General features: G+C 43.2%; 319 protein-coding genes, 15 tRNA genes, 1 other RNA gene and 1 riboswitch. Of the genes, 147 read left to right on the forward strand and 188 right to left on the reverse strand.

Annotation, left to right across the window (positions count from 1 at the left end):
• Positions 1-450: 450 nt before the first annotated feature.
• From L3V43_RS01935 to xerD, 10 genes are all read right to left on the reverse strand, one after another.
• Positions 451-527: transfer RNA gene (locus tag L3V43_RS01935), tRNA-Arg, on the reverse strand.
• 54 nt (positions 528-581) lie between these two features.
• Positions 582-658 (reverse strand) — tRNA-Arg (locus L3V43_RS01940).
• A gap of 136 nt (positions 659-794) precedes the next feature.
• A tRNA-Arg gene (locus L3V43_RS01945) sits at positions 795-871 on the reverse strand.
• A gap of 21 nt (positions 872-892) precedes the next feature.
• Positions 893-985 (reverse strand) — tRNA-Ser (locus tag L3V43_RS01950).
• Between the two features lie 119 nt (positions 986-1,104).
• Positions 1,105-1,287 carry a hypothetical protein gene (locus L3V43_RS01955; RefSeq protein WP_010375970.1) on the reverse strand — a complete coding sequence of 61 codons (183 nt, stop codon included), beginning with the start codon at positions 1,285-1,287 and terminating at the stop codon, positions 1,105-1,107.
• A 238-nt stretch (positions 1,288-1,525) separates the two neighbouring features.
• Positions 1,526-3,076, reverse strand: coding sequence for a lysine--tRNA ligase (lysS, locus tag L3V43_RS01960; protein ID WP_010375973.1), 1,551 nt, complete (start codon positions 3,074-3,076; stop codon positions 1,526-1,528).
• Between the two features lie 27 nt (positions 3,077-3,103).
• Positions 3,104-4,202 (reverse strand): peptide chain release factor 2 gene (gene prfB / locus L3V43_RS01965; RefSeq protein ID WP_099030198.1). Its coding sequence is split into 2 segments (ribosomal slippage): positions 3,104-4,126 and positions 4,128-4,202, totalling 1,098 coding nucleotides; the frame shifts between segments, so codons are not numbered across the junction.
• Between the two features lie 173 nt (positions 4,203-4,375).
• On the reverse strand, positions 4,376-6,106 hold the full coding sequence (gene recJ, locus L3V43_RS01970; RefSeq protein WP_237115814.1) for a single-stranded-DNA-specific exonuclease RecJ: 1,731 nt from the start codon (positions 6,104-6,106) through the stop codon (positions 4,376-4,378).
• Positions 6,107-6,207: 101 nt separating this feature from the next.
• Positions 6,208-6,945: a bifunctional protein-disulfide isomerase/oxidoreductase DsbC gene (dsbC, locus tag L3V43_RS01975; protein WP_010375978.1), complete on the reverse strand. Its 738-nt coding sequence runs from the start codon at positions 6,943-6,945 to the stop codon at positions 6,208-6,210.
• Between the two features lie 98 nt (positions 6,946-7,043).
• The gene (gene xerD / locus L3V43_RS01980; protein ID WP_010606193.1) at positions 7,044-7,967 is read right to left on the reverse strand and encodes a site-specific tyrosine recombinase XerD; all 924 of its coding nucleotides are present in this window, start codon (positions 7,965-7,967) and stop codon (positions 7,044-7,046) included.
• An 80-nt stretch (positions 7,968-8,047) separates the two neighbouring features.
• Here xerD and fldB point away from each other — a divergent pair, with 80 nt between their 5' ends.
• Positions 8,048-8,572 carry a flavodoxin FldB gene (gene fldB, locus L3V43_RS01985; RefSeq protein ID WP_010375981.1) on the forward strand — a complete coding sequence of 175 codons (525 nt, stop codon included), beginning with the start codon at positions 8,048-8,050 and terminating at the stop codon, positions 8,570-8,572.
• A 45-nt stretch (positions 8,573-8,617) separates the two neighbouring features.
• Here the strand turns inward: fldB and L3V43_RS01990 are convergent, their stop codons facing one another.
• Positions 8,618-10,216 carry a response regulator gene (locus L3V43_RS01990; protein ID WP_102057309.1) on the reverse strand — a complete coding sequence of 533 codons (1,599 nt, stop codon included), beginning with the start codon at positions 10,214-10,216 and terminating at the stop codon, positions 8,618-8,620.
• A 129-nt stretch (positions 10,217-10,345) separates the two neighbouring features.
• Positions 10,346-11,050 (reverse strand): methyltransferase, encoded by a 705-nt coding sequence (locus L3V43_RS01995; protein ID WP_237115813.1) that lies wholly within the window; start codon positions 11,048-11,050, stop codon positions 10,346-10,348.
• A gap of 67 nt (positions 11,051-11,117) precedes the next feature.
• Here L3V43_RS01995 and srmB point away from each other — a divergent pair, with 67 nt between their 5' ends.
• Positions 11,118-12,344: an ATP-dependent RNA helicase SrmB gene (gene srmB, locus L3V43_RS02000; RefSeq protein ID WP_010606189.1), complete on the forward strand. Its 1,227-nt coding sequence runs from the start codon at positions 11,118-11,120 to the stop codon at positions 12,342-12,344.
• A gap of 222 nt (positions 12,345-12,566) precedes the next feature.
• Here srmB and L3V43_RS02005 read toward each other — a convergent pair whose 3' ends face one another.
• The 4 genes from L3V43_RS02005 to L3V43_RS02020 form a co-directional block, all read right to left on the reverse strand.
• Complete coding sequence (locus tag L3V43_RS02005; protein ID WP_102057311.1) at positions 12,567-12,911, reverse strand: energy transducer TonB; 345 nt, start codon at positions 12,909-12,911, stop codon at positions 12,567-12,569.
• An 81-nt stretch (positions 12,912-12,992) separates the two neighbouring features.
• Entirely contained in the window at positions 12,993-13,544 is a 552-nt protein-coding gene (locus L3V43_RS02010; RefSeq protein ID WP_237115812.1) for a hypothetical protein, read from the reverse strand.
• A 1,610-nt stretch (positions 13,545-15,154) separates the two neighbouring features.
• On the reverse strand, positions 15,155-17,794 hold the full coding sequence (locus L3V43_RS02015; protein ID WP_237115811.1) for an Ig-like domain-containing protein: 2,640 nt from the start codon (positions 17,792-17,794) through the stop codon (positions 15,155-15,157).
• 240 nt (positions 17,795-18,034) lie between these two features.
• Positions 18,035-19,069, reverse strand: coding sequence for a S66 peptidase family protein (locus tag L3V43_RS02020; RefSeq protein WP_237115810.1), 1,035 nt, complete (start codon positions 19,067-19,069; stop codon positions 18,035-18,037).
• A gap of 306 nt (positions 19,070-19,375) precedes the next feature.
• Here L3V43_RS02020 and L3V43_RS02025 point away from each other — a divergent pair, with 306 nt between their 5' ends.
• Positions 19,376-20,365, forward strand: a complete 990-nt coding sequence (locus L3V43_RS02025; protein WP_237115809.1) for a rhomboid family intramembrane serine protease — start codon at positions 19,376-19,378, stop codon at positions 20,363-20,365.
• 143 nt (positions 20,366-20,508) lie between these two features.
• Here the strand turns inward: L3V43_RS02025 and L3V43_RS02030 are convergent, their stop codons facing one another.
• From L3V43_RS02030 to L3V43_RS02045, 4 genes are all read right to left on the reverse strand, one after another.
• Positions 20,509-20,664: a hypothetical protein gene (locus L3V43_RS02030; RefSeq protein WP_237115808.1), complete on the reverse strand. Its 156-nt coding sequence runs from the start codon at positions 20,662-20,664 to the stop codon at positions 20,509-20,511.
• A 70-nt stretch (positions 20,665-20,734) separates the two neighbouring features.
• On the reverse strand, positions 20,735-21,940 hold the full coding sequence (locus L3V43_RS02035) for an FAD-dependent oxidoreductase (RefSeq protein ID WP_237115807.1): 1,206 nt from the start codon (positions 21,938-21,940) through the stop codon (positions 20,735-20,737).
• Positions 21,927-23,333 carry an FAD/NAD(P)-binding oxidoreductase gene (locus L3V43_RS02040; RefSeq protein WP_237115806.1) on the reverse strand — a complete coding sequence of 469 codons (1,407 nt, stop codon included), beginning with the start codon at positions 23,331-23,333 and terminating at the stop codon, positions 21,927-21,929. The genes L3V43_RS02035 and L3V43_RS02040 overlap by 14 nt, the downstream gene beginning before the upstream one ends.
• Positions 23,334-23,337: 4 nt before the next feature.
• Positions 23,338-23,649 (reverse strand): 2Fe-2S iron-sulfur cluster-binding protein, encoded by a 312-nt coding sequence (locus L3V43_RS02045; RefSeq protein ID WP_237115805.1) that lies wholly within the window; start codon positions 23,647-23,649, stop codon positions 23,338-23,340.
• Between the two features lie 393 nt (positions 23,650-24,042).
• Here L3V43_RS02045 and L3V43_RS02050 point away from each other — a divergent pair, with 393 nt between their 5' ends.
• Positions 24,043-24,270, forward strand: coding sequence for a helix-turn-helix domain-containing protein (locus tag L3V43_RS02050; RefSeq protein ID WP_102057316.1), 228 nt, complete (start codon positions 24,043-24,045; stop codon positions 24,268-24,270).
• A complete protein-coding gene (locus L3V43_RS02055) occupies positions 24,254-24,871 on the forward strand; it encodes a GNAT family N-acetyltransferase (protein ID WP_237115804.1) in 618 nt (205 codons plus the stop codon). Before L3V43_RS02050 ends, L3V43_RS02055 begins: the two co-directional genes overlap by 17 nt.
• A gap of 9 nt (positions 24,872-24,880) precedes the next feature.
• Here the strand turns inward: L3V43_RS02055 and L3V43_RS02060 are convergent, their stop codons facing one another.
• Genes L3V43_RS02060 through L3V43_RS02075 form a run of 4 tightly spaced genes read right to left on the reverse strand, consistent with a single transcriptional unit; the run spans position 24,881 to position 27,201 of the window.
• Positions 24,881-25,486: an SDR family oxidoreductase gene (locus tag L3V43_RS02060; protein WP_010606178.1), complete on the reverse strand. Its 606-nt coding sequence runs from the start codon at positions 25,484-25,486 to the stop codon at positions 24,881-24,883.
• Positions 25,483-25,932 carry an adenylyltransferase/cytidyltransferase family protein gene (locus tag L3V43_RS02065; protein ID WP_237115803.1) on the reverse strand — a complete coding sequence of 150 codons (450 nt, stop codon included), beginning with the start codon at positions 25,930-25,932 and terminating at the stop codon, positions 25,483-25,485. Before L3V43_RS02065 ends, L3V43_RS02060 begins: the two co-directional genes overlap by 4 nt.
• Before the next feature lie 6 nt (positions 25,933-25,938).
• Entirely contained in the window at positions 25,939-26,685 is a 747-nt protein-coding gene (locus L3V43_RS02070; RefSeq protein ID WP_102057318.1) for an SDR family oxidoreductase, read from the reverse strand.
• A gap of 27 nt (positions 26,686-26,712) precedes the next feature.
• The gene (locus L3V43_RS02075) at positions 26,713-27,201 is read right to left on the reverse strand and encodes a winged helix-turn-helix transcriptional regulator (RefSeq protein ID WP_010606176.1); all 489 of its coding nucleotides are present in this window, start codon (positions 27,199-27,201) and stop codon (positions 26,713-26,715) included.
• A gap of 406 nt (positions 27,202-27,607) precedes the next feature.
• Here L3V43_RS02075 and putA point away from each other — a divergent pair, with 406 nt between their 5' ends.
• The 3 genes from putA (at position 27,608) to L3V43_RS02090 (ending at position 32,825) form a co-directional block, all read left to right on the forward strand.
• A complete protein-coding gene (putA, locus tag L3V43_RS02080; RefSeq protein WP_095728277.1) occupies positions 27,608-31,411 on the forward strand; it encodes a bifunctional proline dehydrogenase/L-glutamate gamma-semialdehyde dehydrogenase PutA in 3,804 nt (1,267 codons plus the stop codon).
• 303 nt (positions 31,412-31,714) lie between these two features.
• On the forward strand, positions 31,715-32,350 hold the full coding sequence (locus L3V43_RS02085) for a LysE family translocator (RefSeq protein ID WP_237115802.1): 636 nt from the start codon (positions 31,715-31,717) through the stop codon (positions 32,348-32,350).
• A 16-nt stretch (positions 32,351-32,366) separates the two neighbouring features.
• Positions 32,367-32,825 carry a methylglyoxal synthase gene (locus tag L3V43_RS02090; RefSeq protein ID WP_102057321.1) on the forward strand — a complete coding sequence of 153 codons (459 nt, stop codon included), beginning with the start codon at positions 32,367-32,369 and terminating at the stop codon, positions 32,823-32,825.
• 55 nt (positions 32,826-32,880) lie between these two features.
• Here the strand turns inward: L3V43_RS02090 and yegD are convergent, their stop codons facing one another.
• Together yegD and L3V43_RS02100 are read right to left on the reverse strand one after the other, a co-directional pair.
• Entirely contained in the window at positions 32,881-34,239 is a 1,359-nt protein-coding gene (gene yegD, locus L3V43_RS02095; protein WP_235366564.1) for a molecular chaperone, read from the reverse strand.
• Between the two features lie 68 nt (positions 34,240-34,307).
• Positions 34,308-35,249, reverse strand: coding sequence for a sensor domain-containing diguanylate cyclase (locus tag L3V43_RS02100; RefSeq protein ID WP_237115801.1), 942 nt, complete (start codon positions 35,247-35,249; stop codon positions 34,308-34,310).
• Between the two features lie 286 nt (positions 35,250-35,535).
• Between L3V43_RS02100 and L3V43_RS02105 the strand changes: the two genes are divergently transcribed.
• From L3V43_RS02105 to L3V43_RS02140, 8 genes are all read left to right on the forward strand, one after another.
• Positions 35,536-36,318 carry a sporulation protein gene (locus L3V43_RS02105; RefSeq protein ID WP_237115800.1) on the forward strand — a complete coding sequence of 261 codons (783 nt, stop codon included), beginning with the start codon at positions 35,536-35,538 and terminating at the stop codon, positions 36,316-36,318.
• A gap of 289 nt (positions 36,319-36,607) precedes the next feature.
• A complete protein-coding gene (locus tag L3V43_RS02110; protein ID WP_010606168.1) occupies positions 36,608-37,546 on the forward strand; it encodes a hypothetical protein in 939 nt (312 codons plus the stop codon).
• A gap of 23 nt (positions 37,547-37,569) precedes the next feature.
• A complete protein-coding gene (locus tag L3V43_RS02115; RefSeq protein ID WP_039493655.1) occupies positions 37,570-38,469 on the forward strand; it encodes a DUF350 domain-containing protein in 900 nt (299 codons plus the stop codon).
• A gap of 3 nt (positions 38,470-38,472) precedes the next feature.
• Complete coding sequence (locus tag L3V43_RS02120) at positions 38,473-40,209, forward strand: polyamine aminopropyltransferase (RefSeq protein ID WP_102057324.1); 1,737 nt, start codon at positions 38,473-38,475, stop codon at positions 40,207-40,209.
• 81 nt (positions 40,210-40,290) lie between these two features.
• A complete protein-coding gene (locus tag L3V43_RS02125; RefSeq protein WP_010606165.1) occupies positions 40,291-40,704 on the forward strand; it encodes a DUF2170 family protein in 414 nt (137 codons plus the stop codon).
• Between the two features lie 15 nt (positions 40,705-40,719).
• Positions 40,720-41,409 (forward strand): PspA/IM30 family protein, encoded by a 690-nt coding sequence (locus L3V43_RS02130; RefSeq protein ID WP_102057325.1) that lies wholly within the window; start codon positions 40,720-40,722, stop codon positions 41,407-41,409.
• A 65-nt stretch (positions 41,410-41,474) separates the two neighbouring features.
• Entirely contained in the window at positions 41,475-42,113 is a 639-nt protein-coding gene (locus L3V43_RS02135) for a DUF4178 domain-containing protein (protein WP_010606163.1), read from the forward strand.
• Positions 42,110-42,436: a hypothetical protein gene (locus L3V43_RS02140; protein WP_069018990.1), complete on the forward strand. Its 327-nt coding sequence runs from the start codon at positions 42,110-42,112 to the stop codon at positions 42,434-42,436. Before L3V43_RS02135 ends, L3V43_RS02140 begins: the two co-directional genes overlap by 4 nt.
• Positions 42,437-42,534: 98 nt before the next feature.
• Here L3V43_RS02140 and L3V43_RS02145 read toward each other — a convergent pair whose 3' ends face one another.
• From L3V43_RS02145 to L3V43_RS02165, 5 genes are all read right to left on the reverse strand, one after another.
• Positions 42,535-43,014, reverse strand: a complete 480-nt coding sequence (locus L3V43_RS02145; protein WP_010606161.1) for an FKBP-type peptidyl-prolyl cis-trans isomerase — start codon at positions 43,012-43,014, stop codon at positions 42,535-42,537.
• Positions 43,001-45,430 carry an AAA family ATPase gene (locus tag L3V43_RS02150; RefSeq protein ID WP_237115799.1) on the reverse strand — a complete coding sequence of 810 codons (2,430 nt, stop codon included), beginning with the start codon at positions 45,428-45,430 and terminating at the stop codon, positions 43,001-43,003. The genes L3V43_RS02145 and L3V43_RS02150 overlap by 14 nt, the downstream gene beginning before the upstream one ends.
• Before the next feature lie 71 nt (positions 45,431-45,501).
• Positions 45,502-45,960 (reverse strand): hypothetical protein, encoded by a 459-nt coding sequence (locus L3V43_RS02155; RefSeq protein WP_017216346.1) that lies wholly within the window; start codon positions 45,958-45,960, stop codon positions 45,502-45,504.
• A 134-nt stretch (positions 45,961-46,094) separates the two neighbouring features.
• A complete protein-coding gene (locus L3V43_RS02160) occupies positions 46,095-48,230 on the reverse strand; it encodes a TonB-dependent receptor (RefSeq protein ID WP_237115798.1) in 2,136 nt (711 codons plus the stop codon).
• 180 nt (positions 48,231-48,410) lie between these two features.
• Entirely contained in the window at positions 48,411-49,487 is a 1,077-nt protein-coding gene (locus L3V43_RS02165) for a PepSY-associated TM helix domain-containing protein (RefSeq protein ID WP_266069460.1), read from the reverse strand.
• Between the two features lie 248 nt (positions 49,488-49,735).
• Here L3V43_RS02165 and leuS point away from each other — a divergent pair, with 248 nt between their 5' ends.
• The 17 genes from leuS to L3V43_RS02250 all read left to right on the forward strand — a co-directional run bounded on the left by leuS (position 49,736) and on the right by L3V43_RS02250 (position 66,789).
• Complete coding sequence (gene leuS / locus L3V43_RS02170) at positions 49,736-52,324, forward strand: leucine--tRNA ligase (RefSeq protein ID WP_235366560.1); 2,589 nt, start codon at positions 49,736-49,738, stop codon at positions 52,322-52,324.
• Positions 52,308-52,820 carry an LPS assembly lipoprotein LptE gene (gene lptE / locus L3V43_RS02175; RefSeq protein ID WP_102057329.1) on the forward strand — a complete coding sequence of 171 codons (513 nt, stop codon included), beginning with the start codon at positions 52,308-52,310 and terminating at the stop codon, positions 52,818-52,820. Before leuS ends, lptE begins: the two co-directional genes overlap by 17 nt.
• Positions 52,820-53,863 carry a DNA polymerase III subunit delta gene (gene holA, locus L3V43_RS02180; protein ID WP_235366559.1) on the forward strand — a complete coding sequence of 348 codons (1,044 nt, stop codon included), beginning with the start codon at positions 52,820-52,822 and terminating at the stop codon, positions 53,861-53,863. The genes lptE and holA overlap by 1 nt, the downstream gene beginning before the upstream one ends.
• The gene (nadD, locus tag L3V43_RS02185) at positions 53,860-54,495 is read left to right on the forward strand and encodes a nicotinate-nucleotide adenylyltransferase (RefSeq protein WP_235366558.1); all 636 of its coding nucleotides are present in this window, start codon (positions 53,860-53,862) and stop codon (positions 54,493-54,495) included. Before holA ends, nadD begins: the two co-directional genes overlap by 4 nt.
• 52 nt (positions 54,496-54,547) lie before the next feature.
• Entirely contained in the window at positions 54,548-54,865 is a 318-nt protein-coding gene (rsfS, locus tag L3V43_RS02190) for a ribosome silencing factor (protein ID WP_010372036.1), read from the forward strand.
• A 1-nt stretch (position 54,866) separates the two neighbouring features.
• Positions 54,867-55,337, forward strand: coding sequence for a 23S rRNA (pseudouridine(1915)-N(3))-methyltransferase RlmH (gene rlmH, locus L3V43_RS02195; RefSeq protein WP_010372039.1), 471 nt, complete (start codon positions 54,867-54,869; stop codon positions 55,335-55,337).
• Between the two features lie 2 nt (positions 55,338-55,339).
• Entirely contained in the window at positions 55,340-57,208 is a 1,869-nt protein-coding gene (mrdA, locus tag L3V43_RS02200) for a penicillin-binding protein 2 (RefSeq protein WP_235366557.1), read from the forward strand.
• On the forward strand, positions 57,205-58,311 hold the full coding sequence (gene rodA / locus L3V43_RS02205) for a rod shape-determining protein RodA (protein ID WP_102057333.1): 1,107 nt from the start codon (positions 57,205-57,207) through the stop codon (positions 58,309-58,311). The genes mrdA and rodA overlap by 4 nt, the downstream gene beginning before the upstream one ends.
• Positions 58,311-59,084 (forward strand): septal ring lytic transglycosylase RlpA family protein, encoded by a 774-nt coding sequence (locus tag L3V43_RS02210; RefSeq protein ID WP_237115797.1) that lies wholly within the window; start codon positions 58,311-58,313, stop codon positions 59,082-59,084. Before rodA ends, L3V43_RS02210 begins: the two co-directional genes overlap by 1 nt.
• Positions 59,085-59,125: 41 nt before the next feature.
• Positions 59,126-60,289: a serine hydrolase gene (locus L3V43_RS02215; protein ID WP_102057334.1), complete on the forward strand. Its 1,164-nt coding sequence runs from the start codon at positions 59,126-59,128 to the stop codon at positions 60,287-60,289.
• A 419-nt stretch (positions 60,290-60,708) separates the two neighbouring features.
• Positions 60,709-61,290, forward strand: coding sequence for a hypothetical protein (locus L3V43_RS02220; protein WP_102057335.1), 582 nt, complete (start codon positions 60,709-60,711; stop codon positions 61,288-61,290).
• Between the two features lie 158 nt (positions 61,291-61,448).
• Positions 61,449-61,997, forward strand: a complete 549-nt coding sequence (locus tag L3V43_RS02225) for a hypothetical protein (protein WP_237115796.1) — start codon at positions 61,449-61,451, stop codon at positions 61,995-61,997.
• 166 nt (positions 61,998-62,163) lie between these two features.
• Positions 62,164-62,442: a DUF493 family protein YbeD gene (gene ybeD, locus L3V43_RS02230; RefSeq protein WP_010606146.1), complete on the forward strand. Its 279-nt coding sequence runs from the start codon at positions 62,164-62,166 to the stop codon at positions 62,440-62,442.
• A gap of 18 nt (positions 62,443-62,460) precedes the next feature.
• A complete protein-coding gene (gene lipB / locus L3V43_RS02235; RefSeq protein ID WP_235366554.1) occupies positions 62,461-63,114 on the forward strand; it encodes a lipoyl(octanoyl) transferase LipB in 654 nt (217 codons plus the stop codon).
• The gene (lipA, locus tag L3V43_RS02240) at positions 63,111-64,076 is read left to right on the forward strand and encodes a lipoyl synthase (protein WP_010606145.1); all 966 of its coding nucleotides are present in this window, start codon (positions 63,111-63,113) and stop codon (positions 64,074-64,076) included. Before lipB ends, lipA begins: the two co-directional genes overlap by 4 nt.
• A 180-nt stretch (positions 64,077-64,256) precedes the next feature.
• A complete protein-coding gene (locus tag L3V43_RS02245) occupies positions 64,257-65,333 on the forward strand; it encodes a tetratricopeptide repeat protein (protein ID WP_017216359.1) in 1,077 nt (358 codons plus the stop codon).
• A gap of 253 nt (positions 65,334-65,586) precedes the next feature.
• Positions 65,587-66,789, forward strand: a complete 1,203-nt coding sequence (locus L3V43_RS02250; protein WP_199539660.1) for an aromatic amino acid transport family protein — start codon at positions 65,587-65,589, stop codon at positions 66,787-66,789.
• Between the two features lie 26 nt (positions 66,790-66,815).
• Here the strand turns inward: L3V43_RS02250 and L3V43_RS02255 are convergent, their stop codons facing one another.
• The 3 genes from L3V43_RS02255 to pomA all read right to left on the reverse strand — a co-directional run bounded on the left by L3V43_RS02255 (position 66,816) and on the right by pomA (position 69,209).
• On the reverse strand, positions 66,816-67,328 hold the full coding sequence (locus tag L3V43_RS02255) for a hypothetical protein (protein WP_010606142.1): 513 nt from the start codon (positions 67,326-67,328) through the stop codon (positions 66,816-66,818).
• 181 nt (positions 67,329-67,509) lie between these two features.
• The gene (locus L3V43_RS02260) at positions 67,510-68,439 is read right to left on the reverse strand and encodes a flagellar motor protein MotB (RefSeq protein ID WP_010606141.1); all 930 of its coding nucleotides are present in this window, start codon (positions 68,437-68,439) and stop codon (positions 67,510-67,512) included.
• 2 nt (positions 68,440-68,441) lie between these two features.
• Positions 68,442-69,209 (reverse strand): flagellar motor protein PomA, encoded by a 768-nt coding sequence (gene pomA / locus L3V43_RS02265; RefSeq protein WP_010606140.1) that lies wholly within the window; start codon positions 69,207-69,209, stop codon positions 68,442-68,444.
• 234 nt (positions 69,210-69,443) lie between these two features.
• On the opposite strand from pomA, the gene xseB reads away from it, so the two are divergent.
• The 3 genes from xseB (at position 69,444) to dxs (ending at position 72,609) form a co-directional block, all read left to right on the forward strand.
• Positions 69,444-69,683, forward strand: a complete 240-nt coding sequence (gene xseB, locus L3V43_RS02270) for an exodeoxyribonuclease VII small subunit (RefSeq protein WP_010606139.1) — start codon at positions 69,444-69,446, stop codon at positions 69,681-69,683.
• Positions 69,683-70,582 carry a (2E,6E)-farnesyl diphosphate synthase gene (gene ispA / locus L3V43_RS02275; RefSeq protein WP_102057343.1) on the forward strand — a complete coding sequence of 300 codons (900 nt, stop codon included), beginning with the start codon at positions 69,683-69,685 and terminating at the stop codon, positions 70,580-70,582. Before xseB ends, ispA begins: the two co-directional genes overlap by 1 nt.
• A gap of 164 nt (positions 70,583-70,746) precedes the next feature.
• The gene (gene dxs, locus L3V43_RS02280; RefSeq protein ID WP_102057344.1) at positions 70,747-72,609 is read left to right on the forward strand and encodes a 1-deoxy-D-xylulose-5-phosphate synthase; all 1,863 of its coding nucleotides are present in this window, start codon (positions 70,747-70,749) and stop codon (positions 72,607-72,609) included.
• Between the two features lie 54 nt (positions 72,610-72,663).
• On the opposite strand, the gene L3V43_RS02285 is transcribed toward dxs, so the two are convergent.
• The 14 genes from L3V43_RS02285 to L3V43_RS02350 form a co-directional block, all read right to left on the reverse strand.
• Entirely contained in the window at positions 72,664-75,744 is a 3,081-nt protein-coding gene (locus L3V43_RS02285; RefSeq protein WP_010606136.1) for a ligand-binding sensor domain-containing diguanylate cyclase, read from the reverse strand.
• 24 nt (positions 75,745-75,768) lie between these two features.
• The gene (locus L3V43_RS02290) at positions 75,769-76,251 is read right to left on the reverse strand and encodes a phosphatidylglycerophosphatase A (protein WP_237115795.1); all 483 of its coding nucleotides are present in this window, start codon (positions 76,249-76,251) and stop codon (positions 75,769-75,771) included.
• An 8-nt stretch (positions 76,252-76,259) separates the two neighbouring features.
• Complete coding sequence (thiL, locus tag L3V43_RS02295; RefSeq protein ID WP_102057345.1) at positions 76,260-77,222, reverse strand: thiamine-phosphate kinase; 963 nt, start codon at positions 77,220-77,222, stop codon at positions 76,260-76,262.
• A 43-nt stretch (positions 77,223-77,265) separates the two neighbouring features.
• The gene (nusB, locus tag L3V43_RS02300; RefSeq protein ID WP_010372094.1) at positions 77,266-77,676 is read right to left on the reverse strand and encodes a transcription antitermination factor NusB; all 411 of its coding nucleotides are present in this window, start codon (positions 77,674-77,676) and stop codon (positions 77,266-77,268) included.
• 11 nt (positions 77,677-77,687) lie between these two features.
• The gene (gene ribE, locus L3V43_RS02305; protein WP_237115794.1) at positions 77,688-78,152 is read right to left on the reverse strand and encodes a 6,7-dimethyl-8-ribityllumazine synthase; all 465 of its coding nucleotides are present in this window, start codon (positions 78,150-78,152) and stop codon (positions 77,688-77,690) included.
• A gap of 116 nt (positions 78,153-78,268) precedes the next feature.
• Complete coding sequence (gene ribBA, locus L3V43_RS02310) at positions 78,269-79,381, reverse strand: bifunctional 3,4-dihydroxy-2-butanone-4-phosphate synthase/GTP cyclohydrolase II (RefSeq protein ID WP_088529949.1); 1,113 nt, start codon at positions 79,379-79,381, stop codon at positions 78,269-78,271.
• Positions 79,382-79,409: 28 nt separating this feature from the next.
• A complete protein-coding gene (locus L3V43_RS02315) occupies positions 79,410-80,066 on the reverse strand; it encodes a riboflavin synthase (protein WP_010372102.1) in 657 nt (218 codons plus the stop codon).
• Position 80,067: 1 nt separating this feature from the next.
• Positions 80,068-81,180, reverse strand: a complete 1,113-nt coding sequence (gene ribD, locus L3V43_RS02320) for a bifunctional diaminohydroxyphosphoribosylaminopyrimidine deaminase/5-amino-6-(5-phosphoribosylamino)uracil reductase RibD (RefSeq protein WP_235366552.1) — start codon at positions 81,178-81,180, stop codon at positions 80,068-80,070.
• Entirely contained in the window at positions 81,177-81,626 is a 450-nt protein-coding gene (gene nrdR / locus L3V43_RS02325; protein ID WP_237115793.1) for a transcriptional regulator NrdR, read from the reverse strand. Before nrdR ends, ribD begins: the two co-directional genes overlap by 4 nt.
• Positions 81,627-81,711: 85 nt before the next feature.
• Positions 81,712-82,968, reverse strand: a complete 1,257-nt coding sequence (gene glyA / locus L3V43_RS02330) for a serine hydroxymethyltransferase (RefSeq protein ID WP_010372111.1) — start codon at positions 82,966-82,968, stop codon at positions 81,712-81,714.
• Positions 82,969-83,225: 257 nt separating this feature from the next.
• Entirely contained in the window at positions 83,226-84,509 is a 1,284-nt protein-coding gene (gene thrC, locus L3V43_RS02335) for a threonine synthase (RefSeq protein ID WP_237115792.1), read from the reverse strand.
• The gene (thrB, locus tag L3V43_RS02340; RefSeq protein WP_010606129.1) at positions 84,509-85,447 is read right to left on the reverse strand and encodes a homoserine kinase; all 939 of its coding nucleotides are present in this window, start codon (positions 85,445-85,447) and stop codon (positions 84,509-84,511) included. The genes thrC and thrB overlap by 1 nt, the downstream gene beginning before the upstream one ends.
• Positions 85,448-85,452: 5 nt before the next feature.
• The gene (gene thrA / locus L3V43_RS02345) at positions 85,453-87,867 is read right to left on the reverse strand and encodes a bifunctional aspartate kinase/homoserine dehydrogenase I (protein ID WP_237115964.1); all 2,415 of its coding nucleotides are present in this window, start codon (positions 87,865-87,867) and stop codon (positions 85,453-85,455) included.
• A 240-nt stretch (positions 87,868-88,107) separates the two neighbouring features.
• Entirely contained in the window at positions 88,108-88,473 is a 366-nt protein-coding gene (locus tag L3V43_RS02350; protein WP_010372125.1) for a response regulator, read from the reverse strand.
• Positions 88,474-88,671: 198 nt separating this feature from the next.
• On the opposite strand from L3V43_RS02350, the gene L3V43_RS02355 reads away from it, so the two are divergent.
• The 3 genes from L3V43_RS02355 to L3V43_RS02365 all read left to right on the forward strand — a co-directional run bounded on the left by L3V43_RS02355 (position 88,672) and on the right by L3V43_RS02365 (position 92,745).
• A complete protein-coding gene (locus L3V43_RS02355) occupies positions 88,672-90,432 on the forward strand; it encodes a HAMP domain-containing sensor histidine kinase (protein ID WP_010606127.1) in 1,761 nt (586 codons plus the stop codon).
• Positions 90,433-90,589: 157 nt separating this feature from the next.
• Positions 90,590-91,504, forward strand: coding sequence for a recombination-associated protein RdgC (gene rdgC, locus L3V43_RS02360; RefSeq protein WP_010606126.1), 915 nt, complete (start codon positions 90,590-90,592; stop codon positions 91,502-91,504).
• A 368-nt stretch (positions 91,505-91,872) separates the two neighbouring features.
• A complete protein-coding gene (locus tag L3V43_RS02365; protein ID WP_237115791.1) occupies positions 91,873-92,745 on the forward strand; it encodes an EamA family transporter in 873 nt (290 codons plus the stop codon).
• 76 nt (positions 92,746-92,821) lie between these two features.
• On the opposite strand, the gene L3V43_RS02370 is transcribed toward L3V43_RS02365, so the two are convergent.
• Positions 92,822-93,661, reverse strand: a complete 840-nt coding sequence (locus L3V43_RS02370) for an HDOD domain-containing protein (protein WP_010606124.1) — start codon at positions 93,659-93,661, stop codon at positions 92,822-92,824.
• 403 nt (positions 93,662-94,064) lie between these two features.
• On the opposite strand from L3V43_RS02370, the gene L3V43_RS02375 reads away from it, so the two are divergent.
• Positions 94,065-95,765 carry a Zn-dependent hydrolase gene (locus L3V43_RS02375; protein WP_102057353.1) on the forward strand — a complete coding sequence of 567 codons (1,701 nt, stop codon included), beginning with the start codon at positions 94,065-94,067 and terminating at the stop codon, positions 95,763-95,765.
• A gap of 63 nt (positions 95,766-95,828) precedes the next feature.
• Here the strand turns inward: L3V43_RS02375 and L3V43_RS02380 are convergent, their stop codons facing one another.
• From L3V43_RS02380 to L3V43_RS02390, 3 genes are all read right to left on the reverse strand, one after another.
• The gene (locus L3V43_RS02380; RefSeq protein ID WP_235366548.1) at positions 95,829-96,065 is read right to left on the reverse strand and encodes a hypothetical protein; all 237 of its coding nucleotides are present in this window, start codon (positions 96,063-96,065) and stop codon (positions 95,829-95,831) included.
• Positions 96,066-96,246: 181 nt separating this feature from the next.
• On the reverse strand, positions 96,247-96,528 hold the full coding sequence (locus tag L3V43_RS02385; RefSeq protein ID WP_010606121.1) for a hypothetical protein: 282 nt from the start codon (positions 96,526-96,528) through the stop codon (positions 96,247-96,249).
• A 136-nt stretch (positions 96,529-96,664) separates the two neighbouring features.
• Positions 96,665-97,057, reverse strand: a complete 393-nt coding sequence (locus tag L3V43_RS02390) for an HIT domain-containing protein (RefSeq protein ID WP_010606120.1) — start codon at positions 97,055-97,057, stop codon at positions 96,665-96,667.
• 112 nt (positions 97,058-97,169) lie between these two features.
• Here L3V43_RS02390 and L3V43_RS02395 point away from each other — a divergent pair, with 112 nt between their 5' ends.
• The 5 genes from L3V43_RS02395 (at position 97,170) to L3V43_RS02415 (ending at position 105,420) form a co-directional block, all read left to right on the forward strand.
• A complete protein-coding gene (locus tag L3V43_RS02395; protein WP_237115790.1) occupies positions 97,170-99,401 on the forward strand; it encodes a S9 family peptidase in 2,232 nt (743 codons plus the stop codon).
• Between the two features lie 377 nt (positions 99,402-99,778).
• Positions 99,779-101,419, forward strand: a complete 1,641-nt coding sequence (locus tag L3V43_RS02400; RefSeq protein WP_235366547.1) for a methyl-accepting chemotaxis protein — start codon at positions 99,779-99,781, stop codon at positions 101,417-101,419.
• 146 nt (positions 101,420-101,565) lie between these two features.
• On the forward strand, positions 101,566-102,612 hold the full coding sequence (gene gshB / locus L3V43_RS02405) for a glutathione synthase (protein ID WP_010606117.1): 1,047 nt from the start codon (positions 101,566-101,568) through the stop codon (positions 102,610-102,612).
• A complete protein-coding gene (locus L3V43_RS02410; protein ID WP_237123923.1) occupies positions 102,596-104,575 on the forward strand; it encodes a flavohemoglobin expression-modulating QEGLA motif protein in 1,980 nt (659 codons plus the stop codon). Before gshB ends, L3V43_RS02410 begins: the two co-directional genes overlap by 17 nt.
• Positions 104,576-104,634: 59 nt before the next feature.
• Positions 104,635-105,420, forward strand: a complete 786-nt coding sequence (locus L3V43_RS02415) for a hypothetical protein (RefSeq protein ID WP_237115788.1) — start codon at positions 104,635-104,637, stop codon at positions 105,418-105,420.
• Between the two features lie 4 nt (positions 105,421-105,424).
• Here L3V43_RS02415 and L3V43_RS02420 read toward each other — a convergent pair whose 3' ends face one another.
• Both L3V43_RS02420 and yaaA read right to left on the reverse strand, forming a co-directional pair.
• Positions 105,425-105,703, reverse strand: coding sequence for a hypothetical protein (locus L3V43_RS02420; RefSeq protein WP_157782799.1), 279 nt, complete (start codon positions 105,701-105,703; stop codon positions 105,425-105,427).
• The gene (gene yaaA / locus L3V43_RS02425) at positions 105,700-106,476 is read right to left on the reverse strand and encodes a peroxide stress protein YaaA (protein WP_010606114.1); all 777 of its coding nucleotides are present in this window, start codon (positions 106,474-106,476) and stop codon (positions 105,700-105,702) included. The genes L3V43_RS02420 and yaaA overlap by 4 nt, the downstream gene beginning before the upstream one ends.
• A gap of 272 nt (positions 106,477-106,748) precedes the next feature.
• On the opposite strand from yaaA, the gene tal reads away from it, so the two are divergent.
• Together tal and L3V43_RS02435 are read left to right on the forward strand one after the other, a co-directional pair.
• The gene (gene tal / locus L3V43_RS02430) at positions 106,749-107,699 is read left to right on the forward strand and encodes a transaldolase (protein ID WP_102057360.1); all 951 of its coding nucleotides are present in this window, start codon (positions 106,749-106,751) and stop codon (positions 107,697-107,699) included.
• Positions 107,700-108,105: 406 nt separating this feature from the next.
• The gene (locus tag L3V43_RS02435) at positions 108,106-108,297 is read left to right on the forward strand and encodes a DUF3545 family protein (RefSeq protein ID WP_010606112.1); all 192 of its coding nucleotides are present in this window, start codon (positions 108,106-108,108) and stop codon (positions 108,295-108,297) included.
• A gap of 40 nt (positions 108,298-108,337) precedes the next feature.
• Here L3V43_RS02435 and ung read toward each other — a convergent pair whose 3' ends face one another.
• From ung to L3V43_RS02540, 21 genes are all read right to left on the reverse strand, one after another.
• Positions 108,338-109,006, reverse strand: a complete 669-nt coding sequence (ung, locus tag L3V43_RS02440; protein WP_039493728.1) for a uracil-DNA glycosylase — start codon at positions 109,004-109,006, stop codon at positions 108,338-108,340.
• Positions 109,003-109,854 (reverse strand): cobalamin-binding protein, encoded by an 852-nt coding sequence (locus L3V43_RS02445; protein ID WP_237115787.1) that lies wholly within the window; start codon positions 109,852-109,854, stop codon positions 109,003-109,005. The genes ung and L3V43_RS02445 overlap by 4 nt, the downstream gene beginning before the upstream one ends.
• Entirely contained in the window at positions 109,854-110,450 is a 597-nt protein-coding gene (cobO, locus tag L3V43_RS02450; protein ID WP_045987675.1) for a cob(I)yrinic acid a,c-diamide adenosyltransferase, read from the reverse strand. The genes L3V43_RS02445 and cobO overlap by 1 nt, the downstream gene beginning before the upstream one ends.
• A gap of 1 nt (position 110,451) precedes the next feature.
• Positions 110,452-111,924 (reverse strand): cobyric acid synthase, encoded by a 1,473-nt coding sequence (locus tag L3V43_RS02455; RefSeq protein WP_235366542.1) that lies wholly within the window; start codon positions 111,922-111,924, stop codon positions 110,452-110,454.
• Positions 111,921-112,460: a bifunctional adenosylcobinamide kinase/adenosylcobinamide-phosphate guanylyltransferase gene (gene cobU / locus L3V43_RS02460; RefSeq protein ID WP_010606107.1), complete on the reverse strand. Its 540-nt coding sequence runs from the start codon at positions 112,458-112,460 to the stop codon at positions 111,921-111,923. Before cobU ends, L3V43_RS02455 begins: the two co-directional genes overlap by 4 nt.
• On the reverse strand, positions 112,460-113,242 hold the full coding sequence (gene cobS, locus L3V43_RS02465) for an adenosylcobinamide-GDP ribazoletransferase (protein ID WP_237115786.1): 783 nt from the start codon (positions 113,240-113,242) through the stop codon (positions 112,460-112,462). The genes cobU and cobS overlap by 1 nt, the downstream gene beginning before the upstream one ends.
• Positions 113,242-114,297, reverse strand: coding sequence for a nicotinate-nucleotide--dimethylbenzimidazole phosphoribosyltransferase (gene cobT, locus L3V43_RS02470; RefSeq protein WP_237115785.1), 1,056 nt, complete (start codon positions 114,295-114,297; stop codon positions 113,242-113,244). The genes cobS and cobT overlap by 1 nt, the downstream gene beginning before the upstream one ends.
• On the reverse strand, positions 114,290-115,315 hold the full coding sequence (locus L3V43_RS02475) for an iron ABC transporter permease (RefSeq protein ID WP_102057366.1): 1,026 nt from the start codon (positions 115,313-115,315) through the stop codon (positions 114,290-114,292). Before L3V43_RS02475 ends, cobT begins: the two co-directional genes overlap by 8 nt.
• Positions 115,312-116,109 (reverse strand): ABC transporter ATP-binding protein, encoded by a 798-nt coding sequence (locus L3V43_RS02480; RefSeq protein ID WP_237115784.1) that lies wholly within the window; start codon positions 116,107-116,109, stop codon positions 115,312-115,314. The genes L3V43_RS02475 and L3V43_RS02480 overlap by 4 nt, the downstream gene beginning before the upstream one ends.
• Before the next feature lie 69 nt (positions 116,110-116,178).
• Positions 116,179-116,334: riboswitch (cobalamin riboswitch) on the reverse strand.
• Complete coding sequence (locus tag L3V43_RS02485; RefSeq protein WP_102057368.1) at positions 116,325-116,924, reverse strand: histidine phosphatase family protein; 600 nt, start codon at positions 116,922-116,924, stop codon at positions 116,325-116,327. (Overlaps the previous riboswitch by 10 nt.)
• Before the next feature lie 80 nt (positions 116,925-117,004).
• Complete coding sequence (gene nqrM / locus L3V43_RS02490; RefSeq protein WP_010372193.1) at positions 117,005-117,217, reverse strand: (Na+)-NQR maturation NqrM; 213 nt, start codon at positions 117,215-117,217, stop codon at positions 117,005-117,007.
• 100 nt (positions 117,218-117,317) lie between these two features.
• Positions 117,318-118,349, reverse strand: coding sequence for an FAD:protein FMN transferase (locus tag L3V43_RS02495; protein ID WP_102057369.1), 1,032 nt, complete (start codon positions 118,347-118,349; stop codon positions 117,318-117,320).
• A gap of 108 nt (positions 118,350-118,457) precedes the next feature.
• A complete protein-coding gene (gene nqrF / locus L3V43_RS02500; protein WP_102057370.1) occupies positions 118,458-119,684 on the reverse strand; it encodes an NADH:ubiquinone reductase (Na(+)-transporting) subunit F in 1,227 nt (408 codons plus the stop codon).
• A 20-nt stretch (positions 119,685-119,704) separates the two neighbouring features.
• Positions 119,705-120,313 (reverse strand): NADH:ubiquinone reductase (Na(+)-transporting) subunit E, encoded by a 609-nt coding sequence (gene nqrE, locus L3V43_RS02505; RefSeq protein ID WP_010372198.1) that lies wholly within the window; start codon positions 120,311-120,313, stop codon positions 119,705-119,707.
• A gap of 10 nt (positions 120,314-120,323) precedes the next feature.
• Positions 120,324-120,956 (reverse strand): NADH:ubiquinone reductase (Na(+)-transporting) subunit D, encoded by a 633-nt coding sequence (locus L3V43_RS02510; protein ID WP_010372200.1) that lies wholly within the window; start codon positions 120,954-120,956, stop codon positions 120,324-120,326.
• Entirely contained in the window at positions 120,956-121,705 is a 750-nt protein-coding gene (locus L3V43_RS02515; protein WP_102057371.1) for a Na(+)-translocating NADH-quinone reductase subunit C, read from the reverse strand. The genes L3V43_RS02510 and L3V43_RS02515 overlap by 1 nt, the downstream gene beginning before the upstream one ends.
• Positions 121,695-122,897 (reverse strand): NADH:ubiquinone reductase (Na(+)-transporting) subunit B, encoded by a 1,203-nt coding sequence (locus L3V43_RS02520; RefSeq protein ID WP_010372204.1) that lies wholly within the window; start codon positions 122,895-122,897, stop codon positions 121,695-121,697. The genes L3V43_RS02515 and L3V43_RS02520 overlap by 11 nt, the downstream gene beginning before the upstream one ends.
• Before the next feature lie 2 nt (positions 122,898-122,899).
• Positions 122,900-124,243 (reverse strand): Na(+)-translocating NADH-quinone reductase subunit A, encoded by a 1,344-nt coding sequence (locus tag L3V43_RS02525; protein ID WP_010372207.1) that lies wholly within the window; start codon positions 124,241-124,243, stop codon positions 122,900-122,902.
• A 442-nt stretch (positions 124,244-124,685) separates the two neighbouring features.
• Positions 124,686-125,876 (reverse strand): enoyl-ACP reductase FabV, encoded by a 1,191-nt coding sequence (gene fabV, locus L3V43_RS02530; RefSeq protein WP_102057372.1) that lies wholly within the window; start codon positions 125,874-125,876, stop codon positions 124,686-124,688.
• A gap of 105 nt (positions 125,877-125,981) precedes the next feature.
• Entirely contained in the window at positions 125,982-126,296 is a 315-nt protein-coding gene (locus L3V43_RS02535) for a BolA family protein (protein WP_010372214.1), read from the reverse strand.
• Positions 126,297-126,341: 45 nt separating this feature from the next.
• Positions 126,342-126,935, reverse strand: coding sequence for an alpha-ketoglutarate-dependent dioxygenase AlkB (locus tag L3V43_RS02540; RefSeq protein WP_237115783.1), 594 nt, complete (start codon positions 126,933-126,935; stop codon positions 126,342-126,344).
• Positions 126,936-126,973: 38 nt separating this feature from the next.
• Between L3V43_RS02540 and L3V43_RS02545 the strand changes: the two genes are divergently transcribed.
• Genes L3V43_RS02545 through L3V43_RS02560 form a run of 4 tightly spaced genes read left to right on the forward strand, consistent with a single transcriptional unit; the run spans position 126,974 to position 130,678 of the window.
• Positions 126,974-128,104 (forward strand): methyltransferase, encoded by a 1,131-nt coding sequence (locus L3V43_RS02545; RefSeq protein WP_237115782.1) that lies wholly within the window; start codon positions 126,974-126,976, stop codon positions 128,102-128,104.
• 4 nt (positions 128,105-128,108) lie between these two features.
• Positions 128,109-128,666: a YajG family lipoprotein gene (locus L3V43_RS02550; protein WP_010606093.1), complete on the forward strand. Its 558-nt coding sequence runs from the start codon at positions 128,109-128,111 to the stop codon at positions 128,664-128,666.
• Positions 128,666-129,283, forward strand: coding sequence for a peptidylprolyl isomerase (locus L3V43_RS02555; RefSeq protein WP_010606092.1), 618 nt, complete (start codon positions 128,666-128,668; stop codon positions 129,281-129,283). Before L3V43_RS02550 ends, L3V43_RS02555 begins: the two co-directional genes overlap by 1 nt.
• A 9-nt stretch (positions 129,284-129,292) precedes the next feature.
• Positions 129,293-130,678, forward strand: coding sequence for an MFS transporter (locus L3V43_RS02560; protein ID WP_010606091.1), 1,386 nt, complete (start codon positions 129,293-129,295; stop codon positions 130,676-130,678).
• A 44-nt stretch (positions 130,679-130,722) separates the two neighbouring features.
• On the opposite strand, the gene L3V43_RS02565 is transcribed toward L3V43_RS02560, so the two are convergent.
• A complete protein-coding gene (locus L3V43_RS02565; protein ID WP_017216404.1) occupies positions 130,723-130,965 on the reverse strand; it encodes a helix-turn-helix transcriptional regulator in 243 nt (80 codons plus the stop codon).
• 740 nt (positions 130,966-131,705) lie between these two features.
• Positions 131,706-132,044 carry an iron-sulfur cluster insertion protein ErpA gene (gene erpA, locus L3V43_RS02570; RefSeq protein WP_010372235.1) on the reverse strand — a complete coding sequence of 113 codons (339 nt, stop codon included), beginning with the start codon at positions 132,042-132,044 and terminating at the stop codon, positions 131,706-131,708.
• Positions 132,045-132,380: 336 nt separating this feature from the next.
• Here erpA and L3V43_RS02575 point away from each other — a divergent pair, with 336 nt between their 5' ends.
• The 5 genes from L3V43_RS02575 to L3V43_RS02595 all read left to right on the forward strand — a co-directional run bounded on the left by L3V43_RS02575 (position 132,381) and on the right by L3V43_RS02595 (position 138,964).
• Positions 132,381-134,063 (forward strand): chloride channel protein, encoded by a 1,683-nt coding sequence (locus L3V43_RS02575; protein ID WP_010606088.1) that lies wholly within the window; start codon positions 132,381-132,383, stop codon positions 134,061-134,063.
• Positions 134,064-134,083: 20 nt separating this feature from the next.
• Positions 134,084-134,518, forward strand: a complete 435-nt coding sequence (locus L3V43_RS02580) for a CopD family protein (protein WP_010606087.1) — start codon at positions 134,084-134,086, stop codon at positions 134,516-134,518.
• Between the two features lie 123 nt (positions 134,519-134,641).
• Complete coding sequence (locus tag L3V43_RS02585) at positions 134,642-135,658, forward strand: aspartate carbamoyltransferase (protein ID WP_010606086.1); 1,017 nt, start codon at positions 134,642-134,644, stop codon at positions 135,656-135,658.
• Between the two features lie 12 nt (positions 135,659-135,670).
• Positions 135,671-136,951 carry a glutamate-1-semialdehyde 2,1-aminomutase gene (hemL, locus tag L3V43_RS02590; protein WP_235366533.1) on the forward strand — a complete coding sequence of 427 codons (1,281 nt, stop codon included), beginning with the start codon at positions 135,671-135,673 and terminating at the stop codon, positions 136,949-136,951.
• 168 nt (positions 136,952-137,119) lie between these two features.
• A complete protein-coding gene (locus L3V43_RS02595) occupies positions 137,120-138,964 on the forward strand; it encodes a methyl-accepting chemotaxis protein (protein ID WP_237115781.1) in 1,845 nt (614 codons plus the stop codon).
• 41 nt (positions 138,965-139,005) lie between these two features.
• Here L3V43_RS02595 and L3V43_RS02600 read toward each other — a convergent pair whose 3' ends face one another.
• The 5 genes from L3V43_RS02600 to L3V43_RS02620 form a co-directional block, all read right to left on the reverse strand.
• Positions 139,006-141,987, reverse strand: coding sequence for a TonB-dependent receptor (locus L3V43_RS02600; protein ID WP_237115780.1), 2,982 nt, complete (start codon positions 141,985-141,987; stop codon positions 139,006-139,008).
• Positions 141,988-142,116: 129 nt separating this feature from the next.
• A complete protein-coding gene (gene mrcB / locus L3V43_RS02605) occupies positions 142,117-144,438 on the reverse strand; it encodes a penicillin-binding protein 1B (RefSeq protein ID WP_206472230.1) in 2,322 nt (773 codons plus the stop codon).
• A 161-nt stretch (positions 144,439-144,599) separates the two neighbouring features.
• Entirely contained in the window at positions 144,600-145,829 is a 1,230-nt protein-coding gene (locus tag L3V43_RS02610; protein WP_010606081.1) for an ammonium transporter, read from the reverse strand.
• Between the two features lie 13 nt (positions 145,830-145,842).
• On the reverse strand, positions 145,843-146,181 hold the full coding sequence (locus tag L3V43_RS02615) for a P-II family nitrogen regulator (protein ID WP_010372259.1): 339 nt from the start codon (positions 146,179-146,181) through the stop codon (positions 145,843-145,845).
• Between the two features lie 189 nt (positions 146,182-146,370).
• Positions 146,371-147,600: a diguanylate cyclase gene (locus L3V43_RS02620; protein ID WP_010372263.1), complete on the reverse strand. Its 1,230-nt coding sequence runs from the start codon at positions 147,598-147,600 to the stop codon at positions 146,371-146,373.
• 276 nt (positions 147,601-147,876) lie between these two features.
• Between L3V43_RS02620 and L3V43_RS02625 the strand changes: the two genes are divergently transcribed.
• From L3V43_RS02625 to serA, 5 genes are all read left to right on the forward strand, one after another.
• Positions 147,877-149,388, forward strand: a complete 1,512-nt coding sequence (locus L3V43_RS02625; protein ID WP_174169837.1) for a carboxypeptidase — start codon at positions 147,877-147,879, stop codon at positions 149,386-149,388.
• Positions 149,389-149,527: 139 nt separating this feature from the next.
• Positions 149,528-150,061: a hypothetical protein gene (locus tag L3V43_RS02630; RefSeq protein WP_010606079.1), complete on the forward strand. Its 534-nt coding sequence runs from the start codon at positions 149,528-149,530 to the stop codon at positions 150,059-150,061.
• Positions 150,058-150,687, forward strand: coding sequence for a 5-formyltetrahydrofolate cyclo-ligase (locus L3V43_RS02635; protein ID WP_010606078.1), 630 nt, complete (start codon positions 150,058-150,060; stop codon positions 150,685-150,687). The genes L3V43_RS02630 and L3V43_RS02635 overlap by 4 nt, the downstream gene beginning before the upstream one ends.
• 104 nt (positions 150,688-150,791) lie before the next feature.
• Positions 150,792-151,445 carry a ribose-5-phosphate isomerase RpiA gene (gene rpiA / locus L3V43_RS02640; RefSeq protein ID WP_010372275.1) on the forward strand — a complete coding sequence of 218 codons (654 nt, stop codon included), beginning with the start codon at positions 150,792-150,794 and terminating at the stop codon, positions 151,443-151,445.
• Positions 151,446-151,456: 11 nt separating this feature from the next.
• Positions 151,457-152,686, forward strand: coding sequence for a phosphoglycerate dehydrogenase (gene serA, locus L3V43_RS02645; protein WP_039493776.1), 1,230 nt, complete (start codon positions 151,457-151,459; stop codon positions 152,684-152,686).
• Between the two features lie 63 nt (positions 152,687-152,749).
• Here the strand turns inward: serA and mdh are convergent, their stop codons facing one another.
• Positions 152,750-153,682, reverse strand: coding sequence for a malate dehydrogenase (mdh, locus tag L3V43_RS02650; RefSeq protein WP_095729865.1), 933 nt, complete (start codon positions 153,680-153,682; stop codon positions 152,750-152,752).
• Positions 153,683-153,923: 241 nt separating this feature from the next.
• Here mdh and argR point away from each other — a divergent pair, with 241 nt between their 5' ends.
• The 4 genes from argR to L3V43_RS02670 all read left to right on the forward strand — a co-directional run bounded on the left by argR (position 153,924) and on the right by L3V43_RS02670 (position 163,161).
• Positions 153,924-154,391, forward strand: coding sequence for a transcriptional regulator ArgR (argR, locus tag L3V43_RS02655; RefSeq protein ID WP_010372285.1), 468 nt, complete (start codon positions 153,924-153,926; stop codon positions 154,389-154,391).
• Between the two features lie 415 nt (positions 154,392-154,806).
• Positions 154,807-155,418: an OB-fold-containig protein gene (locus tag L3V43_RS02660; RefSeq protein WP_010606077.1), complete on the forward strand. Its 612-nt coding sequence runs from the start codon at positions 154,807-154,809 to the stop codon at positions 155,416-155,418.
• A gap of 83 nt (positions 155,419-155,501) precedes the next feature.
• Positions 155,502-157,592 carry a hypothetical protein gene (locus L3V43_RS02665; protein WP_237115779.1) on the forward strand — a complete coding sequence of 697 codons (2,091 nt, stop codon included), beginning with the start codon at positions 155,502-155,504 and terminating at the stop codon, positions 157,590-157,592.
• Positions 157,593-157,662: 70 nt separating this feature from the next.
• Entirely contained in the window at positions 157,663-163,161 is a 5,499-nt protein-coding gene (locus L3V43_RS02670) for a DNA repair ATPase (protein ID WP_237115778.1), read from the forward strand.
• Positions 163,162-163,253: 92 nt separating this feature from the next.
• Here L3V43_RS02670 and L3V43_RS02675 read toward each other — a convergent pair whose 3' ends face one another.
• From L3V43_RS02675 to L3V43_RS02700, 6 genes are all read right to left on the reverse strand, one after another.
• A complete protein-coding gene (locus tag L3V43_RS02675; RefSeq protein WP_235366526.1) occupies positions 163,254-164,168 on the reverse strand; it encodes a Dyp-type peroxidase in 915 nt (304 codons plus the stop codon).
• A gap of 30 nt (positions 164,169-164,198) precedes the next feature.
• Positions 164,199-165,230 (reverse strand): ABC transporter ATP-binding protein, encoded by a 1,032-nt coding sequence (locus tag L3V43_RS02680; protein ID WP_211858395.1) that lies wholly within the window; start codon positions 165,228-165,230, stop codon positions 164,199-164,201.
• Complete coding sequence (locus L3V43_RS02685; RefSeq protein WP_174169830.1) at positions 165,230-166,861, reverse strand: iron ABC transporter permease; 1,632 nt, start codon at positions 166,859-166,861, stop codon at positions 165,230-165,232. Before L3V43_RS02685 ends, L3V43_RS02680 begins: the two co-directional genes overlap by 1 nt.
• Entirely contained in the window at positions 166,861-167,814 is a 954-nt protein-coding gene (locus L3V43_RS02690; protein WP_223193682.1) for a Fe(3+) ABC transporter substrate-binding protein, read from the reverse strand. The genes L3V43_RS02685 and L3V43_RS02690 overlap by 1 nt, the downstream gene beginning before the upstream one ends.
• A gap of 912 nt (positions 167,815-168,726) precedes the next feature.
• Positions 168,727-168,933, reverse strand: coding sequence for a hypothetical protein (locus L3V43_RS02695; protein WP_235366525.1), 207 nt, complete (start codon positions 168,931-168,933; stop codon positions 168,727-168,729).
• A 54-nt stretch (positions 168,934-168,987) separates the two neighbouring features.
• Positions 168,988-169,653 (reverse strand): DTW domain-containing protein, encoded by a 666-nt coding sequence (locus L3V43_RS02700; RefSeq protein WP_102057387.1) that lies wholly within the window; start codon positions 169,651-169,653, stop codon positions 168,988-168,990.
• Positions 169,654-169,790: 137 nt separating this feature from the next.
• Here L3V43_RS02700 and L3V43_RS02705 point away from each other — a divergent pair, with 137 nt between their 5' ends.
• Complete coding sequence (locus L3V43_RS02705) at positions 169,791-170,333, forward strand: GNAT family N-acetyltransferase (RefSeq protein ID WP_237115777.1); 543 nt, start codon at positions 169,791-169,793, stop codon at positions 170,331-170,333.
• 51 nt (positions 170,334-170,384) lie between these two features.
• Here the strand turns inward: L3V43_RS02705 and L3V43_RS02710 are convergent, their stop codons facing one another.
• The 3 genes from L3V43_RS02710 to zntR all read right to left on the reverse strand — a co-directional run bounded on the left by L3V43_RS02710 (position 170,385) and on the right by zntR (position 173,321).
• Positions 170,385-171,479: a 1-acyl-sn-glycerol-3-phosphate acyltransferase gene (locus tag L3V43_RS02710; RefSeq protein WP_039493796.1), complete on the reverse strand. Its 1,095-nt coding sequence runs from the start codon at positions 171,477-171,479 to the stop codon at positions 170,385-170,387.
• A gap of 167 nt (positions 171,480-171,646) precedes the next feature.
• Positions 171,647-172,921, reverse strand: coding sequence for an SO_0444 family Cu/Zn efflux transporter (locus L3V43_RS02715; protein WP_237115776.1), 1,275 nt, complete (start codon positions 172,919-172,921; stop codon positions 171,647-171,649).
• The gene (gene zntR / locus L3V43_RS02720) at positions 172,914-173,321 is read right to left on the reverse strand and encodes a Zn(2+)-responsive transcriptional regulator (RefSeq protein WP_010606066.1); all 408 of its coding nucleotides are present in this window, start codon (positions 173,319-173,321) and stop codon (positions 172,914-172,916) included. The genes L3V43_RS02715 and zntR overlap by 8 nt, the downstream gene beginning before the upstream one ends.
• A 91-nt stretch (positions 173,322-173,412) precedes the next feature.
• Here zntR and L3V43_RS02725 point away from each other — a divergent pair, with 91 nt between their 5' ends.
• Together L3V43_RS02725 and L3V43_RS02730 are read left to right on the forward strand one after the other, a co-directional pair.
• Positions 173,413-174,360, forward strand: a complete 948-nt coding sequence (locus L3V43_RS02725) for a D-2-hydroxyacid dehydrogenase (RefSeq protein ID WP_237115775.1) — start codon at positions 173,413-173,415, stop codon at positions 174,358-174,360.
• A gap of 197 nt (positions 174,361-174,557) precedes the next feature.
• Entirely contained in the window at positions 174,558-174,938 is a 381-nt protein-coding gene (locus L3V43_RS02730; protein ID WP_010372325.1) for a DUF3192 domain-containing protein, read from the forward strand.
• 68 nt (positions 174,939-175,006) lie between these two features.
• Here the strand turns inward: L3V43_RS02730 and L3V43_RS02735 are convergent, their stop codons facing one another.
• From L3V43_RS02735 to L3V43_RS02750, 4 genes are all read right to left on the reverse strand, one after another.
• On the reverse strand, positions 175,007-175,909 hold the full coding sequence (locus L3V43_RS02735) for a diguanylate cyclase (protein ID WP_102057391.1): 903 nt from the start codon (positions 175,907-175,909) through the stop codon (positions 175,007-175,009).
• A gap of 9 nt (positions 175,910-175,918) precedes the next feature.
• On the reverse strand, positions 175,919-179,560 hold the full coding sequence (locus tag L3V43_RS02740) for a response regulator (protein ID WP_237115774.1): 3,642 nt from the start codon (positions 179,558-179,560) through the stop codon (positions 175,919-175,921).
• A 122-nt stretch (positions 179,561-179,682) separates the two neighbouring features.
• Entirely contained in the window at positions 179,683-181,083 is a 1,401-nt protein-coding gene (locus tag L3V43_RS02745; protein WP_010606061.1) for a PhoH family protein, read from the reverse strand.
• A gap of 158 nt (positions 181,084-181,241) precedes the next feature.
• Entirely contained in the window at positions 181,242-181,379 is a 138-nt protein-coding gene (locus L3V43_RS02750) for a hypothetical protein (protein WP_227386905.1), read from the reverse strand.
• Here L3V43_RS02750 and rapA point away from each other — a divergent pair.
• From rapA to L3V43_RS02770, 4 genes are all read left to right on the forward strand, one after another.
• The gene (gene rapA, locus L3V43_RS02755; RefSeq protein WP_211866896.1) at positions 181,378-184,275 is read left to right on the forward strand and encodes an RNA polymerase-associated protein RapA; all 2,898 of its coding nucleotides are present in this window, start codon (positions 181,378-181,380) and stop codon (positions 184,273-184,275) included. The two genes, L3V43_RS02750 and rapA, sit on opposite strands and share 2 nt — an antisense overlap.
• Before the next feature lie 103 nt (positions 184,276-184,378).
• Positions 184,379-185,032, forward strand: a complete 654-nt coding sequence (gene rluA / locus L3V43_RS02760; RefSeq protein WP_199539662.1) for a bifunctional tRNA pseudouridine(32) synthase/23S rRNA pseudouridine(746) synthase RluA — start codon at positions 184,379-184,381, stop codon at positions 185,030-185,032.
• 197 nt (positions 185,033-185,229) lie between these two features.
• Positions 185,230-185,412, forward strand: a non-coding RNA gene (ssrS, locus tag L3V43_RS02765) — 6S RNA.
• A gap of 515 nt (positions 185,413-185,927) precedes the next feature.
• Entirely contained in the window at positions 185,928-187,286 is a 1,359-nt protein-coding gene (locus L3V43_RS02770) for an L-cystine transporter (protein WP_237115773.1), read from the forward strand.
• A gap of 46 nt (positions 187,287-187,332) precedes the next feature.
• Here L3V43_RS02770 and L3V43_RS02775 read toward each other — a convergent pair whose 3' ends face one another.
• A complete protein-coding gene (locus L3V43_RS02775) occupies positions 187,333-187,782 on the reverse strand; it encodes a response regulator (protein WP_010372351.1) in 450 nt (149 codons plus the stop codon).
• A 78-nt stretch (positions 187,783-187,860) separates the two neighbouring features.
• Entirely contained in the window at positions 187,861-190,191 is a 2,331-nt protein-coding gene (locus tag L3V43_RS02780) for an ATP-binding protein (RefSeq protein ID WP_206472197.1), read from the reverse strand.
• Between the two features lie 153 nt (positions 190,192-190,344).
• On the opposite strand from L3V43_RS02780, the gene yacG reads away from it, so the two are divergent.
• Positions 190,345-190,587, forward strand: a complete 243-nt coding sequence (gene yacG / locus L3V43_RS02785) for a DNA gyrase inhibitor YacG (protein ID WP_029215840.1) — start codon at positions 190,345-190,347, stop codon at positions 190,585-190,587.
• A gap of 80 nt (positions 190,588-190,667) precedes the next feature.
• Here yacG and L3V43_RS02790 read toward each other — a convergent pair whose 3' ends face one another.
• Together L3V43_RS02790 and L3V43_RS02795 are read right to left on the reverse strand one after the other, a co-directional pair.
• A complete protein-coding gene (locus L3V43_RS02790) occupies positions 190,668-190,976 on the reverse strand; it encodes a helix-turn-helix transcriptional regulator (RefSeq protein WP_010606054.1) in 309 nt (102 codons plus the stop codon).
• 366 nt (positions 190,977-191,342) lie between these two features.
• Complete coding sequence (locus tag L3V43_RS02795; RefSeq protein ID WP_102057397.1) at positions 191,343-191,804, reverse strand: Spy/CpxP family protein refolding chaperone; 462 nt, start codon at positions 191,802-191,804, stop codon at positions 191,343-191,345.
• A 207-nt stretch (positions 191,805-192,011) separates the two neighbouring features.
• On the opposite strand from L3V43_RS02795, the gene L3V43_RS02800 reads away from it, so the two are divergent.
• Genes L3V43_RS02800 through L3V43_RS02810 form a run of 3 tightly spaced genes read left to right on the forward strand, consistent with a single transcriptional unit; the run spans position 192,012 to position 195,028 of the window.
• A complete protein-coding gene (locus tag L3V43_RS02800; protein ID WP_102057398.1) occupies positions 192,012-192,698 on the forward strand; it encodes a response regulator in 687 nt (228 codons plus the stop codon).
• A 3-nt stretch (positions 192,699-192,701) separates the two neighbouring features.
• Positions 192,702-194,063 carry an ATP-binding protein gene (locus L3V43_RS02805; RefSeq protein ID WP_102057399.1) on the forward strand — a complete coding sequence of 454 codons (1,362 nt, stop codon included), beginning with the start codon at positions 192,702-192,704 and terminating at the stop codon, positions 194,061-194,063.
• Positions 194,064-194,065: 2 nt separating this feature from the next.
• On the forward strand, positions 194,066-195,028 hold the full coding sequence (locus L3V43_RS02810) for an alpha/beta hydrolase (RefSeq protein ID WP_237115772.1): 963 nt from the start codon (positions 194,066-194,068) through the stop codon (positions 195,026-195,028).
• On the opposite strand, the gene L3V43_RS02815 is transcribed toward L3V43_RS02810, so the two are convergent.
• On the reverse strand, positions 194,980-195,825 hold the full coding sequence (locus tag L3V43_RS02815) for a cation diffusion facilitator family transporter (RefSeq protein WP_174169892.1): 846 nt from the start codon (positions 195,823-195,825) through the stop codon (positions 194,980-194,982). The two genes, L3V43_RS02810 and L3V43_RS02815, sit on opposite strands and share 49 nt — an antisense overlap.
• 323 nt (positions 195,826-196,148) lie before the next feature.
• Between L3V43_RS02815 and trmL the strand changes: the two genes are divergently transcribed.
• On the forward strand, positions 196,149-196,613 hold the full coding sequence (gene trmL, locus L3V43_RS02820; RefSeq protein WP_010606048.1) for a tRNA (uridine(34)/cytosine(34)/5-carboxymethylaminomethyluridine(34)-2'-O)-methyltransferase TrmL: 465 nt from the start codon (positions 196,149-196,151) through the stop codon (positions 196,611-196,613).
• A gap of 103 nt (positions 196,614-196,716) precedes the next feature.
• Here the strand turns inward: trmL and L3V43_RS02825 are convergent, their stop codons facing one another.
• Together L3V43_RS02825 and L3V43_RS02830 are read right to left on the reverse strand one after the other, a co-directional pair.
• Entirely contained in the window at positions 196,717-197,310 is a 594-nt protein-coding gene (locus L3V43_RS02825; RefSeq protein ID WP_010606047.1) for a CBS domain-containing protein, read from the reverse strand.
• A 47-nt stretch (positions 197,311-197,357) separates the two neighbouring features.
• Entirely contained in the window at positions 197,358-197,633 is a 276-nt protein-coding gene (locus tag L3V43_RS02830) for a hypothetical protein (protein ID WP_010606046.1), read from the reverse strand.
• A 418-nt stretch (positions 197,634-198,051) separates the two neighbouring features.
• Here L3V43_RS02830 and cysZ point away from each other — a divergent pair, with 418 nt between their 5' ends.
• Positions 198,052-198,777, forward strand: a complete 726-nt coding sequence (cysZ, locus tag L3V43_RS02835; RefSeq protein ID WP_010606045.1) for a sulfate transporter CysZ — start codon at positions 198,052-198,054, stop codon at positions 198,775-198,777.
• A gap of 80 nt (positions 198,778-198,857) precedes the next feature.
• The gene (locus tag L3V43_RS02840; RefSeq protein WP_102057401.1) at positions 198,858-200,075 is read left to right on the forward strand and encodes a glycerophosphodiester phosphodiesterase family protein; all 1,218 of its coding nucleotides are present in this window, start codon (positions 198,858-198,860) and stop codon (positions 200,073-200,075) included.
• A 335-nt stretch (positions 200,076-200,410) separates the two neighbouring features.
• Here the strand turns inward: L3V43_RS02840 and L3V43_RS02845 are convergent, their stop codons facing one another.
• The 10 genes from L3V43_RS02845 to L3V43_RS02890 form a co-directional block, all read right to left on the reverse strand.
• Positions 200,411-201,967: a PepSY-associated TM helix domain-containing protein gene (locus L3V43_RS02845; protein WP_237115770.1), complete on the reverse strand. Its 1,557-nt coding sequence runs from the start codon at positions 201,965-201,967 to the stop codon at positions 200,411-200,413.
• Between the two features lie 2 nt (positions 201,968-201,969).
• Positions 201,970-202,260 (reverse strand): DUF3649 domain-containing protein, encoded by a 291-nt coding sequence (locus L3V43_RS02850; protein WP_174169814.1) that lies wholly within the window; start codon positions 202,258-202,260, stop codon positions 201,970-201,972.
• A 59-nt stretch (positions 202,261-202,319) separates the two neighbouring features.
• A complete protein-coding gene (locus tag L3V43_RS02855; RefSeq protein ID WP_237115769.1) occupies positions 202,320-204,470 on the reverse strand; it encodes a TonB-dependent receptor in 2,151 nt (716 codons plus the stop codon).
• Positions 204,471-204,559: 89 nt separating this feature from the next.
• Positions 204,560-205,897: a histidine kinase sensor domain-containing protein gene (locus L3V43_RS02860; protein WP_237115768.1), complete on the reverse strand. Its 1,338-nt coding sequence runs from the start codon at positions 205,895-205,897 to the stop codon at positions 204,560-204,562.
• Positions 205,894-206,580, reverse strand: a complete 687-nt coding sequence (locus tag L3V43_RS02865; RefSeq protein WP_237115767.1) for a response regulator transcription factor — start codon at positions 206,578-206,580, stop codon at positions 205,894-205,896. Before L3V43_RS02865 ends, L3V43_RS02860 begins: the two co-directional genes overlap by 4 nt.
• Before the next feature lie 167 nt (positions 206,581-206,747).
• A tRNA-Phe gene (locus tag L3V43_RS02870) sits at positions 206,748-206,823 on the reverse strand.
• A gap of 150 nt (positions 206,824-206,973) precedes the next feature.
• Positions 206,974-207,049 (reverse strand) — tRNA-Thr (locus tag L3V43_RS02875).
• 12 nt (positions 207,050-207,061) lie between these two features.
• Positions 207,062-207,137 (reverse strand) — tRNA-Phe (locus L3V43_RS02880).
• Between the two features lie 79 nt (positions 207,138-207,216).
• Positions 207,217-207,292, reverse strand: a tRNA-Thr gene (locus L3V43_RS02885).
• 63 nt (positions 207,293-207,355) lie between these two features.
• Positions 207,356-207,431, reverse strand: a tRNA-Phe gene (locus tag L3V43_RS02890).
• 875 nt (positions 207,432-208,306) lie between these two features.
• On the opposite strand from L3V43_RS02890, the gene L3V43_RS02895 reads away from it, so the two are divergent.
• Positions 208,307-211,189: an ATP-binding protein gene (locus L3V43_RS02895; RefSeq protein WP_237115766.1), complete on the forward strand. Its 2,883-nt coding sequence runs from the start codon at positions 208,307-208,309 to the stop codon at positions 211,187-211,189.
• On the opposite strand, the gene L3V43_RS02900 is transcribed toward L3V43_RS02895, so the two are convergent.
• Entirely contained in the window at positions 211,158-211,418 is a 261-nt protein-coding gene (locus tag L3V43_RS02900) for a hypothetical protein (RefSeq protein ID WP_029215839.1), read from the reverse strand. The genes L3V43_RS02895 and L3V43_RS02900 overlap by 32 nt on opposite strands.
• A 371-nt stretch (positions 211,419-211,789) precedes the next feature.
• Between L3V43_RS02900 and L3V43_RS02905 the strand changes: the two genes are divergently transcribed.
• From L3V43_RS02905 to L3V43_RS02925, 5 genes are all read left to right on the forward strand, one after another.
• Positions 211,790-213,226, forward strand: coding sequence for a peptide MFS transporter (locus L3V43_RS02905; RefSeq protein WP_095726716.1), 1,437 nt, complete (start codon positions 211,790-211,792; stop codon positions 213,224-213,226).
• A 419-nt stretch (positions 213,227-213,645) separates the two neighbouring features.
• Positions 213,646-214,692 carry a 4-hydroxyphenylpyruvate dioxygenase gene (hppD, locus tag L3V43_RS02910; protein WP_010606040.1) on the forward strand — a complete coding sequence of 349 codons (1,047 nt, stop codon included), beginning with the start codon at positions 213,646-213,648 and terminating at the stop codon, positions 214,690-214,692.
• A 132-nt stretch (positions 214,693-214,824) separates the two neighbouring features.
• Positions 214,825-216,138, forward strand: coding sequence for a fumarylacetoacetase (gene fahA, locus L3V43_RS02915; RefSeq protein ID WP_235368905.1), 1,314 nt, complete (start codon positions 214,825-214,827; stop codon positions 216,136-216,138).
• 223 nt (positions 216,139-216,361) lie between these two features.
• Entirely contained in the window at positions 216,362-217,363 is a 1,002-nt protein-coding gene (locus L3V43_RS02920; RefSeq protein ID WP_237123924.1) for a M23 family metallopeptidase, read from the forward strand.
• Between the two features lie 37 nt (positions 217,364-217,400).
• Positions 217,401-217,796, forward strand: a complete 396-nt coding sequence (locus L3V43_RS02925) for a polymer-forming cytoskeletal protein (RefSeq protein WP_174169798.1) — start codon at positions 217,401-217,403, stop codon at positions 217,794-217,796.
• Here L3V43_RS02925 and L3V43_RS02930 read toward each other — a convergent pair.
• A complete protein-coding gene (locus L3V43_RS02930) occupies positions 217,793-218,263 on the reverse strand; it encodes a hotdog fold domain-containing protein (protein ID WP_235368903.1) in 471 nt (156 codons plus the stop codon). The two genes, L3V43_RS02925 and L3V43_RS02930, sit on opposite strands and share 4 nt — an antisense overlap.
• A 163-nt stretch (positions 218,264-218,426) precedes the next feature.
• Here L3V43_RS02930 and L3V43_RS02935 point away from each other — a divergent pair, with 163 nt between their 5' ends.
• From L3V43_RS02935 to yghU, 3 genes are all read left to right on the forward strand, one after another.
• Entirely contained in the window at positions 218,427-219,605 is a 1,179-nt protein-coding gene (locus tag L3V43_RS02935; RefSeq protein WP_237115764.1) for a multidrug effflux MFS transporter, read from the forward strand.
• A 241-nt stretch (positions 219,606-219,846) separates the two neighbouring features.
• Positions 219,847-221,679 carry a S8 family serine peptidase gene (locus L3V43_RS02940; RefSeq protein ID WP_235368901.1) on the forward strand — a complete coding sequence of 611 codons (1,833 nt, stop codon included), beginning with the start codon at positions 219,847-219,849 and terminating at the stop codon, positions 221,677-221,679.
• Between the two features lie 207 nt (positions 221,680-221,886).
• On the forward strand, positions 221,887-222,759 hold the full coding sequence (yghU, locus tag L3V43_RS02945) for a glutathione-dependent disulfide-bond oxidoreductase (protein ID WP_235368900.1): 873 nt from the start codon (positions 221,887-221,889) through the stop codon (positions 222,757-222,759).
• 525 nt (positions 222,760-223,284) lie between these two features.
• Here yghU and L3V43_RS02950 read toward each other — a convergent pair.
• Positions 223,285-223,884, reverse strand: coding sequence for a glutathione S-transferase N-terminal domain-containing protein (locus tag L3V43_RS02950; RefSeq protein ID WP_237115763.1), 600 nt, complete (start codon positions 223,882-223,884; stop codon positions 223,285-223,287).
• Positions 223,885-225,147: 1,263 nt separating this feature from the next.
• Here L3V43_RS02950 and L3V43_RS02955 point away from each other — a divergent pair.
• Positions 225,148-226,479 carry a tetratricopeptide repeat protein gene (locus L3V43_RS02955; protein ID WP_102057415.1) on the forward strand — a complete coding sequence of 444 codons (1,332 nt, stop codon included), beginning with the start codon at positions 225,148-225,150 and terminating at the stop codon, positions 226,477-226,479.
• Between the two features lie 83 nt (positions 226,480-226,562).
• Entirely contained in the window at positions 226,563-227,132 is a 570-nt protein-coding gene (gene yeiP, locus L3V43_RS02960; protein WP_010606026.1) for an elongation factor P-like protein YeiP, read from the forward strand.
• A gap of 83 nt (positions 227,133-227,215) precedes the next feature.
• Here yeiP and L3V43_RS02965 read toward each other — a convergent pair whose 3' ends face one another.
• The 5 genes from L3V43_RS02965 to sixA form a co-directional block, all read right to left on the reverse strand.
• Positions 227,216-228,055 carry a DNA ligase gene (locus L3V43_RS02965; protein ID WP_010606025.1) on the reverse strand — a complete coding sequence of 280 codons (840 nt, stop codon included), beginning with the start codon at positions 228,053-228,055 and terminating at the stop codon, positions 227,216-227,218.
• A gap of 187 nt (positions 228,056-228,242) precedes the next feature.
• Complete coding sequence (locus L3V43_RS02970; protein ID WP_237115762.1) at positions 228,243-228,896, reverse strand: HAD family phosphatase; 654 nt, start codon at positions 228,894-228,896, stop codon at positions 228,243-228,245.
• Between the two features lie 27 nt (positions 228,897-228,923).
• Positions 228,924-229,223: a hypothetical protein gene (locus L3V43_RS02975; RefSeq protein WP_237115761.1), complete on the reverse strand. Its 300-nt coding sequence runs from the start codon at positions 229,221-229,223 to the stop codon at positions 228,924-228,926.
• Positions 229,224-229,306: 83 nt separating this feature from the next.
• Positions 229,307-231,610 (reverse strand): TonB-dependent receptor, encoded by a 2,304-nt coding sequence (locus L3V43_RS02980; RefSeq protein ID WP_227386888.1) that lies wholly within the window; start codon positions 231,608-231,610, stop codon positions 229,307-229,309.
• A 557-nt stretch (positions 231,611-232,167) separates the two neighbouring features.
• The gene (gene sixA, locus L3V43_RS02985) at positions 232,168-232,629 is read right to left on the reverse strand and encodes a phosphohistidine phosphatase SixA (protein WP_102057418.1); all 462 of its coding nucleotides are present in this window, start codon (positions 232,627-232,629) and stop codon (positions 232,168-232,170) included.
• 286 nt (positions 232,630-232,915) lie between these two features.
• Between sixA and L3V43_RS02990 the strand changes: the two genes are divergently transcribed.
• The 4 genes from L3V43_RS02990 (at position 232,916) to L3V43_RS03005 (ending at position 240,466) form a co-directional block, all read left to right on the forward strand.
• Positions 232,916-235,585 carry an insulinase family protein gene (locus L3V43_RS02990; protein WP_102057419.1) on the forward strand — a complete coding sequence of 890 codons (2,670 nt, stop codon included), beginning with the start codon at positions 232,916-232,918 and terminating at the stop codon, positions 235,583-235,585.
• 264 nt (positions 235,586-235,849) lie between these two features.
• Positions 235,850-238,087: a bifunctional diguanylate cyclase/phosphodiesterase gene (locus tag L3V43_RS02995; protein ID WP_102057420.1), complete on the forward strand. Its 2,238-nt coding sequence runs from the start codon at positions 235,850-235,852 to the stop codon at positions 238,085-238,087.
• A gap of 822 nt (positions 238,088-238,909) precedes the next feature.
• The gene (locus L3V43_RS03000; protein WP_010606018.1) at positions 238,910-239,305 is read left to right on the forward strand and encodes an MmcQ/YjbR family DNA-binding protein; all 396 of its coding nucleotides are present in this window, start codon (positions 238,910-238,912) and stop codon (positions 239,303-239,305) included.
• Positions 239,306-239,455: 150 nt separating this feature from the next.
• Positions 239,456-240,466 (forward strand): ATP-dependent 6-phosphofructokinase, encoded by a 1,011-nt coding sequence (locus L3V43_RS03005; RefSeq protein WP_237115760.1) that lies wholly within the window; start codon positions 239,456-239,458, stop codon positions 240,464-240,466.
• A gap of 58 nt (positions 240,467-240,524) precedes the next feature.
• On the opposite strand, the gene nhaD is transcribed toward L3V43_RS03005, so the two are convergent.
• On the reverse strand, positions 240,525-241,973 hold the full coding sequence (gene nhaD, locus L3V43_RS03010) for a sodium:proton antiporter NhaD (protein ID WP_029215836.1): 1,449 nt from the start codon (positions 241,971-241,973) through the stop codon (positions 240,525-240,527).
• 146 nt (positions 241,974-242,119) lie between these two features.
• Here nhaD and L3V43_RS03015 point away from each other — a divergent pair, with 146 nt between their 5' ends.
• Positions 242,120-242,809 carry a 2OG-Fe(II) oxygenase family protein gene (locus L3V43_RS03015; protein WP_102057422.1) on the forward strand — a complete coding sequence of 230 codons (690 nt, stop codon included), beginning with the start codon at positions 242,120-242,122 and terminating at the stop codon, positions 242,807-242,809.
• Between the two features lie 37 nt (positions 242,810-242,846).
• Here L3V43_RS03015 and L3V43_RS03020 read toward each other — a convergent pair whose 3' ends face one another.
• Entirely contained in the window at positions 242,847-243,782 is a 936-nt protein-coding gene (locus L3V43_RS03020; RefSeq protein WP_102057423.1) for a DUF368 domain-containing protein, read from the reverse strand.
• Positions 243,783-243,902: 120 nt separating this feature from the next.
• On the opposite strand from L3V43_RS03020, the gene L3V43_RS03025 reads away from it, so the two are divergent.
• The gene (locus tag L3V43_RS03025; RefSeq protein WP_102057424.1) at positions 243,903-244,748 is read left to right on the forward strand and encodes a DUF3530 family protein; all 846 of its coding nucleotides are present in this window, start codon (positions 243,903-243,905) and stop codon (positions 244,746-244,748) included.
• Positions 244,749-244,757: 9 nt separating this feature from the next.
• Here L3V43_RS03025 and djlA read toward each other — a convergent pair whose 3' ends face one another.
• Genes djlA through L3V43_RS03040 form a run of 3 tightly spaced genes read right to left on the reverse strand, consistent with a single transcriptional unit; the run spans position 244,758 to position 247,289 of the window.
• Complete coding sequence (gene djlA, locus L3V43_RS03030) at positions 244,758-245,603, reverse strand: co-chaperone DjlA (RefSeq protein ID WP_010606012.1); 846 nt, start codon at positions 245,601-245,603, stop codon at positions 244,758-244,760.
• Positions 245,593-246,285, reverse strand: a complete 693-nt coding sequence (murU, locus tag L3V43_RS03035; protein WP_102057425.1) for an N-acetylmuramate alpha-1-phosphate uridylyltransferase MurU — start codon at positions 246,283-246,285, stop codon at positions 245,593-245,595. The genes djlA and murU overlap by 11 nt, the downstream gene beginning before the upstream one ends.
• Before the next feature lie 8 nt (positions 246,286-246,293).
• Positions 246,294-247,289, reverse strand: a complete 996-nt coding sequence (locus L3V43_RS03040) for a phosphotransferase (RefSeq protein WP_237115759.1) — start codon at positions 247,287-247,289, stop codon at positions 246,294-246,296.
• 112 nt (positions 247,290-247,401) lie between these two features.
• Here L3V43_RS03040 and lptD point away from each other — a divergent pair, with 112 nt between their 5' ends.
• The 7 genes from lptD to L3V43_RS03075 all read left to right on the forward strand — a co-directional run bounded on the left by lptD (position 247,402) and on the right by L3V43_RS03075 (position 256,277).
• A complete protein-coding gene (lptD, locus tag L3V43_RS03045; protein ID WP_102057427.1) occupies positions 247,402-249,648 on the forward strand; it encodes an LPS assembly protein LptD in 2,247 nt (748 codons plus the stop codon).
• A 15-nt stretch (positions 249,649-249,663) separates the two neighbouring features.
• Positions 249,664-250,956: a peptidylprolyl isomerase SurA gene (surA, locus tag L3V43_RS03050; RefSeq protein ID WP_010606008.1), complete on the forward strand. Its 1,293-nt coding sequence runs from the start codon at positions 249,664-249,666 to the stop codon at positions 250,954-250,956.
• Positions 250,957-250,961: 5 nt separating this feature from the next.
• A complete protein-coding gene (pdxA, locus tag L3V43_RS03055) occupies positions 250,962-251,954 on the forward strand; it encodes a 4-hydroxythreonine-4-phosphate dehydrogenase PdxA (RefSeq protein WP_174169782.1) in 993 nt (330 codons plus the stop codon).
• The gene (rsmA, locus tag L3V43_RS03060; RefSeq protein WP_010606006.1) at positions 251,951-252,757 is read left to right on the forward strand and encodes a 16S rRNA (adenine(1518)-N(6)/adenine(1519)-N(6))-dimethyltransferase RsmA; all 807 of its coding nucleotides are present in this window, start codon (positions 251,951-251,953) and stop codon (positions 252,755-252,757) included. Before pdxA ends, rsmA begins: the two co-directional genes overlap by 4 nt.
• On the forward strand, positions 252,741-253,130 hold the full coding sequence (apaG, locus tag L3V43_RS03065; RefSeq protein WP_010606005.1) for a Co2+/Mg2+ efflux protein ApaG: 390 nt from the start codon (positions 252,741-252,743) through the stop codon (positions 253,128-253,130). Before rsmA ends, apaG begins: the two co-directional genes overlap by 17 nt.
• A gap of 99 nt (positions 253,131-253,229) precedes the next feature.
• On the forward strand, positions 253,230-254,027 hold the full coding sequence (locus L3V43_RS03070) for a symmetrical bis(5'-nucleosyl)-tetraphosphatase (RefSeq protein ID WP_237115758.1): 798 nt from the start codon (positions 253,230-253,232) through the stop codon (positions 254,025-254,027).
• 234 nt (positions 254,028-254,261) lie between these two features.
• Positions 254,262-256,277 carry a methyl-accepting chemotaxis protein gene (locus L3V43_RS03075; protein WP_237115757.1) on the forward strand — a complete coding sequence of 672 codons (2,016 nt, stop codon included), beginning with the start codon at positions 254,262-254,264 and terminating at the stop codon, positions 256,275-256,277.
• Between the two features lie 115 nt (positions 256,278-256,392).
• On the opposite strand, the gene tkt is transcribed toward L3V43_RS03075, so the two are convergent.
• Positions 256,393-258,387, reverse strand: coding sequence for a transketolase (tkt, locus tag L3V43_RS03080; protein ID WP_102057429.1), 1,995 nt, complete (start codon positions 258,385-258,387; stop codon positions 256,393-256,395).
• A 260-nt stretch (positions 258,388-258,647) separates the two neighbouring features.
• On the opposite strand from tkt, the gene metK reads away from it, so the two are divergent.
• Complete coding sequence (gene metK, locus L3V43_RS03085) at positions 258,648-259,799, forward strand: methionine adenosyltransferase (protein ID WP_010606001.1); 1,152 nt, start codon at positions 258,648-258,650, stop codon at positions 259,797-259,799.
• A gap of 64 nt (positions 259,800-259,863) precedes the next feature.
• On the opposite strand, the gene L3V43_RS03090 is transcribed toward metK, so the two are convergent.
• Both L3V43_RS03090 and L3V43_RS03095 read right to left on the reverse strand, forming a co-directional pair.
• Positions 259,864-260,709: an HDOD domain-containing protein gene (locus L3V43_RS03090; protein WP_174169779.1), complete on the reverse strand. Its 846-nt coding sequence runs from the start codon at positions 260,707-260,709 to the stop codon at positions 259,864-259,866.
• A 110-nt stretch (positions 260,710-260,819) separates the two neighbouring features.
• Entirely contained in the window at positions 260,820-262,340 is a 1,521-nt protein-coding gene (locus L3V43_RS03095; protein WP_174169778.1) for a CYTH domain-containing protein, read from the reverse strand.
• 298 nt (positions 262,341-262,638) lie between these two features.
• Here L3V43_RS03095 and L3V43_RS03100 point away from each other — a divergent pair, with 298 nt between their 5' ends.
• Positions 262,639-263,250 carry a TIGR04211 family SH3 domain-containing protein gene (locus tag L3V43_RS03100; RefSeq protein WP_227386883.1) on the forward strand — a complete coding sequence of 204 codons (612 nt, stop codon included), beginning with the start codon at positions 262,639-262,641 and terminating at the stop codon, positions 263,248-263,250.
• Between the two features lie 149 nt (positions 263,251-263,399).
• On the opposite strand, the gene L3V43_RS03105 is transcribed toward L3V43_RS03100, so the two are convergent.
• The 3 genes from L3V43_RS03105 to L3V43_RS03115 form a co-directional block, all read right to left on the reverse strand.
• Entirely contained in the window at positions 263,400-264,062 is a 663-nt protein-coding gene (locus L3V43_RS03105; RefSeq protein WP_102057433.1) for an outer membrane beta-barrel protein, read from the reverse strand.
• Positions 264,063-264,266: 204 nt separating this feature from the next.
• A complete protein-coding gene (locus L3V43_RS03110; protein WP_237115756.1) occupies positions 264,267-265,697 on the reverse strand; it encodes an alanine/glycine:cation symporter family protein in 1,431 nt (476 codons plus the stop codon).
• 82 nt (positions 265,698-265,779) lie between these two features.
• Entirely contained in the window at positions 265,780-266,691 is a 912-nt protein-coding gene (locus L3V43_RS03115; protein WP_102057435.1) for an arginine deiminase-related protein, read from the reverse strand.
• A 168-nt stretch (positions 266,692-266,859) separates the two neighbouring features.
• On the opposite strand from L3V43_RS03115, the gene L3V43_RS03120 reads away from it, so the two are divergent.
• Positions 266,860-267,291 (forward strand): Lrp/AsnC family transcriptional regulator, encoded by a 432-nt coding sequence (locus tag L3V43_RS03120; RefSeq protein ID WP_010605995.1) that lies wholly within the window; start codon positions 266,860-266,862, stop codon positions 267,289-267,291.
• A gap of 100 nt (positions 267,292-267,391) precedes the next feature.
• On the opposite strand, the gene L3V43_RS03125 is transcribed toward L3V43_RS03120, so the two are convergent.
• Positions 267,392-268,501 carry a mechanosensitive ion channel family protein gene (locus L3V43_RS03125; protein WP_045962697.1) on the reverse strand — a complete coding sequence of 370 codons (1,110 nt, stop codon included), beginning with the start codon at positions 268,499-268,501 and terminating at the stop codon, positions 267,392-267,394.
• 134 nt (positions 268,502-268,635) lie between these two features.
• On the opposite strand from L3V43_RS03125, the gene L3V43_RS03130 reads away from it, so the two are divergent.
• The gene (locus tag L3V43_RS03130) at positions 268,636-269,607 is read left to right on the forward strand and encodes a YihY/virulence factor BrkB family protein (RefSeq protein ID WP_237115755.1); all 972 of its coding nucleotides are present in this window, start codon (positions 268,636-268,638) and stop codon (positions 269,605-269,607) included.
• Positions 269,608-269,738: 131 nt separating this feature from the next.
• Here L3V43_RS03130 and L3V43_RS03135 read toward each other — a convergent pair whose 3' ends face one another.
• A complete protein-coding gene (locus L3V43_RS03135) occupies positions 269,739-271,145 on the reverse strand; it encodes an alkaline phosphatase PhoX (protein WP_237115754.1) in 1,407 nt (468 codons plus the stop codon).
• A gap of 140 nt (positions 271,146-271,285) precedes the next feature.
• The gene (locus tag L3V43_RS03140) at positions 271,286-273,679 is read right to left on the reverse strand and encodes a TonB-dependent receptor (protein WP_237115753.1); all 2,394 of its coding nucleotides are present in this window, start codon (positions 273,677-273,679) and stop codon (positions 271,286-271,288) included.
• Positions 273,680-273,745: 66 nt separating this feature from the next.
• Between L3V43_RS03140 and L3V43_RS03145 the strand changes: the two genes are divergently transcribed.
• From L3V43_RS03145 to L3V43_RS03160, 4 genes are all read left to right on the forward strand, one after another.
• A complete protein-coding gene (locus L3V43_RS03145; RefSeq protein ID WP_233525180.1) occupies positions 273,746-274,237 on the forward strand; it encodes a Fur family transcriptional regulator in 492 nt (163 codons plus the stop codon).
• 11 nt (positions 274,238-274,248) lie between these two features.
• Positions 274,249-275,583 (forward strand): dihydroorotase, encoded by a 1,335-nt coding sequence (locus L3V43_RS03150; protein ID WP_237115752.1) that lies wholly within the window; start codon positions 274,249-274,251, stop codon positions 275,581-275,583.
• Between the two features lie 285 nt (positions 275,584-275,868).
• Positions 275,869-276,786, forward strand: coding sequence for a GTP cyclohydrolase FolE2 (gene folE2, locus L3V43_RS03155; RefSeq protein ID WP_237115751.1), 918 nt, complete (start codon positions 275,869-275,871; stop codon positions 276,784-276,786).
• A 116-nt stretch (positions 276,787-276,902) separates the two neighbouring features.
• Positions 276,903-279,053 (forward strand): M3 family metallopeptidase, encoded by a 2,151-nt coding sequence (locus L3V43_RS03160; protein ID WP_237115750.1) that lies wholly within the window; start codon positions 276,903-276,905, stop codon positions 279,051-279,053.
• A 469-nt stretch (positions 279,054-279,522) separates the two neighbouring features.
• On the opposite strand, the gene L3V43_RS03165 is transcribed toward L3V43_RS03160, so the two are convergent.
• From L3V43_RS03165 to dinB, 3 genes are all read right to left on the reverse strand, one after another.
• Positions 279,523-281,055 (reverse strand): leucyl aminopeptidase family protein, encoded by a 1,533-nt coding sequence (locus L3V43_RS03165; protein ID WP_235368286.1) that lies wholly within the window; start codon positions 281,053-281,055, stop codon positions 279,523-279,525.
• A gap of 69 nt (positions 281,056-281,124) precedes the next feature.
• The gene (locus L3V43_RS03170; RefSeq protein WP_102057443.1) at positions 281,125-282,810 is read right to left on the reverse strand and encodes a carbon starvation protein A; all 1,686 of its coding nucleotides are present in this window, start codon (positions 282,808-282,810) and stop codon (positions 281,125-281,127) included.
• Between the two features lie 125 nt (positions 282,811-282,935).
• The gene (dinB, locus tag L3V43_RS03175) at positions 282,936-284,060 is read right to left on the reverse strand and encodes a DNA polymerase IV (protein WP_235368287.1); all 1,125 of its coding nucleotides are present in this window, start codon (positions 284,058-284,060) and stop codon (positions 282,936-282,938) included.
• A 152-nt stretch (positions 284,061-284,212) separates the two neighbouring features.
• Here dinB and L3V43_RS03180 point away from each other — a divergent pair, with 152 nt between their 5' ends.
• The 7 genes from L3V43_RS03180 (at position 284,213) to L3V43_RS03210 (ending at position 289,680) form a co-directional block, all read left to right on the forward strand.
• Entirely contained in the window at positions 284,213-285,265 is a 1,053-nt protein-coding gene (locus tag L3V43_RS03180) for an aldo/keto reductase (protein ID WP_237115749.1), read from the forward strand.
• An 86-nt stretch (positions 285,266-285,351) separates the two neighbouring features.
• Entirely contained in the window at positions 285,352-285,864 is a 513-nt protein-coding gene (locus tag L3V43_RS03185) for an NUDIX domain-containing protein (RefSeq protein WP_010605982.1), read from the forward strand.
• Positions 285,865-285,936: 72 nt separating this feature from the next.
• On the forward strand, positions 285,937-286,626 hold the full coding sequence (locus L3V43_RS03190) for a hypothetical protein (RefSeq protein ID WP_237115748.1): 690 nt from the start codon (positions 285,937-285,939) through the stop codon (positions 286,624-286,626).
• Positions 286,627-286,666: 40 nt separating this feature from the next.
• Positions 286,667-287,173, forward strand: coding sequence for an NYN domain-containing protein (locus L3V43_RS03195; RefSeq protein ID WP_237115747.1), 507 nt, complete (start codon positions 286,667-286,669; stop codon positions 287,171-287,173).
• A gap of 144 nt (positions 287,174-287,317) precedes the next feature.
• Positions 287,318-287,908 carry a DUF2726 domain-containing protein gene (locus L3V43_RS03200; RefSeq protein WP_010605979.1) on the forward strand — a complete coding sequence of 197 codons (591 nt, stop codon included), beginning with the start codon at positions 287,318-287,320 and terminating at the stop codon, positions 287,906-287,908.
• 108 nt (positions 287,909-288,016) lie between these two features.
• The gene (mtnN, locus tag L3V43_RS03205) at positions 288,017-288,724 is read left to right on the forward strand and encodes a 5'-methylthioadenosine/S-adenosylhomocysteine nucleosidase (RefSeq protein ID WP_010605978.1); all 708 of its coding nucleotides are present in this window, start codon (positions 288,017-288,019) and stop codon (positions 288,722-288,724) included.
• Positions 288,724-289,680 (forward strand): cobalamin biosynthesis protein, encoded by a 957-nt coding sequence (locus tag L3V43_RS03210; protein ID WP_235368288.1) that lies wholly within the window; start codon positions 288,724-288,726, stop codon positions 289,678-289,680. The genes mtnN and L3V43_RS03210 overlap by 1 nt, the downstream gene beginning before the upstream one ends.
• A 62-nt stretch (positions 289,681-289,742) precedes the next feature.
• On the opposite strand, the gene tyrS is transcribed toward L3V43_RS03210, so the two are convergent.
• Positions 289,743-290,942, reverse strand: a complete 1,200-nt coding sequence (gene tyrS / locus L3V43_RS03215; RefSeq protein WP_102057449.1) for a tyrosine--tRNA ligase — start codon at positions 290,940-290,942, stop codon at positions 289,743-289,745.
• A 151-nt stretch (positions 290,943-291,093) separates the two neighbouring features.
• Between tyrS and L3V43_RS03220 the strand changes: the two genes are divergently transcribed.
• Positions 291,094-292,434: a peptidoglycan DD-metalloendopeptidase family protein gene (locus L3V43_RS03220; RefSeq protein ID WP_237115746.1), complete on the forward strand. Its 1,341-nt coding sequence runs from the start codon at positions 291,094-291,096 to the stop codon at positions 292,432-292,434.
• 61 nt (positions 292,435-292,495) lie between these two features.
• Here the strand turns inward: L3V43_RS03220 and L3V43_RS03225 are convergent, their stop codons facing one another.
• Positions 292,496-293,809, reverse strand: a complete 1,314-nt coding sequence (locus L3V43_RS03225; protein ID WP_237115745.1) for an amidohydrolase — start codon at positions 293,807-293,809, stop codon at positions 292,496-292,498.
• A gap of 128 nt (positions 293,810-293,937) precedes the next feature.
• Between L3V43_RS03225 and L3V43_RS03230 the strand changes: the two genes are divergently transcribed.
• Positions 293,938-295,149 (forward strand): HD-GYP domain-containing protein, encoded by a 1,212-nt coding sequence (locus L3V43_RS03230; RefSeq protein WP_237115744.1) that lies wholly within the window; start codon positions 293,938-293,940, stop codon positions 295,147-295,149.
• Here L3V43_RS03230 and L3V43_RS03235 read toward each other — a convergent pair.
• Together L3V43_RS03235 and L3V43_RS03240 are read right to left on the reverse strand one after the other, a co-directional pair.
• The gene (locus L3V43_RS03235; RefSeq protein WP_102057451.1) at positions 295,146-296,129 is read right to left on the reverse strand and encodes a general secretion pathway protein GspB; all 984 of its coding nucleotides are present in this window, start codon (positions 296,127-296,129) and stop codon (positions 295,146-295,148) included. The two genes, L3V43_RS03230 and L3V43_RS03235, sit on opposite strands and share 4 nt — an antisense overlap.
• Before the next feature lie 8 nt (positions 296,130-296,137).
• Positions 296,138-297,052, reverse strand: a complete 915-nt coding sequence (locus tag L3V43_RS03240) for an AAA family ATPase (protein WP_174169761.1) — start codon at positions 297,050-297,052, stop codon at positions 296,138-296,140.
• A 90-nt stretch (positions 297,053-297,142) separates the two neighbouring features.
• On the opposite strand from L3V43_RS03240, the gene L3V43_RS03245 reads away from it, so the two are divergent.
• From L3V43_RS03245 to L3V43_RS03255, 3 genes are all read left to right on the forward strand, one after another.
• Positions 297,143-298,243 carry a tRNA nucleotidyltransferase gene (locus tag L3V43_RS03245; RefSeq protein ID WP_102057453.1) on the forward strand — a complete coding sequence of 367 codons (1,101 nt, stop codon included), beginning with the start codon at positions 297,143-297,145 and terminating at the stop codon, positions 298,241-298,243.
• Between the two features lie 463 nt (positions 298,244-298,706).
• Positions 298,707-301,670, forward strand: coding sequence for a TonB-dependent receptor (locus L3V43_RS03250; protein WP_237115743.1), 2,964 nt, complete (start codon positions 298,707-298,709; stop codon positions 301,668-301,670).
• A gap of 185 nt (positions 301,671-301,855) precedes the next feature.
• On the forward strand, positions 301,856-304,537 hold the full coding sequence (locus L3V43_RS03255; protein WP_237115742.1) for an ATP-binding protein: 2,682 nt from the start codon (positions 301,856-301,858) through the stop codon (positions 304,535-304,537).
• Here L3V43_RS03255 and rimI read toward each other — a convergent pair.
• The 3 genes from rimI to L3V43_RS03270 form a co-directional block, all read right to left on the reverse strand.
• The gene (rimI, locus tag L3V43_RS03260) at positions 304,529-304,975 is read right to left on the reverse strand and encodes a ribosomal protein S18-alanine N-acetyltransferase (RefSeq protein ID WP_010605967.1); all 447 of its coding nucleotides are present in this window, start codon (positions 304,973-304,975) and stop codon (positions 304,529-304,531) included. The genes L3V43_RS03255 and rimI overlap by 9 nt on opposite strands.
• Complete coding sequence (locus L3V43_RS03265; RefSeq protein ID WP_102057456.1) at positions 304,965-305,261, reverse strand: hypothetical protein; 297 nt, start codon at positions 305,259-305,261, stop codon at positions 304,965-304,967. The genes rimI and L3V43_RS03265 overlap by 11 nt, the downstream gene beginning before the upstream one ends.
• Before the next feature lie 64 nt (positions 305,262-305,325).
• Positions 305,326-305,402: transfer RNA gene (locus L3V43_RS03270), tRNA-Trp, on the reverse strand.
• A 933-nt stretch (positions 305,403-306,335) separates the two neighbouring features.
• On the opposite strand from L3V43_RS03270, the gene L3V43_RS03275 reads away from it, so the two are divergent.
• Both L3V43_RS03275 and L3V43_RS03280 read left to right on the forward strand, forming a co-directional pair.
• Entirely contained in the window at positions 306,336-307,961 is a 1,626-nt protein-coding gene (locus L3V43_RS03275; protein WP_211858510.1) for an RNA-directed DNA polymerase, read from the forward strand.
• Positions 307,958-308,671: a hypothetical protein gene (locus L3V43_RS03280; protein WP_211858511.1), complete on the forward strand. Its 714-nt coding sequence runs from the start codon at positions 307,958-307,960 to the stop codon at positions 308,669-308,671. Before L3V43_RS03275 ends, L3V43_RS03280 begins: the two co-directional genes overlap by 4 nt.
• 394 nt (positions 308,672-309,065) lie before the next feature.
• Here the strand turns inward: L3V43_RS03280 and guaA are convergent, their stop codons facing one another.
• Entirely contained in the window at positions 309,066-310,640 is a 1,575-nt protein-coding gene (gene guaA, locus L3V43_RS03285) for a glutamine-hydrolyzing GMP synthase (protein ID WP_088529796.1), read from the reverse strand.
• 105 nt (positions 310,641-310,745) lie between these two features.
• Entirely contained in the window at positions 310,746-312,215 is a 1,470-nt protein-coding gene (gene guaB, locus L3V43_RS03290; protein ID WP_102057463.1) for an IMP dehydrogenase, read from the reverse strand.
• A 131-nt stretch (positions 312,216-312,346) separates the two neighbouring features.
• On the opposite strand from guaB, the gene xseA reads away from it, so the two are divergent.
• Positions 312,347-313,684, forward strand: a complete 1,338-nt coding sequence (xseA, locus tag L3V43_RS03295; protein ID WP_237115741.1) for an exodeoxyribonuclease VII large subunit — start codon at positions 312,347-312,349, stop codon at positions 313,682-313,684.
• A gap of 48 nt (positions 313,685-313,732) precedes the next feature.
• Here the strand turns inward: xseA and cysE are convergent, their stop codons facing one another.
• On the reverse strand, positions 313,733-314,554 hold the full coding sequence (gene cysE / locus L3V43_RS03300; RefSeq protein ID WP_010607638.1) for a serine O-acetyltransferase: 822 nt from the start codon (positions 314,552-314,554) through the stop codon (positions 313,733-313,735).
• 243 nt (positions 314,555-314,797) lie between these two features.
• Between cysE and L3V43_RS03305 the strand changes: the two genes are divergently transcribed.
• Entirely contained in the window at positions 314,798-315,205 is a 408-nt protein-coding gene (locus L3V43_RS03305; protein WP_010374636.1) for a diacylglycerol kinase, read from the forward strand.
• A 75-nt stretch (positions 315,206-315,280) separates the two neighbouring features.
• Here L3V43_RS03305 and L3V43_RS03310 read toward each other — a convergent pair whose 3' ends face one another.
• The gene (locus L3V43_RS03310; protein WP_237115740.1) at positions 315,281-318,157 is read right to left on the reverse strand and encodes a pitrilysin family protein; all 2,877 of its coding nucleotides are present in this window, start codon (positions 318,155-318,157) and stop codon (positions 315,281-315,283) included.
• Positions 318,158-318,427: 270 nt separating this feature from the next.
• Here L3V43_RS03310 and L3V43_RS03315 point away from each other — a divergent pair, with 270 nt between their 5' ends.
• The gene (locus L3V43_RS03315) at positions 318,428-319,384 is read left to right on the forward strand and encodes a methylenetetrahydrofolate reductase (protein ID WP_010374634.1); all 957 of its coding nucleotides are present in this window, start codon (positions 318,428-318,430) and stop codon (positions 319,382-319,384) included.
• 171 nt (positions 319,385-319,555) lie between these two features.
• Positions 319,556-319,741 carry a hypothetical protein gene (locus L3V43_RS23785; RefSeq protein ID WP_102057468.1) on the forward strand — a complete coding sequence of 62 codons (186 nt, stop codon included), beginning with the start codon at positions 319,556-319,558 and terminating at the stop codon, positions 319,739-319,741.
• A gap of 26 nt (positions 319,742-319,767) precedes the next feature.
• On the opposite strand, the gene L3V43_RS03320 is transcribed toward L3V43_RS23785, so the two are convergent.
• The 3 genes from L3V43_RS03320 to folB are packed head-to-tail and all read right to left on the reverse strand — an operon-like array spanning position 319,768 to position 321,411.
• A complete protein-coding gene (locus L3V43_RS03320) occupies positions 319,768-320,568 on the reverse strand; it encodes an undecaprenyl-diphosphate phosphatase (RefSeq protein ID WP_010607635.1) in 801 nt (266 codons plus the stop codon).
• On the reverse strand, positions 320,565-321,053 hold the full coding sequence (gene folK / locus L3V43_RS03325; RefSeq protein ID WP_095729838.1) for a 2-amino-4-hydroxy-6-hydroxymethyldihydropteridine diphosphokinase: 489 nt from the start codon (positions 321,051-321,053) through the stop codon (positions 320,565-320,567). Before folK ends, L3V43_RS03320 begins: the two co-directional genes overlap by 4 nt.
• Before the next feature lie 7 nt (positions 321,054-321,060).
• Positions 321,061-321,411, reverse strand: a complete 351-nt coding sequence (gene folB, locus L3V43_RS03330) for a dihydroneopterin aldolase (protein ID WP_010607633.1) — start codon at positions 321,409-321,411, stop codon at positions 321,061-321,063.
• 124 nt (positions 321,412-321,535) lie between these two features.
• Between folB and plsY the strand changes: the two genes are divergently transcribed.
• Entirely contained in the window at positions 321,536-322,126 is a 591-nt protein-coding gene (plsY, locus tag L3V43_RS03335; protein WP_029215929.1) for a glycerol-3-phosphate 1-O-acyltransferase PlsY, read from the forward strand.
• 3 nt (positions 322,127-322,129) lie between these two features.
• On the opposite strand, the gene tsaD is transcribed toward plsY, so the two are convergent.
• From tsaD to L3V43_RS03350, 3 genes are read right to left on the reverse strand one after another with little or no spacing between them, the layout of a single operon-like run.
• Positions 322,130-323,143 (reverse strand): tRNA (adenosine(37)-N6)-threonylcarbamoyltransferase complex transferase subunit TsaD, encoded by a 1,014-nt coding sequence (gene tsaD, locus L3V43_RS03340; RefSeq protein WP_237115739.1) that lies wholly within the window; start codon positions 323,141-323,143, stop codon positions 322,130-322,132.
• Positions 323,144-323,192: 49 nt separating this feature from the next.
• Complete coding sequence (locus tag L3V43_RS03345) at positions 323,193-323,786, reverse strand: YjaG family protein (protein WP_010607630.1); 594 nt, start codon at positions 323,784-323,786, stop codon at positions 323,193-323,195.
• A complete protein-coding gene (locus tag L3V43_RS03350) occupies positions 323,770-324,117 on the reverse strand; it encodes a DUF2007 domain-containing protein (RefSeq protein WP_010607629.1) in 348 nt (115 codons plus the stop codon). The genes L3V43_RS03345 and L3V43_RS03350 overlap by 17 nt, the downstream gene beginning before the upstream one ends.
• A 109-nt stretch (positions 324,118-324,226) precedes the next feature.
• On the opposite strand from L3V43_RS03350, the gene L3V43_RS03355 reads away from it, so the two are divergent.
• From L3V43_RS03355 to L3V43_RS03365, 3 genes are all read left to right on the forward strand, one after another.
• Positions 324,227-324,625, forward strand: coding sequence for a DUF2721 domain-containing protein (locus L3V43_RS03355; protein ID WP_010374626.1), 399 nt, complete (start codon positions 324,227-324,229; stop codon positions 324,623-324,625).
• 58 nt (positions 324,626-324,683) lie between these two features.
• Positions 324,684-326,207 carry a DUF3369 domain-containing protein gene (locus L3V43_RS03360; RefSeq protein ID WP_010607628.1) on the forward strand — a complete coding sequence of 508 codons (1,524 nt, stop codon included), beginning with the start codon at positions 324,684-324,686 and terminating at the stop codon, positions 326,205-326,207.
• A gap of 108 nt (positions 326,208-326,315) precedes the next feature.
• A complete protein-coding gene (locus L3V43_RS03365) occupies positions 326,316-327,218 on the forward strand; it encodes a LysR family transcriptional regulator (RefSeq protein WP_010607627.1) in 903 nt (300 codons plus the stop codon).
• A 55-nt stretch (positions 327,219-327,273) separates the two neighbouring features.
• On the opposite strand, the gene ubiA is transcribed toward L3V43_RS03365, so the two are convergent.
• On the reverse strand, positions 327,274-328,137 hold the full coding sequence (gene ubiA / locus L3V43_RS03370; protein WP_010607626.1) for a 4-hydroxybenzoate octaprenyltransferase: 864 nt from the start codon (positions 328,135-328,137) through the stop codon (positions 327,274-327,276).
• Positions 328,130-328,657 (reverse strand): chorismate lyase, encoded by a 528-nt coding sequence (locus L3V43_RS03375; RefSeq protein WP_233525182.1) that lies wholly within the window; start codon positions 328,655-328,657, stop codon positions 328,130-328,132. The genes ubiA and L3V43_RS03375 overlap by 8 nt, the downstream gene beginning before the upstream one ends.
• A gap of 157 nt (positions 328,658-328,814) precedes the next feature.
• Here L3V43_RS03375 and L3V43_RS03380 point away from each other — a divergent pair, with 157 nt between their 5' ends.
• A complete protein-coding gene (locus L3V43_RS03380) occupies positions 328,815-329,210 on the forward strand; it encodes a flagellar basal body-associated protein FliL (RefSeq protein WP_010607624.1) in 396 nt (131 codons plus the stop codon).
• A gap of 53 nt (positions 329,211-329,263) precedes the next feature.
• Here the strand turns inward: L3V43_RS03380 and glpG are convergent, their stop codons facing one another.
• From glpG to L3V43_RS03410, 6 genes are all read right to left on the reverse strand, one after another.
• Positions 329,264-330,091 (reverse strand): rhomboid family intramembrane serine protease GlpG, encoded by an 828-nt coding sequence (gene glpG, locus L3V43_RS03385; protein WP_235368300.1) that lies wholly within the window; start codon positions 330,089-330,091, stop codon positions 329,264-329,266.
• On the reverse strand, positions 330,088-330,405 hold the full coding sequence (glpE, locus tag L3V43_RS03390) for a thiosulfate sulfurtransferase GlpE (protein ID WP_010374619.1): 318 nt from the start codon (positions 330,403-330,405) through the stop codon (positions 330,088-330,090). The genes glpG and glpE overlap by 4 nt, the downstream gene beginning before the upstream one ends.
• 104 nt (positions 330,406-330,509) lie before the next feature.
• On the reverse strand, positions 330,510-331,535 hold the full coding sequence (gene tdh, locus L3V43_RS03395; RefSeq protein WP_010607622.1) for an L-threonine 3-dehydrogenase: 1,026 nt from the start codon (positions 331,533-331,535) through the stop codon (positions 330,510-330,512).
• 44 nt (positions 331,536-331,579) lie between these two features.
• A complete protein-coding gene (locus tag L3V43_RS03400; RefSeq protein WP_010374617.1) occupies positions 331,580-332,776 on the reverse strand; it encodes a glycine C-acetyltransferase in 1,197 nt (398 codons plus the stop codon).
• A 225-nt stretch (positions 332,777-333,001) separates the two neighbouring features.
• Positions 333,002-333,556, reverse strand: a complete 555-nt coding sequence (gmhB, locus tag L3V43_RS03405; protein WP_010607621.1) for a D-glycero-beta-D-manno-heptose 1,7-bisphosphate 7-phosphatase — start codon at positions 333,554-333,556, stop codon at positions 333,002-333,004.
• Positions 333,549-334,616 carry a glycosyltransferase family 9 protein gene (locus L3V43_RS03410; protein WP_235368302.1) on the reverse strand — a complete coding sequence of 356 codons (1,068 nt, stop codon included), beginning with the start codon at positions 334,614-334,616 and terminating at the stop codon, positions 333,549-333,551. Before L3V43_RS03410 ends, gmhB begins: the two co-directional genes overlap by 8 nt.
• A 107-nt stretch (positions 334,617-334,723) precedes the next feature.
• Here L3V43_RS03410 and L3V43_RS03415 point away from each other — a divergent pair, with 107 nt between their 5' ends.
• Entirely contained in the window at positions 334,724-335,437 is a 714-nt protein-coding gene (locus tag L3V43_RS03415) for a 3-deoxy-D-manno-octulosonic acid kinase (RefSeq protein ID WP_235368303.1), read from the forward strand.
• Here the strand turns inward: L3V43_RS03415 and hldE are convergent.
• From hldE to L3V43_RS03430, 3 genes are read right to left on the reverse strand one after another with little or no spacing between them, the layout of a single operon-like run.
• Positions 335,434-336,882, reverse strand: coding sequence for a bifunctional D-glycero-beta-D-manno-heptose-7-phosphate kinase/D-glycero-beta-D-manno-heptose 1-phosphate adenylyltransferase HldE (hldE, locus tag L3V43_RS03420; protein ID WP_010607618.1), 1,449 nt, complete (start codon positions 336,880-336,882; stop codon positions 335,434-335,436). The two genes, L3V43_RS03415 and hldE, sit on opposite strands and share 4 nt — an antisense overlap.
• A complete protein-coding gene (locus tag L3V43_RS03425) occupies positions 336,879-337,475 on the reverse strand; it encodes an SIS domain-containing protein (protein WP_010374612.1) in 597 nt (198 codons plus the stop codon). The genes hldE and L3V43_RS03425 overlap by 4 nt, the downstream gene beginning before the upstream one ends.
• 40 nt (positions 337,476-337,515) lie before the next feature.
• Positions 337,516-338,961: a capsule assembly Wzi family protein gene (locus L3V43_RS03430; RefSeq protein WP_174169744.1), complete on the reverse strand. Its 1,446-nt coding sequence runs from the start codon at positions 338,959-338,961 to the stop codon at positions 337,516-337,518.
• 145 nt (positions 338,962-339,106) lie between these two features.
• Between L3V43_RS03430 and waaA the strand changes: the two genes are divergently transcribed.
• The gene (waaA, locus tag L3V43_RS03435) at positions 339,107-340,375 is read left to right on the forward strand and encodes a lipid IV(A) 3-deoxy-D-manno-octulosonic acid transferase (protein ID WP_174169743.1); all 1,269 of its coding nucleotides are present in this window, start codon (positions 339,107-339,109) and stop codon (positions 340,373-340,375) included.
• 3 nt (positions 340,376-340,378) lie between these two features.
• The gene (locus tag L3V43_RS03440; RefSeq protein WP_237115738.1) at positions 340,379-340,921 is read left to right on the forward strand and encodes a DUF1415 domain-containing protein; all 543 of its coding nucleotides are present in this window, start codon (positions 340,379-340,381) and stop codon (positions 340,919-340,921) included.
• A gap of 66 nt (positions 340,922-340,987) precedes the next feature.
• On the opposite strand, the gene L3V43_RS03445 is transcribed toward L3V43_RS03440, so the two are convergent.
• From L3V43_RS03445 to purL, 4 genes are all read right to left on the reverse strand, one after another.
• Positions 340,988-341,308 (reverse strand): YdbL family protein, encoded by a 321-nt coding sequence (locus L3V43_RS03445; RefSeq protein WP_010607614.1) that lies wholly within the window; start codon positions 341,306-341,308, stop codon positions 340,988-340,990.
• Between the two features lie 9 nt (positions 341,309-341,317).
• Entirely contained in the window at positions 341,318-341,497 is a 180-nt protein-coding gene (locus tag L3V43_RS03450) for a YnbE family lipoprotein (protein ID WP_010374602.1), read from the reverse strand.
• Between the two features lie 3 nt (positions 341,498-341,500).
• Positions 341,501-344,053 carry a YdbH domain-containing protein gene (locus L3V43_RS03455; protein WP_237115737.1) on the reverse strand — a complete coding sequence of 851 codons (2,553 nt, stop codon included), beginning with the start codon at positions 344,051-344,053 and terminating at the stop codon, positions 341,501-341,503.
• 104 nt (positions 344,054-344,157) lie between these two features.
• Positions 344,158-348,042, reverse strand: coding sequence for a phosphoribosylformylglycinamidine synthase (purL, locus tag L3V43_RS03460; RefSeq protein WP_237115736.1), 3,885 nt, complete (start codon positions 348,040-348,042; stop codon positions 344,158-344,160).
• A gap of 201 nt (positions 348,043-348,243) precedes the next feature.
• Here purL and mltF point away from each other — a divergent pair, with 201 nt between their 5' ends.
• Positions 348,244-349,674 (forward strand): membrane-bound lytic murein transglycosylase MltF, encoded by a 1,431-nt coding sequence (gene mltF / locus L3V43_RS03465; RefSeq protein WP_237115735.1) that lies wholly within the window; start codon positions 348,244-348,246, stop codon positions 349,672-349,674.
• 129 nt (positions 349,675-349,803) lie between these two features.
• Positions 349,804-349,986, forward strand: a complete 183-nt coding sequence (locus L3V43_RS03470) for a hypothetical protein (protein ID WP_010374594.1) — start codon at positions 349,804-349,806, stop codon at positions 349,984-349,986.
• On the opposite strand, the gene tadA is transcribed toward L3V43_RS03470, so the two are convergent.
• Entirely contained in the window at positions 349,983-350,483 is a 501-nt protein-coding gene (gene tadA, locus L3V43_RS03475; protein ID WP_130163438.1) for a tRNA adenosine(34) deaminase TadA, read from the reverse strand. The two genes, L3V43_RS03470 and tadA, sit on opposite strands and share 4 nt — an antisense overlap.
• Before the next feature lie 259 nt (positions 350,484-350,742).
• On the opposite strand from tadA, the gene L3V43_RS03480 reads away from it, so the two are divergent.
• Entirely contained in the window at positions 350,743-352,047 is a 1,305-nt protein-coding gene (locus tag L3V43_RS03480; protein ID WP_174169738.1) for an inosine/guanosine kinase, read from the forward strand.
• 83 nt (positions 352,048-352,130) lie between these two features.
• Here L3V43_RS03480 and glsB read toward each other — a convergent pair whose 3' ends face one another.
• The 7 genes from glsB to rplU form a co-directional block, all read right to left on the reverse strand.
• Positions 352,131-353,048 carry a glutaminase B gene (glsB, locus tag L3V43_RS03485; RefSeq protein ID WP_237115734.1) on the reverse strand — a complete coding sequence of 306 codons (918 nt, stop codon included), beginning with the start codon at positions 353,046-353,048 and terminating at the stop codon, positions 352,131-352,133.
• An 86-nt stretch (positions 353,049-353,134) separates the two neighbouring features.
• Positions 353,135-353,491, reverse strand: a complete 357-nt coding sequence (gene raiA / locus L3V43_RS03490; RefSeq protein ID WP_010374586.1) for a ribosome-associated translation inhibitor RaiA — start codon at positions 353,489-353,491, stop codon at positions 353,135-353,137.
• Positions 353,492-353,698: 207 nt separating this feature from the next.
• Positions 353,699-354,070 carry a DUF3718 domain-containing protein gene (locus L3V43_RS03495; protein ID WP_010607605.1) on the reverse strand — a complete coding sequence of 124 codons (372 nt, stop codon included), beginning with the start codon at positions 354,068-354,070 and terminating at the stop codon, positions 353,699-353,701.
• A 79-nt stretch (positions 354,071-354,149) separates the two neighbouring features.
• Positions 354,150-354,641 (reverse strand): type 3 dihydrofolate reductase, encoded by a 492-nt coding sequence (gene folA / locus L3V43_RS03500; RefSeq protein WP_346656503.1) that lies wholly within the window; start codon positions 354,639-354,641, stop codon positions 354,150-354,152.
• Between the two features lie 380 nt (positions 354,642-355,021).
• Positions 355,022-356,179, reverse strand: a complete 1,158-nt coding sequence (cgtA, locus tag L3V43_RS03505; protein ID WP_235368308.1) for an Obg family GTPase CgtA — start codon at positions 356,177-356,179, stop codon at positions 355,022-355,024.
• Positions 356,180-356,348: 169 nt separating this feature from the next.
• A complete protein-coding gene (gene rpmA / locus L3V43_RS03510; protein WP_088529763.1) occupies positions 356,349-356,606 on the reverse strand; it encodes a 50S ribosomal protein L27 in 258 nt (85 codons plus the stop codon).
• 19 nt (positions 356,607-356,625) lie between these two features.
• Entirely contained in the window at positions 356,626-356,937 is a 312-nt protein-coding gene (gene rplU, locus L3V43_RS03515; protein ID WP_010374575.1) for a 50S ribosomal protein L21, read from the reverse strand.
• Between the two features lie 417 nt (positions 356,938-357,354).
• Here rplU and ispB point away from each other — a divergent pair, with 417 nt between their 5' ends.
• The gene (gene ispB, locus L3V43_RS03520) at positions 357,355-358,326 is read left to right on the forward strand and encodes an octaprenyl diphosphate synthase (RefSeq protein WP_102057486.1); all 972 of its coding nucleotides are present in this window, start codon (positions 357,355-357,357) and stop codon (positions 358,324-358,326) included.
• Positions 358,327-358,678: 352 nt separating this feature from the next.
• Here ispB and L3V43_RS03525 read toward each other — a convergent pair whose 3' ends face one another.
• The 3 genes from L3V43_RS03525 to mutY all read right to left on the reverse strand — a co-directional run bounded on the left by L3V43_RS03525 (position 358,679) and on the right by mutY (position 363,189).
• A complete protein-coding gene (locus tag L3V43_RS03525) occupies positions 358,679-360,166 on the reverse strand; it encodes a sialidase family protein (protein WP_237115733.1) in 1,488 nt (495 codons plus the stop codon).
• 1,623 nt (positions 360,167-361,789) lie between these two features.
• Positions 361,790-362,062, reverse strand: a complete 273-nt coding sequence (locus L3V43_RS03530) for an oxidative damage protection protein (protein WP_010379401.1) — start codon at positions 362,060-362,062, stop codon at positions 361,790-361,792.
• Positions 362,063-362,127: 65 nt separating this feature from the next.
• Positions 362,128-363,189, reverse strand: coding sequence for an A/G-specific adenine glycosylase (gene mutY / locus L3V43_RS03535; RefSeq protein WP_102057488.1), 1,062 nt, complete (start codon positions 363,187-363,189; stop codon positions 362,128-362,130).
• Between the two features lie 143 nt (positions 363,190-363,332).
• Here mutY and trmB point away from each other — a divergent pair, with 143 nt between their 5' ends.
• The 5 genes from trmB to arcA all read left to right on the forward strand — a co-directional run bounded on the left by trmB (position 363,333) and on the right by arcA (position 368,299).
• Positions 363,333-364,058 (forward strand): tRNA (guanosine(46)-N7)-methyltransferase TrmB, encoded by a 726-nt coding sequence (gene trmB, locus L3V43_RS03540; RefSeq protein WP_010607600.1) that lies wholly within the window; start codon positions 363,333-363,335, stop codon positions 364,056-364,058.
• An 80-nt stretch (positions 364,059-364,138) separates the two neighbouring features.
• The gene (locus L3V43_RS03545) at positions 364,139-365,167 is read left to right on the forward strand and encodes a methyltransferase (RefSeq protein WP_102057489.1); all 1,029 of its coding nucleotides are present in this window, start codon (positions 364,139-364,141) and stop codon (positions 365,165-365,167) included.
• A 164-nt stretch (positions 365,168-365,331) separates the two neighbouring features.
• Positions 365,332-366,954: a HAMP domain-containing sensor histidine kinase gene (locus L3V43_RS03550; protein WP_102057490.1), complete on the forward strand. Its 1,623-nt coding sequence runs from the start codon at positions 365,332-365,334 to the stop codon at positions 366,952-366,954.
• Positions 366,951-367,472, forward strand: a complete 522-nt coding sequence (locus L3V43_RS03555; protein WP_237115731.1) for a YfiR family protein — start codon at positions 366,951-366,953, stop codon at positions 367,470-367,472. The genes L3V43_RS03550 and L3V43_RS03555 overlap by 4 nt, the downstream gene beginning before the upstream one ends.
• 107 nt (positions 367,473-367,579) lie before the next feature.
• Positions 367,580-368,299 carry a two-component system response regulator ArcA gene (arcA, locus tag L3V43_RS03560; RefSeq protein ID WP_010379411.1) on the forward strand — a complete coding sequence of 240 codons (720 nt, stop codon included), beginning with the start codon at positions 367,580-367,582 and terminating at the stop codon, positions 368,297-368,299.
• Between the two features lie 6 nt (positions 368,300-368,305).
• Here the strand turns inward: arcA and arcB are convergent, their stop codons facing one another.
• Complete coding sequence (gene arcB, locus L3V43_RS03565; protein WP_010607596.1) at positions 368,306-370,627, reverse strand: aerobic respiration two-component sensor histidine kinase ArcB; 2,322 nt, start codon at positions 370,625-370,627, stop codon at positions 368,306-368,308.
• Between the two features lie 321 nt (positions 370,628-370,948).
• Here arcB and folE2 (L3V43_RS03570) point away from each other — a divergent pair, with 321 nt between their 5' ends.
• Complete coding sequence (gene folE2, locus L3V43_RS03570; protein ID WP_102057492.1) at positions 370,949-371,869, forward strand: GTP cyclohydrolase FolE2; 921 nt, start codon at positions 370,949-370,951, stop codon at positions 371,867-371,869.
• A 121-nt stretch (positions 371,870-371,990) separates the two neighbouring features.
• On the opposite strand, the gene L3V43_RS03575 is transcribed toward folE2 (L3V43_RS03570), so the two are convergent.
• The 6 genes from L3V43_RS03575 to L3V43_RS03600 form a co-directional block, all read right to left on the reverse strand.
• Positions 371,991-373,580, reverse strand: a complete 1,590-nt coding sequence (locus L3V43_RS03575; protein ID WP_102057493.1) for a PAS domain-containing methyl-accepting chemotaxis protein — start codon at positions 373,578-373,580, stop codon at positions 371,991-371,993.
• A gap of 279 nt (positions 373,581-373,859) precedes the next feature.
• Positions 373,860-373,935, reverse strand: a tRNA-Glu gene (locus tag L3V43_RS03580).
• A 99-nt stretch (positions 373,936-374,034) separates the two neighbouring features.
• Positions 374,035-374,110 (reverse strand) — tRNA-Glu (locus tag L3V43_RS03585).
• 69 nt (positions 374,111-374,179) lie between these two features.
• A tRNA-Glu gene (locus L3V43_RS03590) sits at positions 374,180-374,255 on the reverse strand.
• A gap of 69 nt (positions 374,256-374,324) precedes the next feature.
• Positions 374,325-374,400 (reverse strand) — tRNA-Glu (locus tag L3V43_RS03595).
• 99 nt (positions 374,401-374,499) lie between these two features.
• Positions 374,500-374,575, reverse strand: a tRNA-Glu gene (locus L3V43_RS03600).
• Between the last annotated feature and the right edge of the window lie 39 nt (positions 374,576-374,614).

Genomic DNA, 374,614 nt, shown 5'->3' on the forward strand with positions numbered 1-374,614 from the left:
CGTCATATTCAACTTTCATAAAAGATCGCAGGGTAAACCTGCTCCTACATGGATATTAGACACAAAAAAACCGACTTTCGTCGGCTTGTTTATCTCTTTATTTCACCACTTGAGGAAAAGTGGCGGACGCAGGACGTGTGTTGTGGAGAGTGAACCTCCGACCGTCGTCATATTCAACTTTCATAAAAGATCGCAGGGTAAACCTGCTCCTACATGGATATTAGACACAAAAAAACCGACTTTCGTCGGCTTGTTTATCTCTTTATTTCACCACTTGAGGAAAAGTGGCGGATGCAGGACGTATGTTGTGGAGAGTGAACCTCCGAGCGTCGTCATATTTAACTTTCGTAAAAGATCGCAGGGTAAACCTGCTCCTACATGGATATTAGACACAAAAAAACCGACTTTCGTCGGCTTGTTTATCTCTTTATTTCACCACTTGAGGAAAAGTGGCGGACGCAGGAGGATTCGAACCTCCGACCGCCTGGTTCGTAGCCAGGTACTCTATCCAGCTGAGCTATGCGTCCGTTACGAATGTATAGTTTTCCAACTTCTTTTATATTTAACCACCTAAAGAAAAGTGGCGGACGCAGGAGGATTCGAACCTCCGACCGCCTGGTTCGTAGCCAGGTACTCTATCCAGCTGAGCTATGCGTCCGTTACGAATGTATAGTTTTCCAACTTCTTTAATATTTAACCACTTAAAGAAAAGTGCTGGACTCAGGAAATATTTTGTGAAGGTGAACCTCCAACGCCTGTTTCCTACCTTTATTATTTAACCACTTAAGGAAAAGTGGCGGACGCAGGAGGATTCGAACCTCCGACCGCCTGGTTCGTAGCCAGGTACTCTATCCAGCTGAGCTATGCGTCCGTACAAGACAACCATTAAAAATGGCGGAGAGGGAGGGATTCGAACCCTCGATAGGGCTACAAACCCTATACTCCCTTAGCAGGGGAGCGCCTTCGGCCACTCGGCCACCTCTCCGTCTTGTGGGGCGTATAATATAGGTTAGAAAAAATATGTCAAATACTTTTCTTGTAAAAAAGCACTGAATGGTGATAGATTGTGCAGTCTGCTTAGTTACTCGGCACTAACGCCAATTTTTACTCATTTTGTAGGGGGTTAGGATCGCTATAGGTATTTCTTAATGCACGTTGTTGACGCAAAACTTCGTCTAAAAATGCTTCTTGATAACCAAGCTGCTGAAACTCAGCGATACAAGCCCGATAATATAAGATTCTCGCTTGCTCGTGCTCATCGACATTTTCAAACTCATTATTGCTCATCTTTTTGGATTCCCTATTCGTTATTTTTAACGCAGCATTAGAACTTGAAAAAGACTAGTTAGGAAATTGGGATAATCTAGTTTCAAAAGAGAAACAACTTTTATTATGAATAGGAGTTAGCAATAACTACATAATAAAACTAAGTATTTAGAAATACTGTAAGATTTATCTTACGAAAATAACAGAAAAGCGCCATAAGGCGCTTTTCTAGATGTACTTTCAGATTACGTGAAAATACTTACTGTTCAGCTTGCACTTCAGGACGCATATGCGGAAACAAGATAACGTCTTTAATAGTCGGTGAGTCCGTGAACAACATCACAAGACGATCGATACCAATCCCCTCACCTGCTGTTGGTGGTAAACCATGCTCTAGCGCACGGATATAATCCGCATCGTAGTGCATTGCTTCATCGTCACCTGCATCTTTTTCTTCCACTTGGCGAGCAAAGCGCGCAGCTTGATCTTCAGCATCATTAAGCTCAGAGAAACCATTTGCAAGCTCACGGCCACCAACGAAGAACTCGAAACGGTCTGTGATAAATGGATTTTCATCGTTACGACGTGCAAGCGGTGACACTTCCCAAGGATATTCAGTAATGAACGTCGGTTGGATAAGTCTGTGTTCAGCGACTTCTTCGAAGATTTCACATAGGAACTTACCTGGACCCCATACACAGTTTTCAGGGATCTTAACGTGAACTTTCTTAGCGTATGCTTTTAGTGCTTCAAAGTGGTTTTCTGGATCTTTGAAGATTTCAGCTTGTGCTTCAGCATCTGGGCCATATTGTAAAATAGCATCAGCCATAGACAAACGCTGGAACGCACTGCCAAAGTCATACTCAATCGTCTCTGTCACTTCGCCTTCAGCATTCTTCACAGTATTAACAACCGTAGTAGTGCCTAACACGTCTTGTGCCACGGTGCGTAACATGTCTTCAGTCAAGTTCATCAAATCATTGTAATCCGCGTATGCTTGATAGAACTCAATCATAGTGAACTCTGGATTATGACGCGTAGATAAACCTTCGTTACGGAAGTTACGGTTGATTTCGAACACACGATCAAAACCACCAACCACTAAACGCTTAAGATATAGCTCAGGCGCGATACGTAGATACATATCAATATCTAGTGCATTGTGATGCGTTACAAAAGGACGTGCAGACGCACCGCCAGGAATAACCTGTAGCATCGGCGTTTCCACTTCCATAAAGTCACGCTCGGCTAAGAAACGGCGAATACCTTCAATCACTTTTGAACGAATACGGAATGTTTCGCGTGTGTCCATGTTAGTGATCAAATCAACATAACGCTGACGGTATTTTGCTTCTTGGTCAGTCAGGCCGTGGAACTTTTCAGGTAGTGGACGTAGCGACTTAGTCAGTAGTTCATACTCAACCATGTCGACGTATAAATCGCCTTTACCGGATTTATGAAGCGGACCTTTAACACCAACGATATCGCCGATATCTAATTGACCATACTTCTCTTTTAGGTCTTTTTGTACGTCTTTTGAAGCATAAGCCTGAATACGACCCTTCATGTCTTGCAACACTAAGAAAGGACCACGTTTCGCAAGCAAACGACCCGCAACAGAAACATGATGATCAAGTTCTACTAGCTCTTCCTTCGATTTATCACCAAACTTAGCCTGTAGATCTTGTGTGTAGTCTTCGCGGCGGAATGAGTTCGGGTGGCCATTCGCAGGGCAATTTTCCCGGATCGCATCTAGCTTGCCACGACGCTCAGCAATAAGTTTATTTTCGTCTTGATTGTGATCTGTCATTGTTTAGCTCTTAGTTTAGCTTGTGGATTAAAGGCCTGATTTCAGGCTTGCTTCGATAAATTTGTCTAAATCGCCGTCTAGTACGGCTTGGGTATTGCGATTTTCAATACCTGTACGCAAATCTTTAATACGTGAATCATCTAGCACGTATGAACGGATTTGGCTGCCCCAGCCGATGTCAGATTTTGCATCTTCTTGGGCTTGCTTTTCAGCGTTTTGCTTTTGCAGTTCAAGTTCAAACAATTTCGCCTTTAACTGCTTCATCGCTTGATCTTTGTTCTTGTGCTGCGAACGGTCATTCTGACACTGCACTACCGTATTGGTTGGTAAGTGCGTAATACGTACCGCTGATTCTGTACGGTTAACGTGCTGACCACCTGCGCCCGATGCACGATATACATCGATACGAAGATCTGCAGGATTAATATCGATTTCGATATTGTCGTCAATTTCTGGGTAAACGAATACAGAAGCAAACGAAGTATGACGACGGCCGCCTGAATCAAAAGGACTCTTACGTACTAAGCGGTGTACGCCCGTTTCTGTACGAAGCCAACCGTAAGCATATTCGCCCGTGACTTTAACTGTCGCGCCCTTAATACCAGCAACATCGCCATCTGTCGCTTCAACGATTTCGGCTTTAAAGCCTTTCGCCTCAGCCCAGCGCAAGTACATACGCAGCAACATGTTACACCAGTCTTGAGCTTCAGTACCGCCAGAGCCTGACTGTAAGTCGATGTACGCATCGTTGGCATCTTGCTCGCCTGAGAACATACGACGAAACTCTAGTTTTTCCAGCTGCTCAACAAGGCCGTTGACCTCTTGCTCTGCTTCAGTGAAGGTTTCTTCATCTTCGGCTTCTACGGCGAGCTCAACTAAACCCTCTGCATCATCGGCACCAGACACGAGATTGTCGATGGTTTCAACAATCACTTCTAAATTCGATTTTTCTTTGCCCAGTGCTTGGGCTCTTTCCGGCTCATTCCATACAGCGGGATCTTCTAATTCGGCATTAACTTCTTCTAAACGCTCTTGCTTTAGAGCGTAGTCAAAGATACCCCCTAAGAAGCTCTGTACGTTCGCGAATTTCCTTGATTTGGTTAATCACAGGATTCACTTCAAACATTTACCTTTACTCCAGAACTAAATTTGTCGGTTTGTGAATTCACACAAACAGGTCTGACAACGGGTCAGACCATAGATTTAAGCGACTAATAGTATCAAATAATAACCGCGCTTAGCATCCCTTAAAGTGAGAATTTTGGGAGTTTTTTAACAAACTCAGTACGCACATCTCTATTAATTCGATTGCGCCTGAAGTTCACGCACAATGAGCTGCAAATTATATTTACCACGAAACTCATTAATATCTAATTGATAAGCAAATAAAGCATGGGTTGCCTGGAGATTTGGCCAAGCTCGAACGTCAACGTTAAATGCTATCGCATCAACCAATCGGCCCGAACGATGCTTAAGCACAAGTTTTAGATGTTTGTCGCCAACAATACGTTGCTGCACCAACTCAAATACATCCTGAAATACCGGCTCACTAAATTGCTGCCCCCACGGACCTGCCTGCTGTAGTTCAAAAGCAAAATCCATGGTAAAGCAATCGCCCGGCAGTTCACCGTCCGTCAACAGAATGCTTTGCTTTGCTTCTTCACTCAGCGTCGCACTGACGTTTTGTTCAAATACCTGTTTAAACCGCGCAAATTCAGACTCTAAAATGGTCAATCCTGCTGCCATCGCATGACCACCAAACTTTACAATTAATTCTGGGTGCTGGGTATTGATTGACTCTAAGAGGTCGCGTATGTGTAGACCTTCAATAGAACGACATGAGCCCTTTATCTCGCCGTTGTCGCCTTGTGCAAAAATAATACATGGGCGGTGATATTTTTCTTTTAAGCGTCCCGCCAGAATACCTATCACACCTTGATGCCAATCATCTTGATACAAACACAAGGCATCTGGTACTTCTTGGCTTTTAAGTACCAAACGCTCCAATACCGCTTGCGCCTCTTGCTGCATACTTTGCTCAATCTCGCGTCGTTCTATATTTAGACTATCGAGCTCGGATGCAATACGGCGAGCTTGGTTAATGTCTTTCGATAACAAGCAAGCAATACCTAAACTCATATCGTCAAGACGCCCCGCGGCATTGAGTCTTGGCGCTAACGCAAAGCCAAAATCACTGGCACTTAATCTAGCATTATTACGGTTAGAAACCTCGATTAGCGCTTGGATCCCCGGTCGCGTTTGACCACTACGGATCCGGGCGAGTCCTTGGTGTACCAAAGTGCGGTTATTCGCGTCCAACGCCACAACGTCAGCCACGGTTCCTAGGGCAACAATATCTAATAATGTCGCCAAATTTGGCATCGCGACATTTTGCTCCACAAAATAGTTTTGCGCCCGTAAGTAATGCCTCAGCGCTATCAGCAGATAAAAGGCAACCCCAACGCCCGCGATAGACTTAGACGGGAAATCGCAGTCAAGACGATTTGGATTAACAATCGCATCGGCAATCGGCAACTCATCACCTTGTAAATGGTGATCGGTAACAATCACCTTAATACCCGCTTGCTTCACGATTTCGACACCGCGAATACAGGAAATACCGTTATCAACGGTGATCACCAAATCAGGTTTTATGGCGACGATTTGCTCGGCCAATGCAGGGCTTAGACCGTACCCCAAGCTAAATCTATCAGGCACGAGGTAATCCACACGCTGAAAACCAAACTGAGGCAGACCCTCCATTAATACGGCGGTGCTCGTTGCGCCATCGGCGTCAAAGTCACCAACAATCAACACTTGTTGTTGCAAAGAAAGTGCTTCAGCCAGAATTTGGCTTGCAAGCTCGATGTCTTTAAATAATTTAAAATCGTGTAAGGTTGCGGCGCTATTATCCAGTTCAACGACCGATTTAACCCCTCTGGCAGCATAAAGCTGCTTGATCACGGGATGCAGTGAAGCCGGTAAATGGCTGTCATCAACCCAGTCTCTTGGTTTAATTTCTGTATGCATACTTTTTCACAAAACAAAAAAGGCCAAAATGGCCTTTTATATTCTTTATCTTGCTATCTTATCGAGTTCTCAACGCGAACTCCATCGCTAAGCGTGAGTCATTATGACTTAGGGCTATTTGCGTCTAGCATTTGTGCAATAGCTGCAGCAGGTTGATAACCTGGGATCATAGAACCATCTTCAAGAATGATCGCTGGCGTTCCTGAAATGCCAAAACTTTGCCCTAGTTGATAGTGCTCGGCTACTGGCGCTTGGCAGTTTTCAACTGGTTTCACTTCACCACCAGCTTTCGCCTCAGTAAGTGCAGCAGCGGCATCTTTTGCACACCATACATTTTTCAAATCTTCATAGCCTGAGCCACGCAAGCCACCACGTGGGAAAGCTAGGTATTTCACGGTAATACCTGCCGCTAAATAATCTTCTAATTCACGGTGCAGTTTGCGGCAGTAGCCACAAGTAATGTCTGTGAATACCGTGATTTGATGTTTTTCGTTTTCCGCTTTATAGACGATCATTGAGTCTTCGTATTCAGCGATACCTTTCTGGCGCACATCACTCAACGCGTCTTCGGTAATATTACGACGGTTATCAAGATCAATCATAGTGCCCTGAATCAGATATTTACCATCGGCACTTGAATACAGCACTCCTTTATCTGTGATCACTGTTTTTAAGCCAGCAAGCGGACTATCTTTGATTTGCTTAACCGTTATACCCAATCCGCTAAATTGCGTCGTAATTGGGTCTACTTGTGCTGTTGGTGCGACAGGACCCTCAACTTGCTCAGCGAAAGCGCCAAAGCTCAATGCCAGTGAAGCGGCAACTATTAGTTTTTTCATTATGTTCTCTCTAAACCTGTTATTTGAGGGGATCACACGCCCCTTTGTGTTACTCACTAAGACCGGAGTAACCATAAATAATTCCCAAGCAACAAAAATTAAGCTCTTGGGTGATGCTGCTGGTGCAATGTTTTTAAACGTTCACTGGCAACATGTGTATAAATTTGAGTCGTCGACAAGTCGCTATGGCCAAGCATCATTTGCACAACTCGCAAGTCAGCGCCATGATTCAATAAATGTGTTGCAAAAGCATGACGTAGCGTATGTGGCGATAACGGCGACTTAACGTCTGCCAAAATAGCATAGTGTTTTATGCGATGCCAAAAAGTTTGTCGCGTCATACCTATGCCTCGCTTGGATGGAAAGACAAAATCGGTAGCATGCTTAATCATTAAGCCCCGCCCTTTTTTGAGAAATTGTTCAATCCAATGCAATGCTTCTTCACCCATAGGCACTAAGCGTTCTTTGCCTCCCTTACCACGCACAAGTACAACAGCTTGTCTCATGTTGACTTGCTCCATTCTTAGCCCGACTAACTCAGTCACGCGCAACCCCGTGGCATACAAGAGTTCGAGCATAGCCTTATCTCTCAACCCCATAGGGTCGTCACAATCAGGAGCATTTAACAGGGCCTCAACTTCTTGCTCTGACAAGGTTTTTGGCAACGACAGTGTTGTTTTAGGTTGCGCAATAGTATCCAGTGGAGACTGCGCGATTTGTTTTTCTCGCAACCAATATAAATAAAATCTCTTTAATGCACTGATGGCTCGCGCGTTACTCTTTGCTTTTAAGCCCTTGTCTATTCTGTGTGCCAAATAAGCCTCAACGTCCTGACTTGTGATTGCCAGTAAAGAAGACACCGAGGTTTCTGCTTTTATAAATAAGAGAAATTTTTCAAGGTCGCTGCGATAGGCTGCAATGGTATTTTCACTGAGCCCTTGCTCCAAAAATAGTGCATCTAAAAAGGCTTCTATATATTGCGGATCGGACAGTGTATGGGAAGTTGCTTGGTGTTCGCTCACAGAGTACCTGTATTAATTATTAACGTCATGATGTAGACTTGCCACCTATAATACCAGTCAAATTGAAAGTGATAAATACAATGCAAATTGGGTTATTTTACGGCTCGACAACATGTTACACAGAAATGGCCGCAGAAAAGATTCAAGAAATCATCGGCAAAGACACAATTACCTTATTTAATATTAAGGACGAGCCGCTAAAACAAGCTGAGCAGTTTGACTTCCTCATTTTTGGTATCTCAACATGGGACTTCGGCGAACTTCAGGAAGACTGGGAGTCTCACTGGGACGATATCGACAGCGTTGATCTGAGCAACAAAGTGATAGCGCTATTCGGCATGGGTGACCAACAAGGTTATGGTGAATGGTTTCAAGATGCACTAGGCATGCTACATGAAAAAATTGCCCCTCAAGGCGTCACCTTTTTAGGTTACTGGCCAAATTCAGATGACTATGAATTTGAAGCGTCAAAAGCACTTACCGAAGATAAAAGTCAGTTTGTTGGCCTGGCACTAGATGAAGACAGTCAATACGATAAAAGCGACGAGCGTATCGCAACTTGGATAGAGCAAATCATGACGGAATACGCCGAATTAGATGTTTAGCGCAGTAAGCGTTAGCACTAATTAATGTAACTCAAGGCCGTGTTATTACTTATAAAACTGGCTCAATGCGGCCTCAATTTGAGATAGCTTGTACGGCTTATGGATCACATTATCAAAAACTTCATTTTGAGCTTGAGTTAAGAAAATATCAGCGGTTATCGCCAAAATCGGTAACCTTGAATTTTCTTGTTTGATTAAATGTGCCGCCTCTGTACCACTCATACCCGGAAGATTCACATCCATAAAAATGATGTCAAAGTGTTTTTCTTTTGCCACTTCAAAATAGGCTTCAGCAGATTCGAAAATATCATAACTACAATTCAGTTTGTCGAGTATCGCAGTGATCAGTAGCTGATTAAGCGGATTGTCTTCTATTACACCAATTTGATGATAGAAAATGGCGATATGCTCTGTTTTTGGTGGCGAAGCGACTTTGACTCCACTTTCACTTCGGCACGGAATAATAAACACCACCTCAGTTCCTTCGCCCTCTTGACTGGAGACACTGATCCGCCCTCCCATAATATCAATAAGTGCTTTAGTTACACATAGGCTTAACCCAACCCCTAAGTTTCCTCTGCCCTCAAACATACTAAAACGGTCAAACAGATTACTTTGCTCAAGCGCTGAAAGGCCTTTACCACTGTCTTTTACGATAAACTGTATTTCATTACCAATGACATATGCTCTGAGCACCACCTCTTGCCCAGCCTCGCTGCTCTGAATTGCAGTGTCGAGTAAAGTCTCTATAACGCGTGACACTTTATCCTTATCGAGCATCAAAGCCTCACCTTTATAGACACCAGCAATAGAGTGCGTAATCGTAATATCGTGTTGTTTTTCCTCAGTAGCAAAGCGAGCAACTGACTGTTTGAGTAAATCGGGTAATGAACAAAGAATAGGTTCAAACTGAACTTTTTCACCTTCAATAAGCTCAAGCTCTAATACGGAATCAATGACAGTAAGCAGTTTACTTCCCCCTGTTTCTATATTTTGCAGGTAGCTTGTCGTAGATTCAGAAAACCCTTCAGCTTCAGCTGAGTTGAGTACCACATCATTAAAACCAATGATGGCATTAAGTTGGGTGTGCAGTTCATGGCTGATATCAGATAAGAAATTGTCTTTGGAATCATTGAGCAGCTTAAGTACATTTACTTCTCTGCGCAGTTCAAGTTGCCGAATTACCTGACGACCCAAGGTCGCGAGTGTTTTCCTTTGCAAATCGGTGAGTTTTTTAGGCTTATCACTGATAGCACAAATAGTGCCTACCTTATAGCCGCCTGAGCTAATCAGCGGTGCACCGGAGTAATGGCGGATTTTCGGGCCACCAGTAACCAGTGGATTGTCAAAAAAGCGCTCATCTTCTAGGGCGTCTTGCACCTCAAATACATCTTCTTGCAAAATTGCATGAGAACAAAAGGAGATATCTCGATGGGTTTCATCCACCTCCAGCCCCACTTTAGACTTAAACCATTGGCGATTTGTGTCTATCAAGCTAATAAGCGCGATAGGCGTTTCACAGATCTCTGACACCAGCTGCGTAATTTCATCAAGATTTGCTTCTGCAGCAGTATCCAATACCTTATATTCGCGCAGCGCTTTGAGGCGATTTTCTTCGTTATTTGGGATCTCGGCTTTTTTCATGAACACCTACACAAGCGAATTAAACCAGCTAAGTACACGTAAATCAGACTGCACTTTTGACACGATGATTCTGACTATTTCTCAGCTAAAGTGTAGAAGATAAATCACGATACGAGCAAAAAATATCCATCACATTTTTAGGTAAAACTCATGACATAAAGAAACAAAATCATTCGTATATTGGTTATCTACATCGTATATCACCAACGATTGCTCATGACTGGGTTGTGCTATGTTTTGTTTGCTGATCAGTAGCAATCTGCGAGAGTAAGATTTACTCGGGGTGGTTTTAATCGCACAGCTTGAAACAAGAAACCAATTTCGCGCTTTGGCAAGCTGACAAAAAAGCAAGCTCTCTTGATAGGGTAAAATTACCGCAAGTTGCCCAGCATCCGTCGTAAACTTTTCGAAGGCATCAAGCAAGGCATCAAAACTTAGGCTGTCTGTATGTCGCGCTCTATTTCTCGCTTGATTTTCTCCTTTCAAACTCGCGTTGAAGTAAGGTGGGTTTGATACCATGAGGTCAAACCGTAGCTCGCTATCAAACTCTTGTATTGCACAGCGATGCAGCTCAATATCAGGCCACGGGCTGTGCTTGATATTAAACTCTGCATCTTTTAACGCATCGTCATCAATCTCAACCGCATGGACTGTGCTAATTGGACTTCGCTGTTTACACATCAATGCGATAAGCCCAGTTCCCGTTCCGACATCAACAATCCGCTTGGCTTCAACGAGTGGAACCCACGCGCCAAGCAAAATACCATCGGTCGAAACCTTCATTGCCGCATGATGCTGGGTCACCGAAAACTGTTTAAATGCAAACTGAGACATCCTATACCTTTGAGAAAATGCAATAGCAACGTATAATTCCGCTATTGTCCTTTATTTGTGATGCAATATGCAATTTACTGAATTTGATTTAGACAGCAAGCTGATTAGTGCGATTAAAAAAATGGGTTTCGATACTCCCACCAGCATTCAACAGATGGCTATTCCTGAAGCGCTAATTGGCCGAGATATTCTCGCCAGCGCACCAACCGGTACGGGTAAAACCGCTGCATTCTTGATCCCTGCGATTCAGTATTTGCTTGATTTCCCTCGCAAAGAGCCAGGCTTTGCCCGCGTACTTATCATGACGCCAACGCGTGAACTTGCCTATCAAATACACGAGCAATGTGAACTCCTTGCCGCGGGTGTTAACCTTAAGATAGGCGTGGTAACTGGCGGTATTAATTACGGTAGTCACAAAGAAATCTTCGAAAAGAACAATGATATCCTCATCGCAACCCCAGGTCGTTTGATGGAATATCTTGAAACCGAGAACTTCCACGCAGAAAATGTTGAGCTACTGATCTTAGATGAAGCGGATCGCATGCTAGACATGGGCTTTCGAAAAGAAATGCTACGTATTTGCTCTGAAGCGGTTAACCGTCGTCAGTGCTTTTTGTTCTCTGCAACCCTTGAGGGCGAAAGCGTTGAGAAGTTTGCTGAACGTATACTACAAGACCCAGCACTACTTGAAGCTACGCCATCACGTAAAGAAAAAGGTAAAATTCATCAGTGGGTTCACCTTGCAGATAACTACGAGCACAAAGTCAATTTGCTCGCACAACTGCTTGATGACGAAGAAGTAACCAAAGCGGTTATCTTCGTAAAAACACGTGAGCGCCTAGAAACACTCGTTGGCGAGCTATTTGCCAAAGGCATTAAAACCACTTGGCTGCGTGGTGAGATGCCACAAGACAAACGCATGGCTGCGATGGCAAGTTTTCACAGTGGTAAGACGAATATCTTAGTGGCAACAGATGTTGCAGCCCGTGGTATCGACGTAGCGGATATCAGCCACGTATTTAACTTTGACATGCCGCGCACCGCAGATATTTATGTACACCGCATCGGTCGTACAGGCCGCGCTGGTAAAAAAGGCACCGCGGTTTCCTTGGTTGAAGCCCACGATGTTGAGATTTTAGGTAAGGTTGAGCGTTACACCGACCAAAAACTTAAGCGCCGTGTAATTAAAGGCCTTGAACCTAAACATAAAGAAGCAAAAGCACCGAAGAAGAAAAAAGATCCGGTGAAAATCAAAGCGAAAAAGAAAGCCGCCAAGGTTAAAAAGAAGAAGTAACCCAAAAAACCAGCGTCAGTACGCTGGTTTTTTTATGCTAATATGAGTAAACCTTAACTTACTTTGTTAGATTTGGCTGATAAAACTTAGTAAATCTAACGGTCGTATATGCGCCAATAGCAGGCTGTGGTAACGCCGCATTTAAGTATTTACTTCACTTCCTCAGCTTTGATGTTAATAGTGATGGGTGTGACTTATTTTTCATGCTTGTTAGCTATACATTTAACCTAATGTAAAGTCTAATTGTACCTTAAGATCTTTTTGAATAACGGCAACGCCATTCTCTACTTTAGGGGCATATTTCCAATTGGAGAGAGCTTTGATTGCAGCTTTATCAAAGACTTGTTCAGGTACAGACTTTAGTACCTGAATGTTAATAGGCTTTCCACTTTCACTGATATCAAAACTCATTTGAACATAGCCTTCGATTCTATTGCGAGCAGCATAAGCTGGATATGTTGGATTTGCTGTTTCTTGTAGGGTAGCATTAGCTCTATCAGGTAATGGTTTTGAAGCACACCCCATTAGTAAAGCAATTGCTAATGACACCAAAATTGAATATTTCATAAAACCCCTTTCGTATAGCGCCCAAAGCAGCGGCGCGCGTTAGCGTGTCCAGCCACGTATTGGCGATGCTGCCTTTGCTTGTTATGTTTTTTTACCTAATAATTCTGACTGTTTTCGGGTTAATTCATCGAATACTGGCTTTACTGAATCCATTAAACCCTTCGTTGGCCAATTATTCACAGATACATGTTCCGAAAAGTCCTGATTTTCCCATTGAGCTATAACTGCTCGATATGAACTAACATGGGATAGCGCCAGCGTGAATGCTTCAGGAATTTCATCTCCTTCAATGAGATGTATATTTTCGATTATTATTGATTCAACTCTCTCATTAAGAGGGTGGAATACATTTACAATCCATGTCCTCCACTTTAGCAATTCAGCTTCTGAAAGTTGGTCTTCACCTTTTCCAAAATACCCTGGCATTCCATGACTAGGCCAATGTTTTTTAGTAAAAGAAACCCAAGTTTCATGGCTTGCCGTTAATGTTGCCATTAGTGGCCCATATAGATTTTCTAATTGTTCGTTAATTCGAGCGAGTTGCGCTGACCTTTTCTCAAAATGCAGTTTGCTAAAATGTGCTACAAGCCAACCCGTAACGACGATGAGCGCACCCGCTATAACTTTTTCCATGGTGATTTAGGCTCCTTCTCTGAAAACATAACATTTTAGTATTTATGCGACATGCAGTTTGTGTTGCATAATCGCTTGTTGGACTGAGCAGCTAGGTGTGTCAGAATTGGTGTTGTTTATGCTATGGCTTACATAGAAAAAATAGGCTTTTTGGAGGCTCTCACTTTCCTAGCTAGTGTAATCAGTTTAGCTAGTGTTATGTAAGCTTTCCCTGCATTGCTCAGCGCTTATTATGTATTCATTACACCTACATTTGCCTTAAGAAGCAATTATATTTTTTACGCGTACAGAGGCCGCTAGACTGAGCAATTAAGCAGGTTAATTACTTGATTTTACAAAGCAGCCATAATCAAGCATCCCCTCCTTGGCTAATATCAAAGCGCATTCATGCGCTTCTCGTTCATTCTTTTTAAACGACGAAAAAGAACGAACCAAGAAAACGTCGCCCCAGCATCACACTCAATCCTCAAACCCTAAGCCGATATAGTGCAACCGCCTTGTAAGGCACATCCCTATGCCTGACAAGACTTAGCCAACATCCTGTCGGCACATTGCATATCAGCTTATGCTTTTCGGGTGTGATGGAGGGGGGATTGGTTTTGACTGCGAGCTCTAGTTTTTCTCTCAAAGCAGCAAATTTGCCTGCAAGCACCAAACAAAACTATCAGCACCGTTTTCCTCCCTCATCACACCCGAAAGTGAATTGCCAATGAGTCATTTCAACGCATGGATGCGTGAAAAGCGGTGACAGGGCCAAGGATGGCCCTTACACCGCGGTGACGTTCATATTGGCAATTTACTTGAGGAGTCAGTGTGATGTTGGGAGTGCCCTTTCTTTTGCGCAACGATTCTTTGGGCATCAAAGAAAAGTAAGTCGTAGTCCATGGATGGGTGTCGAAATCCGTCAGGAGGACGGGCTGACTTTACGGTAAATTTCGAGCTACCAGTCGTTAGCAACATAAACCTCCATGTTTAATATCAAAGCGCATCCATGCGCTTCTCGTTCATTCTTTTTAAACGACGAAAAAGAACGAACCAAGAAAACATCGCCCCAGCATCACACTCAATCCTCAAACCCTAAGCCGATATAGTGCAACCGCCTTGTAAGGCACATCCCTATGCCAGACAAGACTTGGCCGACATCCTGTCGGCACATTGCATATCAGCTTATGCTTTTCGGGTGTGATGGAGGGGGAATACGTTGCTTGTAAGATCTTCTACAATTTTTATGATTAAGCTGCTTGCAAACATTGCAAAGACTATCAGCGCAGCCTCCTACCTCACAGTCTAAATAGTTTTGTGGGAGGCGGTTCACCCGCCGAGAAGTTATGCTCTTCTGGTGTGGTTAAGGGGATTAGTTTTGACTGCGAGTTCTAGTTTTTCTCTCAATGAAGGTGAGCTGGGTGTCCACGTTAAATTGTGCATTATCGTGCGCGATAGTCCAGTTTTAGAAAATAGATGCGCATGAGTGCCTGTCTTTTATAAATTGCCTTCAAAACTTGATTTTGAAGAACTTCAAGCTTAGGAAAACCACCCCAACATGCAAGTTGAGGTGGGTAAGTTGAAGGTGAAGTGGGTGTCCACGTTAAATTGCTATTGTCACCTTAGGGTTATTTTTGCCTTGGGCTCCATTCTAGTTTTGGTAGCTCGACATAGGTCCTCCAATCTTTGCCGTCTTTGGAGTGCCAGATATACTCATCTTGCCAACCACTATATATCCACAGTTTATCAGCGAACTTAGCACCTGTTAAATAGTCATTAAACCTAGATATAATGGGGCTTGCTTCAATCCTCCAGTCTATTCCGTTATCAGATGAATAGGCGGCGCTGTCGTTTGCTCCGTTATAAGCATATCCGTTAATCATCCAAAGTTTGCCGTTAAGATTGAAGACTTTACTGGTAATAGCATATTCATTCCGAATATTGGGGGCTGCATTTCTTAAACGCCAATTAACTCCATCTTCTGATGACCAAATTTCGTTAACCGCCCTTGCTTTGTTACTTTCCATTACCTGGCCACCGTACATCCACAAGAGATCATTGTGAACAAATAATGTAGGCTTAAATCTAGGCTTGTATGCTGCTGAACTATTTTGCATAGTCCAGTTGAGTCCGTCTTCAGTCGAATATATAGTGCTATTTTCACTGCTGTAAGAAGCTCCATATAGCCATAGCTTATCTTGAAAGACGATTGCAGACGCTACCTTCCCTATATAGATTTCTAGATTAGGTTGAATTAATGTCCAATTGACTCCATCATCAGAGCGCCACACATCTGACTCATATACCGTTCTTGGTCTTGGTCCTACCCCTCTCGCACCACCTAATAAATAGAGCTGCTCATTGAATTCAATTAATTCAAAGTGTGCACGTCCACCGAATGGCGCGTTTGCAACCTCGAGCTGCCAGTTTATTCCATCTGTAGAAGACCAAATGCCAGTTTGCCAAATGGTATCGTCACCTTTGTAGTATTCACCTCCCATCAACCACAACTTACCTTTAAAGGACACCATTTGAGCGCCATTCCCAAGTTTAAAAGGGGGTAAGGAAGGTGCCACATGGACGGTATTAGAAATGTAGTCTTCGTGGGCAATTTTAATATAGGCACTTTGGTGTTCTAGTGTGTATTTAGAACGCTGAATATTTATAAAGCCATCTTGAAGCGGCAGTGCATCTTGTGCGGATATAACATTCATCTGCGGATTATAACATCCAGTGTAATTGGCTATATTACAGTTAGCGTCGGTACTTCTGTATACCTCCAGTTGCTGACTTTGTTTACTCCATGTTAGCTCAGCATTTGTTAAGCTGATGGCAATACTGAGTTCATCTAATATATAACTGATATCAACATCGTAGGAAGCCGTTGACTCATTGTACAAAGCATCTGAAGCTTTTGTTGCGGATATCGTTGCAACACCGTCTCTGAGTAATGTTAATTTTCCTGTTTTTGAATTAACATCTACCACTGAGGTATCACTGGATTGATAAGTTATAGTACCTGAACCTGTACCTCCTGATAAAGGATTGCTCTGTATCGGTGTATCAATTAATAAATCTAAAGAGCTAGATTGGAATGATAGAGGCTCCTGCTCTTTTTTTGTTACATTAACTGTAAACTGAGCCGTTTGAGGTTCATACAAAGTATCACCTGATTTAGTCAGGGTAATGGTAGCTGAGCCTGCTTTCACGGGTGTCAGTAAGCCCGTGAAAGTATGGGGGAGCACAACTTCAGCATTGGATGTCGAATAGGTAACCTTCCCTTCTCCGCTACCTCCTGTATAACGGTTGGTTTTAGTTTCATCTAGATAGATGTATAGAAAGTCTTGTTCAAAAACAATGTCGTCTTGATTTCTTTTATTGAGCGTCAGTGAATAAGATGCTTCTGCTGAATTATATATTCCATCTGCAGATTTGGTGGCTTTTATGGTTGTTGTTCCTTTACCTACAAAAGTTACTTCTCCGGATGTAAGGTCAATAGTCGCAACGTCTGGATTACTCGAGCTATAGCTAATTGAGCCTGTACCACTTCCACCAATTAACATATTGATTGCCGGAGAGTCATCAACAAATACATTGACGGTCTCATAGTTAAATTTGAGTGGTGTTTGTTCCCGCTTTTTTATAGATAATGCGAAGCTCGCAGATGCAGGTTTAAATTTTAGGTCTGCATGCTTAGTGACTGAAATTTCTACTTGCCCTGCACCGATGATTTGGATTTCCCCACTGGTACTATTGACCGTTGCAACACCTGTATTACTCGATGTAAAAATAAAAGCGCCATCACCGCTTCCACCATTGAGTGGGTTTGTAAAGTTTGAATCACTCACAAACTTTGCGACGTGACCTGCATCAAAAAGTAGTGGCTCTTGCTCACGTTTGTTAACTTCAACTGAATAACTTGCAGATGCTGACTGGTACTGAGCATCAGCACTTTTGGATACAGTAATGGTTGCACTTCCTGCTCCAACACCTTTTATTTGCCCTGTTTGAGGGTTCAAAACTTCTACTATTGATGAGTCTGACGATGAAAACGTTATTGCTCCCGTACCTGAGCTTCCTGATATCTTATTAATTGATGGAATCTCGTCTACCAATATTTGGATTGAAGTTTCAGCGAATGAGATCGCTGTTTGTGGTACTTGGCTGTTACCTTTGCTGCTATCACTGTTGCCAGCATCACTTCCGCCGCCACACGCTGTTAATAGGAATAGCAGAACAAAGTAACAAAATGAGCGCAATTGACCCATGATATGGTCCTTAAAAAAAGACGGTATGTAAACACATAACATTCATACAATCAATACATATTCAGTGTAAGTTTAGGTGGGTTTCCGCCTAAACACTTCGCCAAGCCATTGGGGTCAACAATTTGAACCTTGTCGCTGCTGTTACAAAGAGGAAATTAGGGAGGGTGTTTACCTTAAATGTTACTTCACTTCCTCGACTTGGATATTAATAGTGATGGAGGTCACTTGTTTTGTCTTTGTTTACAACAAATCAAATACCGGCTCTTTCACATCTAAACTGAAGTTGTCCAGATCCAAGCGGTGCTGTATTCCTAACGGCAAAATCCACTGCGGATCGGTATGGCCAAAATCAAGCCGAGTTATTACGGGTAAACTGTTACAGCCAAACTCATCACGTACAACCGATAAAATCACCTCATCAAGCGCTGTCATCTCGTGCTCGCTGTAATCCCGCGCGCGACCAATCATCAAGCTGGATATTTTTTCAAACACCCCCATCACCCCATAGTTACGTAACCAAAAGCGAATATAATCTTGACTAGGTTTATCCTCAGAGGTTTCTAAAAATAGCAATTTGTCTTGCCAAAATGACGGCGATGGCCAGTATTCTGTGCCTTTTAGCATCTCCATCACTTCAAAACAGCCGCCAAATAGCCGCCCTTCCACTTGCCCAGTACCTTGCAGTACTTTTGGACCATTTGTCGCAATTGCGGGATGCAGCTTACCGACGTTTTCTGGAATTGCCCACTCCGGATAGCCATGAGAATAAGCCTTGAATATTGGATAATGGACTTCACCTAGCAGCGCCTGCACTAAATAGGCTTGATATTCAGCACTAGCATTGTGGTACTGGGAGAAACCGGCCATGACTGATGGGCCGTTAAAAGTGACTAATCCCCATTGGTTCAGCAGTGTGGTCAGCGTGGAAAAATCAGAATAGCCCATCATAAACTTAGGGTTATTCAAGATAACGGATTTATCTAAATAAGGTAGGATCCGCGCGGAATCTGAACCACCAATAGAAGAAATTATCCCGGCTATATTCGGATCGGCAAAGGCATCATTAATATCTTTTGCACGTAATTGCGGCTGTGAAAAGAGTACGTCTGCGGCCGTTCGAGCCGACGGCATTTCGACAATATTAAAACCAAGCGAACGCAAGTTTGCCAGCCCTTGATCAAAGATGTGGGGAAATATACCTGGGCCACCCCAGCTAGGTGATACAATCGCAAGGGGATCACCTCGGTTTAGTTTTTTAGGCTTGCGTAATTGCACCGTTTATCCTGCCTTAATGGAATATTCATTAGCGACTAGATATATCCAATTAAGACTACAAAATCAAATACTCACTCAAGCTTTCATCTCGAAACGGAACTAAATAAACAGATGTGGCCTTGCCTTTCATTAGCAAGAGATAAGCATGACAATAATGATTAAAAATAAGTAACCCTGCTACACTTGGATTTGCTATACCAATTGCAGCAGCCTTGTATTTCGTTTCTTAATTTTTTTAGTTAGGATAAGCAACAAGGCTACATGTTAAGCCTTGTTGCAACTTATCACTTAATAAAGCGAGGTAAGATGGAAAAAACTGCATCTATAGAGGAAGTTAGAGCTAAAGTTGGAAATGGTAAGATATTTTCAGGTGAGTCGAGCGTAAACAGAGCTATTTCTAAATGGCATATACTCTCACCACTTTTTATAGCTTTACCATACAGTCAAGATTTTAAACCGGTTATGCTTATTGATGGCTTTAAGAAAAGCGCATTTAAATTTAACAAGAAAAAATCTCAGTTCATCATCATATACTCAATATTCGCCACATTAGTCTCATTACTTTTATTCACATATACAAAAAATGAAAAACTACTAAACCTTACCTTATCAGGACTAATAGTAACGCTATACTTAACAATTGACTACATCACAATTTCAAATAATCTGCAGAGCCTAACTGATAGAAATGTGTTTATCTCTAACCTATCAAACAGGTATAAAAAACATGCTGCAAAATGGTTTTTTATATGCTTAGCCATAGGATTAATTCAAGTATTTATAAACTACTTAGCAGGTGGGTTTGAAGAAGCAGCGTATCGATATGGTGGGATTTATAAGTTAATTATGGCAGGTGAGTGGTGGCGAATTATCACAGCATCATTCTTTCACTCTGGATTAACCCACTGGTTTAGTAATCTTGCTTTCGCATTGTTATCAGGTCCATTATTTATAGCATTAGTGAGAAGAACAGGGTTATTTGTTTTTATTTCAGGTTGTATCACTGGAGCTATATCTGCATATTTTTTGTATTTTTTTGGTCTCACCTCTGCTGACGCATATGGTGGAATTTCTGCAGGAATATATGCATTACTTGGTTACATCACTATTAACTCATATAAAAACAAAAATATAAAAAATGGAAACCTGCACATATCAATAGTTAACTTTTTATTTATGAGCACCGCTTTAAGCGCACTACTATCACATTCGATTAGCAATACTGCACATATATCAGGATTTATTACTGGGGTTTTACTAGCATTCTTGTGCAAACACCGAGACAAATATAAATAGTGGAATACTTCACTATTTATATTTATCACCTTGTAAAGTTCAGACTAACTTAAAAAACAACTCAGACTGTCAATTAGATATTCTAACGATACATATATATGTTAATTTAACAAGTTCGAGTTAACTTAGGTGACAGTTTGAGCTTAGCACATCATTTCAACAATATTAAAACCAAGCGAACGCAGGTTTACTAACCCTTGCTCAAAGATGTGAGGAAATGTACCTGGGCCACCCCAGCTAGGTGATACAATCGCAAGGGTATCACCTCGGTTTAGTTTTTTAGGCTTGCGTAATTGCACCGTCTATCTTGCCTTAATGGAATATTCACAGCAACTAGATATATCCCATTAAGGCAGCAGAATCAAACGCTTATTCGAACCTTTCAACGAGAAATGGAGCTAAATCAACAGAGGTAGGTTTGCCTGTAATGAGTTCAGTAATAAGCGTGCCAGTAATGGCCGACATTAAAATCCCCGTCCTAAAGTGTCCACACGCATTAATGTAACCCTCCACTCCATCAACGGGGCCCAAAATTGGCAGCTCATCCGGTGTACCAGGTCTAAGTCCTGCCCAGCAACGTTTAATACTTGACTCTTTTAGCACCGGCAAACACTTCATAGCACCTTGTGACAACTCGGTGATTTTATCTAGACTATTGGTGGTATCGAAGCCTTTTTCCTCCGTTGAAGAGCCAATTAAAATCTCGCCATTGTCCTTTTGTGCAATGTAGCAATCACTGGTACTGATACAACCATTTAATACTTTCGGCATACGCTCAGACAGCACTATTTGACCCTTAACCGGGTAAACTGGCATGTGTTTACCTGTCGCCTGATGGTAAATGTCATCCGCCCAGGCACCAGCGGCATTAATTAAGGTCTCACAATGCAGGCTTTGATCTTGCGTCTTCACACCTATCACCTTATTGCCTTCACGCAGTACCTCTAGCACTTCGGTATTCAAAAATAACTCAACACCATTTTGGCGTGCTCCTTCGGTATACGCATCAACTAACCGGTATGGGTTTACCTGATGGTCGCAAATAAAATCTATCGCACCAATTGCATCTGGGGTGATATAAGGCTCCTCTGCACGTAATTGCTGTTGGTCTAACCACCTGATCTGCGAAGACAAATTAGGGATCCCTGACACTATGCTATCTGCATATATTTCATCATCGCGATTGTACATAATGAATTTAAGACCGGTACGTTCAAACTTAAAGTCGACATCGTGTCTGGCCAGCATTTCTTCATGCAGTGCTGGATATAACTCGTTTGACTTGAGCGCAAGTTCAAAAAAGCATTCTGGTAATTGATGCGGCCGTAATGTTTGTGCAGCTTCGGTATCTCCTTCACTTTGGAGCTTCGACAAGGTTTTGAAGAAGATCACACCACAGCCAAGTCCGACCGACTCACCAATTGCCCATAATCCACCCGCAGATGCACGAGACGCGTTACCCGGCTTTTTTAAATCTACTAACGCGATTTTTAGGTTGGTATCGCGGCTTAAAAAATAGGCACAAGCCGCACCAATTACACCGCCACCTGCGATAATGACATCATACTGCTTCATGGTTTTTCTCCAGTAAAGTAAACGGAATTGGGTCAAGTGGGAATCTTGGCCTTATCACGCCCAGCGTATCTAAGTGCCCTACCGCATGCAGTCGATCTAACGCATAGCTAGAACACATTTTTCCTTGGCAGTCTCCCATGCCAATACGGGTTCTCATTTTTACGCTAGATAAATCTTTTGCACCTTGTTGCAATGCTAAATCGAGTTGCTGGCGCTTTACTTGTTCGCAGCGACACACCACGGTATCTGCCTGGGTTAACGCAAGCAGCCCCTCTCGGCGCGCCGAGAAGCGGTCAAATCCTGCTCTAAACTTCTGTGCTTGCTTACGCTTAGTTTTGAGCTTGCGCATTCGCGTGTGGAAGGTCGTTTCGCTTAAACAGGCTTGCTCATAGGCAAGCATGGTTGCGGCCATTTTCCCTTCAATGATAGCCGCTTCTGCGCCTAGCAAACCATTGGTATCACCACAGACAAAAATTGAATTTAAGCTACTGCGTAAATTGTCATCTAATAAAGGCACATAACCATTCGTGGTGGTGTACTGATGAGAAACCCCAAGTAGCATGGCAAGCTGGGTGCGGGCAACAAAACCATAGCCGACCCCTAGACTATCCACGGCTAAATGCTGTGCTTTTGACAAGTCCGCATGCCAGTGCTCATCGTAAGGCGCTACGGTAACACTGGAGAGTTTTTCTTGGCCTTCTGCTTTCACAATGCCATAACCATACTTGAACGGAATATTATGCTTTTTGAGATACGCCAACATACTCAATCCCGAAAGCGTAAGCTTAGGTTTATTGAGCAGCGCCACGGTCTCTTTCGCCAGTTCACTAAAGCGACTCGCTTCATATACGCCAACTACTTGTGCACCGGATTTATGTAACTGGCAAGCAACCAGTGGCAATAATGGTCCAGTTCCGACTAAAGCCACTTTTTTCCCTGGTCGAACTAACCCACTTTTAAGCTGAAGTTGCATCCCGCCCATTAACATCACACCAGGTAACTGCCATCCTTCAAATGGCACACTGCGCTCATGACAGCCAGTTGCCAGAACCAACTTGGTGTAATCTATTTGTGTTAACTGATTTTGTGTTTGCAACAGCAAACCGCTTTCGCCCTCGGGCCCAAGCACTTTGGTTTGTAGTTGTAGTGTTATATCTTGTTTATGATGTTCGTAGCGTACCTTTAGTGCAGCCATCGCACGTTTAAGATTTTCATCTAAATGAGGAAGCTTACTTGCTTGTCGAAGTGGCCCGCGATAGATCACCCCACCAATTTTTGGTGCTTCATCCACTAAGGTGCTAGTAATGCCATATTTAGCCAGCTCAGCTGCACAGCTAACGCCAGCAGGCCCTGCACCAACAATAACGATTTTTTCTTTTTGACAATTAGACATCACACTATACTCCAACCTGCTTGAAACGATTTTGTTTAGTTTCAACCTGCATGTTGGGTTGTACTAAGGTTTGGCAAGCCTTTTGTTTATGTTGCTTGTTTATCGTTACCTGACAACAATGACAAACGCCCATACCACAATAAGCACCAGATACGGCTTCTCGATCGCTTTCCATAATTTGCTTGTAGTTCGCCGCAAGCAAAACAGACAACACGGTTTCACCGTCGCATGCGTTAACCGCAATGTCGTCGATTTGAATTTGGAACTGTAACCCCTCAGGGTCTATAATATCTTGCGTTCTGGATAATTCAGACATGAAAAAATGCTCCTTCAATAAAGTCGCACAAAGCCTACTATCCAAATATTAAAAATAAACATTTTATTTACTTTATTCACTTTAATTTGATCCAAATTAACTTTTAAGCACTCTCGCGCTAATTCTGTTCAATTCGGTGCAAATGCTGCACTCACCTCACTAAAGCAGTGCAATATGAACGTATTTACAGACCAACAAAAACCGCATCCTCTTGATATTAAATAGCTTTAATTTCTGGCACAGTTTTTCCTTATTAAACGACACGACGGATGAAAGGAGCGTAATTATGTACACTTTATATCAAACGATGTACTTACTTTGGCATTTGGATGTGAGTATCTGGCCTGTGCACGATACAGCAACAACCCCTGTAGATGGTAAGGAGGAAGCGCAATGACACTTGGCAAACTAGAAACTGCAGTACACGCAGTAATGAACGATATGCTCACCCCATCACAAGCCGCAAAAGCCTATCATGTGCCGCAGCGAGCACTTTACGAAGCACTGCGACGCTCCCAAGAGAAACAGCAAACTCGATGGCAGAAATTAATGCATGAAAAGGCAAGGCTTGAGCAAAGTCTGGCTCGGATAAATAAGGAACTGCATGAACAATTTGTCTAATACCGCTATGCAGCTTCGCATTATTCAGGCGCCTAGCTTGAAATACAATCGCTTAGATTGTCAGCTTTGGGTAAAACAGCTCAGTGCGCTGACGCAAGCCTGTATTAATCTTGGCGCCTCTATCGGCTTTTTGCCCTCTTCCTCTAGCAGAGCAATACAAAACTACTGGTGGCAGGTATTCGATGCTGTGATCAAGTCGCAAAAGACGCTTATTATCGCTGAACTTAATGGCGTAATGGCAGGTTGTGTGCAACTCTCGCCGGCAACAAAAGATAATGCTCAGCACCGGGCTGAAGTTGAAAAGCTATTAGTTCATCCGAATAGCCGACGAAAAGGCGTAGCAACAAAGCTGATGCAAGCCATAGAGCAAGAATCTACACGGCAGCAGATATCGTTACTCGTCCTTGACACACAATCGGATTCGGACGCAGAAACCTTATATCAGAGCTTGGGCTTTAAAGTTGCTGGGCAAATCCCTCATTTTGTCAGTGATGAGCGCGGTGACTTCCATGCCACCACATACTATTACAAACTGCTTGCACCGATCTTGCGCAATCGTATTGAGAACGTAGCTCTAGTGCATTATGCCAATGAATATTAGCAAAACAGTCTAATCAAGCGACTCGCTACGACTTTCGTTCAGGCGATAAAAAAACAGCTTACCGATGTGCTGTGGTGTAGTTACAGCCTCTAAGATTGGCGCGGCGCCTTGTGGTATGCTCATCACATTGGGATTATTGATAGTAAGACCATCGCGCAGTTTAGTATCTATTGCCCCGGGGCACAGTACCGCTATTTTGTAGCCGTCCTTGTGAAGACCTTTAGATAGAGTCACCACGCCCGCTTTCGCCGCACAATAAGACGTCCAATCTTTGTAACTGTTAAATGCCGCCGTCGACGCCACATTGATCAAATGCACCGCTTTGTTTGCTTTAATTGCAGCACGAGAAATTAAATAAGTGCCGATTAGGTTTACTTCGATGTCACGGATCCAAAGACTTGGGTCAGAGTCTGCCACTAAACTTGAGTAAAGCGTTCCTGCCGCATTGATTACACAGTCATAAGATTTGTCGTCAAAAAAACGCTCAACTTCAGCTGGTTTAGAAACATCAAGCTGCGCGCGCGATGGCGCTTCCACTTCATGTCCTAAGCGCTTCAGTTCATCGCTTAAATAAGCGGCAAGACCACCCTGTCCGCCCGTTATTAACACTTTCATTTCTGTGGCTCTGGGATTGGATGATTGTCGCTTTGCTCAATCAGCTTTTTATACTGATCGTAGATTTTTTGCTTTAAGTTACTAGAGCTAACGCCAGCACCATAAGGAAAGTAAAATACCTGAACCCCAAGCTCTTTCAGATAATCATATTTTCCCTTCCAATCATCGCCAATCACGAACACATCAATATTTAGATTTTTCACCGTTTCACGATGATCTAAAGTACGTTGTGGAATAGCAAGATCTGGGTCTCTTAACCCTTCGATAATCGCCAAACGCTCTTCAAATGGCACTGCCGGTGGCTTTTTATAAGAACAAACAAGTTCATCGGTACTTACACCAATGATCAACGTGTCTCCTAAACCTCGGCCATAACTAATCATTTTTAAATGATTACTGTGAAATAAATCAAATGTTCCTGAGACATAAACAATTTTATTTTTCATAAATTGCTATTTCCCTCCAGCTAAATCAATAAAAGTTCCTGTAACAAAGCTTGCTTCGTCACTTAAAAGCCAAGCGATGGCATTGGCAACCTCAATCGCGGTTCCACCTCGCTTCAGCGGTAAAAAATCGGCTAGACGATCAACTCGGTTTGGTTCGCCACCGTCGCCGTGAATATCGGTATAAATACAGCCCGGTCTCACGCAGTTCACGCGGATCTGTTCAGCGGCTAATTCCAGAGATAAACCTTTAGTGAAGCTGTCTATTGCACCTTTTGCAGCCGCATAGTCAACATACTCATTAGCCCCACCTAAATAAGAAGCTGCCGACGATACATTCACCATTGCGCACTGTGCTGGATTGGCACTCAAACGCATATGTTTAATTGCTTCGCGAGCACAAATAAAATACGGCGTAACATTATTAGTAAGCATATTGTTGATGCGCGCTGCGGTCATGTGTTCAACTCGAGTCTGCACGTTCAGCACGCCAGCGTTGTTGACCAAATGCGTTACCATGCCAATATCGGTCTTTATCTTGTCAAACATTGCCTCTACAGATTTTTCGTCTGTGACATCTGCTTGTAACAAATGCGCTTTACCATTATTACTTAGGATGGTATCAGCAACCGTTTCTGCGGCTTGCACGTTCTGCTTGTAATTTATAACAACAGTAAATCCTTGTTGTCCCAGCAGTTGAGCCGTTGCCGCACCAATCCCACGGCTCGCACCGGTGATAAGTACCACTTTTTGCATCTATTATTCCTTAAACTGGGTCAACAGTTACTGATAGTTCAGCACTTCTACACCCATGTCTTCTTTGACGTGTTCTATCACCATATAGGTATGATTTGTGCCAACTCCAGGTATTTCAACGATTTGACCTAATACCTCTCGATATTGACGCATATCTTGGACTCGGATCTTAACTAAATAATCAAAGCCACCAGCTACCATATCACAAGAAACGACGTTGGGGATTTTTACAATGTGCTGTTTAAACACCTCAAATACCACTTCGGTCGAGCTTTTCAAGGTGATCTCCACATGCGCAACCAAATGCTGGCCAAGTTTCGCGGCATTTAATCTTGCCGTATATCCTTCGATATACCCCTCGGACTCGAGTTTTTTTACTCGATCGAGGCAAGGACTCGGACTCAAGTTTACCTCTTTCGCCAAGTTTACATTAGAGATCCGAGCATTGCGCTGAAGCGCGTCTAAGATTGCTAAGTCGATGCGATCTAATACCCGAGTTTTAATGGAAGTCGTCATATCAGCATAAAATTTTGTGAGGGTTTGAGATTACCCGCAAATTTACCGTATTCATTGAAAATAAAACAGCATATTCTGCTGTCTTTTCGATAGAATGCCCGCGAAATTAACGATAAAGAACAAAGCGGCTTGTTTCAGCCTTTAACGCAACTTTGTTCGAACATTTAGATTATGCATTCTGGCTAAAATTTGAACCCCCAAATGGGTGTGTTATGGTTAGCAATGTGACTGCATCATTTTGTCGTAATTGAGGCTTCCTATACAAATTAAACTACACTTTCAACCTTTGGTTGCATAGTTTGGCATCAGTTCAGATGTAGTTTTGTAATCTACACATTAAGGTGTGTGATTCCATAGGCAGGCGCGAATTACATGTATTTTTGACTCCAATTTTTGAGGGTTGCTTATGCTTTATAACGGCGATTTGACAACTAACTGTCCTATCCGACAAAAGATCCGTGATTTTTACCGCATCGATGAGAACGCAGTAATTGATCATATTTTACCTTTAGCTGAGGTAGGCGTTACAGCTCGAAGCCGAGCATGGGAACGTGCACGTCAAATGGTATTGAACATTCGTAGAGATCAAGATGGTCAAAACGGTGTCGACGCGCTTTTAAATGAATTCTCTCTTTCTACCGAAGAAGGCGTGGTACTGATGTGTTTGGCCGAAGCTTTACTTCGTGTACCAGACAAAGCAACGCAAGAAAGCCTAATCCGTGACAAGCTCGCACAAGGCGACTGGAGTTCACACTTAGGCAGCAGCGACTCGTTATTTGTTAACGCTTCAAGCTGGGGTCTACTCGTTACTGGTAAAATGGTTAATTATTCAGACAAGAATAAAGAAGAACAATTTGGCGTGCTAAAACGCACAATTGGTCGCCTTGGTGAGCCAGTTATCCGTAAATCTGTTAACTATGCAATGAAGATCATGGGTAAGCAGTTTGTAATGGGTGAAACCATTCAAGATGCTATCGATCGTGCCGCTGATAAAGAACAAAAAGGTTATGTATATTCGTACGACATGCTAGGTGAAGGCGCACGTACGATGAAAGATGCAGAGCGCTACTTCCAAAGCTATATGAACGCCATTCACGCAATTGGTAAAGCAGCGAAAGGCCGTGGCCCAATAAAGAGCCCTGGTATATCTGTAAAGCTTTCAGCTATTCACCCACGCTATGAATTCACACATCGCGACCGCGTGATGGACGAGCTTGTACCTAAGCTAAAAGAACTTGCAATTGCTGCGAAAGAATACGATATCGGTTTCACGGTTGATGCGGAAGAAGCGGATCGTTTGGATATCTCACTAGATGTCATCGAGGCTGTATTCTCAGACGACGCGCTTGGCGACTGGAATGGTTTTGGTCTTGCAGTACAAGCATATCAAAAGCGTGCCATTTTCGTTGTGGAATGGGTGGCTGAACTTGCTCGTCGCGTAGGCCGTAAACTGATGGTGCGTCTAGTTAAAGGTGCTTACTGGGATACAGAAATCAAAACCACTCAACAAGATGGTCTTGAGCACTTCCCTGTGTTCACCCGTAAAGCAACGACTGACGTTTCTTATAAAGCGTGTGCTATTAAGCTACTAGAAGCACGTGATGCACTTTTCCCACAGTTTGCAACGCATAATGCTTACACCGCAGCAACTATCCTAGAAGTTGCCAAAGGCGACAACAAAGGGTTCGAATTCCAACGTTTACACGGAATGGGTGAATCACTTTACGACCAAATCGTTGAAAACGAGGGTATTCAGTGTCGTGTGTATGCGCCAGTTGGTCAGCACGAAGACCTACTTGCTTATCTGGTACGCCGTCTACTTGAAAATGGTGCAAACTCATCATTCGTAAACGCGATTGTTGATACCACTAAGCCTGTTGAGTCACTACTTCCTGACCCTGTAGAAACACTGCAAGGCCTACGTAACCGTTACAATACGCAGATTAAACTACCTATCGAGCTTTATGGCGATGAGCGTCCAAACTCAAAAGGTAAAGACCTAACTGACATCAACGATTTAACACCGTTTAAAGAAAACCTAGACAACTGGTTTAACGAACACCTAATCGATGAAAGCCAAGTACCAGAAGGTCACCTTGCTGTTCGTAACCCTGCGAACCACAAACAAGTGATTGGATCTGTGCCTTTACACGATGAAGCACACATGCAAAGCGTGCTTGCCAATGCTGATGCAGCTTTTGAAAGTTGGTCTCAAACCTCTGTTGAAGAACGTGCAAACTTACTACGCCGTACTGCTGACATCCTTGAGCGTCACCATGACGAACTTGTTGCTATCTGTATTAAAGAAGCAGGTAAAGTAACCCAAGACAGCATCGATGAAGTACGTGAAGCCGTTGATTTCTGTCGCTACTATGCAGCGCGTGCAGAAGAGCTTTCTAAAGATGAGCGCTTTGAAGCTCGTGGCGTGATTTTATGTATCAGCCCGTGGAACTTCCCGCTTGCGATCTTCTTAGGTCAGGTAGCTGCTGCTATCGTGACGGGTAATACCGTTATTGCAAAGCCAGCTGAACAAACCAGTATGATTGCACTGCGTTGTATTGAATTAATGCATACCGTTGGTTTACCAGAGCACGTAGTACAACCGGTTATCGCACGCGGTAGCGAAGTGGGTAAACACATCGTGCCTGACGAGCGTATCCAAGCGGTTATGTTCACAGGTTCAACAGAGACAGGTACGCTTATCTCGCAAATTCTTGCTGAGCGTAACGATATTCAGGTTCCTCTGATCGCAGAAACCGGTGGTCAAAACTGTATGATCGTTGACTCAACAGCATTACCAGAGCAAGTGGTTGACGATGTTATTTCATCAGGTTTCCAAAGTGCCGGTCAACGCTGTTCAGCACTTCGTGTGTTGTTCTTACAAGAAGATGTTGCTGACGGTATCATTGAAATGATCCAAGGTGCGCTTAAAGAGCTACATATCGGCGACCCATCGCTACTATCTACAGACGTAGGCCCAGTAATCGACGAAAAAGCGCTGACCACTTTGACTAAGCATGTTGATTACATGAAGTCGAACGGTAAGCTCCTATTCGAAGCTAAGATCCCTGATAACAGCGAGAACGGCGCTTACTTCTTCGCGCCTCGTCTATATGAGATTTCTGATCTATCCGTGCTTAAGCGTGAAGTATTCGGTCCGGTAGTCCACGTTGTACGCTTCAAAGCAGATCAACTTGATAATGTGATCGATCAAATCAATGGTACAGGCTACGGTCTAACAATGGGCGTTCATTCACGTATTGAAGAGCGCTGCGAATACCTAGCTAAGATGTCTCGCGCGGGTAACGTATACGTGAACCGTAACATGATTGGTGCAATCGTTGGTGTGCAACCATTTGGTGGGCGTGGTCTTTCTGGTACAGGTCCAAAAGCAGGTGGTCCAAACTACTTAGTTCGCCTTGTGAAAGAAAAAGCGTCACCAGACAACGTACAAATGACAGATCTGACGCCTGATGAGCTAGAGATCCACCACTTCCCAGGTGCCGTTGAGCAAGTTGAAAAACTGATGCAAAACTCTAAGCGTGATGAGAAGATCTGGCGTCGTACTGCGCTTAATGACCGTGTTTCGGCAGTGCGTCAGCTACTTGCTAAAGTGGCAACAGTAGACATCATTGATGAGCTGGCGGATGATTTGTCATTAACGCTTTCTGATGCGCGTGCTCAGCTAAACCGCTTAGAAAAGCGTATGCGTACTTACACAACGCTACCAGGACCAACTGGTGAATCGAACACGCTGCACTTAGAAGCGCGTGGTTGTGTAGTGGTATATGCCGATAAGAGTACGTCGTTCAACTTCTGGGCGATTTCAATTATTACAGCACTTGCTGCCGGTAACACAGTGATCACGGTAGCCTCTGACTTATTCTATGAAGAAGCATTGGCATTTAGAGATAAGTTTATCTCAACTGGCGTTGCTGAAGGCGTATTCCAAGTAGCGAAGCAAAACCAGCTACAAGCGATTTTGGCACACCCTCACCTTGCAGGTGCTGTTGTGGCTGCGCGCTCTTCACGCCTTGGTTACTTCTCACAGCAACTTGCAGAGCGTAAAGGTGCTATCCTGCCGGTGATCAGTGCAGAGTACTACGATACGCTTATCAATCGTCTAGTGACTGAGAAAACCATCAGTATCGATACCACAGCTTCTGGTGGTAACACTTCACTGATGACGCTTGTTGAAGACGAAGAGTAAGAGAATATAAATCGCTATGCTAGACATAGCGGTTTTATCGAACAAAGCCAGCGTAAGCTGGCTTTTTTATAGCAAAAATCAGGGCTCACTACCATACACAATAGCAACTTTAAAAATTGCTCAACTCAGAGAAAACAGACACAATACAAATAAGGTGATTTAATCACAGTGAAAAGACCACTAATATTGTTGCTCTGCATAATAATGTTAGAATTTCAAAGTATAAAATAACCACAATAATACCAATTTCATGCATGTTGGCTATTCACAAAAACGATATAAAAACCAATAACGAAAAGAAAAATGTTAAACCTTGAATACTTATTCTCATTTTTAATTGCTAGCACGGTGATTGCCGTGGCACCAGGTCCATCTAATGCATTTTTAATGGCACAGACCTTTACTAATGGCCGTGCTGCTGGCATGCAAAGCGCATTAGGTTTTGCGCTAGGTGGGGTGATCCATACACTCTTTGCCGTTGTTGGCTTGTCGGCACTCCTAAAAGCTTCAGAGACTGCCTATACCACAGTGCAATACCTCGGCGCAGCTTACTTAGCTTATCTAGGTGTAATGACTATCAAAGAAACGCTTGGAAAGGCGCAGATAGCTTGCGAGGAAAAACCGCACGTGAGCACCAAAAAGCCTAAAAACGTGATGTTCCAAGCAATGATGACGGAAGTCTTAAATCCCAAAGTCGCCCTGTTTTTTATTGCATTTATTCCTCAGTTTGTCGATAGTAGCTTGGCGACCTCGACAACGATGCAACTGGCTATGTTTGGCTTACTTTATCCTATTTTAGCTTTTCCCATCGACTGCATGTACATCTACGGTGGTGATAAAATCGCGGGCTATTTTAGGCAGCATCCAGCAGCGCCAGTGTGGATTGATCGAATTTCAGGCTTAATTTTTATCGCATTGGCAGTCAATTTATTACTCTAAACAGGGAGCAGCACACATGCAAAAACGTTCACAGCCACTACCAGCAAAAAAGCATATTGCTTTAGTTGCACACGATGGCATGAAACCAGCCCTACTTGAGTGGTGTCAGACTCACTTAGATAGCCTTAAGCAGCACAAGCTTTACGCCACGGGCACAACGGGTAATCTGATAGAAAAGCATACTGGTTTAGAAGTCACCAAACTATTTAGTGGGCCAATGGGTGGCGACCAGCAAATTGGTGCCAAAATCGCGGAGCAAGATGTTCATGTCTTGATTTTCTTTTGGGATCCGCTCGCGTCACAGCCTCACGATCCGGATGTAAAAGCACTGTTGAGACTGGCTGCTGTTTGGAATATTCCCGTTGCCTGTAATGAAGCGACGGCAGATTTACTGATGGCGTGCGATAAAATGAACCAGCCAATCGCAAGGCATTTACCTGATTATGAGCAGTACCTTGCTAGTCGCTTAGATTGATAAAATAGATGAGTATGGAAGCGGTTTGTGACCGCTTCTTTGATTTTGACTTCGATTATTTAAATATTTTATCCGCCCACTTAGTCAAGCCTGCAGTAACACTACCAAAGTTATCCCCGTTCACCATTTCAATATCACCAATTTGCTGTGCAAGCGTTGCCTTGAGTAACGGTGATTGCGCGCTACCGCCAGTCAGATAAATTACATCGGGTTTTGATCCCGCTTGATGAATGGCTTCTTGCGCAAGCCCCCCCATCTGTTCTAAGTTCGACATGACCGACTCGGCAAAATCTTGCTGCGTAAATTCAGAGGCTAGCTGTGGTTCAATAAAACCAAGATCGGCATTAAACTTTGCTTGCTCAGAGAGTGCAATCTTGCCGAGTTCACCTTCACGAACCACCTGATGGGTAAGTTTGTTCTGTTGAATATGAAGTAAACGCGCCAGCTTTTGCGGCTCAGCGACATCTCGCAACATACTTTGCAATTCTCGCGCTAATTTATCGCTGTAGAAGTCTAGTTGAGACTGAATATCATTGATTTTACATGCCTGCCAATAGAGTTGACTAGGCATCGGCAAACCTGAGCTCATGTTAGATCCGAGACCACACAACGGCATTAATTGGTGATAAGCTAGCGCAATATCTAAGTCGTTACCGCCGATACGTTTGCCTGTATGCGCTAAAAAGTCTTGCTGGCGTTGTGTGTTATTGCGATAGCTTGGCCCCATTCGGACAAACGAACAATCGCTAGTACCACCGCCGATATCAACCACCAGCACAAGTTTATCTTGCTGAAGACGGCTTTCGTACTCAATTCCCGCTGCGAGCGGTTCGAAGAGAAAATCCACTTCCTTAAACCCAGCTCTTTTTGCAGCGGTGGTAAGAATATTAACCGCTTGTTGATTGCTTTCCTCTCCACCGACGGACTGAAAATTAACAGGTCGACCAATCACAGTGTCGGTAATGGACTGTTGCAGCTGCGACTCGGCACGACGCTTAATCTCCACCATCATCGCCGCAGCAATATCTTCAAAGAAGGCGATTTGTTGAGGTTTAAGTCCAACCGCCCCAAAGAAGGATTTGGGTGATTTAACAAAAAAACCTTCTTCGGGAAATTCGATATACTCAGAAATTGCCGCTTGACCAAAAAAAACGCCCGCTTCATGTGCTTCTAAATCAAGATCGCGCTTAGCTTGCTGTGCTACCGTTAGCAGACCTTGGCGAGACTGCGTGTAGACTGGATCTGGCTCATTGAGATGACGATTAACAAATGCAGGAATTAACGCATTGTGCATCGCATACATAGTCGAAGGCAGGTAATATTTATCTTGCTCGAGACGCAGTAAGTCCACTTCACCATTTTGCATGACACCCATCGCACAATTAGAACTTCCGTAATCAAACCCGACTTTCATTCTCTACCTCAAACTGCTGAAAAGTCGCGAAGTGTATCATGGTTGTCGTTATTGTCAGATGAATTTATCTAGGTTCCAACATCCTTAATCGGTTTGTTGTGGAAAGCATAGCGCACACTGTCAGATTGCTTGGCTTGATACATAGCGGAATCTGCCTGTTGGATCCCAGTCTCGATGTCGAGGTTATTAAACAGACTGACACCGATACTAATCCGACAACTTAGTTTATTGCCTTCAAAGAGATATGGTTTATCTACCTTGTTGATTATTTGCTGGCAGATCCCAACCACATGAGATTCGGCTTGAGGCTGTTGTGGAGATAAATGAGTAATTAAAATCACAAACTCATCACCTCCCCAACGGATCACCACATCATCCTCACGTACGCTAGCACTCAAACGCTGAGCAACCGCCTTGAGTAACTGATCCCCCACATGGTGACCATGCAAGTCATTTACTTTTTTAAAATCGTCAAGGTCCAAAAACAAGATTGCGCTGTAACTACCAAACAGCTGCCCGGCATGGAGTTGCTCCATCAACCCATGTTGGAGAACATGGCGATTCGGTAATTCGGTTAATTGATCATGATACGCCAGCTTCTCGGCTTCAAGATACTCCAACTTACGGTCATTGATATCCCGAGATAACACGATAAAGCGCGTTTCTGCATGATTGTCGCTTGCAGTCACAATCTTACGGGCGATAGAGACTTCAAACCAACGCTCGCCAACAGGCGTAGACAAGTGAATATGGCTGCCGTGTGAATAGCCGTTAACTTTTGCTTCCTGTAATGCCCGCATCACTATTTTAGCGGCTTGCTCTGGCATCACTTCAGTCACCGTATGGCCAATCAATTGTTCTGCAGGCGCGACTAACAACTCAGGGCGGAGTATTCTGGCGTCCCAGTGTCGCCCCTCTTCGTCTAGTTCAAACATCAAGTCCGGCATCGCACTTAACGTCGACGCCAATTCCTCATAGCTCGGTTGCGCCAAAGCTTGAATGCGGGCCATACGACGATCCTTGACCATGAGGCGTTGCAACATCCTGTTCCATAATTCTATAAACTTGAACTTTGCAATTTGAAACATGCCAATGAACACAGCTCATCTACGGCTATCGTTATAAAATAATATACCAATTTTACGAATAATGACCAATTACCGACTGCATCAAAGAAAATATTTTCAAGTCATTGGCTTCGAAAGAGAAAAGCAATTGACGAATAGATAATAATTCCTATAATCGACACAGCAGCGCTTTCCATGATGGAAGGTCACAAGATATATAAGGATGACTATGTCTTTTTTCAAAAAAGCCCTTGGCGCAGTCGGTATCGGTGCAGCAAAAGTAGATACCATTTTAGAGACCCATCACGCCTCTCCTGGCGAAGAAATTTCTGGAACGGTTAAAATCATCGGTGGCAAAGTTGCTCAAGAGATCAACAAAATAGATCTTAACGTAATGTGTAACTACACGGTTGAAAGAGAAGACAGTGAAGGTGAAACAACGACCATCACTAAAAACCACACCCTTGCTAAATTTCAAATCAACGAACGATTTACTATCGAACCCGGTGATGAAAAGCACATTCCATTTGCGCTTGACCTCGCTGAAGAAACCCCGCTTACCGTTGGACAATCCAAAACTTGGATTGCTACCAACCTTGATATTGATATGGCGCTCGACAAGTCAGATAGGGACTATTTACACATAGTACCTACCGAGCTACAACAAGCGGCTATCGATGCGATGGAAGCGCTTGGCTTTAAACTCTATGAATCAGACTGTGAAGGTATTGATGAAGTATCTTTCTCACGCCTCCCATTCGTACAAGAGCTAGAGTTTAAAACGATCGCAGGTGACTTCCATGGTCGCTTTGATGAAGTGGAAGTGGTTTTCTTTAATCGCGGTGAGCAACTAGAAATTATCTTTGAGATTGACCGCAAAGCGCGAGGCTTTAAAGGCTTCTTTGCGGAGGCGCTAGACCTTGATGAATCAAAAGCCAGATTGCTGATAGATGAAACTGATTTAGAAGACCTAGAAGATGCTATTTATGACATTCTAGAGGCAAATTGCTAAGGTATATTAACCTTGTAGTATCGATAGATTTATATTGATGCTTTGGTGATCGTTGCATTCATACGAATGCAACTTCTATATGAACAAACTCTATTATTATCCCAGTTCACCTAACGCTATGGTTTATATTAATACAAATGTTAAGGTGTATAGATAATAACTCTCTAGACTGATTTATTGTTACAATTTAAGCCCATTTAACATGCCAATCGCGGCACGTTTGAGTTGACTTAAGCTCAATAAAACAGCACATTTAAATGAACGGTCAAGGTAGATTAGGTGACAATGAATGTCCAACTTTAGAATTTGGAAACTGGTTAGCCTACTGTGTGTTTTGAGCCTAATGCTGGGCTGCGAATCGAAAGAAGAACGTATCCAGCAAACCATTACACATACACTTCAAGAAGCTTCAACAGCGATAAATACGCTGGGAACCGCCCTTGATAAAAAGCAGGTGAGAAATGCCAACCTTTTGACTGAGTATGGCAAAGTACTTAGTCAGCAAAAACCTCAGCTCAGTGAAATTGCGCAAATTATTGCCCAAGACGCAACAAGCAGTGGAACCTTATATCAGAGTTTATTGACTCGTTATCAGTCCCTCAAGTCCCCCGCTCCAAGTATGAACAGCGACGACATTATCAACCAAGCAGTGTTGTTAAAAGAAGCCGCTTCCATCAGTTTGTTCAATGATGCGCTGACAGATCCAATCAATGTTTTAGCTGATATGTCAGATGGCAAGCTAGCGCGAGTTGGCGCTATTAGTCAGCAGGCGGAACAAGCGGCAAACGGTCAGACCAGTGTCGGCAATCAGCTTGTTGGCAATGCCAACTATGGCGAATGGCAGACTAACTCTAACGGCACTAGCTTTTGGATGTGGTATGGCATGTATCGCATGCTTGGAGATATTGTCGGTGATGTGGAATATGGCCGCTGGAGTAAACATCGCAGATACAGTTACTACAGCGACTATGGCCGCCACAGATACACCAGTTATAAAGGCTACAAACGCCAAACTGAGCTCGCCAAACGTACTCAACAATCGTATCAACGCCAAGGCAAACAATTTACCAGTCCCTATGCCAAGAAAAAATCTGGCGCTTCAGGGTTAAGTCGAAGTAGTAACACCCCATCAGCAGTAACTCGAAGCAGCTATTCTCGAACATCAAGCTACGGCTCTGTTCGCAATAGCTCAAGTAGAACCTCCCGTGGCGTAAGCCGGGGCAAATAGCGCATATATAGCGGAGTTAACACATGTACCAATTTAACGGATTAACAGCTTGGACTTTTCAAGCATTGCTAATAGATATGGCGGTGATCGTCGCGTTATTTGTTAGCTTAAAATACATCAAAGGTTGGGTATCTAACCTTCATGCAAACGATGAAATCACAGAAAAAGACAACTTTGCATTTGGCCTCAGTTTTGCTGGTGGTTTAGCAGGTCTGGCCATTGTAATTTCAGGTATTTCAAGTGGTGCTTTTGCCAGTTCTTTAGCTCAAGAAGCGCTACAAATGGCAGGCTATGGTATCGTTGGTATCATCCTTATCAAGCTCGGTCACTTTTTCCAAGACAAAGTCGCGCTACGCAAGGTAAACCTCCATGACGAAATCGTTAAAGGTAATGTCACCTCAGCACTGATTGACTTTGGCCATGTGGTGAGCGTTGCCATTGTGATCCGCTCAGCTCTACTTTGGGTACTCACAGAAGGCTGGTATGGCTTACCTATTGTGGTTGCAGCCTTCATTATTGGTAATATTTGTATGCTGCTTGTGAGCCAATACCGAGTACAACTATTCAAGCGCACCAACAAAAGTGGCGACTGTTTACAGCAGGCAATCAAAGACAACAATATCGCGGTTGGGATCCGCTACGCGGGCTTTTTAATCGGCTCGGCTCTGGCACTGACTGCAGCGTCCGGTTTAGCGCCGTATGTAGCTGACAATATTAACTCAAGCCTACTTTACTGGAGTATTGCAGCACTGGGTAGCATTGTGCTTTTCATCGTCTTACACCTCGTCATGATAAAAATTATTCTGGCAGGTAAAGATATTTCCGATGAAGTGAACAGACAAAAGAATGTTGGTGTTGCTGCAATCTCAGCCGCGCTTTCTTTTGCGATTGGTACGACTATGGCAAGTTTGTTAGGTGCATAACCCTTGAGCGCATCTGCACCACAAACTTCAGCAAGAGTGACCGGCAACTGGTCGTTGTTTGGTCACGACACCCTACTTATTGGCGTCATGGCCATTTTGGCCGGTTGCGGCCTAATCTACGAATATTTACTCTCTCATTATGCTGGTCGCGTTTTAGGCTCTGTAGAAAGCGCGATTTATGCCATGATAGGCACTATGATCGTGGCCATGGGCATTGGCGCATTTTTAGCACGCTGGTTCAAGGATCCTTTTACCGCTTTTGCATGGCTTGAAAGCCTAATCGCGCTACTCGGCATGAGCAGTATTTTGGTGATCGCCAGTGTTATTGCACTTACCTATACCCTGCCCCACACGCTTTCTAGCCTTTACAGCCTGCCTCCCGATAGTGTCTTAGATGGCATGCCATTTGCGCAATTACAAGCATTTGCCCGATTTTTACCTTATGTTTTCGGCCTCATTCTAGGCATTTTAATTGGCATGGAAATTCCGCTGATTGCTAGGATCCGTCAACAAGTGTATGGCCGCTTCCTTGAAAATAACGCAGGTACCATTTACGGTGCAGATTATATCGGTGCTGGTGTTGGTGCTGCCATTTGGGTCACGATTATGCTTGCGCTGCCAATAATGCAAGCAGCAGCGTGGACTGCGCTATTTAATATCATTGCAGGACTTATCTTCCTATGGCGTTACCATGCTCATGTCCGCTTCGCTAAGCTGCTGTTTGCTTGCCACTTTGTTCTACTTGGTATCTTTTTTGTCATCCTGAGCCATGGCTCTCTTTGGATGAAAGACCTCAGCAATGTGCTATACAAAGACAAGGTGATCTATTCAGAATCAACTAAGTATCAACATGTTGTCATCACTGAGCGATTGAGCCGCGCACAACCGATGCCAATTAACGATTTATTCTTAAATGGTCGATTACAGTTTTCATCTGTAGATGAACAGATCTATCACACTATGCTCGTTTATCCTGCAATGCTGGCTTCTAACCGGCGCGAAAAGGTATTAATCATTGGCGGCGGAGATGGTCTGGCACTTCGAGATGTACTGGAATGGCCTGTTGAAAATGCAACCTTAATCGATTTGGATGGACAACTACTTTCGTTATTTGGACTACAAGGGCAGCCCTACCCAGCTAGACCACATATCACCAGTCAATTAACCCGCTTGAATGGCAACGCCTTAAACGATCCAAGAGCAACGGTTATCGTTGCAGATGCATTTTTAGAAGTAGAAAAAATGCTCGACCAAGGTAGACAATTTGACACCATCATTATCGACTTACCTGACCCTAATCACCCCGATTTGAATAAACTATATAGCGACTACTTTTATAATCATGTGCGTCAATTACTGGCACCCGATGGTGCACTCGCTATTCAGTCAACATCTCCCTATCACGCCAAAAAAGCGTTTATTAGCATAGCTAAAACGGTAAAGCATGCCGGGTTTACGCATGTTGAGCAATATCAGCAGAATATTCCCTCATTTGGCCAATGGGGATGGACAATCGCAACGAGAACAGGACAACCAGCAAGTGCTAGGATCCGGTCGGTCGAGTCTTTGCCTGTTCCAAGTAACTGGATAAACAAAGAGTATTTACTCGCGACGTTCGCCTTCCCAAATCGCTTTTTTGACGGAGCAAAAGATATTGAAGTCAACCAGTTAGGAACGGGCAGACTATACGATTATTATCGCCAAGCATGGCAAACAGAAGATGAGTTGTATAAAAATTAGCGCACGGTCATTGACATATTATGTCTTACGTGCAACTCTTAACTCAGACATAATATGTCAAAACAAAAAAGGTAAATGAAGATGGAATTAAATGAACTATCAATCAAATTAGCATCATTTGAAACAGAAGGTGCTAACTTCGAATCATTCTTAATCGCCAATGAAGGCGAGCAAGATGTATTGCAAGTGATTGTTGACGGAAATGACGAATTACCAATTTTTGTGACTCAGACTGAAGAACAACTTGTATGCATTAGTTACCTATTTAAAGAGAATGAGGTAAAGCCTGAGTTGCTAAACGAGTTAAATGAAGCACTATTAAAACTGAATGTGCCGATCCCGCTGAGTGCGTTTGCTAAAATTGATGAGCAGTATGCGATATTTGGTGCTCTAGCCGTTTCCTCCTCAATTGATGAGATCACGCACGAACTGGTCACCCTCGCGGACAATGCAATCGAAGCATTGGAAGCCGTGACTGTGTATTTGAATGAGTAATATTGGAGTTGTGAAATGAGTATTTTAAAGAAATTATTTACTGCTGTTCGTGGTGGCGCTAGAGAAGTTGGTGAGTCAATTGTTGACGCAAATGGCATTCGTATTTTTGAGCAAGAAATTGCTGACGCACAAAACGCATTAGCTAAAGCCAAAAAGAACTTAACAGAAGTAATGGCGAAAGAGATGCAGACAAAACGCAAATTAGCTGCACTTGACGAAAGCATTATCGAGCATGAAAACTATGCTGGACAAGCGCTCGAAAAAGGTAACGAAGCTTTAGCGGTAGAAATCGCAGAGAAAATCGGTGAATTTGAAGTTGAGCGCGCAGAGCACCAGCAAGTGCTAGACGGTTTTAGTAAACATGTGATCCTGTTAAAACAGCAAATTAAAGAAGCTGAAAAAACGATTAAAGAAAACCAGCGCCAACTAACAATGGTAAAAACCACAGACAGCGTTCAAAAAGCAACCATGGCAGTAAACAGTACGCTAAATACCAATACGTCATCTATGGTAAATGCACGTCAGTCGCTTGAGCGTATCAAGCAACGCCAGCAAGATAGGCAAGATCAACTGGCTGCGGCAAAAGAGCTTGAAGCCGCTGCAACGGGTGCAGATCTAAAAGCCAAAATGGCAGAAGCTGGAATTGGCTCTACGCAAAAGAGTAATGATATTCTTGAACGTATTAGAGCGAAACAAAGCAACTAATATTTGCCGAATAGAAAAAGGAGGCCTCGCCTCCTTTTTACCCTTTTTGATTATGTAGGTGCATTATGTTTGGCTTTTTTAAATCAAAAAAAACTCCTGAGCGACAACTTACTCATGCAAAAGATCTGCAAGTTGGAGACATGCTCACCATCATCGATTCGTTCGCTTACCCTAGCTGGCTCAAGGGACAAACCCTCAAAGTTGTTGGCGTACAAACTTACCAATTTGAACGCAGCGCTGCATATGAATTTGTTCTCGAAAGTGATTCAGGTAACATTACTTTTTTGCAAATTGAACAAAGTGACGGTGAGGAATACGCGAATTTCTCTATCAAAATCCAAAGAGAAGACGTCGATGCTATTTTTACGCTTGATGAATTTGCGCGTATTTTCGATGAAGAAGCACTGACCCACATCGACACCCACGCTACTCCGGAGATTTTCGAGCGATTTTTAGGTAAAAGCTATCAACAAAGTGAAGCGCCCTACGTTTGCTATTTTTACGATAGCGATTATCGCGGTCGCGCCTTGCCACGCTATCAAGATGAAAGTGGCGAAGTATGTGAAGTTATCGAGTTACTTAGTCCTGACGAAAAGTTCGCTATCAATATCGAGATCTGGGATGGGGGGGAAACTGACGTGTCACTAACCATGTGTCGCCCACTGAGCGATATTGTCGACCTATTTCCTGGAGCTAACTCGTGACCACAAGAGAAGACAAGTGGAAACGTCAAGAAGTGGCATTGAGGGCCACACAAATGGCCTTCGATTTAACCACGGAAGTACAAAAAAGTATTAAAAAGCAGGCGATAGACGAAGAGCTAACGCCATCCGATATGATCAGAAAGATCCTTGATTTAGAAGTTAAATCGAAGAAAACTCGGCAACGCTTATCCTTCAATCTAACCGATGAAGAAATCGCACTACTGGCGGAACGTTTTGGCGTTGACCCCAACGACAAACGGGCCGTAAAGCAACAGGTCGCCAATATGCTGCTTAGTCGCTATACAGAAAATAAAGGAAAATAATTGGCTGTATTTATGTAGATTGTTGCTCCATTAACTGCGTATGGCGCTACGTTTATTCAAGCTATATGCCGTAGCGCCTTACACAACAATAACACTGATCACTCTACCGCGAGCAGCTCAACTTCAAACACTAATAACGAACCCGGTTCGATTTTACCTGCAGCACGGTCACCATAGCCTAAGTCTGGACCAATCCAAAAGCGGTATTTATCCCCTTCGCTCATCAACTGCACACCTTCGGTCCAACCCGGGATCACTTGATTAAGTCCAAAGCTGATGGGTTGGTCACGCAGTACCGAACTGTCGAATACGGAGCCATCAAGTAAAGTGCCATGATAATGCACTTTAACTTTGCTCGTTGCATTTGGCTGTTTGCCACCGTCAGTTTGAGTGATTATTTCGTACTGAAGACCTGAGTCAGTTTTATGAACCTCTGTGCGCTTTTCGTTTTCTTTCAAAAAGTCAGCCGCTTGAATTCGATTAAACTGCGCAAGCTGCTTTTGTTTCTGACCACCACGAAAAAACACCACTGCAATCACCAGTGCAACAATAACGAGGATAATATTAGTTGTCGTCATGGTTTTCTTCTCCTTTGTCATCATCGCCGTTTACGACTTTCGCAATACGCTCAAGCTTCGCCATTGCAACTGCATTGATACTGTTTCCGGGATAGCCTTCATCACTTAGCTCTCCTGCAGGTCTATCCATTAACAAGCTAAGCGCTTCATCTACTGTGGCAACGGCATAGACATGGAATAAGCCTTTTTCAACAGCTGCAATCACTTGATCATCTAACACTAAGTTGACTGTGTTAGATTCAGGAACGATCACCCCTTGCTTACCTGTGAGGCCTCGCATTTTGCAGAGTTTAAAGAAGCCTTCGATTTTTTCGTTTACACCACCAATGGCTTGTACTTCACCGTGTTGGTTTATTGAGCCGGTGAGCGCTAAAGATTGATCCACAGGGAGTTGCGTCACCGCCGATAGCAGCGCACAAAGCTCTGCAAGTGATGCGCTATCACCGTCAATAAAACCATAATTTTGTTCAATGGCGATATTTGCACTGAGTGTCAGGCTAAAGTCTTGCGCATACTTGTTACCTAGGTAACCGGTAAGCAGCATCACGCCTTTTGAGTGAATTGACTTACCTAAGTCTACCTCACGTTCAACGTCAATCACCCCGTCAGCACCTGCGTATACCGTAGAGGTAATACGCGCAGGCGTACCAAATGCGGTGTCACCAATATGCAGTACCGTCAGGCCATTTACCTTACCAATTGCGGTGCCTTCAGTTGCAATCAAGGTATGCCCTTCTTGAATATCGCTGAGCATATTTTCACTTAACTGCCCTGTTCGATATTCTTTTCCAGCTATCGCTTCATCGATGTGATTAGCGGCAATTTGGTTTACGCCATCTTGCTTGGCATAAAAACTGGCTTCTGCCACCAGCTCCAAAACATCAGCAAAGCGCGCCGAAAGCTTACTGTGGTGCTCCGCTTGGCGATAGCTAAATTTAAGCATACGCGCCAGCGCCGCTGAGCTAAGCTCAATTTTCAAGGTATCATTACAGTATTCCATCACCTTAGTGATAAATTGATACTGCATTTTGTCCGAGCTTGGTAAATAGTAATCAAAATCGGCCAGCACTCTAAATAGTTCTGCAAACTCTTCATCGTATTCACCAATGGTGTAATACAGGTCTCGCGAACCCAAAAGAATAATTTTGACATCCAACGGAATTAGCTGCGGCTTTAAGGTAAAGCTGCTGCCCACCGAATTGTCTTGGTACGGTAGGTCATTTTTAATTTGGTGGGTTTTTAACGACAGTTTAAGGCCATCCCACACCTGGGCGTTAGCCATGACCTTTTCCGCATCCATGATCAGATAACCGCCATTGGCGCGGTGCAATGCACCGGCTTGAATAGAGCGATAGCTGGTGATCAAATTACCTTGAGAGGTTGCATATTCCACCTTACCAAAAATATTACCAAAGGTCGGATTTGGCTCATACACTACAGGCGCAGGGTCGTCCTCTTTAAACTCAACCAGAATATTGGGCGCAAAAAAGTCAGTGAGCATTCCCTTTGAGTCAAAGTCATCTTTGTTTTCGTCGCTGTTACTACTATCGTCGTCTAGCCAATCTAATACCGCATCGACAATTTCAACCTTGAGGTCTTTAAGATAACGCAGCACGCCAATGTGTGCGGCATACTTATGCTCAAGTGCTTTTAATAGCGGTTTAGTCGCCATTTCAATGGTGGTTTTTTTAAGATTACGCAAGCGCTCTGAGGATTCGCGTTTCCATCTTGGCAGCTCAATAAGCGACTCAATGAGGGCATCTTCTAATGTTTCAATTGCGGTTAAAAAGTGTGCCTGAACATGCTCGTCTAGTGCCGAAAACTCCGTATCACTGAGCTGTTTACCATCGACCACAGGAGCAAAGCCAACTGTCCCTGTATCTTCTATCAGTGCAACACTCATATTCATAGCTTGTTGCTCAACAGCGGTGATCGCAGCATCGTATTTTTGTTCGAATTCTTTATCTAGCGACTTTTTCTTGCGTTGATAACCCGGATTGTCAAAAGCTGCAGGAAAAGTATCTAAGATCTCATCGATAAAGGCGTCTATATCAGCCTCAAGCTGCTTACTTTCGCCCGCCTGCATAAATAGCGCGATAGGCTCACGATGGTCGTCATAGTTATTAACGTACAACCATTCTTTGGGCGTTGGCTTAGTTTTACTGTGCGCCTCGAGCTTGTCTTTCACCATGGTAAAACGACCCAGCGCCGCTTCTCCCATGACATATACATTATAACCGGGAAGCTCCATCCCCAGGGCAAAGTCTAGGGCGGTTTGAGCGCGTTGCTGGCCAATAAATGGCAGCGCTTCTGGGTAAGGGTTTTGGATACAATTTTCTATGTGAGTCAACGAAACTGATGGTGCAAGCTGACTGGCCTGCAATGATTTTTCAGACGACAATTTAGATTTGGTCATTCTAACTTCTTTGTATTATTCGCATACGTTAGTCTACTCAGCTTGGTGCTTCCAAGCTGAGCGTCCACACTTTAGGGCGCTAATGCTTTTCTAGTATATTCCCCATGCCCGCACTCGCTGCAAGCTGGGATCTTGATGGCATAATAAACATCTAATTTATAGCCACAATTCTTACATACTAATTGTCCCAAAGCTATCCATTCACCTTCTTTATAAATGCCTTGGTGTTCAAAATCTTTTAAAAGTGCGGACCACTCAAGTTGAGTTCTATCTTCTAATTGGGATATTTCAAATAAGATGTTGGCTTTGAGCTCACTCCAAGCCGCTTCATCATAGAAGGATTTGTTTTCGAGAAGATGTTCCAAGTCACGTTTTAAATAGTAACTATAATCATCATAGGTTTGTTTGGTGTAGTCTTTCAGTGCGCTCTGCGCTTCCCAGAATCGCTTAGATAAATCGTCAATTTCATGTTCTTTGACGTCTTTGAGCCAATCGGAAAATTGATCCAGCCATTTTTGATAATCCGCCATTGCTACACTCCTGTTTCGCCAATAGATTAAGTGTAGACCAGATATACCATTCATTGTATTAGGGTTTGCTGAACTGGGTGCTCAGCAAACCCATTTGGCTTTAGATTATGAAGCCAAAAGTCATTGCTATTAGCTTAGAAGCGATACTTCACGCCAACGGTTGCTGTTGTACCAAGGCCTTTGATGTTATAGCCACCGTACGTATAGGCTTGTGCGCGAGCTGGGTAGTAGTCTGAATTAAATAAGTTCTCAATACCAACAAATGCTTGCCAGCTTTGGCCGAATTGATATTGACCACTAAAGTTAACCACGTTATAGCTGTCAATTGGACCTTGATCTCCAACATAGTTACCTTTATCGTTCCGCTCAAAGCGTTTACGGTCGCCGACATGTAACCAGCTTAACGTCATCGATAACGCATCAATTGGCTGCCAGTTTAGGTTTGCCGTAAGCTTTGGTGGGCTAATTTGTCTCGAGCCAAGGTACGTATCCGCTTTAGTATCTTTACCCTCAACATAGCTATATGTGGCAATGAGTTTTAGCGTGTCATTGATCTTGTAATCGACAAGTGCCTCATAACCCCAAATTTTTTGTGGTGCTCGAACAGGCTCATAAACTCCGGTTACTTCATTGAATTTATTCGTTGTGCCAAACTCAGATGTACTTCTATATGCCGCAAATTCAAATCGTAACGTCTCAAATTGAGAGTTAAAACCGATTTCGTAGTTATCAACAATCGATGCTTCTGTTTGAATTTGACCAATATCTTCTACTGTTGCACTGCGCAGCAGACGGCCAATATCCGAGATGTCAGAGCCCTGCGAGTAACTGGCGAATGGGCTAAACTTCTCATTTGCGTTATATTTAATACCCACGTTGTACGTTGTGGCGTCATAGTCAATGGTGTCGCCTTTCACGTTAAGTGGTACAGAGCACTGATCCGCTGAACGGCAAAGTTTTAGTGTTTGGTAATCAGCTACCGCAAGATCAATACTTTCTTGTCTCACTCCCGCTTTTAACACTAGGTCATCGGCAACAATCCACTTGGTCTGTAGGTAACCTGCAATGCTTTCCATGTCCATTTCTGGCACCCAAATACGACCATCAACAAGTGGCTGTGAGGTCACATCATTCAACGCATCAATACCATAAATGAAGGTAGCTTGGACATTGTCAAAATCAACCAAGGTATTAAATGTCGCACGCGCGCCCTTTTTTTCAGAGCGGATGATAGATTGACCGCCAGTGTATCCTTCATCAGGGTTTGCTAAGCTTGGAGAGAAGAAGAACACGTTCTCAATGTCTTGCATATACGCATCAAGCGTCATTTGTGTATTAGCAAAAACTTCTATATCGGTGTATTTCAAAGTAATGTTTTCATTACCTTCAGGACCTTGTGGCTTACCTTCTTTTTGCTGAGCTGGTGGCACGTGAATAGCGTAAGATTTTTCACCTAAATTGATGTTACCAAATACATCACCTAGGTCCGTTTTTTGCTGTGAACTGTAGAAGTTATAGCTAAATTGCAGTTGCTTGTCTTCGTCAAAGTCATAGCCCAGCTTAGTGAAGTAGTTTTCTGTCACGGTATCCGACAGACCATACTGTAAACCCAGAATATCACCTTCTGCATCACGCTGAACACCATTTTCTTCATAGCTTGCCGTGACTAAATAACTAAATTGGTCAACGCGGCCATTAATCGCGCCCGCAATTCGAGCACCCGCACTCTCTGCAAGTTTTACTGCGCTAAAGCGGCTAGATAGGCTAATTTCACCTTCTGGTTTGCCATCGCTTTTAGCCTGCTTGGTGATGTAGTTAATGATCCCGCCTGAAGCACCATTACCATAAATTGAGGTTGCCCCTTTGATAACTTCTATACGAGCGATGGCACTTGGATCGAGTGTTTTTACACCCAAAGAACCATTTCGCAGTGGTGTAGACTGAGGTACACCGTCAATCATCACCAGAGGCGCACGTCCACGCAACGATTGCCCAGTATTGCTTGAACTACCCGTATCCGGAGCAAGACCAGGAACAATTTGAGATAACAAACTTTGTAGTTCTGGATTTACTTTTAAATGATCTTCGATTTGTTTTTGATTAATAATCGTAATGGAGGCAGGCACTTCATCGATGCTTTCAAACACACGACTGCCCGAGACCACGATATGCTCCATATCTGCAGCTTGAAGATCTTTAACATTGGTATCGTCTGCAATGGCTGCTGCGCTAACAGCCAACGCTACCATACTGAGAGTAGTTTTTAACATGGTTATCCTTGCTGGATTTAGAATAATAATGATGTAAAAAGCGGCAATATAATATTGCCAAACTTCAGTAAAAACAAGGTTAATGTGAATAGTTTGCATTACCCTTTACTGCAAGACCATCCTACTTTACATCGATTTTTGCAATTATATCCACATAACAGTAACTTAGAGTGAAGTTAATTACCGCTTCCTACGATGACGTTGCAGCCAAAAATACAGGCCGGATACCGTGAAAAAAGTCGGAATTAAGGCAAGCATTAACCAAACAAATTGCACGATGGGACCGGCAAAGTCACCAATATGAAACTTGTACTTAAAGTTCCATATTTGCGTAGCGACTCCGGCTTTTGATGCATCATATTGCGCTACCACCTCACTGTTATAAGGATTTACCCAAACCCAGCTGTAGGCATGACTTTCACCAGGGTTTTGAACTCTATAAGCGACGCTGTCGGACGCTTTGTCAGGCATATAAATACGGAACAACTGACCGTCTGGGAAGATAGATTTTACGCGCTTTGTAGCGCTATTTAAATCGTAGGGTAAGCCGTGAAAATTAACCGCAATAGTGGGTGGTTTTGGCCTTACTTCAACCTCATCAAAGCTTAACCACTCAACCACAGCCTTAGTTTGCGGCTGCCAGTTAAACGCCATACCACTGAAGGCAATGAGCAGTATAGGTAAAAGCAAATATACCCCCAATACGGTGTGTAACTGATAAAGCAAAATCCTTAGCTTAGCTTTTGGTTTTATCACTAATCGTTTCAAGCAATTTTTAGGCTTTACCCAAAGATAAAAGCCCAACACTAACTCAATAATGAGTACAAGTGCACAAATAGATACCCAGTCTCTAAGCGGCTTTTTGTTGTCAGCATCTTCAAACAACAACCAACGGTGTAGCGCCATCGTAAAGCCATATATCGTAGAATAATACTCGTAGCGATGAAGGATCTCGCCACTGTAGGGGTTAACGCTAACATAATCACCGCTAGACAACTTCAGTTGCCACGCCAAATCCGGTTGCTGCTCAGGCATAAACAGTGAAACTTTTTCAGCGGTTGTAGATTCAATAAAGGTTACTATTTGCTCTACCCCAAGAGGCTCAGACTGTGGCTCAACTCGCCACAACTGAGGCTGAGTAAGATATTGAATATCTTTGGCATATATAAGCAGTGCCCCAGTTAAGCTTAAGCAAATAATAAATGCACCAGCCACTAGCGCCATTACTAGGTGAGCACGGCGTAACCACAATTTTATCAAGGGAATTCTCAAACTTCTTTCGATATTTAGCAATAGTAAGTGATAATAACTCTTACTTGCAACAGCACAAAATTTACCCTTTTACCGCTGCAGATCTTCGCGTAGTTTATCTCCACTTCGACACCACCTTTAGTCCGCGGCAATCGACTAAAATAATTCCACTTTAGGTGCTGTGATTGCTGGCCAATTTCGGGTATGCTATCGAGCAATTTTCTATTAATTTTGCCAGATGTTTGGAAACCTAGATGCAAGAGCAATATAACCCGCAAGATATCGAAGCCAAAGTACAGTCGTACTGGGAAGAAAACAATACCTTCAAAGTTGTCGAAGACGAAAGTAAAGAGAAGTACTACTGTCTCTCAATGTTCCCATACCCAAGTGGTCGCCTCCACATGGGTCACGTACGTAACTACACCATTGGTGATGTGGTTTCTCGTTTCCAACGCCTACAAGGCAAAAACGTTATGCAACCTATGGGTTGGGATGCGTTTGGTCTTCCAGCTGAAAACGCGGCAATTAAAAATAATACCGCACCGGCGAAATGGACCTACGAAAATATCGACTACATGCGCAACCAGCTTAAGTTACTTGGTTTTGGTTACGACTGGGATCGTGAAATCGCGACTTGTCACCCTGAATATTATAAGTGGGAACAGTGGTTCTTCACTAAGCTTTACGAAAAAGGCTTAGTATACAAAAAGATGTCAACGGTAAACTGGGATCCAGTTGACCAAACGGTACTGGCAAATGAACAGGTAATCGACGGCCGTGGTTGGCGCTCTGGTGCCATTGTCGAGCAAAAAGAAATTCCACAATGGTTCATTAAGATCACCGATTATGCACAAGAGTTGCTGGATGACTTAGACAAGCTTGACCACTGGCCTGAGCAAGTTAAAACCATGCAGCGTAACTGGATTGGTCGCTCAGAAGGCGTTGAAATCGACTTTAAACGTGCCGACAACGACGAAAGCTTCACCGTATACACCACCCGCCCTGATACCTTTATGGGCGTGACTTATGTGGCAGTTGCGGCAGGTCATCCGATCGCTCAAGAAGCGGCGAAAAACAGCGAAGCGATCTCTCGCTTTGTTGAAGAGTGCAAGAACACCAAAGTTGCCGAAGCAGATATGGCAACAATGGAGAAAAAAGGCATCGCAACTGGCTTTACGGCTATCCACCCACTCACAGGACAAGAGGTGCCAATTTGGGTAGCTAACTTTGTACTGATGGATTACGGCTCAGGTGCCGTGATGGCAGTACCGGGTCACGACCAACGTGATTATGAGTTTGCAACCGCTTATGGTCTTGAGATCAAACAAGTTATTCAGCCTCTAGCCGGCGCAGAAGTAGAAGCCAATCTGGCTGAAGCGGCATTTACCGAAAAAGGTACGCTTATCAACTCTGGCGAGTTCGATGGCCTAGACTTTGAAGGTGCATTTAACGCCATCGCGACTAAATTAGAATCACTTGGCGTAGGTAAACGCAAAGTAAACTTCCGTCTTCGCGATTGGGGTGTGAGCCGCCAGCGTTATTGGGGTTCGCCAATCCCAATGTTGAACAAAGAAGATGGTTCTGAGCTTGCGGCACCTGAAGACATGCTCCCTGTTCGTCTACCTGAAGACGTAATCATGAATGGAGTAACTTCACCGATTAAAGCAGATCCAGAATGGGCAAAAGCAACAATAAATGGTGAAGCGGTATTCCACGAAACCGATACATTCGACACCTTTATGGAATCATCTTGGTACTATGCACGTTACTGTAGCCCACGCTACGATGAAGGTATGCTTGAACCAGGTGCTGCAAACTACTGGCTACCAGTAAACCAATATATTGGTGGTATTGAGCACGCTATCTTGCACTTGTTGTACTCGCGCTTCTTCCACAAGTTGCTACGTGATTTCGGTTTAGTGAATTCTGATGAGCCATTTGAGCGTCTACTATGTCAAGGCATGGTACTTGCGGATACTTACTACCGCAAAGACGAGAAAGGCGGCGATATTTGGATCGCACCAACTGACGTATTAACTGAGACTGACGACAAAGGCCGCATCACTAAAGCGTGGCATAAAGAAGACGGCGAGCCGGTATTCTCTGCAGGCATGAGCAAAATGTCTAAGTCGAAGAACAATGGTATTGACCCGCAAACGGTTATCAAGCAATACGGCGCTGACACAGTTCGCTTATTCATGATGTTTACGGCTCCACCAGAACAAACGCTTGAATGGTCTGACTCAGGCGTTGAAGGTGCGCACCGTTTCCTTCGTCGTATTTGGAAATACGCAGTTGACGTAAAGCAAGCTGGTACTGCCGAGCTTGATTTAAGCAAACTAAATGCAGCGCAAAAGACGCTACGTCGCGACATCCACAAAGCCATTGCAAAGGTGACAGACGATATCGAACGTCGTCAAACGTTCAACACGGCAATTGCGGCGGTGATGGAGCTTTCAAATAAGCTTATCAAAGCGCCACTGAGCGATGAGCAAGACATTGCACTAGCAAACGAAGCGCTAGAAGCCATGGTGATCATGCTTGCGCCTATCACACCGCACATGTGTCACGAGCTATGGGCTGAGCTTGGCAAAGCTGGCGATATTCTTGATGCGGCATGGCCTATTGTCGACCAAAGCGCACTAGTTGAAGATGAAAAGCTTATCGTTGTACAAGTCAATGGCAAGCTGCGCTCTAAAATCACCGTGGCGGCAGATGCAACGCAAGAACAAGTTGAAGCGATTGCATTTAGCGAAGAAAACGTCACTAAATTTACTGACGGCAAGACCATCCGTAAGGTGATCTATGTTCCTGGTAAACTACTTAATGTGGTTGCAAACTAAGATGCATAGCCTATTTTGGCACACCAGCAAGCTAGCAGTTTTGCTAGCTTGCTTCTTCGTGGCGAGCTGCGGTTTTCACCTCAAGCAAGCCTCTTACCTTCCTGACGATCTAAAAGAAATCACCTTAAGCGGTGACGACAAGCGTTCAGCCCTGTTTGAACAGCTACAGTCTGATCTTCAGCGCGCTCAGGTATCCCTTACACCAAAAAATACCAAACAAGCTGCTGAATTGTACTTGTACAATGACTCACTTGAACGTCAAACACTCAGTTTGTTCAAAAATGGTCAGGTTGCTCAGTATGAACTGGCGTATCGCGTGTCGTACCGATTGAGTCGTCCGGGCCAAGAACCCGTTAAACAAATGTTCGAGCTGTATCGTAACTATCAGGACGACCCAGACAACGCGCTAGCAAAGGCAAAAGAGCTTGAGCTGATCCTAACCGAGATGCGCCGTCTTGCAAGCCAACGTATTATTCGAGAGTTGTCGCAACTGTAATGCGTTGTTATGCCAATCAACTCTCCAATTACCTAAGTAAAGGGCTTGCCCCTTTTTATCTGGTCTTTGGTGAAGAACCCTTTCAGCAAGGCGAATGTGTACTTGCCATACGAACCGCAGCCAAGCAGCAAGGCTTTGACGAAGTCATTAAATTTGCTCTACTTCCGGGATTTGACTGGCAAGAGCTCAGTGCACAGTACAACAGTATGTCTTTGTTCAGTGCGCGTACGCTCATCGAGTTCGACTTTAACGAGCAAAAAGTTCCTACCCAAGGTGTTGCGGTTTTAAAGTCTTTGGCCGAACAGGTCAATCCAGATGTCGTTGTTATTTTTAAAGGGCTGGGCGCGGGTCAAGACATTCAACGAACCGCTTGGTTCAAAGCATTAGAGCCTAAAGGCCTGTTCGTCCCTTGCTATGCGTTAACGGGCCGTCATCTTGAGCGCTGGTTTGATGATGAATGTAAGCGGCTGAAGCTGTCTGTGTCACCACAAGGCAAGCGCGCCCTCCTCGTCGCCACAGAAGGCAACTTGCTTGCAACGCATCAGGAGCTCGAAAAGCTCTCCTTACTATTTGGTAAAAACCCGGTTGATGAACAGCAATTGCTGAGCGGCTTATTAAATCAATCTAAGTTCGATATTTTTGATTTAAATACCGGATTGCTAAGTGGCAACCCTAAACAAATCATCAAAGTATTGAATAAGCTCGCCAGCGATAATGTAGAGCCCGCGAGTATTCTCTGGACCTTGCAAAACCAAGCACGCACCCTGCTGGGTGTTAAAACCTTGTGGCAAACCGGCACTACGCTTGCGGATGCCTATAAAAAGCATAATGTCTGGAAAAATCAGCAAACCATCACGCAGCAAGCGTTAGACAGATTAACGCTAGAGCAGATGAAACAGTTGCTCTGTATGATGGCGGACTTTGATACCGCATATAAAGAAGCAAGGCTCACTGCGCCATATCAAGCTCTAGCACACATCGCGCTAGCCTTTGCTACATCTATAGCAATGCCGTTACCAATTAGCCAGGGTGAGCATGTATGATTGCTTTGTTTGGTGGTACTTTCGATCCTCCGCATTTGGGCCATTTAAATATGGCGATGCGCTGCGTCGACGAGCTAAATCTGGCTGAGTTAAAATTTTTACCTTGTGCCATACCGGTTCATAAACAAAAGCCCAGCATCAGTGACGAGCATCGCCTAGCGATGCTTGCTAATTTGCTATCAGGGCAACAAAAACTGGTTATTGATAAACGTGAGCTTGACCGACAAGGACCCTCTTACAGCCTGCTAACACTGCAAGAGCTGCGTAACGAATATCAGGATCAGCCGATTTTATTTTTAATGGGTATGGACTCGTTTAATAGCCTGCACACTTGGTATCAATGGCAAGAAATTACAAAGCTGTGTCATCTGGTAGTGTATCAACGCCCAAAAGAACATTGCTCACCAGATGCTAAAGTCTCGGCTTATTTAGCCAAAGCACGCACAGATAGCTCAAATAGACTCCAAACCACCAAGGCTGGACACTGCTATTTCCTTCACGGTGAGCAAAAAGACATTGCATCGAGTACAATAAGAGCTGCAATTGCACAGCATGACAAAGAATATTTGGAACATTGGCTGCCCGCTTCTGTCATAGATTATATAAATAGCCATGGCTTGTATGCTGATTAACCCCATAAAGCATGTTAAAATCGCCGATTATTTGAAATACAGAGACAAAAACTTGGATTCACAACAGTTATTAGATTTCGCGCTAGACAAAGTAGATGATATGAAAGCGCGTGATATTGTAAAGCTCGACGTTCGCGAAACTTCTTCAATCACCGATTACTTAGTGATCTGTACAGGCACCTCAAAACGCCATGTACAATCGATTGCCGATCATGTCGCAAAAGAAGCACGTCATGCTGGAGAAACACCAATTGGCCAAGAAGGTCAAGACGTTGGTGAGTGGGTATTGGTTGATTTGGGTGACGTTGTTGTTCACGTAATGCAAGACCAAACCCGTGATTTTTATGACCTAGAAAAGCTGTGGGGCTAATGTGAAGATCCAACTCATTGCAGTAGGTACCAAAATGCCGAAGTGGGTTGAAACTGGCTTCACCGAATATCAAAGACGCTTTCCCAAAGATATGCCACTGGAGTTAATTGAAATTAGCGCTGGCAAACGGGGGAAAAACGCAGATATTAAACGCATTTTGCAACAAGAAGGTGAAAAAACCTTAGCCGCTATTCCAAAAGGCAATCGGATCGTAACCTTAGAAGTGACTGGCAAGCCATGGGATACACACCAACTTGCGAGCAATATGGAAAAGTGGCAGCTGGACGGTCGCGATGTTAGCTTACTGATTGGCGGCCCTGAAGGGCTTGCACCAGAATGTATTGCTGCGGCTGAACAAAAATGGTCATTATCAAACTTAACCCTACCCCATCCTTTGGTGCGTATAGTGGTTGCCGAGAGCTTGTATCGTGGCTGGAGTTTAAATAATAATCATCCTTACCACAGAGAATAATAATGATAAAAAAACGGCCGACGATTAGGGATCATTCTGCCGAGGCTAACCTCTTCGCGAGACGGGCCTTTGTCGGCTTTGTTTTTGTCGTTATTATTGTTGGGATCTTGTTTCACAACGTCTACAAGCTTCAGGTGACTGAGCACGAGACCTATCGTACCCGCTCTAACGATAACCGTATAAAAGTCATTCCGGTCGCCCCTAATCGTGGTCTGATTTACGACCGCAATGGTGTCTTGCTCGCCGAAAACCGCCCCGTTTACAACCTTGAAGTGATCCCAGAAGATGTCGAAGATCTCGAAGCATCATTAGCTTCTGTACGTCAACTCATCGAAATTTCTGAGCAAGAAGTAGAAGATTTCAAAAAGGAAATCAAGCATAACCGCCGCTTCAAAAGTCAAGTACTAAAGGGCCGCTTGAATGAAGAAGAAGTTGCAATTTTGTCGGTGAACCAACACCGCCTGCCTGGCTTTAGCGTTGAAGCTCGATTGTCCCGTTATTATCCTTATGGCGATACCCTCACTCATGCCCTTGGCTATGTCGCAAAGCTCAACAAAGAGGAACTCTTTGACTTAGAACTAGAAGGCAAAGACACTAACTATCGTGCCACCCATGATATCGGTAAACTCGGTGTCGAGAAGTTTTATGAAGAACAGCTGCACGGCATTGTGGGCTCTCGCCGCGTCGAGGTGAATAATCGCGGCCGTATCATTCGCACATTAAGCATGGAAACGCCGCAACCAGGTAAAGACTTGGTACTAACGCTTGATATCGGCTTGCAACAAATCGTCCAGCATGTGCTAAAAGACACCCGAGGCGCGATCATCGTTATGGATCCACGCGATGGTGGAATTTTAGCGCTCTATTCTAACCCAAGTTACGACCCGAATCTGTTCGTTCACGGGATCAGCGGCAAAGACTACCGAGCCTTGCTCAACCCAGACAGACCGCTTATCAACCGTGCAACTCAAGGCCGTTATGCACCAGCTTCCACAGTGAAACCCCATCTTGCTGTGCTTGCGCTGGAAGAAGGTGTTGTCACCGAAACAACCAAAATTTGGGATCCTGGCTTTTTTCAAATTCCCAATGTAAAACATAAATGGCGTGACTGGCGTCCTTGGGGCCATGAGCATGTTGATGTGTATAAGGCTATTGAGCAGTCTTGCGACACGTACTTTTATGAAGCCGCATATAAACTCGGCATAACTAAAATTAGCGACTTTATGAACCAGTTTGGCTTTGGTGAGCTTTCGGGTATCGATATTCATGAAGAAACCTCCGCCATTTTGCCATCCGTTGAATGGAAAAGAGAACGTTTTAAAGAGTCGTGGTACCCGGGAGATACGATTTCTGTTGGGATAGGACAAGGCTACTGGACTGCCACTCCAATGCAAATTGCGAACTCACTGAGCATTTTGGTCAATAAAGGTATACACCGCCAGCCGCACTTAGTACAAATTTCTAAGCAAGACACTGAAGTAGAACAACTATTTACGGAAGAAAAACCACCCGTTGTGTTGAAAAACCCTTATCACTGGGATATTGCATTAAAAGCCATGCACAACACAGTAAAAATAGGTACAGCGAAAAGCGCATTTAAGGGCGTGACCTATGACCACGCAGGTAAAACAGGCACCGCACAAGTTGTCAGCATTGCTCAGGGCGAAAGGTACGATGCCAAAAAGCTAAAAGAAAAACACAGAGACAATGGTATCTACGTAGGTTTTGCACCTTTTGATGACCCTCAAATTGTTATCACTGTGGTTGTCGAAAACCAAGGTGGTGGTAGTGCTATCGCAGCGCCAATGGCAAGACAAGTGATGGATTATTACTTTTCAGCCTACCCGCTTGAGAAGGAGCAACAGCAATGAGCCCGCTGAATAAGCCGCGTTCGCTATTTGAAAAAGTCCATATCGACCTACCATTATTTACAGCCTTGCTCACTATGATGATTGGTAGCCTTGCGATTGTTTATAGTGCTAGTGGACAAGATATGGGCATGATGATGCGCCACGGCACACGCATGTTTGGTGCATTAGTTGCCATGTTATTTATGGCACAATTCTCTCCAAATACACTTAAGCGTGTGGCAATTCCCGTTTACCTCTTAGGTCTTGGCATGCTCGTCGCAGTGCTGTTTTTTGGAGTCAGTAGTAAAGGGGCTCAGCGCTGGCTCGACTTAGGTGTTACCCGCTTTCAACCTTCTGAAATAATGAAGCTAGCAGTGCCCATGACGGTCGCTTGGTTTATTGGCCGCTCTCACTTACCTCCTAGTATTTTGAATTTAACAATCGGTTTTGTGATTGTGTTAGTACCGACCATCCTGATCAAAGAGCAACCCGACTTGGGTACTTCTATCTTAATCGCCAGCTCTGGTATTTTTGCGCTCTTTTTAGCTGGGTTAAGTTGGCGTTTAATCGGCTCTGGTTTATTACTTGCGGTCCCCGGTGGCTATGCGTTTTGGCATTACGGAATGCATGCCTATCAAAAGCAACGTGTTCTGACCTTTTTAGATCCAGAAAGCGACCCGCTGGGCTCTGGTTACCATATTATCCAATCGAAAATTGCGATAGGCTCCGGTGGCGTGGAGGGCAAAGGTTGGCTACATGGAACACAATCTCAATTAGAGTTTTTACCCGAACGCCATACCGACTTTATCTTCTCGGTGTTGAGCGAAGAGTTTGGCTTGTTGGGTGTCACCATTTTACTCAGCTTGTATCTTTTTATAATTGGTCGCGGATTGTATATCGCAGTGCAAGCACAAGACGCTTTCAGTAAGCTGCTTGCAGGAGCACTGACGTTGACCTTCTTCGTCTATGTCTTTGTAAATATCGGAATGGTTTCTGGTCTCTTGCCAGTAGTCGGTGTACCTCTGCCCCTAATTAGCTATGGTGGCACATCGATGGTGACCTTAATGGCCGGTTTTGGCATTATTATGGCAATCGCAACAGATAAGAGGATGTTGTTAAAATAATGACAGTTCGTATTACCCTAATTTCAAAACTGGTTTTAGTATTTGCCCTGTTAAGCGTGCTCAGCGCTTGTGGAAGTCGCTATCATATTCGCCATGATAAAGCGCCACTGCGCGAACCTACCGAACTGGAAATGCAAGATGCCATTGTCACCAATGAGAAAAAGAGCGTGAGTGCCAATCGCCCCTACACTGTTCTTGGTAAACGTTACACACCAATCTCAGACGAACATGGGTATCAACAACAAGGCATTGCCTCGTGGTACGGCCGTAAATTCCATGGCTACCACACCTCCAATGGTGAAGTTTTTAATATGTTCGATATGACAGCGGCGCATAAAACGCTGCCACTCCCTAGCTTTGCTAAAGTAACAAACTTAGACAACGGACGCTCTGCCATCGTTAGAATTAACGACCGAGGTCCATTCCACGACGATAGATTAATCGACCTGTCTTACGCTGCCGCCTACAAGCTAGGCTATCACCTTCAGGGTACAGCGCGCGTTAAGGTCGAAGCCATTACTCTATCGCGCGAGTCTCCAAGGCTAACCTATGTACAAGTTGCTGCTGGCAGTAAACTTGAGAACATACAGTTATTAGCAGGTCAGTTAAAACAAGAATTGGGGTTAGGTACACCCATCACGTTTGAAAACAACCTGTACAAGCTTAGAGTCGGCCCAATTACCGACGACAATCAAGCACAATCTTTACTAAAAACCTTACAACAAGGTCAATTTAGTCGTGCTTTCTTGCTTTACAGTGAGCAGGAACTTTAGAATAACCGCAATGAATGCCGATAAACAAAAAAGCGAGCATAATGACTTCTATCAAACCAAAAATCGTTAAAAAAGTCCTTGGACTGGTGTGCACTTTCTCTATTATGAGTGCCAGTGCACAAATTATTCCTTCACCGCCGCAGATCAATGCGAAAGGCTATTTCCTTGTAGATTTCACAACAGGAAAGGTGATTGCAGAGGGTGAAGCCGATACTAAGCTAGCGCCTGCAAGTTTAACCAAAATGATGACCAGTTATGTTATTGGTACTGAAATCGCGGCAGGTAACATTAGTCCATCTGATCAGGTCACCATTAGTGAAAAAGCATGGGCTAAGAATTTTCCCGGTTCGTCGGTGATGTTTATCGAAGTCGGTAAGCAGGTCAGTGTCGATGACTTAAACCACGGGATCATTATTCAATCTGGCAATGATGCTTGTGTTGCAATGGCCGAGCACATTGCTGGTAGCGAAAGTGCGTTTGCCGATCTGATGAATGCACATGCTGAAAAGCTAGGCATGACGAATAGTCACTTTATCAATAGCCATGGCCTAGACACCGATGAGCATTACACCACTCCAAGAGACATGGCGACTCTAGGTGCCGCACTTATTCGTGATGTACCTGACGAATACGCTTTATACAAGAAAAAGTCTTTTTCATACAATGGTATAAAGCAATATAACCGTAACTCACTACTTTGGGATGCAAGCCTTGAAGTGGACGGCATTAAAACCGGCCACACCTCAGATGCCGGCTACAGCCTTGTTACTTCAGCGGTTAAAGATGATATGCGTCTTGTTGCAGTCGTCATGGGTACTGAGAGTGAGCGAGCACGTAAAGTTGAAAGCAAAAAGTTGCTTAACTACGGCTTCCGTTTCTTTGAAACCATTACTCCTTACCAAGCCGGTGACGCTTTTGCCGATCAGCGCGTATGGATGGGTAACAAAGAAACCGTATCGCTTGGCATTATGGAAGACACGCCAATCACTATTCCACGTGGTCAAAGCAAGAACTTAAAGGCTAACTTTGAGTTAGATAAAACACTCGAAGCGCCGCTAGCAAAAGGTACTAAAGTTGGTACTTTGTTCTTACAGCTTGAAGGTGAAGACGTAGCACAATACCCGCTGGTTACGCTTGAAGAGATCCAAGAAGGTGGATTCTTTAGCAAGATCTACGACTACCTACGTTTACAGATCTCGCAGTAATTCCTTATCTGATAGGCCAGCCGAGACAAACTGGTTGGCTTATCTTTCCTATAAAGCTTATTTATTTCCCTTCACTTTCCTGACATTCATACTTTCTAATCTAAGACCCCTTTTCAACATACCACACGGCTGAAAACTCCCTTTAAGTTTACAATTTAAAAACAATTTGTGATAATCAATTTCGGGTACAAACTCGAATTATAAATAAAAGGATATTTAAGTGATGATGGCGACAATCGCGGTAATAATGATGAAGTGTAGAAACTCCTTTTGACTGTGGAAATAATGACAGCGGTCCCAGTAGCTCTTCGGAGATTTTTGTTCAGCAGAGTATCCTGACTTGTACCAGTGATGACTGTTATGAATGAGAAGAAGTAGAGAGATGTTAATCTAAGAGGTGATTCACAAAAGGCTTTCCTATGAACTACATAGATCATATATACCTAAAACCAGGCTTACCAGTAGCCAAGTTGACTATTGCAGTATTACTGCTTTTCTCTGCTATTTTATACAAGTCAAGCCTGCTTTTATATATTGGTTTTTATATGGCGCTAATTGTACCTGCTTGGGATTTATTATCCGTAGTGGCAAAAGAACAAGGAGCTTGTGCAAAAGTTACGCTCATAACTTACTGTAAACAGCACTGGATACAGTTGCTACTTATGCTAGCGTTTGCTTGTATAGGTATTGCCGGGCTGCACCTTGAATACCTACTACTTACACTTTTTAATATTGCATTCGCTATGTTATTAGCAGCCCATGTTATAAGAATTGTGTATAAAATAAGAAAGATGTCCGCTATTGACGCGATAAAGGAGAGGTTAAAAACCAAGTCGAGGTTTATCCTTTCTGTTAACCTGGTACTCATTGTTGTTATGTGCACCACACCTTTTCTATCTATACCCGTAGGAGCGTTGGCTGCTAATTATATGGTTATTTTTAGCTGCTACATGCAGTACTTAAACCATATCATTAGTGAGGATATTTTTGAAACTGATTAAACTAGTTTAGAGTTCTCGCACTAGCCTATTTAGATAAACAGCGCAAATATCGAATGTAATCATCTTTTCTTTATAAGGTTTCAACCTCTGACAAGCATTAAATTAATTTATATAAAACAAAACAATAGAATCAAATGGAAAAATAAAAGGATAAATTAATGACTTTCATTGAACAAATAAAGTCCACTCCATTTTATATCTACATTAGCACAATAGCTTATCTTGCCTGCCTTGCGTTAAGCTACCATTTAAAGATGCCAGAACTTTCATATATTGGATTTTATTTAATACTCTATTCCATGCTCTATGAGTTAAATTCTTTAATAAAAAATAGCGATACTAGCTTAGAATCAAGTCACAACTTTGGACACTTGAGATATTTATTTGCTTTCGTAGTAATATTGCTTGGTCTTATTGCTTTTCCACTTCGCCCTGTGTTCGTTACAGTAATCAATTTTATGGTGATTGCCGCTATCATCTATCAATTAATACTCGTTTTAAATACTAAGCTCGTACAATCTAAAGAAAATATTATTAATAGTTTTAAACGAAAAAAAACAGGAATTTTACTGCTACTATTCGTAATTACGGTATTGCAATTTTTCTTTGATGATCTAACCTTTGCTAACAATAGTCACTTTTTTCTTCTCATTCTCTCCTCAGAAGTTTTCGATGATTGTAAGGGTTTAATCTCTAACACTCACTAAGCTCTATACGGCTTAGCAAAAACGTCCTGCGTATGGACGTTTTTTTTTGTCTTAAAAATGATAGAATGCGGCCAATAAATGACGACCTTGGAAACTCAAGGCTTGAAAGAGTCCCTAAGTGACCAAATAAAGGCGTCAGCAAGTAGTTCGTTGTGAGGATACCGTCGTGGTAAAACCAGTTAAAAATACTAAGTTTGATGAATACTTAGAATTTCCTTGCCCATTTACATTCAAAATTATGGGCCTAGCAAATGTCAATTTGACGGATCAGATCCTAGCCAAACTGCAGGTTATTGCACCTGGTGATTATGCACCAAAGGTTAAACCAAGCAGTAAGGGCACCTATGAAGCCGTATCTCTAGTCGTTACAGTAACCAGCAAAGAGCATATCGAGCAGATTTATACCGAGATCGGTGGCATCGAAGACGTCCGCTACATCCTGTAGTTGGTAAGGACCCTAGTTATGGAATCTCGTAAGTTAATTGTGCGCCAACTTGGCCTTTGTCGTTACGAGCCAATTTGGCACAAAATGCAATCTTTTACCGACGAGCGTGATGACACCACAGCGGATGAAATCTGGCTGGTAGAACATGAGCCTGTTTTTACACAAGGTCAAGCTGGTAAAGAAGAGCATGTTTTGGCGCCAGGTGACATTCCCGTCGTAAAAGTGGATCGCGGCGGTCAAGTTACCTATCACGGTCCTGGGCAACAAATGCTTTATGTGCTGCTCAACTTACGACGATTGAAAATAGGGGTACGTGAGCTCGTCACTTGGCTAGAAGAAAGCATAATCGACTCCCTTAAAGAATATGGGATAAAGGCTTACGCTAAAGCCGATGCACCAGGTGTATACGTAAACGATAGCAAGATAGCATCTCTTGGACTTAGAGTCCGTCGTGGCTGCTCATTTCATGGGCTCGCACTCAACGTCAATATGGATCTTGGTCCATTTTTACGAATAAACCCTTGTGGTTACGCGGGCATGAATATGGTGCAAAGTAGCGAAATTAATGGACCTCAAACCGTCGCTGATGCGGGGGCCGGTCTGGTAAAACACATGCTAAAACGCATTAATGCTGAGCATGTCGAATACACTGAAGGGTTTGAAAACGTATGAGTAAACCAGTCAAAATGGAGCCTGGGGTAAAGCTCCGCGATGCTGAAAAAATGGCATTGATCCCAGTAAAAGTCATGCCAACAGAACGCGAAGAAATGCTGAGAAAGCCTGAGTGGTTAAAGATCCGTTTGCCAAAATCAAGTGAACGTATCGATGGCATTAAACAAGCAATGCGTAAGCACGGCTTACACTCTGTTTGTGAAGAGGCGTCATGCCCTAACCTTTCTGAGTGCTTTAATCACGGTACAGCAACCTTTATGATTTTAGGTGCAATTTGTACTCGCCGCTGTCCATTCTGCGATGTGGCTCATGGTCGTCCACTAAAACCTGACGCCCAAGAGCCTGAAAAGCTAGCGCTCACTATCAAAGACATGAAGTTAAGCTACGTTGTTATTACCTCTGTTGACCGTGATGATTTACGCGACGGTGGTGCACAACATTTTGCTGACTGTATTCGTGAGATCCGTAAGCATAACCCAGGTATTACAATCGAAATTCTTGTGCCTGATTTCCGCGGCCGTATGGACAGAGCACTTGAAATTTTGAGTGAAACACCACCGGATGTATTCAACCACAACCTTGAAACTGCACCGAGACTTTACAAGCTAGCGCGTCCAGGTGCCGACTATAAGTGGTCACTCGAATTGCTACGCCGTTTTAAAGAAGCGCATCCAGAGGTAAGAACTAAGTCTGGCTTAATGGTTGGACTGGGCGAAGAAATCTCTGAAATTGAAGAAGTCTTAAGAGACTTGCGCGAGCATAACGTAGATATGCTTACAGTAGGCCAATACCTACAACCTTCAAAGCACCACTTACCGGTAAAGCGCTACGTGCCACCGGCAGAGTTTGATGGACTAAAAGAGTATGCCGACGAAATAGGCTTTAGCCACGCAGCTTGCGGACCATTTGTACGCTCTAGCTACCATGCAGATCAGCAAGCCGCCGGTAAAGAAGTAAAATAACTGCTGCTCCTGAACTTAAGTTCAAGTAAAACGTATATTGCTCCTAGCCGTAAGTAGGAGCAATATCCATGCAATTTCCACTCTCCCCCTACGCATTTTTGTAAATTCAATGTAAAATAGCCAAAGTTCAGTTACTTAACCTGAGAGAACTGCTCCCTAATTTTCGGACATAACTTTAATATGGAATACGGACCAATCAGCTTTTACGCTATTTTTATTGCCGTTGTGGTGCTTGGAGGCAGCTTAGGTGGGCTCTTACAAGCGATGCGTTCAACGTCGTCATATAAGTTTCGCAAACCTAAGTTTAAGAGTGCGAATAGCGCCGCCCCAGAGTATTGGGACTTAGGTGGATTCGGTGTCATTCTAGCCGGTGTGATCTCAGCATTTATGGCAATCGGTGTGCTCACCATGGCGGGCGCTGCAGACTTCAGCCCAGTCAGTAAGTATGCATTTAAATCATATCAAAATGGTGAGCACGACTCCCACCATCAAAACAATGACGAGATACTCATTCCCGTGGCAATGTTTTCATCTGCGCATAACGATAATGCCGTTGAGATCAACCGCATTATCAAAGTGGTCGTAGAGCACAATCTGAAACGGGAAAATGACTCAATTACCGGTTCTGATAAAGCATTTTGGACTTGGATTAAGATCTTTTCATTCTCTATTTTAAGCGGTTTTGGCGGTGTAGGACTCGTTTCTAGCGCCTACAAACGCTACGTTGGCGAAGATGAATTCAATGACATCCAACAAAAGGTTAAAGAAGAGTATGAAATAGCACGTAAGAATACCGTAGAGATCGCACTCCAACGTGCTAGGGAATTGATTGCAAACACACAATACGATGAAGCAATTAAGGTTTGTGATGACATTCTTACCAACATTCACCCAAACCATGCAAGAGCAATTGGCATAAAAGCCAGAGCACTCAGCCGAGATGGTAAGCTCGCAGAAGCCATCAAGCTGCTAGAAAGCGCACTTTCCATTTCAGATATGAGTGAGTCCGTCAGAGCTCGTATGCATTGGAATATAGCCTGTTATCAGACTCGTATAGATTTTAGCGAAGGCTTACCTGAGGAGCTAGATTGTATGGTCCGGACGCTGGGTGAGATCCGCAGCCATTTGGAACGTGCAATTGCGCTTGATGAGCATCTAAGGTTGAAGCTACCTGACGGTGAAAGTGACCTTATTGTGCTAAAGTCGCTCAGTGCGAGAGGTCAAGATTGGTTTGACAATTTAGTACGAGCACAATAGACTCTTAGGTAAGTTAGCTTGATACGGTGCATTTTCATGAGAGATGAAGACTTTATATAAAAGTTAAGGGTACAAGCACAAATTCACTGGATGGAAATACTGGTGATTAGAATAAGCCGCATATTGATATGCGGCTTTTTTGTTTTTGACACATGAATTTTATACGCAAATTGGTATTAGCAGCAAAACAGTTTCAATTCCGTGCTATTCGTTATATCTTGCCTCACCAGATAATAATAATCAGGGGCAAAACGTGCTTAAGAATAAAACTTTGGGCAGCATGCTAATTGTAGCAGGTACTACAATTGGCGCAGGTATGCTCGCCCTCCCGATTGCATCCGCAGGACTCGGCTTTTCTACCGCTATCGCGTTATTAACAATCACATGGTTGCTAATGACCTATACCGCTTTACTTATGCTGGAAATACATCAGTACGCGGATCAAGACGCTACGCTAAATACACTGGCGAAAAACTTACTTGGTAAATCGGGCCAATATGTCGCTAACTTTTCTATGGTATTTTTATTCTATGCGCTGTGTGCAGCTTATATAGCGGGAGGTGGTGCACAACTTCAAAGCAAACTAGTTAGTGTATTGGGTGACGGGATCACTCCCCAACTCGGTTCAGTACTACTTGCTGTTATCATTGCAACCATAGTGACATTAGGTACAAGTACCGTCGATAAGCTTAACCAATTACTATTTACCATTAAAGTTATCGTGCTCGCGAGTTTATTTTTTATCCTGACTCCCTATGTTCATGGCCAACATCTTATCGATATGCCAGTGGAGCAAGGGCTTGTAATTGCGGCAATTCCTGTAATTTTCACTTCATTTGGGTTTCATGGCTCAATCCCGTCAATCGTCAAGTACGTTGGTGTAGATATTCGTCAATTACGTAAGGTGATGATGTTTGGTGCCTCCCTCCCCCTTATCATTTATGTGTTTTGGCAATTACTAAGCCAAGGTGTTATGGGGCAAGAGAGCTTAATGGCAAGTGAGGGACTGCCGGGTTTTGTAACCAGTATTTCTTCTATCGCACACAACGACAACGTACAATTATTTGTAACTGTGTTTGCAGATCTGGCTCTCGCGACATCATTCTTAGGCGTGAGTCTCGGCTTATTCGACTTTTTTGCAGATGCCTTTAAGAAGCAAGATACTAAGAAAGACCGGATCAAAACGGCATTCATTACCTTTTTACCACCGCTTGGCTTTGCCCTCTTTTATCCAAAGGGCTTTATTATGGCACTGGGATATGCAGCGATTGCGCTCGTGGTGTTAGCGGTATTTCTACCAGTTGCTATGGTATGGAAACAGAGAAAAACCAGAGGTAATGATGGATATCAGGTTAAAGGAGGTACGCTTGGACTAGGACTTGCCGCTGTTTTCGGTGTGATGATCATCACCTCTCAGCTAATGCAAATGGCTGGCCTTATTCCTAGTTTGGGGTGAGTATTATCAAAATGAAGTAGGTTTTATTAACGGCCTACTTCAGCACTCTCTAGCGCACCGCCTTGCATTCGTTTATGTTTCAATTGAAAATACGCAATTACAGGTACAAATGCCAAACATAGAGTGGCAAAGTTAACAATTGGGATAATTGTGACGTAGAGATAAGAGGAATAACTAAGTTCCATTAAATGCCTATCAACTAAGCGAAACATCTGTAAAATTGGTGCAGGTATAATAATGAGTTGAGCAATTACACTCTGCCACATATAAACTTTGTCTTTAATGGCCCAAACAGCAATTATAGCCATAAACACAATATCGTTAAATGCCCAAATTATATAGCGATAAACAATAACATCATCCATCGCTCTAATATAATCGCTAGTGAAAGAGCCAACAATATAGAACACAGAAATTAAAATGGCATAGCGCGCAGCTTTAATATCTCTTAAAACCAAACAAGCAAACACCGCAATTAATGACAGCGGAATGCTATATTCGATGTAAAAAAGTCGTACCGATTCCCAAGCCTCTAACATATCCACTCTTTCAACTAGTTAAGATAGTTTTTTTTCTGTTGACTCTTCATCACCACCTTCACCGTTACCACCTGGCAATCTATAATTTTGGGGTTTTTTTATTGAAATCATTCTATTTCTCCTTTAAGTAGAACCAAACGGAACAATAGCGAATTCCCTGTAATTTGGCAACAAACTGTAACTAATTTTTCCTAACTTCAATAGGGTCTGATTCTTTCGCTTTACCCTGTAAAATCGAGATTTCGACACGCCGGTTTCGGCGCCTATCTGCATCGCTGTCATTAGGTACTAAAGGTCTAGTGTCTGCATGACCAACTACAACCATTCTGTTCTTATCAAAGCCACGGACACGCTCCATTACAGTCGCAACGGCTACCGCTCTAGTTGCCGATAAATCCCAGTTATTCGAATAAAGTTCGTTAGTCACTCTAAAGTCATCAGTGTGACCGGACACTGTAATTTCACCAGGTACATCTTTGAGCAGCTCTGCAATTTCGGCAATCACAGGTTCAAATTTAGGTTGTAGAAACGCACTTCCCGCAGGAAAAGAACCATTTTCTTGGATGCGAATAATAATTTGCTGCCCTAATGACTCGAGTTCAATTGCACCATCCATAATTTGCTTTTCTAGCTGCTGTGCAATCTTTTTAACGAGCTCGTTTACTTGCTCTTGGTCCGCAGAAGCAATTGCTTGCGTTGACGCCATTTCCTGTGCAGTACTGGCAGACTCACCACCACGCTTATTACCTCGTTGCTCCTGTCTGCCACCCGCCGAAGCCTCGTCACCAGCTTGGAACTCTAGCATTTGCTGCGTCATTTCTACGGTTTGCTGTTGAATCGTTTCAATCGGTGTTGGTTCTGGCTTTCCTGGAGTAAATTCCATCGCAATCACGCTGGTCCCCTTAGGAATATCTTTTACTTCAATTTTATTTTGCACACCAAAAGCAAACTTCATCGATCCTGCAATTTGCTTAAACTTCAGTACATCCATTTCGGAGAATGCCAATAGCAGTACGAAGAAGCACATTAACAACGACATGAGATCAGCAAACGTTCCCATCCAGGCAGGAAGACCTGGGGGGGGACATTTACATTCTTTCTCATCTGACATGATTATTCCTCAGCCTCAGCGCCACGTTTAGATTCTGGCAGATAGTTTTTCAAGATACCTTCAATGACTTTTGGATTTTGGCCATCTTGAATGCCTAAGATTGCATCTAAGATAAGGCGCTGGTTTCGCTCTTCTTCGTCTTTACGAAGTTCAAGCTTAACCTGAATTGGGATTGCAACCACGTTAGCCAAAAACGCACCGTATAAAGTTGTCAAAAGCGCAACAGCCATAGCAGGTCCAATTGCTTTTGGATCGTCCATGTTAGATAACATCGCTACTAGGCCGATGAGCGTTCCAATCATCCCCATAGCAGGAGCGATATCGGCGAGGGACTTAAATAAGCCAGCGCCTAACTCGTGTCTTGAGGACGTTAGGGCAATATCTTTTTGCAATGTGGCACGCACAACATCAGCATCATGCCCATCGACTAACATATCGACACCTTTACGCATAAACTGGTTGGGGATTTCGGCTTCTTCTAACGCTAAAAAACCACCTTTGCGAGCTGAATCAGCAAGCTCAACGGCTTTTTCAATCAGCTCTTCCGGAGTTTCAATCTTGAACATGAAGGCCTTCCCGGCCACTTTTCCAATTCCGAAAAACTGTCCAAGCGTAAAGTTAGACAATACGATAAAAATTGAACCACCAAATACGATAACGACGGAAGGCGTGTTATAGAACATAGCGATCTGGCCATCACTACTTAGTACCATGGACATTACAATTAAACCTATGGCACCCAGGATCCCTATTACCGTTGCTAAATCCACATGTCCTCCGGGGGAAGTTATTTGTGATAAATCACGCAGTTATTGTTGTTTGAGTTATCGGCAAGTTTTTCTACAACTTAACACTATTATATTAAAAAGTGTTTAAAATGCGAGTTTATAGCAGATCTTGTAATGCTGATACTCGGTCAGATCAAAAAGTCACTGGTTTTTTTGACCTTGGCGCACAATCACCCTAAAATTGCCACACTTTTACTTTACGGGTCAGCGTGACATATGGCAGTAAAAAAACCAGACAACTTGAGCTTTGAAGAAGCCATGCAAGAACTGGAGCAAATCGTTGCAGACATGGAAAACGGTAGCTTACCTTTAGATCAAGCACTTAAACAGTTTGAACGCGGGATAAAACTCGCAAAAGCTTCAAATCAGAAACTTCAGCAAGCTGAACAACAAGTCGCTATTTTAATGGGCGAGGATGAACAAGCACAATTACAGCCATTTGATAACGAAGCCTAATGTCGAAAAAATTACAAGAAAAGCTCCAGTTTGCTAAAACTCGTGTAGAAAACACCGTTTTACACTATTTTGATAGTGTGCTTGAAACTGAAGAGAATATAAAAGCGGCTACACGCTATAGTATAGAAAACGGCGGCAAACGCTTGCGACCGTTTTTAGTGTATTGTACTGGTGAATTATTTGGTGCTGCTCCAGAAGATTTAGACAAAGCTGCAGCCGCAATAGAGTGTGTGCATAGCTACTCTTTGGTGCACGACGATTTACCTGCTATGGATGATGATGATCTCAGACGCGGCCGTCCAACTTGCCACATCCAATTCGATGAGGCGACCGCGATTTTAGCTGGTGACGCTCTGCAAACGCTGGCATTTGAACTGCTAAGTGAACATCCATTCGCGGTAAGCCACCATGCCCAAATAAAAATGATTTCAGTGCTAGCCAAGGCATCGGGTCTACAAGGTATGATAGGCGGTCAAGCACTCGATATAGCAGCAACCAATCGTTTAATTACGATAGATGAGCTCGAACGTATTCATAAGCTAAAAACAGGTGCACTACTAAGCTGTGCAGTAGAACTTGGGATCTTATGTAGCGATCCGGAACGTGTTTCAGAGCAAGCACGTGATGCGATACGTACTTATGGACGTGCAATTGGCCTTGCATTTCAAGTCAGAGATGACATTCTTGATGTAGAAGGTGACACATTTGTGCTTGGTAAACCTCAAGGCTCTGATTTAGAACATAATAAATCTACCTATCCAGCATTATTGGGGTTAGAACAAGCAAAAGAAAAAGCTGAACACTTGATAGATGAAGCTTTAGAAGCGCTTACACGTATCAACGGTAATACAGAAATACTTGCAGATTTAGCAAAATACATCATAGATCGAGAATATTAAGCTGACGTATAAAATAGCTACGCCAAGCTAAGAAAATATTCACAAGAACTTTGTAAACGCTGGCTAACATAATATTATGACAAGTTAGTGAAGAATTTTAATAATTATGAAGTGGACCACGTGAGTAATTGCGCTGAGATTCACTTAGGACTCTGATAAATACCATGAAACTTGATAGTAGCAAGTATCCCTTACTCGCGTTAATTGACGAGCCAAGTCAACTCCGTCAATTACCCCAGCACAAGTTAACCGCCTTTAGTGATGAGCTTCGCGAGTATTTGCTGAACTCAGTCTCTCAAAGCAGCGGTCACTTTGCATCTGGTTTAGGCACTGTAGAGCTTACTGTAGCTTTACACTATGTGTATAACACACCAAGCGATAGGCTCGTTTGGGATGTAGGTCATCAAGCCTATCCGCACAAACTACTTACAGGTAGAAGAGATAGGATGCATACGATCCGCCAGAAAGATGGCCTGCATCCTTTCCCTTATAGAGAAGAAAGCGAATACGATACGTTTAGTGTTGGCCACTCAAGCACTTCTATATCAGCGGCACTTGGTATGGCTATCGCGGCTGAAAAAGAAGGGATTGGACGTAAGACCGTCGCCGTTATTGGTGATGGTGCAATGACCGCGGGCATGGCGTTTGAAGCCATGAATCACGCAGGCGACATCAATCCAGATATGTTAGTGATCCTAAACGACAACGAAATGTCTATCTCTGAAAACGTTGGCGCACTCACCAATCATTTCGCGAAGATCCTCTCTGGTAGCTTTTACACCAATATTCGAGAAGGCAGCAAAAAACTGCTGTCTGGTGTGCCGCCGGTTAAAGAGCTTGCAGGCCGTATGGAAGAGCATTTAAAGGGGATGATAATCCCTGGTACTTTCTTTGAAGAGCTAGGCTTTAACTATATTGGCCCAATTGACGGACATAATGTAGATACTTTGGTAGATACGCTGCGTAATATGCGTAACCTAAAAGGCCCTCAACTATTACACGTTAAAACCCAAAAAGGGAAAGGTTATAAACCTGCAGAAGCAGATCCTATTGGTTATCATGCCGTGCCTAAGTTCGATCCAAGCGTCCATAGCTTACCCAAATCAAAACCTAGTGCACCAACCTTTTCAAAGGTGTTTGGAGATTGGCTTTGCGATATGGCTGCACAAGATAATAAGCTCATGGCAATCACACCAGCAATGCGTGAAGGCTCGGGCATGGTACGCTTTTCTAAAGAGTACCCTGCTCAATATTTTGATGTTGCCATTGCTGAGCAACATGCTGTGACACTGGCAGCGGGTTTTGCTTGTGAAGACCTCAACCCAGTGGTTGCAATCTATTCTAGCTTCTTGCAACGCGCATACGACCAACTCATTCATGATGTCGCACTACAAAATCTGCCAGTGTTGTTCGCTATTGACCGTGCCGGTGTCGTTGGTGCGGATGGTGAGACGCACCAAGGCGCATACGACTTAAGTTTCTTGCGCTGTATCCCGAATATGGTGATCATGGCACCAAGCGACCTTAATGAGTGCCGCCAAATGCTCTACACAGGTCATCGCCTAGATAGGCCAGCAGCAGTGAGATACCCCAGAGGTAGTGCGGGAAGCGCCGAGATTGATACGGAAATGACCGCAATAGAAGTTGGTAAGGGCAAGGTAGTAAGAGAAGGTGAAAAGCTGGCTATTTTAAGCTTTGGTACATTGCTTGAAAACGCTCAAGCCGTAGCCGAAGAGCTAAATGCCACACTTGTAGATATGCGTTTTGTCAAACCCTTAGACTGCGCCCTTATCGAAGAGTTGGTTGTAACTCACGAGCGCTTCGTCACACTTGAAGATAATGCTATTGCCGGTGGCGCAGGCTCCGCAGTAAGCGAGTATTTAATTGCTCAAGGCCATCAAAAACCAATTAAACTTCTTGGTCTACCTGACGAGTTTATTAAGCATGGTTCACAAACTGAGATCCATGCCGAGCTGGGCTTAAACAGCGAAGGCATCAGTCAACAAATTAAGGCTTGGCTTGCGTGAGTCTGCATTCAACCTAAAAAAGGCTTCCATTTGGAAGCCTTTTTGCTATGAGTTTTACCTCATCCATACACTGATTTCAGCAAGCCCGTTACTTTGTAATAACTGTAATTGAGACTCTATATTCGCACTTTGTTCAAACTCAAAAGCATCTAACTGATCATCAAAAGTAATTGTTGCAGCACCATCCCCACCGCGTTGTTTAACTTGATGCAGCGCAATATCAGCCAAATTCACTGATGATTCCCAACCAATCACTTTGCCACCGAGTAGTGGTAGAGGGTAATAAGACCACCCCATAGAAACTGTCAGCTTAGTGGTTTTTCCATTAGGAAGTCGATAGTCCGTCTCAGCAATGGCTTTACATAAATCACTAACATACTCTTCAATGTCATCTCGACTGAAATCACGCAATAACAATAAGAATTCATCCCCACTCCATCTAACAACATAGTCTGAACCTTGAGTACGGGTATTTAAAAGTGTCGCTAACTGTTGTAAGCAACTGTCGCCACCAATAGGACCATAAGAATCGTTAATCTTACTAAAGTCATCGATATTCATGATCATGAGCACTAGGCTCTTATTTTGGGCTTGTAGTGATTGAGCATTGCGCTGGTAGTGCTCAACATCTTTAGGAAGTTGATCAAACAAAAAGCGACGACTTCGCAAGCCTGTCAGCTCATCGGAATGACTAACCAGCTTAAGTTGTGTATTAACTTGATTTAGCTTTTCATTTGCCTTTCTAAGCTCCGTTGTACGCTCTGCAACTAACGCCTCTAATGCGGCCTGCTTTCTTCTTTCTTGTGCTCTAAACACCCAAAAAATCAGATAGAACATAAAGATAAATGCACAAGTAATAAACAATCTAAAGTAAATCGTTTCGTCGAAGCGCCGAGGTAGTACAATTGATAAGCTTAGCACTTTAGCCTTTTCCCAATCTTGTCCTTGACGCTTAGCTTCTAACACAAAGGTAAAGTTGCCTGGAGGCAAATTGGTGTAAATGGCTTCACGCCGTGATTGTGCATCCCGCCATTGTGTATCATGGCCATTTAGTTTGTATCTAAACTCAATGCTATGAGGCGCATAAAAATCAATGGCTGTATAATTGATAGTTAAATCGCGTTCCGATGTTTCAAGCTGGATCACTTGATTTAATGATTCTGTACTAAATACTCTATCGTGGGTAGACAATGACTCTAGCCTTGGCAATAAATCCCCACCGCCAAAAAGCTGGACATTTTTAGGGATCTCAACAACGCCTTGTAAGCTGGGGTAAAAAATAGCTGACTCGGTTTCAACCACGGCATCATGCCCAAGGCCTGAACAACATTGGCTTGGTCTGCCATCAAGCTGCCTATCGAATGGGCTTATTACTTGTTCAACTTGCAAACTCTCTATAACGTGACCAAATTGCGCAACGGGCATGCGATATACCCCTTTCATTGTGCTCACCCAGATGAGCTGATTGCTCTTGTCATAATGCAAAGAAAATATCGATCCGTAAGGCAATCCATTTGAAGCATCAAGCTGATACCAATCACCATCTGAGGTACGATAGAATAATCCGTCATTGAGTGAACCCACCAAAGTCGTTACGGTATCTAAGTGTAATATGCTGGTGATATAAGCTGTATCTAACGAAGTTTGCGAGCCTATTTTTTCGATGCCTTTATCATTGTAGCGATACGCACCTTTGTTAGTACCGATAAAACCATATCTCGGAAAATCCTCAACAAAAGTAACAAATTGACTACCAAGAAAAGCGTTGTAGGCAAATGGCGTTATCCCCTTGTAATCAAGACGATACAAACCTCTCCCTGTACCAAACCACATTCCCCCTCGGTTTGAAGGGCTTAATGAAAAGACTGGATTCTGTCTGAGCTCTCGCTCAGTTAATTTTTGTAGTGTGCCATTTTCGTAGATAAGTGCACCACGGTCTGTCCCAAGAATGAGTTTTTCGCCAATAAACTCCAAGTCGTGTATCACGGAACGATTTAACTGCGCACTAGTTAGCACGGGTTGATAACTATCATTCAATCCCATAATGCCAAGCCCCTCACGACTAGCGACCCATAACTGACCAGAGGGCCCCTGTGTGATGGCTGAAATTGCTTGGTTTACTCTAGGACCAATATGATGCCGCTCCACTTTTCCTGAGTGGGCCAGCCACAAGCCTTCATTTAAACTGGCAAGCCAGATATTATTATCTTTGTCCATAAAGATATCTGCAAACCAGATACTTTGATCCAACTGAATTGGCTCGACAGCTTGCCAAACACCGTTATTCTGTCGATATAACAGCCGACCATAAGTAGAGACCCATAGCCCGCCTTCCTTATCATTTAGAAACTTATATACGGCATTGTTACCCGCATCTTGATAACGGCGTAGTACTTCGTCAATATCTAGAAAATACGCACCCAACTCTGATGCTAAGAACAACTTACCATCGACCCAAGCTAAGTCATGTATAATGGTTTGCGCTAACTGCTCAGGTAGTGAAACCTTACTCGCCAGCTCAAGCCTAACGCCATCACCGTTGCGATTGCTTGATTCACTGATTTTAAGTAGGTGACGTTCATTCACTAGCCAAATACCATCAGGCACCAATGCCATTTTAGTCACGGAACCTACAATTTGATTGATTTGGGTAACATCTAACGTACTTTGTTCGATGTTATTGGCGGCTAACGTCAGCTTTTTCGCAGAAACATAATACAGACCATTCGCAGCAATCCAGATCCCGCCATCTTCATCTTGCAAGATATCTCGTACAGGCCCCTGCAGATCGAAACGCCGAGCTTCTAAGGTTTGGGGATTGAGTCTTAACAATCCTCGACGCGTGCCAACCCAGAGCATGCCAAATCGATCCACCACCAATTTATTAATGGCATTGCTATTTAAGAATTCGGTATTTTGGGTGTTGAAGTTTTGGAATTGATGACCATCAAACCGACTTAAGCCAAACTGAGTTCCGAGCCAAATGTAGCCTTGATTGTCTTGAACGACACTCTTAACGCTTTGTGACGGTAACCCACTTTGGATATTCCACTGTTTAACTACGTAATCATCTATCGCCGCAAAACTCGTAATTGGTAGCAGCAAAGTGAAAATGAAAAACAATAGCCTTGTCATCTCGATTCCATCACATCAGCACAGTTAGACTAAAATGCCAGTTTTAAACAAAGCTTGCACGCAAATCAATGAAAAAATGCCAGCTAATACATCATCTAGCATAATCCCCGAGCCACCATGCAAACGTTTATCGAGCCATCTTATCGGACCCGGTTTCAAAATATCGAAAAAGCGGAACAAAATAAAGCCAACGATTAATGACTGCCAGCTAAGCGCCGCCCCTATCATGGTAATATAAAAACCTGCCACTTCATCCCAGACAATGGCTGGATGGTCATGAACATTAACATCGTCTGCTGTTTTACCACACACCCAGATCCCAAATAACGTCATGACAATCGCAACCAGACATTGCAGCCAAATTGGTGCGCCTTGGGTTGCAAAAAGAAACGGTAATGCGGCGAAGGTGCCAAAAGTACCAGGTGCTTTTTTCGCTAAACCAAGACCAAACCCGAGTGCAAAGAATTGATGCGGCTTCTTTAAATTAAATACATACTGCTTAGCCAAACCAACTCCTAGCTAAAATGCTCAAAACCAAACCCTGTGAGCTGGTAAGGTTGACCTTTTTTGAGCAATTGAATTTCGCCATTATTAGCCGTAATTTGGCCAATACAAACTGGCTCAACACCATATTGCTTCAATCTGGTTTCCACGGCATTTTTGTTATTATCATTGACCGTGAAGAGTAACTCGTAGTCATCGCCAAAACCGAGCGCGAGCCGCATGCGTGCATCTTCATCAAGGCTTGAGCGCAGCGCATCAGACTGAGGAACTTTATCGGCGTTTATCTTAGCGCCAACTAACGAGCTACGTAAAATATGCTTAAGATCCGCGAGTAGACCGTCTGAGATATCAATTGCAGAGGTAGCAAGACCCCTAAGCACTTGGCCCGCAGCAACCCTTGGTGCTGGGTAGTTAAACTTTTCAAGCGCCGCTTTGTAATGTTTTGGCTCAAGTGTCCAGCCCTGTTTTCGCGCTTCAATAGCAAGCCCTGCGTCACCAAGTGGACCTGTTACATAAATCCAATCACCCACCCGCGCTCCTGAGCGCTTGAGTGCTTTACCAGTTGGTACAATACCTTTTGCACATACAGTGATAGTCAATGGACCTTGCGTTGTATCGCCACCTATTACTTGTACGTTATAGTACTCAGCAATTTCATGCATGCCCTCAGTGAAGGCTTCTAACCACTCCAAGTCAGCCTTAGGTAGCGTTAAACCAAGTGACACCCAAGTAGGTTCTGCACCCATAGCAGCTAAGTCGCTAAGATTTACCGCGATAACCCGATGGCCTAGTGCTCGAGGTGGAATATCTTCAAAAAAGTGCACACCCGCAACTAGCGTATCCGTAGTTACCGCAAGTTGATTGCCAGCAGGAACTGAAACCAAGGCGCAGTCATCACCGATCCCAAGCTCTACATCTCGGCGAGTAATGCCACGGCCTTTAAAGTAGTGATTGATTAGCTCAAATTCTTTCATACACAAAAAAGCCGGCCAAGGCCGGCTATTCCTATAGTAAAGCTTATTTGCGAATAAACTTAACCGCTTTGTCTAGTACACCGTTAACGAATTTGTGGCTCTCTTCAGCGCCAAACATTTTCGCTAACTCAATACCTTCGTTGATAGCCACTTTGTATGGCACATCTTCACGGAATTTAAGCTCATAAGCACTAACACGTAACACGGCAAGCTCAACCATATCCAATTCTTCAAGTGGACGAGCTAAATGCGGACGAATTGCTTCGTCTAGCTGCTTTTGGTTAACAACAACACCACGCGCTAAGTCTTTGAAGTATTCTACATCGACTTTCGTTACGTCGTTTTCGATCAGCATTTGCTGTTCGATATCGGCAATTGGGTTACCACTTAGCTGCCAAGAATAAATAGCTTGTAAAGCAAGTACACGTGCTTTGCGTCTAGCTGCTGGTTTCACTGAGATTCCTCTTAAATTTGCTCTAGCACGTTCACCATTTCTAGAGCTCCAAGGGCGGCTTCTCCCCCTTTGTTGCCCATTTTAGTGCCCGCGCGCTCGATAGCTTGCTCAATGCTTTCAGTAGTAAGTACACCAAAAGCGACAGGGATATCATAATCTAATGAAACGCTAGCTAAGCCTTTGTTAGACTCGTTAGCAACTAAATCGAAGTGCGGTGTACCACCACGAATAATCACACCTAGCGCAATAATCGCGTCGTGCTGTTTTTTCATCGCAACGCGTTTTGCTGCTAGTGGTAGTTCAACCGCTCCCGGTACATATACAACCGTAATGTCTTCATCGCTAACACCACCGGTACGTTTTAATTCATCTACAGCGCCTTCAAGTAAGCTGCTACCGATAAAATCGTTAAAACGTGAAATGACAATGGCAAATTTTTTGCCAGGAGCGTATTTATTACCTTCGATTACTTTCATTAGATGTTCCTAATCTGTATGAGCAATTGCCAAATTGAGGCGCATGATAGCACAGTAATGTGGCAATCGCCTACTATCTGAATATAGGCGGTTGCGATCAATTTGGCATTTTGGAATTATTTTGGTTCGACGTATTCAACCACTTCTAAGTGGAAACCAGACAGTGCATGATATTTTTTAGGTAGACTCATTAGGCGCATTTTCTGAATGCCTAAATCAGCCAAAATTTGCGACCCCACACCTACGGTACGCGAAGTACCTTGGAATTTACGGTAGTTCACCTGTTCACCCGCATCTTCCGCAGCAAATGCCTTAACCAGCGCTTCTATCTCTTCGCTGCGTTCTTGCTTACCAAGAATGACTAATACGCCTTCGTTGTCGGCGATGTGCTTCATAGCACTTTGCAGTGTCCAGCTTCTATCCGCGCTGCGATCTGAATGAAGAATATCGTTAAACGTGCTTTGCAAATGCACACGTACTAAATTGGCTTCTTCCGATTTGATCTCGCCCTTTACCATCGCATAGTGAAGTTGATTATCAATGGTGTCTTTGTACGTCACTAGATTAAACTCACCAAACTCAGTAGGCAGTTTACACTCTGCTACTTTTTCGATAGTGGTTTCGTTTAAGTTACGATACTCAATTAAATCAGCAATGGTGCCGATTTTAATATCGTGTTCTTTTGCGAACACTTCTAGTTGTGGGCGACGTGCCATAGTGCCGTCTGGATTGAGAATTTCAACAATCACAGATGCAGGCTCCAGTCCCGCCAAACGCGCTAAATCACATCCGGCTTCAGTATGGCCTGCACGCGTTAAAACGCCGCCTGGTTGCGCCATGATTGGGAAGATATGACCTGGTTGTACAATATCTTCAGGTACTGCACCTTTGGCAACTGCAGCTTGTACTGTACGGGCGCGATCTGCCGCTGAAATACCTGTCGTTACGCCTTTCGCAGCTTCAATAGACAAAGTAAAGTTGGTAGAGAACTGAGCGCCATTGGTTTTCACCATTAGTGGCAAGTTCAGCTGCTCACAGCGCTCCTGTGTCATGGTCAAACAGATTAACCCGCGACCATATGTTGCCATGAAATTAATTGCATCTGGTGTAATGTGCTCTGCTGCAATGATCAGATCACCTTCATTTTCTCGGTCTTCATCGTCCATCAAAATAACCATTTTACCGGCTTTAATGTCCGCGATGATTTCCTCAGCACTATTTAAACTCATAGTTTTCCCATTTTTACTTTGTCTATGGCTACTTTATAAAGCCAGCTTTCGCCAATAGACTGGTTGTGAGAGTGGACTCGCTGGCAGCGCTTGGCTCACCCTGAATTAGCCTTTCGAGGTAGCGGGCGATTTGGTCAACCTCTAGGTTTAATTTTGACCCGACTTGAAAACCTGCAATCGTCGTTTCTTGCGCCGTGTGTGGCACTATGGTCAATTTAAAGCGGTTTTGTTCCACGGCATTGACCGTCAAACTGATACCATCAATGGCAACCGAACCTTTATACGGAATATACTTCATTAGCGATGACGGCGCGGCTAACCAATAGTCAGTCGCTCTGGCATTAGCGGTTATCTCAACCACTTCAGCAATACCATCCACATGGCCTGACACCAAATGACCGCCTAGGCGTGAAATCGGCTGCAGTGCCTTTTCAAGATTTACCTTTTGGCCTTGTTGGTACTCGGCAAAACGCGTCAAACTTAAGGTTTCGTTAGAAACATCGGCTTTGAAGCCATCATGAAACTTCTCAGTTACGGTCAGGCAAACCCCGTTCGTGGCAATACTATCACCCAAGTTTACATCACTCATATCAAGAGATGTCGTGGTCACACGAACAATTAAATCGCCGCCCTTGAGCTGCAATTGAGTTAATGTTCCTGTTGCTTCGATAATACCTGTAAACATTTTACTTCTCTTTAGTCGCGATAAGTTTGAGATCAGGCCCCACTTGGCAAACGTCGCCAAACACTAACTCAGGTATTTGCGACATGGCACTCAGTGGTGTGGTGTTAAACAGCCCTTTTCCAGCGCCAATTATTTTCGGTGCCAAATAGATGATATATTCATCGATTAGCCCTTGTTCATGCATTACCCCCGCAAGGGTGGCACCGGCTTCTAGCCAAACATAATTACAGTGCTTTTCAGCCAGCTTGTTGAGCACGGCTTTTAGGTCGAGCTTACCGTTGATTTCAGGCACGACAATTTGCTCTACGAAATGAGGCCATTGCACTGAATTATCAATAGTACGGCGGAAAATAATCACTGGAGATGCAATTGTAAATAGCGCAAGATCTGGTGTCAGACGATTTTGTGAGTCAATAATCGCACGTATCGGCTGGCGTAGCTCAGATTGAGGATAATCGGTGTCTTGCAAAAACTCCTCACGAACATTGAGTCTTGCGTTGTCTACCATAACCGTATCGGCTCCGGTCAAGACCACACAGCTCTGCGCGCGGTGGCGCTGTACGTCTAAGCGCGCTGCCGCTGAGGTAATCCACTTGCTCTGGCCATTGTTTAGTGCGGTTTTACCATCAACAGAAGCGGCAAGCTTACAAGTCACGAACGGCAACCCATACTCCATTCGCTTCAAGAATCCGGTATTCAGTGCCCTTGCTTGTGGCTCTAACAAACCAAAAGCCGTTGCAATTCCCGCGGCTTCTAACATTGCCAATCCACGCCCTGCAACTTGTGGGTTGGGATCAACCATGGCTGCAACCACTCTGCTGACGCCTGCGTCAATCAGACCTTTTGCACACGGCGGCGTTCTGCCATAGTGACTACATGGTTCAAGCGTTACATAGGCAGTTGCACCTGCGGCTTTAGCTCCAGCTTGCTTAAGCGCATGTACTTCAGCATGGCCTTCACCTGCTTTTAAGTGTGCACCTTCGCCGACGATTTCACCGTCTTTTACGATCACACAGCCGACGTTTGGATTGGGTGTTGTGGTGTATTTACCGCGCTTTGCAAGCGTGATGGCGCGGCTCATATAATCATGGTCTTGCGTTGTGAACTGGCTCAATCCCCCAACCTCGCAATTTCTTCACCAAACTCACGAATATCTTCGAAAGAGCGATATACTGAAGCAAATCGCACATAAGCCACTTTATCGAGCTTTTTGAGGGCTTCCATAATACATTCGCCAATCATGCCGCTTGGTACTTCACGTTCGCCAGTACCACGAATTTGAGATTTAATTTGGTGTACTACTTCTTCTATTTGTTCTGTACTAACAGGACGCTTTTCCAACGCTCGGTGCATGCCATTGAGTAACTTATCCTCATTGAAAGGCTCCCTGGTACCATCTTGCTTTATCACGCGCGGCATTAAGAGCTCTGCGCCCTCGAAGGTAGTAAAGCGTTCGTGGCATAAAATACACTCACGACGGCGACGGACTTGGTGGCCGGAAGCAACCAAACGTGAATCTATTACTTTGGTATCTTTGGCTGTACAGAATGGACAATGCATAGACGCTCTCGTTGACTCAAAAACAAAAAAGGCCGCTTGAATGCGGCCTTAATCATAACAAAAAACTGCTTTTTTGTGAGCGAAATTATGCGTAAACAGGTAATTTAGCGCAAATTGCTTTTACTTTTTCTTTCACTTGTGCCTGTACAGACTCATCATTGATGTTGTCTAGTACGTCACAGATCCAGCCAGCAAGCTCTTTCGACTCAGCTTCTTTGAAGCCACGACGAGTGATCGCAGGAGAACCGATACGAAGACCAGAAGTAACGAACGGTGAACGTGGATCGTTTGGTACAGAGTTTTTGTTTACTGTGATATTTGCACGGCCAAGCGCTGCATCTGCATCTTTACCTGTGATGTCTTTATCAATCAGGTCAAGTAGGAACAGGTGGTTTTCAGTTTTGCCAGAAACCACTTTATAACCACGCTCCTGAAGTACCGCAACCATAGCTTGTGCATTTTTAACCACTTGCTCTTGGTATGACTTGAACTCTGGCTGTAGTGCTTCTTTGAACGCAACCGCTTTCGCAGCGATAACGTGACATAGAGGACCACCTTGACCGCCAGGGAATACCGCAGAGTTTAGCTTTTTATAGATTTCTTCATCATCACAAGCAGAGATGATAAGACCACCACGAGGACCCGCTAGCGTTTTGTGCGTTGTTGTTGTTACAACGTGTGCATGAGGCACTGGGCTTGGGTATATACCAGCGGCAACAAGACCTGCAACGTGCGCCATATCAACAAGTAGGTAAGCGCCTACTTTATCAGCGATTTCGCGGAACTTAGCCCAGTCAACGATACCTGAGTACGCAGAGAAACCACCGATGATCATTTTTGGCTTGTGCTCAAGTGCTAACGCTTCAACTTGCGCGTAATCGATTTCACCAGTTTCTTCGTTTAGACCGTACTGGATAGCATTGTACGTTTTACCAGAGAAGTTTACGTGTGAACCGTGCGTTAAGTGACCACCGTGAGCAAGGCTCATACCTAGCACAGTGTCATGTGGCTGAAGTAGCGCTTGGAATACCGCCGCATTTGCTTGTGAGCCAGCGTGAGGCTGAACGTTTGCGTAAGTCGAACCAAATAGCGCATTGGCACGGTCAATCGCGAGCTGCTCAACCACGTCAACGTGCTCACAACCGCCATAGTAACGCTTACCTGGGTAACCTTCAGCATACTTGTTTGTTAGCTGAGAACCCTGCGCTTCAAGTACACGTGGGCTACAGTAGTTCTCAGAAGCGATAAGCTCGATGTGCTCTTCTTGACGTGAAGTTTCTGCTTCAATCGCTGCAAATAGTTCTGGGTCAAAATCTGCAATATTCATGTTACGTTCTAACATGGTTTCTCCTAGGTAAACGTAAGGGTATTTTTAAAGACAATCTAGCATCACAAGATAACCAGTTTGCCTATGAAATCAGCATGGGCATATTTAAGCAGGGATTGAATTTATTTCACACCCCTATCGCGATGATATTTTTTTATTTAAACATTAATATTTTAAATAAGACAACCTAAGTTGTATTTGAAAAGCTAATATAGTCTTGAAATTGACCTTATCTGAGTGGCCGTTCTACCCACTCAGATAGGCTCTCTGATTTAGTTGAGTTTTGCTAACATTGCTGCCTTCAAAGCATCATAATCTGCATTAAGCGGCTCTGCCAAACATGGTTTTTGCAATGCATCGGCCAACGGTTTCGGCATATCAAGCTGCTGATTTAAAACACCTTCTACAGATTCCTTAAACTTCGCAGGATGCGCAGTGGCAAGGAAAATTCCGGTTTCATCCGCTTGAGAGTCCAGTGCTAATCCCTCGTAGGCTATCGCAGTGTGCGGCTCAGCCAAGTAACCTTTATCATGTAATTCTTGCATTACTGTCTGAGTTCGCGCTTCCGTCACCGAACGTGAATAAAAGTCATGTTTGTTAAAATCTCCTCTTTCTAGCATGATTTCAACACGAGGCCAGTTATTAGGTTTACTCACGTCCATCGCATTAGAGAGTGACTCCAAAGTGTCGTTTGGTTGCCACTCACCCGAGGCAATGTAACGGGGCACAGTATCATTTTGGTTTGTCGTGGCACTTAACTTGGCAATAGGCAGTCCAATCGCGGCCGCAATCATCGCCGCACAGACATTACCGAAGTTACCACTTGGCACTGAAACATGCACTTTATCACGCTGAGATTTAGGTAATTGCGCTAGCGCTTCAAAGTAATAACACACTTGCGCCACTAAACGGCTGATGTTGATGGAGTTTGCCGAATTGAGACCAAGCTTTTGCTTTACTTCGTCATCAAGGAATGCTGACTTTACCATCGCTTGGCAGTCATCAAAGCTGCCATCTACAGCATAACAATGAATGTTTTTCCCAAGTGTTGTAAACAGCTTTTGTTGGGCAAGCGAAATTTTGCCATGAGGATAAAGGATCACAACATCGACATTTTCTTTTTCGTAAAATGCATGGGCAACGGCGGCGCCCGTGTCACCACTTGTTGCGGTGAGGATAGTCACGCGCTCACCTTGATTAAACATACTAATGCATTCCGCCATAAAGCGGCCGCCAAAGTCTTTAAACGCCAATGTTGGCCCATGAAAAAGCTCTAAACAATGCTGATTTTTAGCAACTTCGACTAATTTAGCAGGGAAATTAAAGGCGCGCTTTACCATCGCATCGAGGGTATCTTGTGGTAGTTCATCACCAATAAGGTGATGTAATACCTTGGCACTGCGCTCTGCAAAAGGTAATTCAAGTAGTGCATCAACATCTGCAATACGCTCAAATGTAGGAGGAAAAAAAACTCCTTGGTTACGACCTAAACCAATTTTTACCGCTTCAACAAATGAAACAACCTGCTGTTCGTCTTTTAAATTCACTAATTTCATTACTTTTGATCCTTTAATTCTCTTGTGCCAAGCGCATCTAATCGGCAAATATGGCTAAAACCCGCTTCGTTAATGTAATTTTGTTGCAACCATTGCTGCACTGCATTTGCCTGTTGCTCAGACTTACAAATAGCAAATAGTGTGGGCCCTGCCCCTGAAATACTCACCAGCTCGGCACCTAGGGCTGGTAGCGCGTCTTTTGCTTCGTTAAAGCCAGCAATGAGTGGCGCTCTCGCTTCCTCGGCAATGCTGTCTTTCATCATCGACAGTGCTTTGTCAAATTGACCTGACTGCATCAATAAACAAAAGCCCGACAGTCGCTGGGCAAACTCCACCGTATCATGCAAAGAAAACTGCTGTGGTAGTGCTTGCCTTGCTTTCGCTGTATTCAAGGCAAAGCCAGGATATGCAATAACATAAAACCAGCTTTCATCATGCGCAACGCTGATTGCTTTACTTGGAATGCAGTCTGCTGTCAGTTGTAGCCCACCAAGGTAGCAGGGCGTGATGTTGTCGTAGTGACGACCACCACTGACCTTAGCTTCAAAGTCGGCCATTAATTCAATAAGCGCCTCTTGGCTTAATTGCGTATTGGCAAAATCATTGAGTGCAGCAAAAGCGGCAACCACAGAGCAAGCGCTAGAGCCTAGACCTGAACCAACAGGAAGGCCTTTATACAAGGTCATGGCAACCGCCGGCATGTTGGGTGCCACATGCTGTTTGAAGTGCTGTAAACACTGAAACGCTAAATTGTCTTTAGGATCAGCGGAGAGCTTTTCAGCATATGGACCAATACAGTTGAACGTATCACGCTCTGCGGCTTCAACGCTGACCTGATCACCCAGTAAACTGCCATCAATAGGCTGGAGTGCGGCGCCAAGGGCATCAAAGCCAACACAAAAATTACCCATTGACGCTGGTGCATAAAATGTTTTCATAGCTCCTACCTCGACAGCGTTTTTAGGATATCAGCAAATACGCCTGCAGAGGTTACCTCTGCGCCCGCGCCATAACCTCTGATCACAAAAGGCTTTGGTTGATAATATTGGCTCAAAATAGCCAGTGCGTTTTCACCGTCACGAATATCGTACAAAGCGTGCTCTTTATCTACCGCTTCAATGCCAACGCGGCATTTACCGTCAACAATTGAACCGACATAGCGTAGCACTTGGCCTTGTGCTTTGGCCGCCGCAATACGCGCTGCGAAAGCATCATCTAATTGCGGTAATTGCGCCATAAATTCATCAACACTGGCGCCCTCAGCAAACCCTTCAGGTAATACTGATTCAACTTCAATATCACTGAGCTCCAACGGCAGTCCCGATTCACGGGCAATGATAAGCAGCTTACGCGCGACATCCGTACCAGATAAGTCATCGCGCGGATCTGGCTCTGTAAAACCGCTTTGTTTGGCTTTCTCTGTCGCTTCCGATAGCGATAAACCATCCGACAATACGCCAAAGATATACGATAGCGAGCCAGACAAAATACCACTGAATGAAAGCAATTCATCTCCTGCGCCAAACAGCAATTTAAGGTTGTCTAATACAGGGAGTCCGGCGCCAACGTTGGTTTCATATAGAAAGTGACGGCGCTTAGCTAGTGCAGCCTGTTGCAGTGACTGATAATACTCATAGCTGCCAGTATTGGCTTTTTTATTAGCCGCAACGACATGAAAGCCCGCGTTAAGAAAGTCTAAATAGCCATCGGCAACGAATTGAGCCGCACTACAATCGACAATCACAGGGTTAATTAAATGATTTTGTCTAACAAACTGGCTAACCTGTTGTAAATCAAAGCCCGACTCCGCTTTCTCAAGCGCCAATTCCCAGTTATCAAACGGTACGCCTTCTGGGTCTAAGTAACACTTACTTGAGTTTGCAATGCCATAGAGGTTCAAACGGATATTGCGTTTTTCAAGCCATGCTTGCTGCTTATGAAACTGCTTCATTAATTCTTGACCCACTAGACCGCAGCCAATCAAGAAAACATCAATGGATGGCACGTGCGTGAAGAAGTTTTCGTGACACACTTTTACTGCATCTTGGCAAAGTTCACCGTCAACCACCGCCGAAATAGAACTCTCCGTTGAGTCCTGCGCGATGGCAACAATATTCACCTGAGCCTGTGCAAGTGACGCAAAGAATTTGGCCGCAAGACCTTTGTGCGCTTTCATGTTGTCGCCAACCAAAGTAACGATAGCAAGGTTACGTTGCACTTCAATTGGGTCGATTAATCCTGCTTGCGTTTCAAGCTCAAATGCCTGTTCAAGCGCAACCAGCGCAAGTGTTAAGTCTTGCTCATGGACACAGAAACTGATGCTGAATTCACAAGAAGATTGCGTAATAAGTACAATGGATACGTTATCTGCTGCCAGTGCAGAAAAGACCCGAGCAGCCATGCCAACCTTGCCTTTCATCCCAGGTCCTGCAACGGTCAACATGGCCAGTTTATCAAGACTCGAAAGCGCTTTTACTGGAGCCTCGCCACCGCCTTGAGCACAAATCAGTGAACCCGGCACTTCTGGGTCATGAGTATTTTTAATTTCACAAGGCACATCTGCTTTGGCGCAAGGTAAAATGGTTTTTGGGTGCAGCACTTTGGCGCCAAAATAAGATAGCTCCATGGCTTCTTTATAAGATAGCACGTCGACCTTAGTCGCTTTCTTTATCAGACGAGGATCTGCACTGTAGACGCCATCAACGTCAGTCCAGATTTGACAGATTTCAGCTTCAAGACACGCAGCTGCGACAGCTGCAGAGTAGTCAGAACCGTTGCGACCAAGCGTTGTCAGCTCGCCCGCTTCATTGCTTCCCGTAAATCCTGCCATGATATAAAAACGCGACGCTTGGGCACGCACTAACTCTGCAAAACATACTTTACTTAGCTTAAGGTCAACTTCAGCATCGAGATACCCGCCCTGCGTTTTTACACAAGCGTCAGCACTAAGCGCGACTGAATCTGATTGCAGCATGGTGTCCATCAGCGCAACGCTAATGCGTTCGCCAAAACTAATGACATAGGCTCTTGCTTGATCTGGACAATGTCCCAGTAACTTGGCCCCATCTAATTTATTCTTAAGTAATTCAAAGTCAGGCCAGCCTACAACACTACCGTACACCGCTTGTACTTCATCGTATAGGCCTTGGCTGCGGGAAGTAAATGACTGCCACTGGGAGTCAAACGCATCTCCTCGTCCAGCCAAATCAGCAAGCTCAACGAGCTGATCTGTCATGCCACCGGGAGCCGACAGCACGATAAGCGCTTGTTGTTGGCCATGGTCTTTAACTAGCTCGCTGACTCTTTGTAAACAGGCAAAATCTTTGAGGGAAGACCCTCCAAACTTTAGTACTCGCATCATTTTTCCTCATTCCAAAAACAAAAAAGGCCTGTGTTCTTAGTGAACACAGGCCTTTTTCAAACTCGCACTGACCTATGCCACTATCCCGTTAGGATGGTGGTTGTAATAATGGTCGTAGTGATAATATTCGTTTTCATAATTTTAGAGTGCCTGAAGTTTAGCCGCGCTGTCAATACGAAAGAGCAAAATAGATTATGCAAATTTTTAATAGTGACATTTGTAATTTGCATAGATAAGTTATCGGATCCCAAACTGGTGCAGTAATCCTAATAACTGCTCTGCTTTAACCGGTTTTTCTAAAAACCCTAACGCCCCCAAATTTGCTACTCTTTCTTTCATCTTGGCCTGAACATCTGCCGAAATAACCACCACGAAACATTCAATTCGGTGTGCTTTTATTGCCTCTAACACAGCAATCCCATCAAGTATTGGCATGGTTAAATCCAGACACAATAAATCTATTTGCTGAGTTTTCAGTAAATCAATCGCCTGCTGGCCATTCTGTGCTTGGTGCAAGGTCAGGTCTAATTTGCTCTGTAAGTTTTTAATGACTTGTTTACGGGCGACAGCCGAATCATCGCAAACTAAGACGGAATAACTCATAAAGTGGTCAGTCTTGTACTATCGTTAATAAAACGGTCACTGGATATCGCTATCTTATAACACATTAAACTTTCCTAGGTAAGGCGCTAAAAAGCATAATTAATGAAGATAATTATTTATTTTTAACCATTTATTGGCTAACTTTAAAAACAGATTATACAAAGGCGATGAACTTACCGTAGGAGCTCAGCTTAATTCATGCTGCAAAAAAGCCTCTCAAAAAAATTGCTCACCAATGTGCTGTCGGTTTACTTCCTTCTAACCTTTGTCGTCACATGTGGTCAAATCGTTGCCGAATACGTCAATACTAAAGACTATATTCGCAATGAACTTACTATGCTGCAAAAAACCTTTAGCCGCAGTTTGACCCGTGCCATATGGGAACTCAATACGAAGCAGACCGTTACTACGGCTGAGGGGCTACTTGCGATCCCCATGATCGAAGGAATTATTGTACGAGATGACAGCGGCGAAATTATTTCACAGCTTGGCCGCTCACTAGATATTCACGAGCTGTATAGCCAACAGCTTGTTCAAGAAGAAGCAATAATCGAAGATACGCCATCCGGTTTGTTTGGTTATACGTTTCCGTTGATTTTTGAATTCTCGGGACGCGCAACGCAAGTCGGCGACGTAACATTATTTTCTAGCCGAGAGGTGGTCTTTAGTCGCATCATGATCTCTATCTACTTTTTGATAGGTAATGCGATGATCAAGACAACATTCTTGATTATTCTATTTTTAATTGCCTTCAGAAAGCTACTTACCGAACCATTAAGCGATCTCACCGAACAAATTGAAGACTTTGAGGTCGACAACGTTGATGGCCATAAAATAGATATCGGCGCAAAAGAGCGTAATGAACTAAAGATCATGGAAGAGGCATTCAATAAGCTAATTGATAAGGTCTCTGAATATCGTAAAAAGCTCGATCAAACTCAAAAAGAGCTTTTGATCAGCAATGAAAAACTTGATCAACATAACATTCAGCTGGAACAAGAAGTCGCACGTAAGACCTCAAACCTGAGCCAAGCGATGATGGATCTTCAGCAACAAAAATATGAATTAGAAAAGCAGAAGTTAACGCTCACAGAAGAGATTGATTTAAGAAAACAAACAGAAGAAGAACTATTAACGAAACAAAAAGAACTTGAGAAATACGTAGATGAGCTGAACATGGCACAAGAGCGCTTAGTCGGCTCTGAAAAAATGGCGGCACTTGGTGGTCTCGTTGCCGGTATTACGCACGATATTAATACCCCCGTTGGTATTGGCGTGACTGCGACGTCGTTCTTACAGGAGCGTTTAGATCAGCTTGAGGCGGCTTACAACGGAAAAACCTTATCACCAAAAGCGTTAGAAGAATTCATTAGCGAAGCAAAGCAAAGTGCTAGCCTACTTACAACCAATTTAGACCGCGCATCTGAGCTTGTTGCAAGCTTTAAACAAATTGCAGTCGATCAGGCCAGTGAGGCGGTTCGTACCATTAACCTGAAGCAATACCTTGGTGAAGTGATCCGCTCATTACATCCAAAATTGAAGAAAACTCATCATCAAGTGAATATTGAGTGCCCTGAAGACATGACGCTAAATTTACCAGCTGGGGCAATTAGCCAAATATTCACTAATCTGATCATGAACTCTTTGATCCACGGTTTTGAAAATCAAGACCAAGGACAAATAGATATTAAGATTAAAGAAGACAATGGTATGGTAAATATCGTCTACAAAGACAACGGCAAGGGCGTAAGTAAAGCCCAACTAGACCGGTTGTTTGACCCCTTCTTTACGACCAAACGCGATCAAGGTGGCAGTGGGCTTGGTACCCATATTACCTTAAACCTCGTAAAACAAACCTTGAATGGGGATATCGAAGTAAATAGTGAAGAAGGCAAAGGCCTCACCTACTACATCAGTTTCCCAAAAGACTTACAAAAACCAATGGCGATGTTTAGCTAACCAAGTTTAGAGCACAACAACCATCCAATACGCCATACTGCAAAGTGGCGTATTGGCGCAAGATATCTCCCCCACCACCAAACATCATCTAGTGGAATACAAGCTGTGACCTTTTTGCTATGATGACCGCAATTTTATTCCAGACGGGCATATTTCTATGTGGTTCAGTAACTTAATCTGCTACAAATTCAAACAAGATGTAACTTACGCACAAGAAGATTTCGAAAAAGCACTCGAGCAGGATATTTTTCGTCCTTGTGGTAGCCAAGACATGACCACTTTTGGCTGGACAAAAGCCTTCGGTAAACATGGTCAGATGCTTTCTCATTTTTCTCAAGACAGTATCTTAGTTTGTGCTAAGCGCGAAGAAAAGGTGCTTCCTGCAGCCGTAGTCAATGAAATGGTCGCCGAAAAAATTGAGCAAATAGAGCAACAAGAAAATCGTCCAGTAAAGAAAAAAGAAAAAGACGATATCAAGGAAAATATCCTAGCCACTTTATTGCCTCAAGCGTTTAAAAAATCGAGCCTACAATTTGCTTTTATCGACCAAAAATCAGGTTGGGTGATTGTAAATAGTGCCAGCTTCAATAAAGCGGAAGAACTACTTGCACTACTGCGTAAGTCTCTGGGCACGCTTCCTGTTGTACCTGCGTTTGCAAACTATGATTTAGACTTACAGCTAACACACTGGCTCACCGAGTTTAGTGCACCTGAAGGCTTTGCAATAGGCACCGACGCTGAGTTGCAAGAGCCAGATGACAACGGCGCTCAAGTCAAGTTAAAACAACATGACCTTTCATCAGACGAAATCAAAACGCACCTAGAAAACGGTAAACGTGTGACTAAACTCGCGTTAGATTGGCGTGAGCGCGTGAAATTCGTTTTACAAAACGATGGTACATTAAAACGTTTAAGCTATGCAGAAGCACTTAAAGACCAAAATGCAGATATCCCAAAAGAAGATCTAGCCGTTAAACTTGATGCTGACTTTATTTTGGTATCGGAAGAAATCAAAGAGTTGTTAGAAGATCTAACCAAAGGTCTTGGTGACGACGAAGGCCTAGAGTCTTAATTTTACCATCTATAGTCTGTTGAGCTTTGGGTACGAAAAATTGATAGCGGATATGGCTATCAATTTTTCTTTATCCAGCTCAATACGCTATCTTCACAAGGTCACTTTGCGCTAATAACAAGCAGATTGCACGCACTCAAGTACGAGCGTATAGTTACTGACTCGCGAGTTTATTTGCACTAACCAACGTATTTGTCGCGCTTTATTTACTCTTCAATGGCATGATAGCAATTCGGCTTCGGCAGTAACGCTTTGCTAACCTGAATTTCAGGCATCGAAGACAATTTACGCCAGTAGTCCGATACCCGAAAACGGTAACTCGTACAATTAAACGGAGTTTGACTCGCGTGAATGTAAAAAGCATTTCATTGGCTTTAATAGTAGTGATAATTTGGGGGCTTAACTTTTCGGTCATTAAATTTGGCCTAGCAGAGTTACCTCCTATTTTATTCTCGGGCTTGCGTTTTTTGGTAGTCGCGATCCCAGCAGTATTCTTCATTCCTTTTCCTAACACGTCGGTATGGAACGTACTCGGGGTTGGGCTATTTTTAGGTGTGCTTAAGTTTAGCTTGCTGTTTATTGCGATGGAATCAAATGCATCAGCCGGCATTGCTTCTTTGCTGCTACAAGCCCAAGTCATTTTCACGATTTTGCTAAGTGTTTTGTTGTTAAAGGAAACCATGGATCGCTTTCAAGTGGTAGGGATTAGCATTGCAACGTTTGGCTTTAGTTTGTTTTTTATCAACTCCTCTGGGTCAACGACAATGTTGGGCGCGGTACTCATTCTATTCGCGGCATTATTTTGGTCGTTTTCAAACCTCATTATGAAGCGCCTGCAAGACGTGAATTTACTCCATTTTATTGTTTGGGTAAGCCTAGTGCCGCCGTTGCCACTTTTTACACTGTCTTATTTTATTGAAACTGACGCCCCACTGACCTTACTACTAAACACTACAACACAGTCTTGGTTATCCATTGCCTATGTGGGTTATATCTCGACACTGATTGCATTCGCAATATGGGGGTGGCTACTTAAAAATCACAAGGCCGCAGCAGTGACGCCTTTTGCTTTATTAATCCCTATTGTCGGCATTGTAGGTTCAGCCTTATTACTTAATGAGCGATTGATGCTAATTGAAGCCATCGGGGGTGGTTTTATTTTATGTGGCTTAACGATTTCAGTTACAGCTGCTCGGATAAGTAAAATATTTAGAAAGCCCCAGGCCGAGGCTATCCCCTAAACGGTAAAGACCTCAACAGAGGTCTTTATATTCACGGCAAACGAAGGCGCTGAAACTGCGCATTAAGTTACAAGGATTAGGCAAACATTGTTTTAACGTCTTCGAGTACATGCAAATAAGTGTCATCAGCAAACATATTCACCTCTCTTATTACCCCCTTTTCTTCATATTGCTTTAGCGCTGCAGACTTATCCGACACCTGCAAAATACCTTCTACAATCGCACCAACACGAATAAAGTCGACATAACAAACATGTTCAGGTCGATAATTAGGATTTGCCCAGCTTTCTGCAACTTCAACAAACTCATCGGTGAATTCCCACTCTCGCATTATTGCCCCCCCAATTTTGCCGCCTAATTTCTGGATTGCATGAGCCAAAAAGCTTGGATTGGCAAACACTTCAGGGTGACGTTCGGCCTCCGTCAAAATCGGTAAAACACCGATATTAAACACCAAAGAAGCCAGCGTGATTGTATCTTTGTTAAGCGACGTGTGCTTATTGACGCGAAGATAAAAATCCATCGTTGTTATCGCTTGGCAAGCAACTTTTAGCGTTTTCTGCCAAGCTTTGTCCATGTAAGTTTTAATAAGCTTGTTATTAGAAACAAATAGCTGCTCCATCGCCATTGCAGTCGCTATATTCTTGATTTGTCTGAGACCGATACGAGTTACTGCTTGGTTTAAGGTGTTTACCTTCACCGAACGGCCCATAAATGCGCTGTTGGCAACTTTGATCATACGTGCTGCAAGGGCTGGGTCGTGAGAAATAACATCTGCCATCTGCATCAAGTTAATTTCAGGGTCATCTGCCGCTTGCCTAACCCGCACTGCAATTTCAGGTAATGTCGGCAATACCAAGGTATCGTTATTAATTCTGTCAGTTAGAATCGTGAGCAAAGCATTTTCTGTAGACATGAAACCAAATCCCTTAATAACTGAATAAAAGACCCGACTACAAGCGTAAGCTTATGGCAAAAGTAAGCACTTGCTTGCTGGAGGTCACACTGCTGATTTTTAGTATCTATGACGTAAGTATTGTCTAACTTTCGGATAAAGTTAAGAAAATCTAAAAAAATAATATTTTATTTATATACCCTCAATAATTAGCAAGTTAGAATTCATAGCATATGGTGCTTTGTGGCAAACTTTGCCGCAAAAATACTGAAAATGACCCATAGCTGGACACAAATGATGACCTTTCACGTTAACAGCGGCTTGCGTATCACACGCCAACCAAAGTTAACTAAGTATTGTGATACAAAATCGTGTAAGGTGATCGCCACATAAATAAATAGAATACAGACAACAAGGGAGCATTATGAAACACTCAATGATTTCGGTTGCAATCGCACTTGCAACAGGTCTCACCCTAACTGGCTGCTCTGAGCCATCAACCTCTTCTGAGAAACCTAGTGCACAAACTGAGCAAGGACAAGTTGATACTAAACAATCAGGCTATAAGCTAGTTAATGCATCTCAAGACCGGCTAGATATTTATACCCCAGTAACACTCGAAACAGACTTGAGTCACTTAAACGATAACCAGAAAAAGATGCTAGCTTTACTCATCGATGCTTCGGTTATTATGGATGATTTATTTTGGCAGCAAGCGTTCGGCGAAGACAAAGCAACATTCCTAAGCAAAATCTCAGACGAAAAAGTACGCCAATTCGCGGACATTAACTATGGGCCTTGGGATCGTTTAAATGGCGACCAAGTTTTTCTTTCTGGCTTTGAAGAAAAAGCACTGGGTGCAGAATTTTACCCAAGCGACATTACCAAAGACGAGCTAAATAACGCCGAAGTAAAAGATAAAACAGGATTGTATTCTGTTATCCGCCGCGATGAAAACGGCAAACTATACAGCACTTCTTACTCATCCGCGTATAAAGCTGAATTGGATAAAGCCGCAGAGCTTCTACGCCAAGCAAGTAAACTGGCACAAGACAAAGAGTTTGCAAACTACTTAAACTTGCGTGCAGATGCGTTAGTCAATAATAGCTACCAAGCGTCTGATTTTGCTTGGATGGACATGAAGAATAACCCGATTGATGTGGTGATCGGCCCAATTGAAACCTATGAAGACCAGCTATTTGGCTATCGCGCCGCTTTTGAGTCTTACGTTCTGGTTAAAGACTTAGCTTGGAGTGAGCGTCTCGCTAAATTTGCCGCCTTCTTACCTGAGCTACAAACCGGCTTGCCTGTTGATGATAAATACAAGCAAGAAGTACCAGGCTCTGATGCCGACCTAAACGCATATGACGTCATTTATTATGCAGGCCATTCAAACGCGGGTAGTAAAACCATTGCGATTAACCTGCCAAATGACGAAGAAGTGCAACTCCAAAAAGGTACACGTCGCCTACAGCTTAAAAACGCCATGCGCGCAAAATTCGATAAGATCTTAGTACCAATTGCTGACCAACTTATCGTCCCTGAGCAACGTAAGCACATCACCTTTGATGCTTTCTTTGCTAATACCATGTTCCATGAGGTGGCCCATGGTCTAGGCATTAAAAATACCATTACAGGTAAAGGCACCGTGCGCCAATCACTGCAAGAACACGCCAGTGCGCTTGAAGAAGGTAAAGCCGATATCCTAGGTCTATACATGGTCGAGCAATTGCTTAAAAAAGGCGAGATCACCGAAGGTACGCTTGAGGATTACTACATCACCTTTATGGCTGGTATCTTCCGCTCAGTACGTTTTGGTGCATCCAGTGCACATGGTAAAGCGAACATGATCCGCTTTAACTTCTTTAAAGAAGAAGGCGCATTTTCTAAGAACACGGATGGTCTATATCAAGTGAATATGGAAAAGATGGGCGCAGCGATGGAGAAACTGTCTAACCTTATCCTAACGCTACAAGGTGACGGCGACTATCAAAAAGTAGATCAACTGATCGCCACACACGGCGATATCAAAGCGGAACTGCAAAAAGATCTAGATAAGCTTTCCAAAGCGAACATTCCTGTTGATGTTACCTTTAAGCAAGGTAAGCAGGTGCTAGGACTGTAACTTCAGTATCATCAAAAACAAAAGGCGCTTCATATGAAACGCCTTTTAATCCAATATTCACGCTTAAGCTTTTTCTTTACAGGTAAAGCTTGTCGTTGATACCGATTTAACATTACCCTTGCCACACTCTACAACAGCCATCTCAGCATGTTTTTCTACTAATTGAGCATTGTTAGAAGAGGTACAGCCGATTAGAGTCAAAGGTAATACAAGCAAAACAAGTTTCATAATTTCATCCTTTAAATTACCCAAAAAAGGTAACTTCATCTTATCAAAAAATTCTCGCCAAACAAAACTCATTATAATTTAAACTTGAAAACACCATCTAATTACGAAACAACAGTATCAACATCTTACTTTTACTTTGCCTCTCATAAAAGAGCCATCAAACTATAAAAAATAAGCTAATTCAGATACTAACAAACGAATATTCATGTTGATGTTACCTTTAAGCAAGATAACAGTTGCTCGGTAATTAACCCTAGATACAATAATCTTTGATTTCTCTTTGGTGTTTTTTGATGGCTTTTGTGGCTTTGTCAGATTTAGCAATCGCTAAATTTACTTTCGCATCATCGCATTTGTCTTGTAGCTCTTTGCGCATTAAATAGTTTTGATCTTGCTGTTGCTGCGCCAACCCTTCCACACCACTATATTCAGTTCTGGACTCTGGTTCACGATCTTTTTGATAAGGCTCTGGCACAGTCGCCTTACAGGCGGATAATAATGATACTGCCAAAATAACAACTAAACTTTTATTCATATCGCGTACTCATTGATTTAAAACGGCAAAAGTCAATTTCAGTTATAACAGTTCCAGATATAAACACAAAACACGTAGAACTTAACAGTTTGTAAAGCGCTTGATGTGTTTACAGTCTCATTGCCTTTTTGAGGCTTTAAGCAAAACTCGCCTTTAGCTGCTCAATTTCCTCATCACTGTAGGGTTTTGCTGGATAGAGCCCCCAAACCGGTTTTGGCCATGCAATATCGGTTTTAAATCGTGCGATGTGGTGCACATGTAGTTGTGGCACCATATTACCAAGCGCAGCCACGTTTAATTTATCTGGGGTAAAGGTGTCTTGTAACAGCTGACTAAGCTTGGCTGATTCTTGCCAAAATTGAACTTGCTGCGACTCAGGTAAATCAATAATTTCTTTCGCGCCCACAACCCTAGGGACTAAGATAAACCAAGGGTACTGAACATCATTCATTAACAACACGCTACACAGCGGCCACTCGGTAATTAAGATACAGTCTCGTTGTAATTCTTTAGCTAATTCAAATGACATAGTGAAATTCTATAAATCCTATTTACACGGCACTCTATCCGAATTTGTTGCTATTGCAAAGCGGCTTCATTACCATCCAATCAGACTTTAAAAATATAACAAGGTGGCTACCGTGCACTCTCGCATTAAACACTACACCATCGCTCTTCCATTAGCACTTGTCTCTGTCACCGCTAGCGCAGAGCAACTAACGCTAGAGCGACTTTTTGACGATCCGTCTCTTTCAGGTAAAGCACCTGTAAAACTGCAATTTTCTCCTGACGGTTCTCGTGTTACTTATCTTCAAGGTAAAAAAGAAGACTATAACCGTTACGACCTTTGGGAATACAATCTCAAAGACAATACAAACCGCTTGTTGGTAGATTCTGCGGCACTATTTTCTGGCCCAGAGAACCTCTCAGATGAAGAAAAAGCACGTCGTGAGCGTCAACGTATTTTTGGCCGTGGTATTTTAGAATACAAATGGTCAAAAGATGGCAAAGCGCTACTTTTCCCACTCAATGGCGACTTGTACTACTATGAAATCGCTTCTGGTAAGAGTAAGAAACTAACGGAAACTGAAGCATTCGAAACCGACGCTCGCTTCTCGCCAAAAGGCAATTTTGTTTCTTTTATTCGTGAGCAAAACCTCTATGCCATTAATCTTAAATCGGGTAAAGAAACGCAATTAACTAAAGACGGCGGTGGCGTAATTAAAAACGGCATGGCTGAGTTCGTTGCTCAAGAAGAAATGAGCCGTATGACAGGCTATTGGTGGTCGGGTGATGAGCAACAAATTGCTTTTACTCGCATTGATGAAAGCCCAGTTCAGGAAGCCATTCGTAACGAAATCTATGCCGAAGAGGTCAAGCTATTCAATCAACGTTATCCATACACCGGGACTGCTAACGTTGAGATTGAATTAGGTGTTGTAAAGATCAATGACCAAAAGGTGGATTGGATTGATTTAGGCGAAGATAAAGATATCTATATTGCCCGTGCAAATTGGTTAAAAGACAATAAAACATTGTCATACCAGTGGCAAAATCGCTCACAGCAAAAACTGGAACTGCGCTTTTACGATACTAAAAGCAAAAAGCAGCAAGTCGCCCTAACCGAAACCAGTGATACTTGGATTAACCTACACTTTGACCTTGAATTCTTAAAGGACAAAAAGCATTTCGTTTGGGCATCTGAGCGCGATGGCTTTAAACACCTTTACCTGTACAGAACCAATGGCCAACTGGTGCGCCAAATCACTAAAGGCGATTGGATTGTTGAGAGCCTTCAGGGAATTGATGAGAAAAAAGGCATCGTATACTTCTCCGGCCGCAAAGACACGCCGCTTGAAAGCCACCTATACAGCGTACCACTTTTTAAAGATGGCGATGCAAAACGTATTACCGAAAAAGGCAGCTATCATAGTGTCGTACTGGCAAAAGATAACCGTACCTTTATCGATAAAAGCTCTTCTGTAAACCGTCCACCAGCGGTTGCGCTACGAAAAGTGAATGGTGACTTTGTGACTTGGCTTGAAGAAAATGCGCTGAATAACGAACATCCGTTAACGCCTTATTTGAGCAATCTAGCTACGCCAGAATATGGCACACTTAAAGCGGAAGATGGTCAAACTATGTATTACCGCTTATTTAAGCCAGCAAAGCTTGAAAACGGTAAGAAATATCCTGTTATTGTGAACGTGTATGGCGGACCTCATGCACAACGCGTGACCAACAGCTGGCGTAGTAAAAACTTGTACTTCCAATATCTTGCCCAGCAGGGTTATGTGATTTTCCAATTAGATAACCGAGGTTCTTACAACCGTGGTAAAAAGTTTGAAGATCCAATCTACAAGCACTTAGGTGAGGTGGAAGTGGCTGACCAAATTAAAGGCGTTGAGTTCTTACGTACACTAGAGTACGTCGACCCTGAGCGTATCGGTATTTATGGTCACAGCTATGGTGGTTATATGGCGCTGATGACAATGTTTAAAGCAGGCGACTACTTTAAAGCTGGTGTCTCTGGTGCGCCAGTAACAGATTGGGCTTTATATGACACCCATTACACTGAGCGCTACCTTGGTCACCCAGATACAAATGCTAAGGGCTATGAGCAAAGCGCGGTGTTCCCTTATGCTGATGGACTAAAAGGCCCGCTGATGATCTATCACGGTATGGCGGACGATAACGTGCTATTTACCCATGCAACGAAACTATTTAAGCAGTTGCAGGACGAGGTTAAGCCATTTGAAATGATGACTTACCCTGGATCGAAGCACAGTTTACGTGGCAAAAAAGTACAAACCCACTTGCATCAAACCATTACTGACTTCTTTAATCGTCATTTTGAGGTTGAAGCTAAGTAAACACTTAATAGCGCCTAGCTTCCTATGAGCTGGGCGCTTCTTCTTTTCTCTCCATTTAGTTCTAATCCATTGGTCTAATTGTTTATTCTTCTAGACTAAGAAAAACTGAAATTATTGTTCTATCTCAAGTTATATATCAATTGCATTAAGTAAATGAGCTATTTGAAGCGGAGAAATAGCTTTAGTAGCAAGGCAAAAATTTTGCTATTTAGTTGTTCTAAATGAGAAATTTTTAACTAAGCTAATATGGTATTTCACCCTTCAAATTGGTTGGAGAATTAACGCAATTGGTATTACTACTAAGATTAACTAGTATGAATTGATGAGGCGTTCGCGCCTGCTTCTCTCAATAATAAAAACGACATAAGGATTGCGTTATGTCCAAACAGTTTTTTCGAAATCTCACCATTTTCCAGCGCCTCGCGTTACTGATCATTGTAGTTATTATCGGCGTTATCCTTCAAAGCGCAGTAAGCTTATCGCAACAGTATGATGCACTCGAAAAGCAGCAATATCATAAAACTCAAAACCTTGTTGAAAATGCCTATAGTTTAGTGGCTTACTTTCACCAACAATATGTATCTGGGAAACTCCCAGAGGCGCAAGCGAAATCCGCAGCTCTTGATGCCGTTGCCGCTTTACGATACGAAGGAAACAATTACTTTTGGATCAACGACTATCATCCAAAAATGGTGATGCACCCATTTAAAAGCGAGCTCAACGGCAAAGATCTCAGCCAATCAAAAGATCCCACCGGCAAGCGCTTATTCGTTGAAATGGTACAAGTGGCAGAAAAAAGTGGTGCGGGATTTGTTCCCTACCTTTGGCCAAAGCCTGGTAAAGAAGCCCCTGTCGAAAAAATATCTTACGTCAAAGCGTTTACACCTTGGGGTTGGATCATCGGCTCCGGTGTGTACCTCGACACTATCGAAGCTGAGTTTGCCTATATTCGAAATTTGCTATTAATTGAGATGGTGGTGCTTATTATTCTGCTATTCCCATTTAGTGCAATCATAGGTAAGAGCATCATCACCCCCATTCAACAAGCCAAAGACATGATGAAAGATATCGCTCAAGGCGAAGGCGATTTGACTCGACAACTCGACGAAAGCGGTAAAGATGAGATAACCGCGCTTGCCAAATACTTTAACTTGTATACTGAGAAGATGCGTCATTCCATCGCGACAGTGGCCCATAACGCTAAAGAAGTTGAAACACTGGCCAATCAGGTAAAAGCGGCTGGCGAAGAAAACTTGGCATTTATTGAGTCGCAAAATGACAATAGCCGCCAAGTCGCCACGGCTGCCGAACAAATGACCATGCAAGTTCGTGAGATCAGTAGCAATGCAGATACTGCAGAACATTCTGCCGCAGACGCACGCAATTACAGTGAAAAAGGCAAACAAACTATTTCTCAAACCATTGCCGCCATTAAAAAGCTGTCGGAGCAAATTCAATCTGTGAGCGTGACAACGACAAGCCTTGCACAAGAGAGTCAGCATATAGGATCGGTGCTCGATGTTATTCGAGGTATTGCGGAGCAAACCAATTTACTTGCACTAAACGCGGCAATAGAAGCCGCTCGAGCAGGTGAACAAGGACGAGGCTTTGCCGTTGTTGCAGATGAAGTTCGCACCCTTGCAAGTCGTACGGGTCAAAGCACAGATGAAATCCACAACATGATCGAGCGACTGCAAAAAGAAGCGCAGCAGGCCGTAGCAGCAGTTAAAGTTAGCCAACAAATCTCGGAGCAAACGGTTGAACAGGTACAGCTTGCCGATAACGCATTAACCGAAATTGAGCGCCTTATTGACGCTATCTCGGATATGAGTACCCACATCGCCAAAGCCACCGACGAGCAAAGTCTTGCAGCACAAGAAGTTAATGAGCGAATAGCTCAGCTTTCTGACTCCACCCATCACTCTTTGGATACCACGCATTCGCTCAACAACACCAGTGAGCAACTAACACGAGCAAGTCACGAATTGAGTGACATAGTTAACCGCTTTAGAGTATGATATCCACCCTGCAGAGCACCTGTCAGTGCTCTGCTTCTTGCCCAATAGATGATTGATATTCCTTATCTTGTCGATAAAAATAATCCGTGAGCGTCTAAGCTATTTTACGCTATATTGCCAATTTATTTGCTGAGCAAAAATAGCCCGTGAAAATCTGTTTTATTATGTACCCTTGGGAGCGTGTAGAAGCTGAAAACGACAGCACGCTAAGACTTATCCACGAAGCCGTATCGCGCGGTCACGTCGTTGCCATCACCACCGTAAACAACCTCACTATTCGCGAAAGTGTCGCCAGTGCCTTCTGTGATGTATTTGTTGCGGGCCAAAAAGTATCTGACAACTTAGTGAGCTTTTACAACAAAGCTGAGTTTAAAAAAGTACAGCTTCCTTTGGCAGGTTTTGACGCAATATTTATGCGCGCTAATCCGCCGCTTGATACCTTGGCGATGAACTTTTTAGACTCTGTTCGTGATGATACTTTCATTATCAACGACATTGATGGCCTGCGCATTGCTAATAACAAGCTGTACACGGCATCTTTCCAAGGCATCGCGAGAGAATTTATTCCAAATACGCATGTATCTAAAAACAAAGAGTATTTAGAGCGTATATTCTCTGAATCAGAGCAAGAGAAAATGATCTTAAAGCCGCTTGATGGCTTTGGCGGTCGCGGTGTTATCGTCGTTGAAAAACGCGCGAAACAAAGCTTTAGCTCACTCCTTGAGTTTTATATTGGTGGCGACGAGGCTGGTAAAGGCAGCAACTACGTCATTTTACAAGACTATGTTGAAGGTGCCGACGAGGGTGATGTTCGTATTCTAATGCTTAACGGCGAACCGATTGGCGCCATGAAACGTGTGCCTGCAGCAAATGAAGTGCGTGCCAACGTACATGCCGGTGGCAAAGTAGTGAAACACAAACTCACCAACCAAGAAAAAGCGCTATGTAAGCACATCGGCCCTAAGCTTGTGCGTGATGGTTTGTATTTTGTTGGCATTGACGTGATAGGCGGCAAGCTTATTGAAGTTAACGTGCTCTCGCCTGGCGGGATAACCCGTATTAACCGTTTAAACCGCTGTAAGCTGCAAGTGCAAGTTATCGATTTTGTAGAGAGTGTGGTGCACGCCAAAGAGCTAGTAACGCATCGCAAAAACCAATTCCGTCAAGTAATAGAAGATGCTCATGCTATCTGAACAAGCCATCATTGCCGCGCTTGAAGCCGGCAAACCCATCAGTGGACAATTTGCTGAAGGTGCTTTTCACCTCGAAGTGAGGGAATACGTGCCTTATGTCGCCACTGCTGTACACGCAGGCCACCGCACCCGTGCTAGCCTAAAAGGCTTGTTCGCCATTAGCGATGCTGAGCGTTTACAAGAGGAAGATCCGTTTACCGACGGCATGATTGAATCATTACCCATCACGCTTATCGCGCGTGACTCACGTTACGAATACGATCTTAACCGTGCGCCAGAGCTTGCGATATACAAAGAAGCATGGGGTAAACAAGTGTGGAGCCAAGCGCTACCAAATGCAGACATAGATGTTAGCTTGTCTAAGCATGCAGCCTATTACCGTGTGCTCAGTGCGCTGTTAACCACGCTTGAGCGCAAGTTTGGTGCCTGCTTGCTATTTGATGTGCACAGCTATAATTATCAAATTCGTAGCTACCCTTATGCACCAACCTTTAATATTGGCACTGCACAACTTGATACCTTGCGTTTTCGCGCCGTATTAGATGAGCTAAAAAAACAGCTAGGACTGAAAAAACTGGCAGGCCAGCTGGTGGATTGTGCTGAAAATACCGTCTTTCAGGGCCATGGTTATCAAGCGCAATATATTACCAGCCACTTTGATAACACCTTAGTGGTACCGCTTGAAGTAAAAAAAGTCTTTATGGACGAAAACAGCGGCGAATTATTCCCTGTGGTGTTTGAAAAACTACAGCGCAACATGCATGTTGCTTTGAGTAAAACGGCAAAAACATTTGCTAAAAATCACTGCTATAAGCCACTTCGCAAAGCAAAATCAACGTCGCAGCTTGACCCTGCGCTGATTAACGTGGACTCTGCGCTGTACCGCATAGCCAGAAACCTTGAAACGCTGCATTATGTTAACCCAAGCAATATCGCACAAGAGAAACGTCGCTTTTTCTCGAAACGTCATTATCAGCCTGCGTTTAAATATCGCCCGCTGAAAATTGACCCGTATGAGTTTAAAGAGCAACTCTATCGCTTGCCCGTTGGAAAAATCCAAGATCCGATCGTAAAAGATTTATATCGTAAAGTGATCGACAGCTACGCGACTAAAATCGAACTGATCACCCAAATTGGTCGCGAAGCCTTTTTGTATAACTCGCTACGCTATTATGGTGAGCCGGATTACAACGATATAAATAATGCGACCTTCTTGCTGCACGCGCGCGAAACAGAGACCTTGCCAAAAAAAGACATTACAGCCGAGCAAGCCTTGGTACGTTTTAATCAAGCGATTGAGGCTATGGGCTTACCTTGTAAGGTCGCTATATCAAGCAAGCTCGTTGCCAAAGCAATGGTCGACAATAGTAAGCGTCTTCTGCTTGTAAATAGCAGTGCGATGCTATCTGAGCTTGATATCAATGCCTTGATAGAGCATGAAATTGGCGTGCACTTACTCACGACTTTAAATGCTGACGCCCAGCAACTTAAAGTGCTGCACTTAGGTTTACCTGGCAATACCTATACTCAAGAGGGCCTTGCCATCTACCGCGAGTATCAATCAGGGCAAATAAATCTGACACGATTGAAAGTATTAGCGCTTAGGGTGATTGCGGTTAACATGCTACTTAAAGGCGATAAATTCTATCAAGTGTATGAGTTTTTAGCTGACTCGGGTGTATTAAACGTCAATGAAGCCTTTGCGCTGACCACTCGAATTTTCCGTGGTGGTGGCTTTACTAAAGATCATCTCTACTTAAAAGGCTTTAAAGACATAGTGCAGCTTGCCAATACCCGCAGCTTAGATAATTTATATCTCGGTAAAACGGGCATTGCGCACTTAGATGCACTGGACGCGTTAGTAGAACAAGGTATATTCACAAGACCTAAATATCTGCCGGATACGAACCGAGATCCCGAGCCAGATGCAATCCTAAGTTATTTAATTTCTTCAATTAAATAGGCCAAATTCGCCACTGTGGTTATACTAGTGCCATCTAGTATCTACCCAGTGGCTTTGTTTTGACACAACAGGAAATAGATTTACTCGCTTTTGAGCTGGCAAACCTTCGTCTCAATGCCGATCTCACGCTCGCACCAAAGTACAGTTATTTTTCAGATAAACCCTACCCGCTTGGTCGCTGCCTAGAAATTCGCGATGAAATGTTTAAACTCGTCACCACGGAGCTCAAGCAAAATTCAGAACGTTTATCTGTGCTCAGAAATTACATGCTTAAAGAGAATGCCGAGCTCAAAAAAGTATGGGGTTCGCTACGCGATGAGTACTTTCAAAATGCGATGTTGGTGGGAGATTGGTATATAGATACCGCAAACGATACGGTGAATGCAAACAAACCCAGAGTTGAAATCAAACCCATCGCACAATCAGGCTTTTCAGCCATCTCTAATTTCGAGCAGTTTGTTAAGATTGCTCGCGCTTACTGGCAAGTGGAGGTGTTTAAAAACACCGCCTTTCCAGCCATCGCGCCTTATTTACCGTTAATTTGTGTCAACGCAAAAGGCGCTACTTGGTTAGCTGCGGCCAATGACGATATGATCAAGGTCGCTACCAACAGTGAGTTTAGGCTATCTGAGCAAATCCTCTGTCAGCTGCCAGAGCCTGACTCTGTTATCGTATCTCGCTGGCAACAGACCCTAACTGGCATCGATGCTTTAGATGACATCTTATTGCAAACAGGAAAGCCCGAGGGGTTTTGCCAACTATACAGAGCTGCCGAAAAGGCAACGGATTTAGCATTTAGGGATAGGGTCGTACGCGCCTATATGAGCTTACCCAAAGGCGCGTAGTGAATTAGAAGGAAGCGGGATAAGTCGGTTTTTCGTCCGTAATTTCCCATTTATCTTCTGTTGGTCTATCCACTCGACATTGATTTTGCTGTTGGAAACACCTGTCCTCACAATTTTGTACTTGCATCGGATCCGAGTAATCTTTGCGACAGCTCATAGAACACGAACGTGAATCACCTTCGCAATCGACCGGCACATTGCTGACTCTAGTTGTAAAATGTCCACTACAGCCACTCACAAACGCAGCGGCGAACACTGCTGCTACACATAATTTTGTTGTCATTGTTCTGCTCTCAAAAACACCGGTTCTTGAGCCTTTTGCGTTGCTTCTTCACTAAAGCGGTATCCTGCAATATCAAACGCTTTCAGGCTTTCCAAATCCGATACTTGGTTCTCAATGATATACCTTGCCATCATACCGCGCGCTTTCTTCGCGTAAAAACTGATGACTTTGTATTGACCATTTTTACAATCTTTAAAGATAGGAGTGATAATGTCACCTTTCAGCGCCTTCTTATCTACCGCTTTAAAGTACTCATTTGAAGCTAAGTTCACCAAGTATTGTGTTTGTGCCCCTTCCATGACCTTATTCAGTTTTTCAGCGATAATCGTGCCCCAAAACTCATACAGGTTTTTGCCACGCGGGTTACTTAACTTTGTACCCATTTCTAAACGATAGGCCTGCATTAAGTCAAGTGGTTTTAGGATGCCATACAGCCCAGATAAGATACGTAAATGATTTTGCGCATAATTTAAATTAGCCTCAGTTAGGCTTTGTGCTTCTAAACCGACATACACATCGCCATTAAAAGCAAAAATAGCTTGTTTAGCATTGTCTTGTGTAAAAGGCTCTGACCACTCGGCAAACCTTGCCGCATTTAAGCCAGCGAGCTTGTCGCTTATCTTCATTAAGCTACCGATCTGCTGTGGTGATAAATCGCGACAAACTTGAATAAGTGACTCGCTATGCTCCAGCAGCTCTGGCTGTGTGTGCATCTTGGTTGGTGCGGGTGTTTCATAGTCTAGGTTTTTCGCTGGAGAGATAACTGTGATCATGGTTTGCCTATTGACTTAGCTAGTAATTAATGTCAATTTCAACACTATCCCCAAGTAACTTCAAGTGTTTGTCCGCTTTCACTTGGGTTTAAGCAATTCGCTGTTAAAGTACAGCTTCGCTTTACAACTCGACCTTATATAACAACAACCTCAAATAGCGAGTGTGATATGTCGCCCGATACGGACATATGACCTATTCAGCTATTTCACGGTGTTGCAACATAAGGCGTCTAATATCACTTCGCTGTTATCAATATTGGAATGAGGAACACATGACTTCAGCATTAGATAGGCTAAAACAACATTCATCAATCGTCGCTGACACCGGTGACATTGAAGCCATCCGCAAGCTACAGCCTGAGGATGCAACAACTAACCCTTCTCTTTTACTTAAAGCGGCGGAGACGCCTGCTTATCAGCCTTATCTAACAGAAGCTTGGGATTATGCCAAAGCCAATGAAAGTGACGCTGACAAGCAGTTAGCGCTTGCTTGTGACTATTTTGCCGTTGTGATTGGTAAAGAAATCGCGAACTCTGTGCCGGGATATATCTCAACCGAAGTAGACGCACGTTTATCTTTTGATACCGAAGCGACTATCGCAAAAGCAAAAACGCTATTAAATTTATATGAAGCGCAAGGCGTAAGCAAAGACAAAATCTTGATTAAGATTGCATCGACTTGGGAAGGTATTAAAGCCGCTGAAGCACTGGAAAAAGAAGGTGTTAAGTGTAACCTAACGCTGCTATTTAGCGAAGCGCAAGCACGTGCATGTGCCGACGCAAACGTATTTTTAATCTCACCATTTGTTGGGCGTATTCTAGATTGGCACGTTGCCAACGGCCTAGAAAAACCAACTAACCCACTACAAGATCCGGGTGTGCAATCTGTTCGTAGTATTTTTGAATTCTATAAACAGCACGGTTATAAAACCGTTGTAATGGGCGCCAGCTTCAGAAATACAGGTGAAATTCTAGCCCTAACGGGTTGCGATAAGCTCACGATTAGCCCTTCTCTATTAGAAGAGCTTGCTGCAATGCCTGCAAACGAAGATTACCTACTTGAGGCTGACTTTACGCCTAAAGCAAAACCTGCAGCGCTTAGCGAAAGTGAGTTCCGTTGGTTACATAACCAAGACGCAATGGCCACAGAAAAGCTTGCTGAAGGTATTCGCTCATTTGCCGATGCACAAGAAACATTAGTCGCACGCTTTAAAGCACTGTAAGTGCCTTAAACATTCGATTTCGAAACGCCGCAATATGCGGCGTTTTTGTTATCGCTCTCAATACAAACCCTTCTGAACACTTCCTAGATATCACCCAAATTGACCTTCATCAAACTGTCACTTGCTTTTAACCCAAAAGACACAATTGTGTTTTATTTTTATCCCGTCTGTGGTATATCAATATCACTTGAAGTGAAAATTGATGCCGCTACTTTCTGGTTTTGGTACAAAAAGCAAGCAACGCGGGGTTGTTTGTAGCGTACTTTAGCTATCAGACTTTTATCGGTTCCTCATATTGAGGTTTGCCAAATAGTATGAAGAGATCAACGGTGTCATTGCAGTTGTAGTGCTAACAACAGCCAAAGCAAATGCCACTTTAGGTTGTTTTTATCAATAGGAGATTTTCATGGATACCCTAGACGAGTTATTAGAATTATTAGAAAGTCCGGATACTAGGAAAAAAACTTCATCTAAGGGCAAAAAAAGAAAATGGCGTGAAATTGAAGCGCTAAAAGATAAACAGCGACTACGCAAAGAACTACAGGAATTGGATATTTTCGCAGACAATGTTGATTTAGACGAATTTGATTTTAACTAAAAAGAGCGCCCTTCACGGCGCTCTTTTTGGTTTTTATCTGCTATAACTCGGCCAATCGCCAATCGATTGGCTGCTTACCCATTTGGGTGAGCAGCTGATTAGTTTTGCTAAAATGGCCACTACCAAAAAAGCCGCGATGTGCTGAGAGCGGCGAAGGGTGTGGTGCGTGTAAAACATGGTGACGGTTTGTGTCTATGCTCTTACCCTTTTTCTGGGCGTGTGAGCCCCAGAGTAAGAAAATCACACCTTCGCTGTGGGCATTCAGCCTTTCAATCACTACATCTGTAAAGCGCTCCCAGCCCAAATGCTTGTGTGAATGGGCTTGGCCTTGTTCTACCGTCAACACCGTATTTAACAGCAGTACGCCCTGTTTAGCCCAGTCAATTAGGTAGCCGTGATTAGGTATGCGAAAGCCGTCAATATCCTGCACCAACTCTTTATACATATTATTTAACGACGGCGGCGGCTTAATCCCTGGTAACACAGAGAAACATAGACCATGAGCTTGATTGGGGCCGTGATAGGGATCTTGCCCTAAAATCACCACTTTAACCTGATCAAAAGGCGTGACTTTGAACGCGTCAAATACTTGTTCATGGGGCGGAAACACATTTATACCTTGAGCACGACGCTCTGCCACGTAATCCATGGTTTGTTTAAAGTAATCTTGTTGTTTTTCCTGACCTAACACGTCACTCCACGTTGTCATGCTTCACCTTTTTTCATCATATTATAATGGCTTCGAGAAACGTCGAGTTTACCACATAAATCCGATATTCCCTCAAGCATACGATAGCTGTAACGATGGAGCAGATCGGCATCTACCGAAATAGTTTGTTGATACTTTACCGCAGGGATCGACGGCCATTGCTGCCATGCAATTGCTTTAACCTCTTGTTTGGTCTTTTCTTCAGGGATCACAATCACTTGCGGTGATTTCAACAGAACATTCTCAATGCTAATTTGTGGATAGTCCGTGGTGGCGTCGGCAAAAACATTTTTCACATTACACACAGTAAAGACTTGCTGTAACCAACTTTCGCCTCCTACGGTCATCAGCGGTGATGGCCACAATTGATAAAATACAGCTAAGCTAGCGCTTTGTTTATACTGGGCCTTTAGTTCATTTAAACGTTTAGCAAATAAATCAGCCTGTTGCTGAGCTTGAGCTCCAAGGCCAGTAATTTTACCTAGGCGTAGTAACTCCTCGGGTAGTTTATCTAGATATTTCGCTTCACTATAAATCACGTCAACACCAAAACTCTCCAGCTTTTCAAGCATAGGAACGTGACTTGCATTTTTCCACGCAATGATAAGATCAGGCTTAAGTGCCAAAATTTTCTCAACCGAAATGCCTTGATAGTCGCCAACTTGAGGCAGTTGCTTGGCTGATTCTGGATAATCGGCATAGGCGACCGTGCCTACAATCCGCTCCCCAGCTCCTATTGCATAAAGATTTTCGACAATATGAGGCGCAAGCGCGATGATCCGCTCTGCGGGCTTAGCACTAACGCTAAAGGCAAAACCTAGAACAATAAATAAGGCGAATTTTCGCATCAGTAGTCAAACCCTTTTTGCGCCTTAATGCCGGCCTCAAACGCATGCTTCACATTACGCACTTCGCTCACGGTATCTGCAAGCTCGGTCAGGCGTCGATGTGCACCGCGCCCAGTTACAATCACTGATTGCATAGTAGGACGGTTTTCTAGCGCCGTTATGACTTCGTCCAAATCTAGATAGTCATAGCTCAACATATACGTAATTTCGTCAAGCAATACCAAATCGATGCTTTCATCTTGTAGCCATACTTTTGCTTGCTGCCACGTCGCCTGGGCAGCGGCAGTGTCAGTTTCACGGTTTTGCGTTTCCCACGTAAAGCCTGTTTTCATGACCGCAAATGGCACGCCGACTTTTTCGAGCAAATTGCGTTCACCGCAATCCCAGGTTCCTTTAATAAATTGTACAACCGCAGCGTTCATACCATGACCGACACAACGTGCAACGGTGCCAAAACCAGATGTTGACTTACCTTTACCATTACCTGTGATCACTTGTAAAATGCCCTGCTCTTGCTGCGCTGCGGCAATTTTTTCATCGACTTGTTGTTTTACTTTTTGCTGTCGTTGCTGATGCTTATCTTGTTGTTCGCTCATGTTATTCCTCAATTATTTTCATCAATTTTTGCCAATCTAAATGTGCTTCACAGCTGTCGGCAAGACGCGTAATTTGCAGCTCTCTGTGCTTCGCTAAATCAATCGCGGCTGTTCCCGCTTGCTTACTACCGGCCCAAGACAAGATAGCCTGTGTGGCGGCGACCGTATCAAATAAACCATGTAAATAGGTGGCTGCAATTTGATTATCTCGGGAGATAAAACCGTCCTGCACACTGTTATTTGGATGTGTGTTAAATCGCAAGAATGGCACCTCTAGTGCCGCTCCAGAAGAGATCCCTGCATGGATCTCGTAACCACAAATTTCAGCACTTTGCTCATCCAATTGGCAAATGCCAGACACTTGCGTCAGTACTTTTTGCTCTGAGAGTGTGGTCTCAAAGTCAGCCAGACCAAGTCCTGCGACTTCACCGAGTGTTGATTCCACCGCATTTGGATCTCTGATGAACTTACCTAACATTTGCAAACCGCCACACACACCTAGTACCTTACCACCGTACCTCAGATGCCGTTTGATTTCTTCTGCCCAACCCTGTTTGCGTAAGAAGGTTAAATCGCTCAACACATTTTTGCTGCCGGGCAGAATGATTAAGTCACAAGGACCGATAGATTCTTGATAGCGTACATAACGCAAATCCACTTCAGGGTTTAAGCGCAAGGTGTCAAAATCGGTGTGATTGCTAATATGAGGAAATAGTAAAACCCTAACGCTTAACGATCCCCGTTCACAGATATTGTCCACCGTCACCGCATCTTCTGCATCGAGCGCTAAGCCATGCAAATAGGGCAATACCCCAAGTACAGGCTTACCCGTTTTTTGCTCGAGCCAGTCAAGTCCTGATTGCAATAACGCAATATCACCACGGAAGCGATTGATCACAAAGCCTTTAACTAAGCTTCGTTCATAGTCACTTAATAGCGCAAGTGTGCCAACCAAGTGTGCGAACACCCCGCCTTTGTCGATATCAGCGATAATGATCACGGGGCATGCAACTTCACAGGCAAACCCCATATTGGCAATGTCATTTTCACGCAGATTGATCTCAGCAGGGCTCCCCGCCCCTTCCACTATGCACAGCTCAAATTGTTCGCTGAGGCGTTGATGTGAGGAAAGTACGGCCTCCATCGCTACCTTTTTGTAGTCATGATAAGCGGCTGCTTCCATATTGCTAATGGCTTTGCCGTGAATGATCACTTGTGCGCCAGTGTCGGAATTTGGCTTAAGTAAAATTGGATTAAAGTCTGTGGATAGCGGGACTTTTGCGGCTTCGGCTTGGAGTGCTTGTGCCCGACCAATTTCACCGCCACAAGGTGTGACGGCACTATTTAGTGCCATATTTTGCGGCTTAAAAGGCGCAACAGATAAGCCTCTTCGTTGCAGCACCCGGCAAAGTCCCGCAACCAGTGTACTTTTACCGGCATCAGACGTGGTGCCCTGTACCATTAAGGTTTTCATACGTCTTGACCTTTTAAACATTGTGGCAAGCCTGCAATAACAAAATCGACTCTGTCGGCCACTTTAGCAATGTCTTGATGGAGCCAACCAGATTCATCAACAAACTCACGGCTTAGCTCGCCAAGCGGAATTATCCCATGCCCCACTTCGTTACTCACCAAAATAACAGTGGCAGCACAGCTTTCTAGTGCCGCCAGCACATGTTCTTTTTTGTCTATGGTCGCGGCCTTACCCATTTCGCATAAGCCAAAACTCAGCCATAAGGTCAAACAATCGATAAGTAACAGCGCATCTTCGCGTGCAGTAGCAATAAGCTTATCAATATGCCACGGCTCTTCCACTAGCTGCCAGCGGCTATCACGCTGCATCTGGTGAGCAAACACTCGGCTTTTCATTTCTTCATCTTGGGCTTTTGCAGTTGCAACATAGTAAAGTTCGTTCACCGCACCTTGCTCTAACAATAGAATAGCGCGCTGCTCTGCCAAGCGACTTTTGCCTGAGCGAGCACCGCCCAGTATTAACTGTATTTGTGCCATTAGAGATGACCCACAATAAAAAGCAAAATAACAAGCTCAGCAAGCTGTTGCGCAGCCCCTAAACAATCTCCGGTGTAACCACCAAGCTGAGCGTTAAACCATTTAATGCACACAAGTCTTAGCACAAACAAGCAAGTACACAGCATCAACAAGTCGAACAGTGAAAGCGCAAGCCATGGCCAACAGAAAATTAAAATCGCGATGGTAGTGAGCGTAAGGCGGGTCGCCGCAGCACTCGATATATGTTTCGCTACCGGCTTAACTTTGCTCAGCTCATTAGCCTGTACATAGTTAAGCGCACCGATTAAAGACACCGCAAAGGCACGACTTAGGCTATGGGCTAAAATAAGTGCAGCGAGTGTCACAGCAAAGTCATTAAAGAGCATGGTCAAAAGCGAAAATTTGGCCAATAACAGCAATATCAGCGCACAACTACCGTATGTACCAAGACGGCTATCTTTCATGATCTCAAGCTTTTGTTCACGGCTCCAGCCACCGCCAAAACCGTCAAAAACATCGGCAAGACCATCTTCGTGAAAAGCCCCGGTAAGTAAAATACTCGCAGTCAGTACGACAACGGCACCAAACATCGGCGATACACCACTACTGGCAACATAGCCAAGCATGGCCGAGAAGCTACCAACAAATAAACCAACCAAAGCAAAGTAACCACTCACTTCGCTGAGTTCATCAGAAGAAGGGGCTGGTTCCAAACGAATTGGCACCCGCGTTAAAAACACCACAGCAAACTTAAACAGTCGCCACTCTTGTTGCCACTGCATTATGCGTCTACCACTTGCGTAACATCGGCATCGGCAAAGCTTGCCATTTCGCAAAAGAAGCCTAGCGCAGCTTGTAATAATGGAAGCGCTAGAGCGGCGCCCGTTCCCTCACCCAAGCGCATATCTAAATGCAGTAATGGCTCAGCGTTTAACTGCTCTAACATTAACTTATGGCCTTGCTCCATAGAGCCGTGAGCAAACACCATATATTGCTTACTTTGCGGTGCAATTCTACTTGCCAACATAGCCGCTGCGGTAGAGATGAAGCCATCCACTATGATTACTTTTTGTGCCCGTGCAACCGCCAGCATGGCACCAACCATTTGCACAATTTCAAAGCCACCTAGGCGCTGCAAAATGTGTTCTGGTGTCGCAAGCTTATCTTGATGATATTCTAGAGCCTGTTTGATAAGTGCCCGTTTTTTGCAAAGCGTTTCATCGTCAATGCCTGTACCGCGCCCCACACATAATTCCACACTCGCCCCGCTGAGCGCCGCTAAAATTGCAGCTGCAGAACTGGTATTGCCAATCCCCATCTCACCAAAAGCAATCACGTTGCTACCCGCTTCAATAGCGGGCATCACCACTTGCTCTCCATATTCAAGTCCTTGCTTGAGCTGCATTTCGCTCATCGCGGGCTGTTTATGGAAAGCATGAGTAATATCGCCAAGTCGCTGCGAGCGCAAATTCGGCGAAGGCTCGCATGGCACTAATGTGCCACAGTCTACTACGGTTAACTGCCAACCAAGTTGTCGACAAAAGACATTGATCGCGGCCCCCCCCTGCACAAAGTTTGCAACCATTTGCCCAGTTACTTCGCTTGGCGCAATAGAAACCCCTTGGCTTGCAATACCATGGTCACCCGCAAAAACAAACATTGCAGGGCGTGTTATTGCTAACTGCTCTATGTCTAATTGCGTCTGCCCTTGTGAGAAGATCTGTACTAGCTGCACAGCTAAAGCTTCAAGCTTACCTAGCGCACCTAGCGGTTTGGTTTTTAAGTCGATGCGCTGTTGAATAAGCGTGTTTAAGCGAGTATCTAACGGTTTAACCATGGGTAACTCCGACGCCTCCAGAGCGGCGATTTTTGAAAATAAGCAATGCTAAGAAAAACACGCTGCCAATGGCGGCGGTGATCACCCCCACAGGAAGTTCCTGATTATCGATAAGCGTGCGCGACAATACATCCACCCATAGCATCAAAAGCGAACCGCAAAGCGCGGTGGCCACAAGCCCAATGACCTTTGCTTGCGAGATAAAAAAGCGTACGATATGCGGGATCATCAAGCCTACAAATCCGACTCCGCCGCACGCAGCCACAAGTACTGCGGTGAGCAAGGAGCTCAATAACAACATACCTATTCGCACTCGTCCTACATTCACGCCAAGCGTGGTGGCGCTCTCATCTCCGAGTAACAAGGCGTTGAGCGGCCGACGCATCACTAAAAGCGTGATAAAACTCAGCAACACGACCAAACATGGAAGCCATAGCCATTGCCAGCTCGCCCTTGCAAACGAGCCTAGATTCCAAAACAAGATTGCACTGATGGCTTGAGGGTCACTCCAATAGAGCAACAAGCTAGTAAAGGCACTGAACAGAAAAGAAAGTGCGACGCCCGCCAAGAGCATAGTTTCTACCTGCTGTAGTGCATTGCGTTTTGCCACAAATAAAAGCAGCAAGATAGACAGCAAACTTCCGACAAATGCAGCCCCAGACATCATTAGGCTAGACTGTGCACCAAATAGCGCAATAAGCACCACCACACCGAATGAAGCACCTGAAGAAATACCAAATAAATAAGGATCAGCTAGCGGGTTACGCGTCACGGTTTGTAAAATAAGACCCGCTATCGCCAGTCCTGCTCCCGCGCTCATCGCCAGTAACGTCCGTGGCAGACGAAGCTCAACTACCACCCGTTGTTGAAGTACGTTGGGATCGAAATTAATAATCGCTTGTATAACCGTATGCCAAGATAAATCAATCGCACCGATCTTAAGTGCCATCAGCATGCTAAAACAGCACAAGCTCAATAGCAGTATCGATATCAACGCGATCCGCTTTGCGGCAATCATAATTGATACCCGTAATGAAAGCGTATATGTGGGATCTCACTGTTATTTGGCGGATGGCGGACAGTAGAAACCTCTGCACATACCCCAAAAACTTGGCTTAATAGGCTTTCGGTAATGACTTCAAGTGGCGACCCATCTGCAACAAGCTCACCGTTATTTAATACTAATAAGCGGTCGCACAAGGCGCTAGCCAAATTTAAGTCGTGAAAAGACGCAATGATAGTAACACCAAGCTGTTTGGCCAGCTCCATAATTTGGATTTGATATTTAATGTCCAAATGGCTGGTGGGCTCATCCATTATCAATACTTGAGGCGCTTGCACCATGGCACGTGCGATCATTGCCCTTTGCTTCTCCCCACCAGACAAGGAGCTAAAACATTGCTCTAATTTATGGCTCAATCCAACCTGCTCAATGGCATGTAAGATTGCCTGTTTTTCAGCAGCCGTCGTTGTCGCGAGCAGTGATTTGTTCGGTGTTAGCCCCATCAATACCATATCAAATAATGGCAGAGTAAACTCAGCGGGGATCTCTTGTAGCACCACAGCAACATGTCTCGCGTAGGCTTTACGTCCATAACTAGCTAGCGGCTTACCATTGAAAAGTAGCGACCCAGAACTTGGCGCTGTGTATTGATATAAAGTGCGCAGCAAAGTCGACTTTCCAGCACCATTCGGTCCGAGCAAACCAATAAATTCACCCGAATTAATAGCAAAGCTGAGTGCCTTTAAGATGGCTTTACCACCAAGCTGCACGCTAAGTTTATCGATTTGAAACTGTGGAGTGACTGCCATAGCACCTCTGATTGGGCACGGCAAAGTAGTAGCTTATAGACAAGCGACAACTTTGACTTAAGTCTGCCCGCTTAAGTATATAGATAGGCCTTGGTATCTGACTTATGCAAGAGGTAACACTCATACACTTACAGTTGCGGGGACAGTTGAGGACTCACACCTCATTCCCAATATCTGCCTATCACGAAATTTGCAATATTATGAAGTCTAGACGTCTAAAATACAACTTTTGGCCAAGCAGTTTGGCTGCTGTCGTAAAACACCTCAACTTTTACTATACCCGCATAAGGAATATCTATCTTCGATTGGTATGCAGTAAGCTCAGGCGATAGGTCAAGAATAAGTGCTACAAGCGCTTTTATTACTCCAGCATGCGCTACGACGGCGGTACACTCTTCACTTGGCGATTCCAAAATGCTGTGCCACCATGTGGCAACCCGATGATGAAAATCATACATAGACTCTCCCTCAGGAGGCGTGTGCAGCCAAGGGTTTTGCCAAAAATCGCCAATACTTGGAAATTGGGTTTCTCGCCAAAGCGTATCATAAGGTTGTCCATCCCATAATCCAAAATCAAATTCGGCGAGATTTGGCTCCACCTCAACGGGGAGTTGATACTGCTTTGCAAAGGCTGTGGCTGTATTCAGGCAGCGCTTCCTTGGAGAGCTAATAATACCCTGCAGGCCACTTAGGCTCGTTAACGATTGCAGCAATTGCTGAGCACCAGTACTACTGAGTTCGGGATCTGTCACTCCAAGTAAATGGCCTGATAGGGTCGTTTCACCATGACGAACAAAATATAGCTGCCGCTGCATTTTTACTTAACCTGAGGTTTGTTACCCAAAAAGCAAAAACGCAAGCTAAGCTTGCGTTTTCAATTAATACCATTCTACGGTTATAGGATCTGGTTTTCTTTCCACATCTCTTCTTTTGCTAACCGCTTTTTGCGTTTGTCGCATGGATCGTCGCAATCACAAATTTTGTCAATGCCCATTGAGCCCAAACCACCACAGCTACTTGCCATGGATTTCTTTTGTACGATAACGCCTACAGCCATCGCAACAGCGATAAGCATAAGTAAACCGAAAGTAAGGAGGAATAAAGACATTATCTAGCCCCTTTTATTGCTACATTGAATTGAGTGACGACGCGCAAATTATACGCTTTCATGGCGTCACTCACAATTAAATTATGGGGTGTTGTACAGCTTAATTCAAGTACGGCTGAAATGCTTCACTCGCGTAACTCTTGATCCCTTCAGGACTTTTATACATCAAATACACGGGGAGTTGATGCTCAGTGGCATACGCCTTTGCACGCTCAGTGCCCATCACAGTCAATGCTGTCGCTAGGCCATCAGCCGTCATCGCAGATGGATGTAGTACCGTTACAGACACCAGCTCATGTTTAACTGGGCGACCCGTTGTAGGGTCAATAAGGTGTGTAAAGGTTTCACCGTCCATTTCATAAAAAATACGGTAGTCTCCTGAAGTTGCAATACCGTTTTTACCAGGCTCTATCACGCGGTGAATTTGGCGTTGACCAACAGGCGCATCGGGTTTCTCGATAGCAATACGCCACTCACCATCCGGCTTCTTGCCAGAAACGCGAAGCTCGCCACCGATTTCTACCATATAGTCATGAATATCATGACTCTCAATCACCTCAGCGACCTTATCTATGCCATAGCCTTTAGCGGTTGCAGAAAATGATAATTCCAGCCCCGTAACTGTTTTCGCAAGACCACGGTCATTTAAAATAAGCTTATCAACACCGATACGAGTGCGCATATCGTCTAACTCGACCTGTGACGGACGCATTGTTGGTCTTTTGTCAGGACCAAATCCCCACAAATCGATAAGCGGTCCCATCGTAACATCAAGCGTTTTGGTCGACTTTCCAAGGCGGATAGATTCGGCAACTACCAAGCGAAAGTCTTCACTGATAGGCATAACGGTATTTGCGGCTAAACGGTTGAACTGGTTAATCTCAGAATCTGGGATATAGGTGGACATAGATTGATTAACAGCCTTTAATGCTTGCTCGACCTCATCGTGCAACTGCGCTTGTTCGAGCGGCTTTTCACCGGGGAATACCTTGATGTTGTAAGTCGTGCCCATGGTTTTACCAGACAGCACAATTTCCTTGGCTTCAGGTTTGGCGTCTTGGCACCCTGTTAAAAAAACGAATAAAAACGAAATAATAAAAAATCGAGATAAAAAAGCGTAACTTGCTTGCATCAGAATTCCCTGAGTTTAGTACCAACGGGTATAAAAAAGCCCTCGAGCAAAGTATTTTGCTGGAGGGCTTATATTCTAACTTAAGTTCATTGTTAGACCGAAACCTAATTAACCACCGAAGTCATCAAGTAGGATGTTTTCGTCTTCAACACCTAAGTCTTTAAGCATGTTAATAACTGCCGCGTTCATCATTGGAGGACCACACATGTAGAACTCACAATCTTCTGGCGCTTCATGGTCCTTAAGATAGTTTTCAAAAAGTACGTTATGAATGAAGCCAGTGTAACCTTCCCAGTTATCCTCTGGTTGAGGATCTGAAAGGGCAACATGCCATTGGAAGTTATCATTTTCTTCAGCTAGACCGTCAAAGTCTTCCACGTAGAACATTTCACGCTTAGAACGTGCACCGTACCAGAAAGACATCTTACGCTTAGAGTTAAGACGCTTAAGCTGATCGAAGATGTGTGAGCGCATTGGCGCCATACCAGCACCACCACCAACAAATACCATTTCTGCATCTGTGTCTTTCGCGAAGAATTCACCGAATGGACCAGAAATAGTAACCTTATCACCTTCTTTAAGTGACCAGATGTACGATGACATCTTACCACAAGGTAATGTTAGGTTATTTGGCGGCGGAGTTGCGATACGTACGTTTAGCATGATGATGCCAAACTCTTCTGGGTAGTTAGCCATTGAGTACGCACGGATCGTTTCGTCGTCAACTTTAGACTCTAGCTTAAAGAAACCAAAACGTTCCCAGTCAGCACGATATTCTTCAGGAATATCATAGTCTGCATATTTAACATGGTGAGCTGGTGCTTCAATCTGAATGTAACCACCGGCACGGAAAGGTACAACTTCACCTTCAGGGATGCCTAGTTTTAGCTCCTTGATGAAAGTTGCTTTGTTATCGTTAGAGATAACAGTACATTCCCACTTTTTAACACCGAAGATTGATTCTTCAACTTCGATTTCCATGTCGTTTTTAACATTAACCTGACACGCTAGACGACAGCCTTCACGTGCTTCACCTTTAGAGATGTGGTCAAGTTCGGTTGGTAGAATATCACCACCACCCTCTTTAACATGTACGCGACACTGACCACATGAGCCACCGCCACCACATGCAGACGATACGAAAATACCCGCGTTTGCAAGTGCACCTAGTAGCTTACCGCCAGCAGGAGTCTTGATCGCTTTTTCAGGATCGCCGTTAATATCAATTGTAACGTCACCGCTTGCTACAAGCTTCGATTTCGCTGCAATGATGATAAGCACTAGCATCACAACGATAGCGATGAACATGCTTACGCCTAATACAATAGTTTCCATCGTATAGTTTCCTCGCTACCTTACAGTGAAATACCAGAGAATGACATGAAGCCAAAGCCCATTAGACCTACAGTAACAAAGGTAATACCTAAGCCACGTAAACCATCAGGAACGTCTGCATACTTCATCTTCTCACGAATACCTGCTAACAATACGATAGCAAGTGCCCAGCCCACACCTGAACCTAGACCATAAACTACAGATTCACCGAAGTTTAAGTTACGCTCAACCATGAATGATACCGCACCGAAAATCGCACAGTTAACTGTGATTAGCGGTAGGAAGATACCTAGTGCGTTATATAGCGCAGGGAAGAACTTATCCAATGTCATTTCTAGAATTTGAACAAGCGCTGCGATTACACCGATAAACGTCAAGAAGCGTAGGAAGCTAAGATCCACTTCAGGGAAGCCTAACCATTCCAATGCGCCCGGCGCTAGCACTGCGTGATAAACCAAGTTGTTTACTGGTACAGAGATACCAAGAACTACAACTACCGCAATACCTAGACCTAGCGACGTTGTTACTTTCTTAGATACCGCCAAGAAAGTACACATACCTAAGAAGAAAGACAAAGCTAAGTTTTCAATGAAAACTGCTTTTATAAATAAATTGATATATTGTTCCATCTCTCTCCCCTTATGCCTTCGCTTCTACTTGCTCTTTCTTCCAAGTACGTAGTGCCCAAATAAATGCACCTACGATGAAGAACGAACTGAATGGCATAACTAGTAGACCCATAGGCTGATACCAACCACCTTCAGAGATAAGTGGTAAGATTTCAACGCCAAACAATGTGCCCGCACCGAATAGCTCACGGATAAAGCCAACTGTTAAAAGCACAACAGAATAACCTAAACCGTTACCAATACCGTCAAGGAACGACATTGTTGGTGGTGACTTCATTGCGTATGCTTCTGCACGACCCATTACAATACAGTTAGTAATGATAAGGCCGATGAACGTTGATAGTTCTTTTGCTGTTGAATAAACAACGGCTTGAAGCACTTGGTCTACAACGATTACTAAAGATGCAATAATCGTCATTTGGACAATGATACGCACACTTGAAGGAATGTGATTACGGATCATTGAGATAAATAAACTTGAAAACGCAGTAACCAATGTCAACGCAATTGACATGATAAGTGCATTTTTAAGGCTTGAAGTTACCGCTAGTGCAGAACAGATACCCAACACTTGCAGTGCAATCGGGTTGTTCGCAAAAACAGGACCAAACAAGACTTCCTTCATTTCTTTTGCATTAGCCATTAGTTCAATGCTCCTTTACGTACTTTCGCAAGGAATGGACCAAACGCTTTGTCGCTTGTCCAGAAATCTACTGTATGATCAACACCATTAGAAGTAAGTGTCGCACCAGATAGACCATCTACCTTGTGTTCGTTACCGCCAGCACTACCTTTAACAACGTCGATAGGAAGCTCTTTTCCTTCCCAAAGTGCAGTCCACTTAGGGTTTTGGATTTCGCCACCAAGACCAGGAGTTTCACTGTGCTTATAAAAGTTGATTGACTTAATCGTCTCACCATCAGCTTCTAGCGCAATGAAGCCATACATCACACCCCAAAGGCCATAACCTTGGATTGGTAGAATGATAGTGGACACTTTACCTTGGTCATCTTTTGCAAAATAAACTGGAGAGTTATTTGTGATACGTTGAATACCCGCTTTGTCTTCTTCTTTTGAAAGCTTGTAACTACGTTTGGCATCAAACTTAGTCGCTTCAAAATCAAAAGTTTCCGCTTTAACGTCTTCAACAAACTCACCCGTTTTAAGACTAACAACACGTGATTCGATATTTTGGTTAAAAACTTCAGATACGTTTTTAACTTTATCGTAGCCAGCAACGGCTAAAATGTTACGCTGAATATCTTCGTTTTTGTTTGCTTGCTGCATAGGACGAAGCTGAACCGAAGCAAAAGATACTACGATTGCACACACTAAACATAAGCCAACAACTACGCCGAGCGTTTTGCCCATTGATTCATTATTAGTTGACACGTGCCAATCTCCTCTTCACATTTGACTGCACTACGAAGTGGTCGAATAGTGGAGCAAAAAGGTTAGCGAATAAGATTGCTAACATCATGCCCTCTGGGTATGCCGGGTTAACAACACGGATAAGCACAACCATTACACCGATTAGCGCACCGTATAACCATTTACCTTTGTCTGTGAAAGACGCAGATACTGGGTCTGTTGCCATAAAGAACATACCAAATGCAAAACCACCAAGTACTAAGTGCCAGTGCCAAGGCATAGCAAACGCAGCGTTTGTTTCAGAGCCAATTGCATTTAGAACGAATGACATTACAACCATACCAATGAATGTACCTAGTACGATGCGCCATGAAGCGATACGAACATAAACAAGGAACAAACCACCAAGTAAGATTGCTAGTGTTGATGTTTCACCTACAGAGCCTTGGATAAAACCGTAAAACGCGTTAAACCAAAGGTCCATATTGCTGTAGTCTAGTGAACCTGCAGTCGCTTGACCTAAGTAAGTTGCACCAGAGAACGAATCAACAGCTGTCCACACTGTGTCACCAGAAATGTCAGCAGGGTACGCAAAGAATAAGAACGCACGGCCTGCAAGTGCTGGGTTTAGGAAGTTACGACCTGTACCGCCGAAGATTTCCTTCGCGATTACAACACCGAACGTAATACCTAAAGCAGCTTGCCATAGCGGAATTGTTGCAGGCAGGATAAGCGCGAATAACACTGAGGTTACGAAGAAGCCTTCGTTTACTTCGTGCTTGCGAACTGACGCGAATAACACTTCCCAGAAGCCACCAACCGCAAACACAGTTGCATAAATAGGCAAGAAGAAACACGCACCGTAGAACGTTTTGGCGCCCCACCCGGCATCAGCGGTTAATTCTCCGCCAAGCGCTTGGAAGATAGCTACCTGCCAAGTATTAGCAAGCTCAAAACCGTTACCTAGTGCAAGCGCAGCTTGGTGACCGATGTTGAACATACCAAAGAACATTGCAGGGAACGTCGCCATCCACACTAAAATCATAATACGTTTTAGGTCGATGTTATCACGAACGTGCGTTGCACCTTTGTTTACATAACCAGGAGTATAGAAGATAGTTGCTACGGCTTCGTAAAGCGCGTACCACTTCTCGTGTTTACCACCAGGTTCAAAGTGAGGTTCAATGTCTTCTAAAAATTTCTTTAAGGCCATTTTTAACCTTCCTTCTCGATAGTAGTCAGGCAATCGCGCAGGATTGAACCGTACTCATATTTGCCCGGACATACGTAAGTACATAGTGCTAAATCTTCTTCATCTAGCTCTAGTGCACCCAACGAAATCGCAGAATCTAGATCACGTGAAATAAGATCACGTAATAATAGCGTTGGCAAAATATCGAGTGGCATAACACGCTCATAGTTACCGATTGGTACCATCGCACGCTTAGAACCACCAGTAGACGTTGTCATCTTGAACAAACGGCTAGGTGTTAAGTGTGAAATGAATGTACGTGTTACTGAGAATTTGTCACTACCCGGAGCGATCCAGCCAAATAGCTCTTTCTCGCGACCTTCAAGTAAAACTGATACTTGAGTATGGTAACGACCAAGGTAAGCGTGAGGGCCAGTTGCTGTTTTACCAGCTAACACAGAGCCAGAAATGACTCGGTTATCACCGTCTTCAAGCTCGCCTGCAACTAAATCTGTTAGCGACGCACCGACATGAGTTTTTACTAAGCGAGGGTTCTTAACTCGAGGACCTGCTAGAGCAATAACTCTGTCTGAGTAGATTTCACCTGTCAGGAACAACTTACCAAACGCGATGACATCTTGATAACCAATGTGCCAAACTTGCTTGTTTGTACCTACAGAATCTAGGAAGTGAATGTGAGTACCCACGTTACCTGCTGGATGCACACCTGCAAACTCATGAACTTCTACTTGTGAGATAGAAGAACTAGGTACATTAGCACCCGCTTTCTTACACACAAATACTTTGCCTTCAGTCAAACGAGATACAACCGCTAGACCCGCTTCAAACGCTTCCACGTTTTCTGCGATGATAACAGCAGGATCTGCTGCTAACGGATTAGTATCTGTTGCTGTCACAAAGATTGAGCTAGGTGTTGCACTCGGCACAGCGACACGGCTGAATGGACGTGCACGAAGCGCTGGCCATTGACCAGACTCGATTAGCACTTCCTTCACTTTTTCAGAGTCTAAGTTGCTTAAATCAGCAGCTGAAAACTTCTCGAAAGTGATTTGCTCGTCGCCTTGAACTTCGATCACAACGGATTGAAGTACACGCTTAGCACCACGGTTAATTTCTTTAACTACACCAGAAGCTGGCGCAGTAAACTTGACGCCTGGGTTCTTTTTATCTTCAAAAAGAACTTGGCCTTTTTTGACTTGGTCATCCACACGAATATGCATGGTAGGACGCATACCGATGAATTCTTCACCTAGCACAGCTACTCGTTTGACAGCAGAACCATCATGAATAACTTGCTGAGGTGCGCCCTCTATTGGTAAGTCCAGACCTTTTTTTATGTTGATCATACGCACTTGCATTACATTAACGGAAAGAAACTGAAAATATCTTTAGTCACCACAGCGCCACCTCGTTTGTACTAAGTATTAGGTATAAAGAGCAGAAAGTTATGAGTCCGGATAGGGTTCCCAAACAAGCCCCTTTAAAATACCTCTCAACGCGCACAAAAAAGCAGCGTCGTGATAAAAGTCCTCACATATTTCTCTGATTTTAACATTAATCGTACTGAGTATGCGAGTGGAATTATGAAATTAATACGACTTTAACGTGGATTTAGATTAGTTGAAAAATCCATCACTGGAAGGAGTATAGACCAAAGTTGCATAGATAAAATTTTTCTTACCCTAATCTGCAAAATAAGTAAAAATTCACGGTCAAACAAAAACGGGCAAAGTACCAATTAGCACTTTGCCCGCAAAATCAAAAACAGTGAGATCAAAAACCGTGAAATTAAACTAGGTGATTAATTTCTACCGTTGCATCCACATCAGCTTCGTAATCTACGCCGTCAACCCCGAAGCCGAATAGCTTCAAGAATTCGTTGTGATAACCAACATAATCCGTCAATTCATCAATTGTATCTGTGTCAACAGTATCCCAAATAGTTTGCACACGAGCTTGAACGCCGTCTTCTAGTTCTTTATAGTTTTGGAACAAGTGACCGCCATCATCAAAGCGTGGTGATTGACCATATAGATTTTCAGTAAACAACCCATGGATTTGCTCAATTGTGCCCTCATAAGTTCCATCACCTTTCATCACTTTGAATAGCGCAGAGATATAAAGAGGCATAATTGGAATAGCAGAGCTCGCCTGTGTCACTACCGCATTCAAGGACGATACATACGCTTCGCCTTTAATATCCGCTGTGGTTTCACGAATTGCCAGCGTCGCACGGTCCAAGTCTTCTTTTGCTTTACCAATCGTTGCATGACCGTATATTGGCCAAGTCAACTCTTTACCGATATAAGTGTATGCCGTTGTTTTGAAACCATCAGCCAGTACATCAGCTTGCTTAAGCGCATCAATCCAAAGTTCCCAGTCTTCACCACCCATCACTTTAACCGTATTAGCAATTTCGTCTTCGTTAGCAGCTTCAACTGTCATTTCATCAATGACGCGCTTTGAAGTATTTAGGTTTTTAGTTGTGATAGCTGAGCCAATTGGCTTAAGTGTTGAAGAGTAAACTTCATCAGATTTAGGGTCTTTACGACGAGGAGACGCAAGGCTATATACCACTAAATCTACTTTACCCAACTCAGCTTTGATAGTGTCGATGGTTTTTTGCTTCAACTCATCAGAAAACGCATCACCATTGATATTTTTAGACCATAAACCCGCTTCTTCTGCAGCTTGCTGGAATGCAGCCGTATTATACCAACCCGCTGACGCGGTTTTCTTCTCTGAGCCTTCTTTTTCAAAGAAGATACCTAGCGTTTTCGCACCGGCACCAAATGCAGCGGTGATACGCGACGCCAAGCCATAGCCTGTCGATGCACCAATTACTAATACATTCTTAGGACCATTTTCGATTTGGCCTTGTTGTTTTACGTATTCAATCTGTTCTTGAACGTGTGCAGCACAGCCTACTGGATGCGCATTAGTACAAATAAATCCACGAATTTTTGGTTTGATGACCATAAGAGATCCTATCCATTGATTTGATACAAAATAAAAGTGAGATTGGTCTCACTTTATTAAAATTACTGCGTAGTGTACTGGCAGATATGTAAAACACACATCTGATCAGCTATCGAACTTAGAACCACCCAAGCATTTTGGTGACTCTGGCGTCTGACCTTCTTTGTCCGAAAACTCTTCTGGTGTATAGGCATGAATGGCCAAAGCGTGAATATGGTTTTGTAATTCATCTTTTAGCACTTCATTGATCTTTCGGTGACGTTGCAGCAGCCTCTGGCCGATAAATTGTTCGCTTACAACAATGACTTTAAAGTGAGACTCTTCGCCACGGCTGTGCATATGGCTTTCATTAATAACGTTCAGATGCTTGCACGCAACGGCTTCAGCTATTTTGTCATAAATCTGTGATTGCATTGACATTATACCTTGTCTCCTAGAGCAATTCGTGATGCTACTATACGCCGTTCAGCGCGTATTTCCAACACTTCGAAAGGTGAGATTAATGCGCCCCTGAGTCACCTTGGCCTGCTTTGGCAAAGCATGTTGATAGTCGCGCTGACTATCACCTTGCATTACCAATAGGCTGCCAGTTTCCAATAAAATGTCGGTTACAGAGTGGCTTACTTTGTGGCGTATTTTAAATTTGCGGGTCGCGCCAAGCGACAGTGAAGCGATTGTGGGCGTCAAACCAAGTTCGGGTTCATCATCACTGTGCCAGCCCATACTGTCTTGACCATCACGATAAAAATTAGCCAATACCGCATTAAAAGGAATATTAAATCTGCGTTCTAGCGTTTGTCTCATCCCAAGCAATACCGAAGGCCAAGGAGCATTTTCAAGTCGCTTTCCAGAATAACTGTAATGCACATCAGGGTCGGCAATAAAGCGTTCAAGTCGAGGCGTTTGATGGGTCTTACCAAATAAGGTGATGGTATTTTGCTGCCACGCAAGGCTATTCAGTAGTACATTGTATAGCGCTAGACTTTTGTCGAAGCTAATAGCCTGTGCTTGATAGCTAAAACCGCTCGGCAAGTTCCGTGCTTTGTCTACTGCTCTCATGTTAAACTACCCGCTGCTTTTATTTATAGAACATTCACATGACGACTGATGCAATTCTAGCCGGAAACCCTTTTACGCTACATAGGTTTCCACTCGATCAAAAAAATCGCAGCCTACAAGCTTGGGATTCAGCCGACGAATACCTGTTAGATTATGTCTTTGAACATCACCGCGATGCAAACCGTATTCTCATTCTCAACGATAGTTTTGGCGCATTATGCTGTGCACTTGCTGACAAACACTGTACGGTAGTGACCGACTCTTATGTAAGTACCCTCGCCTATGAGTATAATTTAGAGGCCAACGAACTTGCGGACGCTAAGGTTGATGTACTCACTAGCATGGATGAGCTGCCAAAAGATATCGATCTGATATTAATAAAAATTCCCAAAAATTCAGGGCTATTGCAAGCGCAACTTGCACAGTTAAGTAAATTGACTACTGACATTCCCGTAATTGCGGCTGGCAAAGCAAAAGAAATTCACACCTCAACATTAAAAAGCTTTAGCCACTTTTTGACGGAGCCAACGACTAGCTTAGCGGTAAAAAAATCGCGTTTAGTGTTCAGCAAGACGTCAGCCAAAGCCATTGATAGTAAATTCCCTGTGTCTTGGCCGCTGGAAAAAACCGATTTTACCTTGTCGAATGAAGCAAATGTCTTCTCACGAGATTCTCTTGATATTGGCGCACGATTTTTTATCAATTACCTTCCTATGGGGAAAAAACCATTGAAGGTCATTGATCTCGGTTGTGGTAATGGTGTCATCGGATTGATGACGCTCGCAAAAATGCCAAATGCCACCGTCACCTTTATCGACGAGTCGGCGATGGCTGTGCATAGCGCGGAGCAAAATATCGTCAATAACCTACCCGAGCGTGTTGCTGATTGTCAGTTCGTACAAAACGACTGCCTTACGGGTTTTGAAAATTACGGTGCGGATCTGATACTGTGTAACCCGCCATTCCATCAGGCCAATGCAATCACCGATCACATCGCTTGGCAGATGTTTTTACAAGCTAAGGCAGCGCTTCGCCATGGGGGAGAGTTAAGAATTATCGGTAACCGCCACTTGGAATATGACGACAAACTCAAGCGCTTATTCGGTAACAGCAAGACACTAGGCAACAACAAAAAATTCACTGTTTTAAGTGCAATAAAAAGGAGCTAACTTCATGCGTTTTTCATTGCTGATTATTCTGCTAACCTTGATACTCGTGGGCTGTGAAAGCTCACCACGCAGTGTCATTCTTCATCCGGAATATCAAGGTCCTTCGTCAAACGCGCTTGCCGCCAACGTGGCGGTACAAGTAAACGACCTACGGACTACAAAATACACCATTCGCGTGAAGAACCAAGAACCCGCACTTTACGTACCCGATGCTAATTTACCGGTTAACTTCAATCAGGTATTAACGCAAGCACTCACTGCACATGGCGCGCAAATAACACCGGTTGCAGCAACGCAAGTCACTGTGGATATCAATCGCTTTAAAGCCATTATTGAGGAGTCTTTCTCGACTCACCAAAGTGATGCTGAAGCTGACGTCACCGTACTGATAAAGCAAGGCACTCGCAGTTTCAAAAAGCAATATAAAGGTAGCGCTAATTTAAATGGTCCACTAAAACACGACCAAGCTAAAATCGAAGAACAGCTCAACAATCTAGCTCAACAGGTTGTTACTCGAATCATTCAAGATCCTGAATTTATTCAATTTGTGAGAGGAAGTTAATGAAAAAAATAATTCTAAGCTTAACCATCCTATTATTAAGTATGAATGTATTTGCCGAAATGAACGGTAAATTCGTACAAAAGAATAACCTATTCCCTCGAGTTCAAATCAATACTAGTAAAGGGCCTATTATTGTCGAACTAGACAGATCGAGAGCGCCTATAACAGTAAATAACTTTTTAACTTACGTTATTAACAAAGATTATAACGGCTCTGTCTTTCATCGAGTTGAGCGTGATGAAGCCAACGAAAAAGACTTTGTTATCCAAGGTGGAGGTTACGACAAAGAGTACGATGGTATGTTTGAGCGCGAAGCTATCTTCAATGAAAGCGGTAATGGCTTGAAAAATGATATGTACACCATTGCCATGGCCTACCAAGACAACAAACCACACTCAGGTACTAGGCAGTTTTTCTTTAATATGGATGACAACGATCACTTGAACCCGGGAAGAGGCTGGGGTTTTGCCGTATTCGGGAACGTCTCTGAAGGTTATGAAACACTGGACGCAATTATGAAGGTGGAAACCGGCTACAATGAAAAACTTGGCTATACCTTTATACCTAAAGAGCCCGTCATTATTCTTTCAGTTGAAGTATTAAAGCAGCCAGAGTAATTACCTTTTATGTTGATATCATCTAGCTTTTCGCAATATCTCGGTTATTACAAAGACAAACGTCTATTAACTGTCTTTGCTTTTGGAATAAGTAGCGGTTTTCCTTGGGTATTGATTGGCTCTGTGATGTCAGCTTGGCTTAAAGATGAAGGGTTAAGCCGTAGCACCATTGGCCTATTTGGCCTAGTATATGGTGCCTATACAATCAACTTTTTGTGGTCCCCACTCGTTGACCGAATAAAAATCCCCCTGCTGTACAATCGCTTAGGGCAACGACGAAGTTGGATAGCAGGTTGTCAGTTTATTATTATTATTGCCACCTTTGCATTAGCCACTATTTCAATTAAAGACCATCTTTCACATGCCGCATTATTGTGCTTTATTATTGCGTTATTTTCAGCTACCCAAGATATTGCAATAGATGCTTATCGCATCGACATTTTACCAGAAGACGAAAGTGAAAAGGCAACGGCAGCGGCAGCGATGGCGACTTCAGGTTGGTGGTCTGGCTATGCCTTACTTGGTGCAATTCCATTCTTTATGGCTGATTTACCCGGCTTTAGTTGGCCCATTATCTATCAGATGCTAAGCGTCATCGTAGTGTGTTTATTAGTTGTCACTTTGTTGGCAAAAGAACCAAAATCTCATCGGGAGCAAGTACAAGCACAGCTACAGAAGAGTTACGAGCATAAACTTAACCACAGCGCATCATCAAATGCTTCTAAAAAGATCTATGCCTGGCTTGCTGTGACTCTGGTTGAACCCTTTAAGCGATTTTTTGAAAAGAATGGGGTTAAAACTGCATGTGCACTACTCGCCTTTATTTTCCTATTTAAGATAGGAGAAGCTTTCTTAGCCCGTATGTCCATCGTATTTTATAAAGAAGTGGGGTTTTCAAACACCCAAATTGGGCAATATTCTAAGCTTGGTACCGGTGTGATCACTATCGTATTTGCTTTTCTTGGCAGTATCTTTAACCATAAATACGGTATCGTAAAGGGCTTATTTATTAGCGGCGTTGCTATGGCCGCATCAAATTTAATGTTCTCTTGGATTGCAATTGCAGGACCTAAAGAACACCTTTACGCACTGGCAATTGTAGTGGATGGCTTTACCCAAGCTTGGTCACTAGTAGCGATGGTAGCATTTATTTCTATGCTCTGTGATAGAGCTTTTAGCGCAACCCACTATGCCTTACTTGCATCACTTGGCAGTTTAGGCCGTACTGTGCTGTCTGGCTATAGTGGTTTTGTGATAGATGATTTGCTTGGAGGTAATTGGGCACTCTTCTTCGCGCTAACTGCGCTTATGGTGCTTCCGTCGTTATTGTTTTTATATTTAATTCGGCACAAGCTTTATGCTATTGAAAAGGCGTATCATGCTAACAAAGACTAGAGGTGCAGGTCCTTGCACCTTTTACGTTTTTGCTAACTAAACGCTTATTGATCTTCTTTGATTAGCTGTAAGCCCTCATAAGGATCAACTTCTAACGCTTCGCAGTAACGTAAAAACTCAATGACATCCAATCGACGCTCTTGGTTTTCAATTTTACCGATGAATGAATGAGGCGTACCCAACACCTGCGCAAGACTACGCATTGTGTGACCTTTCTCGTGGCGCTTTGATTTTAGCCACTTCGTTAGTTTGCCGTTTTCTTCAGAAGAAACCGTTTTACCCATCATAATTAAACATCTCCTACTAGATGAAAGACTAAATTATCTAAATGAAATATGCCCGTCTCATTTAGCTATTATCTAAATATTACAGTTGTAGCTTATCGAAGAACTCTACAATGCAAAATGTTAAGCCTGTATGAACTCAGCACTTTGTCTTTAGAACTCGATCAAGCCTACAGTTTACCCCGAATGCGGTACAACTTACCAGCTAGCTGCGATAAATTGTGCCAAACCAGTGACACGTAGACAAAATGTTAACTTGTCCCTATGTACCCAATTAGGTATAGACTAAAACACGCGTAACACCTAATTAATTTTTACTTTTTATTAATTCATTAAGGGTTGTAATATCCAGTAACACTTTAACAAATTTTTTAAAAAATGTACCAGTATTTGAAATAAATTATTTTTCTTTAAAAAATAAAAACTTACAGCTAACATTTACTAAGTGGTTAAAAAAGAGGCTATTACTAGATGATTCGATTACTGTTTTTACTGCCAATTCTATTGTGCTTAGGCTGGGTTTACTTCCTTCGTTCAAACGGCGTGCCGCTTAAGCAAGGGAAAAAAGGCTTTATCTACATCTTAGTATTTTCATCTTTTGTTTTAGGTTTTTTTGTCTTAATGATGTATCTAACAGGTAGTTTGTGACAAATAAAGCAAATTGAGTTTTGATGGGCAGAAACAAAAAGAGCCATGACAAAAGCATGACTCTTTAGCTTAGCAGAACGTAGTGCGAATAATGTCTAGACGCTGAAACTTGCGCCACAGCCACAAGTGGTTGTTGCATTGGGATTATTCACAAAGAAACGTGCGCCCTCAAGCCCTTCGGTATAATCTACGATACCGTCAATTAGATACTGAATACTCATTGGATCGACAACCATAGTGACACCGTTTTTTACGATTTCCAAATCACCTGGATTTACTTTTTCATCGAAAGTGAAACCATATTGAAAGCCTGAGCAACCGCCACCCGTTACATACACGCGTAGCTTAAGATTGGCATTCTCTTCTTCTTCAATAAGTTCTTTTACGCGGCTTGCAGCAGCGTCAGAAAACTGAATTGGTAATTGTTCAGACATAGATTTAGACCCCTAATCCTGTAATCTGTAAATTATCTAATACCTGAGTATTTTAATCAAGTATAGCGTTTGTACCAGTCACATTTGTTAAGCTACCTCTTTTTAAAGAAAAAGAGAGCCCCATTGATTACACCGCAAAACTTTTCTATTTTTTCCCATCGAGAAACTTTTAACTCTATGTGCTGCAAACTTATGCGCCCATATTGATATAAATTGGTAATAGCACGTTTAACCAAGGAAAATATGACTATTGCCTTAGTTAAGTTGCGTTGGCACAAGGACTTAGTATAAAAAATTTGATATTCTTAAACGGTTTACTATTGTGGAATGACGTTCATGTCGTTGGATACATTAAGACGAAGCCTTGCAAAACCTAAAACTTCAGCGCAACTGTGCCTACTTGGTGCCGGTGCAGGCCTGCTTGCAGCGATACTTATCATTGCTTTTCGTCTTACTATTGAATTAATCCAAGGCACATTTCTCGATAAACCAGATGACTTTACTGAGCTTTCTGAGCTACATCGACTATTTTTGCCAGTCCTTGCCGCGCTACTCATCGCTGTCTTTGCTGCTTTGACAGGGTTTAAGCACTACCGTTTGGGCATTCCATATGTGATCAATCGGATCAAACACCACTACGGTCATATGCCAATTTGGAATTCTGCCAACCAGTTTTTTGGTGGTGCTGTTGCTTTGATCAGTGGTTTCTCTGTTGGTCGAGAAGGACCATCTGTACACATGGGGGCTACAGCTGCAAGCGTTCTATCAGAGCGTTTACATCTACCACTCAATGCTGCGCGAACTTTGGCCGGTTGCGGTGTAGCTGCAGGTATTGCCGCCTCATTTAATACCCCACTCGCGGCAGTGATATTCGTCATGGAAGTCGTGCTCCGGGAGTATAAAATCCACATTTTCGTTCCCGTGATGTTGGCTTCAGTGATCGGTGCGATGAGCACGCAATATGTGTTTGGTAACAGTTCCGAGCTGGCACTCATTCATATCACCCCGTTGAGTTTTTGGCATTACCCTTACTTAATTATTTGTGGTGCAGCATTAGGGGCGGTTGCTTTTGCCTTTAATCAAAATCTAATGCTGATCATCAAAACTTTTAAGCCCATCAGTATGTTTCCTCGTCTTCTATTAGCGGGTTTAATTGCGGGATTAATTGGCTATGCCGTACCAGGGGCCATGGGCTCAGGTATGAGCGCTATCACCCAAGCAGTTGAATCTCCGCATAACTTACAACTACTTACCACAATTTTGATTGCCAAGCTGATGGCAACTTTATTTGCGATTGGACTTGGTATTCCCGGTGGTATTATTGGTCCAGTGATTGGGCTTGGGGTTATCATGGGCACCTTAATGTCTTTCTTTGCCCAGTTTATAGAACCAAGCGTTGATGTTGCAGGAACTTATGGTGTACTCGGTATGGCAGGCTTACTTGCTGCGACTTTGCACGCCCCGCTTGCTGCGCTTACTGCGGTGATGGAGCTGACTTCAAACCCAAAAATAATCGTTCCAGCTATGCTGGTGATCACCACCGCTTACGTTACGGCTTTACAGGCGTTTGGCAATCGCTCCATTTTTATTCAACAACTGGACTTTCAAGGACTACCTTACCAAGTATCGCCCGCAAAAGAGGCATTGCAGAAAGTGGGGATAGTGGCTGAGATGGATGAGAATTTTAAACTGCTCTATTCCGACGACAAAGAGCAAATAAAAGAAACCCTATCCGCGGTTGATAGCCAAACACCGCTTATTGTTTATGACGAACAAAGCGGCTACCGCTTAGCCGAATACGATTTGAACTTAATCTCCGAGGGCAGCGTATCGGTCTCTTATATCGAGCTGCAAGGATTAAGCACACAAGCGACCTTAGCAGATGCTTTTGATGTGCTAAAAGATAAACGTTCAGGCGCGGTGTATATATACAATCAAAAGGATGATAAACAAATACTTGGATTATTGCGATGGGACCAAATTCGTCACATACTCACCACCAGAAACAGTTTACTCTAGCCTAAAAAGTGGAATTTATAATGAGCTTATTGCTAACGTATAAAGCCTTACATATCTTTTTTATGATTGCCTGGTTTGCAGGGATTTTTTATCTGCCACGCCTCTTCGTATATCACGCGATGACTGAAGAAAAATCTTGCAGCTCAATGCTCAAAATCATGGAGCGCCGCCTACTCTATTTTGTAACCCCATTTGCTATTCTCACCGCTGTGTTTGGGGTCTTAACGATTACAGAATACGGACGCGAATGGTTTAAGCATAGTATGTGGCTGCACTACAAGCTGACTTTAGTGATTTTACTTTATATTTATCATGGCTATTGCTTTAAATTGCTTGCCGATTTCAAACATGATCGCAATCGTAAAAGTGACAAGTTCTATCGTTTTTTCAACGAATTTCCCGTGCTAATCCTATTAGCCATTGTCTTTCTTGCCGTTTTAAAACCTGCACTGTAACCGTGCATTATTGGGGGTACTTGGGTATAATATGCGCCCAAGTAACCGCCCACAATCTGCGTGTTATCTGGTTGGGTAAGCGACCTGCAACCCGGTAGTCAATTTGTCTTTAGGAATCGCCAAATGTTCAGTTTCCAAGGTGAAAACATTCTTTCTGTCAATCAATTAGACAGGGATTCTATTGAACACATCTTCTCCATTGCCAAAAAAATGGAACCCTATGCTAAAAAGCAAAAACGTACCCAAGTACTCAATGGGGCGATTTTGGCAAATCTATTCTTTGAACCAAGTACGAGAACACGCGTAAGTTTCGGCACCGCATTTAACCTGCTCGGCGGCCTAGTCCGTGAAACCACAGGTATGCAAAGCTCAGCACTGACAAAAGGCGAATCTTTGTATGATACCGCCCGTGTGATTTCCGCTTATGCTGACGCGGTGGCAATGCGCCACCCAGATGCAGGTTCAGTAGCCGAGTTTGCAACCGGTTCCGATGTTCCTGTCATAAACGGGGGCGATGGCCCTAATGAGCACCCTACCCAAGCTCTGTTGGATTTACTGACAATTGACCGAGAGCTTAGCCGCTTTGGTACTGGAATTGATAACATGCACATCGCCCTAGTCGGGGATTTAAAATACGGCCGCACCGTGCATTCTTTATCAAAGTTACTTAGCCACTACAAAGATATCCACTTTACAATGGTTGCACCGGATGGCTTACAAATGCCTCAGTCAATTTTAGATGTCGTAGACAATGCCGGTCACCGTATCGAAGTCGTGTCTAAGATGGAAGGCAATTTAGCTGCCGATATCGTTTACCAGACCCGTATTCAAGAAGAGCGTTTCCCTTCCCAAGAAGAAGCAAACAAATACCGTGGTGGTTTTAGGATCAGCCAAGCGATTTATGACGCTCACTGTAAACCTAGCTCAGTATTAATGCACCCATTACCTCGCGACAGCCGTAGCGATGCAAACGAGCTAGACAACGACCTAAATAACAACGACAACCTAGCTATCTTCCGCCAAGTTCAAAATGGTGTATTGATCCGTATGGCACTTTTTGCCCTAACGCTAGGTGTTGAAAACCAAGTGGAAAAACACGAGGTAGAAGTACCTTGGTTTAGCCGCAAACGTGAAAGCTAAAAAGGATCGACAATGACAATCAGTCAAGACTTATTCAAACGCGCCCAAGACTCAATCCCTGGAGGCGTTAACTCTCCTGTTCGCGCTTTTAATGGTGTAGGTGGTACGCCACTATTTATCACCAAAGCCGAAGGCGTTCACACCTTTGATGCCGATGGTAAACAGTACATTGATTATGTGGGTTCTTGGGGCCCGATGATCTTAGGTCATAACCATCCTGAGATTAAACAAGCAGTGCTTGAAGCGGTTGAAAATGGCCTATCGTACGGCGCGCCGACGGAAACTGAAATCCTAATGGCGGAAAAAGTAAAAGCGCTAGTACCATCTATTGAAAAAGTACGCATGGTAAGCTCTGGTACAGAAGCGACCATGAGCGCTATTCGCCTTGCTCGTGGTTACACCGGCCGCGATAAAATCTTAAAGTTTGAAGGCTGCTACCATGGTCACGCTGACTCTTTGCTTGTTAAAGCAGGCTCAGGAGCTCTAACCATGGGCGTGCCTAACTCACCGGGTATTCCTGCCGATTTTGCCAAGCATACGCTAACGGTTTCATTTAATAATCTTGATGAAGTAAAAGCGATTTTTGAGCAGTACAAAGATCAAATTGCCTGTGTGATCATCGAGCCTGTTGCTGGAAACATGAACTGCATTCCACCGGTAGAAGGCTTTTTAGAAGGCCTGCGCGAAGTATGTACTGACAATCAAAGTGTGCTTATCTTTGATGAAGTCATGACGGGTTTCCGTGTTGCTCTTGGTGGTGCTCAACAGTACTACAACATCACCCCTGACTTAACCTGTTTAGGTAAAGTGATTGGTGGCGGTATGCCAGTGGGTGCGTTTGGCGGTAAAAAAGAAATCATGGATTACATCGCCCCAGTTGGTCCTGTTTATCAAGCGGGCACGCTATCTGGTAACCCAATAGCCATGGCTGCTGGTTTAAAAGCACTAGAGCTGCTTTCAAAAGAAGGGCTGCACGCAGAGCTTGAAGCTAAGAGTAAAGCCCTGTGTGAAGGCTTCCAAGCGGCTGCTGATGAAGCAGGTATCGCACTTACGACTAACTACGCAGGTGGTATGTTTGGCTTCTTCTTTACTGACGCTAAGAAAGTAACCAGCTATCAACAAGCAACTGAATGTGACCTAGAGCGCTTTAAAAAGTTCTTCCATCTGATGCTAGATGAAGGCGTTTATTTAGCCCCATCGGCATTCGAAGCGGGTTTCGTGAGCACAATGCATTCTGACAAAGAAATCGCTAACACTATTAATGCTGCAAAGCGTGCATTTGCCAAGTTGTAATCACTGATTGTAACCCACATTAGTTTGTATTTAAAAAGCCCGTTCAGGGCTTTTTTTGTTTTTTCAGCTACGCTTTGAATAAGCTTTTCAAAAGCTTCGGTCTAGTTAACCAAGGCGTACTTAATTAATAACGCTGTGCTAAGTTAAAACTATCATACAGAGGAAGTGATGGCTGGATTTAATACACTAATTAATCCTGCAACCCGTTTGATGGCGCGGTTGCGATACAAAACCAAAATGGCCGTTGTATTTGGTATTTTATTACTACCGCTAAGCCTCAGCTTGTTTTTTCTAAACAGTGTACTTAACCATTCTATTTCTGTCAGTGAGATGCAAAGGCAAGGGCTCACGCTTTACCCTAGTATGTTGGAAAACATTTTAGCGGGTAAAGCTTCCGATAATTCAATTTTATTGCAACGCGCTAAGTTACCCAAAGTGAGCGCCGCAGGTGCAAGCGCCCTTGAGCAGCTCTCAATTGCCTCTCAACTTGCCGTCGATGATGATCTTGGACGCAGTTACCTGAATCGCACACTTGTTGAGTCTGCGCCAAGACTTATATCGCAAATCAATGCAATTGAAGCGCAAGCAAGCGATATCATCAGTAGAGGCAGTTTTACTCCAGATAGTTTTATTGCGCAGTCCAATTTAAACAAAGGATTGCCAGGCGTCACGACACTATTTTCAGGCAAACTTAACATTGCTATCAATGATAATCAGCGACTCAAAAAGCAGCTTAGTCAGCCCTTAGCTGAGCTTGAGTCTAGCCTCTCTGATTACCAGCAAGCGGTGAAAACAGGTTTGTTAGACCCTGATGAACTGGCACTCTCACAAGCGCAATTTAACCGTTACTACCAAAGTGCAAGTGATGCTATCAAGCAGTTTGTTAATGTTGCAACACCCACGCTTGCCGGGCTTGTCGCCGAAAAACAAAACCAGCAACGGTGGATCAGAAACACCGTTGCCTTGGCTTCGCTACTCGCACTGATCATCGCTATTTATCTTATGGTTGGCTTTTACTTGTCGGTCATGGGCACCATCACGACTTTCTCACATGCCGCGCAGGCCGCTTCCCGAGGGGATTTAAGTATCAAAGCGCAGACTACAGGTTCCGACGAGCTTAGCCAAATTATTGAACAATTTAATGCGGTACTACATGCCTTTATCTCTTTACTTGGTAGCGTTCGATTAAGTAGTGACGAGCTACAGCAAGCAACAAAAACACTCAATAAGATAAGCCAAGATACTGAGAAGGACGTCGCCCAGCAGGAGAATAAAATCCAGTCTATTCACCACTCACTCGAGAATATGGCGCAGTCCGCTCGCTCGGTTGAGGATGCCGCATTTAGCGCCACAGAGTTGGCCTCCGTAGCAGCCAAACAAGTAAAGCAAAGTAGTGTCAATACCACAGCCCTAGCAGAACAAATGACCGAGCTACAAACTGAGTTTCAACAAAGTCGTGCGGCCTTAGATAAGCTCGCAGAAGACACGCAAAACATTAGTCAGGTGAGTTCCGCGATTAGAGAAATTGCCGAGCAAACCAACTTACTCGCGCTCAATGCCGCAATTGAGGCTGCTCGTGCAGGTGAACAGGGCCGAGGGTTTGCAGTAGTAGCGGATGAAGTTAGAACGCTTGCGCAAAGAACGCAGCAACAAACAGAGGAAATACACAATATTATTCAATCTTTACAAGCTGCATCCAGAGACACGCAAGACAAAATGCGCAGCAGTGAAGACAATATGGCACAAAGCGTTATCGCCGCGAATGATACTAATGAAGTCCTACAGCACGCCGAGCAAAGCATGCGAGACATAGACGAGCAAGGGAAACTGATAAGTCAGCTGGTACAACAACAAACTCAAGCAACAGAGCAGGCTTTAAATGAATCCTCTGAGATTAACGAGCTTGCTCAACACACATTGAGTTCAGCACGAGAAACTCAAGCTAATGCGTTCTTACTTACCGATACAGCAGCCGTTATGGAGGAAAATATAACTAAGTACAAAACGGAATAAAAAAGGGAAGCTAAGCTTCCCCTATAACATGGTATTAAGTATTAAAACTTAAATGTCGCACTCAAGCGAATCTTACGAGGCTCTTGGAAGTACTTAGGTAACAGGTAGTCTGGATCTGGATCACCACGATACCCTTCGAAATTATCACCTTCATCAGGTACTGTTTTTCTAATTTCAGAAACTTCATTATACTTGGTCGGTTTATCGTTATTAAACACGTTGAACACGTCCGCTCTGAATGTCAGATCGTGATCATAAACAGTCGTGTTATATTGTAAGCTCAAGTCTAGACTCCAAGTGTTAGGGGTAGTCCCTAAAGAGCCACGAGGTACGAGCTCGCCACCGCGATAAAATGACTCTGCATCGTAGTAAGATGCGAATACATCTGTCGGGTGATATCCATAAGCCCCATATGGACGACCCGTCTGCCATAAGAAGTTTGAACCTAACAGAATATTTTCTGTGATTTCGTAAGCAAACTGAGCTTTGATCTGATGACGTCTGTCATTAGGCAAGTTGCCTTTTGCACCATCAGTCAAGCCTGGTTGGTCAAAGTTGGTTGTTGCACCCGCATCATCTTGCTCGTTATCTGAGCGTACGAAACCTTCATTATTACCCCAGCTATGCGCCCAAGTATACGTTAGATCTAACATCCAACCATCGCCCCAAGCTTTGCTAAGGTTGATGTCAACTGCCCCATATTGACGCTCTGACTCTGGATAACCTAGGTATGAAGCTGGAATAGTATACTCTTGGTTTGCTAGCGGTCCATCACCATCAGGGTCAGTCGCAAAGGTTACATCTGAACCAGGGTTGGTTAGCACATAGTAATGGAAACCATCACACACTGTACAACCACTGCCAAACTCAGCTTTTAAATAGTCGTCAAAGCCTTTGTCAACCGCAATGTCCTCAAGCGAGCTACCAAGATTACGGTAAGTCCCTTTAACACCTAAGCTCCAATCATCATCAAGCATCATCTGAAAACCTAAAATAAATTCATCTTGATACATAGGATCTAGGTCTTGATTAACGGTTTCAGCGGTGTTTTTCAAAGTACCATCTGCTAGTACCAATAAGCCACCTGTCGCTTCACCTAAAATTGGCTCTTTAGAAATATCATCGGCGATACCAAGTACTTCAAATTGCTGGCGAGTATAAAGCTCATCACCTGCCATACGAACGTTTGTATTCGTTGCAACCGGTAAGAAATAGCGGCCAAAATTAGCAAATACTTTAAACTCACCTTCCCCGTATGGGTCCCAACTTAAACCAACTCGAGGAGCCCATTGGTCGCTCACATCAATAAACTTTTCACCTGCTTTATTATAGTTTTCAAAGGTTTCGTTTCTTAAGCCTAAAGTAACCGTTAGATCGTCAGTGACAGTCCACGTATCAGTAATATAATAGGCTGAACTCTTGGTTTCAAAATCACCGATATTGCGGTATATCTCTTTACGTACTGACGTACACGATGAAGGGTCTCCTGCACGTACAGCGTCCATATCCGCACAGCCTTCGTAACGATATGAAGCACCGCCAGCACGCTGTGTCTGGTTAACCGCCTCTAACTCTTCTCTATCAATACCAAAACGTAGAGTATGATTATCCGTCACATACCAATCAAAATCTAAGCGGTAAGCTGTTCGTTTATCTTCTTCCAAGCTAGGTGTACTTAGTGCCCAATCACCCAGATCAGTACTAGAGAAGCGCTCGTATACACGTGGATACTCACCAAAAGGTGAACTACCTGCGTTAACGTTACTGTAGTTTGCTTCATTTACACCATACATTGCGCTCATTGTGAATGTATCAGTCAAAATACCTGTATATTTGAATGAGTAAGTTTTACCACCACGCTTTTGAGTGTAGTCTCCTCGACGAGAAGTCGTTTTGTGCGCTTTTGAATCCCAGTTATATTTCACACTATCAAGATCACTTGAGCTATCCCACCCAGTAAACTCAATAATGTGATCATCTGTAATGTAATAATCTAATTTAAGAGCAAGGAACAAATCGCCTGATTCACGAACGTATTTTGTTGACTCCTCTGCGTAATCAGAATCACGTTCGTTATAATTAGCAAGGCCAAAGAAGAAAAGCTTATCTTCTATCAACGCACCACCAGCGTACAGTGTATATTCGTTTTTACCTACTTTTCGTTCTTCTTGGTCACGGTGATAAATATCCGTACCATAAAGAGCTTCACCTTCCGCCGAACGATAAGCCTGAGGACTAGTCTCGCGCAGTGAGCTTGGCTCTAAAACTACCCCGCCACCGTACTCAAAAGTATTGCTACCGCGACGTGTTGTGGCATTAATTACACCACCCGTTGAGCGACCAAACTCGGCAGAGTAACCACCTGTTTTCACCTCAAAGCTATCGTAAAAGTCAAACGGAACATCTGCACCACCTAGACCATTACGGAAGTTTGTGACATTCATACCGTTAACATAGTAGCTGTTTTCACCTACTGATGACCCACCAAACGAAGCGATATTACCGAATGATTCATCACCTTTTGTCGTGCCTGGTGCTAACATTGCAACTGAGGCAATATCTCGCGAAACAGGAACTCGAGCAAGGAACTCTTGGTCGACAATAGTCACCGCTTCACTGGATGCCACATCTATCGAACTAATGCGAGATCCTACAACTTCAATCACTTCAGTACCATTGCTAGAAGTAACAGAGAGTGGAATATTTGTACGTGTACCCACTCTAACATTTACATCTGTTTGCTGGTGTAATATTTGGCCATTCTTTTTAACGGTCACATCATAGGTACCCGCTGGCAACAACGGGAATCGGTAACTACCGTTATTACCTGTAGTAACTACACGCTGCAGTCCAGTATCTTTATTAAGTATCTCAATAGTAACGCCTGATACTGATTCTCCCGCAGTGTTCTCTACAACACCGTATAGAAACCCTGAAGATGTGGCGTCGGCTGCGATCGCGGTACCTGAAACCAAGGCACCAACTACAGCCAAAGAAAGGATATTTCTTTGAAATGTCTTCATTATTATATTTCCTTTGAACATTGTAATTGTTATATGTTCAGTTTCTGTTCCCTGAACGGAAATATACTATGACAAACAAGAGAATAATTAAAGATTAGTTTACAAAAATACTTTCAAGTTCCTAAATTACTAACAGCCTGGTCTGGGTTCAAACATACTCTCTCTAATAGGTAGCTGTAATACAGGACCACAACTCGGAGGCGACTGCTTACCCGTTTTCGGATTGATAAAGGCCCAGCGAATGGACTTTGGACGCTCATCAACAATCGCTTGTGGATTCAGCGGCTTGAGATACCGAATATAAAGTTCAAGCGCTCCTTGACTGCCCGTTAATCCCGTTGGCTTATTATCATCACGGCCAATCCAAGCCACGGTGACCGTATTTTGGTCAAAACCTGCAAACCAGCTATCTCTTAAATCATTACTAGTCCCCGTTTTCCCTGCAAGTTGAATTGAGGGGAAGTGAAGGTTAAGACGTTTAGCAGTGCCTTTTTTAGTTACACGCTTCATGCCATATTTCGTCATGTATACCGCATCGCTGTCTAGCGTTTGGTTTTTTTGCACGGGATGTTCGTATACCAGCTTACCCAGTGAATCGGTGATCGCCATGACACTAGTCAACTCGCTCTGCTTACCATCTGCAGCAAGTGTGGTGTACGCCTGTGCAACATCAAAACTGGATAACTCTAACGCGCCCAACAATAAAGAAGGATAAAGTGGAATCGACTTAGAAACACCAAGGTCATTCAAAGTTTGCGCGACTCGATTCACACCCACATCCAAGCCAAGGTTTACTGCTGGAATATTGATACTATTGCTGAACGCTTCAAACATTGGTACTTGGCCTCTGAATTTATGATCAAAGTTCTCTGGAGACCAAACTTTACCTGAACCGTCAGTCACTTCGAGTGGACTGTCATCAAGTAGCATACCCAAATGGTAGTTTGGATTCGACAAAGCGCTCAAATAAATAGCGGGTTTAACCAGTGAACCTATATTGCGCTCGGTGTCTAATACCCGATTAAAACCTGAAAACTTCAACTGGCGACCAGCAACTAACGCCGATACGCCCGCTTTTTCAACATTAACTGACAGCATCGCGGTTTCTAGCTCTTCCGTTTTGAAACGGCGTTCTAAGTAAGGTAAGCCCTTTTTAACAGCATCTTCCATCGCCGTTTGCTTTTGTAAATCTAGGTAAGTAAAAATCCGAATTCCAGAGTCGACAATGTCATCATCAGGCACCAGTTTCTTTAACTCGCGATTCACCAACTCCAAATATCCAGGATAAGACTGCATACGGCTCGCTTTTAAAGGCTGTACATCAATCGGCCTAGAGAGCGCCGCGCGATACTCAGGGGTTGTGATGAGGCCATTTTCCACCATCAACCTTAAGACTAAATCGCGCCTTTCCATTACCCGCTCAGGATATCGTCTTGGGTTATAAAAAGACGGTCCTTTAACCATTGCAACTAACATAGCGACTTGGTCAAACTCAAGCTCGTCCACTGGTTTACCAAAATAAAAATCGGCCGCAAGCCCCATACCATGAACGCCTTGATTATAGGCTTGTCCCAAAAACACTTCGTTTAAATAGGCTTCAAGGATTTCATCTTTGCTGTAACGGAAATCTAAAATCAATGCGATGAATGCTTCATTCACCTTGCGGATTAAGGTGCGATCTCTGGTGAGATAAAAGTTCTTTGCGAGCTGTTGCGTAAGCGTACTGCCACCTTGCACAGTTCGCCCCGCTTTGATGTTGGCATACAGCGCACGCAAAATAGACAGCGCAGAAACACCATGATGTTCGTAAAAGTCTCGATCTTCTACCACCAGCAGTGTTTCTTTTAAAATATTAGGGAATTTATCGAACGGAACAAACTCTCGGTCTTGGCGCGATTCATTGCCGATCCGAGCAATCTGCACCGGCTCTAAGCGAGCGCCGGCTAAGCGCCGACCTTGATTATCAACAATATTGGCAAGCTTTTTACCAGCAAAATTAAGCGTAAAAATACGCGCCACTTCTGGGCCATCGTAGAATTCGAACGCGCGACGATGGATGGTGATTGTGCGACCTTGAACGATATATTGACCAGTACGGCTGATACGATTTACACGAGAATAGTTAAGCCGCTTCAGCTCCCACAGCACTTCATCCTCATTAAGGAATTGATCGGGGAAAAACTGCATCGATCTGGCATAAACCTGAACGGGAAGTTCCCACTTATTGCCCTCAAACTGCCGGCTTATTTTGGCGTCTAAGTAGATGATATAAATTGCAACAAGGAATATCGCCGCAATAGTCCCTTTCCAAAAGAAAGACCACAACGTGCTCAGTACACGGCTTTTAACTCTTTGCATCTTAGAACCGTTTTGCTGGGTATTGTTTTTACGCGAAGTGTTCGCTTTGACGTTTGATTTGTTGGCAGGTTTTCGTTTCTTTTTATCCGTCATGACCCAAGTAAAACTAAAAAATGAATCGCAAGATGGTAGGGTAACCTAAATTAACAACTGCTGAAAGTAGAATAATATATATAAAGAAAAGTGAGCCCTGTTGGACTCACTTTGTTTAGACAACGAGAACTTTACAATATTGACTGAGAGCCAAATTGGTATTATTGTCCGCGAACTGTCACGAACTCGGGATAGGCATCTACGCCGCAATCATGTTGATCCATACCGCTTAGTTCTTCTTCTTCGCCAACGCGGATCCCCATGCTCGCTTTCAATACACTCCAGACAATATAAGAAGCAATGAAAACAAAACCTAAAATAGTGATAAGTCCCACAGCCTGACCTTGGAAAGTAGCGTCTGAGTTTGAAAATGGCACCATCATCACACCTAGCGCACCACATATACCGTGAACAGAGATAGCACCGACAGGATCATCAATTTTTGCCTTATCTAGCGCAACGATACTAAACACCACCAATGCACCGCCTATGGCACCGAGAATAAGCGCTAATACAGGTGTTGGAGAGGCAGGCTCAGCGGTAATAGTCACCAGACCTGCTAGCGCACCATTAAGTACCATAGTTAAATCCGCCTTGCCCCACATTAATTTACACACCAACAGTGCAGCAACCGCACCTGCCGCCGCCGCCGCATTGGTATTTAGCATGATTTGGCTGACCGCGATGGCATTTTCTTTGTCGGCAAGGAATAGTTGAGAGCCACCGTTAAAGCCAAACCATCCCATCCACAAAATAAAGGTGCCTAGTGTAGCCAGTGGCATGTTGGAACCAGGAATTGGGTAAATCTCACCATTTTTGCCATATTTTCCTTTGCGCGCACCAAGTAACAGAACACCCGCTAGTGCCGCAGCAGCACCGGCACCATGCACAATGGCTGAACCGGCAAAGTCAACAAAGCCAAGCTCAGATAAGAAACCACCGCCCCACGTCCAATAGCCTTCCAACGGGTAGATAAAGCCAGTTAACACCACACAAAATGCTAAAAACGCCCACAATTTCATACGCTCGGCAACAGCGCCAGAGACAATTGACATAGCCGTTGCAACAAATACCACTTGGAAGAAAAAGTCGGATTGCAGTGCATGGTCGGCATCATCAGCAGCACTGCCAATGAGCGCACCGAGACTTGGTAAAACCCCACCTTCGGCATTATCGACATACATGATGTTGTAACCAATAAGCAGATACATAGTACAAGCAATGGCGTACAGTGCGACGTTCTTGGTAAGGATTTCAGTGGTATTTTTTGAGCGTACTAATCCCGCTTCAAGCATAGCGAATCCGGCAGCCATCCACATAACTAAGACACCAGAGATCAAAAAGTAAAAGGTATTTAATGAAAATTTTAGTTCTATTATTGTATTTTCCATTGTTCGGCTCCCCTTAAATGGCTTCTTCATCAAGTTCGCCGGTACGGATCCGAACAACTTGGTCTAAGTCGTAAACAAAGATTTTTCCGTCACCAATTTTTCCAGTGAACGCAGCCTTTGTAACCGTTTCCACAACGCGCTCGGCGTTTTCGCTTAACGTCGCAATTTCTATTTTTATTTTTGGAATGAAATCGACTTGATATTCTGCACCGCGATACAGTTCGGTATGACCGCGCTGACGTCCAAACCCTTTAACGTCAACAACCGTCATGCCTTCAATCCCTAGATCGGCTAACGCTTCACGTACCTCATCAAGCTTAAATGGTTTTATTATTGCACTTATCATTTTCATGCTGAGTCCCCTTAGGACAGTTGATCCTGTTGTACGCAGTAATCCAACCTTTATGCCAAATTTTTTATTCCTTAATTAACAATGAATTAAAGTGGGAGGTGGAATTTCACGCATAAAAAATGCACCATCTAGGTGCATTGATATTAAGTCTGAACTGAGTTGGTGCATAAACACTCAAATAACGAAAAGCTAATGCGCGATAACGCAATTTCGTTGTTTGTCCTTCGCTTTGTAGAGCGCCTTATCTGCCTTGCGCATTACTTCGCTTAAACTCTTTGATTGGCAAGCCGCGAGGCCAATACTGATGGTGCAATAATGCTTACCCTCAGGAATTTTGAATGCTTGCTGTGCAAGGCGCTCTCTAAAGTCTTCTAGCATGTGCTTTGCCATCTTCATATCTGAGCTTGGAATAAGCAAAGCAAACTCTTCCCCACCAATACGTGCGACAATGTAGTGACCAAATGCACTACGCAGTAAATCAGCAACTTGTTTAAGTACATCATCACCGCTTTCATGACCATATTGATCATTAATAGACTTAAAGTGATCGAGGTCTAACAATGCCAATATATGCTGGCTCGGTTTGTTCTTGATTAAACGCTCTGCTTGCTGACAAAAATAGCGGCGGTTATAAAGCCCTGTTAAATAGTCTCGATGCGCATATTCTTTGATTTCTGCGATCAAATTGAGCTGTTCCATCGTCTGCATGATACGACAATGAAACTCTTCACTCATAAAAGGTTTTGCCAAAAAGTCATTGGCGCCGTATTTGATAAACTTTGCTGACAAGCCATGACTTCCTGCGCCAGACAGACCAATAATCGCCAACTCATCTCGTCCACGACTATTACGAACGGATTTTACCAACTCAAAGCCATCCATCGTCGGCATCGCAAAGTCCGTCAGCAGTAGCTTAATTTCATGGTCAGATAGCAACATCTCCAATGCCTGTTCGCCATCTTGCGCCTCAAGCACTGTAAATAATTGCTTTTCAAGCATCTGCTTCATTACCGCGCGACTGATCACAGAATCATCGGCGATCAGCGCCTTGCAACCTTGGTTTCTCAATAGTCTAGATGCTAACTTGACCGCGTATAGGTATGAATCGCGGTTATCTTTAATCACATAATCCACCACACCCATTTCAAGCATTTGCTGGCGGCTATATTCATCTATTTTTGAGGTCAACACCACGGTGGGTATTTTGTGGCTAAGCGTGAGCTGCACGACCTCTGCGTCCATCGCATCGGGCAGCGTTAAATCTACCAGCGCCAATGTATATTGGTGCTGTGCTAAGAAGTCCTTACTTTCCTTGAGGGACCAAGCAAAATCGATTTCGACATCTAGATGCTGAGCAGCAAGGTGTCGCAATACCTGTTGTACGACTTTACTGTCTTCAACAATTAAAATTCTTTGCATGGATTGAGATCTCTTAAGTACAACGAGAAGCGCAGTGAAACTAGAATTTAACGAGGCTAAATACTTTATTACTACATAATTAAGTATTAAATATACGCGAATCTTGCACTAAAAAAAACCAAATCGGCTCAAATTCGTTACTTTTCGATAAACGAGGTTACAACAGCCTATTTTTCAAACCTGCCGTTTTTTTTGTTGAGTTTGTCTCAACGGCTTTGAATTTCAGATGAAATACTTCTTTAATGCAGACATACCTAATGCAATACCGAGGAAGCAATGAAAAAACTACTACCACTATTGCTCGTGAGTTGTGCCCTACTCTCAGCACCAAGCATAGCTGAGGAGCACAACCGCGCAATTGAGATAGATCATAAAATAACAACTGAGCATAGAGCCGAAATAAAAGGTGAACGTATTAACTACACCGCGACAACAGGCACGCAGCCGGTGTGGAATGAAAACGGCGACGCAGTTGCAACGTTGCATTACACCTACTACAAGCGCACAAAAATCAAAGATATGAGCAAACGTCCGCTGCTGATCTCATTTAACGGTGGTCCGGGCTCTGCTTCCGTGTGGATGCACATTGCCTATACTGGCCCAAGAGTATTAAAAATTGATGACGAAGGATATCCACTGCAACCTTACGGCTTGAAAGACAACCCATATTCAGTGCTAGATGTTGCCGATATTGTTTATGTAAACCCAGTCAACACAGGTTATTCTCGCGTACTCAAAAATGCTGAAGGTAAATATCCGAGTAAAGCCGAACAAACAAAGATGTTTTTTGGCGTCAACGCGGACGTGAAGTACTTAGCCGAATGGCTCAATACATTTATTCATCGCAATGAGCGTATGCTTTCTCCTAAGTACCTGATTGGTGAGAGCTACGGCACGACTCGAGTGTCAGGTCTTGCGCACGCGATGCAAAACAATCAGTGGCTTTATCTCAATGGCGTGGTGTTGGTATCTCCTACAGAAATCGGCATTAAACGAGAAGGTCCGGTTGAAGTGGCAAACCGTTTACCGTATTACGCTGCCGCCGCTTGGTACCACAAAGCGCTGTCTTCTGAATTGCAAAATAAAGATTTACTCGAAGTACTTGCAGAGGTTGAACAATATACGGTTGATCAGTATCTTCCCGCACTCGCCAAAGGCGCATTTATCAGTGCCCAAGAAAAGCAAAGTGTGACACAGGCCGTTGCTAAATATAGTGGCTTAAGCGAGCGCTTTGTAGCTCAAAACAACCTAGATATTCCTACTGCGGCATTTTGGAAAGAGCTATTGCGTGAGCGTGGCTATACCCTAGGTCGGTTGGACTCACGCTATCTTGGTATTGATAAAAGAGACGCTGGTTCTCGCCCTGATTATTGGCCTGAGCTGACCTCTTGGTTGCACTCATTTACGCCAGCGATTAATCATTACTTCGCTACAGAACTCAACTATAAAACCGATGTAAAATATAATATGTTTGGTTCAGTTCACCCTTGGGATAGCAGCGATAATAATGTCGGTGAACAATTACGATTAGCGATGGCACAAAACCCTTACCTAAACGTGATGATCCAGTCTGGCTACTACGATGGCGCAACGAATTACTTTGATGCCAAGTACAATATGTGGCAACTCGATCCGAGCGGAAAAATGCGTGATCGCTTAAGCTTTAAAGGTTACCGCTCCGGGCACATGATGTACCTGCGTCATGAAGATTTACAAAAATCGAACGAAGATCTCCGCGACTTTATCTTAAAAACAACACCCAAAGCAGATCAGTCAGCGCTTTACTAAATTCCCAACCCATTGTGGCCGCGCAAGCGGTCACTTATCTTAATGCTCACCGGGTTGTAAAAATTTCCTTTTATCCTTCTACAGTTACCTATAATCTAGATATACTCAATACTATCTCTCTACAACTTAGGCACGCACCATGAACGAGCAGTTTAAAGTCGTCTTCGTTGGCATGGCCGACGGTAAGGATCAACAAAGCGCCGCTATCGCGATGGCAGACAGGTTGAAAACCTCACCCTCAAAGATCCAGCAATTTTACGCTGGCAAAAACTTGTTTGCTCCTGCAGATAAAGCCAAAGCGCTAAAACAGGTAAAATTACTTGCAAGCGCGGGGATCAACGCCAAGCTACAAAGCCAAACAGCCGCTACCCCAACTAACGCAGATCAAGAGCGCGTATTTGAAGCGCTGGATTACATCACAAGCAGTCTAATACGTATCGAAGAGCGATTAGAAGAACTTGAGCAACGCGTAGCACCAACCGCTCATACTGAAATTGAAGATACAACAGACGAAGAGTGGGAGACGAAGGAGCTATTCGATGAGCTGGACTTTGAGCCTAGCCCTCCGGCTAAATCTAAAACTTGGCTATATTATCTGCTCGCTGTATTAATTATTTTATTTATTCTGCTTGGTGTAAGTTTGTTTTTCCCTGAGTGGCTCGCGTTAGAATGAATAAAACTAATAACAACATAAATAAATCTCAAGTTACTCGTGCTGATTTGAGAAAAATGATTAGAAACGCAAGAAACTCGCTATCAGCAGAGCAACAGAAGACAGCCGCGGCACATCTAAACATTAATTTTTTTCAACAAATAAACCTCCCAAAAAATGCCAATATAGGGGTCTATATTCAAAACGATGGCGAACTAGATACATCCCTTTTAATTCAATCGCTTTGGGATAAAAATCATCAGGTTTTCTTACCCGTAATCCATCCCTTCAACCCTGCAAATTTACTCTTCCAGAAGTATGAAAAAAACTCACCCATGAAGGCAAATCGCTATGCTATCTTGGAACCTAAGTTAGATTGTTCAGCTGTGGCACCGCTTGCATCACTGGATTTACTTTTGATGCCTCTGGTTGCTTTTGATGAGCAAGGTAATCGCCTCGGTATGGGCGGTGGGTACTACGATAGAACTTTAGCGTTACACTACGCTGAGCAGCGAGCTAAACCAGCACTTGTTGGCCTTGCTCATGATTGCCAGCAAGTTCCGAGCTTACCAACAGCAGCTTGGGATGTACCGCTCCCAACTATCCTCACTCCAACCCAACTATACACTTGGCCAAAAAATAATTGAGCAGGCAAATAGTTAAGCGCATTTTGAGGCGCTTTTGACCATGACGCTGACACTTTGATTGAGTTATACTCCATACAACTTCAATGACAACTAAGTGTAGCGTTATGACTCAAGATGAAATGAAAAAAGCCGCGGCATGGGCAGCTTTGAACTATGTAGAAGAAAACACCATTGTTGGGGTTGGTACAGGCTCAACGGTAAACCACTTTATTGATGCGCTTGGCAGTATCAAGGATCAAATCAAAGGGGCAGTATCAAGCTCTGAAGCTTCAACAGAGAAGCTAAAAGCACTTGGTATTGAAGTTTTCGAGCTAAACGATGTGTCAGAGCTTGCGGTATATGTTGATGGCGCAGATGAAATCAACAGCACCAATGAAATGATAAAAGGCGGTGGCGCAGCACTGACACGCGAGAAAATCGTTGCAGCCGTTGCCAAGAAATTTGTTTGTATCGTTGATAATACAAAGCATGTTGAGACGCTAGGCGCATTTCCACTACCTGTTGAAGTGATCCCAATGGCGCGTAGCTACGTGGCAAGAGAGTTACTAAAACTAGGTGGCGATCCAGTTTACCGCCAAGGCGTTATCACTGATAACGGCAATGTCATTCTTGATGTGCATGGCCTAGAAATTAGCGCAGCAAAAGCGCTTGAAGAAAAAATTAACCAGATTGTTGGCGTCGTGACTAATGGCTTATTTGCCGCGCGTGGCGCTGACGTTGTAATAACAGGCACTCCAGAAGGGCCTAAAATCAACTAGTGAGATTACAGATGAGCAAGGTTTCGTTATCAAAGGATAAAATTCGAATTTTGTTGTTAGAAGGCGTGCACCAAAGCGCCGTTGAGACACTAAAGCGCAACGGTTATAGCAACATAGACTACGTTAAAACATCCTTACCGGAGCCTGAGCTGATCGAGCGGATCAAAGATGCTCACTTTGTCGGGATCCGCTCACGTACCCACCTTACGGAAGCAGTATTAGAACAGGCTGAAAAGCTGGTCGCTGTTGGCTGTTTCTGCATCGGCACCAACCAAGTGGATTTGGATGCCGCTAAAAAACGTGGTATCGCCGTATTCAACGCACCATTTTCTAACACCCGCTCTGTGGCTGAGCTCGTACTAGGTGAAATTCTCTTGTTATTGCGCCGTGTTCCTGAGCGTAACGCAAAGGCGCATCGCGGTGAGTGGGATAAATCTGCCGACGGTTCATACGAAGCTCGTGGTAAAACGCTAGGTATTATTGGTTATGGTCACATTGGCACCCAGCTTGGCATTATGGCTGAGAATATCGGGATGAACGTCGAGTTTTATGACATCGAAGATAAGCTCACGCTCGGCAACGCAACGCAGTTACACACGCTTACGCAATTGTTACAAAGAGCGGACGTGGTCAGTTTGCATGTACCGGAGACATCACAGACCAAAAACCTTATCGGCATGGCCGAAATTGAAGTGATGAAGCAAGGCGCAATCCTAATTAACGCATCACGCGGAACGGTTGTTGATATCGACGCCTTAGCTGAAGCATTAGCGGCCAAGAAGCTTTCCGGCGCTGCTATTGATGTATTCCCCGTTGAGCCAAAATCTAATCATGAAGAATTCGTCTCACCACTACGCGAGTTTGACAATGTACTGCTAACCCCACACGTTGGTGGTTCTACCCAAGAAGCACAAGAAAACATCGGTGTAGAAGTCGCGGGTAAGTTGGCGAAATATTCAGATAACGGTTCAACAGTCACGGCAGTTAACTTCCCTGAGGTTTCTTTACCTGAATTATCAAACCGAAGTCGTTTATTACACGTACACGTAAACCGCCCAGGCGTACTAACACAAATCAACCAAGCGTTCGCTCAGCACGGTATCAATATTGCGGCGCAATACCTACAAACGGATGAATCTATTGGTTACGTGGTTATCGACGTCGATAGCGACCACTCTGAAGTGGCGTTGAAAGAGTTAAGTGCAGTTGAAGGAACTATCAGAGCACGTATTCTTCACTAAGAATAATCACACATAAAAAAACCAGTCACTGTGAAGCGACTGGTTTTTTTATATCAATCTGGCTTACGCCATGAAATCAACACCTTCTTTGATGTCTTTTTCAAGTGTCGCTAGCATGTCGTCTTTTGCTTTTTGCTCAAACGCGCTTAGCTCACCGTAAGGAAGTAACTGCTCTACACCGTTTTTACCAAGGATAACTGGCTGTGCAAAGAATGTTGCATCGCCTGTGTTACCTTCAACGTATGCGTACTCAAGTACTTCTTCACCTTGTAGACCTTTCACTAGTGAGAAGCAGAAACGTGCTGCTGCTGCACCCATTGAAAGTGTAGCTGAACCGCCACCCGCTTTAGCTTCAACCACTTCAGTACCCGCGTTTTGGATACGAGTTGTTAGTGCAGCAACTTCTTCGTCAGTGAACTCAACACCTTCAACTTGAGAAAGTAGAGGTAGAATTGTAGTACCTGAGTGACCACCAATTACTGGGATCTTAACTTCAGCAACGTCTAGACCTTTAAGCTCTGCGATGAAGGTTTCAGCGCGGATAACGTCAAGGGTTGTTACACCGAATACGCGAGCTGGATCATAAGTACCTGCTTTTTTGAACACTTCAGCAACGATTGGTACCGTGCCATTTACTGGGTTTGTGATGATACCAACAAGTGCTTTAGGGCAGCTTCTAACGATACCTTCAGCAAGTGTCTTGATGATACCTGCGTTAACGTTGAAAAGGTCAGCACGGTCCATACCAGGCTTACGAGGCATACCAGCAGGGATAAGCACTACGTCAGCACCTGCAAGAGCTGGGTCTAGGTCGTCTTTACCATAACCCGCTACTTTTACCGCAGTTGGGATGTGAGATAAGTCAACTGCAACACCAGGTACAACAGGTGCAACGTCATAAAGCGCTAACTCCGAGCCAGCTGGAAGACCATTTTTAAGCAATAAAGATAGAGCTTGACCGATACCGCCAGCGGCACCTAATACAGCAACTTTCATTTGAATTCTCCATAATTTGAAGGTGGAATTGAGTGTGCAGTAAAGATAATGAAAAGCGCTGTTAAACACAAATTAATCACGGTTATTTTCGAGATTTTTTGACTAATGTCTTAAATAAAAGTGTAAAGATCGCGACACTTTGTCCACTTATGCTTTACGACTGCCATTTTGGTCGCGCAAATTTGGGAATCTCGGTGGTTTTGTGTAGAATTTAAAGATTAGCCGTAAAAGAAGACAGACTATGCAGCCGCAAGAAAAACAAGAAGCACTGATCAAAGCATTTAAAGCCATTTTAAAAGAAGAAAACTTTGGCTCTCAAGGTGAAATTGTTGATGCTCTAAAACAACAAGGTTTTGACAACGTCAGTCAGAGTAAAGTATCGCGCATGCTGAGCAAGTTTGGTGCTGTACGTACACGTAATGCTAAGCAAGAAATGGTTTACTGTTTACCCGCAGAAATGAGCGTTCCAACAGCAAAAAGCCCTTTGCGTCAGTTAGTCGTTGATATTATGCACAACGAAATGATGATTATTATTCGAACCAGTCCTGGTGCTGCACAATTAATTGCAAGACTACTTGACTCATTAGGCACCGCAGATGGTGTATTAGGTACCATTGCTGGCGATGACACGATTTTTATTGCGCCTGCCAAAGTATCTGAAATCGACGTTACTCTAGATAAAGTAAAAACGCTGTTCGATAACGTTTAGTCTATTATTTTTATCGGTGCTAACTCACAAGTTAGCACTTACTCTGGTACTTTCCTCCCAACAAACACGCTTTCCCACTATCACAATAAACAGAATAAACTGCTTATCTTTACAGCAAAAAAATGTTTGACATAATATGTCCTTGTGTGGCAACTTTAGAAACGCAAGGTGAGATTTTTCTCACTACGCATGGATAGTTTTTAAGCAGATTGACTAGCTTTTCGGACTTGTTTCCTGCGATGTCTATAACCCATCGGACACGCACGCTATTCTTTTCACTCATTCATCTCACTATCCTATGATGCGGAACTCACCGCTTTGATAGGCCCAAAAAGCGCCTGATGACGTTGAGTGGGCCAGTTTACTTGCTTACTTAACCACTTAAAAAGGAAAAGCAAGGAGTCAAGGAGCAACAATGGAATTTTTAAATACTGTATTTACGTTTCCCACTGTTATTTTTTCAACACTATTACTCATAGTGCTATTGTTCTGGTTAATTGCTTTACTCGGTTTTGCTGATATCGATATCTTAGAAGGCGATGTTGATATTGAAGCCGAAGGCGCAAGTTCTGGTTCTTTTTGGGAGGTTGCTTTTGGTGGCGTCCCAGTGAGTATTTCACTGAGCCTAATCATCGCGCTGGGCTGGATTGTCAGTATTTATGTACAACAATTTTTTGCTTACCTACTGGGTAATGGCATTTTTTACTACCTGGTGGGAACGGCATTTATGCTCGTCAGCCTCATTGTTGCACTACCACTAACCGCCGTGATTGTACGGCCATTACGGCGCTTTTTCGAAAGCCAAGAAACCACATCGAAGCAAGCGCTGGTTGGGCTCGAATGCGTCATTGCAACATCAAGAGTCAGTAACACTTTTGGCCAAGCCCGAGTATATATTCAAGGAACGGATCAACTCATTGAAGTACGCTCGGATGAAGATAACACCTTCACACTAGGAGACAGTGCCTTACTTATCGAACACGACCCCCTTACACATAGCTACACTATTGTGGCTAAACCTTGGTAATAATACAGAAAATAACGGAATTTAGGAACGAGTTGATACAGCTAATACCAACTCAAACAACATAGCGCAACGCAGGAAAAAACATGGAATTTCTAAACAACCTCGGACCAGTGCTCACAATCGTGGGTATATCCATCGTCATTATTTTTGCCATTCTACTTCTGATTGGAAAGTTCTACCGCAAGGTTGAACAAGGTCAGGCACTGATCATCAACAAGATGAAAAACGAACCTGATGTTACGACAACGGGCGGCATCGTACTACCTGTGATCCATAAAATGGAAGTCATGGATATTTCAACTAATCGCATGGTATTAGAGCGTCGTGAAAACAGCGGCCTGATCTGTAAAGATAATATCCGTGCTGACATCGCCATTACTTTTTACATTCGCGTAAACGAAAACAAAGAAGATATCCTACGTGTTGCGAAACAAGTTGGCTGTGCCCGCGCATCTGCACCAGAAACCTTACAAGCATTATTTGAGGCAAAATTCTCCGAAGCCTTGAAAACCGTTGGTAAGCGCATGAATTTTGAGGAGCTATTTACACATCGTAATGAGTTCCGAGATTCTATTAAAGAAGTGATTGGACAAGATTTATCTGGCTATACGTTAGAGGATGTGGCGATTGATTATCTTGAACAAACCTCTATCGAAAAGTTAGATCCAAATAACATTCTTGACGCTGAAGGTATTCGCCGTATTACCGAAAAAACCTCGCGCCAAAACGTGGAAACTAACCAACTTAAATGCGATGAAAAAGCGCAAATCGACAACCAAAACCAAGCAGCCTTTGAAAAAGCCGCAGAAGTCGAGCGTCAACGAGAAGATGCAAGCGCGAGACAGCGCCGTGAAATCGAATCAGTGCGCGCTCGTGAAGCCGCTGAAGCTGAACGTGTTAAGCATGAAGAGCGCTTAAAAGCCGAAGAAGCACGCCTCAAAGCAGACGAAGCAATTGCAATTGCAGAACACAACAAACAACGCGAAATCGATGTTGCAGAGCAAAATCGCCTTCGCTTACTCGGCATAGAAGAAGAAAAAGTCACGCGTTCTCGCCAAATTGAAATTATCGAACGCGAACGCGAAACCGAAATTTTACGTATCCAAAAAGCCAAAGCACTGGAAGTCGAGCAAAAAGAAATCGCCGATGTTCAGCGTGAACGGGTTGCCGTAGAGAAAACCGTTGCCGAGGAACAAGAGCGCATCAAAGACGTGCAATGTATTGCTGAAGCCGAGCGTGAGAAGCAAGCGAAAATTATTCTTGCTCAAGCTGAGGCCGAAGAAGCGTTGGTTAAAGATATTGAAGCGGCTAAAGCTAAAGAGCAAGCTGCCGAATTTAAAGCCCGTGAAATGGAAAAAATGGCCGCAGCAGAACTACGTATTGCGAACCAAACCGCAGAGTCGAAGAAGATTCTTGCCGAAGCAGCCCAAGTTGAAGCGGCTGCGCCTGGTCTTGCAGAAGCAGATATCATCAAGGCAAAAGCAACTGCTAGTGCGATACAAGGCGAAACAGACGCTAAAGTGCTACAGCAAAAACTAGAAGCCGAAGCACAAGGCAAACGTGAAATTGGTTTAGCAGAAGCTGAGGTTCAATCAGCAATGGCTGAAGCAATTGAAAAACAAGGTGAAGCAGAAGCTATCAACCTTGAGCGTAAGATGTCAGCAGAAGCCAAAGGTCTTACAGAGAAGCTGGAAGCACTTAATAAGATGGATAAAGACGCCCGTGAATACGAAGGCTTTACACTACAGCTAAATCAACAGAAAGAGCTGACGCTTGCGAGTATCGAGGCAAACAAACAAGTTTCTGCAAGTCAGGCTGAAGTATTAGGTAAAGCACTAAGCGGTGCTGATATCAACTTTATGGGTGGCGACGGCCAGTTCTTTAACCAGTTTATGAATGCCATCACAGTGGGCAAGTCAATTGACGGCTTAGTCGGCGAAAGTAAGACGGTACAAACCGTATTTAAAGATCACCTAAACGGTGAGCGTAATTTGATGGACGACCTAAAAGGGGTGTTGGCTGGTGCTAATACGTCGTCGGAAACGCTAAAAAACATCAACATGAGTAAGTTCTTCCAACAACTAAGCAATAGCTCAGATGCGGACAAACAGCAGCTACTCAAGTTACTTGGCGGCTCGTTAAATGGCAGTAAACAAAGCGAACCACTAGAGTAATTAACCCTGAGGAGTCAATCTGCTTGGCTCCTCTCCCCCATTTGCGACAGCGCACATAGGAAAGCAAAGAATGACGGAAGCAACGCAAAAAGCGCCAGAGCGAACGCTCGAACAAGACTCTTATCAACTGATTAAACGCCGACTTAGTAACTTTGGCAGCGAACTGAAAAGTCAAATAGATAAACTCAACCAACAGCGTGTTGATACTTTTGGCAGCACCGAGCTTAAAGTGAAAGGTCGAGCAAGAGTTCGTACTGAGCATAACTGCGTACCGCGCGACATCGTACTGATCGGCGACAAGCTTATCTTTGCTTATAATGTCTTTATGGGGCTTAAACAAAATACCCAAGTCAGCGATGTATTCACCGTACAAAAGCTACACTTGCAAGAAGATCATTACGAAATAGAACCTTACCCGCAAGAAACCAAATTCCTCACTGATCAACGTTTCTTACGGGACTTCGACGAACTATACACGTATTACAAAGACACCCGTCTACAGCACCTATTTGTTAAATCAAACAAGCTTTTTGCACTATTTCAGATTGGCGAAAAGCTCTCTGATGTCCGCGTGTTTCGCTGGCAAATCGCCAAAGACGAAACCTTAGATTACATTGATAACCGAGGAGAGCGTGACCTAGGCGAAGTGGAAAACTTTGACTTTGAATGGCAAAAAACCGATCGCGCCGATCACGTCGAAGGCCGTCACCCACATATTAATGTAAACGACAAAGTATTTATTGAAGTATCGAGTGGCAAACTCACCGTAAAAATAGAAAACAATACCCAAAGCGGTGAAGGTATTTATCAAGAAGCCGTTGATGACGCCAGTCAATCACTCGCAGATTGCGATTTACGTTTTGCCGAAGTTGGCGAAATGGTGTTGTTAAAGTTACTTCCCTACCGAGAAAAACAGTGGCGTTATTTTATTTATAATTGCCGCACCCAGCAGGTATTGCGCCAAGATGCGCTGGGTGGTGCCTGTGTTCAATTACCTGAGAACCAAGGAATTATTTTTCCTGGTGGCTATTATTTACAATCGGGGCAAACACGCTATTTTGACGACCAACTGGACGATTTAGTTTTCCATCGCCAGATCAAATCACCCAATGGTGAAGATGTACTGTATATCTTCTACGAACCAAACGAGGGTCGTTACGCACTTTTCTCTTACAATATTATTGAGAAAAACCTGCAAAATCCTATCTATTGTCATGGCTATGGAATTTATGACGATGGCTTAGCGCTAACCTTTAAAGCAGAGCCTGAGCCTGAGCGCGTGCACCCTATTCAAATCTGGCAAAGCCCATTTTGTGGCAGCGAGTTTGCCGCACAAGCCCCTCGAGCAACCGGCTTATTTGGCCGGATAGGCAACCCGGATTTAGTACGCGCAATCTCTGATTTATACAGTGTGTTCAAGGCCATTAATGAACAAAGCCCCACAGTCTTTCATTATGAAGATTTAATTGCTCTCACCCGCAGTATTTTAGACCGCTATCATTGGCTTGCTGAAGCGGACTTTGCAGATGTCACAGCAAAACTACATGAAATTTTTGAAACCTCGGAGCAGGTACTAGACGAATTTGAAAAGGTAAGCCAAATTGAGGCCGACGCTCGGCGCGCAGAAACCGAAATAGAGCAAGCCATGCAAGATGTGCTTCGCGAGGTGAGACCAGATAGCTTTAAAACAGCAGAGCAATTCGTTCAGAGCTTAGAATCTCTCAAACGCTTAAAAGGCAAAGTGATAAGCCTTGAAGAAGTGAAGTATATCAATCTTGACGCGCTATCTGCCATGCAGCAGCAGGTTGATGAGCAAACCTTAAGCTTAAGCCATAAAACCGCGGAGTTTTTGCAGCAAGATAGTGCTTTGGCGCCCTACTACGAGCAGCTAGACTCCTTAGAGCAAGCCAGAGCGCAAACAGAGAGTGTCACCGAGCTTAACGGCTTTTTGGCGACCTTGGAAACCTTAAGCGCTGAACTTGATTTGCTCAACCATACCATGCTGGATCTCGACATTGACGATAGCCGCATTCGCACTAAAATTTTGGAAGATGTCAGCGCCATTTATGGTCAAGTAAACCGCGCCAAAGCAGCGTTAGAAATCCAGAAAAAGAGCGTGGGCAGTGTTGAAGCAAAAGCCGAATTTGCGGCTCGTTTTAAGCTTTTCAGCCAAAGTATTACCAGCGGTCTAAGCGCTGCCAAAACCCCAGAGCAATGTGACGACCAACTATCTCGCTTACTCATTCAATTAGAAGAGCTCGAGTCTCAATTTAGTCAGTATGATGAATTTTTAACGGAGATCTTGGCTAAACGTGATGACGTTTATGAAAGCTTTGAGGCGCACAAACAGCAGCTCATTGACGAAAGACAGCGCCGCGCGCTGAGCCTAGCAAACGCAGCAGAGCGGATTTTACAGGGGGTGACGCGACGCTCGCAAAGTTTTAAAACCTTAGATGACATCAATAGCTATTTTGCCTCCGATCCTATGATTGGCAAGCTTCGCGATTTAACGCAAGAGCTAAAAAGCCTAAGCGATGAAGTGAAGGCGGATGATATTCAAGCCAAACTCAAGGCCTGCAAAGATCAAGCGATCCGCGCTTTGCGAGACAAGCAAGATATTTATATTGATGGTGGCAATACCGTTAAAGTCGGCAAACATGCGTTTAGTTTCAATAAACAAATCCTTGATTTGACTTTGCTGCCTCGTGGTGAACAGCTGATGTTACACCTCACTGGCACTGAGTATTTTGATACCATTCCTGACGCCAAGGTCAATCAACAACTCAATGACGCAAGCACATACTGGCAGCAAAACCTGATCTCAGAAAATCGTCACTTATATCGAGGCGAGTACCTTGCAGCTCAAGTATTAGCGGCTGCAGAGCAAGATGGCAACGACTTTAGTCTAGCGGATTTAGAACTTGCCGTTGATGAGGGAAGTTTACTGTCTATCGTACAAAAATTTGCAGAACCTCGATATCAAGAAGGCTATGAAAAAGGCATTCATGATCAAGATGCCAGCCTGATCTTAGCAAATTTACTAAAACAAAAACGACAGCTTGAGTTACTCGTCTACCCTGCCAGCTGTCGAATTGCGGCACAGCTATTTTATACTCAACAAAGCAAGGCTGAGCTAGCTGAATTGGCGTTTCAGGCCACACAAGCAGAGCTGATGGCAACGAAGTTAGATGACCATAGTTTTAGCCAACAGCTAAGCAAAGAATTGAGTGAAAAGATCACCGCATTTTGCCAACAAAATTTATCGAGCTATTTAACCGAGCTACACCGCTTTTCAGGCGAGTTAAGCGCAACTTACTTAATTAAAGCCCTTGCCAAGCAAGTCAAGCCGAGACAATTTGATTTGGCTTCACCTGCAAAACACACCAGCGAGCAGTTTATCTCGATGGCAAAGGCCAAAGGCGTTTGGCAACAGCTTGAAGACTCATTAACGCATTTGACTAAACTTGCGGACAAATGCCGCCTGTTAAGCAGCTGGCTGCGCGCCTATGGCAGTAAGCAAAATGAAAGTACTGAGACCTTGCTTGAGGCCGCTAACTGCATTTTGCTTTCCACCCAGTTAGATATCACATACCAAGTCAAAGAAGCCGAAATAAAAACCGAAATTTCAGGTTTGATGGGCCAACACCCACGTATCGAGAACCAAGTGCTACACCTAGATTATGCAGACTTTTTTGCCCGTAGTAACGAGTATCTCACGGTTCATGTTCCGGCCTACAAACAGTACCAACAGTTAAAAGCACAAGTGCTTGAGGCACAAAAGCAGCGCTTGCAATTGGATGAGTTTAAACCCAGACCACTAAGCTCATTTGTACGTAACCAGCTGATTGACAAAGTCTACTTCCCTATTATTGGCGATAACTTAGCAAAACAAATAGGGGCTGCAGGAAACAATAAACGCACCGACTTAATGGGCATGTTGCTGCTTATCTCCCCTCCGGGCTATGGTAAAACCACGCTAATAGAGTATGTAGCCAACCGCTTAGGACTCACCTTTGTTAAGGTCAACTGTCCATCCATTGGTCACGACCAAGTCTCTTTAGATCCAGCTCAAGCCATCAACGCGACTGCCGCAAAAGAAATTGAGAAGATCAACCAAAGCTTTGAGATGGGCAATAATGTGATGCTGTACCTTGACGATATTCAGCACACCAACCCCGAGTTTTTACAAAAGTTCATCTCTTTATGTGACGGTTCAAGACGCATAGACGGGGTGTGGAATGGCCGCAGTAAAACCTATGATCTGAGAGGCAAAAAGTTTGCCGTTGTGATGGCAGGAAACCCCTACACCGAATCCGGTGAATCCTTTAAGATCCCAGATATGCTTGCCAACCGTGCGGATATTTACAACCTCGGTGACACTCTCAGTGGCTGCGAACAAGAATTTGCCATGAGCTTTATTGAAAATACGCTTACTTCCAATGCGGTGCTCGCACCACTTGCCAATCGTGGTATGGAAGACTTGTACAAACTAGTACGCATTGCCGACGGAGAAGACATCTCCATCAATGAATTGGAATTTAATTACTCTCAAGCGCAAGTGAATGAAATTGTCAGCGTACTGAAAAAGCTGCTCACCATTCGCAACACCGTGCTCAAAGTAAATGCCCAATATATAGCCTCAGCAGCGCAAGATGATAACTATCGAACCGAGCCGCCGTTTAAGCTACAAGGCAGTTACCGTAACATGAATAAGATGGCTGAAAAGGTGGTTGCTGCCATGAATGACAGTGAACTTGAAAATCTAATTCAAGATCACTATCGCGGTGAAGCACAAACACTTAGCAAAGGCAGCGAAGAAAACTTACTGAAACTGGCTGAATTACGCGGTACCTTAACGGCTGAAGAAGCTACGCGCTGGCATGAAATCAAGGCCGAATATGCCCGCCTGCACCGCAATAGCGACGAAGGAAGCCCTGCGCAATTGGCAGTTGAACAACTAAGCTTTGTCAATAAATCCCTTTCGCAAATCGCCGCTAAACTCGATAAAGAGCAGCTTAGCTTTGATTACAGTGCGCTGTTGCAACAATTGGCTCAAGTGCTTAACGAGCAAGAGTTTGCCACGCAGTTAACTGAGCTACGTGAGGCCTTAACGCAGCAACCTTACGCTACACCGCTAAAGCAATTGATAGCTTCACAGCAACAAGTCGCAGAAGAAATTGCGGGGCTGCAAAACGCTATCAAACGCACTGCGAACAACGAGCAGCTACTCGCTAACCTTGGCAAACTCAATGACTTGCTCAGCACCCAAGCGCAGATACAACAAGCGTTGGGTCAACAAGGTCAGCAGCAAAATACGCTATTTGAAAACCTGTCTGAGCGCTTAGAAGCGGTGGCACAACCGCATATTCAAGTCGACAATCACGTTGATGATAGCAGTGCAAAAGCGCTTGAAGCCGTCACCACTTTGCTGACAAATACCTTAGCAAACTCAAGCGCTGAACAAGTCCAGCAGCAACAGCTAAAAGACATTTTACAAAAGCTGGAGGATATTCAATCAAGACCTGTTGTTAGTAACGGATCACCTGCGAAAAACCCGTATATGTTGTAACGGCGGAAAAACGCTTGCGAAACAAGTCAAAGCCCATGGATGGGCTTTGGAGATGTAAAGCTAAAAAACCTGAACTCGGGTTAAAAAGTAACTTACTCCGGCATTTTTGCCATCACCGCCAAAAACTCTAGTGAGGGTGCAAAAAACGCAGAACCCATATCGGCACTGGAATAATCCAATATGGGATCGTATTCATCCCCTTCACCCAATCGACTTCTTAACACCTGCTCAAAAGCATCACCCTTGGCGCTGCAACTTAGCGACAAGCTTCCTTGTTCAAATACATCACCAAATGGCATGCTTTGGTTAAGCAGTAGCGCATTACCATTTACGTCTTTCAATTCGGTTAATGCCGCATGATTACAGGGTTCGCAATCTTCAATTAGGTCATTGTCTAGACGTGTACGCCCCATTAATTGCTCTTGCTCAGCGAGCGGCAACGCCTGCCAGCGCAGTAAATCAAACTTCACCCGCTGTACGTGAATATAACTACCAAGATGGTCGGCTGCATTCGGGTTGTGCACAAGTGCAACTTCCCGTTTATTGCGCCCTCTAGGTGTGTCTGCACCATAAATAAAGCCATTAAAATCACGACCGTCTAAGAAACGAAAGGCGCGCACATGTGCCACCATTTCAACTAGGCCGTTTAGCATATGCAGCACACTTTGAGCAAAGATATGATTAACATCTTCTCGATCGGAGCGGATCACATAAAGCAAGTCAAAAGGCTGAGTATGCACGGTGTGCTCAGCCTCAACAATATGTGGAAAGCTTTTCAGCTCTTTAGGAATAAACTCAGGATAAATGTGCGGCCAGTATTGCGCACCTACCGCGACAAAGCTCGACAGCATAGACTCAGAGAATCTGTCTTCTAACTCCTCTTGCAAGCGTCCACAATTGGCGAGCGCCGCTCTTAGCGCCTCGTCTTGCCCTTCAAGCACATTGAAGAACAAGTGTAAGCCGTGCAAATTGGCTTCAGCACACACACCTGATTGGGCAAGCGCCATGCTCTACTCCCTGCGTTTATTCATTTGCTATTAAGAAAAGAAATTTACAGCATGTGCCTTAATTTTTAAAGAGATTGGTTGATTTAAGTCGAGCGGTTCATGCGCTGGATGCGGGACTTCGAGCTCTTGTCCCTCTAATGCAACACGGTAAATATACTCTGTTCCCATAAAGCGCTGATTGAGTATTTTAACGCTGCCAAGCTCGGCGTTTTCTAACGTAATGTGCTGTGGCCTCACATACATTTCACCCTTCGCGTCGATATTACCGAGCTCAACGAGTGATTTTACGGCACCAAATTGGGTTTCTACCGAAGCGCCATTCACTCGCTGTGCAGGAATATAAATTCCCTGACCCAAAAACTCGGCAACCATTTTGCTCTTTGGTCGTTGGAATAACGTTCTCGGCTCGCCCACTTGTGCGATCTTCCCTTTATCCATAATTGCCAACCGATCGGCAAAAGCAAAAGCTTCTTCTTTCGAGTGACTAACAAAAATCGCGGAAACTTGCTGATCTTTGATTATACGGCGAATATCGTTAATTAACTGAAACCGCACTTGAGCATCTATATTTGAAAACGGCTCATCAAGCAGCAACAGATTTGGCTTGTACGCCAGTGCTCGCGCAATTGCCACACGTTGTTGCTGGCCACCTGAAAGCTCGTGTGGAAAGCGGTCGCTATAGTCTTGCAGCTGCACCAAATGGAGCATTTCAGCTACTCGGTCTTGACGTTCACGCTTGCTTTTTGAGGTTAAACCAAACGCCACATTTTGCGCCACAGTGAGGTGTGGGAACAGCGCATAGTCTTGAAACATCATGCCAATATTGCGTTTTTGTGGAGGTACAAAAGTGCCATGACCATTCATGGCTTTGCCTAAAATACTCACCGAGCCTTGAAATGGTTCAATCAAGCCCGCTATCGCCTTCAGCGTGGTCGTTTTACCGCAGCCACTGGCACCAAGCAAACAAACAATCTCGTTTTGTTCTACGGTCAGATTTAGGCTATCCACAACGGCTTCACCGTCATAGCGATAAGAGAGATTTTCAAGCACTAAACTATGCATTAACTTCGCTGCTCCATAGAACGGTTTACAACATAAAGCGGAATTAAACCAACCAACACAATAAATAACGCAGAGACAGAAGCCAACTCCAGCTGCTCATCACTCACATATTGGAAAACATGTGTTGCTAGTGTTTCATAATTAAAGGGTCGTAATAACAATGCCGCTGGAAGTTCTTTCATACACTCAATAAAAACCAGCAGTGCTGCGGTTAAAATACCGCGACGCAGCAATGGCAAATGTATTGATAACATGGTTTTGAAACGATTGCGACCCAACGAAAAACTTGCCATATCTAGACTTGGGCTGATCCGCTGATAACTCGATTCGACCGCGCCTTGTGCAATCGCATAAAATCGTACAACGTAAGCGAAAACCAGCGCAAAAATCGTCCCGCTGAACAGCAAGCCAGGCTCAAATGAAGTACCTTCAAGCCAAGCATTTAGCTTGTCGTCTAATAAAGTGAGTGGAATAAGTACCGCAATTGCCAGCACCGTGCCCGGTAGCGCATATCCGGTACTTGCAAGCTTGCCCGGTAGCGTGACCCGTTTACCACTACTAACTCGCTGGTTAAACACCACCAGCATGCTCATGATAATTAATACCACACTCACCCAAAACGCTATTTTTAAACTTTGCCACGCATACAAGAAAAAATCGTCATTCCAAGCTTGTTCAAAATAGTCGACGGCGTAATCTGCAAGCACCCATGTAGGCACGATAAAAGCCGCAATAAGAATAAGCCAACAAAAAGCGCTAGCGAGCCAAGCCTGCGCGCCTTTAAGATGATAAAGCGTGGTACTGTTAACACTCGATTGGCGCTCATGCACTACCTGAGTTGGGCGACTCACTCGCTCCAGTGTTAGGGCTAAAAATAAAAATAGTAGCATAATGCCTGAAATTTTAGCCGCTGCGGTAAGTGAATAATAGCCCAACCAAGTATCGTAAACGGCGGTGGTTAGTGTGCTCACAGCAAAGTAATGTACGGTTGCAAAATCTGCCATGCTTTCCATGGCGATCAGTGCCAGCCCCGCCACAATCGCCCCTCGCGACAAAGGTAAACTTACTTTAAAGAAGCTCTGTGAAGGCGACTTGCCCATCAATTGGCTGGCTTGCACCAGCTTAAACGACTGCTCTCTTAGCGCCGTTCTAAAAATCAAAAACAAATAAGGATAAAGCACCAGTGCAATCATCACGATAGCACCTGACAAAGTGCGAATATCAAAAAACCAATAATCGTCTGGAGATTGCCAACCAAACCACTCTCGCAGCGCGATTTGTACAGGCCCTGCATAATCTAGCAAATCGGTATACACGTAAGCAATCAAATAGGTTGGCATCGCAAGGGGTAGCATCAAAGACCATTCGAAAAAGCGCCGTCCAGGAAATTCACAATATGCAGTTAGCCAGCCAAGTGGTAGCGCGATTAAAGCGCAAAGGATGCATACACCCACAATCAGCAAAATCGTATTGCGGACATAATCCCACAGAACGGTATCCCAAAGGTGAGCAAAGACTTCGGAGTCAGGTTGTAGCGACTCAAAGATTAAAAACATCAGCGGGACTGATAGGCTAAGCCCTATCAGCCACGCAAAACTCTGCCATTTAGACAGTGAAAATGATAATTGCATTAAAGGTCAAATTTTACCTCATCGATTAGCTTAAGCGCTAACGGACGGTATTTACTGATCTCTGACAATGGTAGGCTGTCTTCCTTAAACTCACCCCAAGATGCCACAAGTTTCGATAACTCGACGCCAGGTTTAACCGGGTATTCCATATTCATCGACGCATACATATTTTGCGCCTTATTGTCGGTCATAAACTCAATGAGTTTCAAGGCATTTTCTGTATTTTTAGCGTGCTTGGTCAAGACAACACCAGAAACGTTGATATGTGAACCACGATCTTGTTGATTTGGGAAGTTGATATATACCGCTTCGGCCCAGGCTTTTTGTTTCTCATCTTCCATCATCTTACCGAAGTAATAGCTGTTTCCGATGGCCAAATCACACAGTCCTTCTTTTACTGCTTTGACTTGTGCACGGTCGTTACCTTGAGGCTTACGAGCTAAATTTTTCTTCACGCCTTCAAGCCATTCTTTGGTTTTTGCTTCGCCATGATGGGCAATCATAGACGCCACTAAACCAAGGTTATAGGGGTGTTTACCTGAGCGCGTACATATTTTACCGCGGTATTGTTCATCCGCTAGCGCTTCATAAGTAAGCGCATCTAACTTGCCTACACGGTCTTTTGCAGAATATACATTGCGCACACGCTTAGTAAGCGCAACCCACTGACCTTCAGGATCTCTGAAGTTCGCTGGGATATTCTTAGTGACGGTTTCGCTGTTAATTGCTTGTGTTAGGTTTTCGTCTTCAAGTTGAATTAGCGCACTGAAGTTTGAAGTGAGTACAAGATCGGCACGGCTATGCTTGCCTTCACGCTTAACACGCTCGATTAAGCCTTTTTTTGCAAAAACCACATTGGTCTTGATACCGGTTTGCTTGGTGAAGTCATCCAAAATAGGTTGGATCAGAAAAGGTTGTCTAAACGAGTAGATATTAACTTCCTCTGCAGCCATTGCTGGTAGGCAAGTAAGCGTTGCCAGTATAGTAACAAGTGCTTTTTTCATAAAGACTCCATTAGGTAAACAATAATTATTATCAACTAATTCTACCTGTAATTGTGCCGTTTTACACCCTGAATATTTGAAACTACGCTCAAGATAAAATTAGCGTTGTAGAAAACGGGAGAATCACCTGTGAGATATATCTCACTTAGCTACCAGAAATTGAGTAAAGACGTGTTGAAATAACACTCAGAATTAAGGTAACTAATTAAAAAATAAAAAGTTATTTATTATTACCAGAAAAAGACGCAAAAAAGATTGAATTTCACTGCTCCCGATTTTTTTTAGTCTGCTTATACTTAAAAACATCTCAGGAAGAGAGATAAAGGATACACAGGATACGCTCAGGGCAGGATTTGCTAATGGATAAGCACCCACTTAAAGGAATATAGGGAAAAGCGAGCGAGATTGTATGTCACATGGTGTGATTACATTAAAGGACAGGGATTAAAGGTTCATGATGAACCTAAGGATTGCTTCAGGGGAGAGGCTAAACGTTGAGGGATAACGTTACTGCATTGGATATGCAGGTGGTTAAGGATGAGGAAGGAAGGTACATTGGATGTACTGGTAAAATGTGGCTTAGGAGATGCCAATTGTTGCAATTAACAGCGCAACACCTAGCTTGAAGCAACACGTTCAGGCTACCAAGTGCCAAGGTAAAACAAGGTGATGATTGGCACTGCTATTTTGGAAAGTAGCAAACAAGGACAATTAGAACAAGGGCTTGTTCTTAGCAAGTGGATGGCAATGGATAAGACAGCGGACGTGTAAAAGGAAGATGGACACAGGGCAAGATGCCTTTATTCGCAAAACGAGAACACCAAGCGATGCCATGGAAGAGGAAAGATTCAGGACGTTGAACTACTCAACTTTGCAGGATGCATTTAGAAGATTCCGTAAGCGCGACTCAGCAATGAGTCGCGCGCTTCTTGTTTTATTTTTATTCCTATCTGTCGCGTGATATTGCGCTTGTGTTGTCGAAATAAATCTCGACCTACCATCATCTTGCTCGCCGTACTGCGTAAACAATTCAGCTTTTTGTCGAGATAAATCTCGACCGACCGTCATCTTGCTCGCCGTACTGCGTAAACAATTCAGCTTTTTGTCGAAATAAATTTCGACCTACAGTTTGCTGCGCTTACCTTTTAAGTAGGCATCTCTAAAATCGATAAAATGCGCGGTTAATTTATCTGCCGCATCCTGCTCGCCGCATTCGGCAAACAATACACACGCAACTTCCGCCGTACCAAGCTGATGTTCATGCGGCGCGACTCGAAGCTTGTAATCCGAGAGCTTTTCAGGGGCGATGGATAACACGGGTAAATTATCGAGGTAAGGGCTCTTTCTGAACATTTTCTTAGCTTCACGCCATGTGCCATCCAAAAAGATGAATAGTGGTGTTTTACTTTCAGTGCGAGTCACCTTAGTAATTACTCGTTCAGGCTCCACGCCCTGCTCTGGGAAAACGACTATTGGTGCATATTGCTCGTCCGAAAGAAGCGCTAAAAACGCAGCGTCAGGCTCAGTTCTGTCCCAACGAAAGGCATGATTATCAGGGATCACATCGGCAATTAAGCGTCCAGTGTTAGAGGGCTTAAAGCTTTCATTATGATACATAAGCAAACACACTGCACAGTCAGCTTTGGCCATTTCGACTTTGTCGCAAATACATAGAGTCGTGGCTAATAAGCAGCATTCACAACGCGCAAGCTTTGATCCCCTTGCCTTATATTCCCGTTGAGCCGCAGCAATTTGACGCTGTCTAAGCGCTAGTACTGAATTATTCACTCTGTTCCCCATCTAAAAATGCCGACGTATTTTAGTAAAGCGCTCGGCTGGCGTCTACGCAAACTTATGCAACATCTTTACTCATGACGTAAGCTTTTGTACTCTAAAGTTTTATTGGGTTTCATTAGGAGTAAAAAATGCAAGTAAAGGACTCTGCAAGACTGAGTTACCGTCTACTCACCCCACAAGATGCACAGCTGCTCGCCGATCTTGATAGCGACCCTGAAGTAATGAAATACATCACAGGCGGTCAGACTAACTCACTTGAAGAAGTAAAAGCCGTATATATTCCACGTTTAACCGAGTATACGGACGAGATCAAAGGTTGGGGGCTTTGGGGCTGTTTCGAGCTGCCAAACAAGGCATTTATCGGTTGGATTTTGGTTCGCCCTGCTAACTTCTTTTCAGAACAAAGAAACGATCAGGATTTAGAACTCGGTTGGCGTTTTAAACAAGCTTCTTGGGGCAAAGGGTTTGCAACAGAGGCCGCACAACATATTCTTCCAGACCTAATAGCAGCAAATCCTACTTTGACGCACTTGAGTGCTATCGCTGAAGAAGAGAACCTTGGCTCCATCAATATTATGAAAAAACTTGGGATGAGTTATGTGAAAAAAGGGCTTCACAAAGATATTTTAGGAGATATGGAAGTCGTTTATTATCATAAAGTTCTTAATTAACCGAACAAAAGCGCAACCACTTAACACCACGGTTGCGCATGCTCACTACTATTAAATGCCTTTGCGACGCAGTGGTTCGGCATACATGCTCAACACCAATTGCTTCAGCTCTTCCGGTACAGACTCTAGTTTAGAGATAAAGTCCTCTTTATCTTCTGGACTAACTTGCGCATCATCGCCTGCTGCTAGGTGATTGGTTGAATGCAGATAGTATAAATCTAAAATCTGTTTATCAATGACATTCGCCAGCTCATCTGGGTTTTCAACATCCGCAGTGATAGGGTCGCCAAATGCGATATGCACATGGCCTTTATCTGAACTAAAGCCCTCGACAATGCTGGCAATGTCTTCGCCTTGCGCTTTCACATATTGGCCAAACTGCTTTTTATGGTATAGCTCTTTAGCCTTAGCAACCGCACATGGCTCATATTGATAGGAGATAGCAACGGGCACAATTCTGAGCTGCTTTACATAATCTGAAAAATCTAGCTTCTGTTTGCGACCATTGAGCTGTAGCATTTTTAACAGTGCCGGATCGGTTTGATCCACCCCATCCTTTGCACGCCCCTCTTTTTGCGCAATCCAAATGGAGTTACCTTCACTTAATGAGTCAGAAATATAGGCTGAAAGCTGGGTTAATGCTTTTAGCATTTCTTTCGGCGCCTTTGCCGAACGCTTTACAATAAAACTCTTATTAAGGCGCATAAGTTCAGTGATATAAGGTACTTGCAGTAAGTTATCACCAATAGCGATACGCACCGTGCGCATATCTTGCTGATGCAAGCCCCAGTTAACAAGTGCAGGGTCTAATACGATGTCACGGTGATTTGAAATAAATAAATACGAGGTATTCGAGTCTAATGTTTCAAGGCCAGAATAAGTCACTTTAGACGTCGTTTTATTGATTAAAATTTGCAGATAGTACGCCACTTCATCTTGTACTTGTTCAATCGTACAAAAATCTCCCCACTTCTTTTTTAGTTTCATTCTTACGAGTGGGCGTGCAATAGCAGGCCAAGCATTTAACCAAGCTGGCAGGTTATATTTGGCGATCACATCAATGAATTGATCATCACCTAGTAGACGTGCCAGTGCTGGCACTACTTCATCATCATTATACGGTCTAATGTCAGCGTATTTATCCACTCTACTTCTCAAATTGTCGGATTAACGAATACTGGAACGCATTCTATCGTGTCAAATAAACAGACGCTAAGCATTTCATGTCTGACCACCAAGGCGATATATCAAGTTGGAACATTAAATGCTTAAGCGTCATGCAATTGTAATACGGTAAAAAGTACCACAATAGTTTATCTTCTAACAACTTTACCTAATTTGAGTATAGCTAATCTTAGTAAGAGTGCTGCTAATAATGCGCCCATCGATACTGTTAACCAATGTGGTAGCACTTCGTGTTCTTCACCTATCATCGGCGTTACCACAAAACTGTAAGTATTGACCAAGTAATCAGTTAAATAGCCAAAGATAAGCGCAACCCCGATAACACCGCCCAAGTAGGCAAACACGGCACGACGCCCTAATTCTTTACCAACCACCCCAATTGTGGCGATGTTAGTTGCAGGGCCTGCGAGCATAAATACCAATACAGCACCGGGTGAAACACCAGCCATTAATAAACCCGCAGCGATTGGAGTTGAAGCGGTGGCACAAATATACATTGGGATACTGATAAGGATAACCACTAGCATGGCGATAATACCGTCGCCCCACTGCGATAAGAAAGACTCAGGCACAAAGGTTTGCACTAGCGCTGCAAAGAATAAACCGATAAGTAGCCAAACTGCGGTGTCGGACAGTAATTGATTACAGCTGAACTTAACAGCTTCTACAATTTTACCAAAAACCCCTTGGTTTTCAGGTACAGGGGCAGGCTCACAACAACTTGTCGTGGCTGATGCAGAATCGCAACAACTGGTTACGGTAGGCTCCGTAGTATCACAACAAGACATATTCGCCCCTGCCATTGCTAATTGCGGGCCTGCAGGCTCACAGCAGCTTGAGCTTACTTTTACGGTTTCCACTTTAGTACTGGCGCAACAGCTATCATGGCTGTGATGTTTTTCAGCAGGCTTTGACTCTGAGTGATGATTAGCGTCACAACAACCGCGAATCGCGCTTGCTTCCTCTGAGGTATTAAGGTGCTTTAGCGCCACAGGCTTATCATCTTTCTCACTGCCAACGAGCAACCCTGCCGCAATTGCGCTAACCACAGCTGCAATTGGCCTAATTACCGCCATAAAAGGACCAAGTAGCACATAAGAAACCGAGATAGAATCCACTCCAGTTTCAGGCGTTGAGACTAAAAATGCGGTTGTCGCACTTTTTGAACCCCCAGCCCTTCTCAGTCCCACCGCAGCAGGAATAACGCCGCAAGAGCAAAGCGGCATAGGCGCCCCAATCAGTGCTGCCTTTATCGTCGTCCAAAACCCTTCTTTCCCTAAATGCTTTTGCAACAAATCTTTTGGAATAAATACATTAAGTAACCCGGCCAATATTAGGCCAAGCAGTAACCACGGGGCAGATACTAAAAATAGCTGCCAAAAATTTACTATCAGTTCATTCATCGATAGCCTCCAAGGCCGTTAAAATCGAGCAGCTCACTGCCGCTTCCTTACCGCCGCAGCACTGCTCTGCTAGCGTGGATAACGATTGTTCAAATTTTTGTAACTCAGCGATCCGCGCTCTCACTAAATCCCGTTTAGTGATAGTCAGTGTTTTCACTTCTTCACAACTGTGCTGATGTTTTTCAAACTTTATCTTCAGCAAGTCTTGCACTTCTTTGAGGCTGAAACCCACTTCCTTCGCGCGAAGAATAAATCGCATTTGCTTTTCACTTTGCTCATCAAACAACCGATACCCGCCCTCGCTCCTTGTGCAAGGGTGTAGGAGATCGTTTGCTTCATAATACCTTAACGTGTCAGTTGATACGTTAAGCCGCTTTGCCAGCTCACCAATCTTTACCACTTTACACTCCCAAGTCCTGAAGATTATCCTAGTCGACATCACAAGTATAAACCTTAGAGTTAACTCCAAAGTCAAGAAAAGGATAAAAATAATGCAAATCGTGGTATTAGACGCTAAAACCCTTGCAGGAACTGATCTTTCCCCCATTGCCAAACTAGGCACATTAACGTCTTACGACACCACATCCAGTGAGGACATCATCACACGCTGTAAAGATGCAGCAGTCATCATCACCAATAAAGTACAGTTAACTGAACAAACAATCGCGGCGTTACCACAATTACAATTGATTTGTGTTGCAGCCACAGGCGTCAACAACATCGACTTAACAGCCGCAAAAGCTCATCAAATTGCGGTAGCCAATGTGGCTGGTTATTCGACCCCTTCTGTCGTGCAGCACACCTTTACTATGCTTGGTAACTTAATGACAAATATTCATCGTTACCAGCAAGACTGCCATGCAGGGCTTTGGCAGCAAAGTGACATGTTTTGTCGTTTGGATTACAGTATCAACGAAATTGCAGGCAAAAACTTTGTGATCGTAGGCCATGGAACGTTAGGAGAAGCCGTTGCAAAAGTCGCGCAAGCATTTGGAGCTCAGGTAATTGTTGCCGAACGTAGAGACGTAACTGAGGTTAGAGCAGGACGAATGGCTTTTGAAGAAGCCCTGCGAATTGCAGATATTGTATCAATTCACTGCCCGCTTACCGCTGAAACAGAAAACCTGATTTCGAGAGCTGAATTCACTCTACTTCCAAATCATGCTTATCTTATCAACACAGCAAGAGGCGGAATAGTCAATGAGCAAGCGCTGGTGGATGCGCTAACTAACAAGCAAATAGCTGGTGCTGCTGTGGATGTCCTCACACAAGAGCCGGCACAAGCAAGCAACCCACTCGTTCAATACCAAGGGGAAAACTTGCTTTTAACACCGCATACGGCATGGGCAAGTAAAGAAGCCATCGAACGTTTAGTCGGCGAAATTGCCATTAATATTGAAAGTTTTGTGGCAGGCACAACGAGAAACCGAGTGGTCTAGATTATTGTTTTAGTGAGTGATATCGCTAAAAGTTAGTGAAAACCATCAACCACAAACTGATTAAAAAATAACAACAAACTGATATTTATAAACTTTATTAGTTGGCAAAGAGTTTGCACTCTTGTGATAATTAAAGCAAAAAATAAATGGCTGTTTGCATTACTTGCTCAGCAACAAAATTAAAAAGGAAAACAACAATGAAAAAATTAATGTTAGTGGCTGCGCTTAGCTCTACTCTATTATCAGGCTGTATCGTTGCTGTATCCGACGGTGAAGTAGAACACGGTTGGGCTTCTGAATACAACTCGTCTAACTGGGAACATAAACAGCGTAAAAATCGTGAAAAGATTGCCAACCTTGAAATGGGCGCGTCTTACTCATCAGTAAAAGACATGTTTACAACCCCTGATTTTAGCGAGTTGGTGTCAAAAGACGGCGACAACTATCAAGTGCTGTACTATGCAACCAACAGCAAACACTCAGACGGCAAAGTAACAAAAGATGAGTGCACGCCATTGGTATTCAAAAACAACCAACTGGTTGGCTTTGGCGACAACGCACTAAAGCAAATTCAGTAAGACTTTATCGCACCAAGGATGGTGAATAATGCGGATATGCTTTAGCCCCCGCATATGGCTTTAGATATTTATAACACTTTAATAAAAACCGTACTTTGCTGTTTTTGTGCAACGGCAAGTGCGCTATCGGCCATTTTGATCAGCTCACCGAGCTCATTACTACAGTGATTTTCAATATGAACTGCACCAATACTAACACTCACATGCGCACATATGGGTGAGGCAATATGGGGGATTTTTAACGCGTTAACCGAGTCGTGCAACGCTTCTGCTATTTCATTAATTATGTCGATATTATGCTGAGTTAGCACCAACGCAAAACGGGTACCGTCAAAACGGCCAATAAATAAAGAACGTCGGGTTGCGGCTTCTTCTAGCGCTTTGGCGACCTTAAATAAGCAGTCATCACCATGCATATAGCCATAATGCTCATTAAACGTTTTAAAATAGTCCACCTCAACCAGCATTACGGTAAACGCACTGCCATCAGCTTTTGCGCTCTCTAAAGCTGATTTCATCGCTTCATCTAGATACCTGCGATTGGGCAACTCTGTTAAACCATCGATAGAGGCTAGCTTTTCTAGCAGATCATTTTTCTTTTTTATTGCTAAATGGTTTTTGATTCTGGCTTTTACAATCAAAGGGTTAAAGGGTTTAGTAATATAATCCACTGCCCCTAACTCCAAACCTCGTGCTTCATCTTTAAAGCTCACACTACCGGAGATCACGACAACGGGAATACCGTAAGTGCTCGCATCCTTTTTCAGGCACTCTAAAACAGCAAAGCCAGCGCCGTCAGCCATTAACACATCTAAAATAATAAGATCTGGTTTGCTTACTTTTAGTTCATCAATACATAACTTAGCGTCAGTGCTATGGGATAACCGATGACCGTCACCTAATGTATTACTTAGGACCATCTTATTTATTGGGTCATCATCAATAATAAAAATGTGCTCAGCTTGCTGCATCTTATGACGCTACCTTTTTAGCTCGATAAAGCACACCACCTGTGAAAGTGCATTTGTTAACACATCCAAGTCAGTGCGATTTGTTATTGTTGTGATCGTTTTGCTTTGCGTTTCAAGGTCTTTTGCAACTTTCGCCAGTCGCTTAAAACCCAGACCAGCAGCTGCGCCCTTAATTCCGTGTGCTAACTCGAATAATGCTGAACCTTGCTCTATTTCAGCAACCTGTTCTAGGTAATCATGGCAAAGTTTAGCAAATTTATCTAACATTGTTTGCAAAAACGTTTCATTTTGCATCATTTGTGATAAAGCAAACTCATAATCGAAAAAGATTTCTTCTGTTTTATCTGACTGGAAAATATTACTTGCCAATGCCTTGCACGCCTGTGTGCTATTGATCGGCTTTACCAAATAATCATTCATGCCAACGGCTGTGGCTTTCGCCCGCTCTTCTTTACTTGCATTGGCGGTCAAGGCGATAACGGGCAGCTCAGTTTCAGACCATACGGCTCTGATCTGCTTGGTCGCTTGATAGCCATCAATGTTTGGCATATGGATATCCATCAGGATGATATCTGGTTGCAGTGAGCGGCAAACTTCCTCAATATGTTCCGCGCTTTGTAGCCCTACGGTAGAAATACCATTCTGCTTCAACATATTCTCAGTAATATCCAAATTTAAGTTGTTATCGTCGACCACCAAGCAAAGCGCACCAGCAACTTGCATACACACGTTGTCGACGGTTTGCGTCATATGGGCAAACTCAGCAAGCCAAGTATAAGCTGATTGGTAAAACACACTTTGATTAAGCGCAATATGGTTACTTTGCTCAGGGAATACCCCTTCACAATGTAGTAGTAATGCGGTATTTTCTGGTAGCGCATAAGCGGGGTCAAGCGAGGTTTCCGGCGGAATAACAACAATAGACTTGTCGAGCTGAGCATGCATCGCGTGCAATCGCTCAACAGATAAAGATTCCGCAAGACCAGCAAAATAGCTTGGTAAGCTATGTGCTTCGGTGGTGAGACAGTAAACTTCTTTGTGACTATCCACAACTGGACAAGCGCCTTTATCTAGCACCAATTCAAAGAAAAAGCAGCTTCCTTCGTTCGGGGTTGAGTTAACCGCAATATCGCCACCTAAGAGTGCAACTTCTTGCTTCACAATCGCAAGCCCCAAACCAATGCCTTCGTGACGACGTGTGAAGCTTTCATCACCTTGGGTAAATGCATCAAAAAGGTGTTCAATCTCTTGCGATTTGATCCCAACTCCAGTATCCCAAACAGCAAACTTTATGGTTTGTTTTGCAGCTCTATCATTAACTAACGCCACCTTCAAACCAACCTTCCCTTGATTGGTATACTTTACCGCATTGCCAAGCAGGTTTACCAAGATTTGCTTTACCTTATCTTCATCACTGTACAGGTAAGGCCAAACTTGAGGGTCGACCTGTAACTCAAATTCCAAATCTTTTTGTATACATAAAGGCTTAATTAGTGATTCTATCGTGGTAAATACATGACAGGTTTGAAATGTCTCGTATTGAATTGTACCTTGGTGGCTTTCAACTTTGGCAAACTCTAAAATACTGTTGAGCATGGTAAGCAGCTCATTTGCAGCCCCAGAAAGCTGCTGCAGTTTTTTATTTTGAACTCGAGTCAGCGTCTCACTTTTGATCATATCCGCCAGACCTAATATGGCATTTATCGGCGTTCTAATTTCATGGCTGATATTCGCGATAAAGCGACTTTTGGCAAGCGTTGCGCGCTCAGCATCTTGCTTCGCTAACAACAAACCGGTTATATTTTGAATATGGATAACGTAATACTTAGGGCGCTTATTTTTATCCCAAACTAACGAAATACTCAATTGTAACCAGCGGTGCTTACCCGACTGTGAAATCATGTGTTCAACGACTTTCTTTTGCTCTTTTAATAGCCCAGCTAAGACAGGCTTTAGCTCTTGCCAGTTTTGTTCGTCAAACAAGCGTTCCAGCTGCTTTTCTCCCGTATTCTTATCAAGTGACAAGTAACGTTTGGCAGCCTTGTTCATCTCCAAAATTTTACCGCTGATCGCAGCCAAAATGACGCCATTAGGTGCAAACTCAGTCGCAGCCCTAAAGTTTTCTTCAGAGTCTCTTAGGGCATTATATGCCTCTTGTGCGGCGGTAATATCTCTCGCAACCCCCAAACAACCGATGAGCTTTCCAGTTTCTGATTTTAATGGAGTGATTGTCAAAAAGTAGGTATTTGCTCCAAGGACAAAGTTCGTTGCCACTTGTTCTTGCGAGCGCTCCATCGCCACTTCTTGTTCAAGTAATATGGTTAATCCAGATGTCACTTCAGGTTGTGTTTTCGCAACCAAATCCGACTTATCAACCCCCATAAACTCTTCAAACGCGCGATTACAGCCTATGAATGAACCGTCGATATTTTTGAAATAGATAATATCGGGCACTGAGTCAAGCACTGCATTAAGTAAAGCCGCTTGACGCTCTTTTGCCTCAAAGCTTTGCTTTAATGCCTGTTGTTTGCGTTTAATTTCGTCATCTAGTTCTTGATTATGTTGCTTAAGAGTATGCATTAAGCGCGATTTTTGCTCCACCACCTGCTTGATTTGTATAAACCAAGGTTGCCATTCTGAGGGGATGGGATAATTTAAAGTGGCTTGTGGTGTATGCTCTTGCAAAGATAAATAATTCACAAAATGCTTTAAAGGTCGGACAAATATTTGTCCGCTTAACCACACAATGGTCACAAAGGTAAAAAGAATAAAAAACAGTAATAATGCAAGTTCGAGCAAGATCTCCTGCTGTAGCGGAGCGGCAAATTGCTCATAGCTTTCATGATAGTTTAAGCTAATAGGCTCTTTGGCGGGCTTTGCAATAAAGTGCAGTCCGTACTGCCAAGGTGCTGATGAATTCACAACACCATCGTGGTCGTGGTCATAACGCTTCCCCGCGATAATCTCATCGCTTTGGTTTTTAAATTCCATCGTACCGTCTAAGGAGCCGATGTTTAACAACCACCTATCAATAATATCGCTATCGTAGATCATCAATACATGGGCGTTATCCACCGTTGATAATTTCTTACCGAGCGCAAACATTTGTCTATCGAAAAACTTCACGGGTGGACCAACGACTATATTGCCCAAGCTAAAGTCGGGTTCGAACTTACCTTGAACTAACCGGGTGATGAAATGGCTGCTTGACGCATCTCGACGCTTAACATACGCAAAACCATCATCTTCTATGTATGCGACCGCATACAATCCACCTTGCAACGCGAGTGCGGCATCAAAAGCGGTATTAAGCGATAATACGGTTTGCCATCGTTTAGTGGCAAAAAGCGCTTCACTGACTTGCCCACGACCAACAATCTCTCCACCATTGTTTGGTAACGCATGATAATAATGTTCAGGGTGTTGCTCTATATCTTCTAACCACTCTGGCGGCTTTTGAAAAGAAATTGGCTGCGCTAGGTTAACGGCGATACTATCAAGAACGACATGTGCAGCATAAAACTCTTGTTTCAGCTGCTGAGAAACATATTCATACTGGCCAAAACGTACTTTGTACTGGCGTTCGAGTTTAATTTGATAGAGATGGTAAGCTAAGACGAGGACAAGTAGGATGGGTATTATTACCGCCACTAAAATTCCCTTTCGGTAACTTTTTAGTGGTAAAAATTCTTTTGTCGCATCCATTTACTGGCTCGTTCCCGTTTGCACACAGTGTTAGCAAAAGAGTAACGAGCCAGTCGGCTCAAGGCAAGTTATAAATTTTCTTCAGCAAAACTTGCCAAGCGGCTTCGTACTACACCGTTTAAGTTAATGGTAGCGCTACCTTCAAAGTCTTTAAAGCGCTCGACAATATAAGTTAATCCTGATGTCACTGGGGTGAGATAATTACTATCAATCTGGGCGAGGTTTCCCGTACAAATTAATTTGGTTCCCTCACCGCAGCGAGTGATGATGGTTTTTAACTGTGATGCCGTTAAGTTTTGGCTCTCATCTAAAATAACGACTGCATTTTGAATACTTCGGCCACGCATAAAGTTCACCGATTTGAACTGAATGTTCGCCTTTTCCATAATATAGTTTCGGCTAGTCACTGGGCTTTCATCGTGTTTGTGAAGCACTTCTAAGGTATCTGTGATTGCCGCAAGCCAAGGGGCCATTTTCTCTTCTTCCGTGCCTGGTAAAAAGCCAATACTTTCAGCTATTTCAGGCGTATTTCGCGTCACAATTACCTTGTCGTAAATTCCTTTTTCGATGATCATTTCAAGCGCACTGGCAAGCGCCAATAAGGTTTTTCCGCACCCCGCAGGTCCTGTTAATATCACCAGCTCAATGTCAGTATCAAGTAATGCATCCAGCGCCATACCTTGGTTGATATTCTTCGGTTTCACTCCCCATGCTTGACGGTGCATCAAACGTTCAACGCCTAAGTCTTTTAATCGAATGTGCTCAGAATCGTATCCCACAACCCGAGCTGCGAAGTGATTAGTATCATCTATCAGATACTCATTACAGAACACATCTGGTACGAGTGATTTTGGCACATCATGAACCGTGTATCGCCCTTCCTGCTGCGTTTGACACTCACCAACATTTTGCCAAAAATCGCCTTCAACCTTTTTAAAGCCACTGGTTAAAAGCGCAATGTCGTCAATCAGCTGATCGGTACGATAATCTTCAACATACTTGAGTCCAGCGCCTTTCGCTTTCAGTCTCATATTGATGTCTTTGGTAACCAGCACCACTTTTTTGTCGCTGTACTGAGTTTGCAAATGTACCGCACAATTAATAATGCGGTGATCATTTTCGTTGCCGGGTAACCCGGAGATGGAATCAGGAAACAAGTGATCGTTTACAATAATCAATTTACCTGAACAAGGCGTTCGGTGACTTTCTATCCTCAATGTTGGTAGCGCTACCCCCTCTAGCATTTGCTCTGGTGTTGCATCGCGAAGCACATCATCTAACCCACGAATGGCAACTCTTGCGTCTCGGCTCACGTCACTCTTTCGATCTTTAATGTGATCGAGTTCTTCAAGGACAGTCATGGGAATCACAACATCGTGTTCTTGGAAGGAAAGGTAAGCGAGTGGTTCATGGAGAAGTACGTTGGTGTCGAGCACGTACACTTTATGGTCTTTGTCTTGTTTTACCATAGCGCATTCCTGTTGTTTACAGATTATTATGCTATACCCAATACACAACACTGCGGTTAATTATGTTTTGGGTATAGTTCAAGTTTAGTCTATTTGTCGCAAAAGTCGCTTTTATGACAGTAGAAAATCCAACTTGCATATTCATAAAAAACAACTAGTTAGCGATTGCCATGCCAACTAAATAGAAAAGGCGTCAGTGCCTGATAAATAAAGGCTTGAGTCACTGTTGTGTATTGAACAAACCGACATGAATAGGTAACATAGCCGCCTTTTTTCTGCATAGACGAGATAACCATGAATTTTTCCTTAGGTCAGCGCTGGATCAGTGATACGGAATCAGATTTGGGATTAGGTACAATAGTGGCACTTGAGGGGCGTCAAGTGACTATTTTATTTCCCGCTAGCGGAGAAAACCGTGTTTACTCAGTACAGGAAGCGCCTGTAACTCGAGTTGTATTCAACCCAGGCGATGTGATCCGCCATGTTGAAGAGTGGGAACTACGTGTTGACAGCGTGGAAGAGCAAGATGGACTATTTTGCTATCATGGTACTCGAGTTGATAATGAAGAAGAGACTTCATTCAAAGAGACCTTTCTGGATCACTTCCTCAAGTTCAATAAACCTCAAGATCGTCTATTTGCAGGCCAAATCGACCGTTTTGATCGCTACACACTGCGCTATCAAACTTGGCAACACCAGTTTGATAAAGAACAATCTCACCTTAAAGGATTGATAGGTCAGCGCGCTAGCCTTATTCCACACCAGCTCTATATTGCCGATGAAGTCGGTAAGCGCTTTGCACCTCGCGTACTTCTGTCTGATGAAGTGGGCCTAGGTAAAACCATTGAAGCGGGCATGATTTTACACCAGCAAATTCTCTCTGGTCGTGCCAACCGCGTGTTGATTGTGGTTCCAGAAAACTTACAACACCAATGGTTAGTTGAGATGCTACGCCGCTTTAACCTACACTTTTCTATTTTTGACGAAGAGCGTTGTAGCGAAGCTTATGCAGATGCACCGAATGTATTCGAAACAGAACAACTAGTACTGGTTAGCCTAGAGTTTATTACCAAAAAGCGCCGCTGGTTTGAACAAGCCACACTCGCTGATTGGGATCTACTGATTGTTGATGAAGCACACCATCTGACGGTCACAAAGGAAAAGCCAAGCACTGAATATCAACGTATTGCTGAGCTTTCTCAAGACATTCCTGGACTTATCTTGTTGACTGCAACACCTGACCAATTGGGTCACCGCAGTCACTTTGCGCGTTTACAGCTACTCGATCCAGACCGCTTCTACGACTACGACGTGTTCGTTGAAGAAGAAAGTCATTATAAAGAAGTCGCAGAAGCCGCAAACAACTTACTGCAAGACAAAAAGTTAGATGCAAAAGAAGAACAAACACTTTGTACACTGCTAAAAGAAACCGATATTTCTGAGCTACTAGCAAAGGCACAAAGTGGCGATAGCGACGCCAAAGCTGAAATCTTGTCTATGCTACTAGACCGTCATGGTACTGGCCGTATTCTATTTAGAAATAGCCGCAGTGGCATTGATGGCTACCCAAGTCGTTTGTTACATCAATACCCAGTACCTTTACCGAAGCAATACAAAACAGCAATGTCGGTAATGGGTAACATTGGTGGTATTCAAAGTCCTGAATTTAACGCGATGCGTGCTTTGTTCCCTGAAAAAATCTTCCAAGAGTTTGAAGGTGAAGGAAGCAGCTGGGCGCAGTTTGACCCGCGCGTCGAGTGGTTGATTGCTAAATTAAAAGAGTTAAAGCACGAAAAAGTACTGCTTATTTGTGCCAAAGCGGAAACCGCAATTAGCCTTGAACAAGTATTACGTGAGCGCGAAGCGATTAAAGCGGCGGTGTTCCACGAAGGCATGTCTATCATCGAGCGCGACCGCGCGGCAGCGTTTTTTGCTGATGAATATGATAGCGCGCAAGTTTTGCTCTGCTCTGAAATTGGCTCTGAAGGTCGTAACTTCCAGTTCTCACATCATTTGGTGCTATTTGATCTACCGCTTAACCCTGACTTACTTGAGCAACGTATTGGTCGTCTTGACCGCATTGGTCAAAAGCACGACATCAATATTCACGTGCCTTACTTTGAAAGTACCGCACAAGAAGTATTACTACGTTGGTATCACGAGGGCTTAGATGCGTTTGAAACCACCAGCACCACGGGGCAAATGCTGTATAAGTCTTTCTCTGATGATTTGTTAGCGCTGATCGCTGAGCACAACTGTGACGAAGACGAATTAGATCCTCTATTGGAGCAAGCCGCAAAAGAAAACGCACAGCTGCGCACAAAGATGGAGCAAGGTCGAGACCGCCTACTTGAGCTTCACTCAAGTGGTCAAGGTAAAACAGATAATATCGTTGCTGAACTTGAAGCTCTTGATAACGACGTAATTTTGCCTGCGTTTATGATTAATGTGTTTGATACTTTTGGTGTTAACCAAGAAGACAAAGGCGAGAATACGATTATTCTCAAACCTACCGAGCACATGCTTAACCCTTCTTTCCCTTGTTTGAAAGACGATGGCATCACAGTGACTTTTGACCGTAACACCTCACTGTCACAAGAAGACGCGCATTTCATCAGCTGGGATCACCCCATGGTCAGCGGCGTAATGGATATGATCTGTAACGATGACTTTGGTTGTGCGTCAGTGGCACTGCTTAAAAACAACAAGCTACCTGTCGGTACTTTCTTTGTTGAAATGATCTTCGTTGCAGAAGCTTCTGCGCCTAAGTCTCTTCAAGTAGGTCGCTTTTTACCGCCAACACCAATTCGTGTTCTAATGGATAAAGGTGGCAATGACTTAGCCCAAAACGTGGCGTTTGATGCATTCAATCAACAGCTTTCTGCCGTTGGCAGACAAACCGGCAGCAAGCTAGTTAATGCGCTACAAAGCGCTATTCACCCGCTTATTACTCAAGCTGGCGATATTGCACAAACTCAACTTGAAAGTATTCAAGCCAACGCGATGGATAAAATGCAAAAGCAATTAGGTGATGAGCAAGGTCGTTTACAAGCACTTAAGGCTATCAATCCGAACATCCGTGATGAAGAAGTTCAAGTATTTGATAAACAAAGGGCTGAGCTGAGCACACACATTGAAAAAGCGCAGCTTAAGTTGGATGCGATTCGTTTAATTGTGGTTGCAAACCAGTAAACCTCCCACACCGAAAGAGAGCTGCGGCTCTCTTTCTCGCTACCGCTCACTTAGCAACTCATATATAATACCCGGCTTCGTTCTGTTCATGCTGAGGCAGCTGGTGTTACTAAATTACGCTCCCCCCCTTTCTCCCTATCTTGATATTTTGTACCAAGATGAAGATATGCTGGTGATCAACAAACCAAGCGGGTTACTCACCGTACCTGGTAAAGATCCAAAGCATTGGGACTGCGCTATCGCCAGAGTGAATTTTGTCTACCCTACGGCAAGAATTGTGCATCGCCTTGATATGGCAACATCCGGCGTGCTGTGCCTTGCTATGAATAAAGCAGCGCATCGCCATCTGAGCATTCAATTTCAAGACCGCTTAACCCGCAAACACTACATCGCCCGAGTTCATGGTAAATTACAACAGCAAACGGGTTCTGTTGATTTACCGCTGGTGTGTGATTGGCCTAACCGCCCAAAGCAAATGGTTTGTCATGAGACCGGTAAACCTTCGTTAACGCATTTTGAAGTCATGGAATATGAAGCACAGGCAACACGCGTTAAGCTAATCCCCATCACAGGACGTTCTCATCAACTCAGAGTACATATGCTTTCGCTTGGGCACGTTATCCTAGGTGATAGGCTATACGCTACGGGAGAGGCGTTAGCGGCGGCTTCACGTCTACAGTTGCATGCAGAGATGCTGCAAATTTCGCATCCAACAACTGCTGAGATGATGGCCTTTACCGCACCGGTTCCTTTCTAAGTAACCTGTTTACTCTGTTAGTTAGAAACGGTCCAGAAGCTGTGGCCTTCGAAAAATTAAGCAAATTTAGCGTTGCCAGCAAACGCTCAGATTAACGTTTGCTTAGTCACTAAACAAAGCGAGTAAAAAGCACGCGGTTAACACATAAATTGCATTACTATGGTTTCGTGATCGGCAGATGTTTTATATACTGTAATTGTTCCCTAGCTCGTAGGACAGCTGATTAAGTCCCTGAGCCGATAAATTTCGTTTAGGATAGCAGTTTGTTTACTATTGAGCATGCTCGGCATGTACCGAGAAGCCTACGGTAGGCTGTTGCTCTCCGCCTTGAACCTCAGGGTTCAAGGGCTGACATCGGCATCCGCGAAGCCGGGGAACAACCTTTCCCACTCTACGCTTGTCATTGCCTCAGAGCTAACTCGCTTTTACACCTACTCAATAAACCGTATAACCCAACTCCATACTATAAAAGCGGCCACACGGTTAACGTCGCAAAGCAAAAGAAATCGCGAAATAAACTCTAGAAAGGAGTCGCGAGATAACGCTAGAAAAGAGTCGCGAGATAACGCTAGAAAAGAGTCGCGAGATAACGCTAGAAAAGAGTCGCGAGATAACGCTAGAAAAGAGTCGCGAGATAACGCTAGAAAAGAGTCGCGAGATAAACTCGCTGCTACGAAAGATTATTGTAAGCTAAGTGCATATCTCAGTGTTTTTAATTACTATGAGTTAGTACCAACTCACTACAAAACATCTTTATATGAAAGGAAAAACCATTAAAAACTTTCATTTTTATTGATAACCTTTTGTTCTATTCCATAGTCAAAGAATATTTTAGCCAAATCAACAAAACCTCTATAGTAGCGCGTTATTTTCATATATTTCGAAAGGTATTCTGATGTCTTTTGCTGTTATCGCCGCGTTTGCGGTTTTTATTGCCATACTTTTCGGTCTTTATCGCTTTCAACAGCGCTCCGAAACCCTGTCACGAACGGTATTATTAGGCTTAGTTGCGGGTAGCCTATTTGGACTCGCCTTACAATTTGTTTTCTCAGGTGACTTAACCACCAAACAGACCGTACTAGATTGGGTTGCGATTGTTGGTAGCGGCTATGTCAATCTTCTCAAAATGGTGATTATGCCATTGGTCTTAGTTTCTATGATTGCCGCGGTCGTAAAATTAGATAATCAAGGCTCTCTTGGAAAGATTTCGTTTGTCACCATCGCAATTTTAGTTTTTACCACGGCCATTGCAGCGCTCATTGGTATTTTTATCACTCAAGCATTTGGTTTAAGCGCACAAGGCTTAGCTGAAGGTGCACGCGAAACGGCCAGAATAGCGGTACTTGAAGAACGTGCAACAACCGTTGCCGATTTAACCATTCCACAAATGCTGCTTAGCTTTGTACCAACCAATCCGTTTGCTGACTTGACTGGCGAGCGCTCGACCTCGATTATCGCAGTGGTGATTTTTGGTGTGTTAACTGGTATTGCTGCTCGTAGAGCCATCATGGAAGAGTCAGATTTAAGTAGTCCAATAAAAAATGCAGTTGAAGGCGCACAGGCAGTTGTGTTGAGATTAGTACGTATGATCATCGCCCTTACACCTTATGGTGTAGCTGGTTTGATGGCCAAAGTGATCGCCACATCAAGCATGGCTGACATTATTAGCTTACTCGGTTTTATTATTGCCTCTTACGTTGCCATTTTACTGATGTTTGTGGTGCATGGCTTACTAGTTACTTTGGTTGGTGAAAACCCAAAGCATTTCTTCCAAAAAATTTGGCCTGTTTTAACTTTTGCTTTCACCTCTAGAAGCTCCGCGGCAACCATCCCATTGAATGTTGAAGCGCAGATCCACAAGCTTAATGTTCCCCCTGCGATTGCAAACCTTTCTGCATCGTTTGGTGCGACAATCGGACAAAATGGCTGCGCTGGCATTTATCCTGCAATGCTTGCTGTAATGGTTGCGCCGACTGTAGGAATAGACCCGTTCGCACTCGACTTTATTGTCTCATTAGTGGCTATGGTTGCAATTAGTTCGTTTGGTATTGCGGGTGTTGGAGGTGGTGCCACTTTCGCGGCGTTGGTGGTACTGCCTGCGATGGGACTACCAGTGACAATTGCAGCGCTGCTTATTTCTATTGAGCCACTAATTGATATGGCAAGAACGGCACTCAATGTATCGGGCTCAATGACCGCAGGTACAGTGACAAGTCGCTTGTTAAAGCAAAAGCATACCAACGAAGCTATTTAGTGCTATAACAGCTTAAGGGCCAGCTAGTTATTCTGGCCCTTCACTTCTAATCGATCACGAGCTTTGCAGTGCCAAGCCAAAAGGACAGCAAGGACTTCATTGAATCAACCAGCTCATGATATTGAGACGGTTTGGTCATATAAGAATTTGCCCCAAGCAAGTAACACTGTTTTATATCTAGCTCAGAATCCGATGTACTGAACATAATAACCGGAATATGCTTAAGGTTTGCAGCCCCGCGCATCTCAGCCAATACATCTTTACCGCTTTTTCGTGGCATATTTAAATCAAGAATAATAAGGCTAGGTAATAGCTCAGTGCTATTGAGTTTCTCAATCAACTCAACGCCATCACTTACGAATTGTAACTTAGCCTCCATCACGCCGTTGTCTTCAAATGCATCACGGATTAATTCTTGGTCGTCGAAATCATCATCCGCAACCAAGATATAGTTTACAGAGTGAAGCTGTTTAATTAAATCATGATGATGAACCATACACACTCTCCTTAAACTCGCATTAACCTCGAGTTTGTATGCTGATATCAGAACCGCATCAATGGTTCTACAGCTAAGTTAACTCTCTTGCGCTGAAATCGGCAAGCTAAAATAGAAAGTAGAGCCTTGCCCTACTTCCGTTTCGACCCATATGCGACCATGGTGTCTTTCGACGATTTTTTTACAAATAGCAAGTCCAAGTCCTGTACCGGCATATGCGCTACGGCCATGTAATCTTTCAAAAAGATTGAAGATCTGCTCACTAAATTCAGGATCAAAACCAATCCCGTTATCCTTAACGGCAACGATCAGTTCATTTGCTTTACGTTCGCTGCTAATCGAGACCCGCGGCGTTCTTTCTGGCGCACTAAATTTAATCCCATTATTGATTAAGTTTAGCAGCACGCGTTGCAACTGCCTACGGTCTCCAAAAACATCACCAAGCCCTGTGGTATCCACTTGAGCGTTTGACTCTTTAATCACTAACTCAAGATCCAGTAAGGTTTCAGCTAACGCATTATCGCCATCAAATGATTTAAATGACTCACCTTTACGGTCAATCCGTGAAAAACTTAGTAGCCCTTTGATCAACTTTTGCATTCGCTCCGCAGAATCCATCATACGCTTAAGGTAGGACGCATGTCTTTCATTTAGTCCCTCTGCAGAGCATTGGATCCGATCACCGAACATTTGGATTTTTCTAAGCGGCTCTTGTAGATCATGGGATGCTAAAAAGGCAAAACGCTCCAGCTCTTGATTCGACTCATGTGCTTTTTCAAGTGCTATCGTCAGTAATTGCTCAGCAGTACGACGCGAAGTGATCTCATTTTCCAACGCTTCGGTACGCTTAGTAACTTTTTGCTCTAGAATTGCATTGAGCTTTTTATATCGCTCTGATTTAGCCAACACATAATTAACCAACGTATTACGAAATTTCAATGCACAACTTACTTCAGCTTCCGTCCAAGGGTGAGATTTGCACTTAACATTCTCGACCCACAACTTAAACGAACTACGCGGCATTAAACGGTGGCTACCATCATCCAAAAACTCAATGGATTTTTCAGGCTTCCCTCCCCAGTTTTTGGTTTGAATAACTTCCTTTCTAAACCACATAATAAAGTGATTAGCATCCGCAGAAAGTGGCATCAATAGCACGCCACTCGCCGTTTTCGCAAATGTTTTAAATGTTTCGTTAAGTTCACCTAAGCTATGACAATAAAAAATGGAGTCATCACCAAGTTGATGCTCCGCAAGCCAGCGGTAGATACTCTCAATATCCGCCTTTGCAGGAGTTTGCCCGTAGCACTCCAAATCACTTTCAACACGCCACGCAACACCGCTGGATTTCATCATTTCTTGCAATGCCGCGGATTCATAGCGCAGGCCATCTACAAAAAAGATCTCTTTTGCCATACGCTCAGTAACAGACGAGCTCAATGTCAGGGCTTTGGCTTCTGCCATTGCTTCTAAAGACGAAATTTTAAGAGAAATTAAGTAAGATAGCATCAGCCCCATATACTGAGCGACTTCACGGATGTTAAATGGCACTACGTGCTTTTCGTAGTGGTGGCAGGCAATCAGCCCCCAAAGCTTACCAGCAACGATAATGCTGATAGACATGGTTGCCTGAACGCCCATATTGCGTAAATATTGGCAGTGAATTGGCGAAACACTACGTAAAATACAGGCACTTAAGTCAATTGGCTTATCTTGCGGATAAAGCAGTGAATTTTCACTGTCAACATCAGCAAGCAAACGAATAGGGTTTCTTAAATATAGCGCTCTTGCTTGCTTTGGAATGTCAGACTCAGGAAAATGTTGGTTTAAAAAGGAATTAAGATCATTACGCTTCGATTCTGCGACCACCTCACCATTATACTCGTGATCAAATTTATACAGCATCACCCTGTCAAATTGCGTTAACTCTCTAATTTCTTCCACAGCCATCTCGAACGAAGCTTGTAAAGATTGAGAATCAACCATACTAGACAGTGAGTGCTTCATAAGGTGTTGCATTGAATGATTGATTTCAACGCCTTGCGCCGTGTTTTGCTCAAGCTCTAAAATGAGACCAGCTTCGTTTTGACTTGCAACTACAGAAAGTTCAACCCACTTTGCATCCTTGGTTTTTATGGTGGCCGTCATCGGATTCAAACGATGGATTTCAGAGGAGTTAGCATTACTGGCTAACAACTCAAAAAAAGGAGACTCAAAAATCGTTTCAGCATGAGTATTGACTAAAGCGCTAGGCTCAAGCCCTACAAGTTCGGCAAAATTTTCGCTAAAGTAGCGTAGTGTTAATGTGTTGGTGTCGAATAGCAATAAATAGCCATGCGGCTGAATTGAACCTGGAATATGAATTGGCTCTTTATGACAATTGTCTAGTGTTGCTTCGAACTTCTCCACCTTTTATACATCCTCTCCTTTTACCTAGCTTTACCATCCTATCACGGATCCCCACCTAGCATGCAAGCTGTTCAGAGTAGATATGCGTTCAGTTCACAAAGCGATAAAATACGATTAGACTTACACAATCACGAAGTAAAAAGTAAGTGTATTATGACAACCACAGTAAAGTGTCCAACCTGCCAACAGGCTGTTGAATGGTCGGATAAAAGTCCATTTCGTCCGTTCTGCTCAAAACGCTGTCAATTAATTGATTTAGGTGATTGGTCTGACGAATCAAATACGATTTCTACACCGATGAAAAGTGGTGAACTTACGCCTCAAGATGCGGAAAGTTTGATTGAAGATATAGAAGCGATGCTGGCAAAAAACAACGAAAACTTTTTTAAAGAATAAATCTATAGGCCGAGTATTTCGGCCTTTACTCACTCATAACTACTTGCTTAGAAAAGCAAAAACCAAGCACAGTAAAATCACTAGTCACCTTGTTCTACTTGCTCTTCTTCCGTCTTTGACTCTGAACTTCTCACTTCATTTTGGTAAGTTTTAGCAATATGCCCTGCTCCTTCCAAAATATCACTTAATTGGATCCGACAAATTTCCGACAATTTAATTAAGGTACCTAAGCGAAATGAGCTTGTTCCGTTAAGATAGTCGTCTAGTGTGGTGAGACCTATTCCGAGCTTCTGGCTAATGGTTTTTTTAGTATAGCCTTTACGCTTTTTGAGTTCTTTTAGCAGTTCTCGGATCCTAAGTGTCACCTCGTATTCTTCAGGTGTCTGCATGTCTCCCTCAGTGATACCTAGTAACAAACAGCCAACAACAAAGAATACCCTTAGTTACTCAGAAGAAAGCAAAAGTTATTGGAAAGTTTGTGCGCGTAAATTAAGAATTTTTCAATTCGACACTATTTCAAAGAGTTGTCCGCAGACTTGCTAGATGTACTCTTAATCGAAAAATATCACAACGCAAACATGTTATCAACATGTAACTTAAACCAGTACAAACCGTTGTAATATTTTATACACTGATTCCAAGGGGTCAGTTCTCTACATCAATCTGGAATACAAGCTCTCATTTTATAGGAAGGTGACAAAGGCTTGAAAATAATAAGGTCCTTACTGGGAAGGTAAGGACTAAGTTAGAAAGACTTAATTTGCTTTTTTATGGCCTTTGTGGCTACGACGTGACTTAAGTGCTTGGAGCTTATCGCGCTGCTCTTCATTCAATACATGGAATACTTTGTGACGAGTTTCCATTGAAAGTAGCGCCCACGCTTGCTTTTTATCTTGGCCTTTTTCCAGTAAAAGTTGCGCTTGAACCTTATCAAAGGCTGGGGCTGCCATAAGTGCTTTCATTTCTTCACGATAAGTTGAATGTGCTTCTTTCCCGCTTTCTTTTAACGCTTTTTTTGCAGTTTTGTAATCCGCATAAATCGTCTTTAGTTGGTCTTGCTGCGCTTCTGTTAGCTCTAATAACTTCTGGCCTTTATCAGATAGTAGCAACCTTGCTGAGTGCTCAAGCTGCCCGCCCATAGGTCCCGCGTTTGCAGTGAAGCTAAAAGTCGATACACCAAGTGCTGTAACTAATGCTAAAGTAGATAGTAATTTCATGGTATTGGCTCCTTGTTCGCCATTGCTTTGTCACTTCCAAATTTAGCAAGCACAAAGAAAAGGAACGTCAGACAGAGGTAAAGTTTTGTCAGTGCTTTGCAAAAAAAAGCAAAGGCAATTTACATAAGGCGTTGAAGTAAGGTGTAATATGCTAGAGCCGAACTATTCAGGCCAACGCCAATCAACAATGCTGGACTAAGTATGACAATGAAACATTCCATTTTACTTATTGATGACGACCAAGAACTTTGCAGCCTGTTAAAAGAATACTTTACTGCAGAAGGCTTTGAAGTGGCGATGGCCCACACAGGAACAGAAGGTCTACAGCTGGCATTAAAGCAAAATTTCGACCTGATATTGTTAGACGTAATGCTTCCCGAAATGGATGGTTTTGAAGTACTAAAGGCGTTACGTGTCCAGAAGATGACACCTGTTATTATGCTAACGGCAAAAGGCGATGACTTTGACCGCATCTTTGGTTTGGAGCTAGGTGCTGACGATTATATTCCAAAACCGTTTAACCACCGCGAACTACTCGCACGCGTTAAAGCTATTACCCGTCGCGTCGATCATTATAAACAACACAGCCCGGATGATACCTTTACTATCCACCAGCTGCGTTTAGATGTTGCTTCGAGAAGCGCTACTGTTAATGGCGAGGTGCTGTCGCTGACGGGCACCGAATACGAGGTACTACACTTGCTGGTCAGAACTGCAGGAGAAGTGGTCGACAAGCAGACAATTTCACGACAAGTATTAGGCCGGCCACTCGTGCCTTATGATCGCTCTATCGATATGCATGTCTCTAACGTTCGCAAGAAAATTGCCGCATTAAGTGAACACACTTATATCAAAACGATCCGCGGCGCTGGCTATATTTTTCTAAAGGCGTAATGAATGAAGCGGTACTTACTTGTTAAGGTTTTTGCCTGGTTTTGGCTCACTATCATTGCCACTATGTTGTTGTTGCTTGGGATCAGCATGCTACAACCTGATGTTGTAGAAACTCACCGCATCTCAAAACCCATGCTGCAAAATCTAAAACAATTAGAACAAGCGTTAATACGCGCAAGCGAGCGCCCCAACTTTGAGTTGAATAAGGTCGCCAAACTGCGTAAAAGAAAGGCTCGAAATATCTACTTGAGCCACCGCGATGCCGAAAAAAGCGTTGCCGCCGATCCCAATATAAAAACGCTGAATTTAGATTTACTCAGCTTTACCGAAGATGCCAAACCGGTCGCTATTTTTACCCCAGAGTACAAGGCTTTTGGCCCCCTAGAACTTACACTTCAAGGTGAAAGTTATCGTCTTTATTTAATTTTTGAAAACCATACCCCAAGTGCACTCATCAAATTAAGAACCCTACCGCTTTGGGTAAAAATCGCGGTCGTGCTAGGCGCAAGCTTATTACTGTGTTTTTGGTTTACTCGAGATCTATTGTCGCCAATTAAAGAGCTACAAAAAGCCGCTGCAAAACTTTCCCGTGGAGAATTGTCGAGCAGAGCCGATATAAATACCAAGCGCCAAGACGAGCTCGGTCAACTGGGTCATGATTTTAACTTAATGGCTGATAAATTAGAGTCTTTAGTTAACAATCAAAAACGCTTGCTTGCTGATATATCCCATGAACTACGCTCACCGCTCACCCGCTTACAAATGGCCACAGGCCTCGCTGCAGGCCATGCCACAGCGCAAAGCCAAAGTTATATCGAGCGCATTGAACGTGAAGCTCAGTTAGTTGAAAATATGCTCAGCGATATTTTGCATTTATCTAAGCTCGAAGCGGATCAAGTGCCAATCGATAAGCAGATAATTAAGTTCAATGAGCTGCTCGACCCGATATTGGAAGATGCACTGTTTGAGGCACAACAATTAGGGAAGGACCTTGTCGTCACAGCACTACCCGAGGCAACACTTTATGGCGACCCAATGCTACTTAACCGCGCATTCGAAAACATTATTCGTAACGCAATTAAGTATGCGACTAGCCTTATTAATGTCGATATTGAGAGTGACGGTAATCAGTTGCTATGCACTATCAGTGATGATGGTAAAGGCGTAAGTGAAGACATGCTCGACAAGCTTTGCATTCCATTTTTCAGAGTGTCGAGCGCACGTACGCCAAGCAAAAATCAAATGGGCGGGTTTGGGCTGGGTCTTGCCATTGCGCAGCACGCGTTAAAAGTACATGATGCCCATATCGAATTTAGTAATAATGTTGGTTTGCAAGTCAGCATTCGAATTCCATTACACAGGTAGCCATGTTTTATAGCCAAAGTCAGCAACTTGAATCACACCTTCCGGAAATTGATGAGCACTGGCAAGGCTGCCAAAAAGGCTTTTTTGATACCCCTCATGGTAGGCTATTTTACGCCTACCACATTCCAGAAAGGGCAACGTTCAGCCTGGTGTTGGTTAATGGCCGTATTGAGTCTGCTCATAAATACAGAGAATTGCTGTGGGAGTTTGCGCAAAACAACATAGCGGTATTTACCTATGACCATCCAGGACAAGGCTACTCGCCGCGATTACTTAAAGATAAGCAAATCGGCTATGTTAGACGCTTTGAAGATTATGCTGCAACGCTGCACTGCTTTATGGATCAAATCGTTGCCAAGCAGAACACCTTGCCACTTTTTATATTGGCACATTCAATGGGCGGTGCCATTACCTGCGATTATTTAACATTATTTGCGCCTCATAACATAGAGGGAGTCTATTTATCAGCCCCGATGCTTGGGATCAATACGACTCCCTACCCGACTTGGTTTGCCGAGGGACTGGCGGGCGCAGCTTGTTTATTTGGACTAGGTAAGCATTATGCATTGGGACAGGTGCACTACCACAACAAACCTTTTCAAGATAATGACCTTACTGATTGTCCAATTAGATATGCGCTATTTAGAGGTTTGTACGATCAATTTCCCGAGCTACAACTCGGTGGTGTTAGCTTTGCTTGGTTATACACGGCTCTACATAAATGCCGCTCGTTTCAAGATATTAAGCTAGATCTACCAATCCGTATCGCGACAGCCAGTGAAGACAGCATTGTTGATAATCAGGCGCAAAGTCAATTTGCCGCGCACAGGGATAATGTGACAGTTACAGAGTTTATCGGGAAACATGAACTACTTTGCGAGCAAGATAATACCCGCAAAGCCGTGTTAGATGATTTTTATGCGTTTACAGACGAGCTACTTAGTGCTAAAGAAACTGGGTCTTGATGGATAAGCACGTCCATCTCACAATCAAACTCTTCTTTAATGCTAGCAACCACCTCATCCGCAACCTGATGCGCTCGCATCAGCGGCATATCGTCATCAAGCTCTAGATGCAGTTGAATAAACTTGATTTTGCCACCTTGCCTGGTACGCAAATCATGTACTCCATAAACGTCCTCATGACTCGACGCGATAAGTATGATCTGGGCTTTTTCTTCGTCTGGCAGCTCTTTATCCATTAAGTGCGCAGCACTTTCCTTGGCAATATCCCAACTGTTATAAAGTAAATACATCGCCACCAAAATACCAAAAATCGGATCGGCGTAACCTACACCATAAAAGTTAAGCAATACCGCTAGGAGCACCGCGAGGTTTAATAAAATATCGCCCTTATAATGTAACGAGTCGGCCTTAATGGCGATGGACTGCGTGCGTTTAACGACTTGATACTGCACCGCAACCACCAACAAAGTACAAACTATCGCAAATAAACTCACCCACACACCAAACAACGAATGTGGAATTTGGGTTGGATTGATAATGCGCTCTACGCCATGAAAAGCCAATAAACTCGCAGAGCCCGCGATAAAGGCCGCTTGTCCAAGCCCAGCTAATGCTTCTGCCTTTCCATGACCAAATCGATGATCATCGTCCGCAGGACGCAGTGCGTAGCTCAGTACAAAGAAATTCATTAAAGAGGCGCTAATATCAAGCAGTGAATCAGTTAAAGAACCGAGCATAGCGGCACTACCTGAAGACAGCCAAGCCCAACACTTAGCTGCGATCATCAATCCCACCATTATGATGGTAAAGACACTTGAAAACCTAACCCAAAACTCATAGCTGCGATCCACTGGCACCTCATTTCTTCATATTATTTAATCTGACGTTTGGCTAACTGAAATGATTAGTCGTCAAACCACTCGCAAAATGCCACGGCATCGCGATGCTACTATATTACAGGGTAATGCTTTGAAATGAAAAACAGATTACGGTTGTATAGTTTTTATCAACAGTCGTACTTTAAAAACTGGGTAATGGATTTCGCTCTATCAAGCGCAGCACATATAAATGTCGACAAGTATCAGCTATACTGCCGGGCAAAATTTAATTGAGGCCTATCATGTTAGATATCGTTTTATACCAACCCGAGATCCCGCCTAATACAGGCAATATTATTCGTTTGTGTGCTAATACAGGATATTCACTACACCTGATAGAGCCGCTAGGATTTGAATGGGATGATAAACGGGTAAGACGTGCAGGCCTTGATTATCATGAATTTAGCGAAGTAGAGCGTCACCCAAACTTTGAAGCATACTTAGCCAAACGAAATCCAAAGCGAGTATTTGCTTGCACGACAAAAGGTAGCAAATACCATCATGAAGTAGCCTATGAAGCAGGTGACTGCCTATTGTTTGGCCCTGAAACTCGAGGTTTGCCAGAAGACATTATTTTTTCACTGCCTGAGCCTCAGCGAGTTCGTATTCCAATGCGCCCCGATAGTCGCAGTATGAACCTATCTAATGCTGTTTCCGTTTTTGTCTATGAGTCTTGGCGACAACTCGGGTTTGCTGGCGCAAAGTAAAAATAGCGCCTAGCCTCTGCTGCATAGGAGCAAACTTGAGGCACAAAAAAGGCGCCTTACGACGCCTTGCTAACTTTAATTTACATTAACTATAGGGATTCTTTTAAATTTCTGCGTGGTGCAAAATCGTACCAACAATATCACTGAATTTATTTGCTGGTTTCATTGAGTTTACTGCACGTCCACAGGCTTTCATCATATCGATTAGGTCAAAATAACCGACTGGATGCTGAGTCACTTCATCAATAACAAGTAAAAACTCGAAGCCACCTTCTTCCATTGTTTTAAGCACATTGCCAACCACAGTTTGGCTAGTTTGTTTTAAGGTGATTTGACGAAGATCTGATAGTGGGATCATGACATCATTGACGTTTAAATCACGTCTTGTACAACCGCGTCTTTCTGCAATACTCAACACGTAGCGACTGCCAATTCTTGCATTAGAGATCATACCAACAAGCTTTTCTTTGCTATCAACGACAAAGCTTGCTCTGCGGTGCGTTTTGTCCAGCACTAACGTAGCTTCATCTATGCTACTGTTTTCATCAATATGCTGCATAGGTGCCAAATGTAGATTGTGCATTAGGCAATGTGCTGGCGCTTGCTCTAGGTTGTCAGTGTTACAAGCTGGGAAGTTATTTTCAGCAAGTTCATAATTTGCAACAGGTTGAGTTTTCAATACTGTGTAAGTGTTCATAGATCACCTCTATCTTTAAAATTAATTAAGCACGGAAAAGAACTAAATTAATTTGCGACAGGTGGTGCTCTAATAGACTCACATACTGAGTTTGAATAAGAATAGGTGGGTTGCGATTGCGCTATGATAAAGCTACTAGCAACCACGAAACGATGGGTTGTTGATACAACGCAATCATCTAAATCAGGGCTGGAGTTCGAATTGTCTAGGTCAACAACGATAGGCGCGATTGAAAGCGTGGTATCACATTTAGCAGCATCGGCCGTTGACACTGTCAACAGACTCAACATACAAAATGTAATCATCCAACGAATTAACCGCATAGTATTCTCACTTCTACTGCCTTACTTTGAGTGTATGGGCAGTTTCTTGCGTTTACAAGTATTATTTCTAATCTATTTACTAAGCTTCTAAATATACTGAGGTTAATTTTCATACGCACACTCAGGCACTATGTGGGCTGAGATGAATTGTTACTAATCTCCTATTTGTAGCCCGCTGTTTAGCGTTATACTAACGCCAACATTTTTGGTATGTGCCTTAAATCAAAAGAATTAAATCATACCAATTTGCTTAATTAAGTGAGCTATTTTGGGGCGAGAAAACCTTGTCGATAACCAGGCGAAAACTTTACTATTTAGTTGTTCTAAATGAGAAATTTTTAACGCAGTTAGCGTCAGATTTGCTCCTTCAAATTGAGCCAGTATTAAGACTAATTGGTATTACAACACGAGGTGTACAGTGCAACTATCACGCGGTATCGAGTACTTTATTGCCGGTTTTTCTTTAATCACCCAAAAAGGATTAAAACGTTTTGTATTTATTCCTTTAACAATCAATGTACTGCTATTTGGTGCATCACTCTTTTTTCTTTATGACTGGCTGACTCAAGGATTTACTTATCTCAACGGATTGTTACCAGATTGGCTCAGTTGGCTGGAATGGCTAATGTGGCCAATTGCTATCTTAGTGATACTTTTCAGTTATAGTATGATTTTCACGGTGATAACCAACTTTATTGCTGCGCCTTTCAATGGCTTACTCTCCGAAAAAGTAGAACTTTACCTGACCAACCAACATATCAATGATGATAAGTTAATTGATACCATAAAAGATGTGCCGCGAATGTTGGGTCGAGAATGGACCAAACTCTGCTACTACCTTCCACGTGCACTCGGCTTTTTCATCTTACTTTGGATGCTGCCTATCGTTGGGCAAATTTTATGGATTATGTTTACGTGTTGGATGTACAGCGTGCAATATAATGATTATCCGTTTGATAACCATAAAATTCATTTCAAGCAAATGAAAGATGATTTGAAAAGTAAACAAGGGCTGTCTTATGGCTTTGGCTTTGCGGTGTTTGTACTGACCTCAATCCCATTTGTTAACCTCATCGTGATGCCCGTTGCCGTTTGTGGCGCCACTAAGTTGTGGGTAGAGAACTATCGTCAGCAATATCGTTAAACAAATTGAGGTATGACATCGGACTGTAAAAATTCCATGATTTACTTACGCCTTTTACGCTTTGTTAGAATGAGGCAGGTATGCGCCAAATAATATGGATGATATGGTTGGTGGTTACGCTAACGGGATGCCAGGCAACAAAGCAGTTTGATGTCGGTACACGGCCTCAATTTTTAGTCTCGCAACTTCCAGATGGTGAGCTTAAGGAAAAGCTTGCAAGCTGTTTAGATAAACCAATCAAGCGCACACGTTTTTCCATTGGACATCGCGGTGCACCACTTTTCTACCCTGAGCACACCAAAGAATCATACATTGCCGCCGCAAAAATGGGAGCTGGCACGCTCGAATGTGATGTTACTTTTACGAAAGACAAGACTCTCGTTTGCCGCCATGCACAATGTGACCTTCATGCGACAACCGATATATTGCTACAACCTAAGCTTGCTAGCAAGTGTAGACAACCCTTCACACCAGCGGATCCAGACTCTGGTAAACTTGCGTCTGCTCAATGCTGCACCTCAGACATTACCTTAGCAGAATTCAAGCAACTAAAAGGAAAAATGGATGGTGTGAATACTCAAGCAACCACAGTAGCAGAGTTTGTCAAAGGCACTCCCAATTGGCGTACAGATCTTTATGCCAGTTCTGGAACCTTAATGACCCACAGTGAAAGCATTGCTTTATTTAAGCAACTTGGTGTAAATATGACTCCTGAGTTAAAAACACCAGAAGTGCCAATGCCATTTAATGGGTTAAGCCAAAACCAGCTCGCACAAAAAATGTTAGACGAATATACTGATCACAATGTCCCCCCATCTCAAGTTTTTCCACAATCCTTTTCTTACCAAGATATTCAGTACTGGATAAAGCATGCACCAGAGTTTGCAAACCATGCCGTATTTCTTGATGGTAGAGAAGCTGGCGAACATTTTGATATTAACAAACCAAGTACTTGGCAACCGTCAATGGAAGACTTAGCCAAAAATAAGGTAAAAATTATCGCCCCACCAATTTGGATGTTAATTAGCGAAGATAAAAACGGCGATATCATTCCGTCGCAGTACGCCCTAGCCGCTAAACGTGCAGGATTAAAGATAGTTGCTTGGTCTTTAGAGCGCTCAGGCCCTTTAACGAACGGCGGCGGTTGGTATTATCAATCTGTAAAAAACGCAGTTAAGCATGATGGCGATATACTTAGGGTGTTGGACATATTGGCAAAACAAGTTGGCGTAGTTGCTGTATTTAGTGACTGGCCTGCCACCACCAGCTTTTACGCCAGCTGCATGGAAATTGAGTAAATCAGTTGCATTAGACTAAGACCCATTAGAAAGTCATTAGCACCTATTTAAAAAACTGAAAAATTTAGGTTTGTAAGTCCACAACAAAACCACCAAAATTGATGTGAGTGTTGCTGTGGCGAACCAATAAACTAGCCCTAAAGAGACACCCCACATCGCTGTAGCAAAAGCCACCGTAATGAATAAAAGTAAGTATCCGAGTATCCTAAATTGTCGTTGTTGACCCACATCGAATGATCCGTCTCTGTTAGAGAGCTTCACCCTATGTCGTGACAAGGATAAATTCAACAACGCAAAGGCTAAGAAAAGTAACACAAACAAAACAACAATTAACTTCATTGGGCCGCCTTAACACTGATGCCTTCTTGTCGGCAACGTACAACCCAAAAAGCTGCTACAAAGCATATAGAGATAAATAACACCGTTAAATCAAATCCAACCATCAGCCAATCACTATTTATCCAACTAAGCCATATATTATGCTCCGTTGTTAGTGCGTTAAGTATAGGTAGTAGCCCATATACCAAAGCAGCACAGCATAACATTCGCTGCCAAAGCCATTTTTTTGAGGCTAATCCACAATAGAGTGTGCATAGGCCTAACGTTATAAAAAGTATATGCATTTCCCAAGCTGCTCGGCTTGGAAAGTCTATTGGCAATAACCGATTACCAGCAAAGTAAGACGCTATCGCTATAGGAACCCCAATGATCATCGCAATATTTATGCGCTCTATAATACTCGTCAGGATCTTATTAGTACTAGTCACTGCCTTGCGCTTTTTCAACCATATCATAAGACCAGTAGCAACCATCGCTGCGCCAAATAAACCTGATAAAAAGTAAATCCATCTAAGGTAAATATCAGCAAATAGCCCCTCATGTAAATGCTCTAAGAAATCATAAACACTTGCAGCTCCCCCTGCTTTTCCGAGGGAGGTTTCGAGCATAACTTTATCTTCAATAGCACGATACTCAAGCAACGAGGCGAATTCGACTCCACTTTCCGATTCAAACCAGATCTCAATGTGTTCTTTTTCTGTATTTCTCTCAATGACGCCAACATAACTAACTTTATGTGATTTGAAGCGACGTTTAGCATCAGCCAAAGCAGATTGAACGCTTAACTCTGTGGGGAGCATCTCGATTATTTGCTGTGACTTTTGCTCTATCTGTGATTGCGCATAAAATTGGCGATGATTTTGCTGACCTTCTCCATAGCGCAGGTCAATAACTGGAGACATAGTGATCCCCATCAGCAGCAATAACCCGCTATAGGTGATCATCAAGTGGAACGGTAGTGGTAGCACACTAAAAATATTGTGAATATCTAGCCAAGAACGCAACCCTTTTTGAGCTCGAAACGTAAAGAACTCAACGAAAATTTTCTTGTGAATAATTAGACCAGTAACTAACCCTATAAGCATTAGCATTGCAGCAATACTGGTTAATATATAGCCTACAAGTTGCGGTACATAATGTAGATTATAATGCAAACGGTAGAGCGCCTCACCTCCGCTAGTTTGTCTATTACGGATAAGCGCTCCCGTCACTGGGTCGAGGCTGCTTTCGTGCCATTGTTTGGGTGTTTTGCTTTCGGTGTTACCAGGTTCTAACCAAGAGATTTCAATAAATGGATCTCTTGATGTGGGAAAACTTATGTACCACTGAGATGCATTATCACCATGTATGCTGAGTTGCCTGGTCGCGATATTCGTTATTGCGCTATCCTCAAGTCCTTTCGAAACCATGATTTCAGGTTTCATCCAACGATCAATTTCGTTTTCAAAATATCCGACACTGCCAGTCACAAAAATGAAGTACAACATCCACGCAAAAACAACGCCGGTCCACGTATGTAGCCAGCTCATAGACTGTCGAAATCTCGCTTTCATTCTCAAATAGCCTTTTCTAGATACATGACTAAAACGCTTAGCAAAACAACTAAAAGCGCAATAAAAAATATTGCTCTAGTAGTGCTTTTAACAGCAAACACAACGATCACAATCAAAGTGTAAATAATAAAACTGGACATCATTCCCGCGACAATACCATCGACTTTATTATCTGATGGTAAGTACGAAATAAGCATGGCACTCAAGTTAGCGATAACATAACCACCAATCACGCTAAGTAAAACTCGGCAAGTAATATGCGCAGCTGGCGTTGGCTTAAATACAGGTTTCATTAGCATAATAACCAAATGAAAAGAGCTAACCCTTTAAGTTAGCTCTTTTGACAATAACACTAGAACTGATAGGCAACTGTCAGCCTAATATCGCGACCTGCTTCTTTGATCCCGACAACACCTTCATAACCAGGAATATGACCGTAATCGGCAACACTACCATGGCTGCGGTAAGACTCATCTAATAGATTTTGTATTGAAAGGTCGACTCTCAAAGAGTCGAATGGCTCGTAGCTAACATAAGCATCGACTAACTGGTAGCTTGGTTTGTCAATTGTCTCAAGCTTTTCAACCCAACCTAGCTCAATTGAACGGTGAAATACTTCAATATTATTTAAGCTCGCCACATACTTGTAATTCCAGCCAAGTTTAATCTGATCGTTTAAGTGATAGTTAAAGTCTACGTTCAATGAGTCTCCAACCGCATTACCTAGACCACCGTATTCGTAGGCAGCCAAGTCAATGTTGTCAACTTCGATGCGGTTTGTGGATGTCGCGTCTGTGGGATCTGGCCAATTAAATATCACATTATCCAATTCAACGTTATTATGGTTAAAGCTGACAATTACATCAAAATTGTCCGCTTGATAACCACCAACTAGTTCAAAACCTTCACTCCCCAAATCACCGATATTTTCGTAGAAAACCCCTTCACGCCCTTTAAACTTGTCGAAGACAACACCATTAATTGTGCTAGAGTATACAGATGCTTCAAACATCCAAGCGCCGTCATTATATTGAATACCGAGTTCAACATTTTCTACTTCTTCAGGAACCAAGTTTGCATTCGGCGTTAGCTCACCGACTGTGAACGCATCTGCGATTTGTCTGCCTCGCAGCGCTTCCGCATAGCCAAGTGACAACGTCAAGTTATCAGCAAGGTTGTATAGCAATCCAACATTTTTACTAAAACCATCCTGTTTTTTGGCTGAGAACTCACTGGTTGATGTAACTGGTGCACCAGCTGCATCAGTCTCAACAACCCAAACACCATCAACCTTTACCCAGTTTGCTTCTATACCTTGATGATCCAACTCATAGGAATCAAAACGTAGACCGAAACTTAAACGCAGATCAGGAAAAACTTGCCAATGATCTTGGACATAAGCTCCTAACACAGTACCATCTTCGTCAAAAATCCCACCAAAGTCTTCATAGGACTGCGAATGTACCTTATCGTTTTTGTGCTCAATTCCATAAGTAATAGAGTGAGTACCGATATCACTGGTATTGCGAATATCAAAACCTATCGTTTCAATTGACGCATCCCAGGTATATAACTCACGCTTGAATGATGATTTTGTTTGATACACTGTTGTCTCTAAATTCACCAGAGAATTTAAAAACCAGTTGTGGTTAAGCACTAAAGTCTCGCGCTCACCCCAAGATGCAAACAGTGGGTCGCTTTCCAGAGGTGCCCAGTTTGTTTGCTTGCCAAACTCACCGTCCTCTTTTCTTTGCTCGTAGCTAACTGTAATATCTTGAAATTCTGTCAGCTTGGCATTCAGCTTAATAAATCCTAATGTTTGATCTGCTGCGGTTCCTGGAAGCGTATTACCGTCACCATCTTCCGTATTTTTGCGGCTAACTGTTACATACGAAGCTAAAATGCCGATTGAATCAGTTGCCTTACCATACAAAGATAGACTCTCTTTATGCCCGTCATTGGTAAAATAACTTACTTTGGCAGTTCCACCGAACCTTTCATTTTCATCCAATAGATCCGCCGCACTTTTCGTTTTAAAACGTATTGCGCCACCAACTGCACCGCTTCCTGCTGTTGCTTCACCAGCACCTGCTTGTACCTCTACACTTTTCAATAACTCAGGTTCAATGGCAACACGACCTATGTGATGAAATAGTGTACTAGTTTGCGGAGCACCATCTACCGTGACATTCACCATTGAGTCTTCCACTCCACGAACAAAGATTTTTTGTGCAATCCCCAGCGATCCACCAACAGTAACTGAGGGGGTATGGCGGAAAATATCTTCTAGGTCATTTGCTTGGTAGTTAGCTAATACTGCAGGTGTAATTTCGGAGTTTGTTGTTGCCCCAACAACGGTAATTCTTTCGACTTTTTTTAGTTCATTTTCTGTATCGGATTGCTCTGCAAGTACGCCAAAGCTAAGGCTAAAGCAAGCAAGAGAAACGGCTGACGCTATAGTAGTTTTTCTAAAGAAATGACTTTTTTGGGATAAAAATGGCATGATTCATGTCTCAAACAACAGTTAAAAGGCTGAATCAGAATTATTACCATTTAGCTTTCTCAATCAATCACTTTTACAATTGTTACATTTTACGAAACCGGAATTATTACTTGTACAACCAATCCTCCACTGGCTAAATTACGTGCTGACACGCGCGCTCTAACACTTCTCAAGTGTCGCTTAGCAAGTGCTAAACCAAGACCAAAACTATCACTTTGTGCGAGACGAGCATTGTCCACACGGAAAAATGGCTCAAATACTTTCTCAATAAACTCTTCGGGGATCCCAGGCCCCTGATCAAGCACTTCAACTAAATAATCGTTGCTTATTCGCTGTAGTTTTATCTCGACTTTTTTACCTTCAGGCGTAAAGCGTAAGGCATTACGAATGATATTCTCGATTGCTGGACACAGTGCTCTATGGCAACTATTTACAACAACGGCACTTTTTGGCGACTCAAATAACAGCGTTCGATCTGGAAACTCAAACTTGGCGTCATCGATCAACACATCCAAAAGGTCTACTAAATCTACGCTTTCCTTCTGTAACATTGGGTTTTCATTATCTAACCAAGCCAAAGTGAGTGAATCTTCGACCAACTTTCTAATCTGTTGAGATTCACGTGCAATACGTTCTAAGTGTCGTCGGCTATCATTCTCTTCAAAGTTACTAACCGCAATATCTAGTCGAGTTAGCGGAGTTCTAAGTTCATGTGACAGATCAGCGATTAGCTGACGTTGACTTGCAATTAGCTCCCCGATCCTTGATGCCATCTGATCGAACGTTGAGGCTAAATGTGAAAACTCGTCATTGCGCTTGCCAAGATACTTTCCAAGTCTTACTTTAAAATTGCCTTTACTAAAAGCATTTGTTGCACTATCCAGCTGTCGCAATGGAATAATGATATGTCGATAAAGAAAGATGGATAATACGGCCAACACTGCCATAGGAATGAGTACCTGAAGCATAAATTTAGTCGTATTCCAGTAGATCCCAGGCCGCATTCGCTCTGGTAACTTTATTAGTAAGCTTGCATTAGAAGACTCGAATGGAAGCTCCATTATTGGATTTGATTCAAAATATAAATGTATTTTCCATTCGATGCTTCGACCAAAGTGATAGCTGCCAACGATATTCTGATCTATTGGCTCTCCGGCTAACTGAATAGCGTCAAAACTCGCTATTGATACCCATGTAGATTCCTCTTTCATTAGGTTTTTTATCCAAGTCTCTAGCGCTTCTTGGTTGTTAGCCAAGTAGAGTCTTTCAGCTTCAGACTTCCAATTCTTCATTTGGATTCTATCGCTTACAGCTATCATACTCATGCTTTCTTCTGTTTTAAGTGTTAATGCATGCAGTAAATAGAAAAAAGCGACCAAACCAGCAACTAAGATTAAGCTCAATTTCCACAAAATATTTCGTTTCATTTAAAACAGTAGCCTTTTCCATGCACAGTTTGTAAACGCTCACCATGCCAGTTTGCTTCATTAAGCTTTCTGCGTACTCGACTTAAGTGCATATCTAAACTCCTATCATATGCTCCTAGTTTTTTATTAAGCACAGACAGATATAAGTCAGGTTTAGTTATGATTGTATGTGGCCGTGAAGCAAGCTCCCAAAGCAACTTGAACTGGATTGGTGTGAACTCTAATATTTCACCATGGACATAAACGGATTGAGTCTGTGAGTTTAGTGTTAAGCCATCAATGGAAATCTCTGACGGTATAGAGAGTTGAATTATATTTTGGCTTCGCCTAAGGATACTTTCCATTCTCAAGAGCAACTCAGTGGAGTTAAAAGGTTTAGCAATATAGTCATCAGCCCCATGCGCTAAACCTATAATGCGTTCTTCCTCAGCCCCTTTTGCAGACACCATTACAACAGGGATCTGACTCGTAGATCGCAGCTTTCTCAACAAGGATACGCCATCTAATTTTGGCAACATATTATCCAGAAGGATCAAATCATGCTGCTGCAACTGAGCGACTTGTAGTCCCGACTCACCATCAAAGCACTGCTCAACTTGATATCCTGACTTTTGCAACAAACCTACTAAGTAGGTACCTAAAGTACAGTCGTCTTCAATTAGCAAGACCTTGCTCTCTCTCACGTCAAACCTTTTAAAATGCAAATGATAACTAGTTTCATTTTTGCATATTAAGCACTGTATTTTGAAAAGTAAATCTCAGTTGTAACCAGATGAATCTATTTTTTTGCAAAAAAAATATAAAGTATCAGAAAGCAAAAAACCTCGCGATTGCGAGGTTTTTTAAAGGATGGTGCCCAGAGGCGGAATCGAACCACCGACACGAGGATTTTCAATCCTCTGCTCTACCGACTGAGCTATCTGGGCAAATTTTTTCTAGTATCTAAATCCTTAAAAGGATTTTCAATACAACTCCAAACGGCTCTACCGACTGAGCTATCTGGGCAAATCTTTTTTAGTATCTAAATAACTTAATACCTAAGCTATCTAAAAATACAGGCTTTCGCCTAAATAAAGTGGTGCCGACTATCCGAGTCGAACGGATGACCTACTGATTACAAGTCAGTTGCTCTACCAACTGAGCTAAGTCGGCACACTAAATTATTGGTGCCCAGAGGCGGAATCGAACCACCGACACGAGGATTTTCAATCCTCTGCTCTACCGACTGAGCTATCTGGGCAAATCTTTTTTAGTATCTTAATCCTAAAAACTCAATCAACTGAGCGTTCTAGAAAATACAGGCTGACGCCTAAATTAAATGGTGCCGACTATCCGAGTCGAACGGATGACCTACTGATTACAAGTCAGTTGCTCTACCAACTGAGCTAAGTCGGCACACTAATTCGTGTACCATGCAGTTTCTGCATGCACCACATTGCTAATGCAATGATTTTAATTTGGTGCCCAGAGGCGGAATCGAACCACCGACACGAGGATTTTCAATCCTCTGCTCTACCGACTGAGCTATCTGGGCGTGCGGCGTATTAAACGGGTTTTGCGGTTCTAAGTCAACCCTTTTTTTAAATACATTTATCGTTTGCACAGTTTTCAGACAAAGCGGTTAAAATACCGCTTTTTCGATGGAAAAACACTCGACTAGCTATGTTTTACGGTATTTAACGACTTTTATCTTTGAGTAAGGCAAACGACTCTAGACCTATAATAAAGAGAAAGCCAGCTCTTGAGACTTATATACCTATAAAGGAGTGAAACAAACAAGAAGGTATGTGCTTTTGCTGTTCTGATACCACAGTTAGACGACACTTATTCACTCTTTTTGATTCTCGTCTTTATAGCACGTCTCCTGTTTCACGCCGCGCTTCGTTTTAATGTCGCGAAAGTTTCATTACGAATACCTTATTCATACCAAATTTGAAGCAACTAACGAGACTGTCTTTCAAGAAAACCGAAGCTACAGAGACTTATCTTATCAATCCCCCAAGGACTACCTCCTGATTGTAAAACGAATTTACACGGCAATATAGCAAGGTAACATGTAAGCCATTCGTTTACCGCAGCTCTAGTTCACCTAAATTACCTATACCTCACTTGGCGAGCAATATTGTCTCTGAACTAAAGTTGATATTAGCCTGCGTAATTACCGTCATGGACACTTATCATTTAACAAAAGCATTAAGTAGAATTTAATTTTTATTAAAGCTTACTGCTTTGCACATCGCAGGCGTAGTGAAAATTATCGAGATAACAACCTGATTATTTTAAGATTTAAAACAATCAGATAATCTTAGGCTATTGCCACTATTGATTGAAAAACGAGAGGTAAAAACTTGCCGAAGGTGATAGGATTGCTACAACTAATAAGTATAAATAATTCTTTCGGGATTAAGCATGCCAAATAGCGCGAACACCAATGCAAATGGACGGATACTTTTTTTATTTATCGCAATATTGATTGTTGGACTATGCAGCGCCGTAGGTGCTTACCTACTGCCAAAGCAGGCTGACGTCCCTACCGCACCAACCGTGAATCTGCAGCAGCAAGCAACAACAGTTGCAACTCCCCTTGCTAAGGTGGTCACACAACACGGTTTTGACAGTGCCAAGCAAATTGTATCCGCATTATTAGCTTCTAACGAGCATTTGGGCGTCTATTTGTATGTCAATACAGGGATGGGGCAACCAAACCTGGTATTTCAACAAAGTGCAGGTGAGCAAATCACTGCATTGAATCGTGAAGAGTCTTATAACAAAGACACAATGCAGGTTTACCACATGCCACTGCTACTAGATGAGCAAAACGTCGGTGAACTCATTTTGACCTATACGCCACCCGTTGCAGCTGCGCCATCAAGCGACCCATTCATTGCTTATGTATTACTCGCTGCTGCTATTATTAGTGCCTTGATGATCGTTGTCATTGCAGCACGTCGGCTTTCTGGCGCATCAAGCAACGATACTGAAGAACTCATCGCAGAAATCAATCACCTAACGATGGATAAAAACTACAAGTCGACGGTTGGTACTTATTATAGTGGCGGTCTGGCTGAGGTTGCTGAAGCAATAAATGCACTGTTAAAGCAAGTACAGTCATCCATAGAGTCCGATCAAGCAACGCAAAACGAGTTAAAACAGCTTCAAGAAAGTCTCGAAACCGAAGTTCAAGCCCGCACGCTGGCGCTGGAAAAAGCGATTTTAAATGCGGAGCGTGCAAGTGATGCCAAAACCACTTTCTTAGCCACTATGAGCCATGAGATCCGCACACCAATGAACGGCGTCATTGGTACCATTGATTTACTGCGCCAAACCGATCTTGACGGTGCTCAACACCGCCTCACCACGATTATTCGCGACTCGGCATTTTCTTTACTTGGTATTCTTGATGATATTCTCGACTTTTCTAAAATTGAGGCAGGTAAATTACGCATAGACAATAGTGCTTTCTCGGTGGCTGAAACCACAGAGGAAGTCGCACGTGTGCTTTCATCAGTAGCGAAAAAGCGTAAATTAGACTTACAGCTGTTTGTTGCTCCTGACATTCCAACAAATTTAGTTGGTGACACAGTTCGCGTTAGACAAGTACTTTATAACCTTTGCAGTAATGCCATTAAATTTACGACTACAGACGACTCAACCCAAGGTTATGTAAAAATCTCCGTTGAAGTTGCACAAAACACCTCGGAGCATTACACCCTACGCTTTACCGTCACTGACAATGGTAAAGGCATGACAAAAGCTCAGTTGAGAGAAATTTTTAATCCGTTTATTCAAGCTGAAGGCTCTATCACCCGAGAATTTGGCGGTACAGGACTTGGCCTTTCTATTTGTAAAAGTTTAATCGAACTCATGCTAGGTAGTATCCATGTTAACTCAGATATTGGCATGGGAAGCGAGTTTGTTGTGGAATTACCATTTAGTGTGGATGGCAAAGTTAATTACGTAAACAAACAAATGTTAAACGGTCGCACTGTTGCTCTGCTCACCCCAAATAATGAGAGACGCACCATTTTAAATCGCTACCTTTCATTTATGGGTGCGAACGTGATTACTATTGATGAAAGCGAGATAGCCGAACACCAACACGAGGACAAATTGATTTGGGTGTTAGACGGTTTAGACGGCATGGATAAAGTCAATGAAGAGCTAAGAACCGTAGTCTACTCGCTTGAGAAAAACGAACAGCAAGTTGTTGTCTTAAGTAAAATGGACGAAGCAGCGCTTAATCACAAAAATATTTTCTATCTCAATGCATCACCGTTGTGTAAGTCTAGCTTTATGACGGCTATCTTGGTCGCTGCCGGTTTGCATAAACCAAAGGAAATTAAACCTTCTCGCACCATCAACGACTTTTTAAGCGTTGATGAAGCCAGAGCAACCAACAAACTGGTGTTGTTAGTTGAAGATAACGTATTAAATCAGCAAGTGCTGACCGACCAATTACACCTGTTAGGCTATGGTGTCGAGGTTGCAGAAAATGGTGAGGAAGGCTTAGAACTTTGGAAAAAAGAGCACTTCCCAATCGTACTAACTGATTTACATATGCCTAAGATGTCAGGCTACGACATGGTAAAACATATTAGAGACTATGTAGAAACCGCAACCGATACCATTGAGCAACCATACATCATTGCCGTGACAGCTAATGCACTAAAAGGTGAACGAGAACGTTGTGAGGCGGGTGGTATGAATGACTATATCACCAAACCAGTAGAGTTAAATGTACTAGAAGCAACGCTCAATAAATGTATTGAAAGCTTACCAAAAACACAGCAACCACGACAAAGTACTGAGCCATCAACTGTCGCACCAGTAGCCGTTAGCCAAGTACCGGTAGGATCAGAGCAAGCGGCTGAGCTAGAGCCAGTTGTTGATGAGGCTATAGTTGTAGAGTCTGAAATTATTGAAGCTGAGGCCAGCGAACCAGCTCCCGCTATCAATATGGACATGCTCAACAAGTATGTGAACCATGATGAAGCGAAACGAAATCGCTTTTTCCGAATGTACTTAGAACAAAGTAGCCAGTTAACACGAGATGTAAATGGTGCGGTGATCACGATGAGCCAAGAGGAAATCATTGAAGCTTGTCATCAACTTAAGTCCATCTCCAAAACTATCGGTGCCGAAAAAGTAGCAGAAACTGCCATAGAGTTTGAGACTTTATGTAAGGAAGGCACGCTGACCACCGATCAGCTGATCCAAATGCGTGATAAATTGGAGCAGGACTTTTTAGCTGCAACCGAGTTTATTCAACAATATTTGAGTCAAGAAGCGTAATGATATGGGGGTGGGTAGCACTGCCCCCACAAATCTTATCGCTAATTGGTTGGAAGCGTTTTTCTCGACTAGGTAAAGATAAATGGATCGCAGGGACAACCTGCTCCCACACCTGCAACAAATGGTAAATATCAGCGATAAAAAGATACATAACCTTAATGGTTACGCCATTCATTGAGATATAACCGCCACCTAAAAGAATGATCCTTCCCTGAATCACTGACCGCATTTTATGCGCTTTCTGACTCCAAACACTTCCCCTATTAATTCTCACTGAGTATACTGACGCACTTTTTTAAATTAGTTAGTCGTTACATACAACAAACGCTAGTTGAAATAGGTACTGGTCACCCGTTCAAAAAAAGTACAGGCATGCCTGAGTTCATACAAGCAAATATCTGATTAAGATTTTTACTCGGTGACTCGATGAGCAATGCCAATCTGCATTGAAAAGTGTTCTATTTACCGCGCATCGCTTCAAACGTTGCATGTTAAGTACATGGCTCATTATTCAGTGTTGATTGAAAAACATTAGATGCAATAACGCATCCTTTATAAAAATGGCCAGATACAACACATTGATTAGATTAGGAAGTACATATGAATTCAGTTCCGAAGGCCGGAGAATTTCTGGGTCACCCTAAAGGCCTCTTCTTATTATTTGGTACCGAAATGTGGGAGCGCTTTGGCTACTACGGTATGCGTGCCATCTTAGTTCTTTATCTTGTAGCACAAGTTCAAAATGGTGGCTTCGGTTGGAGCAATGCCGACGCACTAAGCCTTTACGGCACATTTACGATGGCCGTTTATCTCACCCCACTGTTTGGTGGTTGGCTTGCAGATAACGTATTAGGTCAGCGCAAAGCCATCATTATTGGTGGTATTTTAATGGCTACAGGCCATTTTATTATGGGTATTCCTCACAGCGTTGTGGCAGGACAAGAAGTAAATGTCTTCTACCTTGGTTTAGCACTGCTTTGTTTAGGTAATGGCTTATTCAAGCCAAACATCTCAACAATGGTTGGTGATCTATATCAAGAAGGTGATAAGCGCCGTGACGGTGCATTTACTATCTTCTATATGGGTATCAACTTAGGTGGTGCATTAGGTCCACTTGTTGCGGGTTATGTAGCAGCAGTCGTTAACTGGCAGGCAGGCTTTATCGCAGCCGGTGTTGGTATGATCATTTCTGTGGTTATGCAGCTTATCTTAAGCCAGAAATACCTTGGCGATATCGGTAAAGTACCTTCAGCTAAACTTTCTCAACAGATGTCTGACTCACAGACTAAAGAACCGCTTACGAAGAAAGAAAAAGATCGTATCCGTGTTATTTTCACCATGAGTGTTTTCTCAATTATCTTCTGGATGGGTTTCGAGCAGGCTGGTGGTCTGATGAACCTATTCGCAAACGACTATACCAACCGTATGTTTATGGGCTTTGAGATCCCGGCTTCTTGGTTCCAGTCGCTTAACTCTATCTTCATCATTGTATTTGCGCCATTAGTAGCGATGATCTGGTTAAAGCTAGATAACAAAGAACCGAACTCTCCAGTGAAATTCGCAATTGGTCTGGTGTTCTTAGCACTTGGTTTCTTAACCATGATGCTTGCGCTTGCAACAGAAGGTGGTGAAGCGGGTGGTACACTTCAGATCAGCATGATTTGGTTAGTGTTGTTCTACATGTTCCACACACTTGGTGAACTATGTTTATCACCAATCGGTCTTTCTATGGTAAGTAAACTAGCACCGCTACGCTTAGCATCACTGCTAATGGGTATTTGGTTCCTATGTACGGCTGTTGCAAACAAGCTTGCAGGTCTTGTTGGCTCTTTCATCGGTGAAGGCCAAGAAGCAATGGAAAATGCGATGAGCATCTTCATTGGTTTAGGCGGCGTAGCCTTGCTGTCTGCTGTGTTAATGTATCTATTAAGCAACAAGCTTGTAGATTGGATGCACGGCGCTGAGGGCAAGCACGAGCCTCATACACAAGAGCATTACCTAGCGGAAGAACTAGAAGTATCCGCTGAGAAGCAATAATATTTGCCGTAAACCACGCTGATTTAGCGTGGTTTACCTCTCCCACAACAGCCAAGTGTAAAGCCTTGAATACACTTAGCATCATTTCCCCTCTCAATTTAGTCGTGTGATAAAAATCCTCCCTCTCATATAACTCACCAATCAAAAACATAAAAAGCAAATAAAATCAAAATAATACAAAAACAAAGTTACAAAATACCCCACAAAACTCCTTGCTGTTTTTAGTCAAAATTCAAGCAAAAATAATTATCGTCACGCCTGTGTCAATTTTGTGTCTTTTACATGGCAATTGTGCAACTAAATTTACAAAGTCTCATACTGCTATTTACTGCCTCTAGCTTCCCCTTTGCAGTAATTTGATTAATCATCCAGTCATAAATACTAACAAGTCACCCAGTGCTTAATACGGGAGTAAAACAATGAGTGAAGTAAATAATCCACTAGGCCTAGTCGGCATCGAGTTTACAGAATATGCAACACCAGACGCTGATTACATGGATAAGGTATTCACTGACTTTGGATTCTCAAAACTAAAGAAATTTAAAGATAAAGATATCGTTTACTACAACCAGCACGATATTCACTTTTTGTTGAATAACGAGCGTGAAGGCTTCTCAGCACAGTTTGCTAAAAGTCACGGCCCGGCTATTTGTTCTATGGGCTGGCGTGTAGAAAATGCGCAAAAGGCGTTTGAAACCGCAGTTGAGCGTGGTGCAAAACCTGCGACTGATTCAACACACAAAGACTTACCATACCCAGCGATTTACGGTATCGGCGATAGCCTTATCTATTTCATCGAAAACTTTGGCGATAAAGGGTCAATCTACGAGCAAGACTTCGTTGACCTAGAAGAGCAAAAGGTTGTTGAAGACAAAGGCTTTAAGCGCATCGATCACCTAACAAACAATGTTTACAAAGGGACGATGGAAACTTGGGCTAACTTCTATAAAGACGTATTTGGCTTTACTGAAGTTCGTTACTTTGACATCAAAGGTCAAAAAACGGCGCTGCTTTCTTATGCACTTAAGTCACCATGTGGCACCTTCTCTATTCCAATCAACGAAGGTAAAGACGACAACAACAACCAAATCGATGAGTACTTAGATGAGTACAATGGTCCAGGTGTTCAGCATTTAGCATTTTTGACTGACGACTTGGTTAGTTCACTAGATAAACTAGACAAGAGCACTATTGCTACCTTAGATATCGTAGATCACTACTACGACACTATCTTTGACCGTGTGCCTTGGGTTAAAGAAGATAAAGAAAAGATCAAGCAGCACCAAATCCTAGTAGATAGCCAAAGCGAAGACTGCTACCTACTACAGATCTTTACTAAAAACCTGTTTGGCCCAATCTTCATCGAAATGATCCAACGTGTTGACGATGGCGGCTTTGGTGAAGGTAACTTCCAAGCGTTATTCGAGTCAATTGAACGCGACCAAGAGCGCCGTGGTGTAATCTAAACACACACATCAAATTAATAAAAAAGCAGCTAGCGATAGCTGCTTTTTGTGGTTTATCAAATTGCTATTACGACTTGAGTTTTTCACTTTTGACCATAACTCAAGTTGAAAGCCAAAATTAAAGGAAAGGCAATGTCTCAAATTAATGAAACACACGACATCCAATTAACAAGTTGGGTAGCTAGTGCGAATGCGACTGGAACTGATTTCCCTATTCAAAACTTACCTTTTGCAATATTCCGTCGTAAGAACAGTAACGAAGAATTTCGCGGCGGTGTTGCGATTGGCGATCAAGTACTAGACCTTGGCGCAGTTGTTGACGCTAACCTATTTTCAGGTGACGCTGCTAAGGCCGCCGAAGCTGCAAATGCCCCAGCATTAAATGAATTTATGGGAATGGGCCAGCAGTACTGGTCAGCACTTCGACTTGCCCTGTCTCGTGCATTACGTGAAGGTTCTGAACTGCAATCAAGCCTTGAAGGTGCATTGGTTGCACAGGATGACGTAGAATACGCTCTACCTTGCCACATTGGCGATTACACTGACTTTTATACCTCAATCTACCATGCAACAGCGGTAGGTAGCCTGTTCCGTCCTGATAACCCGCTGCTACCAAACTACAAGTGGGTACCAATCGGTTACCATGGCCGTGCATCGTCTATTGATGTATCAGGTCAAACTTTCCCTCGCCCTAAAGGCCAAACCAAAGCACCAGATGCAGATACACCGTCATTTGGTCCTTGTAAGCGTCTAGACTACGAATTAGAGCTAGGTATTTACTTAGGTAAAGGTAATGAACTTGGCGACTCTATCGCAATTAAAGACGCTGAAGATCACGTTTTTGGTTTTTGTTTATTCAATGACTGGTCTGCACGTGACTTGCAAGCATGGGAATATCAACCATTAGGTCCATTCCTTGCGAAAAACTTTGCTTCAACGGTTTCTCCTTGGGTTGTGACCACAGAAGCACTTGCACCATACCGTACTCAATGGCACCGTGATGAAAACGATCCACAACCACTGGAATACTTAGAATCAACGCAAAACCGCGAGTCTGGTGCTATTGATATTCGTATGGATGTCTTACTAGAGACTGAAAAAATGCGTAGCGAAGGCGCTAAACCAAGCAAACTGTCTGAATCCAGCTTCAAGCACAGCTATTGGACGGTTGCGCAAATGGTTACACACCACACAGTGAACGGCTGTAACTTCCTACCAGGCGATATGTTAGGCTCAGGCACGCAGTCTGGTCCTGAGCATGTAGAAGCGGGTTCATTACTCGAACTATCACGCGGCGGCAAAGAAACTATCACGCTTGCAAACGGCGAAGAGCGTAAGTTCCTAGAAGATGGCGATAAAGTGATTATGCGCGGTTGGTGTGAAGCCCAAGGCTATAACCGTATCGGTTTTGGCTGTGTTGAAGGCACTGTACTTCCAGCAAAATAATCGCAATTACTCGTGCGTTAATCGCAATTTTATTTACTTTTAAATCAAAGGCATGATGATTTCATGCCTTTTTTTAGTTCTAAAAACTGGAAATTTGACTAAAAATTGTTAGAGTGTAGCGCTGATTTAAATCTGAGGTTGAATGTTGCAAGTACTCAAGCGCCTATATCTAAAGCTGTTTAAGCCGACTCAATTAATTGTTCGTCAAGACGCAACTGTCAAGATGTTAAAATTACCATCTTGGGTTCAAGCTTGCTCGATTTTGATTTTGCTCGCTGTCGCTATGTGGATAGCCAATACCTCACTCAAATTACAAGAAAACGGTGACCAGCTTACTAAAGAGCAACAAAACTTAGCGCAGCTGCAAGCCAAGTGGCAAACAGAAAAATCACAGCTTCAAGCGCAATTAGCACAGCAAAAAGGCATGCTTGACCAACTGTCACAGCAGCACAGTGTGCTTGAGTCATTGGTTGACTCGACTCAAACAACTGATAACAGCGCGGTGGAAGGCGAGCTAGAAGAAACACCAACAGACCTTAACAGCTCACAACCAAGTACCACAACCGAATTTGCTCCACAAGCCAGTCTCCTACTCATCCAACAACGACAGCTCAGCGAACAACTTGGGCAATCGTTCAGCGCTGACATTGCCGCGATGCAAGAATCCATCGACAGTGCGGGATTACAACTATCATCTGACTTCTCAGAAGCGCAAGGTGGCCCCTACTTCCAAGCCGACTTAGAATTGGTAGAAGCCAACTTTATTAATGCCATTGACCAATACGCAGTTTATGCGCAGTTAGCGACTATGATTGGCCAACTGCCAGATACATTGCCTGTCGCTCAGGAGAAATATTATGTCTCTAGTGCTTTTGGTTTTCGTAAAGACCCAATCACTGGCCGCCGTGCCTATCATAAAGGTATCGATCTCGCAGGTTGGCACAAAACACAGATAGTAGCCCCCGCTTCTGGTACTGTTAAACGAGCTGGGAAAAATGGCGGCTATGGCAACTTTATTGAAATTGAACACGCAAATGACATCACCACACGCTACGGCCACCTTCACACCATCAAGGTAAAAAAAGGCCAGCAAATCAATAAAGGTGACGTAATTGCACTAATGGGCAGCACAGGAAGAAGTACAGCGACGCACTTGCACTATGAAGTGATTCAAGGTAAAAAACACCTAAACCCAATTAAAATCGCTCGTGCATTCAATAAGTAACATCTAATTGCAATTACGCTGCGATAGTGAGGCATTCGTGTTTAATTCTTTTAAAAACCAACGAAACGACGTCCCAGCCATTATTGCTCAAAGCACTAAAGTCACGGGCGATATTGTCTGTGAAGGTGAGCTGCAATTAGATGGTACCGTCCATGGTAACCTCGACATCGAAAAACTAATCATCGGCAATAAAGGTTTAGTACAAGGTAATATCCAAGCCAATGAACTGACGATATTAGGCAAAGTGGAAGGTGATATTCATGCCAAACAAGTCACGCTGCTTCCTAGCGCTCAAGTGTTTGGCAATATCGAACACGAGACCTTAACGATTGAAGCTGGTGCGCATGTCGATGGTAAACTGACGCACCGTAACGAGCGAACCAATAACGTCACGGCAATTGACCCTACCGGTGATCAAACCATAAACAATTAAGATCTTTTCGCGCTGATATACATGTTAATGTCGGCGTGAAATACTTTCTCTCCCGCAGTATTAAAAACTTCCACCGGTACAACTAGCTCTTCTTTATCTTGCCATGTTCGCGGATATTCTATTTGCGCCACAGCATGCAGATCGGTCTCAGCTCTAGCTAAATATTGCACTGACATCCCCTTTGGGATCCAGCGATGGGTTTTATGGTCGATGGTTGCGTCTGTCATGACTCCAGCACACAACTCCGCAAGATTACACTGAGCAATAGCGTGAACCGTACCTATGTGGTTATGAATGGCTTTACGGTTACGAATTGTGGCCCTACAAACGCCGGGCTTCAATTGTGTGATTTTAGGCTTAATGGTGCCAAAGTAAGGAGCCTTACGACATACCGCCTTACTGAACATCCATTTACCAAATGGCAACCAACTCATCCTTTTATAAATTTTTAAAAGTGGTGCAGACATAAGATTTTTCTAAAATGATTTTGCTTAAAATTAACACATCTGACCAGTTAATCAACCGTCTGCCATTCTCAGCGAATAAAATATCTTAAAAATTTGCTAAATCGGCGCTTTGTCCTGTCTTTTCTCATTCTCCACAATACAATAACGGCCAAAAGGAGACGCCATGACCCAATCAAATTCAAAAGCACTGATTTTTATTCTCGCTTTACTTGTTATCTTTTGCCCTTTAGGTATCGATCTCTATCTACCTGCGTTTGTGGACATGCAGTCCAGCCTTCAAGTATCAGAAAGTCAAATTCAGCAAACCGTGAGTATTTATATGTTAGCTGTGGGTCTTGGACAATTGATAGCAGGTCCGCTTGCGGATAAATACGGCCGTAAGCCGGTTGCACTGGTTGGAATCATTTTGTTTGCGCTTGGCGCCGTGATGGCAAGCACAGTCTCCACTTGGCCACTCATGATGGTAGCTCGAGTGTTACAAGGCCTAGGCGCTTGTGCCACATTCGTCAGCGCTTTTGCTATTGTTCGTGATAGCTTTGGACACAAAGGCAGTGGCCAAATGATCACTTACCTCAACGGTATTGTATGTTTTATCCCAGCGTTAGCACCTATTTTAGGTGCGTGGCTCACTGTCGAATTTGGCTGGCAGAGTAATTTTAGCTTTTTGTTTGGTTTTGCTATTGTTGGTCTCATCTTGGTTTCTCTTATCTATAAAGAGACTCGCCCCGAAGATACACATTACAGCGGTCATATCCTAGATTTGAGACGTTTTAAGCCGATGCTCAGTAGCACGACTTTCATTTACAATGCCGCCTTAGCGATGCTTGGTATGGCTGCAATGCTGGTATTTGTGATTTCAGCTCCGGGGTGGATCATGGCAAAAATGGGTGGCAGTGTTTCCGACTTCACGTTTTGGTTTACCGGCAATGCGGCGCTGAGTATTGTCGCAAGTTTCATTGCGCCCCACTTCATCAAGCGCAATAGCCAGAAGTCGCTTACCTTTGGCCTCGCCGTTTTTAGCTTTAGCGGCCTGTTGTTACTGGCTTTGCCACAAACTGAAATAGCGCATTTTGTACTGCCTATGTATATGGCGTCAGTCGGCTTTGCATTTACGATTGGAGCCGCGGCTGGTAAAGCGTTATCTGGGTTTGCGAAACAAGCAGGGACGGCTTCAGCGTTGATTGGGGTATTACAGATGAGTGGCGCGGGGGTACTTGCAACCATGACGCAACCACTGGCATTGGATGCCCCGATGCAACTCGCGTTGCACTTACTACTCGCATTACCTTTCTTACTGCTGCTGGCTACGAAGCATCGCCACCAGCTTCACAGTGCAGCTTAATTGTAATTGATATAATAGCAATTATCAGTACAGTTCCTTTATTAATAACTACGGTGTATGGTTAGACGTCCTGTCATAACCATACATTATATTAAAGTAATTAAATATTCTTATTAATTCCACAAATCTGCATAATTTACTCTTTACGAGTTCTTGTTATTGGTTATATGCTAATCAGCGTTAAGAAGTTGTTAGTTTTTATTAACAACAATATTCACGCAATGTAACTGAGAAAATAACAATGAAATTAAACAAGTTAACTGGGGCACTACTCATCGCTGGCGCTTGCGCTATGGCACAAGCACAGGCATCTGACGATCGATACATCATTCAGGTCGACAATTCGAAAAAAGGCGTCGTAAAAGCACTTGCTAAAAAGCTTGGCGCTGAGCTGCATGTTGATGGCGATGGCTTCTTTGCTGCAACTTTTACTGGCAAAGATCTTAGTCAAGTAAAAGGCTTATTAAACAACCCACACATCAAACTCGTTGAAGCAGACCAAAAGCGTTACCCACTGGGGATTTATAACGACGACGCAGGTAACCCAATGCAGCAACAGGTTACGCCTTATGCTGTGTACCAATCACAAGCAAATCAACTTACTTTCGATGCGAACGCTGGCATGAAAGTATGTGTGATTGACTCAGGTCTTGACCAATCAAACCCTGACTTCATTTGGGGTAATATCACCGGTGATAATGACAGCGGCACAGGTAATTGGTATGAAAATGGTGGCCCACACGGCACACACGTGGCTGGTACTATCGGTGCTGCTGACAATAATATTGGTGTTATCGGCATGGCTCCTGGCGTGCCAATGCACATTATTAAAGTATTTAACGCAGAAGGCTGGGGCTACTCTTCTGACCTTGCTCACGCAGCAAACCTATGCTCACAAGCAGGTGCAAACATCATCAATATGAGTTTGGGTGGTGGTGGCTCAAACAATACAGAATCAAACGCATTTGAAAACTTCCGTAATGCTGGTGGCTTAGTGGTTGCGGCAGCTGGTAACGATGGCAACAATGTTCGTTCATATCCTGCTGGCTATCCTTCAGTAATGATGATCGGTGCAAACGATGCAGATAATCAAATTGCAGACTTTTCTCAGTATCCAAGCTGTACTTCTGGCCGTGGAAAACGCGCGACTAACGACGAGCATATTTGTGTAGAGGTAACTGCAGGCGGTGTTGATACACTTTCAACTTACCCAGCAGACATGGCGACTTCTTCAAGCATGACCGCTGACGGCGCGGCGTTTGCAAGTTCAGCAATGGAAAACAGTGGTAACGCGTCAGGCTCGCTTTACTTTATGGGCACCGCTGAAGCAACTGATGGCGCTGCAAACGGTAAGGTGTGCCTAATTGACCGTGGTAATATTTCATTCCACGATAAAGTAGCAAACTGTGAAGCATCTGGTGGTATCGGCGCGATTATCGTAAATAATGAGGCTGGCATGCTATACGGCACTTTAGGTGATACTAACAGCACATCAATCCCAGCGGTTGGCGCTGCATTTGAAGATCGCACTGCGTTGATGGCCGCTACAAACGCGAATATCAGCATTGGTACGAGTGATTATGGCTTAATGAGCGGCACGTCAATGGCAACTCCTGCTGTTGCTGGTCTTGCTGCATTGGTATGGTCTAACCACCCAGAGTGTACTGGTGAAGAAATCCGTAGTGCATTAAAAGCAACCGCAGCAGATGCTGGCGCTGTAGGTAAAGACGTGTACTTTGGTTACGGTATCGTTAAAGCAGCAGATGCAAGCGCTTACTTAACCGCTAATGGCTGTGCTGGCGGTGGTTCAGGTGACGGTGATAACACAACGAGCGTTGAGCTTTCAGCTTCAGGTTATAAGCAAAAAGGTAACAGTTATGTTGACTTAAGCTGGAACGGTGCAAGCACGTCACAAGTCGATATTTATCGTAACGGTAGTAAAATTGTCACAACTAGCAATGATAATAGTCATACAGACAGCATCAGTGTTAAAGGCGGCGGTACTTACGGCTACCAAGTGTGCGAACAAGGTAGCACTGCGGCCTGTTCAGCAACACAAACTGTTGTGTTTTAACTCCCAACCAACCAATTCAAGAATGCCGGTCTTTTGATCGGCATTTTTTATTCTACTACTCTCCCCCATCTTTTGTTGATAGCTTGTTCGGATCTCTCTTAAGATCTGGATAAAACGGGTAAACCTGTGACCACAGAAATTTGTTCATTTCCATTTCACTTCTACACTCTATAATGGATTTGGACAGTCACAGAAGGAGTTCATGAAATGAGTACATCGGGTTATACACCACCTAAAGTTTGGCAGTGGCCATGGCAAAGTGGCGATGGTAGTAAATTCGCGAATATCAACCGCCCTACTGCAGGCGCAAGATTCGAAAAGTCCCTACCGCAAGGCAAACACCCGTTACAACTCTACTCCCTCGCGACCCCAAACGGCGTGAAAGTGACTATCTTGCTAGAAGAGCTTTTAGCTGCCGGGGTAAAAGAAGCAGAATATGATGCCTTTTTAATTAATATCATGGAAGGTGAACAATTTAGCTCAGGGTTTGTTGCACTTAATCCAAATTCTAAGATCCCCGCGTTATTAGATACCAGCACCAAGGAACCTACCAAAATCTTTGAATCTGGCTCAATTTTGCTTTATTTAGCTGAAAAGTTTCAAAAGTTCATTCCTCAGGATCCTACAAAACGCACAGAGTGCCTCAACTGGTTATTTTGGCAAATGGGGGCTGCGCCACTACTTGGTGGTGGATTTGGTCACTTCTATGCCTACGCACCCGAGCACTACGAGTATCCAATCAACCGCTACACGATGGAGGTGAAGCGCCAACTGGACTTACTAAATCAACATTTAGCCACAAGAGAATATATTTGTGGCGATGAATACACTATCGCTGATATGGCAATCTGGCCGTGGTATGGCGTGCTAGCCCAAGGGCACCTATACGATGCGGCAGAGTTTTTAGACGTCAATGGCTATGAACACGTGATCCGCTGGGCTGGACTCATCGCCTCAAGAGAAGCGGTCAAACGTGGAAAAATGGTAAATAAAACATGGGGAGAACCTCATGAGCAGCTGCATGAAAGACACGACGCCAGCGACTTTGAAACCAGCACCCAAGACAAACTAGAACCATAACCTTACCTTGGTTTAATTCTTAGTTTAACAAGGGTTAGCCTTGTCTATCGGGTTTGATTAATCAGATTTAATCAAACCCGGTTGTCTGTGTATCAGAAAAGAATAGTGTTAGTTATTTTATGCTTAAGAACAAAACGGTATTCGACGATGAACGTTTTTTAAAAAGCTAAGTCGTACAATGGGGTGAGCTCAACACCTAACTAGAGAAGCACGAAAAACCATGCATTATTTGTGTTTTTGTCAGTAATAGCTGAATTTTACAGGTAAGTGTTGTCGAAGTAATAAGCTCTTTGGCCTTGATTAGACACCCAACTGGTGCGCATTTATTTAAGCAATGAATTTAATCGTTTACACCTTAGCTGAGCCTTTAACTAACTGGACGAATGAGCCATCCCCTTGAGTAGTGCAAGATTAAGGTTAACCGATGAATGTCTAGTGGCCCTAAACGATAAGTTGTATCGACTGATTTAGGCAGCGATGAGATCGCAATAAGAGATTACGGCGTAACGCCCCTATATGTGTTTGTTATGCGCCTTTCCAGACTTTCGCCGACTGGATCGCTTTTTCTAACACTGGCCAACTCAACATGCTCGCTTGATACTCTCCCGCCTTACCGTTAAATGTAATTCCGTAACTTTTCAACCTAAACGCTAGGATTGAATAAAATGCATCTACAGCACTGGCAGATTCAAACATAAACGGAAGTTTGGCTGAACCAAAAATCTCTTCGACTCTTCCTAACTCGCGATTGAAAGCATCACCAATATTTTGCAGGGGAGCCACTGAAACTAAAGTGAAAGGACAGGCATTTCTGAGGTTAACAAACCCAGAATGTAGCTCTGAGCAGAAACTCCTTGCAACAGCCCTTTCAGTACGAGCTTTGGGGTATAGTGTACCTTCTGACAGTTCATTAAAATACTCAGCAATAGCAAGCGAGTCATGAACCTTCAAGTCTTCGTCGATTAGTAGAGGAACTAATCCCGTATCAGAAACCTTACCCAACGAATCACAATAGTCTGTCTTGGCTAAGTCAATCACATTTACGTCAAAATCGACATTTGCGATTTGACCACATATCCAGGCTCTCAAAGACCATGTCGAATCAGTACCAACGATTAACTGCATTAACTTGAACCTCCATTGCGCAAATTTTAAGTCGAATAACACTTTAGTATTTATGCGACACGCAGTTTGTGTTGCATAATCGCTTGTTGGACTGAGCTGCTACCTGCTCGGTGTGACAGAGTTGGTGTTGTTTATGCTATGGGAATTTGCTTTTTAGAGACATTAGCCAAATCATTTGGTTTGAACAGCTAATCTATTATTAATTAAGCTTTCCCTGCATCGCTCAGCGCTTATTGTGTCTTCATTACACCTAAATTTACCTTAATAATCAATTATATTTTTTAGCGTACAGAGGCCGCTAGCCTGAGCAATTAAGCAGGTTAACTAATTGATTTTACACATCAGTCCTAATCAAGCATCCCCTCCTTGGTTAATATCAAAGCGCATCCATGCGCTCCTCGTTCATTCTTTTGAAACGACGCAAAAGAACGAACCAAGAAAACGTCGCCCCAGCATCACACTCAATCCTCAAACCCTAAGCCGATATAGTGCAACCGTCTTGTAAGGCACGTCCGTGTGCCAGACAAGACTTGGCCGACATCCTGTCGGCACATTGCATATCAACTTATGCTTTTCGGGTGTGATGGAGGGGAAATCGCGCTGTTTGTTAGTTCTGGTTTTATTTCCTGAAGCAGCTAAGTCGCTTACAAGCACCACAAGAATTTATCAGCGCCTTGTGTCTCCCTCATCACACCCGAAAGTAAATTGCCAATGAGTCATTTCAACGCATGGATGCGTGAAAAGCGGTGACAGGGACAGGGATGTCCCTTACACAGCGGTGACGTTCATATTGGCAATTTACTTGAGGAGTCAGTGTGATGTTGGGAGTGCCCTTTCTTTTGCTTACTTGTTCTTTGGGCATCAAAGAAAAGTATGTCGTAGCCCATGGATGGGCGTCGAAATCCGTCAGGAGGACAATAAACCAACACTGCGGTGACGTTCATATTGGCAATTTACTTGAGGAGTCAGTGTGATGTTGGGAGTGCCCTTTCTTTTGCATACTTGTTCTTTGGGCATCAAAGAAAAGTATGTCGTAGCCCATGGATGGGCGTCGAAACCTGTCAGGAGGACAACAAACCAACACAGCGAGATTCTATACCTCCCAAAACAAAATCTTAACAATTCAGTGATGTAGATTTCGCCAGAACCCTGTATTATAAGCCAGTTAAAAGCTTTGGAACGGGTGCGCCTGTAATTGAAGCGAATGGATACTAAAATCAATAACTGTGCTTATGGAACTTTTTGCGCGAATGGAATGATATTATGATCAAGAAAACCGCCATCATCATTGCAATATTGGCTGCTATTAGCGGCTGTAAATCGCTGGTTTATAAAGGTAATAAACTTTACGAAGCAGGAATGTACCGCCAAGCTGCTGAATACTATTCACAAGCACTCGCGGAAGACCCTGAGGATCTTGAAGCGAAACAAGGTTTAACACTGGCGCGAGATAAGCTTATAGATAAAGGTCTTATCGATGTCCGTATGCTGCGTTTGGCAAATAACTACACCGCAGCTGCAACTAGGCTAGAAGAAATCGTAAAAAACCAAGCTCAATGGCAAATGAAACCGAATGGCGCAATGGCAAATACCCAAAGAGAAGAGCTGGATTACGTGAGGCAATGGCTACTCGACGAAGCCCGCTCGCTATCAAACACGCCCTATCCCGACAAGTTTAAGCTGTTTGAACATAATTATCGCCATCTGATCAGCAATGCGCAATTAGCAAGCGCCATGAGCACCCACTATGACACGCTAAGAACGCAAGCGCAGAAAAAGTGTGATGAAATTGCAGGACAAGTCAGCGGACAGCGCTTCTATTTAAAAAGTTTTACAGAAAAATACTGTTTAGCGTGGCAAACTCCAAAGCGTTTACGTGTAGATAACCAAGATAAAAGTCGTTATTTTGCAATGAACATAAGAGATCGTGTTGATATTGGCTTGCGCTTTGGCAACTCAATCAGAGGACAATACAGTGCATTTATCTCAAGCCTAAATACGGCATTTAATAATAGCCTCTGGTTTGATAGCGAAGGCAGTAAACAGCTTTCATTAGAACTATACGTTGATGCGGACTATTACCGCAATAGCAACCAATATATTCAGCGTAAGCATTATCAGCAGGAAGTTGAACGACCAGACCCAAATAATTCAAATAACACACACACTGTCGAAGTCACACGAGAATTTACTTACCCGGTGACCATCTATGATGAGAAATTTGATATCAACGTTAATTATGAGGCGAGTTTAGCCCATCGTTATATCAAAGGTAGTGCAAGCGATAGTAAGCATAATAAAACACGTGCACATCAGGCTGATTTTGAGCAACTTGATATCACCCCGCTGTCTCCCGACTTTCTTAATCTTTCACAGATAACAGAAAAGACCTTTGACGAATTACTCAAAAAGTTCTCTCAAGATCTTACGCTGACTTGGAAGCAAAATTACTGTGGACAGGCACTTGGCACCAATAAAGGTGAAAATATTCTACGCTGTGCCAAGCTTGAGCCCGAGCATGATTATATCAACCGTTGGTTTGACCAGCACTTTGGGATCAAGTACTCAGATATGACGACTTTATACGGTATTTAAAGCTTAGAATGAGTTTTGAAACTCGCCAAAAAGCCGAAAAATGATTATATTGTGCCAACTTTATTTGTATTAGGAATTAAGCTATGCCAAAGGCAAGTGAAATAAAAAAACATGCCGCGATCGAGTATAACGGCCGCGTAATGATTGTTCGTGACATTGAGCGCTCAGTACCACAAGGTCGCGCTGGTGGTAGCCTATACCGTATGCGTATGTACGATGTAGTAGATAACTCTAAAGTAGATGAAACTTTTAAAGCGGAAGAGATGCTGACACTTGCAGATCTTAACCGCCGCCCTGCAATGCTTTCATATGTAGATGGTGATGAATATGTGTTTATGGATGATGAAGATTACACGCCATACCACCTAAATAAAGAGTCTATTGCTGAGCAATTGCTATTTATCGATGAATCAACTAAAGGTTTATCTATCGTCGTAGTTCAAGGCATGCCTGTTTCTATCGACTTGCCTTCAAGCGTAGAGCTTGTGATTGAAGATACTTCACCTTCAATCAAAGGTGCATCTGCAAGTGCTAGAACAAAGCCAGCGACATTAACGACAGGCCTTGTTGTTCAAGTTCCTGAGCATATTTCAAGCGGTGATAAAATTAAGATCAACACTGCTGAATCTAAGTTCATGGGCCGTGCAGAATAACTCCATTGCACTTTTGATAGCGAGCCGTAGTGCTCGCTAGCGTCTAAAAATCCCCAAGTTTTCTTTGCAGCAGTAGTGCCATTCTATAATTTTGGCCTTACTCTTAAAAATCGCGCGAAACGCGGTTTACCAAACTTAGTATATCCTTGATATCGATAGGTAATTTGGCTACCAATCGGTGGTGGTGATGCGCGCTCTTCGTCGCTAAACCCCGACCCAACTTTAAACTCCATACCTTGTTCATCTCTCACCAATAGCGATCCCATCATCCCTTGGTACTTTCCCTTACCGGGTAAATGCTTAATCACGATGGCTTCGTCATCAAGGTACGGCTTGTATTTTAGTACGTTGGTTGTTCTTCCATCTTCGTGCTTGGCATTTTTAGCATGCAAAATAACCCCTTCACCGCCTCGCTTTAAGACACCATGATAATAGTCGTTTAGCTCATCAACGGAGCCAAATGATAGCTGCTTGACGGGTTTAATGTGTGATAACTCAATATGGCTTAGTAGGCTTAAGTAACGCTCATGACGCTGAGAGAATATTTCTGTAGAATTTGGCGCATCAAATACATAATAAGTCACTTGACGCCAGTGTTCATTATTAGGCGAATGGCGTCTTGCTATCGCGCTCACAAAAGCGAAGTTATTGTACCCAGCCCACAACTCACCGTCTAACCATGTATCAGGTAGCCCTTGCGTAAACCAGTCTGGCGCCTTAATTAAGTGACCGCCACGCGTACGCAGTTGCGAGCCATCCCAAATGGCCCTAACACCATCGAATTTTTCACTAACAAGATAATTAGAAATATCTTCGTCGCCTTGATATACCGAAGCGAGCTGGATTTTTGTGTGGGTTTCATTTCCATAAAGGAGATTGGAAAAACCTAATAATAGACAGAACAAGAATGGTACATATCGCATAGCATAATCCTTTGCAGTGGATAGTTAAGACCAGTGCCCTGTACTAATACCGATTGGCATACTCTTGAGCCGTTTAGAGTCACTGATATCAAAAGTTAACAAATTTCATGCTTAAAGATTGCATAAGAATCGACGTTTGTAAAATCGAATAGCTTTGACTAACAGTCCCTGTTTATACCAATTGCTATTACCTTTCAGGGCAAAGCCAGTCAAAAACCGCTTCGAGATCGATAAATGAATGATCAGCAAGACTTAAATCTTGTTTATTAGAGTGTATATTTGGTACGACAACCGCAGTTAACCCAGCTTCCTTGGCGGAGGTTAGTCCTGTGCAGGTGTCTTCTATTGCCACCGCTTCGTGTGGCGCAATGTTTAGCGCAGCGAGCGCCTTGCGATAAGGTTCTGGATGAGGCTTCGGCTGTTCGACATCGTCTTTGCACACAATGACAGAAAATAACTCTAATAACCGATAGTGTTGTAAAACAGGAAGCGCTTCCGCTTTGCTACTTCCTGTTACGAGTGCGATTGGACAACGTATTGAGGTTAATTCAACGACTTGCTTTGCAAAATGCATCAATCTAGGGAGAACTTCCGCAGCAGTTGCGACAAAGACGACATTTTTTTCATCACATAAATCGAGGGCAGAAGGCGCAAGTTGGTGTCTTTCTTTGAGTATATGCGCGGCTTTAAGCGTTGGTACACCCGAAAACTCATCACAAAAGTCATGCTCCGTATAAGTAATCTGATACGGGGCTAACACCTTCATCCAACTTTGGTAATGGAGTGCTTCTGAGTCAACTAATGTACCGTCAAAATCAAATAAAACTGCCCGAAAACGCATTTACACTCCTTAAATTGGTTGTATTAATTAACCATTGATCCCTGCTGGTGGCTCAGCTGTGGCTTCTTCACCGCTATCAACTTCAACTAATGTATAGCCTCGTGGCTGTCTAATCACTTTTAGAACTGGCTTATCGAAAGCTGACTTCAGTCTATCAGCGTCCGCTTGCAACTCATCCATCGAACGACCAAAGGGTGCAGCCCCCGTTTCAGACCAATTCGTTACCTTACCATTTAAGTTATATTCCACTTCATGGATTTGATATAAAGCCGCTTCGTCTTTTGTTGCTTCACAATATATCACTCGATAATTCCAAAAACCTGACATATCCACTCCTAACATAAAAATTTCATTAAAAAGCCCGCTTAATGCGGGCTTTAGATACTCTATTATAATCACTGTAGCGTGAATTAGAAGAATTTCACCTTGAATTCAGCACCAATGAAGCGCGCTTCATTTAGCATACCTGTGTTGTTATTGAAATCTACACCACCGATAACCACTTGCTCGTCAAATAGATTACGAACAAAAGCAGATACTTCATATTCGTTATCGCCTTCAGACCACATATAACCAGCACGAAGACCTGTTTCAAACAAGGCTTCGCCTTCAAATTCTACTGATTTGTATAAGAAGAAGTCTACTTCACTACGGTAAGACATATCACCATATACAAAGAACTCGCCACCTTCTAACTCTTTGGTGTAGCGAAGTGTTGCGTTTGCGATCCACTCAGGAGCGTGAGGTAGGCTATTACCATCCAAAATTGCTCGGGCCTCTGGGCCGTTAGCGCCCTCAACCATATAGGTCGGATCTGTAACGGTACACTGTGCACAAACCGCAACTGCTAAGTTTTTATCTTCCAACTCAGTTTTGTTATAGCTTAGGTTAAACGTTGCATTTAGCTCGTCAGTTAACACCCACTCTGTATCAAGTTCGAAACCATAACCTGTTGTTTTATCAGCATTCACTAAGCGGTTGAAGTTTGAGCCGCCACCTACAGCCGTTAGCTGTTGGTCGTCCATCTGATAGTAAAATACCGTCGCGTTTACACGACCTTGGCCATCAAGTACGTCTGACTTAATACCAGCTTCAATCGAGTTGGTAGTTTCTGACTTAGCAACAGTTACTTCATCACCGAACAAAATACGGCCTTGAACACTTGGAGCACGGAAGCCGTTAGCAAGACGACCAAACAAGTTTACGTCATCAGTTAGCTTGTAAGTGGCACTTAAATCCCAGCTTACATGGCTATCGCTTGGGTTAGCGGTACCATCAAGTACATCAGGAGAGCCATTCCAAGGTGTTGGGTTTTTAGTACGTTTAGCGTAAAACTCTTTCTCATCGTCAGAATAACGCAAACCAGCTGTTACTTTTAAGTCATCAGATACGGTGTAATCAAAAGAGCCGAATACCGCCCATGCTGATGTATCTTGATCTTGGTAAGCGTAACCGTTTTGCACGCCATACTGGGCATACGCAGCATCATAGCCATTCGTATCGAAGCTATAGCTTTCAATCATGAGATCTTCTTCAAATAAGAAGAGACCTACCTGATAGTTATAGTCGCCTGAAAAGTTGCTTGATAAACGAAGTTCTTGCGTATACTGGTTGTGCTCAGGAATAACATCAGCTGTTTCAGAAGTGAAAATAATCAAACCAGGACCTGAAACGCCAGCATTATTTGGGCCGTAACCACCGTCAACGTCTGCACGAGAATAGATTTCAGCACTTTCCCAAGCTGTAATTGACGTTACAGTATGCTCAGGTAAATCCCACTCAAGCTTTAGACTCAAACCTTGAGTTTCAACCTGTTGCGTTGAGCGAGAGGCTGCATCGTGATATACCACATCGTTGTCATACAATGGGTTAATGTTGTTTGTGCCAGCTTCAATTAAATTTGCGCGAAATGCAATTGGGCGACCATCTAAATCACGGTAGTGGTAGTTAAGTAGGCCGTTAAAATCATCGCCTTCATATAGGAATTGAACACGAACGGCTTGCTCGCTGTAACCACCTAGAGAATCTTCTTTTTCGAAACCCGGCGCTTTTACATCGATATAGTCTTCTTGTTCCTGCCACAATGCAGAAATACGCGTTGATACACGGTCAGTTACTGAGCCGCCTACTGCGCCTTCAAAGTCTACCGCACCGCGGCTACCATAAGAAACAGCAGCATAGCCATCAAACTCTTGGCTTGGTCTAACTGTGTCAAATTTAACAAGACCTGCTGGCGTATTGCGACCAAATAGCGTGCCCTGAGGACCACGTAATACTTCAATACGTGCAATATCGAATACAGGGAAGCCTTTTAGAATAGGGTTTTCTTGAACCACTTCATCAACAACCAAAGATACAGGTTGAGAAGCATTTAGATCGAAGTCTGTGTTACCTAATCCACGTACGTAAAAACGTGGGAAAGTACGACCAAACGAAGATTCTACCGATAAACTTGGGATCTTCGCATTCATAAAGCGAATGTCCATACCCGCTGAGCTGTAAGCATTCAAGTTATCACCTTGGAGCGCTGAAACAGACACAGGTACTTCTTGTGCGTTTTCAACACGTTTACGTGCGGTAATTTGAATAACTTCTAGTTGATTTTTTTTGGCTTGCTCTTCTTCAGCAAGTGCAGAAAATGAAGTACCTGCCACAGCAGAGAACAACGTAGCATTAATAAGGGTAGCTAACGTAGATCTTTTCATTGCTTTCATGTTGGTTTTCGACCTTTTAGTGCACTCTTTGTTCAACGGTTTAAAATTTGGGCGCCGTTTCACTTAGGCGTGAACGTTCAATTTTTCGCGATTTGAATATAATAACGCGGACCTTACAGTCGAGAGTGCGATACAACTTTGTAAGGCTGAACGAGACGGCGGTAATTATAGCAGGTAATTTCTACTTTGCTTTATAAACCGAACTAAAAAATCAATTTTTTTGCAACTTTCAGCGACGTTAGCTGACAGTTTACAACATTTAGCAACAAAAAACACAAAAAAGCGGACAATTGTCCTTTAAACTTAATAGTATATAAGTTCCAAAAAACCACCTTTACCGATAACAGAACCATAACACAGCGGTCGAAACTGTGCCGGTTACCTAAACAATACAAATTTGCGCCCAAACAAACGTATTGGCCATATCGGAAACCATGATTGCAATGCCAATGATATGACACCGGTGTAATGATAAAGTTCAAACAAAATTAAAAAGAGGACATTAGACCGATTAAAGGGAAGTTTTAGCCTTTCTATGCCAATTATGAATAAAAAGCTTAAGGTAACTGCATTGATGTAAATTCGGCGCGTCCAGTCTGTTCATTGTATTCAATTATAGCTACAGCAGCAGTCGAGAAGATAGGCATCGTATCAGGACACAAACGATCGACTAAATAGCTGACAATCGGCATATGTGCAACCAAAATCCAAGTTTGATATACGGGATACATAGACATAAGCGTTTCTAGATAATCGATAGCTGTGTGTGCTGAACCACTCGGCACTATGTCTGAACAGGTTTCAATAAATTTGGGAGTTTGAGGTGCAAGTACTTGCTCCGCTGTTTGTTGTGCTCTGACGAAGGGGCTTACAAGCGCAGCATCTATCTCAAAGTATTGTTTCAACCACTCGCCTACATCCTTGGCTTGCTGTAGCCCCTGTTCGGTTAAGTTTCTACTCGCATCATCAGCCTGCATAGGTTCAGCCTCACCATGACGCATTATTAAGATAGTCTTCATACTGTTCAGCACCTTCTATTTATATCATCCTACATATATTTACTTAAGCGCGATGAGATCCGCATTTAAACTATTGTCGCTAATGGTCTTTCCCTTTTGTACCACTCACAACATCGGATCTTATGCTTGCTGACTTCTCAATATATGCAGCTGGATATTATTTTCTTCTAAACCGGTAGCTATCTCACTGGTTTGTTCGCTATATTAAAACAAATGAAGGATTAACATGAAATGAAATTCTAATTACCTTCAGTTATCTTTTAACTAATTTATCGGCAGCAGCATATTGAAACTGAGTAATAATGATAGTCGGCAGTACCAATTACTAACACTGGACAATGGTCTTAGAGTCTTGTTGATCAATGACGATTCAACCGCTAAGTGCGCCGTATCATTAACCGTTAATGTTGGTCACTTTGACGATCCTGAAGATCGCCAAGGGATGGCACACTTTTTAGAACATATGCTGTTTCTTGGTACTGTTGAACACCCTGACTCTGGTGGGTTTTCTCAATTTATTAGTCAATATGGTGGTCAAAGCAACGCATGGACAGGTACTGAGCATTCAAGCTATTACTTTGACTGTGACGCCGAACGATTAGATGAAGCATTAGCGCGTTTTAGCCAATTCTTTGTATCTCCTTTATTGAGTGATAGCGACACAGAAAAAGAACGAGAGGCGATTGACGCTGAGTTTAAAATGAAAGTCAAAGATGATGGCCGTCGCATCTATCAAGTTCATAAAGAAACCATCAATCCTAAACACCCATTCGCCAAGTTTTCTGTTGGTACGCGAGACACTCTCGCGGATCGTAATGGCAATATAGCCCGTGAATTACGCGCATTTTTTAATAAGTATTATAAAGCTCAGTGGATGACACTAGTTGTTGCCGGACCACAACCGTTGACAACCTTGGAATCCTACAGTTTACCGTTTGCGAAAATAATTGGCTCCAAAGAAGAAAAACCAGCGATACAAGTTCCGATGTATCGTGAATGCGACTTGCAATTAGAGTTAAAAATCAAACCCCGAAAGCATATGCAAAAACTTATTGTCAGTTTTGCTATGCCCAACCCTACAGATTTATACCGCCATAAGAGTGTGAGCTTTTTAGCCCATTTGTTAGGGTATGAAGGTAAAGGCTCGCTGTACTCTATCCTCAAGTCACAAGGTTGGATCAATGCACTATCGGCTGGTGGTGGGATCACGGGTAGTAATTTCAGAGACTTTAACATCAGTTTTGCACTTACCGATGAAGGGATTGAATACTATGAAGACATAGTGGAAATGCTATTCGAGTACATAGCTTTAATTAAGCAAAATACCGCCGCACTACCACGCCTTTACCAAGACAAAAGTACTTTACTGGATATCGCGTTCGATAACCAAGAAGTTGGCCGCATGTTAGACTGGGTAAATTCAATCAGCGTTAATATGCACCACTATGAGGAAGAAGATTTTCTCTATGGTGATTATCGCATGGATGGCTTTTCTCAAGAGCAACACGAAAAACTACTGATGCATTTGTGCCCTACCAATATGCGCCTTGTGCTTATCCACCCTAATGTAGAGGTAAATAAAAAGGCCAAGTGGTACAACACGCCATATAGTGTCTCGCCGATAGCTACAGACTGGATTGAGTCTCTTTATAATGTGCATATGCCTTTGCCACAAATGTCACTGCCATTGATTAATCCATACCTTAGCGCGAAAAATCCACTTCATGATATAGAGAGCGAGCAAGATACGCCGATCCGCCTTGCTGATCAGCCTGGATTTGAATTTTGGTTTAAACAAGATCTGACTTTTAGAGTTACCAAGGGGCATTTTTATCTCGAAATAGACTCCGCCCCGTCCGTCACCTGTCATAAACATATGGCACTATCTCGCCTGTTTGCCGATCTCTTTATGGATGCTGTTGCAGAGCGTTTTTATAGCGCAGAATTGGCAGGCCTTAGTTATCATATTAATTCTCATCAAGGAGGCTTAACCCTGCACACTGCAGGACTTACAGGTAATCAAATTACCTTGGTTTTAGAGCTAGTCGAGGCGCTACTGAACCAACCTATCCATGCAGCTCGCTTTGCAGAATATAAAAAGCAACTTATCCGCCACTGGAAAAATCACAATAAGAATAAACCAGTGAGCGAACTATTTAGCAGACTTGGGGCTCACTTGATGCCATGGAATCCAAGTCCTGAAGATTTAGCCAGCGCACTTAAAAGTGCCAGCTTTAACGAATTTCAATTATTCAGAAAGCAGTTTTTTTCAGCCATTCACGTCAAAGCTTTTATGCATGGTAATTGGCAACTAAAACATGCTGAAAAATTAAAAACATCAGTACACGGGCTGTTTTCAAGCAGCGAAATCTTGGAAGATCTGAAACGTCCCTTAAACGAGTTGACGCAACTAACGGAACAACATATCGAACGTGAAGGCAGTGATTATGCCTTCATTGAATATTTTCAATCACGTACCGATTCTGTTGAAGAAAAAGTCACCATGATGGCGGTTAATAACCTCATAAATCAAGATTACTTTGAACAGTTAAGAACGAAGGAACAACTTGGTTATTTGGTTGGCGCTGGATATGCACCATTCAATACACGTGCGGGTATCGCTTTTTATATTCAATCCCCCAACTTTGATAGTAAACACCTACTTACAAGGCATGCTAGATTTCTTAAACAATTTGCAAAGCAATTACATCAGTTAGATGAGAAAAGTTGGCAGCGCTCTAAAGAAAGCTTGTTGTTACATATTTCGGAGCAAGACAAAAACCTGAGGCTAAGAGCGCAGCGTTTGTGGATTTCAATTACCAATGACTTTCACCAGTTTGATATGCAACAAAGATTAATCCAAGCTTTGGCCGATTTGGAACTAGAAGACATCCTTGCCTATATAGATAAGATGCTAGAGCCAAATGCTCCACGATTGATTTTAAAGTGCAATTAATGCTTTAGTGTAAGCAAGGAGCGCTTATCAAGTTTTCAGATACCTAATAAGACTTTCCTCACCTAGCGCATCCATATAAGTCTCAACTGAAGCTCAAAAAATGCGCAACCATATTCGTTAGCGCAATGAATTTCATCTGAAACTTTGTTTCGCTGTTGTGAAAAACCGCAATTAACCTGAATTTACCCTTAATCAACGTTTTCCTTTTGACTACTACAATGGCTTGATTTAGATTAGAGATTGCAGTTATGAATTACGCATAATATGAGCCTAAAAATAAAAACAATAACAATCAATGCACTACTTTTATCACTGACTCCGCATGTAACTTACGCCAGTGAAGCAAGTGTATTAACTGGTGCCCAGTTAGCCTGGCTTGTACCATGCGTGATTGCTCTGCTCAGCATTCCTTACTTAGTTTGGTCGAATCACCAACTCAAAAAGTCCACTCTTCAACTTAAGCACTCAGAACAACGATTTAAAAGTACGATTGAAGGCAGTGGCGATACACTATGGGACTGGAATATTCAATCAGGTGAGATTGTTCGGATCAACGACAAATACGGCATGAACTCTGCCAAGCCTGGCGGCATCATCCCCAACCAGCATAGGATCCATCCGCAAGACCTATTAATCGTTGAAAAGCTGATGAAACAGCATTTCGCAGAAAAGACACCTTTCTTTGAAGCAAGCTATCGTATTAAAGATGAACTAGGTCAGTATCATTGGGTGTTAGACCGAGGCAAAATTATCGAGAAAGATGCCAACCTCAACCCCTTAAGAATGACAGGTACGGTTCGCGATATTAGTCACTTCAAGAGTACCGAAGAAAGGTTAAATCTGTTTGCAAAATGTGTTGAATCACTTACTGACGCAATCGCAATTTACGACAAACATTATAATTTAGTCGACCTAAATCCAAGCTACTTGAAGCTATTTGGTGGTCAACGGGAACATTATCTGAATAAGCACTTTAACTTACCGGGTTATGATCAGAAGTTTGTCGCCCAAGTAAAAGCTCAGCTAAAGCAAACAGAGCATTGGCAAGAAGAACTCAAACTTCGTAATGCAGCAGACGTACTCTTGCCTATAGAAATTACGATTGACGAGATTAAAAATAATCACGGCCAGATCAGCAACTATGTGGTTGTTTACTCAGATTTAACCGAACGTAAGAAAGCAGAATCACAACTCCACAATTTATCAAATCGCGATCGTACGACAGGTCTCCCCAATCGCAACCTGTTCTTTACCAATCTACAAAAGCTATCGTTACAAGGGGCGCATCATGCCCTACTTGTCTTCGACTTAGATAACTTTAAAAAGATCAACGATTCGCTGGGCCACCAGTTAGGTGATACGCTACTAGCAAAACTAGCAATGCGGCTAAATAAACTTGCTCGCCAACAAGATACCTTTTACCGGCTGGGTGGTGATGAGTTTGCATTGGTAATTTCAGGCACCAATGATATTCACACTATTACACGTACTGCAAAACAGTTTCTAGCTGCGATTGCTACGCCTTTTAAAATTGCTAACCACGAGTTAGTGATCACCTCTTCTGTTGGGATTGTACTATGCCCTGAAGATGGTAAGTCTCCTGAAAGCCTGCTGAAAAATGCAGATACCGCTATGTATCATGCCAAGCAAAAGGGTAACCATTATTTATTCTTTAATGATTCAATGAATGAGCAAGCGGTTAAACGTCTGCAAATAGAAAACTTAATGCGTTATGGCCTCAAAGAGGATCACTTTGTTGTCTACTATCAGCCAAAAATGAACATTAAAACCGGCGAACTGGTTGGTATGGAAGCGTTAGTACGTTTCATTACCCCAAAAAAGGGGGTGATAAGTCCTGGTGTATTTATCCCCATCGCAGAAGAAACTGGACAGATCATCGAAATTGGAGAGGTCGTTTTAGACAAAGCATGCCGTGATGTGAAGCGCTGGATTGATAAAGGATTGTTTAATGGCAGAGTTGCGGTGAATTTATCAGCAAAACAGTTTAGCTTGCCGGATTTGACCACTCGTATCGACATTATCTTGCAAAAAAATCAACTTCCTTCTTATTTTCTTGAGTTAGAAATCACAGAAGGAACGGTGATGGACGATCCAAAAGAAGCAATTTCGATAATGCGCTCCCTCAGTGCTAGAGGAATACACTTAGCCATGGATGACTTTGGTACTGGTTATTCATCACTGGCTTATCTCAAGCAATTTCCACTGAATACACTCAAGGTCGATAAAGCATTTATCGATGACATGGGTAACGAGCGCGGCAGAAACATGGTGGACTCTATTGTCACTATCGCGCACAACTTAGACCTTCATGTTGTCGCAGAAGGTGTTGAAAATGAAGAGCAACTCAATATTTTAGAACAGTTAAACTGCCAAACAGTTCAGGGCTATTACTATTCAAAACCGCTTTCAAGCAATGAATTTGAGCAATTTTTAAAGCAACACACCCCGAGTGAAAAACCAAACCTACAGCTCGTACAATAGCCTTATTTCATTTGACCTAACTACGTTTATGCTTTCCAACTAACTAAATTTGCGCATCGACGCATCCACGCTCTGCGATAGTGCACTCGAAAAAGAACCAGCGCCGCGGGACCTGCCACTAAAGCCAAACTTAACCAGCGTTTTCTCGGCATTCCAGTCCACAGAGTTTGAAGATACATTGCCATCGCACATAAAGCTGAAATAATTCCAAAAGCCACTGATACACCTCGGTTTTTTAATTCAAAAAGAAAACTAAAACATTCTTTATTGGGAAAGAAACATCACATTTCGATACTATTTACTAATGCGGGCGATGAGTCTACACAACGTTCAATATTTAATCAATGAAGAAATTATTGTTGCATATTTTTGTATTATTTAATTTAATAGCGGACTGTTTAGAGGTATAGCATTGCACAAGGGGTGTTATGCCGTAACTTTCCTAATTTGGGAAATAGAGACAAGTGGGAAATTTTTTACGGTCAAATGCCAATGATTTCCTAGCTTAGTCCACTTAGGTTATGAGTGTATTTTTAGCGTACTGTGTTGAGCAGACTTTGTCCTTAACTGGAAATTAAAAGTTAGCTTTTCTAATATTGTAGACGACTGAAATTTTAGTGCTTTTACACACTGTACTTATTTTAATCGTCAACTGTGAGTTAAACCGATATAAAACGGTCAGTTATTCAATAATTGTCTGCGTTATAACGCCATAGTATAGACTTTCTGATAGTTTTTACTGATAGACGATTACAGTATTATCACAAGAGCTGCTAAACTTACTCTCATGTAGTATTAACTGTTACTTCAAGGACACGGGCTATGGATCAGAAAAGCGTACATGAATATTTGCAGGCCAAGCCTGCAACCTTTATCACTAAGCCTTTTGCGCAAGACGTAGATGTGTACAAAGTTCAACATAAAATGTTTGCAACTCTGACTGAGGGGAAAGAGGGGCAAGTAAATGAAAATGGTGAACCTGTTTGGTGGTTAAATGTAAAATGCGACCCTGACGAAGCATTATTGCTTAGAGATAAGTATTCGTCTGTTGTGCCAGGTTATCACATGAATAAGCGTCTTTGGAATACAGTCATCTTAGATGGCACTATTCCAGAAGACGAAATAAAGAAAATGATTGATGATTCTTATCAAATCGTCGTGGATAACCTACCGACCGCACAACGTGAAGAACTTGCTAGCAAAGTCACGCAACGTTAATTAAAACGGCATTTAGGTAAACCTAAATGCCGTTTTACCTTTCTATATATATCCTCGCACTTAATCTCTATATTTAATGTCGATCAACTTGTCTTCAAATCACTCTGATAGTATACAAAAAGAATAACCAAGCAATGTTAGAGTGACGACATGACGAAAAGGATAGCAGTATTGACAAGTGGCGGTGATGCGCCGGGGATGAACTCAGCGATTAGAGCTATCACGTTAAGTGCCCTGAGGTCTGGATTTCAGTGCTTTGGCTTTTTTCATGGTTACAATGGTCTAATTAATCAAGAGTACACCGAGCTAAGTGCGGTTTCCGTCACCGATATCACCCAACTTGGTGGCACAATTCTAAAAAGTGCCCGCTGCCCTGCGATGCTAGAACCCTCAGGCGTGCTGCAAGCAGCAAATGCCCTGAGAAAGCTCCATATTGACGTACTTATTGTGATTGGTGGTGACGGCTCGTTTAGGGGAATGCAGGCGCTGGCAGCTCACTGGCAAGGTCAGCTAATTGGTATTCCCGGTACTATAGATAACGACCTTTCAGGGTGTGACAACACCATTGGTTTTTCCACAGCCATCAATACTGCCACCTCTGCAATAGATAAAATCCGCGATACCGCAAATGCCTTTGAACGGGTTTTTATCACCGAGGTGATGGGTCGCCATAACGGACATATTGCTTACCATGTAGGCATAGCGACAGGTGCTGAGGCTATCATTTCATTTGAAAATTGCACGGTAGAGAATACCTCTCAGGTCTTAGCTCATCTCAAAAATGCCATAGAGCAACAACATCAACACGGTAGCTTTTTGATAATACTGGCCGAAAATTTATGGCCAGGCGGCGCTCAAGCGCTTAAGACAGAGTTAAATAGCAAGGACGATATTAATTGTGCACTTTGCGTGTTAGGCCATATTCAACGAGGTGGGGCACCATCTGTTGAAGATAGAATGCTCGCCACGGAATTAGGAGTAGCGGCCGTGGAAGTGATTAATGGTAGCATCAAACCAAACACTGATGTTGCGACGCCCGTTATGGTAGGAAAAATACATGGTGCAATTGTAATTACTGAAGTAGAGAAAGTGCTGAATATGGATAAACCAGTATCACAGGAATGGGTACAACGTTATCGGCATTACCTCGCCGAGCAATAAAAGCAGTGAGAGTGAAGCACATATTGATTATTCACTCTCACTACACCTTGTGTAAGCGCTAGCCAAACACGCTAAAAGCAGATTCGTTAAGCCACAGGTGACATAAAATGCTCGCGATATAACCAAGCAAGATCACAGGTGCCCACTTTAAGTGCCCCATAAAAGTATAATAGCCTCTAGCTTGCCCCATAAGCGCAACACCTGCCGCAGAGCCAATAGAAAGTAAACTTCCCCCTACCCCAGCCGTAAGCGTGATCAACAACCAATGGCCATGTGACATTTCAGGTTGCATCGACAGCACGGCAAACATCACTGGAATGTTATCGATGACCGCAGAAATAATGCCTAAGAATACGTTGGCATAGGTTGCAGACCATTCACCGTATAATATCTCTGACATTAAACTTAAATAACCGAGAAACCCAAGACCACCAACACACATAACGATGCCGTAGAAGAATAATAAGGTATCCCACTCAGCGCGTGAAACTTTGCTAAACACATCGAATGGCACAACACTTCCTAACTTCTCGAGACGCTCTTGATCCCCTTCTCTCTCGGCCATCGCTCGCTTTCTTGCTAATGACCCAGGCAATGTCATTCTTAGGAAGTAACCAAAAAACTGTAGGTAGCCCAAGCCCATCATCATGCCAAGAACCGGTGGTAAATGCAGCAAGCTGTGTGAAAGCACAGCGGTTGCGACAGTCAGTAGGAACAAAGTTAAAATTCTCAAAGCGCCGCGTTTAAGCTCTACTCTTTCGTAAACTGCACTGGGCTTTCTATCCGCCACAAAATAACTCATTACGAGTGCTGGTACGATGTAATTGACCAGTGAAGGAACAAATAGCGCTAAAAATTCGCTGAAATGTACCATACCAGCTTGCCATACCATCAAAGTGGTAATGTCACCAAAGGGGCTGAATGCACCGCCTGCATTGGCTGCTATCACAATATTGATACAGCTTAAATTGATAAACTCTTTGTCACCTTCAGCCACCTTCATCACCACAGCACACATCAGTAAGGCTGTGGTTAGGTTATCTGCAATTGGAGAGATAAAAAAGGATAAAAACCCAGTGATCCAAAAGAGATTCTTATAGCTAAAACCCTTTTGGATCATCCACGCTCGTAGCGCATCAAAAAGGCGGCGTTCCTCTAGTGCGTTGATATAAGTCATCGCAACCAGCAAGAACAACATCAGCTCCGCAAATTCTAACAAATTGTGCCGAAATGCATGCTCGGTAACATCGGGTTGCCCCTGATTGACGTAATACGCCCCAATCATGAGCCAAATGACGCCTGCCGCCACGAGCACTGGCTTTGATTTTCGCATATGGAGTTTTTCTTCGAGCATTACAAGTGCGTATGCTAAAACGAAGACAACAATACAAACCAAGCCGAGTGTCGAGCTGGTAAGATCTAAAGTGCCTTGAGCCGCCAAGGCTGGTGATGGGATCACGGATATGACCCATGCGCAACAGAATAGCAGTAGTCCATTGATTTTCATTTTTTTGCCTATCGATGAGTGCAGAGGGATGGCATTTCAGCCAAACTCACTTTAGCATAGATAAAAAATAATCAGCATTGGACTGAAGTCTAAGGCATCCTGTTTACAATATTACAAACAGGCCCATACATCAGCAGTAGGTATTTATGCTTCAACTTTCGCAGCAACAACAAATTGAATTACAGCAAAAATTGAGCAACGAAGGCTTTGCACGGATTGAAAATATTCTAGACGATACAAACGCTCAACAACTACATGAGTGCCTCTGTAACCTAGACTACCAACTCGCACTTTTTCATAACGGGACAGCAAAATCAGTCAAAGACAGTGATATTCTTGCCTTAACACCGCAAGAGCAGCAAGCCTTGCTCGAAGATATACATAGCTATGCATCACGTGGCGTTGGTTTTATGTATGGCCGCCACTCCATAGAATCGACGAGCCCTGAGGCGCTGAAAAAGCTCTACAATAACCTCAATAGTAGCGCTGTACAGTCCTGCTTTTCCGCGATATCTGGACAGAACATTATCCGTACCTCTGCCCAAGCAACACGATTTATTGGTGGTCAGTATTTAACGCGACATAATGATATTGTTGAAGCTGAGGGCCGGGTTTATGCCTATGTACTTAGCCTAAGCAAAAGTTGGCACCCTGACTGGGGCGGGCTACTGCAGTTTTTTGAACGTGATGGCACACCCACTAAAAGTTATGCACCTAAGTTCAATTCACTGGTGGTTTTTGATGTAAGTAAAATTCATTCTGTGACTTACGTCGCGCCATTTACAAAAGCGCCGCGACTTTCTGTGACTGGGTGGTTTAGAACAATAGACACGTAAGCTCAACACGTATCTATTGTTCTAGATGTCTATGTTATTAATATTTTTCGCTTATCTTTTCAATGGTTAAGATCAGCGCAAGGCCTGCAATGGCAAGCGCAATACATGCCAACGTATTCGGGTCTTGACCATACAGCGTACTGTATTGTGCTGGCAAAATATTGGCCTGACTCAATGGCTTTTCTATACCACTGGAATTCACGTAAGTCGTAAGCACTTGTTTCCAAGGCCACAATAAATTAAGCGAGCCAAGTAAAAAGCCAGCTAGTAGCGAAAACGTTACTTGTTGATAGTGCGCCAATAGCCAGCTGAGTAGGCGCGAAAACGACATTAACCCCACAATACAACCTAGTAAGAATAGACTCACTAAGCCAAATTCAAGCTGGTTCACCGCACTGAGTACATGGCCATACATACCCAATAACAGTAGAATAAAGCTCCCTGAGATCCCAGGTAAGATCATCGCGCAAATGGCAATAGCACCTGAGATAAAAAACATCCAATGAGATGCTTGCGCTTCAGCTGGTGAAAGAGAAGTAATAGCAAAGGCCACGACAGCACCAACTACGCAGGCGATAATATTTTGGCCGTTCCAATGAGAGACCTGTTTTGCAACATAAATAAAAGAAGCGACGATAAGACCAAAGAAAAATGACCATACCAGTGTTTGGTGTGCTTCCAATAAATAAGTGATCACCTTCGCCAAAGACGCTGCACTGATGAGCAAACCAGAAAATACCGCCAGTAAAAAGCTACCATCAATGTACTGCCACGTTGCTTTTAGGCCGTCACGGCGCAATGTGCTCAAAGCCTGTAAGTTCACACTTTTGATGGCATTTAAAAAGCGTGCATAGATGCCGGTAATAAAAGCAATGGTGCCGCCAGAAACGCCTGGGACAACATCCGCAGCTCCCATTCCGGCCCCTTTTAAAAACATAAAGAGATAGTCTCGTTTGCTATCTTTATACTGCACAAATTTCTCCTTTCATTTCCACTGCCGAGCAGTTTAACTTAAAACGCTAAAAAATAGCGACAGCTAAAGCTTTCACTTAACTGGTCGATAACCAATTATGATATTTTACGCGCTTGTACCATGATCATCAGAACGCTTTTATTACTTGTTACCACTTTACCCGCGACGACTTTTGCAGCAGAACATATTGACGCAGCACCACTTGGTTCTCTTTATCAGCAAGACGCTAATCGCTTCTACGAGCCATCGCAACTGATGAAACTGGAAAGCGAAAACGAAAGCTTTTATGTATTTCATCAAGAATATATGGCAGCTGCTCGTGAAGGCATCGTGATCTTATTACCAGACATGCAAACTCCGCCCCTCAATAACAGCGGCATAAGCTTTCTTGCAAAGCGCTTAAGCGATGATGGCTACGACACCTATACCCTTACTCCGCCGGACCTTTCTTATGCACCAAGTCTGCTAGAGCAAGACATCGCGCTCCCCGATGCTGAAAAACCGGCTCAGCAAACGCTTGCACCCATTTCAGAATCTAATCTCGACGAATATAAAATGGCCCTGATCAGCCGCTTTGAGGTGCTTTACAACACCCTGTCCATGACTCAAACAGAAAAGTTGGTGGTTGTCGCATTTGGTAATAGCGCAGGTTTATTCGGTGAGCACTTAGCTACTCTGCCCAAACTACGTATCGATGCCTTTGCCGTTGTTAGCCCACAACTGCCTAATGCAACGCGGCAAAAGCACTTAGCATCCAACCTTTCTCTGATAAGCCCTGCTTTACTGGATGTTTACTACAGTTTTGACAATCCTATTGTGGTCGACAATACGCCGGACAGAGCGCGCTGGGCGAGAAAAAACAGTAAATTTGATTATCGCCAACGGGAGCTTTTTGGAGAAAAAACCGATCCACTCCAACATCAAAGGCTCAGAAAGGAGTTACTCGGCTTTTTACGCGTCTTATAGTGTTTCAAGTTAGCTCTTTTTTAAATATTCATAGGCAGACTGAATATCTTGGCTTTTACGCTTTGCAACTTCCATCATATGCTTAGGTAATCCCTGAGACACCAATTTGTCAGGGTGATGCTGCGACATCAGTTTGCGGTAAGCTTTTTTGATATCACGCTCATTTGCCTCTTCACTCAATCCCAGTACAGCCAAAGCTTTAGCACGGCTTAAGCCATTATCTTGTGATGCTGGTTGACGGCCGCCATGTTGCTGGTATTGATGTTGCGATCTCCCCGACGCCTGTGAGCGGCGAAACTCAAATTCTGCTTGGTAGCGTTTTAGCAGGAATAAAAAGTGTGTTTCTGCAAAGCCTAAATACTTGCTCACCTGTTTAAGTAAGGCCTTCTCCGCATCAGACACATGACCATCACAAAATGCCATTTGAATTTGAATCTCTAAAAACAGCTGCCTCAAGTCATAGCGTCTGGCAAAAGCTTCTTTAAAATCGGTAACCGCTTCTTTTATCGAAAAGTCACTGCTTTTTCCCGCAGTAAACGCATGTTGTGCTTCTTTTCGCTCTTCACCCTGCAAGCCCATTTCGCTCATAAATGCAGACGCAGCTTGAATGTGGATTTCGCTGACTCGACCATTAGACTTCGCAATATGTCCCATCACAGAAAAACAGCTGGAAAAGAACAAGGCTTGGCGCTCATGCAGATCTTCACCTTTCATGAAACCTTGAAAGCCACCGACTTTATCAAAATCCTGACGCAAACTTTTATCAAATAAATGGCCGAGATAAAACCCTAAAATAGCGCCTAACCAACGACCAAATAAAAAGCCGAAAATTGTGCCTAATAATTTACCCCACATCGCTATACCCTAACTTTTCGTTGATCATTTTTAGTCGCTCTGGCGTGCCGATGTCGTCCCATGCGCCCAAATACAGTTCAGTAGAAACTTTATGCTGCTCAAGCCCACTGCGCAGCAACGGCCCTAGTTTTATAAAGCCAGCCCCAAGCTCGGTAAAAAAACTTTGGTGATATTTGCCAATACCAGACAAGGTATACTTTTGCTGATTGAGCGGCTGATGGGCAAGGCAAAAATCGCCTTCAGGATTATGTTCAGGGTTTTCTACCAACACAATGTGCGCCTCGCAATGGCCCTCTGCTGTGCTTCCGAGCTGTAACTGCACTAAGCTGCTGACATCATAGTCCGTAAAAATATCGCCATTGAGTACAATAAAGCTGTCATCCTGTTCACATAACATCGGCAGTGCTTGAATGATTCCACCTGCGGTTTCTAATCCCCCCTCAGGTTCATCACTGTACTCAATATTGACACCGAAGTGACTACCATTGCCGAAATAGTCTTTTATCACCTGACCTTGCCATGCAAGATTTATCACGATATCGCAGATCCCAGCCGCTTTTAAACGCTCGATATGATGCTCAAGTAGTGGCTTTCCTGCGACGTTAAGCATAGGTTTTGGTTGGTTAGCGGTCAGTGGCATCATGCGTTTACCACGACCAGCAGATAAAATTATCGCTTTCATTGTTACTTCTATTTAGTGCCTAATTTGGCCTGCGCTTGAGGCATTATGTCATTCTCCAGCCAGCTTGCAAGCCACTGAAATTCTTTATACTTATTCGCTACTTCAACGAGGTAGCGTAAGGTTGGCAAAATATTTTCTAAGTACCCGCCTTTGCCGTCTCGCTGCAATAGGCGAGTAAAAATCCCGGCAGCTTTAAGGTGCCTTTGCATCCCCGTTAAGTCAAAGTAATGTTGGTAGGTGCTAAAATCCATATCGCCTAATAAATTTGCCGCTTTTAAGCAGTCAAAGCTATGTTGCTGAAGCTCGGTAAACTCATGTGCATCAAGGCGAGTATAACAATCCCGCAACAGCGAAACCGCATCATAAGTGACAGGTCCTTGTACCGCATCCTGATAATCAATGAGATACCACCGAGACTGATGACATATCAGGTTGCGACTATGAAAATCTCGATGCATCGTAACCTGCGGCTGACGAGTCATCGCATCAACGAGTTTCAACTTCACATTATGCCATTGCACTTGTTGATATTCGGTGGGTGTTAAACCAAGCCATTTTGTTACAAGCCACTCGTAAAAGATATTAAGTTCCATATCAACGAACTCAGCATCATAGGGCTTCATCCATTCACTCTTTGGTGTTTTGGCTATTCCTGGAATAAGCGCTATCAACGCACGATAATCCTCTAGCCGAGAAGGCAATGCCAACCTATCGGCCAAATGCTCAGAACCTAAATCTTGTAACAGTAACAGCCCTTGTTCTTCATTATTTGCAAGGATTTGTGGCACATTGAGCCCTTGCTCTGCAAACACCGTATTTAAACCAATAAAAGGGGCATTATCGAGTTTATCGACCGGTGTCTCCATTAAGATCCACGACATCGTTTGTTGTTTGACGCGATAATAACGCCGGAAACTGGCATCCGAGGTGATAGCCTCACACGTAAAATCGTCGCTATGTATTGCTTGCTGTATAAACTCGACGCGCTGGTTTTGACTATTCATGGATTAACTATTACACCTTCTACTTGTAAATATTTAAATGCTACTGTATTTCCGACAGTTTTCATTTATCATGATGAGCTTATTATTAAATGCTCAGCTAATAGGTTATTAAATGCGCAAAATTTGGGGCTTGGCTGTATTATCCGCGATTCATTCTACAGCTTTTGCTAATACGAACATTGTCGCCGCACAATGTAAAGACTATATGCAGCCAGAAAACTGGAAGCCGTTAGCCTCGCTGCCCAAACATGCCATTGATATCGTTGCCGATGACTTAGAACTACAAGGTACTGATAGTGCTGAGTTTTCGGGTAATGTGGTGATTAACACTGAAACCATGAGCTTAGAAGCTAGACGTGCGCTAATCGATAAAAAAGAAGGCCTGCTCAGCGCTTCTGGACCGCTACTCTATCGTGACCAATTTACCAAAGTTCACAGCAATGGGCTATTCGCGGATTTAAATGCTAACACCGTGAGCTTGCTTGGTGCTGAATATGAATTAACAGACCAGCTGGGGCGCGGTGGTGCAGAGAAGTTGCATGCCTCTGGCAGCAAAATTTCACTCGACAACTCTAGCTTCACCACGTGTCCTGCTGATGACCCATTTTGGAGTATCGAGGCAAGCAGTATTGTACTTTCTCGAGAAGACGGTTGGGGTGAAACCTATAATACGGTGTTCAAAATTATGGACACGCCAATTATCTATTTACCCTACTTTACGTTTCCAATCGATGATAGACGAAAATCTGGCCTGCTGACACCGACAATTTCCAGCTCAAATAAGTTTGGCTTGGAGCTGATCACCCCTTATTATCTCAATCTAGCTCCTAACTACGACGCGACCCTAACACCAAGGTACATGGCTAATAAAGGATTTCAGCTTATTACCGAGTTCAGATATTTAACTGAACAACATCAAGGTAAAATTGGCGTCGAATACCTCAGTAAGGATGATTCCGAGCCACAGCTAGACGATCGCTATTTAGTACATTGGCAACAAAAAAGCTATTTAAGTGATAAGTGGCGTGCATTTGTTGATGTCACAAATGTGAGCGACGATAACTATCTCACTGACTTAACATCCGAATACGCCAATGAAACTGACACTCAGTTATATCGCACCGGCAGTCTAAGTTACCTTGGTGAAGACTGGTTAGTCGACTTAAAGTTGCAAGATTTTGAAGTGTTGGGCGATCACAGAGAATCCTACACTGCACTACCACAAATTAGCTTCCGTACACGGGACAGCTATGAACTTGTTGGCCTTGATTGGGACTTTGAGGGTGAGTTTGCCTATTTTCAAAATGATGCTTTGCCAATCTCAGAGGCGTCGCGATTACACCTAGAACCTCGCGTGTCTTTTTCACGCAGCGACTACGCTTGGTCATTTACCTCCGAGGCACGCCTACTTCACACGCGTTATGAACAAAATATAGATATGCCTGATACAGAGTATGAGGAGTCTGTCACGCGTACATTACCTAGTTTACGGGTACATGGACAACTGAACTTTGAACGCAGTACCGAGTTCTTTTTTGAACAAGGTACGCAAACGCTTGAGCCACAAATTCAGTACCTTTACACTCCTCACAGAGAGCAAAGCCAAATTGGCTGGTACGATACTGCTAAGTTACAAGATGACTTTATTGGTCTGTTTAGAGCACGCCGTTACTCAGGTTATGACCGTATTGCAGAAGCCAATCAATTCACGGTGGGTGCAACTACGCGTGTATTCGATAGCAGTAATGTCGAGCGCTTTAACTTCAGTGCAGGTCAGATCATTTATCTTGAGTCATCTGTAAAGCCTTCTGAACAGCTATTTACTGATGATACCAACTATAATGCACTATTTGCCGCTGAATCCATGTTACATTGGCATAAGCGCTGGTACCTCTCAGGTGGGGTGCAATATGATGTGGATAGCAAAGAGTTAGTGCAGTCTCACTTTACTTTGGACTACAAAGGAGACGATAAGCAGTTAGTGCAATTGAACCATCGTTATGTTAATGATGTCTCAGACTATGAAATTGACCAAGTCGGTCTCTTTACAAGTTTACCAATTGACGATAACTGGCAATTTGTAGCAAGCTATCACCGAGATATGACGGCAAATAGAAGTGTTGAATCCTTTGTTGGTGTTCAATACCAGTCTTGTTGTTGGGCTATTCAGGTGACTGCGAATCGTCAAATTGAAACAAACTTAAACCAAACACTTACAAATGATGAAGCAGTGTTTGATTCTGGCTTCAGCCTTAAATTTGTCCTTACAGGGCTTGGAAGCCAAAGCAGTGGTGATGCGAGTAAACTCCTTCGACAGGGTATTTTTGGTTACCGTAGACCGTATTTTTTGAATAAATAGAATTTAGAAAGCCGTATGAATTTAAAAAAGTTGTTATTAGTGGCCTCCTTAAGTGCAGGCCTGTTTACTCAAGCACATGCTGAGCGTGTAAAGCTAGATACAGTTGTTGCCACAGTAAATGATGGTGTAATTTTACAAAGCGAAGTCGATCAAATAATAAATCGTGTAAAAGAACAGGCTGAGCAGCAAGGTACCGAACTTCCTAGCGATAGAACATTACGCTTACAAGCCATCGATAAACTCATTGAGCAATCTTTAATGTTGCAACTGGGTGACCGTATGGGTATGCAAATTTCAGATGCTCAATTGGATCAGACCATTGCGAATATTGCCCAAGACCAAGGTGGTACTATCGCTGATTTACGTCGCTCAGTTGAAGCTAGCGGCGAAAGCTTCCCGGCATACCGAGAAGAGATCCGTAAAGAAATAACCACAAGCCAAGTGCGCCGTGCTAGTGTTGACCGCCGTATTTATATTAGCCCTCAAGAGGTTACTAACCTGCAAAAAATATTGAGTGAGCAAACGGGTAACTCGGAAGAGTATGATATCGGCCATATCTTGATTAAGATCCCAAATAAAGCGACTCCAGAAGAAATTGAAGACGCTCGTGAGCGCGCTGATAACGTGATTAAGTTTTTGAACGAAGGTAAAGAGTTCAAGCGCATCGCAATTGCTTCTTCTAGCGGCTCAAAAGCGCTCGATGGTGGTCAATTAGGCTGGATGGGAATTAACGAAATGCCAACCTTGTTCGCTGAGGCCATAAAAGGTGCGAAAAAAGACGACATAGTTGGTCCACTGCGCTCAGGTGCAGGTTTCCACATTCTAAAAGTACAAGATATTCGTGGTCGTGAAGTCGTTGAAACTGTTGAGGTGCGTTCACGTCATATCTTAATCAAGCCGTCTATTATCCTAAGTGAAGAAAAAGCACGCTCAATGCTAACTGGCTTTGTAAAAGACTTGCGCGCAGGTACCGCTGACTTTGCAGCGCTGGCTAAAGAATATTCTGAAGATCCAGGCTCTGCACTTAAAGGTGGTGAGTACGATTGGACAGATCCAACTACATACGTACCTGCGTTTAGAGACACTCTGTTGTCGCTAGAAAAAGATCAGATCAGTGAACCATTTAGAAGTACATTTGGCTGGCATATTGTACAACTGCTAGATAAACGCGTAGCCGATAAAACAGAACAAGCCAAGTTAAATCGCGCACACCGTCTGTTGTTTAACCGTAAATTTAAAGAAGAAAGCTTTAAATGGATTAAAGAAATGCGTGACCAAGCGCATATTGAAATTATCGAAGCGGAATAACGGCTATGACACTCAGAATCGCAATTACACCGGGTGAGCCTGCAGGTATTGGCCCAGATCTTGTTATCAAACTGGCTCAGCACGCATGGCCTGCTCAGTTGGTTGCGGTGGCTGATAAAAGTATTCTAGAAAAACGCGCCAAAGAACTCGGTGAGCAAATCAAGTTGCTGCCATTTGACAGCGAAGCTGCGCCTGAAGCGGCACCTGCTGGTGCCATTTACTACCTTCAAGTAGACAAAGGTGCTGAAGTGGTCGCTGGTCAATTAGATGAAGCCAATGGCCATTATGTGCTCGAAACCTTGCGCATTGCTTCTGAAAAGAATATGGATGGGACATTTGCAGCGGTAGTCACGGGCCCAGTTCATAAAGGCATTATTAACCAAGCTGGGATCTCGTTTAGCGGCCATACTGAGTACTTTGCACAACAGTCTGATACCGCTGATGTCGTAATGCTACTCGCAACCGAAGGGCTGCGTGTAGCGCTAGTAACTACGCATATCCCACTGGCGTACGTATCAAAGGCAATTACGCCTGAGCGTCTCAGCAAAGTCATTCATATTTTACATCACGACCTACAAACCAAGTTTGGTATTGAACAACCCAGGGTATTAGTTTGTGGATTAAATCCGCACGCTGGAGAAAGTGGTCATCTTGGTCGTGAAGAAATAGAAACCATTGAGCCAACACTGGAAATGCTGAATAAACAAGGCATGAACTTGGTTGGACCGCTGCCAGCTGACACCCTTTTCCAAGCTAAATATTTAGATAATGCTGATGCTGTGCTCGCAATGTATCACGATCAGGGCTTACCTGTGTTAAAATATAAAGGTTTTGGAAACTCAGTAAACATCACCCTAGGATTACCCTTTGTTCGCACATCGGTTGATCACGGTACAGCGCTTGATTTAGCCGGCTCTGGTGATGTTGAAGTGGGTAGTTTTGAATTAGCGATCCGCGAAGCAATTAAGCTCGCAACCAAAAAAGCACAGAATGCATGACAGATAAAGTACATCTCGGACACAGAGCGCGTAAACGCTTTGGTCAAAACTTCTTAAATGACAACAATATTATCGACAAGATAGTAACTGCTATCGACCCAAAACCTGAAGACAATCTGGTTGAAATCGGTCCTGGTTTAGGTGCTATCACTGAACCTGTTTGTGATTTAAGTGGCCACCTAACCGTTGTAGAACTCGATAAAGATCTTGCCGAGCGCTTGATCCATCACCCATTCTTGGGACCTAAATTAACGGTTCACCAAGGCGACGCGATGAAGTTTGACTTCTCTTCTTTAATCAAAGAAGGGGAAAAACTGAAGATCTTTGGTAATTTACCTTACAACGTATCAACCCCTTTGCTATTTCACTTATTTGAATTTGCCGATCAGGTCGAGCATATGCACTTTATGCTGCAAAAAGAAGTGGTTAACCGTATGGTTGCAGGCCCTGGCAGCAAGGCCTTTGGTCGCTTAAGCGTAATGACGCAGTACTATTGTCACGCTATTCCTGTGATCGAAGTGCCACCACATTGCTTTAAACCAGCACCTAAAGTTGACTCGGCCGTTGTTCGATTGATCCCAAAAGATCCGTCGCAACGTACAGCTAAGAGCACTAAGCTTTTGAATACTGTTTGTTTAGAAGCGTTCAACCAACGTCGTAAGACACTAAGAAATAGCTTATCGAACCTGTTAACCGAAGAGCAGCTGCGAAACTTAGGTATCGACCCTACACTTCGCGCTGAAAACCTGTCGCTTAACCAGTTTATTGAAATTGCAAATTGGATATATGACAACTCAAACTAATATTGGCTCACCTATCAAAGTATCGGTGGAGACCTTTTACGTTGAAGCGCAATCACAGCCTGAAAAGGATAAATATGTGTTTGCCTATACAATTACCATCAAAAACCATAGCTTATGTAATGCCAAGCTACATAGCCGCTATTGGCTCATTACCGACGCTAATGGCAAAGAGACTGAAGTCGAAGGTGAAGGTGTCGTTGGTGAGCAGCCCACTATTCGTCCTGGCGAGAGCTATCAGTACACCAGCGGCGCGGTGCTCGATACTCCCGTTGGTACAATGGAAGGGTTTTATTTAATGCGTAATGAGTTTGGCACTGAGTTTAAAGCGCCAATCAATGTATTTAGACTTTCCTGTCCAAATATTTTGCATTAATACCATTTTTATTTTGCGGAAGCGGGCTTACCCCGCGTTCCTCATACATGCTAGACATCAGAATAAAAACATTGAGTTATAAAAAACCACAGGTAATAAATGGCAAAATACGCAATTGGAGACTTGCAAGGCTGCTTCACTCCACTCATCGGGCTACTCGATCAAGTCAACTTTAACCCAAGCCAAGACCATTTATACTTTGTCGGTGACATCATCGCCAGAGGACCCGATTCACTTGCTTGCCTAGAGTTTCTCTATCAACACGCTGGCTCTATTAGCATTACACTCGGCAATCACGATCTCCACTTTTTAGCATGTCTTGCTTTGGGTGTCGCTCCGAACCCAAAAGATAAATTAGATGCGGTTTTTGCCAGCCCTAAATGCCAAAAATATGCTGACTTATTACGTGCACAGCCCCTCGCTATTTGGCTTGAAACACAGCAAACTTTTATTTCTCATGCAGGTATTCATCCAAGCTGGAATATTACGCAAGCGCTAGAATATGCACGCTTTGCCGAAACCATTTATCAATCAACAAAAGCCCCTGAGTTTTACGCCAATATGTACGGTGCTCACCCAGGACTTGAGCACAACAAGCTCAGTGAACAAGATAAATTTAAAGCCATTGTTAACGTCTTCACTCGAATGCGCTTTCTAAAACAAAATGGCGAACTGGATCTTAAGAACAAATCTGGCCTAAAAGATGCGGCAGGTCTCACTCCGTGGTTTGAGCTCAGCCAAACACCAGCCGACACTACCCTACTTTTCGGCCACTGGGCTGCTTTGGAAGGCGAAACCAACAAGAAAAATATTATAGCCTTAGACACTGGCTGCGTGTGGGGAGGTCCTATGACGATGATAAATATCAACAGTGGTGAAAAGTACCAGCATAGCTAACCTCTATAACAGCCCTAAATCAACGTTAGGGTAAGCACTTACTTTAACTTTTATTAAACTAAGCTACACTCGAAGAAAACGTGAAGCTTATACTTTTTATCCGTTGAGCTGCTATTTTTTGTAATCCGACCTTTTTTACTGAAATTTTTTGTCACATCTGCTATAAAATACTTAACTTATCCGCAATAAATCCGATAAGTATCCGTATTGCTTTGTAAATTTTGTAGGACAGCTATGAATTTGACTGTTAGCCAACGTATTTGGGGTGGTTTTATTACCATCACCTTGTTGCTTCTTCTTATCGGGGGCAATTCTTTATTAAGAATTGCAAACATTGACAACTCAACTCAACAGGTTAATAACCTGTCTTTACCAGCACTCTCTAAAAGCTCTGCTCTGCAAGTAGAGTTCACTTTAATGAGCAAAATGGCTCAGGGAAGTTTTTATGCACGTTCAGAGACTGAACTGGCGACGCTAAAACAGCAATTTGCAGAGCGCCAGAAGATCTTTGACAAAACCTATTCAGAACTGCAGCAGGTAGTTGCCGCTAATAATAAATTGGCCTCAAGCAGTCGTGATGTTGGCAAAAGTTATGATGCGTTCGTAAAAGCCATGAACAGCTTGGTAAACGAGAAAACAACTGAGCTTTCGTTACGGGACAAATTAAAAGAGCAGTTATCTACTATCGATGTTGCCGCAGAAGATGCGACTATGGTGACGGTTGATATCATTGATTTGGATGGCTTAGAAGATGCTGACAAACGTGCTTTTCAAGCTGCAAATAACTTAGAAAATAACTTTTCTTCTGTTGTGACTAGCGCCAATGATATTGTTACTGTTGAAGACATCAATACACTGGAAATCGTAAGTAGGGATCAAAGCTACCTCGTTGAAGAGCTAGGTCGCAATATTGATTTGATGCGTGGCCCCGTTAGCGCGCTTGATAGTAGTTTGTTTGCTGATCTCGAAGGCTATTACACTAATTTGAAAGATGCAGTTACTGGCAGCAACAGCATCACGGAAAATCAAAAACGCTTGATCAATGCGATAGCCGAGACACGTAAAGAACTAACCAATGCAGAAAAAACCACAAAAGCAGCCCTATCTCAGCTAGATGATTTACTCTCTGAAGCGAGCCAAGTCGCCTTTAACTTACAACAAGGCGTACGTGCCGATGTAGGCACAGCAAACCTATGGACTTGGATTGGTATGATAGTAGCAACGTTAATGGCCGTTGGTGTTGCCTACATTACCGTTAGTCGTATCACAAAACCGCTGTCGGAAGTAAATCGAGTCTTAAACATTGTCGCCAGTGGCGATATGACACAGCGCTTAGATGACACAGCAAAAGATGAGTTTGGTGAATTATCTAGAAGCTGTAACACCCTAATCTCTAGCTTACGTGAACTTATCACTGGCATTATTTCTCGTTCGACGCAGCTTGCTGCAGCGTCCGAAGAAACATCGACTATCACTACGGAATCCAGCCAAGCAATTAAGAATCAGCAGGCACAGGTAGAGCAAGCAGCTACCGCTACAACTGAGATGAGTAGCACGTCTCACGGTGTAAGCAACAGCGCGCATCAAGCACTACAGGAAATTAAAAATGCTGATAAAGAAGCGGAGCGTGTCAAAGGCATCTCACATGAGAACAAACACACTATTGAGCAACTCGCAAGAGAAGTGGATGAAGCCTCTCGCGTGATTAACAAACTACATCAAGACAGCGCTTCGATAGGTAGTATTTTGGATGTTATCCGTGGCATTGCCGAGCAAACTAACCTCCTTGCACTAAACGCTGCAATCGAAGCTGCGCGTGCGGGTGAACAAGGTCGTGGCTTCGCTGTAGTGGCAGACGAAGTACGCTCGCTTGCAAGTAAAACTCAAGAGTCGACTCAAGAAATTCAAGCAATGATTGAATCCTTACAAGCCGGTGCCGAAGAAGCGGTAGGCGCGATGTCGAAAGGCAAACAGCAGGCGGAGTCGTGCGTAACTCAGAGCGACCTTGCTAATGAAGCACTAAACTCTATCACTGCAGCCGTTTCTCAGGCTCATGATGTGAGTGAAGAGATTGCAAACGCGGCGAATGAGCAACAACAAGTAGCACAGGAAATTAGTGAACGTTTAGAATCGATTGTAACAATCGCAGAGCAAACAGCTGAAGGCGCAAGCCAGACCTCAATCTCTAGTTCTGAGGTTGCCAAACTCGCCGAAGAGTTACGCTTATCGGTAGAACAGTTTAAGGTTTAGCTATCTAACCTGAGCTTTGAGCAGGAAACAGTCTCAAAACTTTAAGGGGTTTAGCAAAACCCCTAAGCATAAAAAAACCCATGCATGGCATGGGTTTTTTGTTTCTTTTCTTTGATTATGCAAACAATGCGTTTGCCTTCTCAACGATATTTTCTACCGTAAAGCCAAATAGCTTGAATAGCTCATCAGCAGGCGCTGACTCACCAAACGTTGTCATACCAACTATAGCACCATTTAGGCCTACATATTTGTACCAGAAGTCCTCAATACCCGCTTCGATAGCGACGCGACGCGTTACTGAGCTTGGTAGTACGCTTTCTTTGTATGCTGGAGATTGCGCATCAAAAATGTCCGTTGAAGGCATAGACACAACACGTACCTTTTTACCTTCTGCACGAAGCTTATCCGCAGACTCAACTGCAAGTTGCACTTCAGAACCGGTTGCAATAAGGATGATTTCAGGCTCACCATCACAAGATAGTACATAACCACCTTGCTTAATCGCTGCAACCTGCTCAGCGGTACGAGGCTGCTGCGCAAGGCCCTGACGGGTAAATACAAGTGCAGATGGGCCATCAGCGCGTTCAACAGCTTGCTGCCAAGCAACTGCTGACTCAACTTGGTCACATGGACGCCAGCTCGCAAGGTTTGGCGTAGTACGTAAGTTCGCCATTTGTTCTACTGGTTGGTGTGTTGGACCATCTTCACCAAGACCGATTGAATCATGAGTATACACAAAGATGCTTCTTTGTTTCATCAATGCAGCCATACGTACGGCATTACGCGCGTATTCCATAAACATTAGGAATGTCGCACCGTAAGGGATAAAGCCTCTATGTAGCGCAATACCATTCATAATGGCAGACATACCAAATTCACGCACACCGTAGAAGATATAGTTACCCGCAGCATCTTCTGCCGTTAAGCCTTTAGATTGATCCCAAAGTGTTAAGTTAGAACCCGCAAGGTCAGCAGAGCCACCCATAAACTCAGGTAGAATTGGACCAAAAGCATTCAATGCATTTTGTGATGCTTTACGAGTTGCTGGGTTTGCAGGATTCGCTTGAAGCTCTGCAATATACGCTTCTGTTTTCTCAGACCAGTTTGCTGGAAGCTCGCCTTTCATGCGACGCTCAAACTCAGCAGCAAGCTCAGGATAATGCATTTGGTATTCAGTGAACTTAATCAGCCAGTCACTTTGTTGATTTTGACCACGTGCTGTTGCGTCCCATTTCGCGTACACATCTTCCGGTACTTCAAATGCGCCGTGCTCCCAACCAAGGAATTCACGTGCTGCTTTGATTTCATCATCACCTAGCGGTGCACCGTGACAATCATGGCTACCAGACTTGTTTGGTGAACCATAACCGATAACCGTTTTACAACAGATAAGGGTTGGTTTGTCAGACTCTGCTTGCGCCGCTTCGATTGCCGCTTTAATCGCATCGCTATCGTGACCATCAACACCGGCGATAACATGCCAGCCATAAGACTCAAAGCGTTTTGGTGTATCGTCGCTAAACCAACCTTCAACTTCACCGTCGATTGAAATACCGTTGTCATCCCAAAATGCAATCAGTTTGCCAAGACCAAGGGTACCCGCAAGTGAACAAGCTTCGTGTGAGATACCTTCCATCAAACAACCATCACCTAAAAAAGCATAGGTATAGTGATTAACGATGTCGTAATCTTCACGGTTAAACTGTGCAGCCAATGCTTTTTCAGCAATCGCCATACCTACCGCATTAGTAATACCCTGGCCTAATGGGCCTGTAGTAGTTTCAATACCCGGCGCATAACCATACTCTGGATGGCCTGGTGTTTTTGAGTGTAGCTGACGGAAGTTTTTGATGTCATCAATTGATAAGTCATAACCCGACAAATGCAACAATGAATAAATTAACATCGAGCCGTGACCGTTTGATAATACAAAGCGATCTCTGTCGAACCACTCAGGATTACTTGGGTTGTGCTTTAAAAAATCGCGCCAAAGTACTTCTGCGATGTCCGCCATGCCCATAGGGGCTCCAGGGTGGCCAGACTTGGCCTTTTGTACAGCGTCCATGGAAAGAACGCGAATTGCATTAGCAAGTTCTTTGCGAGATGGCATGAATTCTCCTACCTTTAAATGTGTTTCGCGGGGGTTTGAGCCCATTCTTACTTATTTATATGGCTAACTGCAACGGCAAAGGCCATAAAAAAACGGGTACAGACGGACTTTTTCCGACCATTAAAAAAGTTTGCACAATTTTGGACGTCTAGGCGTAAAATAACTAGTCAATGCCTAGGTTTTTTGGTTAGAATACGCCCCTTAATTTTTCGCGCTGTTCCTGATGTTTGTGAAGCGCAATATTTGTGAGCATAAATACAATGGCTAAACATTTATTTACTTCTGAATCTGTTTCTGAGGGTCATCCGGATAAAATCGCCGATCAGATCTCTGATGCGGTTCTAGATGCCATCCTTGAGCAAGATCCAAAAGCACGTGTTGCGTGTGAAACTTACGTTAAAACCGGTATGGTTATGGTTGGTGGTGAAATCACGACTAGCGCTTGGGTTGATATCGAGGAATTAACTCGTAAGACCGTGCGTGAAATTGGTTACACACATTCAGACATGGGCTTTGACGCTGATTCATGTGCAATCCTTAACACGATTGGTAAACAATCACCTGATATCAACCAAGGTGTTGACCGTACTCGTCCAGAAGAGCAAGGTGCTGGTGACCAAGGCCTAATGTTTGGTTACGCGTGTAACGAAACTGACGTACTTATGCCTGCGCCTATCACTTACTCACACCGTCTAGTTCAGCGCCAAGCGCAAGTTCGTAAAGACGGCACGCTACCTTGGTTACGTCCAGACGCTAAGTCTCAGGTAACATTCGCGTACGAAAACGGTAAAGCAGTAGGTATCGACGCGGTCGTATTATCTACACAGCACTGTGATTCGGTATCACAAGCTGACCTTGTAGAAGCGGTGATGGAAACTATCATCAAGCCTACACTACCTGCAGAGCTTATCACTGAAGCAACTAAGTTCTTCATCAACCCAACTGGCCGTTTCGTTATCGGTGGTCCTATGGGTGACTGTGGTCTAACTGGTCGTAAAATCATTGTAGATACATACGGCGGTATGGCACGTCACGGTGGTGGTGCATTCTCAGGTAAAGATCCATCAAAAGTTGACCGTTCTGCTGCTTACGCAGCGCGTTACGTTGCAAAGAACATTGTTGCCGCTGGCCTTGCTGACAAGTGTGAGATCCAAGTGTCTTACGCAATCGGTGTTGCTGAGCCTACTTCTATCAGCGTAGAAACTTTCGGTACAGCTAAGCTTGATGAGTCGCGTTTGATCGAACTTATCCGCGAGCACTTCGACTTACGCCCTTACGGTCTAATCACTATGCTAGACCTTGAGCGTCCAATTTATCAGCCTACTGCTGCTTACGGCCACTTTGGTCGTGAAGAGTTCCCTTGGGAAGCAACAGATAAAGCTGACGCACTACGTGCGGCTGCAGGCCTATAATCCCCTGCAGCAAAAAGTAAAAAAGGCGCCAAGTGCGCCTTTTTTAATGCCTGTGGATAATCCCCTATCCGATAAATACTTCATCGACATCATCTTTTAAGTTTTGATACTCATCTTCATGCAAATTAAGCTCAATCATCACCTTATCTTTAAATAGATACCAATCTGCTGCGCTTCTAAAGTGTTTTGCTTCAAAACAGAGGTTTTCAGCCAGTTTAAGTGCCGCAAAGGTTTGCACATGCTGCGCATCTTTTTGCTCTTCAAGATAGCTAACGTCATGGTGGCGCAAAATCATCTGGCATATTTCTTTAGGTAAGTGCCAAGACGTCGCAAGAAAGTAGCCTATCACAGTGTGAGGCACTGGATACTTTTGCTGCTCGTAGTAAATAAGCGTTTGCTCAGGTCGCTCTATAGACTGCTTTATTACCTCAGCGTAGTCAGGATATTTTACGGCCATTGCTGGGATCCCGGCATCATGAAACAGTCCGAGCAGCTGCAAATTCTCCATGGGTAATGACGCCTTCAAATGATGTCCAACCACCATCGCCGCTTTTGAAATATCCGCAGCGTTATCCCAAAACTGCTGCAGTGAAATACAGCACTTTGACTGCTCAAACGCATTTTTAAGCAAATACCCAGTCACTAGCTGCGTAATACAGTTAACGCCCAAAAACATCACTGCTTGTTTTATATCTGTGATTGTACGGGCAAGACCATAAGCGGGTGAATTAATTACCTTTAACACCGCAGCTGACGCACCAACATCTGCCGCAATAATATCCGCCACGGTAAATAACTCAGGCTCCGGTTGTGATAATTCATTTTGTAAGGCTTGTAATATTTCAGGCTTAGCAGGTAAGTTAAATCCGCCGCGCAAATCATTCAGCACTTTATCGTCAATATCGATCATTGGGCTACCTCAGAATTGATACACCCAAGTTTAGTTCATCACCTGATATTTGCAGTATTGATTGTAATGAAGTGGTACAAAAAAGCGGGATAAAACCCCGCTTAATCTGGTTAGAACCAATATGGTTCGCTATGCATGGAAGACTGTCGACTTTGCTCCATAGCACTTATCAAAAAGTCAGATTTTTGCTTAAGCCATGCCTGCACTTCTTGCAGCTCGTCTGCGTTTTGGCTTTGGCAAAGTTGATATAAATACGCCAGTGTTTCTAGCTCATAAATACCATAAACGATATCAATCCAAGGCGTTCTAAACACTTTGCGCGCTTCTTTATCGTAAAGCTTGCCCAGACAGTTACCGCTTAGTAGCGTGTTTTCTAACTTTATTCTCACATGTAAATAATCTCTTTCAGAAAGCGATTTATCCTGTGGAAGCAAGTTTTTCAGCTCTTGCCAGTCTTTATCAAATAATTGGCTTGCGATTTCTGTGACAGGTAGCTCTGCTGCACTCAGTGCTTTTTGATCCCAGTTTTTACGCCACGCTCTATCAACCAGCCAGCGAGTAAGTGAAAGGATCAAACGGTTATAGCGGGTGCAATGAAATAAATCTTCAATGTCCGTCGGTGTCGGCTGAACATCTTGCAAGTCGGTAATGACCTGCGCCAATTCAGGAAACTGATTAAGTTTCTTATGATAAGCATGACGCTTTGAGGTGTAGGTTTTTAAATGAATTGCATTTTCGACCCAAGCAAGTTCTGACAACAACCATTTTAACTCATTGCGAATACTCTCAGTCGAGCTTTTATCAACGATGTCATCAAACAACCAAAACGCGTGGCGGATAAGCGAGACTCCATCAATAACACGTTTTAACGTCTTGAGACTTGGTTTATTAAAATAACATTGCTCATGTTTTTGGACGAACTGAATACCATAACTGACTGTCGCAATTAACGCTTGTTCTTGCGTTACCTGAGATTTGAGCGGTACAAATCCTATAAACTTATTTGGTTTTAGAGGTTTATCATCGGCAATTCGATATCCTCTGGCGGCCTTTGAGTATAGTCCCAAGCGCATACCAGCTTGTTTAATTAGGTGATCGGCTAATAAGAAAAGATCTTCTTTATTTCCCTCAATCAGCTCTATTTCAAGCTCATTGATTGGCTCCATCTTCCCTTGGGCTGCTATTTCCCCTTTATCCAACACGACTTCGATTTTGGTTCCTGAATCCGTTTCGATTAACCAAGTTCGACGAATGAAATTTGTACTGAAGATCGGGAATATGTTTTCTGCGATAGACTCAAGTTGCATGCCGTGAGGCCAAATATTCGCGTCAAACGCTAACAAGTCAGGACGTCCTGATTGAATAGGTAAATTGTACTCAGGTCGTTGATGTAACCCTCCTACAACTTCTCCCGCAAGCTTAATCGTTTGCTCGCATTCATCATTGCAACAACGCGTTCTTAGACCGATATCTAGCGCACGCAATTCACGATTTGGCGTGTCAAAGTAGGCGTTAGTTAAGTTTTTAGCAGGCTTGTTAGTGACCGTTTTTGCAAACTGTGTGATGAGTGCAGGGATCAGCGGAACTTCATTATCTGAAACCAAAAATTTCAGTTCTATTTCAGTGTCCATTAGGGCAGTGTTTTACCTATTTGTCTAAGGGAGGATCAAAATATACAAAGGAGGCTAAGTTTGCAATCTTTTTATCCGATGAGAAGTGCACCAAATATGCGCTAAATCAATAGATAGTCGGGCTAATTTCGCTGAACGTCAGCGGATTAATAACACCGAATCATTGCGTTAAATGCTGCAATTTTCATTATGTAATCAATTATTTCGCGCCATTCAAAATAAACAAAGCCTTGCTATTAGGCCGCGAAATCCCTACTATTTTGTAAACTTTACGACCCAAAGAATAAAAGGCCCACGCATGTTCAACTTTAAGCAATTTATCATTGCGAGCCTGCTCTTCACCAGCTTTATAAGCTTTGCCGAAGAGCCAGACGAAAATAGCACAGTAAACACGGCAACACCAAACGGCTATATTAGTGACAATCTTTTTATTTTCATGCATACAGGTCCAAGTAAAAATTATCGAATTTTAGGTTCTGTTGATGCTGGTACGCCAATCACTATTTTGAGTGGCGCTAATGACGAGTTTGTCCAAATTAAAGACGACAAAGCAAGAGAAGGTTGGGTAGAAAGTAAATTTGTCACCACGGAGCCAGGTTTAAAGCAACAATTAGAGGCGGTTAACCAAACCTTGGTGGAAACCCAAGAGGCGCTGAACGACGCCCAGCAGCAGCTTCCAATGCTGCAGCAAAACAATACCAATTTGCTAGCTGAAAATGCTTCACTTCAAGACACTATTTCAGGGCTTGAAAAGCAACTACAAGATGAGCGTTTAGCACAGCAGCAAAAAGTCCAAAAAGAGCAACACCAGTTGCTCACTTACGGTGGCATCATCGGGATCAGTGGCATTATTATCGGTGTGATCCTGACGCTATTTTTATCTCGTAGAAAGCGTTACGACGGCTGGTAAGTGGTTATATACCTATTGAGGTTAGATAACTTCGTCACTGACGGTTCATCTAAACTCTATTGTCAAAATTGATGGGGTGAATTGCTCAATTCGCCCCACTCTAAATACAGCTCTGAAAATAACCTTTCTCTACTATGAATATCAGCGTATTAAAAAGCCCAACCAAGTAACATGGATATATCGTGCAAATTATGCTCATATTGAACTACGCCTGTGTAGTCATATTCTTTTGATTCTTTAATATTCAAAAGAGAGTATTCCAAACCAACATAGAGATTATCTGTTAGTCGATACTCAACACCTATCGAGGTATAAATATCATTACCGCTATCACCTGAACTAGTGCTGCCTGTAGGAACCAATTGTGCAGGGATCACATCTTTGTATTGCCAATGTGCCATTCCAACTCTTATATTTGCATTAATATTGGTAGACACCTCAATCTCTCCCTTAATCCCCAACCTCAGAGATTCGGTATCAATAGGAAACCTGACTCGATATGAGTAGTCATATGGGTTTTGATAGATTCCAGAGAGTGTGTTAGAAACGTGAACGGAATATTCAGCTAGTGACTCACCATGAAAATGCTGTGCGATTTCAAGAGCTAAATGATCTGTAAGCCCAACACCGAGCCTCAGCCCCCATGAATCAGAATTAGCGGATGACGCACGCCTATATCCTAAATCAGATTCTTGCTCGGCATAAAATTCATTATTGGCTTTACCAAAAAGTACTTCTGAAAATATGGCAATATCAGCCTTCGCGTACATAGGCAACGATAGTACTGCCAGTCCAAATAATTGTTTTTTCATTATCACATCAGTGTTTAAAGATTAAAAAGGAAGCAATATTTAGTTTGAAATATTGAAGAGAAAAGCGGGAGGAAGTATACACAGAATATAAAAAATTTAAACAAGGCGTATGATTGAAAGTTTGGAGATACTTTTTAACTTAAAAATATCAAAAATAAATAAAGGCCGGAAAATTCGGCCTTTATTTATTCCATCTAAAACGTATTAGGCTGAACTCTTCGCATTAATATTACCCCAAATGCCAGACTCAGTAACTCCTTGCACTTTGACCTTATTGACTTCGAATACAGGTTCTTTCCCTTTTGCTCTTTGCAGATGATAATCGGCCGTAACCGCCAAGATAGTGGGTGTAAGGCGCACGATGGCAATAACATTCACCACCGTCATTAAGCCCAATGCGATGTCGGCAAGATCCCATACCTGTTTTAGCGTTGCCGAAGCGCCCCACAACATCATAGACAAGTAGCATGCGGTATAAATTGAACGGCCAACTTTATTGTCCAGATGGAATAAGTGTAAGTTACTTTCAGCATAGGCGTAATTAGCCACTACAGAGGTGAAAGCAAACAAAGTGATCGCCGCCGCGACAAAGTACACGCCCCCAGTTGCTAAATGCGCGGTCATCGCAGATTGCGTCAGCCGTATGCCTTCCATCTCACTGCCAATATCTATATCTGCCAATAGAATTATGACAGCAGTACAACTACACAACACGATGGTATCAAAGAATACGCCTAGCATTTGGATATAACCTTGGGTCACGGGGTGATTGGGAATTGGTGACGCACTGGCCGATGCGTGCGGCACACTACCCGCTCCCGCCTCGTTAGAATAGAGCCCACGCTGAATACCATTTTTGATAGCTGCGCCAAGTGCGCCTGCGCCCGCTTCTTGCAAGCCAAAAGCTGAAAGCAAAATATCTTTGATCATGGCAGGGACTTGAGAGTAATTCATCACGGTAATAATAATGGCCGCAAGGACAAAGACTAATCCCATTACTGGCACTACCTTTTCAGCAAATCGTGCAATCGCTTTGAAGCCACCAAGAATAATAGAGCCGGCAAGGACTGTGATCACAATACCTGAATATAAGGTTGGAATATCAAACGCATTATTGAGCGCATCGGTGATGGTATTGGTTTGCATCGCGCTAAAGGTAAATCCATATCCCAAAAACAAGCAAAAGGCGAAGCATACTGCAAACGCCCGACTTCCCAATCCCATGTGAATATAATAAGCAGGACCACCTCTAAACTCACCTTGGCTATCTCGCACTTTATAGACTTGCCCAAGTACACTTTCGGCAAAGCCTGTTGCCATCCCCAAAATGGCTATCATCCACATCCAAAATATCGCACCACTGCCACCAAGAGAAATAGCAACCGCAACACCTGCTAGGTTACCGGTTCCAACTCGAGCTGATAACCCCGTGCATAACGCTTGAAATGAACTGATTGTATTGTCATCACCCTGACTGCTACCTCGTAACAGACTAAACATGTGGCGAAACTTTACAACTTGTATCCCTCGCAAAAGAATAGTGAACCAAAACCCTGCAAATAGCAGGATATAAATAAGTATCTGGCCTTCTCCCCATAAGAGCCCATTAATACTCTTAACTGCACTTTCAAACATAGGCGGTTCCTGTTTTATTATTATTTGCCGTTTATCTAGGGCCTGTTGACCTTCTTGAAGGATAAACAGGCCCTAGTATTATTTAACGGTTATTTAAATGGACTCCAGCAATCATACAACGCACCGAGCCACCTGCGGCTTCAATTGTCGGTATATCGATAGCAACTAGCTTAGCTGACTTTTCAATGACAGCAATTTGCTCAGGCAACAACGCCTGATAAGCCGTTGTGGAAAGCGCAAGTATGCGTCCCATACTGCCTTGTAGCTCAATCGCGTTGCCGCAAAAATGTTGGATCTGCTGATAAGATAGCGCAATCAGGGTATGGCCGCTTTGCGTAAAACGATTAATAAGCTGTGCCCGCTGATATTCTGGCACCATATCTAGGCATATCATGGCGAAATCAGTGGCGACACACATTAAGACATTGGTGTGATAAACAGGCACTTCATTCTTATCATAGGCATTAAATATCTCCGCCTCTAGTCCCAACTGCTCGCAAACTTGATTAACTAACACGGCGTTAGTGCGCTTGGATTCTACCGCATAGGCCACTTTTTCTTGATGATCGATAACCATAGAGCCGGTGCCTTCAAGGAATATTTCTTCTGCGGTTAGATGACTATAATCATTGATGTTTGTCACCTGATAGTGAGCACTCAGAAAATCGATAATATCGCGACGGATCTCCAATCGTCGATTCAAGGCGTACATAGGATAAATCGTTAACTGACCATCGCTATGCGTCGAAAACCAGTTATTTGGAAAGACCGAGTCTGGCGTGTCTGTGGAGGTATCTTCAAATAAGTGCACTTTCACGCCAGCCAACTCTAACGCTTGCACGGCGTTACTGACCTCAACATAGGCTCTGTTGTTAGGGTTGTTTTCACTGCATACTTGCTGAAATGCGTTATCTTGCATGGTTTGCGGGTTCGAAGTGAAATGGTGTGGGCGGATCATCACCACCGCTCGTGGTGCTTGAAATATCGTTGTCATACTGCACTCATTATTTGATTTGGGCGTTGGCTTACACAATATCAGTGTAACCACACCATAAGACGATTTAAATGCCAAAATCTTATACAATTAGTGCAATTTTCTATCACTTTGCTAAGTTGAATTATACAAATAGACTAATCATGACAAAAACCACAAAGCTGTACTATGACTCCTTACTTATATGATGCGCTTGACAAAGCCTTGATTGCTGAATTGCGCAAAGATGGCCGAGCAGCCATTTCAACTTTAGCCACTACGCTCGATGTGTCTCGCGGAACCGTACAAAACCGTTTAGATAGACTCATTTCCAGTGGTGCAATTCTAGGCTTTACAGTGCGGGTTCATGAATATATCGAGTCCGAGCTGGTGCGCGCTATCATGATGATAGAAGTGATCGGTAAATCCACTACTCAAGTGATCAATGCACTGCGTGGGATCCCCGAACTCAGTAAAATTCATACCACGAACGGGGCATGGGATTTAATCGCTGAAGTGCAAGCTGCTAACCTCAGTAAATTCGATGGTGTACTGAGGCAAGTTCGAGAGATTGATGGCATTTTAAATAGTGAAACCAGTATTTTGCTATCGAGTACGTAAAGCTCGATAGCGTTGTTTATCTAGATTAGGGTGATGAGTCGACAGTCCGAAATAATCTAAATCAGCCATGACACATTTCAACACTTAACCTAATTTACTGCTAAATTATATTGTCCCCTTCTTCTGGGCTTCGAGCGCGCTCTGCTTGCTCTCTGATCTCATCCGCATCGCTACTCACATCGTCAATATCCGCATCTACTGCACTTGCTGTGGTTTTGTTCTTTTGTTTCACAGGCGTTCTGCTACTCGAATTACTGGTCGCTTCTTTGTTTACTCCTTGTGTTTCAGTATTCGCAGCTATGATTATCCGCTCTCTAGCATCATCAGGCATGCTTATACCGTGTTCTGTAAAGCAATTAACGGTTTCTCGCATGAGTTGAGACGCCACTTTGATCGGGCTATGTTGTTCGCTATTGACCCAAAAATAAATGGTAAGATTGATAGTCGCGGAGCCTAAGGCTTCAAGTAGAACCTGAGGTGGCGGGTCGTTTAAAACCGCACTTTGCTCTTTAAGTAAGTCAATTGCAATTTGCTGCGTCAGGCGAATATCGTTGTCATAGCCAATACCAATCTTAAAGTGTCCACGTGTTTTGGGGTTGGCAGTAAAGTTTTTAATTACATTCTTGTAGACGGTAGCATTGGGTATTTGAATGTGATTACCATCGTAATCAACTAAGGTGGTTGCGCGGGCGGTGACTTTTTTAACGATCCCCAAACGGTTATCCACTTCAATAACGTCATCAATTCTAAACGGGCGTTGGACACTAATTAGCATACTCGAAATAAAGTTCTCGGCGATATCACGAAACGCAAACCCAAGAATAAGACCGACAAGCCCAGTACCACTCATTACTGCGACGGCAAACTCACTTAACCCGGCCAAGCGCAAAAAGATATAAATACCAAAAAATATGACTAACACACTGATAAAACGGCGAGTGACGAGATGTAATAATCGACTTTTACTGACATAACCTATGGGTTTAATCAAAAGATAAGAGATTGGCCGTGCTAAATAATAACAAAGCACAATAACCACAATTCCCAACGCCAAAGCAGGTAATAATTGCCATGCGGTTTGTAAAAAGTGCACAACCTGTGCGCTTAAACTTAGCGTATCTGATGTGCTCACGGCCTCAGTCACTTCGCGAGAAGCTGCCGCCTGAATCATATTAGTCATTTGATTTTTAATAAGATTATTGATTTCCATATTGCACTCTTTGGGTTTTTATTCATAAGGTCACGAGTTGACTAGTAGCAAATATAACGCCAAACGAGATTGGCAGACCTTTTGCTGTATATCACTTTAGATCAACAGGCCCAGAATTGATTTAGGAAAGACCAATGGCAGCTCATAAACATGGCTTTAATGCAGACAGGCCAAGCGATATTCCAGCACTCGGTTGGTGGGATGTCAGTAAACGGCTATACCACAGCTTATCCCAAGATAATTTATCTCTGGTTGCCGCTGGAGTGGCATTTTATGCCCTGCTGGCAATATTTCCTGCGTTAGCGGCCGTTGTTTCTATCTATGCCTATTTTTCTTCTCCTGCAGAAATGGTTGACCAGCTACTGCCGCTTATTGAACTCTTACCACCATCCAGTCAAGAAATTATGTTGCAACAACTCAAAGCGCTCACTCAAAAATCGCAGGCAAGCCTAAGTTTAGGTGCTATTTTTACCCTCTTTTTAACAATATGGAGTAGCAGTAAAGGCTGCCAAGCGTTGATCACAGCCTGCAACATTACGTATCATGAGCATAATAAAAGGCAGTTTTTACAAGCGCTAGTGGTACGCTTTTTGTTTTCTGTGGGGGCGATTTTCGTCGCGATTGTGGCGTTGTCTATTATCGGAATTTTACCGATTGTGCTTAACCTCGTAGGATTTACCACAGCACTCGATTCGATTATCCAACTAATCACTTGGTCTATTTTAGCGGTACTATTTCACTTTTCCTTAGCGTTTGTTTATCGTTATGCGCCACATCGCAGAGCCGCAAAATGGCGCTGGATAACACTCGGCTCGTTTACTGCAACCGGTTTATGGATCCTGGCGTCATTGGGATTTTCATATTATGTCGCGCAGTTCGCTTCTTACAATGAAACTTATGGTTCATTGGGAGGCGTCGTCATTATGATGATGTGGTTATATTTGAGCGCATATATCATTATTTTTGGTGCTGCACTAAATGCCAGTACTGAGCTACAAACTTTAAAAGATAGTACCGTTGGACCAGCAAAAACCAGAGGGCAACGAGGTGCATTTGTGGCTGATAATTTAACGACAAGACAACGTAAAGAAAAGGAGCCTCATTGATAATAGCATCAATATTAATAGCTCACTTTCACGATTTAAATTTTGCTTAGATTACTCAGCAGCAAGTTGAGCGTCGCGACCAAAATACACTTATGAGAACATAAACCAAATAGCGAAAAGGTCAACAAGCCCTAATTCAACAAATTAAAATTAGAGAGGCTATTTATTTTTACTTGATTAAAGTGCTCCCATGGTCCCACAATCGCCAATGTTGTCGTTGGTGAGTACACATTAACAAATAAAGTCTTGCCGTCTGGTGAAAAACAAGCGCCGGCGAGCTCAGTTTGCTTAGCTAGCCGCGCAAAATTATAGAGTTCTCCCTCTGGTGTTACACCTCTTAGGTAGTTATTTACAACATCGGAATACTGATCCTCGCAAACAATTAAATGTCCTTGTGGCGACACGGTAAGATTGTCACCAAAGTTATAGAGAGACTGGCTAGTGCTTTCGACAAATAAAGACAACTTTCCTGGATTGAGGCGTTCTTTTTCTGTTCCCTCAAACTCAGATGGCTGATACTTCATGATTTGCCCTAGCTGCTTTTTTCCGCCATTGGTACAACAAAAGTACAGCTCGTTTTCACCCCAATGGATCCCTTCACCTCGAGCAAATAGCGCAGCTCCACTTCGATAAGCACGGATCCGTAAATCGTCTTTAGCACTTTGCGGGTCGTCCAAATCTATCCACTCAACGATAAACTCCTGATGAAGTGGCATCGCTTTTTTATTCCAATTTCGACTATCAAATTGCGGGCTTTCTTTCACAGCCAACGCTTGTAGTTTCCCGCCTTTGTGGAGCTTTGCTTTTTCGTTTGGAATAAAGCGGTAAAACACACTGTCTCCCCGGTCTTCCGTGAGATAAACAATACCTGTTTTGGGATCAACAGCAGCAGCTTCATGATTAAAGCGCCCCATTGCTTTTAGAGGTTGTGGCTTAATTAAACCCTTTGCAGTCGCTGGTACTTCAAAAATATATCCGTGATCTTGTGTAAAACCATCATTTTTAGTTGCAGTTGTTTCTTCACAAGTAAGCCAACTCCCCCAAGGCGTTATTCCACCAGAGCAGTTACGAATAGTGCCAACCAAGGATAAATATTCTTGTTCTTTTTGGCGTGTTTTTAGGTTATAGACAATATGACTTGTGCCACCTGGAAGTGCGATACCTGAGTCATTTGTATCAAAAGCAAGCTCACTTTTATGCTGGCGAATACTGTTCTCGGCTTTTGCTAAATCTGTTGGTTTCAATTCATGATTGCGGATCAATGCAACCCGCTCTTCATCTAAAGCAATACAACCCATACCATCGGCTTTGTCAGGTACAGTAAAACCATCGGACATTTTATCTCCAAGGCTTGATACTATTTGATAACTGAAACCTTGGGGCAAATCGAGTAAACCATTGGGGTCGGTGATCAACGGCCCATACCCAGCTATCATTGTGTTAAAGTCTAATAGTGACACTCTGCCAAATGCGCTTTTAGAAAGGCCGATAAATGCGAGGGTGCCAGCCCTCCTTAAAAACCCTCGACGTGAAACCATAATTTCTCCTGCTGATCGTAGTCATGTCGGTAATAATCTCGTGCTACATATAGATAAGATTTATGTTGTTGTAAAACTCAGTTACTTGTGTACCTGTGTGGCTTTAACTAACAGGTACACAATGGTTTAACCTGCTAAAACTAAAAATAGCCGCGAATACCAAGCGCGAAACTGCGTCCCGGACGAGGGCCTATATCTTTTAAGAATGAACTATGTACTCGTGCTTCTGTATCCGTCAGATTGCTCCCTCTAAGATGAATAGAGAGATCTTGATTTAACACAGAAAGATCATAAGAGATGCTAGCATCAACTAAGGTATATCCGTCGGTCGCGGTTTCTTCTGGTGCAATCCGGTCCTGCTCTTGATATCGAGTAATGTGGATATGTGCACTGAGATTATCCGTCTGATAGCTTAACTGCGACCCAAAGCGCAGAGGTGGTGTACGAGGTAAATCGCCGCCTTCTTCTAATCTGGCACGCACAAAGTCAGAGAAAACATCAACTTTCAACTCGTCGGTCAATTGCCAAGCAACTTGCGCTTCAAAACCGTGCAAAACCACATCATCTGTCTTGAATAAATAAATAGGTAATTCGGAAGCATGATCGTGCTCATGTTCATGATTGTGGTCGTGACTATCGCCGCTCTCGGCGTACAACCCAGTTTCTATTTGATAGTAGTAGTTATCTACTTGGTTGTAAAAAGTATTAAAAATAAAGCCTATATCACCTTGGGTTTTTCGAAGTGTAATATCAATATTGTGCGACTTTTCTAGCGCTATGCCTTGCTCATCGAGTTCAAAATGACCGTGCTCATCCATTTTGAACAACGCTCCTACCTCGTAAGTGCCAGTTCCTATGTGAGGACCAAAGGAAAATAACTCCGATGAAGAAGGAGCTCGTTCAGAGTGTGAAACAGATAACCCAAGGTTATAATTTTGCGCAAAGTCCCATACAAGACCCGAAGATAAACTGACAGGGGTAAACTGATGCTCAACCGCATATACCTTTGTTGCTTCTGAATCGTGACCGATGTGGTCATGCATTTCAGTATCGTGCGAGTGGGCATCAATACTCGGTAAAGGCACATTACTTGCGGTGATCTCCACTTGCTCAATACGACCACCTAACTGCACTAAAAAATCACCAAACCGCCTTTCCTCCATTACCCCTATCGCAAGTGTTTGGGTATCAGATGGCGGCGTAAACGCCTCACTACCTTGAGCCTCAACATCACTATGTTTGTAATGTAAGCTTACGCCACCAGTCCAAGCGGACAGAGGCTGATGTAGTAAATCAACTTTTAACTCATTGGTATCATTCTTAAATGTTGTTCCAACCATGCCGTGCTCAACTTCAGCATGTTCATACTCTGTAAAACCAGCACGCACATTCACTTTATCAAGCCAACCTTTGTTAAACTTGTACTCGCTTAATAGTTGCACTTTTGTTTGTGCTAAGTCCGCAAAAACCTGCTCTTCAGCCTCATGATGTGCTTCTTCATCGCCATGCGTATGTCCCGGAATGCCGTATTTGCGGTTAAATTTCTCAACAGCCACACCGACATAACCTTGGTCAAATAAGTAACTTGAGCCAACCGTAAAACCATCAGACTCTTCAGCACTATTTGCTACTTTATAGTGATGTTCACCACTGTTATTCCTTTCACTATGCTCATGAATTTCAGCAGGAACAGGTACTTCGTAATCATTAGATTCTCGCCAGAATGCATCAACATATAAAGCCACAGAACCAATACCCGATGTCGCATTAAACGAGGCTGTATTTTGGTCATCAACAGAGTTACTTTCCAGATTCCATTCTCCGCGAGTTGCATTATCGGTTGGAACTCTTGTATCGACGACGTTAACCACTCCCCCAATCGCACCACTACCATAAAAAAGAGTTGCAGGTCCCCGCAACACCTCGATTTGTTGAGCCGTTGAGGCTTCGGAGGCGACTGAGTGATCAGGACCAACTCTAGATACATCGCTGACATCTAATCCATTTTGCGTCACCAACACTCGCGGGCCACTCAAACCTCGAATAATTGGTGTACTCGCTACTTTGGCGTGGAAATTTGTGTTGACGCCAGGCAATTTTTCTAAACTATCCCCTAGTGTAGCAGTTTGCTGTCTACGCAATGTTTCACCTGCCAAAACACTAACTGGAACCGCAGATTCCATCGCCGACATATGTACAGGGGTAGCAACAATATCTATAACTTCTATTGGAGAACGATTTAACATTAGCATTGCGTTTTTAACGCCACCTTGATCCAGAGTGAGCGCCTTATGCAGATGAGCAAAATCAGGCGCTCTTACATGGATTTGTTTATTTCCAAGCCCAACGCCCGAAATTTGAAAATGACCATTGTTATCTGTGAGTACGCGAATATCAATTCCTTCGACCTCAATTGATGCATTTGCAATCCCTTTACCAGCTTTATTGACGACTGTACCTTCTATAGACTTTGCTACAAGACTTGGTGGTAACAGTGCAGCAACGAGCAAGGATATTGTTGATAGTTTAGACATAACGACTCCAATAAATGTTATATTGTATCAATTATGCTTGATATGTTATATTGTATCAATATCTAGGTGGATTATGTCGTCATTGCCGTGAACAAAACTCAACGAAACTTTATTCTCAAACAGGCTCAAGCAAAATGCCAATCGTTAGGGCTGCGTTTAACTGAAAAACGACAGAGCGTGCTAGAAATATTATTGCAAACAGTCGAGCCGCTATCAGCTTATGAACTTACTGACAAATACAATAAAAGCACCAACTCTCCTATTCTAGCAATGTCCGTGTACCGCATTCTTGAATTCTTAGAGTCAGTCAATCTGGCACACCGGATCCATTCTGCAAATAAATATATAGCCTGTAAGAGTCTAGATGGTGCGTGCCATCACCATCTATCCGTGATCTTGGTCTGCAGATCCTGCCATCAAATAGAAGAAATAGATTCTGTTCAAGAGGCTGCCAAGCATCTATTTAAAGCGGTAGAAAGCACTGGATTTTCAGCTGCAAATGCACGCTTAGAGTTGCCTGGCTTATGTAACCTTTGCAAAGCCAAACTTGACAAATAGGTCCCTATAATATGAAAAACACACTGATAAAAAATGCAATTGTGGTCAACGAGAATCAATCACAAGTATGTGATGTACTTATCGTTGAAAACAGAATAAATAAAATTGCAAGCTCAATAACTGCGCAGCCAAATGACTATATTGTGGATGCGACAGGTTATTTTCTACTCCCTGGAATGATAGACGACCAAGTACATTTCCGTGAGCCCGGCTTAACACAGAAGGGTAATATAGCCTCAGAATCCAGAGCTGCTGTGGCAGGTGGTATCACCAGCTATATGGAAATGCCAAACGTAAGCCCTGCGACTACAACCATTGAAGCTCTTGAACAGAAATACGCGATTGCGTCTAGAAGCTCGCTAGCAAACTATAGTTTTTACTTAGGGGCAACCGAAGATAATTTAGAACAAATAAAACGTTTAGATGCGAAGAAGTACTGCGGTGTTAAAGTTTTTATGGGGGCATCAACAGGCGATCTACTCGTTGAGCATCCACAAGCACTCGACGCAATTTTCAGAGAAAGTCCAACCCTAATTGTCACCCATTGTGAAGATGGAAGAGTGATTGAAAAGAACTTATCCATGTGCATAGGACGCAGTGGCAGTTTAACAATTCAAGATCACCCCATCATTCGTGACGCCGAAGCGTGTTATTCATCCTCTTCGTACGCTTTATCTTTAGCGAAAAAATATCGTAGCGATTTACATGTACTGCATATCACAACAGAAAAAGAATTGAGCTTATTCCCTTCAGGCGATATTCGCGACAAACATATTACTGCAGAGGCATGTGTGCATCATTTGTGGTTCAGTCAAGAAGATTACGCACTGCAGGGTAACCTAATAAAATGCAACCCAGCGATTAAAGCGAAAAGCGATCGTGATGCTTTGTTAGCAGCAGTGCGAAATAATCAAATAGATATTATTGCTACTGATCACGCGCCTCATACTTGGCAAGAAAAGCAACTCCCCTACCAGCAAGCACCTGCGGGTTTGCCTTTAGTTGAACATGCATTATTAAGCTTGCTCGACCATGTGCATCATCAGCGTTTATCTATAGAGCAGCTCGTTGAGAAAGTTGCACATAATCCAGCGTTAAGGTATCACATTGTAGATAGAGGCTTTATTCGCGAAGGATACTATGCTGACTTAGTGCTCGTGAACCCTCATCACGAAACACCCACTTGCCATCAGAAAACACACTATCACTGTGGCTGGACCCCATTCGACGGTCACCGTTTTTCAGCAAAAGTTTTAAAAACTTGGGTGAATGGCAGTCTCGTTTATGACGGCCAACAACCGCTTAATACACCCACAGCCGCTATGCCACTAATTTTTAATCGCTAGGGCATGTTTACCTTTCAAGTTTGTTTTTGCAGCACTTTGATTGGTATTTGTACAAGGCAGAGCCTGCGTAGCATAGTTATTCTATGTGAGTCAGGCGAGAACACAGTAGAAATGCTAATCAAGCGCTGCCCTTTGGGTTCACCTGAGTGCGCTTTGTTCATTGTTGCTCAACTTTTGCCTAGATTACTAGGCGGCAAGTCGAGCGTCGCGACCAAAACACACTCAGGAGAACAAAAATCAAACAGCAAAGATCAACAGGCCCTAGAAACCTCGTCGGAAATAAATATGACAGTATCTTTACCTGATGTTGCCTCTGGGCAGCTTGCAACAACAGCCTTACCGCTAAAGTGGGTGGGTATGGAAAAAATTGCCATACCTTTAGAAGTGGAAATATCAAGCACCTCTCACCAAAGGGCTAACGCTCTTGCAAATATTTTTGTTAGCCTTGATAAACCTGAGGCGAAAGGGATCCATATGTCCCGGTTATACATTCGCTTGAGAGAGATACTAAGTACGACTCCTTTGAATATTAAAACGATTGAAGCGTTATTAAAGGAGTCCGTTCAATCTCAACAAGGGTTGAGCAAAGCAGCCAAGCTTGAGTTACAGTTTGAAGTAACTATAGATAAACCAGCATTGTTGAGCGATCAATTCGGCTATCAAAGTTACCCTATCACGCTTAATTGTGAGTATATAAACTCAGAGCTTAGCTATGAGTTATCACTTACTATTGCCTATTCAAGTACCTGCCCTTGTTCAGCGGCGCTTTCTAGACAAGCATTAAGTGAAGAGATCGAAGAACAGTTTTCCCAAGAGATGATTTCAAAACACGAACTAATGACGTGGATAACCTCTCTAAAAGGGAGCATTGCCACACCTCATAGCCAGCGCTCTTTCGCTTACGTAACAGTAAAACTAACAGAACGGACGTTGCCACTCATTCCAAACCTTATAAAAGCGCTAGAACAGGCCATTGGCACGCCAGTTCAAACTGCGGTAAAACGTAAAGATGAACAAGCATTTGCGAAGCTAAATGCAGAAAACCTAATGTTTTGTGAAGATGCCGCACGACGAGTCAAACAATTTTTAGAGCAAAACACACAATTTGTTGATTATTGGTTCAAAATTGAACATCAAGAAAGTTTGCATGCTCACAATGCTGTCGCCATTGATAATAAGTTTCCGGCTCAAAAACTGACTTAATAAACACTTATCTGCCTAAGATGCAAGAATCATGATACCGCCATTATTATGCGATAAAACACAACTACAAACACACAACAGATACACTATAACATTACAAAAACACTGAGAAGTTTATGAAAAAGACCATCATCGCCGTTGCGATTTACTCCACGCTTTTTGTCTCTGGTTGTTCAAATTATACAACGGAGGTGGCATCTAGCGTGCCTAAGAAAAGTGAATCAGTCCATCACAATCCACTGTTCAACGCCAGTACTTTAATCTACCAAACCCCAATGTTTGACCAGATCAAAGATGAACATTTTATGCCTGCATTTAAGTTGGGTATGGCAGAGCACCTCAAAGAAATCGCGCGTATTGCAACTAACCCTGCAACGCCTACGTTTGAAAACACTTTAGTTGCAATGGAAAAAAGTGGTGCACTGCTAAAGCGAACCAGTAGCGTATTTTTTAACTTAATAGGCACTGATAGCTCAGTAAAGCGTCGTCAATTACAAAAAGAACTAGCCCCAATGCTCGCAGAACACCGCGATAACATCAATTTGAACGCCGCATTATTTGATCGTATAAAGTCGCTTTATGATAATCGCAACACACTCGAACTAGACTCAGAATCAAAGCGTTTATTGGATGTTTACTACACCAACTTTGTGCGAGCTGGCGCAAAACTAAGTACTGAAGATAAGGAGAAAATTCGCAAAATCAATGAAGAGCATTCCTCTCTGACTACCCAGTTTTCACAAAACCTATTAGCAGAAACGTCTGCCATATCAGTGACTGTTGATGATAAAGCCGCATTGGACGGTTTAACAGAAAGACAAATTCTTGCCACTAAACGTGCGGCTGAAGCTGCAGGACATAAAGACAAGTACTTAATCGGTATTACCAACACGACCCGTCAACCTATTTTAGCGTCTTTAACCAACCGAGCACTTAGGCAACAGATTTGGCAAGCTTCTGCTTATCGTGCTCAGTCAGGTGATAATGACAATACTCAAATTATCATCCGGCTGGCACAGTTAAGGGCCGAAAAAGCAGCGCTGTTAGGGTATAAAAGCTGGGCAGACTACGGCCTAGAAAAGCAAATGGCTGGAAACCCTAAAGCAGTTTATGACATGCTTGGCAGCATGGTGCCGGCCGTTGTTTCCAACGTGGAAAAGGAAGCAGCAGATATTAAAACGCTTATTCAAAGCGAAGGGCACTCGTTCGACATCAAACCTTGGGACTGGGCATACTACGCTGAAAAAGTTCGTCAATCTCGTTATGACCTGGACGAAACAGAAGTGAAAAAGTACTTCGAATTTAATAACGTCTTAGAAAATGGTGTTTTTTATACCACGAATAAGCTGTACGGCGTAAGTTTCAAAGCTCGCACTGACTTACCCGTGTATCATCCAGATGTTAAGGCTTATGAACTGATCGATAACAATGGTGAAAGCCTCGCGATATTCTTTGCCGACTATTTTGCAAGAGAAGGTAAACGTGGTGGAGCTTGGATGAATTCATTTGTAGGGCAATCTAAGTTATTAAACCAAAAGCCTGTGGTTATCAATGTCATGAATATTGCAAAGGCACCTGATGGTGAACCAACCTTTGTAAGCTACAGTGAAGTGACAACTATGTTTCACGAAATGGGACATGGCTTACATGGGATGTTTTCTGACGTAAAATATCCGAGTCTTGCTGGAACCGCTGTTTCTCGTGATTTTGTTGAGTTTCCCTCAACCTTTGAGGAAGACTGGGCTGCACACCCTGAAGTTATCAGTAACTATGCAAAGCATTACCAAACCGGGGAACCTATCCCAAAAACACTGCTTGATAAAGTGATCCGCTCACGAACTTTTAATATGGGCTACGATACATTGGAGTACATGGCATCTGCGCTCTTAGATATGGAGTGGCATACAATTTCACCTGAGCATGCACCCACTGATATCAATGAATTTGAACAAGCGGCACTGAAGAAGCATGGAGTCGCCCTCGATTACGTTCCACCGCGTTATAAATCAGCATTTTTTGCGCACTCTATGGGAGGCGGCTATTCTGCTGGTTACTATGCTTATATGTGGAGTGAAATATTAGCAGCCGACGCCTATGCATACGTGCAAAAGCTCGGTGGCCTTAAACTTGAAAATGGCGAAAAATATCGTAAACATATTTTATCGGTTGGTAACTCAAGACCTGTAATGGACTCTTACAAAGCATTCCGCGGAAAAGAGCCAACGACTGAAGCGCTATTAAAACGCAGAGGACTAGCCCCTAAATAACACACTATTTAACCTGAGGTTTGGATAAGGAATGTTCCAACTCATTGTTGCTAAAGCACAACTTAGTTTTTTCCTTGTCTAGCCAGAGAGTTTTAGGGAAAACACCGCTTCCGCGTCCTGCTCTCGCTAAGGTACCTACATCCTGTAGGCAAGGCGAATTTACGCACCAATAGCTGGCTATTGGAAGTGAATTCAACGCAGTTAGCGCTAAAACTAGCTGCTAGAAAGGCATTAATTATCCGCAGCTCAGGTTATTTAGTTTACCCAACCAAGAAGGGAAGCTGCAATGCTTCCCTTTTATCAATCTTATACCAGTTGTATTAAGTAAATGATCTATCTTGAAGCGGGAAAATAGCTTTAGTAGCAAGGCAAAAATTTTGCTATTTAGTTGTTCTAAATGAGAAATTTTTAACGAAGCTAATACGCTATTTCACCCTTAAAATTGATTAGAGAATTAATTCAATTGGTATTAAATACAATACCGAGCAAACAAGCTTGCAACGGTTGCAGCGGTTGGTTTGCCATGCTGCCAGTCGCCACCTTCAACGCCGCTACCTGCAATATCCATATGTACATACGGAATTGGCAATTCTGCATTACAACCATGCTTGTCTAAGCCACCAACAATTGCCAAAAATGCCATTGGAAATTGGTGACCACGAGCGGTAACCGCCGATGGAGCGTTGTTGCTCGATAGCACATCATCCGCAAGGGTGCGTGGTTTTACAAAGTCATAGTCTTCACGTCGGCTACGCGATACTTCCGCGCAATCTGCCCATAAGTCGCCCATGTCTGCAATCTTGCGAGACACTTGTGCCGCTCGTGCAGGACCATTCTCAACATAGGCACTGTAAGGGCCCATGGCGCGCGCTGCATGACCTGTCAGTGTTGCAACCGTAAAGATCTCAGGGTTTTTCTCACCCAGAGCTAAGTCTTTCGCTTCGCTGAGTAAGTCACCCATCGCCAAGCGACCTTCCGCATCGGTGTTACCAATACGAACGCGAACGCCTTCTCTGCTCTCAATGATTTCATCCGGCACGAAACAGTCAGAACCAATCGAGTTACGAACCACGGCAAGGTAAGCAATAACCTTAACGCCTTTTGGCTGATACTTAGCAACCGCTTCCATAAAACCAACCACTGACGCCGCACCGCCTTTGTCACGGCTCATGCCCGCCATAAAACCGCCCACTTTCAAGTCTGCACCACCGGTATCGTACACAAGACCTTTGCCAACAAAGATAAGGGTACGTTCAACGTCACCTTCAGGCTCGTATGCCATTTTTACAACTCGAGGATGATGACGTTCAACGGCGTAAGAGGCACGCGCTACCGTGCTTAAGAGTGGATACTGTTCATCCATAATTTTACGATCAGCGATAACCTCAACGTTTACCGCTGAACCTTGAAATAGCTCAACACAGTAGTCAGCAAAACGAGGTGGTGCCATGCGCTCAGGTTCTGTGCCACACAGATCTCGCGCAGCATATTGGCCTGCTGCGATTGCGCTCAGTTGATCGCAGCATTGTGCTGACGCCTCAAAAACATAAATCGCTTCGATTGGTTCAATCGCTTCGCCACGGTACTCACGTGCTTCTAATGGCTGCCATAAGCCTTGGCATGCACCTAAAAAGCTGACAGCACGCGCATTTTCGTAACGAGCATCGGCTGGCACATTTACAACAGCAAGCACAGGTTTTACCGCACCAGCCGCTTTCGCTTCTAAAATACCAGCCTTTGCCGCTTCAAAATAACGACGAACGTCATCGTAATCTCTGTCGAGAGGTCCGGTTGGCGCAATCACCAAGCGCTTGCCAGGTACTTTGTCTGAAACAAGCAGGCTTGCCTTTTGCGCAATGCGCGCATCTACAGCTAAAAATGGTGCAGCAACTTCGTCAAGCTCCGCACTGCCAAGGTTTTGAATATCATGAGTAACAACAACGATAGCATCTGCATCGCTTTCAAATAGGGTGTTACAAGGTAATGCGATTGGAAAAGACATAAAAACGGCCCTTTTCTATATTAGAATTAGGGCCGACTATAGGTGATTTGTGGTCAAGTTCCAAGGGAACTACGACATATCACGGGCTTCATCTGGTTTCGCTTTGGTTTTGCTGATCACAGACCAAGCTTCTAACATCACCAAAATACTGACCACCAGCACGATGACGTCAAGCACAACCAACAGCCAATTGCCTTTTTGGTAGTATTCACCTAGCTTGATCACTCCAGCAAAAAACGCCATCACCAGCACAAATACCATAGGGATCAAGGTGTACTTAGCGGGACGCCCTAGTTTGATAAGATACACTGAGATAACCAACAAGGTTAAGCTTGCCAAGATTTGGTTGGTTGAACCAAACAGCGGCCAAATCACCATACCACCACTACCCGATGCGCCACCAGCGCCAAAGGCGAGTAGCAAACAACATGCAACGGCCAACAAAGTCGCGATGATACCGTTGTTCAGGAACTTGATGTTATAGATCTCACCCCACTCTTGAATAATATAACGCTGAAGTCTAACGCCAGAATCCATGGTAGTGCCTGCAAAAAGTACAACCATAACGGCAAGTAAAGTTGATGCGATTTCGACTGGTAGTCCCCAGCCTGTACTGATAAGATTTGAGCCACCGTTAATAAAGGCAGATACACTGCCAGCACCAAGATGACTATAAATTTCGTGCCATTCTTCTGGAGATACTGCGAGCATCACACCACTCACGGCGACTAAAGTGATAAGTGCTAGTGAGCCTTCACCAACTGCACCTAAGTAGCCGACAAAACGACCGTCTTTTTCTTTGTCTAGTTGTTTTGAACTCGTTCCCGACGAAACAATACCGTGGAAACCTGATACCGCACCACAAGCAATAGTCACAAACAGCAAGGGGATAATACTCGGGGTGTTTTCTACCGTTTGGGTATTAAACGCAGGCGCAGTGATATCTGGCATGACAACAAATACCGCACCATAAAGTAGGATCAACCCCACTAACAGCTGCATGCCGTTAATAAAGTCACGAGGTTGTAATAGCATCCAAACCGGTAACAATGACGCTACGGCAGCATAGATAAACAGAATGATGATCCAATTGGCTTTGTCGCTTAAACCAAACATTTCGGTTGGTAAGGTAATCGGCATACTACTGCCCATATAAATGGTCGCGTAGAGCACAATAACCCCGATAATACAGAGCGGTACTAGCGGCACTTTTCGTTTCAGCAATTGGCCGATGATAAGTGCCACGATGATAGCAGACCAAGCGGGGAATACCGCATTTGGGTTACCCACGAAGGAGTTTGCGATCACCACGCCGAACACGGCATTTACCATGAGCAGTACAAGGAAGACCACTATCATAAACAATGAACGCGTGCGCTTGCCAATTACGCTTTCAGACAACGCGCCCATCGACTTGCCTTTATGGCGAGCACTTGCCCACAGCGCGCCCATATCGTGGACACCCGCAAAGAATATGGTACCGAATACAACCCAAAGCACTGCAGGCACCCAGCCCCAATAAACAGCGATGGCTGGACCTACAATTGGTGCAGCACCTGCGACTGAAGTAAAGTGATGCCCCCACAATACCACTTTGTTAGTGGGAACATAGTCCACGCCATCCTCAAGCTCATGAGCCGGCGTGACAAAGTTGTCATCCATTTTAAATATTTTTTCAGCAATAAATTTGGAATAGACAAACCATCCAAATAACATCCCTATGATGCCGAAGAGTACGATCATTATGGATTGCATAATGCTTACCTCTTGTTGTTGTTTTAATTACACGCAGTTCGCGTGATTAGTTTGTTGCACGACAACTTCGAAGCTAGCACAAAATAAACTAATTGCAGTTATCTTTTAGTCTAGGTAGGTCTGAATTAGCCATCAAAAAGTCCCAGTTGAGCTTGTGTGTTAGATTTTTCATTTAGCCCTAAGTGCAAGCCCACGAGGCGCACGGGTTTAAACTTTTGCCGTGCCATCGCTTCAATCAATAGCTCTTCGAAAACGGGCAAATCAATATGCTGGTATTGGCATTCTTTGGTGGTTTGGGTGAAATCGTAAAACTTCACTTTAACACCAAGCTTATTAAAGCCACGCTGTAAATAAGGCTGTGCTCGGCGAGTCAATTCAGGTAACAACTTTTCTTTTATGACTTGTTTTAAGGTATCAAGGTCGAGCGTGTCTTCTGCAAATGTGGTTTCAACGCCTATCGATTTACGCACTCTATCGGTCTCAACTCGGCGCTCATCAATACCTTGACAACGCCGCCATAATACAGCGCCAAACTTGCCAAATGACTGGCGTAACTGAGTTTCAGACAGTGCCTTAATATCTCGGCCATACTCAAGTCCCATGGCTAGCAAACGCTGTTGAGTCACTCTACCTACACCTGGAATTTTTTTAAGAGGTAACACATCAATAAAAGCGCTCACTTGGTGAGGCGGGATCACACACTGACCATTAGGCTTGTTTTCATCGCTGGCAATTTTGGCTAAAAACTTGATTGGCGCAATTCCCGCCGAAGCCGTAAGGCCCGTTTCTGCAAATATATCCGCTCGGATCTGCTCGGCGATAAGCGTTGCACTGCCATTACATTGCTGACACTCAGTGACGTCTAGATAGGCTTCATCCAAAGACAGTGGCTCAATTAGCTCAGTATAGCGGGCAAAAATAGTTCTAATTTGTTGCGATATTGCCTTATATACCTCCATTCTCCCCGGTACAATCACCAGCTGAGGGCAGAGTTTTTTCGCTTGATAATTCGACATGGCCGAGCGCACGCCATATTGCCGAGCAATATAGTTAGCCGTGGATAGCACCCCACGATGACTCCGCCCACCAATCGCCATCGGCACCTTTGCAAGCTCGGGGTTATCGCGCATTTCTACCGATGCATAGAACGCGTCCATATCAATATGAATAAATTTACGCACGTCAAAATACTGTCTAAATAAACAGTGTTTATTATGTGCTAATTTTCCAATTGTTGCAATCTTGAACATAGGCCATAGTGTTCTGGGCTATACTTGTGTGGATGTCTGTTGCAACTTGCACTGCAAAACAGAGATAATGCTAACAATATCAATACAGTTCAAAGTACTAAATCCGTTACTTTGGCTATATTTAATCATTCAGCAATCAATCAGGAGCCTGCATGAAGTACTCACGACTTGGTAGTAGCCCACTTGAAGTTTCACGTATTTGTTTAGGAAGCATGACTTGGGGCGTACAAAACAACCAGCATGATGCCGACGAGCAAATCAATTATGCACTAAGCCGTGGTATTAACTTCATTGATACCGCTGAAATGTATGCGGTCCCTCCCTCACCTGAAACCTATGGTAAAACCGAAGCCATCATTGGCAATTGGCTAAAGCGGCACCAAGAAAAGCGCGAAAAGCTCGTGCTTGCAACCAAGATTGCAGGCAGCGGATTACCTTGGATCCGTGAAGGCGGTGCTATTACGGGACAATCTGTGATCCAAGCGGTGGACGATTCTTTAGCGCGCCTGAATACCGACTATATCGACCTCTACCAACTACATTGGCCAAACCGTACTTCACCGCATTTTGGTAAACAATGGCCTGGCATGGTGCCTTTGAGTGCGCTTGACCGCGAGGAAGAACGCGCTGGTATGCTAGATATTTTAGAAGGCTTAGCGAGCTGTATTCAAGCGGGTAAAATTCGCCATTGGGGCCTTTCTGATGATACGCCTTGGGGCATTCACACTTACCTTAATTTGGCGATGCAGCACGACCTACCGAAGCCGGTTTCAATTCAAAATGAGTTTAGCTTGCTACATGCCAAAGATTGGCCTTACCTGATTGAGAGTTGCGTAAACGAAGATATTGCCTATTTACCTTGGTCGCCGCTGGCTGGAGGGATGTTGAGCGGTAAATATTTAGGGGGCGCAAGACCTGAAGGCAGCCGCTTTACCTTAGTGCAAAGACAAGGCTTATTTAGAGATACGCAACTAGCACAAGAAGCCGTTGCAAAATATTTAGAAATCGCCAAAGAATTTAATATGACTGCAGCGCAACTGGCGCTAGCTTGGTGCAACCAAGTCGATGGCGTGACTTCAACTATTATCGGCGCGACAACCATGGCACAGCTTAAAGAAAATATTCAAGCGTTTGAACAACCGCTATGTGCAGAGTCTTTAGCCGAGATTGATACTGTATTTAAAGCGTACCCTGCTCCGTTTTAATATCTTCATTCGCGATACGCCGCTTTTACGCAGGCGTATCGTTTTGTAAACCCATTCTTGTTACCTAAATTGAAGTTAAAACCCCCATGCAAAGCTTAAACAACACCCCAGTCATTCCGCTTCAAGGCAGCTGCTTTACTAGAGAGACCACTCGCGCCATAGTCCTTAGAGGCAACGACATTCTTATGCTTTACACCAAACGTTATGACGATTACACCTTACCAGGTGGTGGCGTTAACGAGGGGGAAAGCTTAGAAGCAGCATTAGAGCGCGAGCTAAAAGAAGAAACTGGTGCAGTATCCATTACAGGTCTCACTCCTTTTGGTCGCTATGAAGAGTATCGTCCTTGGTATAAACCAGATCATGATAATGTACATATTATTTCTTATTGCTACGTTTGTGAGATCTGTGGCAAATTTGATCTGCCAACAATGGAGAATTACGAACTTGCTAATGGTATGAAACCTTTGTGGATTAACATAAATCAAGCCATAGCCCACAATGAAGCTAAACTTGCTGATGCAAATAACAAAGGGATGTCCATTTTGCGTGAATTAACTTTACTGAAACACATATCGGCGCAACTAATCACAGAATAATTCGTCTATTAAGGGAACATTTACACGTTGATTAAGCTCTAACTCTGCATAACTCAAGGATTAATAAGAATAATGCGGCCGCTCCAAAACAACCTAATTAGTTTCACCATTATCGGCTCTATTGTGCTGCATCTACTGCTCGGCTGGTATTTGCAGCAAAGTATTTATATCCCCTCAAAGCCTTTAGAAATTAAGGCAATGAAAACCTATTTGGTTATTGAGCCTGCCAAGCCCAAGGTGGAGCATATTGAGACACCGACGATAACTGAAGATAAGCCAGTAAAGGAGTTAAAACCGACACTGAAGGACGATACGGTTGAAGTACTAAAAACTGCGCAAACGGAACCAAAAAAGCCTACGGTTGAAAGTACAACCAAGCACATAGCCAAAGCAGCAGTCGTCACGCAACCTAAAAAGTTAGACCATCGCAAAGCAATCTCTCAATTTCGTCAGCAACTTTTAGAGCGCACTCCCAGTGACGTTGTACTCAGCCAAAACCAAAAAAAGCCGCAGCAGATCACCGTGCCTAAAGCGCATCAAACCAGTGCTGCGAGCAAGCCAAGAGAGCTACTCGCGTCCACACCACATTATAAAGTCTACCGTGAAAATGGCCTGTGCTATACTGAGGTTAGACTCGATCCGAGTATTCCTACACCAGAGGGATTAAGTAATAACTGGCGTACTCCGCCTCGCCCTTGCGATGGCGGTGCCATTAAAAAAGCCTATGATGCCGCGATGAGTAAATGGCTAAACAAACGCTAATCTTGCTATCATAAAGCAAATTTATTGCTAAGAGTCCATTATGGAAAAAGTCACCATTTTAGTTGACGCTCAAAATGTTTATTACACCACCAAACAAGCCTACCAAACAGGCTTTGACTATAACGCGTTTTGGCGTAAAGCAACGGCTAATCGCGAGGTATATCAAGCCATTGCCTATTCCAGCAAACGGGGTGACGACAAACAAAAGCAGTTCCAAAATATCCTGCGAGCGATTGGCTTTGAGGTGAAGTTAAAGCCTTATATTCAACGTGCCGATGGCTCCGCAAAATGTGATTGGGATGTTGGCATTACCATTGATGCCATGGAGTGCGCGTCAGAATCCGATGTAATTATTCTAGTAACTGGCGATGGTGATTTTGATTTACTCGCGAATAAACTCAGAGATAAATACCATACCCGAGTCGAAGTTTACGGCGTGCCGCAGCTTACCGCCGCCTCACTGATCCGTGCCGCTAGTGAGTTTATTCCTATTGATAGTAAACTATTAATTAGTCGACGCAGGTCTGAAATACATCACGGCGATTAACACTGTCAGATACGTTCCTATACGACAAATAGTCCACCTCCATAGCCAACCACACAAATTCTTATGACTTGCCGTAAAGTAATTTTATGGCACAGCTATTGCTTATAAAACCACAGATGTCATTTTTTTGATTTGGAGTTTTGTATGGAATTTGCGTTACTTGCTATTTTGGCTCTAGTGGTCGTTGCTTCCATTGTCGCTTCTAAGTACACCGATGTGGGTGGCAATCCTTATCCATTTAATCGTAAAGAATCTGTTTTTACCACCGTTGAAGCATCGTTTCTACATTTATTAGAACGTGCCGTTGGCGATAGATATAAAATCGTTAGCCGCATTAAGCTCATTGATGTGATTGAGTGCAAGCCGGGTATCTCTCCAAAAGCACGTCGTGCTGCGGTAACTAAAGCTAAGAATAAGCAGTTGGATTATGTCTTGGTAGACAAAGAGACACTGAAAATTGTTGCCGCTGTTGACTTGGTCAATAACGCCAATAAAAACGGCCATAAAGCACAAAAAGATTGGTTTGTAAGTGGCGCTCTGGAATCTGCGGGTATTCCACACATTCGTATGAAAATCAAAAGTGGCTACCAAAGCGCTGAGGTCCGTGCGGCAATCCTATTCAAGCTTGGCCAAAAAGTGGAGATGCCAAAGAAAACCAGAAACCGCACCTACAAACCTGCGGTACTGTCTCCTTCACAGGCAAAAGCACAGTCAACTCAGTTGGCAGAAATCTAGCAAAACGGGCGTCAGCCCGTTTTTTGTTTTACCTATCAAAACCCCTTTCGTATAATAAAAGCAATTTTGACACTGGGGCTTTCCCCACCACAAATTAGGAATCTTTTGATGAAAGTAGGCATTATCGGCGCAATGGAGCAAGAAGTTACCATTTTGCGTAACACCATGGAAAACCCGCAAACATTGACCAAAGGTGGCTTTACTTTTTATACCGGCAAACTGGCTGGTCTTGACGTAACGCTTGTACAGTCTGGCATTGGTAAAGTGGCAGCGACGGTTGCGACAACTTTGCTTATCGACAACTTTGCGCCAGATTGCGTGATCAACACGGGTTCTGCAGGTGGCTTTGAACCATCACTAAACGTCGGCGATGTGGTGATTTCAAATGAAGTACGTCATCACGACGTAGATGTTACTGCGTTTGGCTATGAAATTGGTCAAGTTCCGCAAATGCCTGCTGCGTTTACTTCGCACACAAAATTAGTTGAAGCTGCAGAGCAAAGCGTACATGCGCTTGAAGGCATTCAAACTATGGTTGGTTTGATCTGTACGGGTGACTCATTTATGTGCGACCCAGTACGCATCGACAAGGCGCGTGCAGACTTCCCGACGATGTTAGCAGTAGAAATGGAAGGTGCGGCAATTGCGCAGGCTTGTCATTCTTTAAACACGCCATTTGTTGTGATCCGCTCGCTATCTGATATCGCCGGCAAAGAATCACCGCAATCATTCGAAGAGTATCTAGAAGTCGCTTCTGTTAACTCTTCTAAAATGGTGATGGCACTACTTAATAAGCTGGATAAGGTTACGCTTTAGTGCTCGACAGCTTGCTTCAGGCCCATGAGGGCCTGATCATTTTCTTACTGGCGATTTTTGCCAGTCTAGGGGTAAGGTTATCAACACTTTATCACCCTAATCTTATTCTTAGCCTTATATTTAAAGCGATTGCCGAAAAAGTTTATCGCCCCAAAGCGGCTTCTAGTTATCAACTGTTATCAGGCACACTGGGATTCCTCCTCCCTATATTAACTATCACTGTATTAACTTATGCGATTATTAGCTTTGCTTTTTATCCTAATTGGCTCGGTGGGCTGGTGTTGTTTTTATGCTTAGATATTAGCCATGAAAGCCGTGCTAAGCGTATTTCCGCGCTGATAAAGTCAAAGCAAAAAGTAACCGCAAGAGCCGTGTTGCAAGGAATGGTAGCAAGAGATGTAGAGAAGCTAACAGAGCTTGGTATTTGTAAAGCCACCATAGATAGCACCGCATTAAATACCCTGCGCCATTTTTTTGTCATTGCTTTACTGTATCTAATGGCAGGTCCCTATCTAGCGCTATTTTATAAACTGTTACTGCTATGCGACCATGCTTGGCGGCAAGTAATGCCCCCCTCAGCCCGTTTTATGACAAGCCTTTCCCGCGTGATTTGGCTCGTTGAGTTTGTACCCATTCGATTATTAATTACCTGCTTTTCGTTGCTACTTAGACCAAAGCAAACTTGGCACTACATTAAATACTACGGCCGTCACTTTAGCCAAACGAATACCGGATGGGCACTGAGCTTTTTTGCCGCAAATTTACATACACAGCTCGCAGGGCCGCGCTTTTATTTTGGTGAACGTTATGATGTGATGCGGGTAGGTGCAAAAGCGCAACCCTCAGCTGAGCATATTCAGCATTTACTCGGGCTACTTAATCAAATGCGCTGGCTATTTATTGCTACTTCCGCCTTACTGCTTGTGATTATAAATTTTGCTAGCTTAATGTTGTAACAACCACAAAAAAGGCCAGTAAAACACTGACCTCTTCGGCTATAACAAGTAGATTAGCTTGTTTAGTTTACCGTAACTTTCGCAAACTTACGCTTACCTACTTGGTAGATTTCACAAGAACCTTTCGCAACTTCTAATTTTGTGTCTGTTACTTTATCTTCGCCATTTAGCTTAACCGCGCCTTGCTTGATCATGCGCATCGCCTCTGAAGTACTTGCCACTAAACCGGCTTCTTTTAGCAAGTTAGTGATAAACGTGCTTTCACCCTCAATAGTTACGGTGACTTCAGGGATCTCATCAGGTAAGGCATTTTTTTGGAAACGCTTGATAAAGTCTTGATGCGCCGCTTCAGCATCAGCTTCACTGTGGAATCGAGCAATCATTTCTTTTGCAAATTCAATCTTAATGTCACGAGGGTTGCGGCCGCCTGCAACTTCTTCTTTAAGTGCAGCGATATCATCCAGTGTTTTTGCGCTTAACAATTCGTAGTAACGCCACATTAAATCGTCAGAAATCGACATCACTTTACCGAACATGTCGTTTGGCGCATCAGTAATACCGATGTAGTTACCTAGTGACTTAGACATTTTCTGTACGCCGTCGGTGCCTTCAAGTAGCGGCATCATCAGTACTGTTTGCGGCTTTTGCCCTTCGTCTTTTTGTAGCTCACGACCCATTAATAGGTTAAAGCGCTGATCGGTACCACCGAGCTCAACATCCGCCTCTAATGCAACCGAGTCCCAACCTTGAACCAGTGGATATAAGAATTCGTGGATTGCGATTGCTTGGCCATTTGCATAACGCTTTTTAAAGTCGTCGCGCTCAAGCATACGTGCCACGGTTTGACGTGCAGCAAGCTTGATCATACCGGCTGTACCTAGCTTTTCCATCCACTCAGAATTGAATGCGACTGTGGTTTTGGCAGGATCAAGGATTTTGAAAACCTGTTCTTTGTATGTTTCTGCATTTGCCAGTACATCTTCACGAGTGAGTGGCTTACGAGTTACATTTTTGCCCGTTGGGTCGCCAATCATACCGGTGAAATCACCAATCAAGAAAATCACCTCATGGCCTAAGTCTTGAAAGGTTTTCATTTTATTGATTAGCACTGTGTGCCCTAAATGCAAATCAGGCGCTGTTGGATCGAAACCCGCTTTAATACGTAGTTTTTTACCTGACTTCAGCTTTTCTTTTAATTCATCTTGCAACAGAATTTCTTCTGCACCACGGCTAATCTCTGCAAATGCAGTTTCTAAATCCACTATTCTCACTCCAACAGCTATAACTTGTAATCGCTCGATTCTAGCCTATATTTATCCGAGTTTAAATGCACAAAACGCTGGTATTACGGGTTTATTACGTATATCCTGCAATATTATCTACAATAATTCTTGACAGCAGAAAAGGCGCATTATGGTTCATGTGGTTCATAAGCTCCCCAAAAAGCACAAAGTGCTCATCATCGGCTTCCTATCTGCGATGGTCGGAATTGCCCTGATCCCCTCTGAAAAAGCAACGGCTTCAAAAGACAATGACGGAAAAGCTTTAGAAGTTGGGAAACGTTACGAGTTGCCAGTAAAAATATCAGAAAAAACAGAGCAACTTACTGAATTAGATGCAGCGCCAGTCATCACGCCTGAGTCTGCCCCTAAACAACCTGTATTTGAATTTAAAGACCACGAAGTGAAGTCTGGCGACAGCCTAGCCGTGATTTTTAAACGCGCAGGTTATTCTGCCAAAACGTTACACAATCTGGTCAATACCAACGCAGAAACCCGCAAGCTGACTAAAATCCACCCGGGAGAAGTGCTTAGCTTTGCTAGCAATGATGGTGGTGAATTAGCTCAATTAAAATACATCTTGTCAAAAACGGATACCTTATTGGTCACCCTAAACGACGAGGGTAATTACGAAACCAAAATCGAAAGCAAGGAAATCGAAAGTCGCGAAAAATCGGCAGGTGGCAAGATCAATTCCAGCTTCTGGAGCGCTGGTATTTCAGCGGGTCTTAGCGAACGCCAAATAATGAACTTCGCCGATATTTTTGGGTGGGATGTCGACTTTGCAAACGATATTCGTAAGGGCGACTCTTTCGCTTTAGTGTTTGAAAAGCACTATGTAGACGGTGAAGAAATCGGTAATGGTAAAATTATTGCCGCAGAATTTATTAATCAGGGCGAGCGTTACAGTGCAGTTCGTCATACTGATGACGACTTCTATACCCCTGAAGGCCGTAGCATGAAAAAGGCTTTCTTAAGAGCACCGGTTAACTTCAAATATATCAGCTCCAGCTTTAATCCGCGTCGCCTTCACCCTGTGACTGGCCGAGTATCGTCTCACAATGGTATAGACTATGCGGCACGCGTAGGCACGCCGGTGGTTTCCTCTGGTAACGGTAAAGTACTAAAGTCTGGTTACAATAAACTCAATGGTAATTATGTGTTTATTCAGCACGGCAGCAAGTATGTGACTAAGTACTTACACTTGAATAAGCGTACTGTTAAGACAGGTCAAAAAGTGAAGCAAGGGCAGAAAATTGGTACTGTCGGCTCAACTGGCCGCGTAACAGGTCCTCACCTTCATTACGAGTTTTTGGTGAACGGCGTACACCGAAATCCTAAAACGGTAAAACTGCCAAAGTCTGAACCATTACCTCAGTCTGAGCTCGCTAAGTTCAAACCCATTGCAGATGCGATGCTGGTAAAACTAGAGCGCAATAGAGAGTTAATGCTTGCAGCAGCAAATAAAGACTAAAAACTAAAAAGGTAGCCAAGGCTACCTTTTTACTATGCAAGATAAAAATGCTAGATAAAGCTTACTTTTGATTAAACAAAGCAAGTGCACTATTAGTCATCGCTCTAACTCCAGTTGCGATGGCGATAGGGTAATCTGGCGCAAAGTGACTAGAATGCAATGAAGGTAAAGGCTCTCCGCTTTTTTGTGCCGCATCGAATACCGCTTGATTAACACCACCTAGCCAAAAAATTGTAATTGGTACATTGTCGTCAGTACGGCCATATAAACCGAAATCTTCACCAGCCATCACCGGCTGAGATTGTTCAACATTTTCTGCACCAATTTCCTGCTTAATAGCGCTAGTTACAAACTTAGCCAACTCCGGATTATTATACGTAGATGGAATGCTTTCGCTTTCATGAACGATAACCTCAGGCACAAGACTGTCCTCCAATCCTGCACTTTTTGCTATGCCTGCAGTCAGGCGTTTTATCGCCGCAATTTGTTGCTCACGCACATCCGGATTATAAGAGCGTAGCGTCAGTTGAAGCTTCACTTCGTTTGAAATGATATTGTGCTTAGAACCACCGTGAATAGAGCCTACAGTGATCACCGACGGCTCTAACGGAGAGATCTCTCGTGATGTAATGGTCTGTAGTCCTAGTACAATTCGAGATGCTAGTACCACAGGGTCGATGGTAGTATGTGGATAGGCTCCATGCCCCCCTTTACCCTTGACAATGATGTCAACTGAGTCAACATTCGCCAATGCATAACCCGGTGCGATCGCCACTTTACCGGCAGGAACCGCAGCACTTACATGCAAACCAAGCACATGATCGGGTTTAGCAAACTGAGTATACAACCCTTCCTTCAACATCGCTTTTGCGCCGCCACCCACTTCTTCAGCGGGTTGAGCAACTAACATCAATGTACCTTGCCACTTTTCCTTGTTAGCCATTAGCTGTTTTGCCGTACCGATTAAACTGGTCATATGGATGTCGTGACCACAACCGTGCATCACACCAACCAAATTCCCCGCATCATCTTTCACTTTAACTTTTGACGCGTACGACTTCCCTGTTTCTTCAATAATTGGCAAACCATCGGTATCGGCTCGGATCATCACCGTTGGACCATCACCATTTTTCAGCATGCCAACAACACCAAAGCCACCCACATTTTCAGTCACGTCATAACCAAGTCTGCGCATTTCATCCGCCAAACGCCCTGCTGTTTTTTCTTCTTTATAAGAGAGCTCAGGGTTTTGATGTAAATGTAAGTACAAAGACTCAAGTTCAGGCATAGACTCTGCAACTTGTTGTTTCAAATTGGCATTCGCATGCCAAGACAAAGTGGCAATGAGGCCTAACACCAAGGGAGATAAGCGCATAAAATAGACTCCTTTTTGTTTCTTTCAGGATGCGGGTTTATTGGGGGAAAATCAATCATATTTATATTTTAATCCTTTCTATTTTACCAAGTTTTGCTACGCTTAAAGACACAACTTAAGGAACCTTCATGCCAGAGATTAACATTAATATCAGTGATTTAGAGCCAGGTATGTTTGTTGTCGGTGTGACAAAGCAGACAGGCTCAGTTGCGATTAAAACCAAAGGCTGGGTGAGAACGAAAACAAGCATTACAAAGCTACAAAAGAGTGGTGTTTTAGAGGTAACGGTCGATCCCAGTAAGCGCCTTTCAGAACATGACCCTCACGACGAACCACCTCATGATGAAAATATAGAAGAGCCGCATAAACCAGAGCATGATCCATGGCAGAGCAAGTGTAGTGTTGATGCAGAGATGCAACACGCAGTGACACTTTACGACGAAGCAAAAGCAATTCAAAGCAAAGCGTTTGCGGATATTAAAGCGGGTAAAGCGATAGAAATAGAGGCTTTTAAAGCAACAGCAAGCGGCTTTATTGACTCCGTATTTCGCAATCAAGATGCACTATCCTGTATCGCGCGGATCAGAGAAAAAGACGCCTATCTATTGGAGCACTCTATTAATGTTTCTATCTTAATGGCTATTTTCTGTAAGCACCTAGGCTATTCGAGAGAGTTAACCGAGGAGATGACCACAGGCGCGCTACTCCACGACATTGGTAAGATAGAAATTCCCGACAATATTTTACATAAGCCTGGAAAATTGAGCCTCGATGAGTATCACATCATGAAGTCTCACGCTAAATACAGCTTTGATATTTTGCTCAATGCAGGTCTTGGACGAGTTGCTTGTGAAATAGCAGGCTATCACCACGAGCGCCTAGATGGCACAGGGTATCCTTATGGCAAAACTGCGGACGAACTTCCTCAGCATGTGAGAATGGCAGCTATCGTTGATGTATATGACGCATTGACCGCTGAGCGCGTCTATAAAGAGGGCATGACACCAATTAAAGCGTTTAAGTTAATGCGTGAAGGCTGCCCTCACCATTTTGACGAACAACTACTAAGCCGGTTTATTGCTTGCATTGGCGTATACCCTGTGGGCACTTTAGTAAAACTCACTAGTGGTAAGGTCGGTGTTATTGCCCAAAGCAATCCCAAAACGCCGCTAAAACCCGTTGTTAAAGTGTTTTATCACGCTAAACACATGCATTACATTGAAGTTCAAGATATCGATTTAAGCGCGAAAAAAGCAAACGATGAGCTAGAGTCAGCGATCAAGCCCGAAGAATTCAAGCTTGATCTTATTCGGTTTTTTAAACATTCAATGCTGCCTTAATATGAAGGCAGCCAGTCCTCCATTGCCTCAAGGCTGAATTCAATACCGTCGAAATCAAAACGTGTTTGCTCTGGTGTAATTTCTACAACGGTCAAAGCCCCTAGACTATCACCCTCATATAAAGGTCTATTGTTTATTTTTATCCACCGCTCATGGGAGTCGGTAGCATAAATATGTGCTTGATAGCGCAAGCTTGGAATACTATTTTGCAGTTGGGCAGGCAGCAGCGCGATGGGCGTAGCTGAAGCAGACTCCTTAGTAGTAGCAAGCACCTCAGGCTCTTCATGCGGTGCTGTTTCTTTTACCGCCTCTGCAAAGGCTTTTTTAAGTTCTTCTGATACCCCGGCAAGTTCATCATCTTGTGGTTTTGGCTTAGCGCCAAATACGCGATAGCCCGCGTACTCCCCAGCCGTTTGGACTTCTCCTGGAGATAAGTCTTGAGTAACCTGATTAGGTTGAATGACATCCGATGTAGGGATTGACACGACAGGTACAGCTTTAACAGAATCTACCGGTACCAATTGTTGTTGATATAGAGGCTTGCCTTGGTTATCAACGCCAATTTGCACAGACACCCACTGGAAGTGCTGCTCAGGCTCAGCAGTTTGTGCCTCTAGATTAGAATTAACAGTGTTGTTTGTCGCTGAAGTTGTCGCTGGTGTACTCACTTCTTGACTAGCAACACTAGCCTTTTTCACCTGCTGATTATTCTCCACCGCAAGATCTGTAGAAAGCTCAGCTTGCTCTTCTTTTTTCGCCTCCACTTTAGTCGTTACTGCTGGTTGCACTTCTGCTGGGGTCGTTATCTTACCGATATAATACCCCGCCCCAAGTGAAGACAAAGACAAGAGACCCGCACCGGCATAGGTAACGAGCTTTTTATAGAAAATGAGTTGGGCGTCTTGGCGTTGACTCAAATAATCCTGTTCGGCATCTGCACCTTGCTGCGACTGTTTCATAGCTCTTGTTAAATACGACATGTTTCCCTCTACACCAATTTTGCCAAACCAAAGCCCGCAACAAATAACATACCAAGCCAAACCGAAAAAAATAATGGCACGCGACTCTTTTCTTGGCTTGCAACTGGCACTAAATTAGTGGGTAGCGCCTCCTTTGCTGCTTGAACAGCGATTGCTTTCGTTACCTGAGTTTGCGATGCCGAGTATGCCCCTAATAAACACCTGTCGGCCAACAAATTTATTAATCTTGGGATCCCTGCTGTCACTTGATGTACATAGGCTACCGCATCATGGTGGAACAAAGCTTGCTGACAACCGGCTTTTTGCAGACGATGCTGTATATAAGCAAACACTTGCGATTCGCTAAGTGGCAGTAAGTGATAACGCGCCGTGATCCTTTGTGCTAATTGCCGCAGCTCGTTGCGCTGCAACAAATGCTGTAGCTCTGGTTGACCCACTAATACTATTTGTAGCAATTTTTTATGATCTGTTTCAAGGTTAGTCAGCAGCCTAAGCTGTTCAAGTACCTCCGGTGCTAAATGCTGAGCTTCATCAATGATCAACATTGTATGACCACCACTATGATGGTTCTCTAACAATCTATGCTTAATCACATCGGTAAGCGATTTTAACGTGGCGTTGTTGCTGTCATAGTCAATTTCCAGCTCATCACAAATCGTCGCAAGCAGTTCAAGCTCCGATAGCGATGGGTTAAGTATAAAAGCAACCTTCGTTGATTCAGGCAACTGAGCCAGCATACTCCGTGTAACTGTGGTTTTCCCCGTACCAACCTCACCAGTCAGTAGTACAAAGCCACCCGCGTCACCCAACCCATAGGTTAAATGTGCAAGTGCTTCCTTGTGACGTTCGCTAAGGAATAAGAATTCAGGATTTGGTGCAATCGAGAAGGGTTTTTCAGTTAACCCAAAATAGCGTAAATACACGACTTGTCTCTTTATTGTTATGATGCGCTCTATAATGGCAAAATCCGGTTCAAGATAAAACCTTGAATCGCATAAAATGGAATATAGCAAATGAAAATCTATCTCGTCGGCGGTGCAGTTAGAGATGAACTGCTAGGGCGCCCAATAAAAGAAAGAGATTATGTGGTCGTTGGCAGCACACCAGAGCAAATGAGTGAGCTGGGCTATCAGCAAGTTGGCAGCGACTTCCCTGTATTCTTACACCCCATCACAAAAGACGAACACGCTCTTGCGCGCACCGAGCGTAAAAGTGGTCAAGGATACACTGGGTTTATTTGTGATTTTGGCCCAGAAATAAGCTTGGAAGAAGATTTACTTCGCCGAGATCTTACCGTTAATGCAATTGCTAAAGATGATGATGGTTCGCTTATTGACCCCTATGGCGGTCAAAAAGATTTAGAAAACCGAATATTACGCCATGTCAGCAGCGCTTTTAGTGAAGATCCACTTAGAGTGCTGCGAGTAGCGCGTTTTGCAGCTCGCTATAAAGAATACAACTTCACCATTGCAACTGAAACTTGGCACCTTATGCAAACCATGGTCGCTAACGATGAATTAAAAACCTTAACCAAAGAGCGTATTTGGCTAGAAATAGAAAAAACAATACAAGATAACGGATTAGGACACTTTCTAAATACGATCTCAGCGTTAGGTGCACGTGAATTTGTTTCTCCATACATCCCAGAGTGGGATCAAGCAGCATATGGAAAATTTCAAAGTGCACTCTCTAGACTTGAAAAGAATGATGAGTTGGATGGATTAGCACAATTCAGCCTTGCCTGTTACTTTTCGGGTACTTGCTTGATTCAGTTAGAGCAAGCAAAACGATTTAAAGTGCCTAATATTTACTTAGAAAGCAGCAAAGAGCTTATCGCAAATCTCGATTTATTGAGCAAAGAAAGTAAAACCCCTGATGAATGGCTTATTATCTTACAAAATATAGACGCATGGCGCAGACCTGAGAAACTAGAGCGCTTTTGTTATATTTGTAGCAAGGTAAGTGATAATTTACGTGCTCTTTGTGACAAACTTACACAGAACTTTTTAGCAACTCGCAACATCGATGTACAAGAGATCATTGCAGACGGCTACCAAGGAAAGGCTATTCAAGAGCAGCTCAAACTCAGACGCTTAAAAGCTATGCAAAATTAGCTATTTTCCATAAAGAGATAGGTTGATTTTCGGCCTATCTAAAAAAGTTCCCTGTCGAATTCCCCTCAAAACATCAAGTGCTCACTTTTAGCACAGCAAAACCCACATAAAAATTACAATTCCAGCTACAAAAAAGCTTAAATTTCAAACTGAAACTTATATCATTTCTATCAAATTTAAATTTATTGTTCTCAAAACAATAACAGCATTTGTAAACACTTACTAACCGTAAATAAAAGATGACACAAAGAACCAACATAACCAACTGATTATAATAAAGAAAACCAAATAAGGAACAACAAAATCACACATTACACCTTTTTTAAACATCATACACATTTAGACAAAACCCATATTTAACAATTGTTTATGGTAAAAACGCAGCACCTATATTGCGATATGTCGCCTTCCAAAGTATGGAAAGGGTCGGCCATCGTTATAAACAAAGTAAATAAGGGTCAAAATGTTGAAGAAGTTAAATCTAGTTACCGCTGGAATCCAAGTTGCTTTAGTCGCTGGTGCCGTAAGCAGTTCAGTAGCTGTTGCAAACGAACAAACAGAAGCTAAATCAGTAGAGCGCATTCAAGTTACCGGTTCACGAATCAAACGTGTGAACCTAACTTCACCTACACCAGTTACTGTAATTGGTGGTGTAGAGCTTGAAAACCAAGGCATCACCAACGTAAATGACCTTTTAGCTGAAATGCCTCAAGCTAGTGTTGGCCTATCTCCTGAAAATACCACCAGCTACATCTATGCGTCAGGTTTAAATACTACTGATCTGCGTGGTTTAGGCTCAGAACGTACACTGGTATTAGTTAATGGCCGTCGCTTTGTACCAGGCTCTGTTGGTGACACTGCGGTAGATTTAAACAACATCCCTACTTCTATTATTGAGCGTGTAGAAATCGCAACAGGCGGCGCAGCAGCAGTCTATGGTGCGGACGCTGTCGCTGGTGTTGTAAACATCATTACCAAGAAGTCATTTGATGGCGTAGAAGTTGATATCTCCACCGTGAAGCCTGAACAAAGTGGCGGTGAAGATTACTCTTTCTCAATTACTGGCGGACAAGAGCTAGACAAGCTTTCATTCATTACCTCGTTGAATTATACGAAAAACGAAAGCTATGCAAAGCTTGACCGCGATTTCTACAGAAATTCAATGCGATCGATAGCCAACCCTTCTGACACAGGAAGCAAAGATGGCATTCCTGGGAATATCGTACTAAACGGTCAAACGGCCCTCGCTAGATATTCTGAAAAAGGTGATTTCTTTGCTATCGCTCCGGGTGCAGATAAAACTCGTGATGTATATTTAAATAACCACTTTGCATTTCAAGAAGATGGTTCATTACAACCATTTAACTATGGGTTAGGTTTGATCCCAGATCCAAATTCAGCTATTTCAGACTTAGCTGCTGGCCGCTACTTCCACGATGAATACAACAAAGGTGATGGTGTATTTACTCAAGGATCAAAAAGTTATTTTAGAACACCTCTAGAGCGAGTAATCGCTTCTGCGTATGGTACTTACGAACTGAATGATGAGCATGCTCTGACATTTGACGCAACTTGGTCAAAAACAGACTCGACAACTGAAAGCGGTCCAACATTCTTCGCCTATAAGATCTATCGTGATAATGCCTTTGTGAGCGATGAAATGGGCAATATCATGGATAGCGTAGAATACAAAGATAAAGATGGTAATTTAGTCAAAGGTATTGATAGCGTAACTTTATATCAAGCGAACTCAAACCTTTGGGGTGACCGTAACTACGAACAAGAGCGTGAAGTCTTCCGTTCATCTATTGGTGCCGAAGGGATTATCAATGATGATTGGAGTTACAGTGCCTATTTCCAATTTGGCCGCGTAGAGCAAGATACAACTTGGACAGGTGAAGTTCTTGAACAAAACTTACTAAACGCAGTTAACTCAGCCGTTATCGATGGTCAAACTGTATGTGTAGACCGTGATAGTAAAGGTAAGATCATTGGCCAAATCGCAGGCTGTGTACCATTTAATCCTATGGGTGCAACATCAGCAACTGCAGAGCAAATGGGTTATATTTCGACTGTAGCGACCCGTTTTGCAAGACATGATCAAGCTGTTTTTGCAGCCACCGTCGATGGTATTCTATTTGAGCTTCCTGCTGGTTATGTGAGTGCTGCATTTACCGCCGAGCACCGTCGCGAAGTTGCTGAAAAGACGCCATCTGAAAATATGGAAAAAGGCTTAATCTTCGGTAATTCTAGCTTACCAATGCATGGTGAAATTGAAGTTGACGAGCTTTCAATGGAGCTATCTGTACCATTACTCGTGGACGAATTTCTTGCATTAGACTTAACATTTGAAGGTGCATATCGTTATATGGATTATTCAGTGACTGGTGGAGACGATGCTTGGAAGCTAGCACTTAATTGGGGTATAACTGAAGAGTTAAGACTACGCGTTAACCGTTCAAAATCAGTCAGAGCACCGAGCTTAGGTGATCTATTTGCACCGTCATCAACACAATACAGCTCTGGCCGTGCTGACATCTGTCGTGCTGACAGCATTAAAAAGCTAAGTGACGATTACAAGTACAAACAAAACATTATTAGAAACTGCCAAGCTGACGGCTTACCAGAAGGTTGGATGCCTTCTTCAGAATGGCTTGCGGGCGGCAGTCTTGAAGGTTCAATCGTTGGTAACACCGAACTTAAGAACGAAGTGTCTAATGACTTAACTGTAGGTCTTATCTATACACCTGAATTTATCGAAGGTCTAGATTTTACTGTTGATTATTGGTCATTCGAAATTGACGGCGCAATTCAATACTTTGGTCGTGCAGACATAATCAAATACTGTTATGAAAGTGAATCAATTGACAACTTATTTTGTAAAAACTTAGTTCGCGGTAAAAATGGCGATATTGAACACTTCTATCAACGCCCAATTAACTCTGCACAAATAGTAAAGAAAGGTTACGATCTAGAGTCGGCATATCGATTTGATGCCATGAGTGGTGAGGTTGCTTTAAAATTAGCCGCGACTTACATTCAAAAAGACACTCAAAACTCAACAGGCCGTGCTGACGACTTACGTAGCTTTACTGGACTAACTGACGATTCACCACGCTGGAAAGGCCGTTTTACAGCGGTGTACTCGCAAGATGAATCAGTATACGCGTTAACGGTTAATTACCGCCATAGTACGGTTGATGACAAAGATTGGACTATTGAAGCTAATAACTTCAACGAAGTTTCATCATATACAACTGTGGATTTCATGTATAAGTCATACGTGTTAGAGGATTTACAACTTCGTCTAGGTGTAAGTAACCTATTTGATAAAGAACCTCCTCGTACACCAGCAACATTCGACTCAGGCGAGTTCTATGATGTTAATGGTCGTAGATTCTCAGTAGGTATGAAGTATAACTTCTAATCTTCTTTAGAATTTGATTCAAAAAAAGCCTCCTTTTGGAGGCTTTTTTACGTTATCCCCACCTTTTATCTTATTTTCGCCGCGATTGAGCAAACTTGAGTATTCACCTCCCCCAGCTTATGATTTAATACTCATGTTAATTTTTTTGTCATTAAGATTTCGTGTAGCAAGGCAGCTAGTTATCCATGAAAACAAGCAAGTTAAGTATTCGACTCCTTTGGTATATCACCCCGCTTGTGATATTACCCTTGCTGTTTCTTGGCGGATTTACGCTCACGAATGTAACTAGCTCAACGCAAAAACAAGCCAAGCTCATTGTTAGTCGTTTCGTTGAACAACAACAGCAGAAGATGTTCAATTATATTGAGATCTACCAGTCCACGACAAAACTGCTCTCAACCTCTCCAGTACTTAGTGATTTTCTTAATTCGGCCCATCTTGAAAGAATGGAAAAGACTAAGCGTTTAGGTGCGCTAATGGATGTTTTTGCCAGTTATAGTGAAGCCTACCCTGATATCATTAGTATCAATCTTTTATCTCCCAATGGCAGAAGCTCCGCATTTTATTCCAGTAACTTGGGCGAAGCGCCAAACCTCTACCCTTTCGCCAAACAGATCATGCAAAGTAACTTACGCCAACATCAATTTATGGTTGCCTCAAGTGCAGGTACACAGCTGTATTTTGTCCAGCAGATCTACAGTGTAGATTACGAACTTAAGCAGCCTAGACAACAAGGCTATATCGTCGTACAAGTTTCTCCCTCTCTCTTAAGTACTAGCATACTTGAAGCTCCGTATGATAATACGCTAAACCTCTTGGTGAGCATTGATGGTGAGGTATTATTCAGCTCAGATACAAATCTCATTGGCCACTATTTAAGCGCCAGTGAAATAGAAAAAATAGGCTATATTGCTGATCTTGGGCAATTAGACTCTACCGTTATTCATAGCATTGATAATGTAGAAAGAATGACCTATAGCGCGCAACTAAGTGGTGGTTACTTTTATATTTCGACAATTCCCAAATCACTACTCTATCGCTCAGGTAAAACTATTAGTCTGATCACAGCACTGATCGTTATCTTATCTGTGATTACACTACCGATCTTGATTTTTATCGTGGTTCGTAACCTGTTGTTAAATCCAATAGAGTTATTGGGCGAAGCGAGCCACCGGGTCGGAGATGGTGATCTAATGGTGGCGCTACCAGAGCATAATAGTGACGAAGTTGGCATTCTTTTCAGAGATTTCAACCATATGATCGGCCAAATTCGTACCTTTCAGCGAGAGCTTGAGGATTACAAAGAGCACTTGGAAGAGAAAGTTGAAGACAGAACCAAAGAATTAGAAGAAACTAATAGCAAGCTAGAAGTTGCTATTGTAGAAGCCGAGCAGGCAAACCAGCTTAAAAGTCGCTTTTTAGCTAACATGAGTCATGAGATACGTACCCCGCTTACCGCTATTATGGGGTTTACCGAGCAGCTTATACAGAATCCTAATTCTCCTGCCTCAAAACAGCACCTAGACACAATTTTAAGAAACTCTAAACACCTTTTAGAACTTATCAATAATATCTTAGACCTCTCTAAAATTGAGGCTGAAAAACTAGATGTGGAGGAATCAGAGGTCTTGGTGATGCCACTCATCAATGATATTGAATCCATCATTGAGCCGATGACGAATGAAAAACTACTGAACTTTTCCACAGAATTTATTCTACCGTTGCCTGATAAGCTTTACACCGACATTACTCGCTTAAAACAAATCTTGCTTAACATCGCAACAAACGCGGTGAAATTTACTGAGTACGGTGGCGTTCATTTAAAGGTGGAGTTTAGACCGGAATCTGAAAAGTTTATTTTTAGTATCAAAGACACCGGAATTGGCATGTCGCAAAATGAGCTAGAGCGCGCATTTAAGCCTTTTGAGCAAGCTGATACAACAACAACTCGGCGCTTCGGTGGCACAGGACTAGGTCTTTGTATATCAAAGAATCTAGCACAACTGCTTGGCGGTGACGTAAATGTTCAAAGCCAACAAGGCGCAGGTAGTCTATTTTCTGTTGAAGTCTCGGGTAATTTCAAAGAGCGCTCTTACTCTTGGCTAAACGCACTTGAGCGACCAAGACAACCGGATAACAGTAAAACCCATATTGCAGCAGTAAAAGAGCTTGATGCCAAAGTGCTTGTTGCGGAAGACAATCCCGATAACCAAGAGCTTATTACGCTGCTACTGTCTAATTGGGGCATAGTTCCTGATATTGCTAATAACGGTGCTGAAGCGGTTGAAATGGCGCTGGTTGAAGACTATCAACTGATCTTAATGGATATGCAAATGCCAGTCATGGGTGGTGAAGAAGCAACGCAAATGCTCAGACATGCCGCCTATGATGGACCAATCATCGCACTTACTGCCAACGTAATGAAACACGACATAGACAACCATATTAAAGCAGGATGTGATGCCACTCTTGGCAAGCCGATAGATAAAGAATTGCTAGGTAAATTACTACTAGAGTACCTTGAACTTCAAAATGGCAAGTCCTCTTCATGGGATGCCTTATTACAAACCGAAAAGTTCTTACAAATAAGCCGAAATTACGTTGAAAAGCTACCGTCACAGCTAGTTGAGCTGCAAAAGCTTTATGATACACAGGAATGGGAATCTTTAAGGGCACTAGCACATAGTATCAAAGGCAGCGCGGGTTGCTTTGGCTTTATGAATATTCATGAAGCCGCAGGGGAACTAGAAACCAGTTTGCAAAAAACACAAAACAGTAATCGCCATTACTATTTGCTTAAGCTCACTGAGGCTATGCGCTACACCCTATCGATAGACCAGCCCACGGATAATAGTCACTTAGGCTAATGGTAAGGCCATGAGCATTGCGTCTTCACGACCATGAGTGCTCGGGTAGTAGTTTTTTCTCAAGCCCATTTCGACAAAATCATAGCGATGATATAACGCGATTGCTGAAGCGTTTGACGCTCTTACTTCAAGGAAGATATTTTCTGCCTGCAAGGTCTCTGCTTGCGCTAACAAATCTTCCATTAATGGCTTCGCGTAGCCCTTACCTTGGTAATTAGGACGAATACAAATATCCATCAAGGTTAAGTCTGGGCCCGCACGCTCTGCAACGTAGAAACCCACTAGCGTGTTACCATCAACAATAGCTGTATTAAAGTAACGACCATGAAGGCAGGACTGCATGGTTTTCTCACTCCAAGGAAAAGCATGACAGGCTTGTTCTACTTGCATTATTTCATTAAGTGGAAATTGTAGTAAGCCACCTTGCTTAACTTGCATCTTGTTGACTCCAGATTAATTGCCACAACGCACGCTTTTGAGCCGTACTTAGTTGTGCACTTGGCAAACTCAATTGGTTATCCTGAAGTGCAATCGTGTTACCCGTGACAACCTCAATTTTTCTACCCATTACCAATTCAAAGTCCTGCAACAAAACAGTCGGTAAAGCTATTTGCTGAAGCTCATTCACATCAGTAGCAACAACTGCGTTGGGATCAAGATGTGCAAATGTAGAATTTAGCTTTAGCGGTACAATATCAAGAATATCTGCGTAAATCGGATTCATGGCTAAGCAGTTTAATTTTTTAAGGAAGTTTACTTTGAAAATATGCGAAGTGCAAAATAAGAAGTGGCAGGGGCGGCAGGACTCGAACCCGCAACCATCGGTTTTGGAGACCGCTGTTCTACCAATTGGAACTACGCCCCTGCAATGTCGACGCATTATAAAGCGCTTTTTTGAAAGGTAAAGTGAAAAATCACTTTTTTGATTCAACTGCTTCTAAAACAAGCAAAATGGCGAATATTTATCATATTCGCCATTTTCTTAAGTGGATGCTAACTCATTTTAGAGCCATTATTCCCACTCGAAGATCAATAAGAAGAAAATATATCTACATAACAGCTAGTTAGGCAGGTGGCTTTTCTCGATACCATCATCTATACCATGCACAGAATTTTTTTGATTTTTTGCTGTTCGTCGACGTTTTAGTTCAGCTTTAGCCTAGACGGAGAATTCTTGTATATCACGACGAAGCTCTTATATCTCTTCAACACGCAGCCGTCGCGAACCCGAGGTAACCCTATCCATCTTGTGCCTCCAACTTATCGCAGCACATTTTAAAACGCATTAAAACATAAGTGGAGAAGCCAAAGACAGAAAACGTGACACAGATACCGCATTGGCCTTGTCAGCATTGTAAGGCAGGTATCTTGCGGCTAATTGGCGTATTCAAGTTAGATGCACCAACGACCAAAGTAGACCGAACGAATTAGCAGCTCGATAGCTGCTCAAAACCAATTAGTTAACCTGCTTAATTGCTCAGGCTAGCGGCCTCTGTGCGCGTAAAAAATATAATTGCTTATTAAGGCAAATTTAGGTGTAATGAAGACATAATAAGCGCTGAGCGATGCAGGGAAAGCTTACATAACACTAGCTAAACTGATTACACTAGCTAGGAAAGTGAGAGCCTCCAAAAAGCCTGTTTTTTCTAAGTAAGCCATAGCATAAACAACACCAACTCTGTCACACCGAGTAGGTAGCGGCTCAGTCCAACAAGCGATTATGCAACACAAACTGCGTGTCGCATAAATACTAAAATGTTAGCATTATCAATCTTACATTCGCAACATAAGGACAGTGATGAGCAAATTTAGACAATACTTAAAGAAATCTGTTGAAAATATCATTGCCCATGGGGACACTGATATTTTTCCTTTCCCTGTTGAAAATCTTTTATTTAATGATAAACAAACTGAAACTATAGATTTGTTAGAAAAGGTTCACTCCTCATTTGAAAACTATTTATCTGAATATCCAGTTTTACACGAAAAGGCTTTACAAGCAGTCGGTTATCATGGTTTCAGATATGGGACTCAAATAGACCCTCTTTGGAATGCATATTTTTTGGCTTTAGTTCTGTCCATTTCCGATGATATCGAAGCTGCGAGAATCCCCACCTCCAAAAAGAAGGTTTTCTCATATAGATTTAACTACGATAAAGACAAAAAATATCTCTTTGACCGTCAATACAACTGGTCTGAGTTTAACAAAAGAGCAGTAGAGTTAGCTAAGAGTAAACCTGTTGTTCTAAAATGCGATATTTCAAATTTTTATCCTAGTGTTTACCACCATAGAATTGAAAACGCTTTAAGAAAAGCTACAACAAACACAGAGTCAGTAAAACGTATAGTTAAGTTACTTTCAAAGATTTCTAAAGGTGTTTCTTACGGTCTTCCAGTAGGAGGTCCAGCGGCTAGAATATTAAGTGAGTTATTATTAAATCGAATAGATCGCTTGCTACTTTCTGAAGGAATTGAATTTTGCAGATATGCAGATGATTACATCATCTTCACTGATTCTGTTGAAGAAGCGTACGGAAATCTCATTTATTTATGTGAAAAGTTAACTGAGAATGAAGGCTTAGCAATCCAAAAGTCAAAAACTCAAATAATGACCTCAAGTGAGTTTTTATCACTATCAGAACTTGGAAATCAAAATGATTCCGATGAAGATAATATCCAAGCTGATAATTTCCTAAAGTTAAGACTATTTTATGATCCTTATTCTCCGACTGCGGATACTGACTACGAAGACTTGAAAAGTGAGTTAGAAAAGTTTGATGTTGTGGGAATGTTAGGAAAAGAAATCAGTAAAAGTCGTATTAATCAAGCTTTAACGAGGAGGCTTATAAACTCCATTAAATACCTTAGTCCTCAACAGAGAAAGGCTGCAATATTTTCCTTGTTTGGTCAACGAGATGAAGCTAAATCCAATCTAGATGTTTTATATCCTGTTTTTCCATCTGTAATGTTGCTTTGTCGCTCAATCATGAGCGACCTTGATAATGATTCAAGGGAACTAATCTTTGAAGATCTGAGAGGTCTAGTAATTAACGAATCATATATCACTAAAGTGCCGATAAACTTGATGTACGCTGTTAGGATTTTAGCACATGACAAATCTGAAGAAGCTGATTTTGCCCTTATTAAAGCGTATAAAAACCAAGTAAATCCTGTTATCACTGCGGAGATCGTTCTTGCTATGGCACAACATGACTCAGATTATTGGATTTCTGATAAACTAAAATCGTTTTCTTCGCTAAGTAGGTGGGAAAAACGTTCGCTTTTAATTTCATCCTATATTTTAGGGGACGAAGGACAACATTGGCGCGATAAAGTAAAAGGGGAGCTTTCTGATTTAGATACATTGTTGATTAAGTGGTTTGGTGAGCGTTTTAATATCAGCGGTTGGGGCACTCTTTTATGATTACTGTTACTCAGTTATCTAGAAATTACCCGTCTACATGGAAGAAAACCTTTCCATTTTTAAATAGGCTAGTTAGGAAATGTAACCTTCAGAAAGAAACATTTGATGATGGCATTTTTTCAGAATCGGAACCAACTAGGCGAGCTTTGATAAATGAAACGGGTTTCTATTTGTACAAAAAAATGGTAGAGAGCCAAATTGATAAAGTTAGTAAATTGACTCAAGAAGATGTATCAAAAGTTGCAAAATCTGCCTTTTCTTACATTAAGAATTTAGATTTTAATCCTGATCAATTAACCCCTTTGGAAGAAGATGAAATAAAAGAATCTAAACTCATAGCAAAAAACTTATTTTATTACTTCTTTTATTACGAGAAAGGAGAATTAATTACTATATCTCCACATTTTTCAGGTTGTGGTTTCGTATCAGACTGCTTTGGAGATGTTTTAGCAGGCACTACACTGTACGAAGTTAAGTCTGGTGAAAGAGATTTTAGGATTGCAGATTTAAAGCAAATACTTATTTATTTAACTTTAAATTACTCTTTACATCAAAATACTATTAACCAAATTGGGCTTGTTAATCCTAGACTAGGAAATTACATCGTTCTTTCAGTTAAAGATGCTATTGAATTAGCATCAGGTCAATCTACGGTTGACTGCTTCAATGAACTCATTAATTTTTTTGATTCACCTGACGATTTTAGGTAAAGCTAACAAAGCCTTAAAGTTGGATTCGTTACCGTTGGCTCGGTTCCGCTTCGCTTCACTTTTTAGCCAACTAATACTCACCGCTTAAGGCGGCGTTAACCCAAAGAAATTGTTATCCGAAGCTGACGAGTTAGAGTTAATGCTTTAACTCAGAAATGTCCAGAAACAAGTTACAGCTTCACCATAATCGGTTTGATATATGTGAAATGCGGTGCTGTGCAGTCACAGCCCAAAAAATAGCAGGTCAGCATCACTATAAACATCACTGCGAAGAAGCCACATACCTCCGCAAGGTTTTTTAGGAAAGTAAAAATTCATAAAAAAGGCCAGTCAGAAATACTGACTGGCCTTTTCTTAATCTAACGAAAGCTAGGTTAGGTTTTTACAACCAAGCTTATTCCCACTCGATTGTCGCTGGCGGCTTACCTGATACATCGTAAACCACGCGAGAAATACCATCAATTTCATTGATGATACGATTTGAAACGTGGCCTAGTAGCTCGTATGGTAGGTGTGACCAACGTGCCGTCATAAAGTCGATAGTTTCAACACAACGTAGTGAGATCACCCAGTCGTATTTGCGTGCATCACCCATCACGCCAACAGAGCGTACTGGTAGGAACACAGCGAATGCTTGAGATACTTTGTGGTATAGATCCGCTTTATGTAGCTCTTCAATGAAGATAGCGTCAGCACGGCGCAGTAAGTCACAGTATTCTTTCTTGATTTCGCCAAGTACACGAACACCAAGACCTGGACCTGGGAACGGGTGACGATAAAGCATGTCATACGGTAGACCAAGCTCTAGACCAATCTTGCGAACTTCATCTTTAAATAGTTCACGTAGTGGCTCAACCAGACCTAGCTCCATATCTTCAGGTAATCCACCCACGTTGTGGTGAGATTTGATCACATGCGCTTTACCGGTTTTAGATGCAGCCGATTCGATAACATCAGGGTAAATTGTACCTTGTGCTAGCCATTTCGCGTTTACGCGCTGGCTAGCTTGCTCATCGAATACTTCAATAAAAGTGTGACCAATTGCTTTACGTTTGTCTTCAGGGTCATTTAAACCATTAAGCGCGTTAAGGAAACGCTCTTCAGCTTCTACTTTGATGATGTTCAGACCAAACTTATCACCGAACATATCCATTACTTGCTGGCCTTCGTTCAAGCGCAGCAGGCCATTATCAACAAATACACAGGTTAGCTTGTCGCCAATCGCACGGTGAATAAGCATTGCAACCACTGATGAATCAACACCACCAGATAGGCCAAGGATAACTTCATCATCCCCTACTTTCTCTTTGATACGCTCAATTGCATCTTCAATGATTTGCTCAGGCGTCCATAGTTTTTCACAGCCACAGATATCAATTGCAAAACGCTCTAGTAAACGCAAACCTTGCTGAGTATGCGTTACTTCTGGGTGAAACTGTACACCGTAGAAGCGCTTTTCTTCCCAAGACATTGCCGCATGAGGACAAGTATCCGTTCTCGCTGAAGTTTTGAATGTATCTGGAATTTTAGCAACTTTATCGCCATGGCTCATCCACACGTCTAGGTAACCAGCACCATCTTCGATGTGATCTTCAATCGCTTCAAATAGCTTACAGTCGCCCACTTTCTCTACTTTTGCGTAGCCGAATTCTTTTTTATCTGAGCTATGTACCTGACCACCAAGCTGCATTGCCATCGTCTGCATACCATAACAGATACCCAGTACAGGCACGCCTGCTTCGAATACATAATCTGGTGCTTTTGGGCTACCTTCAAGCGTCGTTGACTCTGGGCCACCTGATAGAATGATACCTTGAGGGTTGAACTCACGGATTTGCTCTTCTGTCACATCCCAAGCCCAAAGTTCACAGTAAACACCAATTTCACGTACACGACGTGCAATTAGCTGAGTGTATTGCGAACCAAAGTCTAAGATCAAAATTCGGGAATCGTGGATATCTTTGCTCATTGATAATCTCGTTAGTTAGGAACTAAACAGGATAAAGCCGCATTGCGCCTCTATCAAAAGTAATAAGGGCTAGCAACTTGCTAGCCCAGAAACACGCCTTGAGGCTTAACCCATACGGTAGTTAGGCGCCTCTTTGGTGATCTGCACGTCATGTACGTGAGACTCACCCATACCCGCAGAAGTCACACGTACAAACTGCGGCTTAGTATTTAATTCTTCGATGGTTGCACATCCAGTTAAACCCATTGCACTGCGAATACCACCGATCTGCTGATGGATAATCGTTGCGATCGGTCCTTTGTATGCTACGCGACCTTCAATACCTTCAGGTACTAGTTTGTCAGCAGCATCACTCTTCTGGAAGTAACGGTCAGATGAACCTTCTTTTTGGTTCATCGCACCAAGAGAACCCATACCACGGTAAGACTTGTAGTAACGGCCTTGGTATAGTTCAACTTCACCAGGAGACTCTTCAGTACCCGCCAGCATTGAACCCACCATTACACATGCAGCACCAGCAACTAGCGCTTTTACGATATCACCAGAGAAACGGATACCGCCGTCGGCAATCACTGGAATATCACGACCTTTTAGGCCTTCTACTGCATCTGAAATCGCAGTAATTTGTGGTACACCACAACCTGTAACGATACGAGTAGTACAGATAGAACCTGGGCCAATACCCACTTTAACGGCGTCTGCACCAGCATCAGCCAATGCAATTGCGCCTTCAGCTGTTGCTACGTTACCTGCAACGATTTGTAGTTCTGGATAAGTTTCGCGCGTCGCTTTAACACGGTCAATAACACCTTGAGAATGGCCGTGAGAAGTATCGATTAGTAGTACATCAACACCCGCTTCAACCAAAGCAGCAATACGCTCATCAGTGCCAGCACCAACACCAACAGCAGCACCAACACGAAGACGGCCTTGCTCATCTTTACACGCGTTTGGTTTATCTTGCGCTTTTTGGTAATCCTTAACGGTGATCATGCCTTTTAGTGCAAATGCGTCATCAACCACTAAGATTTTTTCGATACGGTGTTCGTGCATGAGGCCAAGGATCTCTTCACGAGATGCGCCTTCTTTTACTGTCACTAAGTCATCTTTCTTAGTCATGACCGTTGAAACTGCTTTTTCTAGCTTAGTTTCGAAACGCATATCACGGCTAGTCACGATCCCTTCAAGTTGGTTGTTTGCACCAACAACCGGGAAACCTGAAAACCCTTTGTCCTGTGCAAGCTCCATTGCTTCTGCAATCGTAAGATCAGAAGTAACCGTCACAGGGAAAGAGATAATACCCGCTTCATACGTCTTAACTTTACGCACGTTGCGAGCTTGCTCTTCGATAGTCATGTTTTTGTGGATAAAACCAATACCACCTTCTTGTGCCAGAGCGATCGCTAAGCGCGCTTCTGTCACTGTATCCATTGAAGCGGAAACAAGCGGTAAGTTTAATTCAATCCCACGAGTCAAACGCGTTTTCAGGTTTGCTGTGTGAGGAAGAACAGTTGAATGAGCTGGTACTAAAAGTACGTCGTCAAAGGTAAGGGCTTCTTTTGCAATTCTTAGCATGTTCGCGGCTTCTCTCAAGTGAACTGAGTATAAGGAATTGCGTGCGAATTTTATCAGCGTTCCTTATGGGAGTAAATAAAATTTAGCAAAAAATGTGATAAAGTGACTGTGAATTTTTTATGGAGGCCAACATGGGATACCCCAATAATAATAAAACCTATTCTGTATCAAGACTTAACAGAGAAATACGCTCGCTCTTAGAGCAAGGTTTTGCCTCTGTACAACTTACCGGGGAAATTTCAAACTTTGTTGCTCCGGCCTCAAGGCATTGGTATTTTTCTCTAAAAGATGACAAAGCACAGATAAAAGCGGCCATGTGGCGAGGTAATAATCGATACTGTAACCACCGCCCAGCCAACGGTCAGCAGGTAATGGTACAAGCTAGAGTGTCAGTGTATGAACCGCGAGGCGACTATCAATTGATAGTCGAGCAAATGGCCCCAGCTGGTGAAGGCTTGCTCAAGCAACAGTTTGACGCCCTTAAAATGCAACTAGCCGCAGAAGGCCTATTTTCGGCTGGTCACAAAAAGTCTTTGCCAAGTGTCATTAATCGCGTGGGGGTCGTCACCTCAGCAACTGGCGCTGCCATCAAGGATATTTTGACTGTACTCAAACGTCGTGCCCCACAGTTACAAGTTGTAATTTACCCAGCTCTAGTGCAAGGCGATGAAGCCAAGCAGCAGATTTGCAAGCAAATCGCTCAGGCGAATGCTAGACGCGAGGTAGACGTATTGATCGTTGGCAGAGGTGGCGGCTCATTAGAAGACTTATGGAGCTTTAACGAGGAGCCCGTCGCAAGGGCCATTTTTGCCAGCTCAATTCCGGTGATAAGCGCAGTAGGCCACGAAATAGATACTACCATTTCTGACTATGTTGCAGATGTCAGAGCGCCAACCCCATCGGCGGCCGCAGAGCTAGTGAGCCCAGACTCAGAAGCGCTAAAATTGCGTACTTCGCAGTTACTACAATATCTCAATCAGGCTTTTAAGCGTCGCCTTGAAGGTGCATCACAGCGTTTAGCAAACTTTGAAGCCCGACTGCAGCTACAACACCCTAAGAATCAACTTATGCAGCAAACACAGCGAGTTGATGAGTTAGAGCAGCGATTAATTCGTGCCCAAGCCCACCACTTACGTCAAAAGCAATCGCAATTTCATTTGCTGCAACATAGATTTGATCGATTACATCCAGAGCAAAGGATCGCTCAGTTCAAGCAATTGGTCGCACAACTCAGTGATAAGTTGCAGTATGCAATGGAGCAAAAGCTTAATACACAAAGACATCAACTCGCGGTATCAAGCGCAAAACTAGACAGTGTCAGCCCACTGGCGGTATTAGCTCGGGGCTATAGTATTGCCAAGCAGGAAGATAAAGTGATTAAGTCAGTGGCGGATGTCGACCCAGAAAAGCCGATAATTACGCAACTGGCTGATGGGGAGGTGGTGTCTATGGTCAAAGCAACCCAGTAAGCGGACATAAAAATGGGGAAGTGATTTCCCCATTTTTAATCTAATAACCTACAACATCGCAGAAGTGATAGACTCATTTTCGAGCCTATCATCGTCTTCTAGGAAGTTTTGGTTCATACTCTCTGCAGGACATGGGCATGATGGCTTACCAACCACCTTAGCAGGGATCCCCACTACCGTAGTGTGCGGTGCTACAGGGCTGAGTACAACAGAACCTGCCCCAATTCGAGCGCCCTCTCCTACTTCAATGTTGCCAAGTACTTTGGCACCAGCACCAATCAATACACCGGCGCGGATTTTCGGGTGACGGTCACCCTGCTCGTTACCCGTACCACCAAGTGTGACTGATTGCAGAATAGAAACATTATCTTCAATAACCGCTGTTTCACCAATGACTATACCAGTCGCATGGTCAAACATAATACCATGACCGACTTTACAAGCAGGATGGATGTCAACACCGAATACTTCAGAGGTTCTGCTCTGTATAAAGCGAGCCAGCTCTTTTCTGTCTTGACGCCATAAGCAGTATGCCAATCGATGTGCTTGGATTGCATGAAAACCTTTCAGATTCAAAATTACGTTGAGATAACTATCGGCAGCTGGGTCACGATCTTTAACAGCTTTTATATCATGTGCAACATGAGTCAGCATAGTATCGCAGTGCACAAAGGCCTGATCGAACAACTCGCGGATTGTAAATGCTGACACCACGGCATCCGCCAACTTATTTGCAACGATAAAGCTTAATGCAGAACCAAGACACTCGTGATTTAAAATACTCGAGTAAACGTGACTAGCAAGCAATGGTTCGCGAGCAACCAACTCATTGGCTTCTTCGCGTAACTTATTCCAAATCTCATGTCTCATGTGACGAACTTCCGATAATACTGATACTTCTCATAGTGTAACGCTTAGAGTCATTGAGTGTCATGTATTATAAAAAATCAGGCTTCAAACACTTGGTTATATCTAATAACCAACCAACATATTTTAGCCTGGTTTTAAATACCCTCAGCTGGACCAAAGATTCTTACAATTTTGCACTGTCGAACTGAACAGATCTTCGTATAATAACGCCCCATTGAATACTACCAACGCGGGATCGCTAATATGTCGATAAAGATCAAGACAACGGATACCAACAAACCAAATGGCACAGGGCTTGCGCGGATAATCAAAGCAACGCATTGCTCAGCGAAAGGAATGAAAGCAGCCTATAAAGAAGAGTCGGCATTTAGACAAGAAACGTGGTTACTGGTGGCAAGTCTTCCTTTATCAATCATATTGGCGCAAAGTATTGCTCAGTGGGCCTTATTGGTCGGTAGTGTACTGTTGATATTGGTCATAGAACTTATCAACTCGGCAATCGAAGCGCTGACAGATAGAGTGAGTACCGAGCATCACTTACTATCTGGTCGTGCAAAAGATATGGCATCAGCGGCCGTTACGCTGACATTATTAATTAGCTCGTTAATTTGGATAGCTGCCGCAGTGGAGTGGTTCAACACCATAACCTAAAATTACGCGTGGTTTTGATACAAAAAAATGGCGGCTAAATTTTTAGCCGCCATTTTTTATTAAGCTGAATAATCGTTATTCAAACACTTTTTCTACATCCAACGTTTTAATATTCTTACTTGGAATATTTAGCGGGTATGTAGCAATTTCAGCATCTTCTGCCAGCAATACATCAGGCTTTTTCGTGTTATAAGTCATAGGAGATGGCTGCTCAGCACTTAGGCGCTTCGCCATATCTTTTGCATCACCAGTGATAAACACATAGTGAATATCTTCGGTCTGCAAGTTCTCTTTGATAACTCGATTGATATCTTCAACAGACAGCGACGCTAGCTGCTTTGTCACATAGGCAACAAACTCATCGGTGTTGTAGAACTGGCTATCAAGTGCATAACCTAGCTGTCTATCTTGGCTCGCCACCATTTGCGGCACAAAGTTGATTAAGAAGTTACGTGTTGCTTCAAAGTCTGCTTTGCTCATCCCTTCTTTGATCAGCTTATCGAGTTCAAACAATGCAGTACGCGTTGCAAAATGGGCGTCGTTATTAGAACGAAGTGGGCGTAACCACACTTGGAAAATTTGCTCACTACGACCTAAGTTTGCATCCGGCTTAGTTTGGAACATACCACGAGGGAAGTATTCGATGTATGCATAATCACCATAGTTCATACCACGTACCTGACGGATACGCTGGTACAAGTGGCTGTTTGAACTGCGATGCTCACCAAAGTATGAACGCACTAACCAAAGCGCAGCCCAGTCTTTGCTGCTACGAACCGTGTCGATTGGGAAACCAAAAGAGACCGCTGTTGATTTTGCATTCTTTTCTACGATGGTTGCGTGATGACCAGATAGTTTAGGGGCATCTGGCACTTGTAAACGCGCTTCTTCGCCTTTAGGTAAAGCCGCAAGATCGTTAAACATCGCTTCTTTTAGCTGTTTATCGAGTGCACCTGTGATACCCACGTTAAGTTTAGCTTGAGTAAATTGCTGAGCGTAAAAAACCTTAACGTCATCCAGTGTGATTGCTTCTAAGTCTGATAAATCACCAAAGTTATAGCTTTCGTATGGGTGGCCTTTGTACAGCTCGTGATAAAGCACTTCTTTACCTAGTTCTTCATCATTTGACGCTTTCAAACCAGCCTTAATGCCGTCGATTAGCTCTTTTTTCAGACGTTTAAAATCATCTTCTCTGAACCCTGGGCTCAAAAGCTGCTGACTCACAATGCCATACCATTGATCTGCATTATCTTTATGAATACGACCACGTAAAGAAATCATTTCTTTATCGATTTGATAACCGAAGCTACCAGCAATAGGATACAGCGCCTTTTGAATTTCTTTGTATGATTGCGACTCACTTCCGCCTTTGGCAATCATAGCCGCAGTAAGCGCAGCAAGACCTTTTTTACCTGCAGGATCTGCGGCAGCACCTGTGTAAAAAAGAAAGTTCACATCCACCAGCGGTGAATTATTGGTCTTGTCTAATACGTTGAAATGACGCGTTACTGGCTTGTCCATTTTTGCTACTAACTTGTCTAAGTTAACTTCCTTATCAAAACCAGGCACAGACTCAAGTGCAGACATAGTCACCGTTGTGCGGCTGCTGTCCACAAAGTATTTATTGGCAATATCACGAATGTCTTTCGCAGTGACTTTATCTGCACTTGCATAAAGCGCATTCACCACTTCAGGGTCACGCTCAAAATGCATGTAGCTTGCGAGTGTCGAAGCAATAGATTGTGATGAGTCAAGGCCGTTAATAAAGCTGTACTTTAGGTTTGATTTAAGTGCAGCAAGTTTATTTTCATCTACCAGCTCTGTGCGTGCTTTTGCGTAAGTGTTATTGATTGCATCACGCACTGTCGCCAGATCTTTTTCATCTTCAACTTTAACGAAAACATGCAGAAGACCAGGGTCTTTGGTTTCAGGGTTGTAGGTAAACATTTGGCTTGCAAGCTGTTTGTCTACCACCAGCTCTTGATATAACTCAGAGTTTTGAGAGAAGTATAACTGCGAGATCAAATCAAGCGCAGCTCGATCTTTTTTCTTCGGCTCCCATGCAGTGCCTTTATATGAAACAAGCAACCAGTGACCTGGTAAGCCATCATATTTTTCATGGACGTAACGTGCTTTCTCTTGTTTAGGCTCAACTGGAATATCAGCTTGATAATCACCCTTTTTCCAATTACCCCAGTGCTTTTTCACCATAGCCATGGTTTCTTTTGGATCTACGTCACCCACAATGACAAGCGATACGTATTCTGGCTTGTAAAAACGTTCAAAGAAGGTTTTACCATAGGCCATTTGATCTGGCATTGCTTCGATGTCTTCAAAAAAGCCCATCGTTGTGTGTTTATAGGTATGTTTATCAAATGCTTCTTTTCTTACCGCAGAAAGCAGTTTTCGAACTGGGCTGGCATTATTTTTAAGGTATTCACCTTTCACGGTTAGTGCTTCAGTACGAAACTGTTCTTCACTGTAAGTCAGGTTCTGAAAGATATCCGCTTCGATTTCTAATACTTTATCTAAATGCTGCTTCGAGAAATTTAGGTGATAGTTCGTGTAGTCATTGGTGGTGTAGGCGCGATTATCAACACCTGAATTTTTTAGAATGTCTGAATAAACGTCTTGTGGATACTTTTCTGAGCCTTTGAACATCATATGCTCAAAGAAGTGAGCGAAGCCGGTTTTACCCGCTTCGACTTCATTACGCGAGCCAACAGAAACCGGGATCTGTAGCGATACCACATCAGGATAGTTAGTTTTAACTACCATGACGCGAAGGCCATTTTCTAGCTCTTCCAAAACATAATCTTGGGCGAATACTTTATTGGATTGGGCAGCTTGAGTACTTTCAGCTGACTGTTGGGCTTGGTCTGAATTCGTCGCTGCGCAGCCACTAAGCGCTAAGCTTACGGCAAAGCTGGTTGCTAGTAATTTGAATTTCATGAATTTGGTCCTAATCATATTTTTTATTCTAAGTAAGTCGTGTTCACTTACGTTAGTAAACCTCCTGATTATGCCCCAAAGCCATACTAATTCGCTAATTTCCAAGGTGATTTACCATCCTAATGTGTAAACAAATATGAAATTTTGGTTTGAGCACTTGAGATAAATTCATAATTATTGAAATTCTTTCATTAAAAAAATCTATCTAGACGTCTAAATGGCTGCTATATTAGTAAAGAGATACAGAAATGCTTTTGTGGAATGAGGATTATGGCTTTAACGCTTCAAGAGAAAATCATTGACCCTAACCAAGGGGTATATTTAATTGGTACCACACCACCTAAGATTGGCACCGACCCAGAGCAGCTAAAATCAATTGCCGCTAAGCTTTTGGGCCGTTTACATGAGATTGAATACGACGGCGTGATCATCTATGACATTCAAGATGAAAGCAGCCGTACTCAAGTACCGCGTCCATTTCCTTTTAAGCACACCGTTGATCCGTGTGAATATAGTCAGTTGATCCGCGAATTATCACACCTTGATGTAATTACGTATAAAAGTGTGGCACAGCGCGACAGTGAAGCTTTTGGCGATTGGTTAAGCAGCACAAAACAGCAATATGGGTTAAACAATCTAGTATTGGTGGGCAGTCCGTCTTCACAAGGCGATATTAAGTTGCCGCTTTCTGAAGCCTATAAGGTATTGAAGCATCATCAAGATGACTTTTTCTTAGGTGGTGTAACTATCGCAGAGCGCCACGCCAGTAAGCGTAATGAACACGAAAGGTTAATTGATAAAACAGAGCAAGGCTGCCAATTCTTTGTTTCCCAAGCAGTGTATGACGCTCAAGCAACCATAGATCTTATTACGAGCTATGCTCGCACCTGTAAACAGCAAGGGCAAACACCAAAACGCATTATTCTTACCTTTACTCCATGTGGTGGAGAAAAAACCTTGCAGTTTATGGAGTGGCTGGGGATTTCAGTACCAGAAGCAACCAAGTGGCGCATGTTAGATGCAGACAATACACTAAGTGAGTCAATTCGTATTTGTAGAGAAAATCTAGATCAAATCTTAAAAAGCTGCTCACATCTAGATATTTCTCTTGGCTTAAATATTGAGAGCTTAACAAACCGTAAAGAAGAAATAGATGCATCTATAAACCTTTATCGACTGTTGAAGGCGACCATGGAATTATGCCTTGCGGAAAAGCAAATTGCTTAATGCAGTCTAGGGCCTGTTGCTCTTCCAAGTTTGTTTTTGCAGCAGTTTGATTGGTATTTATACAAGGCAGAGCCTGCGTAGCATAGTCATTCTATGTAAGTCTGGCGATAAAGACTTTGTGCTCCTGCAAAGTCACCTTACCCCACATCCTTGTGGGGCAACACAGAAGAAATGCCAATCAAGCGCTGCCCTTTGGGTTCACCTGAGTGCGCTTTGTTCATTGTTGCTCAACTTTTGCCTAGATTACTAGGCGGCAAGTCGAGCGTCGCGACCAAAACACACTCAGAAGAACAAAAATCAAACAGCGAAGGCCAACAGGCCCTAAAGCCAGCTTCATCAAGCTGGCTTTTCTGTTAACCTTGCTGAATTATCCAAAGCCCAGATTAACTTAGGCTCAAGAAAGCGATTAATCCCACCCCAAGTAGCAAGCGGTAAATGACAAATGGCATCATGCCCATGCGCTCTATGATTTTCAGGAAAAAGAAGATACAGGCATAAGCTGAGATAAACGACAGTGCTGCACCACTTAATAACGCATTCCAATCAACCACTTCATCGCCGGTAGCAAGCTCTAAACTGTAATACAATCCCATCATCGAAATGACTGGAATAGACATTAAAAACGAAAAGCGCGCCGCACTTTTCTTATCAAGCCCGAGTAATAAACCTGCGGTGATGGTAATACCTGAACGCGATGTGCCGGGAATAACAGCGGTAATTTGCGCAAGCCCCAGTATCAATGCGCTTTTCCAGTTTAAGGCAAATTCGTCTTTGATTTGTTTCGCTTTCACGTCGGCATACCAAAGCAGTAAACCAAATACTATCGTCGATGTTGCAATCACCCAAGCACTACGTAAATAAACTTCTACGATATCCTTAAGCAGTGGAGCTAAGATCACGAATGGAATAGTGGCAACCACAATACACCAAGTCAGCCGGCTTTCTTTCGAGTGCGTACCTGAGAATGATTTGAACCATCCTGCCAATAGGCTGACAATGTCTTGTCGAAAATAAATAACGACAGCCAGCAAAGTACCAACATGAACAGCAACATCAAAGGCAAGACCCTGATCTTGCCAACCTAGTACCTGTGAAGGTAGCAGTAAGTGGGCAGAACTCGAAATAGGTAAAAATTCAGTGAGACCTTGAATAATTGCAAGGACGACAATCTCAATAAAGCTCATTGCTTGGGAAACTCCACTTTCCATAATTTTTGAGTTGGGTTGTGATACTCCTGCCATAACTGAGCAATGCTTTTACCCTCAACAGGATGGATAAAATCAGGAGCTAGTTCAGCTAATGGCTGAAGCACGAAGGCATTTTTGGTTATTTCATCCCGAGGCAACTGAGCGGGTGATGAACAAATAAGGTGGTCATAAAAGAGAATATCGAGATCTAACGTGCGTGGACTAAACTTCTTTTCACTACAGCGACGACCATGATCGTATTCTATCGACTTGAGCAGTTTATACACTTCGTCTAAAGACAGCTGTGTTTGTGCCGCAAAGACCGAGTTATAGAAATTATTCCCAGCAAACCCGACGGCTTCACTCTCAAACACACTCGAATGTTGAAAATCCGGAAAGTGTTCTATCAATACGCTCAAGCCACTCAGCAAATTTTTTTCTTTTTCTATGTTTGAGCCGAGACTGATAAAAATTTGTGCCATGATAATTCTACTTCTTACGCACAATTTCTACACCAACCGTTTGTGCTTGTGGCACGGCAGCAGGTTTACTCACTTTTATAAGCACTTGTTGTACATTAAATTCATTTAGGATCATTGCGGCAAGCTGTTCAACTAACGTTTCTAATAGCTCAACTGGTTTTGCTTGGGTATGCGCAATAATACGCTCACTCACTTTGGCATAATCAACCGCCAAACTAATATCGTCATGGCGAGCGGCAGCGCTAATATCGGTCAACATCTCAACATCAAAGTAAAGGCTTTGTTTACTTTCTTTTTCAAAGTCGTACACTCCTATTATGGCTTCGACGTGTAGCTGTGAGATATAGACTTTATCCATGTAAACTCCAAACATGTTTATCGCTGTAATTCACCCGCATTTTCTAATCGCAATTCGCGATCTGTGCAGGACTTAAGACCGCCGATCATAGCCCAAAACAACGCAATAAAAAATAAGGAAGACAGTGTTAATCAGTTTAATGTGCGTATGTGCTTATTTATTGGGATCGATTTCCTCAGCGATTCTGGTTTGTCGGTTATTCAATCTACCAGATCCACGCTTTAATGGTTCTAATAATCCAGGCGCAACCAATGTATTAAGATTGGGAGGAAAGATCCCAGCTGCGCTGGTGCTCGTCTTCGATATTTTAAAGGGAACCATCCCGGTGTGGGGAGCCTACTTTCTGAAAATAGAACCTGTGTGGTTAGGTGCAATAGCCGTAAGCGCATGCCTTGGTCACATTTATCCTATTTTCTTCCACTTTAACGGTGGTAAAGCGGTAGCAACGGCATTTGGTGCGCTATTACCCATCGGCTTGTCATTGGGTGGGCTATTGATTAGTACGTGGCTCGTGGTGCTAGCGCTAACACGCTATTCTTCACTCGCAGCGATTGTCGCAGTCGCAGCAGCTCCACTTTACACATGGTGGATAAAACCGCTTTATACGGTGCCGGTAAGCTTTTTAACTGTGGTGATTATTATTCGTCATAGGGCAAATATTAAAAGGCTCTTGAGTGGTAAAGAGCCCAAGGTGGGGAAAAAGTCTAAAGACTAAGGTCTAGACTTTTTCTAGACTATCCAGCGGCCAACGTGGCTTAGTCTTCATATCAAGTGGCGCATGCTGACCTGCTTTTAGGCGCTGCATTCCTGCATAAGCTATCATCGCCCCATTGTCTGTACAAAACTCAGTGCGCGGATAATAAACTCGCCCTTTCATACCAAGCATCATGCGCTCAAGCTTTTGCCTAAGTTCTGTATTGGCGCTGACGCCACCTGCAATCACAAGGCTTTTAATGCCTGTTTCTTTCAGTGCCCGCTTGCACTTAATCGCTAGTGTTTCTACGACCGCAGTTTGAAAGGCATGAGCGATATCTGCTTTCGTTTGCTCATCATCGCCTTCATTACGAATCGTGTTTGCCGCTGCGGTTTTTAATCCACTGAAACTAAAATCCAGACCTGGTCTGTCTGTCATCGGTTTTGGAAAAGTAAATCGCCCTGCTTGACCCTGTGTCGCCATTTTCGCAAGCATTGGGCCGCCAGGATAATCAAGACCGAGTAGCTTTGCGGTTTTATCAAATGCTTCACCAGCGGCATCATCCACTGACTCACCAAGTACCTCATACTCACCGATACCTGAGACTTTGACCATCATGGTATGACCACCAGAGACTAGCAGCGCGACGAATGGGAACTCTGGTTTATCGTCTTCAAGCATAGGGGCAAGCAAATGGCCTTCCATATGATGTACGGCAACGGCTGGGAGCCCCCAACCAAATGCTAACGAGCGACCAATTGAGGTGCCAACTAACAAAGCACCGACCAAACCCGGCCCTGCGGTATAAGCAATGCCATCAAGGTCTTCAGGACCGCAACCCGCTTGCGCGAAAGCAGCTTCAATAAGAGGGATCGTTTTGCGTACATGATCACGAGAAGCAAGTTCAGGCACTACCCCACCATAATCGGCGTGTACTTTTACCTGAGAATATAATTGATGTGCCAACAGCCCTTGCTCATCATCATAAATAGCAATACCCGTCTCATCACATGAGGATTCTATACCCAAAATACGCAAGTTACTTTCTCCAAACTCTTTACTGCAGCCGCTGATTATACGAAATCAGCTACTCAAGTTCCAAACCAATATTTGTTTGGCCGTCAGCTAGTGCCAAGGCCTTTAGCGACTTCACCGAGTCGCTGCTAATACGCCCCATATTTTCCACGTGTTCGATAAGCTCAGCGAGGATTTCAATTTCATACTGCATCTGCGGGTGTTCACGCACTAACTCATTCGTTGGAGATATATCTTCCGCCATCAACATAAACTCGATGTATTTAGCTACCGTTGCCTGAGAAATTTTGGCAACGCTTACAAACTCATGTTCATCTTTTGTCATTAGGCCTTGCAACATGCCTAACAGCGCTGTCGCTACATCGATTGCGGGATAGGTACCAAACATATCGAACTCACTGAGCTCAGGTACATTTGGTTCAACCTTTTCAACCAGCTTTTCTAAGCTAATTTTGCTCTTTGGCAGTAATATTTTCTCCCAGATTAAATTCAGCGCATTTCTGAGAACTTGCTCGTCGCCAAAACCCGTAGCCTCACTAAATAATGAATAATTTGGCAACATACGCTCAATAATAGCAGCACCTAAGACTGCCTTTTGAAGATAATTTAACTCTCTAATTCTTTGAAAGTTATTTGCTTTGCTCATGCTTATTTCCACATTGCCAGCAATATTCAAACGCTGGTCCATTTAATTCTGCACAGTGGTTACATAGCCAATCCGACAGCTCGGCGGCACTGCGATGACGTGATTTGTTATAGTTTACCAATATTTCCTGAGCCTCGGGTAACTTTATTGCATAAACAAAGAGCTTGATGGCAGCTTGCTCTGCTGGAATTTCACCAATAGCACCTGACAAATGCTCACCTTGTAAGCGAACCTGAATATTCGCTTGTTCTAGTTGACCTTTGAGTAAATGCGCTTCAACAAAGCCGCTGATAGCGCACAATTGCACCCAATGAAAAGATTGTTCACTCATTGCATTATCTTCACTATTGAATTAGCACTCAATGTGCTCATTTGTTTCTTGATAAAATCATTCATTATCATCACACTTAAACATCAAGCTATTCCATTAAAATACGACTATGACTCTAACAACACCGGGCCTATTATTCCCAGCAATTTCTTTATTACTGCTCGCTTACACCAATCGCTTTTTGGTACTCGCACAATTGATCCGTGAATTAAACGCTCGAGAAGGCGACACCATAAGATCCTTGGTTAAAGCGCAAATCGAAAACTTAAGGAAACGAATTAGATTAATCAGACGAATGCAAGTATGGGGCGTAATTGCGTTTTTACTTTGTACGTCTTCAATGTTTGCCTTGTTCCTTGAAATATCCTTACTTGGCGTAACATTATTTGGTGCGAGTCTCTGTAGCCTAACCTTATCATTGCTACTTTCTCTTTATGAAATCCACATTTCTTGCGATGCAATCGAACTAGAATTGCAAAATATCGAGAAAAAACCTCAACAAGATTAGCGGCCTTGTTACTGCCGACTATACTAACGTTGAGTCAGCATAAAAAGAGGAGCAATCTGTGAGCGGATTTTTGTTCTCAGATGAAGTGCTAGAAAGCCCAATAAATCAAATGGCCGATACCTACTGGGATATTCTGGTTGTAGACGATGAAGAAGACATTCACCAAGTGACTAAGCTGGTGTTGTCCGGCTTTAAGTTTGAGAATAAAGCATTGAGATTTCATCATGCCTACTCAGCACAAGAAGCAAAAGTCATCTTGGACACGGAGCAGAATATTTCTGTAGGCCTTATTGATGTCGTGATGGAAAGTAATCATGCAGGGCTTGATTTAGTGCGATATATCCGTGATGACTTAGAAAACTTTGATATTCGCCTTGTGCTGCGCACAGGGCAGCCAGGTGAAGCACCGGAAGAATCGGTTATTCGCGATTACGATATTAATGACTATAAGAACAAAACCGAGCTCACTGCCGTCAAGTTAAAAACGCTGCTCTATTCTGCTTTACGCGCTCATCGGGATATTCAAACCATCGAAAAGCACAAAATGGGACTCGAACGCATTATTGATGCATCTTCGAATTTTTTAAAGTGTAGCAATATTCAGGATTTTGCATCAACTATATTATCCCATGTATCCGCTGTAATGGGATTATCAGATTCGGAAATATACTGTGCAGCAGCAGTAAATCATCAAGCTAATGAGCCCACAAAATTTAAGTTACTAGCAGCCTCTGGTGCAGGCGTAGAGCCAAGTAATGTAACTTTGCCAGAGAATGTACAAAATTTATTTATAGAAACGCACAACAAAAAATCATCTATGAAGACCCGCAATGAATATATCGGCTACTTCCCTTCCCGAGAAGGCAGTGAAACGATGATTTATGTGAGTAAGGATAGCGATCTTCATAGCATGGATTTCCAGCTACTTGAATTTTTTGCAAACAATATAGCGCTAGCCTACGACAACTTAAAGTTGCGTGAAACCGTCAAAGACTCTCAAAAAGAGCTTTCTTATATTTTGGGTGAAGCCGTCGAAAAACGCTCGAAAGAAACAGGCTCCCACGTAAAACGCGTGGCACATTATAGTATGCTTTTAGCCCAGCTTTATGGACTTTCTCACTACCATGCAGAAATCATCAAACTCGCCTCTCCGCTCCATGATATTGGCAAAATCAGTATTCCAGATCAAATCCTGAATAAACCCGGAAAACTCACTGATGAAGAATGGATAATTATGCAAACTCACGCACAGCAAGGGTTTGAAATCTTAAAAAATTCAACAAATGAGATTCTGCAATGTGGTGCGTTAATTGCGCATCAACATCACGAAAAGTGGGATGGCTCTGGGTATCCAAACGGCTTGAAAGCTGAGCAAATAAACATTGTCGGGAGAATCACAGCACTGGCGGATGTCTTTGATGCACTGGGTAGCGAGCGTTGTTATAAGCCCGCTTGGCCGCTGGAAAAGATAATTGAATTACTCAATAAAGAAAGAGGAAAACAATTTGACCCCAAATTAGTTGACCTTTTTCTAAATAATCTGGAACAATTTATTGAGATACGTGACAGGTATCCTGACTAACTTTGTAATCAGAATGTAAAAACTTCACTTTCTTTTTCTCGTTTTGTGTATTACTATTGGGAAAAGACGTAGTAAATGTGTTTTAGTTGAAATTAAAAGGAATTTCACATGAGATTTGAACAACTCGAGCAGTTCGTAGCATTAGGTAATTTAAGACATTTTAGACAAGCCGCAGAACAAACCCAGATCAGTACTTCAGCGCTTACCCGAAGCATCCAAACCCTTGAAGATGAAATAGGTTGTGAACTCGTTAAACGTTCAACGCGTTCAGTAAAATTAACTGAGCAAGGTGAACTGTTCTTAAAGTATTGTAAAACGACGCTATCAGAACTCGACCTAACCAAGAAAACCATCAAGCAAAGTTTGTTTGGTCGCGATAACCAGAAGTTAATTATTGGTTATACAACACAAGCAAGTAGCATTGTGCCAGTTTCTTGCGGTCAGTTTTTAGCTCAGTATCCTAATGTAAAAATCGAGATGCAGTTACAAGATGAGTTGGAGCTTACTCGCAAGCTGCAACTTGGTGAAATTGATATTAGCGTATATTTACAAAGCGCAAATAGCATAGTGAGCGATATTCACCTACCCGATCAGCTAGTTTTGTTTGTTTCTAGAAACCACCCTCTAGCAAACCAAGACAGCATTAGAAAAGCTGAATTAACGCAATATCCTATGTATGGGTGCTTTTCCCAATCAAAGCAAGTTCAAGGTATGCTTAATGAAGCCGTTGATTCGCTAAACAAATCAACCAGCGTTAAAATTGGTAATATTGAGCAAGTAATTGATGGCTTAAAGAATAGCAACAGTTTCGCAATTGCTAGCATTGAGCATTCCAAAACCATCGCACAAGATCCTAACTTAGTTTTCTTAAAAACCAATAAGGCATTGGATAGAGAGCAATTGATTGTACAAACCAATCATCAAATTGGTTCAAATGCACATATAAATCACTTGCTTGAGCTAATCGAAGATGCAGCATCTTCATCTAGCAAAAAAACAGTAACTTATTAGTTGCAAAAAAACGGGCAAATAATCTGTATTACTTGCCCGTTTTTAATAACCGGCTTTAGAACGGTAAAAACCCCAACACGACCCCTACAAAAATCGCCAAGCCAACATAATTATTGTTTAAAAAAGCCCAAAAACATCTGTCTCTATCTCTATTGCGTATGGCATATTGTTGTTTAACAAGCAACACAGAGGCTGCGAGTAAGCCACACCAAAAAGCGAGGTTTAAATCAAACGTTACACCAACTGCCGCCATCATCGCGATAAATGTGATGTTGAGCAACGCAATAATGTGGAGATCCCATTTTCCGAATAAAATCGCAGTAGACTTTACCCCAATCTTCAAATCATCATCCCTATCTACCATGGCGTACATGGTGTCATAAGCGACCGTCCAAATTAAATTCGCAGCAAACAACACCCAAGCAAGTACTGGCACATTCTGATTTACTGCCATAAAGGCCATCGGTATCGCCCAGCTAAAAGCAGCCCCAAGTACGATTTGAGGTAAGTTTGTATAACGCTTCATGAAAGGATAGACAGAAGCCAACACAAGTGCACCAAACGATAATGCAATAGTCTGCCAGTTTAAAAAAAGCACCAGAATAAAAGCTAGCGTTACCAAAATAGAAAATAGTCCTAGCGCTTCTTTACTCGTCACGGCCCCCCTTGCAAGCGGTCTTGTCGCCGTACGCTTTACAGCCCCATCAACCTTGCGATCGGCGAAATCGTTGATAACACAGCCCGCACTTCGCATTAGAAATACACCAAGTGCAAAAGTAACAATAAGCCAGATACTTGGAATACCTTCAGCTGCAAACCACAGTGACCAAAGTGTTGGCCACAATAATAGTAAAGTTCCGATTGGCTTATCTAATCGCATAAGTTGGCTGTAAGCCTGCCATTTCTGGTGTTCAATCATAAAAACTTTCCGATATAAAGACTTCACAAACTAAAATCTTTGCTTTACCGTTTTTAAACCAGCTTCTTCTGGCAAATAAACGCTCTGGGACGACGCCAGTGGTGGGTGCAATAAGTTCAATCAGCGCCGGATAGTCGGAAGTAGCTAAACGAAGATACTCAAGGGTTCCGCGCTGCCAATTTGAATCAGTAAACAGTAACTCACCTAACGGCGTCTCACCAATTGCATCCATTCCGACAGTACATGCGTCCTCATTGAGCCAACTTTGTCCAAATACAGCTGCTTTACCGTTACAATTTAGCGTTACTTCTCGGCACCAAACCTGTTCAGAAAGATCTGTACGTAACGCATCTGGAGCGCTCCTGAACTCATTAGCAAGCACAGTCACAGAAAATTTATCACAAGTTTCTTTCAATTTTGCGGTTAGAGATTGGGTCTCTAGTAAATAAGGAGAAAGTGCTGGCTCAACATCCACCAACTGTGTGTTCTTCAGCCAAGGGAGCTCTAAGGGTAATTGCAAAGGCAACGTTCTATTTCCGTTTTAAAAATCCGCGGTCATAATAGCAGAGCAGAGGCTTTCTAAAAAGTTTATGTTTGTGCTGAAGCCAACTGTAAAATCAACGCAATTATGTATAAACTAAGTAAAAAGTAACTTGCATTAGGATACCTGATAAAACATGAGACTGTTGGCTGTTGTACTCACTTTGTGCATTGCATTAACCGCGGCTTCCCCTGTAAAAGCGGATTCAACTATTGGGTATTTCGGGTTTGAGCCAGATATCATCACGAACTACATAGGCCAATCTAATAAAAAGCTTGGCTATGTCCGAGTCACCGTTGACCTAATGCTGAATGACGTTGCGAATATTGCCGTGGTTGAGCACCATACACCTTTACTAAGAGATGCAATTGTACAGATCCTGAGTAAAGAAAACGAAGAAACCATTAAGTCATTAACTGGCAGAGAAGAAATCAGAAAGCGCTGTGCTGAAAAGCTAAAGACATTGCTAAAAGAAGAAACTGGGCAGGAAATTGTTCGAGATGTGCTTTTTACCAAATATTTATATCACTAACCGAATCAACTCATACAAGAACTCGGAAGCGCTAGATTCCGAGTTCGAAGTAACTAGCTATTCTCTTTGAGTTGCCTGTTGATAGGCCAAAATACCGCAACCAACATACCTGATAGCAGTCCGAACAAATGTGCCCAGTTAGCCATGTTGATGAAAAACATATCCGTAAATCCAAACAGCATCCAAAGCAGCATAAAACCAATAACAGGCTTAGAGACCAAAGCGGCTCCGGCAGGATTTCGATGACCAATTACCCAGCAAAAGCCTAGTAGTCCGTAGACCACGCCACTTAGTCCACCAAAATTAGCGTCAACAAATAGGTACTGCATAAAATTACTGGTTAAGCCGGTTACAAAGTAGATGCAAACTAACGCCCAGAGCCCTAGTTTCTCTGAAATTTGCGCGCCAAGGTGTAACCACCAGCTTAAATTAAAAATCAAATGTATGGCGCTAAAATGTATCAGTGTAGGCGCTATCCAAGTCCAAGGTTTATCTAGGGAGAAACGTAGCGCAGAAAAGATGCCATTAGCGTCACCAAATAACATGGCGACAAAAATAATAATACTGACACCAAAAACGCCCTGTAATAACCAGTTCAATCCCAAAAAGCGCTTTACTAAGTTTAAGTTTTGGCCTTGGTAGCTAAATAACCCCTGTGTACTTCCGGTTTGCCAAGAAGCCGCTTGATATAGTTCAGCCTCAGGTTGCTCCAAAAACGTTTGCCAAAGACGCATAGCAAGCGCTTCATCACCACGCTCTAGCCAAACTTCAACTTGTTGCCCATCGTGACTGTGCAAAACACAATAAACCCCTTGCGTCTTAAAATAATCGACCGCACCTTGTGCTAGTCGTGCATTGTGATAATGGGCTATTAACTTCACTTTTCAATCTCGTTTGGCAATTCACTTGCCCACTGCGTAAAACCGCCATCCATACTGTAAACATCTTCAAAGCCTTGCTCAACTAGGTAGTTAGCTGCGCCTTGTGAGGAGATCCCGTGATAACACACCACAACAATGGGTTGGTCAAACTCTTTCTCCTGCATGAAATGTGCAAGATTAGCGTTAGATAAATGTTCAGCGCCTGGAATATGCCCTTGTGCAAAAGTATTTTCATCGCGGATGTCTGCTACCACTACATCATCATTGCCTAAAAGCGCTTGTGTGTCTGCTACTGAAATATGTTTAAAAGACATGTGTTACCCATTTAAAACTAAAAAATAAAAGACGGCTTAAGCCTTATCGACCTAGCCGTCTTTCTATTATAACTACTCATTCATGCACTAAGCAAAGTTGAGCATTAATCCCAATTCAGAATCACTTTACCTGATTGCCCTGAAATCATCGTATCAAAGCCAGTCTGGAAGTCATCAACATGGAACTGATGTGTAATGATTGGGTCAAGGTTTAAGCCTGACTGGATCAAACTTGCCATTTTGTACCAAGTTTCAAACATTTCACGGCCGTAAATCCCCTTGATCACTAGACCCTTGAAGATCACTTGGTTCCAATCCACCGCCATGTCAGAAGGAGGAATGCCCAGCATTGCAATCTTACCACCATGGTTCATGCTGTTTAACATGCCCTTAAATGCAGAAGGAACACCTGACATTTCAAGCCCAACATCGAACCCTTCTGTCATACCAAGATCTTTCATCACCGTTTCGAGGCTTTCGTTGGCAACATTTACTGCTCGCGTAGCACCCATCTTAGTGGCAAGTTCAAGGCGATATTCGTTTACATCTGTGATCACCACATGACGCGCACCGACGTGTTTCGCCACTGCCGCAGCCATAATACCAATTGGACCCGCACCAGTAATGAGTACGTCTTCACCAACTAAGTCAAACGACAATGCGGTGTGCACTGCATTACCGAATGGGTCGAAGATAGAAGCGAGTTCGTCAGAAATGTTGTCAGGGATCTTAAACGCATTATAGGCAGGAATAACTAGGTATTCTGCAAATGAACCTTCGCGGTTAACGCCTACACCAATGGTGTTACGACATAGGTGAACACGACCAGCACGGCAATTACGACAGTGACCACATGTGATATGACCTTCACCAGATACTCGGTCGCCAATGCTAAAACCACGCACCTCTTGGCCCATATCGACCACTTCGCCTACGTATTCGTGTCCCACAACCATTGGAGTTGGGATAGTGTTTTGTGCCCACTCATCCCATTTGTAGATGTGTACGTCGGTACCACAAATTGCTGTTTTACGGATTTTGATCAATAGATCGTTGTGCCCTACTTCCGGTTTTGGCACATCCGCCATCCAAATTCCTTCTTCAGCTTTCAACTTGGATAATGCTTTCATAGTATTCGCTCGTTAGCTGCACCGGCTTAATGCCGGTGGCAAAATTAAATGACGCCTAGGTCTTTACCAATACGGGTAAAGGCTTCGATTGCTTTGTCTAGCTGCTCAGTAGTATGCGCAGCTGAAATTTGTGTTCTGATCCTAGCTTGCCCTTTTGGCACGACAGGATAAGAGAAACCGATCACATAGATCCCTTCAGCTAGCAATCTGTCAGCCATTTCTGAGGCTACTTTGGCATCGCCTAACATAACCGGAATAATCGCGTGATCTTTACCCGCACAAGTAAAGCCGACGGCTTCCATCTTAGTACGGAAATAGGCTGCGTTATCCCATAGTTTAGCACGTAGGGCATCGCCTTCTTTCATCATGTCTAGCACTTTTATTGAAGCTGTAACAATTGAAGGCGCTAGCGAGTTTGAGAATAAATAAGGACGTGAACGCTGACGTAACCACTCTACGATTTCTTTCTTACCAGAGGTATAACCGCCAGATGCACCGCCAAGTGCTTTACCAAGCGTTCCTGTAATAATATCCACTCGGTCTAATACACCACAGTATTCCGGTGTTCCTCGGCCATTTTCACCAACAAAACCCACCGCGTGTGAATCATCAACCATCACTAAAGCGTCGTACTTATCCGCTAAGTCACAAACCGCTTTTAAGTTACAAATAACGCCATCCATTGAGAATACGCCATCGGTCGCGATAAGCTTGGTTTTCACACCAGCTTCATCAGCAGCAATTAACTGCTGCTCTAGATCAGCCATATCGTTGTTAGCATAGCGGAAACGCTTAGCTTTACATAAACGCACACCATCAATGATGGAAGCGTGATTTAATGAGTCCGAGATAATTGCATCTTCAGGGCCTAAGATAGTTTCGAATAAACCAGCATTGGCATCAAAGCATGAAGAGTAAAGGATAGTATCTTCTGTTTCTAAAAATTCACTGATCTTTGCTTCAAGCGTTTTGTGAATATCTTGCGTACCACAGATAAAGCGCACCGACGCGACACCAAAACCATGGTCATCAAGGCCGCCTTGCGCCGCTTTAATTAGCTCTGGGTGATTCGCCAAACCTAGATAGTTGTTTGCACAGAAGTTAATTACACTTTCGCCAGTCGATACTGCAATTTCAGCTTGCTGCTGAGAAGTGATAATACGCTCTTTTTTATATAATCCTTCAGCTTTTACTTCTTCAATTTGTTGCTGAAGCTGGCTGTAGAAGGCCGATGCTCTCATCTGGGAGTCTCCATTTTTTGCACGGTGATAGTAAGCTACGCATCGCCATAGGCGGTTGTCATTCTCACTATCAGAAGTTAACGCTTGAGCTTATTCTATATTAATTAGCTCAAGTTAATTGGAACGTACCAATTCAATCATACCTGGTACATTAAAAGATATCTTTATTTTAAAAGGTTCACACAATAAATGCACGATTTGCGACAACTGGCAGCAAACTTTATTTTACTCAGACAAACATAGTGCGGCTGGTACCTCCGCCAACGACGCACATACTTTATCCGCGAGCTGTTGTTGCTCTTGACTAAAGCTCTGCCCAGACTCAACTAAAATGGCTGTTTTTACGCCAGCAGCGCGGGCAGCCTTGATGTCTGAGACTTTGTCACCAATCATAATACTATGCGTAGGATCCAAGTCATGCTCGGCTATCGCTTGCAGCAGCATCCCGGGTTCTGGTTTACGACAGTCACACTCTACTTTATATGGGCCTTGTGCCTTTTCAGGGTGGTGAGGACAAAAATAAACACCAGCGATGTCAACACCATGCGCCATAAACTGCGCGCACATCCACTCGCTTAACGCGTGAAATTGTGCTTCATCGTAGTAACCTCGGCCAATGCCCGACTGATTCGTCACGACCACAATTTTATAACCGGCTTTGCTAAATGCTTGGCAGGCACTGAATACCCCATCGATAAACTCAAAATCCGCGATTTTATGAACATAGGCGTGATCTTTATTAACAACGCCGTCTCTGTCTAAAAATACAGCCTTATGCATTGGTCACAATCCCCTGCTCTTTTATTACCCGCTCAAACATCGTAATAACAGCATCAACAGAAATTTGAGACATGAGTTCGCTACCTTTTACCCGTGTTCCCCAGGGTAATTGCTCAGCAGTTTTACCCTTTTGCGCAATGAGGTTTTGATGATAAACCTCAACTACATAGTCTTGATACAGGTACGGCCCTGTGCGAGTTGGGTTGGAGTGAGCATACAAACCGATCACCGGCGTTCCAACTGTCACAGCCATATGAGCAGGCCCAGTATCAGGTGCTAACACCAATTCGGCTTGCTCCAATACACAAAGTAGGGTTTTCAAGTCAGTTTTTCCCACTAAGTTTAATAACTCAGCTTGGCTGTGTTGTTGAATTTCGGCTGCTAAGTTTTGCTCAAGTTCCGTTGGGCCACCCGTTATCACCACCTGAAACCCCAATGCAGCAGCATGATCTGCAACCCTAGCATAACGCTCAGGAAGCCAATTGCGCTCGGCTTTACTCGCCGCAGGCGATATCACAAAAACCTTGCCTTCAGGTAATAGCGATTTTGCCGCAGCTTGATGAGCTGCCGTCACTGGCATCTGCCATGTTGGCTCACCGCACTCAGCACCGATTGCACGGGCAAAGTTTTGGAAACCTTCGAGCACATGTGGCGACTGTTGAGGTGCGATCCGCTTATTAATAAACAAACTGTGTAACTCTTTAGAGCGCTCTTTATCAAAGCCTATTTTTTGCTTTGCAGGAATAACTCGCGCAACAAGGTTGGCTCTTAACGCAACCTGCATATGTAGTAATACGTCAAACTTTTGCCCTTTGAACTTTGCCTTTAACGCCTTGAGCGCGGCTTTACCCTGCTTTTTGTCAAATACGACGAGCTCAACACCGGGTAGGTCAGCCAGCAACATGGCTTCCACCTTACCTATCACCCACGTTATTTTCGCTTGCGGATGTGCGCGTTGGATCGCCTGTACAGCACTCACTGCATGGCACACGTCGCCAATCGCAGAAAGTCGCAAAATACAAATAGAGGTCAAGGATTTGCTCAAAACAATAGTTCTCATGGAAAGTAACAAGCGCTTGATCTTAAATTAATCAAACAAGTTTGCAAGTTTCACTGAGGATGAAAAATCGTTAGAATGCCACAATTGACTCTTAAGAATTCTATATCGTGCAAATCACCAAACAGCCGCATAGCTATTTACTAACGCCTTCAACCCTAGATCATGATGTTTCAGAAGAAATGTTTGACCCTGAATATTGGCAGAAAAATAATGCGATTGTCGGCTCGAAAGAAGGCCGAGCAACGGCGTGGTTCGTACGGTTTAATCAAGGCATAGCGGTACTCAAGCACTATTATCGTGGTGGCTTAATCGGCAAGCTGTTGAGTGATCAATATATTTTTACCAAACTAGAAAATACTCGCGTATATCAAGAGTTTGCTTTGCTAGAGCAACTACAACTACAAGGTTTACCAGTCCCAACACCACTTGGCGCAAGAATATCGCTTCATTTTGGTATTTATCGTGCAGATATTTTGACCGAAGCGGTGTCTGATGCCACCAGTGTTTGCGAAATTTTGCAAGCAAGAACGCTTAGTACAAATGAACTGGAAAGTATCGGCCACACCATTGCTCAGTTTCACCAAGCCGGTGCCTATCACGATGATTTGAACATCAACAATATTTTGTTTGATGCCAACGGCAAAGTATTTCTAATTGATTTTGATAAGGGCAAAATCATGCAGCCAAACTCAAGTTGGCAGCACGCAAACATGGAGCGTTTGCAACGTTCATTTAAAAAAGAGGCCGGCAAATGGCCGACCTTTTATTTTGATGAAAATCAATGGCAAGTATTGATGCAAGCCTATCACAGCGCACGTTAACTTTTTTGTAGCTGTGCCTTTTTAATCACATTGGAAGTCGAGCAGCCATCCAAAAATGCTAACACCTCGACTTTTCCACCTTGATTAAGCACATGCTCTGCACCTGCAATCTCTTCCACTTTATAGTCACCACCTTTGACCAAAATGTCAGGGCTGACCATTTCTATCAGCTTAGCTGGTGTGTCATTTTCTTCAATACTGCCAAACGGAATAACCCAATCCACAGAAGCGAGTGCAGATAACACCATTGCCCGCTCTTTCAATGGATTGATTGGACGTTCAGGCCCTTTGAGACGCGAGATTGATTCATCATTATTTAACCCAACGACGAGTCTATCTCCCATCGCTTTAGCTTGCGCTAAATAACGCACATGGCCTGCATGGAGAATATCAAAGCAGCCGTTGGTAAACACAATGGTTTCGCCGTTTTGCTTGGCAAAAGTAATGTGCTTAAGCACTTCTTCAAACGGCGTTTGGTAGTGCTCGCCCGTTTCTCTAAGATATTGACCCAGTTTGCGACTCAACTCTTCCGGTGACACCGTTGCAGCACCTAACTTACTCACGGCAATGCCTGCGGCAATATTTGCAACCTCCACCGCGTCTTTAGCAGACATTCCTGCGCCTAACATCGTCGTCAGTGTGGCGATCACGGTATCGCCAGCTCCCGTAACGTCACTTACTTCCTGTACTTGAGCTGGGAAATCAAACTTTTCAGTATTGGTTATCAAAGACATACCTTGCTCGGAGCGCGTCAGCAACATAGCACCGATCCCTGACGTTTTCAGGAGCTCGCGCGCACTAGAGGTGAGTGCCTCTTCGCTGCTTGTATCTCCACCTGCGAGTTTAAATTCGTTTAAGTTAGGCGTGATAAAATCAGCACCTTGATAAAGGCTCAAGTCACTATTTTTGGGATCAATAAGTACCGTTTTACCAGCAGCTTTAGCCACCGCAATCATATCTGAAATGGCGCATAAAGCGCCTTTGTTGTAGTCGCTAAACAACACAAAGTCATACTTATCAACTTCTTGCTTTAGACGCTCAAGCAGTAGTTGACTGTGAGATAACTGAAAGGGTTCTTCTAAATCGAGTCGGACTACTTGCTGATGACGGCTGATCACACGCATTTTTGCGATAGTCGGCAGCTCAACGACGTTAACTAGGCTAGACTCAATGTTTTCTTTGGTAAGAATAGCCTCAAGCGTTTTGCCATTGTCATCTTCGCCGATAAGCCCAAGCAAACCCACTTTACCATCTAGGTGAGCGATGTTTTTGGCAACGTTCGCCGCACCACCAGCTTTGTCTTCCAACGCGCTGACTTTCACCACAGGTACTGGAGCCTCAGGAGAAATGCGCCCGGTATCTCCATGCCAGTACCTATCCAACATCACATCGCCAACCACCAATACCTTGGCTTGATTTAGCTGTTGAAGCGCCGCTAACTTCATGCCTCTTGCTCCGCCGCAACGAGCATATCGACCGCTTCGCATAGCCAGTGACCAATAAACATATGCGCTTCTTGAATACGCGCTGTCTCGTCATTTGCGATAATAATCGGTAATTTAGCAATATCCTTAACTTTGCCACCAGTTCTGCCAGTCAATGCCACGGTAAACGCGCCAATTTCATTCGCGGCTTGAAGTGCCAAATTGATATTAGGGCTCGTACCTGATGTGGTTAAACCAATCACCATATCTTCCGGTTTACAAAGTGCCTGAACTTGACGTTCAAATACGGAGTCAAAGTGATAGTCATTGCTGTGCGCGGTCAAAATTGAGGTGTCGGTAGTCAGTGCAATCGAAGCCAAAGGACCACGCTCTAATTTGTAACGCACCACAAATTCTGCAGCTAGGTGCTGCGCATCTGCCGCGCTGCCACCATTACCAAACCAAATGACCTTACCACCTGCTGCTAATGTACTTTGGCATGCTTCAAGTAGCTCAACACATTCTTGGTGATAGTTTGCCATTGTTTCAAAAACATCAACATGGCGCTGTAAGCTTGCGAAGTAGCTTTGTGCTACTTGTTCATTCAATGACATATTTGTTCCTAAACTATTCTATGCTTGTCCCGCGTGATACCTACCAGTATACATGGACTGATAACCAAGTGTAATTCTCACCGAAGACATCTTTACCCAAGGTTAATTTAGTTTCGACTTGCTTGCTGTAAGCTTCACCAATATGCGCCAGCTCAAATTCATAACCAGTTTCATATTCAGCACCAAGCTCATTTAATTCGTTGAAGTATTTACTTTCGTTATCAATAACCGACAGCTTAGCTCGCCACAAAGAACGGTAATCTGCTTGATAAGTACCTTCTAGTACATGGATCTGCGTCGGTGCACCATCATCGAACTGGCGATGGTTGGCAGCAAAGTGTCCCACACCAAACCCATCAATCGTATTGCCTTTAGTTTGATAAATTTCATTGACGTACCAAAGACTTTCCATGTCGGTAAATTCATAGCGTAATGAGGTGGTTGAACTTACATTCGGTAGGAAAATGCCTACGCTAGTCGCTGTATTACCAAACAAATAGTTCTTATGGTTATTAGTATCTTCCCCACCATACTCTAGATACCATTGTGCTCTGGTACCGTAATTTGTAGTGAAACTCGTGGTGATCGTTGCCCATTGGTCGCCAAGTTCATCATCTTGAGTCAGGTCGCCGATTTTATTGTCATTGCCAGCAGGATCTATATAGGCCTTAATAAAGTCCTCAAAATCCACCTTCCTTGGGCCTCCACCAAATTGTAGTACTCGATTTAGACCAATTTTCCAACCATCGATTGGTTCAATACTAAAGTGTGTACCAGCAATTTTCGGTGTACCATCATGCAATGTATTTTGAAAACGAATTCCCTTTTCGACTTTATCTAACTCTGAATAAAACAATTCAACATCAAAATTCCACCAGTTTTTAAGTGGAACAACTAACCCCAATGAAATAGAAGGCCGGTTTTTAGCGTTATTAGAGTAGACCTGAGCCGAATGCTTAAATGGCGAGAACCAATGTTCTTTATAACCTAGGTTAAGCTGTAAATTGCCATAAGATAGCCCGTAAAAAGTGTTATACGCCACCAGCTTGTCTGCTTCTACTCGATACTCAGCACCTATTTGTAGAATACTCGAGTCACCGCCTCGCCATACTCCAGCGAATCCCAATTCGGCATATTCACCACTATAATTACCTCTGTCGTTGGCGATTTGTTTTTCCTCACCACTATCAACACGCAATGTGACAGATCTTTGCGTTAGTGCGTCATCTTGTAAGTAAGGTGCAATTCCCTGACTAATACTCTGTTGTAATGTGGCGTCAATATGCCTAAGCTTCATCAAATGCATCTTGATTTCACTGATACGGTAAGGCTTTGCCATAGGCGTACCAACGGTCAACGCAAACATTTTATCGATTTGATATTCCAACAGCGGATCTTGCCCAATGGGTAAATAGGCTGTTGGGCTCGCTAAAGCGAGATTCGAAGCTAATAAACTACAGCAAGCGAGTACTCGAGCTAAATTCATTTTGTTATTCCATTACTTTTAATGCGCTAAATACTACCAAACCAAAAGCCCCTAGGCATCTGTTGAACTGTGTAAAATTGTGTTGTTCATTCAATTTCGCCCTGGAACAAGGTAAAATACTGATTTTTGAGCTGAAGCAATTTCTATGGCACGCCATTTATATTCCCTGCTGTTGCTAGTGTTAGCCCCTTTGTTATTGAGCTATCTCTATTTTATTCGAGGTAGAAAAAACCAAGGTTATCGAGTGCATTTTAATGAGCGCTTTGGCCGAAATATTAGCAAGCTGCCACAACACAGTATTATGATCCATTGTGCTTCTGTTGGTGAAGTGCTTGCAGCAACCCCGCTTATAAAGTCAATATTGAATGCTTCTGAGAACACATCAATCATTATCACCTGTAACACCCCAACAGGTAGAGAAGAGATAACAAAAGCTTTTCGCGCTCAGGTTCAGGTACATGTCTGTTATTTACCTATAGATTTTGCTTTTGCGGTCAGAAAATTTTTCAATTCCTTGAAGCCCAAACTCCTTATTGTGATGGAAACTGAGCTGTGGCCTAATCTTTTTTATTACGCCAAACAAAACCAATGTAAAACCTTGGTAGTCAATGCCAGACTCTCTGAAAAATCATACCAAGGTTATAAAAAGCATGCTTGGTTAACGAAAGGCTTGATGAGCAACATAGATCTGCTTGCAGCCCATAATGAAGAAGACGGCAAGCGTTTCATCAAGCTCGGGCTTGTTCAATCTAAGCTTCACATTACTGGCTCAATCAAGTTTGATATCTCAATCACCGAAGAAGAAATTGCAAAGGCAAGACAGTTTCAAGAAAATTACCCCGAGCGGTTAATTTGGCTTGCAGGATCTACGCATCCTAAGGAGCATGAGCAAGTCATTGCTGCTCATCAACGAGTATTAGAGCAGATAAGTAATGCGTTACTTATTATCGCGCCTCGCCATCCCGAGCAGTTTCAAGCGGTTGCTGACTACCTCAGTGAACAAGAGATCGCTTTTACCAGAAAGAGTAGTAACGGTATAGACGCAGAAGCTTCGGTCTTGTTAGCGGATACTTTAGGGGAATTAAAGTGGCTATTTGGTGGTGCTGATATCGCCTATATTGGTGGTAGCTTGATTGAGCGCGGCGGTCATAACCCACTAGAAGCGGCGGCTCATGGTGTGCCAATATTAACCGGCCCACATACCTATAATTTTGCGCATATATACCCTCAACTTATCGCGCAACAAGGTGCCATCGTAGTCGATGATGAGGACAAGCTTGCCGCTCAAATTATTACGCTATTTGAAGATAAATCGCTTCGAACGCAAATCGGTGCTAACGCTCAATCGGTACTAGTTGAAAATACCGGGGCTATTTCTAAAACCATGACACTAATCAATAAGAGCTTGGAATAATTCATGAATACAGTCATCTCTACAATGCAAAACTGGGTTAGCCAAGTCATTGTAAAATACAACTTTTGCCCGTTTGCTCGACAGGAAGTTGAAAGTAACAGCATTCATTATTTCGTGTCTCAAGCGATAAGCCACGACGATGCCGTAATGGATATGTTAGAGCAGTGCTCAGAGTTAAACCATGAGCCAGAGCGAGAAACAACACTAGTTATATTTGATAAGGGTTTTAGTAATTTTGATGACTTTTTGGATCTCGTCGACCTAGCAAACGCTTTATTAGTAGCGCAAGGGTTTGAAGGCACTTATCAAATTGCCACTTTTCATCCAGATTATGTGTTTGCTGATAGCGATGAGCATGACGCAGCAAACTATACTAACCGCGCGCCCTACCCAACACTCCACTTGATCCGCGAAGAAAGTATGGCCCAAGCATTAGAAGACTATATCGATCCTGAACAGATCCCAGAAAATAATATCCGCCTCGCAAGACGTAAAGGGAAAGCGTTTTGGCAGCATTTGCTGCAGCAATGCCACAAGGTTAAATAACCTAAGCTACGGTTAAATAGTCAAAAGGCTGGTTTAGCCAGCCTTTTCTTGTAAGGTTTTGAATTACTACTTTTTCACCCAGCTGCCATTGACTTGAATATAATGACCTGACTGCGTTTTGTTATACGCTTTTTTAGCCGCTAAAGCCTCTACTTGCTCAAGCGTGATACCGTTCTTTTTCGCTAATTGCTGGTATTTCTGTTTGCGCTTTTCATTCACTTCATCAACTAGCTGCTGTACACCTTGGCCATTTTTAACCACGCCAAGATAGCCCGATGTAGTTTCGCCAACTAAACCCTGTGATTTAGCATCGTCAATGGAAATTGCGAATGCGGCGAAGCTCATACTGAGCCCAATAATTAGGGTAGAGATTGCTTTTAGCTTCATAAATCCTCCTTAGAATAGCTCGCTGTCTTCGCTGAATAAATTGTCGAGTTCTTTATCCACTTTCACGCGGATCTCATGATCTACTTTTACATTTAAGTTGATCGTAATAGGCTCTTTGGTTTCTACTTGCACCTTATGAGTACAAGCACTCAATACCAATAAAGCTGATATCACTAGCATCCATTTCATTCACTAACGCTCCTCTTTATTTAACGCATTTTCCACTTCGCGCGTAATCTCGTCGCTCAAGCGTAGGGCTCGTAATAAGGTAAACACATTTTCTGAGTGTGTATAGTTAAAGTTTACTGGTTGTTGTTGGAGTTTGTTAATTCCTGTAATTTTAACATCTAAGTCCAACCAGCCGTCTTCACTTAAATTTACGCCACTACTCAATTGCTCAATGGTCAACTCGTCAAGTACACCAATCACCGTTTGTAAGCTAGGTTGCTGCTCTTTTAGCGCATTAATTGATGCATTGTTTTCAACCTTTAATAGCCCTTCACCAACATTATGGATATGACCAGAATCAATACGCACCCCAGATGAAGATACTTGTACTGGTAACTTGCCTGAGATCAGCCCTCTGAGCTCAACGCCTGCATCATGCCCAGAGGCGGCAATAAGATCTAAACTCAGTTTATCTAGCGATACCTGAACGACCTGCGGCGTTGAGACCAAACTAACTTCATCAATCCCCACGTTACCGGCAAAAACCTGTGCGTTAATATCTTTTAGTTTAGCCACACCTGCTTCGCTGAATAGTTGGCCTGTTATTGCTTGAACGATAACACCAGCTCTCAACTCTTCAACACTCAGTGTGGTTGGCTTGAGTTGAATATTAGCTGAACTTATTAGACCAAAGACATCAATCGCTGCATTTTGAATAAGCCGTTCATTAAATAACGCAGAGCCGTTTTGAACGCTCCCGTCTAAGGTAAATATGCGCGTGGATAAATCCCCTTCGAGTACTGCATAGAAGTTACCATGGGTAATTTTTAAGTTCGGTAAAAATGCGTCAATATATGGCTGAAGTTGAGTGAGCTGCTGCGTGGGCACGTGTATTTGTGCTGGATGTTTTAAGCTTGAATATTGATGCTCAAGCAACGCCTTTACACCATCAATATTAACCACATGTGACGCCATCAATCCGCGGCTTTGCTGCCCTTTGCTGTCAATGCTCACGTTTTTCAAACTGAGATCAGCTAAGTTAACTTCTGCTACCTTAGTATTGCCCGACAAGGTTGAAAAGATTTCTCCGGTCGCGACTGAGCCTTGCCAGTGCAGTGTCTGCGCAAACTCATTCAGTTTATAACTCTGCTGTTGTATCTGTGCACTGGTTAAGGTGAGGTTGATATCAAAATCATGTGTAGGCTCAAGCACAACTCGCCCGCTCAACGCACTCTGTTTTGCTGTTACATTCTCAACACTCAGGTTTTGCAGTTTTGAATCAAGCGTTATCGCAAAACTCATTCCTTCAGGTAAGACTCTGTGTAGTAGATGTCCACTTTTGAGCTTTGGCACATCTAGCTGCACATGTAAATCAAACGTCAGAGATGGATTATCAATCACCAAATCTGATGTCGACAACTGGGTTGAGAATATGGCCGGCTTAGCCTCAACTGTAATTAGCTCGGTTGGATCACCCGATATTTTGAAGCGGCTATTGAGCTCGAGATTCTCAGCAATAACATCTTGCAGTGTAAGCTTTTGAAGGTCACTTGTGATTTCCCCACTCATATTAACAAAATTTGGCCGCGCACTAAGCGCTCCCGCCAGTGTATGCGCGCCCCACTTTTCATCGGAAAATTCAAGGCGAATACCACCATTGACGAAAAGCTCAGTTAAGTAGACTGCTAACTCATTAACTTCAAGCTGTAACGGTTTATCTTTACCTGCCACTTCAAGTAAACCTGTCGCGATTGAATCCGCAGAAATAGTGATTTCACTCGGTAAACGAAGCTGCCAAGTGGTCGGTAACAGTTTGCTATATTCAGAAGTAAGACAATCAAGCATTGATTTCGCTGAAATCGGTTCGGCAAGTGCTATCTTCCCCTGCTGCGTGGCAAAATCATACCACCCAGACACAGCACCTATATACGCAAAGGTACCTTTACACTCAGCCTGTTCAAGCGCCACTAGAGTTTCAAGTTCTAGCTCTGCGTCTATAGCCAGACCATCGAATTCAAGCTGGCTAGTTCCTGAAAGTGCTTGGATCTGAGGAGGTAACAAAGCGCTGAGGTACTCGCCACTAAGGTCAACATTTGCAGCAATACGCTCTGGCTGCAATGTAACTTCAGCAGCGATGTCACCTGAAACTACAAATTGATTCAGCTCGGACTCCGAAATCGACACGACTAATGGCTTTGGTAATGGCTCACCAGATATAGAGAGCTTGGCAACTTGCATTTTGGGTCTGGTGATGTCGAGTGGCAATGCAAGGCGCTGTGGCTGAGTTGCATCTGAATTTTTGGACGGAAGAAGTTGAATGTTCGCTTTTTCAATATTGACTTGGCGCATGCTTAGTTGCGCATCATAAAGCTGGGCATTAAACGCATCTGTCTGCACACATGCTTTTGTAATATGGATACGATTGAAGCCCGACAAGCGCCAGTCAAGACAACTGACCTGAAGTTCATTAACTGGTATAAAATGTTTAATGGCCCAGAGCGACAAAGGAACTCTGGCAAGGTAAACACCCACTAAAACACTGAGTATCAACGCTAAGCTCCAAAGCCATTTTTTCATTCGTATCCCTAAAATATGATTGCTATTTCCCTTTCAGTGTACCCGATAGATAATTATCGAGCCATGAATAAAAAAGGTCACCGAAGTGACCTTTTTCAAATATGTTAGCCTACTAGCTTACGCGCATTGCGGAACATACGCATCCAAGGGCTATCTTCTTGCCACTCATCTGGGTGCCAAGAGTTTGCAACTGCTCTGAATACACGCTCAGGGTGCGGCATCATCACAGTTGCACGACCGTCTGTTGACGTCATGCCTGTAATACCAGCAGGTGAACCATTCGGGTTAGCTGGATACTGAGTGGTTGGATCACCGTAGTTATCAACAAACTTCACAGCAACTGAACCTGAATTCAGTGCCGTTTGTACCGCCGCTTCGCTTGCAAACTCAGCATGACCTTCACCATGTGATACCGCGATTGGCATGCGAGAGCCAGCCATACCATCAAAGAAGATTGACGGGCTTTGCTGTACTTCAACTAAGCTGAAACGCGCTTCAAAACGCTCTGACTTGTTGGTGACAAAACGTGGCCAGTTTTCCGTGCCTGGGATCAGCTCTTTTAATGTAGAAAGCATCTGACAACCATTACAAACACCTAAGCTGAAAGTATCTTGGCGTTGGAAGAAGCCTTGGAATTGCTCACGTGCTGAGTCATGGAATAGGATTGATTTAGCCCAGCCTTCACCAGCACCTAATACGTCACCGTATGAGAAGCCACCACATGCCACTAGGCCTTTGAATTGCTCTAGTGTTAAGCGACCTTCAAGGATATCGCTCATGTGTACGTCGATTGCCGCAAAACCAGCACGGTTAAATGCTGCCGCCATTTCGATATGTGAGTTAACGCCTTGCTCACGCAAGATGGCAACTTGAGGCTTCACCCCTTTAGCAATGTAAGGCGCTACGATATCTTCGTTTAGATCAAAGCTTAGTTTAACGTTAAGGCCCGGATCTTTGTCATCGAACTTAGCGTCAAACTCTTGCTTCGCGCAATCAGGGTTATCACGTAGCGCTTGCATCTGGTAAGTTGTCTCAGCCCAGATAGTGCGAAGCTCTGTGCGAGTATTTTCAAGTACTGCCTGACCGCCACGAGTAAAGATAACCTTGTCTTCACCGTTTAGCGTACCGATGCGATGTGCAATATCAGCAATACCGTGCTCAGCAAATACCGCTTCAACCGCAGCGATATCGTCATTGCGAACTTGCAATACTGCGCCAAGCTCTTCATTGAATAGCACTTCTAAGTCTGTACCTTGCAGCGCATCTAATTCAATGCTCACACCTGTATGGCCTGCAAACGCCATTTCCGCGGCAGTGGTGAATAGACCACCGTCAGAGCGGTCGTGGTAAGCGATAAGCTTGCCAGACTCAACTAATGTTTGTACCGCATTGTAGAAGCCTTTTAACAGCTCAGGACTGTCAACGTCAGGTGTCTTGTCGCCAAGTTGCTTGTACACTTGCGCTAAGCTTGACGCGCCAAGACGGTTTTGACCAGCACCTAAGTCAAGTAGGAATAGGCTGGTTTCACCCTTATCAGTACGAAGCTCAGGCGTGACTGTTTTGCGAATATCCTCAACACGACCAAATGCAGTGATGATAAGCGATAATGGCGCAGTCACTGACTTTTCTTCGCCATTTTCATCCCACTTTGTCTTCATCGACATTGAGTCTTTACCAACTGGGATTGTAAGGCCTAATGCCGGACATAATTCTTCACCAACCGCTTTAACCGCTTCGTACAGACCCGCATCTTCGCCTGGGTGACCCGCAGCCGCCATCCAGTTTGCAGAAAGCTTAATGTTGTTTAGGCTACCGATATTAGCACCAGCGATATTGGTTAACGCTTCTGCTACTGCTAGACGCGCTGATGCTCCATAGTTAAGTAGTGCCGCAGGGGTGCGCTCACCCATCGACATCGCTTCACCGTGGTAAGTATCGTAAGTTGCCGCAGTTACCGCGCAGTTAGCGACTGGTACCTGCCAAGGGCCAACCATTTGGTCACGTGCAACCAGACCCGTTACGGTTCTGTCACCAATCGTGATAAGGAATGTTTTCTCAGCAATCGTAGGTAGGCGAAGTAAACGCTTAGCTGCATCTTCAAGTTCAATACCAGCTGTATCTAATGCTGTACCCACTACACGCTTTGACTCAACGTCACGATGCATTTTAGGTGGCTTGCCAAGTAATACGTCTAGTGGCAGGTCCACAGGATTATTATCAAAGTGGCTATCAGCTACTGTTAGATGACGCTCTTCCGTCGCTTCACCGATTACCGCATATTGTGCGCGCTCACGCTTACAAATTGCTTCAAAGCGAGCAAAGTCTTCCGCTGCAACAGCCAATACATAGCGCTCTTGCGACTCGTTACACCAGATTTCGTGTGGTGCCATACCTGGTTCATCGTTCGGGATGTTACGCAGCTGGAATTTACCACCACGGCCGCCGTCGTCGACAAGCTCAGGAAATGCATTTGATAAACCACCCGCGCCCACATCATGAATAAACGCGATTGGGTTATCATCACCAAGCTGCCAACATTTATCGATCACTTCCTGACAACGACGTTCCATTTCAGGGTTTTCACGCTGAACAGAAGCAAAGTCTAAATCTTCGTTTGATTGGCCAGATGCCATTGATGAAGCTGCACCACCGCCAAGACCGATGTTCATTGCAGGACCACCAAGTGCGATTAGCTTAGCACCTACAGGGATCGAGCCTTTTTGCACGTGATCTTCACGGATATTACCTAAACCACCTGCGATCATGATTGGCTTGTGGTAACCACGTACTTCAGCGCCATTATGGCTTTCTACTTTTTCTTCGTAAGTACGGAAGTAACCCAATAGGTTTGGACGACCAAACTCGTTGTTAAATGCAGCACCACCAAGTGGTCCATCAAGCATGATGTCTAATGCATTAACAATGCGTCCTGGTTTACCAAAGTTAGTTTCCCAAGGTTGCTCAAAACCTGGAATACGAAGGTTAGAAACCGTGAAGCCAACTAAACCTGCTTTTGGCTTAGAACCACGACCGGTTGCACCTTCATCGCGGATTTCGCCACCTGAACCTGTTGATGCGCCAGAAAATGGAGCAATCGCCGTTGGGTGGTTGTGCGTTTCCACTTTCATCAGAATGTGGATATCTTCCTCGTGGTAAGCGTATTCGCCGTCAGTATTTGGGAAGAAACGACCCGCTTTAGAGCCAGTCATTACTGCCGCGTTATCCTTATAAGCCGACAATACATTGTCGCTATTGGTTTCGTAGGTGTTCTTAATCATTTTAAACAGCGACTTAGGCTGCTCTACACCATCGATAGTCCAATCAGCGTTGAAAATTTTGTGACGACAGTGCTCGGAGTTTGCTTGAGCGAACATGAACAGTTCGATGTCATTAGGGTTACGACCTAGCTTTTCAAAGCTTTCGACTAAGTAGTCAATTTCGTCATCAGCTAGTGCAAAGCCCTGCTCAACGTTCGCAACCGCAAGTGCTTCACGGCCGCCGCCAAGAATATCCACTGAAGACATCGGGCGAGGCGTTTCCGTGCGGAATAATTTAGCAGCATCATCAAGCTCTGCATGAACAGATTCGGTCATGCGGTCATGAAGTAACTGTGCAACTTCTTCGAACTGAGCTTGTGTAAGTTCACCCTCAACATAATAAGCAATACCACGCTCAACACGGTGTACTTGCGTAAGACCACAGTTGTTTGCAATATCTGTCGCTTTAGAAGCCCAAGGAGAGATAGTTCCGATCCTTGGTGTTACCAAGATCAGTTTGCCCTCTGGCGTGTGCTCCGTAATAGTCGGTCCATACTTTAACAGGCTGTTTAGCTTAGTTAACTCAGCCTCTGAAAGCTCAGCCGTTAAATCAGCAAAATGCATAAACTCGGCATAAACATTGGTAACTGGTAATTGAGCTGCAGCGCAGGTTTTAAGGATCTTTTGGACTTTGAAATCTGAAAGTGCAGGTGCACCACGTAGGATTAACATAGGTATTTTCATCCGGGGTTAAGGATTGAACGATATCTTTGGGCGCTCATTATAGTGGAAATAGCGCGCGGAATTAACACTAATTTGTCAAAACTAGAAAATATCATGCAAATCCATCATTACCTTAAGTTAATTCGGCTTTTGCAATTATGATTTTGCTGCGGTAAGTTGGGATTTCGAGCGCAAAAGAGAACCTAGGTCATGTATAAATACATCTTTATGTGCTTTGTTGTCATCTGTTTAGTTGGGTGCGACAAAGCCCCTCTTAATCAGTTGCAACATGTAAAACAAAATAAGGTATTACGTGTTGGCACGCTCGCGGGCCCGGGAAACTACTACCAAGGCACCACTGGAGAACAAGGGTTCGAATATGAACTGGCGAGTGAATTTGCCAATGAGCTTGGTGTTGAATTACACATCGTTCCTTACTTTAATCTAGATGAGTTATTTGCAAGGCTAGATGCCGGGGACTTAGATATCGTTGCCTCCGCAGTAAGCTTTCACCCATCAAGAACAGCGCAATATCGTTTTGGCCCGACGTATAGAATGATCAGTCAAAAGCTCGTGTACAAACAAGGGAGAGAATGGCCAAGAGACTTTGATGATATTAAAGCGCCAATTACCGTACTAGCACACAGCAACCATGTTATTGCCCTCGAAGAAGCAAAAACAAGCCATCCTCATTTGAGTTGGGAAGTCGTCTCAGATAAAGGTGAAGAAGAGCTGCTTCAGGCCATCATTGACGGAGAGATTGACTACACCATCACAGACTCACATTCACTGGCCCTATTTAGACGCTACCACCCAACCGTCAGTATTGCGTTTTCAGTTACAAAAGATGAACATGTGGCGTGGATGATGCGTAACGAAAAAGACGATTCGTTATATGCGTTGCTGCCTGCATTTTTCGCCCGAGTACAACAAAACAACTTTTTGGCCACGCTCGAAGAGAAGTATTTTGGTCATATCGAAGAGTTTAACTATGTAAACACCTTAGCCTTTGTCGAAGCTGTACATAGTACCTTACCCACCTATCTCAAGTGGTTTAAAAGTTATTCGAAACAGCACAATATCGATTGGCGTCTACTTGCTGCGGTCAGCTATCAAGAATCGATGTGGGATCCCAGAGCTAAGTCTCCAACTGGGGTTCGTGGCATCATGATGCTAACACAACCCACGGCTAAAAAAGTTGGCGTGACAAACCGCCTCAATGCCCAACAAAATATTGAAGGTGGTGCCAAATACCTACGTATTTTATTCGACCGTATGCCTGAAGAAATACAGCAGCCCGATAGTACCTGGTTTGCCCTTGCTTCCTACAATGTGGGCTGGGGCCATGTGCGAGATGCGCGTAACATTACTGCGGATCAAGGAGGCGATCCGAATAACTGGGCAGACGTTAAAAAACGACTACCACTACTTACTAAAAAGCGCTACTATCGAAATACAAGATATGGATATGCTCGTGGTGATGTTGCGGTAACGTATGTAGATAATATTCGCCGCTATTATGATGCACTTGTATGGTTGGAAGACAACGGTGCACTCCTACCTGACAGCAGTAAAGCCTCTTCGCAAACTACTCCGGTTGATAATCCAGACAAAGCAAGTGAAGTCGAGAAGCAGCAGTAATTTATATTTACTAAACTGGCTTGATAAATGCTTCAAAAGGTCATAAATCTGTCATAGGCATAGCGTATTTATACTAAATTAATATTTGGGGGCGGTACCCCCACCTAATCTCTCACATTCGGAGGTTCTATGTTGAGAAGACGTCGGAATCATCAATTTAAACGTAACACCAAATACACGTCGCCAAATCGCCGCCGTGTAATGATGAAAAATGCACACCGTAAAATGCTCTTGCGCCATCGTATTTTTGCGCTAATTCAAATGGAAGAGCAAAGGGATGCGAAAACAGCCACTGCGGTAGTACAACCCTAAGTACTACCGTTTTTCAACTTTTTTGCAGCTTTGATCTCTTGGCGTCTGCGCTTGAAAAATGCAGACAGCTTTTCGCCACATGTCTCACCCAGTACGCCCGATGTAACTTCTAGTTGGTGGTTGAGCTTTTCATGCTGTAACAAGTTCATTATCGAACCGGCCGCGCCCGTTTTTGCGTCAGAGGCTCCAAACACCACTCGGCTCAAGCGGCTATGGACCAGTAAACCGGCACACATAGGGCATGGCTCAAGCGTCACATATAAAGTGCAATCAATCAGCCGATAATTTTCAACGACTTTGCCAGCTTCTCGAATAGCCATCATTTCAGCGTGAGCCGAAGGATCATGACAGGTAATTGAACGGTTCCAACCCGCAGCTATCATTTCACCATCTTTCACTACAACAGCACCGACAGGAATTTCGTTCTCCGCTTCAGCTTTGTCAGCAAATGCTAACGCCACTTTCATCCAATATTGATCATCTTTTACTTCTGACATGGTAATTTTATAGTCGTCCTCACCTAAAATGGAGTATATCACCTCCTGCAGAGCTCTGGTTAAGCTGCTATTCTTAAATAATCACAGTCACCAATACAGCTGCTTTTATAAGCAAACTCAGGATGTTACCAACATCTTTTTAATATTTTGCGGACATTATTGATAATTTTCGCAATTTTGCCGTGGCTCACAGGGTTGGATTTACGCTATAATTCGCCGCTTTTTTTATTTCGTAAGCTCAAAAACACACGGGTAGAATATGAAATTTCCGGGACGCCGTAGGCATAAACACTATTTTCCGGTGGAAGATAAAGATCCGCTTATTAACCAGTTACACGCTGATGATCGGCTAAAAAGGAGCTATATCTGTGGTATAGATCAAATCGTCGTTGATATTGAAGCGAAAGTGGATCAAGCTTTTCTTGATGAATTCCACTTACAGCGTGGTATGTCACAAGTGATAGACAATGATGTCACCAACGCCCTTTATGATAGGCTAAAACGTGATGACATGATCGACTATGAATTTGCCGGCGGTACCATAGGTAACACCATGCACAACTATTCGGTGCTAGCAGATGACCGCTCAGTCCTACTTGGGGTGATGAGTGAAAACATAAAAATTGGCAGCTACGCCTATAAATTTTTATGTAACACCTCAAGCCGAGTTGATCTGGACTACTTGCAGCCAGTTGATGGCCCCATTGGTCGTTGCTTTACACTTATTGATGACAGTGGTGAGCGCACTTTTGCTATCAGCGCAGGATTAATGAATCACCTACGTCCTGAGTCTATTTGCCAAACGCTTATCGAAGAATCATCGGCGTTAGTGATCAGCGCTTATTTGATGCGTACGAGTGGCGACGAAACCATGACACAAGCAACAATGCAGGCGGTTGAGTATGCCAATAATGCCGGCATACCCGTAGTATTGACGCTTGGTACTAAGTTCTTAATTGAACAAGACCCCAAATGGTGGGCTGACTTCGTTGCTAAACATGTTGATATCCTTGCGATGAACGAAGAAGAAGGAGAGGCGATCACAGGCTTTAGCGATCCACTTCTCGCTGCGGATAAAGCACTGGACTGGGTTGATCTGGTCATCTGTACTGCAGGCCCTAAAGGGTTGTTTATGGCGGGTTATGTTGATGACTGCTGTAAGCGTGTGACTGAATACCCATTACTTCCCGGTGCTATTCCTGAATTTAATCGCTACGAATTCTCACGCGCAATGAAAAAAGCCCAGTGTGAACAGCCTATCAGAGCATACAGCCATACCGCTCCTTATATGGGTGGACCAGACATCATCAAGAATACTAATGGTGCAGGTGACTGCGCTCTTGCCGCTGTTTTGCATGATATTTGTGCCAATGAATACCATAAACTAAATGTACCAAACTCAGCAAAACATGAGCAAAGTGCAATTACCTATTCATCGCTGGCACAGATAAGCAAGTATGCAAACCGTGCAAGCTACGAGGTACTCGTTCAACACTCTCCAAGGTTATCTCGAGGCCTACCTGAGCGTGAAGACTCACTAGAGCAATCATACTGGGAACAATAACGGTTCTTAGCTTGATTAGGATTGGTAAAAATAGCGACTTCGGTCGCTATTTTTATATCATCTAGTTTGTATATAACTTGGCATCAAAAAATAGCAGTACCAAGTTCGTTGGATAGGTATTCTAATGCCGCGATCCCAGCCAAAGAGTTACCAACTTTATCAAGCCCTGGCGACCATACCGAAACCGTAAAACGATTGGGTACGATGGCGATTATCGCCCCCCCGACACCAGACTTGCCAGGCATCCCCACTCGATAACCGAAGTCACCAGCTGCATCGTAAAGACCACTCGTAAACAACAGCGAGTTCATTTGCTTGGTTTGTTTTTTGGTAAGTATCCGCTGTTTTGATAAGTTGCAGTAACCCTGACTAGACAGATAGGAAAATGACTTCGCCAACTCAGTGGTATTCATTTCAATTGCGCAAAAATTGAAATATGACCATAACACATCCTCGACTTCATTATTAAAATTGCCAAATGACTTCATCAAATAAGCCATCGCTGCATTTCTATACCTGTGATCATATTCAGACTGCGCCACAATCTTATTAATACACAGCCTGTCGTTACCAGACATCGCTCTATAGCTTTCTAGCATGGTATGAATTGGAGCAGATAAACGAGAGTACAGCGCATCACAAGTTACAATGGCACCTGCATTTATAAATGGATTTCTTGGAATGCCATTTTCGAACTCAAGCTGAGTTAAGGAGTTAAAAGCTGTACCCGAAGGCTCTTTCCCTACCCGACTCCAAAGCTCGTCACCATAGCGCTGCAGCGCTAACGTCAATGTCATTACTTTGGATACTGATTGAATCGTAAATCTGGCTTCAGTATCTCCGGCACTATAAGTTTCGCCATCTACCGTATGCAGTGAAACAGAAAATTGTTCTAATGGCTGCTCAGCTAAAGCAGGAATATAGTTAGCAACTTTGCCTTGGCGTAACAACGGTTGAACTCGCTGCACAGCCTGTTCTAAAATTTCTTGGTAATTTGGCATATGCTCGTAATTAAGGCTAGCTAGGATGATTGGGGAAGTGTATCAAAAAAGGCCCCGTAGGGCCTGATGTTTATCTGAAACTAAGGTTATTTCAGTTCCATTTCTTGAATGATCTCGTGCGCAATAGGTGGCGTTGTACTCACCGGCTTCTGATGTTTATTGGCTTTTAACTGACCTTTTCGGTGCTTCAAAGCTGCATCCAACTTTTTAGACGCTTTGGCAATAGCAGGATACATCACTTCGTCTTCACCTTTTACCGATATTCGGCTACCAGCGTAGTTTGTACTTATCTCCGTGTAAAATTGTTTGTGTTCTTTGCTGACGATGATGTCTAGGGATAACAACGACGGAAAATGGTTAGCGATCTTGGCAAACTTTTCATGAACGTGGTTTTTAACAGCATCGGTTACATCTACGTGATGGCCAGATAAATTAATCTTCATATGCAATCCTTCTTTTGCGTTTACCCTTAACAATAGTATTGGCACGATTACTCGATTTCTCAAGAGCCTTAGCAAAAATTTATTACAAAAATTGGAAGGAAGCTGATTCTAATCAAAAAAACATTTCTAGAAAAATTACGCGATAATAAATCCAGGCATAAAAAAAGCCCTAGTAAGGGCTCTTTTCATATTGCGTAAACTTTACAATTAAAGGCCTGCACGCTCTTTAATGACAGCAATCAATGCTGAACCACCGTGGTTTGACTCAGCCCATGCTAAATCTTTACCGTCTTCTAACGCGCTTTTTGGAATACTTTTAATAATGTATTCCCCAGCATCGTTTGCGTTGCTAGCAATTGCATGTCTTAGTAAGTTATTACCGTTGCACTGAATTGCATCGTAAACATTACGCATTTTAAGGCGTGATGTTTTCAAAGCGTTACGAATGCGATTTTTATCGTCCGCAGCGATATATTCACATATAGAAAGCGCCAACTGATCGTTTGCACTTACCGGTTTGCTGAAAGAAAAAGCAGCAACAGCGATGGAAGCTGACAGTAGCACGGTAGTTAATTTCATTACACAGACCCTTTAATACTTTATTCGTAGCATATAACTGGCTATATTTTAGCAACCTAAACAATTGTTAGCAAGAAACTCATAGTTTTTTGTTCAGAGTTACGAATTTATAACTATGGTTATTTCTCTCGTCAGGTTCGTTACACTCAGTTTCAAGCACTTCCCATTCAGCAACCTGCTCGTAGTCAGGAAATTGAGTATCCCCTTCAACCTCTAAATCGATGAAGGTCAAATAGAGTCGCTGAGCATAAGGTAGAAATATGTCATATATATGACCACCACCAATTATCATAATTTCGTCACACCCTTCAACAGTACTCAATGCGGCTTCAGGCGAAGCGACGACCTCTATACCTTCCTGAGTGTAGTCAAGATTTCTGGATATCACTATGTTTCTACGACCCGGCAGAGGCCTACCAATAGACTCAAATGTTTTTCGACCCATGATCACAGGTTTACCTAGCGTAACCTTTTTGAAATGTTGAAGATCTGCAGGTAAGTGCCACGGCATATCGTTATCTTTTCCGATAACACGGTTATTTGCCATCGCAGCTATCATTGAAATTACCACAACGCACCTTTATAGTATTTTAGTATTAGTTTATACATACAATTAGCATGCAAGATATTTGATTAACCTGAACTCGGAATAAGAAGTAAGTTAATCCACTAAAATCACTAAGCTCAAAAGCGTAGTATCACTCTAGCCAGAAGTTATTTCTTAATACAAGGCAAATTTGTGCATCAATAGCTGGCCTATTGCAAACAAATTTAACGCAGTAGTAAGGGATAACAGCTGCTAGAGAACAAGTTGTTATCCCGAGTTCAGGTTGATTAGTATATCATCTTCAACAGAATTGCGGCGAGAATACTGATTTGAAGTATTACACTGTTCAAATAGGCATAAAAAAGGCCCATATAATGGGCCTCTTAGAGTAAACTCAATGTAACTTAACGCTCGTAAATAACTTCCACATCGTAGTCGTCGTCATCCCAATCATCCCAGTCATCATCATCGTCTTTATCATTTTTAGTTGCATGTCTGTGGTATGTGTCCCACTTAAATTCAACTTCTTCTTGCAGCTCTTCTTCGAATTTATCTTTTGGCATGCTTTCGAGAAGGTTCATGATATCAAAGCACAAAGGTTGCGTATTTAACTTGTTTGCAGCAGAGATCATATAAAAGTTTTCTGCGTCTAGCTCTTCAGCAATACGGGCGCATACTTCTTCTCTTTCTTCTTCAAGCAATAAATCCACTTTATTTAGCACTAACCAGCGAGGCTTTTCCGCTAATTTAGGGCTGTATTGATGCAGTTCGTTAATAATAGCGAAGCCATTCTCGACAGGATCACTACCGTCAACCGGCATCACGTCAATAATGTGTAATAACACCCGACAGCGCTCTAAGTGCTTTAAGAAACGAATGCCAAGACCTGCACCATCCGCAGCACCTTCAATTAGGCCTGGGATATCAGCAATTACAAATGACTTGCTCGCTTCAGGTCTCACAACACCTAAATTAGGTACTAGCGTAGTAAATGGATAGTCAGCGACTTTTGGTTTAGCTGCAGATACGCTACGGATAAACGTAGATTTACCAGCATTTGGCAGACCTAACAAACCGACGTCTGCAAGCAGCATTAATTCTAAGCGAAGGTTACGAACTTCACCTTGAGTACCTAGCGTTTTCTGTCTTGGTGCGCGATTAGTACTTGACTTAAAACGCGTATTACCAAGACCATGATACCCACCTTTCGCTACGATCAGCTTTTGTCCATTTTTGGTCAAATCACCCAAACACTCTTCAGTATCGACATCTGTAACTCTTGTACCAACTGGTACCTTAAGTACTAAGTCCTGACCTTTTTTACCTGTACAATTACGGCCTTGGCCATTGGTACCACGTTCAGCCCTGTGAAAGCGTTCAAACTGATAGTCGATAAGCGTATTTAAATTTTCATCAGCCTGCAGGAATACACTACCGCCATCGCCACCATCACCACCGTCTGGGCCACCATCTGGCACAAACTTTTCGCGGCGGAATGAAACGACACCACTGCCCCCATCTCCGGCTTCCGCTCTAATCTCTACTTCATCGACAAACTTCATGGTTTAAACTCTTTAACTCTGTCTGAATTCACTACACCATTATAGCAGCAGCGACAAATCGCTCCTAATACCAATTGTATTAATACACCTTGGTATAGCTAATTTGGTAATTGATGTGCTGAAAACAAAAAACCCCGCCTAAGCGGGGTTTTTTAGTATTTAATACCGATTACTCAGCAACGATGCTAACGTATTTACGGTTTAAAGGACCTTTCTGCTCAAAAACAACTTTACCGTCTGCTTTTGCGAAGATTGTGTGGTCTTTACCGATACCTGCGTTAGAACCAGCGTGGAAACGTGTACCACGTTGACGAACGATGATGCTACCCGCTAAAACTGATTCGCCACCAAAACGTTTAACACCTAAGCGTTTACTTTCTGAATCGCGACCGTTACGAGTACTACCAGCTGCCTTCTTATGTGCCATCTCTCTGTACCTCTAAAAATTAAGCGCTAATGCCAGTGATTTTAACTTCAGTGAACCACTGACGGTGGCCCATCTGCTTACGAGAATGCTTACGACGTCTAAATTTAACAATCTTAATCTTCTCGCCACGACCGTGAGATACAACTTCAGCTGTAATTTTACCACCGTTAACAAACGGTGCACCGATCTCGATCTTTTCACCATCAGCAATTAGAAGTACTGAATCAAATTCAACTGCTGCACCAGTTTCAACGTTTAGCTTTTCTAAACGAATTGTTTGACCTTCAGTCACACGGTGCTGTTTACCACCACTTTGGAAAACCGCGTACATAATTAACTCCGTCTGTGCGCCCTCAAATCGACGCAACTTAATATTCTTCAATAGGGCGCGAAGTTTACGCTAATGCGTATCTTGGCGCAAGAGCAAATTTGAAGAAAGTGAATAAAATTTAGCTCGTATGAGGGCAATCAAATATTTTCTCCTATTCTAGTCAAAAAAATGTCAAAGCCAAGCTCTTTTTTCTCTCAATTCATCAGACAAAAGGCGAATCTATAGTTTACCTAATACAGTACCAAATGAGATTTCACCGTACCTATTTCACCCCTTGCGAAACCATTGAAAGCACAAAAAGTAAGCATAAAAACGTTTTTTTATAAGCAACTACGACAATTTATCGAGTCGATGATTTTTTTGTAGTACAATCGCCAAGTTTATTCATTTTCGGTTAATAGATTGGCTCGGAGCGCAATGGATATAAAAACTATCCAAAATTTGGTTAAGCAAGATATGCTTGACGTCAACCAACTTATACATCAACAAATGCAATCTGATGTTGCACTTGTAAAACAGCTAGGTTTATACATTGTAAATAGCGGAGGTAAACGCATCCGCCCAATGTTAGCCCTTTTGGCCGCACGAGCATTAGGTTACGAAGGTGATAAACATATCACGCTAGCAACAATTGTAGAGTTTATTCACACTGCAACGTTACTCCACGATGACGTGGTTGATGAGTCATTACTGCGCCGTGGAGAACCGACAGCAAATGCAGAGTTTGGAAATGCGGCCAGCGTATTGGTTGGTGACTTTATCTACACTCGATCATTCCAGCTGATGGTCGGCCTTGGTAATATGGAAGTCATGCAGATTTTGGCCGATGCGACTAATATCATCGCAGAAGGCGAGGTGTTACAGTTAATGAACTGTAATGACCCAGATACAACTGAAAAGAGTTATATGCAGGTTATCTACAGCAAAACGGCAAAGCTATTTGAAGCTGCGACTTTACTACCCGCTGTAGTGCTAGAGCAATCAGACGAAATTAAAACTGCGCTTAAGCTTTACGGTATGCATTTAGGCACAGCCTTCCAACTTGTAGACGATATTCTTGACTATAGTGCTAACGCAGAATTACTTGGCAAGAATATTGGTGATGATCTCGCTGAGGGTAAACCTACGCTTCCGCTTATTTATGCAATGCAGTATGCAAATGCTCAGCAATCAGCTCAGATCAGAACAGCGATAGAAAGTGGTAATGGACTTGATTATCTTGAAGATATTTTAGCAACACTAGCCGAGACCAAAGCACTTGACTTCACGATGGCTAAAGCCCAAGAAGAAGCCCAAAAAGCAATTGCACAATTAAGCGTTTTACCTGACTCAGTGCATAAAGAGGCACTTATTGGGCTTGCTAAACTTTCTGTGGATAGGAACTACTAACAACGAACTTAAAGGTGCATTCCATATACTGGTATTTAACCAAAAGTTGTGTTCTGCATTTAACGCCACTCGTTTTAAGCTCGAATGGCCTTTTCTTTTTACTTATTCAGAGGCAGTTGGAGCTTGGTTAGTTCAATTCGCGGGCAGGCCTTGTTCTCCAATTCTTCTTTTGGCTTCTGAGCAATTTCAAGACTGAGATCTAATAGTACTCTCTAACTTTAGAGGCTCAGATTTATAGGCTCAGACATAAAAATAGGCCACAACCTACGTCGCAGCCTATAATAAACACTCTGAAAAATCGTTCAACTAGCTTGAACGCTCCATATTAAGTGTACTACTTGGCATGAGCTAATTAATGCACTCCTTCTCTAGCCGCTCCCAGATTTTCGAAGAAAACGTCATGTTGCTCATTTAATTTTTTTGTATATATCACGCCGAGAGTGCCATCAATTAGATCAGTTACAAGCGGCTCATCAGAAGTACGTATATCAGAATAATCAAACTCCTTTATCAGTTGTGGCTTTGTAAACAACTCTGCTTCACCAAGGCTACTACTGTAAAAATTACCATAATCTGCGGAATAGAACAGACGAGTGGAGCCGTTGTGGTTAATTAAAGAAACAGATCTTGGGATAGAGGCGGTGTTAAGCTTCTGGAGTGTTTCAAAGTTCTCTCCATCGTTCGAGATCAAAATTGTAATTAACTCTGAATCAAATGGTGTATAACTAAGTAAAACTCTACCATCAGGTAATGCGATTGCATTTACATTGGATTCAGAACGATCAAATCCATTGCCTGCAACTCGCTTCTCCTCGCTCCAATTCACTAAATCATCCGAAATACGAATATATACATCTAGCTCAGCGCTATTTGCTCCCGGAGCAAATAGATAGCTCAGCATATATTTACCGTTTTTCAGTTGAATTAACGAGCCGGGAACTAGACGCGCATTAGAACATGGAAAATCAGCCCCACCATCACAGCTGTCATAATTAGAAAAGTCTATTTCTGAAATCTTACTCCAAAGGCTTTCACTATCACTTTTTAATATACACAATGAAGATTCGTTACAATTACCTACAGCCAGTAAGTTGCCACTTTTATCTTCAAATAGTTTTCCTGTTTCAATAGCAAAATCGCCAAGAGTCTCAACATTTAAGCTAGACGTTTGAACCCAGGATTGGCCATTATCAGATGAAATACTAACTCTACTATGTGTATCGGATAGTCCGTGGTTATATAAAGCCACCAGATCGCCATTTTCTAGAGAAATCAGCGAAGTTGCACCAGAATATTCAGTCGTGTTAGTAATATTAACTCTATGATCCAGGACTGCGTTTACTGAATACTCAAAAGTTTGCTCCCACTGTTTGTCCTTATTACTACCTGCTTTGTCAGCACAAAGACCACTTGTAACTGAACAGCCTGCTTGCAACTTTAACTGAACATTCATAGCGCTTTCGCTTGCAGAAAAAGAAATTTTCCATCGTTGAGTTTGTTGATCAAACATACCGCCTCTCTCATCAATGAGTTGCTCACCTCCTGCAGAGGAAATTTGATACAACTTATATTTCACAAGCCAACCATCTTTAGAGCTTAGCGGCTTGTCATCGCCTAATAGATTAACGTCTATATTGACTAATTCATTAGTGCTGTATTTGGCTTTTAGTCCTTCAACAACACCTGTAACATCATATTTAACTTCCGCAGGAGGCTTCTCCTTCCCTGCATTGTTAATGTCATCTACATCATCGTTAGATGAACCTCCACACGCACTCAATAATGAAAGTGCGACTCCCAAATAGGCTAACCGCATACTTGTATAAACATTACTAAACATTTTATGTTTCCTTACTATTATTGGTATAAGATTCAATGCATCTTATCGAAAGAAATTCTGTCGTTAAAAGGAAAATAGCGGCAAGATACTCATTTTCATGCAAGTGCAATACTAAAGATGCCTAACCTTGGCTACGTGAGAAACATTGACTTTCCCATTCCACTTCACTACGCACTTTGACTAATCAAGTCCTTGACTTATAGTAATATTACTATCTCCACTAAAGCTTCTTAGGTTAAGAATCTTAGGTATATTCAATTAGCTACTCTAATCCTTTTCAGTATTTTAAACTTTAATCGCAACAGCAGTACAGCTAACTTTCAGATAAAATGATACTCTAACACCCCAAATTCATCTTTGAAGTGTAACACTCTCCCAAATTGAACAACTTTCTGCTTTGAAAGGCAATCACGGGACGCCTCACCCAACAAGCCACTGAAATTAAATAAAAAATAATCTTTTTGTATTTCTATTAAAGGAGTTATGTTTTACCAGCTTGTTATTGCGTTTTCCTTATCTTAGATATACCCAAATAAGGAAATACTGTTATTAACTGCTTCTTTGCACTCATATCCATTTAAACGATGCCACCACTCAAATATTTCCTTATTACACATATAATTAATTTTTGGAAAACTAAATTAAAATGCTTAGTGATCTAAAAAACTAACAAAAAAGCCGTTTGTGAGCTGCAGCGATATCTCTGCTAGGTGCTTGTGGAGGAGGATCATCTGGTGATGATCAAACCTCCCCTCTGGGATTGGAGAAAAACCAACAGATACTTTGAACTATCAGGTTTATGGTGTTGGTGTAAAAGGACCATTGCGGTTTACAGATATTAAAACATATCATGTCCTTAGTTACATGAAAGTACCTAAAAAGACACAAAACAGTCATTTTCGTTAAAACACCTAAAGATTTAATTAGTTAGAGTGAGCAAATAAAGATTGGTGGATAAGCAGGCTACGATTATAAGATAGATATGTCGTTAGCAGATCAGCGCGTTTTATTGACTTATTATTCTAGTGAGCATAAATCCATCATAGTCTGAAGATGGAGAGAGCTATACTGAAATTCAACGCCTTGCTACTGGAACTATTAAGAACGCTTCATTAATAGAGTACTATAGGTTAGCTTGGCTACTTTACACAACGCAAGCAGGTCATCTATATAGCCATGGCTTTAACGAAGAAGAGTAGTTTTCCTCACGACGATGGATAAAGAGCTTTGAAGACTCTTTTAGTACGAATATTACCGAACTTCCTGATGGCACTTTAGGAGCGATTTACGCAGAGTATCTCAATGGAAAGCAGGAAATCTTTTTGAAAATTTAGGAAAACTAAGTAACTAAGTTTTGTAGCAACTGTATTAAGTAAACACCTATATTAACCTTTCATATTTGATGAAAGGTTAATATAGGTACTTCAGGGCTGGGCAACTTGTTTACTCGGCCTTGGTGGTTATAAGCGTTACCACATCCTGCTATAGCCAATGTACCGACATCCATATAGGTAAAACAAATTGGTATTACTTCCATTTCCTTCAACGAGCTTAAGAAACTCGTTAATGTAGTCCCTTTACCTGAAGCCTCATCCAGTTGATTACTTACCCATTAAAGACGCTTTACTTTTCTGGTGGCCTATAGCCTTCAATTTCGACTTCTTTATCTTCAAACAAAAAGCCGACCATCTGCTCTTCAAGCATTTGCCTGTGCTCAGGATCCATCATATTAAGATGCTTTTCGTTAATTAGCATGGTTTGCTTATGCTGCCATTGCTGCCAAGCTTCTTTGGAGATGTTATTAAATATACGTTCACCAACTTCTCCTGGATACAGTTGAAAATCCAGTCCAGGCGCTTCCTTTTGTAACTTTTGACAAAATACCGTACGTGCCATGAGTATCTACCTCTTCAATTTTAATCGTGCACTCAATGAGAGTCAGCACCAATGATGGTGTCAGTTTACCCTATTGCGGTTAATACTTTAACCAACTTTTTAGTCGGCGCAGCGAGCCCAACCTCTGGTGGATTATGAGTATCGAACCACAGTAATTGCTGATCATGCACACAATCTGGCATGCTTTTTACTTCTACAACCACGGGGGTAATAGTTAACTCAAAATGCGTAAAAATATGCACAAAAGGTTCAAGTGTATTTGTACATTCAAGTTTAAGTTCTTGCTGCTTAACAAACGCGTCTAATTCATCTTGCTCTGCAAACTCAAAAAAGCCGAACAACCCACCCCATATTCCACTCGAAGGACGCTTCTCCATCAAAACTTTATCATCACATTTAATTATTAAGTGGTGAGTACGTTTTTTTGGCTTCTCCTTTTTGGGTTTAGGGTTTGGAAATTCTTTAACCCGATTATTTTTGAACGCTGAACATTCCTCAGCAAGTGGGCAAACATCACAGTTTGGCTTGCTTCTGGTACATACGCCTGAACCTAAATCCATCATCGCCTGATTAAATGCTCTTACATCACCGCTTGGCGTGACGGCATCACTCAAAGACCATAACTGATTTTCGACCTTTTTTACTCCGTACCAGCCCTCAACCATATAAAACCTAGCGAGTACCCGCTTAACATTACCATCGAGTATTGGATGATGCTGACCAAGCGCAAGAGAGAGTATCGCGCCTGCGGTAGAGCGACCAATGCCCGGTAAGTCCATCACCGCTTCTAATGTTTGTGGGAATTTACCCTTATAACTATCTCTGATCACCTTTGCAGCTTTATGAAGATTTCTTGCTCTGGCGTAATAACCAAGCCCAGTCCAATGGTGTAACACTTCATCTTCCGGTGCATCGGCCAACGCAATTACCGTTGGGAAGCGCGCCATAAAGCGCTCAAAATAAGGAATAACTGTGGTTACTTGAGTCTGCTGTAACATCACCTCTGAAACCCATACTTTATACGGCGTTTTTCCGAGTTGCCACGGCAGTGTTTTTCTACCATGAAGGTGATACCAAGACACAACTTGCTCACCAAACCACTTAGCTTGTTGCTGGCTAACTTTCATAAACTTGACTAGTACTTGCTACAAAGCCGCCAGTGTAATCACAATCGCTTTAATAGTCACCACGTAAAGTTTCACTCTATACTTGTTTATTGCCAACTGAATGACGATAATATGCGACCATTTTCACGAGCATAGAAATGACCATGAACGAATCAAGCAAAAGTGCGCTCGAACAAGCGCAGGAAGAAGGCAAGTACATCAGAAAAGTGCGTAGCTTTGTTAAGCGTGAAGGACGTCTTACTAAAGGCCAAGCAGCATCGCTAGAAAAATGCTGGCCAACAATGGGACTGGAACACCAACAAGGTTTGCTAGACTTTACTGAAGTATTTGGTAACAGCAATGATGTCGTTCTTGAGATTGGATTTGGTATGGGTAAGTCTCTCGTTGAGATGGCAAGAAATAACCCACAACAAAACTTTATTGGCATAGAAGTACACCGTCCAGGTGTAGGTGCTTGCTTGATGGATGCAGATGAACAAGGCATCACTAACTTACGTGTTTTTGAACATGATGCTGTTGAAATCTTAGCAGATTGTATCGCTGATGGCAGCCTTGCTAAATTACAGTTATTCTTCCCTGATCCGTGGCATAAAAAGCGTCACCACAAACGTCGCATTGTACAACTTGAGTTTGCTGAAAAAATACGCCAAAAGCTTAAAGTCGGTGGTGTGTTCCATATGGCAACTGACTGGGAAAACTATGCCGAGCATATGCTTGAAGTGATGAGTGCAGCACCTGGTTATAAAAACCAGTCGCAAAGCAATGACTATGTTCCTCGTCCAGACTTTAGACCGCTGACTAAGTTTGAGCAACGAGGCCATCGTTTAGGACATGGCGTTTGGGACTTAATGTTCGAGCGTATTAGCTAAACAACCCCTCTTTATAATGGAGCGGCTCAACAGGCTGCTTCATCGCCCAGCTATTTGAGTACATTCATTAGGAGTTAGCGTTGCAGTTTACCAACCCGAGTTTATTACTACTTCGTAATGAAGAAGAGCTTATTGCCAACAATATTCTGGTTATTAACCATCAGCGCGATGGCTTCCTACGTGAATTAAAAGCGCTCAATCCAAGTTCGGCAATTCATGCGTTTAGTTTCGATTTTGCAGACCACCTTCACGCCGATAAAATTGCCGATGTTAAGAGTTATGTAGACCATCAACTACCGCAGTTGCAAGATATTGATTTAGTTATTTATTATTACCCTAAATCAAAACCTGAAGCGCAAATGGTATTTGATAACATCCGCCACTTGAGCACGGCTGAAACTAGGTTACTCGTTGTTGGCGAAAACAAAAGTGGGGTTAAAAGTGCAGAAAAGCAACTTAAAGAGCACGCTGCACACTGTTATAAATTAGAAAGCGCAAAACACTGTGTTTTATATGAGTTTGATCAGCTTACTGCCAACCCAAATTTTGACGTAAGCCATTACATACAGACATTTTCAGTGCGTATCGCCAAGACCGAGTTCACCGCCGCGAGTTTGCCCGGTGTATTTAATCATGGGAAGCTCGACGCTGGGACTCAGCTATTACTGGAAAATGTCATCCTTCCCTATAAAGGCAAAGTGTTAGATTTTGGCTGTGGTGCCGGGCTTATCGCCTGCTACGCCTTATTGAACAGCCCAACACTTAAATTCACCTGTTTAGATGTCAATGCACTTGCGCTATATGCTACGCAGCAAACCTTGGCTTTGAACAACCTCGGTGCAACTTTGCTGCTTAGCGATGGTTTAAGTGAGCTAAACGGTAAATTCAACCTTATATTGAGCAACCCACCATTTCATACGGGCCTTTCAACAGACTATGATATCGCTGAACAATTTCTACATAACATCAAGCGTCATATGGATACCAAGTCTAATATTCAGTTGGTTGCAAATAGCTTCCTAAAATATCCTCCTATTTTAGAAGCTCAATTTGAACAGTTTGAAGTTGTCACTAAAAACACTAAATTTGCCATCTATAAAGCGCAGTAGTTTACTAGCTCTAAGGTTTACTTGCATATATCAAGTAAACCTTCACTCAAACCGACCTTTTATCTTTTCATTTTCAAAGATTTGCTCTACTTTATTATAATGAGTTACTGAATCTCAAAAGCTCTGTAGCCGCAGCCAAGGCTGATCATACAGCTGGAATAAGAATGAGTAAGCAATTAACAAAAACAAGCATCAGAAAAGTATTGATCAGCGCAGTGATGCTTGTAACTGCGCTGTGTCTCTCTTTATCCATTTCTATTTCCACTTACCTTGATGTAAAAGAACAAAAGCAATTAATCATCAATAAGATAGAGATGATAGCTGACATCGTTGCTTTTAATTCTCAGATCACTATTTTGTTCGATGATCGAAAGACCGAAGATGCACGCCTCAAATCTTTTCAGCAAGTAGACATAATTAAAAACATCCATATATATGCTATGGATGACGTAACCAACACCCCTGTATTTTTTACCAGTTACAACGCTAGTCGAACACCACCGGTACCGCTAAAAGTTAATCAAATAGAGGAGTTGAAGACCCCTAAGGTCTCAGAAGATTACATTGAACTAATCAAACCTGTTGTTTATGAAGGCAATATTGAAGGTTATGTGTATGTTCGCGGGGGTCTTGAGCGACTTTCTAACTATATTAATAAAAAAATACTGGTAGATATTGCACTCACCTTATTCGTCCTGCTCCTTGTATTGCTAGTTTCAAGAGGGATCCAAAAGCGTATAGCGACGCCAATTGAAGAACTCTCAACGCTATTGCAAGACGTTTCGAAGAACCATAATTACAGTGCAAGAGCTCCTGGCAGCAATATCGCAGAACTAAACGTGCTGGCGAACAATTTAAATATCATGTTAGCTCGCACCGAAAATCAACTAGAGCGTCATAAAGCTGACAAGCAAGAAATAAAACAACTCAACCAGAGCTTGGAGGAAAAAGTTAATCAACGCACAATTGCGCTAAGAGAGGCTAACCAAGAACTGCTGAACGCTTTAGAGCGTATGCATCAATATCAAAACCAAATCATCGAGAACGAAAAAATGGCTTCGCTGGGGCAGATGGTGGCTGGCGTTGCGCACGAGGTAAATACCCCTATCGGCTTGGGTATTACAGGATCTACGCTATTAAGAGATAAATTATCCGATATTCGCGAAGCGTTTCAAACAAAGTCTTTAACCTCCAAGCAGTTAGAGCGCTTTGTTAAAGATGGAATTGAAAACCTTGATCTCATCTACCGCAACCTAAACCGAGCGGCTGAGTTGGTTTCTAGCTTTAAGCGCCTTGCCGTAAGCCAGGATCTAGAAGTGAACTCACGAATAGATTTGTCAAACCTGCTTACTGAAGTCGTAGCATCTATGCGAGCTGAACTCTCCACGAAACAGCCTGAAGTGACCATTGACTGTGACACTGGACTTGCCATCGAGAGTAAAGCAGGACCATTACAACAAGTGCTAGAGCAGCTTATATCTAATTCCTTACTCCATGGCTTTAAAGACCAACAAAACAACAGTATTTCAATTACAGTAAAGTCATCAATGGGGCAACTCGCGATTGAATATGCAGACAACGGGATGGGTGTTCCCAAAGCAATTAAAAAGCGTATCTTCGATCCGTTTGTAACCACTCGTAGAGGTGAGGGTGGAAGCGGTCTAGGTATGCATTTAGTTTATAACTTAGTAACTCAAGCACTTGGGGGAACAATCACCTTAGATGAAGAATTTAGCCAAGGTGCCAAATTTATTATAACGCTCCCACTTTCAGGTGATCTAAAATGAGGTTGATTAATCTGACTATTTTGCTTTTATTTGTTTCCTTATATTCAGCTGCAAAATCCCCAGATCAGGTTCGCTCAGCTTTTCTCTATCAGATGGCAAAATTCGTCGAGTTTCCCGACGAAAACACAAAGTCCAGTTTCCAATTCTGTTTTTATTCTCTCGAATCAGGACCCGCTTCTGAACTAAAAAGTGCAACAAAGCTGAACGTGCGAGGAAAACCGATTAAACTCGTAGAAGCAAAAAAAACGTGGAACTATAAGGAACTTTCCAGCGCTTGCGATATCACATACATTGATGAAACTAACGAAAATGATATACTGTCCGCTTGGACCGATACAATAGAGTCAAACATGTTGACCGTGGGCGAAAGTATTGAGTTTTTAGAAAGAGGCGGGATTGCTTCTTTGGTCCAAGAAGGGGGCAAAATTCGACTGTATATAAATAAGCAAGCCCTAGAAAAACAGTACTTCATCGTGCGCTCAAGGCTGCTTGCCGTATCCAAGTTTCATCCCAACTGATTTTACTTGTTAACAATTGGATAAGCTCCTATAATCGTAAATATTCGGATTTATTATATAAGTCCGGACACATTGTAAATTATATATTCCGAAAAGGTTAATTAATAATGCAAACGCCAGTCATTCTAATTGTAGAGGATGAAGACGTAACTCGACTGAACCTCGTTAGTTTATTTGAAGCGGAAGGTTACAAAGTAATCGAAGCCATTGATGGCGATGACATGCATGACAAGTTGACATCAAATGATGATGTAAACCTTGTAATCATGGATATCAACCTTCCTGGTAAAAATGGTTTAATTTTGGCGCGTGAATTACGCCAGAAGAAAAACATCGGCCTTATTTTCCTAACAGGTCGTGACAATGATGTTGACCGCATTCTTGGTCTTGAGATTGGTGCTGATGATTACATCACAAAACCATTTAACCCGCGTGAACTAACGATTCGTGCTCGCAACCTGATCTCTCGTACTGGCACGTCTGCAGAAGAGTCAACAATTGATAGCAACGGCGTTATTACTTTTAATGGTTGGGAGCTAGATGAAAACAGTCGCTGTTTAACATCCCCAACAGGTGATTCAAAGCGCCTACCAAAAGGTGAATATCGAGCACTCCGTCTAATGCTAGATTCTCCAGGCCGTATTTTTAGCCGTGAACAGCTTATCAAGCACATGACAGGTCGTGAACTTCGCGCAAATGACCGCACTGTTGACGTTACTATTCGTCGTATTCGTAAGCATTTCGAAACTGATAACAACACGCCTGAATTAATCAGTACAATTCACGGTGAAGGTTACCGTTTCATTGGTAAACTCGACGCTCAATAATCGTTTTTACTGATCTTCAGCGAGTTTTGCAATTAATGGATGAAGGGCTTCTTGCCCTTCTTCTATTTTAACCTCTAACTCAGACACCCAATCCAATAGTGTCGCTTCCTCTTTACCCTCTGACTCTAATTCCATTTTCTTTGCTTGTAATTGGGCAAGTTGCAACCCTACAGAGCCAGCAGCACCTTTAACTTTATGTGCAACCGCACCGTATTCCTCAATATCATTTTGTGCAACAGCCTCTCTGAGTTCTTGACAGTACTTAGGATTGAGCTTGGTAAATAGGTCACAGCTTCTTTGGAATGCAGCAGCCCCCATAGACTCAACAAAATCGCAAATGGTCTCTATATCTAAATCTGAGTATTCGGGCTGTGACAATGCTTCTCGAATATCAATGCTTTGTTTGTTTTTTTGTGCCTCAATTCCAAATAATTCTGCGAGCATTTTGTCGAGTTTAGTGGTATTTATTGGTTTGGCCAAAGCCCCCTGAACACTGATCCCCTCTAACTCCTGCTCAGCGCTTCTAACATTCGCGGTTAAGGCTACAATCGGTAAGTGATCGAAGTGACTGTCTTCTCTTATTTGACGCGCGACTACGTCACCATTTATATCTGGTAACTGCATATCCAATAGAATTAGGTCTAGCTCATCCTCAGTCTCAACAAATGAGAGCGCATCCTCGCCAGTTTCAGCCCAAATAACTTCATGTCCACGCTGCTCTAATAGATTTGTCGCAATCTCCGCGTTTAACGGCACATCCTCAACAAGTAAAATGTACAAACTTCTACCAGCATAGCTCTGTTCTTTCGGTGCATTACATAGCTGTAATGGGATCTCAACATCAAAACGACTCCCCTTACCTTCTTGGCTAGTAACCGCTATCGTTCCTTTCATAGCCTGAACGAGAGCTTTAGTAACAGCAAGGCCAATTCCTGAACCAATTGCATTGCTACCAGATGCATCCGGAGCCTTGTAATACATTTCAAAGATCCGCTCAAGCTGATCTCCGGATATTCCCATACCAGTATCTATAACACTAATTGTCAGCCATGGTCCATCATCTCGATTCTCGCGGCGACATTCCAGCGTCACATTACCCTTGTGGGTAAACTTAACCGCATTATTAATTAGATTCCAGAGTACCTGACGCAAACGTGTCGGATCGAGTAATGCGTAAACGTCCAATATTCCAGAGCGATTGATAGTAAACTCTAGGCCCTTTTGATCAGCAATTAGGCCTGCAAAGTTGACCACATCATTTATAAAATCAGAGACATTGATACTGTCCGTTGCTATATCTAGCTGCTCCCTATCAATTTTATCTAAATCAATGATGTCGTTAAAAATATTGCCAAGCGTCTCCGCACTTGAAAACACGGTATTACACCAGCTTTTTTGTTGCGCCGTCAGATCAGTGTCTAACATCATGCGCGTCAGACCAACAATACCATTAAGCGGGGTTCTTAATTCATGACTTAGCGTAGCAATAAACTTTCCTTTATCCTTATACGCAGTTTCTAACGCCTGCTCAGCTTCTTTACGACTAGTAATATCACGGCCAAAGGCCAGCAAGCCTATATATTCGCCGTTATCGTTGATAAATGGCAGCTTACGCATTTCAAACCAACGAGACTCGCCTTCAACAGGATACTCAACGTCAAGTGTTAATGGTTGCTGTGTTTCTGATACCTGGCTATCTGTTTCTAGTACTTTTGGAAGATATTGCTTTGAATATATCTGTTCGACTGACTTACCTATTAGTTCTTCACTGCTTTTGCCCATCACTAATTCAAACATCTTGTTACAACCTGCGAATACACCGTTTTCATCGCGGTAATAGAACAGATCAGGAGATGAATCAACAATACTCCGCAGCAACATACCTTGCTGCGCAAGTTCTTGTTGGGTCTTTTTACGTTCTGCAATTTCTTTTCTTAATTCATCTATCGCGCGGTGTTTAGCATGCAGAGCAATTTTACGCTCGTCAATCTCACTATTTAAACGATTAATATTATCCTTTAGCGTTTGGTTCAGCATCTTTTCTTGTTGTGTTGCCGACTCCAAATAAGCCTTGGATGAATGTACCTCCCTCATTGCTGCGACGGACATCATGATGAGAGCGGGCGCAATAACAGCAGTTAAGAAAAAGAGTGCCGATATATCGACAATTTCAACTACACCTAATGCAACATAGTAAAACATGCAAGATAGAATAACTGCAACGAAGAGCGTAAAAGCATAAGCGATAGCAAACGCCCGCTTGTTGCCGTATTTTTCTACCAAGTTTGATAAAATTCGAGCCCATGAGCCAAACGAATTTTCTGTCATATTATTACTTCACCATTGTTAAACACTTGTCAGGCAAGTTTATATTCTACCGCTTGAGCCTGACTGAATTGCTTTTCAAGCCCTCAAAGTAAATATTATACAAAAGCCCTAGTAATAAGCGAGTATAGAAATTGCAGGGTCAGATCATTCAGTCAATTTCATGTACGCAAAGCAGAATGATAGATAACAGAAATGAGACTCTGTATCACTAAATGCACAAATCATCTAATTTAGTGCGGATAGATTTAAGCTCACCATCCCAACTTAATCTGATTTCGTGTAATATGCCCGTTTTTTAAGTCGTGAGAAAAGAGAACGTCGATGCAAAATAACATGCCAGACATTGCACACAGTGCTAGTGCGTTACAAACGGGAACTTTAGACTGGGTAGGCATGGGTAACATAGAGTTGCCTTTAGTATTAGAAAGCAAAGGTCTAAATCAAGTTACTGTTACAGCCAAAGCCGATGCTTTTGTTAATTTGCAAAAAGAAGACGCAAAAGGCATTCACATGTCACGCCTCTTTCTTGCTCTTGACACGCTTTCTTGTGAGCAAATACTTACACCAAAAACTCTAAAACAGTTGTTAGATAACTTTTTAAGTACGCATAACGACTTAAGTACAGGTGCAAAAGTAACACTACAGTTTGAATTGCCTATCAGACGCCCTTCGCTTTTAAGTAAAAAAATGGGATGGAAATCATACCCAATTACCCTTGATGCGACGTTGATAAACGGTATTTACAAGCTAGAACTGGCGCTTGACGTTGCTTACTCGTCTACTTGCCCCTGTTCAGCTGCACTGTCTCGTCAACTGATCCAAAACGCTTTCCAACAAGCTTTTGATGGTAAACAATTAGATTTCCATAGTGTGCATGACTGGCTAGGTAGCACAGAAGGGATCGTTGCAACCCCCCACTCTCAGCGCTCGATTGCAAATATAAAAGTTAAGCTCACAGATAATAGTAGTGAGTTTGAGATTTTAGATCTGATCGAATTGGTTGAAAACGAGTTAAAAACTCCTGTTCAAGCCGCAGTAAAACGAGAAGATGAACAAGAATTTGCGCGCCTTAACGGCCAAAACCTAATGTTTTGTGAAGATGCAGCGAGGAAGTTAAAAGCATTGCTAAACCAGCAAACTTATTTAGATTTCTACGTTAAAATCAACCATTACGAATCCCTTCACGCCCATGATGCTGTAGCTTATGCCGTGAAAGGGGTTGAAGACGGCTACAACGTTTAATTATAGCAATTGGTATTAGAGCCGCTCCGTTGACTACTATTATTAATCAGAGCTACATAGCTCTGATTAATCTCCTCCCATACACAACGAAGTAAGTGCTGTATTACCGTAAGTTATCCACTCAACGGTGGGCACGGTTTAATTTGCGAATAAACTGCTCGACGAGTACTTCTTGGTTTTCTAAAGCCTGCTCTGTATTTTTCATCGTTTCATGCGTCTTGCGCGCACTTTTCATAGACTCATCCGCAAGGCCTGAAATTGTCACTGCATTTGCGTTAAGCTCATTAGAAACACTCGACATCTCTTCTGTCGATGTCGCAATTTGATAGTTCAAACCTGATATTTCATTTACTATTGTGTTGATCGTTTCCAGGCTCACTTTAGTGCCTTCTGCCTTTACTACACATTCAGAAGAACGCTCTACTCCACTTTGAATTGCAGTAACTGCCCTCTCTGCTCGTTGCCTCAGATCGGCAATAATACCATTAATCTCGGTTGTCGAATCTTGTGTCCTTTGCGCAAGCGCCCTTACCTCATCAGCAACAACCGCAAACCCTCTGCCTTGTTCACCTGCACGTGCAGCCTCGATAGCAGCATTTAAAGCGAGTAAGTTGGTTTGCTCGGAGATCCCACGGATCACATCAACAACCCCTTCGATGTTAACCGTTTGCGCATTAAGATCTTCTATGTCTTTTTGAGTGCGAGATAGCTCTTCCGATAAAGCATAATTATTCTCCATATTGTCATCAACGGCTTTGTTGCCTCTCACAACGGATTCAAGCGCCGCTTCGGATTGCTGCGCTGCATTGTTAGTATTAGAGGCTATTTCACCAATCGAAACAGACATCTGATTAATTGCTGTTGCTAAGGAGCCGGTTTGCGCTTGCTGTCGATTTAAAATATCAGAACTCGTTTTGCATTCTTGCATCGTTTTGGTTGCGTATTCTGAAACGGTGGCACTAGCATCTTTAACACGCCCAAGCACAGCCCGAAGCTCGGATTCTCTAGCGAGTAAAGCAAGCTCTATAGATGCAACATCATTAACCTTATTGAGATACACTTTTTGCATCAGAGGGTTATCGTATACTTTTTTTGCTTTTTCGCTGAGCGACCGCACTGGAGCAAGGCGAGAATAAGTAATAAATAAAACAGCAAGAGTAAGTAGAGTTTCAGCGAGGTAATTCCAAGGTGATGATAAAGCTGAGATCAACATGGTTAAGGCATAGAAAACAATTATTATTGCCATCATTTGAGCTGACAAAGACCAAGAAGCTCGAGTAAATTTACTTGGTGATACACCATTATTTAAATCTGCGTAGATTTCCTCTGCACGGTTAACGACCTCCCGGCTCGGCTTTGTCCTTACCGATTGATATTCGACAGTCTTACCTGATGCATCTTTAATAGGAGTAACAAAAGCATTAACCCAATAGTGATCGCCATTCTTGCAGCGGTTTTTAACCATTCCCATCCAAGGTTTACCCGTTTCGATATAATCCCATAGGTTCTTGAAAGCGGCTTTAGGCATTGTTGGATGCCTAACGATATTATGGGGCTTCCCCTCTAACTCGCTAAGTGAAAACCCTGCAACTTCACAAAACTGCGAATTCGCATACTTTATCTGACCTTTTACGTTTGTCGTTGAAAGTAGATTGTAAGAACTTGGATAATCATTCTCTTTTCCTGTGTAATCAGCTCTACCTTTTGTCATAGCTCGCTCTCGATTAAAAAGGGCAATAGATAATAAATTATTACTTTCTTAAAAACCGTAAGAGATTTCACCGAAAGACTGATTGAGATCATAGTGAAATATGATTTGATACCAATTTACACAATTAAGTGTGCTATTTTGAAGGATCAAGCACTAAGACAAATTGGTATGAATGCTTAACGAACAACAGAAAGTTAATATAAAAGCTAGCAGAGTTCTGAACTTAAACAACTAAGAAAGGCAATATGAATATGATTAGAATAGAAGATGGAAAGTAAGTGGCGTCCCCTAGGGGATTCGAACCCCTGTTACCGCCGTGAAAGGGCGGTGTCCTAGGCCTCTAGACGAAGGGGACGCAGAATTTTTTGCAAATCTCAGACTTGCTATTTCTGTGTCACTAGGACTTTATTTAGCTGTTTATTCTCTTGCTAACCGAGTTACTTACCAAAGTAAGTGGCGTCCCCTAGGGGATTCGAACCCCTGTTACCGCCGTGAAAGGGCGGTGTCCTAGGCCTCTAGACGAAGGGGACACAGATGTGTCACTAGGACTTGATTTAGCTGTTTATTCTCTCGCTAACCGAGTTACCTACCAAAGTAAGTGGCGTCCCCTAGGGGATTCGAACCCCTGTTACCGCCGTGAAAGGGCGGTGTCCTAGGCCTCTAGACGAAGGGGACACAGATGTGTCACTAGGACTTGATTTAGCTGTTTATCCTCTTGCTAACCGAGTTACCTACCAAAGTAAGTGGCGTCCCCTAGGGGATTCGAACCCCTGTTACCGCCGTGAAAGGGCGGTGTCCTAGGCCTCTAGACGAAGGGGACGCAGAATTTTTTGCAAACCTCAGACTTGCTATTTCTGTGTCACTAGGACTTTATTTAGCTGTTTATTCTCTCGCTAACCGAGTTACTTACCAAAGTAAGTGGCGTCCCCTAGGGGATTCGAACCCCTGTTACCGCCGTGAAAGGGCGGTGTCCTAGGCCTCTAGACGAAGGGGACGCAGAATTTTTTGCAAACCTCAGACTTGCTATTTCTGTG

Origin of the sequence: Pseudoalteromonas sp. L23 (genome assembly GCF_021728455.1) — a bacterium.
Classification (GTDB): Bacteria; Pseudomonadota; Gammaproteobacteria; order Enterobacterales; family Alteromonadaceae; genus Pseudoalteromonas.

What these genes read in the sequence shown, in the direction of transcription:
- L3V43_RS01955 (WP_010375970.1), bottom strand. Translation starts at nt 1,287, where the DNA reads ATGAGCAATAATGAGTTTGAAAATGTCGATGAGCACGAGCAAGCGAGA.
- lysS (WP_010375973.1), bottom strand. Translation starts at nt 3,076, where the DNA reads ATGACAGATCACAATCAAGACGAAAATAAACTTATTGCTGAGCGTCGT.
- recJ (WP_237115814.1), bottom strand. Translation starts at nt 6,106, where the DNA reads ATGCATACAGAAATTAAACCAAGAGACTGGGTTGATGACAGCCATTTA.
- dsbC (WP_010375978.1), bottom strand. Translation starts at nt 6,945, where the DNA reads ATGAAAAAACTAATAGTTGCCGCTTCACTGGCATTGAGCTTTGGCGCT.
- fldB (WP_010375981.1), top strand. Translation starts at nt 8,048, where the DNA reads ATGCAAATTGGGTTATTTTACGGCTCGACAACATGTTACACAGAAATG.
- L3V43_RS01990 (WP_102057309.1), bottom strand. Translation starts at nt 10,216, where the DNA reads ATGAAAAAAGCCGAGATCCCAAATAACGAAGAAAATCGCCTCAAAGCG.
- L3V43_RS01995 (WP_237115813.1), bottom strand. Translation starts at nt 11,050, where the DNA reads ATGTCTCAGTTTGCATTTAAACAGTTTTCGGTGACCCAGCATCATGCG.
- srmB (WP_010606189.1), top strand. Translation starts at nt 11,118, where the DNA reads ATGCAATTTACTGAATTTGATTTAGACAGCAAGCTGATTAGTGCGATT.
- L3V43_RS02005 (WP_102057311.1), bottom strand. Translation starts at nt 12,911, where the DNA reads ATGAAATATTCAATTTTGGTGTCATTAGCAATTGCTTTACTAATGGGG.
- L3V43_RS02010 (WP_237115812.1), bottom strand. Translation starts at nt 13,544, where the DNA reads ATGGAAAAAGTTATAGCGGGTGCGCTCATCGTCGTTACGGGTTGGCTT.
- L3V43_RS02015 (WP_237115811.1), bottom strand. Translation starts at nt 17,794, where the DNA reads ATGGGTCAATTGCGCTCATTTTGTTACTTTGTTCTGCTATTCCTATTA.
- L3V43_RS02025 (WP_237115809.1), top strand. Translation starts at nt 19,376, where the DNA reads ATGGAAAAAACTGCATCTATAGAGGAAGTTAGAGCTAAAGTTGGAAAT.
- L3V43_RS02035 (WP_237115807.1), bottom strand. Translation starts at nt 21,940, where the DNA reads ATGAAGCAGTATGATGTCATTATCGCAGGTGGCGGTGTAATTGGTGCG.
- L3V43_RS02040 (WP_237115806.1), bottom strand. Translation starts at nt 23,333, where the DNA reads ATGTCTAATTGTCAAAAAGAAAAAATCGTTATTGTTGGTGCAGGGCCT.
- L3V43_RS02045 (WP_237115805.1), bottom strand. Translation starts at nt 23,649, where the DNA reads ATGTCTGAATTATCCAGAACGCAAGATATTATAGACCCTGAGGGGTTA.
- L3V43_RS02050 (WP_102057316.1), top strand. Translation starts at nt 24,043, where the DNA reads ATGACACTTGGCAAACTAGAAACTGCAGTACACGCAGTAATGAACGAT.
- L3V43_RS02055 (WP_237115804.1), top strand. Translation starts at nt 24,254, where the DNA reads ATGAACAATTTGTCTAATACCGCTATGCAGCTTCGCATTATTCAGGCG.
- L3V43_RS02060 (WP_010606178.1), bottom strand. Translation starts at nt 25,486, where the DNA reads ATGAAAGTGTTAATAACGGGCGGACAGGGTGGTCTTGCCGCTTATTTA.
- L3V43_RS02065 (WP_237115803.1), bottom strand. Translation starts at nt 25,932, where the DNA reads ATGAAAAATAAAATTGTTTATGTCTCAGGAACATTTGATTTATTTCAC.
- L3V43_RS02070 (WP_102057318.1), bottom strand. Translation starts at nt 26,685, where the DNA reads ATGCAAAAAGTGGTACTTATCACCGGTGCGAGCCGTGGGATTGGTGCG.
- L3V43_RS02075 (WP_010606176.1), bottom strand. Translation starts at nt 27,201, where the DNA reads ATGACGACTTCCATTAAAACTCGGGTATTAGATCGCATCGACTTAGCA.
- putA (WP_095728277.1), top strand. Translation starts at nt 27,608, where the DNA reads ATGCTTTATAACGGCGATTTGACAACTAACTGTCCTATCCGACAAAAG.
- L3V43_RS02085 (WP_237115802.1), top strand. Translation starts at nt 31,715, where the DNA reads ATGTTAAACCTTGAATACTTATTCTCATTTTTAATTGCTAGCACGGTG.
- L3V43_RS02090 (WP_102057321.1), top strand. Translation starts at nt 32,367, where the DNA reads ATGCAAAAACGTTCACAGCCACTACCAGCAAAAAAGCATATTGCTTTA.
- yegD (WP_235366564.1), bottom strand. Translation starts at nt 34,239, where the DNA reads ATGAAAGTCGGGTTTGATTACGGAAGTTCTAATTGTGCGATGGGTGTC.
- L3V43_RS02100 (WP_237115801.1), bottom strand. Translation starts at nt 35,249, where the DNA reads ATGGCCCGCATTCAAGCTTTGGCGCAACCGAGCTATGAGGAATTGGCG.
- L3V43_RS02105 (WP_237115800.1), top strand. Translation starts at nt 35,536, where the DNA reads ATGTCTTTTTTCAAAAAAGCCCTTGGCGCAGTCGGTATCGGTGCAGCA.
- L3V43_RS02110 (WP_010606168.1), top strand. Translation starts at nt 36,608, where the DNA reads ATGTCCAACTTTAGAATTTGGAAACTGGTTAGCCTACTGTGTGTTTTG.
- L3V43_RS02115 (WP_039493655.1), top strand. Translation starts at nt 37,570, where the DNA reads ATGTACCAATTTAACGGATTAACAGCTTGGACTTTTCAAGCATTGCTA.
- L3V43_RS02125 (WP_010606165.1), top strand. Translation starts at nt 40,291, where the DNA reads ATGGAATTAAATGAACTATCAATCAAATTAGCATCATTTGAAACAGAA.
- L3V43_RS02130 (WP_102057325.1), top strand. Translation starts at nt 40,720, where the DNA reads ATGAGTATTTTAAAGAAATTATTTACTGCTGTTCGTGGTGGCGCTAGA.
- L3V43_RS02135 (WP_010606163.1), top strand. Translation starts at nt 41,475, where the DNA reads ATGTTTGGCTTTTTTAAATCAAAAAAAACTCCTGAGCGACAACTTACT.
- L3V43_RS02145 (WP_010606161.1), bottom strand. Translation starts at nt 43,014, where the DNA reads ATGACGACAACTAATATTATCCTCGTTATTGTTGCACTGGTGATTGCA.
- L3V43_RS02150 (WP_237115799.1), bottom strand. Translation starts at nt 45,430, where the DNA reads ATGACCAAATCTAAATTGTCGTCTGAAAAATCATTGCAGGCCAGTCAG.
- L3V43_RS02155 (WP_017216346.1), bottom strand. Translation starts at nt 45,960, where the DNA reads ATGGCGGATTATCAAAAATGGCTGGATCAATTTTCCGATTGGCTCAAA.
- L3V43_RS02160 (WP_237115798.1), bottom strand. Translation starts at nt 48,230, where the DNA reads ATGTTAAAAACTACTCTCAGTATGGTAGCGTTGGCTGTTAGCGCAGCA.
- leuS (WP_235366560.1), top strand. Translation starts at nt 49,736, where the DNA reads ATGCAAGAGCAATATAACCCGCAAGATATCGAAGCCAAAGTACAGTCG.
- lptE (WP_102057329.1), top strand. Translation starts at nt 52,308, where the DNA reads ATGTGGTTGCAAACTAAGATGCATAGCCTATTTTGGCACACCAGCAAG.
- holA (WP_235366559.1), top strand. Translation starts at nt 52,820, where the DNA reads ATGCGTTGTTATGCCAATCAACTCTCCAATTACCTAAGTAAAGGGCTT.
- nadD (WP_235366558.1), top strand. Translation starts at nt 53,860, where the DNA reads ATGATTGCTTTGTTTGGTGGTACTTTCGATCCTCCGCATTTGGGCCAT.
- mrdA (WP_235366557.1), top strand. Translation starts at nt 55,340, where the DNA reads ATGATAAAAAAACGGCCGACGATTAGGGATCATTCTGCCGAGGCTAAC.
- rodA (WP_102057333.1), top strand. Translation starts at nt 57,205, where the DNA reads ATGAGCCCGCTGAATAAGCCGCGTTCGCTATTTGAAAAAGTCCATATC.
- L3V43_RS02210 (WP_237115797.1), top strand. Translation starts at nt 58,311, where the DNA reads ATGACAGTTCGTATTACCCTAATTTCAAAACTGGTTTTAGTATTTGCC.
- L3V43_RS02215 (WP_102057334.1), top strand. Translation starts at nt 59,126, where the DNA reads ATGACTTCTATCAAACCAAAAATCGTTAAAAAAGTCCTTGGACTGGTG.
- L3V43_RS02220 (WP_102057335.1), top strand. Translation starts at nt 60,709, where the DNA reads ATGAACTACATAGATCATATATACCTAAAACCAGGCTTACCAGTAGCC.
- L3V43_RS02225 (WP_237115796.1), top strand. Translation starts at nt 61,449, where the DNA reads ATGACTTTCATTGAACAAATAAAGTCCACTCCATTTTATATCTACATT.
- lipB (WP_235366554.1), top strand. Translation starts at nt 62,461, where the DNA reads ATGGAATCTCGTAAGTTAATTGTGCGCCAACTTGGCCTTTGTCGTTAC.
- lipA (WP_010606145.1), top strand. Translation starts at nt 63,111, where the DNA reads ATGAGTAAACCAGTCAAAATGGAGCCTGGGGTAAAGCTCCGCGATGCT.
- L3V43_RS02245 (WP_017216359.1), top strand. Translation starts at nt 64,257, where the DNA reads ATGGAATACGGACCAATCAGCTTTTACGCTATTTTTATTGCCGTTGTG.
- L3V43_RS02255 (WP_010606142.1), bottom strand. Translation starts at nt 67,328, where the DNA reads ATGTTAGAGGCTTGGGAATCGGTACGACTTTTTTACATCGAATATAGC.
- L3V43_RS02260 (WP_010606141.1), bottom strand. Translation starts at nt 68,439, where the DNA reads ATGTCAGATGAGAAAGAATGTAAATGTCCCCCCCCAGGTCTTCCTGCC.
- xseB (WP_010606139.1), top strand. Translation starts at nt 69,444, where the DNA reads ATGGCAGTAAAAAAACCAGACAACTTGAGCTTTGAAGAAGCCATGCAA.
- ispA (WP_102057343.1), top strand. Translation starts at nt 69,683, where the DNA reads ATGTCGAAAAAATTACAAGAAAAGCTCCAGTTTGCTAAAACTCGTGTA.
- dxs (WP_102057344.1), top strand. Translation starts at nt 70,747, where the DNA reads ATGAAACTTGATAGTAGCAAGTATCCCTTACTCGCGTTAATTGACGAG.
- L3V43_RS02285 (WP_010606136.1), bottom strand. Translation starts at nt 75,744, where the DNA reads ATGACAAGGCTATTGTTTTTCATTTTCACTTTGCTGCTACCAATTACG.
- thiL (WP_102057345.1), bottom strand. Translation starts at nt 77,222, where the DNA reads ATGAAAGAATTTGAGCTAATCAATCACTACTTTAAAGGCCGTGGCATT.
- ribE (WP_237115794.1), bottom strand. Translation starts at nt 78,152, where the DNA reads ATGAAAGTAATCGAAGGTAATAAATACGCTCCTGGCAAAAAATTTGCC.
- ribBA (WP_088529949.1), bottom strand. Translation starts at nt 79,381, where the DNA reads ATGAGTTTAAATAGTGCTGAGGAAATCATCGCGGACATTAAAGCCGGT.
- L3V43_RS02315 (WP_010372102.1), bottom strand. Translation starts at nt 80,066, where the DNA reads ATGTTTACAGGTATTATCGAAGCAACAGGAACATTAACTCAATTGCAG.
- nrdR (WP_237115793.1), bottom strand. Translation starts at nt 81,626, where the DNA reads ATGCATTGTCCATTCTGTACAGCCAAAGATACCAAAGTAATAGATTCA.
- glyA (WP_010372111.1), bottom strand. Translation starts at nt 82,968, where the DNA reads ATGTTAGAACGTAACATGAATATTGCAGATTTTGACCCAGAACTATTT.
- thrC (WP_237115792.1), bottom strand. Translation starts at nt 84,509, where the DNA reads ATGAAATTAGTGAATTTAAAAGACGAACAGCAGGTTGTTTCATTTGTT.
- thrB (WP_010606129.1), bottom strand. Translation starts at nt 85,447, where the DNA reads ATGAAAACATTTTATGCACCAGCGTCAATGGGTAATTTTTGTGTTGGC.
- thrA (WP_237115964.1), bottom strand. Translation starts at nt 87,867, where the DNA reads ATGCGAGTACTAAAGTTTGGAGGGTCTTCCCTCAAAGATTTTGCCTGT.
- L3V43_RS02350 (WP_010372125.1), bottom strand. Translation starts at nt 88,473, where the DNA reads ATGAGTTATTCCGTCTTAGTTTGCGATGATTCGGCTGTCGCCCGTAAA.
- L3V43_RS02355 (WP_010606127.1), top strand. Translation starts at nt 88,672, where the DNA reads ATGCTGCAAAAAAGCCTCTCAAAAAAATTGCTCACCAATGTGCTGTCG.
- rdgC (WP_010606126.1), top strand. Translation starts at nt 90,590, where the DNA reads ATGTGGTTCAGTAACTTAATCTGCTACAAATTCAAACAAGATGTAACT.
- L3V43_RS02370 (WP_010606124.1), bottom strand. Translation starts at nt 93,661, where the DNA reads ATGTCTACAGAAAATGCTTTGCTCACGATTCTAACTGACAGAATTAAT.
- L3V43_RS02375 (WP_102057353.1), top strand. Translation starts at nt 94,065, where the DNA reads ATGAAACACTCAATGATTTCGGTTGCAATCGCACTTGCAACAGGTCTC.
- L3V43_RS02380 (WP_235366548.1), bottom strand. Translation starts at nt 96,065, where the DNA reads ATGAGTTTTGTTTGGCGAGAATTTTTTGATAAGATGAAGTTACCTTTT.
- L3V43_RS02385 (WP_010606121.1), bottom strand. Translation starts at nt 96,528, where the DNA reads ATGAATAAAAGTTTAGTTGTTATTTTGGCAGTATCATTATTATCCGCC.
- L3V43_RS02390 (WP_010606120.1), bottom strand. Translation starts at nt 97,057, where the DNA reads ATGTCATTTGAATTAGCTAAAGAATTACAACGAGACTGTATCTTAATT.
- L3V43_RS02400 (WP_235366547.1), top strand. Translation starts at nt 99,779, where the DNA reads ATGTCCAAACAGTTTTTTCGAAATCTCACCATTTTCCAGCGCCTCGCG.
- L3V43_RS02410 (WP_237123923.1), top strand. Translation starts at nt 102,596, where the DNA reads ATGCTCATGCTATCTGAACAAGCCATCATTGCCGCGCTTGAAGCCGGC.
- L3V43_RS02420 (WP_157782799.1), bottom strand. Translation starts at nt 105,703, where the DNA reads ATGACAACAAAATTATGTGTAGCAGCAGTGTTCGCCGCTGCGTTTGTG.
- yaaA (WP_010606114.1), bottom strand. Translation starts at nt 106,476, where the DNA reads ATGATCACAGTTATCTCTCCAGCGAAAAACCTAGACTATGAAACACCC.
- tal (WP_102057360.1), top strand. Translation starts at nt 106,749, where the DNA reads ATGACTTCAGCATTAGATAGGCTAAAACAACATTCATCAATCGTCGCT.
- L3V43_RS02435 (WP_010606112.1), top strand. Translation starts at nt 108,106, where the DNA reads ATGGATACCCTAGACGAGTTATTAGAATTATTAGAAAGTCCGGATACT.
- ung (WP_039493728.1), bottom strand. Translation starts at nt 109,006, where the DNA reads ATGACAACGTGGAGTGACGTGTTAGGTCAGGAAAAACAACAAGATTAC.
- L3V43_RS02445 (WP_237115787.1), bottom strand. Translation starts at nt 109,854, where the DNA reads ATGCGAAAATTCGCCTTATTTATTGTTCTAGGTTTTGCCTTTAGCGTT.
- cobO (WP_045987675.1), bottom strand. Translation starts at nt 110,450, where the DNA reads ATGAGCGAACAACAAGATAAGCATCAGCAACGACAGCAAAAAGTAAAA.
- L3V43_RS02455 (WP_235366542.1), bottom strand. Translation starts at nt 111,924, where the DNA reads ATGAAAACCTTAATGGTACAGGGCACCACGTCTGATGCCGGTAAAAGT.
- cobU (WP_010606107.1), bottom strand. Translation starts at nt 112,460, where the DNA reads ATGGCACAAATACAGTTAATACTGGGCGGTGCTCGCTCAGGCAAAAGT.
- cobS (WP_237115786.1), bottom strand. Translation starts at nt 113,242, where the DNA reads ATGCAGTGGCAACAAGAGTGGCGACTGTTTAAGTTTGCTGTGGTGTTT.
- cobT (WP_237115785.1), bottom strand. Translation starts at nt 114,297, where the DNA reads ATGGTTAAACCGTTAGATACTCGCTTAAACACGCTTATTCAACAGCGC.
- L3V43_RS02475 (WP_102057366.1), bottom strand. Translation starts at nt 115,315, where the DNA reads ATGATTGCCGCAAAGCGGATCGCGTTGATATCGATACTGCTATTGAGC.
- L3V43_RS02480 (WP_237115784.1), bottom strand. Translation starts at nt 116,109, where the DNA reads ATGGCAGTCACTCCACAGTTTCAAATCGATAAACTTAGCGTGCAGCTT.
- L3V43_RS02485 (WP_102057368.1), bottom strand. Translation starts at nt 116,924, where the DNA reads ATGCAGCGGCAGCTATATTTTGTTCGTCATGGTGAAACGACCCTATCA.
- nqrM (WP_010372193.1), bottom strand. Translation starts at nt 117,217, where the DNA reads ATGTCTTTATTCCTCCTTACTTTCGGTTTACTTATGCTTATCGCTGTT.
- L3V43_RS02495 (WP_102057369.1), bottom strand. Translation starts at nt 118,349, where the DNA reads ATGCAAGCAAGTTACGCTTTTTTATCTCGATTTTTTATTATTTCGTTT.
- nqrF (WP_102057370.1), bottom strand. Translation starts at nt 119,684, where the DNA reads ATGGAAACTATTGTATTAGGCGTAAGCATGTTCATCGCTATCGTTGTG.
- nqrE (WP_010372198.1), bottom strand. Translation starts at nt 120,313, where the DNA reads ATGGAACAATATATCAATTTATTTATAAAAGCAGTTTTCATTGAAAAC.
- L3V43_RS02510 (WP_010372200.1), bottom strand. Translation starts at nt 120,956, where the DNA reads ATGGCTAATGCAAAAGAAATGAAGGAAGTCTTGTTTGGTCCTGTTTTT.
- L3V43_RS02520 (WP_010372204.1), bottom strand. Translation starts at nt 122,897, where the DNA reads ATGGCCTTAAAGAAATTTTTAGAAGACATTGAACCTCACTTTGAACCT.
- L3V43_RS02525 (WP_010372207.1), bottom strand. Translation starts at nt 124,243, where the DNA reads ATGATCAACATAAAAAAAGGTCTGGACTTACCAATAGAGGGCGCACCT.
- fabV (WP_102057372.1), bottom strand. Translation starts at nt 125,876, where the DNA reads ATGGTCATCAAACCAAAAATTCGTGGATTTATTTGTACTAATGCGCAT.
- L3V43_RS02535 (WP_010372214.1), bottom strand. Translation starts at nt 126,296, where the DNA reads ATGTCAATGCAATCACAGATTTATGACAAAATAGCTGAAGCCGTTGCG.
- L3V43_RS02540 (WP_237115783.1), bottom strand. Translation starts at nt 126,935, where the DNA reads ATGAGAGCAGTAGACAAAGCACGGAACTTGCCGAGCGGTTTTAGCTAT.
- L3V43_RS02545 (WP_237115782.1), top strand. Translation starts at nt 126,974, where the DNA reads ATGACGACTGATGCAATTCTAGCCGGAAACCCTTTTACGCTACATAGG.
- L3V43_RS02550 (WP_010606093.1), top strand. Translation starts at nt 128,109, where the DNA reads ATGCGTTTTTCATTGCTGATTATTCTGCTAACCTTGATACTCGTGGGC.
- L3V43_RS02555 (WP_010606092.1), top strand. Translation starts at nt 128,666, where the DNA reads ATGAAAAAAATAATTCTAAGCTTAACCATCCTATTATTAAGTATGAAT.
- L3V43_RS02560 (WP_010606091.1), top strand. Translation starts at nt 129,293, where the DNA reads ATGTTGATATCATCTAGCTTTTCGCAATATCTCGGTTATTACAAAGAC.
- L3V43_RS02565 (WP_017216404.1), bottom strand. Translation starts at nt 130,965, where the DNA reads ATGATGGGTAAAACGGTTTCTTCTGAAGAAAACGGCAAACTAACGAAG.
- erpA (WP_010372235.1), bottom strand. Translation starts at nt 132,044, where the DNA reads ATGTCTGAACAATTACCAATTCAGTTTTCTGACGCTGCTGCAAGCCGC.
- L3V43_RS02575 (WP_010606088.1), top strand. Translation starts at nt 132,381, where the DNA reads ATGTCGTTGGATACATTAAGACGAAGCCTTGCAAAACCTAAAACTTCA.
- L3V43_RS02580 (WP_010606087.1), top strand. Translation starts at nt 134,084, where the DNA reads ATGAGCTTATTGCTAACGTATAAAGCCTTACATATCTTTTTTATGATT.
- L3V43_RS02585 (WP_010606086.1), top strand. Translation starts at nt 134,642, where the DNA reads ATGTTCAGTTTCCAAGGTGAAAACATTCTTTCTGTCAATCAATTAGAC.
- hemL (WP_235366533.1), top strand. Translation starts at nt 135,671, where the DNA reads ATGACAATCAGTCAAGACTTATTCAAACGCGCCCAAGACTCAATCCCT.
- L3V43_RS02595 (WP_237115781.1), top strand. Translation starts at nt 137,120, where the DNA reads ATGGCTGGATTTAATACACTAATTAATCCTGCAACCCGTTTGATGGCG.
- L3V43_RS02600 (WP_237115780.1), bottom strand. Translation starts at nt 141,987, where the DNA reads ATGAAGACATTTCAAAGAAATATCCTTTCTTTGGCTGTAGTTGGTGCC.
- mrcB (WP_206472230.1), bottom strand. Translation starts at nt 144,438, where the DNA reads ATGACGGATAAAAAGAAACGAAAACCTGCCAACAAATCAAACGTCAAA.
- L3V43_RS02610 (WP_010606081.1), bottom strand. Translation starts at nt 145,829, where the DNA reads ATGGAAAATACAATAATAGAACTAAAATTTTCATTAAATACCTTTTAC.
- L3V43_RS02615 (WP_010372259.1), bottom strand. Translation starts at nt 146,181, where the DNA reads ATGAAAATGATAAGTGCAATAATAAAACCATTTAAGCTTGATGAGGTA.
- L3V43_RS02620 (WP_010372263.1), bottom strand. Translation starts at nt 147,600, where the DNA reads ATGCAAAGAATTTTAATTGTTGAAGACAGTAAAGTCGTACAACAGGTA.
- L3V43_RS02625 (WP_174169837.1), top strand. Translation starts at nt 147,877, where the DNA reads ATGAAAAAACTACTACCACTATTGCTCGTGAGTTGTGCCCTACTCTCA.
- L3V43_RS02630 (WP_010606079.1), top strand. Translation starts at nt 149,528, where the DNA reads ATGAACGAGCAGTTTAAAGTCGTCTTCGTTGGCATGGCCGACGGTAAG.
- L3V43_RS02635 (WP_010606078.1), top strand. Translation starts at nt 150,058, where the DNA reads ATGAATAAAACTAATAACAACATAAATAAATCTCAAGTTACTCGTGCT.
- rpiA (WP_010372275.1), top strand. Translation starts at nt 150,792, where the DNA reads ATGACTCAAGATGAAATGAAAAAAGCCGCGGCATGGGCAGCTTTGAAC.
- serA (WP_039493776.1), top strand. Translation starts at nt 151,457, where the DNA reads ATGAGCAAGGTTTCGTTATCAAAGGATAAAATTCGAATTTTGTTGTTA.
- mdh (WP_095729865.1), bottom strand. Translation starts at nt 153,682, where the DNA reads ATGAAAGTTGCTGTATTAGGTGCCGCTGGCGGTATCGGTCAAGCTCTA.
- argR (WP_010372285.1), top strand. Translation starts at nt 153,924, where the DNA reads ATGCAGCCGCAAGAAAAACAAGAAGCACTGATCAAAGCATTTAAAGCC.
- L3V43_RS02660 (WP_010606077.1), top strand. Translation starts at nt 154,807, where the DNA reads ATGGAATTTTTAAATACTGTATTTACGTTTCCCACTGTTATTTTTTCA.
- L3V43_RS02665 (WP_237115779.1), top strand. Translation starts at nt 155,502, where the DNA reads ATGGAATTTCTAAACAACCTCGGACCAGTGCTCACAATCGTGGGTATA.
- L3V43_RS02670 (WP_237115778.1), top strand. Translation starts at nt 157,663, where the DNA reads ATGACGGAAGCAACGCAAAAAGCGCCAGAGCGAACGCTCGAACAAGAC.
- L3V43_RS02675 (WP_235366526.1), bottom strand. Translation starts at nt 164,168, where the DNA reads ATGGCGCTTGCCCAATCAGGTGTGTGTGCTGAAGCCAATTTGCACGGC.
- L3V43_RS02680 (WP_211858395.1), bottom strand. Translation starts at nt 165,230, where the DNA reads ATGCATAGTTTAGTGCTTGAAAATCTCTCTTATCGCTATGACGGTGAA.
- L3V43_RS02685 (WP_174169830.1), bottom strand. Translation starts at nt 166,861, where the DNA reads ATGCAATTATCATTTTCACTGTCTAAATGGCAGAGTTTTGCGTGGCTG.
- L3V43_RS02690 (WP_223193682.1), bottom strand. Translation starts at nt 167,814, where the DNA reads ATGGCTGCAGAGGAAGTTAATATCTACTCGTTTAGACAACCTTTTCTG.
- L3V43_RS02695 (WP_235366525.1), bottom strand. Translation starts at nt 168,933, where the DNA reads ATGACGGTCGGTCGAGATTTATCTCGACAAAAAGCTGAATTGTTTACG.
- L3V43_RS02705 (WP_237115777.1), top strand. Translation starts at nt 169,791, where the DNA reads ATGCAAGTAAAGGACTCTGCAAGACTGAGTTACCGTCTACTCACCCCA.
- L3V43_RS02715 (WP_237115776.1), bottom strand. Translation starts at nt 172,921, where the DNA reads ATGAATGAACTGATAGTAAATTTTTGGCAGCTATTTTTAGTATCTGCC.
- L3V43_RS02725 (WP_237115775.1), top strand. Translation starts at nt 173,413, where the DNA reads ATGCAAATCGTGGTATTAGACGCTAAAACCCTTGCAGGAACTGATCTT.
- L3V43_RS02730 (WP_010372325.1), top strand. Translation starts at nt 174,558, where the DNA reads ATGAAAAAATTAATGTTAGTGGCTGCGCTTAGCTCTACTCTATTATCA.
- L3V43_RS02735 (WP_102057391.1), bottom strand. Translation starts at nt 175,909, where the DNA reads ATGCAGCAAGCTGAGCACATTTTTATTATTGATGATGACCCAATAAAT.
- L3V43_RS02745 (WP_010606061.1), bottom strand. Translation starts at nt 181,083, where the DNA reads ATGGTAAAACAAGACAAAGACCATAAAGTGTACGTGCTCGACACCAAC.
- rapA (WP_211866896.1), top strand. Translation starts at nt 181,378, where the DNA reads ATGAATTTTTCCTTAGGTCAGCGCTGGATCAGTGATACGGAATCAGAT.
- L3V43_RS02750 (WP_227386905.1), bottom strand. Translation starts at nt 181,379, where the DNA reads ATGGTTATCTCGTCTATGCAGAAAAAAGGCGGCTATGTTACCTATTCA.
- L3V43_RS02770 (WP_237115773.1), top strand. Translation starts at nt 185,928, where the DNA reads ATGTCTTTTGCTGTTATCGCCGCGTTTGCGGTTTTTATTGCCATACTT.
- L3V43_RS02775 (WP_010372351.1), bottom strand. Translation starts at nt 187,782, where the DNA reads ATGGTTCATCATCATGATTTAATTAAACAGCTTCACTCTGTAAACTAT.
- yacG (WP_029215840.1), top strand. Translation starts at nt 190,345, where the DNA reads ATGACAACCACAGTAAAGTGTCCAACCTGCCAACAGGCTGTTGAATGG.
- L3V43_RS02790 (WP_010606054.1), bottom strand. Translation starts at nt 190,976, where the DNA reads ATGCAGACACCTGAAGAATACGAGGTGACACTTAGGATCCGAGAACTG.
- L3V43_RS02795 (WP_102057397.1), bottom strand. Translation starts at nt 191,804, where the DNA reads ATGAAATTACTATCTACTTTAGCATTAGTTACAGCACTTGGTGTATCG.
- L3V43_RS02800 (WP_102057398.1), top strand. Translation starts at nt 192,012, where the DNA reads ATGAAACATTCCATTTTACTTATTGATGACGACCAAGAACTTTGCAGC.
- L3V43_RS02805 (WP_102057399.1), top strand. Translation starts at nt 192,702, where the DNA reads ATGAAGCGGTACTTACTTGTTAAGGTTTTTGCCTGGTTTTGGCTCACT.
- L3V43_RS02810 (WP_237115772.1), top strand. Translation starts at nt 194,066, where the DNA reads ATGTTTTATAGCCAAAGTCAGCAACTTGAATCACACCTTCCGGAAATT.
- L3V43_RS02815 (WP_174169892.1), bottom strand. Translation starts at nt 195,825, where the DNA reads ATGGTGGGATTGATGATCGCAGCTAAGTGTTGGGCTTGGCTGTCTTCA.
- trmL (WP_010606048.1), top strand. Translation starts at nt 196,149, where the DNA reads ATGTTAGATATCGTTTTATACCAACCCGAGATCCCGCCTAATACAGGC.
- L3V43_RS02825 (WP_010606047.1), bottom strand. Translation starts at nt 197,310, where the DNA reads ATGAACACTTACACAGTATTGAAAACTCAACCTGTTGCAAATTATGAA.
- L3V43_RS02830 (WP_010606046.1), bottom strand. Translation starts at nt 197,633, where the DNA reads ATGCGGTTAATTCGTTGGATGATTACATTTTGTATGTTGAGTCTGTTG.
- L3V43_RS02840 (WP_102057401.1), top strand. Translation starts at nt 198,858, where the DNA reads ATGCGCCAAATAATATGGATGATATGGTTGGTGGTTACGCTAACGGGA.
- L3V43_RS02845 (WP_237115770.1), bottom strand. Translation starts at nt 201,967, where the DNA reads ATGAAAGCGAGATTTCGACAGTCTATGAGCTGGCTACATACGTGGACC.
- L3V43_RS02850 (WP_174169814.1), bottom strand. Translation starts at nt 202,260, where the DNA reads ATGAAACCTGTATTTAAGCCAACGCCAGCTGCGCATATTACTTGCCGA.
- L3V43_RS02855 (WP_237115769.1), bottom strand. Translation starts at nt 204,470, where the DNA reads ATGCCATTTTTATCCCAAAAAAGTCATTTCTTTAGAAAAACTACTATA.
- L3V43_RS02860 (WP_237115768.1), bottom strand. Translation starts at nt 205,897, where the DNA reads ATGAAACGAAATATTTTGTGGAAATTGAGCTTAATCTTAGTTGCTGGT.
- L3V43_RS02895 (WP_237115766.1), top strand. Translation starts at nt 208,307, where the DNA reads ATGCCAAATAGCGCGAACACCAATGCAAATGGACGGATACTTTTTTTA.
- L3V43_RS02900 (WP_029215839.1), bottom strand. Translation starts at nt 211,418, where the DNA reads ATGCGGTCAGTGATTCAGGGAAGGATCATTCTTTTAGGTGGCGGTTAT.
- L3V43_RS02905 (WP_095726716.1), top strand. Translation starts at nt 211,790, where the DNA reads ATGAATTCAGTTCCGAAGGCCGGAGAATTTCTGGGTCACCCTAAAGGC.
- hppD (WP_010606040.1), top strand. Translation starts at nt 213,646, where the DNA reads ATGAGTGAAGTAAATAATCCACTAGGCCTAGTCGGCATCGAGTTTACA.
- fahA (WP_235368905.1), top strand. Translation starts at nt 214,825, where the DNA reads ATGTCTCAAATTAATGAAACACACGACATCCAATTAACAAGTTGGGTA.
- L3V43_RS02920 (WP_237123924.1), top strand. Translation starts at nt 216,362, where the DNA reads ATGTTAAAATTACCATCTTGGGTTCAAGCTTGCTCGATTTTGATTTTG.
- L3V43_RS02930 (WP_235368903.1), bottom strand. Translation starts at nt 218,263, where the DNA reads ATGTCTGCACCACTTTTAAAAATTTATAAAAGGATGAGTTGGTTGCCA.
- L3V43_RS02935 (WP_237115764.1), top strand. Translation starts at nt 218,427, where the DNA reads ATGACCCAATCAAATTCAAAAGCACTGATTTTTATTCTCGCTTTACTT.
- L3V43_RS02940 (WP_235368901.1), top strand. Translation starts at nt 219,847, where the DNA reads ATGAAATTAAACAAGTTAACTGGGGCACTACTCATCGCTGGCGCTTGC.
- yghU (WP_235368900.1), top strand. Translation starts at nt 221,887, where the DNA reads ATGAGTACATCGGGTTATACACCACCTAAAGTTTGGCAGTGGCCATGG.
- L3V43_RS02950 (WP_237115763.1), bottom strand. Translation starts at nt 223,884, where the DNA reads ATGCAGTTAATCGTTGGTACTGATTCGACATGGTCTTTGAGAGCCTGG.
- L3V43_RS02955 (WP_102057415.1), top strand. Translation starts at nt 225,148, where the DNA reads ATGATCAAGAAAACCGCCATCATCATTGCAATATTGGCTGCTATTAGC.
- yeiP (WP_010606026.1), top strand. Translation starts at nt 226,563, where the DNA reads ATGCCAAAGGCAAGTGAAATAAAAAAACATGCCGCGATCGAGTATAAC.
- L3V43_RS02965 (WP_010606025.1), bottom strand. Translation starts at nt 228,055, where the DNA reads ATGCGATATGTACCATTCTTGTTCTGTCTATTATTAGGTTTTTCCAAT.
- L3V43_RS02970 (WP_237115762.1), bottom strand. Translation starts at nt 228,896, where the DNA reads ATGCGTTTTCGGGCAGTTTTATTTGATTTTGACGGTACATTAGTTGAC.
- L3V43_RS02975 (WP_237115761.1), bottom strand. Translation starts at nt 229,223, where the DNA reads ATGTCAGGTTTTTGGAATTATCGAGTGATATATTGTGAAGCAACAAAA.
- L3V43_RS02980 (WP_227386888.1), bottom strand. Translation starts at nt 231,610, where the DNA reads ATGAAAGCAATGAAAAGATCTACGTTAGCTACCCTTATTAATGCTACG.
- sixA (WP_102057418.1), bottom strand. Translation starts at nt 232,629, where the DNA reads ATGAAGACTATCTTAATAATGCGTCATGGTGAGGCTGAACCTATGCAG.
- L3V43_RS02995 (WP_102057420.1), top strand. Translation starts at nt 235,850, where the DNA reads ATGAGCCTAAAAATAAAAACAATAACAATCAATGCACTACTTTTATCA.
- L3V43_RS03000 (WP_010606018.1), top strand. Translation starts at nt 238,910, where the DNA reads ATGGATCAGAAAAGCGTACATGAATATTTGCAGGCCAAGCCTGCAACC.
- L3V43_RS03005 (WP_237115760.1), top strand. Translation starts at nt 239,456, where the DNA reads ATGACGAAAAGGATAGCAGTATTGACAAGTGGCGGTGATGCGCCGGGG.
- nhaD (WP_029215836.1), bottom strand. Translation starts at nt 241,973, where the DNA reads ATGAAAATCAATGGACTACTGCTATTCTGTTGCGCATGGGTCATATCC.
- L3V43_RS03015 (WP_102057422.1), top strand. Translation starts at nt 242,120, where the DNA reads ATGCTTCAACTTTCGCAGCAACAACAAATTGAATTACAGCAAAAATTG.
- L3V43_RS03025 (WP_102057424.1), top strand. Translation starts at nt 243,903, where the DNA reads ATGATCATCAGAACGCTTTTATTACTTGTTACCACTTTACCCGCGACG.
- djlA (WP_010606012.1), bottom strand. Translation starts at nt 245,603, where the DNA reads ATGTGGGGTAAATTATTAGGCACAATTTTCGGCTTTTTATTTGGTCGT.
- murU (WP_102057425.1), bottom strand. Translation starts at nt 246,285, where the DNA reads ATGAAAGCGATAATTTTATCTGCTGGTCGTGGTAAACGCATGATGCCA.
- L3V43_RS03040 (WP_237115759.1), bottom strand. Translation starts at nt 247,289, where the DNA reads ATGAATAGTCAAAACCAGCGCGTCGAGTTTATACAGCAAGCAATACAT.
- lptD (WP_102057427.1), top strand. Translation starts at nt 247,402, where the DNA reads ATGCGCAAAATTTGGGGCTTGGCTGTATTATCCGCGATTCATTCTACA.
- surA (WP_010606008.1), top strand. Translation starts at nt 249,664, where the DNA reads ATGAATTTAAAAAAGTTGTTATTAGTGGCCTCCTTAAGTGCAGGCCTG.
- pdxA (WP_174169782.1), top strand. Translation starts at nt 250,962, where the DNA reads ATGACACTCAGAATCGCAATTACACCGGGTGAGCCTGCAGGTATTGGC.
- rsmA (WP_010606006.1), top strand. Translation starts at nt 251,951, where the DNA reads ATGACAGATAAAGTACATCTCGGACACAGAGCGCGTAAACGCTTTGGT.
- apaG (WP_010606005.1), top strand. Translation starts at nt 252,741, where the DNA reads ATGACAACTCAAACTAATATTGGCTCACCTATCAAAGTATCGGTGGAG.
- L3V43_RS03070 (WP_237115758.1), top strand. Translation starts at nt 253,230, where the DNA reads ATGGCAAAATACGCAATTGGAGACTTGCAAGGCTGCTTCACTCCACTC.
- L3V43_RS03075 (WP_237115757.1), top strand. Translation starts at nt 254,262, where the DNA reads ATGAATTTGACTGTTAGCCAACGTATTTGGGGTGGTTTTATTACCATC.
- tkt (WP_102057429.1), bottom strand. Translation starts at nt 258,387, where the DNA reads ATGCCATCTCGCAAAGAACTTGCTAATGCAATTCGCGTTCTTTCCATG.
- metK (WP_010606001.1), top strand. Translation starts at nt 258,648, where the DNA reads ATGGCTAAACATTTATTTACTTCTGAATCTGTTTCTGAGGGTCATCCG.
- L3V43_RS03090 (WP_174169779.1), bottom strand. Translation starts at nt 260,709, where the DNA reads ATGATCGATATTGACGATAAAGTGCTGAATGATTTGCGCGGCGGATTT.
- L3V43_RS03095 (WP_174169778.1), bottom strand. Translation starts at nt 262,340, where the DNA reads ATGGACACTGAAATAGAACTGAAATTTTTGGTTTCAGATAATGAAGTT.
- L3V43_RS03100 (WP_227386883.1), top strand. Translation starts at nt 262,639, where the DNA reads ATGTTCAACTTTAAGCAATTTATCATTGCGAGCCTGCTCTTCACCAGC.
- L3V43_RS03105 (WP_102057433.1), bottom strand. Translation starts at nt 264,062, where the DNA reads ATGAAAAAACAATTATTTGGACTGGCAGTACTATCGTTGCCTATGTAC.
- L3V43_RS03110 (WP_237115756.1), bottom strand. Translation starts at nt 265,697, where the DNA reads ATGTTTGAAAGTGCAGTTAAGAGTATTAATGGGCTCTTATGGGGAGAA.
- L3V43_RS03115 (WP_102057435.1), bottom strand. Translation starts at nt 266,691, where the DNA reads ATGACAACGATATTTCAAGCACCACGAGCGGTGGTGATGATCCGCCCA.
- L3V43_RS03120 (WP_010605995.1), top strand. Translation starts at nt 266,860, where the DNA reads ATGACTCCTTACTTATATGATGCGCTTGACAAAGCCTTGATTGCTGAA.
- L3V43_RS03125 (WP_045962697.1), bottom strand. Translation starts at nt 268,501, where the DNA reads ATGGAAATCAATAATCTTATTAAAAATCAAATGACTAATATGATTCAG.
- L3V43_RS03130 (WP_237115755.1), top strand. Translation starts at nt 268,636, where the DNA reads ATGGCAGCTCATAAACATGGCTTTAATGCAGACAGGCCAAGCGATATT.
- L3V43_RS03135 (WP_237115754.1), bottom strand. Translation starts at nt 271,145, where the DNA reads ATGGTTTCACGTCGAGGGTTTTTAAGGAGGGCTGGCACCCTCGCATTT.
- L3V43_RS03140 (WP_237115753.1), bottom strand. Translation starts at nt 273,679, where the DNA reads ATGTCTAAACTATCAACAATATCCTTGCTCGTTGCTGCACTGTTACCA.
- L3V43_RS03150 (WP_237115752.1), top strand. Translation starts at nt 274,249, where the DNA reads ATGAAAAACACACTGATAAAAAATGCAATTGTGGTCAACGAGAATCAA.
- folE2 (WP_237115751.1), top strand. Translation starts at nt 275,869, where the DNA reads ATGACAGTATCTTTACCTGATGTTGCCTCTGGGCAGCTTGCAACAACA.
- L3V43_RS03160 (WP_237115750.1), top strand. Translation starts at nt 276,903, where the DNA reads ATGAAAAAGACCATCATCGCCGTTGCGATTTACTCCACGCTTTTTGTC.
- L3V43_RS03165 (WP_235368286.1), bottom strand. Translation starts at nt 281,055, where the DNA reads ATGTCTTTTCCAATCGCATTACCTTGTAACACCCTATTTGAAAGCGAT.
- L3V43_RS03170 (WP_102057443.1), bottom strand. Translation starts at nt 282,810, where the DNA reads ATGCAATCCATAATGATCGTACTCTTCGGCATCATAGGGATGTTATTT.
- dinB (WP_235368287.1), bottom strand. Translation starts at nt 284,060, where the DNA reads ATGTTCAAGATTGCAACAATTGGAAAATTAGCACATAATAAACACTGT.
- L3V43_RS03180 (WP_237115749.1), top strand. Translation starts at nt 284,213, where the DNA reads ATGAAGTACTCACGACTTGGTAGTAGCCCACTTGAAGTTTCACGTATT.
- L3V43_RS03185 (WP_010605982.1), top strand. Translation starts at nt 285,352, where the DNA reads ATGCAAAGCTTAAACAACACCCCAGTCATTCCGCTTCAAGGCAGCTGC.
- L3V43_RS03190 (WP_237115748.1), top strand. Translation starts at nt 285,937, where the DNA reads ATGCGGCCGCTCCAAAACAACCTAATTAGTTTCACCATTATCGGCTCT.
- L3V43_RS03195 (WP_237115747.1), top strand. Translation starts at nt 286,667, where the DNA reads ATGGAAAAAGTCACCATTTTAGTTGACGCTCAAAATGTTTATTACACC.
- L3V43_RS03200 (WP_010605979.1), top strand. Translation starts at nt 287,318, where the DNA reads ATGGAATTTGCGTTACTTGCTATTTTGGCTCTAGTGGTCGTTGCTTCC.
- mtnN (WP_010605978.1), top strand. Translation starts at nt 288,017, where the DNA reads ATGAAAGTAGGCATTATCGGCGCAATGGAGCAAGAAGTTACCATTTTG.
- L3V43_RS03220 (WP_237115746.1), top strand. Translation starts at nt 291,094, where the DNA reads ATGGTTCATGTGGTTCATAAGCTCCCCAAAAAGCACAAAGTGCTCATC.
- L3V43_RS03225 (WP_237115745.1), bottom strand. Translation starts at nt 293,809, where the DNA reads ATGCGCTTATCTCCCTTGGTGTTAGGCCTCATTGCCACTTTGTCTTGG.
- L3V43_RS03230 (WP_237115744.1), top strand. Translation starts at nt 293,938, where the DNA reads ATGCCAGAGATTAACATTAATATCAGTGATTTAGAGCCAGGTATGTTT.
- L3V43_RS03235 (WP_102057451.1), bottom strand. Translation starts at nt 296,129, where the DNA reads ATGTCGTATTTAACAAGAGCTATGAAACAGTCGCAGCAAGGTGCAGAT.
- L3V43_RS03245 (WP_102057453.1), top strand. Translation starts at nt 297,143, where the DNA reads ATGAAAATCTATCTCGTCGGCGGTGCAGTTAGAGATGAACTGCTAGGG.
- L3V43_RS03250 (WP_237115743.1), top strand. Translation starts at nt 298,707, where the DNA reads ATGTTGAAGAAGTTAAATCTAGTTACCGCTGGAATCCAAGTTGCTTTA.
- L3V43_RS03255 (WP_237115742.1), top strand. Translation starts at nt 301,856, where the DNA reads ATGAAAACAAGCAAGTTAAGTATTCGACTCCTTTGGTATATCACCCCG.
- rimI (WP_010605967.1), bottom strand. Translation starts at nt 304,975, where the DNA reads ATGCAAGTTAAGCAAGGTGGCTTACTACAATTTCCACTTAATGAAATA.
- L3V43_RS03265 (WP_102057456.1), bottom strand. Translation starts at nt 305,261, where the DNA reads ATGAATCCGATTTACGCAGATATTCTTGATATTGTACCGCTAAAGCTA.
- L3V43_RS03275 (WP_211858510.1), top strand. Translation starts at nt 306,336, where the DNA reads ATGAGCAAATTTAGACAATACTTAAAGAAATCTGTTGAAAATATCATT.
- L3V43_RS03280 (WP_211858511.1), top strand. Translation starts at nt 307,958, where the DNA reads ATGATTACTGTTACTCAGTTATCTAGAAATTACCCGTCTACATGGAAG.
- guaA (WP_088529796.1), bottom strand. Translation starts at nt 310,640, where the DNA reads ATGAGCAAAGATATCCACGATTCCCGAATTTTGATCTTAGACTTTGGT.
- guaB (WP_102057463.1), bottom strand. Translation starts at nt 312,215, where the DNA reads ATGCTAAGAATTGCAAAAGAAGCCCTTACCTTTGACGACGTACTTTTA.
- xseA (WP_237115741.1), top strand. Translation starts at nt 312,347, where the DNA reads ATGGGATACCCCAATAATAATAAAACCTATTCTGTATCAAGACTTAAC.
- cysE (WP_010607638.1), bottom strand. Translation starts at nt 314,554, where the DNA reads ATGAGACATGAGATTTGGAATAAGTTACGCGAAGAAGCCAATGAGTTG.
- L3V43_RS03305 (WP_010374636.1), top strand. Translation starts at nt 314,798, where the DNA reads ATGTCGATAAAGATCAAGACAACGGATACCAACAAACCAAATGGCACA.
- L3V43_RS03310 (WP_237115740.1), bottom strand. Translation starts at nt 318,157, where the DNA reads ATGAAATTCAAATTACTAGCAACCAGCTTTGCCGTAAGCTTAGCGCTT.
- L3V43_RS03315 (WP_010374634.1), top strand. Translation starts at nt 318,428, where the DNA reads ATGGCTTTAACGCTTCAAGAGAAAATCATTGACCCTAACCAAGGGGTA.
- L3V43_RS23785 (WP_102057468.1), top strand. Translation starts at nt 319,556, where the DNA reads ATGCCAATCAAGCGCTGCCCTTTGGGTTCACCTGAGTGCGCTTTGTTC.
- L3V43_RS03320 (WP_010607635.1), bottom strand. Translation starts at nt 320,568, where the DNA reads ATGAGCTTTATTGAGATTGTCGTCCTTGCAATTATTCAAGGTCTCACT.
- folK (WP_095729838.1), bottom strand. Translation starts at nt 321,053, where the DNA reads ATGGCACAAATTTTTATCAGTCTCGGCTCAAACATAGAAAAAGAAAAA.
- folB (WP_010607633.1), bottom strand. Translation starts at nt 321,411, where the DNA reads ATGGATAAAGTCTATATCTCACAGCTACACGTCGAAGCCATAATAGGA.
- L3V43_RS03345 (WP_010607630.1), bottom strand. Translation starts at nt 323,786, where the DNA reads ATGAGCAAAGCAAATAACTTTCAAAGAATTAGAGAGTTAAATTATCTT.
- L3V43_RS03350 (WP_010607629.1), bottom strand. Translation starts at nt 324,117, where the DNA reads ATGAGTGAACAATCTTTTCATTGGGTGCAATTGTGCGCTATCAGCGGC.
- L3V43_RS03355 (WP_010374626.1), top strand. Translation starts at nt 324,227, where the DNA reads ATGACTCTAACAACACCGGGCCTATTATTCCCAGCAATTTCTTTATTA.
- L3V43_RS03365 (WP_010607627.1), top strand. Translation starts at nt 326,316, where the DNA reads ATGAGATTTGAACAACTCGAGCAGTTCGTAGCATTAGGTAATTTAAGA.
- ubiA (WP_010607626.1), bottom strand. Translation starts at nt 328,137, where the DNA reads ATGATTGAACACCAGAAATGGCAGGCTTACAGCCAACTTATGCGATTA.
- L3V43_RS03380 (WP_010607624.1), top strand. Translation starts at nt 328,815, where the DNA reads ATGAGACTGTTGGCTGTTGTACTCACTTTGTGCATTGCATTAACCGCG.
- glpE (WP_010374619.1), bottom strand. Translation starts at nt 330,405, where the DNA reads ATGTCTTTTAAACATATTTCAGTAGCAGACACACAAGCGCTTTTAGGC.
- tdh (WP_010607622.1), bottom strand. Translation starts at nt 331,535, where the DNA reads ATGAAAGCATTATCCAAGTTGAAAGCTGAAGAAGGAATTTGGATGGCG.
- L3V43_RS03400 (WP_010374617.1), bottom strand. Translation starts at nt 332,776, where the DNA reads ATGAGAGCATCGGCCTTCTACAGCCAGCTTCAGCAACAAATTGAAGAA.
- gmhB (WP_010607621.1), bottom strand. Translation starts at nt 333,556, where the DNA reads ATGCATAAGGCTGTATTTTTAGACAGAGACGGCGTTGTTAATAAAGAT.
- L3V43_RS03410 (WP_235368302.1), bottom strand. Translation starts at nt 334,616, where the DNA reads ATGAGAACTATTGTTTTGAGCAAATCCTTGACCTCTATTTGTATTTTG.
- hldE (WP_010607618.1), bottom strand. Translation starts at nt 336,882, where the DNA reads ATGAAGTTAGCGGCGCTTCAACAGCTAAATCAAGCCAAGGTATTGGTG.
- L3V43_RS03425 (WP_010374612.1), bottom strand. Translation starts at nt 337,475, where the DNA reads ATGTCATTGAATGAACAAGTAGCACAAAGCTACTTCGCAAGCTTACAG.
- L3V43_RS03430 (WP_174169744.1), bottom strand. Translation starts at nt 338,961, where the DNA reads ATGAATTTAGCTCGAGTACTCGCTTGCTGTAGTTTATTAGCTTCGAAT.
- waaA (WP_174169743.1), top strand. Translation starts at nt 339,107, where the DNA reads ATGGCACGCCATTTATATTCCCTGCTGTTGCTAGTGTTAGCCCCTTTG.
- L3V43_RS03440 (WP_237115738.1), top strand. Translation starts at nt 340,379, where the DNA reads ATGAATACAGTCATCTCTACAATGCAAAACTGGGTTAGCCAAGTCATT.
- L3V43_RS03445 (WP_010607614.1), bottom strand. Translation starts at nt 341,308, where the DNA reads ATGAAGCTAAAAGCAATCTCTACCCTAATTATTGGGCTCAGTATGAGC.
- L3V43_RS03450 (WP_010374602.1), bottom strand. Translation starts at nt 341,497, where the DNA reads ATGAAATGGATGCTAGTGATATCAGCTTTATTGGTATTGAGTGCTTGT.
- L3V43_RS03455 (WP_237115737.1), bottom strand. Translation starts at nt 344,053, where the DNA reads ATGAAAAAATGGCTTTGGAGCTTAGCGTTGATACTCAGTGTTTTAGTG.
- purL (WP_237115736.1), bottom strand. Translation starts at nt 348,042, where the DNA reads ATGTTAATCCTACGTGGTGCACCTGCACTTTCAGATTTCAAAGTCCAA.
- mltF (WP_237115735.1), top strand. Translation starts at nt 348,244, where the DNA reads ATGTATAAATACATCTTTATGTGCTTTGTTGTCATCTGTTTAGTTGGG.
- L3V43_RS03470 (WP_010374594.1), top strand. Translation starts at nt 349,804, where the DNA reads ATGTTGAGAAGACGTCGGAATCATCAATTTAAACGTAACACCAAATAC.
- tadA (WP_130163438.1), bottom strand. Translation starts at nt 350,483, where the DNA reads ATGTCAGAAGTAAAAGATGATCAATATTGGATGAAAGTGGCGTTAGCA.
- L3V43_RS03480 (WP_174169738.1), top strand. Translation starts at nt 350,743, where the DNA reads ATGAAATTTCCGGGACGCCGTAGGCATAAACACTATTTTCCGGTGGAA.
- glsB (WP_237115734.1), bottom strand. Translation starts at nt 353,048, where the DNA reads ATGCCAAATTACCAAGAAATTTTAGAACAGGCTGTGCAGCGAGTTCAA.
- raiA (WP_010374586.1), bottom strand. Translation starts at nt 353,491, where the DNA reads ATGAAGATTAATTTATCTGGCCATCACGTAGATGTAACCGATGCTGTT.
- L3V43_RS03495 (WP_010607605.1), bottom strand. Translation starts at nt 354,070, where the DNA reads ATGAAATTAACTACCGTGCTACTGTCAGCTTCCATCGCTGTTGCTGCT.
- cgtA (WP_235368308.1), bottom strand. Translation starts at nt 356,179, where the DNA reads ATGAAGTTTGTCGATGAAGTAGAGATTAGAGCGGAAGCCGGAGATGGG.
- rpmA (WP_088529763.1), bottom strand. Translation starts at nt 356,606, where the DNA reads ATGGCACATAAGAAGGCAGCTGGTAGTACTCGTAACGGTCGCGATTCA.
- rplU (WP_010374575.1), bottom strand. Translation starts at nt 356,937, where the DNA reads ATGTACGCGGTTTTCCAAAGTGGTGGTAAACAGCACCGTGTGACTGAA.
- ispB (WP_102057486.1), top strand. Translation starts at nt 357,355, where the DNA reads ATGGATATAAAAACTATCCAAAATTTGGTTAAGCAAGATATGCTTGAC.
- L3V43_RS03525 (WP_237115733.1), bottom strand. Translation starts at nt 360,166, where the DNA reads ATGTTTAGTAATGTTTATACAAGTATGCGGTTAGCCTATTTGGGAGTC.
- L3V43_RS03530 (WP_010379401.1), bottom strand. Translation starts at nt 362,062, where the DNA reads ATGGCACGTACGGTATTTTGTCAAAAGTTACAAAAGGAAGCGCCTGGA.
- mutY (WP_102057488.1), bottom strand. Translation starts at nt 363,189, where the DNA reads ATGAAAGTTAGCCAGCAACAAGCTAAGTGGTTTGGTGAGCAAGTTGTG.
- trmB (WP_010607600.1), top strand. Translation starts at nt 363,333, where the DNA reads ATGAACGAATCAAGCAAAAGTGCGCTCGAACAAGCGCAGGAAGAAGGC.
- L3V43_RS03550 (WP_102057490.1), top strand. Translation starts at nt 365,332, where the DNA reads ATGAGTAAGCAATTAACAAAAACAAGCATCAGAAAAGTATTGATCAGC.
- L3V43_RS03555 (WP_237115731.1), top strand. Translation starts at nt 366,951, where the DNA reads ATGAGGTTGATTAATCTGACTATTTTGCTTTTATTTGTTTCCTTATAT.
- arcA (WP_010379411.1), top strand. Translation starts at nt 367,580, where the DNA reads ATGCAAACGCCAGTCATTCTAATTGTAGAGGATGAAGACGTAACTCGA.
- arcB (WP_010607596.1), bottom strand. Translation starts at nt 370,627, where the DNA reads ATGACAGAAAATTCGTTTGGCTCATGGGCTCGAATTTTATCAAACTTG.
- folE2 (WP_102057492.1), top strand. Translation starts at nt 370,949, where the DNA reads ATGCAAAATAACATGCCAGACATTGCACACAGTGCTAGTGCGTTACAA.
- L3V43_RS03575 (WP_102057493.1), bottom strand. Translation starts at nt 373,580, where the DNA reads ATGACAAAAGGTAGAGCTGATTACACAGGAAAAGAGAATGATTATCCA.